Consider the following 461,373-nt stretch of genomic DNA (forward strand, 5'->3'; position numbering starts at 1 on the left):
TGATGTTAACCCATCCGACCCAAATGTTACCGGCTGGGATCGCGATAACAGTAGTGGTGATTGCCTGTAATGGCTTGGGTGATTTTTTACGTGATCTATTTGATCCGATGAATCGATTTGATCAGACACTGTTAGTGAAAAACCGCTATGACGCCTAAACCGATTTTAGAAATTAACGATTTAAAGGTGACTGACCGCTTAACGGCGCAGCCGCTGATTGACGATCTATCTTTGTCAATTTATCCACATCGGGTACTGGCGATAGTGGGCGAAAGTGGGAGTGGTAAAAGTTTATTAGCTAAAGCTATCATGGGATTACTGCCCACGTCACTACAGGCCGATGGCCAGATCTATTTTCAGCAAACTGCGCTGTTTCAGCAAACACTTAAGCAGTGGCAAGCGATGCGCGGTAAACGCATCAGCCTGATTGTACAAAATGCGATGGCGGCATTTGATCCCTTAATGACCATTGGCGACCAATTTGCCGAAACGCTACAGTGTCATTTTAATCTGACTGCCGCACAATTGAAGAGCCGCATCAATAAGAACTTAAGTCAAGTCAACTTGCTTGGGGTACATAACTTAGTCAATAGTTATCCGCATCAGTTAAGTGGTGGCCAGCTGCAGCGGGTAATGATCGCCATTGCCTTAGCGCTGGAGCCGGATATCATTATCGCTGATGAACCAACCACCGCGCTCGATGCCATCACGCAATATGATGTGATGCAAGCGTTTAAAGCCTTAACCCAGCATCATCAGACGACGCTGATTTTTATTACTCATGACCTGGGTTTAGTAAAGGATATTGCTGATGATATTGCCGTGATGAAAGCCGGCCAGATTGTTGAGTTGAATGATAAAGCCCGTTTATTGTCATCACCACAGCAGGCCTATACCAAAAGTCTATTAGCCAGCCGACAGAAGCTGACTAAGCGATTTGATCAGATTATGGGGAAAACCGATGTTATTAAGTGTTGAACATATTAGTAAATCATTTAGTCACAGCCATACTTTTTTCCCCAGCCATCAACATCAGATTATTGACGATGTCTCATTTCAGATTGCCAAAGGCGAAAGTGTCGGCTTGGTCGGAGAGAGCGGGAGTGGCAAAAGTACCCTGGCTAATCTGATTTGCGGCATCGAAAAACCCGATAGTGGCCAAATCCTCATCAACGGTAAACCCTGCACCGAGAAACCGCATCGCAAACATCATATCAGTATTGTATTTCAGGATTATACCACCTCAATCAACCCTACCATGAATGTGAAACAGGTGATTGCTGAGTCGCTGTTACTCAACGGTTATATCCCTAGTGCACAGCTGCAGGTCGAAGTGGCGGCGCTGCTCGATCGGGTTGGTTTGTCGCCTAGTTTAATGCATCGCTATGTTCATGAACTCTCCGGTGGCCAAGCGCAGCGAGTTTGTATTAGCCGGGCCTTGGCTACAAATCCCTCACTCATTATCCTCGATGAACCGGTCAGCTCGCTTGATGTGCCGACCCAGGTCAAAATCTTAGATCTGCTGGAAAAATTAAAAGCCGAATTCAAATTAAGCTATCTGTTTATTACCCATGATATTCAAACTGTCTGCTATTTCTGTGAACGGGTGCTATTTTTTCAAGATAAACAGATTGTCGAGTCCTGCCTGACGCAGGATTTAGCTCGGGTTAAGCATCCTTACGCACGTTCACTGCTCAATGCGGTGATCTAAAGCGGATAGCGGGGCTGAGCATACTCGCTTATCCATGGTCATCCTAATCACGGAAAGGAAATACCATCTCGGTTTCTGCTTTGATCACTTTTGCCGCCTGTTTGAGCGCCTCAATATCCTGTCCAACAATCTCTGTTAAGTGCCGAGTAATATGGGCGATTGGCCAGTCCCACCAGGCAATCTGCTCCAATGCAGCAATGATCTCAGGGGCAAAACGTCGTTTGAGTACTTTAGCTGGATTGCCGCCGACAATACTGTAAGCCGGTACGTCATCGACTACCACCGATTGGGCGGCAATGATCGCGCCGTTGCCAACACGTACACCGGGCATCATAGTGACGTTGTAACCTATCCAGACATCATGACCAATCACCATATCACCTTTAAACGGCAGCTCATCGGCAGTCGGTTGCACGCTTTCCCAGCCATGGCCGAAAATTTGAAATGGATAGGTCGAGAAACCAGACAGCTTATGATTGGCGCCATTCATGATAAATTTAACCCCACGGGCAATGGCACAAAATTTACCGATAATCAGTTTATCGCCAATAAACGGATAGTGATATAAGACATTATTGGTAAATAGCTGGGCACCGTCCGGATCATCGTAATAACTGTAATCGCCCACGATAATATTGGGATCATTGATAATATTGTTAATATTGTTAATATAGCAGACCTGCTTAAACGCTGGCAGCGGAAAAACGTTCGTGGGGGCGGGTCCTAGATTCGTGTTAATCTCTGTCATTTGAATACCATCTGATTGATTTAATAAATGAAATTATCTTATCGTTTTTTTATTTCTACGTACATAATCAAATCACCAGACCTTCTTGTAATTCATCTTCATGATGAAATTGAGGGGGGAAAAGAGGACAAACGTTAAATGGCTCAGCAATTCGCCTTTCCATCTCAGTATTTTTCTGGATGTCATCAAACTGTCACAAACTTTTGCCATAATGCTTTGGAACTTACTCACGAGAGGTTAATGGTATGCGTACACGTTCTTTGTTGAAATCAATTTGTCTTATCTCACTCTTCACGACGACATTCACCGCGACAACGGTTCAGGCGGAAGATATTACCGGTGCTGGCGCCTCTTTCCCCGCGCCAGTTTACGCAAAATGGGCCGATAGTTACTATAAAGAGACGGGTAACCGGGTTAATTATCAATCGATTGGTTCCAGCGCCGGAGTGAAACAGATTCTGGCTAAGACCGTTGATTTTGGTGCTTCAGATGCACCGTTAACCGAACAAGCGTTAACTAAAGACGGCTTGATCCAGTTCCCCACCATTATTGGTGGCGTGGTACCGGTTATCAATATTAAAGGTATCCCGTCAGATGTGGTTAAATTAACCGGTGAAGTGCTGGCTGATATCTATTTAGGTAACATTACCAACTGGCAGGATGAGGCGATTAAGCAGCTCAATCCAACCCTCAATTTACCTGATGCGAAAATTACTGTGGTGCGTCGAGCGGATGGTTCCGGCACCAGTTTTGTATTTACCTCTTATTTAACCAAAGTCAGTGAAGTCTGGAAAAATAGTGTTGGCGTGGGTTCAGCGGTAAAATGGCCAGTTGGCGTCGGCGGTAAAGGCAATGAAGGGGTATCGGCTTATGTGATGCGTTTACCTAACTCAATTGGTTATGTTGAGTATGCTTATGCCAAACAGAATAATCTGGCTCATGTACAGTTAAAAAATGCTGCGGGACAATTTGTTTCGCCGAGTGACCAGACTTTTCAGGCAGCCGCTGCCGGTATTGACTGGCAAAAAACCTTTGCTCAGGATATGACCAATGCTGCCGGTGCTAATGCCTGGCCACTCTCCACAGCAACCTATATTCTCCTCTATCAAAAAACGGATTCACCACTCAAAACGCAGGCGACGCTGGCTTTCTTTAACTGGGCATTGGCGCAAGGTGATAAAGCAGCTATAGATTTAGATTATGTGCCATTCCCCGATACGGTCAAACAGATTATTCGCCAAAGCTGGCAAATCATTACTAATGACCAAGGTCAGATGATCCATTATCAGTAATCACGTTATATTGAAGGAAGAGAAATACCGTTATGCAATCTTATCGAGCACGCAAGCATTCTCGCTTTGGGGATGCGCTTTTTGCCGGGTTATTTCGCGGTGCGACTATTTTAACCCTGATGATGATGCTCGGCATTATTATTTCACTGATTGTTGGGGCAATACCAGCGTTTAAAGCCTTTGGTTTGAGTTTTATCTGGACCAATGACTGGGATCCGGTGCAGGACAAATATGGCGCACTGGTCATGATTTATGGGACGATGGCGACATCCATTATTGCACTGCTTATCGCAATTCCGGTGAGCTTTGGTATTGCCATCTTTTTAACCGAACTGGCGCCCAAATGGCTGAAACAACCGTTAGGTACCGCGATTGAATTACTCGCCGCCATTCCCTCAATTGTTTATGGGATGTGGGGGCTGCTGGTTTTTGGTCCGTTACTGGCCGAGTATGTGCAGGTGCCATTACAAACGCTATTAGTCGATGTCCCTTATTTGGGGGCGTTAGTATCAGGTTATCCGGTCGGGATTGGTATCTTTCCAGCGGGCGTTATCTTAGCCATTATGATCATTCCTTTTATTGCGTCGGTGATGCGCGATGTCTTTGAAGTCACGCCGACCTTATTAAAAGAGTCTGCCTATGGCTTAGGTTCGACCACCTGGGAAGTGATTCGCTATATTGTGTTACCGCATACCAAAAGTGGTGTGATTGGTGGCATCATGCTCGGCCTTGGCCGCGCGCTTGGCGAAACCATGGCGGTGACCTTTATGATTGGTAATATGAATCAGCTGGACTCTATCTCACTGTTTGAAGCCGCCAATAGTATTACCTCTGTATTAGCCAATGAATTTGCTGAGGCCAGTCCCGGTCTGCATCAATCGTCATTAATCTATTTAGGCTTAATTCTGTTTTTTATCACTTTTTTAGTGCTGTCTTGTTCGAAAATATTATTGATGAGATTACAGAAAAATGAAGGGGGCCGCACATGAGTCAGCTGGCCTTAGCCAAAGCTAAATTACATCGTCGCCGTAAATGGAAAAATCATCTGGCGTTAACATTGTCCTTATTGGCCATGCTGTTTGGCCTGTTCTGGTTAGCCTGGATTTTATTCGAAACGGTCTTTTTAGGCATTGATGGCCTACATTTATCAATTTTTACTGAAATGACCCCACCGCCAAATACTGATATTGGTGGTTTAGCCAATGCCATATGGGGCAGTTTACTGATGGTATTAATGGCCACCTTGATTGGTACACCAATTGGTATGATGACCGGTATCTATTTAACTGAGTACGGTCGCCAGAGTATATTCGCCGCCTGTACCCGTTTTATTAATGATATTTTGTTATCAGCGCCTTCGATTATTATTGGTCTATTTGTCTACTCGCTGATTGTGATTCCATTTCGCGGATTTTCTGGTTGGGCTGGGGTGTTTGCCTTGATTCTGATCGTTATCCCGATTGTCGTCAGAACGACCGAAAATATGCTGGCACTGATCCCTGATGCGCTACGTGAAGCCGCCTATGCATTAGGTACGCCAAAATGGAAAGTGGTACTGATGATCAGTCTGCGATCAGCCAAAGCCGGCATTATTACCGGCGTATTATTAGCGATTGCACGTATTGCCGGTGAAACCGCGCCATTACTGTTTACGGCGTTATCAAATCAGTTCTGGAACAGTGATCTATCTCAGCCGATGGCCAGTTTACCGGTCACCATCTTTAAATTCGCCATGAGTCCTTTTGAAAACTGGCAGAAACTGGCCTGGGCCGGCGTATTTATCATCACGTTTGGTATTTTGATCCTCAATATCATCGCACGTATTTTATTTAAGAAAAAAGGTTAATGATTGATGCTTAATTCAGCGCATAATGTCAATAATAATAGCAATGATATCCGTCATAGCAGTAAATTATCGATTCGTCAGTTAAACTTCTACTATGGTCAGTTTCATGCCTTGAAAAATATCAATCTGGATATTGCCAAGAACAAAGTGACGGCCTTTATTGGTCCGTCTGGTTGTGGTAAGTCGACCTTGTTACGGACCTTTAATCGGATGTATGAGCTCTATCCCGAGCAGCGTGCTGAAGGTGAAATATTGATCGATGGCGAAAATATTCTTACCAGTCAAGAGGATGTCGCCCTGATCCGCGCCCGAATAGGTATGGTATTTCAGAAGCCAACCCCGTTTCCGATGTCGATATATAATAATGTCTCCTTTGGTATTAAACTGTTCGAAAAGCTCTCCAATGCAGAGATAGATGAGCGGGTAGAGTGGGCGCTTAAGAAGGCCGCTTTATGGGATGAAGTCAAAAATAAACTCAACCAAAGTGGTGCCAGTCTGTCGGGTGGTCAGCAGCAGCGCCTTTGTATCGCCAGAGGGATTGCTATTCAGCCAGAGATCTTACTCTTAGATGAACCTTGTTCAGCGCTGGATCCGATTTCAACCGGTAAAATCGAAGAGCTGATTAATGAATTAAAGCAGGATCATACTATTGCAATGGTGACCCATAATATGCAGCAGGCAGCACGCTGCTCTGACTATACCGCTTATATGTATTTGGGGGAGCTGATTGAAGTGGGCGAAACCGAACAGTTATTCTTAAAGCCGACCCAACAAGCAACCGAAGATTATATTACCGGTCGATTTGGCTAATTCAGGACTATTTTTATGGCAAAACATCTTTCATCTCAATTTGACAACGAACTTAACGCGATTTCCGCCCAGATTATGGAATTAGGCGGCATCGTGGAATCACAAATGCACTTTATTACGCTGGTATTAACCCATTTTGATAGTGACATGTCAGCGAAGGTGTTTGAACTGGAGAAAAAAGTCAATGCACTGGAGATCTGTGTTGACCGTAATTTAGTCTCGATGATTGCGCGTCGTCAACCGACCGCGCGCGACTTAAGATTATTGATGGCGATCTCAAAAACCGCCAATAATCTGGAGCGGGTTGGTGATGAGGCGACGAAAATCGCTCGCATGGCCAGTGCCATTATAGAACAAGGCACGGCCAGAAATCTGATTGGTGCCGAACTGCGTTTTATGTCCAATTTAGCCTTAGATCTGCTACATAAAGTGCTCGACGCCTTTGCTCGTTTAGATATTGAAGCTTCCATTCAAATCATGCGGGTAGATAACGATCTGGACGCGGAATTTAATGGTTTCACCCGCAAATTAATGACCTACATGATGGAAGATCCCCGTACTATTTCGCCGTGTCTGGATCTGTTGTTTATCGCTAAAGCACTGGAACGCATCGGCGATCATACTAAGAATATCGCAGAGCTGGTGATCTATATCGTCAAAGGCGAAGATGTCAGACATTCAACCATCGAAGAGATTGAATCGATTACCAAAAATTGCTAGTCACCGTAATCAAAAGATAAACAGTAACTTGATAGACAGGAACATGATTGATAGGAAAGAGGATGGCACGAATTTTAATTGTCGAAGACGAAAGCGCAATCGGTGAACTACTGGCGGTTAATTTAGCCCATGCCGGGTTTGACTATGTGCTGGTCGATAATGCCGATAAAGCGCAACAAGAGATAGATTTGATGTTACCCGATCTGGTGTTGCTCGACTGGATGTTACCGGGATTAAGTGGGATTGCACTGGCTAAACACTGGCGCAGTCATACTCGTACCAGACAGGTACCGATTATTATGCTGACCGCTCGCAGTGAAGAGTTTGATAAAGTAAAAGGGCTCGATGCCGGTGCCGATGATTATGTAGTAAAACCCTTCTCGACTCAAGAGCTATTGGCTCGGATTCGGGCATTATTACGACGTAAATTGCCGGAGGCCAGTGACAGATCAATCTCGCTTGCTGGTTTAACGATTGATCCGGCCCTATGGCAGGTCACTTATCATGATCAGGAAATTAAACTCGGCCCCACCGAATTTAAGCTACTCAACTATTTAATGCAGCATGCGAATAAAGTCCACAGCCGTACCCAGTTACTCAATAAAGTTTGGGGAGAGCATGTGTTTATTGAAGAGCGCACGGTTGATGTGCATATTAAGCGTTTACGTGAAGCACTATCGGTTGTCGAAGCCGCGCATTTAATTGATACAGTGCGCGGCGCGGGATACCGGTTTACTATCTCAAAAATTGCCGCTCATCCAGAGAAGGAATAGCCATTTTGTATAAACTGATGTTAGGTATACTGTTTTATATTGTGATGACGGTGACCATTGAAATGATCTGGGGGAAATATTTAACCACTTCGATTATTGCTTTAATCGGTCTGTTTATGTTGCTGATTGTTATCATCTATTTGGCTAAAAAACAGTTTAAACAGCTGGTGTTATGGCTAAAGCAGGGCGCTGATCCGAATCAAAAACCCCATTTAACCGATGTCTGGCGCGATATTGCCGACTATGTTGTGCGACTATTGAAACAGAAAGCGCGCGAAAATCAGCAAAGTACCGAGCAGCTTAATCAGTTACTCGATGCGATTCAGGTTTCGCCGGATGGTGTGTTGCTATTAGATAAAGAGCACCGTATTGAGTGGTGTAATCACGCCGCCGCCGATTTTTTCCAGCTCGGTGCAGAGTTAGATCTCAAACAGCATATTACTAATTTGATCCGTTTTCCTGAGTTTGTCGCTTATTTAGATCAAAACCGCTATCAGACGCCACTGAAACTGGTGCAAGGACACAATCGGCCGGTATTAAGGATTGAGATTCACCCTTATAATCAGGGGCGCTTACTGCTGCTGGTCAATGATATTACCCAAATTGATAACACTGAGCGTATGCGGCGTAATTTCGTGGCAGATGTTTCTCACGAAATCAGAACCCCCCTGACCGTATTAAGTGGTTTTGTTGAAACGATGCAAACCCTTCCCTTAAATGAAGAAAAGCGTAATCACTATCTCTATTTAATGAAACAGCAAAGCGATCGGATGCTGGCGCTGGTCACCGACTTGTTAACCCTGGCTCGACTTGAAGATAGCCCGCTGCCCCCTACCGAGCAGTGGGTGAATGTGAATATTATTTTTGAACAACTGCAAAATATGATTAAAGAGCTGTCAGCGGGACGCCATCAGATTACACTCAGCCTGATGCAAGATGGCTGGATTGCCGGTGTTGAATCGGAAATCGTCAGTGCCATGGCCAATATCGTGGTGAATGCGATTCGTTATACCGATAGCGGCGGAGAGATTACCATTCAATTTGAGCTTCGACAGGAGGAAGGTATTTTTTCTGTAAAAGATACCGGGCCGGGTATTCCGGCAGAAAAGATAAAAAATTTGACTCAGCGTTTCTATCGTCTGGATAAAAGTCGCTCCCGAGAAACTGGCGGCACCGGTTTAGGTTTATCGATTGTCAAACATATCATGCTCAGACATGATGGCCGTTTAGAGATTCAAAGTGTCGAAGGTAAAGGATCGCTTTTTTGTCTGATTTTTCCGTCTTCGCGCATTCGTCAAGCATAACATAAAAAAACCGGCGCTAGGCCGGTTTACTATGTCGATGCATATTGAGATTAATTCATCACATCTTTTAGCTCATACACTAAGGTATTATCGCTTGATTTCAGGGTTAACTTATCCCCCTCCATCGATACTTTCGCACCATTTACCAGTACTTGACCAATCACATTATCAAGCTGATTGAGCTGCTCGTCAGCACAGAGCATTTTGGTTGAAGCTAAACCAGGGCTGGTGAGTTCACCCTCTTTATAGGTTGCCTGACCGACAAACGAATTACACATTTTTCCGTTAATCGCAAAGTTTTCACCAAATTCGATGTAAGGTCTTAAGCCACTTTCACCCACATCAACGGCGTTACCATTAGCCTGAACTAATTCAAAGCGATGATGCAATAGTGCATCAGGTTTCACTGTTTTATCAGTGTTGCATCCTGCAAGAAGGGTTGCGGCAGCAATAAATACTATAAGTTTTTTCATAAAACCTCCGAATAGGGATAAATTTGCTATAATGGTAAAATACAACAGATGATTCATCTATTTATATTTTTGAAACGACTAATCCTATGCCACATCAAAACCAATTACAACCATTTTTTGCAAAGCTTGACACTGTTGGGCTGATTGAAAAAATCAAATTAAAAAACAGACTTAATCTGTTTGCCAAACAAACGGTCATTGATTCCCTTCAATGGCAAGCCTTTGAACAGCAATTTTCGGCAGCTCAGCAACGCTATCAGCAGCGGGCAGCCAACTGTCCGAATATCACTTATCCGCAAGGCTTACCGGTTGTTGATAAAAAAGCGCAAATCTATCAGGCTATCAAGGACCATCAAGTCGTGATTATTGCTGGTGAAACAGGCTCAGGGAAAACAACCCAAATCCCGAAAATTTGTCTTGAGTTAGGGCGGGGGATAAAAGGCTATATCGGCCATACTCAGCCACGCCGGCTAGCCGCCAGATCCGTTGCCAGCCGAATCGCGGAAGAACTTAACAGTGAGCTGGGTGCGGTCGTCGGTTATAAAGTCCGTTTTCACGATCAAGTTGGCGAGAATGCCCTGATTAAGTTAATGACTGATGGGGTCTTGCTGGCGGAAATCCAACAAGATAAATTGTTGCGCCAGTACGATACCATAATTATCGATGAAGCACATGAGCGTAGTCTGAATATCGATTTTATTCTCGGCTATCTGAAACAAATTTTACCGAAAAGACCAGATTTGAAGGTCATCATCACCTCAGCAACTATTGATCCAGAAAGATTCTCGCAACATTTTAATGATGCGCCGATTATTGAGGTCTCTGGACGAACCTATCCGGTTGAGATTCGTTATCGCGCGGTAAGCGATGTAACCGATCAAGAGAGTACCGATAATGATCAGTTACAAGCCATTATTAATGCGGTTGATGAGCTCTCTTTCGAATCTGCCGATGATATTTTAATTTTCTTAACTGGTGAACGAGAGATTCGCGATGTGGCTGATGCGCTCACCAAACTCAATTTACGTCATACCGAGATTCTGCCGCTGTATGCGCGCTTATCCGCCGGTGAACAGAACCGTATTTTTCAGCCCCATAACGGCCGGCATATTATCTTAGCTACTAATGTGGCGGAAACCTCATTGACCGTGCCTGGCATTAAATATGTCATCGATACCGGACAGGCGCGTATTAGCCGCTATAGTGTGCGAACCAAAGTGCAGCGGTTACCCATCGAACCCATTTCACAAGCCTCGGCTAATCAACGGGCTGGACGCTGTGGTCGAACGTCGGATGGGATCTGTATTCGGCTTTATGATGAGCAGGACTTCTTATCGCGTCCTGAATTTACGCAGCCAGAAATTCTCAGAACCAATTTAGCTTCGGTCATTTTACAAATGACGGCGTTAGGTTTAGGGGATATCGCTGCTTTTCCCTTTGTTGAGGCGCCGGATAAAAGACATATTCAAGATGGTATCCGATTATTAGAAGAGCTGAATGCGGTTGAGTTTAAGCGTCAGCATTATCAATTAACTGAAGTGGGTAAAGCTCTGGCTCAGCTACCGGTTGATCCGCGCTTAGGCCGGATGATTGTTGAAGCTAAAAAATATGGTTGTGTGAAAGAGCTGATGATTGTTACCGCCGCTTTATCTATTCAAGATCCACGTGAAAGACCACTCGATAAGCAGCAAGCTTCCGATGAAAAGCATCGTCGGTTTAGTGATAAAGATTCTGATTTTATGAGCTTGATTAATTTATGGCGTTATCTGCAAACGCAGCAAGCAGAGCTCTCGAGTAACCAATTTCGAAAACTGTGTAAGCAAGAGTATCTTAACTATTTGCGGGTCAGAGAGTGGCAGGATATCTATACTCAGCTGCGTCAAACGGTGAAAGAGCTTAAGTTTGCGATTAATAGTCAGGAGGGGGATTACACGTCGATTCATCTGGCTCTTCTCAGTGGCTTACTTTCCCATGTTGGGATGAAAGAGGTTGATAAACATGAGTTTATTGGTGCGCGCAATATCAAATTTTCGATCTTTCCCAACTCAGGGATCTTTAAAAAACCACCGAAATGGTGTTTAGTGGCTGAATTAGTTGAAACAACCCGCTTATGGGGACGGATTGCGGCTAAAATTGAACCGGAATGGATAGAGCCGCTCGCGCAGCACTTAATAAAACGCAGTTATAGTGAACCGCACTGGTCGAAAGCGCAAGGGACCACTATGGCCAATGAGAAGGTCACCTTGTTTGGCTTACCGATTGTCAATCAAAGACAGGTCAATTATAGTCAAATCGATCCAGTATTAAGTCGTGAGCTGTTTATCCGGCATGCGCTGGTTGAGGGCGACTGGCAGACCAAACATGCTTTTTATAAAAAGAATCTCAGTTTGATTCATGATGTGGAGACCTTAGAACATAAATCACGACGTAAAGATATATTAGTCGATGATCATACGCTGTATGCTTTTTATGATGAGCGTCTTCCAGCGAATATTGTTTCCTCTAGACATTTTGATACCTGGTGGAACAGTCTAAAGTCACAGCAGCCAGATTTGCTTAACTTTGAAAAAATTATGTTGATCAATGAGTCGGCCAATCAAATTAGCCGTCTGGATTATCCTGATTATTGGCAACAAGGCAATTTAAAACTACCACTATCCTATCAATTTGAACCGGGTAGCCAGGCGGATGGTGTTACGGTGCAGGTACCTTTAGCGGTATTAAACCAGTTGAGTGAACAGGGCTTTGAGTGGCAGATACCGGGCTTACGCAAAGATCTAATTATCGCGTTGATTAAATCGTTACCCAAGCCGATCCGTCGTAACTTTGTTCCCGCTCCTGATTATGCACAGGCCTTTCTGGAAAGAGTTACCGCTCTCAGCTTACCGCTACTGGAAGCCTTAGAAAAAGAGTTTCGGCGTATGAGTGGTCTGACGATTGACCGAGAGAGCTGGCAGTGGACGCAAGTGCCTGATTACTTAAAAATCACCTTCCGGGTGATTGATTTGCAGGGAAAAATCTTAGCTGAAAGCAAAGATCTCACGCATTTGAAGCAGTCCTTAAAACAGCAGGTTCAGCAAACTTTATCCAGTGTCGTGCAGGATGAAAAACTGGCGCAACGTGATTTAGTTGACTGGCATTTTGGCACTTTACCGACGGTGTTTCAAGATAAAAAAGGTCAATATACGGTCAAAGCTTATCCTGCTTTAGTGGATAATCAACAATCCGTCAGTATCAAACTTGTTGATACTATAGAGGAGCAGCAGCGTCTGACCTTAGTGGGAATACGTCGTTTATTGCTGTTAAACAGTCCTTCGCCAATTAAGTATTTACATGAAAAACTACCCAATAAATCAAAACTGGGCCTCTATTTTAATCCCTTTGGTAACATTCCTGAACTGATTGATGACTGTATTGCTTGTGCGATTGATCATCTGATCATTGAACAGGGCGGTCTGGTCTGGAATCAGCAGGACTTTGCACGTTTACTCGATTTTGTTAAAGCCAATCTCAATCCGCTGGTGGTTGAGATTGCCCAGCAAGTCGAAAAAATATTAACGCTAAACTTCAATATTAACAAGAAGCTAAAAGGTCGAATAGACTTATCGTTAGCCTTTGCCTTATCGGATATCAAGGCGCAGCTCAGTCATTTAGTCTATAAAGGGTTTGTCACCAAAGTGGGCTATAGCCGATTGGGCGATATCTACCGTTATCTGCAGGCGATTGAAAAACGGTTAGATAAGCTGGCAATTGATCCCAATAAGGATAGGGCGCATATACATAAAATTGAGCAAGTTCAACAAGCTTATCAGCAATTTATGGTGAAACTACCTGACGAAAAACGTCAATTAAAAGAGGTCAATGATATCGGCTGGATGATTGAAGAGTTGCGGGTAAATCTTTTTGCTCAGCAGCTAGGCACCCCTTATCCGATTTCAGATAAACGTATTGTTCAACAAATCGATAATCTGACCAAAATACTCGAAGCACAATAATAAAAAAAGGCGTGACAACACGCCTTTTTCTTTTCGACTAATCTGGTCAATCAATTATTTAAACAGATCGACATAGACGGTTCGCATTGAACCTTTCGTTGCCTGTGCGATACGGGTTATATGGTAATATTTCGCCCCTTTATCAACGGCACGCTGTGCGGCTTGCCGTGTGATTTCACGATCAGAGTTAAAGTTACCTCTGAACTTAATCGAATCAAATGGCACCATTTTGGCTGCAGTAGCATTATTTAACTCATCAATCTTACGGCCATCTGATACAGTGACGCTGTAACGAGAACTACTTGGTGCGGGTACCACTGCAGTTGTTTGTGGTGCCGCTGGCCTTACTACTGCCGGAGCATCTGCTGATGCGACCACTTGACCAGAGTTGGTCTCAGAGGTTGGTTCAACGCCAGCAGTCGTTATTGTTGCAGAAGTCGATAGTGCAGTATTATTTTGAGCAAATTTTTCAGTATACGCCTCTTCATTAAAGGCTGAAGAGGAGTAATAACCCGGTTTTTCAACTTGTAGTGCCGCTGCGCCGCCTTGTGCTAAGGCCTGACGGCCGGCTTCGGAATCATAAGGGATAGCGTCTTCCGGTTGAATCTGACGTACCGCGGCATCTTTTTTGAACAAGTAAGCGGTTATCTCGGTATTACTACCTTTGACTTCAATTTGTCTATCAATATAAAAAGCATAAGCGCCTTTCTCTGCCGCGGCTTTAGCCACGGAGGTATCCACAGCACGTTGATTGAGATAAGAGCCTCTTAATTTAAGAATATCAAACGGTTCAAAACCAATGGCCACTTTTTTGGGATAGACATAAACGCCTTCAAATTGTTCGAAGCTGCTCACACTATCTTCACTCGGTTTTTCTGGCGCATCCGCTTTATATAAGTCCGCATAAACGATGCTCAGCATCTCATTACTGGAGTGTGAATTCATACTTTTAATATAAAAGCCAGTCGCACCTTGTTTATCAGCTAAGCGACTAATATCACGCGCAGCTTGTGCGAAACTATAATAGTGACCTTGAATCGAAATCTCTTTAAAAGGCTGCAGTTGATTTGCCTGCTGCTGGGTAAGTTCTGTTGCAGCGAATAGGGGAGCTGAAGATAAAATTGAGAGTAAACCTACAGTAATCATTGTTTTTTTTAGACTGACCATATCAAATTAACCTTATTATAAGCGAGCCAATCATCAAAAATGACTCTATTTAACGACATTCAACAAATTATATTACTCTAATTCACCGGAAAACTTAATCAGTTCAGGTAGATTTTTTATTAAAATATGTTTACCTTTTACCGCTAAGATATTGAGTTGTTGTAAACGCGTGAAAATGCGACTAATCGTTTCGATCGTCAAGCCTAAATAATTGGCAATATCACTGCGACAAACCGATAACTTGATATTCAATGAGACATGGCCACGCAGTGCATAACGCGTGTAAAGCAAATAGATGAAGCTGGCTAAACGCTCTTCGGCATTTTTTTGTGATAGCATTAAAATCAATTTTTGCTGATTGAGAATCTCTTGACTCATCAGATTAACCATGACATCTCTGACTTGCCCACAATTTGCCATTAAAGACATAAACTCTTCATGCCTGACTTCACACACTGAGGTTTTGGTTAAAGCCTGAATACTGTTGTAGTGCTTTTTCGAACTGATTGCCTCAAAGCCGAGGATGTCGCCCGGGAGATAAAAACCAGTAATTTGCTCAGCACCAGAGCTAGTGACCGCGTAACTTTTCAAACACCCCGAGTGGATAACAAGCAGGTTATTCAACGGTTCGCCAGCTTGCGCAATGATATCATTTTTTTCAAATAGGCGTTTTCGATTCAGAATGGCACAACTATAGTCGTCTTTAAATATAGAGAGGCAGATTGATCCTATACTACATAATTCACAAGGGACAGAGTAACTCGGTGTATAAATGTTTTGCATACAAATCCAATATCATTATTTAATAAAGATTATATTAAACATAAGTTCGAATAAGGATCGATATACATCGACCAGTTAAAAGCCTACGCAGTTTATTTTTGTCAGTAACACAAATCAAGCAATAAAAATTATTTTTTCAATCGACGAATTAATCTTAACGATAAACAGGCAAAGGGCAGCATTGGTTAAGTAAGTATTTACTAAAAGCAGAGATAACACCAACGCAATAATTTAATTACAGATATTATTTAACATAATATACATTATGCGAACTGGTATGCATAATTAAGGCTAAATTCGGGACCTTCAAATTATAATGCGTGTAAATGAAAAAAATCCGTTATTTTCAATCGTCAATAAAGCTCAACACCTGAACTATTGTCTGTTTAACTGACTATTTCTGGTTGTTTTTCAGTAAAATTGTATCCTTAGTATACAAATAGCCAATCAGAATCGTTAAAAAAAATAAAAAGTTAACCAGACTTAATCTGGATATATTTTATTTCTTCCTATAAATTATCGCAGCTAAAAGCCAGTGTATTGCGGTGTTCATGAATTACCGACTTTTATCTCCCTGATGATATTCTGGGTTTTGAGGCAATCATCAGCGCCTAAATACACTTTTCAGAAAAGGCTCAATCATTCGTGTTCATCATGTAAAATGGCTATATCACTTGATGTTAAATGACTCGTTATACTGACTTGTTATAGAAAAATAATCAATTTTGTTAAGCGAAGATTTTGATTCAAACCAAATTACTGATCAACTTTATTTGTTATCTGATTGCCCTTTTCATTATGTTAACGTTATCATTAATAACAACTTTGGCACGAAATTCCCCCTTTAGATGAATAAAATATCTTTATTTTGTCGATGGATAATACTATAATGCAGCCAATTAAACTTTGTAATAACAATAGTTCAGGTTGGTTGCGTTGACTAAAAACATCATGCCCGTTTTAGCTAAGATCACGACAAAGGCGGCAAGCGTCTTTTTAGGCGTATTGTCAACAAAACTCACCCTACTTACTTATAACCAATGCCTAATCGCATTGGTTTTTTGCTTTTTATATCAGGTTTATTTTTTAACTTTAAATCCATTAACTTATTAAAGTAGATATCATTATGAAAAAGACTAAAATTGTTTGTACCATTGGTCCAAAAACTGAATCGAAAGAAGTATTAGCCAAATTACTTGAAGCAGGCATGAATGTCATGCGTTTGAACTTCTCTCATGGCGATTATGCCGAGCATGGCCAACGTATTAAAAACCTTCGCGAAGTGATGCAAGAAACGGGCAGAAAAGCGGCCATTTTACTCGATACCAAAGGCCCTGAAATCCGTACTATCAAATTAGAAGGTGGTAATGACGTTGCGCTTGTTGCTGGTCAAACCTTTACTTTTACAACCGATACCTCTGTTGTCGGTAATCACGATCGCGTCGCAGTAACTTATGCTGGTTTTGCGAAAGATCTTAAACCGGGTAATCGCGTACTAGTCGATGATGGCTTAATTGCCATGGAAGTCAAAGAGGTTAAAGAACATGAAGTGGTTTGTACCGTATTAAACAACGGTGATCTTGGTGAGAATAAAGGTATCAACTTACCTGGCGTATCAATTCAGTTACCTGCTTTAGCCGAAAAAGATAAACAAGATCTGATCTTTGGATGTGAACAAGGCCTTGATTTTATTGCGGCATCATTTATTCGCAAGCGTTCTGATGTTGAACAAATTCGTGCTCACTTAAAAGCACATGGCGGTGAAAACATTCAAATTATCTCTAAAATCGAAAATCAGGAAGGTTTAGATAACTTCGATGAAATTTTAGAAGCATCAGACGGTATCATGGTTGCTCGTGGCGATCTTGGTGTTGAAATCCCGGTTGAAGAAGTTATTTTTGCCCAAAAAATGATGATCAAAAAATGTAATCGTGTTTCAAAACCCGTCATTACGGCAACACAGATGCTTGATTCCATGATCAAAAATCCACGCCCTACTCGTGCTGAAGCCGGTGACGTTGCCAATGCGATTTTAGATGGTACGGATGCGGTAATGTTATCAGGCGAAAGTGCTAAAGGTAAATATCCGTTAGAAGCCGTTACCGTGATGGCAACTATCTGTAAACGTACTGATGTGGTTTTACCCGCTTCATTAGATTTGCATACTTTCGAGAAATTGCGTATTACCGCTGCGGTTTGTTGTGGCGCAGTAGAAATTTCTGAGCGTTTGAATGCAAAATTAATCATCGTTGCAACGCGCAGCGGTAAATCAGCGCGTGAAGTTCGTCGTTACTTCCCAACCGCTAAAGTGATCGCTTTAACCTCGAATCCAAAAACAGCGAATCAGTTAATCTTAACTAAAGGCGTTGAACCTTGCCTGATTGGTGAAATTCAATCAACTGATGATTTCTACCGTTTAGGTAAAGAGTTTGCGTTAGAGAAAGGTTTAGCGGAAACTGGTGATATCGTTGTGATGGTTTCTGGTGCATTAGTCCCAAGCGGCACAACTAACACCACCTCAGTTCACCGTTTATAATTATTTTATTATTTACCGGACAAAAACCAGCAGATTCTGCTGGTTTTTTTATTTAAAGATCAGATAAATTCGGTATACTGATGGTCTTATAAATAATAATAGACAAGGTGAATAAAACAATGAATACCGATAATATTTACCTGAGAAAGGAATTAAGCTGGCTCGCTTTTAATGAGCGAGTCTTACAAGAAGCAGCTGATAAACTTAATCCGCTGATCGAAAGAGTCCGTTTTTTGGGTATTTACGCAAGTAATTTAGATGAGTTTTACAAAGTTCAGTTCGCCAATCTGAAAAGGACGGTGATCATTGAACAAGAACAACGCAATGCCAGTGGCGCAAGTTCGACAAACTCGAGCCAGCTGCTTAAGCAGGTACATCAAAAAGTATTACAAGCCGAACTCCAGTTTGATTCGTTATATAACGAATTGCTGTTAGAGATGGCGCGAAATCAGATTTTTTTAGTCAATGAAAGGCAGCTGACCTCTTATCAGGAGCAGTGGATTAAGCAGTACTTCAAAAAAAATCTTCGTCAATATATCACCCCTATTCTATTAGATAGTTATACCGATCTGATCCAGTTCTTAAAAGATGACCATACTTATCTGGCGGTTGAAATTATCAATAATAATGACACTAAATATGCCTTACTGGAAGTGCCGACCGATAAAGTGTCTCGTTTTGTCTTACTACCTTCAGAGGTCTCAACTAAGAATAAGTCGATAATCTTTTTAGATAACATTTTGCGATACTGTTTAAGCGATATTTTTAAAGTCTTTTTTGATACGACCAATTTAAATGCCTACTCGATCAAAATTACCCGAGACTCGGAGTATGATATCACTTACGAACTCGATGCCAGTATGTTAGATGTCATGTCGTTGGGCTTAAAACAGCGCCTAACCGCTGTGCCGGTGAGATTTTTGTATCAAAAAGATATGCCACGTGAATTAAAAGCCTTACTGATGTCAAAACTGATGATTTCAGAACGTGATGCGGTATCCGGAGGTCGTTATCCGAATTTTAAAGATCTGATGTACTTTCCCTGTATTGGCCGCAGTAATTTAATTAATAAATCACTGCCCAGCTTAACTTATCAAGGGTTTAAGAGTTATCGTAATGCATTTGATGCAATTCGCGAAAAAGATATCTTACTCTACTATCCATATTACTCTTTTGAGCATGTTTTAGAGATCATGCGTCAGGCCTCTTTCGATCCTAACGTCACGACAATCAGAATTAATATCTATCGCGTAGCAAAAGATTCTCGCATCATTAACTCGATGATTAATGCCGCTAATAATGGTAAAAAAGTCACGGTGGTCGTTGAATTACAAGCTCGTTTCGATGAAGAGGCCAATATTCATTGGGCCAAACGATTGACTGAGTCTGGTGTTAAAGTGATCTTCTCACCACCGCGCCTAAAAATTCATGCTAAGCTCTTTTTGATTGATCGTCTCGAAAATGATCAGATTGTACGCTACGCCCATATTGGCTCAGGTAACTTTAATGAAAAAACCGCCCGTGTTTATACTGACTTTTCACTGTTAACCGCCGATAAGAAAATTACCGATGAAGTCAGACGCGTATTTAGCTTTATCGAAGAGCCATATAAACCAGTCAGCTTTAATTATCTGTTGGTTTCTCCGCAAAATACCCGCAATAAACTCTATCAGTTTATTCAGCAAGAGATCGACAATGCCAATTTAGGCTTAAAAGCGGCGATTAATCTTAAACTAAATAATCTCACCGATGAGGAGCTGATCAATAAACTCTATGAAGCCTCCTGCTCCGGCGTGAAAATCAGATTGATCATTCGCGGTATCTGCACCTTGATTCCCAATATGCCCGGTATGAGTGATAATATTTATGTGACCAGTATCGTTGATCGCTTTTTAGAACATGCGCGCGTTTATATGTTTGAAAATATGGGACAGCAAGATACTTATATCTCATCGGCCGATTGGATGCCGAGAAATATCAATAATCGTATCGAAGTTGGCGTTAAAATTCTCGATCCACAGATTAAAAAAACCATCCGTGATATTTTTAATATTCAGACCAGCGATAATGTCAAAGCACGTATTATTGATAAAGAATTAAATAACAACTATGTGCAGCGTAGCAATCGTAAAAAAGTGCGATCACAGAGCGCGATCTATGATTATTTAAAACAGCTTGAACATTTATAATTTCGTCGTAACAGGAAAAGACTCATGACGCTTTCGAGTAATCAAAGCCCAACCTCATTTAATGAATATGCCATTATCGATATGGGCTCAAATAGCTTCCATCTTATTGTGGCCCGAGAAGTCAATCAAACCTTACAAATCATTTATGAATTAAAACATCATGTTCGCTTAGCAACGGGATTGGGACGAGATAATCAACTCGATAAAGCTAGTATTGAAAGAGCAATTCAGTGTTTAGCCCTGTTCTCCGAACGCATCAAACATTTCCCCAAGAAAAATGTTCGTATCGTGGCGACTTATGCCATGCGTCGCGCCAAAAATTATCGTGAACTGCTCAATCAAGCCGCCAGTATATTGCCCTATCCGATTGAGATTATCTCCGGTAAAGAGGAAGCGCGTCTTATCTATTTAGGGGTAACACACAACATCGCCAGAAAAGAGACTAAACTGGTGATCGATATTGGCGGCGGTTCAACTGAAATTGCGATAGGAAAAGGTTTTGAAACCCAATTTGTGGATAGTCGACCGATGGGTTGCGTGACCTATACCGAACGTTTTTTCCCGCATGGTGAGATCCGTGAGTCAGTTTTTCGTCTGGCTCAGTTAACTGCGGCACAAGAGTTAGAAAAACTGACGCCAACGGTCAACTCGTTATCAGCCGACATTGCTTTTGGCACTTCTGGAACGATAAAAGCGGTTCATCAGCTGCTGATCGAAATGGGTGAACTCGATGGCATTATTACTCCGCAAAGATTAAAACTGCTGACGAAAAAAATTCTCAGCTACAAATCGATTCACGATTTTGATTTCAACGCTATTTCGCAGCAACGTAAAGCGCTGATTGTGGCCGGTCTGGCAATTTTAAATGCTCTATTTAATACGCTAGCCATTAGTGAGATACACTATAGTGGTTATGCCTTACGGGAAGGTGTGCTTTATGAGATGCTGGAACATTTTCGTTTCCGCGATGTCCGTCAGCATACGGCAATTTCGTTATCAGAGCAGTACCATGTCGATAAAATTCATGCCCGAAAAGTCCTCAAAATGACCCAGCATTTTTTTAAGCAGTGGCAAGCACAAGCCGCCACTATCGATGAAACAATCGAACCGATACTATATTGGGCGGCGATGTTACATGAGGTCGGTTTAACAATTAACTACTCGGCTATCCATAAGCATTCAGCTTATATTTTGATGAATAGTAATTTACCTGGTTTTAACCAGGAACAGCAACTGTTGTTAGCTACGTTAGTCAGAAATCATCGAAAATCAGTGAAGCATGAGAATATCCCCGATTTCAATCTGTTTAATCGTGAACAGGTCATGACCGCTATTCAATTACTCAGGCTCGCGGTGCTGATTAATAATCAGCGGCAATTAGATTTACCTTTAGACGCCTTTACTATCCACGTTGATAAAGATAAACTAAAACAGTCAGCTTTAGTGATAAGCCAACAAGTCGCAGAAACTAATCAGCTGATCGCTTTAGATTTAAAACAAGAACAGCTTTTTTGGGGGCAAATGGATGATTGGCAACTCTCAGTGGTCATCGGTGATGAGTCGCCTTCTTGATATTAAGGTCGTTATACATGGTGAATAAATCAATATTCTCATATAATCTTCGTCAATTACGATCACAAGCAAAAATGATTTCAACCGATACCCTTGTTGAATTCTCAAAAAAATTGCAAGTGTTACTCGAAAAACGATATGAAGATGAAAGAAAAGCAATACAAGCCATTATAGAACATAATAAAAAAGTCGAAGAATATATTTCGATGTTAAATGCAGATGGGATTGAACCAACTGATCTGGTCAAAAGATTTGCCGGTGTGACGCCTTTTCGAAAACAGCGAAAAACCCGCGCCAAACGAGCAGCTAAATATCGCTATATGGATGAAAATAATCAGCATAAGACCTGGACAGGCCAAGGTCGAATGCCCAAACCGATAAAAATCGCGATTGACCAACAGCATCGCTCGCTCGATGATTTTTTAATCTAAAATATGCCGTTTTATCGCGTCAAGATCTTCCTGGTCAGTTAAGATCTTGACGATAATCATTAAGTATAACTAACTACGGCGCTTACTGGCACGTTTGACATCGGTTGATTTGACGGCTCTGGCGTGCTGCTTAGGATTCTTAACCACTTTAACTTTACTCTTCTCTTCTTGAGATAACTGGACTAAGCCAAGCAGATAATTGACTGAAGTCAAATCGAGTTCTATCCAGCCGCCCCTCGGCAGATTTTTCGGTAGCAAAATATTGCCATAGCGGATACGAATAAGACGACTCACCTGAACATCTATCGCTTCCCACATACGGCGAACTTCGCGGTTACGACCTTCGGTTAACACCACATTAAACCACTGATTAATCCCTTCACCGCCCTGCGCTTTAATGGATTTGAAAGCGGCCCAGCCATCTTCTAACTGAACCCCATTTTGTAATTCAAATAGCTGGGCATCACTGACTTGACCAAATACCCGGACTGAATATTCACGTTCAATCTCATGTCTTGGATGCATTAAACGATTAGCCAGTTCACCATCTGTTGTAAACAGCAGTAGGCCAGAGGTATTAATATCTAAACGGCCAATATTGATCCAACGCGAGTTTTTCAATTTTGGTAAGCGATCGAAAACCGTGGCACGTCCTTCAGGATCATTGCGCGTACAAATTTCACCTTCTGGTTTATAGTAAGCCAGAACCCGACAGATCTCTTTTTCTTTGCTTCTTAATTGAATAACATGACCATCGATTCGAATCTTCGGCTGAAGATTAACATCGATGCGATCGCCTAATTTGGCAATCTTACCATCGACACTCACACGGCCAGCCTCAATCACTGTCTCGAGTTCACGACGTGAACCATGACCTAAATTGGCTAAAACTTTTTGCAACTTTTCGGTATTTACTTTATTCATATATCCTCTCGTTACCTTCACAGGTATCAACTATTTTACGCTAAACTCAATCAATAAGATGATTTAGTCAAATGGCGTGGTATCTCCGCTTCCACGGCGAATGACCACGGGATAATCACCGGTTAAATCAATCACTGATGTCGGTTGCTGTCCAATATAACCGCCATGAATGATGACATCTAATTGATGACCAATACTATCTAAGATCGCTTCAGGATCTGATTGCGCAAATTCATCGCCCGACAAAATCAATGTAGCCGTCATCAACGGTTCATTGAGCGAAGCTAATAAATCCAAGTCAATTTTATTATTCGGTATACGTAGTCCGATCGTTTTCCGCTTTTCATTCATTAAACGGCGAGGCACCTCTTTGGAGGCTTCTAAAATAAAAACATAACAACCAGGTGTATTATTTTTTATCAAACGAAAGGTCGTATTGCTGACATGTGCATATTGAGATAATTCTGATAAATCCCGGCACATTAAGGTTAAATGATGATTTTTATCTAAGTTTCTAATCCGACAAATGGTCTCGAATCCACTTTTATTGTCAAGCAAACAACCTAAAGAGTAACCTGAATCGGTAGGGAAAGCGATAACACCACCACGTTTTAAAATGCCGACAACCTGTTCAAGTAATCTCGGTTGTGGATTATCTGGATGTATATAAAATATCTGACTCATTATAATACCTGCTCTACAACAAACGTTATGACCAGTTATGCCAAATCGGCATCACATTTTCACTTAACGGCATGGTTCGGCCCAGATCTAAGTAACCTTCAATAGCATGAAAATCAGATCCTCGTGAAGCTAAAAAACCATACTCTATGGCATATTTAGCCAGCATGTAAAACTCATCAGCTGACTGCCGACTTTGCGAAACTTCAATCGCATCACCGCCGGCCAATTTAAATTCTGTGAGAAGCTTTTTTAATTTCGTGTTGGTCATATCATATCTGGCCGGATGTGCCAGAACCGCTTGACCGCCAGCAGCATGAATGATCGCAATCGCGGCCTCGATACTTTGCCAACCGGGTGCGATATAAGCTTTCTTACCCTTACCTAAATACTGTTTAAATGCTTTACCGATATCTTTGACCAGGCCGATATCCACTAAATAGCGCGCTAGATGGGCTCTGGAGACAATATCACCCTGCGCGTATTGCAAAGCATGTTCATAAACATTTGCAATGCCGATCTTAGCCAGCTTATCAGATATTTCAATCGCTCTTTGCACTCTAAGCTGGGCTTGGTTATTTAAAAAATTCGTTAATCCATCATGCGTGGTATCAATATTCAAGCCAACAATATGGATATCATAGTTTCGCCAATTGGTCGATATTTCGACACCATTAATCAATGTTAAAGGTAACTGAAAATGACTTATCGCGGCTCGTGCTTCCTCAATACCATTAATACTATCATGATCCGTAATGGCTAAAACATCGACACCATTGGCAACAGCTCGCTGAACAAGTTGCGTAGGACTTAATAAACCATCTGAGGCGGTTGTATGGCTGTGCAGATCATAACATTGCGGATTTTGAAGCATCGATAAAACAACTCTCTTATCATAATAATATTTATTTCAATATTTGTGCTTATGTTTTAGCACACGAACGTGTAATATAACACATAATATTCATTATCAATAATTAGGGACCTTATGAATAACAAAATTACGCTAGCGCAAGCAGAGACCATTGAAGTTATCGAAGAATTACTGGCTGATGGTAGTGATCCTGATGCACTTTATCTCATCGAACATCACCTCTCATCAACTGACTTTGATGCATTAGAGAAATTAGCCATTGATGCTTTTAAACTGGGCTATGAAGCAACCGATCCCGAAGAGTTTCTCGATGATGACGAAAATATGATTCTGACCTGCGACATTGTATCAGAAATTCCACTTGATGCCGATCTCATTAATCAACAGATCGCACAAATTATTGAGTTAGCTGAAAAATACCAGGCAACTTATGATGGTTGGGGAACCTACTTTGAAGGTGACGAAGAAGAAGAAGATTTTGAAGAAGATGAGGTGCTGCACTAATCTGTGATTGTGATGAATTAAACAGAGGCATCTGCTGCAAGTTATTTTATTCGCCATATGTGACAGCGTCACATAAAAAGTTTCAATCACTGCTTGAATGCCGCTTTTATACAAAAAAGGTCTCGTTATTAACTCAAACGGGACCTTTTTTATTAAAGCTAATATTAGTGTGTATCTAAGTGACTAAAACTTTTAATCAGATCATCAATCGCTTTCATTTGTACTAAAAATGGTTCAAGTTTATCTAAAGGTAAAGCCGATGGACCATCACATTTGGCTTCAGCTGGATTAGGATGAGATTCTAAAAACAGTCCAGCAATCCCAACTGCCATACCGGCGCGTGCTAATTCAGCTACTTGTGAACGACGTCCGCCAGATGCTGCGCCCATCGGATCCCGGCATTGTAAAGCGTGTGTCACATCAAAAATCACCGGTGAACCTTGGCTTGCCTGTTTCATCACATTGATGCCAAGCATATCCACAACCAGATTATCATAACCAAAGCAGCTACCACGTTCACAGAGAATAATCTGATCGTTGCCAGCCTCTTTAAATTTTTCAACAATATTACCCATTTGAGCTGGACTGATAAACTGCGGTTTTTTCACATTGATAACCGCGCCCGATTTAGCCATTGCGACCACTAAATCGGTCTGTCTGGCTAAAAAGGCTGGCAACTGAATCACATCGACCACTTCAGCTGCAGGTTTAACCTGCTCTTCGGTATGCACATCCGTAATAATTTTGACCCCAAAGATATTTTTCAACTCTTGAAAAATCTTTAATCCCTCTTCCAGACCAGGACCACGATAAGAGTGTACAGAAGAACGATTAGCTTTATCAAAAGAGGCTTTAAATACATAAGGAATGGCTAATTTGTCTGTTACTTTGACATACTGTTCACAAGCTCGCATCGCTAAGTCGCGAGATTCAAGCACATTAATGCCAGCAAACAGGACAAATGGTAAGTCATTTGCTACTTGAATATCACCTATTTTAACCACTTTTTGTTTCATAAAGCTCACCGCCTTTGTTGATTTGTTGTTCGGTATTATTGATTCATATTGATTGATAATGGATTAATCTTGACTAGGGTTTAAACCAACGACCTAATGTCACCCTATCATTACCACTATAATCGGTATAAGTATTGACCAGCTGGAACCCCTGCTGTTTAAAAATCGTTCTGACCGCTTCACCTTGTTGCCAGCCATGTTCAATAATCAGCCAGCCGTACTGTTTAAGATGCTTGGGGGCTTGTTGAATAATCTGCTTGATATCTGAAAGACCATTATCGGCAGCAATCAGGGCACTTAACGGCTCAAATCTGACATCACCCATGGATAAATGAGGATCGGCTGGATCAATATAAGGCGGATTGCTGACAATCATGGTAAAGGTTCTATTTTTAACTGGTTTAAACCAGTCACCTTGTAGAAAATAGATATTTTCAATACTAAAGCGACTGGCATTGGATTGAGCCAGTTTAACCGCATCAACATTATAATCAATGGCGGTAAGTAAACAGTCTGGCCGCTCAGTGGCTAAAGCGATAGCGATAGCCCCCGTGCCGGTACCCAAATCGAGAATTTCACAAGGCTCTTTCGGTAAATGATCTAACGCCAGTTCGACCAGTTTTTCAGTATCTGGCCGAGGAATTAAGGTCGAAAAACCCACATCTAACGGTAAAGACCAGAACTCTTTTACCCCGGTAATATAAGCGATAGGTTCGCCATTTTTACGGCGTTCTAAACACGCATTCAAACGAATGACTTCTTCATCGGTCAACACGGTTTCACTAAATGCCATTAAAAAAGTTCGTGTTTTCTGCGTAATAAACCCGAGAATAATTTCAGCATCCCGCTTGGGACTGTCGTGTCCTTTTAGGTATAACGTCGCCGCTTTAAGCCATTCTAAATAGGTCATTCATCTTGTTCCGATAAAGCGGCAAGTTGATCAGCTTGATACTCTTGAATGATTGGATCAATTAACATCTCTAATTTACCTTCCATCACTTCATCAAGACGATATATAGTCAGATTGATACGATGATCAGTGACTCGACCCTGCGGATAGTTATACGTACGAATACGATCGGAACGATCGCCTGAACCTAATAAATTACGACGCTCAGAAGCTTCTTGTTGTTGACGTTTTTGTTTCTCCGCATCCTGAATACGCGCAGCTAGCACCGACATGGCTTTCGCTTTGTTTTTATGTTGTGAACGTTCGTCCTGACACTCAACCACAATGCCAGTTGGAATATGCGTAATTCGAATCGCTGAATCGGTTGTATTAACATGCTGACCACCCGCGCCCGAAGAGCGGAATGTATCGATACGTAAATCAGCAGGATTAATCTCCGGCAATTCAGCTTCCGGAATTTCAGGTAGTATAGCTATCGTACACGCGGAAGTATGGATACGTCCTTGTGACTCAGTATCGGGAACACGCTGCACACGATGTCCACCAGATTCAAATTTCAAATGGCCATAAGCACCCTCGCCAGATACCAATATAATGATCTCTTTATAACCACCGTGTTCACCATCACTGGCACTGATCACCTCAACTCGCCAGCGTTTACCTTCCGCATAACGAGAGTACATACGAAATAAGTCACCGGCAAAAATGGCCGCCTCATCCCCGCCGGTTCCGGCTCTAATTTCCAGAAAACAGTTACGATCATCATTAGGATCTTTTGGTAAGAGCAACAACTGTAAGTTATTGGCTAATTCAAGTTCAGCTGATTTAGCTTGTTCAAGCTCTTCCTGCGCCATTTCGCTCATCTCAGGGTCGGCCAGCATCATCTGCGCAGTTTCAATATCTTCTTGAGTCTGTTTCCAGTCACTAAAACATTTTACGACATCGGTTAATTGTGCATACTCTTTTGAAAGCGCACGAAAACGATTTTGATCGGAAATAATACTGGGATCAGATAACAGCGCTTGAACCTCTTCATAACGCTCTTTTAATGTTTCTAATTTTACTATAATAGATGGTTTCATGTAATATTTTGCCTAAACTCTAATCTGTTGAATGGTCTTAAAAAACATTTGCGTACGATGATAAATACTAAGGCGCTTTAAGTCCAAGACTCTCACTCAAAATTTTTAAATAATCATTATCATTGGTCGCAGCAGTCAGCAATGATTGTGTTGGCGCATGAAGCAAACGATTAGTAAGACGATGCGTCAATAACGTAATCACCTGATCAACCTCAGCACCATGCTTAATTGCACTGATCGCTTTAACGACTAAGTCGTTTTTGATCACTTCCGCTTGTTGACGATAAATTTTAATCAGATCAACCGCCAAGCGCGAACGTAACCAATCCATAAATAAAGCGGCTTCAGCCTGAATGATATGCTCAGCCTCATTTGCAGCGATCAAACGCTGCTCTAAATTCGCATTCACAATACCGTGTAAATCGTCAATGGTATAAGTCGATACATTCGCCAAATCAGCTACTTCAGCTTCAACATCACGCGGCACCGCCAGATCAATAAATAACATCGCTTTCTGGTTGCGTGCAGCAAGGCTTCTCTCAACTAACCCTTTACCAATAATGGGTAATGGGCTAGCGGTTGAACTAATAATGATATCAGCTTCTTTTAAACGCTTCGCAATATCAGGTAACGCGATGATCTCTGCGTTGATATTCATGGCTAATTTAAGCGCTTTTTCTCTGGTTCGGTTAGCAACCAATATTTTGCCAAAATGGTGCTGTTTTAAATAGCGAGAAATCAGTTCAATCGTCTCGCCGGCACCCACCAGCAAAACTGTCAAATCTTCAGACTGAGTGAATAACTCTCGCGTCACTAAACAAGCGGCATAAGCCACCGATGCGGTATTTGAACCAATTTGCGTTTCTGTACGGACTCGTTTTGCCACATGAAACACGCGTTGAAAAAGCTTATCTAATGTCGTGTAAATCGTCTGCTGCTGGTATGCCTGATGGTAAGCCTGTTTTACCTGCCCCAAAATTTGCGGTTCGCCAATCACCAGCGAATCAATCCCGCAAGCCACACGCATCAGGTGAACCACCGCTTCATCGTTAGCGTACCAATACAGCGAATGACGAAAGTCATCAAACCGAATATCATGAAAAAGACACAACCATTTTTCAACAGCGGATTTGACATGATGTAAATCAGAGTGTTGTTCCAGACTTAAATAGAGCTCGGTTCGATTACATGTCGACAATATCACACATCCAGTAATTAATGGATGCTGATGTAAACTGTATAAGGCACTTTCCATTTTATCGGGTGGAAAGGCCATTTTTTCACGTAATGCGAGTGGCGCGGTTTTATGATTCACGCCCAAAATAGCTATCGACATAAATTTATTTTACACAGACATTAGATTTTTATTATAAAAGTATCCATTTCAAGACAAACCAATGAAATGAAAGTCACCGCGTGGTATTTTAACCGATGCTCAACTAAAACTCGTTGAGTTCGATAGTTATCTACACATTTTTTTAGTATAGCATATTTTTATATTCACTTATCAATTCTATTGCTTTTCGAGTATAATTACTCAGTAAATAAGTGTTCTTAATATGTGGATGATTATGCAACAGATGAATATAGCGAAGCTAAAATTAAAGTCGATGATATGCGTGGCGATGACCGTGAGTTTGATGGCCTGTACAAGCAAGATACCAGAACCGGTTATTACACCTGTAGTTGAAGAGAAACAACAACCTATTATAACGCCAGAACATTTATGGCAACAGCATCAACGAGCACTCAGTAAAATTGTCAGTTTTAAAGCCAACGGTAGTCTGGCCTATTTTTCGAATAAAACCAAACATTATGCACGCTTCTTCTTCAATCAGATCTCGTCAACGCATTATCAATTAAAATTAACCACACCAGTTGGCGGCACCGTGATGGAACTAATGGTTAAACCCAATTTTGTCGAGTTGACCGATCGCAATGGTGAGAAATATCAAGGTACCGATGTCGAAGACCTACTGCTTGAGTTAACCAACATGAATATTCCACTGAAATCGATCCATAACTGGCTGTTAGGTTTATCGAATAATCCTGTACAAGATAAAATTAATCAAGATGGTTACTTAAAAGAGGCTGAATTTAGTCAAAATAGTGAAATGTGGCAATTAAATATTCAGTCTTATAACACTAAAGAAGCGATTGCGCTGCCAGCTCAGTTACAACTTACCCATAAAGATGATGTGATTAGACTTAGAATCAATAACTGGGTGCTGGAATGATTTGTTGGCCTGCTCCTGCAAAATTAAATTTATTTCTCTACATCACCGGACAAAGACCTGCAGATGGCTACCATAATCTACAAACGCTATTTCAGTTTTTAGATTATGGCGATAGTTTAACTTTTCAGTTACGTCAAGATGATAGGATTAAGCTGGTTAATTCTATCTCTAATGTGCCGGATGAATCGAATTTAATCATGATTGCTGCAAAATTATTACGCACTGTTGCGCTGCAATCAGGCATACCGCGCGATCAGATGTTAGGCGTGGATATTGGTATCGATAAGACATTACCGATGGGCGGCGGCTTAGGTGGTGCCTCTTCAGATGCAGCTACTGTTTTAGTCGCACTAAACCAGCTTTGGCAGCTCAAGTTATCAACCGAACAGTTAATAGAAATTAGCCGTCAGATTGGGGCTGATGTACCGATTTTTATCTACGGCCATAGTGCATTTGCACAAGGTATTGGCGATCAACTTGAGTCGATTGAACTGCCCGAAAATTATTTTTTAGTTGTTCAGCCAGGTATTGAAATTTCTACGGCAAAAATTTTTAATCATCCCGCACTTATACGTGATACACCAGTAAGGGATTTAACCACATTATTAAATTCAGCTTTCAGCAATGATTGTGAACCCCTAGTCAGATATCTTTATCCTGAAGTCGATTCAGTGATTAAAAGGATGTCAGCTTTCGCACCAACAAGATTGACCGGCACTGGTGCCTGTGTTTTTGCTGAATTTCAGGATGAAACTTCTGCTTTAGCGGCCAAAACAGCCTTAAATTTACCCAATGCCTTCGTTGCTAAAGGGATCAATCGCTCACCGGTTTATACTAATCTTATTAGATAAAAAACGTTCACCTTATTGGGTGAACGTTGCCTCAATAATCAAAGTGATTTAATCGATGTTTTTGGTATATAAATACATATTGCTGTTGGTTGGGAAATAGAAAGAACTAATTTCGCGATAAGAGATATTTTTAGTCGCATCAAACGAGCCACTCACTTGATTTTTGACTAAACTACTAAATAGTGTCAGCATCTGGAATTTATCTAATAAATCAGTTTTTAAATTAACATAAGAGGGTTTTTCCAGATAATATCCCTCATTGTACGGTAAGCGAAGATAATCCTCGTCATATTTCACCATGATGTATACCGTGCGACTATTTAAGTCCATCACCACTTTTTTAACCAATAGTTCAGCACCATGTAGAATAGCGACTTTCTGCCCATTATCATCATAAAGATAGAGATAACCAATTGGCGCTTTAGCATAAATATTTTTATCAATATACTGTTCTAAATTAGCCCTGATATTGCTTAATCTCATCTCAGTACTTATAAAATAGACACCCGATTTTTCTATTTGGTCGAGTTGATAAGGTGCATCTCGTTTCACATAGATATAGACGACCTGACAATTGCTTAAAATCGCTTTGCGAAAAGCGGCATTATTATTAAAAATAATATCACTGGTTAAGCGGCCATGACGATTGACATTCGCTTCATAGGAGAGTCTTGGACTATCCAAATTCGCTTCTTCATAAAAGTGGAAATAGCCATATCGACTTTGGTCATATTGGCTTAAAGGACCCAGAACAAATTCACTCCCGGTTAATTTGTCATACTCGCAACGCTCAGTTTCGGGATTAGAGATTAAATTATTAAGATTATGAGAAAGCCGGTTAGGCATGCAGCCAACCAATACAATTGATAACAGAATCAACCATACAACTTTTCTCATACATTCCCCAATAATTGAAAATTCAGTCAATCAATCAACTCATTCTCTCTTTAGAAAAGTTTATCCAGACATTAATTTAAAAATCATTATTACTAGCTTAATGTCTATTTTTATCATGTTTCTATATTATGCCTTTAAATAAATAAGTGTAGTCTATTTAATGGTATTATAACGATAGCTCTAACTAATCAATCTTTATCAAGTTATTTATTTCATGAGATTATAACATCATGAATTCATTATAAATTACCAAAACCCATTTGTTTTTTTGATTTATATTAAAATAATGTTAAGAAATTAAAAATCATGAAACTTAATCGTAAAGATAACATAATTTTAAGGATTCTAAAATAGAAACACCAAAATATCTTGATAATTAATTACTCACAAAGTGGTTAAAAAGTAATAGCGACAATGTAATCAATCACTTAGCGCTCGAGTTAACACCGTAATTCACGGATATTGGTGCAATAAACTGGCAGTAGTCTGGCTAATAACAAGCTGCTATACTGACATTTATTGAATTTTGAGCTTATTTAGATTAACGATATGGCGACGAAACCTTCTTCTATGTTTACTTTTTACTTTCATGACTATGAAACCTTTGGCATCAGTCCTGCTTATGACAGACCATCGCAGTTCGCCGGCATCAGAACAGATAAAGATCTGAATATTATCGAAGATCCTCTGGTTATTTATTGTAAACCTGCCAATGATTATCTTCCCGATCCACAAGCCGTGTTAATTACCGGTATTACCCCACAGATTGCTTTACAAAAAGGCGTTAATGAGGCTCGATTTATCCAGTCAATTCATGAAGCGTTCAGTCAAGCCAATACCTGTATTTTAGGTTATAACAATATTCGTTTTGATGATGAAGTTACCCGCCACACCTTATATCGTAACTTTTATGATCCTTATGCTTATAGCTGGCAAAATGGTAACTCGCGTTGGGATCTTCTGGATGTGGTCAGAGCCTGTTATGCGCTCAGACCAGAAGGGATTCAATGGCCAACGAACGAAGATGGCTTACCGAGTTTTCGTTTAGAACATTTAACCAAAGCTAATCATATTGAACATACCCATGCCCATGATGCAATGTCTGATGTTTATGCGACGATCGCGATAGCCAAATTAGTTAAAACACATCAACCTAAATTATTTGAGTATCTCTTTTCATTACGTAATAAAAAGCAAGTCATTGATTTAATCGATGTGATGGAGATGGCGCCACTGGTACATGTCTCTGGTATGTTGGGTGCCTACCGCGGTAATACCACCTGGATTGCCCCCATTATCTGGCATCCCCTGCAACCCAACGCGGTGATTGTCTGTGATTTAATGGGAGATATTGACAGCCTAATTGAATGTAGTGCGGAAGCGTTAAAAGAGCGGTTATATACCAAAAAGGAAGATCTTTCCGAGGGACAAAACCGTATCCCGCTCAAACTTATGCATGTGAATAAGTGTCCAGTTATCGCGCCGGCTAAAACTTTACTGCCCGAAAATGCTCAGCGCTTAAATATAGATCGTAAACATTGTCTGGATAATTTGCAGCGTTTAAAGCAGCATCAGGCGCATATTCAAGAAAAACTGATGGCCCTTTATTCGTTATCTGATCATTATGTACCAGTAAACGATGTCGATGGTCAGCTCTATCAAGGTTTCTTAAACTCGCATGATAAAACCATTTGTGATGCCATCAGGAGCTCAGTCCCCGCATTACTCTCCACACTCACGCCGACCTTTGAAGATAGCCGTTTAAAAACACTCTATTTTCGTTATAAGGCCCGCAACTATCCCGATATATTGACGGAAAAAGAATCCCGCCAATGGTTAGACTACCGCCGTGACAAATTAACCGATAAAATCATACAAGATTATCTGATCAATCTGGAGCTACTGGCTCAACAGCATCAACAGTCACCAGACAAATTGGCACTGTTAAAATCACTTTATGATTATTGCTACTATTTAACTACCGTTTAAATGGTTACACATCATCGATAAAACGGGTGATATTGATATCGGTTTGTCAGGCGACAGATCATTTCGTTTATCAGCGTGACATTGTCACGTAACATTAATCGCCATTGTCTATATCTATCAATTAAAAAATATTCATGCGAGGATTAGCAGATCTAAAATAATTGGCGTATGATAATATCTTATTGTTAGATTGATCTGTTGTTAATCATGAAGCCTTTTTTATCTCAGCCAATACCTTGGGCAACCTATTGTCGTGCGCTATTTTGTTATGCCCGCGCGTTACTAATTATTATTCTGTGCTTGTGGGCCGGTAGCTTTGTCTCCACCCTGCTACCGATTATGATACCCGGTAGTATATTAGGACTATTGATACTATTTTTTCTGTTGAGTTTTCAACTCATTCCCTCACACTGGATAAAAGAGGGTTGTAACTTATTTATGCGTTATATGACGGTTCTGTTTATTCCTGCCGGTATGGGCATCATGGATACCTACACCTTACTCTTTGATAACTTTTTACCGATTGTGATCGGATGTCTGGCAAGTACCATTATTGTACTATTACTAATAGGTTATCTTACCCAGTATTTGCATCGGCGTAACAGTAATAAGGTGATCAAATAATGTGGTGGATGTTACCCGTAACCCTGTTAATCTTTTTTGCGGTCAGACGAATAGCGTTAAAAATTCAGTCACCTTTATGTAATCCACTGCTGATTTCAGTGTTAGTCTTAATTCCAATTATGCTATTGACCAAAACAAGTTATACTGAATATGTTGCCAATGTGAATATTCTTAATCATCTACTCGCCTGTTCAGTGGTTGCCCTGGCCTATCCTTTATATGAGTTATTGCCACAAATTAAAGAGCGCTGGCGTTCAATTATTTTTATTACTTTTATCGGTTCAGTGTTTGCGATGTTAACGGGTGTCTTTATCGCCTTTTGGTTAGGGGCGACGCCTGAACTGGCCGCCACGATTTTACCCAAATCAGTGACAACACCGATTGCCGTGACTATCGCCAAAGATCAGCATGGAATTCCCTCTATTTCGGCATTTTGTGTGTTGTTAGTTGGGCTTTCGGGTGCGCTATTTGGCCATAAACTGCTTGACCTGTTTAAAATCAAAATGCCAGCCGCACGTGGACTGGCGATAGGCACTATTTCACACGCCGTCGGCACAGCTCGCTGCATTGAAGTCGATTATCAGGAAGGCGCTTATAGTTCGTTAGCTTTAGTACTTTGTGGTATTATTACTTCACTGATGGCACCGCTGCTCTTTCCAATCATCTTGATGATTCATGGCTGGTTTTAAATAAATAATGAGATTAAAAGCGATATTGAGAAAAGTTTTTTATTTACTGATCATGCTGATTTGCCTGATGCTGGGCATTGATAGCTGGATCAGCTATAAAACCTCGCCTTATATCTACACCAATATTGCAGCGCTACCCACCAGACCTATCGGTGTCGTACTCGGCACCTCTAAATATATTCGTGGCGGCGGCTATAATGAATTTTATAAGCAGCGCATCTTAGGCGCGATTGAGCTCTATCGTCAAGATAAGATTCGCTATTTGCTGGTGAGTGGTGATAATGCCTTGCTCAGTTACAATGAGCCGATAACGATGCGTAAGGATCTGCTCAAAGCCGGTATTCCCAGTTCAGCTATCGTACTTGACTACGCCGGATTTCGTACCCTAGATTCAGTGGTTCGGGCTAATCGGGTTTTTGATGCGCAAGAGTTTACCATTATAACCCAACAATTTCACTGCGAACGCGCCCTCTTTATTGCTCAATACCAAGGTATTTCTGCACAGTGCTTTGCCGTGCCCTCGCCTGAAAATATGACGATGGTCAGGGTACGAGAGCTATTTGCCCGTATTAATACCTTTTTAGATCTTTATCTGTTACACAAAGAACCTAAATTTCTCGGCCCGGTTATTCCCATTATTCAGCTCCCCAAAGAAAATGAAAACAACGTGTTATCACCATAAATAATAGCAACGATAGAGAATAGCACTAAAAGTCTTATTGCATTACTATGCAATAAAATATAATATTTAATCAAATATTTTTTGGTAATTAAAGATACATGAATATAGCGTTAAACCAGATTAACTGTTTTTATGGTCAACATCAGGCACTGTTTGATATTAATGTCAGTTATGATACCAGTGAAACGATTGTTTTGCTTGGCCCTAGTGGTGCAGGAAAAAGTTCACTCTTAAAAGTGTTTAACCTGCTTGAAAAACCCACTTCAGGCAAGATGACTATCGCGAATACGACGTATGATTTTACTCAACCAATTGCTGATGACAAAATCAGTCGTTTAAGAAAAAATGTCGGTATGGTATTTCAGAACTATAATTTATGGCCGCATCTGACTGTGATGGAAAACTTAATTGAAGCACCTTGTCAGGTGCTGGGCATGCAAAAAACCATTGCCAAACAAAAGGCAGCGGGTTTGCTGGCACGACTTCATTTAAGTGGTTTCGATGATCGTTTTCCATTACATCTATCTGGCGGACAACAGCAACGTGTCGCAATTGCCAGAGCACTGATGATGGAACCGCAAATACTGTTATTTGATGAGCCAACAGCGGCTTTAGATCCAGAGATCACCTCGCAAGTTGCGGATATCATTAACGAGCTTTCGGTTAGCGGTATAACACAGATTATTGTCACCCATGAGGTCGACTTTGCTAAAAAAGTCGCCTCAAAAGTGATTTATATGGAAAATGGTCATATTATTGAACAAGGCGATGCGAGTTGTTTATCATCACCGAAAACAGCGCAACTTAAAGCCTATTTATCTCATTAAAGGAGAACAAGATGAAAAAAGTTCTATTAACGCTTACGCTCAGTAGTCTCTGTTTTTCTGTATGGGCAAAAAACATCACTTTTGGTACTGAAGCCACTTATGCGCCATTTGAATATTATAATGAAGCTAATCAGATGATTGGTTTTGATATCGATATTGCCCATAAAATTTGTGAAATTAAACAGCTGACCTGTGAATTTACCAACCAAGCGTATGATAGTCTTATTCCAAGTTTAAGAACGCGTCGAATTGATGCGGCAATTGCCGGGATTGATATTACCCCTGACCGAGCGAAGCAAGTTGATTTTACCCAGCCTTATTATGATAATGCCGCCGAATTTTTCGCGCTAAAAGATAAATTCAGTAGCATAAATCAATTAAGTGGTAAAACGGTTGGCGTACAAAACGGCACCACTCATCAAAAGTTTTTGATGGAAAAATTTCCACAAATTAAACTGGTTAATTATGATAGCTATCAAAATGCTGTACTTGATCTTAAAAGTGGTCGAATTGCGGCAATCTTTAGTGACTCGGCCGTCGGCGACGAATGGTTAGCGAAAGAGGATAACCTAGCTATCGTGGGTGATAAAGTGGTTGACCCGGATTACTTTGGCTCAGGTTTTGGTATTGCGGTACGTAAAGGTAATACTGAACTATTAACCCAATTTAACGAAGCCTTAGCGGCAATGAAAAAAGACGGTAGTTATCAACAAATTCACAATAAGTGGTTTGCGCAGTAACCCTCCTTCAGCTATTTCAAGCATCTCAATATAAACGCACAGTAAAAAGTGCGTTTATCTGTTTTTAGAGAATCATTAAAAGAGAATACGAAGTCTATGATAGATTGGTTTTTCGATAGTAATCTATTTTTATTACTCAAAGCCGCTGGCGTCACATTATATTTAGCCTTGGTTTCATTACTATTTGGCTTATTGCTATCTTTTGTTTTTGCCGCTTTAGAGTCAGTAAAAATCAAGTGGCTAAGCCGCACCTTTACTGGCGTGATTATGTTGTTAAGAGGATTGCCAGAGATTCTAGTTGTGATCGCCATCTATAATGGTATTCCGATGATTCTCAGCGCCATTGATGATGGTTTTACTCTCAATTTATATTTCATGCAGTTTAGAATTCAGCATGATATCGAGAACTTTGATATCAGTCCGATTTTATGTGGTATTGTTGCACTGTCACTTTTATATGGCGCCTATGCTTCGCAAACTTTACGTGGCGCTTTTAAAGCCGTCTCTATTGGCCAGCGTCAAGCGGCACAAGTGTTAGGATTAAGTCGTTTTCGGACACTCACCCGCATTGTCATCCCGCAAATGTGGCGACATGCTCTGCCGGGACTGGGTAATCAATGGCTGGTTCTCTTGAAAGATACCGCTCTGGTTTCCTTAATCACAGTCAATGATGTGATGATGCAAACACGCAGTATTATCTCTTATACCCGAGAGCCTTTTACCTGGTATCTGATTGCCGCCGGTATCTATTTAATTATTTCGGTCATCAGCCAACAGATCCTGAAGAAATTAGAACAGAAATCGCTTTATTTTGAACAAGGAGCACATCATGGCTGATCAATTATGGTTTTATTTTAAAACCTTATGCCAGGGTTTACCGGTGACCTTATCCTTAAGTTTCTCAGCGATTATTTGTGCTTGCTTAATCTCCATTGGCTTTACGGTATTACTCACCTTTAAAAATAGACTACTTAACAGTGTGATTAAAGGTTATATCCTGCTATTTACCGGTACGCCTTTATTAGTACAAATATTTTTAATCTACTATGGCCCAGTTCAATTTAGTCATCTGCAAGATCAGTTACCGCTATTATGGTCACTCCTATCACATCCTTGGTTTTGCGCATTTTTAGCACTCACGTTAAACAGTGCCGCGTATACCACACAAATCTTTTATGGCGCCTTAAAAGCCATTCCACAGGGACAGTGGCAAGCTTGTGCCGTATTGGGTATGAATAAAAGACAAACCCTTAAAGTCATTTTACCTTATGCATTAAAGCGCGCTTTGTCGACTTATTCTAATGAAGTGATTTTTGTGGTAAAAGGGACCGCGCTCGCCTCAACCATTACCTTATTAGATGTGATGGGATATAATCAGTATCTGATGGGCAACTACTATGAATTTTCAATATTTATCCTAACTGGGGCTATCTACCTCTTGATAAATGGCTTATTAAGTCTCATGATGAGAATGATTGAGAAAAAAGCCTTAACTTTCGAAGAGTAATCAACAAGGAGTCGATGTAGTCATCTAATATGCAAGCTACCTCTTTTGACGCTAAAGCGTTTTTAGCCAAAGTTCCACATAAACCGGGCGTTTATCAGATGTTCAATGCTGAGAAAACGATTATTTATGTGGGTAAAGCGAAAGATCTCAATAAGCGCTTAAAAAGTTATTTTAATGCGACCAAAAAAACGCTGAAAACCGATACGCTGGTGAGCCATATTGAGCACGTCGAATACACGATCACCAATACGGAAATAGAGGCGCTGCTGTTAGAACAGACTTATATCAAAAAACATCAGCCACGCTATAATGTTTTACTCAAAGATGATAAAAGCTACCCTTTCATCAAATTAAGCAAAGAAGTCCATCCACGGGTGTCGATTTTTCGCGGTACCATTAATAAAAAAAACGATGAGTTCTTTGGTCCCTATCCCAGCTCGATTTCAGTTAAACATATCTTAGCGTTATTACAAAAGACCTTTCCGATTCGCCAGTGTGAAGATTCCGTCTATCGAAACCGCACCCGCCCTTGTCTTCAGTATCAAATTAAACGCTGCCTTGGTCCTTGTGTAAAAGGTTTAGTCAGTGATGAAGACTATCATGAACAAGTCAATTATGTCCGTCTATTCTTACAAGGTCATGGCGAGAAAGTGATTGCGCAGCTGACCATGGATATGCAGCAAGCCAGTGATGATTTAAATTTCGAAAAAGCCGCCCAGCTACGCGATCAATTGCAAGCGATTAAACAGATATCTGAAAAACAGGTGATCTTCAACAGTAATAATGACAATCTGGATGTGGTTGGTTTTCATTTTGAAGCGGGTATTGCCTGTATTTATGTCTTCTTTATTCGTAATGGTGCCACATTTGGTCATCGGGCCTATTTTCCTAAAATTCCGCCCGATACCGAGCTCGATGAGGTGATTGAAACCTTCTTAGGCCAGTTTTATCTGCAAGGTAATGCGCACCGTCATATGCCGAAAAAGATTTTTCTCGATTACAATTTACAAGATAAAGCGGCACTGGAACAGTCACTGGGTCTGATTGCCAAACGACAGGTTAAAATTGTTACCGATCCTAAGGGCGATAACGCTAAACTACTCAATTTAGCCACCGTCAATGCGCAAAAAGAGGTCAGCGATAAATTATTACAGAAATCGACCTTAAAGCAGCGTTATGATGCCTTAGCGGAGTTTTTAAAACTCGCCAAAATAACCCGCATGGAGTGTTTTGATATCAGCCATTTTACCGGTAAAAGCACAGTCGCTTCCTGTGTGGTATTTGATGAAAAAGGCCCACTCAAATCGGAATATCGTCGTTACAATATTAGCGGCATCACGCCGGGTGATGATTATGCGGCGATGGGGCAAGTGTTACGCCGTCGCTATGACAAGAAAACACTGCCAGAAGATAAAATACCCGATGTCATCTTTATTGATGGCGGTAAAGGACAACTCGATCGTGCCTTAACGGTGTTTGCCGAACTGCAAGTTGATTGGGATAAGCACAAACCCATACTCATTGGCGTCGCCAAAGGTTCTGAGCGTAAAGAAGGCTTAGAGACACTATTTTTCCAATCTCATGGTCAAGGAGTCTATCTTGATGCGCAGTCCCCTGCACTGTTACTGGTTCAGCAGATCCGTAATGCTTCGCACGATCATGCTATCACTGGACAGCGCAAAAAACAGTTAAAAATGGTTCAGGACAGCTCGCTCGAACTCATCGAGGGCGTCGGAGCCAAAAGACGTCAGGCACTGTTGAAACACTTTGGTGGTTTACAAGGCCTAAAAAATGCCAGCGTTGAACAGATAGCCAAAGTACCGGGTATCTCAAAAACCTTAGCAGATAAAATCTATACCAGCCTACAATACTGATTTTAAGCACAACTATGCATTGAAAAAAGGCTATTTTTCAGGCAACATACATAAAATAGATCTGACTCAACCATTAAAAAACAACTTTTTTACTTTTTATTTCATTTTAACCAGATAGAGCTAATGCCATGAGACTAAATGTACCTATCATTCTGACCCTTTTTCGGGTTGTTCTAATTCCCTTTTTTATTTTGGCATTCTATCTTCCTACTCGCCATGCCCCATTTATAACTGCCCTGATATTTCTGATTGCAGCCGTAACCGATTGGTTTGATGGTTATCTGGCCAGACGTTTAAAACAGACCACGCGCTTTGGCGCATTTTTGGATCCGGTGGCCGATAAGTTGATGGTGGCCATTGCGCTGGTGCTGATTACAGAACATTATCATGCCTGGTGGATCTCAATTCCGGCCATTATTATGATTTCACGTGAAATATTAATTTCCGCGTTAAGAGAGTGGATGGCCGAGATTGGAAAACGTAAAAGTGTTGCGGTGTCGATTATCGGTAAAATTAAAACGGTGGCACAAATGACCGCATTAACCTGGTTATTATGGCGACCAAATGATTTTATTTTTGGTGCAGGTATCATTGCTTTATACATTGCTTCAGCGCTTACTTTATGGTCAATGTGCCAATATTTATGGGCTTCACACCCAGATTTGCTCAACGATGAAGCAGAATGATTCAAAATTAAGCAGTCAAATCAATTAATTTAAAATGGGGGTTGATTCCAAAAGAAAGATAAGTATAATGCACATCATCGAAACGACGATGAGAAAACGGAACGAATTCTCAATCATTGTGAAGAGCCCGGGTGGTGAAATCGGTAGACACAAGGGATTTAAAATCCCTCGACCTTTGGGTCGTGCGAGTTCAAGTCTCGCCCCGGGCACCAATAATTATCTTATCTCTATGCGGGAATAGCTCAGTTGGTAGAGCGCAACCTTGCCAAGGTTGAGGTCGCGAGTTCGAACCTCGTTTCCCGCTCCATTTTTACTATAAAATTTATATATTCAATAAGTTAGGTAATGAGTTTGAGTCTAGAAAGGTCACTCAGCATTTTACTTTATTCTTACTTAACATTTTGTTTTAATTGATTATATTTACCTTTCTTCTTTACTTTTTCTGTTACAGCCTAGTCTATTTAGTACATCGATTGTTTTGATTTTTCTCGAATTTCCTAAATTTTCATTACCACTATTAGTAATAGGAAGTGGAAAAAATATCTAGAGGTAATTTTAGAATTTTTGATAGGGTTACTAGAGGTGATTGCAGATGGGGATACTAAAAACAGTATTCGACTGTAATAGGTAAAGACAAAAATGGATACTATCAAATTCAAACTCATGTTAAAAGTTAATTTGATAGTATAGAACACTATAACCAAAGCATATCTAAAATTTACAATTAAAAAATGCTATTTAAATTAATTAGACAAACCTTTTTCTTTCAACCATCCGTCCAAATGCTCTGCTACCTCGGCACTGTTTAAATCTTGCATCATAAAGTGAGTATTTCCCTTAATACCAACATCAGGCAGGTGAACTACTTGCACATCACCACCATGTTTGTTGACAACTTCCGCCCACTTTTTGGCTAGCAATAGGCGAATACGCCATTGGTCTTCACCTTGAATTTTAGAGGGTTCCTCAGCAATATTGTCACCAAAATAGATAATAATCGGCATTTTAGTCAGTTTATCAAAATCGGCTTTTTTCACACTATCGGCAGTGATATTACCATAAGCACTTTCAACAATTGGAGGGACTTCACCTTCAAGAAAAGGGAAGTTACCCGGTTCAATAGCAACAATGCCTTTCACTTTTTCTGGCACTTTTATCCCTGTCAACCAACCAGGGCTTCCACCTTGAGAATGTGTAACCAATACGCCATTACCAATTCGATCAAACAGCGCTTTTAGGCTGTTGGAGATAACACTGGCATCAAATGGGCCGGTATTGGGTGTCATTTGACGGAAAAACTGGTCTAAACTCGCGGCATCCTGAGGAAAGGCAACACCTTTGAAAAAATGTGGATATTCCCCCATACGGAATTGTGCAAACCAAAATTGATCATCAGGTATCGCAGGGATTGAACCGTCAACCGTTGAACGACCAGACCAACCACGACGAGGTTGATCAACTAAATAGATAGCATAATTTTTACGCAAAAAGAGGGTATTCCAACCTTCACGTCCATCTGGCGTTGTCTGCCAAGTTCTCATCGACTGTCCTGCACCATGTAAAAAAACTAAAGGTAATGACTTAACATTACTTGGTATTTGATAGGAAACAGTTGCATGATCACCGTGTAAAGTTTGTCCACCATTGGTTATATTGACTTTATACACATCCATAAATTCATTGCTGGTTTTAGTTTGCGTCATTTCAGGACGTGAATTGTATTTGCCTTCACTGGTTTTCACTATGCCGCCGATTGCAAAGCTGCCTTGTTGCTCAATTATTAACGGATTTTGAGGTGCGGCGTGAGCTGTAGAAACAGCTAAACTCAGCACGGTAAATATTGCGAGCTTTTTCATAGATTATCCTTAGTTATAATATCATTAACGATATTAATATAACGGTTCAAAAATGTTTCATCATAAAAGTTACGCATTTCAGGTTTATATCTGTTCTTTTACTGCACAGAAATTAAACTTCTAATTTTCGACCTGTCAACCATTTCACCATTTCTGGATCGCGATGACTAAAAAATTGGCTAGTCGCCGTATCTAATGTTTCGATCTGCTTCATGTCAGATTGAGAAAGTTCGAAGTCAAAAATAGCTTGATTTTCAACCATTCGCGCCTTATTAACTGACTTAGCCAGACTTGCAACGCCACGTTGTGCCAACCAACGCAATATTACTTGTCCTACGGACTTACCATATTGAGCGCCAATTTGACTTAAAATAGGATGTGTAAATAGTCCATTTTTGCCTTCTGCAAAAGGTGCCCATGCTTGCGGTATAATATGCTCTTTTCGCACGTAAGGCACAGCATCAAGCTGTTGTTGAAAAGGGTTAACTTCGATTTGATTAACCGCTGGTGGAATCTGATTAAATGCCATTAAATCCGCCAAACGATCCGGCTGAAAATTGCTGACGCCAATCGATCGAATTTTACCAGCTAAGTGTAACTCCTGCATTGCTCGCCACGCGCCGTGAATGTCACCATAAGGCTGATGGATTAAATAGAGATCAACATAATCCAATTGTAAACGATTTAATGAACGTTCAAATTGCGCTTTTGCACCTTCATAGTTAGTATCTTGTAGCCATAATTTCGTGGTGATGAATAATTCTCGACGATCAACACCGTGTGTTTGAATGGCGTTACCTACTTGGGTTTCATTTTGGTAACTCGCTGCGGTATCAATCAAACGATACCCTGAATCTATTGCGTCATGGACCGCTTTTTCGCACTCTGTTGAATCTGTCATTTGAAAAACGCCAAAGCCTAAAATAGGCATTTCAACACCGTTATTTAATATTATTATTTTATTCATGATTAACTTCCTCTTATTGATTAGATGCAGCTATTATAAAACAATTGATAATGATGATAATCTAGGTAAAAAGACATGGGCTTGTGAAATTTATTCATCAATAATCGTGATTTGAAATGTTTATATTTATTAAGTTATTCCATCGTTTTTTGCCAAAAATCCACCGCGTTATCAATCCAACCTTCAGCTGCAGTACCTGTTCCCAATCCAAAACCATGCTCAACTTTTGGATAGCGATGAAATTCAGTTTTTACATTTTGTTGCAGTAATCGTTGAATTCGACTAGCCATAACATTTGGTGAAGCAATATTGTCACTCTCTCCAATCGCTGCAAAAGTTGGTGTTTCATTGTTACTAATATCAGAGTGTCCCGTATAGAGCATAATAACGGCCTGAGGTTTTGGTATATTAGAATCATACACACCAAAACGCTGTACGCCATAAGAACCAATATAAGCTGCCATTCTTGCGCTAGCAGAAGCACCCCATACCGAATAATGATTCATATCTATTTTTAATTTTTGTTGATGATTAAATAGATAGCCAATTGCATGAGCTAAATCTTCAGTAGCCCGTTGGCTACTGACACCGCCGCGATATTTAACGACAACGGCGTTATATCCTTTTTCGACAATTTTTTGCGCTAATGGAAAAGCTTCATGTAACGATCCGACATACTGAAAACCACCCCCTGCTACAATTACCGCAGTTGGCATGTTAGGTTGACCTCGTAACAGAAACAGTCCGGTATAAGGTACATCACCACCATAATAATCATAAAAAACCGGCTCGTTACTGAGAATCATGGTGTTTAGTGGCTTCAATATATCATCGATATTAAAATAATGATGATATGGCATTAATTCACTGATACGTGATAAAGGCAATGTGCGATCATATTTCATACCATCCCATGGTAATATTTTATCGGCAAACAGACGTAGCTTTGGGTGTTCAAGCAGATCACCGAGCGTACTTTGTGCTGTTAAGTGTACGACTTTGTTTGCTGTACTGGAATTGGATTTGCTTGGCATTGCTTGCAACCATGTTTGAATGTTGAGTTTTGCTTGTTGTAACGTTTTACCTTGCATAACAAAAAGATTGCCTTCTCTTTCATTACCGCCTTTGATGGATAAACCTTGATACACCATTGCACCTGATGCTAACTTTTCTATTTCATCAAATCCAGAACCTACGCCATAACCAGCATTGGTGTTGAGCGGCATAATAATTTTGCCATTCAAATTATGAGTTGAGAGAAACGTTTTTATCGGTGGTGGCAATCGCATAGCCCAAGTAGGAAAGACAATAAAAATTTGCTGATAAGGATCAAGATTAAGTGAATGATCTAACGGAGGAAGTACCTCATTGTTAAGCTCATTCGAGACTTGGCTACGCATAAGCTGATAATCTTTTGGGTAAGGTTGCCGAGTTTTAATCTCAACTAAATCCCCACCTACAGTTTGAGCAATAAATTTAGCTAATACTTTATTGTTGTGTGTTCGTGATAAATAAATGACAAGCGGCTTACTGCTATTTTGAGCATGAATCTTAACGTTAATTCCGCTCAATAACAGTAACACTATTGCACCTTTTAAAAATTGACGTCGAGAGCGTGATAGTTGATTCATTACTCACCTTCCACTTCTATTGTCGAACGGCATCCAAATCGAGTAATACACGCTCTGGTTCTTGTTCAATAGGCAAATTATTTGGATCATTGATGCCATCAAAATTATTCTGTTTTTTGTCAGATAATGTACTTGCAAATAAGGCTTCAAAATCCTGTGTCCGTTTACCTTTGGTCGAAAATAGCGAGATGGTGCGATTCATCGTATTAACGGTTTGCAAACTTAAAACCAATGTTTCTGCTATTTGTTGACGCGATACGCCACCATCTTTTGCAGTAAAAGTATAACAGTGCTTATCACTGTTTTGGGTCAGAACTAAAGCTAACTCATCACGTTGATTATTATCAAACCAACTTGGGCGGACAATGGTATAAGTCATACCGCTGGCGCGAACTAGCCGTTCAGCACGGCGTTTCCAGTGGCTATTTTCTCGATCTGCGGTGGAATAAATTGACGTCATTAATGCAATCCGTTTTAAGTCGCCTTTCAAAGCATTTAAAACATTACGTACACCATTGTAATCAACTGATTCCGCCATATTGCTATCGTAACTACCTTGGGTAAATATTACCGCATCCATGGCATCTAAAGTGAGATAATTGGTTAAATCACCCTCAATAACGTGCACCCTGTCATCAAAGTTTGCGCGGTGCGCATCGCGAACTAAGGCGTAAACGTCATATTTTTGTGTTAATGCTTCTTCTACCGCAAAACGGCCAATACTACCGGTTGCACCAACAATTAAAACACGGTTAATGTTATTCATATTAAACTCCCGTTAAAAGCAATGACTATTTATTAATCACTGCCCACACTTTACGCATATTTTCAGCTTGTTCTGAATCAACGATAACAGTGAGTTGCTTAAAACTGTTTTCCGTCAAACCCAGATTTTTTAATACGGTTAAATGAGAACGTAACTGAGCATTAACACTCTCCCCTAACCCCACCAAACTACTCACAGTGGCAAGTTCTCGCTCAACATCCCCCAAATTATCCCGACTAAACTGATAACCAAATAGCTGTGCTTTTATGGCGTAATCAATCGCTGGCGCAAAATCAAAAATTGCTGATTGCGTTGGACGCTGAGTTAATGCAGCCAATTTTTGTGTCCCAAGCTGGTAATAATCTATTTTGCCAAGGTCAGTCGCGAGTTTACCTTGTGGATCGTTAATGCCCTGTTTAGCGCGTTCTTCAACTACAGATTTTAATGTTATCAAACCGTTAAGTGTTTTTGGCGCACCAATATAGGAAAATTGATGTGAGATTGCCTCTTTCAACTCATTAACGGTTAAGCCATTTTTAAGTCCTTGCTCAATCGCCGCTTTTGCTTCATTCAGATCACCTTGTGTGACTGCAAGGGCAAGAGGAACAATCGCTAATTGTTTAGCCGTTAATTGATCGCCTTGGATTTTGTCTATTTTTACTGGACTTTCCATTTTTTCAGGCTGGACTTTCTCCATCCACGTCACTTGACTCCCTTGCGCGGGGCTAATGGCAATATGGCTCATCGCGGTATACTCGCCTGCGCCATGCCAATGTTTCAGATTCGGTTCAATCCAAACAACATCACCTTGAGTGATGATTTGTATCGGTTTACCCCATTCCTGAAAACGTCCGGTACCCCCGGTGATAATCAAATATTGTCCTTGGCTATGAGAGTGCCAATCAGTAAAACCATTGGGTTCAAAATGAACAATCGCCGGGGAGACATCACCATTACTTGGCATGGTTGGGAAACAAGTAAAAGCGGCCTCGCCACTAAAATGATTAGTATCTGCTGGTTGTAAGGTTAACGTATCTTTTGAAGTAAATTGGGTATTCATGGTATCTGCTATTGCTAAATGAGTGAATAATGCAAAAGAAAGGACAATAAAAATCTTGCTGATTTGAATCATTGTTCTTCTCTCTCATCAAATGCCCTCTAATTTCTTTTTAGAAGGCATTGATTTCTGATTATGATTTATTGGTTTAAGTTTTTGCCATAAAAAGCCGTTAACTTATCGGTAATTTGTTGTACATAAGGCTGTTTCCAATAGGTCTCTATATGGCTAGCATTCGGTACTAGAAACAACGCTTTATTGTCGGTACCTGTTGCATTAGCAAACACTTCTTGCGTCATATAGAGCGAATCGGCTTTTTCACCCGCAACCATCAGTAATGGTTGATTAATCAAATCCACATTTGTGTTAACATCGAATGCCATTAAATCCTGAAAGCTATCGATGGTATTATTAGTTTGTGAATTGGGATGAGCATGTGTTTGCGCATAATACTCATAGCCTTGGCGATACATCTCAAACGGTAATGCTGCCACTTGTTCTGGCGTCATATTTTGACCAAATGAAGGCGAATATTGAATCTCACCACCTGCTGATTCTAAAGCACGAACTTTAGCAATATCGACTAAACGTTGTTGAATAGTCTCTTTTTGGCTACGCATAAAACCGTTACGGCGTGCATCACCAGTGTTAAACATACTGACCGTTGCGATAGAGATAAATCGTTTGTCAGTTTGTGCCGCTTTAATGGAATAACCACCGCCACCACAAATGCCAAGTAATCCTAATCGCTTGGCATCAACACCGGGATATTGTGAGATAAAATCAGCGGCCGCACGAATATCTTCAATACGATTTTGCGGTTTATCGGTATAGCGTGGTGATCCACCACTTCCACCTTGGTAAGCCGCATCAAAAGCAATAGTAATATAGCCTTTTTCAGCTAAATTTTGCGCATACAAACCAGCAACTTGTTCTTTGACACCACCATTGGGATGTGCCACCACAATAGCTGGATAGCTTTTTGTCGGATCGTAATTGGCGGGAGTATACACATTCGCAACCACTTCAATACCAGTCTGTTTTTGTGTATATTTTACGGGGTGAATATTGACTTTACCTTTCTCATTTTGAGTAATGGCATTATCGTAAGTTAACGTAAATGGGTTATTTTTGTAATCTGTGGCCATAGCATTGCCTCCTAATATTGCAGCTAATATCGTTGCTAATACTGTTGTCTTGATAAGTTTCATTGTTTACTTCCTATCTTGATGTGATTTACCATACTGTATGCTAATATTATTGTGCTGATAAGATAGGATAATCACAATGACTTAGTGAATTAAATTCAATAATAGGAACGACTATGAATGATAACAAACAGTTCAATGATCTCTACGCATTTGTACAGGTGGCTAAATTAGGCAGTTTTACGCAGGCGGCATCGGTGTTAAATGTGCAACCATCGGCCCTAAGTCACCGGATGAATGATTTAGAAAAACGTTTAAATATTAAACTATTAAATCGCACCACTCGCTCAGTCTCAACCACCGAAGCTGGTCAACAGCTTCTTGAACGTACCCTGCCAATGTTTATTTCAATTCAAGAAGAACTAGGCGCACTGTCTGATTATACCGATAAAATGAGTGGTAAAATTCGAATAAATTGTCCAGAACGTCCCGCATTTGAAATCATTTACCCAAAAGTTAGGAAATTTTTAGTGGATAATCCTGCGGTAAAATTAGAGATATTCATCAATAATCTTTATATTGATATCATTGCCGAACGTTTTGATTTTGGCGTGCGTTCGGGTAAAGATGTTGCTCAGGACATGGTCACCGTGCGAATCTCAGATGAAAATGCAATGACACTAGTGGTCTCGCCACATTATATTAATCAATTTGGTCTACCCCATAAATTACAAGATCTTACTTTACACCGCTGCATAGTCATCTCATTGAATCCTGAATATCGCCTAAATGAATGGGAATTTATGCAACAAAAGCAAATTTATAAAATAGATGTACCGGAAAGTATTATTTTTAACTCAATGGATTTAGTCAAAAAAGCAGCTATCGATGGCTTAGGTATAACTTGGCTACCTTATACGTCGGTGCACAGTGAAATCCAATCAGGTCAGTTAGTCACACTTTTCCCTAAACTTCAAATAACGTATCCGCCGATGTATCTTTATTACGCCAAAAATAGACATAAAACACCAGCAATGACTACATTGATTGAATCATTGCGCTGGCAGGAAAGTCAATAACGGAGTTCTTACACTGCAGTAATATCATTCACATTATTAGTGAATTTAATTCATCACAGTATGAATAAACTGCCTATTTATTGCATTAATGATTATAGCTAGAATAGCGCCATGACCTCAATCATCTAAGCGCTTTGAATAAACGTGATGCTTATGCAGATTAACGATGCAATATTCTCATTTATCAAGACGCTTATCAAGATTGCTAACTTATTTAAAATCTCTGAATATAATGATGAATACATTAACAAAAACAAATAAGCCGATCGCTAATTGGCTACTGATGCTCATTCTTGGCGTTTTAATGGCCATGACCTCACTATCCGTCGATATTTACTTACCAGCCATGCCGCAAATGCAGCATGAGTTAGTGGGCAATATAGCGTTAACCATTACTGGATTTCTGATTGGTTTCTCTTTAGCGCAATTAGTTTGGGGACCGATCAGTGATCAAATCGGTCGACGTAAACCCCTCTTTATTGGCATGATCTTGTTTGTTATTGGCTCTGTCGGTTGCGCCCTTTCACAAAACCTTGGGCAAATCGTCTTTTGGCGTGTTATTCAAGCTTTTGGTGCTTGTACCGGTCCGATGATTGCCAGAGCGATTGTTCGCGATCTGTATGCACAAACCAAAGCTGCTCAAGCTTTATCGACATTGACCATTGTGATGGCAATAGCGCCGATTGCTGGACCATTAATTGGCGGCCAACTAATTAAATTCAGTACTTGGCACGCTATTTTTTGGTTATTAACAGTGATTGGTAGTCTCATTTTTATTTCCATCTTTTTGTTACCGGAAACTCATATTCCAGAAAAACGGACACATCTCGACATTAGAACCGTTTTTTCAACTTACTATTCGCTATTAAGTCATTGGCAATTTATGCGCTATACCTTATGTGTCGCCCTTTTCTATGTGGCAGCTTATGCGTTTATTGTCGATTCACCATTTGTGTATATCTCATATTATGGTATTGGTGAACAATATTATGGTTGGCTATTTGCCATCAATATTGTTGGTGTTGTAGGACTAAGTTTACTCAATCGTTATCTGGTCACTCGTTATTCTCTTGATTTATTATTACTTTTAACCACCTTGATTGCTATGAGTGCATTACTGATTTTAGTTCTCTTGTTTTATTGGCAAATCGGCGGCGTTTACAGCATCATCATAATGATTTTTATATTTTTTTCGATGAACGGTATGATTGCCGCATGTGCAACTGCAGCAGCGCTAGATCAAGTGCCAGAAATAGCCGGTTCAGCCTCTGCGCTTATTGGTTCTTTACAGTATGGTAGTGGTATTATTTCGTCTTTACTGCTAGCTTGGTTATCCAGTGATTCACCATGGACGATGATTATTATCATGACGATATTTATTATATTAAGTGCTTCGATGATGTTGTTACCTTTTAATAAAACGATATCATTGAGTTAACTTATTCCAAATATCATTTTTAGGCAAATATAAGCTGTAACAGTCAACAAAAATTGGAGACGTTCTTAGGCAGTTTTTAGTAAATTGTATTCAAATTCTGCTGGTGGAATAAATCCCAGTTTATAATGTCTTCTTTTTTGATTATAAATCGTACGCTGTCAAATATTGTTGAAAAATACACCTATGTAAATAATTATTTTAAACCATATAAAAAATAAAAAAGGAAGTCCTAATGCCTGATACCCAAAGAATGATTTCAGATATTATTTTATTTATATGTGAAGCAAAAACGAAGAAAGAAAGGCTATTTCTTTATGATGAATTTTCACCGTTGATAAAAAACTATAAATTCGTTTTTGCATCGGAGGACGGTGGTATTCCTGGATATGCATTCAACAAAACATTTACTGCTGGAGGCGCAATTCGCAGTATTTTTAAGACAAAAAATATTTGGGTTTTAGATCCAGAGACACGAGAAGAAATGAAAACAGGTAGTTCAAGTTATAAAGCTGACTACTCTATTGCATTCGATACCCAAGCCTTAAGCTATCTTGTTCCTTATCTTTCAAATAAAAAAGGTGCCTCTATACCACTAGATTTTAAAGAAGTTTTCGAGTTTATTGCTTACAATGAAGTTAATATTGATCCGTTACCTTATTACTATGAAAATCAAAAAAACTTAGAAGACGGAATCAAAGTAGATAAAATCTACGATAATTTAAAAGCATACGCAGTCCTAAAAACACTAGATATAGACTGGCTAAAAAACCGAGGGGAAATACGCTCTACGTTACAAGAAGCAGAATTATTAAAGGACGCACAAGAGCAAATGTCTTGGCTCTACATGAACTTAAACACTAGAGCCAAAGATGATCTTAGTTTATTACATCTACAACTATATTGTTTGCTTTTAAAAATGTCTCTTTTACAGCTTAAGTACCCATCATCAGAAGCATCAATATATGATAAAAAAATGATGGAGTTTATGGATTTTTGCCATTTAGAACTAGCATTTATTCCTCAAAGAGAAACAGTAATTGCACACACCTATTTTAAACAAGGCCAAAAACTTCGATTTTTTAAAAAAATTCAAAAAAATAAGTCAAACTTGAAATCTATATTAAATAATATGGCTTGGGATTTATTTCATATTCGACTTCTTGAAAAGCGATTAATGATAAAACCAATTGATAGTGAACGTTATTTTTTTTCAGCACTATTAACTTTCGATAAAGATTTAATTGAAATAATGGATTTATGCCCCGCCACATCGTGTGTTTTTAATATTAATGACAATATTCTTCTTCCATTTTTTAAACCGACGTTACAACAACTAGTACAAGCCGAAGAAGATAGTAATTTCTCAATAAACAACTATTTCAATCATGAAGCAATACTGTCAAGGGAAACGAGAATGGGGAACACTATTAACAACATTAATAATATAGTTGAGCAACTCGAATTGGAGATTATATCTGTTAGTGGAAAATAATAATTAAACCACATGTTAGGACTCGTTTACATCAGCTAACTAACCTATAAAAGCTATGCGTCACAAGAGAAAAAGATAAACATCTTGTATTTTAATCTATATTTGTTATCATTTTACAGCGTTGTTTATTTAGTACATTTTTTAGTACATGTATTTTTACAACGCAATAAATATACATTATTTACAGCAGGTTATCATTAAAATTTGAGTCTTGTTTACCGCTCCAATTTTACTATAAAACTTATATTTTCAATAATATTCAATAAGTTATCCAATGAATTTGAGTCTATAAAGGTCACTCAATATTTCACTTTATTCTTGCTTAACATACTGTTTTAATTTATTTTATTTATCTTTATTCTTTACTTTTTCTGTTACAGCCTTGTTTATTTAGTACATCGATTGTTTTGATTTTGCTGGAATTTACTAAATTTTCATTACCACTATTAGTAATAGGAAGTGGAAAAAATATCTAGAGATACTTTTAGAATTTCTGACAGGGTTACTAGAGGTGTTTGCAGATGGGTATACTAAAAACAGTATTCGACTGTAATAGGTAAAGACAAAAATGAATACTATCAAATTTAAATTCGCGTTAAAAGTTAATTTGACAGTACGGCTAAAACCTTTATAGTTTTAGCTGAGTTCCGATTTGAAAAACAGGACACTATAACATATCTAAAATTTACAACTACAAAATACTATTTAAATTAATTAGATAATCCTTTTATTTTCAGCCATCCAGCCAAATACTTTGCAACTTCACCATTGTTTAAATCTTGCATCATAAAGTGAGTATTGCCTTTAATACCGACTTCAGGCAGATGGACTACTTGCACATCACCGCCATGTTTGTTGACAACCTCTGCCCACTTTTTTGCTAACGCTAAGCGAATCCGCCATTGATCTTCGCCTTGAATTTTAGACGGTTTATCAGCAATATTGTCACCAAAATAGATAATAATTGGCATTTTAGTCAGTTTATCAAAATCGGCTTTTTTCACACTATCAGGCGTGATATTACCATAAGCACTTTCAACAATGGGGGGGACTTCGCCCTCAGGAAATGGAAAGTTACCTGGTTCAATAGCAACAATGCCTTTCACTTTTTCGGGTGTTTTTATCCCCGTCAACCAACCTGGGCTACCACCTTGAGAATGGGTAATTAGTATCCCATTGCCAATGCGATCAAATAGTGCTTCTAGGCTGTCAGAGATGACACCTGCATCAAACATGTTATTTGACGGAAAAACTGGTCTAAACTCGCTTCATCTTGAGGAAAGGCAACACCTTTGAAAAAATTCGGGTATTCCCCCATCCGGAATTGTGCAAACCAAAATTGATCGTCAGGTATCGCAGGAATTGAATCGTCAATCGTTGAACGACCAGACCAACCACGACGAGGTTGATCAACTAAATAGACAGCATAATTTTTACGTAAAAAGGGTTATTCCAACTTTCACGTCCATCTGGCGTTGTCTGCCAAGTACGCATCGACTGCCCTGCGCCATGTAAAAAAACTAACGGTAACGACTTAGCATTGCTCGGAATTTGATAGGAAACGGTGGTATGATCGCCGTGCAAGGTTTGCCCACCATTAGTCATATTGGCTTTATACACATCCATAAAATCATTGCTAGTTTTACTTTGCGTAATTTCAGGACGTGAATTGTAGTTGCCTTCACTGGTTTTAACTACTCCACCAATAGCGAAGCTACCTTGTTGCTCAATCGTTAATGGATTTTGAGGTGCAGCATAAGCGGTAGAAATCGCTAAACTCAGTGCAGTGAACATCGCGAGTTTTTTCACTATATTATCCTTGGTTATATATCATTTATGGTATTGATATAACGGTTTAATTTAAGGTTAAAACATTAGACGTCTAATTTTCGACCCGTCAGCCATTTCACCATTTCTGGATCGCGGTGACTAAAGAATTGGCTAGTCGCCGTATCTAATGTTTCGATCTGTTTCATGTCAGATTGAGAAAGTTCGAAGTCAAAAATAGCTTGATTTTCAACCATTCGCGCCTTATTAACTGATTTAGCCAGACTTGCAACGCCACGTTGTGCAAGCCAACGCAATATTACTTGTCCTACGGACTTACCATATTGAGCGCCAATTTGACTTAAAATAGGATGTGTAAACAGTCCATTTTTGCCTTCTGCAAAAGGTGCCCATGCTTGTGGTATAATATGCTCTTTTCGCACGTAAGGCACAGCATCAAGCTGTTGTTGAAAAGGGTTAACTTCGATTTGATTAACCGCTGGTGGAATCTGATTAAATGCCATTAAATCCGCCAAACGATCCGGCTGAAAATTGCTGACGCCAATCGATCGAATTTTACCAGCTAAGTGTAACTCCTGCATTGCTCGCCACGCGCCGTGAATGTCACCATAAGGCTGATGGATTAAATAGAGATCAACATAATCCAATTGTAAACGATTTAATGAACGTTCAAATTGCGCTTTTGCACCTTCATAGTTAGTATCTTGTAGCCATAATTTCGTGGTGATGAATAATTCTCGACGATCAACACCGTGTGTTTGAATGGCGTTACCTACTTGGGTTTCATTTTGGTAACTCGCTGCGGTATCAATCAAACGATACCCTGAATCTATTGCGTCATGGACCGCTTTTTCGCACTCTGTTGAATCTGTCATTTGAAAAACGCCAAAGCCTAAAATAGGCATTTCAACACCGTTATTTAATGTTATTGTTTTATTCATGATTAACTTCCTCTTGTTTATTAGATGCAGCTATTATAAAACAATTGATAATGATGATAATCTAGGTAAAAAGACATGGGCTTGTGAAATTTATTCATCAATAATCGTGATTTGAAATGTTTATATTTATTAAGTTATTTCATCGTTTTTTGCCAAAAATCCACCGCGTTATCAATCCAACCTTCAGCTGCAGTATCTGTTCCCAATCTAAAACCATGTTCAACATTTTGATATCGATGAAATTCAGTTTTTACATTTTGTTGCTGTAATCGTTGAATTCGACGAGCCATAACATTTGGTGAAGCAATATTGTCACTCTCTCCAATCGCTGCAAAAGTTGGTGTTTCATTGTTACTAATATCAGAGTACCCCGTATAGAGCATAATAACGGCCTGAGGTTTTGGTATATTAGAATCATACACACCAAAACGCTGTACGCCATAAGAACAAATATAAGCTGCCATTCTTGTGCTAGCAGAAGCACCCCATATCGAATAATGATTCATATCGAGTTTTAATTTTTGTTGATGATTAAATAGATAACCAATCGCATGAGCTAAATCTTCAGTAGCCGGTTGGTCACTGACACCACCGCGATATTTAACGACAACGGAGTTATATCCTTTTTCGATAATTTTTTGCGCTAATGGAAAAGCTTCATGTAAAGATCCGACATACTGAAAACCACCCCCTGCTACAATTACAGCGGTTGGCATATTAGTTTGACCTCGTAAAAAAACAGCCCCGTGTGAGGAACATTACCACCATAATAATCATAAAAAACAGGTTCGTTACTGAGAATCATGGTGTTTAGTGGCTTCAACATATCATCGATATTAAAATTATGATGATATGGCATTAATTCACTGATACGTGATAAAGGCAATGTGCGATCATATTTCATACCATCCCATGGTAATATTTTATCGGCAAACAAACGTAGCTTTGGGTGTTCAAGCAGATCTCCGAGCGTACTTTTTGCTGTTAAGAGAACGACTGTGTTTGCTGTATAGGAATTAGATTTGCTTGGCATTGCTTGTAACCATGTTTGAATGTTGAGTTTTACTTGTTGTAACGTTTTACCTTGCATAACAAAAAGATTGCCTTCTCTTTCATTACTGCCTTTGATGGATAAACCTTGATACATCGTTGCACCTGATGCTAACTTTTCTATTTCATCAAATCCAGAACCTACGCCATAACCAGCATTGGTGTTGAGTGGCATAATAATTTTGCCATTTAAATTATGAGTTGAGAGAAACGTTTTTATCGGTGGAGGCAATCGCATAGCCCAAGTAGGAAAGACAATAAAAATTTGCTGGTAATCTTTTGGGTAAGGTTGCTGAGTTTTAATCTCGACTAAATCTCCACCTACAGTTTGAGCAATAAATTCAACTAATACTTTATTGTTGTGTGTTTGTGATAAATAAATAACAAGAGGCTTACTGCTATTTTGAGCATGAATCTGAACGTTGATTCCGCTCAGTAACAGTGTCACTATTACACTTTTTAAAAATTGACATAGAGAGTGTGATTGTTGATTCATTACTCACCTTCCACTTCTATTGTCGAACGGCATCCAAATCGAATAATACACGATCTGGTTCTTGTTCAATAGGCAAATTATTTGGATCATTTATGCCATCAAAATTATTCTGTTTTTTGTCAGATAATGTACTTAAAAATAAGGCATCAAAATCCTGTGTCCGTTTGCCTTTGGTCGAAAATAGCGAGACGGTGCGATTCATCGCATTAGCGGTTTGCAAACTTCTAACCAAGGTTTCAGCAATTTGTTGACGGGATATGCCACCATCTTGCGAAGTAAAGATATCAAGTTAATTTACATTTTGAAAAAGTCATGACTTATGGACAATTTATTGAACTTACATATACAACTAAGAGAACCGTTCGCTCTACACTTTCCTCTCTCTAGCTCAGAGTTATACTTACCACTATATCACTATTAAAATAGGTATCTAGTAAGAAGTGGTACATTAATAGGTACATTCTTGCTGTAGTGTGTTTTTTAACTCATGAGATTTCATAGGGTTAGCGCTAAATACTAGAGAACGCTTTCCGCTCCAATTTTACTTTTAAAGTGATATTTTCTTTAATATTCAATACGCTAGATCGTAAATTTGAATCTGGGAAATTTCTTCACGCTTTTCTTTATATTTTTATTCATTTTATTTCTATTTCTGTCTATTTTTCCTATTACAGCCCTCTCTATTTAGTACATTCTGAATATGGGTAGTACATCGATTGTTTGGACGTGAATACCTTTGTGCCCTTGCTTCTTCCCCTGTGTGTGACTATAGTGGTGTTTTGTTGGGTGTGCTGAGTGCGTTGGTAAATATTGATTGCATTGAAGAATTTAGAGGTGAGTTTTGCTAAACCTGCCTATAAGCCTTATTCGATGACAGATGGTCAGGGTTTGTCGTTGTATGCGGCTTGTAATGGTAGGAAGAGTTGGCATTTTCGGTTTTCTTGGCAAGGCAGACAATGCCGGATTTCGTTAGGGGTGTTTCCCTCGGTAAGTCTGAGTGAGGCGAGAATTTTGTGTCAACAGGCTCATGCGTTGCTTGGTAAAGGGATTGGTCCGCGCGCTTTTCGACGGCAATTGCGCTTCTCTGCTTCGGGTTGTCTGCTTTTTCGTGCGTTTGCACGGTCTTGGTTGGCGTTTAAGTTGCAGCGGTTAGATATGGTGGCTTCTCGTGAGTTTAAGCATGGGGGTGTGGCACGACGGTTATTCAGATCGAGCGAGCCTTTGAGCAGGATATTTTGCCGTTGTTGGATGACAAGCCGATGGTGAATATTACGCGGGCGGATGATGCAGGAATGGGCTGATTTGCTTGAACAGTGGGGAAAAGAAGGACGATTTAATTTGGATTACTCATAGTATTTGGGTCTTGTTAGATGAATTATACGGCAAAATATAATCGATTTCCAAGCTTTGATAATTTAGATGTAAAAAATCTATGAATTAATGTGTTAAATCATTCCTTTTAATAAGAAATAATAGTTTGGATGATTATTAAGCATAACCAAAAATCATGTAACGTAATGAAGTATTAGCAGTTAGTCTGCAGGAGAAGTTCTATCTTTCCAGTAATTAAATAGCTAAGGTATTCATTTTTAATATTCTGCTTTAAATAAATTACCCAATAAAATTTTTATATTATCTAGAATATTAGCTATATAAATTAATAAAAAATTTAAGTATTAACTATATCCTCTATTAAAGAAATATTTATTAGTTATTTAGTTAATATCACAGAAAATAGAAGCAATTATCAATATACTATGTCAAATGAAAATCGTTTTATTTTATCCTTATGATAAGTAATTATGCGATTTTATGATTATTAAATGGTTCACATCTTTAATAAGAAATACTGCGAATATTATGTTTAAAAAACGTCGTTATAAAATTGAAGCCGAAAAATAAAAAAAAGACTAAAATGATTTGAAGAAAATACTATTTTAAAAAATTTGATAAATATAAAGAGGAGCTCTTAAAAAGCAATAAAATTATATGACTCGTTTTGGTAGTGAATTTATTTTCTACTTAGATAAAGTAACTATTTATTAAAGAACAAAAAGTAGTTAACTTATCTCTAAACCAATACATGTAACAACATAGGGTGAATTTTAGGGAAAAATATAAAAATTTAGGCGGTAAATCAGGTGTCGCAGCATTTGAGATTGGTTCTGATTATATCAAAGTAAGATTTACCTCTGGAAGTGTGTACACGTATTCAAATCAGTCAGCTGGAACTGCACACATTGCTAGAATGAAACAATTAGCTCAATCAGGTCATGGATTAAATAGTTATATTCAAACTCATGTTAGGAATAATTACGTACGATAAATGAAATTACTTCACACCTCAGATTGGCACTTAGGTCGATCATTATATAACCGCAAACGCTATGATGAGTTTGCGGCTTTTCTCGATTGGCTTGTTGAAACAATTATTCAACAAGAGATTGATGTATTACTTATTGCTGGGGATATTTTTGATACTAGCACACCAAGTAATAGAGCTCAGTCACTTTATTATCGTTTTTTAAATAAAGCCTCAAAAACTTGTTGTCGCCATATCGTTATTACTGGCGGTAATCATGATTCGCCCTCTTTTTTAAATGCACCTAAAGTTTTATTAGAGGCTTTGAATATTTATGTGGTGGGTGCTATAACCGATAATTTAGAAGATGAAGTGATTACGTTAATTGATACAAATAGCAATCCAGAGGCGATTATTTGTGCCGTTCCTTATCTTCGCGATAAGGATGTTCGTACTGTTGAGGCTGGCGAATCAGGAGCCGATAAAAATCTGAAATTAATTTCTGGGATTCATGATCATTATCAGAAAGTTAGCATTATTGCGCAGAAAAAACAAAAAGAAATAGGTAAAGATGTACCAATTATTGCTATGGGTCACTTATTTGCCACTGGTGGAAAAACAACCGATAATGATGGCGTAAGAGAACTCTATGTTGGGTCATTAGCTCAAGTCGGTGAAGATGCCTTTCCTGAGAGCTTTGATTATGTTGCTCTCGGACATCTACATATTCCTCAACGAGTTGGAAAATCAGACCGAATTCGTTATTCTGGTTCACCGATTGCAATGGGGTACGGTGAAGCAAATCAGACTAAGCAGGTTATTAACATTACTTTTCAGGGAAAAGTATCTCAAATCCAAGAAATCACAATCCCTTGTTTTCAATCCTTAGCTCGGATTTCAGGAAATTTTGAAGATATTCTCACTAAAATAGCTGAATTAAAACTCAATAATAGCAATGCTTGGCTCGAGATTGATTATACCGGTACTGAAATAGCGCCTAATTTACAAGAGGCGCTTAATGAAGCAATTTCAAGTTCCCAATTAGAGATATTGAGAGTAAGGAATCGTCGTCAGGTAGAACGGATATTACGACAGGCAACTGAAGATGAGCAATTGGAACAACTAAATGAATCTGAAGTCTTTGAACGTTGCTTAGATGCCAATGATATTCCTGAGGCAGAGAGAGAAGAATTACAATTTATCTATAATGAAATTATTCGAACTATGCAGGAAGATGATATTCGTGCTGAATAAAAAGGATCCGTTGTGAAAATACTTGAATTACGTTTTAAAAATTTAAATTCGTTATATGGCGAATGGCATATTGATTTTACTCGCCCAGAATATTTAACTGACGGTATTTTTGCAATTACGGGTCCTACAGGTGCCGGGAAGTCGACAATTTTAGATGCAATTTGTTTAGCTTTATATGGTGAAACACCTCGATTAGGAAAAATTACAGCTAAAAATAATGAGATCATCTCACGTAGAACAGCAGAATGTTATGCAGAAGTCACGTTTATCTCTTCATCTGGTACATATCGTTGTCATTGGAGCCAAAGCCGAGCTAGAAAGAAAATTGATGGCGCTTTGCAGGATGCTAAACATGAAATTTCAAATGGATTAAATGGCGAGGTTTTAGAATCCAAAAAAACGGATGTTAAATTAGCCATTGAAGATAAGACTGGTATGAACTTTGAGCGCTTTACACGCTCAATTTTACTTGCTCAAGGAAGCTTTGCTGCTTTTTTACAGGCCTCATCAGATGAACGATCCCCTATTCTTGAGCAAATTACAGGAACTGAAATTTATAGTGATATCTCTAAAAAAGTTCATGAAAGACAAAAAATTGAAAAAGAAAAACTAGATATCTTATCAGCTGAATTGGGTGGAATAGCAGTTTTAGATGAAGTTCAGGAAAATAGTCTAAAGCAACAGCACACTGACAAATCAGTGCAGATAGAGCTGTTAACTCAGCAACAAAAGACAATACAAGAGAGTCTACGTCAACATAACAATTTAAAAATATTATCATCTGAATTAGATACTTTAAAAATATCACAAAAACTCATTTTAGATGAAATCGAACAGTTCTTGCCCTATCAACAAAAACTAAATCTAGCACTGAAAGCAGCTGAATTAGAGGGTGAGTTCGCGACCCTAAGAACATTACGTTGTGAGCAAAAAACAGAGCAAGAACAGTTATTAGCGCTTGAAAACAGATTACCAGCCATTATCAATAGCCTTAAAGATGAAGAGTCTCAATTAAAGGCGAGAAAAACGTCTCTGGTTGAGATTAAAGAGAAACAAAAACAAGCTATTCCGATAATCAATAAAGTTAGAGCGCTTGATTTACAGCAAACAGAAAAACAAAACCAACTTAAGGTAGTTCAGGATGAGTCAAATAACCTTATTACTAAGATAGAAAAAAATCGCATTGATTATCAATCCTCTTTAAAAAAACAAACTGAAATAGCTGAAAAAAACCAACAAGTACAAAATTATTTAAAGATTCATTCTCAGGATGAACAATTAATCGAGAAACTTGCCAGTATTCAGGAACAGTTAAACAGCTTTCAACAAAGCCTTTATGATCTTTCACAAAATCAATTAGCTATTGAGCAAAGAACAAAAATCCTAATTGGATATTCCAATGAGTCTAAAAATGGTAATGAACAACTTACGCAGGTCAAAAAGACATATAAGGAGTACCAACAGACCTTTGAACAAAAGAAAAATGTATTATCAGAAATATTAGGTGGTCGTTTATTAAGAGAATATCGTAGTGATAAAGAGTCTTTACTAAAAGAAAAACTTTTCAGGTTAAAAATAAGTAGCTTAGAAGAAGAGCGTCAAAAACTAACAGATGGTGCACCTTGCCCATTATGTGGTGCACTCGAACATCCCTTTGCTGTTGGTAATATCCCTGAAATAGATGAAGTAGAGAAGCAAATACAAGTATTAACTACACTCATTAAACAAGCTGAAGATATTGAAATTGAAATTCAGCAAGCTCAGGAAAAAATACAACTGATTAGTGTACAAAAAGATAAAATAGAAAATAGTCTTGAAGTTCTGGCAACTAAAATCACTAGTGTAGAACAAAACTTAAAAGAGTTAGAGTCTCAACATCAAGGAGTGAGCTCACGTAATACCCAATTAAAAAATACAATACTGAATCAACTGAATATATTTGGTATTTCTGAACTACCGACAAATAATGATACGACGGAGCTTATGATACAGCTAACTACTCGCCGTGATAACTGGTCAAAATATCAGGAAGAAAGCAATTTATATCATGATCAAAGCAAACAAATTGAAGCTGGACGACAACAACTCGATAGTATTAAACATTTGCTTGATAGTCAATTGAGTGAAAAACAAGTTCAGTTGGCTTCACTTAAACAACAACAAGAGCAGTATAAACAACAGCGAGCATCGCTCTATGGTGAAAAATCACCAGATGAAGAAGAAGAAAAATTAGGAAAAATGGTGAGTGATGCTGAACAGCAATTACAAAATATTCAAAAACGTTATGATGAAATAAAAGAACAAGATACTCAGGCTAAAACAAAAATACAGACCTTATCTGCAAATATTACACAAAGATCTGAGGCATTGCAAAACAAGGAAAACAGTTTTATTTCTCACTTAGCCAAAAAATCTTTTACCAGTGAAGCTGATTTTTTAACCTGTCGACTTTCTGAACAAGAGCGTGAAACATTAGCTAATCAGTCTACATCACTTGCAAGTAGGAAAACTGAAATAATAACGAATATCAATGACCGAGAAAAACGTTACGCAGAAACCTTACAACAAGTCTCACTGATACAAAATGATTATGAAACGTTGGAACAGGAAGATAAAACACTTATTGTAAAACTGAGTGAATATACTGAATCATTGGGTGCAATTAAACAACAACTTTTAGATAATGAACACATCAAGAACAAATTAAAAGATAAACAAGCGTTAATTGATAAGCAGAAAAATGAATATCATAAGTGGCTAAAATTACATAGGTTAATTGGTTCTGCTGATGGTAAAAAATACCGTAATTTTGCCCAAAGTTTAACATTTGAAGTTATGGTCTCTCATGCTAATCAACAACTCGTAAAAATGACTGATCGCTATTTATTAATTCCATCAAAAGAACAAACTCTTGAACTGAGTGTGATTGATAACTATCAAGCAGGTGAAATTCGATCAACAAAAAATCTCTCTGGTGGTGAAAGCTTTATTGTTAGTTTAGCGTTAGCCCTTGGATTATCAAAAATGTCCAGCCAAAAAGTTCGAGTTGATTCGCTTTTCCTCGATGAGGGGTTTGGTACTTTAGATGAGGACGCCTTAGAAATGGCATTATCAGCTTTAGCAGGATTACAACAAGAAGGCAAATTAATTGGGGTTATTTCCCATGTATCGACCTTAAAAGAGCGAATTAATACCCAAATAAACGTCAGTCCTCTTAATAACGGTAAAAGTCAATTAAATGGGGTTGGGTGTCGTCAGATAAATTGAATAAACTCCTATAATGGTAGCTGTATGTGAATTTGTCATTAGGTTGTTTCTAGAGTATTACATTACAACATTATAATTAAACTATTTAATCTGCTAAGGAGTTTTAAGTTGGAAATTTCATCCGTAACACTTAAAGGTTTTAGAAATTTTAAAGATGCTCATATCAATTTCAATGCTAAAACACTGATTATTGGCGCAAATGATGTTGGCAAAAGTAATATGTTGTATTCTCTTAGGATGTTATTAGATAAAACGCTCTCTGAGGCCGAGATTGAGCCTAATGAGCTCGATTTCCATTTGGAAAATGGTAAATCGTGTGACGAATTTGAAATCATTATCCACTTTAAAGAAATAAATGAAGATGCAGTACTTTCAGTTTTAAAAGGAAGTGTTAGTGATTCAGGGGAAGCCTTCATTAAATACTCCGCGAAAAAATTAGATCTTAGCTACAAACTTTTCATTGGAGATTCTTTAGGGTCATTACAAGAAATAAACTCCCGCTATTATCTTAAGTTTGTTAATTTAAAATATATTCAATCGCAACGAGATTTAGAGAGATTTATCCGTAAAGAAAAAAGGCAACTTTTAAAAATAGCGCAACAATCGTTAAACTCAGACGAAAGAGAAAAAGATGACGATTTGTTAGGAAAGATAAGTTCAGATTTACAAGTAATTAATAATAAAATATCACAGCTTTTATATGTTGAAAGAGCTACAAAGGATGTTAATGATGAGCTAAAAAAACTGGCGTATCATTACTCAGAATATTCCGTTCAACTTGATACTGGCGCAATTGGAATAAATGATTTTATTGATAATCTACAACTCGGAGCTAATACCAATGGTTCTAATGTCATGCTTGGCGGAGATGGACGGAACAATCAGATATTATTAGCATTATGGAAAGCAAAGAGTATTAAGGAGCATGATATTGATAATGAAGTTATTTTTTATGTTATTGAAGAACCTGAAGCACACTTACATCCTCATCAACAAAGAAAATTAGCTGATTATTTAATATCTGAACTTCCAGGTCAGACGATCATATCTTCCCATTCAGCACAAATTGCAGTAAATTTTAAACCTGATTCAGTAATCAGATTACTTAATAAAACAAGCGAAACTATAGCAGCAAGCGGAGGATGTGCAAAAGGTATTGCTGATGGCTGGGAAGAAATGAGCTATCGAATGAGTATTTTGCCTGCTGAATCATTTTTTTCCAACGGTGTATTTTTAGTTGAAGGACCATCCGAGATTTTATTCTATCATTATTTAGCAAAAAGCTTAGATATCGACCTTGACTATTTTAATATTTCTATAATTTCAGTTGATGGTATTTCATTTAAAATATATGTGGCCATTCTTAATGCTCTAGAAATCCCATGGGTTATGAGAACTGACAATGATATATCCAAGATAAAAAATAAAGATGAGTGGCAATATGCAGGTATCAATCGATGCTTAGATATTGCTGGTTTGAAAAAGGTTGAACATAGTGTTCAAAAAATAGAATCTACAGATACAATCACTAATGGTCTCTGGGAATCCGTATCTGATCAAATAAATAGCTCTGGGATATTTTTATCAAAAATCGATTTAGAAACTGATTTACTAGAAGAATTAAGCGCTCCAATATTAATAGCTTTAGATCAGAAGGATAATCAGAGTGCAATCGATTATTTACAAAAGAAAAAAGCATTAAGGATGCGTATACTTCTTCAAAAGATAACACAAGCAGACCTTAAAAAACTTACTTCAGGCGATCTAGTCAAACCGTTAAACCATCTTGTAAAAACAATTAAAGGTGAATGAAATGAGCTCTTTCTCACCAACACCTCAGCAAACATTAGCAATTGACTATACCGGTAGCATGGTAATTACAGCATGTCCTGGAAGCGGTAAAACAACAGTTATAAAAGAAAAAATTAGAAACATCACTTCCAACCTTCCTGAGCACAAAGGAGTCATTGCAATTACATTCACACGGAAAGCAAGTTCTGAATTAGAAAGTAGATGTAAAGCAGAAGCTCACGATACAAAACATAGTTTTTTTGGCACAATTGATAGTTTTTGTTTAAATGAAATAATTATTCCCTTCCTGTCAAGAGTATGGGGAGGTATACCAACAAAATGCAAAGTATTAAAGAAACTAGCCCCTCCATACGTTAACTTCATAGAAAAAAAATTTATTGGCACGCCCTCAATCATTAACATCAATGAAGATTCTGGATATAAAAGATTGTATAATGAGGGAATATTATGGATGGGTTCATTTGCTGCTTTAGCATTAAAAGTGCTTAATGATTCACCATCGGCTAGACGATATATCAAATCGAGATATAGTCATATATTTATTGATGAATACCAAGATTCATCCTTAGCACAGCATCAACTGTTTTTAAAAATAAATGAACTTGGTTTATGTTCTATTGCTGTAGGTGATGTTTGCCAATCAATTTATGAATTTAGAGGTGGGGACTCGAAACTTCTTTTAGAATTGGTTAATAATATTGAATCATTCAAACATTTTGCAATAGATATTAATCATAGGTGTCATCCATCAATTGTTAATTATGCTTCAAGATTACTGGACCCAAACTACCATTTGCAATCGACTAATGAAATAAGAGTCTATCGAATGAGAATGAATGGAAACTATCAAGATATTGCAACCGAGATTTCAAAATGGATTTCAGAATGCTTACTTAATAAAGTTGATGGATTAGAAAAAGCTGCACAAATTGCAATATTAGCAAAAAAAGAAAACTCATTAACTTTGTTATGCTCTGGATTAGATATAAATTTTAGACTTTATGTTGATACACCTCTAGACGAAAGTGATACTGATTGCTCTGATTTATATAAAGATCTTTTAGCATATAAGCATGGAACTATAAGCACTGCTCAAGAATTGATTAACATGCTTTATGATGGAATGATCACAAATAACAATATGCAATTATTACTTAGGAAAAAAGTGAAAATAATTAGAGAAAATTTACCTAATGAAGATTTACTCGACAAATTTCACGAAATCGCAAACATTTTGGGCATAGAATTTACGGAAAAAGAGGATAATGCTTTAATCGAAATAATATCTAACGATATTTTAATTAAGCAATTTATGCCATTAGATGATAGTGAAGTACAGGTAATGACACTTCATAAATCTAAAGGGCTTGAATTCAAGATAGTATTTCATCTAGATTTGGAGGAATGGTCTTTTCCATACAGAGAGTTTATTCAAAATAGTTTTACCCCCGAATACCCAGCGCTTCAACAGGATCTAAACCTTCATTATGTGGGGATAACAAGAGCTGAAAATTACTGTATTCTCATTAGTGCTAAGCTTAGGCAAAACTCAAGTGGAAAATTTAAAACATCTGAAGAATCTTATTTTTTAAAACTACCACAGTTAGATGGTTTATATAAGTAACATCAAATCAATTTTTAGTGCTAAATTTTAAATTGATTACTAACTTTCAATTTTAATAATGATTGCTTCTATGATCTCCATTAATTCATCATGCGGTATACCGTTTGAATCACTTTGATCTGATAGCTTTAATTTATTGTCTACCCATTCATTATAGGCATCATTATTTGAATAAGGATCTAATTCACTATCTTTCATGACATTACAACTTAATTATTAAATTTAAACACCATAAATAATTTTGATAAGTATTATAAGATGAAAAAGAGAAAACTCAGATAGTTTCTTTAATTATTTTTGTAATATCGGATCATTATTAGGTAAACAGGACTTATGCAATACGGTCAAAACGATCATTTTCTTTGTATCTTGAATAAAGTAAATAATATGGCTTTGACTGGGAAAATAGCAAATATCCTTTTCATATTGCATGGCAATGCTTGGCGACTGAGCAAGCAAAGAGATAGTTTTATGCACGCCTATAAGATAATCTTTCGCTTTCTCTTGGCCCTAACTTTTTATAGAATACTCATAAATGTTTTTTAGCTGTTTGGCAGCATGTTGAGTAATTTTTATTGATAGCACGATTAGTCCTTTAATAGGTTATTAAAGAATGTATCTGCATCAACCATTCTACCCTCTTCGATGTCTTTTAAACCGAGTTTTATTTGTGAATCAATGTGGTTCTTTTTCATCGTTTCAAGTAGTTGATATTCATCCATTGACATCATCACTAGCACAGGCTTTCCATTTTTAGTAACGGTCACGGGTGAAGATTGCGCACTGAGCAAGGCTTCTCCAAATCGGTTTTTGACTTCATAAGCAGTTAAGACTTTAGTTGGCATTTAATTTCTCCATTTTAGCTAAAATAGCTAATTTAGCTAAATTTTACCTGTTTTAAAAATTATCACAATAGTTGCTTGAATGAATAACATTATTTTTATTATTTATAACATTCTAGTTAGAAATAGATTTGATAGTTTTTTCGGTCAAGGATATACCTCTTGCCATCAAACTATGCCATAATAATTTCGCTAATCTATTGTTTTTAAATAGCGTTTAAAAATTAGTACACTTTTCAGTACACTTAACTCGGATTAGCTAAAAAAACACAATATTTACAGCAGGTTATCATTAAAATTCGCGTCTCGTTTCCCGCTCCAATTTTAAATTCATAGTTACTTATAAATAATATCTTCGCCTATTCTCTTTGTTAAATTTGTCGTTAAACTATCCCCCACGTTGAAACCCTGTTACAAGCGGTTGAATTAGTTCGCACCGAAAAACTTGATTACTTACTCGCAATTGGTGGCGGCTCCACTTTCAGCAATGAAAATCGACGAAATGATTGATGTCAACATTAAAGGTGTACTCAATAGCATTGCAGCGGTTTTACCAACATTAAAAATATCGCCTATCGGGGTTGGATAATAAATCATAACTAATCGTGCTATCTGGCAACTAGCGCTTTCATATCAGCAATACTCAATATTGGTTGATAATAAATAGGACACTTTCAAAAGAATAAGCTATATGACATTTATCTATATCAAATAAATGTCATATATCTTATTCGGATAATTAAATCAGACTGATGCTTTATTCGATAATAAATCGATTAAATTAATGACCAAAACGAGCTTTCTGATTAGAGTTATAAATTGAGTCGCGTTCGGGCTGCTCGCCAGTTTTTAAAAGCTCAAGCCACTCCGGTGTGGTAACAACGGCCCCAAAACGAGACTGAGTAACAATAGAAAAAGCTCGGTGAATCTCCTCAGCCGATGCAGCACCTGCTTTATTAATATAAGGTACGCAGCCTGTTGCATCAGATAATATTCAACATCAAAACCCATATGCATGGCATACACGACGGTTGAAAAAACACAGTTCTGTGTCATGTAATCTGCTGATAATATGTTTTGCACCGCAACAAACGGAATTGAAGCAGCTTTTGCGGTATCAATGACAGTTTCAATATTAGCTAGAGATTGTTCAGCCGGTGGATATTCAATCGGTAAATTACCACTAAAATAGTCGTTTTGAACATCAATCACAATCAATGCTCTTCGTATCGTTTTTGACATAGTAAATTTCCTTTAGTTTCTTATCATTGCAGTTATTTATCGTTATTATGTCACAGCAATAGAAATCAAAAAGTGATCTTAAATTCATATTTAGATATAATCGGGTCAGCTTTAGTACGAAAAAATATTGATGATAAAAAAAACAATTGCGGTCTTAGTATTTAAGGACATTAGTCCCTTTCATCTTTCTATACCTTGTATCGTTTTAGTGATAATAAACTGCATGGTAATATAGATAAATTTGAACTAATTGTCTGTTCTGCTGAACGTGGCGATATAACCACTAATGCCGGATTTTCACTAAAAGGGATTCACAACTTAAGCGTGTTTGAGCAAGCAGATATGATTATCATACCCGGTTGGCGAGATCCAAACGAGTCGCCAACCAAACGTTTAATTACAGCCTTACGCAAAGCCCATCAAAAAGGCACGAAAATAGTGGGTCTGTGCTTAGATAGTTTTGTACTGGCGGCCGCCGATTTATTAGAGGGCCGTACAGCAACAACTCACTGGTGCTGGATTGATGAGTTTACAGTTCGCTATCCCAATATAATTGTACAACCTGACTTTTATATGTTGATGAAGGAGATATATTGACTTCGGCTGGTGTAGCCGCTGGCATTGATTGTTGTCTACATCTACTCAGAACACTGTCTGGTTCAGAAGCCGCTAATCGTGTCGCCAAACGATTAGTCATTTCGCCCCATCGTCCAGGCGGACAAGCACAATATATCCAACAACCAGTACGACCAGAAAATAACTTGGATTACTTTTCTCAAGCCCTTAACGAAGTTCAATCCGATTTAGATCGATACCACTGTTTAGATGGGATAGCCCAAAAAAGCTTAATGGCCGAAGTACCTTCACGCGGCATTTTAAGCGAAAGACCGGTTCTACTTTTGGTCAATGGCTTTTACAAAGTCGCTTATCATTAGCACAACGTCTGCTGGAAACAACAGATAAATCGATTGAAATGGTTGCTAATGAGGTTGGCTTTAATTCTGCATTATCCCTGCGTAACCATTTTAATACTCATCTTAATATTTCACCGATGAGATATCGTCAAGAATTTAAGCATAAGAGTGACTAAACAAGCAATGATAGCTGCAGTGCATTTTTAATTTGATTTATAGCAAATAGCCAATCACGCTGATTAATGCATTGATCTATTTTTAAAATCAACGCGTTATCCTCTATATTTTCCCTCACTCAAAATAGTAAGTCTAAATCGCGATAGATCTAGCCATTATCGTTTTAATGATATTTTTTTTACAATAAGTTATTAATTCTAATAAACTAATTCTATAACTTTTAGCAAAAACCTGTATAAAATAGAAGCTCAAACAGCTAAAATTATCACTATACTTACTCTTAAGACTTACCCGATATATTTAAAATGGAACTTTAATATCAATTTGTCTTTAATTTCGCAAGCAATGGAGTGTTTTTTGTATGTATAATTTAAATAGATTTACAACCACGATCACCCTGATTTCTCTCTCCCCTTTTGCTTTTATGAATCATCTTTCTGCGGCGACCATAACCGGTAATACCCTCACCTATCAGAATGAAACGATTAATTTACCGATTATTGCCGCAGATGCCCAAACTCAAAATATTAAAAACGTCGTTTTAAACAATACCCAAGTAACCACGAATGTCAGTCCAGTCAACGGTAGCGGCTGGCCATCGGCGGTCAGTCTTGGCGGTAGTAATGGTTACTTGGTTGGTGCGGGTTGGAATTATGGTGATTTAACTTTATCAGTTAATGCTAATTCAAGTATCGCAGCGCAGTCCGAGGGGGTGGGTACAATTCTTTATGTACGTACCGATACGGCCGATAGCCTTGTCACTATCAATAATGCCGGTACCCTGTCACTGACTTCATCCAGTAATACTGCAACCAGTAATTCAGTGGGAATATTAGGGGAAAACCTCAGCCAAGCTGATACCAGTAAGATAAAGATTAACCTACAAAATGGCAGCAATATTAATCTCACAACCGGGACCAATGTGCGAGGTGTGACCGCGACCGGTGCTGACCTCAATGTTATCACCGATGCTTATAGCCAAATCACCCTGACCAATAACACGACATCAGCGAACGCTATGACCGGGATTTTTCTCAATGGCCGGGCCGCAAGCGGTAATAATACGTTGGCCTTAGAAAATAACGGCGCAATTACCATTAACGGTGGTCTATCAACCGGCGTAAAAACCGGTATTTCTGGTGTAGCAGGGGCGAATGCGGATATTGTCAATACCGGCAATATTCAAATCACCGGCAACAATGCTACTGCCATTAATATCGTATCAAAATCGACCAATCTAAACTCAACCGGTGATATTACGGTGACCGGTGATACTGCGAATGGCATTATCACCAATTCCGGGACTGATGCGGTTACCGATACGCAAATATTAAATGTGGGGGGGAATATTACCATTAACGGCAACGGAAAAGCCATTGGTGCTACTACCCAGAACGCGACCAATACCCTAACCCTCGGTAATACAAATATTATTGGCGGCAGTGGCATCAATGGCGGCGGCGTTTATATGTCAAGCATCACAGGTGCACAACAACTCACCTCTGCCGCCAATATAAGCGCTAAAAACGATCAGGCTATTTTCGGTAATAGTCAGGCCGCAACAACGATCAATAACAACAATACTGTCACTGGTTATACCAACTTTACTGGTGGTGGTCCTGTGACGTTCAACAATAATGGCAATGTGGCATTACAAAATTTTGCTGATACAGAGACTAAATCAACCATTACCAATAATTTTGGTACTGCGGGTATTTATAACAATAATGGTACAATCGGTTTTTCGGATAAAAACCTGGATGGCACGAATACTAATGCTGTATTTAATGTCGACACATTCAATAACGCCGGTATCATTGATCTGACTGCGAAAAATCCGACGAGTGTCAATAATCTGGTTGGTGATACCATAACGATTAATGGTAACTACGTGTCTAACGGTGGTAGTATTTACCTCAATACCGTACTTGATGATGCGACCAGTAATGGTGGTCAGGGTATCAGTGATAAACTGATTATTAATGGTAATGTCACAACTGGTTCAGGTGCCACCAAAGTCTTTATTACGCCAACCGCAAACACCGCCAATCTCGGTCAGTTAACCACTGGTGAAGGCATTAAAGTGATCGATGTCGTCGGCAACTCGGTTAACGATGCTTTTGAGCTAGGTCGAGCCATCGTTGCCGGTGCCTATGAGTATACTCTTCATCAAGGGCTTACCGATCTTGGTTGGTTTCTCTCCAGCTTCGAAAAGCGTAATACCATTCAGTACAACCCTGCGATAGGCGCCTACCTTGCTAATCAAACAGCCGCGGTGCAAATGTTCCAACAGACATTCTATAATCGTCTACTCTCATCATCAGCCGCTAACAGTAATGATGCATCAAAAAGTCTGTTTTGGCTCAGTACCAAAATAAACCATGTACGTTATGATAGTCTTAATGGCGGCCTGTCTAACCGTGCCAATAGCTATACCCTACAAATAGGGGGAGATATTAACGTTTGGACACTCGATAACGGCGGTAATATCCACCTTGGTATCATGGGCGGTTATGGTCACTTTAAAGATACCAGTAAATCACACAGTACCGGCACGCAAACCGAAGGCAAAATCAATGGTTATAGCGTCGGCGCTTATGGCACCTACTTTGCCGGACAGGATATCAATCAGGGACTCTACGTTGATCTCTGGAGTCAAATGGGCTGGTATCGAAACCAAATCACGGGTGAAGCCCAGCTAGCGACCCAAAAATATCACAGCACCGTCTGGAGCAACTCTGTTGAAGTCGGTTATGGTATTCCCTTTGCTGTAACTGGCGACTACCAATGGTTAGCGACACCTCAAGTACAGCTCACCTATAATCTCTATGATGTGAACGATCAACAAGACCAAAATAAACTTTATGTGAGCAACCATAATGCGAATGGATTAGATACTCGAGTTGGGGTTCGTTTTAGCGCCAGAGGCATCAATGAAAATCTCGTCGAACCGTTCTTAGAAGCTAACTGGTTAGATACAACCGCTAAAAACAGGCTCGATTTTAATGGTCAGTCATTCCAGGACGGCTTTGCCAAAAGTCGTTTTGAGACCAAAATCGGACTACAAGGCAACCTGACTAAACAATGGAGTGTTTCTGCTCAAGTTGGCGGCCAATGGGGTAACCATGACTTTAGCAGCTATCAGGGTCAGCTAAATCTCAATTACAAATTCTAATTGAGATATAAAAACCCAAGGTTATTCTATAATAAACCTTGGGTTTTCTTTCTCATCTACTTTGATAGCTGACTTTTAATCGCTATCAGTTTCAATATAACTCTTGCAAAATTTTTCTCACTATCCTACGATATTTTACAAAACATGATTAGATAATGCATATTTTATTGATTAATTACTTGAAATATGCCAATAATTCGATTACCTCAGCAATTTTATTCGATGCTTAAATCTGCAATTCTATTAACAACTCGCTGCTTGCTTCAATAATAGCGAAAGTGACAATCATCTGCTTCCTGCGTTTTTGATAAAAACATCTTTATCTTTTAAATGAACTTACTATTTTTAAATATAAATCTGTATAAATCAGAAATTTAAACTGATATAATTAACGATATTTTTACAAAATTAAATAAATAAAAAAAACAGTCTGTTATTGTCATCTCAATTTTTAATTCGGGTTGACTCTAATTTTGCAAGCTATGGAGTGCTTTTTATGTATCATCTAAATAAAATAACGGCAACAATAACGTTAATTTATCTCACACCTTTTACTTTTGTTGGACAGCTCAATGCTGCAACCATAACCGATAGTACGCTCACTTATCAAAATGAAACTATTAACGCGCCGATAATCGCAGCAGATAATGCATCGCCTAGTGTTAGGAATTTAGTATTAACCAATACACAGGTAAACACGAATGTGAACCTACCCGCTGAAAACGGATGGCCTGCTGCAATCAGTTTAGGGGGGAGTAATGGTAACTTAGTGGGAAACTGGAACTATGGCAACTTAAGCCTATCAGTAGATAAAAGTTCCAGTATCGTAGGACAAGCTAGTGATGTCGCGACTCTCCTTTATGCACGCACTGACACGCCAGACAGCCTTGTTTCGATAAATAATGCAGGTACTCTCACACTGAATTCAAACAGCCAAACGACGACAGAAAACAGCATTGGTATCTTAGGTGAGAATCTGAGTTTAGCAGATACCAGCAAGATTGATATTAATCTTCAAGATGGCAGTAATCTTAATATTAATACCGGAACTAATATTCGTGGCGTTGCAGGAACAGGCGGTGTTGTTAATATTACGACAGATAAAAATAGCCAAATTACCTTAACCAACTCAACTAGATCGGCAAATTCTATGACAGCAATTTTGCTTAACGGTCGGGCTTCAAGTGGTAATAATCTTTTAACACTAGAAAATAATGGATCCATTACGATTAATGGGGGTCAATCAACCGGTGTTAAAACAGCGATTTCTGGCGTTGCTGGCGCCACTGCCGATATTACAAACACAGGTAATATTCAAATTTCAGGCAGTAATGCTACTGCAATTAATATCGCGTCAAGATCAAGTAAAGTCAAATCGGCTGGTGATATCACAGTGTCGGGTACCAATGCTAATGGCATCATGCTAAATTCAACCAGTAATATCACAACTGATCAACAAATATTAGATGTGAGCGGGAATATTACGATTGATGGTAACGGACAAGCCATTAGTGCAACAACAAGAGCGGCGACAAATACCATTACATTAGGAAATACGAATATTACTGGCGGATCAGATACCAATGGCGGCGGTGTTTATATGTCAAGTACCACCGGCACACAACAACTAACCTCAGCAGCAAATATTAGTGCGAAAAACGATCAGGCTATTTTCGGTAGTAGTCAGGCCACAACCACGATTGATAACAATAATATCGTCACAGGTTATACCAACTTTACTGGTGCAGGTGCGGTGATATTTAATAATAATGCCAACATAGTGCTACAAAATTTTGCTGGCACCGAGACCAAGTCAACTATTACCAATAATTTTGGTACAACGGGCATTTATAATAATAACGGTACGATTCTCTTTTCAGATAAAAACTTCGATGGTACCAACACGAATGCGGTATTTAATGTCGGTACCTTTAATAATACGGGTGTGATTGATCTTACTGGTAAAAATCCGACCAGCGCCAATGATCTGGTTGGTGATACTTTTACCATTAACGGCAATTATGTTTCTAATGATGGCAGCGTCTATTTAAATACCCTGCTCGATGATGCATCAAGCAATGGTGGTCAAGGTACCAGTGATCAGCTGATCATTAATGGTAATGTCACAACAGGTAGTGCCGCGACTAAACTCTTTATCACACCAACTGCAAGTTCGGTTAATCTTGGCCAGTTAACGACCGGAGATGGGATTAAAGTCGTTGATATTAAAGGTACCTCTTCTGCTGATGCTTTCAAGCTTGGTCGTTCCGTCGTTGCCGGTGCTTATGAATATACCCTTAATCAGGGACAAACTGATAACAGCTGGTATCTTTCCAGCTATAAATTAAATAACTCGAGTGTGATCCAGTACAATCCAGCCATGGGGGCTTATCTGGCTAACCAAACTGCCGCAGTACAAATGTTTCAACAAACCTTCGTTGATCGTCTGCTGTCTTCTGATAGTCAAAATAGTGATGCCTCATCGAGTCTGTTTTGGTTAAAAACTAAAATGAACTATACGAATTACGATAGTATTCATCGCGGGCTGTATAACCGTACCCGCACTTATACCATGCAAATTGGTGGTGATCTGAATGTATTGGCACTTGAGAACGGCGGCAATGTCCATTTCGGTATTATGGGCGGTTATGGTGATTTCAAAGATACCAGCAAATCCGATAGTACAGGTACGCAAACAGAAGGTAAAATCGATGGTTATAGCGTCGGTGTGTATGGGACTTACTTTGCTAATCTGGATATGAATCTTGGTCTATACGTTGATGTCTGGAGCCAAATGGGCTGGTACCGCAATCAGATTACGGGAGAAGCGCAACTCGAAACGCAAAAATACAATAGTACGGTCTGGAGTAACGCTGTCGAAGTTGGTTATGGTATCCCCTTCGCCAGTACGGGTGATTACCAATGGTTAGTTACACCACAAGTACAGCTTACCTATAATCTCTATAATGCCGATGACCAGCAAGATAAAAATCAGCTTTTTGTGAGTAATCATGATGCTAATGGACTTGATACTCGCCTTGGTGTCCGCTTCCATGCCCGCGGTATCAGTCAAAGTATTATTGAACCATTCCTTGAAACTAACTGGTTAAATACGACGGCGAAAAACCGACTCGACTTCAATGGCAGTACATATGAAGATGGCTTTGCCCGAAGCCGTTTTGAAACCAAAGTCGGACTTCAAGGTAATATCACCACACAGTGGAGTATTGCTGCACAAGTCGCAGGACAATGGGGGCATAATAGCTATAACAGTTACCAAGGTCAGCTAAATCTTAGTTATAAATTCTAATGAAATGTTAAAAAACATCAGGCTAGCTGCCCATTAGCTAGCCTTTTTTATTGTGTGGTTCTATCTTCTACCTCTTTTCTTACAGGTTAAAATCAGATTAACCTATTATATTCCATGGTATCTATCTATTTTTAATCTTAGCAATTATCGCAACCAAAGCCATTCGAAAGTATTGTCATTTGAGATTTTTTATTAACCTATTACCAGATAAACGAAGCTCAATAAGCTTAACACTTATTCATTATCGTCGTATTCGATTAGTAATAGCCTAAACTCTAATAACAACGCGGAATTAGCGCCATTATTAACCCGATTAAATGATATAAAACTGCTTTTACTTTTTTTACAATAAAATCTATTGAAAATCATTATTAATACTGTATATTTATACATATAATTTTTTATCACGATAATTTTCTAAAGATAAACGTGAGTTTTTAGTTGAGTTCGTTTTAGGAGTATTGTCTTGCACCAATCCTGTTGTATTGTGCTCGGCCAGGTTGATGTTACTGCGATTTATGATTTACCGCTGATTGATACCCCGGTAAGAGCCGGATTTCCCTCACCCGCTAACGATTATTTAGAACAATCGCTCGATTTAACCGAACATTTAGTCAAGCATCCGAATGCAACTTTCTATATTCAGGTAGTGGGCGACTCTATGATCGATTATGGCATTTTTAGTGGCGATCTGCTGGTGGTTGATCGCGCTTTAGAAGCCCGTCTTCATGATATTGTAATTGCGGCTATTGACGGTGAATTAACCTGTAAGCGCTTAGGTATTCTCAATGGCCAGCACCATCTGTTATCCGGCAATATCGCCTATCCACCGATAATATTAACCGGTAAAGAGGTCCATATCTGGGGCGTGGTGATTCACACCATCCATTCATTACGGGGCCGGGTTCGTACATGATAGGCTTAGTCGACTGTAATAACTTTTATGCCTCATGTGAACGGGTATTTAATCCTAAGCTAGAAGGCCAGCCGATTGGTATTTTATCTAATAATGATGGCTGTGTCATCGCGCGTTCTAATGAGTTAAAGCCGTTGGTACCAATGGGTATGCCGGCCTACCAAATTCCTGCAGCGATTCGTCAACAGATTCAACTATTCAGTTCGAATTATGAGCTCTACGGTGATATGAGTCGACGCGTATTTAATATTGTCCATGAACATACGCCCGATATTGATATCTACTCCATTGATGAAGCGTTTATTCGATTATCAGGGCTGCATGATGCGGTTGCGCATTGCCAACAGCTACGCGAACAAATTAAGCGTCACACCGGTATTCCTGTTAGTATTGGCATCTCATCAACCTACACGCTGGCCAAACTGGCCAATCATTTAGCCAAACAGCAGCCTGACTATCAGGGGGTTTGTTGCTTATCGGCCGATAATCCTGCGTTGGCTGAAGCGTTAAAACAGTGCCCAGTTGCAGAAGTATGGGGCGTGGGGCGCCGGATTGCGGCGCAACTACATGCTTTAAATATTGATACCGCATGGCAATTACGCCAAACCAATCCCAAACGGATCCGCCAACAATTTTCAGTCATCCTTGAACGAACTGTCTTAGAACTACAAGGAACGGCTTGTATTGAGTTAACGGATCTATCACAGCCGAAACAAAATATCATGACTTCGCGTAGCTTTGGGCATCTGACTGGCGAACTTGATGATTTACAAGAGGCGATTCGGGTACATGCTAGCCGTGGCGCTGAGAAACTCAGGCAACAAGATTGCGTCGCCTGTGCGGTGCAGGTCGGCTTAAAAACCAATCGTTTTCGTGAAGATTTAAAGCAGTATCAGCCAACTATCATCGTTCCCCTGCCTGAGCCAACCGATGACTCACGCTTGATTATTCAGGCTGCTCAAATAGGATTAAAGGCCATCTATAAAAAAGGCTTTTTATTTATGAAAGCTGGCGTGATGTTGCTCGATATTACTCATAAAGCACACCATGCGCAGTGTGATCTTTTTGCCGATCAAGCGACAACCAGATTAAAACAGAAAAATAGCCAACTGATGCAGACCATCGATCTGATTAATCAAAAAATGGGCCGGCAGACGATTCAATTTGGCGGCACCCGAAAACAGGCCGCCTGGCAGATAAAACGTGAACTGCTCAGTCAGCGCTATACCACACGCTGGGATGAAGTACTGCGCGTCAAATAATCGGGTTAATCATCTATGAAGCCATATCAAAAAGATATAGCCCTATTCCTTTCATCCGCAAAACGACCAATAATAGCGCGTAGCCGATTAACTTAAAGAATAGTCCATAGACGTTATCGGTCACGATTAATACCAGATAACCTGACAAAGCAACATTCAGACTTAACGCATCTCATCTTACAGTCACCTTTCGACTGATTTCAACCATAAGGAGCAAACGCTATGCCTTTTTATGATTGACGCAGTTTTTTAACTGAATTAGAGAAAAAGGGACAACTACTCAACATTACCGAACAGGTCATGCCCGAACCCGATATCTCAGCCGCAGCCTGTGCCGTGAATAAACTGGATGAAAAAGCATATTGCCTATTTTGTTGATTGGTCTGTTAGATAAGGGTATGAATAAATGGCCATCCCATTGCGAGCGAACTAATCCGAATCACCTGCCTTAGCCCTTTACCATACAGCTGCATATCCTAATCAAGCTTGGTGGCTTCACTGAGTAAATAGCAGGCTTTTTGATAGAGATATTGGTCCACCTGAGTGATTTTCACCCCTTTACTTGAGCGTTCAAATAGTTGCACATCAAAATACTGCTCAAGATTACGTAAGGCTTTACTCAGTGCTGGTTGAGCAATAAATAATCTAGCCGAGGCGGCAGAGATCGACCCCTCTTCCACCGCAATTTTAAAGAAATAGAGCAATTTTAATTTAATCATGCCGACACCACAGTCGTTTTTTGCCAAATCCCAGTCGGTTATCAGTCATTTTCAGGGTATCGAGCGTAATTTCCCACATTGACGCTATGTTTAATTTCGCTATCGGATAGGACTGGCAAAATAGATCTCTGGCGGCTAAGGCTTCCTCGTCATCGAGCAAACGAATTCGACCAGTATATTGCACCCCTTTGATCTGCAAAAAATGGTTCACTTGCTCATTAATGGTCCCGGCAACCTGTGGCGCGGTCAGCATAATGCGGGCATGGTGAGTATTGAGTGATGAGGTCACATAAAATACCATCCGTGACTTATCCAACACATAGAAACAGTTACAACAATAAGGCTGATTCTGATCAACACAACATAGTGTTAAACTGGTTCTGGTCAATAAATAAGCCGTGATTTTATCTAGTACATCGCCATCATCGATCGGATTCATGCCGTTACCTCTCTGTACTCACTGATCAAATACCTTGATGATATTAAGCGATGATTCAATAAAAACTGATCTTATCAGGATTAGTGCCTCACTGTTTCAATCGTTACTGTGCATGATACGCTTGCAGCAGTTTGACAATCTCAGTGAAACCTTTTTGTTTAGCATGCGTCAACGCCGATACTCCTTTTTTATCTGGAATATTAGGATTCGCGCCCGCTTTTAATAAGATATCAATAATTTGCACATGCTTTGCGTCATCGCCACCAAGCACAATCGCCTCCATTAAGGCCGTCCAACCCAGATTATTGACATGATCGATAGGAAAATGCGGCGTATTGGCTAAAAGCATGACATTATCAACATGGCCTTTTTCTGCCGCTGGAATTAAGGCGGTACCGCCATAACGGTTGTAGATATCAAATTGTGCGCCGTGAGATAAAGCCAGTTTTAGCGTCTCATAATAACCTTCAGCACCCGCATAAAGGAAAGGACTATTACTGATATTATCTTGTGCATTCACATCAGCACCCGCTAAGATGAGTTGTTTAGCGAGTTCTTCATTGCCTTGATAAATCGCAGCCATTAATGGCGTTTGTCCCTGCGCATCACGTGCTTTTAATAATGAAGCATCATTTTTAATCAGATCAAGTACTGCCATATTATTGTTAGCCTTAATCTGTTTAAACATCGTCAGCATATTTTTTGACTCCTGCGGGGTTATTGTCGTCTTGGCATCAGTGATAATCATGGTGGTTGATTGCTTAGCTGAAGAAGAACTTAAATCTGCATAAGCGATATTTACAGCGGATAATGTTGTGATGGATAATAATGACATTGCAAACAAAGGTAGGGAAGCAATCCTTTTCATCTAAAATCTCCTTAAAATAAATAATGACCGAATAGTTGTTCAATAATTATACTACCGGAGACTTTTTGATTATGCAATACCCGATAATCATCCCGCCATGCTGGCAAAGATTTATCATCATTCACAGATGTTACGCCTACGCATCATTAAGTTATCGAGTAGATCAATGTCGGTAATCAAGAGTAAACAGACGAAAGCGGCATCCTTATAGTAAAGCAGGCTGCATCACCCGATCATATAATCGCGCTTTAAATTGCTGATAGGTGCGCTGATCAATCAAGTTTGGCAAGCTCAGAATCTCGAGCTGATGCGGCTTATATTCAGGATGATAGCTTGGATGAAAATGTTGATAAGGATTATGTTTAAAACCACAGTGCTGATAAAAATGTAAGCGTTTCTGGCTCACCACATCAATGACTGGATCAATTTCTAAAATAATCTGTTTAGCCTGTTGGCTGAATAATTTAAGGGCTTGCTGGCCATAACCTTGCCCTCTTAATTCAGCTGAGATTGCAAAATGCTCAACATAGAAAAAATTACCCATCTGCCAGCTACCGATGAAACCGATAAACTTGCCTTGCTCAGTGAAACGATATAAGTAGTAATCCTCGCACAATATAATAGTTTGCCGTCCCTGATTGCTTCTTTGTTCATGAAGCGGAAAAGCACTATCATAAAGGTGATTAATCTGATCTAGAGCTAAGGTATCTTGGTGGGTTAATCGGGTTATTGTTAGCACAGCAACTTAAACTCATTACCTTGCGGTTAAAAATAGGATTTAACATCATATCGAATCTCTTCGTGTTAGCAACTGATTTTTAAAAATTCATACCGCGCCATTTTTGTGAATAATCCCATCAATATAATCACGATAACGAAACCTACATAAAAAGGCTGAGTATCACCTCGTACTCAGCCTGAGTTTTCACAAATAGACTATTTTATGCTTCTAAATACCTGATGAGCTACCTCTTTACCCGAGCGTACTGCGCCATCAGCATAACCATTCCAGTGAATTGCAAATTCCGCACCAGCCCAGTATAGCGGCCCCACATTTTTGTTAAACTCTTCGCCTAATGTATACCAGCCATTAGGGGAAAAGTGACTACTAAAACAGCCGCGAGTATAAAGTTGCTCACTCCAGTCATATTCAATATATTCGAGATAATCATGAATACCTTTACCAAAGATCGGTTCTAGTTCACCTAAGAAGATAGCTTTTCTCTCTTCAATCGTTTTCGCGCGCAATTCATCAGCTTCATTACCATAGCTAAAGAAGCTCAAAACGCCAGTACCATTATCTACCACCGTGTTGTTATACGCTTCGAAAATATAGCCCGAACCGAAAGTAGAGTTACCGGATAAGCCGAAATCATTCCAAAACGGTTTCTGGAACACCAAATGCACTTTAAATGCACCAGGTGCTAATGTATGTGACAAGACTTTATGTTTCAGGATCGGCAGTTGTGGGGTAAACTCTATCTGATTCATGACGGCTAATGGAATGGCCAAGATAGCTCTTTTAGCAAAATATCGATCGCGATCGGTGACAACTTCCACATGATCATCATGATAAATAATGCGTCTCACTGGATGGCTGAATAAAATATTTTCTTCACCAAAATCCTCGGCCATTTTATCCGCAATATACTCCAGCCCGCCCATCACTCTATCTTGCTGCGCCCCGCCTTGTACCCCCGTAAGAGAAGTTATCCCATGACCACTTTTAATATAAAAGAGCATCTGTAATACAGAGCACTCTGCTGCATCGGTGGCTAATAATCCTCCAGCTAAGACTCTCGCCACAAAACTGGCAGCCTGTGGCGTGGCTGATTCACGCTGCAACCAGCTGGCAAACGTTTCCCCATCTAATACCTTTGCATCTGGCGTTAACCACGGCTGTTCAAGGTTAACGGTCTCTGCCAGTTTATCTAATTTATCATAAAGATCATCGATCTCTTTGGGAGCTTTATCGACGATGTGACCATTATATTTAACAATATCTTTGCCCTCAGTTTTGGTGGCAAAAACCTCAATTTGATATTTTTCAACCAGCTCATACATATAATCTTGCGTAGGGCCAATCCACTGCCCGCCCAGCGGGATCTGTGTGCCATCGGATGTATAGCGTGTTTTCACCCGCCCGCCAACTCTTTCCCGCGCTTCTAGAATACAGGTTTTCAAGCCATTTTGCTTCAGTGCCAAAGCTGCCGATAAACCAGCAAAACCAGCGCCTATAACAAGTACATCTAATTGGTTACTGCTCATAAATGATCTCCTTAAATGAGTGAACTACTTGATTTGAGACTTCAGTACCTATATCGAAATAAACTTCCATATAGATGTTTTTTCTCGACATCAATGGATATCGACAAAATTAATGTTTAGTAAGGTAATAGATAGATAAGAAACTATTGAGATGAGTTAAATCTGGTTGAATAAAGCATGAAAAAGGCTCGTGTGAGGCTAAACAATCATGATAAACGAGATAATTGCGTCAGTTTACGTTGATAAACAGGTTGCCTATGAAAATATATGGTATTGCTGTGGTAGAAAGGTGCCTCAGATTGCTAATAGGTTAATGTTAGCTATGACAAAGCTAAATAGAGAGGAACATTGCTGTTTTACTAAGCTAATTTGATTATCCATTTATCGGTACATTCGATTGTCATCCGTCAATTACGCTTTGCTTATAAACGCCAGCCTTTGTCATGTTTTTTATCCGATATGGCTTTCACAATATCGGATTTTTAAGAAATAAGGATTAAAATCCTGCGGCTAATCCATCATCTCGTGGATCTGATGCGCCATACAAAAGTTGCTGTTTATTATCAATCAGTATCACTCCGGCGTGGCCCATCACATCGGTAAATGGTGATTCAACGTTGACTGAATATCCTTTTTTCGTAACGAGCCAATCACCGTTTCGCCGACTCTCGACTCAATTTTAATATCATTAGAGGTTTCAACCCAAGTCCAGCCATATAACCAACGTGGCTTGGGTTTGTGGTTGCCCTTCTCCGCCCATCGTGCCATAGATCAGAAAAGATCGATTATCCTTTAATAACATAGCCGGATTTAACGTATGAAAAGTTAGCTTATTGGGCGCTATGGGCGCTATGGGCGCTAACACATTGACATGTTGCGAATCGAGAGAAAAATAGCTGCCACGATTTTGCAATAAAATTCCCGTATCTTTAGCCACAATGGCCGACCCAAAATCAAAGTAAATACTTTGAATCACTGAAACTGCGTTACCAGCTTTATCGACCATACCAAACCATACGATTTAATAACGTTAAATCATGCTTAGCTTTAGTCATATCAATACTTTTAGCCTGTGCTTGTCCATGCGATTTAGACAATAAGAAATCGACAGGAATATAATTAAAATTAGGATCAGTCAAATAGTTATCGCAATCAATAAAAGCTACTTTTGTTGCTTCTATCAGAGCATGATAATAAGCTGGCGTTCCTTCACCTAATGATTTTACATCAATATTATTTAAGATATTCAATATGGCTAATGAGGACATACCTTGGGTATTGGGCGGTAAATTATAGGCAGTATAATCTCGGTATTGGACATAGATAGGGGTCATCCAATTTGCTTTATGACGGGCAAAATCAGCTAACGTCAGTAATCCGCCATTTTTTGTAGATTAGCAACAATTTTTTCAGCAATCTTACCTTGATAAAATTCACCGGCGCCCTGTTTGGCAATAAGTGTCAATGAATGAGCAAGATCAGGTTGTTTTAAAATCTCACCAACTTGGTAAGCTTGCTGATCTGATGTCAAAAATACTCGAGAAAACTCTTTAAAACGACTTAAATCGCGGAATTCGCTATCATGAGGATCGAGATTGATTGCCGATCTATAGGCCAAACTTGGCGAAACAGGGAAACCCTATTTAGTATAATGAATCGCCGACGTAAACAGTGCTGACCAAGGTAAGCTATGCGGCATATTTTTTGTGGCATATTGATAGGCCGCATCCCAGCCCGATACGGCCCCAGGCACGGTATTAACAGATAAATAACCGCGAGCAGGAATGACTGAAAATCCCTTTTGTGTATAGAAATTGACTGTAGCATGCAGGTCTGAGCGACCGCTGCCATTTAAGCCAACAATCTGTTGGTCATTCGCATTGTAGATAAGCCAAAAATTGTCACCACTTGCGGATAAACCACCGCTAATGTCGTCGCAACGGCTATTGCCGCATCAATCGCATTGCCTCCCTGCTGTAATATATTCACGCCAGCCTGAGTTGCTAAATAGTTAGGCGAAGACACCATACCATTAATCGCAATCGGATTAATACAGCGCGACGGTGTATCACAATAATGGCCTGAAACCTCGATATTAGTCGGATTTGCAAAACAAAAATAAGTCATAAAGTACAATGGAAATAAAGACAAAGAATATATTGAATTTAGCTTCATACAAACTCCTTAAGATTAAAAAGACAGACTAAACCACTTCAGTTGACGATTTAGCTGTCGCGGTTTATGTAGAGATAAACTTACTTTTTGACCTTAAAAATAAAACTTTATAGATCAATAAGTTATTTATATTAAATGATTTTGTTTATTTTTTATACTCAAAAGTTATTGGTCGTAATATGAAGAAGATTCAGCTTACTTAAGTGACATTGTCACTAAATTATTTACTGATTCATTAAACTAACACTCTTTTAACTACACAGTGAATAATAAAGTTTGTCGCAATATAGGATTATATTGATTCATCATTCGATAAGTATTAAACAATAATGATTACATTTATTGAGCGATCACATGATTTTTAGCTATACTAATTGATGCTTTATCGATATCACCACTATCACTCATTTAGTGGTCTATCAGCATCTATCCTCTTAATAAACAAAGCGCAAATAATCCATGAGAATCGTTAAACTAACTCAATATCCAGCCTACTTTAAAACTGCCGCCAATTGGTTTTCATCTCATTGGCATATCCCCGCTGAGAGCTATCAAGACAGCATGCAAATCTCGTTAACACAGCCAAAGGCGGTTCCACAGTGGTATATGGTCTTAAATCAAGATCATCAAATTATTGCCGGTGCCGGTGTGATTGACAACGACTTTCATGAAAGAACCGATCTCAGCCCCAATTTATGCGCGTTATATGTTGAAACCGCTTACCGACAGCAACACATCGCGAAGCAATTACTCGATTTTATTCGCGCAGATATGGCGAAAATGGGCTTTAAACAGCTATATCTGATTACCGATCATCAGACATTCTATGAAAAGTGTGGCTGGCAGTGGTTAACCATGGTGCAAGATAATGAGGGGGAGCAGGTCCGGCTCTATGTGACCAAGACCCAATAGTATGAAACACCAATTAACAGGTAACATATTAAAACCCAGTTCTGGCGGATTGCTGGGCTTTTTTATACCTGAATCAAATTAGGTGAAGCGAGATTAACTAATATAGCGGTTTCTACCGGCTAAAAACCCCATTGAAGCCCCGACTGCGGCTAATAACACACATAGCCAGAGTACTAGAGACCAGCTATGAAATAAGCCATTGAGTGCCCCCATCGCGATCGGCCCAACAGCGGCTAGCAAATAGCCGAACGATTGTGACATGCCGGATAAAATGGCGGTCTGATGAGGATGATGAGTCCGCAGTCCAACCATCGATAAACCAATAATAATACCCGCACCGGTGCCCAGTCCAAATAGCAGCATCCAGATCAACGCCAGCTGTGGTGCGAGCAACAAGCCAAGCAGACCAACAATGGAAAACAGACAAACTGTCACCGCCAGCATACGTTGATCGGGTAAACAACGTAAGATAAAACCGAGTACTAAACCCGGAATCCCGGTTGCCAGCTGCATGATACCGTGCAGGGAGCCCGATTGAGTTGCTGAGATACCTGCATCCATTAAAATAGCCGGTAACCAGCCAATGATCACATAATAAATGGTCGAGTTCAAGCCAAGATACAGGGTAATTTGCCAGGCCAGCGCAGAGCGCCACACCCGACTATTGGGATGATGGAGTGGCGCGGTAATGACAGACATCTTGGCCGATTTGAGTTGGATACTCCATATTATCAGCGCAATAAACGGTAATATAATCAAGGTGAGTAGTGAAAGGCACCACCACCGCAGACCCCAGCGCCGCCGCCGCGCCCATCATCAGTGCATAAGCGCCGGTCAATGAGGTAACATGCTGGGGAAAATCACGCTTAATTAAGCTCGGTAGTAACACATTGCCAAAAGCAATCCCGACCCCAATCAAACAAGTGCCGGCATAGAGTCCAAACATATCGCCCAGCGAGCGCCATAAAATACCGAGCGCAATCGTGATTAAAGCGAAAAACAGCGTTTTCTCAAAACTGAAGCGTCTTGAAAAAGGTGCACTCAATGGCGATATTATCGCAAAGGCCAACAAAGGGAGTGTAGTTAATGCACCCGTTTCAATCGAGTTAAGCCAAAAAGCGTCCATGATAGGTTCGAGCAGTGGCGGTAAGGCAGTAAAAGGCGCCCGCAAATTGGCGGCAATGAATAAAATCCCCAGAATTGACACTATTTTGATAGATTTATTAGCTGTTTCAGCATGTTTGAGTTGATTCACTTTCTTGTTATAACCTGAATGATGATGAGAGGCGCAAGTATAATTTTTTCTGCTATACGATAATATAAAAATTTAAACCGATGCGAGCCAAATGATGACAAAATAGCAACCTGCTGATTTTAATGGCAGGATTTACGCTATTCTATCTGTTGTGATGGCTATTTTCGCTTTAGAGATAAAATCAAATGATCCGCTCTTGGTCTCATATAAGCGATGAAGTTTGATCAAGCGTATTTACAGGCGTAAATGGACCGTGTTTATGCGATGAACAGCATGGAAACGTTCAAGAACAATGATTGGGTTAATACATATCATAAGCTATCGATATCCACTCACCCAATCAATACCCTTAGTTTATCCTAAGGGCATCAGTCTATGATTGATTATCGGCTAAAAATAACCAGGTATCGAGCATGGTGTCTGGATTTAATGAAACACTGGTAATCCCTTGTTCCATCAACCACTGTGCCAGATCCGGATGATCCGATGGACCCTGTCCACAAATGCCGATATATTTATTGGCATCACGACACGCTTCAATCGCCATCGTAAATAGCTTTTTCACCGCCGGATTACGCTCATCGAATAGATGGGCAATAATCCCCGAGTCTCTATCTAAACCCAGCGAGAGTTGCGTCATATCATTAGAGCCAATAGAGAAACCATCAAAATAGGTCAGAAATTCTTGCGCCAATAGTGCATTCGATGGCAATTCACACATCATAATAATACGTAAAGCATTCTCTCCCCGTTTTAAGCCGTTTTGCGCTAACAGATCAATGACCTGACGAGCTTCATCGACGGTACGGACAAACGGAATCATGAGTTCAACATTGCTAAAACCCATTTCATCACGCACCCGTTTCATCGCACGGCACTCCAGCTCAAAGCAATCACGGAATGCCTCACTGATGTAGCGTGAGGCACCTCTAAAACCGATCATCGGGTTTTCTTCATCCGGTTCGTATAACTGACCACCGATCAAATTCGCATACTCATTGGATTTAAAATCAGACAGCCGAACAATCACCTTCTTCGGATAAAAAGCCGCGGCAATGGTACTGACCCCTTCAACCAGCCGATCAATATAATAATCTACCGGGCTTTGATAACCGGCAATGCGTTTTTCAACAACCGCTTTAATATCAAGCGGCAGACCATCAAAATCAAGCAGCGCCTTAGGATGGACACCGATCATACGGTTAATAATAAATTCTAAGCGGGCCAGTCCCACACCTTGATTAGGAATCATAGCAAAATCGAAAGCGCGATCGGGATTACCGACATTCATCATCACCTTAAAATCGAGCGCCGGCATCTCATTAACAGCGGTTTTGCGAATATCAAACTGCAAATTGCCCGCATAGATAAATCCGGTATCGCCTTCAGCACATGACACTGTCACTTTTTGACCATCTTGCAGTTTTTCGGTTGCGTTTGCGCAGCCAACCACCGCGGGAATACCCAGTTCTCGGGCAATAATCGCGGCATGGCAGGTACGTCCGCCGCGATTAGTGACAATCGCACTGGCCCGCTTCATCACCGGTTCCCAGTCTGGATCGGTGATATCAGAAACCAGCACGTCACCCGGTTGGACTTTATCCATTTCGGCAGCATTGGCGACAATCCTGACCACGCCAGAACCAATCCGCTGACCAATTGCCCGTCCCTCAACTAGCACCGGACTTTTTTGTTTCATCAGATAACGCTCGATCATGCTCGTATTGGTACGACTTTTAACGGTTTCCGGACGTGATTGCACAATATACAGCTGGCCATCATCGCCATCTTTGGCCCACTCGATATCCATCGGACGGCCATAATGTTTTTCAATAATCATGGCCTGTTTAGCCAGATTATTGATCTCAGCATCAGTAATCGAGAATCGCTGACGCTCAGCTTGGCTCACCTCGACGGTTTTCACCGAAGCTCCCACTTTAGACTGATCACCATACACCATTTTAATAGCTTTACTGCCTAAATTACGGCGTAAAATAGCCGGTCGGTTTTCAAGTAATGTCGGTTTGTAAACATAAAATTCATCTGGGTTTACCGCGCCCTGCACCACTGTTTCACCCAATCCATAGGCCGAGGTAATAAACACCACATCTCTAAAACCAGACTCAGTATCAAGTGTGAACATCACTCCCGAAGAGGCGGTTTCCGAACGCACCATCCGCTGCACACCAGCTGATAAAGCGACCAATTTATGATCGAAACCTTGATGAACACGATACGCAATCGCACGATCATTAAACAGCGAAGCAAACACCTCTTTGGCCGCGTAAATGACGTTATCTACCCCTTTAATATTTAAAAAAGTCTCTTGCTGACCGGCAAACGAAGCATCCGGCAGATCTTCGGCTGTCGCAGAAGAGCGCACAGCAACCGCGATATCATGTCCGTTGGCTAATTGCGCAAAAGCGTGGCGAATATCCTGATCTAATTGTGCGGGGAAATCGGCCTCCATAATCCATTGACGAATTTGACTACCTGCCTTTGCTAGCGCATTCACATCATCAACATTAAGCGTATCCAGAATGTGATGAATACGCTCATTGAGTCCGCTCTGCGCTAAAAACGCCCAATAAGCCTCCGCCGTGGTGGCAAAGCCACCAGGAACAGAAACTCCCGCGCCGGCTAAATGACTGATCATCTCCCCAAGAGAGGCATTTTTACCACCGACTTTTTCCACATCATTAACACCAACGGTTGCTAACGATACGACATAGTTTGTATTTATGGCCAAGGTACTACCCCCATTTTGCTTTTTTGAAAAAACGTGGAGAACAAACTTCTTCATCATCTCAACAACAAAAATGCAAATATTTATATTTTTTATGAAACGATTGTATAAAAACTTACCTATCAAAAAGATCCATATTACTATATCAGACTTAAAATCATTATTGTTCAAATTTTAGGTAGGTTGATATGAAAAGAACGGTTTTTTTTATCTCAGATGGGACCGGTATCACCGCGGAAGCCATAGGACACAGTCTGTTGTCTCAATTCGATGGTATTGAAATAGAGATGATTACCCGGCCTTATATCAACTCGATTGCACATGCGCAAGCGGTCGTTTTACAAATCGATCAGGCTGCTGAAAAAGATGGTCTTCCCCCGCTGATATTTGAAACTATCGTTGATCACGCAGTCAGTCAAACGTTGAAAATGAGTCAAGGTTTTTTCCTGAATGTCTTTTCGACCTTTTTAGGTGCGCTGGAGACAGAACTGAAGGTAAAAGCAACCGGACATGTAGGAAAAAGTCATGCTATTTCAAATAACTATGTTGACCGTATCGAAGCGGTCAACTTTGCCTTAGATAATGATGATGGCGCCAGAACCCAGTTTTATGATCATGCCGATATTATTTTAGTCGGCGTCTCACGCAGTGGTAAAACCCCCAGTAGCCTATATATGGCCATGCAATATGGTATTCGTGCGGCAAATTATCCGATTACCGAGGAAGACTTAGAGTATACGAAGTTACCGGCACCACTGAAAGACTACAAAAACAAACTGTTTGGTCTGACCATCGATGTTGATCGCTTAGTGGAAATTCGTAATGAGCGACGGGCCAATAGTCGTTACGCCAGTTACGCGCAGTGCCAGTTCGAAATCAAAGAGACTGAAGCCCTGTTTCAACGCGAACATATTCCGTTTGTCAATTCAACGCGCCAGTCAGTCGAGGAGATCGCGGCTAAAATCATGGCAACACAAAATATTCAGCGTCGTTTTTAGGATTAATATCACAACTTGACGCATCATACGTCAGCAGAAATAGGGATTAAGCTCACTAGATTCAATCCTTAACCAGCTGAAGCATAGTTTATGTACGCGTAGGCACACCAACCTATCTGATGGCGATGATTTTGAAACGATGATAATTCAGTTATCTCCGCCCAATCATGGCGATTTAAAGATAGTCTGGTTCATATCAGTTAATCTTTTTAGAGAAAAGCGGCGATGACTGACAACTGCTCTTTTCTCAGATTGAGTTACACTTGGCGCGAGCCTAAATGGTGATCTTCCTCGCTGCTAGCAATAAGATAAGTCAGTTCATCACACAGAAGATTTTATTCTCTCGAACAGTAAATTGCGCGATCACCTGCGTTTGTAACCTGCTATCATCATATTGGAGGCATGCACCTGATAATGAGTAAAGACAATCTCACCAGCTTGAGCGATTGCGATGATCGATACCATGATCGACAGTAATAGCTAATGCAGTAGACTAATATGTTTGACGAAATCCGCCTATAACAAGACTTGACCATTCACGGTCTGGCGATAATCCGGACTAAAATAGCGGATAATCTGGTCTATTATGCTCCCCCGCAGAGAGCACTATCCCTGCCTGTAAAGCGGTTTCAACCAATAATCGATTATTCATTATCAGACAACCTTTGTGCCTAAAATTTAAATCAATCTGCTTATTGATCAGTTTACTTCTGAATGAATTGACGTAATATATCAAAATGGACAACATATATTGCTGACTGGCCAGACATGAAAAATAAAGCGATCATCGATTTTTCGGTTGATTATCTATCTCATGATAAACTGCATCAAACCGATGCCGATAGCCATCATCAGGGACAACTGTTCTTCCTCGAATCGGGTATGATTAGTTGTCAGGCAAAAGATAAGTACTGGACCATCACGCCCAATTGTATTGGTTGGATACCGGCTCAGACTCAGCACAGAACCACTTGCTGGGGAAAAATAGCAGGCTGGCGTGTCAATTTACCCGCGTCATGCGATCGACTATTACCAACCCAGGCCCGCTTATTGCAAAATAATCCGCTGATTTCTGCATTGCTGACTCGCATTATCAGCTTTGTAGAGACCAATACCTTAACCGATGCACAAAGTCGATTATTCAGTGTTTTTATTGATGAAATAAGCCAGAGTAAGCCAATCACCTCACTCCTGTTACCTCTTCCAACCGATCTATGTTTAATCAAGATCACACAGGCTATCTTAACCGATCCGACTAATAAACTATCTCAAGTGGAGTGGGCAAGTTGGGTGGGCATCAGTGTGCGTAGCTTAAGTCGTCATTTTATGGCAGAAACCGGTATGACCTTTACTGACTGGAAACAGTTAGCCAGAATTATGCTATCACTAGAAAAATTATCACAAAACCTATCTATTAATGAGATTGCCTATGCCGTTGGTTTCAGTGATGCCAGTGCTTACATTGCTTCATTTAAAGCCATTATGGGCATCTCACCAAAGCGGTATTTTGAGACCGAATTATAATACACGTTTAAGTCTTAGATAGCATTGTGCAAATAAATCGTGTCACTTATTTGCAACCATAATGATATTTGCAAAATAGGATGATTAAGGTGCTGATGATACAAAATAACTTACCCCCACCAATAACGTACAATGTAAAAGAATATAGGCGCCGCAAAACAGACTGAATCAAATCTATCCAACATGCCGCCATGCCCTTTTATGATATTTCCCCAGTCTTTAATGCCACGATCACGTTTAATCGCCGACATCACTAACCCCCCCATAAATCCGGATAAGGTCAGGATAAGCGCAATCAATCCAGCTTGCAGCAAAGAAAATGGCGTTATCCAATACAAACACGTCCCCAATAAACTGGCAAACAGAATGCCCCCTAAAAATCCTTCTATCGTTTTAGAGGGTGACAACATAGGCGCTATTTTATGTCGACCAAATAATTTACCCACCACATACTGAAAAACATCTGATATTTGTACAACGAGCAGTAAAAAAACAATCAACAGAAAATGACCATCCTGATCGTCATCTTTGATATTTAAATTGAGTAATGCCGGCACACAAGAAATACAATAAACGCAAATCATCACGCCCCACTGTAGTTTGGCGGTGCGAGCCAAAAAATCCTTGGTGGATCCGGTTAAAGATATCAGTATAGGTAACAATAAAAAGACATAAATCGGAATAAAAAAAGTAAACATCTCAAACCAATTTAAGCTAATCAGTATATATTGAATCGGCAACACAATGTAGAATGAAAAAACTAAAGGATAATCGTCATCAGTGGTTGTTGGCAGCATTGTCATAAACTCACGTAATGCACAAGCCGAGATCAAAAAGAATAACAAAATGACGGCAACGTTACCTAACCAGAAAGCCACACCAATGATGATAACCATAACCCACCAAGCATTAATTCGGGCATTTAAGTTACTGATCACCGCATTATTGCCTTTTACTTTTTCCAGAATAAATCCAATTATCGAGGCGACCAGAAGCGTGACACCAATTCCTAAAAATAGATAAAACATATCTTGAGCATTGCTGGTCATATCTATTTTCCTTTTGCTAACGCAATAAAAGTCTGACACGTTTTTTCCACAAATCGCTGACAGGTTTGCTGTTGATTTACGGGTAAAAGTTTACCGATCGCCAAGGTGCAAAGTAACGGCAATCGAATCATATGCCCTTTTGGCATGGTACGTTTTAAATTATCTAACCAAACAGGTACAAATAGGCGTTGTTTTGACTCGACCTGATAACCTCGCCAGACTAAGCGGGCTCCGGTTAAGATCTTTGTAAACCCAATGAATAAGACTGCACCCATCTTTGCCAGCATAACAGCGTTCTCCTTAAAAAAGACTGATTGAATTCCATTTTCCATTGATTTGACTATCGTCTAAATGCTCAAAATTAAGATCAATTACCATAATACAAACGAACACCAGCATTTGTAGCGCACAACAACAACACAGCTGTTTTCTCATTAAATAAAGCGCATCTTGCATTCGATTATCCAAACTGCGCAAAGGATTATCTGCTTTCTTGAGTAAACCAAGGCGACAAAGTGAGATTGATCCAGCGCTTTTAACGCAGTTGACATCTCGCTATCAGAACCCGATTGTAAAGACTTAAACAAGCGCCGATCGAAATCGACGCGTATCACAAAATAGAACTGCACAACACCTAACACAAATACGATCAGGCTGCCTATAGCAACGGGAATACTGTCAGCAAACAGAGATTGCAACATCAATAACAGTAAAGACAGCATTGTCATTGCCAATGAGAAACGATCTATTCTAGCCGATTGCTTTAACAAACTAATTTCAACATTTAAATCCATCAGTTTTATATTCTGCTGCACGATATCTCTCCCACCATTGTGCTAAATGCTGCTGTTGCGGCAATCACCACACCAACACTGTGTCCAATAACCGCGATATCCTGACTGACTGATAAGTTGTTTTAATATGTTGAACGAAATACTCTGCATCTCTGACCAGCCAGACAAAATTGGCGACATCACCTCTTTCATCAGACGATAATCCATTGCCTCTGTCATTCCGGCAAAAACTGATACTCAAGTAAATTTAATTCCTCAACAAGATACGCTATCCGACCGGAATGTTCATGACCGCGATGAAAAAGGATAATTGCCGGCGCCTGCCCGGGCTGTTTTTCGATGATGGCAGACCCATGGCGATAAAATAGCGCAATAACATCATGACTGATAAATATTTTTTGTTATTCTTGTCGTATAAACTATCAACCCTTTTGTTGATGTGAAAGCTCTTTTAACCCCTGCACGATGCGATTAATTAAGGTGTAAACCAATAAAGTCGCCATGATCCAAAGTAACGTATTAATCCAGGTAACGGGTAATAAATCGATTGCAATCGCCGCGGCCATGATGCCGATGACTAAAGCGCGATCACTTTTTCCCATCGGACCATCATATCGGCGTGATGCCCCAACAAGCGGCCCCATGACACCCGCATATTCGGTTAATAAAGAGAGAATAATGACGACGGTGAGCAGTAAAGGATTAACGGTTGAGACAAAAGCAAACACTAACAAGAGTGCACTATCAGCAATCACATCACAAAGCTCATTTAAATAAGCGCCAAGGACTGACTGTTGATTAAACTCACGGGCCAGCATCCCATCAACAGCATTAAGGGCCATACGAATAAACATCCAAACCGGCAGTAATGCAAAAATCCAGTGGTGATTGACGCCAAGCACAATGATCAATGCGACGATAAACGAACCGACACACGTCGCGATTGTGACTTGATTGGCAGTAAAACCGGCATTGAATATTTTTTGCACTAACGGGCGTAATAATGCCTGAAATTTCGTTTTCAATTGATAAACAGAGACCATCATGTTTCCTTATCAAATAACTTGGACTTAAATATACTATTTTCACCAGCAATTTACCAATATTTTTTATCTCTAAGACTAATCCCTCTTGTTTATTGAATTTCGATACTAGATTAATCGAGATAAGACTGTTTTATCATGTGTGAATCACTATGATATATAAAAAACTTAAGACGTAACAGGCTGAACGGGTGGCAACCTTCAATTAATTGTCCACTAAAAAATGGCGATTTCAATGAGCGCAAATTTTTTGATGGTACTTTTATTCGCTATCGCTAAAGATAATCAAGCTATGTCAGTCTTAGTTATTCTCATTTATAATAAACACCTGCACATCAAGTCATCATAAGGCAATCATAAAATACAATTAGAAACCACCGCATGGCACTGGCAAGCAGCAACACCAGCAAATAATCTATACTTAAAAAATCATCGCATAACGTCCGTTGGTGACGATCAAGTACTGATTGAAAACCATGCTATTGGCATTAATCCAGTTAACTGGAAATTGATTGATGGGTTCGGTAATCTGTTACAAAAAGGCCAAATTTCCGGGATGGATGGTATGTGCATCTTGGTAGCGGTCGGTAAAAATATGCAGCATCTTCGTTCTCGGTGCACGCTATGCCTACCACACAGACCTGCGTTATAACGGCAGCTTTAGTTATCACACTCTGGTTGATGGCCGAGCATTAATCGCCGTACCTGATGGGCTTAGTAATCGTGCAGCCGGCGGTGCGATTGGCAGCATGATCACCCAACTGTTAATTGCTGCGGGTACAAATGTTTATGTGACAGCCAGCCAACATCGCCACCCACAACTCCTGAATCAAGGCGTAGTGGCAGCTTTTGATTACCATCAAACAGATTGGTAAACTGCGCTGAAACAACGTTTAGGAAGTCAGTCGTTATCGGCTATTTTTGATACGGTAAATGGGCATAGTGCCGCTCAATTAGCGAGTCTGTTAGGTTTTTATGGCTATCTGATATCTATCCAAGATCGCCTCGAACAAGCACCACTGCCGCCCTTTACCACCAGTATTTCGCTGTATGAAATTGCGCTCGCCTCAACCCACCTATTTGGCACCAACCAACAGTGGGCTCAATTAACCCGTGACGGACAACAGTTACTCTACCAAGTAGCAGCAAGCTCGCTCATACTACCGACGATTAAGACCGTTAACTTCTAGGATATTCCAGATGCTTTGCACTCATTAAAGCACTATAACAATGGCTTAAAATATGTCGCCGTCATTAAGGCCTGAGTCCGGATATAAAAGTAAAATAGCTAGCAGAGTGCATAATGAAAGATGAAGAGCGTGGCGTGAAAAAACGGATAGGTAGATGTATTCGGTAAGATATCTATGAGTTTATTAAAAAGAGAAACTAAATCAAATTTAATCAAAAAAAAGCCCATGTATGAGAAGTTAATGGGCTAACAAGGAATGTGCTGCGTTCACCTGACTATTTATAGCAAAATTATCAACGCTTTAAAAATCGTTTATATAGCTCAATACACGACCAATTGATCGTTTTTTTTCGATCAATCAATGTTGAAAATTATATACTTTTTTACTTACCTTTAACCTAACCATTATAAAATCAAGGAGTATAACGATTAAGTTCGGTCTTGATTATCTTTTCTAATCAATGACAATCATACAGATAAGTTTTAAAAATAGCTCCTAAGCGGGAAGCAGCCTTATTAAGTTAATATATGTCAGTTAATTGACAGTTTAACACAGTGATCAGGACAGCAGATTATTTTATTCCTGAATATAATAAACTAAAATGGTTACCATCAGGACACGCTTTAAAATCCCCCCCCCAAGCACCACCCATCGCCTGCCAATATTGGCCTAGCGGTTTATAAGCCGTGGTTGCCGTTTGATAGACGCCGTCAATAAATAAATTCAAATCAATCGCTAAACGGAGTGAATATAAACGATTACGTATACCTTTACCTGCTTGCATATCGTTTTCTACTTGAGCCGGCGTCTGGTAAGCTTGACCAAAGGTGAGTTGTAAACCTTGCCCATCAGCCCAAAGAATCAGTTTGGCTATCATCACGGTAAAGGTCGCCTGTTTTTGAGTTAGTGTCATTTTTCCTCCAGTATCGATTAGCAATCCAATTATTCAAGTAATATTACATCAGCCAGCATAGCGTTGCTGGTTAGAGTCATCATGTAAAGCAAAAAGATGAGAATATGAAATTTGGTATCGAATAACGATCGATTATCAAGATAATTGATCTATTTAATGAGTATAAAAAAAGCCACGCTTTGGAAGCGTGGCTTTTTTTATACTTTTAGTAGCTATATATTCACACTAACATTTAGAGCGCGTGCCGTCAATATTAATTTCAAACATTTATTTTCACCATCGTTCACAGTCTAAAACTTTATCCATCGCATCAAGATAACCACAAACGTAGTTCTCTGCCGCATCTTTTAATTTAGCCGTTTTAGTCGCTCCGTAGCCAATTCGTTTTCCTATCATCTTGATATTTTTTAATGGTACCGGATTGGCAACCTCTCGATTTTCAATGCCAATATAATAATCTTTAATGATCTGGCTCATAGCTTTTTTTTCTGGATCCTGGCTTCTTTCTAGTCTCAACAAAATTGCCTCTAATAGGATAGCATCATCTTCACTGCACTGTTTGACAGAGTTATTATGCTGTTGTAATTTTTGATATTGCAAGGTAATACAGGCATAACCTAAATGATCTAAGCCAGCACGGTGGTAAGCTCCCCAGCGCTCTAAGATATAATTAATATTACGATGAGCGATAAAATGATTAATCTCTTGAGTGGTTAATCGGTCTCTGCCAATATCAAATTCAATTTTTTTCTGATTGTGCGCATCCATGTGCATCCCCCTAAATTTAAATACGTTGAATCACCAGGATATATCATTATCTCGATCTGGCTAATCACGCTATTTTTATATTAATTAATCACTATACCGGATAAACCTAAAAGGAGCTGATGATTAGACACCCAGATCCTCCGTATCCTATTATTTACCATCATATAGCCACTCTGCGGAACAATCTAAAGCTCTGGCGAGTTCAACCAAACTTCTTGGTTTTTGAATTCTACCTGATTCAATATCACAAATAGACTGCTGAGTCATACCGGTAGCCTTAGCTAATGTTTCTTGACTAAGATTAAGCGCTAATCTTTTTTGTTTTATTCTATCTCCTAGTAACATATCCCGCCCACTTCCATACAGTTAAAACTGTATTTGATAACAGCTTTAACTGTTTGTCAACTACAGGTTTTCCTGTATTATAAACGCGTGAAAAAAGGAGTCGTGCAGTATGAGTCAATTAGCCCATAGAATAAAAGCAAGAAGAGAAGAGTTAGGGTTAACCCAAGAGGAAGTCGCTAAACAAGTAGGTATCAAACAACAGTCATATCAAGCAATTGAAACCGGTGCAACCAAAAAGCCCCGTTTTTTATATGAAATATCACTGGCTTTAAAATGTGATATGAGTTGGCTGTTAAGCGGTAAAACACTCCCGCATTTAACACCAGCTACATTGAAAGCTTGCCAAATCCCATTAATTAATTATGCTCAAGTCCTGCAATGGGCCGACTATCACATACAAAAAGAATCAATCAAATATGACTATATCCTAGCCTCACTCGAATTATCAGATCGTGCTTTTGCGCTGGAGATAAACGGTGACTCCATGGCGCCAGAATTTAGAGAAGGTGATCTGATTATCATTGAACCGGCGATCACACCCAAACCGGGGGAATTCGTTGTAGCCGTTAGCGGAGAGCGAGAAGCAACCTTTAAAAAGTACCGTGAACTTGAATTTGATGTGCAGAACGAAATACAATTTGAATTAATTCCGCTCAATAATGATTATTTAATCATGAGTAGCTTAAACCAGTCCATCCGCATTATCGGTACACTAGTTGAACAACGCATTTTCAGGCGAAAAAGATAATCCCTTATCTCTGTCCTTTTACTGATAAAAATCGCTTAATGAAGGAGACGCAGTTCAGTGCGCCTCACCTAGTTTCAGCCTTATCGCAATAAAAAATAGCCACGTTATGCTAAAGGTAATCTACTTTTGATTGATATCAATTCACAAAACTTTAACTACACACAATCAATACTGGAGTACGCTTATTTACCCGCACCAATCCACATTGAAATTTGTCCCTGACTATCCTGAGTGGGAATATTAAAACGCATTAAATCTTCACCGATGACAAAAGCACCGTTGTAGTGATTTTGCACAATACCGGCAATATTACTGACAGTTACGTCACCATTTAAGCCGATATGGCTCAATATCACTAATTTAGGTCTAGCTTGATTAAATACTTGTGCGGCATCCTCTGGCGCTGAGAGATGAGCGGCGATCGCTTTATAACCAGGATTAGCTTTTAATAGTTCTGGGGAAGTCATTGACACAGAATGAATCAGGATATCAGCACCGGTCGCTTGTTTGACCACTTCTGGGCTATAACGAGTATCACCAGAAATGACCACCACATGATCCCGATAAACAATGCGGTAGCCATAAGAAGGTTTGATTTTATCACCATGATCGTTGTTAAAACTATAAATTTTTACGCCGTCCTTATCATAAACTAAACCTGGCAAGCAGTCATGAGCATCAATCATCACACCATCAAGTGGCGTCTGTTCATCTTGCTGACGAGTAGCAATATCGCTAGCGTAAGCTTGTTCCAATCCCGTAGCAAAGGCTTTCACACCAGTTGGTCCATATAGTTGTAAAGGTAATTTACGGCTACCGTAAGCGGGTTGTAACCAGCCAATTAGCCAAAAATCAGGAAAGCCGATGATGTGATCAGAATGAAAGTGTGTCAGAAAAAAAGCATCAATACGCCCTAATGGAATACCAAGTTGCCAAAGACGTGCGCTCGCATTGCGGCCAAAATCAAAAATAAATTTCTGATTGCCCGCTTCAATCAAGGTACTATTACCAGCACGATTAATCTGCGGCACGGGTGTACCAGTACCGAGCAGTGTGACACGAAACAGCGCTGTGCTACTCGCCGGCTCACTTTGAGCCCATAACAGTGAACTCCAAAAACTGAGCCCACACAAAAGACATGCTGCAATAAATTGTCCTACTTTTAGTTTCATGACGCCTCCTTGTCAATCGATGATAGTCAATTGGAACAAACATCCACACGATTACTGATAGTGTTAGTTAACTATCAGTAATATCGTAATATTTTTATGACAGCAAGTTACTTGCAAACGTGAATATACTGTTCTCCTCATGCTGCTAATAAAATGCGTCATACCACTGCGTTTATCGCCTAAATGCGTTTTATCATGGAGGGGTTAAAAAATAATCAACGTTATAGGATAAGCTCACTATTTTTTAAACCTAAGACGAAAACGATCGGCTGACTGTAAAATCAGTTGACTAAAAAGTGATAGCATCGCTCACAATAGTTGACTATAATAGTAGGATATTCATCATTTAAAGGTCAATCTTATGTTAGCACAATTAGTCTGTTATAAAACACTGCCAAAATGGCAAGCTGATACCATTCCATCGGCTTTTAAACAACCCCACAATACTCAGGTTGGCACCTATGCTCAATTAGTGATTTTGCAAGGTGAAATCGATTTTGCGTTACTCGATGAACAGGGCAATATTACCCATACCTATCATTTTTCAGCCGATCAGCAACCGCCCCTGATTGCACCGCAGCAGTGGCATAAAATCGTCTCAACCTCAGATGATATCGAGTGCCAGCTAAGCTTTTATTGCCATAAAGAGGATTACTGTGCTAAAAAATTTGATTTAACACCAACTCATTCCGACGTGATTGAGGCCGCGAAAATAGTGTCGCCCGGTAAAGCGTTAGACTTAGGTTGTGGATCCGGTCGTAATTCACTCTACCTAAACTTATTAGGCTTTGATGTCGATGCTGTCGATAAAGCCGAAATGAGTATTGCTAAAGTGAACCAGATGATTAGTCAGGCAGAACTCAATCATATCCGTGCCAGCGTATATGACATTAATCAGGCCAGTTTAGATGGTCACTATGATCTGATTATTTCAACGGTTGTGATGATGTTTTTACAACCTGATCGCATACCCAATGTGATAAAAAATATGCAATCGATGACTAAGCCTAACGGCTATAATCTAATTGTCAGCGCGATGTCGACGGCGGATTGTCCATGTCCGCTGCCCTTCTCTTTTACCTTTAAAGAGAATGAACTGCGTAATTACTACCAAGGCTGGGATATTATCAAATATAACGAAAACCGAGGTGAATTGCATAAAACTGATATGCATGGTAATCGCATCAAATTACGCTTTGCCACGCTGCTCGCTAAAAAACTCAACTAAGCTTGTACCACTTTCATAGTGCTAATTCCCCCTCCAGAATCGATAACGAGGGGGCTTTTTCTTACTTTCAGGCAGATTCGATACGCATTGGCCACTAAAAATCCCAGTTAACACCCATATTCACACCATGCTCGACAAAGTGATCGCGCCAAAAACTGCGATAGCCCACAGTCATCGCCAGATTGTGATGGTTAAATACGAGAGTCGATTGTCAAAGTGCACCATCTCGCGAGACCGGAACACTGTTCATGCTAAACGAGCGGGTGATATTCTGATTAAAAGAGAGCGTGGCGGTCTGCGCCACATCGCCATACTGGTGTACCCAGGCGATCTCATTTTGTAAACTTATCTGAATGGCAAGATTGAGTGACTAGGTTAAATCCGCGCGTAGACCCTGGGTTGAAATCCAGCGATGATCAGACTGTGCTAGCGCCTGCCCGGATTCAATTTCGGTGGTTGCCAGCACCTCGCGACGCTGCGCCGCAGTTAAATAGGGAAAACGAATGGCAATTAAGGCTTCAGCACCGATAGGCACAACCGGGGCTAAATTGGTCGGTCCGATCGGCGATAATCCATAAGTTAAACGCCACAGATAGTCAGCCCGCTCCTGAGCAGACGTTTGGTTAGTTTGATTAGTTGGGGTATGATCTTGCGCGGCGCACTGTGCTATCTTAGCCTGACATTCTCGTACCAATAGCCCGTTAAGATCTTCTTTAGCGGCTAACATCAGCTGCTGAAAATCGCCAGTGGTTTGCATCTGCTGGCCAAATAGCCCATTAATTTGTTGATTGAGATAATCTGGGTTATTATTCAGAATCTGCGCTAAGATATAAGTGGTCATAATGCGTGCTCCTATCACATCTAAAGCATAATGAACATCTAAGGTGACCCGGCTATTACCATATTCGGCCCCTCGGAGCATGAATGCTTGATATTTCTCAGGCAGTAACTGCGCAAACAGTAAGGTACTGGCAAAGCCAAATACCGAGTGACCGCAGGGAAAAGCGGCATTACCCTGAACGGTCGGCAAGATTTTGCTGGCGCTATCGGTTTTATCGCCAAAAAAAATCATCGGCAATAAAACTGTCAACCTGATCGGGTGCAACCTGCACCGGCCTGGAGTTACCAATGGTATTTTTATGTTCCGTTGAAGGATGATAGGCATTATCATAAACATTAAACTGCCCCTTATCAGGTAGACGAATGCCTGTCGCCTGATGGTCGATCTGGCCGTCAACACTGCCATTGGCAAAGTAATTTTTGGCAAAACTAGCATCGACCTGAATCAATGTATTCACTTGTGAAAAGAGCGCTGCGACATGGGGAGAAAAGGTTTGCGCGGCGTAGCTAGTCGGATTAATGGTATTATGGGCGGCATAAATTCGATATCGGGTTGGACCTAGTGCATCGGCCACTAACAGCTCATTATCCATCGATCCGATTAAAGCACCAATCGTATTATCCGATATCGCTTTGGCGCGCTGAGCATCGGTCGACTGATGATTGGTGGCTAAAGAAACAGCCAGATTTTGTTGTAAAACAGCTTGGCCTGCTTGATTGCTATTAAGGACACTAAACGGTGTGATTAATTCTGTGGCTTTAATCGTGCGGTTCTCTAAGGATAAACTGTAGGATGATAAGCCTAACATCCACACCCCAATAATCCATTTCATCGAACAATGTGATCGCATATGCACTCCTTTGCATTGTTTATCTTTTTCATCAATAGAATGAATAAGTTAGCAAGCAATTGTGACAAGACGATGAAACTTAAACAGATTATTTTTCAGTGCATCATTGATGATATGCCATATCAATCGGGTGGATTGATATGGTTTTTTAGCAAAAAGATGGCTCAATCATCTCGCTTGACGGCGTCCACCGCTGCCACCACGCGATGACGACAAAAGACAAAAATATACCAGCACTATCGTACTGGCACATTCAAATTAGCAACTGAAACGCGCTAACTGATCGAGCGAGGTATGCAGCGTCTCATTTTGTCTGAAGGTCGCCAATAGATGCTCAACCGTCGCTCTCACCCGCGGCGCAACTAAAACGCGATGAGGATACTGGATCACCATTTCATAACTACCGGCATCATGCTGATCAAACAGGACGATCTTTAAATCGCCCCGCATCAGCGCAGGCAGAGCGTGTTGAATACTGACCTGAGCAATACCGGCATGCAAACAAGCGGCTTGCACTAACGCCTCAGGCGCGGATAAACTCAGTATTGCCGTGCTAGGATCTAAGGTAATTACACGACCATCAGGTTGTTTAAAATGCCAGGGAGAGACTTTTCCACCTAAAAAACGGCGGATAATCAGTTTATGTTGCTTAAGATCCTGCGGTGTTTTGGGTATGCCTTGTTTGGCCAAATAAGCCGGTGAAGCAACTAAGATCATACTCAGATCGCAAACATGCCGGGAGATTAATGAGGAGTCGACAATCCGCCCACCACGAATGACCAGATCATAACCATCCTGAACAAGATCAATTAACCTATCATCCATATCGACCTCAATCGATAATGTCGGATAACGTGCTAATAGTGGCGGAATAGCCAGCAATAAAAAGTCTCGGCCAAATGCACTACTGGTCGAGATTCTCACATGACCACAAATTTCGGTTTTTTGTGCAGCGACTGTGTCGGTTGCTGTTTCCAGCGCAGTTAGGGCGATGCGAGCCTGTTTTAGAAAGGCTTCACCCTCTTCGGTCAGATTGAGTTTCCGGGTGGTTCTGTTCATTAAACGCAGGCCGAGCACCTGTTCTAAACTGGCAACATTCTTACTCACGGCCGCTGAACTAATACCTAATGAGGCGGCCGCTTTGGTAAAACTCCCCGCATTTGCTGCCTCAACAAAAGAGAGAATGGCTCGTACGCGCTGTGATAAATCCATCTATTTACCTCTAAAACCGCCTAATTGATAGCTGATTATAGCTTATTAATAACTTTAAGTTAATTATTAATAAACTATAACACCTATTAAAGTTATTAATTAAATTAGGCATAATAGCGCATCTCAACTAGCTGCCCAACATCATCCATACTGTTTGAGTCGATCAGCATGCAATAGGCCATCTCATTAAACTAGTCAAAAATAGGAAATCTTTTATGCCAAAGCCTGCTTATGTTATTTTTGAGGTAAAAATATATGACCTTCTTATAATAAAACCCTATCTGGAACAGGCTAAAGCTAGCTTTGAAGCCTTCGGGGGGTAAATGTATTGTTCATACTGATCAGGTGGTGACATTAGAAGGTAATGTACCTGCATTAGATACTATGGTGATATTACAATTTGACAGTCAGGAACAAGCCCAAAAATGGTATGACTCACCAGCATATCAAGCTATTATTGGCTACCGAAAACAAGCGGCTGAGAGTCGTGGTTATTTAGTAGAAGGCGTCTCTTGATCCTCGCCTAAATAAAAAGCACCTAAAATTAAAGACAAGGAATAAAATATGAAAACGCTGGTTATCACCTCTCACCCTTATCCGGCACAGTCACGTGTCATTAAAGCCTTACAGCAAACAGCCGAAGCAACCGATAATATTACCGTGCGAAATTTAGAATCATTATATGGGCACAATACCAATCAGTTTGATATTGAGGCAGAGAAACGGGCCTATGCTGATATCGATCGCGTGATCTTTCTCTTCCCCATCCACTGGTTTAATGTGACGCCGATGCTCAAAGCCTATTTAAATGAAGTTTGGCAGTATGGTTGGGCATTTGGTCCTCACGGCACAGCGCTACAAGGTAAAGAGATGCTGGTTGTCACAACAACCGGCGCCACAGAACATACCTATTCAGCTGACGGGCTGACCCATAGCACCATTGATGAGGTACTCACACCGATGCGAGCCACTGCCAGTTATGTCGGCATGACCTATTCAACGCCACTGGTCTTTTTTGGCGTTGTCGATGCCGATGAGAAGACCATCAAGCAGTATCAAAAAACGTTCAGCAAACGTTTACAACAGGCGTAACATCCATTCACGGCGCTGCAGGGGTCCCCTCAACCTTTGTGGCGCCTGAATCATCGGCATGACGTTACCGATTAATCGACCCAGACACCTCATCTCGTTCATCCCGCTAAAATAGACCGCCGACAGCGCAAAAGTATAAAAATGCCACAATAAAATCTTTACTCGTTGTCAATCGTCAATTATGGCATAATGTGCACCTAATCACATTTTGACCACCTTATTGCTTATTAGGGTGGTTTTTCTATTTTGAGAGTAAATTGAGTGTTAAGTACAAACAACATCACAATGCAATTCGGCAGTAAGCCGTTATTTGAGAATATTTCCGTCAAGTTTGGCGGTGGCAATCGCTATGGTCTGATTGGCGCTAATGGTAGCGGCAAAACGACCTTTATGAAAATTCTAGGCGGCGATTTAGTGCCAACATCAGGCAATGTAGCCTTAGATCCGCATGAACGTTTAGGTAAATTACGCCAGGACCAATTTGCCTTTGAGCAGTATAGTGTCTTAGATACCGTTATCATGGGTCACAATGAGCTTTGGCAAGTCAAAGAGGAGCGCGATCGGATCTACGCACTGGCCGAAATGACGGAAGAGGATGGCTATAAAGTGGCCGATCTCGAAGTACAATATGCTGAAATGGATGGTTATAGTGCAGAATCGCGTGCCGGCGAATTACTCCTTGGCGTGGGTATTCCCATTGAGCAGCACTACGGTCCGATGAGTGAAATTGCACCAGGCTGGAAATTACGTGTGCTATTGGCTCAAGCCCTCTTCTCGAATCCGGATATTCTATTGCTCGATGAGCCCACCAATAACCTGGATATCGATACCATTCGTTGGTTAGAGCAAGTATTAAATGAACGTGAAAGTACCATGATCATTATTTCCCATGACCGTCATTTTTTAAACATGGTCTGTACCCATACCGCAGATATGGATTATGGTGAATTACGCATCTATCCAGGTAACTATGACGACTATATGACGGCCGCCACCCAAGCCAGAGAACGTTTATTAGCCGATAATGCCAAGAAAAAAGCACAAATCAGCGAACTACAATCGTTTGTTAGCCGCTTTAGTGCCAATGCGTCTAAATCGAAACAGGCAACCTCACGTGCAAGACAGATCGAAAAAATTCAGCTGGAAGAGGTCAAAGCCTCTAGCCGCCAGAATCCGTTTATTCGCTTCGATCAGAATAAGAAACTCTATCGAAATGCACTGGTCGTTCAGGATTTAGCCAAAGGCTTCGATAATGGTCCATTATTCACAAAACTCAATTTAATGATCGAAGTCGGCGAGAAAGTGGCGATTTTAGGGACCAATGGTATCGGTAAATCGACGCTACTCAAAACCTTGATGGGTGAAATAGCACCGGATCAAGGAGAGATTAAATGGTCTGAAAATGCCAATATTGGCTATTATGCGCAGGATCATGAGTATGAGTTCGAACAGGATTTAAATGTCTTTGACTGGATGAGTCAATGGAAACAGCCTAATGATGATGAACAAGCGGTACGCAGTATTCTTGGTCGTTTGCTGTTCTCACAAGATGATATTAAAAAGCGGGTTAAAGTGTTGTCAGGTGGTGAAAAAGGCCGTATGTTGTTTGGTAAGTTGATGATGCAGCGTCCCAATATCATCGTCATGGATGAACCGACCAACCATTTAGATATGGAGTCAATTGAGTCACTCAATATGGCGCTGGAGCTCTATGAAGGCACCCTCTTCTTTGTGTCGCATGACCGTGAATTTGTGAGTTCACTCGCAACGCGCGTCATTGAAATCATGCCGGAAAAAATCATCGATTATACGGGTAATTACGAAGAGTATTTGCGTAGCCGTGGTATCGATTAATCACTTCGTCCCCTAAATAATAACGGCGCAACTTAATTTGCGCCGTTTTTTCTCATCAGACTATCACCGACTCTTCACGATGACCGGCTAACCCCACTATCCCTCGTGGCGAGTCGTTTGTAGACGTGAACGATTCTGTCCACTGCGGCGCGAAGGAGCCGACTGACTACTACGGTTTTTATTGCCGGTATTGTGACCATTGCCATTGTTGCTTGACGAATGTGCCTGTGCCCAAGTGCTGTTACTATTTAGCGTTTTACTTACGGCCTGACCTCGTCCACAAGACGCATTGCCGCTGCGGGCAGGACGGCTGCTGGTTTTTTTAACTGGCGCGGCTTTCGGAGAGGCTTTGATAGCCGGATTGACGGCAAAACCTTCCGTCATCATCTCCGGAATCTCCATTTTCAGCAACTTCTCAATCGCTTTCAGCTGTGGCAGCTCGTCAACACACACTAACGATATCGCCTGCCCGGTATTCTGAGCTCGGCCAGTACGACCAATACGGTGTACATAATCTTCGGCCACTTGCGGCAGTTCATAGTTGACCACATGGGGTAGCAGTTCGATATCAATGCCGCGGGCCGCAATATCTGTCGCAACCAGTGCGGTAATTTGACCACTTTTGAAATCGGCTAACGCTTTGGTACGAGCGCCTTGGCTTTTATTGCCATGAATAGCCGCGGCTTTAATACCATCTTTGGTCAGCTGCTCGGCTAGATGGTTGGCACCATATTTGGTCCGAGTAAAAATCAACACTTGTTGCCATTGACCTTTACCAATCAAATACGAGAGTAGCTCGCGTTTACGTTGTTTATCCACCCGATGGACTAACTGAGCAATCTGTTCTGAAGCACTATTGGTTCTGGCCACAGCCACCGACTGCGGTAAAACTAAAATGGATTTAGCTAACGCTTTAATCTCATCGGAGAACGTGGCTGAAAACATCAAATTTTGGCGTTGCTTCGGCAGCTTAGTGATAATACGGCGGATATCATGAATAAAGCCCATATCTAACATTCGATCGGCTTCATCTAATACCAATGTTTTGACGGTAGATAAATCGACCGCATTTTTTTGCACTAAATCAAGTAGCCGGCCCGGGGTCGCAATCAGAATATCAACGCCACCACGGAGTTTCATCATCTGTGGATTGATACTGACGCCACCAAAAACCACTAACGAGCGAATCGATAAATAACGGCTATAATCACGAATGTTGTCACCAATTTGTGCCGCAAGTTCGCGGGTCGGCGCTAAAATTAAAGCATGCAGCTGACATTTGCCTTTTTTCGTCTCAGGCTTTTGAGCGGCTTGTTTCTTTATCTCGGTCAGTTGCTGTAAAATCGGCAAAGCAAATCCAGCGGTTTTGCCGGTGCCCGTTTGCGCACTCGCCATCAGATCGTGACCAGCTAATACCAGTGGTATCGCTTGTGCCTGAATCGGTGTTGGTGAAGTAATATTTTGTTCTTGAAGCGCTTTTAATATCTCAGCATTTAAGCTAAGAAAGTCAAATGACATGAAGGAGTCCTTGAATTAAAGTAAAAAGAGTCTATTCTCTGCGTAAATTATAAACCAATTCAGTCGGTTTCGCTGATTTTTTACCTCAATCTCACGCTATCACCCTGATTTGAATATGCTGATATTGACCATAACATCATGAAAAACAGCTATTTTTATCAGTAGGTGAATGGGAGTATGCGGATAGAATAAAGCGGATTAACACTCAACCTTGAGGAAATGAGGAGGCAAATGGTCAATCAATTATTCGCGCTATTTCACTTAATCTCATTGATTTAAAAATAGTATCACAATGTCTGGGGTTGAGTCTCAATCTAGCTATTTCCGCTTTCATTGATAAAGGCTGACCCACACACTTTATATAACAAAGCGGTTGGGTTTATGGCTGCATCAATACAGCCATAAATCCAACCACCGATAGTTGGTTTAAATAGTTATTAAGCCTGCTCAGTCGCCGTCCTCGGTAAGAAAACATTGATCACACTAGCAACGATTAAAATCACCACAGAAGGAATTAACCAACCTAAATTATCCGCAGATAAAGGTAATGATGAGATTAAATCGGGGATCGGTAAATCAGCGGCGCGTAAGCCATCAAAAATACCAAAAAACAGCGCTGATAACATCACCGGTACAAACACATAACTTGGCTGAGGCCAGCATTTCTTAAAGAAGCTCATCAGCACAAGCGCGATACAAGGCGGATAAATCGCCATCAAGATCGGGCCGGTAATCGCCAGTAAGTGAGTCAGACCTATATTTGAGACTAAGAATGACGCACCCGCAATCACTAATACCACTAATTTATAAGGAACAGAGAGTAAGTTAGAAAAGTAACTACCACACGCTGAGGTGATACCAATCGCCGTAACCAAACAAGCAATACCAATTAAAACGGCTAAAAAGACCGAACCATAGATGCCAAAGGTGTGGTTAACATAGGCTTGTAATAGACCCGCGCCATTTTCAACGCCATTTGAAATCAAATAACTATTACTACCGAGCTTAAACAAGCCGATATAAATAATCGATAAACCGACGCCAGAAATCAAACCGGCTGTAATCGCATAACGGGTAACCAATTTAGTATCGGTCACTCCACGCAGGCGAATAGCGTTAACGATGACTAAGGCAAACGCCAGTGAAGCTAGCGTATCGAGGGTCAAATACCCTTCCACAAAGCCTTGTGAGAACGCTGATCCGACATTCACAAAATCAGGTGAAGGTGCCATCAGAGCTCCCACTGGAAAGTAGAAAGCTGCAAAACATAATACTAATAGAGAGAGAATTTTAAGCGGTGCTAAGATACGACCGACCGAATCTAATAATTTTTGCGGATAAAACGAGATTGCAATCACCACCACAAAAAAGATCAAACTATAGACAAATAACATTTGGGATTTCAGCGTTCGCAGCCCCTCTTCGGTCGCGGCGTGTAAAAAAGGCATAATCCCCACATCAAAAGAGACCGCTGCCGTTCTTGGATTAGCAAACAATGGGCCAATCGAGAGATAACAGATAACGGCTAAGACAATACCGCCCCATTTACCGATTGGACTGGTTAAATTACCAATCAGGCCGCCTACTCTGGCCATCGCAACAATGGTGATCACCGGTAAGGTTACACCCGTAATCAAGAAACCGAGCGCCGAAATCCAAACATTATGACCGGCGTGCAAGCCAATAAACGGTGGTAAAATAATATTTCCTGCACCCACAAACAGTGCAAATGTCATAAATCCTAAAGCAAAAATATCTATTATCGTTAATTTTTTCATTCTAAAAAACACCAAAATTTATTTGTCCGTTACCTCAAATATAACGGCGGGAATCATCTAAAATCGACACAAAAGGAGGCTCAATATACCATTAATAAAAAAACTAATAAATATTTATATAATACTGGTCAAGCTTTACAGAATAAATTAGGATGAAAATCTCGCAACGCCGCGTAATAAATAAAAGAAAGCGCAAACAATCGGTAATGAAGAATTAAAAATAAGCAAGGAAATGGTTATGCAGCCTATCAAAAATAGTTATCATGTTGCCGTCCCCACTGCTTTTGACGCGGATGAGGGATTAAATTCAGCACAAACACTCAGTCATATTGCGTCTCTCTATGTACAGGGCATCCGGGCTGTGCTTATCTGCGGTTCAACCGGCGAACAACATAGCTTATCATTGCAGGAGAAATTGACCCTTATCGACGCAATCAATGCCGCTGCGCTACCCGATGATTTAGAGATCATCTTCGGTGTTGCCAGTATTCGCCTAAGTGAGGCCAAAATACTCGCCCAGCATGTCAATTGCAGTCAAAAAATCATCGCCAGCTTAATCGGCTTTCCGCCTTATATCAGACCTTCACAGCAAGAGGCATTGGTTTATAGCCATTCCCTCATCGAACAGCTGCGTGATAAAAATATCTTACTGTATAATAATCCGGCCCGCACCGGTTTTGATTTATCGATCAGTGCCACAGTCAAATTACTGCAGCACCCGCAGATCACCGGCATAAAAGAAGCCGGTGATATTACCAAGATACCAGCGTTACTGGCACAGATTAATCGACCAATCGATCTCTATTGTGGCGGCGAATTACACTTAGCTCAGCAAATCAAAGCCGGTTTTAATCGCTTGTCGTCAATCGCCGGTAATATCTATCCGGCTGAAATTGGTGACTATTTTGCCCGCTTACTCAGTCAGCAGATCACAGCACAAGAGATACAAGTAATCAAGTCTCTGCTAAGTACTGTCTATACCGAGAACACCTTACAAAATATCAAAACATTAATTGGTAAAAAAACAGACATTGATATGGGGATTTGCCGCGCCCCATTAGGTATGGCATAGCCCCTTTATCGTTATTTTTTCGCGGTGCGGTTACACTATTGCTCGGTAAGATTAAACTGAGGATAGATAACAACTAATCCATAGCATAGCCATCATAAAATATTGATACCAAGCGTGGCGACAATGAGCTATTGAGTACTGTGTCAGTCAAAGTTATCTCGCTAACCCTTATCGCTCGATATATCCGTATCGCTGATGTGTTTGATTGTGAAAAAATAGCAGTAACAGAGCATAGCGATTATGTTCAGATTAGTGAATAATAACCGATATATTAGGGATTTATCACTTAAATAACCGAGTCTTTATCTTCAAACTATAAGGATTATTCACAAATGGATGCGCTCTATCTCAATATTATGATCAAAATGGCCGCAGCGTTTTTTATTCTACTTATCTATATCAATCTATCCGGTAAAGGTGCCCTGGCGCCCATTTCAGCGCTCGATCAGGTCGGCAACGTGGTACTCGGTGCGATTATTGGCGGCCCGCTTTACAATCCATCTATCAGTCTCTACCTATTAGTGTGTACGGCCAGTGCCTGGGCTGGATTACTGCTGTTGGTTCGTTATCTGACCTTTAAACGTAGTCTGGTTAAAAATGTGGTTGATGGACGCTCAATTCAGCTGATGAAAAATGGTCAGGTATTGTCGCAAAATTTTGCGCAGGCTAAACTTGCGGTGCGTGATTTTATCATGTTATTACATCAGCGCGGCTATCATCATCTCGATGAACTCGATAATGTCTGGTTTGAATATAATGGTCAAATGACCGTGGTTAAAAAAGGCGACATCGCGATGGCCATTATTCTGATTGAAGGTGGCAGTATCGATAATGAAAACCTCACTATATTAGCCAAAACTGAAGCGTGGCTGATGGCGGAAATTCAGCAACAAGGCTTTGCGTTTGAAGAGGTTTTTTTAGCCGAATGGCATGATGAACGATTGTGGATATATCCGCAAAATAAGCCCCAGTAAACATGTTGCCGCCTGAAATACCGTCTTTAATGACTCGCTTAGCGTGTGCTGACCTTGGCTTAACAAGGCGGTACCAAACTAGTTATCACTGGTATATTATCATAATATTCAAGGTTTACCCCTCCAACATCAGCTATCAGATTAAGATTTTTTGCACCAGCAGTTCACCAATCAGACAAGTATACTATACAACAAAGCACAATATATTTTGATAACAAAATAGGTCGATGTTCATTCATGAATATTGCCAGTAAAATTTTTTGCTGATAACCAGCATCAACTTAAAAATAAGGCCAGAAAGGGAGTGTTTATGGGGGTTTTAGAGAATAAAATTGCTTTAGTGACTGGCGGAGGTTCAGGTATTGGCTTAGCTATCGCTAAGGCCTATACCAAAGAAGGCGCCAAAGTGATGATATCCGATATCGATACCAAAAGAGGCCTGGCAACGGTTCAGCAGCTCCTCTTAATGGGCGGAGAGGCGCACTTTATGAAAGCGGATATCGCACAGCCAGATGATGTTAAAGCGCTGATTAAACAAACCACCAAAATATATGGTCGCTTAGATATTGCCTGTAATAATGCCGGTATTGGTGGTGAACTCAATTTGACGGGGAATTATCGTATTGATCAGTGGCGCAAAGTACTGAGTATCAATCTTGATGGAGTTTTCTTCTGCTGTAAATATGAACTAGCCCAAATGATAAAAAATGGTGGCGGTACAATTATCAATATTGCCTCTATCCATGGCATGGTCGCCGCCCCCTTCTCTTCAGCTTATACCACCGCCAAACATGCGGTGATCGGATTAACCAAAAACATTGCGGTCGAATATGCTCAAAACAACATTCGTTGTAATGCTATCTGTCCAGCTTATATCGAAACGCCATTAATTGATACGCCGAGTCAGAATATCCGTAATAGCCTGATTGCCAAGCATCCGATGCGAAGGCTGGGTAAACCAGAAGAGGTGGCAGAGTTTTGTGTGTTTTTAAGTTCGGATAAAGCCTCTTTTATGACTGGCGGCGCTTATCTGATTGATGGCGGTTATACCGCAATATAAAACAGAAATTCCTATTTAGCAGCGCCAAAAGCTCAGATACGGCCAGTATGCTTGGTGTTAGCGAGAGTGTGACAATAACATCATCCACAAGCCTATTTGATGCTAAATATTAAAATGGCCTTACCACGACTCAAATCAATCAGTCATCGTAAGGCCATCCTGTTATTTCATCTGGCTTGAGATAGTCTTATGTTATCGCTTAATAAGACAGAAAATCATCCGCGTTTTAAGCTTGGCCAAATACCTTGGTTAAATGCGCTTGATAGTCACTTAAGATTTGTTCTAAATGCAGATCTTTAATCACATCATTCGCCATAAAACTTGGCAGTGCCGATAAGCCAATAAACTGTTGTGATTTATGGAAGGCAAAATAGACACCATCAACGCCACGTCCATCAAAGAAATTACCAAACTCGTTAAACGCTTCGAGCGGTGCATTCCAGGTCACAGACAACATATATTTACGGCCCTGTAATAAACCACCGCTGCCATACTGTTTGTTCGGATCGCTACGCGTACGGCCATCATCTTTATAGATTGAGCCGTAACCTTGCGTATAGACATCATCCATATATTTTTTCATCTGCCATGGCGTGCCCATCCACCAGCCAGCCATTTGATAGATAATCAGATCAGCCCAGAGAATTTTATCCACTTCCTGAGTATTATCATACCCTTGTTCGACATGCGTCTCTTTGATTTCATGACCGAGTTGTTGCAGTGTTTTCACCGCAGCTTTGTGTAGGGTGGTATTGAGTTTACCACCTGAATGAGCGAAGGTTTGCGAACCATTAATCAGTAATACTTTCATCACTACTCCTATTGAAAAATAATCTTGATGATTGCCGGAAAAGTTACACCCGAACACAATCTTAAACAGAACTTATTATTATTTTATAAAGCGTCTTTTTATAAAATGTATATCATTTTACGATGGGGATGACATTGATAAAAAACAAGATTACGGGATGATTTAATTTATCAGAAATAGCCAAATAGCAATTTAATCAGTTACTTAGCAAAACAAATAAAATGTTACGGCGTAACATTAAATAAATATGATGAGATAAGCCACGGACCGCAACCGGTAGTGGCTCATCATAGTAAAAACACTAATCAAGATTAGAAAGAGATTGTGGTGGATAAATAGTAGTATCGTCCTGGTTCATTATAAGTACTGGCACCTTTGGCTTGACGGTAGATCTGTTTATCCAGCAGATTGGCGATACCAGCACTGACCCGCCAATCTTTCATGATCGTATAATTTGCACCAATCGCAAACTGTGCATAGGAACCCACTTCTACATCATACAGCGTTTCGCCACGGCGCGTCCGATACTCCTTAGGCTTTTGGCGACCATATTGAGTCCAGTTGATAAAAGTACTCAGTGCATCACTCACTTTCCAATCCAAGGTTGAATTAATCGTATATTTAGGAATAATCGATAGTGGGTTACCAGTATTTTTATCCTTTGATTCGATCATATAAGTCATATTGGTTGACCAAGACAGGGCTGTCGTTAAAGGAATACGCAAGTTACCTTCTAAACCTTGAATGACGGCTTTGCCAGAGTTTTCCCACTGCGTGACATTATAGATATTCGAGCCGACCACAATCTCTTCCAATACCGTTTGACCGGCAATAATTTTATTTTTATAGTCATTTCTAAAATAGGTCAAACTGGTTTGCCACGAGGCATATTGGTACTCGATGCCAATCTCTTTATTCACACTAATTTCCGGGTCCAGATTACTATTTCCGACTAAATAGCATTGGCCTGTATTACTGGTGAGTGGACAACCATTACCCCGTGTAGCTAGAAGGTAGCCCTCATTGGACTGATATAAATTAGGCGCTTTAAAGGCTCTGGCAATCCCCGCTTTAAGCTGAAAATAATCACCTAGCTGTTGCGACAAATTTAAGCTAGGACTGAAATTGCTGCCAAATTCGCTATGATGATCAAAACGTAGACCAGGAATAATATTAGTCCCCACTACCGGTTCAATATTATCTTCTATATATAAACTGGTAGTATCGGCATCGGCTTTACCGCGATCTTGTTGGTTAGCTGTTAAACCTAATAGATCAGCCTGTGCCGCAGAGCCGGGATCATCTAGCGACTGTTTGCTCCACTCAACACCTAAGGTTAATGATTGGGTGAGCCAAGTCTCAATCGGCATAATTGTTTCACCATTAACATAAAAATTCTTCAGTCGGCTAGTATTAAATTCTAAATCACTGGCAATCGCCCCTTCTACTCTACCGGCTAAACCTTCTTTTAAACGAGTATTATTAGTTTTATCATATTGAAAGGTGAATTTAGCCTGACCAAAGTCCCAGTAACTATCATAGGTCAGGCCATAATTTTGTCGATACATACGATTGGTTTCGGCGCCTGATTTGGCTAAATAAACAATCGTATCATCGACTGGCGCAGTGCTATTTTGCGTATCGCCAGTATAAATATTGCCCTGACGGCTATAACCAGCATCGAAGGTCAAATACTGATTATCGGCAAGCGTCCAGATAAACGAGCCATTGATATCTCTATTTCGTACTCCTTCTCGGCCTGCCACATTGTCAGACGGATTAATGCCATACTTGTCCGCATCGGTTTTATTAACATTACCATATAAGCGAAAACTGAGCACCTCCTCAATCAGAGGGCCACTTAAACTAACATTCATCCGTTTAGTATCACCATATTGACTATGCTGAGGAACCGCACCATAGAGCGATAGCGAGCCATGCCATTGATTAGTGGGTTTTTTAGTAATAATGTTCACTACACCGCCCGCCGCACCCGAACCATAACGCGCTGCCGCCGGTCCTCTTAACAACTCAATGCGTTCGACTTGTTCAACCGGAACCCAGTTTGAATCGCCACGAGTATCGCGCTCACCTGACCAACCATATCGGACAGCATTACGTGAAGTTACCGGTTTACCATCAATTAAGATGAGGGTATTTTCTGGTCCCATGCCACGAATATCGATTTGGCGGTTATTACCGCGTGCACCGGAAGAGGAGTTACCGGTTAAATTCACCCCAGGTTGCTTACGAATAATATCGGCTAAATCATTGACAGGGGAACTGTTTTGGATATCTTCACTGGTAATAATAGAGGCACCTAATTGCTGTTTGAGCATATTTTCAGCTGAGGAAGCGGTAACAACAATGACATCCTTATCCTCTTTCTCTTCGGCATAAAGCGATATTGAATAGGTACTTAAAAACAGATACGAACAGAGGTAGGACAGTAAACGTTGTTGTGGTTTCAAACAGATAGCCATGTATCATCTCTCCTGACATAGCGAGGTTAAAATAAGAGCCTCTATATTATTGATAATGATAATCGTTATCAATAATATTTTCAGTTAAAATCAATAAATTTTTTTATCTGCTGCTGATCAATATAAGTTTGATGAATAAAAGAGCGCTATCTCATTGAAACTAAAGTCAATCGATTAAAGCTCATTATCGTATCGACCATACACAGTCAGATAATACCTTATATGGCACACCGCACACCATTAAACGTAAATCTCTCAAAATAAACAATCAAACAGCCATCATTAACGATAATACAGCGCTATCCGCTGCCCTTCTATCTCAGCCACGGTTAACGGGGTGTCAAAGATCGCGGTTAAGATATCAGCCTGCATAATATCTGCTGGCGTCCCCTGATAGCAGAGTGCACCATTTTTCATGGCGATGATCTGATCGGAATAAGCTGAGGCGAAATTGATATCATGAATCACCAAAATAATCGTTTTGCCCAGTTCATCTGCCGCGCGTCTAAGCTGTTTCATCATGGCAACTGCATGACGCATATCGAGATTATTGAGCGGTTCATCCAGCAGAACATAATCGGTATCTTGGCAAAGTACCATTGCCACATAGGCGCGCTGTCTCTGTCCGCCCGATAGCTCATCCAAAAAGCGCTGACGCAATGTAAGCAAGTTTAAAAAGGAAAGCGCTTCAGTGATTTTCTCATTATCGGCTTCCGTTAAGCGCCCTTGCGAATAAGGAAAGCGGCCAAAACCGACTAGCTCTTCAACCGTCAGCCGACTATTGAATTGATTTTCCTGACGCAAAATCGATAAATATTTGGCTAATATGGCACTCTTGGTGGAGACGACATCCAGCCCACTCACCATGACCTGCCCTGAATCAGCTAGCAGTAAACGACCAATAATCGACAATAAGGTCGATTTGCCGGCCCCATTAGGTCCAACGATCGAGGTAATGCCGCCTTGTTGGATGCGGGTCGAAATCTCATTTAAAATCAGTGTATCGTCATAATATTTGGTGATCTTATCAATAGTTATCATATTAAAACCTTTTGAGGACTAAATAGATAAAGAAAATCCCGCCAATAAACTCCAGCACCACCGATAATGAACCCGCCATATTCAGCCCATATTCGAGGATCAGCTGTCCCCCAATCAAGGCGATCACCGCCAGTAAAAAGGCTACCGGTAAACTATAGCGATGTTGATAACTGCCAGACAGCAGATAAGCCAGATTAGCAACCATCAACCCTAAAAAGGTCAAGGGACCGACTAACGCGGTGGAAATAGCGACTAAAATCGAGACAAACAGTAATGTACTGGTCACACTGCGCCGGTAATCGATACCCAGATTAATCGCTTGATTACGGCCTAAGGCTAGCACATCAAACAGATAGCGCTTTCGCCATAAAAGTATACCGATAATACTCACCACCACAGCAGAAAACCAAATCAGTTCCGGTGCTGCGCGGGTAAAGGTGGCAAACAGACGGCTTTGCAGTACTGAAAACTCATTCGGATCGAGCAGTCGCTGTAACAGATTAGCGGTACTACGAAATAGCGTGCCAAGCACGATACCAATCATCAATACCAAATTAAGATTAAAATGGACCGATGAGAACAGCCAGCGATACAGTAAAATCGAAAAAATCACTAATAAACAGGACTCACCAATAAATTTAAGCAGACTAAATAGCCAGTATGAAGTGGTGCCATGATAAAAAAACACGATCATCGTTTGTATCAGAATAAACAGTGCTTCAAAGCCCATGAGCGACGGTGTCAAGATACGATTATGGGTCACACTCTGAAATAGCACGGTTGAAATACTTGCCGCAAACGCGACGATTATCATCGTTAATAAAATATAGCTACGACGGACCAGAATATAGGATAAATTCGGTCCCAAATTGATAGTCATAAAAAGGATCATGACCATCAGTGTCAGAAGCAATAATAGACTTATGCGCCAGGTCGGTGACAGCGGCTTGGAACAAACGACCAATGCGCGTTTAATGTTTAGCATAACGAGATTGATTAATTAGTAAGCACAGAAAAATCATCGCGCCAAAAACACCCAGAATAGTGCTGGCTGGGATCTCAAACGGATAACGAATAATCCTGCCAATAATATCGCACAATAACACCAGTCCGCCCCCCACCAAGCAGACCCAAGGTAGTGTTTTACGAATGTTATCCCCCATCACCAAACTAACCAGATTGGGCACAATCAGTCCTAAAAACGGTAATGCACCAACGACCACAATCACAATACCACTGATGATAGCAATCACCGATAAGCCCAGCAACATTACCTGACGATAATTTAATCCGACATTAATGGCAAACTCACGACCTAAGCCTGCGACAGTAAAACGGTCAGCTACCCAACAGGCAAATAAAGTCAGTCCACCAACTAACCATAAGAGCTCATAGCGGCCCTGTATGACGCCAGAAAAATCGCCACCATTGATCCAGGCACCGAGTGATTGTAGCAGGTCATAATACATCGCGGCAAAAACAGTGATAGCACTAATCACGCCGCCTAACATGATGCCCACTAAGGGAACCATTAATGCTGATTTTAGAACTATTTTGCGCAAAATTAGCATAAATAGTAGCGTACCGGCCATGGCAAAAAGACTGGCAATCAGCATTTTGACTATCATAGGTGCGGAAGGTGCTAGTACCATCACAACCAATAAGCCGAGGCTGGCTGATTGTGTAGTACCGGCAATTGAGGGCTCGACAAAGCGATTTTGGGTTAACAGCTGCATAATTAGTCCTGCCACACTCATTGCACTGCCAGCTAGTAATAATGCCAGTGTGCGAGGTACCCGGCTTATCAGTAAAATATCCCGCATCTCTTCATCTGACCATAAAGTAGCCAGCGAAAGATGGCTGATACCGGTAAACAGACTAATCGTCGATAGTACGATAAGGATACCAATACCGAGATACAGATAAGCTGATCGCATACCGCTACTGTTGTCCGAGTACTTGGTTGATTTGGTCTAACAGCTGATTATAGGTCTGTAGACCACCAGCAATATAGAGCGCAGAGGAGTCTAAATAGACAATCTTATTATCCTGCCACACCTTGGTTTTATGGATTAATGGATTATCTAACACCTGTTTTGCCGATAATGCCTGATTATTACCAATCGCACTATCGCGATCTAATACAAACAGCCAGTCAGGATTGACATTCAACAAAAACTCAGCATTGACAATATTGCCATGTGTACCACTCTCAGCCAGTTTAGTTGCAGGCTTGAAACCCAACTCATCATAAATAAAGCCAAAACGCGATCCTGGACCATAAGCTGACATTTTACCACCATTAATCAAGATAATCAGTGCAGTCCCCTGATCACTGGCGCGCGCTTTGACTGCCGCTATTTTTTGTTTAAACTGAGTAATCTGTTTTTCCGCCTCAGCCTGTTTATCAAATATTTCACCCAATTGTTCAGTACGTAAGGTTAAACTATCAATAAAATCATGATTATCAACAGCTAATGAAATAGTTGGCGCAATTTCACTTAACTTGTCATACGCATCATTGGCACGGCCACCTGCAATAATTAAATCCGGCTTTAAGTTGCTTAACGCTTCATAATTAGGTTCAAATAGGCCACCTACGTTGACATAATCAGACTCGGCATATTTTTGAAGAAAAGCCGGAAAATGTACGCTGGTTTGTGGTACCGCCGCAATCTTAATTCCTAAAGCATCCATCGTATCGAGGGTGGCAGGATTAAATACCACCACTTTCTGTGGATTGATTGGCACTGATGTTGTGCCTTGCACATGTGCAATGGTGATCATTTGAGGCGAGGCTTCAGTCGCGGATAGCTTTTGTTTATCACAGCCAAATAAGGTAAACGCTAAGCTGAGAGACAAGACGGTAACGGCAGCTTTTTTAAGCATAGTTGGATCTCCATGTCAGTGAAAAAGAATCATTCTCATTATCAATTAAATGGGGACTATAACAAAAAACAGCACGAAGCAAAACTGTCTTCCTCATAATTTTACCTTGACTGACGAATAAATAAGCACTTTCACTACTTTAGTGCGTCCTATTTATTCGTGGTCTAGCATCAATTTTTCAGACTAAAACTGATTTGAATAATTTTACAACCAATAATTTTTATATTAGCATCCTGTGTTCGCCCATCTCAATTAAACGGTTAATAATGATGGTTTTCATCCAACTAAGGTACTCACTAAGTTACGTTATCATGATTAAATATTAGTGACAATGTCACAAAAATACATTAAAAATTGTGTTTATTTGCCCTTTATGAGACTAAGTCATTGTCAGTTGTAGTGAGAGGAAAAATAGTAAGAAATTTAGAAGAAAGCGATGAAAATTCAGCAATTAAACCAAAAAAGCCACTGTTGATCAGTGGCTGAGACTAACCGAATCGCTTATTTAGTGGCGGGGGCATGCTCGGCAAGCCATTGATTCATCCAGACAATCTCTCCTTCTTGCGCTTTAATGACTTGCTCAGCAAGTTGACGCACCGCTGGATCTTTGCCATATTGAATCACGATCTTAGCCATATCAATGGCACCTTGATGATGCGGAATCATACCTTTAATAAAGGCAACATCTGGATCCGAATTCATCACGCCCTGCATCATCGGGGTATGCATTGCATCCATGGCACGCATGTAAGCTTTTTCAGCTTCGGTTGGTGCTTGTGATTGTGAATGTGATTGGGCGTGTGATTGCGCCGCAGATTGCGGCTGAGCCATTACGCCCACCGGTAAAGCCAGCACCAGCAATAACGGTAGCAGTGTTATCTTTTTCATTCATTTCTCCTATAACTCATTATTTTATGTCACGTTTATCTATTTTTTATCGTAAGCGTTGGTGACGATCACTACCTAAAATATACTAATCGATTATCAAGCAAAGTAAAGCACTAAATTGTGCTGCTAGTTTGAGCATTTACCACCATTAATAAGTCTACAGCTAAGCCGTAATTGACTAAAAACGACCCGAATAGCCTAAACTATCAGGTCGTTGATAGAATGAATTATGTGATCATCAAAAGCGCATCTTGAAGACGAATCAATGCAACGCGTTGTATATCACTTTCCTAAAATCCTGCCATGGACAGAAGCCATTGGTATCAATATCACAGCCTTTAAAAGATAACGTGACACGCTGCGGCGGAGTTTTTAATGATAATGGCGACAAGTTACGTAACTGCTCAGTCGATTGATAGACATACTCCACTTTCAACAAGTCACGATCGTGTTTTTTATCATACCAGCGCTGAAAAACAACTTCGCCACCAATCGGCGTTTTCTCATACTGTCCAGGTAACTGATACTCATTCACCCCGAGCGCAGTAATCACCGGACCCACCGTGGTATCATGGCCGGAAAGCAGCGTTACTTTCGGTTGCGCTTGGGTCATTTTCGCCGGCATCAAGGTATCCAGACGTTTTAACATCGGCTGAATAATATTTTTAACGATAGCCGGTTGTAAGAAAGTGGCATCGATATAGGCATTGCGAATCTTCGCTATCGATTGCCAGTCTGCGGCTGATTTGATATTACCCCAAGCCACCTGATGACTTGGAAAACCTTCATAATCTTGTAACATAAAGGCATCAACGATTAAAAATCCGATGCGAATACCGCCGTTGACAAGGGGTTCTTGATCAGGCGTTAAGTCTGGCACATTCGGCACTTGACTTAAATCGCACTGTTTCTGAACTTTACAGGCTACTGAGTTTTTATAATCGATGATCTGTTCTAATTTAGCATAAGAAGCACCGAGATCTTGTTTAGCAATATAATCATGGATCTCTTTGGTCACTTTCGCCTGAAATGCCGGACTATTCTCTTTCACGGCCGGATAAAATATCGGATCACGACTCGCCAGATCACTGAAGTGATTGATTTTGATATTATCACACCCCGGAAAAGCGCCGGCGGTAAAAAACTGCGCCGTAGCAATAGTTCTCAAGATAACATTGGTATAGACGTGATAATCAGCCTCTGTAGGACAGGTATTTTTAGGCAGCAGGTTGTTTTGCACTACCCACTGATTAAAATAACCGCCCATAAAGACTTCCAGTGCGCCCCCTTTGGTGGTTAAAATACCACCATCAGTATCCCAAGCTTGCCACTGATATGGTGTGGCATCAATCAGCTGCTGAGCCCCTGCCACTAACGGTGCGCGTAGACCATGACGCGTCAAAACTACCACCTGTTTTAGCGCATAATCACTGCTCGGCTCCGCCGGCTTTTGCGCATAGGCAACATCAATCATCGCGGATATGATACCGGTCAATAACAGGGCTTTTTTAATTAACTTCATTGTTTTTCCTTTTCCTTGTGAATAAAACGGTGCTGATCTGAGCATGATCTCATAGTAATAATTGTGCTGTTTTTTTGCACGTTAACGGATTGAAATACGTGAGCAAGATCAAGATATGCAGCTGATGCACGCTTAATCATTTGATCTGCATCACAAAATAGCCCTATTTCATGTAGTCATATCGACTATCCCTAGCTGATAAATAAGATATAGCTGCGCCTATATTCCTCACTCACTCAATAAAATATCCTAACTAATCCTATTGTTTCTCAGTACTGAAAAGCGCGTGATAAATTCGATAAAGTTGATCCGAAAGCCTTGATTGGCAGCTATTTGAACGGCATAGTGCTAACATGAATAGTCGCTAAATTAAGATAAGAAATGTTCAAAGCTCACACTATTTTGCCAACCAAGCGAAAATAATCTGTGTTATACTCTATTATCTATTCACTGATATTCACGTAGAACCATGCAAAAAACTCAGTGTTATGTACCTTACATTTTAGCTTTAGCTTGCTTGATGATGCTAATCTGCATGATGGAACATGTATTGCGTTCAAACAGTTTGATATCAATGGATCACTATCCACAAATTCTGCCAGTGAGTCAGACTATCGCCACACATAGCACTGCAGACATGACTGCCAGTCCAACCGCTCATCAAGGTAACTCAGTGTGTGATCTCGGTGAAAAATCGGTGTCACTGGCACAAGTGGTCGTGCTGTTTTTCTCGCTCTGTTCTGTCGTGAATATATTGGCCTGGCTATCACCACTATTAAAACCACTAATTTTGACCGGACTGCGACATCATCGCCAGCAGTATCCGCTCCGCGAACGTATTCATCTGAGGTTGTGTGTCTTTCGAGAGTAGATAAACCACGTTCATTCATAACAATAACGTTATTTATCTTTTTGGAGAAAACCTTATGTTGTTTAGATTAAGATTCGTGCTAGCGGGTTTACTTGCCTTGCACAGCGCCATGTCGCAAGCGACCGAGACCGATTGGCTGACCAGCAGTAATAATGCACAAATCAAACTACGGGCCAATGTTGAGCCCACCACTCATGACATTCATCTGCTGCTCGATATTCAGCTGAGTGATGGCTGGAAAACTTATTGGCGCTCACCGGGTGCGGGCGGTGAAGCGCCGTCAATCAGCTGGCAGACGCCAGACCTAAAAACAGATTGGTACTGGCCAACGCCAGAACGATTCGATGTCTTAGGCCTGCAAGCGATTGGTTACCAAGAGCATATCACCTTACCCCTGATCTTGACCGGTTCACAACCTGACAGCCTACAAGGTACGCTTACGCTACCGGTTTGCAGTAATGTCTGTGTACTGGAGGATTATCCGTTTACCTTAGCCCTTGATGACGAACAAGATACCGCCTTTCAGACCGATTTTATCAAAGTGATGGCGGCGGTACCGGTTAAAAGCGGATTTATTCAGCAAAGTAAAGTCAGTTATCATGATAGTGAACTGCAAGTCGTCGCCAAGCAAGCGAGCCAGTGGCAAAATCCCGGCCTCTATCCTGATACACTGGACGGGATTAACTTTGGTAAACCGAGTTTTAGGATTGATGGAAATACCCTGTATGCCAGCATACCGGTTACCGATGACTGGGGCGATAAAGCGCCGAATATTCAAGGAAAAACCCTCTCACTAGTACTAGCCGATAATCAGATTGCCCAAGAGATCACGGCACCCATCACTGCTGAACAATTGACCCAGACCACTCAATCTGAGCTGAGTTTTTGGCAAGCGATCGCCATGGCGCTGCTGGGTGGCTTAATCCTTAATCTGATGCCTTGTGTGCTGCCGGTATTAGGGATTAAAATCAATCATGTCTTACAGGCCAGTAACCACGATCATCGGCAAATTCGTGCCCAATTTACCGCTTCCTGGGCGGGTATCCTGTTCTCTTTCCTACTGCTGGCACTATTGATGACGCTGCTGAGAGTAACAGGGAATGTACTAGGCTGGGGCATTCAATTCCAAAATCCGTGGTTTATCGGCTTGATGGTAATTGTCACTGCGCTGTTTACCGCCAATCTATTTGACCTGTTCCATATCCGGCTCAATGTGGCGGTCAATACGAAACTGGCGACCCATCAGCAAAAAGGCCTCACCGGTGCTTTTCTGGAAGGTGCTTTCGCTACCCTATTAGCCACGCCGTGTTCTGCGCCTTTCTTAGGGACCGCCATCGCTTTTGCACTGGCCGCACCGCTGCCGATGTTATGGGGCATTTTTATCGCCCTCGGACTCGGTATGGGACTGCCATGGCTGTTTATCGCCTGTTACCCTAAATGTGCCACCCTGCTGCCTAAACCGGGCAACTGGATGAATAAACTCAGAGCCGTACTGGCTATCTTAATGCTATTCTCCTGTTTATGGCTACTCAGCTTGCTATCGATTCATATCGGTTTGCTGCTCACCAGCCTGATCGGTATCCTCTTTTTACTGCTGCTGATTGGCGCAATCGGCTACCGTTATGGCTACAAAAAAGCGCTGATGCTGCTGCTGTTAACGCTGGCAGTCGTTGGACTGTGGGTGTTTATCAGCATTAAACCCGCGTCACAGACGCCCGATAAGATCCAATGGCAACTGCTCTCAGTGCAGGCGATTGATGAGGCACTGGCCCAGCATAAACGAGTCTTTATTGATGTCACCGCGGACTGGTGTATCACCTGTAAAGTCAATAAGATTAATGTGATACTCGATCCGCAGGTACAGCAAGCATTACAAGCCCCGGACGTGGTCGCACTGCGAGGCGACTGGAGCAAATCGTCTGATGAGATTGCTGATTTCTTACGCGATAATGGCCGCTTTGCCATTCCATTTAACCAGGTGATGGGCCCTGCGCTGCCGCAAGGAGTAATATTACCGACGTTACTATCAAAAAATACCGTACTTGAAACACTTAAACAGGCACAAGGTGACCGACAATGAAAACAATCAAAACAATGAAATACCTCACGCTTTTCTCAATGCTGGCAGTCAGTCATCTGAGCTGGGCGGATAATGCTTTCACGCCGGCTCAGGAAGCGCGGATTAAAGCGATCGTCCGCGAAACTATGGTGAGTGATCCCAGTATCCTTGAACAAGCGATTGTCAGCTTACAAAACTATCAGGAAAATAAGCAAACTGAGCAGGTGCAAAGCTTTATACAGGCACATCAGAAAGAGCTTTATCAACAACCAGCTAGTCCCCGTATGGGCGCTAAAAATCCACTGGTGACACTGGTGGTCTTTACCGACTATAACTGCCCGTACTGTAAACAGTTCGACCCGATTCTGGAGAAAGTGATCCAAGATAATCCAGAAGCCGCCTTAATCATTAAATATTTACCTTATAAAGGCGAAACCTCAGTCATCGCAGCCGCGAAGGCCACGGCAGTTTGGCAGCAACAACCTGATAAATTCTGGGCGCTGAATGATTTGCTGTTTAAGAAAACCGGTATGCATACGGCAGAGACCATTAATCAGGCAATGGCCAAAGTAGGTGTCGATAAGATTAACAGTGGCGATGCACAAATCAAGGTTGTCAAAGAGGACTATAATTTAGCGACTGGGCTTAATGTGCAAGGCACACCGTTTACTTTAGTCGGCAACCAGCCGATCTCAGGGGCCATCCCGTATGAGCAGCTCAATGAAATTGTCAAACAGCAAATTGCGCTGGCTAAACAGAAAAAATAGTGGCGATCCGCTTGAAATTACGCAAGGTGGTTATCGGGTTAGCGCTGCTGTTTATCATCACAACCGCGCTTGATTGGCTACGTGCCCCGACCTATCCTGCGGATTTTGCGGAGTAGACGATGACCACTACCACGGGTGACAACGTCACCTTAATGGCGCTCAGTCAGGATAAACCGTTATTGGTTTATATGTGGGCATCGTGGTGTGTTATCTGCCGGTTAACCACACCGACGGTTGGCCTGCTTGCGGCTGAGGGCTATAACGTTGTCTCCATCGCGCTACGTTCCGGTGACGATAATAAAATCAGCGCTTATCTGGCCAAAAAAATATTCAGATACCAGTCATCAATGATAGCCGAGGCAACTTAAGTCACGCCTGGGACATCAGCGTGACCCTCACCTTCATCCTGATGGATAAAGGCCAAGTGGTCTTCTCAACCAACGGCTGGACTAGTGTCTGGGGTTTGAAGCTGCGGCTAGCATTACTGAAATGGTCTATTTAATCCAATCGCTTATCACTCCCGTGTGGTAAGCGATTTTTTCTTATCCGAATCTATCGCATATGTTTTATTGAAAAAGATTTATCGAACAAAAATGATCCAACCGAGTTTCCTTGTCACTACCCGATATCATCAATAACCCACATCACACATTGACGATGTCGAGCCGGCGAAATCTAGCGATTAAATCTGCCCCCTTTCTGAACAATTTATTTTTAAAAAATAGACAATTACCTGTCATATTGATTAAAAATAGACCTTGATTTTCCCGCTAAATAAAATCATAATCCCTCAGGCTACTTTATTCAATTTACTCAATCATGCTATATGGATATAGGAAAATAACATGTTAGAAGCTATTCTGTTAATTATCTCTGGCTGTTTAGCGATCCCCTCGCTGATTATCGCTAAAAAACCTGACGCTAAAAGCGTACTCGATAAAATCGTACCTTATCAGGGCTGGATTGGTCTAATTATGCTGATCTGGGGAATCTGGAGCTTAATTTCGGTGCTAGGCTACGCCAGTGGCAACCGTTATATGATCATCTGGATTTTGATGTTCATCACAGCGATTGTGGAAATTTTATTAGGCTTTATCTTAAGCTTTAATCTGCTCAATAAATATCTACTGTCAAAGAACGACACCTCACAAGAGAAAGGTCAACAGTTTTTAGCCAAACTCCTGCCACTGCAGGGTAAACTCGGGATTGCCGCAATTATTTTGGGTATTGTGATTCTGGTTTTATTACTGCTTGGTCAATGACATAGATATCTATTTCTGACAAAGTCAGTCGCCTCAACCCAAGCTTCGATGCTAGACTGTAAACAGAGTGAGTATCTGATTTAAAACTGTCACCGGAGAGAGGCACTATCAAATTTAAGCATAATCAAAGCCCTGACTCAGGGCTTTTACAGGATTAACGTCATCACGCGAGCTCTCCACCCTGTCTACTTAATCATCAATATGAGCATTGATTCACGCTATATACCCTCTTGGTTAGCATACTGCTTAAAACATAACCTTAAGCCCGTAAAAGTCATCAATAACAGATTTAACCCATATTGCTGTTGATCCTGATTGAATACTTCACCTATCTCGCCCACTAACATCGCGTTATGAAAAGTCAGTATGCGCAAAAAATTGATGTCATTTAAGCTTTGGCTTTGGCTTTGGCTTGAGCTATAAGCAATTTATCTGCAATATATGATCTAATCGCCATGCATAAAAACCGCTCACAGTGCAACTTTAGGTTTATTACCTGCAATCATTGAAAAATAATGACTTCAGGCATCAGTACGAGTGAGACCGGTACGGCTGCTAGACGCTCATCTCTAGTATAAGAAAATCACTCCTGAGATAATTAATGCATAGAATTAAAAAATACTTAAACCACAAAACTCACAAACAGTGACGATCAGATGAAAAATGGTTGATACTCTTATCACCATCTCAACGATCATTTGTTATTCAATATCACGACGCATGCAGACCTTATTCAATCTATTATGGCATATTGCTAATTAGGATGAAATATTATCAATAAGTCACATTATAAGTACTTCGATGTTTGAACTAATAGTATAAATAATCTCTACCCATCCCACTCATGCGCAAACCGCCGGAGAGGATTTGTTATCAATTATCATGGTGTCACCCAACAACATTTTTTATGATGACTGACAGGCTTTACGCCCGACCGATCTGCAATGCCAGACAGGCAGTCGAGCATCGTGTTTAATCATGTTTTTTACTCATATTTTTTACTCATGTTGTTTAATCATGATCCTGTGAGTGCCCGCAGTGAAAGCGCTCAAGCCAATTATCTATTTATCAGGCCACTATTGATTCATAGCCAAGGAGGAATATCGCCCATGCGAAAACCGAAAAAATTACTCAACCATCCTGACCATGTTCGGCGTGAAGTGATGCGGGGATTAACCTGTGCCTATAATGGCCAGTTAACCACACTGAACGATCACTGCGCCGTTTATCGCCGCAATATCGCGGCTGATCAGGTGATTATTGTCAGTGGCGGCGGCAGTGGTCACGAACCCACCTTTGCCGGTTTTATTGGCAAGGGCGGCATTGATGCCTGTGCGCTGGGGGAAGTATTTACCTCACCCTCCCCCGATCAAATTATTGCCGTGACGCAGGCGGCGCATACCGGTCAGGGCGTGCTGTTCTTATATGGTAATTATGCTGGCGACGGGATGAATTTCGATATCGCCGCCGAAATTTTGGCCGAATCCGGTATTCAAACCCGCACCCTGCGGGCGACCGATGATATCGCCTCCGCTCCCCCATCCAGAATCAACGATCGCCGCGGTGTAGGCGGGATTATGTTTCTGTATAAAATCGCCGGTAGCGCCGCCCAGTATCAACACTATAACTTGACCCAGCTGCATACCCTCACCAGCAAAGCCAATCAGCATACCCGCACCATTGGCGTGGCGCTGGATGGTTGTGCCCTTCCCCAAGCCAGCCGCTTTAATTTCGAGTTGGCCGAGGACGAAATTGAGATGGGTATCGGTATCCATGGTGAAGCCGGTCTTAGCCGGCAAAAAATGACCAGCATGGATGAAACGGTGGTTGAGATGGTGGATAGGCTCTGTACGGATCTGCCTTATCAATCGGGCGATCGCCTTTGTGTCGCCATCAATAATCTTGGTGCGCTCAGTAATACTGAATTATTGATTGCTGCCGGTAAAGTCGGTCAGGAACTGGATAAACGCGGCATCATCATACACGATATGGTCAGCGGCCATTTTTGTACCGCTCTTGAGATGGCCGGTTTCTCGATCAGCTTTTTAAAACTCGATGCTGAGCTGCAAGCACTGTATGACATGCCTTGTGATACCTTAGGTTGGAGAAAATAGTATGAATGTGAATGAAACCCAAGCTATGCTCTATTTTACGGCTGAAAAGATGGTTGAAAGTGAACCGACCTTAACCGCGCTCGATCAAGTCATTGGCGATGGTGACCATGGCATTGGTATGCAGCGCGGTTTTGCCGCTGTCAGGCAACAGTTACAAGATCCGGCTTTTCAGGCTCACGATATCGGTGACCTATTTAACCAAATCGGCACCAAACTGATGACCACCATGGGCGGCGCTTCTGGCGCTATTTTTGGTACGCTATTTCGCGCCGGCGGCAAAAGTATCCCCGGAGAAACGCAATTGACCAGTCAGGTGCTGGCCACCTTACTCAATCAGGGCTGGCGAGCGGTGCATCAGCGCGGTCAAGCCAAGCCGGGCGATAAAACCATGGTCGATGCCCTAGCGGCGGCGGCTCAAACCGCACAAGCCGAGGCGACTAAACCGCTCGATCAGGCGCTGGCGGCCGTCGCCAAGGCGGCGATGGCCGGTGCTGAGCAGACTCAAACCATGATTGCCGTGTTTGGCCGGGCAAAAAATTTAGGCGAAAGAGCGCTGGGACATATTGATCCTGGCGCTATGTCGATGGCTTATATCTTAACCTTTATGTCAGATTATGTGCGTCACTCGGCACGATATACCTGATAAATAATATCCAATAAATGATAACTGATCAAAGCGAAACATAGTGCCATCAACAATAGTGCCGTCAACATAGCGGCGCTAGCGTAAAAAAAGTCACCGCAAGGTGACTTTTTTATGATAGCAATACGGCAATATCCGCCGCTCTAAGGCATCAGTTGACTTGTTCTATACTGTCATTGGGATATGAGCGAGCTGGATCAGAGGGACTTTGCTCTGAATGATTTGGATCTGAGTAATTTGGATCTGAGTCATTTAATTCATCAACAAATTTGGCATAGCCAGCCAGCAGCAGCTTAGCAACATAAGCACCGGGATCGAGTAGATGACGGGATTTTTCGCCATGTCCGGCAGCACGGCCGTGTACCGCTAGCATCTGCTGAGTGGCTAACGCACCTTGCTGGGCGCCGGCATAAGCCTGCTGAGCGAGCAGCGCCCAGTCCATATCATTGCTCGCTGAATGTAAGACCGATAAAGCCGGATAGAGGCCATCCAAAAAGGTTTTCTCACCCAGCTCCGCTTTACCTCGCGCCTTGACCCCCTCAAAATAGGCGCTAAAAAATCGGCCAAATTCCGCAGCGGTGATGGTCGATTGGCCTTTGAAGGCCTTGCCTACTTGCATCAGCCCTGACGCCATTAAGGTGCCCATGGTCGACGGCACTGCGGTTGACATAGCTTTGCCGGCAGTATAAACCAATCGCCCGATATCGGACTCCCGACTGGCCTGAATAGCCTGATAAGCGGCGGCAAACCCATCACTCATGGTCAGACCTAAATCACCGTCCCCCACGACACTATCGAGATCAGTGAGTTTCGTCTTTTCGGCCGACATGACTGCTGCCCAATGCTGGAATAATCGATTTAAATCGGCCCGACCCAGTTGTCTGGCCGCAATCTGAGCCGGTTGTGTAGTAGATTGTATGGACGATGGTGCGGCGGGTGATATCGTTGATCCTGTCGCTGATTGCTGCGCTGTTGGTTTCGTTGATCGCATGAGACCTCCCTCAAGATGACGCGGGAAACTGTTTAAAAAAAGGCGTATTGGCCGCGGCCGTTAATAATCGTTTCAGTTCCGCATCCAGTTTCAGCAAACTGATCGAAAAACCGGCCATCTCCATCGCCGTCGCGTACTCCCCGACATAGGTATGATAAATTTGGATATTGGCCGCCGCTAAGCCCTGACTGACCCGCTGGAACACAATATATTGCTCTTCTAATGGCGTAGCGCCTAAGCCATTGATCAGCACCGCCACCTCATCACCGCCTTGATAAGGCAGATCCATCAAAAGTTGTGGTAACATCTCATCGACAATCTCATTGGCCGTGAGTAATTTACCGCGCCGGATACCGGTTTCACCATGGATGCCCATACCAATCTCCATCTCATCCTCACCGAGCGTAAACCCCGGTTTGCCGACACGGGGCACGATACACGGCGATAAGGCGACCCCCAGAGTACGGGTCGCCAGACTGGCTTTGTGTGCAACTCGTTTGACATTATCCAGGTCCATCATCTCACTGGCCGCGGCACCGGCACATTTATAGACAAAGAAGATACCGGCCACCCCACGACGAGTACTCTTTTGGCCATCTTGCGGCGGCGCTCCGGACGCCACATCATCCCCCGCCACCACCGTCTCAACCCGAATACCGGCTTCAAAATCGGCCATTTCCGCCGCCATGTCGAAGTTAAAAATATCGCCATTATAATTACCATACAAATATAATACGCCGGCGCCGCTGTCTACCGCCTGTGTGATGGCCAAGATCTGCTCAGCACCGGGCGATTGAAAGACCTCGCCAATCGCGCAGCCATCGAGCATGCCCTGCCCGACATAACCGAGGAACAGCGGTAAATGTCCAGAGCCACCGCCGGTGACTAACGCCACTTTACCGGCCACTTTATACTGGCTGACCAGACAGTGCTGGTCATCGTTCACATAGCTCAGCGCCTGTGGATGAGCCGCATAAATACCGGCTAACATCTCGCTGACAAACTGCTCGGGTTGATTGAGTATTTTTTTCATATTGTTACGCCTTTTCATCAGATAAGTACCCTCGCATCACCGATTGATGATCTCAACGATCATGAGACGACGTGCGTTTGATTGACACATCCGCCGCAGCGGGTGATGTCAGTGAGCGATTTACGGTTTACGTTATATGCCACTATGCCGGAGACTTAAATTTAATCTGGCTGGGATAAGCCCACTGCTGTAACTCGGCCGCCGCAAATCCGCCTGGATCGCGGCCGCCATTGATCAGTAACGCGTGATAATAAATCTCCGCCATCTCTTCAATATAGGCCGCTTTCAGTACCGCTTCATAGGGTGATTTATCCACCGCAATCGCGCCATGCCGCTCCATTAAGATAGCGTCAGCGCGCTTAATAGGCTCGATCACACTATTGGATAAATCTGGCGTGCCGGGCCGGCCGTACGGCGCTACTGGAATAACACCCTCTTGCAGATTTAAGATGGCACACTCATAGACCACCGCTGGAATCGGCCGGGCCAGCACCGCAAACGCCGTGGCATAAATTGAATGGGTATGTGAAACAGCAAAAATATCGGGTCGGGTTTTATAAATTTCCAGATGCATCAGACACTCACTGGTTGGTCTGAGGCCGGACTGCGCTTCAATCACATTCGCCTGCAGATCCATCACTACTATATCACGCGGTGTGAGCAGATTTTTATCTACTGTGGTGGGAGTCACCAGCACATAACCAGTCTCGCTATCCCGCACACTCGAATTACCGGCTTTATGCTTACACAGCCCCCAGGCGGCAGCTTTTTGGGCCATCTCCACCACATCCTGTTTTTGTCTCTCTAACATCATTACGCTCCTGTTTCATGATTGACTTATGAATAACTAGCAAACAGCGCGCCAATCTCCTGCGCACTGCTAGCGACACGGATTTGACTGGCGCCCTGATAAAAGGCTAACAGCTCATTGAGCTGGCCTAAGGCTTTTAAATGTTGTTGTAAATCTGGCGTCGCTAACACCACAATCAGATCGGCGCTTAAATAACCGGCAATATCGATCGGTTTGGACAGTTTAAGCAGCGACATACCGACCAGATTAACGCCATCGTCAATCCCGGCATGGGCGATAATTAGCCCTTCGGCCAACAAGATATAAGGCTGGGTTAAGCTGATTTTCTCAATAATGCATGCGACATAACCGGGTTCAATCCACTGTTTAGTCAATAGCGGCTGCGCAGCCAGCGCAATCGCTTGTGACCAGTCCATTCCGGCGGCATCGGCAATCTGAATATGCGAAGCCGGCATCAGATCGGCTAAAGCGGGCATGGCGAAGGCCATCTGCTGGCCGCTATGCACTCGGGTATGATCCGGATAAAGATAGTCGCTCAGCGCTTTATGTAATGCTTTACGATCGCCAATCTGGCTATGTTGTTCAATCAGGCAGAGTAACTGCTCAACCTGAATAAAATGCGGATCTACTCCTTGCAGCACACTGATGACCTGATGGCGAAAAGCCTGTTTATGCAGTTGATGTAAACCCGGTTGAATCATAAACAGCAGTTTGGCGGTATGGAGATGACAGGTTGCAAAGACAATATCGTAACAGCCCTGATATTTGTCATATTGCCGTTTCGACATCACCCCAGCAAAGTGCAGCTCAGGCAGTAACACTTGCAGGGTTAAATATAAATAGGTCGATAGCGTAGCACTGTTTTCAGATACCACAATGGCCACTTTCTTGCTCTTAATCTGATTGAGCATACCCTCCCGGGTGAGCCAGCCGCCAAACAGTACGGTGATAAACGCGATCTCCTCATCGGGCATTGGCAGCTGTAACAGTCGTTCAAATGGCGCCACCGCCCGCCGCACCATCTCATGCAAGTGACCAAAATCTTGCAGCACAATCTCATAGACGCTGTTGATATTGGCAATCTGGTAACGAATCCGATAGTAGGCCGACTTCCAGTGCTGGTAAATACGTTCAATCAGTTCGTTTTTATCTTTAAAGGTGATACAGCTGATCTGCTGAAAGATATCGATCACTGTCACCACGCTCTCAAGTAGGTCGGCCTCAAGATGAAAATATTTATCAGCCAGGGTTTGAATGTTGGAACTTTGGATAAGTACGGTCAAAAAGATCTGTTCATTAGCATCGGTGATACCGAGCGGGACCAGCAGTTTTTGGATCAACTGAAAATCACGGCTGCCTGTCACCTCGGCATAGTTGTCCGGTAGGGTCTGAATCATTTTACCGGAGGCAATTCGATGTAAAATAAACCCCATATAGTAAGTCAGCTCTCTTAACTGTTCATCGGTAAACAGAATTTTGCGCTGCTTTTCGATCTCGGTAAAAACATGGGGTACTTGGGCTAAACGGCCACCAGTAATTTGACGACTGGCCGATAACACAGTATCGGCAATCGGCATCGCCATAATCTGGCGGATCAGAATAAGCAATAAGTGGCGCTTATTGATTTCAAAGCCGCGCAGATGATAACCCTGCTGCCGATCATAATGAATCTGTAAGTGATAGCCTTTGATCTGACACTGAATTTTCTTCATATCATTGATAATGGTATTTTGACTGACCTGCAGCGCGGAGGATAAATGAATTAAGGATTGTCGCTCAGTCCGGATCAGTAAGTAAAACAGAATCAGTTGGCTGCGTTCGGTCTCAGAATAGAGGTAGCGCCCCGCCGGCACCGACACTTCCCGCAGCTTAAAGGTATCAATCACTCGACTAGAGACCGCCAGTTTACCGGTTTTAAAGCGTTGAATCGGTTCCAGCTGATGTGAAGTAAGATAATCATTGACCTTTTGCAGGGTATAGCTGAGCTGCTTACGGCTTAACCCCAATAACTGTTCAAGCTCAATCCCGGTCAGACTGGGATTATGCACCACGGCGTCTAATACCTGATGGATCCGTTTATCGGCAACCATACCGCCCCCTTAATGACCGCACTATCAGGCGGCCGGTTTTTCGGCGAATCCTTCGCATCGGGTTCGCGCTGTTATATTGTGGTTGAACGTGAGCACTAAAAGTGCCGCGCTCATCGATGTCATCAACCTGATGGATAAAACGTCATACCGATACGACCAACTGCGCCGGGCTAAAGGCTTTTACGCCTGCCGGGCCGGTGCGTCCTGCGCTGATTCAGCTAAGCATTGTTTCGCCTCAGCGCGCAGCTCTTTAGCATAAAAATAGTAACCAACCGACCAGTAGATCGCCAGTAGCAGCGGGATAAAGTAGCCTTGCATAAACTCAATCAAGAACGAGAATGCGTACGTAAACACCGGCGCATCGATCGAACTATTGGAGATCAGCTGCTCAGGTGGGATATGAATCGCTTTGGTCGCCAGCCCTAGCTCGGTAATGATCGGCGCAAACTGTGTCCCCACCAATAAGAAAAAAGGCACGCCAATAATGGCTAAAATGATCATTCTCAGCGTATTGCCCTTGGTTAAAATATAAGCTGGCACAACTAAGGCAATATTGATAATGCCGGCAAAGGGCAAAATTTTATTACCCGGTAAAATCACCGCCCAGATCAAGGTAAACGGGATAGCGATAATCACAGTAAACCAGATCTCATTCGATCCGCCCATAAACGGCCAGTCCAACCCGACAAATAGTTTACGGCCGGCAAAGCGCCGATTCATATAGTCACTGATCGCCTCTGAGATAGGTGATAAGGCCTGCATAAACAGCTTGGAGATCATCGGAAATAGCATCAGCGCCGTCGCTGCCTGAACGCCCAATAGCAAAATAGTCGACAGCGGATAACCGGCGATCACCCCAAACATCACCCCGAGCAGAAAGCCGATGACATGATTTTCCGCCAGCACCCCTAACCTTTCCCTTAACACCGCCGCATCCATCGGTTTATTCAAGGCGGGAATCTTGCGCAGTAACCGATCAAAAGGATAATAAATTGCCGCGAAAAACAGCATACGATGGGTACAGGTGACACCCGGTATTTGGGTTAACTGTTCAATCCGGTGCTGATTAATATCGCCGGAGTTGAGTTCCAGCACGGTTTGTAAACTAGCTATCACAAACGCCAGGATTAAGGCAGCCAGCGTACCGATTATCGGCGTGGCCATCGCCAGAACAATAAACGCAGTAAAGATTTTGCCCCAGACATTCCAAAAATCGGCATTGAAGGTGGCGGTTTTTTTACCGACCAGCATGGCAATATTAATCAACACCTGTAACGGGAACATTAAAAAGGCATAGGGCCAGGCCCACGAGACATTAGCCATGGTGGTCCAGCCACCATCGATAATACTCAGCGTAATCCCGGTCCGCGCCATCATGGCTTGCGCGGCGGCGCCGATCGCGGTCACCATAAAGCCAATCAGCATACTCATGCCGACAAACGCCACGCCGAGGGTTATTGCCGCCGAGGCAGCATCCCTAAATTTCATGCGCACGATCAGACCGGCGATGAGCATAATAACGGGCACAAAAACCGGGGCGCCCAGATTTAAAATGGTATTGACCACCATACTCAGAAAATCCATCACTGTTCTCCTTGCTGAAGGTTTACCGACAGGCGGCAATCATTTTTTGTAACTCCTGATCCATGTTGAAACCGGTTAAAAAAGCGATACCGTTAATCACCGGAATCGGGTACGGCTTATCAACTTTGGTAATTGCAATATAGGCCGCACTATCTTTAATGTGGGTATCGACCGATTTCAGATCGATCACCTCGACTTTAATATCTGAAATGCCCTGCTCTTTTAATAAGCGGCTCACTTTACTGGCCACCGTTTGCGACGTGGCGACGCCACTTCCGCATGCTACAATCACTTTTTTCATCTGATTATCTCCGGTTAAAACTTCACGTTAGTACGCAGTAAATTCATCAATTGCGATGGTTTTTTTGCCTGCTGTAGCTGCTCAAGAAATGTGCCATCACTCAGACAGCTGAGCAGCGTTTGTAATAAAACGATATGGCCGTCTTTCTCCATAAAACCTAATAAAAAAATAAAACTGGCTGGCAAGATTTGATCATTATTGGCCATCTCATGCCACGGCACGCTGCCCTTGACCCGGGTGACCGAGATAAACGGTTGGCGGATATGTTCAATATCGGTATGCGGCAGCGCCACCACATAGGGCTGGGTGGGTAAGGCGGTGGGATATAACTGTTCGCGCGCCTTAATCGCCGCCAGAAAGGTGCTTTTGACAAAGCCATGGCGATATAAAATCGGAAAGATAAACTCAAAAAATGCATCCGCATCTTCAAAGTCTTGGTCTAAAAAAATTAGTTCATCAAAAAATAGCGGTGGATAATGGTCTATTTCGGTCATGTGCTACGCTCCCAACTCAAATACAGTCATACCGACATCGAGACGATTTATAGGGGGTTATCCTGAGCATGATTGTAAAGAATCACACCCGCACAGACTAACGAATTTACTCCCAAATTCTCTCCGTGTGATTGCACATTAGCGGGATAAGAAGATGGCCATAAAGAGATTATACGGACAATGAATAGAATAAAACGAGATGTATGTGGAACATTGCATCCTCTATGGTGATGGAGGAAGCCCAAACGCAACTATCTGCGGATATTCAACCCCCAAATTAAAGAGGTATGTGCCATCGGAGAGATTCTCGCAAATAGTGTGATACTCTCCCACCAACAGATTACGGCCTTTTCTGATCAACTCCAAAATGGCTAAACATAATCGCCCCAGCAGTCGGTACCACATCAATTTCCAGCTGCGTATCATCATTCTCTTCTGGTAGATCTGCACTGTTTAATGACAGGCGATTGACGCGATAGGGCGTTAAGGTACTGACTATCGCATAGCCGCGCCAGTCTGTTGTGGTGCCATACTGATTATCGACGCCAACGCCCGGTCTACCCGGTACGCTGACAATGGCCATGGTTTCACCTAAACTTTGGCCTAACGTTAAACCGTGCGCATGCAGCACGGCGCTGCCGCTCAGCTCGACGGTGTGCTGGCGATAGCCCTGCCCCTGCGAATAGCCTAAACGTAAGCTACCTGCATTATATTGGTAATCCGCGCTCAGGTCCTGACTGCTGCCATCATGCTGGTCCCGACTGGTACTGATATCATAGCCTAAACTGTAGTCGTCGAGTAGCGTGCCGCTGACGCCGATGCGCTGACTGTTAGCGCCATTGTTGACCTGACTCTGATCATAATTCAGCTTCATCCGCGGCAACTTGATCGCCCCGAGCGAGAGCGAGAAAGAGAGGCCTATCTGCGCCTGGGCTTTACTATAACTATCATTGGTATACGCCGCATATACGCTGATATCAACATCGTCCCAGCTGTCGCTATAGCCCAGCTCGAGACTGGTTTCGCCTTTATCGCCGCCCCGCATGGCCTGACGCGATAATGTCACATAAAAGTTACTGGAATCAGACAGATACTGGTTATAGCGCGCTTCTAAGCGATACTTTTTTTCGACATCCATATCACCGACATAGACGCCATCTTCCCAATCCCACCAGTAAGTATTTTGTTGGGCGACGGTCTCATTGAAGGTGCGATAGTGCCCAGCCGGAAAATATTGAAATAGCAGACTGAGGGCTGACTCCTGCGCGGGAAAGGCTTTGGCATAACGGACCCTCAGCACGTCACCGCGATCTTTGCCCGCAATACGTGGGTCGTCAGCCACCGCCACACTATAATCCAGCGACAGCGCGCCCCACTGTGCCAAACTTTTACCTATGCCAATGACGGCACTGTGATATAAACGAGCATTCAGCAGCCCAGCATAGACCGTGGTCGTTTCCGGTAAGCCATAACTTAAGGCAAGTTGCTGGAATAACGGTTGTTGCTCTTTGATACCAAAATAGTTTTGATATTGACCCAAAGTAACGTCATACTTCCATTGGCCGGGATGGACCAGATTGGGCATGGCGGAATAGGCAATTTTGCGGGAACTTTCAGTACCATCGCTCTCCTGAATAGTGATATCAATATCCCCATCGGGTGCGGGTGGATAGACATCTTTCAGGATAAACGTACCGGGAGAGACAAAGGTCTGGTAGATCACCTCACCGTTTTGCCGCACCGTGACTTTGGCATTGCTATGCGCATAACCGCGTATCCAGGGTGAAAAAGTGCGTAAGCCATCCGGCAGCATGCGATCATCGGCACTCAGGCTTAAGCCGCGATATCTGACGCTGTCAAACAGGCTCGAGGCTGTGGTACTATCACCAATGGAGAGCGATGAACGCCAGCGCGCCAGACTACGAAAAGCGACCGCTCGCTCAGTATGCCAGGTCGGATTGCCCCAGCTATCTTGCTGATAAATCGGTTCATAACGTAAACGCCACGCGCCGACATTCAGACCCGCGGTGATATCGGCAAACAAGCTATCTTTACGATCGGCATCTTGATACTGCTCGCCGGCATTATGCGCATAATTGAGGCGATAGTCGAGAAACATCGCCGTGATGCCCTCATCCCAGCGGCTGGTAGCGACGCCATTTTCCATATTCGAAAACCGCTCAGCTGGAATCACCAGTGTCACCAGCTGGGCCAGCGGATCATAAAAATGCAGGATATTGAGTCTGGTGAGTTCATCGGGTATCACACAATGATTAGCGGTGAAAGCCATTTTCTCAACAAACACATGACGCACGCCCCATTCCAGCAGTAGCGGAGCGGTAAGACAAGGCTGATCGTCATGATAAAAATCCAGCAGTACCCGCCCCCGATAAGCATCATTGACAATGATATAGGTTTTATCGGTTTCGGCAAAACAGACTGAGGTTACCCCGGTCAGCCCCAGTAAAATGGTCCGTAAAATAATCGATTTGGTTCTTTTCATGGTTCCTATAATAAAAAAGGTGCCGAAGCACCTTTTTTCATTGTGATTCAATTAGCTTTTCAGTGCAGCGAGTTCAGCACGCGCTTGATTCAGATCAGCTTGAACTTCTTTCACGTCATTTTGTTTTTCAGTTAATTTCTTTTGATACTTAGCGACTTTCTTGACATCACCTTTTGCCTGCGCTTGACGCAGATCAGTTTGTACTTCACGGACATCGTCCTGTTTTTCAGCGAGTTTCTTTTCAAGTTTAGTGACTTTTTGTTCTGCATCTTTAATCAGACCGCTATTAGTACAGTGTGCATTGGTCTCGCTTAAGGCTTTCTTTAAACCAGCTACTTTAGCCGTGTTACCATATCTCTGTGCCTCTTTGATCTGATTTTCAATCGCAGAACGTTTAGCTGCACAGTCGTTACCGCCAGCTAAAGCCACAGATGAGATACCAACGCCCATTGCAATTACAAGTGGTAATACCATTAATTTAGCTTTGTTCATATTAAAATCCTTATTAATTGGTTTTTATGTTAGGAAGTAGGCCTTCCCCTTCCCTCTATTAAACATTCTAAGGTTTTCACTAATTACTTTGCTATCTTCGTTCTTCCTCACTGACCTGTAGGAATGGCTTAAGCGTTTGTAGTCCCTCTGTAGTAACTATTTAGTAACTATTTAGTAACTCTGTTGTAACTATATCGTCCCTATGCTAGTCCGCAAGCGCGTTTGCAGTCTGGCAATCTGCGCTTGAACCTGAGCAATCGCCTGCCTGTCGCACTGCTGCTTGAGCTGATCACAGGCGTTGGCAAGCTCAGTATCATGGACTAAATGCGCTGAACCGGCTATTTTATGGGCCAGCGCTGCAAGATTATCGACATCAAGCTCAGCGTGCTCGGCCTCCGCGCTTAATGCCGCTGAGTCTTCAGTCAAGCACTGCTGTAGCGTTACCATAAACTCGGCCAATATTTCTGGTTGCTGTAGCGCGACCGGCAGGCTAGTCACATCGAACGCCTGCAGCGGAGGGGCTGAAACAATTGGCGTGATGGTGGCCAATTTTTCCATCAATCCTTTCAGATTAATCGGTTTGAACAGGCAATCATCCATTCCCGCCTGCAGACAGGCTTGATAGTCGCTGTCTTGTGCATTGGCAGTTAATCCCCAAACGATCATGGCCGGTTGCGATTGCTCGCGTTCCAACGTGCGCAGGCGCCGGGTAAAGTGGTAACCATCCATATTGGGCATCTGACAATCGGTAATCACCAGATCAAAACGCTGGCTTTCACAGGCGGCCAGCGCCTCTTGGCCATCGGTCACAGCCGTCACCTGATGGCCTAAATGCGTCAACTGGCGCATCAGTAGCAATCTACCCGCCTGATTATCTTCAGCGATCAGAATGCGCAGCAGCTGTGCGGTGACATCCTTGATCGCAGTGACAGCAGGAATCTCCAACGCCACCAATCGAGACAGCGAGAGATGAATATTAAATTCACTGCCAATCGCCGGCTCACTGCTTAAGGTAATGCTGCCGCCCATCATCTCGATCAAAGTCCGGCTGATATAGAGCCCCAGCCCGGCCCCACTACCGGCATCTTCGGCTTGAGCAAATGGCTGGAATAGTCGTTCGCACGTCACTTCATCAATGCCTTTACCGGTATCTTGGACCTGAATACAGACATCAAGCCGCTCGGCGGTGATCCGTTCAACCATTACATTCAGGGTGACCCGCCCTTGTTGGGTAAATTTAATCGCATTACTCACCAGATTTGACAACACCTGTTTAAAACGCAGCGGATCGACCAACACATCACCGCTCACTTCCGCATCGATTTCCAGACAGAAATCCAAGCCTTTCTGGCGCGCCACCCCTTCAAACAAACTGGCGACCGCTTCAATCTGGTGACGTAAGTCGGCGCGTTCTGGATGCAGTACCAGCCGCGCCGACTCAATACGCGAGATATCCAAAATATCACCAATCAGCGCCAGCAAAGAGTTCGCGGAGTCATGGGCGATATTGAGCAGCCCGTCATCGAGCGCCACCCCCTGCCGCTGCTGACCTAAAGCGAGCTCGAGCATACCGATTATGGCATTAAGTGGTGTACGGATTTCATGGCTCATCGTCGCCAAAAAGGTGGTTTTCGCCCGATTAGCCGCATCGGCCCGCTCTTTGGCCAGTTGTAATTCACTAATCAGTTGCTCGCGTTCGGTGATATCAAACCAACTACCGACTTTATTACCGGCATAATCCGCGCTATTCATCAACAACATGCTCCACTGCTGGAGGGTACGTTGTTGCCCTGATCCGGACCAACTGCGGGTAATAAACAGCGCATTAGGATGGCTATGATCAGAATACAGAATTCGCTCTGGGCTGCTCGATGGGCTCAACTGATAATGCGCCAGTGACTGACCAACCGCTTGTGACGCGGTCTCACCCACCGCACGATAAAAATGACTATTGGCGGCGACGATGCGTTCATTGAAATCGGTCAGATAGACCGGCAGCGGTAGCGCATCTAATAAAGCCTGTTGCTGAGATTGAAGTATATGCCGTAAACGACGGCGTCCAATCAATAAGACGAGCAGCAACAGGCATAATAAGCCAAGCGCCACTAGTAGCAGCGGATAATAGCTCAACAGCGGCGCTTTTTTATTATCCGCCATTTTCATTAAGTAAGCTTTGCTATACCAGTTACGGGTCATGGCATGCATCTCTTCCGGCGGAATATTGAGTAAAGCTTTATCCAGAATAGTGGCCAGCGGATATTCATTCTCTGACACGCCCATCACAAAGCGCGCCGGCTCAGTTTCCAGTCCTCGAATGATTTTGAGATTGGCCATCTGATCATGTGAGAGCAGAAAATCCGCACTGATCATCGGCAGTACCAGCGCTTGCGCTCGTTCGGCCCTGACGGCGTTAATGCCAGCTTGCGGCGAATCGACCGGCAAAATCTGACTTTTAGCATATTGCTGCTTGAGAAATGACTCAAGCGGATGCCCTTTGACCAGTGCAATATAATGCAGCGCCACATCTTCACTCAGTTTTTCATCGCCGATTAACACCCAGGAACTAAACAGATAAGATCGGGTAGTTAACAGGCCATTGGGCCAGACGGTATCAAGCGTGACACCGGCGACCACATCGGCCTTGCCCGATTTCACTTCCTGTAACGAATGTTGCAAGGTATTGGCGCGAATCACCTTAAATTTTAGCCCAGTGCGGCTGGTGATCTCCGTCATAATATCGGCAGTCAGGCCACGAAAATCGCCCTGCGCATCAAAAAAACTCAGCGGCGGAAAATCATCGTTCACTACCACTCGTACCGTCGGGTTCTCTTCTATCCATTTGCGTTCCAGTGAGGTAAACAGCAGATGACGAGCATTGGTGTTTTCCGGACTGCCGCCACTCCAGCGACTTTGAATCGCCGCATTGGTGCGATCAGGAATAATCGTCAGCACCGAATTTAACACTTTTAACAGCCGGGTATTATTGTGGGCGACGGCAAAGGAGAAGCCATTGATATTCTCCTGCGGCAGCATCTGTAAGCGTAAATTATTTAGGTTAGCCTGATTAATCAAATATTGTGCGGAGGTGGCATCACCGATAAAGGCATCGAGATTATTAAATGACAGTGCTTCCAGTGCTCGCCTTGGGGAGTCATAGACCTGATACTGCTGAGGATAGCGATCGGTCAAGGCTTTATGGTTGCTGTATAAGCGCTCAATCGCAATACGCTGCGGCGCTTTAGGATGCAGCAGGCTATCGGTCCGTTCAACTAAAGCCGGCATAGCGGTCAGATAAGGCTCAGTCAGCTGAAAATGATATTTTTCGGCTTCGTCATTGCTGGCATTACCAATCAGATCGATATCCCCATTGGCCAGCGCCTGCATCATTAACGCTTCACTATCATAGTAACGCACCTGAATCTGCACATTGAGGGTATAGGCAATAATGCCCAGATAGTCACCATTGATGCCGCCGTAATCCTGTATGCCAGACGTAATATCATAGGGCGGATAGTTAGGGGCGGAAGTGCCATATATCAGGGTACGTTTTTGACGCAGCCACTGCCAGTCGCTGCCACTCAGCGCCGGTTCTGGTAACTGCACCTGTTCCCGGCTCACCAGATTAACTTCACGATAAGAGGGTGACTCCTCAGCCAAAACCGCAAAGCAGAGCGAGAGCAGCATGAGCAGCGACTTAGTGATCTTCATGTGAAAACGCTTTGTCAGCTTGCTGATCAAAAAAAGTGACCAGCTCTTCTGGCTTACTTAACTGCAATTTTTCCATCAGACGCGACTTATAGGTACTGATGGTTTTATTGCTGAGTATCAGTCGGTTGGCAATCTCTTTATTACTGAGTCCATCGGATAGATAACGTAACACGGTGAGCTCCCTATCGGACAGTTTGGCTAGCGCGCTTTTATCGTGGGTCTCCGGTGCTGACGAGGTTAATAACGACTCGCAGATAAAATCGGGGAAGCAGTGATAGTTTTGCAGTACTAACTGACACATCAGCGCCAACTGGCTGATATCTTGATCCTTACCGAAAAAACCACTAGCGCCCGCCCGCCAGGCCCGTTCCGCATAGGTTTCAGCCGGCAAACTGGTATAGATAATCACTTTAGCCGGGATGGATAACTGGCGTAGATGCTGGAGAATTTGCAGACCATCCATTTTATTGAGCATGATATCGAGAATCACCAGCTGTGGCTGCTTCTCCTTAATTTGCGCCAACGCGCAGATCCCGTCGGTCGCGGTGATAATGGTATGATCACCTAGCGACGTCAGAATCGCTTTGACCGCAAAACCGATGGCAGGATGATCATCGACAACTAACCAGGTACTCATGGCAATATCCTTATTTCAAGCAAGAAACCCTATATAGACAATCCAACTATGAGAAATTCCATCTCAGTGACCAAGTAAAATATTATTTACATTCAATTAGTTATCATCATTTATTGCGTTCGGGATATTTTTTATTTATCTGATGATAAACTAAGCAGATAAAATACGATAGCATATACCGGCAAAAAATAACACCATCAAATAATGCCAGTACATAATACCTCGAAATATTGAGAGATAAATAGTGGCAGGTAGGCTCAGAGAGATAAAGATGGCGAAATACGGGGATAAATCTGTGATAAATATAAATTAGGCGATATTTTTTAATCTATTGATAATCTGACAACTTGTATACACGACAAGTTACGGTGTCTAAAGCTATCTAGCGCTATATTATTAACGTTTATTGCGCGATTTTTTTCCATTTCCTAATTTTACTTCGGAAACTTTTGAAGGGCGTAATTGAGTTGATATGAATAAACTTTGCAACTGTCCAATTTTCAGGATAAGGCTTAGTCCAATTTCTGCGATCTTTTATAAATAACGTTTCTTCAGTTAATAAATTAATCCACCCATTCCATTCACCGACCATTTGTTTAAAGTGCTGTATCAGTTCTTTTAAAGATAATCCTTGATATGTTCGGTAGAATGATTGATAAAGCTCGCCTAAATTATTCCATTTGTATCCTTCGGCAGGTAAAATAGGTACCTCTCCAGACAGTTCTTTATCATCCCATGATTTGACTAAAGTTAACTAGCCTAGTTGATAAGCGATCATTTGAGCTGGTGTTCTATCAACGCCATCAACTAAAATATTTTTTTATCATCATCAATGCTATTAAACTCGTCAATAAACAAATTGGCCGTTTTATTGATTTCATCTAATAATTGTTTTTTATTTTCATAGCTCATATAAAATCCATATAAATTAAATATTAATCAATTGATTAGCGATAATAGACGCCGCGTACAAAACGGATAAGTATCATTAAAATAGATAATTTTTAATTCAAATCGTTAAATGTATTAATAATGAAAAATAAATTTCTTATTTATACCATCAAAAGAGACGGTATAAAACACAATATCACATGCTAACTAAAAAATACCGTCAAATATTACGGTATAAATTAACCAATTCCAGTAGATTAAGGTGAACCTGAATAAAAAAACCCAGTCTATCAATTGATTTAACTGGGTTTAAAAGATATAAATGAATTTAATGGTGATTAGAGGATTATTCCCACTCAATGGTTGCCGGTGGTTTACCCGAAATATCATACACCACGCGCGAAATACCATTGACTTCATTAATAATTCGATTGGAGACACGGCCGAGGAAATCATACGGCAAATGCGCCCAGTGTGCCGTCATAAAGTCGACGGTTTCAACCGCCCTTAGTGATACCACCCAATCATATTTACGGCCATCGCCCATCACGCCGACTGAACGTACTGGTAAAAAGACGGTAAAGGCCTGACTGACTTTATGGTACAGATCGGCTTTGTAAAGCTCTTCAATAAAAATCGCATCGGCTTTACGTAGTAAGTCACAGTACGCTTTTTTTACTTCGCCCAGCACGCGCACGCCTAAACCTGGACCCGGGAACGGATGACGGTAAAGCATCTCATACGGTAGGCCGAGCTCAAGACCAATCTTGCGCACTTCATCTTTAAATAGCTCACGCAGTGGCTCAACCAGCCCCATTTTCATCTCTTCGGGTAAACCACCCACATTGTGGTGAGATTTAATCACATGGGCTTTACCGGTCTCTGAAGCGGCTGATTCAATCACATCCGGATAGATGGTGCCCTGCGCTAACCATTTGACGTCTTTCAGCTTGGTGGCCTGTTCATCAAACACGGCAACAAACTCACGACCGATAATTTTACGTTTGGCTTCTGGTTCAGCCTCCCCTTGCAGGGCCTGCATAAAACGGGTTTCGGCATTGACGGCAATGATATTCAGACCAAATTTATCGCCAAACATCTCCATCACCTGCTCCGCTTCATTTAAACGCAGCAGACCATGATCAACAAATACGCAGGTCAGCTGATCGCCAATCGCTTGATGCAGGAGTAACGCGGTAACCGAAGAGTCAACCCCACCAGATAAGCCTAATAAGACTTTATCCTGACCGACTTGCTGCTTAATGCGGGCAATCGCATCTTGAATAATCGATGACGGTGTCCAGAGTTTTTCACAATGACAGATATCCATCACAAAGCGTTGTAATAGTTCTAAGCCTTTGGCCGTATGGGTTACTTCCGGGTGGAACTGCACTCCATAAAACTGTTTCGCTTCATTGGCCATAATGGCAAATGGGCAAGTTTCGGTGCGACCAATCACGGTAAAGTCATGCGGAATCGCGGTGACTTTATCACCATGGCTCATCCAGACATCTAGCTCATCATGACCTGCCGCGTTTTGGCTATCAAAAATACCGTCGGTCAGTGTAGAGGTGTTGACGATCTCGACTTTGGCATAGCCAAACTCACGTTGGTTAGAACCGGTTACCTGACCGCCCTGACCTAACTGCACCGCCATGGTTTGCATACCGTAGCAGATACCCAGCACCGGCACACCGGCATTAAACACATATTCAGGCGCTCTTGGGCTATTGGCTTCGGTGGTACTTTCCGGACTGCCCGATAAGATAATCCCTTGGGGATTAAACTGTTTGATCTTTTCTTCAGAAACATCCCACGGCCAAAGTTCACAATAAACGCCAATTTCACGTACGCGACGCGCAATCAGCTGCGCCACTTGTGAGCCAAAATCAAGAATGAGGATACGCTGCTGGTGGATGTCTTTTTTCATCAACTTTTTCCTAAACATAAATTTGCTGAAAACTGAAAATAAACATCAAAACATAAGTTATTGATTTTATTACAGATGTGCTTGATACTTAATCATAATGCCTCACGCTTTATGTCTCAATAGCCAGGTCGCTATAACCACAAACCTATAACCAGAAAGAGATAACGAAGCAGTATAGGTAAATACCCTAAAAATAAAGATGAGGTGATATTATATCACCTCATCTTATTTATGCTACCCGCGAAAAATTACTGCTGGGTCGCCTGAATCGCCGTTAAGGCAATGGTATAGACAATATCGTCAACCAACGCACCACGCGATAGATCATTCACTGGTTTACGCATACCTTGTAACATTGGACCGATAGAGACCAGATCCGCTGAACGTTGTACCGCTTTATAGGTGGTATTACCGGTATTTAAATCAGGGAAGATAAATACGGTAGCTTTACCCGCCACTGGTGAATTAGGTGCTTTCGATTTTGCTACATCTGGCATCACCGCGGCATCGTACTGTAATGGACCGTCGATCATCAGATCAGGACGTTTCTCTTTAGCAATACGGGTTGCTTCTTTGACTTTCTCAACATCGGCACCCTGACCAGAGTTACCGGTTGAGTAAGAGATCATCGCCACACGCGGCTCAATACCAAAGGCAATGGCTGTATCAGCTGACTGAATCGCAATCTCAGCCAGCTCTTGGGCATTTGGATCTGGATTGATAGCACAGTCACCATACACATACACTTGCTCCGGCATTAACATAAAGAACACTGAGGAAACCAGTGAACTGTTTGGGGCCGTTTTGATTAACTGTAACGGTGGACGAATGGTATTAGCCGTCGTATGTACCGCACCTGAGACCAGGCCATTCACATCATCACGCTCAAGCATCATAGTACCAAGTACCACGTTATCTGCCAGCTGTTCACGCGCAATCACTTCAGTCATGCCTTTGTTTTTACGCAGTTCAACTAAACGACCAACATAGTTCTCACGAACCTGATCCGGATCGATAATTTCGATGCCTGCGCCCAGTGTAACACCTTGTGATAACGCCACACGTTTCACTTCATCTGGGTTACCTAATAGCACACATTTAGCAATGCCGCGCTCAGCACAAATCGCTGCCGCTTTAATGGTTCTTGGTTCATCACCCTCTGGTAACACAATGGTTTTACCCGCTTTACGTGCCAGCTCAGTTAACTGATAACGGAAGGCTGGTGGTGATAAACGGCGCACCGTACTGACCACTTCAGTCAATGATTTCAACCAGCTTGACGCTATATGATCAGCGACAAAGTTTTGCACTTCTTCAATCCGATCTTTATCATCAACCGGCACTTCAAGATTGAAGTTTTGTAGGTTGATTGAGGTCTGCCATGTATTGCTATCTACGGTAAAGACCGGTAAACCAGTCGCAAACGCTTGGCTACATAAGGTCGCCACACGTGGATCAATTTCATAGCCGCCAGTTAATAGAATCGCGCCAATCTTCACGCCATTCATCACAGCTAAAGCCGCTGAAACTAACACATCAGCGCGATCGGCAGAGGTCACTAGTAAGGCATCGGCTTGTAAATGAGAGAGCATATTCGGGATGCTACGCGCACAGAATGAGACATGTTTGATGCGGCGCGCTTTGATATCGCCTTCATTAACAATTTTGGCATTTAAATGCTGGGCAATATCAATCGCACGGCTAGCACTTAAATCGATATTCCAAGGAATACAGCCTAATACCGGTAATGGGCTGACTTTTTGTAACTCATCTAAGGTGATTTTTTGGGCATCAAATTTAGGCGTATGATAGATTTCAGTGATATCAGGATGTACGAGCGCTTGTTCATCAACCGGTGCATTCACTTTATTGACGATCACACCGATGATTTTCTCGTTTTTGCTGCCACCGAAATTAGAACGGGTAATCTCAATACGTTCAGCCAGTTGCGCTTTGGTATCGGTCCCTAGAGACATCACAAAGATAATTTCCGCGCCTAAGGTTTTCGCAATTTCAAGATTTAACTGATTAGCAAACGGATAGGTATTGGTTGGTACAATGCCTTCAACCAGTACGACATCCGCGTTTTGTTTGCTACCTTCATAGAGCGCAACAATCTCTTCCATCAAAACATCTTGCTGATCAGTACTGATGAGTGACTCAACACGACTCATTTTTACCGGTTCAGCAGTTGGGATGGTCGAGTTAGCCCGTAAAATTGACGTAGTTTGATCCGGTTTATCCCCACCAGCACGTGGCTGAGCGACAGGTTTAAACACGCTTAATTTAACGCCCTGACGCTCCATGGCACGGATAACACCAAGACTGACACCGGTTAACCCTACGTTGGTACCGGTTGGAATTAGCATAATTGTACGAGACACAATTTATTCCTCTTTATAAAAAACCGCCGATGTCGGCGGTTATTAACGCGATTAAGCGGTTAAGCGAGCGGTATCTTGGGCGATAACCAGTTCTTCATTGGTTGGGATAACCAGTGCAGCACGTGAGCCGGCTTTATTGATAGCGCCAGCCTTACCAAAACGAGCGGCAAGGTTGCTTTCCTGATCAAGCTCAAAACCAAGGATTGAGAGATGATCCATCACGCGGCGACGCACACCTTCAGAGTTTTCACCAATACCACCGGTGAAGACGATAGCATCTAAGTGGCCGTCTAATAACAAGCTGTAACCACCGATATATTTCACTAAACGGTGCACAAACACGTCAAGTGCATTGGTTGCACCGTCGACTTTACCGTAGTTATCTTCAACATAACGGCAATCGCTGCTGACGCCAGTTAATCCTAACAGACCTGATTCTTTATTTAATAGATTATTGATTTCAGCCACCGACATTTTTAAGTTGTCATGAAGGAAAAACATGATCGCTGGATCGATATCACCACTACGGGTACCCATCACTAAGCCTTCTAATGGGGTTAAGCCCATTGAAGTTTCGATGGACTGACCATTTTTAATCGCGGTTACCGACGCACCATTACCTAAATGACAGGTAATGACATTAAGTTCATCAACCGGTTTGTTTAACATTTTTGCGGCTTCACGGCTCACATAGAAATGGCTGGTACCATGTGCACCATAACGGCGGATACCATGCTTAGTATAGAGTTCCTGTGGAATTGCGTATAAGTAAGCTTCTTTCGGCATTGTGGTATGGAAAGCCGTATCAAAGACTGCCACGTTTTTATTTTTTAGATGTGGGAAGGCTTTGAATGCTTCACGGATACCGATTAAGTGCGCTGGATTATGTAATGGTGCAAATGCAGCAGCTTCTTCAATACCTTTTAATACAGAGTCATCAATCACAACAGACTGGGTATATTTTTCACCACCGTGAACAATACGGTGACCGATTGCTTTGATATTGGCTAGCAATTCAGGTTTGGTTGAGAAAATACGATTAACGATAAAATCTAGTGCTTCACTATGTGCTGCACCAGCACCTAAAGATGCTTCAGATTTTTCACCGTCTAACTTCCATTTAAGACGTGCATCAGGTAGATTAAAACATTCTGCAAGACCAGAAATATACTCATCTCCGGTTACAGGGTCAATAATGGCAAATTTTAGTGAAGAGCTACCACAGTTAAGAACGAGGATTAGATTACTCGACATAGTGATCCCTATTTTTGTAATAAAAAGATAACGCACACACTGTCATTCGTATGCATGAAGACTCACCAGAAGACTGATGATAAACTTATATTTTTGTGATTAAATAAAGGTATGAAATAATACCCTTAAATTTGGATGGCAAATATTTTATGCTAATAAAGCTGAAATGTCGAGGAATCGTCAAAAAATGAATCTCGCTCAACTCTTCAAAAATGGGCAGAAATATCGGCAAATATTTCCTCAGGATCGCCGTTTAAAACCGCTATTTCCAGAGACCAAAATCATTGATTTAATTAAGCTTGGCAATCGTTTTATGCCCCCAGCTGTGGTACTGATTTTTGTCTGGCAATACTATCTAAATAGCAACCTTATTCTCTCGCTTATCACAGCATTTTTTGCTTTAAGTCTGCCGATTCAGGGCATTTTTTGGTTAGGTAAACGTGCTCAAACTCCCCTGCCACTCAATCTGCTCGGGTGGTTTAATGAGTTGACCTCGCGTTTAGTCGCCCATCAGGTGATCGGTAAAAAAGCCCTGATAACGATGCCAACTTTTATGGATCTAGTGATCATCATGAATTTAGCCAAGCTGCATCTGGGCGATTACTTTGATCTCGATGATGATAATGAGGCGTAAGGGACAAGTGCCATGATCAATAAACATCAACAATTGTTAACCCTCATCCAGACGCAGGTAGATAAACTCACCGCTGAGATTGCGGCCAGCCCAAGTAAACAGGTGATTGAGCCTTTATTTGATCCACAGCTGTTCAATGCCATGCCGACCAGTCAGGGTCAGCCCCCTAATTTACAGCGTCATCAGCAAGAATTAATCGATAACGTCAGCGCTTTAAAGCAGCGAGTCGAAAAAGGCCAAATTGCCCAGGTGAATTATCTGGCTGAGAAGATAGCCAATCAGATTGCCGCGATCCGTCGCGAGCTGGCTACTGATAACCTGCGCAGTCCCACCGTGAACCAATATCAAGAGAGTCCCTATGATAAGCACTGCCGCTATTTAGAGTATCAGCGCCGTTTGATTGCGATGAAAAAGGCCTTTGAGATGGATTTAAGCAGCGCGTCGGCCGATACCCGCCAACCTCTGACGCAAAAATTAGCCGCCCTAGAGGGACGGTTATATCGCTGTCATCAAGCGATTTTAAAATTAGAGAAACAACTGGACAGTGATATCGTCACCTAACGATTGGTTTTAACGTAGCGACATACACGCAAACAAACAAAAAAGCCCCGATGCGGGGCTTGTTTAAGTGACACTCAAGATATCACACCAGATTTATACCCTGATCGCCCTCCATGCAGAGAAAGCGACTCAGGCTTGTCCGGCAATAATCAAGCAATGGCTTGATGCAAACCGGCTTAAAAACGATAACCGACACCAACGACGAAGGCATTGATATTATAGTTTTTACCATTGATTTTTACTTGTGTTCCTTCATAGGATAAATCAACTGCAAGATTGTCGATTGGATTAACTTGTAAACCGACGCCGTACACCACTGAACCGCGATTTTCTTTAGTTGATAAGTTACCTAAATCTTCATAGCCTGAAGAAGTATAATTTAACCAATGATAATCCCCCTTCCCTTGGGTAACACCTGCACCAATTAAACCATAAGCACTGATATAGTCATTAAGACGATAAGCTGGACCGACACTTAATGCGTAATATTGCGCTTTTGCGTCGCCAGATAAGATGTCATTGGCCGCTTTAAAAGTGCTGTTCTCTTTTCCCTGCATATAAGTAAATGAGCCGACCACACCAAACGGACTATCTTCTTGTTCCCAGTAGTATTTGAGATTGACACCCGAGATGTGATTAACATCATCCATATTACTGCGTGCAAATCCAGCCGTCAGCGTCTGATGATTGGCGAAAGCTGGCATCGCGGCGGCTAAAGCACCGATGACTATTAACTGAGAGACGATTTTTTTCATGTTATTTCCCCTTTAGCATAGATCTTCATCTATATTTTTATCGTTATTTTTGTTGTGATATTGTTAACTTATTTTTTAACAATAAGTGCTATATTAAGAGAATTTTGTCGATAATGCTACTAATTATTTTAGGGATTAAAGGTTATCGCTATTTAAATCATTGATGATATTGATAAAGATGGCCAATATTAAAGAGGTGAGATCATCAACAATTGATTGAATGAAAACATTGCGTTGTGATATAGACGCGCTAGCCAGTCTTAGCCGCGTGCAATCGACACCAGTAGCCGATTAAAGCGATCAGCATGCGCGATATAGCCAAATTACATATTAATATAACTTTTATTTACTACCATCTTTTTGATAGCCCGTTATAATATTTCTCATCATGTCATGACTGCGTAAAAAGAGGATGCAATGAGTAGAATATTTGATGATAATTCACAAACCATCGGTTATACCCCTTTAGTTCGTCTTAAACACTTTGGGAATGGCAATATTCTGGCTAAAGTCGAATCCCGTAATCCTAGCTTTAGTATTAAATGTCGCATTGCCTCTAATATGATTTGGGATGCCGAAAAACGCGGTCTGTTAAAACCCGATGTCGAGATTGTCGAACCCACCAGCGGTAATACCGGGATTGCGCTGGCGGCAGTTGCGGCGGCGCGGGGTTATCAACTCACCTTAACTATGCCGGAAAGCATGAGTCTGGAGAGACGTAAATTACTGAAAATACTCGGTGCCAATTTAGTTTTAACTGACGCGGCGACCGGTATGAAAGGCGCCATCGAAAAAGCCGAGCAGATTGTCGCGGCGGATCCGAAAAAGCACCTACTTTTACAGCAGTTTAGTAATCCAGCTAATCCGGAAATTCATGAAAAAACCACCGGCCCAGAAATCTGGCAAGATACCGATGGCAACCTGGACATTTTTGTCGCCGGTGTCGGCACCGGCGGTACACTGACGGGCGTCAGCCGTTATTTGAAGAAAACCAAAGGTAAAGCGCTGTTAGCGGTGGCTGTTGAACCGACAGAATCGCCGGTTATCTCGCAAAAACTGGCCGGACAACCGTTAAAACCAGGTCCGCATAAAATTCAAGGCATTGGCGCCGGATTTATTCCCGATAATCTCGATTTAAGCCTGGTTGATCGGGTTGAACAAGTGACCGGTGATCAGGCTATCGAAACCGCTCAGGCGTTGATGAAAAAAGAAGGGATCCTTGCTGGCATCTCATCTGGCGCGGCGGTCTTTGCGGCCGATAAATTGGCTAAGTTACCCGAAAACGCCAATAAAACCATTGTGGTGATCTTACCCTCTTCTGGTGAGCGTTATCTGAGTACGGCGCTGTTTAATGGTATTTTTACCGATAAAGAGCTGCAACCTTAATTTCCTTATTCTGCTTCTACTAAAAAACGGTGATGGGAAGTCGCCGTTTTTTTAATCCGCTGTCGGCATCAGCTGCATGCCCTGCTGTTTGCCAGTCTGCATTAATGAGCGTAGTTGACTCCACTGACCTTCACGAATCAGATGACTGACCGCCGCGGTGTTGATCAGGACTTCGTGCTGGGCATAACGGCCGCCTGCCGGATGCGGCACTAAACGCTGACAAAGCACCGCCACTAAGGATTGGGAGAGCTGGGTGCTGACCAGCGCCCGCCGATCACTCTCAACCCCCTCAATCAGGCGAGAAATAGCGGCAATCGCGCTATGGGTATGTAGTGAAGCTAAAACCAAATGACCGGTTTCGGCCAGCGTTAAGGCGACCTGAATCGTCTCCCTATCGCGTAACTCACCAATTAAGATAATATCGGGATCTTGTCTGAGCAGCGCGGTTAATGCCGCTAAAAAACCGACCGTATGGTGACCAATTTCACGCTGCTGAATCAAACACTGCTGATTTTGATAGATAAACTCAATCGGATCTTCCAGCGTGACAATATGGCGCGCTTGGGTCAGATTAATATGTTGAATAAAGGCCGCTAATGAGGTCGACTTACCACTGCCGGTGGCACCGGTCACTAAAATCAGCCCATGTTTTTTTTCTGCCAGATGATAAACAATCTGCGGTGCATTGATCTCGGCCAGTGTCGGGATGGTCTCGCGAATAAAGCGAATCGCCGCCGAAATGCCGCGCTGCTGAAAAAATAGATTAATGCGCATCCGGCCATAAGCGGCATGCTGATAAGCCAGATCGAGCTGTTTATCCGCGCTAAATCGCTGCTGCTGCACTGTTGACAATAACGCGCATAAATCATCATTAAGCGACTGATGATGTAAGCGGATTGTCGATAAGGTTTGTAATCTGCCGGCCACCCGAATAACCGGCTGACAGCCACTGCACAGATGTAAATCTGAAGCTTTTTGCGCTACACTATCAGCAATTAACGATTCCATCATGATTTTAGGTAAATAATAGTATGATTGATATTGCGCAGAATTTAGCTCAGCTCAACCAAAAAATCGTCACCGCCGCGCAGCATTGCCAGCGCGATCCCAAACAGATCACCTTAGTTGCAGTCAGTAAAACCAAACCAGTGAGCGCAATCGAAGCAGCAATCGCGGCGGGTCAGTACCAGTTTGGTGAGAACTATGTTCAGGAAGGGGTCGACAAAGTGGATTATTTTCAGCAACTGTCCACTCAAGTCCCTCTCATCTGGCATTTTATTGGTCCATTACAATCCAATAAAACCCGCACGGTTGCTGAACATTTTGACTGGATTCATACGGTTGATCGGTTAAAAATTGCCGAGAGACTCAGTGCCCAGAGACCGGCAACCAAAGCACCATTAAACGTGCTGATTCAAATCAATATTAGCCAGGAACAGAGCAAATCCGGCATTATGGCCGAGCAGCTCTTTGCACTGGCCGCGCAAATTGCGCCGCTGCCTCAGCTAAAGTTAAGAGGCTTGATGGCGATACCCGCACCCGAATCGGCACCAGCGCAACAGTTAGCGGTATTTAAACAGATGCAGTTGCTGTTTAGTCAGCTTAAACAGATTTATCCTGATGTGGATACCCTATCGATGGGAATGAGTGACGATATGGCGAGCGCGATAGCTGCTGGCAGCACTTTAGTGAGAATCGGCAGCACCATTTTTGGTGCCCGTGATTATCCACGCTAGATTTGATTGACACGATAAAAATCACTTATGGTATAATCCCCCAATTCAGAGAGAGGACTGCGCAATGGCATCAATTTTTTACATCATTAATACCCTATTGACTATTTGTCTGTATATTTTTATGTTACGTTCATGGATGCAATACGCACGCGTGAACTTCTATAATCCGTTCACCCAATTTATTGTCAAAATTACGCAGCCAATTCTCGGGCCGCTCAAAAAAGTTTTGCCCTATTTCAAAAAATTTGATAGTGCGACCTTTTTAGTGATCTACGTGATTGCCCTCATCAAAGTCATGTTTATTTGCGCTTATGGCTTGAAAGCGCCGTTGTTTAATGTTCAGTATCTGCTTTTTGCCGTCTATGCGATTTTACATGCAATCGGCCATCTGATCTTCTGGTTACTCTTGGTACGAGCCATTTTAAGTTGGATAAGTCGCGGACAATCATCGGCTGAAGATCTGCTTTTCCAGTTAACTGAGCCGCTGGTTCAGTCGATTCGCCGTATTATTCCGCCACTCGGCAATATCGACTTATCGTTTATGGTCGTAGTATTTATCCTGTTTGCGTTAAATATGCTCGCGACTGATCTGTTTGGTTTTATCTGGTTGCTGATGTAATCAATGCCATGGTGGAATATCATCCAGAAAGTGGCGTGTTAAGATTGTGGCTGTATATTCAGCCGAAAGCCAGTCGCGATCAGATTGTCGGTGAGCATAATCAGGCACTAAAAATTGCCATCACCGCCCCACCGGTTGATGGTCAGGCGAATCAGCATTTGGTCAAATTTTTAGCCAAACAGTTTAAAGTTGCCAAAAGCGCGGTGTGTGTCGAAAAGGGTGAACTGGGTCGGCATAAACAGGTCGCGATACAAAATCCAGTCATCATTCCGGACGTAATTGCCGGTTTATTAGCGGTCAATGATGAATGATGCCAATACGTTAAAGCGGGTCACGTCATACTGATGGTGCTGCCATAAAATACTTTTTCCCCGTTAATCGGCGTAAGGATGCTGTGCATGATTTCAACCCCACTGATACTGACCATACTTGCCGGCGCCTCAACCTTTATTGGCGCGATTTTAGGGATTTTAACCAAAAAACCTTCCGAAAAATTATTGGGATTCTCACTCGGTTTTGCCGCCGGGATTATGTTACTGATCTCGCTGATGGAGATGTTGCCGGCCGCGCTGGCCACGCCGTCGATCTCACCGATCCTCTGCTATATCATGTTTATGCTAGGTTTATTGGGCTATTTTGTGATTGACCGCTTGCTGCCCCACTATCATCCGCAGGATATTCCTTGTGAACAAGGTGACTTAGCCTGTATTGAACAGTATCAGCACGCTCATCAACATAAAATAAAACGGACCGCTATCCTGCTGACGCTGGGGATTAGTATTCACAACTTTCCGGAAGGCATTGCCACCTTTGTCACCGCCAGTGCCAATCTGGAGTTGGGCATTGGTATTGCGGTCGCGGTGGCAATTCATAATATCCCCGAGGGTTTGGCCGTCGCCGCACCAATCTATATTGCTACAGGTTCTAAATGGCAAGCGCTATTTTGGGCCAGTATTTCCGGCCTGTCTGAGATTTTAGGCGGCGTACTCACCTTTGTGCTATTAGGTCACTATGTAACAGCGACGATGATGGCCTCAATTATGGCGTTAGTCTCCGGTATTATGGTGGCACTGGCCGTTGATGAGCTAATTCCGCTGGCTAAAGAGGTCGACCCACGGACCAATCCCAGTATTGGCATCTTATCTGGTATGACGGTGATGGGTTTTAGCCTGATTTTATTGCAGTATTTTTAATCAGGCTGCACACACGTTAGCCTTTACATATATAACGCGAAAATATAATTAAATAAAAATAGACACACTCATAACAAATATATTTATCAAATTAATCAGTTATGTATTAAAACTGATTTCAGTGCGTTATCAAATTTCATTTCAATGCCAAATTAAATAGTGAGGGAACATTTAAAATGCAGCAAATCGGAAATTGGAACATATATGTAGGAACTAAAGAAGAGTACTAGCATGCTGTTATTGAAGGTATGAAAATTGTATGCGCTCTAAATCGAGTTGCAGGATTTGTTAGTCATCAATCAGTTGTTGGATGGTCAGGTAAGAGTTGTAATAAAGACAATCCTGATTATCTATTCAAACAAACTGACGATGCTATCTACTTTAATATGATTGATGGAGATAATCCTGAATATATCAGTGATGATATGATTAACCCAGCTCTTGATTTCATAAAAAAAGCATTAGATAAAGGCGATAAAGTTTTTATATATTGTAGTAAAGGTGAGTCAAGAAGTCCTTCCATTGCGCTGATGTATTTACTGGAAAATAGCTTGATCGAACGGGAAAATGCAGTAGCTGAGTTCACATCGCGTTACTATGAAAAATACTTACCTAAGCGTGGTAATTTAGAATATATCCAAAACCGGTGGCTTTAGATATATTTTGAAGAACGGTATGAATAAGCGAACGAAATCCTAACAATAAACTCATTAAGTCAGCTATTATCTCTAGCTGACTGTCTGATAAATTATATCCAAACTTATTATGATTGATTGATTGATTATTTATATCCAATCATCTCTATTAAATAACCAGTCTTTCTAATATTTATTAAAGCAATAAGAATTAGAGATAAATCTTACCAAATAAATCATAAAGCCAATATATCGCCTTTCTTTATCTCAAAAAAAAGCATACTATAAAAACGCAACAATATTTACCTTCATTTGATTGCATAATAATAAAAAGGACAATAGATCATGCGTAAATTATTCCCCTTAGTCGGCTTATTAGTCATTAGCTTAGGATTGAGCCAGGTTGTCTACGCCAATCAAACTATCGTATTTGTACGTCATGGCGAGAAGCCACACGATGACAGTGGCCAGCTATCCTGTAAAGGGCTCAATCGCTCGTTAGCCTTGCCTGAGGTACTACTCAATCGTTATGGTAAGCCTGATGCAATCTATGCCGCCGCGCCAAAACAACAAAAGCTCGGCAGCTCGTTACGTGCAGTGCAAACCATTGCGCCAACGGCCACTCGTCTGTCACAACCAATTCATCAGGAATATCACGCCAAACAGATCGATGAGATGCAGCACGCTTTACTCGATAAAAACTATCGTGATGCGCTGATTTTTGTAGTCTGGGAACACAATAATCTGACCAAAATTGTTCAAGGCATTATCAGCCAAGCCGGCGGCGATCCAACTATCGTGCCGAAATGGAAAGGCAGCGATTTTGATAGTATCTACATTGTACATATTGATCGCGATGACCATGATAAGATCACAGCCACCTTTGAACAGGCCCAGGAAGGTCTCAATGACGTCTCTGATCAGTGTGGTGTAGCCAAGCGATAAGGGAGTCGTTTAATTTATCGATATAGATAGATTTCCTATAAAAAAACCGGCCTTCCCGCCGGTTTTTTGTATTCAGGCTTTTCAAACTTTGCTTTTATTCAATATTCTGAATCTGCTCACGCATCTGTTCAATCAGGACTTTGAGCTCAATCGCAGAGTTGGTAATATCGACATTAATCGATTTTGAGCCGATGGTATTCGATTCGCGGTTGAACTCTTGCATCATAAAATCTAAACGGCGCCCTACTGCTTCATTGCGTTTTAAGATGGCAAAGGTCTCTTTAACATGAGTCGTTAAGCGATCCAGCTCTTCAGCCACATCCAGACGCTGCGCCATCAGCACCAGCTCCTGCTCAAGACGATTGTTTTCCAGTTCGACATTGGCTTCGGCCAACTTAGCCAGTAAACGTTCTTTCTGCCAGACTAAAATCGAGGGCATATGTTGACGGATTTTATCGACTTCGCCGGTAATACCATTTAAACGCTGCACAATCAGCGCTTCCAGTGCCTGACCTTCACGCTCTCTGACTTCAATAAAGTCATCTAAGGTCTGCTCGAGTAACGCCAGCAGCGCCGTAGAGATCATATCTAAATCCTGACCTTTGGCTGATATCACACCCGGCCAGCGTAGTAACTCAATCGGATTGACTTCGCCTACCTGATGGTCCTGTTTGAGCCAATCTACCGCAGATAAGATCTGTTCTGCCAGTGCTTTATTGATAATTAACGCTTGCTGCGCCGCTGCTGGATCAACGTCAAAGCGTAAGACACATTCGACTTTACCCCGGGTTAAACGCTGTCTTAAACGCTCTTTGATCACCGGCTCTAAGGCGCGGAACTGTTCCGGTAACCGAATATAGGTCTCTAAATAGCGTTGATTGACCGAGCGAATTTCCCAGACCGCATTGCCCCATGGCTGGTTCACTTCTTTTCTCGCATAAGCCGTCATACTGCGGATCATAATGAGTTATCCTTAAAATTATCGAAAATGTTACTGGGCATTGTATCACAAATTCTGTATAATGCGCCCTTAGCTTAGGCTAAACATCATGAATATCTAGACTTATCCTGTCGTGATGTCCCCTAAAAAATATGGTCAGATTTATATTTAATTTTTGGAGAAACTGCATGCGCCCAGCAGGCCGTCTCGCGCAACAAGTGCGCCCGATAACATTAACACGTCATTATACCAAACATGCAGAAGGCTCAGTACTGGTTGAGTTTGGTGAAACCAAAGTTCTGTGTACTGCCACCATTGAAGAAGGTGTGCCGCGTTTCTTAAAAGGTCAAAATCAAGGCTGGATTACCGCCGAATATGGCATGTTACCGCGTTCAACCCATACCCGTAATCATCGTGAAGCCGCCAAAGGTAAACAAGGTGGACGTACGCTGGAGATTCAACGTTTAATCGCCCGCTCACTACGCGCAGCCGTTGACCTAAAAGCGCTGGGTGAGTTTACCATTACGCTCGATTGTGACGTGATTCAGGCCGATGGTGGCACACGTACCGCGTCAATTACCGGTGCTTGTGTTGCTTTAGTCGATGCACTAAATAAACTGGTAGCTAGTGGTAAGTTGAAAAGTAACCCAATGAAAGGCTTAGTTGCGGCTGTCTCCGTAGGCATCGTCAATGGCGAAGCGGTGTGTGATTTAGAGTACACCGAAGATTGCACGGCGGAAACCGATATGAATGTCGTGATGACTGAAGATGGTCGCATGATCGAGGTGCAAGGCACCGCAGAGGGTGAACCGTTTAGCCATGCTGAGTTATTAACGCTACTTGATTTAGCCAACCAGGGTATCAAACAGATTATGGATATTCAAAAGGCGGCCTTACAAGATTAAATAGATAAAGCGACAATCGTCGCTTTATTTTTATGATTAACCTCAATCACCATTATGATAACGAATATAACAATATAATTTGGAGAACAGCATGAAGTTATATAAACGCCAATTTATTCAATTTGCACTGGATCGGCAGGTCCTTAAGTTTGGCGAATTTACTTTAAAATCTGGCCGAAAAAGTCCCTACTTTTTCAATGCTGGTCTCTTTAATACTGGTAAGGATTTAGCCTTACTGGGCCGTTTTTATGCCGAAGCGTTGATTGATGCAAATATCGCCTATGATGTGGTTTTTGGGCCGGCTTATAAAGGTATTCCGATTGTTTCGGCAACGGTGGTTGCGCTGTCTGAGCACCATAACCTTGAAGTGCCCTACTGTTTTAACCGTAAAGAAGCCAAAGATCATGGCGAAGGCGGTAATCTGGTTGGCACACCCATTAATCATAGCCGCGTGATGTTAGTGGATGACGTTATTACAGCCGGTACCGCAATCCGTGAATCGATGAATATCCTTAAAGCCAATCACGCCAAATTAGCCGGCGTATTGATTTCGCTTGATCGACAGGAACGCGGTCAAGGTGAACTCTCCGCCATTCAAGAGATTAAACAGCACTATCACTGTGACGTGATTGCGATCATCACCTTAGACGATCTAATTCAATATCTTGAAGAAGGCGATGACCAGTCTGAGCAACTAGCCAAAGTACGCGAATACCGCAAGCAGTACGGCATCAAATAGCCCTGATCGTAGGTTAACATCCGATAAAAATCCCTCATTGATTTGAGGGATTTTTTTATCTGCTTTCAACCATATCACTATCATTAGGTGACAAGCACAATGTGTCACTATAACGATGTCGCTTCAGCAACGAAACTTCAATGATGTCACTTCGACGATATAACTTCAACAATGTAACTTCAACGAGGTAAAGACCGCTATAAGATACGTTCGAGCTGGCGGTATTTCAGTGAGCTGACCATAAAGTGCAGCCGATTTAATACATTCACCTCGCCAGCGCCATCATCAAAATCGAGGCAGAGCAGATTAAGGCTCGGATGCAGGTCACGCAGCCGCTTTTCAATCCCTTTGGCTATCACATGATTGGCAATACAACCAAACGGCTGCACACTAATCACATTATCGATGCCTTGCTGGGCAAAGGCCATAATCCCGGCCGGAATAAGCCAACCTTCGCCATACTGATTACTCAGACTTAATATCGTTTTGGCTTGATTAGCTAAGTCACGAATATCATGAAATGGCTGATAATAGTTAAACTGACTTAAAATCTGGTTGGTTTTATTGATCTGCCTTTGGGCGATTTTTTCCATAAAATAGAGCAGATAATTCAGATAATTTTTACGCAGCAGATGATTCTCTACATCGCTCTCATAATTGATGAATACTTGCGCAAAGAACTCAATCATCGGCGGGATTACCGGTTCAATCCCCTGCTGCACTAACCAATCAATACTGTGCTGGTGACCAAAACTATTATATTTCACATAGATTTCACCCACGATACCAATTTTGGGGCAGTCTATCGGCTGAGTATCAATCTGATTGAAATCTTGTACCGCCTGGGCAAGTAACTGATAACAGCCTTTATAATTTAAGCGCTGCGCCAGCGCTAAAGTCACTCGCTGCATATAGTCATTTTTTAATTTTAAGCTGTCCCCTTGATGACGCTCACGCGGCGCGCAAGCATAGTACATTTTAGCAATCGCATCCGCCATTAAAATGCCGATAAACGCCGCTGGCAGGGTTTTAAGTCCATTTAATTTAAAACCTGGCTGCGCATGTTCAGCAATATTACCGGCACTTAAGGAGATGATCGGTACATCGGCAAAACCGTTACTGATCATGGCCTTTTGGATGAGTGATAAGTAGCTACTGGCCCGGCACTGTCCTCCGGTTTGGGTAATACCAATGGCAACTTCATCTCGATGATAACGACCGGAACGCAACGCCTTGATAATATCACCGACAATGATCGTGGCCGGATAGCAGATCTCATTATTACAGTATTTGAGTCCCCATTCGACCGAGGATTTATCCGGCTTAGGTAAGGTCTCCAGACGATAACCCGATAACGCAAATAGTGGCGGTAACAGCGGTGAATAGAAATCCGAAAGATGCGGCGCTAAAATCACTCGCCGGGTTTTATCGGCCAGTGAAAACACCGCCGTTGTCGCTCTTGGTCTAGCGGGATTTTGCTGATAACGATTGAGTTTGAGTGATTCCAGAATGGATCTTAACCTTAACCGCACCGAGCCAGTAGCGGTTATCTCATCCACCCGAATGAGCGTACTGGTTTTGCCTTTCGCCTCTAAGATGGCTTTACACTCATCGCTAACAATCGCATCAGGCCCACAGCCAAAAGAGTTTAGCTGAACAAACTGGACATGATTAGGCTGACTGGCAACAAAAGTCGCTGCCTGATAGAGACGATTAGGATAACTCCACTGTGTGCAGATCTGTAAATCAGCTGACAGTGCATTATCGGTGCTTAAAATCGCATCCTCAGTAATCACATCACAGCCTAACGCATTGAGTATTTCTGGGGTTTTATGGTTAATCAGGCTGTCGCTATGATAAGGCCGACCCGCCAGAATAAAGACATAGCGGCCCTGCTGCGCGGCCTGCGCCAAAATGGCCTGGGCCTTTTTATGGAGTGCCCGTTTATAATCGGCTTGTGCCGCCACAGCCTGAGCGAAAGCCCGCTCAAACATCTTACGATCAAGCTGAGGATTAACCGACTGGCAGTACTGCCAGCACCCTTTGCGCAAGAGTTTCACATCAGAAAAATTAATCACCGGATGATCTAAAGGGATACCATAGCGTTTCAGTGGATTGATAGCACTCTGCACCACCTCAGCATAGCTACTGACAATCGGGCAGTTATAGTGATTGACGGCATTGTCAAACTCTTTGGCTTCCAGCACCACCATCGGCATAAACAGTCGATCAATCTGCTGCTTTGCCAGTGCGGCAATATGTCCATGCACCAATTTTGCCGGAAAACAGATACTGTCTGACATCACCGTGCCGGCCCCGGCTTCGTAAATCGCCATGGTTGATTGCGGTGACAATGTCACGTTGAACTGACATAGCGTTAATAAGGTGTGCCAAAAAGGAAAATTCTCATAGAGCCCTAGTACGCGCGGGATACCGATCGTTAATTGCTTGGGTGAAGCCGGCTGATTGACGCGATCAAAGAGCAAAGCATTCTTATAATCGAACATATTAAAAGCGTGCGTTTTAGGCACCGGTTGATTACTGAGAAAACGCTCACATTTGTTACCCGAATAGTAACGCTGGCCATTTTCAAACCGATAAAGGATAATATCACACTGATTTTCACAGCCCTTACAACGTGAATTTTTCGCCCGATAGGCCTGCGCTTTAGCCAGATTCTCCAGTCCAATAAATTGACTGGCCTGTCCATCGCGTAAATAGTTGGCTTTGGCTACTAATGCACAGCCCAAAGCGCCCATTAATTCCGGCATATCCGAGCAAGCAATATCCGCTTCGGTCAGCTGTTCTAAGGCCCGGAATACCGCTGGATTTTTAAAAGTACCGCCCTGCACGACAATATATTTGCCCAATTTGCGCATATCATGCAATTTCAACACTTTATAAATGGCATTTTTGATCACTGAAAATGCCAGTCCGGCCGAAATATCACCGATCGAGGCATTTTCCCGCAAGGCTTGTTTCACTTTTGAGTTCATAAATACCGTACAGCGCGTGCCTAAATCACACGGATGATTGGACTGACAGGCGGCTTTGGCAAAATCGGTCATGTTGGCATTGAGTGACTTGGCAAAGGTTTCAATAAACGAACCACAGCCAGCCGAGCACGCCTCATTGAGCTCAATATGATTGACTACCCCATTCGCCACAAAAATAGCCTTCATATCCTGACCGCCAATATCCATGATAAAACTGACATTAGGCTGAATATGTTTGGCGGCAGCATAATGGGCCATGGTTTCAACCAGCCCCTCATCTATCGAGAACGCCGCTTTTAAGAGCTCTTCACCATAACCAGTGACCGCGGTTCGTACAATATCAATCGGATTAGGCTGCGCAGCGATGGCCTGTTTTAAGGCGGTTAATCCATCGATGAGCGCCTGAATAGCATGGCCATTATTGGGCGCATAATAACGGAACAGCAGTTTATCATGTTCACTGAGTAAGGCAATTTTAGTGGTGGTTGAACCACTATCAATCCCTAAAAAAGCCCGCTTATGCGAATAATCGGCCAGCGCCATCTGCGGAATTTCAATATAGCGGCGCTGCTTTTGCCAGTGTAAAAAAGAGAAGGATGGATTAAATAGCGCTGGCAGGCGTGAGGCGATGTCGGCTTCACTTGTCGTGATCGATTGCTGTAAACGAACCATCAAATCCTGTAGCGGTAATACGGTTCGCTCAAGCGGATGAATGGTGGCTCCCCAGGCTGACAATAACGTGGGATATGGCGTTGAGACTAAATCGGCCGGCGTTAATGTTAAGGTATCGAGGGCGGCATGCGCCAGGGTTGGAATAAAGGAAAATGGACCACCGATGAGCATAATTTTCGGGGTTATGTCATAGCCGCGTGCCAACGTATTAACCAGTTGAATACAGACTGCATGTAGCACCGAGTAGGCAATATCGGGTTTAGAGACATTTCGGCTTATTAGGTTTTGCACATCAGTTTTGGCAAACACCCCACAGCGAGAAGCAATCGGATAAACCTGATCATATTGCTGCGCTAAGCTATCAAACTGACTGACCGGCACATTGAGCAGGCTGGCCATCTGGTCAATAAACGCGCCAGTTCCGCCTGCACAGCTGCCGTTCATACGGATATCTGGCGGCCGATCAGCAAAAAAGAAGATCATTTTACTATCTTCACCGCCGATATCAATTAAGGTACTAACCTCAGGATATTGACGCTGCACCACTTCAGAAGCGGCAATAACCTCCTGAATAAAAGTAATCTGTGCCTTTTCGGCAATGCCCATCCCCGCAGAACCAGTCACTTTGACCGATAAGGTGATATCAGCCCCACATTGCTGTTTGATCTCAGCTAACATATCTAGTACTGTCGGTATAATAAAGGTATTATGCCGAATATATTTGCTATAAATAAAATTATCTTGCTCATCCAACAGTACGCATTTTGCGGTCGTTGAACCGACATCCAATCCAAATCGAAATAGTGTTGCCATAAAATAAATTTACCTTAACAACGTGCAATTTATCAGATTTAATGATATTTATCATAACGTTAATTTTAGGGTATCTGTTTAATTAAGGCAAATAGATTCCGATATTATGGTGATATCCTTCACGACATAAGATGACCAAAACATGCGTGATTTTGAGGCAAAACTATTGCCCTTGATCACATTTTTGCAGTTACCTACACCAGAATGTGCCAAATATCGTTAAAAGTCACGCTAACGGTATTCGCTATTTTACTCATGCAGGTTATCTGGCTATAATAGCGCACTTAACCCATAAGGTGGCATTTGATGACAACAGTAACCGATTTTCGCGCATTTGATCTTGATGAAGCTTTAATGAAAGTGATTCAGGAAAAAGAGTTTAAAGTACCCACAGATATCCAAATACAGACCATACCCGCGGCACTTGATGCCCGTGATATTATGGGGAGTTCACCAACAGGAACAGGTAAAACCTTAGCCTTCTTAATTCCTGCTATTCAGCATTTACTCGATTTTCCGCGCAGAAAACCGGGGCCACCTAGAATTCTTATTTTAGCACCGACGCGTGAACTAGCCATGCAGATTGCCGATCAAGCCAAACAGATGACGAAGTATACCGATCTAAGTGTCGCGACCATCACCGGTGGTGTAGCGTATATGAACCACGTTGAAGTGTTTAGTAAAAATCAAGATATCGTTATCGCGACAACCGGTCGATTGCTGCAATACATCAAAGAGGAGAACTTTGACTGTCGTGCCGTCGAGATGCTGATTCTAGATGAAGCCGATCGTATGTTAGATATGGGCTTTGCGCAGGATGTTGAAACGATCTCCGCTGAAACGCGCTGGCGTAAACAGACCCTGCTCTTCTCGGCGACGTTGGAAGGCCATGACGTGTATGATTTTGCTAAACGTATCTTAAACGATCCGATTGAAATCAATGCCGATCCATCACGACGTGAACGTAAAAAGATTCAGCAATTTTACTATCGTGCCGATAATATTGAACATAAAACCGCCCTGTTGATTAACCTATTGCAACAAGAGGCTTGTCAAAAAGTGGTTGTATTTGTACGTAAACGTGAACGTGTGCACGAATTAGTCACGGCGTTACATCAAGCAGGCATTCGCTCTAGTTATCTGGAAGGCGAAATGGTGCAAGTCAAACGTAATGAAGCCATCAAACGTTTACAAAATGGTACCGTGTCTGTCCTTGTGGCGACCGATGTCGCGGCACGTGGTATCGATATTGATGATATTTCACATGTGATTAACTTCGATTTACCGCGGACTGCGGATGTCTATTTACACCGTATTGGACGTACCGCCCGAGCCGGTAAAAAAGGTACCGCCATTGCACTAGTTGAAGCGCATGATTATGATTTACTGAAGAAGATTGAGCGCTACGTTCATGAACCGATTAAGATGCGCGTCATCGAAGCGTTAAAACCCAAAAGTAAAACCCCAGCGGAATCGAAAAAGAAAAAATTATCGCAAAAAGCCAAGATAAAAAAACAGGATAAAAAAGAAGAGAAGAAAAAGATAAAAGAGCGTCATCGCGATACTAAAAACATTGGTAAACGTAGAAAACCAACAAAACAAGAATCAATTCAGCCTATTTAATAGGCTGAGCTTATGAAACTAATTGTTTTAATCGACTTTTAATTATCAAAGTCAACGGTATAATACCACTATAAATTTTAAGGCAATTATATCAAGCTCACATTCTCAAGGGGAATTATTATGGTATTAGTAACTCGTCAAGCTCCAGACTTTACCGCCGCTGCTGTATTAGGTAACGGTGAAATTGTTGATAACTTCAATTTAGCCCAGTTCATTAAAGGTCAACCAGCTGTGATATTTTTCTGGCCAATGGACTTTACCTTTGTTTGTCCTTCAGAAATCATTGCTTTTGATCACCGTTTTAAAGAGTTTGAAAGCCGTGGCGTTAAAGTGATCGGTGTTTCAATTGACTCTGAGTTTGTTCACAATGCATGGCGTAATACACCAGTCGAAAAAGGCGGTATTGGCCAGGTACAATTCCCTATCGTTGCTGACATCCGTCATGCGATTGCCCAAGCATACGGAATTGAACATCCAGAAGCTGGCGTTGCTTTACGTGCTTCATTCTTAATTGACAAAAATGGCGTAGTTCGTCACCAAATCGTCAACGATTTACCAATCGGTCGTAACGTTGATGAGATGATTCGTACGGTTGACGCACTGCAATTCCATGAGCAACACGGTGAAGTATGCCCAGCGCAGTGGGAAAAAGGTAAAGAAGGTATGCAAGGCTCTCCAGATGGCGTGGCTAAATACCTCTCTAAAAATGCTTCAGCACTCTAATTTCAGCTGCTGTTGAGACAAAAAACCGGCGACTGCCGGTTTTTTTATGTCCGTTAACACAATGGTATCAGGCTACCATCTCCTGTTTGTGTGACGGTGAAAAACTGTTTTTATCAGACGGTTTCAATCATTCGCACAATAATTGATAGCGTCTTTTTATTCTTCGCGTATAATCTAGCGGTTAAATTCAATTCACCCTTTTCTCTTTTAATTAGACCTATAATTAACAACATATTATGAATAAGTTATCTCCAACTATTGGTTTTGTCAGCTTAGGCTGTCCTAAAAATTTAGTCGATTCAGAGCGCATTCTGACTGAGCTGCGTACACAAGGCTACCGAATCATCCCTAGTTATGAAAACGCCGATCTGGTCATCGTCAATACCTGTGGTTTTATTGATAGTGCCGTGCAAGAGTCGCTCGAAGCGATTGGCGAAGCGCTCAATGAAAACGGTAAAGTGATCGTCACCGGCTGCCTTGGCGCAAAAGAAGATCAAATCCGTACGGTGCATCCCAAAGTTCTGGAGATCTCAGGCCCACACAGTTATGAACAGGTACTGGCACACGTCAATAAATATGTGCCGAAACCGGAGTATAGCCCACTCACTAGCCTGATTCCTGATCAAGGGGTTAAGTTAACCCCAAAACATTACGCCTACTTGAAGATATCCGAAGGCTGTGATCACCGTTGTACCTTCTGTATTATTCCCGCTTTACGCGGCGATATGGAGAGCCGTCCGGTGGGTAGCATCCTTGATGAAGCCAAAAGACTGGTAGATAGCGGCGTGAAAGAGCTCTTAGTCATTGCCCAAGATACCTCTGCTTATGGCGCCGATATTAAACATCGCACCGGATTTTGGAATGGCATGCCAGTGAGAAGTGATATTACCCAGCTATGTACGCAACTGGCCAATTTAGGTATCTGGGTTCGTCTGCACTACGTTTATCCTTATCCCCAAGTCGATGATCTGATCCCACTAATGGCGGAAGGTAAAATACTGCCTTATTTAGATATTCCACTACAGCATGCCAGTCCAAAGATACTCAAATCGATGAAACGGCCAGGCACCATTGAGCGAACCCTGGAAAGAATTAAACAGTGGCGTGAAATTTGTCCGGAAATCACCTTACGTTCGACATTTATTGTCGGTTATCCCGGTGAGACGGAAGAGGATTTTCAGATGCTGCTTGATTTCTTAACCGAGGCACGTTTAGATCGTGTCGGTGCATTTACTTACAGCGCTATTGAAGGTGCCGCCGCTAATAACTTACCGGATCAGGTGCCAGAAGAGGTAAAACAGGCGCGCTATGAACGATTTATGTTGTTACAACAACAGATCTCAGCACAAAAATTACAAGAGAAAATAGGTAAAACCCTCACCGTTATGATCGATGAGATCGATGAAGAAGGCGCGATTGGCCGCAGTATGGCTGATGCACCGGAAATTGATGGTGTGGTTTATTTAAATGAAGAGAAACGTTTCCGACCCGGTGATATCGTGCAAGTTAATATTGAACATGCCGATGAGTATGATCTGTGGGGCAGCGTTAAACAGTAGTTGCTACGGATGATGAAAAATAGTTATTGGAAAGAAGTAAAAATTATCATGGCCTTGGCGATTCCGGTCATGATAGCGCAAGCCTCACAATCGGGGATTATGTTTGTCGATACCATTATGGCGGGCCATTATAGTGCCACCGCTCTCTCTGGTGTCGCACTCGGTTCCTCGATCTTTTGGCCGGCGGTGTTATTTGCTCAAGGTCTGTTATCGGTGCTTACGCCGATTATTGCCCATCTCAATGGACGGGCACAGCGTGATCAGGTTGCCGATCATACCCGTCAGGGTCTGCTACTGGCGGTGATTTTATCTGCGCTAATCATGTTCATCCTTTATCATGGCGATAAGATTATTTTATTTAGTAATCAGGGTAAAAGCGTCAATACTGAGATGCTGAATGTGGCTGTCGATTTTTTACGTGCAGTGATGTGGGGTGTACCCGGATTTTTATTTTATCTGGTTTATCGCAATCAATGTGAAGGTTTATCCAATACCAAACCCGCTATGGTCGCCGTGTTTACCGCTTTAGTAGTTAACATTCCGATCAATTATGTCTTAATTTATGGGAAATTGGGGCTACCTGAGTTTGGCGGTAAAGGTTGTGGTATCGCAGCCGCTGTAGTCTTTTGGTTACTGTTTTTCATCTTACGTGGCTATACCCTGATGGCGCGTAATCAACGCGATATTCGTCAAACCCCGATGAAGCAACTGTTTAATCAAGAGATAATGAAACGGATCATTGTTTTGGGTCTGCCGCTGGCTTTAGCCCTATTTTTTGAAATCAGTCTGTTTGCGATTATCGCGATCTTGATTGCGCCACTTGGCCAAAATGCGGTCGCCGGTAATCAGATCATTTTTACAATTAGCAGTATGACATTTACGATCCCACTCGCCCTGTCAGTAGCAACCAGTATTCGGGTCGGCTTTTTGCTTGGCGAACAAAAAGTGGCACAAGCGAAACAAGCGGCCTATATCAGTTTGGTCATCTCTCTCTGTTTAGCGATTATCGTGGCGCTATTTTTATTGACCTTTAAACACTATATTATTGGCCTGTTTACCCAAGATATCCTGGTGATTGAGATCTGTCTACAATTAATCATTTTACTGGCTATCTATCAGTGTTCTGATTACGTACAGATTACGGCTAACAGCGTCTTAAGAGGCTATAAAGATACCAAGAGCATCTTTATTGTCACTTTTATTGCTTATTGGGTGATTGGTCTACCGGCCGGCTATATTCTAGGTTTAACCAATCTGGTGGTGCCAGCTATGGGTCCGGCGGGTTTCTGGATAGGGATTATCATTGGCTTAACCATGTCAGCGATTTTATTACTCTCCCGCATGCACTGGCTACAAAACCAACCGATAGCCAATATCTTGAAAAAGGCTGATCGCTAAGCGCGTCAAATCCCAGCAGAATAGTGATGGCTATTCTGCTTGGTTGCCACTGCCTCATCAACGCTAACAAATAGTTTCTTCTCGGTGATATGTCTTTGCTAATATGACATTCCACTGATATTCTGGTTCTGCATCATCATTCAGAGCTTTTATCTGTTTAGGATACTTCCACTTTTCTGCATAATTTCTGCACTCATTACTATCCATCATTATGGATAATCGCTTATATAATCGCCAAACAGTCTTAAAATGGCTAAAATTCGCCTTTTTTTGATTTTTTTACTTGATAGTCATGAGATTAGCCGTTAATATTTGCGCCTGTAGTAATGATGTTTGTCACACACTATAATGCGTCCGTAGCTCAGTTGGTTAGAGCACCACCTTGACATGGTGGGGGTCGGTGATTCGAGTTCACTCGGACGCACCATTCTAGATTATCATGCAGTCTCTCAATAGATTAATTTTATTTCTACTATATTTTCCGTTTCCAGGCCGGCAATTTTTTCAATAAAATATAAGCCGTCTGTTTTGCTATCTCACTATCAATGCCTTGCTTATTCACCATAAAATCGGCCAGTATGGCCAAACGCTCATCGAAAGTATGCATCGAACCATCAGCATGCGCACAATGTTTACAGTAGTTTTTGGATATATCACACAGTGGATAGTCGGCAATCGCCGTCATCGGCATACCACACGCAATGCACATTTTCATCCGTTCCCCACCTCAATTGAAACTAAAGTAAAAATCGTACGCCTGGGTGAACTTAATTTCAAGTCCTCAGACAGAATAATTCGATAGCCAATCGACTAGCAGATTAATCACACGACAGCATAGCGCACCATATCGGCAACTTATAGGTAGCATATTGCCTTTAGGCACGATGATTAACACATGACGAATGCCTGATAATCGGGTAGAATCACGTTTTTTGTAAAATTAGGAAATCAAGATGACCGATACTATACCCAGCTGCCCTAAATGTCATAGCGAACATACTTATCACGATAGCACATTTTATGTCTGTCCGGAATGTGCCCATGAATGGGATCCGAATGTGGAAGCGGCACACAGTGATACCTTAGTCGTCAAAGATAGCAATGGTAATTTATTGGTTGATGGCGATGATGTGATTTTAACCAAAGATCTTAAACTGAAAGGCTCTTCAACCGTATTAAAGAAAGGGGCTAAAGCAAAAGGTATCCGTTTAGTGGAAGGCGATCATGAAATTGACTGTAAAGTTGATGGCATCAAGATCATGCTTAAGGCCTGTTTTGTGAAAAAAGCTTAGTCAGATAGGCTTAGTTCAACACAATGTCTTTTTGACGGGAGAGTAATCATCGATTGCTCTCCACAAACTTAAAACAGACCTAACTGATCGTCATCACTATGTTCAACAAGTTGCGCTAACATCGCCTTTTGCTGTTGTAGATAAAGATATTTTTTGCGTAATTCGCGCTGCCGGCAGAGTCTTAATATCTCTCTTTTTTGCTCATCATTATAACTTAACCAGTTAAATCGTTCTTCTCGAGAACGTTGACAAGCCAGACAATAACCCTGCTTATCGCTTTCACAAACGCGGCGGCATGGACTCGGAATATCAAAAAACTCAATTTGATTGGGTTGCATAATGCGCAGCAAACTTTTTAGACGTTAACAGAATGAATTATTCTAGCGTATATTTTTAACGCAATAAATCAATTTATAGCCGGCTATCTTAATTGGCGAGTCAGAGATCGCCAATCGGTTGATGGGTTGCCTCAACACATTCACTGGTTCAGATGTCGATATAGGATGATGAGTGTTTATATTGACAAAAATTTTTTAGCCTGACCGCTTCCCTTGGTACTTTTTTTCACACTATAATAACTTCACCAATCATTCATGTAGCGACTATCATGCTAAGTTATCATACTGCCCAGTTAAGTGATTTACCGTTTATCATCGACGTTTATAATTCAACAGTCGCCAGCCGAATGGTGACCGCAGATACGCAGCCTGTCACGGTTGAGAGTCGATTGGGTTGGTTTGCACAGCATCATCCGCAAACACGACCACTCTGGTTACTAAAATGGCATGATAAAGCCTGTGGTTGGGTCAGTCTCTCCTCTTTTTATGGTCGCCCTGCTTTTAATAAAACCGCTGAAATTAGTCTTTATCTGCATACCGATTTCCGCGGCCAAAAGTTAGGTATACCAATTCTAGAATATGTCGAGTCCGTTTGTCCGGCATTAGGGATAGAGACTATCATGAGTTTTATTTTTGGCCATAATCACCCTAGCATCAAGTTATTTAAGCAAGCAGGCTATGCGCAGTGGGGATTTTTACCGACGATTGCCGAGTTAGATGAGACGAAACGTGATTTAGTTATTTTAGGCAAAAAAATAGTCGCTAATCTGGCCTAGTTTATACGCCTTTTTTGACTGATATTGACTTAAAAACGTCCTAAGCTACGACAAATGTTGTTTTACCTCTTCGATAAACGCTTGCCGTTCAGCTTGGCTAATTTTATCAATATTGCCTAAGTTAACATGCATAATCTGTTTTAAACCGAGGATTGCCAAGGTTCGGTCTATCAAAACATCCTGAATATAGTTGCCGATGACGGCAGTATCTGAGCCAGAAGTGGTAATAATAGTGGTTTTTTCAATATGGGATAACTGACCGATAATCCCCTTATCACCATCGACAAAAGCAAATGCCGCCAATAACACTTTATCTAAGAAACCTTTAAAAATGGCGGGCAACTCATACCACCAAATCGGACCGATGATGATCAGTTCACGGGTTTGGCGTAAATAGCCCTGATATCTTATAACCAGCGGATCTGATGACTGACCAGCTGCATATAACGATAAATCATGGCAACTTAACACTGGATTAAAGTTATCCTGATGAAGATCAATCAATTGATACTCAATGCTACGTTCCTGATACTGCGCCACCAGCGCATCAAGAATCGCTTGATTATAACTATCAGGCCATGGATGAGTGAAAATGATGGTCGGTTTCATAAAGAATAATCGCTCTTGTCTGGATAAAAATCTGTTTAAATTTACCACTTTTTTCTATAATTACCAGATGAATTACACTGTTTTCCAGCCAATACCGTGATAAAAAGTGTATATAGAATAGTGACAATCTGATTGTATCGGATTCAAAATAGCCTATAATAAATTTTTTTAATCTATATTTATATAGTTACGATAAACTGATTGCGTTTATCCAGATAAAAAATATTTTATATATTTTACTAGATTTATATTAAAATACACGTTTTAAGATTGAAAGCACTTTTATCAAAGCATTATTAGCGTCATAGTGAGGCAATCATCACTGAGCAACAGCAAAGGTAGGTTAAGTTGCGCGCAGGTGATGTTGTTTGATAAAACGTAGAGAGACCACGATGATGGCTTACCATCTTTGTTCACATGTCTCAATCTTTACCACAATATAAAGAAATTATGAATATTATTCTGACCACCATTAATGCGCGCTATGCCCATACCTCGTTGGGACTTCGCTACTTGTATGCTAATTTACAAGAACATCAGGCTTATACGACGATTTGTGAATACACTTTAGAACAGCGGCCTATCGATATCGTCGAGCAGTTACTGGCGCAAAAGCCAACGGTGATTGGGTTGGGTGTGTATATTTGGAATATTCAGCAGAGTACTGAGGTGGTCAGTTTACTCAAAGCTATTCGACCTGATCTGATCATTATTCTGGGTGGACCTGAAGTCAGTCATGAACAGCACTTAAATCCGATTGTGCAAACAGCTGATTATGTGATTACCGGTTGGGGAGAAGCGAGTCTACCCACCCTGCTCAGCGCAATAAAACAAGGTCAAATACCGACAGAGAAGATTATCAACGGTATTAGACTACCACTAAGCGATATTGCTTTTCCTTATGATTACTATACCGATACGGATTTAAAGCAGCGGATTTTATATGTTGAAGCGTCGCGTGGTTGTCCTTTCAAATGTGAATTCTGTCTATCCAGTATAGATGACGGCGCGAAGATGTTCAATATTGCCGATTTTATGCTTGAACTAGAGAAACTTTACCAGCGAGGTGCGCGTGCCTTTAAATTTGTCGATCGCACTTTTAATCTCAAAATTGAGCACAGCAAAAAGATTTTGGTGTTTTTCCTTAATAAGTTGAAACTGTTTCCAGAAGAGCCAATTTTTGCCCATTTTGAGGTCATCCCGGACTTTCTGCCTGATGAGTTAAAAACCCTGATAAAACAGTTTCCACCAGGTGCTTTACAACTTGAGATTGGTATTCAAACGCTCAATACTGAGGTACAAAAAAATATCTCGCGTCGCACTCATCTGGGACGTGCGAAACAAAATATTATGTGGTTATCAACCCAGACTGGTGCCCATCTACATGTTGATCTGATTGCGGCTCTACCTGGTGAGGATTTAACCAGTTTCGCCAAAGGATTCAATGAGCTTTGGACATGGCATCCGCAAGAGATCCAGCTGGGTATATTAAAGCGTTTAAAAGGCACTCCAATCGGTAGACATATCGCAGAATATCAATATGTCTATGATAACAATCCGCCGTTTAGTGTGTTACAAAATCGCGATATTAGCTTTAGTGATATGCAAAAGCTGACACGATTAACCCGTTTTTGGGATCTGATTGTCAACTCGGGCCGTTTCCCCCATGCTGTTCCGTTGTTATTAAGAGATAAGCCATTTGAAAATATGTGGGCATTTAGCGAATGGCTATTTGGTACGATTAAACAGACACATCAAATTGCACTCACCAAATTGACTGAATATCTGTTTAACTGGTTGATGCAGCAGCCTATCTCGGCCATTGATGTGTTACAAGCTGTCAGCGCTGACTTTGGCCAAATGGGTATTCAGGGCTGGCCTCACTATCTAGGACCGGCACCAGCTGATTGGCGAGTAAAAATAAATCAAACTAAGCATAGTCAGGGAATAACGAGACAAAAAAGACACATAACCGAATAAAAAAGGAGAGATCACCACAAAATAAGAAAAAAAAGCTTGTGAATTATTATAAAAATAATTAAAACTAATCTGGCTATAGCAATGTAAATAGCAACGATTTTAGTTTTTAACTAAAATTCGGCTTATTGCAGATGATAAGACGAACATAAATCATGGTTTATGATAAGTATAAATGCTCTTAAAATAACAATAATTAATATTTATAAATATACTTTAGTTAATAATATATTACTTCAATCATTGGGTTTCATATTATAGGAATTACTATTGGTATCTTATGCATTAACAAGGACTGGAAGTTACTATGAAAACAAAATTAAACTATGCCGTATTGACTTTTAGAGATCGGCTCAGTACAACCATGCAGGGCCTGAATGTTTCAGCTTTTGCCAAAAAATGTGGTATGTCCGAAACGGTTATCCGTGATTATCTGTCAGGTAAAACATTCCCCTCTTTAAATCGTTTAGCCACCATCTCAGAGAAATGTAATGTTTCTTATAGTTGGCTTGCGACAGGTTATGACATTATTGATCCGCCGTTAGAGGATGAAAAGAAAGTCTACAATGAAAAAATTATCCGGGTACCTACCTATGCTAAGCATCTACCGGATATTGAGCTTGCTAAAAAGATGAAATTAATCCGTGATACGCCACCAACGATGACCTATCCGGTGTTAGAGGGTTGGGTTGATTTTCGCGGATTTGAGCCACATAAATTAATTTCATATTGGTGTAAAGGTAAACTGTTAGCGCCTGATATCAAAAATAATGATTGTTTAATTGTCAATACTGAATATGGTGAGATTATTGATGGTGATATCTATCTGTTAGAATATGAAGATATTACGCTGGTGAGAAAAATACAAAAAACTGCGGATGGTTGGTTATTATCTTGCAATACAGATCAACATGTCGCCATACAGATCAATCAATCTAATCAGGATAGGCTGCAGATTATTGGTCGAGTTGTACTGATAACACGTAATATTTATTAATATAAAAAAATCTATTGAGGATAAAACATCAGCAATTAATTAGACTCAAACCGATTATATCAATAAAACGGCGTTAATTTGATCGCCGATAATGATGATTGATTATATCTGACACGGATGTTTAGCATAATCGATAAACACAATTAACATGATGAAGACGTCACATGTTTATGTTTCTCTCTTGCCTTTACGTCCGGTTTCTTCTCTCTTCCAGCAGCCTCTCACTAGACATTTAATCCAATGACTATTCAGTTTACTTTTCAAACAAAACAGCATAATCATCGTTTTTTAATGGCAAGAAAGCACTAAAAAACACATTTTAATTTAAATTAATCGTAAAAATAAATTATTTCAATTCAAAAAGCATGAATAGCCAAACCTCAGTTTGCATTCACTGCCAAGGGAATATAAAATAATGCCTAAGTAACATTCAGACATAACCGCTGGTAATTTAAAGAGAAAAGACAATGAAAAGACTTTATACTAATACACTTTACTTTTTAATTGTTGCATTATTAACTATTTATACTGTGGCATCATTGATGAATTTTCATGTTTCATCTGTGCAGGCTAATTTCTGGCCGGAAGCCACGACTAAATTTTATAAAACCCATGATATCTATCGTGGTGTCATCACCAAAAATATTGGTAATGCTTAATTAATAGCAATAAAATAGCTCACCACGTATCAATATACTTAAAGTACCGGGAAGATTAAAAGCACGAAAAGGTTACTTAATATTCCCTTATCTTAAGTACAACAATACTCTAAAATAAACTAAGCCTGTTTCACCGCAATTGAATGATTGATGGTATTTTTTTGCTTGAACTTTTAACGCAATTAATTGTATAGTCTTTTTAATTATATTGCAGCAAATCAATTTATTTTTTATCTTATCAGGTAATCTGTTATGTATAATCAGTCTATCATAGCCAGAAATATTGATATTAAAGCCCTCAACAAAGTAGATCTGTAGATTAAGCTATTTTATTGAGAGATAAAAAAAGGGAGTCTTGCGACTCCCCTATTACTCACAACTTAACGTCTATAGTTCGTTTTTAGAACTACCGGTTGTTAAAAACTCATTGAGATTATCATAAGTATATTCAATCATATTACGGCAAGCTTCATCAGTGTTACTGCCCACATGTGGTGTTAATAACACTCTTGGATATAAGCTAACTAATTCATCAACAACCGCATTACCGGTTGATTGCTGATTAAAGTTATGATTAAAAATAGCACTTTCATTCTCTAATACGTCAGCACCATACCCGTCAATTTTACCCGCTTTAATGCCATCAATAACGGCAACGACATCAACCAGTTCACCACGACCACAGTTAACCAAAATCGCATTATCTTTCATTTTGCTGATAAACGCATGATTCACAAAGTGATCGTTTTGACCTTTGAAATACGGCATATGGATACAGAGAATATCCGCGTTAGCAATAACGTCGTCAAGCTCTCTGAACTCAACCACCTCTTTTGCTGCATCACTTTGATAGACATCATAACCTAACACTTCAGCACCAAGACCTTTAAATAGTTTTGCTGTGGTTAAACCAATACGGCCAACACCGAATACACCGACTTTAAGTAAACGCACTTCACGGCTAAAATAGTTACCATGGACAGTGAAGTCAGCTTGACGGGTAGCATTAGTCATTGCCGCAGTATGTCTTAATAGCATCATTGCAAGCGTTAAGGTTAACTCAGAAATCGCATTTGGCGAATAGCCTGGTACACGGGCTAGTTTAAAGCCTAAACGTTTCGCTTCCGGCACATCAATATGATCAAATCCAACCGTACGGGTTAATAAAAACTCAACACCCATCGTTTTCATGGCGGCTAAATTTTTAGCTTTAGCATTACAGTTGCCACGCAGCATCACTGCATTATGGCCTTTAATCAAATCAACGTTATCTTCAGTTAACAGCGCTTCAACTAAGGTTAATTCATAGCCATATTTATTCAGTTGTGAAAAATAGGTCTGTTCATTTTTTCTGGCACCAAAGCATATCATCTTAATCTTTTGCATCATTATCGCCCCTTAGTTAAATAAATGAATACTTTTGAGAATTTCCAGTAATAAAATAATACATGGAATCACAAACACCGCAACCACTGTCGCCACTAAACTACAATTCGATGCGGTAATGGCTTCACGATCAAACTTGATAGCATAAGCTACTGCAACTGTCGCTGGTGGTGTTGCCATCATAATGGCTGAAACCGCCACTGACAGGAATGAAATAGGGATAAATAAATTGACAATCAATAAACCGACAGTCGAAAGAATCGGCACTAACATCACTTTAGTAATGGTATATAACCAAGCAGTTTTATTAGAGAATGCTTCACCAAGACTAATTTGACCTAAGGTGGCACCAATCGCTAACCAGGCAAGTGGAGAGGCTAAAGCAGATAAATAAGTCATTGGTTTATAAAGCCAGAATGCTGTCTGATCAATACGTAAGAAAGCATAAGACTTATTGCCGATCTGAACATGCGGTAAATAATCCTGGAAAATCCAGATAAACAAACCAAGGAAGGTCGCTAAAATAATCGGATTTAATACCATCTGTTTGATATTACTGGTACTCATTTTTAAACCACTAAAACTAATATAGCCCCAGCTGTATAAGAATACGCGATATGAAATATTAAAGATTGAGGCATAAAGTACGCCTTCTGCGCCATAAATCGCGCCGATAATCGGAATACCAAAGAATGTTGTACTGCCTAAAGTGGTTAATACCACTAACGCCTGTTTCTTATCACCGCTATATTTAGCATAATAGAGTTTCATTAAGAAAATCAGTGAACCTTGGATTACAAAGCCCCAGATTAACACGGTCAAACCACGCAATAATTTTTCGCTGTCGATATCTTGCATAAAGCTGTTAAAGCTTAATGCCGGTAATGCTACCGTTAAGACCGCCAAACTTAAATTTTTAGCCACCACATCATTAAAAATCTTTTTCTTCGTTAGATAAAAACCTAAAAGAATAATTAATAATGAGCTTGATATTGCCCCTATAATATTATTATTGCCCAATACTGTTTGAAAGATATCAAACAAATTTAGTTCTGTCATACAAATCTCCGAGTTTAAAATTGCGTGCAATATAGCAAAAAAATAGCGTCAAAAAAAGGGAATTTTTAATCGGACAAACCCACTTTTATTGTATGTGATTATTCGGTTTTCTGTTTTATATTGAACGTTCATCGAATGGGTTAATCAACTTAATCTTTTTTCTCAAAAATAGGCTGAGAATTCGCTTTCGAGAAATCAATTTTTTGCTTATTATGCCAGTACGCAAAATTTCGCTTAATAAGATTAGCTATCGACGGTGCCACAATATGCTTTATCATTTAAGAGATCAATAATATTGCGGTTATTTGATAGTATATTTTATTCGTGATTACGATTCCTTTAATAATCAACAAAATTGGATCGTTTATTATTTATATAATCTCTGATGAAAATTTATCTAACAGGAAGTGATAAGATGAAACAAACCGTTACTGTGATAGGCTGTATTGTACTCTGTTTATTTGTCGGTTTTACCGCCAGCCAGTTTCAAATGGACGCCATCAAGTATTGGTATCCTTTGCTCAATAAGCCACCGTTAACCCCACCGAATCTGGTTTTTCCTGTCTCCTGGACGTTACTTTATATTTTGATGGGTATCGCCGGCGGACTATTGATCAACAAACGGGCTGCACGTGAGCAGGTGGTGGTTAAGCTATTTTTTTTACAATTAGTCTTTAATTTTCTCTGGAGCCTGCTTTTTTTCTACTATCAAAATCCCCTCTTAGGTCTGCTCGATATTGTGATACTGGATATTGTCGTGTTTGTGTTAATCAAACAAGCTTACCGATACAATAAAATCAGCTTCTGGCTATTAGTGCCCTATCTACTTTGGATTTTGTTTGCCACTTACCTGAACGGGTCGATTGTGATACTCAATTAAGCTTAGCGCATTGACTTATCATTACCGAGTTTGTATGCCGTTTGCTGGGTAGCAGTCACTGTTTTCGGACAAAATCGCACTGATTTTTTCGCTGGTTATTTAGCTTAACATTGATTAAATAAAATACATCCAGATCTATTCTACTGATTCGATGATAGACAAAAAAAAATTTTCAATTATTATATTGATAATTGTTATCATTTACATTTGCATATGAGAGGCTTTACCGGTGTTTGTGACAGAAGATATGAGTTATCGTATCGACCAGAGAACGATTTTGAACCCCACTTCAGTCACGTTAGAAACGGGTAAAGTTTACGGCATCATTGGTCATAATGGTTCGGGCAAATCAACCTTTGCTAAACTGTTAGCACATCAGTTAATCCCTTCTGCCGGCCAGATTGAAATCGATCAAACAGCACTATCGGCGTTTTCAAGCAAAGATTTAGCCAAAGTGATTAGCTACTTACCGCAATATCTGCCTTCCGATATCCATTTGACCGTTGAAGAGCTGGTGAAACTGGGTCGGTTTGCCTGGAAAGGCTTAACCAAAAAGTATGATCAACAAGATCAAGCGATTATTACGCAGTCACTTGAGCAAACCGATACCTTACAATTTAAAACCCAGTTGCTGAGCGGATTATCCGGCGGTGAAAGACAGCGGGTCTGGCTGGCCATGTGTTTAGCTCAAAAAAGCCAATATTTGATCCTTGATGAGCCGTTATCAGCTTTAGATATCAATCACCAAATCGAAGTCATGCGTCTGTTGCAACAGCTCGCGCATCAATATCAGCTGACCATTGTGGTTGTTATTCATGATATTAACTTAGCCAGTGAGTTTTGTGATCAAATTCTGGCTTTTAAACAGGGCCAACTTATCTATAATTTACCGGCACATGAACTGATTCAGCCCGCGATATTACAAGATATTTATGATATGCCTTTTTCAATTGTGGCACACCCGCAGAGAAAATATCAAGTTGCCTTACCATGAAAATCGCTGTTTATCTGGCCACAATGGCCAAATGGTCAATATTATTACTCTGCTTAGCGTTGAATGTGACGGCTTTTGCACAGGTAGCCAAACCGGCGCAAAAAATTGTCACGACCGATTGGACCATTGCCGAAACCCTACTGGCGATTGATGCTCCCCTCGTAGGATTAGGCGATAAAAAGCAGTATGATATTTGGGTCAATACGCCGGTAGCGGGTGATGCAGTCATCGATTTAGGTTCACGTGCCCAGCCTAATCAAGAAGCGCTGATCAACCTAAAACCAGATCATCTGATCAATGCGACATGGCTACAAAATATCTTACCGTCCTCAATGTCAACTTTAGGTATACAGCGCTCAGCAGTGGATTTCTATACTGATAAAGGCCTTGATTGGTCACATTTAGTGGCGACGACTTTAGCACTGGGTAAATTAGTCGATAGAGAACATAATGCTGAGCAACTGATTTCCGATTCCGAGCAGCAATTAGCCCATGACCGAATGTTGTTAACCCCTTATCAGGACAGATCTTACGCAGTCGTGCAGTTTATCGATTCACGTCATTTACGCATCTATGGCGAAAATAGTTTATATGGTTTAGTGCTGACTCAATTGCATTTAACCAATGCCTGGCAAAAGCCGACCAATGCCTGGGGTTTCAACCAGATTACCTTATTAGAATTAGCCCAGTTACCAGCCAATACCGTATTAATCATTGTAAAACCTTATCCCGCTAACGTAGCTGAAAAATTACAACAAAATGCCCTGTGGCGTGCACTGCCATTTCACCAAGCCAAACAATACCGCCTATTACCGGCAGTCTGGTCGTTTGGCGCGCTCCCGTCCATCAAACGTTTCAGCCAATTACTCACTGAATCGATAACCGATACTCATCTGGCAACCTGGTAACTCATGATTAATTCTCTCTCTCCTGTACAAAAACTGTCCCGGCTTAATTTACTACTGTTTATCCTGACAATGGCTGCCATCAGTGTCGTGCTATATCTGGAAATTAAGCTGCAGTCACCCTTGATAAGTAGCTCGAGCCGTGATGCTTCACTGTTGCAGCTCATTATCACCCAGCAAATTGCCCCTCGTTTTATTATGGCGTTACTGGTGGGCGGTGCATTGGGACTGAGCACAATCATCTTACAACAGATAACCCATAACCCTTTAGCAGCAGATACCACACTCGGCATTAGTGGTGGTGCCTATTTTATGCTGTTAGTTGTCACGTTATTTTTCCCGCAACTATTGATGTGGGTGGATGCATCATTTATTGCGCTAGTCGGTGCTTTAGTGACACTGGTGATCGTGCTGAGTTTATCTTACCGAAAACAGTTTCTGTCGACCCGAATGTTACTAGCCGGTCTGGTGCTCAATCTCTATTTTGGGGCTTTTGCCGCCGCTTTAGTGATCTTTTATCCAGAAAGCGCTAAAAATATTTTGCAGTGGGAAGCCGGCTCGTTAGTTCAGGATAGCTGGCGGGATGTCTATCATCTGGGGTTGGTCACGATGTTATCGATTGTAATTATTTTGCCACTTATTCGCTCTCTACATATTATGCAGCTCGATGATAATCAAGCCCGCAGCTTAGGCGTGCCAGTCAAGTTGGTTCGTATGGTCTGCCTGCTGGTTCTATCCTATCTTTGTGCAACGGCGATTAGTTTAGTCGGTATGATCGGGTTTATTGGTTTAGCTGCTGCCTCGATGATCAATCAATTTAAATTAGAACAAGCTAAATATAAGCTCATCTTTGGCTTTACCACGGCAGCCTTACTCCTCTTACTGACAGACTGCGTGCTGATTATTATCCAATATGTTAGCGGTTATTACTTACCCGTCGGCACGGTAACCGCGTTTATTGGTACCCCTTTACTGCTCTATTTAATTTTTCGTGCCCTGCCGGTGCAAATTCAATGGCAACCCGCGCAAGCTGTCGGTACTGGGTTTAAGACGAATCGCCTGAGCTATCGTCATATCTTATGGATGGCGCTGTTACTGGTGATACTCATTACCGTCAGTCTGGGCATCAGCAATAGCGCCAATGGCTTTATCTGGACCGGATTCCCGGCTGATTTAATAGCGATTAAATTGCCGCGACTCTTAACCGCGGTCGGCTGTGGCGCGATGTTAAGTCTTAGCGGTGTACTGCTACAGCGTTTGACCCATAATCCTCTAGCCAGTCCTGAACTGTTAGGGATCAGTGCTGGTGCGGCTATCGGGGTTATCGTCGCTTTTTTACTTTTGAGTTTATCGTTAGAGATGATTTGGCTATTTGGTTTAGCTGGCGCGATACTGACTTTTATTTTTATCAGTCTGATCAACTATCGTCATCAATTTCAGCCTGAAAAAGTGATTTTGACCGGTATCGCTATTTCAGCACTCTTATCAGCACTGCTACGCCTGTTCTTGACCAGTGGCGATCCACGCATTCAAGCGTTACTCGTCTGGTTATCGGGTTCCACCTATGCCAGTTCGCTATCAGGTGGGCTATTAAGTTGTCTATTTGCCGGGCTATTTTTACTGTTAATCTTATTGCTTAGCCGTATGCTGACGCTGTTTTTACTCTCTGACACCATCGCGTCATCATTAGGCTTAAATGTCTCTATTGCGCGGATTCTATTTATTATCATTGCCGCAGCACTCATTACCGTTGCCACCTTACAAATTGGGCCACTCAGCTTTATTGGTTTGCTCGCGCCATTGCTTACTCGGTTACTCGGCATCCATGAGATTAAAAAACAACTGATAAGTGCAAGCCTTATTGGCAGCTGCTTAATGTTACTGGCCGATTGGATTGGCCGTAATCTACTATTCCCTTATGAAATCCCAGCCGGCTTGGTGGCTACCTTGATTGGCGGAAGCTGTTTTTTCCTACTCATGAGACGCATTTGATGAAAAAATTTTCCATAATAACAATACTTCAATCGCAATCCCGTCGCCTCATTGGCGTGATTATCTTGACACTGCTATCCAGCCTGACGGGTATTTTTGTCATGAACTATATCAATGTCTATCTATTGGTTGATACTCATGAGTTAAGCCATATTCTGGCGATATTTACCGGATTGATTATCTTCTATCTGGTTGTCTCAACGATATCACAGATCTATATCTCTTCGCTTGGTCACCACATTGTTTATGAAATGCGCACGGATCTGTTAAAACAGATTCTATATAGCGACTACGAAGATATCAGAACCCGTGACAGAGCACATATCATTGGTAGTCTATCTCATGATATTCAACAAATTTCCTTTGCTTTTGTCCGTTTACCGGAACTATTACAAGGTGGTTTATTTGTTATCTTGATTTGTGGTTACATGGCGATGATCGCCAGTAATCTGTTTTTTGTCACGGTGATTTGGCTACTATTAACCCTAATCGGCGGTAACTGGTCAGTCAAACAGGTGTATCGCTATTTAGACTCCGCCCGTCAAGCACGCGATAATATCCATGAACATTATGAGCAATCACTCGACGCTTTTCGAGAGTTAAAACTCAATCACCGTCGACAAGATACCCTTTATCACTCCTTTATACAGACTAATGCAGATTATAAAAATAGTGTGATTCGCGCTGATTCCTATCATGCTTTTGCCGGTAATTTCACTAACATTATGATGCTGATGGGGGTGGGGATTATCTTCTACTTATCGGTGTTTCATCACTGGGCCTCTTTTCAAAATGCCACCACGATTGCTATCGCACTGCTATTTATGCGTACACCGTTAATTAATGCCGTTGGCGCCTTTCCCACGCTGATTCAAGCGTTAGTCTCATTGAAAGGCATCAACCAATTAAATTTAGCACCGGTTGAACCCAATCTGGCTGTTCCGCCTTTCAGCCATGATTGGCAGCAGATTCAACTCAATCAGGTCTGCTATCAGTATGAAAATAGTCCGTTCTCATTAAAACCGACCCAATTTACCTTAAAAAAAGGCGAAACCGTCTTTGTTATTGGTCAAAATGGCAGCGGTAAATCAACCTTTTCACTGGTTTTAAGTGGCTTAGTGGCACCATCTGCTGGCACGATTAGCATTGATGATCAGGTGATTACCGCAGAGAATATTCACCAGTATCGCCAACTGTTTTCGGCTGTCTTCACCGATTTTTATCTGTTTGACTCGCTAATTGATGAACAGGGTCATCCGGCAGCTCAAGTCGATATCGAGAAATGGCTAAAATTGCTTGAGTTAAGCCATAAAGTGACCGTCAATGAGCATAGGTTAGCTTCTACCGCTTTTTCGCAAGGTCAACGTAAACGGTTAGGCTTGTTATTATCCGCCTTAGAAAACAAACAGGTACTGATTCTCGATGAGTGGGCGGCGGACCAAGATCCCTATTTTCGTAAAATATTTTATCAATCGCTACTCCCTATTTTAAAACAGCAAGGTTATACCATTATTGCCATCAGTCACGATGATCGCTATTTTCATCATGCCGATCGTATCGTCCAGCTCGATAATGGTTATTTAACAGAACTTCCCCACACGCATGGAGATAACAATGCATAATAATTCCAAAAAGATGATCAAAAAGACATTTATTGCTCAGGCCATTTTCATATTGACCTCAAGTCATTATGCATTGGCTGATGAAAGCAAAACCGATATCATTTACGTGGTCGGCTCTATCGCTAAAACCAGCGGTTCGGTAAAATTCTACGATACTCAGGCAACGAATGTCATTGATGAAAAAACTATCAGTGAAAAAAATTATGAGAAAGTAGACCAAACACTCTCTTACACGGCAGGGGCTCAGCAAGGGATGTACGGCCATGATAGCCGCAGTAACTGGCTAAAAATGCGCGGGTTAGATGTCTCTTATACCTATGATGGTTCACCACAAATTAGTACCGGCTATTTCGGCGATACGCGGGAAGTCTATGGTCTGGAGCGTGTTGAAGTGCTAAAAGGGGCCAGTTCACTACTGTATGGCTCAAGCAAACCTGGCGGTACCATCAATTTAATCAGTAAGCGACCTACTGAGAAACCACAAGGTGAAATCAAGCTGTTTGGCGGCACACAAAATAATTATGGTATTGGTGGCGATTACAGCGGTGCGTTGTCTGATGATAATAGTGTCCGTTATCGGGTCGTCGGTCATTACCGTGATAGTGATGGTCAGCAAGACCACACTGGACTAAAAAGTTACTATTTTGCACCAAGCGTTATCTGGGATATCAATGAAAATACCGCCATCACCCTACTGGCTTCCTGGCAAAAAAGTGAAGGCATGCCAGAAAACGGCTTCTTCACACCTTACGGTACTATCATCAATACCCCAAATGGTAAGATTGATCGTAACACCTATTTTGGTGAGCCCGGTTATAATCACTATAAAAAAACTAATGACTCCATCGGTTATGAGTTTATTCATCTGTTTGATAATGGCATTACCTTTACTCAGAACTATAAATATACTCATGAAGATCTGAATATTCGTGGTGTTTATGCTTCTTATGCCATTCCTGAAACGCAGCAGTTAGTGCGCAACTCCTATGCCCAAATCGGAAGCATGAATGCCCATACCATTGATAACCGCCTAAGTAAAACCTTTGAAATTAACGACTGGCGCGATACACTACTGATAGGCGCTGATTATAATTATACTAGTATGTCTGGTCGTGACTTTAATAATTATGGCGACTCAACTGTTGATCTCCATCATCCACAGTACGGTTTTACACCAGCAGAACCGTTTAAGCCGTTCAGCTTAAAAGCCAATGAATATGGCCTCTATATGCAAAATCAGCTGGTGTATAACAATAAGTTAATCTTAAACCAAGGTGTCCGCTATAATCATGTGAACAATCACGGTTATTGGGATAGTAGTGATTTTGATCGCAACTATGGTCATACCACTTATAGTGCCGGCGCAATGTATATCTTTGATAATGATATTGCGCCCTACTTTAACTACTCAGAATCGTTCCAACCTGTTTATGGCTACAGCAATAGCCAACAGACAATCTATAAGCCTTATACCGCTAAACAGTGGGAAAGTGGGATCAAATATTCACCAGATTGGCTAAATGGCGAAATGGTCATCGACTATTTCCATATTACGGCACAAAACTCATTTTTCTCTAATGGTACTGGGCAGGCTGCACAGGCCTTAGAGTCGCGTAACAAAGGCGTAGAATTCCAACTCAATAGTCAGGTTACCGATAATGTCAACCTAGCGGTGAGCTACACCTATACCGATTCGCAGACCGATACTAGCACCACACAATCTATACAATCTCCTTTGATTCCTAAAAATGCTGCTTCAATTTGGGGTTATTATACGTTTACTGAGGGCAGTTTAGCCGGTCTCACTATGGGAACAGGTATCCGTTATGTGGGTACAACCAAAGATGAATCCACTTTACCGAATGATAAAATTCCTGATTACACAATTTGGGATGCGATGGTGAAATATCAATTAAATTCATCATGGTCGCTACAAGTTAACGGCACTAATCTGACTAATAAAAACTATATTTCAGGCTGTAGCTATTGGTGTTATTATGGTGCAGAGCGTAGTTTAGTGGCCAGTATGATCTATCATTGGTAGCAATAGCCACAGATTCGATTGTCTTTTTACCATTCTTGATGGGGCTGCCATGTCAGCCCCATCAGTTTATCTTACTCGTTAACAATCAACACAACTCTCTTATTACTGTTGGCTATGTTTAGCAGAACTGTATTTTGCTGTGATCTATCATTCCCATCATAAAAATAACGTTCCGGCTGACGACGTTCTCGCCTGCTCGATTAAACTCACTGATTCACTGTGTAATTGACAGATAAGCCGTCCACCACGCTCAGATAGTTGTTCCGCCAGCAAGATAGATTTATTCAGTTGTTTCCCCCATAGCGGCGCAAGCACACAGTGTGAAGAGCCGGTAACCGGATCTTCCAAGATACCTTTTGCCGGTGCGAAATAGCGCGATACAAAATCAGCCGAACCTTGTCCGGCTGCAGTAATAATTAAACCTGGCAACGGTAATTGCCGAATCTTTTCAAAATCAGGCTCAAACTGGCGAACGGTTTTTTCGTAATCAAGATAACATACATAACGGTCGAGTGTGGTATAAATCTGTTTTACTGGTAAATCCAACGCCATTTCAATCAATCTACGGGTTGCCACTGTATTATCTAACTCAGCCTTAATCACTGGGAAATTGAGTATGATATCCTGCTGCTGAAATGCAGTCTTTAGGATACCTAATCGTGTTTTAAAATACAGTATTTGAGGTAAGTGTTGTTGATGCTGACGCAATATATGGGCGGTAGCCAAAGTGGCATGGCCACAGAGATCGACTTCGCGCTTAGGGGTAAACCAACGTAAATACTGGCCGACTAAAAAAGCCGTTTCAGATAAATTGAATTCAGATGCAATCGACTGTAATAATGTCTCAGTAGGCCACGATTCAAGTAATACCACCGCAGCAGGATTGCCCTTAAAAGGTTCTTGAGTAAAAGCATCTACCACATAAAAGGGTATTTCAATACGAGATGGGGTAAGTAACATAAGCAATAAACCTTAAACAATGATCGACTTAATTGTATCTTCCACAGAGATCAAAAATTATCTAATTCAATCTAGCCAGCCCCAATTAGGCAGGTTGTGTAACTAATTGATAGCCAAGATATTCACCAACCCATGATTCTATAGGATATTAAACTATACGATAATCTTGATACAATAGTAAGTCACTCTAGTGAAATAGGCTGATTTATAAATCAACTCGCTTATCTTGCTCGATGTTAACCTGACTAACGATTAATCATTAAGTTATGTTGGTTATTATAACACTATTCCCGCCCAGTTTAGGATAAAGCCTAGTATAACTATGATTGCTATTTATCAATACAAAGAAAAAAGCGCCATTAGACGCTTTTTCTCATCGTTTTTATCATGTCCGTAACAATATTATCGTTTTAGTTACAATCTTACTGCTATTTGACCTACTGATAAGAGTATATCAGGCCGATCATTGATTTGAGAGAGCCTGGTTTCAATGGCTGGCTTGTATTGCGCATATAGGCAAATTGCAGGGGAAGTGAGACAGAAACCCTCGAAGTACCATCAGGTGCGTAAGTAGCACCATATAGATACTGCGTCTGACCAGGAATTCCTTTGTTTGAACCATCTGGACCGAATTGTAAGGTTTCATATTTAAAGCCTATGATAGAGTACCCAAAACCTGATCCAGTAGAATCGGGGGTCAGCGTTGAGATCGTTGAGGTGTTGGTTTTATCGTTCAAATCCATCACGGCATATCTCAACGAGATACCTGAATCACAAGTCATATTAAATGTAACTGGGGTAGTTTTTAGGAAAGTACCATTAGTTGCAGCAGTAGCTTCAGCCCAGCTTAACGTCGGCATATTAACCACAGCGGTATGACTTTCTGGTGTACAAGTTAGCATATTTCCTGTAACTGTAGTTTGACCTAAGGAGACATTAACTACTTCTTGAATCACGCCATTTTCATCAATACAGTTTAAGTGATATATTTGCTGACTCGGTAATACCGTAATGCCCGATTCAACTCGTCCTTCTAGTTTAATAGGGAGCGAATTGCTTGTTATATAAAATCCAGAGGTCGTTCTTCTGGCATTTTCCACCCAACCGGTCCAAATGGTTTGGGTAGCAGGCTGAAGCTGATAAGTCGTTCTAGGTATAGTATACGGAGTCACTTTGGTATATTGCCCGTAACCAGATGTAATTTCAAATACATAGTTATCTGAAACTGTTACACCCGTCCAAGCTACATCAGGTACCAGATCAAGCCTAGCAAGGTTATAGCTAACCGTAGCGTCATAACAGACCTGTCGTAATGAGGAATTATAGGCCCCAGTGAGCGCTGTGCCATAGCCATAAACACCATCGGCTGGGCCTGAGACGCCTATCCCGGTTCCCCCATAAGAGAAAGCAGTTATAGGCACCGCGTTGGCTGAAAAGGAGATAATTGAGACTATCGTTACCAAACAGATTGAAAAAAAATATCTCAGTTTATTACTCAAATTATTTTTGAATGCTTCTATCATGTAAACATTACTCCTCATGATTATCTTTAATTGACTACTCTGCTTTAGCAGTTGCTTTATCATATATTTTTAATTGTGTGTTTATTTAGCGTTAAACAACTTAATATCATTAATTCAAAAAGAGAGCATAAATTCATTCTATCACTAGCTGTTAGCTTATATTCTAGCTTAGGGCATCGTAAAATAGTTAATCTGAACCAGCAATGATTCAAATACGTTACCCATATAAACGACCTACCCATCGATGTGTATCAATTTGACAGATAAATCGCCTTTACGATTGAATCATCATCATCGATAAAAGAGACCCAAACCTGACATACGCTATTTTTACAAAACTGATCAACCGACAAACTTTCCTGCGGGGCGAGTGTTTTACGAAAGGCATTACTACTGTTTTTTTCATCGGCAAGATCCATTGTAAAAACATAATTAGATAAATTTTTTAATTCGAATTCACCTTTGTCACTTTTAACTAACTTAAGTTGACTAAAATCAGCCTTCCTTAACTCGGCATGCCGATAGATCAAGTTAAAATGTGCTCTAACTGCTAGCGACACCGTGGATTTACCACTATGAATTTGCGATTTAGGTATCATGGCGACAGAGAGTTGATAAAGTTCATCGACATTACTTTTTTGATGATTAACCGGAATAATCAACTGAGTATTGGTATTATTCTTTGTTAAAACAAATAATGCTGGCGTGATAACAAATTGACCATTATTATTTTCAATCGTTGTTTTTATTAAAAAATCATGCTTATCATTATTCATTAGCTTAATATAGACGCGTTTTGAATCATCATTAAATGCGAAACGAGTTCCCATAACTGTCACGCCGGCAAAACAGTTTACTGATAGGCTTAAGATAAAAACGAATAGATATTTAATCATAAGATATTTCAAAAGAAGCTGTGGCAGACACTTTACCTTGAGAACTTTCCGGTAAGGTTCTTACATAAGCGACAATAAAACCGAGCTTATTGCGCACCACAGTAGAATTAAGTTTAAAATCCGTACTGTTACTTCGGATATCTAGATTTTGTTGATTTTCATCATACAGACCTAATGCAATGCCTTTGGCGTAACCATCTCCAGCAGAGTCCAATTTCAATAAATTAGGCATGTCTGTGTCACTAATCCCCGTAAATTTAACATGAGCCACGGATGTAGTCGGGGGGCAATAGTCTAAACTAATACTAAACGGGGTTTGGCCAAAAGGCGTGCCAATACTGATATTCGTTAATGAACTTGATATCATTTGCACGACAGAGCTACTCGAATCACTAACAACGACACAAGTTGAAGCAGTTACCTTAGCAGAGATACTAATCTTTACTTGACCATCATCAGCAAATACTGAAAAGGAGCTAAATAGCACCGTACAAAATACTATCAGAAAAATGTTTTTATTCATAATACATATCCAAAAATAGTACAGCTGAGGCATCACCAGCCGTGACTGGTAAACTTACCGTACGATAGCGTACGTAAAAATCAAAGGCATAAGTTGAACCAGTAATACCACTACCATAAGCCGTTTTTACATTCAGGTTATAACGTTGTCTGATAGACTCTTTCAAAACCTCGACCGCTAAACCTTTGGCAACCTCGTCAGTTCCTGACCCCGTAACTTTAAGTAAAGTAGAATCGGTATTGTCTGCCTGACCGGAAAACATAAAAGAGAGTTGATTAACGGTTAAATAACAGTCTAGGTTAATTGTAACTTTTTTTGAATCAGTTACATTCCCTATCTTACTCATCGACCCAGAGCTGATATCATCAAATACAATACTTTGACTTAAACTATCCGAATTCACATCACAACTTTGATTAGTAAGCCTACCATTAACTGTAATGGCGACATCGTAGGCATAAGTAGATAAGCTCAAACTACTCAACACGATAAAAACTAAAAAGCGGTTTCTTTTATTCACGCATGACTCCTGATTTTACAAACAGTCAACATCAAGCTTATTAACCACATCGGCTTTAAAATCCGCACCATAGTTAATCGTAAAGCTACAGATATTATTTTCACCCAACTTGACCGTATATTTGGTATTATCTTTCACACCACTGAGATAGACTGTACCATCATCATCTGCAACGGCAATACTATTATCTAGGGTATTGGTTACCATGGTACCAAATAGTATCGGTTTATTATTATGTTTAACTAAAACCAGGAAGTTATAACCACTTCGTACATCAAAGACAACCTTGGTAATTGCGCCTCGTGTCGGGGCAACTTTTAAGATTTTAGTATCGATATCAAAGTCATTACCAAAACTTACTGGGTCGAGCTCCACATCGTTATAGTGATACGGTGTCGAATAAGGTATCAATGCATAACCATCTTTATTAATTGTCACTTTATCAACCTGGTTAATTTTAGCCCCTTCGGCACCCTTCGCTTCAACAAGAATGGCGGTATCGCTTGCCTCACGACCAAATACAAAACCATTATAATGGAGCAATGCTGAACCAGTAATACCATAGTTTATTTGAGTTGTCGGTTCTGAATAAGATAAACCCGCATTGACTTGCATCATATCCGCTTTATAGTTAGCACTGAGATTAGTCACATTAGAACGAGAATCTTTATTTACGGTTTGATAAATATTATAATTCAGATCATCATCTAATGCTGAACCATATAAACTTGTACTGTTGCTATAAGACTTATCCGTTTTATTGTATAAAAAACTATTTGATGCATACATAGTGCCACGTCGACTATCACCAGTGGAGAGTGGCATAGTTAAATAAAAGTAGAATAGATCATTGGCCGAACCGTCATAAGTATATTTATTATAACTTATGGAGACTAATAGATTATTTAATTTCTCTAGTGTTTTATTCCAGCTGACCTGAAGATTTTTAGCTGTGCCACCGCCCCAATAAGAGGTGACATTGCCCCACAACGCAACTTGACCAAGTTGACCCAAGCTCTGTGCAATACTCCATTGATAAGAGCTCTTCATTCGACCCGCTAAGCTATAGTTATTAGAATATTCACCGGTTAAGGGATCAAAAAATTTGTTTCGTTTTTTGAAAGCCGCCTCATTGAAAGTATAATAACCTGATGTTGAATATCGATAACCGGTTAATTGAAGATTTGTACCCGTTTCATTGAAAGATTTAGCGTAGAGAATACGATAGGACTGACCAATATCATTACCTCGATCACCCAGATCAGTAATAGAGTTAACCGCATCAAAAGACATGGCACCGAACCCACCAAAATCTTTAGCGATACCTAAACCTATCGCATTATAATGCGCCGATATCTGAGCACCGCCATACAGCGTGGTTTGCAGAGGTAAGCCCATTGAACCTGAAAGCTGTACGAAGCGCGTTTGATCAAGCCCTCGTATATCTAGCTGGCCTAGGGTTGCAGAATAATTATAACCACCCAACTTTAATAAATTAGGCAAGGTTGAGTATGGTATAATATATTTACTCACACTACCATCAGCCGCAGTGAGTTCGACTTCATAATCGCCACTACTCCCGACCGGATTCAAGTCAGTAATATCATAAGGGCCAGGATCGACAAAAGTTTGATAGACAATAAGACCATTCTGTCTGATGACCAATTTTGATCTCGAGTTAGCCACCCCTTTGATCGGTGGAGAATAACCGCGTTCACTATCTGGCAACATCTCATCTGCAGTGGTCACCGTTGCCCCAATATAAGGTAATGAATCGAATAAATTAGAACCAATAGAATTTTGTCCTACGGTTAAACGACTTTTGATCTCTCTAAAATCTCTTGTCGCATAAACATTACTGATACGTGTATCATTAGTGGTTTTGTTACCATACCGACTTTGAGTCCAGTAAACATTTCCATTGAATCGCCATGGTCCCACATTTAAGCGATTGCTTAATCCAATATAATTATAAGAGTAATTATCGCTATGTTTATTCCAAGAATTACTACCATTAATATTATAGTTAGTGATTAACGCAGGAATACCATCATCCCAATCCGCTTCTTTGGCCAGCGTTGAGCGCACTGAATCTAAATAAATTTGTGGAATCGACAGATTTAAGGATAAATTGGCAAGATCAATACTATAATCAAAACCCGGAATATGTTGAGCAATATCGATACAGGCATCGGGCGATAATGATTGCGTTTCTAATTCAAACTCTTTTTTAAGCACTTTATTAAATGGAATAATATCCACTATACTCTTGGTGAAACAAGGTGAAACTTTTTTGTTACCATCATCGTCTTCCGCAAATTTGATTTGGATATTTTTAACAAATCGCTCACCAATACTGAGATCCAAATAGTAAATGCCCGGAGTCACAGTATTACCACCGGCTAGATAAGAGAGATCTTGAAGAGATGCAACATCCCCACCTAAAAACATCGGATTGAAGTAATCTTGAGAATATGAAAATCCTACTCGAGAGCAAACTATGACAAAAAAAACTGTGCGTGCTATTCTCATTATTATTTCCGACCTAAAAAGTTCTAACTAAAATCGCTCACCGAAAACAATTACTTAATTGAGTGGGCAAACTTTATTTGCTAATTGCACGCCGTAATCATTGATAACATTGAAACTTAACTGATTGGGTTTAACAGTGCTTTTGAGATAAACAGCATCTTTGGGGGGGATTGTTTCACCCTTAGAGATCTCTTTACCATTGACCGTAAACGAAGCTAGATTCATATAATAAGGCGTCGGATTATCGATTTTAATTTGGTTATTAGCATAGCTACAGCGAATATTTTTGTAAGCTTCCAATGGATCATCAGTTAGATTAGCCGGTCTCATAAATAATTTAATATTCGTTGTAGTAGAAATTAACAGAGAGTTAGTTATATTTTTTTGTTCTTCTGTTAATGAAGGAATGACTTTAGCATTAAAAAAGTATATTTTCTCTTTATCTACGGGTAATTTATTTTTGTCTCCAGTATAAACAATTCTTAAAATACTATTGGTATTGCCTTTTAAAACAAAAAGTGGTGGCGTCACAACAAAATCATTCACTTTGTTGCCGTCTTTATCTGACACCCATGATTGAACAAGATAATTATTTTTTGGTGCGCTATTAAAGATTTTTAGTGACACTTGGTTTTGATTAGATGGATAAATAACACGCGTTGCACCTAAAGATACACCATCAGCATAGGCTGATTGGCTTAGAGCACCTAATAGCAAGAGAACTAAAATATTTTTTTTCATATCAACACCATTATCTTTAATAAGAAGTATTAGCAGGTAAATAAAACCTGCTAATACGAAACCACTTTAAATCAAGCTTATTCTTAGTTATAAGTTAACATAAAGTTAGCAACTGATTGTACTTTACCTGCAGTTACTGAAGCTGCTGTTGAAACATAGTCAACAGAGAATGGAATAACTGCTTCTTGGCCTTCAGATAGAGCTGCAGGAGCAGATTGACCAGTACCTAAAGTCATCGCAGCATTATCTGGACCATAGATTTGTAAACCAACGTTAGACGCTGCACCAGTACCGGCATTGTTTGCTAGTAAGTTTGGAGAAACAGCATCGCTTTGGCCTGTAAAGCTAACACTTACGTTTTTATAAACTGAAGTATCGCAATCAGCTAAAGTGATGTTAAAAGGTTGACGTGCATTAGCAGCTTGATCTTTTGCAGTGAAAAGACTTGCGCGAACTGTATCTAATTTAACCACATCGCTACCGTCAGATTGTTTTACTGAACAAGCACCTTGAGTAATTTCACCATTAAAAGTGATTTGACCACCTGAAACAGTAATTGGCGTTACAGTAGCAGGAGGAGTGACTGGATCACCTTCAGCAGCAAACGCAGAAGTTGCAACTAAAGAACCAAGAATCATAGTAGTTAACGCTAGTTTATTCATTTTCATGTTTAAATTCCTTTAAAATTCCTTTAAAAAAAGTTACCTTTCTCAATGAAGGTGACGTAATTATATAATAAAAAAACTAAATAACAAGAAAAAAATAAGATAAGAATGTAAAGAAAACTATAGTTGGCTTATTTACATTTTGATGTATATTGATAACGATAATTTAACACATTAATGACAATTTATTTAAATTTAATCCTAGTATATTCATTTTTTAATGGAATAAAAATTGTTTTACCCTATTAAAAATATGGATAGCTTTTCGGTAAAATCAAACACCATAAAAATCAATAAATCATTGTGATTAAACACTTTTTACCAGCATTGCAAAAAGAATAAAAAAAAGCCATACGATCTAAACAACGTAAAAAGTGAAATGAGCCCCGTTATTAACCACGAATTTACCCATAAATTTTTTTTTAATGAAAGTATCATGATTGTTAAGCAATATCTCATACGTATCGTAAATAAAACGATAATAAAATTAGCGCTGATGATTATTTCCCAGTTATAACGGTCATCATCGGCGATCATCCAACACGTTGTTCGACAATGGATGACATTGCCCTATCAAATAAAAACGGCGCAATTTTCCGGCTATTTTTAGTTATTTTTTTATCAAATAGACGCGGTTTAATGATCAATAGAAATAAATTAATCTCAACATAAAAAAATAACTTGTTGATATTATTTTATTTTTAGAGATTCTGCGATATCCCCACCATACGGGCATCTTCGTCATCAATCATGACTATTAGTGTTACGTCTTATACTATATCTATCGATCTGATAATCAGCTAAAGTGTTAAAAAGATAATAATTAGTTATGACAAAATTAACAAATATAATCAACTATAAGACAACTTGCTGAATTAAAACACTTACCTGCTTGATCTGGCAGACCACTCTATAAAAACTATTTTAGTGATAACGCTACGTGTTGATGTCTTTACTTTAGCCCGATTGATTTGCTTAACACCTAACGCGTAATAAAAGAGCAGCTATGAAAAAAGTTAAGCGCTTATTGACACGACCTTTTGTCGGCGCTAATTCGCCCAACAGGCGCTTTGCTGTTATACGTTTATAGACTAAAATGGCTAATCATCACGATTCGATTAACCCTAAAGCTGATCCTGCTGGTTTATTGGTGAAGTAAAGATGGAAGGGAAGAGAATGGATAGTTGGTTAATAATCATTGGCACAAATGAGTACTCATTTGATTATCCATGACGATAGTGGTATAAAAACTAAACAATCAATTTCACGGCTCATCACAATAATCAGATTGAGTCCGATCAATACCGAAGCGATAACCCGGTGATATCGTAGGAATACGACAACTATTTGTCTTGCTTGGTCAGTCAGATTGATGATGTTTACCGTGAGCCGTGAGCTACAATCGCTGTGTAGGATAAAGTGCCTATCTGACTTAAACTACCATCAGATTCAAACAACTCTGCATATGTTTGATAAGAAAATCTCAAAAAGGAGCACTATTATGACAATTAAAGTATTTGGTTATGCCGCGCATTCAGCTTCCACTCCGCTCGTACCCTTTCATTTTGAACGGCGCGATCCACGGCCTGATGATGTAGTCATTAATATTGAATATTGTGGCGTTTGCCACTCCGATTTACATCAAGCTCGCAATGACTGGGGCTTTAGCACTTATCCAATTGTACCAGGACATGAGATTGTTGGCAGAGTGACTGCGACAGGTAGTCAGGTCAGCAAATTCAAGATTGGTGATTTAGTCGGTATTGGCTGTATGGTGGACTCTTGTCGAACTTGTGCACCCTGTGAAGCAGGTCTGGAACAGTATTGCGAACACGGCCATGTCGGTACCTATGCGAGTGAAGACCTACATGATCACCGCCCAACTTATGGCGGCTATTCACAAACTATTGTCTGTTCACAAGATTTTGTGCTTAAAGTGCCTGAAAATCTGGATACCAAAGCTGTTCCCCCACTACTCTGCGCAGGTATTACCACCTGGTCTCCGCTAAAACACTGGAATGTGACGAAAGGTAGCAAAGTCGCGGTTGTCGGTCTGGGTGGCCTTGGCCATATGGCCATCAAACTCGCCCATGCACTCGGTGCTGAAGTCACGCTGTTTACCCGTTCAACTAGTAAAGAGCAGGATGCTAAAGCCTTAGGTGCACACCATGTGGTGCTGTCAACTGATGCTAATCAGATGCGGGAAGTGATGAATAAGTTCAATGTCATTATTGATACCGTGCCTTATGATCACGATCTAAAACCTTATATATCGACTTTGGCACTAGATGGTACATTAGTGTTAGTCGGTTATTTAGGCGATTTTAGTGCCAATAGTGTACCGATGATTATGGGCAGAAAGTCGATCGCCGGCTCGGTGATTGGCGGCATAGCTGAAACACAAGCATTACTGGATTTCTGTGGTAAACATAATATTGTATCAGACATTGAGATGATCGCTATGCAAAATATTAACCATGCCTATGAAAGAATGCTCAAAAGTGATGTCAAATATCGGTTTGTGATTGATGTAAAATCACTGGCGAAAGAGCAAGCAAAATAGGCGATTGCGCTAGTCTTTCCAATTGAAAGGACTTACCAATACTGGTAAGCCCTTTTTTTACGCTTGAACTACTCAGACTAAGCGGATTTGCTTTGTGCCGTTTTAATCAAGTTTTGCAGTCATCATCACTCTATTACCCATCAATAAACTATGCACTCCTGCACAGCAAATCTATCTATCGATTTAAGCGGCTATTTGATTATCACTTGACAATATTTTGCATAAGACGAAAATTAAAATTCCATCCATGTTATCTCAATATAGAATAAGCAAATGCAAATACAATTAAAAAGAGTATACGCACCAGCCTTAGCTGAAGATGGTTTGCGCGTTTTAGTTGACCGATTATGGCCAAGAGGGATTAAAAAAGTGGATTTAGCTTATGATATTTGGGCTAAAACAGTCGCGCCATCAGCCGCATTACGCAAATGGTATCATGATAATCCAGCCCTCAGATGGGATGATTTTAAACAGCAATATTGGCTGGAGTTAAAAAGTAATGCTGAGATCCCCTCCTTCGTTAAAGATATGCTTAATCAAAAAGTGGTAACTTTATTATATGCAGCCAAAGATGAGCAGCAAAACCATGCGATAATTTTAAAATCGTTTCTCGAATCGGTGATATCGGCGGATAAGACAACTAAAAAATAACAATCGTTCAAATGTGATGAAAACGAATAAGTAATGATAAGTATTGAAATAGTGTGAATAACTGAATCAGATAAACTGTAAAGGCATGAACATCATAAAAATAAGTGGTGCCAGTGGTCGGACTCGAACCGACACGCTTTTAAGGGCGGCGGATTTTGAATCCGCTGCGTCTACCGATTTCGCCACACTGGCACTGCGTAGTGCTATGGCATTATACTCAGCTGACATTTGCTTGCAACCCTTATTACGCTAAAGCCTGTTAATTGCTGAAAAAAACAGCATAAAAAATGGACTAAGCGATTGGCCGGATTGTTCAACTCGGCTGGCACTATCCAATCTCAAATTAACACCATCATTAAACATAGCTTTCACCATTCTCTGCTAGCCGATCACCCGCCGTTTCTGTTATCATCAAGCCCAAACACATGGCAAACACAGGCAGAGGTCTTCATGTTTAAAAATGGTATCGTCATTGGTAAATTTGCCCCATTAACGCGCGGTCATATCAATCTGATTAATCTGGCCGCTTGTCAGTGTGAGCATCTTAAAGTGATTATCTCCTATGATCAGCGCTGGGTGGATAAACAGAATATTCGTGATCGTAAACGCTTAGGTTTAAAAAATCGGAAAAAATGGTTACTGCACACCTACAATGAGATTAAACATATCTCCATACATGTGATTGATGAATCAACCATTCCGGAATATCCCTACGGCCGCAAAGAGTTTGCTAAGTTGGTGAGCCCATTTGTTGAAGAGGATTGCGCGCTCTTTTCTGGTGAACCTGAAGAGATGGACTATATGCAGCAGTATCTGCCACAAATCACCCCCGTTTTAGTCGACTCTAACCGGACACGCGTGCCTATTTCGGCTACCATGGTGCGCGATAATATCTATAAACACTGGGATTATATCCCCTCGATTGTCCGCAAAGATTATACCATTAGTGTCTGTTTAATTGGTCAGGAAAGTACCGGTAAATCAACCATGGCGATGATGCTGGGCAAACTGTTTAATACCAGCTGGACAGAGGAGTATGGACGTACTTACTCAGAACAAGTCATTTTTATGGATGAGTCACTCTATGAAAGCTATGACTATGCCAAAATAGCCTATCGCAATAAAGAGCTGGAAGAAGAAGCGCTCAAAAACGCCAATAAAATCGTGTTTATTGATACCAATGCCTTTATTACTGAATATTATCATCGTTTATTTGAGGGTTACAGCAACCCGATTGTGGCTGCCATTGCACATAATGAGAACTATGATTATGTCATCTATTTAGCGCCAACCGTTAAATGGGTGGATGATGGATTGCGCGTCAATCCCGATCGCAGTAAAACCAACCCGCTCTTTCAAGCCCTGCTAGAAGAGTTTCCCAATCAATTACCCGAGGGGCGTACCCTATATATTGATTCAAATACCTATCTTGACCGGTTTAATCAAGCCGTCCAATTCGCCGATGATATCCTCAATATCGTCAATCAAGGTGACTACTAATCAGGTCATCAGATTATCATACTGGCTAGTGGCATGACCAAATCAACCCATCATGCACAGCTAGCCAGAATATCCATATTAACGATATCTGCACACACCCGTTTTTCCAAACATCATCCAGATTATCTTCTCACATAGTAACTCCATATGACGATTAAGCAGATTCATCATCAAATCAACCATGCCACAAATGATAAAATAGACCAGAACCCAAAATAAGAAGACCCCAGTCGGGTAGGCCATACTACGATGATTAACTTGAGTCGCAAAAAAATAAACTTATTAACCCGAACAATAAGCTGCCGGTCCCAAAATACCCAAAAAAGAGTTGGAGAACAGGGGCGGTATAATTAAGTCAGAGACAGAAACATTTAAATTTGAGTAAAATCAGGCAATTGAAAGACATCCGCGGCACTTATTTCGCCCCGATATTTCTCTATTTGAACCGTAGTCGATGCTTGATTTGCTTGGGAAAATTCAGAAACAGGTTGATTACTCACCAAGACATTCACATCACCATGCAGACATAATCGATTGATCAGTTGTGATGTATCAGGCGTATACCAGGCACCTTGCCGAATACTCATTACCCCACTTGCCACCCGTTCAGTTACATAAACACCAGCTAATATCTGACCGCGCTGATTAAAGACCCGCGCAATATCTCCGGTTTTAAGCCGCCGTCTGGCAGCATCGTCCGGATGAATCCAAACCGGTTCGCGCCCGGCAATATCGGCTGATTGGCCTAACGTGGTATTATTCAGCTGAGAATGTAGCCTGAGTGGTGAATGAGGCGTCACTAACCGCAATGGATATCCATCAGAGACTGAATTTGTTGCAAACCAGATCGGATGCCCCGGACAGTCTGGATAAGCTAACTGCGCTATCTGCTGTGAAAAAATCTCTATCTTGCCGGAAGGCGTATTTAAGCGATATAGCTGTGGATCTTGCCTAAAATCAGCGTGTTTGATTACGTTACTGACAGAAGGTTGCACAAACTCAAACCAGCCTTGTTGCCAAAAAGTCGCAAAATCAGGCATCTTGATACCTTTTTGGTTAGCATTTTGCAGCGTCTTATCATAAAAGTTCTTTAACCACTCCATTTTGGTCCGCCCTTCTGTAAAAGCCTGATACTGCTCATCACTAAAACGGCTCAAAATAGCGGCAAAAATATCGTAGTCATCCCAGGCTTGGGGGGGTTTATTGATTAACGGTTTCATGGCAATCATAAAACGATGGTTATTGGTCTTAACAATATCCTCGCGCTCAATATCGAGGGTAGCCGGTAACACAATATCCGCCATTTTTGCCGTAGCCGTCCAAAAAACGTCATGAACAATAAAAGTATCGAGCTTTTGCCAGGCTTGGATCATCAAATTGCGATCAGGATGATGATGAAATGGATTACCACCCGCCCAGTATGCCAGTTTCAAATCAGGATAAGTCACCTGACCACACTTATGGCTGATCGTCTGATTAGGATTAAGCAGGCAGTCAACAATCCGCGATACCGGAATAGTCTGGATGGGGCGATGTTGCCACTCACCGGTAATCTGGCTCTCCGCGCTGATACCTGTAAATGCAGCATAATATGCCAGATCGATTTTCGGTGCGCCATTATCAGAGTAGTGATACGAAAAGCCATAGCCACCACCGGGTAAACCGATCTGGCCAAGCATTGCTGCTAGTATAATTAACATCCAATGCGTCTGATCACCATGGATTGCCCGCTGCATTCCCCAACCCGCCATCAGCATGGTACGCTGAGTGATAAACTGTTTTGCCAACGCGATAATCATCTCTTGTGCAATACCAGTTTGCTGTGCGGCCCAAGCAGGCGTTTTTACTGTTTTATCTGCCGAGAAGCCCAGCACATCATCAATAAAACGTTCAAATCCAACCGTATGTGACTGTATAAAAGCCTTATCATATAAATTATTGGTATAGAGATAGTGAACCATCCCCATCATCAGCGCCACATCACTGCCCGGACGAATAGCCACATGCTGGGCATTAAAATAGTCCGCAGTCTCATGATAGACGGGATCAATACAGATAAAATCAAGCTGACGCGTCTGTGCCGCTTGTTTTAACTGAGCAAAATAGTCATAGCTCGTATGCTCTGAAGGTAACCAACCAATCAAATTGGTCACCAGTGGATTACATCCCCAAAAAACGATACATTCGCTGTGTTCAATCAGATCAGGATAATGGGTCAAGGGGGCTTTGGCTTCATCTTCACCGGTGATAAAAGGGGTAATAGCCGCTATCGCATGAGTTGAATAGTTTTCAGTAACATTCACATAGCCGCCAAGAATATTTAGCATTCGGCCCAATAGCACCGGTGGATTATGCAGTCCACCCGTGGTATGCCAGCCATAACTGCCACCGAACACCGCTTGTCGGCCATGCTGCTGATAAACTCTGTTTAGCTCATTAGCAATCAAATCTACAGCGGTGTCCCAGCTGACCTTGACAAATTTATCCTGACCACGCCGACTTCGATCACTTTGATAACCGTGCTTAAGATAGCTCTTCCGCACATAGGGAAACAAAATTCGATTTTTTGCACTCGCCCGCTCAACTGCCGCTTGCGTCATCGGTAAAGCATGCTGATCATTGGCAAAAGGGATTATCTGCCCGGTCTGTTCATCTTGTTGTAAAATTCCATAGTGGGTCGCACTTAACTTCAGTTTTTTCATCAATCATCACTCAATATTTTAGGATTAATCAGCCGGTCAATCACACGATATAAGCAATCAATTATCGATGATTAATCAGATACCTATCTACTATGATTGATCGAGCTTATCACAATTTTGTTATCATCATTAACCACTTGATTGATTTTAATAGCCGTATTGTTTTAAGATCGGTTAAAATAGCAAGCATGCGAGATTAACCATAACCACTAATAATATGAAAAAATTCATGCCACTTTTGCTCTTATTCCCCCTTCTGATCAGTTGTCATACGAATAAGGATAAGCAGATATCGGCCGCTTCCTCATGGTTACCAGATATGGCCACAGCGGAACTCGGCCGTTATCCCCTTGATGTCGCTGATATGATTTTAGCCTGGAATAACCAGCATTTATCCGATCCTGAATTAATCTCACAAGTCACTTTTAGTGAACCCCGTGCTGAATATGTTATTACCGACAGCGCTCATCAACAGGCTATTTTGGGTTATGCCGTCTGTGTTGAGATTGCCAATGTGAATGCCGCCACAGATGATAAGCCAAGCACACACTGGTATTTAATCTATAACGATGACATTATCCAGCATCGCCAGCTTTTAACACGCCAAGATTGGCAGTTAGATCCAACCCATCAAATTAATTGTCAGGATCTTAAATAGCGCCGCGCTTTCATAACTAACAGAATAAAAGCGGTTAATATAATTTGGCTTAAATTACGTTATTGGCCTAAATTAATTGTTCATACGCATCACACAATCTGAATATGATCATTTGGCTTGCCGCAGTGACTACCTGTGGCTTAGGTAGCTGCTGTACATAATGCTGTAAAATCTGTTGACCGGCTGGCCAAGCTTGATTATTTAAATCACACTGGACTTGCACAATACCTTGTCCCGCATGAGTAAAACAAATTTTAAGCCAGTTAAATTTGCGGTCAATCAGTTGCGTACGAATGGACGTATTGATTAAGTTAAAAAAGTGATCGGTTGCGGGGGAAACAGGCCACTCGCCGGATAAGAAAAGCTTGCCCAGTTTAGGATGAAACAGGATTTTTCGTTCATCAATCATCGCGATAAAATCCAAATCCGACTGATGACTTTCGGAAAAAGCGCCTTGAATCGGTAAAAAAACCACGCTAATAAAATAGTCTAGCGCGGTATTCACTTGTTTTTGTATCGTGTTTCCCCAACCGATAATATGTTCTTCAATATCGCCGGGTAAGTAGTGATTTTTCAGTCGCATACATAAATGCAAAGCGTTTAAATAAGTCTGGCTGTCATCAATCATCTCAACAACAATCGTGAGCTGCGACTCAATAATAATATGATGTTTATCCATGACGACATGATATTGCATGGCCACTAAACGATCTTTTAGGGCTTGTAGAAATAGCGTTTTAGCCTCTTGATGATCTGCCATTTTAGGGTGTTTAAATCGACTCAATAATCCCATCCCGCTTCCCCTTTTTTTCTAAATAATACGACGCACTACTGATTCACATCCACCACAAAACGCCCAGTTATCTCACCGGCGATCATCTGCTGGGCAGTGTCCAATACTTGGGATAATGAAATGGTTTTAGCGATTTGGGTTAAGTGTGTATGATTAAGGTATTTAGCCAATAAACGCCAGGCTTCTATTCGCTGCTGATATGAAGCCATCACACTATCAACCCCAGCTAAGGTTACGCCGCGTAAAATAAATGGCGCAACGGTTGAAGGAAAATCCATCCCTTGAGCAAGTCCACAAGCCACCACGACGCCTTGGTACTGCATCTGTGCGCAGACATTGGCTAGTGTAAAAGAACCGACGGCATCAATCGCCCCAGCCCACTGCTCTTTCTGCAGCGATTTACCTGCTGCGGATAAAGTCGATCTATCGATCACATGCTGTGCACCAAGCTGCATTAAATAGTCAGATTGTGCCATTTTTCCAGTAGCTGCTGTGACTTGATAACCTAGCTGTGAGAGCAGTGCAATAGCAAAAGAGCCGACACCGCCACTTGCGCCCGTCACCAGAATCGGGCCTTGCGTAGGCATTACGCCAGCATGGATTAATTTCATGACACAGAGTGCAGCAGTATAGCCGGCCGTGCCTATCGCCATAGTATCCCAGGCGGATAAAGCCATCGGTTTTGGGATTAACCAACGGCTATCTAAACGAGCATATTGTGATAAGCATCCCCAATGCTGCTCACCGACACCCCAACCATTGAGTACCACTATATCGCCGACGTGATAACGATTATCCTCGCTCTCAACCACCTGACCGACACCATCAATACCGAGTACTAATGGCGAAATTCTGGCAATGGGACCTCGGCTGGTTATCGCTAAAGCATCTTTGTAATTTAATGAAGAGTAATCGACTTTGATAAGTACATTGGCTTGCGGTAAATCCTGCTGATTTAATGTGGCTATTTCCACTTTAGCCGGTTCACTTTTTTGGGCTGATTTAGTGAGTAGTAATGCGTGAAAAGTCATCGTTAATTCCTCAATAAGAACCGGATCGCTAATCTATCCGGATTAAATTTATCTGGCTATATTAAATGATCCTGGTCGGTTTGGATTCAAAAAAATAAAATTTTATTATGACTGCCGCTCGATTAATAAAATCTATAACCAAATCATCTGACAACTCATCAGATCAATCGACCAGATCGACATTGCCCTTTTCATTTGATTCAATTCATGTACAATCGACGTTGTTAACCCAATAGGATAACGTTATGTTATATAATAACAAATCAAAAAAACAGGCCGAACATTTACACCATCATACCGCAGATATCCATCAACATACGCATGATCACGTACATCACGATCATGAAGAGAGCGATTCAATCCCCCCGATACCTGACACCGCCGAGCAGAATAATCCCATCAACGCGGTGGCTGCTGATCAGCAATATAGCTGGAAAATCGCTGGCATGGACTGCATAAGCTGTGCAAAAAAAATAGAAAATAGTCTTAAATCACTCCCAGCGGTGAGCCAAACGCGCCTGATTTTTGCGACTGAAAAATTAGTCGTTACGGCAAACAGTTCAGATCCTAGCTTGGCCACTCAAATTGAGGAGAATATTCGTCGTTTAGGTTTTATGCCAACACGTTTAGATGCAAAGGTTTCAAGCGAGGCAGATAATCAGCATCACGATCATGACGGACATAATCATTCACATATGCTCAATAAGCGTAGCATTGTGAATTTGGTCATCCTCGCGGTATTGATTGTCATCAGTACCCTTATCACGCTGTTATGGAGCCCCTCACTGGGTAACTATGCCTTTATCCTCAGTTCGCTATTTGGTCTGTACCCTATTTTAGGGAAAGCCTGGCGATTAATCCGTGCCGGTAGCCCTTTTTCGATTGAAAGTTTAATGTCGATTTCGGCGCTCGGTGCACTGTTTATTGGAGCCGCTGAAGAGGCTTCAATGGTGTTATTCCTATTTATGATTGGTGAAATGCTTGAAGCCTTAGCCGCTAATCGTGCCAAAAAAGGGATATCTGCTTTAGTCGCCTTAATGCCAGAAGAGACCATCAAAATTGAGGACGATCTGCGTCGTGCGGTATCGAGTAGATCATTAATACCAGGTGATATTATTGAAGCAGCTTCCGGGAGCCGCTTACCTGCCGACGTGCAGCTCATTAGTGCGATGGTCACGATTGATGAAAGTGCATTAACTGGCGAATCAATGTCGGTTGAGTATCGCCGCGGCGAGACTATTATGGCGGGCTCAATGGTGGTGGATAAAACAGTTCAGTTACAAGTGGTGTCAAAGTCAGGTCAAAATGCCGTCGATCGCATATTACAACTGATTGAAAATGCTGAAGAGCGAAAAGCGCCGATTGAACGCTTTATCGATAAGTTTAGCCATTACTATACCCCAGCAATCGTGCTATTAGCCGTACTGGTGATGAGTATTCCCCCCCTGTTTACCGCGCAAGATTGGTATCCCTGGATTTATCGTGGGTTAACCTTGTTGCTCATTGGCTGTCCCTGTGCGCTGGTCATTTCGACGCCCGCCTCCATCACCTCAGCATTATCGACCGCAGCACGAAATGGGGTGTTAATTAAAGGTGGCGTCGTGCTTGAACAGTTGGGCCATGTTCAGACCATGGCATTTGATAAAACCGGCACCCTCACCGCAGGAAAACCACAAATAACCGATATGATCAGTGAGTCACTCTCTGAGCAGACACTTTTGCAAACAGCGGCAGCCGTTGAAGTGGGCTCTTCACACCCTCTGGCTAAAGCGATCATCCAGAAAACCCAAGCACTTGAAATAACCATTACCGAGGCGAGGGAGCGACAAGCCATTGCCGGTGTGGGTATTAAAGGATTAGTCAACGATGTACTCATTTATGTTATCTCACCCAATAAAGCAGCAACCCTTGATCTTGCTTTGAGTGATACATGGCTAACACGGATAGCCCAATTAGAGAATCAAGGTAAGACCGTTGTCTTGATCGCCAATGAGTCACATATATTAGGACTGATTGCTTTACAAGACCAAATCCGTCCAGAAGCTAAAGCGGCCATCGCGCAGATCAAATCACTAGGGATTACCCCGATTATGCTCACCGGTGATAATGCCCGATCCGCTCAGGCGATAGCGACCGAGTTGGCAATCGATTTTCGTGCACAGCTTCTGCCCGCTGACAAGCTGGCCGAAATTGAAACACTCAGTCACACCTCAGTCACCGCAATGATTGGTGATGGCATCAATGATTCCCCAGCGATCAAAGCCGCAACCGTAGGGATTGCCATGGGCGAAGGCACTGATGTCGCACTCGAGACGGCGGATGCAGCACTGAGTAAAAATAATCTACTCAGTGTACCTAAACTGATTCAATTAGCGCGAGCGACTAATCGAAATATTCGACAAAATATCAGCTTAGCCTTAGCGGTAAAAGCCATTTTCTTGATCACCAGTATCTTAGGGATGACTGGACTTTGGTTCGCCGTGCTGGCTGATTCAGGCACCACCGCTTTAGTCACCGCTAATGCGTTACGTTTGTTAAAATTTAAACCTAGATCATAATTCACCGATAATAAAAAAGCCCTGATTAACTGAGTCAGGGCTTAAATCGAATAAGATGTGGTATGTTTAGCGGCAATCAGCGCGAGAGGTGCGCACCGAGCGAACAATCAGCAGCCTCAATTTACTCAGTAGAAAAAAGCTTCTTTTAACAGACTAAAAGCAATATAGAACATCAGACAGCCTACAGCAAAATCAAGGATCACCCACATTCTCTTCTGTTTGAATAGTGGCGTTAATAATCTGGCACCATAGCCAATTCCATAAAACCAGATTGCCGAAACACTTACAGCACCAATTAAAAATAGTAATTTCTCTTCATAGCTTAAAATCGCCGTCACGCCGCCCACAATGACCACCGTATCAAGATAAACATGCGGATTAAGTAGTGTTACCGCAAGCGTACTCAATACGACCCACCTTAACTGAGTTTTCGGTCTATTTTCAGTATCTATCTGCATATAGCTATCGGCACGATATGCGCTGCGCCAAGAACGAATCCCATAATAGATTAAGAATAACCCGCCTAACAGGGCTAAAATCTGGGTAGCGAGTTTACTTTGATTAATCATCTCACCTACCCCCAACACGCCAACCGTCATCAGCAAAAAATCAAAAACAAAACAGATAGTACAGACCCAAAAAATATGATTGCGTAATAGTCCCTGTTTTAAAACAAATAAATTCTGAGCACCAATAGCAATAATTAAACTGCTGCATACTATTGCGCCACGTAAGATCTCATTTATCACACTACGCTTCCTATATTTTATTGATATCACGAATCAAACACAGTAAGAAGCTATTATAATATTAAGACGAACCTCTTCACTACTATTATTCTTTGACAGCCAATACTATTGGCCATACCGATATTTGACGTTTAAGCAAATGAACACGACTTTTTCGTGTATAACCCTCAAAAATCCCCTCAGCAGAATATTGCGTATTATTGCTAAAAATCAGCAAATTAACTCAATATTAGCGTCGCCCTATCATGCGTATTGATTGATTTCCGCAATAAAATCAAACACCTATAATACATTGATTTTATTGCGGAATTTTTATAATCAGAAACTATAAAACCTCACCCGGATTCTGTTACAATATCAGCAGTTTTTACAGCAAAATTATCTGTCTTAAAGGGTTTAACATGATCACATCTGATGCTAATAGTGCCGTCTCTTCTGTCGCCTATCGAACCAATGAAATAATTGCTATCTATCCCATCACGCCAAGCTCTACGATGGCAGAGCAAGCCAGTAGTTGGGCTGAATTTAATAAAAAAAATATCTTTGGTGATGTGCCTAGAATCATTGAAATGCAATCAGAGGCAGGCGCCATTGCGACGGTACATGGCGCACTACAAACCGGTGCGCTCGCAACAACCTTCACCTCCTCGCAGGGATTGTTGTTAATGATTCCAACCTTATATAAACTGGCTGGGCAATTGACGCCGTTTGTGTTGCATGTTGCCGCCAGAACGGTTGCTACCCACGCCTTATCAATTTTTGGTGATCACTCTGATGTGATGGCCGTGCGCCAAACCGGATGCGCTATGCTGTGCGCAAGCTCGGTACAAGAGGCGCAAGATTTTGCCTTAATTGCTCAGATAGCGTCGCTCAATAGCCGTTTACCCTTTATTCATTTTTTTGACGGTTTTAGAACCTCACATGAAATAAATAAAATTCAATCACTCAGTGATGAATCAATCAATAAACTGCTGCCCTATCAAGCGATGGCCGAACAAAGAAAACGTGCCTTAACGCCAGATCATCCGGCGATTCGCGGCACGTCGGCTAATCCAGATACCTATTTTCAATGCCGTGAAGCGGTTAATCCCTATTACAATAACGCTTATCAGCATGTTGCAGAGGCTATGGCTGCTTTTGCCGCTGAAACCGGTCGTCACTATCAACCTTACGAATATTATGGCGCAGCCGATGCCGAGAGGATCATCATTTTAATGGGTTCGGCGGTCGGTACGTGTAAAGAGGTGATTGATGCACTACACGGACAAGATCAAAAAGTCGGTATCTTAGTGGTCAGACTATTCCGACCCTTTTCAGCGCAAGCTTTACTGGCGGCGATTCCACAAACAGTCAAAAAAATCGCGGTACTCGATCGTACCAAAGAACCCGGTTCACAAGCAGAACCGTTATTCCTTGATATCATGAGTGCTTTCGCTGAAGCGGCGAGTTATGGTGAACGTGATAGCATGCCCCTGATTATTGGTGGCCGCTATGGCTTATCATCAAAAGAGTTTGACCCGCGCTGCGTACTGGCTATCTTCAATGAGTTACAAAAAACCCGACCGAAGCCGCGTTTTACTGTCGGTATCTATGACGATGTCACCGGCTTATCGCTCCCTTTACCCGAGGAGTCTATTCCGCAAAAATCGGCGTTAGAGGCACTGTTTTATGGATTAGGCAGTGATGGCACCGTTTCCGCCACCAAGAATAATATTAAAATTATCGGTAACAGTTCACCATTTTATGCCCAAGGCTATTTTGTCTATGATTCGAAAAAAGCGGGCGGCTTAACCGTTTCTCATCTTCGGGTCAGCCTTGAACCAATACAGTCAGCCTATCTAATTAGTCAAGCGCATTTTATTGGCTGTCATCAAGATCAATTTATTGATAAGTACCAAATGGTGGAAAATTTGCGTCAAGGCGGTACTTTCCTACTCAATACCCCTTACAGTAAAGCAGAGATCTGGCACCGTTTACCGAAAGAGGTGCAGGCCACCTTGATCAAAAAAGAGGCACGCTTTTTTATTATCAATGCAGCTAAAATTGCCCGTGAATGTGAGCTAGGTGCACGTATCAATACGGTAATGCAATCCGCTTTCTTCTACTTAGCTGAAATCTTCAAAAAAGATTTTACCCTCGAGCAGCTAAAAGACGTGATTGCCAAAAGCTATAATAGTAAAGGCCAAGATATTGTCGAAAAGAATTGGAAAGCACTCAGTATGGCGGTCGACTCTTTAATCGAGATCCCACTACAATGTGTTGATAGCAGTAGCACGAACCGTCCGCCGATTGTGCCTTATGATGCCCCAGATTTCGTCAAAGCGGTGACAGGTATCATGTTGGCTGGTTTAGGTGATACGCTGCCAGTGTCAGTATTTCCACCTGATGGTACGTGGCCGGTTGGTACAACGCAATGGGAAAAACGGAATATTGCTGAAGAGATCCCTATCTGGCAAAGTGATTTATGTACACAGTGTAATCACTGCGTAGTCGCCTGTCCCCATGCCGCCATTCGCGCCAAAGTGGTACAGCCCGACGAGATGGCCAATGCACCAGCGACTTTGCAATCGTTAGAAGTGAAAGCCCGCGATATGAAAGGACAGCGTTATGTATTACAAGTTGCCCCGGAAGATTGTACCGGTTGTAATCTTTGCGTTGAAGTATGCCCGGCACGCGATCGTAACGATTTCAGTATTAAAGCCATAAATATGCAATCTCGCATTGATAATCTGGCGGTCGAAAAAGAGAATTTTGACTATTTCCTCGCACTGCCAGATCGAGACATCAATACGATAGAACGTATTGATATTCGTACCTCGCAACTCTTAACACCGTTATTCGAATACTCTGGTGCTTGTTCCGGCTGTGGTGAAACGCCTTACATCAAATTACTGACACAGTTATATGGTGATCGTATGGCGATAGCCAATGCAACCGGTTGTTCATCGATTTATGGCGGCAATTTGCCTTCAACTCCTTATACGACCAATAGAGAGGGACGCGGACCTGCCTGGGCTAACTCCCTGTTCGAAGATAATGCCGAGTTCGCACTGGGTTTTCGTTTAACTTATACCCATCATCAAAAGAGAGCATTACGCTTACTCGATGAACTGGCACCGGAATTACCGGCAGATATCGTTTTTGCGCTGAAGTCAAATGATACCACTATTGCCGATAAGCGTAATTTACTCGTTCAATTACGCGGTCAGCTCACACAACTCTCTTCGCCTGCAGCAGCGGAGTTATCCCAAGATGCCGACTATCTGATCGAAAAATCCGTGTGGTCGATTGGCGGTGATGGCTGGGCTTATGATATCGGTTTTGGCGGTTTAGATCATGTGTTAAGTCTGACTGAAAATATCAATATCATGGTGCTCGATACACAAGGTTACTCCAATACCGGCGGTCAACAATCAAAAGCGACCCCGATGGGAGCAGTGGCCAAATTTGCTGAGCTGGGTAAAGCAAAAATGCGCAAAGATTTAGGGGTGAGTATGATGATGTATGGTCATGTCTATGTTGCCCAAATTGCTTTAGGAGCACAGCTCAATCAAACGATAAAAGCGATTCAGGAAGCTGAAGCCTATGACGGCCCGTCCTTAATTATTGCCTACTCTCCTTGCGAAGAGCATGGCTATGATTTAGCCTACTCACACGAACAGATGAAAAATCTGGTGAAATCAGGTTTCTGGGCACTCTACCGTTATGATCCTCGTCGTCTGATGGAAGGTAAACCAGGGCTAGTATTAGACTCCAGACCACCAGCTATTGAAGTGTTGAATGAAACGATCTTAAAAGAGCAACGTTTCCGTCGTTTATCCACGCTTGAACCTGAGATTGCCCAAGCACTACATCAAAATGCCGCGCTAGCGATTTCAGCAAAATATAAACTGCTGGAAATGTTATCTAAGCATGTCGAGATTGAGATCCCACCAGAAATCGATCCGGCTTAATGAATATCAACATCAACAAAAAGCGCGCTCATTGCGCGCTTTTTTATCACTTAAAAATCGACTTCGATTATCTTTAATAGCTCAGTTAGACCTTAAAACGCTGATGAAAACACTTTAATTGATAATAAAGCAGAAAAGCCGTAATCACCGCGGACAAAGTATCGGCAATGGGTGCCGCTAGCCAAACACCGTTGAAACCGATAAACATTGGTAACAACCAAAGCGCTGGAATGAGCAGTAATACTTGTCTGGATAAGCTGAGTAAAATAGCCTGCTTTGGCATACCAATACATTGGAAAAAACTGGTCGCGACAATCTGAAAACCGATAAAAGTAAAACCTAATGTGACATAACGTAACGCAGTGGCCGACAGCGCAACAATATCAGGATCAGAACTGAATAAAGCGACTAAGGTTTTTGAGAAAAAGAAGCTGACTAAAAAGCCAAGAAACGTCATCACTGTCGCGACTTTAATGGTGTAAAATAGCGTATTTGTGACCCGCTGTAAGTTTTTTGCGCCATAGTTGTAACCAATAATTGGCTGCATGCCCTGTGTTAAACCAATGACTATCATAGCGACAAATAAAATCAGCCGATTGGCATTTGAATAGGCCGCAATTGCATCATCGCCAGATATCTGACTTATCTGCGCATAATGGTGTAACTGGAAATTAATCAAGACTACCACAGCTGATGAGGTCAGTACCAAAATAAATGGAGCCAGCCCAATCGACAAAATCGATTTTGCAATATCGAATCTCAGCTTAAGATTTTTGCGACGTAAACGAATATCACTCTTTTTATTAATAAAATGCTGCATCACAAAGACAAAGCTAATCACCATAGAGATAATAGTCGCAATCGCTGCCCCGCGCATCCCCCAACCTAACACTAATATAAATAGCGGCGCTAAAATAATATTGGCGACAACACTAATTAACATGGTAATCATCGCTTTAAAGGGATAGCCACAAGCACGCATCATATTATTGAAATTAAAACAGAGGGTCAAAAATAGTCCACCCGGTAAAAAAATCTGTAAAAAATCACGGGCATAGGGATAGGTTACATCGCTCGCCCCAACAAACATCAGAACAGGTTTAAGAAAAACCAGCAATAAAATCGCAACCGATCCGCTGAGCAGCAACGTCAAAATAAAAGAGGTGCCGGCAATCTCCTCTGCTATCTGATGATTCTTTTGACCTAAGGCAATCGAGATTCGACTCGCCGATCCTACCCCAACCAACATACCGATAGCCGCGGATAAATTCATAATCGGTAATACGGCACCTAAAGCACTTAACGCCGACTTACCGACCCAGTGACCAATAAAAATACCATCAATGATATTATATAAGGTATTAACGACTGTCCCAACAATTGCCGGTAAAGCATATCGCCAGAACAGCTTACTCAGCTTTTCGTTCGCTAAGTTATCATAAATTTGGTTAGATTGATTTGTCACAACATATTCTCTAAATAAGTAATAAATAAAATAAGCCGATTGATTAATGTGACAATGTCACTTTGTTTTTAGCTATTTTTGTTATTTTACGCTTTTATTAAAAATAACCTAGAAAAAATAAGCTCATGCTGGCACGATTTGTACAATTTTGTCTAAAAACAGTCCAAAAATAACTTATAAACTAACGCGCATACTGTTTTTAGTGAGGTCAATTTTCGGTTATCAGCAAACGGCCGGTTTAAGACTCCTTCACGACTGATAAGGTCATATTTGTCTTTATAATTACACGCAATTTAGCACAAAACTAGTTATAATCTGGACATAAAGTTGTTATAGTATTTTTATTCTGAGCTGATAATTAACGTTTATGACTACAATTAAAGATATTGCGAAAATGGCGGGGGTTTCTCATGGTACGGTCTCTAACGTGCTCAATGGACGAGGTAATGTCAGCACAAAGAAAATGAAGTTAGTTGAACAAGCCGCTCAAAAACTGGGCTATCAACTCAATGCCCAAGCAAAAGTTTTACGTGAAGGTCAACCAAATACTGTCTCCATTATACTACCCAATATTATTTCTGAACACTATGCTCATCTTTATGCCGGCTTAAACCAATATTATACGCGTCACGATTACGATATCGCACTTTATTTAACCGCCGATCAGCTGGCGCTTGAGCAGCAGTTTATTCAGCGCATTGCCGCAAAACGAGATCATGCCGTCATTGTCGTCTCCTCACTTAACGATGCAGAGAGCTATTATCAAGCCTTAAAAATTGATCCGTCACGGATTGTCTTTGTCTATCGTAAACCTAAAAACGCTATTGCGTTTATCAGCTTAGATTTTGAATTAGCCGGTAAAGAGATCGCAGAGCAGATTATGTCAAAGCAGTATCGCCGTTTAGGGCTATTCTCAAATTATGATAAACATACTCACTCTAGTTCACTCAAACAGGGATTATTAACGCAATTTGCCGCCAAAAACTATCTGGTTGAGCTAAAGCATATCGAATCGGCCTCATTGAATAATACCTATAGTTTAGCCTTTGACTTTTTTTCACAACATCAAGCGCCTGTCGAAGCCATTATTACCAGCGATATTGAACGGGCACATTATGTGCTTAATGCCAGTTATCTGGGCAGTTTAGACGCGCCACCGACTATCTATAGTTTAGCCAATAATAGCGCTATCTATCCGGCACAGATACAGCAATATCAGATGAATTATGGCAGCTTAAGTGATCAAATCATCGATCTACTTGAACATAAAGTGAGTCCTCGTCAAATCAAAAATAGTGGCTTTTTATTTCAATCTATGTCGCCAGCAAGTGTCACTGAGCAACCTGCGACCAAAATCACCTTATTAACGTTGCCCAGCCCTTCTACCCAAGCGCTTCTCAAGCTTTTACCACATTTTAAAAAAATCAGCCATATCGATGTCGAGATAGTCATTAAGCCATTTAACGAAATTCCCCCGATCCTCGAACAGCTTAAACAGCACCAACATATCGATATGATTCGTATTGATATCGCCGGTTTACCTTGGTTTGCTCAGCGCTGCTTAAAACCATTGAACGCATTAGATTTTGATCTGAAGCCGTATTTATCCCATTATCCGGCTGAAATCGTTGAGCGCTTTAGCTATGTTCAGGATGTCGCCTATGCGATTCCCTTTGACCCAAGTATCCAGATGCTATTTTATCGTCAAGATCTGTTTAATAATCCTTGGCTAAAAAGGGTCTACTTTGAAACCTATAAGCAACATCTTGAAGTCCCGACCTCCTTTGAAGCATATCAACAAGTCTGTGGTTTTTTTAATCGTAAAATCAATCCTGATTCACCAGTCGATTTTGGCGGCTGCATCACTTTAGGCAATACTGAGCTGCTGGCTTCAGAGTTTTTAGTGCGTTATTACGCACAAGGTGGACAACTCACTCATGGCGATAAGGTTGAATTAAATCCAGCTATCGCTTTACAGACGCTCGCCTTACTGAAAGAGTACCTCTCGGTGGCCGATAAAATAAGCGCATCATGGTGGGATGAATCCATCATTCGTTTTGAGCAAGGACAATTAGCCATGCTGATTGTCTATATGAATTTATTTTACTACATCACCAATAAAAATATTGCGCCACTCTTGGGCTATACAACAGTACCAGATTTACATCCATTAATTGGCGGCGGCTCTATCGGCATATCAAAATATAGTGATAAAAACCAAGCCGTCGCAACCTTTTTTAACTGGCTATTTTCTGATGAAATCAGTGAGCAAATCGCGTTATTAGGTGGCGCAAATATCAGAGACAATATTTTCCAAAATAAAAAAATCATGACCAGCTATCCCTGGTTTGAGCTCAGTGAAAAAGAGTATGCTATCGGTAGGCGAGAGAATACGCTGCCACGCAGTGGTTTATCCATCAATTTACGTCTAATTGAAAATATTATTGGTCAGCATATTCAAGACTGGATCATTCAGGATACGGATTCAAGGCAAACGATTGATAACATCAATCAAGCATTACAACAAAAAGCGGCAGACATTCTGTCATCATAATCGGTAAAATGATCAGGATCGCTGATCATCTTAATCAGATAACACCAGAAAAAAATAGGCCCGCATATGCAGGCCTATATTGTTTGAATACAGAGATAGACTAAGCTTGTTTTTGTTCTTCTGGCATAATCACATCTTTATCTCTGAAAAACAGCCAAAAAGCCACGGTAACGATAGCGGCAACCACCGCCGGATAGATCCAGAACTCATGCCACTGCGGCGCGGCGGCGGGTAATGCTTTCTCGGTAACAACACGATTGTTGATATAACCAGAGACTGAAGCTGCCATAAACACACCAAAACCATTAGAGATAATAAAGCGTAATCCCTGCGCTTGGGCTTTGATTTCCGGCTTCGCTTTTTTATCTACGTAGATATCACCGGCAGTAAAGAAGAAATCCCAGCAGAGTCCCTGTAACATCAAAGCGCCCACCATATAGAGTAGATAGTGTTCGGAGACCGCAGCTTGTGACAACATCAGACTACGAATAATCCAGCTGATCGCACCAAATAAAATGACCTTTTTGAAACCAAAACGGCGCAGTAAGAGTGATAACAACAACATAAAAATAATTTCAGTTGCCACTGCAATCTGCATCATTGAGGCTGGCTCAAGTCCGAGCACCGGTAAGTAAACCGGCACATAAGCGCTATAAGCCGTTTTGGTGATCATTAGAACAAACGTTGCGGCCATAAAGATGGAGAAGTACTTATCTTTAAACAGGGATAACGCATCGAGAAAAAAGATATCACGCCAGGAGAGTTTTTTACCCTTCCCTGCGGGTAATGTGTTGGGTAAGGTAAAACAGTACAAACCATAAATAACCGAAGCTATCGCCGCTAATTTAAAAGAATCAACAGTTTGTGAGTAACCGGTATAAAAGAGTAAAAATCCAACACTCATAAAACCAATCGTGCCAAAAACCCGGATGACAGGAAACCACTTAACCCCTTCGATATGCCGGAAACTCACACTGTTAGCCAGTGCGGTGGTCGGATAGAAAAGTAAACCAACCACAAAGATCATAGCCAAAAAGCCACTCACATCTTTTTCGAGTACGAAGTACGATAACGAATAAAGTGCAACGGAATTGATCAGATGCAGTATACCCATCACTTTTTGTGAGGCAATAAATCGGTCAGCAATCATACCAATAATCAGTGGCGATATAATTGTTGCCACGCCTAATACCGAGTATGTGGAACCGACAATATCCTTGAGACTATATGCGGCCAGTACAGCGCCAATCACCATATTCCATGCCCCTTGCACAAAATATTGCATAAACATCATGATGAGTAAGCGGGGAATTTTAAACATGCAAAAATATCCTTTTATAAATTTATGATTAAGCCATCATAGGCAACTTCAATATTATAAGGTGCAAATAGTGCAACTAACTCATCATGCATAAAGCCACTACTATGTGAATGATGGGAGGTAATTAAGCGGCTCTCTTTAGCTAAAATACCTGATTTTAGCATTCTCTGTTGTGTCGATAAGACAGTTTCAATACTCATATGATTATTGGTTTGATCATTTTGCTTGTAGCCATAAGAGCACTCTAAAATCACCAAATCGATACGATATTTCTCCAACCACTGCCAGGTTAGTTCTGGAAAATAACCTGAATCATGTCCATACAGCATGGTTTTGCCATTTTTTTCAATCAAATAGATATAACAAAACTCCCACTTCGCATGATTAGCCAGTAATGGGGTGACTTTAGCACCGTTCACCGTATCAAAAGGAATAAAAGGTATTGCTAAATGGAAATCAAAACGTTCCCGACTATAGTTAGGTAAAACCGCTAAGCAGCCATTAATCGCAATATCACTGCCATAGATATGTAAGGGATGACTAATATTAAAACCATACCCTTCCATTCGACTAAAAAGATCACCGACATTAAAATGGTCTGGATGCGTATGGGTAAACAGTAGATCTTGAAGCTGAGTAATATCGATATTTTCCCGCATCACTTGATAACTAAATTCAGGCGCAAAATCAATTTGCATCACATCATCAATCAATAGTGCGGAACGAGTTCGGATATTTTTGCCTTTAACTTGACGGGTTTTTTCGCAAATATCGCATTTACAAAAAGGGTTAGGGATTCCTTCTGAGGCGCCGGTACCAAGAAATTGTAGCTTCACACTTGTCTCCTGTTTTTATTTTTAGAAAAAATCAATACCGCTGAACGATAAAATTGGAACGTTTCAATTTAGATCATAAAAACAACAGACACTAAAAAGCAAATTATTTTTTCAATTTTATGAAAATAATTATTCACAAATAGACATTGCATCATCAGAAATAAGCCTTAAATGAGGAATACAAAGTAAAACAATTGCGACTTTTTTGACCTGCTGATTTTACAGCACATTTACCAAATCCTGAATTTTATCTACTTAAGCTGTTGTTATAATGAAATTATTCATAATGCTTATCTTTTTAACTTAACCAGCAGGGAGCCGAACATGAGCGGTAAATTCGAACTATTTAAAAGCCCAAAAAACAATCAATTTTATTTTCATTTACAAGCCAGTAATGGTGAAATTATTTTACAAAGTGAAGGGTATACCACCAAATCAAACTGTTTAAATGGTATTAGAGCGGTGAAAAAAAATGCCTCTTTAGAACGCGCTTATGTAGTGCAGCCAAAACACTTTAATCTTAAATCAGTCGATAACGGTAAGATTATTGCTTCCAGTGAAAAATACAGTACTAATAGTGCCCGAGATGCCGGTATTGCCTCAGTTAAAGCCCATGCCATCACATCAGATATAGTTGATTTAACTAAATTAAAAAATAAAAATTAAGCAAAATCGCCCTCTTCACTTAGTGGTATAAATCGCATTCTGACCGGACTACTTAGTACAACATCGACATCAGCGGATCGCTTGATCCGCCGCGATATTGTTTATTTGATGGTTAAAAAATATAACATAATTAAAATCAGTACTTGCATTGATGAAAATATTGCGTTAATTTAAAGCTATCAATACATGAGATTTCAAATGACAAATTGCGTTCGTTTTCATCATCACCATTTCCCTGAATAGTCTTCGGGCGTTTGGTGCTGGAAGACAGAAAGGTCTTCCGGTGAACGCATGATAAGAGAGCCCTCGGAAGATCGACTTCCGAGGGTTTTTTTATGCCTCAATGATGATAACTGGTTCTCTAATAACTTAACTGACAAAAGGAGAATCACCATGCTCGACCAATCGCGTTTACGCATAGCTATGCAAAAATCAGGTCGCTTAAGCGATGAGTCTAAAAAATTGCTCACACAATGCGGGATTAAAATTAATTTGCAAGAACAGCGCCTGATTGCTTTTGCTGAAAATATGCCGATTGATATCTTACGCGTGCGTGATGATGATATTCCAGGGCTGGTGATTGATGGTATTGTTGATATCGGCATTATCGGTGAAAATGTGCTGGAAGAAGAGGTGCTCGATCGTCAGGCCGAAGGTCAAAATCCACAATATAAAACACTACGTCGACTCGATTTTGGTGGTTGTCGTTTATCCATTGCAGCACCACGTGATTTCAATTATAACGGTATAACTTGTCTTGATGGCAAACGTATCGCAACTACCTACCCTCATTTACTCAAACGCTATCTTGCCCAATATAATGTCGCATTTAATACCTGCTTACTCAACGGTTCGGTTGAAGTCGCGCCAAGAGCGGGACTGGCGGATGTGATCTGTGATTTAGTCTCTAGCGGTGCGACCTTAGAAGCAAATGGTTTAAAAGAGATTCAAATTATTTATGAATCAAAAGCCTGTATGATTCAGCGTGAAGGCGTGATGCCAACCGCCAAACAAGCATTAATTGATAAGTTAATGACACGAATTTCTGGCGTTATTCAGGCAAGAGAATCCAAATATATTATGCTACACGCACCAAGTGATAAATTAAGCGAGATTGTCGCTCTGATGCCTGGCGCTGAAAAACCAACTATTCTCCCTTTAGCCGGTGATAATAACCGCGTTGCGATGCATATGGTCAGTAGTGAAACCTTGTTCTGGGAAACCATGGAAAAGCTCAAATTATTAGGCGCAAGTTCTATTCTTGTATTACCGATTGAAAAGATGATGGAATAACCGCGATGAAAATTATCCAATGGCAACAATCCACTTTATCAGCACAACAAGCACTATTAAAACGTCCGGCTATCACCGCATCAGATAGCATTACCCAAACCGTCTCACAAATCATTACTCGGGTAAAAAAAGAGGGGGATAGCGCGTTAAAGGCATTGAGTCTGGCGTTTGATAAAACGGCAATCGAAACAATCAAGGTATCTCGTGAAGCCGTTACGCAGGCTGCCTCTCGTTTATCTGCCGAATTAAAAACGGCCATGCAAATCGCTAAAAATAATATTGAAACCTTTCACGTAGCCCAGCAGTTATCGACCATCACGGTCGAAACATTACCCGGAGTTCAGTGCCAGCAAGTAACCAGACCGATTCAGTCAGTCGGTTTATATATCCCGGGTGGCTCAGCACCGCTGCTATCGACGGTACTGATGTTAGCCACGCCAGCCAAAATTGCGGGATGCAAACAAATTATTCTCTGCTCCCCGCCCCCGATTGCCGATGAAATTCTGTATGCCGCCCAGCTATGTGGGGTCACCGATATCTATCAAATCGGCGGTGCTCAGGCTATTGCAGCGATGGCATTTGGTACAGACACGATACCGAGTGTCGACAAGATTTTTGGACCTGGTAACGCTTACGTAACCGAAGCCAAAAGACAAGTTTGTCAATATCTTGATGGTGCAGCGATTGATATGCCGGCAGGCCCATCTGAAGTTTTAGTCATCGCCGATAGTGGCGCAAACCCGGCTTTTATTGCCGCAGATTTATTATCTCAGGCTGAGCATGGTCCCGATTCCCAAGTGATTTTATTGACGCCAGATCTCACGCTTGCACAAGCGGTCGCCAATCAAGTTGACACGCAATTAGCCCAGTTATCACGACAAGCTATTGCGACAAAAGCGCTGACAGAAAGTCGCTTAATTGTGACCAAAGATTTGGCCCAATGTATTGAGATCAGTAACCAATATGGTCCAGAGCATCTGATCATCCAGACACGTGAACCTGAACAATTAGTCGACAAAATCGACAACGCCGGTTCGGTCTTTTTAGGTGACTGGTCCCCTGAATCAGCGGGCGACTACGCCTCTGGCACTAATCATGTACTGCCGACGTATGGGTATAGCAGTACGTATTCAAGTCTGGGATTAGCTGACTTTCAAAAACGTATGACGATTCAACAGCTCTCCCCTCAAGGACTATTAACACTCGCACCAACGGTGGAAATCATGGCACAGGCAGAACAACTGACCGCTCATAAACAAGCCGTCACGCTGAGAGTTGAGGCACTTAAAAAAACCGAAATAGATAAAGGGGATAGCAATGAATAATAATGATATCAATCAACTGGTCAGAAAAAACATTCAACTATTGACCCCCTACCAATCCGCTCGTCGTCTGGGTGGTCAGGGTGATGTCTGGCTCAACGCAAATGAGTATCCGATAGCCCCTGATTACAGCTTTAATGCGCAAACACTGAATCGATATCCTCAGCCACAACCTAAAAACGTGATTAATCGATATGCCAATTATGCCGGTATTGAGCCTGAACAAGTCATCGTTTCGCGTGGCGCAGATGAGGCGATTGAGTTATTAATGCGTGCATTTTGCCAGCCCGGCCAGGACAGTATTATATACTGTCCGCCAACCTATGGTATGTATCAGGTGAGTGCACAAACGCTAGGCATTAATTATAAAGCCATTCCGACAAAACCTGACTGGCAGCTTGATTTAACAGCGATTGAAAGTAACCTCGATACCGTAAAATTAGTGTATATCTGTAGTCCGAATAACCCAACCGGTAATTTGCTCAATCAGGACGATATAAAAGCACTATTAAAACTCACTGAGCACAAAGCCCTCGTGATTGTGGATGAGGCTTATATTGAGTTTTCACCACAAGCCTCGGTAGTCAGCTGGCTGAAAGGCTATCCTCATTTAGTCATATTACGTACGCTCTCCAAAGCATTCGCTTTAGCGGGTCTACGCTGTGGCTTTACGCTGGCCAATAAACCGATTATTGATGTATTACTGAAAGTGATTGCGCCCTATCCTTTACCAACCCCTGTTGCCGATATTGCTTCACAAGCATTATCAGATAAAGGGATCACTCAAATGCAAGATAATGTGATGCAGGTGACTTTACAGAAACACCAACTCACTGAGGCTCTATTGGGCGTTAGCGCAGTCGACACAGTATACCCAGGCTTTGGTAATTATCTGTTAGTCCGTTTTAAGCCTAATTCATCACTTTTCAATCAGTTATGGCAGAAAGGGATTATTTTACGCGATCAAGATAAACAAATCGGTTTAAAAGATTGTGTTCGTATCACCATCGGCAGTGCCGCCGAATGTGACACGCTGATTCAAGCGATGAAACAGCACTCATAAAGGAAAATTATATGCTGCAAAAGTATTTATTTATTGATCGTGATGGTACTTTAATCACCGAACCCCCGATTGATTTTCAAGTCGACCGATTTGATAAACTGCAGTTTGAAGCAAATGTCATTCCAGCGTTACTCCAATTACAGTCGGCCGGTTTTAAATTCGTCATGATCACCAATCAAGATGGATTGGGGACCGACAGTTTTCCACAAGCCGCATTTGACGGGCCGCATCAGTTGATGATGCAAATATTCACCTCCCAAGGTATTCACTTTGAAGAAGTACTCATTTGCCCGCACTTTCCAGCCGATCATTGCCGCTGCCGAAAACCCAATATCCAATTAGTGCTACCCTATTTAGTCAGTGGTCAGCTGGATAAAGAGAATAGTTATGTCATTGGCGATAGAGCGACGGATTTGCAGTTGGCTGACAATATGGCGATCAAAGGATTATTGTATAACTCAAAACAGTTAGACTGGCCGGAGATCGCTAAGCGTTTAACCACCGCTGACAGACATGCTCGCGTCAAAAGAGCCACCAAAGAGACCTCGATTGACGTTGAAATCTGGCTTGACCGTGAAGGTGGCAGCCAGATTCATACCGGCATCGGTTTTTTTGATCATATGTTAGACCAAATTGCCACACATGGTGGTTTTAAAATGAATATTCAGGTAGAAGGTGATTTACATATTGATGATCACCATACCATTGAAGATACCGGACTGGCACTTGGCCAAGCACTTAAAGCGGCATTAGGGGACAAACGCGGCATCGAGCGTTTTGGGTTTGTTTTGCCGATGGATGAGTGTTTAGCACAGTGCACTTTAGATATCTCCGGACGCCCTTATCTCGTTTATAGCGCTAGCTTTAGTCATCAAAAAGTGGGCGATATGAGTACAGAAATGGTTGAACATTTTTTCCAATCGCTCGCCTATGCCATGGCTTGTACCCTACATATTCAAACAACAGGGAATAACGACCATCATCGAGTAGAGAGCCTGTTTAAAGCGTTTGGTCGTACTTTACGCCAAGCAATTCGGGTTGAAGGCAACAATCTACCGAGCTCAAAAGGAGTCCTGTGATGACCATGAGACATGCAACAAACCAGCGGGTTGTCATTCTCGATACCGGCTGTGCTAATCTTGCTTCGATTCAATATGCGGTAGAACGCTTAGGCTATCGGCCGATAATCAGTGATGATCCGAAAAATGTGCTCAATGCGGATAAACTATTTTTACCCGGCGTTGGTTCGGCTTCTGGCGCCATGACGCAATTAAAAGCGCGTCAGTTAATTGAACTGATTAAAGTCTGTACCCAGCCCGTATTAGGAATCTGTTTAGGTATGCAAATTCTCGCTAAACGTAGTGAGGAGGGGCAGGTCAATACATTAGGGATTATCGATGCAAATATCATTCGTCTGCCTAATCATGGTTTACCGCTACCACACATGGGCTGGAATCAAGTTCATGCACAAGCAGGTCACCCACTATTTCGGGATATCGAACCGCGGGCTTACTTCTATTTTGTCCATGGCTATGCTTTACCTTTATGCTCCGTCACCATCGCGGAGAGTGATTACGGCGAAAAATTTAGCGCAGCAGTGCAAAAAGATAACTTTTTTGGCGTACAGTTCCATCCTGAGCGTTCTGGCGCCAACGGAGCGCAATTATTGAAAAACTTTTTGGAGATGTAAGGATGATGCCAAATAAAGATAACGTGATTATCCCAGCACTAGATTTAATCGATGGACAGATCGTACGTTTACATCAAGGCGATTATGATAAACAACGTCACTATGGTGATGATCCACTTAAACAACTGCAAATCTATCAAGCGCAAGGAGCAGCGTTATTACATTTAGTTGATTTGACCGGCGCCAAAGATCCACAGGCTCGGCAAATTCCATTATTGAAAACGTTACTAGCCGGTATCGATGTGCCCGTTCAAATCGGTGGCGGAATCAGAACCGAAGAGGATGTGAAGGCATTACTCGGCGCAGGTGCCAGCCGGGTCGTTATCGGCTCGACTGCAATCAAAGAGCCCGACACCGTAAAAAGTTGGTTTGTTAAATATGGGGCAGAAGCGTTAGTGTTAGCCCTCGATATTCGGATTGATGATCAAGGCCGTAACTATGTTGCCATTAACGGTTGGCAAGAAAACTCGACTAAGACTTTAGAACAAGTGATTGAAGATTATCGGCGTGTTGGTCTAAAACATGTGCTTTGCACGGATATATCCAAAGATGGCACATTATCTGGTACAAACGTCAGCTTGTATCAAACCGTGAGTCAGCAATTTCCAGATATTGCTTTCCAAGCTTCGGGCGGAATTGGTGATCTTAACGATATCCAGGCACTCAAAGGCAGTGGCGTGAGTGGCATTATCGTTGGTCGAGCGCTGTTAGAAAATAAATTTACGGTTAAGGAGGCTATCTCATGTTGGCAAAACGCATAATCCCCTGTCTTGATGTCCGTGATGGCATGGTTGTTAAAGGCGTTCAGTTTAGAAATCATGAGATTATCGGCGATATTGTGCCGCTAGCGAAACGTTATGCCGAAGAAGGCGCCGACGAGTTAGTCTTTTATGATATCACCGCCTCATCGGATGGACGCACCGTCGATAAAAGTTGGGTCACTCGAGTTGCTGAAGTGATTGATATCCCTTTTTGTGTTGCTGGCGGCATTAAGACACAGGAAGACGCGGGACAAATACTCTCATTTGGCGCTGATAAGATCTCGATCAACAGCCCGGCACTGGCCGATCCCAACTTAATAAGCCGACTGGCTGATAAGTATGGCGTGCAGTGTGTGGTGGTGGGTATTGATACCTGGTTCGATAATCAGCAAAATGATTATCATGTCTATCAATTCACCGGTGATGAAAAACGCACTCAAGCGACCCATTGGCGAACATTGGATTGGGTCACTGAGGTGCAAAAACGTGGCGCAGGTGAAATCGTCTTAAATATGATGAATCAGGATGGCGTACGCCAAGGTTATGATTTAATCCAATTAGCAAAAGTTCGCGCCAAATGTCATGTCCCGTTAATTGCTTCTGGCGGCGCCGGCACGATGCAGCATTTTTTAGACGCCTTCCAAACCGCAAAAGTGGATGGCGCACTGGCCGCATCGGTATTTCATAAACAAATCATTAGTATAAACGAATTAAAACAGTTCTTAAAACAACAGGATATCGAGGTCAGACTATGCTAACACTGGACAATCAACCGCTCGACTGGGAAAAAGTCGATAATTTAATGCCTGCCATCATCCAGCATGCCATCTCCGGTGAAGTGTTAATGCTCGGTTACATGAGTCCACGGGCCTTAGCGCAAACGAAAGAGAGCGGTAAAGTCACTTTTTACTCTCGTACTAAGCAGCGTTTATGGACTAAAGGTGAAAGCTCCGGTCATTTTTTAAATGTAGTCAGTATTAGCGCGGATTGCGATATGGACACTTTACTGATTTTAGTTGATCCGGTTGGACCTACTTGTCATACCGGTGCGACCAGCTGTTTTTCACCGGCAGCGAGTCAGTGGGGATTTTTATATCAACTAGAACAGTTGATTGCCTCAAGAAAAAGCGCCTCACCAGACAGCTCGTATACCGCAAAACTTTATGCCTCAGGCACCAAACGGATAGCGCAAAAAGTGGGGGAAGAAGGAGTTGAAACTGCGCTGGCAGCCACAGTTCATGATAAAGTCGAATTAACTAATGAAGCAGCTGATTTGATGTATCATCTGATGGTGCTATTACAAGATCAAGAACTTTGCTTAAACGATGTAATTGATGTTTTAAAAAATAGACATAAATAATCGCTATCATTATTGTTTAATTATTCGCCGATAGCGTATTCACTTCTCACGATAAGCGATTATGATTGATATTGTGGCCAGCGCAATATCACTCTATTTATAGGGAGAACTGTCATTCGCTGAATTGATATCGAGGCATCTTCACTTTTGACAACAACAAGTATCGTGCGTGAAATAAAATAAAAAAACCCAAATATCGCTATTTGGGTCCAGATTAAATGCTTTCATTCAAACCAAAGAGCAATCATGAAAACAGTTTTCGTTTTAGTTATTATTTTTAAGTTAAATAAAGTAATATTTCCAAATCAGTATTAAAATAATTATTATGAATGAGTGGCAAAACAAACAATTAGTAAATGTCAATCACCTAATTTGTAAATATTATGGTAACAGATTAAAAATAGAAAGCAATTATTTTTAATGTCTTTTTTGCAAAAAAATGCAAATATTTATATATTCTTACCGAGAGCGATTAAAAAAAGACCAATATCAAGGCATTACTCGGAAAGAAACGTATATTCTTTTACTGATAATATTGGTTATAATGAAACTATATTTGATCGTATGAAGGGTAACTTATGTCAGCAAAATTTTTAACATTTGAACAAGCTAAAAATCAAATTCTTAACGAATTACCGCCATTATCGGCAATGGAAACAGTCAACCTTACCCGCGCCATGCATCGCATTGCGGCTAAACCGATTGTTTCCCCGCTCAATGTGCCGGGATTTAATAATTCCGCGATGGATGGCTATGCTGTCAGACTAAGCGACCTGACAAAGTCGACCCAATTACCAGTTGCCGATAAGATCTTAGCAGGTGCAACAGTCCTCCCCTACTGGCCAGAAAACAGCTGCTTAAGAATCATGACGGGTGCACCAGTGCCGCCTGATGCGGATGCGGTTGTCATGCAGGAAGATATCCAAATTTTAGCTGATCACATTCAGTTTACTCAGCCCATCAAACAGAGACAAAATATTCGCTATATTGGCGAAGATATCACACAAAATGAGATGATTGTTCAGTCAGGACAAAAACTGACTATTCCAATTTTATCAACCCTTGCCACACTAGGTATTTCAGAAGTTGACGTTTATCGCCCCATAAAGGTTGCCCTATTTTCAACCGGCGATGAGCTATGCTCAATTGGCACACCATTAAGTGCAGGCAAAATTTATGACAGTAATCGGTTTACCTTAACATTGATGTTGCAACAACTCGGCTGTGAAATTATCGATTTAGGGATTATTCCTGATTGCCCGGAAAAAATTGAACAAGCCTTAAAACAGGCCGCCGATCAGGCCGATGTGATTATTACCAGTGGCGGAGTCTCTGTGGGGGATGCTGATTATACTAAGCAGGTCTTATCACAAATTGGCCATATCGATTTTTGGAAAATCGCCATGAAACCAGGAAAGCCCTTTGCTTTTGGTCATTTAAATAAGGCTATTTTTTGTGGCTTACCAGGAAATCCGGTATCAACCGTCGTGACATTTTACCAACTGGTTCAACCGTTAATCCTTAAACTATCCGGACAAACATCGGCTATCTCAAATCTGCTACCTTTCAAAGTGAAAGCACTGACGAATCTAAAGAAAAAATCAGGTCGCTTAGATTTTCAACGTGGCGAATTAATCATTGATGCTCAGGGTGAATTAGGCGTTATCTCTTCAGGTCAACAAGGATCTCATATTACCCAGTCATTAAGCAAAGCAAACTGCTTTATTATCTTAGAGCAGATGCGCGAAGATGTTATGGCGGGTGAATATGTGACCGTCGAGCTGTTTAATTCATTGATGAGTTAACAATATCAGGCTAATGCGTCATAACTCTAGATGTATTAGCCACTCAATCGAGTTATCTGACTATTACTCAAACAGTGATAAATATTGGCCGTAACCTTTTTCGGCCATTTTATTTTTGGCAATGAAAGCCAGCGACGCTGAGTTTATACAGTATCTTAATCCACCTGACTTAGCGGGACCATCATTAAATACATGACCCAAGTGAGAGTCAGCCTCTTTTGAGCGGACTTCGGTTCGAATCATCCCATGGCTCATATCGCTCTTTTCGATAATTTGTTGTTCATTCACAGGCTTAGTAAAACTGGGCCAACCACAGCCTGACTCAAATTTATCTCGCGAACTAAATAGCACTTCGCCAGAAACAATATCGACATAAATACCTTCTACTTGATGGTGATTAAATGGGTTATCAAACGGTGGCTCAGTCGCATTTTGCTGGGTGACTTGATATTGTAATTGACTCAGCTCATTTAAACGTTGGTTCTTTCTATCTTTATTCATCGCTATTTTCCTTGGCATGACGTTTAACAAATGTTTCTCTACCTGATAAACGAAAATATTGGTTATATCTGTCAGGTTGTTTCTGATAAAAATCTTGATGATAAGACTCAGCAGGATAAAATGTCGAGGCCGGTTCAATTGAAACGGCAATCGGTTTAATATAGGATTTTTTTTCTATCAGCTGCTGCTTTGATGCCTCGGCCTGACGGCGCTGGATTTCTGAATGATAGAATATCGCCGGCCGATAAGAGTCACCGCGATCAGCAAATTGCCCCTCGGCATCAGTGGGATCAATCTGATGCCAAAAGATATCTAATAACGTGTCATAACTTATTTTGGTTGGATCAAAGGTAATCTCAACCGCTTCTGTATGACCGGTATCCCCCTGACAAACTTGCTTATAGGTGGGATTGACAGTATGCCCCCCCGTGTATCCTGACAAAACTTGCTTAACACCATCATAACGATCAAAAGGTTTAACCATACACCAAAAACATCCACCGGCAAAGGTTGCCTTCTCATCAGTTGATTTCATGTCGACTCCTTTCTATTTTATCAATTAGCTAGACTGTTATATCAATATTATTCTCAATTATAAGCGCTATAATTATTTAAAATAGGTAAAATTAACCGATTGTTTTGTAAAAAAAGTGTCACTGATAAAAAATGTTAAAAATCAAAAATATATTTTTATCAATATCTCTTAACCTGATTTTTGGCTGGTTCACGCGTAAAAGCCATCATAAGACATTAAATATCAATATTTTACGCATTAATATATCGTTAAGAAGGCGATTTATCTGAATAAAAAACTAACAAATCATTACTATAGTAAAGACTCATTCAATTAAATTTACAAACACAGGATTTTTCTCACAAGAAATTAAATATAATCAATCAGATATTTTCACTAATAGAAAAATTAAAGACCATGATAAAGCCACTCGATTTGTACACCAACGTTGGTATTAGATTTGATTGATAATGGACTATTTGGTATTAAACAAAAAAGAATGCGATGAACATTTATCAATGTAAACATCGCATAAAATAAATACTATTTAATGAAAACGAATAAATTCTTATTGAGAAGGGAAATAAATAATAATGATTTAATTATTTATTTTTATAACGATTCGGCCAAATAACAGAGGGACTAACGCCAATTGCATCAGCAATAATTTTTTCACCTTTTGGCCATTTACGGTCTAAAGCATTTCTAAGCGTATTTTCTGAAAGTCCGGCTTCTCTGGAAAGCTTTCGTAAACTGGTGCCTCGTTTCTCTAACTCTGCACGAATATCGGCACGATGCCAATCTTGATCCTTATCATAGGTAATCATTCTGATCTCCCTTTTATTAATCTGGGTTATTTAGCTGTATAACATCAACAACTTACTTTTTTACCGATAATACAAAACAAAAGTAAAAAAGTAAACAAACAATTTAAAATTTAGCAATAAAAGTCAATTAAAAGTTCGACCGATTAATCGTTAAAGACTAAATTAAAACGATTTTTTGTTTGGCATATATTCGCAGAATTAAACTTTATTTTTGTCACATATTATGCGATCATCATAGTATTATGATGTCTAAATTATCAAAATAGTTAAAAAAATAACAATTTATTCATTATCTGATCCTAAATTGTATTTTTTAAAGTTAGTATCAATAAGGATATTTTTGTGATAACTAAAAATGGTAGAACAAATAATCGTCTAACGACATCAATAGATGAAGATAAAGCCATTCACACGAAGCAGATATCAACAGATAATACCTCTTTTGCGGCTAGGTTACGTATCGTAATAGGTCAACGATCTATGACTGATTTTGCTCAGGCATGTCAACTATCAGAAAGCGCTGTCAGAAAATATATCCGAGGTGATTCAGAGCCGACATTACAAAATTTGCTCGTAATATCTAAAGTGGGGAACGTTTCTCTTTCCTGGCTCGCCACCGGAATTCCAGATGAAACATCACAATTATCCTCCATGCCAGAGTTTTACCCTCCCCAACCGATCATCAATCGTGATAATGTTATTATTTATGAAGTTGATTTTGATTCTCTTTGTCAGGAAAAACTCAGTTATAAACTCGACAGTTACTGGATGCTAAGCAAAAAATGGTTGATGAGAGAAGGATTACAAAACAATACCTTAGCTTTGACTACGATTAATTGCGACAGTATGGCTCAGTCAGCAAAGTACGGTGATATGGCGTTAATCAATATCAAACAACAAGGCTGGCAAGGTGCACTTGAAGGCGTATTCATTATCCAACTCAATGATAATTTGCTCATCAAACGCCTACAATATGATCCCGTAAAACACGGCTACTACTTATACAGTGACTGCTCACTTTATCGCGACCACTTCATTGCCATTAATCAATCGATAAATTTTAAAATCATTGCCAAAATTGTGCATATTCTTAATCATGTTGTTTAACAGTGTTGATTCCTTGTAAAAATAGCCAAGAATAATTAATATTGAGTTGAAGCTACTTTATAGCTCAGCATAGAGTGCTTTTTTACACAAGCGCGGATAGAACACCCTGAATAGATGCTCAAGTTGCTGATAATTTGTTTTAACATCATTAATCGTTTCAGAGAGTATCGCTAAACGGGGGCGCTGCTTAGACATGCCAACCAAAACTCGCTGCACAAACGCAAGATCAGCATAATTTAATAACCAGCTATCTCGCCATAGATATCCCATAAAACGCCCAAATTCGGCCGGTGCTTTATCCAGTTCTGGTGAGATGATCGTCTGGCAGAGTTGATTAAATGCCGATAAACAGATAAAATCGACAAACTCATGCCAATATTTAGCCAAAAAATGATCCCAGACAATATCTAATGTAATGGGTGCAACGCGTTGATGAACTGTCGCAAATAAACATTTGGCTGTTTTGACTTCTGGCAAGTGATCGATTAGAGCGTCAATTCGGCGGTGTAGCATGATGCCTTCAGCCACTGACTTTGGATATTGCTGATAGGGATCTCCACGGACAAAATCTGCCATGACATTACCTAATAACGAGCTACCCGATAAACTGGCTAAATGCAGATGGGCTAACACATTCACAGCGCTGTCTCCGGTCTTCTTACTGCCATGTTGATTAATCGATATACTGCTCGCAACGTTTTATCCTTCACGACGACGAAATTCCCCTTCCGCAAATCCAATACGCCAATAGTTAAGTAACTGAATATCACTTTTATTGACATTAAACTGATCAACCAAGCAGTGGCGCACATGCTGTGCAAGGCTCCCTTCCATTCCACCCCAAATCAGTATATTCCCCTCATCAGGTAGGTTTAATGATTTGATCAGCATTTCAGGGAATAATGATGGATGCTGCTGAATATGCCAGCTTAAGGTAACACCTTGAGGTTTACGGATTGTGATCATATCGCTGTGATCTGGCACCTCAATAAAAGCGTGTCCTTTAGCATCGGCGGGTAAATGTTCCAGAATGTAACTGATTGCCGGTTTAGCCGTAATATCACCGACTAAAACTAAATATTGTTGTTGATATTCGCATTTAGCACCAATGCCCAAAGCACCAATCACATCGCCAGGTTTAGCATATTGCGCCCATTTTGAACCGATGCCCTCTGCATGAATGGCGAATTCAATGGTCAATGTATGACTTGCGGCATCATAAGCCCGTAAGCTATAGGTTCGAATAGCCAGTTTTTCCCCTTCAGGCCAAATAATTTTGCCCGCTTCATTTAAATCAGGAAAGACAATCGACTGCTGCCCTGGTTCTGGAAAAATCAGCTTTAAATGCGGACCTAAACCTAAAGCCTCAACCGCTAATATGGCTTTTTTATCTAACTGAAAACGAATCTGGATGATACTTTTAGAGAGCGTAATAATCTCGCTAACAATTAATTGAGAATCTATCGCAATTTTCTGAAGAAATACTGGCACTGGGTCCATCCTCACTGATGACACGGATAAGCAACCATCATACTTTCTGATTTTTTAATCCGCAACTTTAATTAAAATAGTATATAATGGCGCATTATTTATTATTACTGATTATTTTTAAGAAAAGGTTATTGATATGGGATTTAAATGTGGGATTGTTGGCTTACCTAACGTCGGTAAATCGACGCTATTTAATGCATTGACCAAAGCAGGTATTGAAGCGGCAAATTTTCCCTTTTGTACGATTGAACCAAATACCGGGATTGTCCCAATGCCTGATCCTCGTCTAGATCAGCTGGCAGAAATTGTAAAACCACAGCGCATTTTACCGACCACAATGGAGTTTGTTGATATTGCCGGTTTGGTAAAAGGTGCTTCAAAAGGTGAAGGCTTAGGCAATCAGTTTTTATCCAACATTCGCGAAACGGAAGCAATTGGTCATGTGGTGCGCTGTTTTGAAAATGACAATATTATTCATGTTGCAGGTGCAATTGATCCCGCTGAAGATATTGATACTATCAATACCGAGCTTGCGTTAGCCGATTTAGATACCTGTGAGAGAGCGATCAATCGCGTACAGAAAAGAGCTAAAGGTGGCGATAAAGACGCGAAATTCGAATTAACCGTATTAGAGAAATGTCTACCTCAGTTAGAGAATGCCGGCATGTTACGCGCACTTAAGCTTGACAAAGAAGAGCTTGAAGCCATTAAATATTTAAGTTTTCTCACGCTAAAACCGACGATGTATATTGCCAATGTCAACGAAGAGGGTTTTGAGAATAATCCTTATTTAGATCAAGTCAGAGCGATTGCGGAAAAAGAAGGCGCAATTGTGGTGCCCGTTTGTGCTGCTGTTGAATCTGACATTGCTGAACTTGATGATGCTGATCGTGATGAATTTATGGCGGAACTCGGTATCGAAGAGCCAGGTCTTAATCGTGTGATAAGAGCCGGCTATAAATTATTAAATTTACAAACCTATTTTACCGCAGGGGTGAAAGAAGTACGAGCTTGGACTATTTCGATCGGCGATACTGCACCACAAGCGGCAGGTAAAATTCACACTGATTTCGAAAAAGGCTTTATTCGCGCGCAAACTATCGCATTTGATGACTTTATCACCTACAAAGGTGAGCAAGGCGCCAAAGAAGCAGGCAAAATGCGTTCTGAAGGGAAAGAGTATATCGTTAAAGATGGCGATATCATGAACTTCCTGTTTAATGTCTAAGCTTATACGCTAGTCCCATCAGGTATCGAATAAGAATAAACAGTATAAAAGATTAACTTAATTTTATGCTGTTTATTCTCTCACTGAGTTTTATCAAAATCGATAACGAAATGCGTATATTTTAAGCACCGCTTATTTACCCTCTCTGTTTAAGTGAGTATTATCAGATTAACTGGCATAACGAGTTGAACTGATTATGTTTACTATCACTCAATGAAAAGTGCCCCACAAAAAAATTTTCTGTGCTTATGCCAAAACTCAATCTTATCTTTTAACAAAAGTTGATAATAAATAACCTGTCAAGATTTCCCCCTTTCCAATACAACAGAATTATTGCAAGTCACTATCCCATGGTCATCATTAATGAAGCAGATATTTCATATACAGCAGCATGCACATCAATATTGACAGATTTTCATTCAATAACAATAAGGTGCGATGAGATACTAATTGGCGCTTAATAACTCATTCGATAGCAACTCGGCCTGCGCCAATACCGTTTCTGTCGCCAATAAAGACATATCAGGTGGGTAGCCATAACGATTGAGTAACCGCTTAACCAACACGCGAATTTTAGCCCTGGCCGACGCTTTAATGGTCCAATCTAACGTAACGTTATTGCGGATCATCTCGGTCAGGACAACCGCTAACTCTCTCAGTTTAGTTTTACCGATTAATTCTTGAGCACTGTTGTTCTCAGCGACCGCGGTGTAGAAGGCATATTCAGCCGGTGATAAATCTAGTTCATTTGCTTCAGCATCGACTTTATTGATATCTTTCGCTAATTTAATCAGCTCATCAATCACTTCAGCTGCCGTCAAAATTTTATTTTGATAGCGTTGAATCGCACCCGTTAGCATATCCATTAGCTTTTTACCCTGAATAACGCTGGCTTTAGTTCGCACATTGATTTCATCTGCCAACAATTTTTTCAGGGTCTCTAGTGCGATATGCATGTGTTGATAATCTTGCATTTCCATTAAAAAATCATCAGAGAGAATTGATATATCTGGTTTTTTAATTCCCGCGGCATCAAACACATCAACCACCGTATCGGTCACTAAGGCTTGATCAATGGTCTGTTTAACGCGAACTTCCATGCTGTCATCACCGATAATGCCATTTCCTCCAGTTGAATCAAACTTGTTCAATCTGGCTTTTACCGCTTGTAAAAAGGCTATTTCAGGTGCAGCCTCCATCGCTTCAGGATGTGGTGTTGCTAATGCAAAGGCTTGAGATAAAGCGGTTACCGCTGTTAAAAAACGCACTTTCCCCTGACCTTCATCAATCCCTAAAATAAAATCTTCTGCTTCTAAAATAATGGCTAGTTTACGAGAGGTGGATGCGGTGAAATATTCACGATAATCAAAACCAAATAGCATTCCTTCAAGCACTTCCAGCTTTTCTTGCATAACGAATACGGCTTGATCTTGAGTTTGAGCAGGATCGCCCTTACCGCCGGCATCAGAGTAAAACGACAGAGCCGATTTTAAATCAGCCGCAATTCCCAAATAATCGACAACTAAGCCACCTGATTTATCTTTATAGACTCGGTTAACACGGGCAATCGCCTGCATCAGGTTGTGCCCTTTCATCGGTTTATCAATGTATAACGTGTGCATACTCGGTGCATCAAACCCCGTTAACCACATATCACGGACAATGACTAATTTCAGCTTGTCATCTTCATCTTTCATGCGATTAGCGAGTACTTGCCTATCTTTCTTAGTGGTATGGTGTTTCGCTATATCAGGACCGTCCGATGCCGAAGAGGTCATCACCACTTTAATCACTCCATCGTTGAGGTCATCACTGTGCCACTCAGGCTTAAGCGCCACAATTTCCTCATACAGCGCCGCAGCAATACGCCGAGACATGGTAACAATCATCCCTTTACCTTGATGAGCATTTACCACTAACCGTTGTTCAAAGTGAGTGACTAAATCTTTGGCGATCGCTTTAATACGCGCTTTACTGCCAATAATACTCTCAACTCGCGTCCACTTAGCCCGCTGTTGCTGCGTCAGCGTAAGATCCTCATCGCTAAATCCTTCATCAAACGCTTCAATCAATTCACGGCCTTCATCGCTAATTTGCACTTTGGCTAAACGGCTTTCATAGTAGATAGGCACTGTTGCCCCATCAGCAACAGCTTGAGCGATATCATAGATATCCACATAGTGACCAAATACTGCCGGGGTATTGACATCGTTTTTTTCAATCGGTGTACCCGTAAATCCAAGGTAAGTGGCATTGGGCAGCGCATCACGCATATACTTGGCGAAGCCATAAACGGTGCGTTTACCCACTACATTGGCCTGCTCATCTATGACATCCCGCTCTTTTGCCGAGAAACCATATTGGGAGCGATGCGCCTCATCCGCTATCACCACAATATTGTTACGATCAGACAGTAACTCATAAACACTGCGGCCATCATTCGGTTGGAATTTTTGAATCGTAGTAAAGATCACCCCACCCGAGCCAACTTTCAGCAATTCTTTTAATTCTTCTCGATTTTCAGCTTGTTTCGGTGTTTGACGTAACAGTTGTACCGCAGAAGAGAAAGTACCAAATAATTGGTCGTCTAAATCATTACGATCAGTTATCACCACAACCGTGGGATTATCGAGCGCTAAAACAATCTTACCGGTATAAAACACCATGGAAAGGGATTTACCCGACCCTTGAGTATGCCATACCACACCGGCTTTTCTATCGCCGGCTTTCTGTTCTAACACGAGGTGCTGTTGGTTTCTGCCTTGCTGCCGTAACGCCACCTCAGCAGAGGATGCGTTCGCGTTAACACTCGCAGCGCGAATGGTCGAAAGTACTGCCGCATTCACCGCATAGTATTGATGATAGGCAGCCATTTTTTTGACGGTTTTAATAGAAATGATACCGTTGCTATCTTCCTGTTTACTGGATTCAAACACGATAAAATAGCGGATCATATCTAGTAGCGTAACGGGATTAAGCAAGCCTTGAATTAACACTTCCAGCTGTGGCTGAGTATTTTTAGCCTCAGTCATGCCATTATGGGTTTTCCATGCCATAAAACGGCTAAAATCGGCAGAAATAGAGCCTGATTTGGCTTCTAATCCATCAGAAATCACACTAAAGGCATTGTAGGTAAATAATGAAGGAATTTGCTGTTGATAGGTTTTAATTTGATTATATGCCCCTTCAATAGTGGCATTTTCATCAATCGCATTTTTTAGTTCAATCACGACCAATGGTAAACCATTAATATAGATAATCACATCAGGACGACGCTCTTTGCGATCTTCCCGAATAGTGACCTGATTAACCACTAGAAACTCATTATTATCAGGCTGATTAAAATCCACCAGCCACACATATTCCCCTTGAGTATTGCCATCTTTACTGACTTCAATGTTAATTCCTTCCGTCAGTAAACGGTGAAAACTCAGATTATTTGCCATTAAATCTGGCGAGTTAATCTGTGTGACTTGTTTTAAGGCTTCCTCACATTTATCTTGTGTTAAATGCGGGTTTAGGCGTCGTATCGATTCTAATACTTTTTGCTGAAGAATGACTTGCTGATAAGTACGCAGGGGATTTGTCCCCGATGGCTCTATATCTGTGCCATACACATATTCATAACCTAGGGCTTGTAACTGCTCAATGGTCATGGTTTCGATATCGGATTCTGTCATTTTTGACATTATTTTGTCATCCTTTAGCAAAAGGGGATAAAAAAGCAGCGCCAAAGTGACACTGCCTAATACGATTATTGTTTTATTTCTTCTGGTGTATAATTAACGCGTACTTCTCCACTCATTAATTTAGGAAGCAATGTGTCGCGAAGTTTTTCTAGAGTTTGGATTTGCAATGCATTACCAATTAATTTTGGTTCTATTGAAACTAGAATTTCATTAAATTGCGTAATAACATCATCATGTGGCAAGGTAAGTGTATACATTGATAAATAAGATACATTGACTCGTTGTCTTCCACTTGAGCCTTCCATACAACTTTCTGCGTACTCTTTAAACTCATTATTACGACATAGGATATATGAAAATAATGGATGAAATTTAGGCTTTGGTCTTAAAACAATAAATTCAGTTGAGCCCCAGCCTACTTGTTCTGGTGATAAAAAATGAACATAACCTGCTTTACCATTCTCAAGGCAAGGTGTTATACGGGCTAATAATGTATCTTGTTTTATAAATTTTTGCCCCGATGTAAAATCTCTTTCATAATAACCAGAAGCAGCAAATGTGTTTGTATTCAGCCCAGCCATCTCTAAATACATAGCTTTAGAGTCTTTAGGTAAAACCCTCTTAGGGTTAAATTCTATAATTTCATGTAGTTCAACTTCTTTATAACTATCATTTGAATCCTCTACAAACCACTGACGAAAAAGCGTTTCAGCCATTGATTCTAAGGTTTTATTTTGACGATGAAGTAAGTCTATTTTGTTATCTAATGAGGAGAGAACTGAGACAATGGCTTTTTGTTCTATACCATCAAGCGTTGTTTCTACCTCAATTGCATTTAGTAATGTCTGTGTTAACAAAGGGTGGCTTGAACCCTGAGCATACTGGTTTAAATCTAAATACTTAAATAAATAGTATAAATAATCAGAATCATTATTACCTAACGCCTTGGCTGATAATGCATTATCAGAAACCCATACAGGACTTTTCTCCAAATACGTCGCCCCACAATACGCCCCAACTCGACCAATAATCAGTGTGTTACCAACATAATTATACTTATCAGTGAAATCTAATATTCCATTACCACCATAAACAGGTATTTTCCCTTTTTCTTTTGGTCTACTTTTACCATTTCCAAATTTGACTAACTGTTTAAGAGCCACATTTTGCCACCCACTCATACAATCACCTTCGCCAAATTCTCAGCAATTGCTTGATTAAGTTTTGCTTCTTCTTCTAATTGTGCTTCAAACTCGGCTTTTAGTGCGGTAAAACGCTCTTTAAAATCAAAATCATCCTCTTCATCAGCAAGACCCACATAGCGACCCGGTGTTAGCACATAATCCAGCTCAGCCACTTTCTCGATAGCGATAGAGGCACAAAAACCCGCAACATCTTCATATTCGCCACCTTTATTACGCCAATTATGATAGGTATCTGAAATCAGTTTAATATCTTCATCAGATAACACTTTAGTGCGGCGATTAATTAAATGACCAAGATTACGCGCATCAATAAACAGAATTTCATCGCTGCGATCTTGATAAACCGAAGAGTTATTACGATCACGGCGCATAAACCATAATGCGGCAGGGATCTGTGTATTGAGGAATAATTTAGCAGGCAAATTAACTATGCAATCAATCACGTTAGCATCTTTGACTAATGCCGCACGGATATCGCCTTCACCGGAGGTTTTCGAGGTTAGCGCACCTTTAGCCAGTACCACACCCGCTTGCCCTTTTGGTGACAAGTGATATAAGAAGTGCTGCATCCACGCAAAGTTTGCATTGCCTGCTGGTGGAATGCCATTTTGCCAACGGGCATCTTTACGTAATTGTTCACCTGACCAATCAGAGACGTTGAACGGCGGGTTCGCAATAATAAAATCCGCACGTAAATCTTTATGCGCATCATTTAAAAACGAGCCTTCATTGTTCCATTTTACTTGCTCAGAGTTAATACCGCGGATAGCCAAGTTCATTTTCGCCAAACGCCATGTGGTTTGGTTAGACTCTTGACCATAAATGGAAATGTTATCAATATTCCCTTGGTGGGATTCAACAAATTTTTCTGATTGAACAAACATACCGCCAGAGCCACAGCACGGGTCAAAAATACGTCCTTCATAAGGCTCTAGCATGTTAACCAGTAAGGAAACAATTGACTTCGGCGTATAGAACTGACCGCCCTGTTTACCCTCTGCTAATGCAAATTCACCTAAGAAATATTCAAACACATGACCTAGTACATCCGCAGAGCGTGATTTAGCATCACCTAATGCAATATCTCCCACAAGGTCAATTAACTCGCCAAGTACCGTTGCATCAAGGTTTTGACGTGCATAAACCTTCGGTAATACCCCTTTTAATTGCGGGTTATCTTCTTCGATGGCTTCCATAGCGTCATCGACTAATTTACCGATATTGGGCTGTTTTGCATTATTGAGTAAATTTGTCCAACGTGCTTTTTCAGGCACAAAGAACACATTATAGGCAAGATATTCATCACTATCTTCGGGATCTGCCCCTGCAAACTCGCCTTGACCTGCTTTAAGCTTTTCATAGTGAGACTCAAACGAATCAGAAATATACTTTAAGAATATTAATCCCAGCACAACATGCTTGTATTCTGCTGCATCAATATTCTTACGCAATTTATCCGCCGCTTTCCACAGGATAACTTCTAACGGTTCGGATTGGGTCGCTCTTGGTTTTTTAGCCATGAAATCTAACTTATCTCGATAAAATAATAACGTTATTGTTATCTATTTATGAGTAAAAATCCAATACAACAGGCAGATAATTTGTTATCGATAACAAAAAAATGAGATCACGCTAGATAAATCGTTTAATACTTAAGCAGGTTTTTCGAATAAGGGAATCACCTATCATTATCAGTCAGTTATTGTTTAGCTATCCATCAGTATAGATAATGATGACGGAGATCTGTACGGTAAGATGATGTTATGCTAAAAACACTGGAAATTTTAACGTTAAGACAAACCTTGGTTGTACAGCTCAGTGAGATAAAAATATAGAAAGTGCTTTGAATCAGGTCTATAAAAAATAGTATTTATTTTAGCCAGATAGACAAATAACACAGTTGGGCTATTTGTTGTAAAGTCTCTTTTCCTCCTTCGATAGGATCTTGTCAACAGCACGTCATAGAATCAACGGTGAGTACTTTGAATTTAATGAGTATACAAGAGAGTGTAATTTTATTAAATGAATGATAAAATCAAACAAATACTGTCTGTATTAACCCAATGTGTCTATTGATTGAATAGAAGGAAATAGAAATAATGATCGAAATTATTATATTGATTTTTTTGTGTCGGGCGAACTATAAAAATGCCAAAGCACGGGGGAAAAGTGGCGGTTTATATATCGCCATTACACTGGCTTTATGGATTGTATTAGAATTGATCGGTATCGCAATTGGTATGAGTTCATCTACCTATCCTAATATGCTGCAAGGTGCCATGGTGGGATTAGTGTTTGCAGTAGCTGGCGGCATCATCTCTTACTATTTAGCCAAATCAGGGCCGGTTATGCAAAAATCAACAGACAGTGATAATCATCTTAACCACACACAGCCAACGATAGTCAACCAAGGCAAGCCAAACAAACGCAATGATGAAGATAGTAATATCATTGTGTAGTCTCAACACCATTAATTCTGAAAAATATGGGCTTAACGGCCCTTTTTTTATACTATCTAATCGCATGTATATTATCGTTGTAAGAGTTTTATTATCCCATATAAAAAATCCCAACCGAGAATAGGATCTCTATTGGGATTCTTTTAATCAAATAAACTTAAAATTAGTCGTACAGAGTTAGTTTCTTGTTTGTGAAACAACAGTACCAACACGACTCTTCATTCTTTTCTTAATTTTAAGCATTTGAATTAGATTTTTGTGTGGAGTTTTCATCTATCCCTCCGATTATTTCTTTATTATATGTTAATCAATGATTTCGCTATTCAAGTTTTCCTTTATCTAGACTAAACAATGACTGACCTCCTGTTACACCTACCTATTATCATCCTGATATTAAGTTATTGTAATGACTGTATTAAAATGAATCATTAGCCTGAATATCATGACTAATTTTTCCTATCATTTATCTATCTTATGATATTTAAACAAAAAATAAAAGCCTAAACAGCAATTTTATCGTTAAAAACTATCAATAACAGCAATTATTTTTTGTATCATGATGAGAAAGGGCATTCCCATCATGATATCCCTCATGTTAGAACCACTGACCAAAGCGACGAATATAGAAACGTTTCATCAGCTGAGCAACCACACAGTAACAAATTAAGGTACCGGCTAACCAGGGGAAGTATGACCATGGTAATGGCACTAAGCCAATATATTCACCCACTGGTGAGAATGGAATATAAATCCCAACCGCCATGACTAAAAATGTCATTAATAATACCGGCAGTGCTGCTGTGCTTTGAATAAATGGAATTTTTTGCGTTCTGAGCATATGCACCACTAATGTTTGCGATAACAATCCTTCAATAAACCAACCAGAATGGAATAAAGGCGCCATCGCATCATTATTGGCAGCGAACACATACCACATTAACGCATAGGTTGAGATATCAAAAATGGAAGATGTTGGCCCAATCCAGAGCATGAAACGACCAATATTGGGAGCACTCCATTTACGTGGTTTACGAAGAAACTCTTCATCCATTTTATCCCAAGGTAACGAAAGCTGTGAAATATCATAAAGCAAGTTTTGAATCAGTAAGTGAATCGCTAGCATTGGCAGGAACGGTAGAAAAGCACTCGCCACTAACACTGAGAACACATTACCGAAGTTTGAACTCGCCGTCATATTTAAATATTTAATGATATTACCAAAGGTTTCCCGCCCTTTAATCACGCCCTCTTCGAGCACCATTAAACTTTTTTCTAGCAAGATAATATCCGCTGACTCTTTAGCGATATCGGTCGCCGTATCCACCGAGATACCGACATCAGCATCACGTAAAGCCGGCGCATCATTAATTCCATCACCTAAGAACCCAACTGTATGACCATTCTCTTGCAATAACTTAATCATCCGTGATTTTTGTAATGGCGTTAACTTAGCAAATACCGTACGCTGTTCGGCTAAACGTTTTAACTCTTCATCGGCTAACTTTTCAATTTCATAACCCATCAATGGGATGCCCGGCTCAATACCGACTTCACGGCAAATCTTGGTCGTCACAATTTCGTTATCGCCCGTTAGTACCTTAACAGCAACACCATTCTCGCTTAAGGCCGCAATCGCGTCACGCGCAGTCTCTTTTGGTGGATCTAAGAAAGTTAAAAAACCGCGAATAGACAGTTGCGTTTCATCAGCCACCGCATATTGCGATTTGACTTGATCTGATGGTATTGATTTGACGCCAAGCGCTAATACACGAAAACCGTCTTCGTTATAACTTTTAGTCAAGGCTAACAGTTTCGCTTTACGCTCATCATCTAAAGGATAATATTGACCATTTTCATAGACCTGAGTGGCAATCTCGAGCATCTCCTCAACTGCACCTTTACAAACTAAAAGATGTTCCTGGTTGGTATCTTCCACCACCACCGATAAACGACGACGCACAAAATCAAATGGTAACTCATCGATTTTATTAAATTTACCCACACCAATTTTTCTCACATTGGTATTTTCTTGGGCGAAATGAATAATCGCTTTATCCATTAAGTTTTTCATACCACTTTGGTAATAACTATTAAGCCAGGCTAACTGTAAAACCGCCGGATCAGTGTTACCCTGAAAATCGACATGATGTTCAAGAATAATTCGATCTTGCGTTAAAGTACCGGTTTTATCCGTGCACAGTACATCCATCGCACCAAAGTTTTGAATCGCATTGAGTCTTTTGACAACCACTTTACGTTTTGCCATCGCCACCGCGCCTTTGGCTAGGTTAGCACTAACAATCATCGGTAACATTTCAGGGGTTAAACCAACGGCAACCGCTAAAGCAAACAGTGATGCCTCACCCCAATCGCCTTTAGTAAAACCATTAATAAATAAGACAATAGGCACCATGATGATCATAAAACGAATCAATAACCAACTGACACTATTTACGCCGCGGTCGAATGCAGTTTCAGCGCGTGAGCCAACAATTGATTTAGCAAGAGAACCAAAGTAAGTCTCAGCCCCAGTTGCAATCACCACCGCTTTCGCAGTACCACTTACCACATTTGTGCCCATGAAACAGACATTATTCGTTTCCAGCACATTATCGGGTTGCTCTTCTGTATTCAAATCCGCGCTAGACTTTTGGGCGACAGCACCTAATGTATCGTATTTTTCAACGGGAATGGATTCACCCGTTAAAACAGCCTGACTGATAAACAGATCACGTGAGTCAATCAGACGAATATCCGCAGGAATCATATCGCCAGCTGAAAGATAGACAATATCGCCCGGCACGATATCGCGCATAGGCACTTCCATTTTTTCTGGTGTCATATTACGATGCGGTCGACGCAGTACCGTTGCCGTTGTGCGAATCATCGATTTCAGCGCTTCGGCCGCTTTATTCGAACGATACTCCTGCCAAAAACGTAATAAGCCGCTCAATAAAACCATCGTGACAATAATGACAACCCCAGTAATATCGGTATCTTCACCCTCACGCAGCGGCATCCAGTAATCAGTAAAAAAACTGACACCAGCTAAAATGAGTAGAACAAAAATAAATGGATTTTTAAATGCTAAAATTAACTGTACGATAAATGAGGGCACTTTTTCATGCGCCACATCGTTATAACCATGAGTCTGTAAGCGCTGCTTGACATCACTATTGGTTAAACCGGACAAACTGGTTTGCAGATGAGTCAGTGTACCATCAAGACTATTTTGAGCTTCGCTCACCGCCTTAATGGTCTTTTTATTATGGTTTGATGTATTGTTTCTTTGTTTCATAGTCGTTACCTGATAGCCAAAACAATCTAATGGCTACAAATAACTGTAACCGATCAATCTTGTTTGGCTGAAAAAAACTTATTTACCACCGAAATTAACGATTGACTGGGCCCGTCGTCCATTTCATTTCTCCCTGAAAAATTAACTGAATGTAATTAACAGACGATAAACAGCGACTCAACTTTTTAAATAAAGTGAGGTCATTATTAATGATAATTAAAAGTTTAAAGTGCGTTAATTACAGCGTAATACCTGGTGGTTCCAAGCTCTGCTGGAGTTGAGATGATGAAGTATAATATTGCTGATAAGTGAGATAATGTTGCATATCGTTCACCTTTACCGTCTTATTTTTAACTAACGGTCTGTGAACTTTATTGACAAACTAAATTGACAAGTTCATAGCCGCAGTAGATAGTTGATCTTTACCCCCAACTTGCCGGAATAATGACGAGTCGGGCTGCCTGGATTGAGTGTCCATATTGCTCCTGTAATTTGATACTCAGACTTCTATTTTCAAGATAAATAAAAGGCGCTGCATTTATACATTTTCTGGTGTCGATTGTCAATTAAAAATTCAGTAAATATCACTACTTATCGATTACATTCAGACAAAACAGGCAGAATGTGCTGATTAGACTATTATACTGCCTAAAATACCGACATTTGAACGCGCTATCAATTAATAAAAAAATCAGCATAAGTTATCTGATGCTGATTTTATAACGATTTATTAACAATCATAGTAGCACGACTAGTACTGCTGATAATGTCATGAATAAGCTTATCGGTAACGTGCTAAATAGACTTTGAATTTATTCGTTTGTAAGACTATCTGATGCGAACCAAAGGCCTTATCTAATAGATCTGGATAAGGTAAAAAAGCATTGGCGACGATACATAGATGACCATTTGGTTTAAGAAACTTTTTAGCCTCACTGATCAGGGTCTCTGCTGCAAAATAACTGATCTCCTTGCCGTCATGGAAAGGTGGATTAGAGATAATCAGATCAAACTTTGTCTTAATATCTGAAAAAACATCACTCGCTACAACCTGCCCAGTTAAATGATTCGCCTGCAATGTCTCTTCACTAGCCCGCAGGGCAACCGCATTCACATCGGATAGGGTTAATTCAATGGCTGGGTTTGTCAATCCTATCACGGTCGCCAGTACACCCGCCCCACATCCCATATCGAGAATATGCCCGTGCAATAATTCAGTACGTGGCAATAACGCCTGTAATAAAAGCTCACTGCCAACATCAAGATGATTTGAGCTAAATACGCCGGGTAAATTTTTAATGACCGCACCATTATCTAATTGATAACGCTGCCACCACTCGGCTAAATCAAAAGCGAGTCGGCTATCTGCCTGAAAATGATATAAACTACAGCGTCTGGCACTGTCTATTTTATTGATGCGTCCAAATGGACTCAGTAATGTTTCCGCACTTCTGACCCCGGCACGATTTTCACCAACAATAAACACATCGACCCCTTTCGCTAGTTGACTGAGCAGTGCCGATAACTGAAATTGTGCTTCCAGTTTGGTCTTCGGCCAGTAATAAATAAGCGTATCTATCTCTTCAAATAGAACGGCTTCAGGCACCACACTAAAGGTTATTTGTCCTTTTGCACGTGGCAGTAAACGACAATAATGATGGTAAGCGGTGGTATGAATATTAATCTGTTTAGCGGTTAAGTTAACCACAAAATCATCTTGAATATCACCGGCAAAAAGAACCTTACGTTGCTCAAGTTCATCACTGATTCTTTCCAGAACCTGGCTTGCAGGAGAGTAAATTGGTCTCATTATCAATATTTCCTAAAATCTGCTTTATAAATCATGAGACTGATTATACAATTGATCGCTATGAATATGCTAACATCATCAGAATTAAATCGTCGCGATTGGTACTTAAATCAACTCGGTATCACGCAATATGAGCTGCGTAAGCCAAAAGCGCTCAATGAATCAGTCACGTTAGCACTGACTGAATCGACGCGTTTAATTATCGTCGTTGAAAATACACCGCCACAAACACGCTTTTTTCAGGATATTTTGTCTGCGGTGAGTGTCGATAAGCACGCATTATGCTTTATCAATCCCGCCCAACTGGCGCTACTGCCAACGACCTTTAAAGGCGTCATTTGGTCGATTGGTTGCGACAAACAATCGACGCTTTCAACCCAGTATGAAACCATCATCGAAACCAGTAGCCTTGAAACACTCCAATCTTCGGCAAAAGAGAAACGCCAGTTATGGCAAAAGTTATGTGAATATGAACACTATTTCCAAGCTTAATGAAACTGATTTCACCCGTGCTTATCAAATAGAGACGCAAAGCCATGCTTTCCCTTGGACTGAAAATGTCTTCCGTTCAAATCAAGGAGAACGTTATCTCAATTATAAGATTGAGGAGAATGGGCAAATCGCTGGATTCTGTATTATCAATATGATTGTTGATGAAGCAACCCTGTTTAATATAGCCGTCGCCCCAAACTTTCAGCGTCAAGGGCTGGCGAAGCAATTATTAACGTTTGTACTGGATGAATTAACTCAAAGGAAGATGACCACTTGTTGGTTGGAAGTGCGAGCATCAAACCAGGCTGCCATTAAACTTTATGAACAAGTAGGCTTTAACCAAATTTCGGTTAGACCCAATTATTATCCAGCCGCGAACCATCAACGTGAAGATGCCATTATCATGGCCAATATGTTAAATTTTTAATTGGATTGATCATGAAGAAAGCGCTATTATTTCTCAATGGTATGCCGCCCGCCCAGCTACCGCAAAATCTCGCTGATTATCAGATTATCGCCTGTACCGATGGTGCCTATTCAAACTATCTGATGCAGACCGCAATAACAGTCGATTATATCATTGGTGATTTAGATAGCTTAACGGTATCTCCTGCCGATATTGAGATCATACCCACCCCGGATCAGAATAAAACCGATTTTGAGAAGGCACTGCTTTTTTTGATGGCACAAGATATTCATCATGTTGATATTTATGGTGCGACGGGTAAAGCCAGCGATCATTTTCTCGGTAATCTATCAACGGGTTTGCAGTATCACAGCCAATTATCACTCAATTTTTACGATGATTATAACTGTCTATTTTTTGCCGATAAGCAACAGCTTAAGCTTGAACACGTGAAAGATAAAATCATCTCACTGCTGCCCTTTCCTGTGGCAAAATCAGTGTCGCTACAAGGATTTGTGTATCCATTAACCAATACCGATCTTACTTTTGGGCAGTTTATCAGTTTACGTAATCAGGCCAAAGAAGATACCGTTGAGATTTCCTTTGAAAGCGGTAATTTATTAATCTGTATCAATCAATAATTAACACTGCCTCACCTTGATATCATGCCAAAAGATCAACCAATTCAATCGGCATAATTTAGCGGTAAATAGATAAATAACCTGCTTGTGCCGCCAGATGCTCAATAGCGTGGGTTAATTCGACGATAGAATGAGTACGTGCTCTTGCACACACTTTTGCTTCATTATCGCAAATTAAACAGCGACGCGGCGAATAGCCCAGCGTCTTTCTGGAGATGGGTTGACCTGAGGTGACTGAAATCACATCGATATCCCATAGTCTGGCTAACGGTATACTTTGTTCAATCTCAACACAGGCTTGCTTTAAAGCAAGTTCCGATTGTTCAATAACAAAAAAGCCCTCTGGACCCGTGTTTAAAATTTTTTGCTGATGCATCCGGCAGGTGAGTTGATGTTGCTGACAATAAGCGATGATCTGCTGATAAGCTCGCTCAAAGAGATATAACACACACTCATTTAATTTAGTTTCACCCGGCATCGTAATCGTCAGTGATAAAAGTGGCAGTTGATACTTAGCGAGCAGCTGCTCTTGATACTCAGCACGTTGCTCTTTCGCGTTTAATATTTCAGCCAAGGTGACTGGCGTTTTATCCGATAATCGTGGCTTGGTTAACTGCATCTTATTAAGTACCCTATTTCATCGCTAAAAAATAGGCGCTATCATAGCGCCTATTTATCATCGTGAATATCGTTATCCGCGTATTGCTTAATCTTTGACCTGTCTCACGACATCGATCACCGAACCATCACGATAACGAACTACACCAACGATTTTATCCTCAAAAACTAAAGGACAAGGTTCACCGGTTATCGACACCGCGCGTTGATAAAGCGCATCAATCGTCATGACTGGTAAGCCAGCTGCTTTCAAACGTTCCGCTATCTCAGGTCGATTTGGATGCACAGCAATACCATGATCAGTCACTAACACATCAATACTTTCACCTGGCGTCACAACGGTAGTGACCTTTTTGATCACAGTTGGAATGCGACTGCGAATCAGCGGTGCAACGATAATCGTCAGGTTAGCTGCGGCAGCCGTATCACAATGTCCACCAGAAGCACCGCGCATCACGCCATCAGAACCGGTAAGAACATTGACATTAAAATCCAGATCAATCTCTAAAGCACTTAGAATCACAATATCAAGCTGATCACAACAAGCCGCTTTAGAGGCCGGATTAGCATACACATTTGTGGATATTTCTAAATGTTCTGGATTGACGGCCAACGATTGTGCAGCAGCACCATCAAAACTTTGCGTATCCAGTAAGGTTTTGATTAATCCCTTTTCATGCAGATCAACGATACTTTGCGTGATCCCGCCTAAAGCAAAACTGGCCGTAATATTCTTGGCTCGCATTTTGTCTTCAAGAAAACGGGTTGCCGCAGTTGATGAAGCACCAGAACCGGTTTGAATCGAGAATCCATCATTGAAATAGCCTGAATGTTCAATCACGCTGGCCGCATATTTAGCAATCATCAACTCACGTGGATTACTGGTGATACGCGCGGCACCGACACTAATTTTGGTCGGATCACCCACTTCATCAACTTTGACGATATAATCCGCCTGATCTTGTCTGATACTGGCCGGATAATTAGGGAAATCGACTATCGCTTCAGTTAACAACACCACTTTTTTAGCATACTGTGCATCAACCATCGCATAACCCAGCGATCCACAATGTGATTGGCCAGAAACGCCATTCGCATTACCAAACTCATCGCTGGTCGACACGGCCAAAAAGGTGACATCAATATTAATTTCACCGGTTTGAATTAATTTAACCCGGCCACCATGTGAATGGATTTGCACCGGTTTTTTCATCATACCGTGCGAGATCGCATCGGCTAATTTACCGCGCATACCCGAAGTGTAAATCTGGGTAATAACACCTGATTTAATGTGCTCAATCAACGGGGTATTACAAGAGAGTAACGAACTTGATGCCAGCGTGAGATCTTTAATGCCCATTTTAGCGATCAGCGCCATCACCTGATTGATAATTTTATCCCCTTCGCGAAACGCATGGTGGAATGAAATCGTCATACCATCGCGTAAACCACACTGACGGATAGCCTCTTCAATCGACTGGCACAATTTACGTTCATGTTTTTGCTTAATATCGGCTAAATAAGGTGTCGTGGTATTCGCCCCGGTAAAAGGGGTAAGTGAGATCAGTTCAGGATACTGCGCGGTCAAGATATCAATATTATTGTTCATTATATGCTGCTCCTTAGTATTCCTGACGTGTACCAGATATTTGCGCTAATTCAATGATGGTTCTTGCTCGGGTAATAATCGGACCATCAATCATTTTACCATTGAGTGAAACAACCCCGAGCCCTTGTCTTTCGCCCTCTTCCGCAGCAGCAACAATCTGTTTTGCTTGCTCAACCTCTTTATGAGTGGGGGCATAGGCATTATGTAACAGTTCAATTTGTCTTGGATTAACTAGTGATTTACCATTAAAGCCTAACTGTTTAATCAGTTTCACCTCACGCAAGAAACCCTCATCATCATTAATGTTGGAGTAAACCACATCAAAGGCATCAATTTTAGCGACTCTCGCCGCATGCAGCACAGCACACCGAGCATAAAATAGCTCAGTACCATCGCCACGCTCAGTTTGCATATCGACTAAATAATCAAATGCCGCTAAAGCCACACCAATCATGCGCGGTGAAGATTTCGCAATCGAAATTGCATTGACCACGCCCAACGCCGACTCAATCGCAGCAATGATCTTAGTTGAACCCACTGGACGGCCGATCTCTTTTTCTATTCGTTCAATATGGTTCTCTAACTCATGTACCTGATCTTCTGAATGCGTCATCGGTAAGCGCACAACCTCAATGCCCGCACGGACCACCGCCTCAAGATCATCTAAACCAAACGGCGTATCCAGTGCATTAATACGTACCACTGTTTCAATGCCCTGCTGTTGATAAATCCCCAATTTAAGCGTTTGCGCAACTAATAACCGAGCAGAATCTTTCTCTTTCACTGAAACCGCATCTTCAAGATCGAACATGATTGAATCCGGTTTATAGACAAATGATGTCGATAACATGGCCGCATTTGCGCCCGGTAAAAACAGCATACTGCGTCTCAGTTTTTTCATAGTATTTGACTCCAATTGATCGCCGCTTCAGTGGCTCTTAACACCGCGCTCTGCACGCGTGCTTTAATCACACAATCTAATGCACCTTTATCATCGATAATAATTAATCCATCGGTGATATTTAAGCGGTTCAATGTCTCTTCTACAACAAGACGAATCTGCTGACCAAATTGTTTATTAACATCACTATTGATGACGATCTCTAGCCCATGATTGGGCTCAATTTTCACAAGCAAATCGCTTGATTCCAGGGTGCCCGATATCGCACTTTTAATAATTTTCATAAACTTACCTGTTTATCTTAAAGATGATAATGTTGCTTAATATACGACCAGGTTGATGGTGGTACTAATGGCTCAATATCTTGATATTTTTGTTGCGTTAATAATGATCTTACGCGTGAAGCTGAGATGACATCATCTGAAAAAGTCAGTCTAGGTATCTCGATGACCTCAATAGCAGCCGCAGCCGATGCCGACTGATTTTCCAACCAATATTTCATTGCCTGATTATAAGCATCCGTTAATTGGCTATGTGGCTCCGTGCCAACATATCGGCATGAAATAGCCAATGCCGGTGCAATATATTGCCTAAATAGCAGCAGATCAACGGCCATATAAGTTTGCTCAATCAGCGGCTGATCTTTTAGAAAATAGGTTGGAAAAGTTGCCTTGGAGATAATATATTCTGAACCAGACAAAACCGTGACATTAGCAATCTGACTTACGCCCTCTTGCACTAATTGATAACGGATATGCGCAGGAAACAGGGAGGCATCTTCGCTCACCACAAATAGATATAACCAGTTAACCGCTTTGGCAGCCTGCTCAACTAAGTAGAGGTGTCCACGCGTAAAGGGATTGGCATTCATCACAATCGCCCCACAGCGTCCAGCATGACGATGCTCAGCCAGCTTTTGGCAATACCGCGAAATCCCCACTGGCGTATTTTCCATTAACACTAAGGTATCAGGGACTTCAACTAAAGAATAGAATCCACAGCGCGTGAAAAAATCGACGTTTTCTGGCTTGGTATAAAGAAAAAGATGAAATTGTCCTTGTTCATAGGCAACATTCATCGTTGTTTCAATTAATTTCAGCGTAACATTCAAGCCCTGATAATCTGGATGGACTGCCACACATTTGATGATGTTTCGCTCAATACCTGCACAAGCAACAATCTTGTTATCGACGAGCCCCACCACAAAATGGTGAATATGCACATCAATATCAAGATTAACTGTCGCTAGTAGTGCTTTAATCGACATTAAAGCAGTATCGTGACCCGTTACTGAAATAACGTTAAATGATATTGATGTCTCATGCATAATCTTATTCAGCTATCACAGTGTTAATTAAATGGCCAATTTTTTCAATTTCAACTTCAATAATATCGCCCGATTTCATAAAGAGTGGCGGATTACGTTTTTTACCCACACCACCCGGCGAACCGGTGATAATCACATCCCCAGCAGAAAGCTGAGTAAAACTACTGAGATAAGCAATAATTTCCGGTACTTTATGTACCATATTACCGAGTACATCAGATTGGACCATCTGCTTATTCAGATAGGTTTTAATGGTTAACTCATCGAAATTGTCAATTTCATCAATGGTTGTCAGACAAGGACCGAAAGCGCCGGTTTTAGGCCAGTTTTTCGCTGCCGTAAACCAAGCATGTTGCCAGTCACGAACTGAACCATCCATATAACAGCTGTATCCAGCAATATATTGATGCGCCTCTTCCTCGGACACACGAAAACAGGGTTTACCAATAATCACAGCGAGTTCACCTTCATAATCAAACTCTTCAGTCACTGCTGGCTTTAATAAGTGCGTGAGATGGCCAGCTTGAGAATCAGCAAAACGGATAAATAGTGCAAAGGCTTTATCTGTCGCGTCAAACTCTTGCTTTTTCTCCGCATAATTCATTCCGACACATAAAATCTTGTCCGGATTAGGAATTACTGGTAGATAGGTCACATAACGGGCATCAATCAACGTCGCATCTTTCGCACAAGATTTCGCTTTTTCTAAGCCTTTTTTGCAACCAATCAGTGTTTTAAGATCAGGATACTGCTCACCTAATTGGGATTTAAGATCGATGATACCTTTATCGGTCAATATCCCGTAACTTGGGCTGTTAGATAAAAGATAACTCACAAATTTCATTACAACTCCTTAACTCTATTTTTATTTCTATTTTTATTGATACCAGTCGCTGATTTTAAGTCCTTAAAATATCACTGGTATCATCTTACTCTGACTCACTTAACGCATGATTAAACGAGGAAATTACCTAATATCAAGAGTGATACCGATACGTTAATTGCACCACCAATTCTTGTCGCAATCTGAGCAAATGGCATCAGTTCCATACGTTCTGCTGCGGTAAGAATAGCCACGTCACCGGTGCCGCCCTGACCACTTTGACAACAAGAAATAACCGCGGCATCAATCGGGTACATACCGAGTTTTTTGGCTACGAAAAATCCGGTTGTCACTAGTGAGACGACAGTACAAACGATGACAATAATATTGATGACGGTAAAGGCTTCAACAATTTTGTCCCATGGCGTTATCGCGACACCAACGGCAAAAAGTATTGGGTAGGTAACCGAAGTTTGAAAGAATTTATAAACGACTTGCGAACCACCTAAAATTTTTGGGGAAATACCGTGGCATAATTTTACTGCAACAGCCGCAAATAGCATACCAACAGGTGCAGGTAAACCAATCAATTTATGACCAATCATACCAATCATGTACAGCATGGTCGCTAATAATACGCCAGAGGCGAAAGTGGTGACATCATTTGGCAAGTCAGATTTCGATTGTAAAGAAATCGTCTCTTCGTCACCACCAGTTGACGGCATTAATTTACCGTTACCGGTTAAATGAGGGTAGACTTTACCTAAACGATTTAAAATACCACCACAGACGATACCAGTTAATCCCCCTAACATAACGATAGGCAGTACTCGGCCCAATGCATCGCCCTGTTCCATACCTAAAATAGAGGCATAGCCAATTGATAATGGAATTGCACCTTCACCAACGCCACCCGCCATGATCGGCAGAACAAGGAAAAAGAAGGTTTCAAAAGCAGATAATCCTAGCAACATACCGATGCCAATACCCACCAACATACCCACAATTTCACCACATAACATTGGCACAAAGATACGAATAAATCCTTGAATCAAAACACGACGATCCATACTCATAATACTGCCGACAATGATACAGCAGATATAAAGATAAAGGATATGCGTATCTTTATAAAATTTTGTGGTTGCTTCAATAATTGGCGCAGGTAAAATGCCATAATAGACTAACGCAGAGGGAATAAATGTTGCACAGATAGCTGCCGCGCCCATTTTACCAATAATCGGTAAACGTTTACCAAATTCACCACATAAAAAGCCAAAAAAAGCACAAGTGACGATCATCACAACAATATCGTTGGGTAATTTTCCGGTAAAGTAAACCTCAGCAAAAATAAGTACACCAGCAATAATAAAAAGTGGCAGGGGAAAAATCCCCACTTTATAGTTATCCAGCCAGTTCCACCACCCTTGCGGCCAAAAAGATTTTTTTTCATTTGTATTTTTAGTCTTATCAACTTCTACCGTTGTGCCCATCTTTTTTTTTCTCCAATAGTTAGAATAACCAAATTGGCGTCTATCATAGAGGATAGTAAAAACAGTTTTTGTGATACACATCATTGTTTTGCCGTGGTTTTAATGGTTTTTATGTCGCTATTGGTTTTAATGTTATTTATAATATCGACAGCTTGATGATGGGATATTACTTAACAATAATAATGAAATAACTCACTGGGTTCCGATGACAAAGACAAAAATAAGCCGAATTCATCTTCGTTTCGCCGAAAAATTATTTATTGCACTCGCCTTGCTATTTACTGTCGCCATTCTGTTATTGCACAGTTATTTTGATAACATCACGCAAGCACATCTCTACAAAAGTCTCGGTGAACGAGCGCAAATACAGGCTAAAGAGTTGGCCATTATTCCTGAATTAGTCGCGGCGGTTAATCAGCACAATCTTCGCGCTATCAGACAGTTAATCAATCAAATAGATAAACAGACCGATGCCAGTTATATTGTTATTGGCGACAAAAATGCTCATCGACTTTTTCATACTCAAAATGCTCCTCTCAACTCGCCCATGGTCGGTGGCGATAATGCCGATGTTCTCAAAGGAGCCAGTATTATTGCGCTGAGTGAGGGATCTTTAGGTATTTCATTACGAGGAAAAGCGCCGATTATCGATGATCAGGGCAATATTATTGGGATTGTTTCGGTCGGTTATCTATTAGATGAAATCAATGAAATGCATAAAGCGCAATCCTCTCCCCTTATTCTCTTTTCCTTTATTCTTTTTATTACCCTGTTTGTGTTTTCTTATATTTTTTCCTATCTGATTAAAAAGCAGATGTTTAATCTTGAACCCAAAGAGATCTCACTGTTAGTGCGAATGCAAAAAGCCATGATGGAGTCGATTAATGAGGGATTAATCGCTATCGACCTTGATTATCAAATAACGCATATTAATCACTTCGCTATTCGTTTTTTAAAAATCCCTGAGCACGCCTTACCGATTATTGGCCAGAATCTTTTCATCTACCTCAAGCAGTGTGATTTACTGAATAATACCGCTAATATCGCTGAAGATATCCACGATAGTATCAGCCATTTCAATGATGAAGTGGTGATTGCCAGCCGCATACGGCTGATGATTAATGGCTCAACCCAAGGTTGGGTAATTACGTTTAGAAAGATGAATGAAATCAACTCACTGAATAAAAAATTATCCCAGGTGCAGCTTTATGCCGATAATCTGCGTGCATTACGTCATGAACATCAAAATTGGTTAGCGACCCTGCTCGGCTTAATTTATATGCAGCGTTATGATGAAGCAAAAGAGTTTATTACCCAACAATCAAACACCAATCAGCAAGGTATTGACTTTATCACTGATAAAATCAAAGTGCCGGCCATTGCCGGTTTACTGATTGGCAAATATGCCAAAGCCAATGAGTTAGGTTTAGAGCTACAGTTTGATCCCCTTTGTCAGCTGAGCCAAATTCCCAACTCGCTGACGGATACTGAATTGATGTCGATCATCGCCAACCTATTAGATAATGCCTTTACCGCCAGCTTAGAACAGTTAAACCGATCTGCCTTGAAAGAGAAAAAAGTCATTACGCTATATATCAGCGATATGACTAATGAGTACGTGATTGAAGTTAGCGATGCAGGAACACAAATTGATGAATCGATGAAATCGTCGATCTTTAAACTTGGTGTCACCACCAAAAAAGAGGGTGATGGCGTGGGGTTATATCTGGTTAAAACCTATACTGAAAAAGCACATGGGTTTATCGAAGTCAGCGATAACGCCCCCCAAGGAACGATTTTTTCTATTTTTATACCCAAATAAATATAATAAAGGTTAAGTATGAATTTAAAGATTAATGCACTGCTTGTTGAAGATGAACCCATTTTAGCTGAAGTGAATGCCGATTTCATACAACGTAATACCAACATTAATGTCGTTGGCATCGCGTCGTGCCTTAAAGAAGCTAAAATTATGCTGGAAAAATTTAATCCGCAACTGATTTTATTAGATAATTACTTACCTGATGGACAAGGGATTAAACTATTTGACTATATCATTAAGCACAATCTCAACAGTTATATTATCTTTATTACTGCGGCCAGTGATATGGATACCTGTAGCCATGCGATTCGTTATGGTGCTTTTGATTATTTAATTAAACCAGTATCTTACGAAAGAATGACCTATTCACTGAATAAATTTAAACTTTTTTTCTCTCAACAATCTAAGTCTAAACACCTCAGTCAACGGCAAATTGATGAGCTATTTAATTTACAGACTAAAGACTTTATTGATAATCAAAAAACCTCCAAGGGTATCGATTCGTTAACTTTAGAACGTATTAAAGCGCTATTTATCAATAATCTACAAGCGTTAACTGTTGAAGATGTGGTGAACCGAGCTCAAATTAGTAAAACCACCGCCAGGCGTTACCTTGAATATTGTATCCAAACCCATTTTTTGAAAGTTGAGATCCATTATGGCAAAATTGGCCGGCCAGAACGCTATTATCAACGGATTGCGCTATAATCAATAGCCGGCTATCACAACCTTTTAGCGATAATGAGAAAGAAACCAGGTTACCGCAATTAAATCCGCCGTTCCCCCAGGACTCAGATTTTTCTCAATCAACTGACGATCAAATTTACTGAGTCTGTGCCGCCCTTCTGCAACAAGGGCACCACCTTGAGTGAGTAAATAGACCGCCTGTTGCTGAACAAATTCAAGCCCAGCAAGGCCACCACGTGCAATCACATTGGTATCATTATTCACGGCCAACAGATGCAGCATCGCTTGCAGTAAAGCAGTCTCTTCATCGAAGCCCTGTTTAAGACTCTGCAAATAAGTGGGAAGTGCAGTTTGTCGCACTAGTTGATAACCGCTTTGCGCCTCGCCACGCGCCCCTGTGAATTGAAATAGTCGATACAAGCGCTCTCCCGCGGAGTTCCCCTGACAGGGGATTAACTCACGTTCAATCAAGTCCTGACAAATAGAGGCCACTTCATCACAAATCGCCTCAGCATGATCGGTCCTACGCTGAGCCTGTAATCGGCCTAGCGCCGCCAAGATCAGCCCAAATGCAAAGATAGCGCCTTTATGCGTATTAATGCCTTGTGTCGCATCAAACATGGCTTTTTCGCAGTCGAGGCCAATCACTCTCAAGGCTTGCAGGAAAAATTCGGGGGACACTTCCGCCTGTTCGAGACCATAGCGATAAAAGTGATCAAAAAATGGCGATATGGCCAGAATACTTCGTAAAAAAGTCTGTAAATCCATATCACGATGTGATCCGCTATTACATTGATCAACCAGCCCGGGCTTCGGACTTAAATAGATCTCTTTCAATAATGCCTGTTGGGCAAGCTTGGCGGGCATAAACAGTAATTGACCATGCTGCTGCGTAAGCTGCTGACATAAATCAAGATAGATGGATGATTGACTGTGCATGGCTGATATCGATTTTTTCATCAAGTAAAATAACAGATGGTTTCATTTAATAATGACTCGCGCTATTTTGTCAATGTTATCGATGATAAATGATTGTCATTGATCGCGATTAAGTTGCCAATCATAACGAATAAAGCTATATTGCTGTTTTCGTTTGGAATGGGATGAATCATGGAGCAGACACAATTTCATCAACTCGCCGAAATATTGATGACCCAAGTGGAGTCAACCATCGATCAGTATGTTGAACAAACCGATTCAGATATTGATTATGAAATACAAGGTAATGTGATGACAATTACACTCGAAAATCAGCATAAAATCATCATCAATACCCAAGAACCATTACGACAAATGTGGATGGCAACGCGTCAGCAAGGTTATCACTTTGATTATCGAAATAATCACTGGTACTGCAACCGAAACGGCGCTGAATTCATCACGGTATTAAAAGAGGCTCTCATCAGTCAGGCCTAGCGTAATCAAAAAAATAGTGCCGATAGCTCGGCACTATTTTATCTTAACCATCAACTGATAAAACCGATTATAAGCTTCTCGGCAGGCTTACTTCACCGTTTTGTCACTCCGTGATAAGCCAATCACACCTGAACGTACCACTTCGGTAATCTCACTAGTTTCACGAATAGCAGCTAAAAAAGATTCGAGTTTGGCATTCGTTCCTGCAAGCTGAACAATATAATGGGTTCCGGTGACATCAACGATAGCACCTCTAAAAATATCGGCACAGCGTTTCACTTCATCACGCGCCGTTGAACTTTTGGCGGCAACTTTAACCAGCATAATTTCACGTTCAATATGCGGACCTTCGGTCAAATCAGTCACCCGAAAAACATCAATTAATTTATGTAGCTGTTTTTGAATCTGCTCAATCACATGCGCATCCCCTGACGTTTTTATCGTCATGCGAGACATTGTGGCGTCCTCAGTTGGCGCCACGGTCAAAGATTCAATATTAAAGCCACGCTGAGAAAACAGACCGACAACGCGCGATAAAGCCCCTGCTTCGTTTTCAATTAAGATAGATAGTGTATAGTTCATCTTAAGTTCTCTCCGTCTTACTTAACCACATTTCACTCATTGAACCGCCTCTCACCTGCATTGGATAAACATGCTCCGTGGCATCTGTCATGACATCAATAAACACCAGGCGATTTTTAATCGCCAGCGCCTCTTTCAGTTTTGGTTCCAGTTCTTCGCGCTGAGTAATTGAAATCCCCACATGGCCATAAGCTTCAGCAATCTTAACAAAATTAGGCAGTGACTCCATATATGAACTGGCATGTCGGCCGGAATAGATCATATCCTGCCACTGTTTTACCATCCCTAAAAAGCGATTGTTTAAATTTAGGATGATAACAGGCAAATCATACTGTAAGGCTGTCGACAGTTCCTGAATATTCATCTGAATACTGCCATCCCCGGTGATACATACGACTGTTTTTTTCGGATGTGCCAGCTTAACGCCTAGCGCAGCAGGTAATCCAAAGCCCATCGTGCCGAGCCCACCGGAAGTGATAAAATGGCGCGGCTTATCAAACGGATAATAGAGCGCGGCAAACATCTGATGTTGGCCAACATCGGTTGCCACAAAGGCTTCGCCTTTGGTTAATCGATAAAGGACTTCAATCGCCTCTTGTGGCTTGATGGTATCGCCCTCTTTAGCATAATTTAAACAGTGACGGCCACGCCAGTGCTCAAGCTGTTTCCACCAGTCAACTAAAGCATCTAAATCACGCGTCTCACTCTCTTCTTTTAACATGCTTAACATCATATTCAAGGCATGCTTAGCATCACCGACCACAGGGATATTGGCTAATACCGTTTTCGAAATCGACGTCGGATCAATATCAACCTGAATCACTTTTGCATCAGGGCAATATTTGCTTAAGTTATTGGTAGTACGATCATCAAAACGTACGCCCACCGCAAGAATCACATCCGCATGATGCATAGCCATATTAGCTTCATACACCCCATGCATCCCAAGCATACCTAAAAATTGTTTATGTGTACCGGGAAAAGCGCTTAAGCCCATTAATGAACTCACCACAGGTATATTCAGTTTTTCAGCAAATTGTTTTAACACTTTACTCGCGTCAGCACAAATAATGCCACCGCCCACATAAAGGATCGGTTTTTTCGCATTGAGTAACATTTTAAGTGCACGTTTCATTTGGCCTTTATGGCCTTGCACGGTTGGATTATAAGAACGTAATGTGACTGTCTCTGGATAAGCGTAATTAAATTTGAATGTAGGGTTTAATATATCTTTCGGCAAATCAATGACCACCGGACCTGGACGACCTGATGCGGCGATATAGAACGCTTTTTTGATTGTTTCGGCAATATCTTGTGTTTTTTTGACTAAAAAACTATGTTTAACTACCGGACGTGTAATCCCAACCATATCACACTCCTGGAAAGCATCATTGCCAATTAAATTGCTAGCAACCTGACCAGAAATAATTACCATAGGTACCGAATCCATATAAGCTGTCGCTATCCCGGTAATGGTATTGGTTGCACCTGGACCAGAGGTAACCAGCACCACACCAACTTCGCCTGATGAACGCGCAAAACCATCTGCCATATGAACGGCAGCCTGTTCGTGTCTGACTAAGATATGTTCAATACCACCTAGCGTATGGAGTGCATCGTAAATATCTAATACACTTCCACCAGGATAACCAAAAACTTGTTTTACGCCCTGATCGATCAAAGATTGAACGACTATTTCGGCACCAGATAGCTTTGCCATGTGCTCCTCCAATATAAAAAAGCCTTTGTGTTGAATAATCAGTTAGGATTAATCGTCTAATTTGTGTTTAAAATTATACAGTAAAATAATAAGATTAGGTAAGTTATCACTCACGGATAAACAATATTACCTATAAAGTTGACATCGCTATCCTCTGATAATAGTGCAATAAATAGGCTGATATAATCAATCTCAATGAATAAAATTCAATCATTAAAATTATGATTAACCGGCTAAATCTAACACAAAAACTAGCCTTATCGATATTATTTTGAATCATAAATATTTATACTGTTGATTAATCATTAAACACAATATTATCTCAATAAGCTAGTGTTTATCTCCGTTTATTTAATCCTATGATGGGGATTAGATGATATAGCAAGGCATATAAGGATGAAATAATGTATCAAATTTATGGCATAAAAAACTGTGACACCATGAAAAAAGCCTTCACATGGCTAGATGAACATCATGTTCAATATCAATTTCATAATTATAAAACTGAAGGTTTGTCAGAAGCATTATTGAATGATTTATGCAATCTGGTCGACTGGCAATTACTGTTAAATACCAGGGGGACAACTTGGCGAAAACTGGATGAAGCAGTGCGGGAAAAAGTCAATAATGTCATTGAAGCTAAAAAAATCATGTTAAGTTATCCTTCTATCATTAAACGACCGGTGTTAGTTATGGGTCAACGTGCCCAGGTTGGTTTTTCTGCAGAAAGCTATCAACAATTTATAGAGGAAACTCATCATGACTGAAGCCGTCATTGAACTGACCAAACAACTGATCACCAAATCCTCCATCAGTCCCAATGATGCCGGCTGTCAGGCCTTAATTATTGAGCGCCTAAACGCGTTAGGCTTTTGCTGTGAAGAGATAAATATTGGACAAACTAAAAATCTTTGGGCTTATCATGGTCAAGCCGAAGACGAAACCCTCATCTTTGCCGGACATACCGATGTGGTACCTGTCGGCGATGAAAGCCAATGGTTATATCCGCCATTTTCAGCAACCATTGATGCGCACGGTCAATTATATGGACGTGGCGCTGCCGATATGAAAAGCGGACTGGCCGCCATGATTTGTGCCGCAGAAGACTTTATCAAACAAAATCCTCAGCATCGTGGCCGAATCGCTTTTTTAATTACTTCTGATGAAGAAGCGGATGCAACTGATGGCACAGTGAAAGTCGTCGAGCAACTGATGGCGCGCCATGAACGGGTTGATTACTGTATCGTCGGTGAACCCTCCAGCGACAAACAGTTAGGTGATCAAATCAAAAATGGCCGGCGCGGTTCACTCACTGCTAATCTGGTGGTTCACGGTATTCAGGGGCATGTCGCCTACCCTCACCTAGCAGAAAATCCTATTCATACCTTTGCACCGGTACTCAATGAGTTATGTTTAACGCAGTGGGATCAAGGTAACGATTATTTTCCACAAACCACCATGCAAGTCGCCAATATCAATGCCGGGACTGGTGCAGAAAATGTGATTCCGGGTGATCTAAAAGTACAATTTAATTTCCGCTATAGTAGTGAATTAACCGATGCGATGATCAAACAACGTGTTTGTGCCATCCTCGATAAACACCCGTTAAACTATACCTTAAACTGGCGATTATCAGGCAAACCATTTTTGACTCGCCAAGGCACCTTAACCGATGCCGCGGCGCTTGCCATTAAAACACTCACCCAACAAGAGACGCAATTATCAACCAGTGGTGGCACTTCTGATGGTCGTTTTATTGCGCAGATGGGCTGTCAAGTGATTGAACTTGGTCCACTTAATGCCACGATTCACAAAATCAACGAGCATGTTGCGGTAAAAGATATTATCATTCTGAAACAGATTTATCAGGCTATATTAGTCAAACTATTTGGCTAACCGCTGAAAGCGCTGCGGATCAATAAATGACTATCATAAAAAATGGCGGATAATCATCCGCCATTTTATTTAAGGTATCAAATAGTCTTTAATCGTGACTATTGTTGCTCAATTAAAGTCTTATCGGTTTTCTTTAATACCCGACTGGTTAAGATGCCCACCGTCATCGAACCGCTCACATTTAAAGCAGTTCGACCCATATCAATCAGTGGCTCGATAGAGATTAATAAAGCAATCAACTCAATCGGTAGCCCCATAATCGGTAACACGATTAAAGCCGCAAACGTAGCACCACCACCTACACCTGCCACACCAATCGAGCTAATCGTAACAACCAATGTAAGCATTAGCAGCCAGTGGAAATCGAGTGTGATACCAACAGTTGGCGCAACCATAACGGCAAGCATCGCTGGATAAATACCGGCACAGCCATTTTGGCCGATCGTCGAACCAAATGAGGCCGCAAAGCTGGCAATACTTTCTGGTATACCAAAACGGTGAGTCTGCGTTTCAACGTTCAGCGGAATAGAGGCTGCGCTTGAACGACTCGTAAAAGCAAAAGCCATTAACGGTGATATTTTTTTGAAGTAACTTAATGGCGAAACGCCTGTTAAAGAGACTAACAAAGAGTGCACAATAAACATTAAACCGATGGCAATATAAGAAGCCACGACAAAGCCACCGAGCTTAATAATATCATGTAAATTAGAGTTAGCCGTCATTTTGGTCATTAAGGCAAACACGCCATAGGGCGTTAATTGCATCACAACGCGGACCAATTTCATCACCCAATGCTGTATAACATCAATACCGGCTAAAACTTTTTGGCCTTTCTCTTTATCATCACGCACTAGTTTCAATGCTGCAATTCCTAAGAAAACCGAGAAAATGACCACGCTAATAATGGAGGTTGCTCTCACGCCAGTTAAATCTAAGAATGGATTTTGCGGAATAAACGACAGTATAATTTGCGGTACACTTAAATTGCCTAACGCTTTAAGATGATAACTTTGTAATGTTGCCAATCTGGCCGCTTCTTGTGATCCAGAAGTAAGCCCATCAGAAGTAAGGCCGAACAATAATGTGATGACGATACCAATAACTGCAGCAATTAATGTCGTGATCAGCAACAGAGAGATGGTTAACACACTAATTTTACCTAATGAGGAAGCATTATGTAATTTAGCCACCGCACTGAGAATTGAGATTAAAATAAGCGGCATAACAATCATTTGCAGCAATTGAATATAACCGGCACCAACAATATCAAACCAACTAATAGATTGATTAATAATCGCGGTATGGCTACCATAAATGAGTTGTAGTGCCGCACCAAAAATGACACCAACAACAAGACCTATAAAGACTTTTCGCGCCAAACTCCAGGTCGAATTTGACCGATTTAACGCCAATAATCCAGAGAGAATCACAACAAAAACAATGACATTTATTAACAAATACATAGATGACCTTTAATCCATATTATATCGGTTTATACCGCTTTACTGTCAGACGCTTAAATATTCAGATAATCAGCAGAACCACTTAAGACGACCAGACATTTCATTAATCCATTTGTACGATATACAAAGAAGCAATATTATCGTGAGCGTTAAATCTCTGACGATGTTAGTATCTATTCTATCAAATCAAATCCAACTGAAATAGAATCAAAAAGACTATGTTTATAACTAAAAATTATAAAAGAGCTAAATTATGATTTATTTATGATATTATACAATAGGTTGAATTTTATAATTCCCTTAAAACAATGACAGAAAAAATCTTTAAATCAATCAATTTTTTAATTTCTTGTGATTAGCGAGATTGTCGAAATAAAAGTGCTATCAGAAGATAAAGTGAATGATGAGGCGATTTACGTATCATCATCAATCAACAAATATCAGCCAAAATATTTATTGCCTGTATATGTAAACTCGACGATAGATTTATAACGCGTTTTTTATCCGTAGTTGTGCTATTTTATTATCAGTTAAGATCATATTAAATTAATTATTACAGGTTATTTCAATAAGCAACATTTCTTCGCGATATATTCAATGCTACACTGTGCAGCAATTGATTTTATACAAAAGGCAAATCTTATGGAGTGGTTCAGAGAGTACTGGTGGGTCATTATTTTACTACTTTTGGGGGTGATATTGAATGGCGTACGCGATCTCGGAAAAATCAGTTATAAAAATTATTTAGATAAAAAGAATGGCATACCGCCAGAATCATCTTCATCCACTATAGATAAAGATAAGCCTTGAACCTGACTCAATAATTCTAAAACCATCGACAACATCCATGACCAAACATTGCCAATCTTAACAGGTGGTCGTGGTTAACATCGGCTTGATGATCAATAAATAATGCTGAATATCGATAGTGACTCATCACTGTTTCATCCCTGACGGGTATTTATGCCGATAAACTTCTTCGCGGTAGTGATCAACCCACATGGCCGTCGAACCACAAACGGCCACCGGCATAATCACTAAGTTGAACACCGGTATCATGGTAAAAAAACTCACTAACGCGCCAAAAATCATATTATCCCCAGCATCCTGTCGCAGCATCATGCGCATTTGACTAAAACTGACTTTGTGATTATCAAAAGCATAATCAGCGTATTGCAGATTAATCATCCATGCGGTGAAAATAAACCAAATAATCGGTGCGATAGTTTGGCCAACAATCGGAATCCAGTACAGAAAAAACAGCGGAATCGCCCAGGCTATGTAGTAGATGAGTTTATAGACTTCACGTAATAAAATACGGGGAATATCTTTGATAAAAAACCAAATAGTGGTATCCGGTGCGGGCTGATTAGTTAATTTTGCTTCAACTTGCTCAGCCAATAGACCATTAAAAGGGGCCGCAATAATATTGGTTACGGTACTAAAAAAATAGCAAAAGAAAATCGCAATAGTCACGACCAGCAAAAAAGAAGCTAAATAGCTTAACCACTGCAGCCAACCAGGTATATATTGAAAGCCAATATCTAAAAGTCCGGTTATTTTAGAAAAAAACCACCAAAATAGCAGCGACATAATAATGATATTAGCGAGCATGGGTAAAATGACAAATCGAGATATGCCTGGCTGAAAGATGAGTTTCCATCCACGAATAAAATAATCAGCACCACTCTCTCTATTATGATTATGCATCACTTCGGCTACCCTCTTAATTGATATCACTCTGTTATTCTGGTTATCTTCACTTCAACTGCTGACAGACTAAAAATAGTCAACACGATAAGGGCGATTATTATATAAATAGCGTAATAGCGCTTTCAATCATAATATCAGCATCTATATAAAAAACAGCATAGCCACACTACAGCGTCACTGATCGGCCCAATTGATGAAAAATAGTCTGAACCGCTTTTCGCAGCGTCTGAATAACCTGCTTGCGTCCAGTGGTGTGGATGTCGGTATCCAATAAATCATCTGGTAGTCTAGCTATCTCTCCTTGATCATGGCGCTTAGATTCATGAGCGAAAAGCGATGGTAATGACTGCTTTAAGCGACAAATAACGGGAAAACAGGCTTCATAAGGACGATGGGCAAATGCAAAGCCGGCTAATTCATGCCAGTCATCATCAGTCAGTGACTGATGATGATTGATTTGAATCGGTAAAGCCACATTGATTTTATCCTGAAGCCAAAACCAATTTCGGGCAAATTGGTCCTTTAATCGTTGCTGTAATTCAGCGCCGGATAGCGATAAGGCTTTTATTGCCATCGCTGCATAACAGCCGCTACTCGCTTCTTGCCGACTGCCGATATGTACTAACGAAAAACCACAAGCTTGCCAAAATGCGGCTATCTTATCATCATAAGCAAAACTGACCGAAACAAAATCATAACGAGCGTTTTTAGCCAGATTGAGCTGATGTTCAACCAGTGAACGGCCAATCCCCTGCCGACGCATGTTCGCCTCAACGGCAATCCGATTAATACGCAGAGAACGTAGCGTTGCCGCCTGCGGTTGACCGGCAAAGGCGACCAGCGCCTGAGCAACCAAGTTTCCCTTGGGGCGGCGCTGTCCTAACCAAATCGCCTGACTCAGCTCGTCAGTCAGCAAGCCCTCTTTAATAGATAGAATAACGCCAGCTGTCTGTTGTTTTATTTGCGCTTCAACGATAACTAGATTTGGCGCATCAAATAACCGACGCAGATCAACAGGGGTCGTCCGATAATGAGCGGATTTTAACAAACCATAAACTGAATTAAATTTGACGCAATCACAGGCTAAATCAGTCGGATTAACAAGATTTAAAGTCATACTATCCAGATTGATATTTTTGATGATAGAGGGTGATGGCCGCGGGTCTTCCAGTAACAAATCATTCATGAACTGTTCTAAAGGATCATTAAATTGCCAGCGAATGGGGGCGTTTAGGTGAAAGTGTGCGGCATCAGATAATTCAGGTAGTAATTTGAGTAGAAAGCCCTGTCCTGTTCCTTCATAACCTTCCGTTGTCGTGATGAGCAAAATACGACATGATTTTGCAATGATCTGTTTTAAAATAGCAACCGGTATCATTGCCGCTTCGTCAACAATAATCCACTCAGGTTTTTGGGTTGTTTGCGTTAATGCAGCTAACAAATGATCTGGCGCCCAAAAAAGGGTCTGTGGTGAAGCAAAAGATTTCAATGTGGTCACGGAATCCTTATTCGGTACACAAATCCAACAGGTATGAGAATGGGTAAACCAGCCAGCCAAGGCTGATTTTCCACGTCCTCTTTTGGCAGTAATAGTCGCCACATTTTGGGTAATATGCTCGAGCTGCGCCAAAATATTGGCCTGCTCTTGAGTTGGTCGATATTGACCAGATTGATGCCGATTATCTCGATTTTGTGCCAGACAATCATCTGATTGAACACAGTTATCGAGCTTAAAGTGAAAGGGAGCTAAATAAATCGGCACTTGATGCCGGGCTAACGTGTTGAATAAATGCTGTATAAAATTTGGCGTAGCAATGGGCGTTTCGCTCTCATACCAGCGTAAACTATCTATATCAGGCTCAATCAGCGGTTGCTCCGGTAATAGTAACAGCAACATACTGCCTTTTTTTAAAGTGCCAGCTAAAATGGCAAAAGCTTCTAAGTGGAAACCTGACGTTGCATCAAATATGGCGTGTTTAAATTCGTGCCCAAGTAAGGATTTACTCTTTTTCGGCGAAAGCCCTGACTCAATTTGTTGATTGTCAGTGATAAAAACCCAGTCACCATCATGCTGAGCAATCACTTGAAAAGCAGCATTATAGACCTGCGATTGAACACCTTGAATAACCATCAGGTGACGCAATAAATCGTTTTGATTAAACAACATGCTATAACTAAAACTTACCCATCAATAAAGATAATAATCCAGCCGCAATCACCGGACCAACCGCCAAACCATTAAAAAAACTCACACCAATCAATGTGCCAACAATCAATCCATTGACAATCATGGGGTTATGCCCCATTAAATTCACGCCTCGCATACCTAACCATGAAACTAAAATTCCCACTGCAATAGCCAGAACAGAGGGCCAGTTCACTAATGATTTGAGTAAAGATTGAATAGCAATAGAACCATTGGCTAAGGGTACCAAAATAGCGGCCGTTAATATGATAATACCGAGAGTCACACCATACTTATTTAATTGTGGAAAATACTGTGCTAACGGTGTTACTTTAAAAATAAGTAAAATCAGAATAGCTAAAGTGACCGTATGATTATTAGAAAAATAACATACGGCAGCGAGTACTAATAAGACAAGAAAAGTATAATCAATTTGAAACATAATATAAAATTATAAAACCACGCCAATCCGCTGTGCAACTTCCTCATAGGCTTCAATCACCCCGCCCAATCCCTGTCGAAAACGATCTTTATCCATTTTCTTCAATGTCTCTTTTTCCCATAAACGGCAGCCATCCGGCGAAAACTCATCACCTAAGGTTATTTCACCGTTAAAGACACCGAATTCTAGTTTGTAATCGACTAAAATAAGTCCAGCTTTATCAAAAAGCTCACTGAGAATCGTGTTAATTTTAAAACTGAGAGCCTTCATTCGTTCAAGTTGTTCTGTCGTTGCCCAGCCAAATGCGCGGCAGTGTGACTCATTAACCAGCGGATCGTGCAGTGCATCATTCTTTAAAAACAGCTCAAATGTCGGAGGATTGAGTACTCTGCCCTCTTCTATACCTAATCGTTTGACCAGTGACCCCGCGGCACGATTCCTAATCACACACTCAACCGGAATCATAGCTAACTTTTTGACTAAGACTTCATTATCAGAAAGCAGCTGCTCAACCTGAGTTGGGATACCAGCAATGGCCAATTTATTCATAATAAAATGGTTAAATTTATTATTGATCATCCCCTTACGCTCGAGTTGCTCAATCCGTAGACCATCGAATGCTGAAGTATCATTTCTAAATTCTAAAATAAGTAAATCGGGATTATCGGTGTAATAAACTGTCTTTGCTTTGCCGCGGTAAAGTTCTGCTCGTTTTTGCATCTCTTTTTACCTTTTCGTTGAATCATAAAATCAGAATCAAAAAAGGAGCTCAAGGCTCCTTTGTCATTTTACTGCTGTGCAGCGGCTTTTTGGCCTTTCTGCAATTCAAGCATGAGCATATTAAAGAAACCGACCGTATAACGTTGTCTCTCAATAGCATTATCTAATAGATTTTCACCGTTAGCCTGTAAAGTCAACAATTCAACTGAGACGGTTTGACTTGCCCCATTTTGATTATGGCGAATCGCAAAGCTTGCCTGACGAGCAATATCTTCATCGGCCCGAGTGAATGTCGTTGGTGCGGTGAGAATCTCTTGCTGAGAATCAGTCGCAATCGAAATATTTTTTTCATTTAAGATGGGTTTAATATTACGCCAGATATCAAGCACACTCGGTGCTTGTAAAACGGCAACCTTACCATCATAGTCAGCATTTGAACCGGTTAAAGCGGCGATAGGTTGTAGTGGCGGACGAATATCGACATCATCCCCAACTGCGCCCACTTTAACATTCGGATAAATATAGTAGTCACCTTGTTCAGCCGGTAAGGTTAAGCCATCGGCAGCATTGAGTTTTTTCAATGCTGGCGTCTTAAGGTAATTATCATTACCATTGACTTCACGTTTATAACGTTGATCAACACTACAGGCACTAAGCAATAAAGAAACAATCGAAACCGTGATTAAAGTAGATTTTTTTGACATTATCATATTTGTTTATACTTTTGTTTTAAATAATTAGATCAGTTTAGCTAGTTTTAAGGCTTTTTCAACTATAGATTGAGAATTTTCTGTCAAAACCGTCATCGGTAATCGCAATTTACCTTCTGCAATCAGGCCTAAACGCTGACATGCCCATTTTACCGGAATCGGATTTGACTCAATAAATAGATGATTATGTAAACTAACCAGATCATCATTCAATCGACGAGCTTGTTCACCTTTACCATCAAAAGCCAGCTGACAAATGTTTGCCATTTGCGCGGCAGCAATATTTGCCGTAACGGAAATAACACCATTACCACCTAGCAATAAAAATTCTAAAAAAGTGACATCATCGCCACTGAGTAAAATAAAATCATCACCGACTAACCGCCGAGTGGTATATACGCGACTGAGATCACCGGTGGCATCTTTTAAACCGACAATATTTTTGATACTCGCTAGTCTGGCAACCGTGTCAGGCTTCATATCACAACCGGTTCTGCCGGGTACATTATATAAAATCTGAGGTAATTCAGTATTTTCTGCAATGACTTTAAAATGTTGATACAAACCCTCTTGGGTGGGTTTGTTATAGTATGGTGTGACGGTCAAACATCCCTTAACACCTAAATTTTCGACTTGTTTCGTGAGATTGATTGCTTCAGTGGTTGAGTTTGCTCCCGTACCCGCAATCACTGGAATACGGCCATCAGCATACTCAAGGACTAATTTAATCACCTCAATATGTTCATGGTGATCTAGAGTAGCCGACTCGCCTGTGGTACCAACCGCAACAATACCTGAGGTGCCACTTTTCAGATGATAATTAACTAATTTCTTAAGACTTACTTTATCGATATTACCGTCATTCGTCATTGGTGTGATAATTGCAACAATACTACCAGTAAACATAAGAAACCTCTCATCATAGATTATGCGAAATAAGATAACGCTATGCAGTATGCGATATTTCCCTAGTAAATTCAACTTCAACTGTCGCTAATTTCATTAAGATATGAACAATTTATAACCGTGAAAAACATATAATTAAAATGGATAATTGCTGAAATTTTTACCTGCATAACATCAGGCTATATGATCCAATTAACCGCCTTAGGTCATCAGTAAAAATTATCACTATAACGATCACTTCAAGTAAGATGTGCGAATCAATCCTGAATTTTTCATCATCAATAATCCAGTACTAGGCTGGATTATCTATATCAATAAAAGTAATATCCAAATTATATTCAGCGGCCAGCCACTCACTCAATGCTTTGATGCCATAACGCTCAGTGGCATGATGCCCTGCAGCATAAAAATGTAGACCATATTCACGTGCAATATGAATTGTTCTTTCTGAGACTTCACCCGTTAAAAAGGCATCAAAACCAAGTTCTGCTGCTTGTTCGATATAATCTTGTCCCCCACCACTACACCAGGCAATTGATTTAATCACTGCTGGCGCATTATCGCCGCAATGGAGAATTTCTCGGCCAAATTGTTTTTGCATTTTTTGCTGTAATTCAAATCCGGTTGCAGGCGTTTTTAATGTGCCTTTAAATAGCAAATCACGCTTATCTATACGCGGCATCATATTGATCTCTAACAACTGAGCAATTTGTGCATTGTTACCTAATAGTGGATGTCCATCTAACGGTAAATGATAACTGAGCAGATTAATATTATTCACCAGTAACGTTTTGATGCGGCGCTGTTTGATACCAGTGATGGTCACAGGCTCACTCTTCCAAAAATAGCCATGATGAACAATGATAGTATTTGCTTTTAACGCGACCGCTTCATCAAGCAGTCGTTGGCAGGCAGTGACGCCAGTCACTATCTTACCCACTTTATCCTGACCAAAAACTTGTAAACCATTAGGGGCGTAATCCTGATATAACGAGGACTCTAACGTTCTATCTAGTAACGCTTCCAACTCATTGATTAACATATTACTTTCTCTATTTTTTGTGGATTTGGCGATGACTACTATTATAACATCGGAATTTCTTAAATTACCGCATGTTTTAATTGATTGTACCTATTATTTATAGTATATCTAGGAACATTGTTTTTTATACATCAATAACAATTAGGATCCATCATGAAAACGTTAGGTGAATTTATTATTGAAAAGCAGCATGAATTTCCACATGCGACAGGTGAACTGTCAGCGCTACTTTCAGCAATAAAATTAGGGGCCAAAATAATCAATAGAGATATCAATAAAGCAGGATTAGTGGATATTACAGGTACCAGTGGCATATCGAATATTCAGGGTGAAATGCAAATGAAATTAGATGTGTTTGCGAATGAAACTCTCAAAGCAGCACTAGAAGCTCGAGGCGTAGTCGCTGGTATTGCCTCTGAAGAAGAAGATAAATTAGTGATTTTTGATAATCAAAAATCACATCATGGTAAATATGTGGTGTTGATGGATCCTTTGGATGGTTCATCTAATATTGATGTAAATGTATCGGTAGGTACTATTTTTTCTATTTATCAGCGCGTTACTCCTGTCGGCCAACCGATTCAGGAGTCCGATTTTTTACAACCAGGACATAAACAAGTTGCCGCCGGTTATATTATTTATGGCTCGTCAACCATGTTAGTTTACTCAACAGGTTGTGGTGTTCATGCTTTTACTTATGACCCTTCGATTGGCGTATTTTGCTTATCTCACGAAAGCGTTAAATTTCCTGAAAAAGGCAACATTTACTCAATCAATGAAGGATTTTATTCCAAATTTCCGGTTGGCGTAAAACAGTATATTAAATATTGTCAACAAGAAGATCAAAAAACGAATCGTCCATATACTTCACGCTATATCGGTTCACTGGTCTCTGATTTCCATCGTAATTTATTAAAAGGCGGTATTTATATTTATCCTCAAACCGCACAATACCCCAACGGTAAATTACGCTTACTTTATGAATGTAATCCGATTGCTTTTTTAGCAGAGCAAGCTGGTGGTAAAGCAAGTGATGGTTATCAACGAATATTAGATATTTTGCCTAGCGAATTACATCAACGTTCGCCGTTTTTTGTTGGTGTAACACAGATGGTCAACGACAGCGAACAGTTTATGCAAAAAGACTCACAGTGATCGTTTTATATGATAATCAGATAGATAAAATTATTGGTTAAGAAAGCACCAGCATTCGCTTGCGTTTTAGTTCATAAAAACAGACTATCAATAATGAGATGGCGCTTCACAGACATCTCATTATTGTGCTTGAAAAGTGATAATGTGTCTCAATAGCTATATTTTACGCCCAATAAAATTGAGGAATTTCTAAAGCTACTATCGCCAAACTGGCCAGAGAGATTAAACCAAACATTAGTGTTTGGTGTAATATATCCTTCGACACCGGTTTTTAATTCGGTAATATTACGCCCACCATCTTGTTTAACATCTGTTTCTTCATTAAATGTAACTGTGGGTAGTTTAGAGTTATATAACCAGTTTACTTCAAAAAATAGTTGTCCAGATTGATTATTCAATGCGCTCATCGACGGCAAAGTCCGCAATTCAGTTCTTAGCCCTAAACGCGTGAGCAGATTATCATGGGAACTCGATATTCGGGCACCATTGCTCTGTTTAAGATCGCGTGGTTTTGTGCCCTGCCAAATACCTTGTACTTGCGGTTCAAGAAACAAATTATAATTACCGATTTCCCCAACATGAAAGGTATAACCTGACTCTAGTGAGGCACTGATTCCTTTTAAACGATACTGACTAGAAATAATATTAGAATGCACAGTCGCTTTAAAACTATTCCACTGTGCCCAAGTATCAACATACCAACCTTGAGTTGGTGCGCTATACCAGGTACCATAAATACCATAACTGAACCCATTGAGTTTAGCGGTTGATCGATAATCAGTTTCATCTGATATGGATAAATTTGAACTATAGATATAACCACCCATTAGACCTAAATGAAATCGTTGTAAATTATCAGTCCAAGTTGCTATATCGCCACCTAATTGAGTCATATTCCAATCATTTTTAATTTTTAGTTGGGATTGCCCGGCACTAAATTTAGAATAACCATATTTAGTCCGTAGCCACATGCTGGTTACCTTCTTTTCATTAGTTAATATGTCAGTATAATACGTTTCTCCTAATCTATCATGCAAACGCGTATTAAAAATACTATTCGCGACATACAGATTAGCTAAATAAACACCAGCATCAGGCACCAAAACTTGATTACCATCATTAGCATGCTTACTTCGCAATACCCAATTGTTATTATTAAGTGGGCTTCGAACTAAATTATATTCATAGGCGCCAATCTGTATTGCCCCACTTTGTATAAATTTTCCATTTGACTCGCCATCGACGGTAATGAGATTAATACCTTTTACGGTGTTATCGCCAAGTCCACCTACATTATTCACTGTCACATAACTTGTTCCGGTGGTATTGCCCTTAATCACTAACTTGTCGATCGGTGAATCATCACTTCCTAATACCCCATTAAAATGAATAAAACCGCCATTGCCCGTATAATTGCCCTGTACCATTAAAGTATGCGGTTGAAATATTTTGGGTTCAGTAGAGAAACGAATCACACCAGCATTATTAATATTACCAACAGTGGCATAAGCTTGATCAGGTAAATTTGTACTCGGTGCTATCGCTAAAAGACCACCGTTATACAGATTAACATCTTCAACATAAGCAGCACTATCAGCCTGTCCGGTCGTATTTCTTCCTGCAACCAATACAACTCGCGCATTCTCATAAATAGACAAAGAACCCAATGATTGAGCACCGTTTTCCAATAAAATAAAGCCGTTATTATAGGCCGACGTATCCCTGATGATTGCACCGTTATAAACACGCAGAACACCGGTTTGATTCACAATGCTATCTAAAGCATTTCCAAAAACCCGCAGCGCACCATTTTGATTAACAACGGAATTACTCACAGTGCCATTCGCGTTGACTAGTTGTACACCATTATTAATCGTCGTATTTGTTGCATTACCCTCAACAACTTGCGTCCCCCCCGCAATTGTCGTTTTATCGGCATTTGCACCAGTATTTACCGTTTGTGAGCCACTATTAATTATTGTATTGGTCGCGTTACCATGGAGAATTTGCTCACCACCGTTAATCGTCGTATTATTGGCATTACCGTTCACCACTTGCGTACCACCTACAATCGTTGTGCCATCAGTCGAACCTGTTACATTGACTGTTTGCGAGCCTGAATTGATGATAGTATTTGTTGCAGAACCACTCACAATCTGTGATCCACCCATAATGGTAGTATTGTCAGCTACTCCGCCAATATTGATCGTCTGTGTACCTGACTTTATCTTAGTACTACTTGCATTACCATTAACGGTTTGTTCCCCACCTGAAATCGTCGTCAAATCTGCATGACCGCCAATATTGACCGTCTGGGTACCTGAACTTATTGTGGTATTTGAAGCGGTACCATTCACAATTTGTGTTCCTTGGTTCATAATCATCGTTATATTAGCCTTGCCGCCAACATTCACCGTCTGTTCACCGGCTTTTATTACTGTGTTAGTCGCCGTACCATTCACTGATTGAGTACCACCCAAAATGGTGGTGATATCCGCAATACCACCTTGATTAACAATTTGTGTGCCCGAATTTATTTTTGTATTATTCGCGATACCAGCAACTGTCTGTGTCCCACCTTCAATCGTTGTTTGATCGACTTCACCATTAGCATAAAATTGACTATTCTCATTAACCGTCACATATTGACTTGTTGCACCACGATCTACAGTAAGAACGCCGCCACTATTTATAAAAGCATTTTCAATTGAACTATTTCCCTTGACCGTAACAGTGCCGCCATTAATGGCAATATTTTTCGCATCACTTCGGTTATTGACAAAAAGATTACCATTCTCATAAACTTTTGCGCCATCGATATGCGCAGTCTGATTAACATTAACGACTCCGCCACTATAAATTTCAGAACCATTGGCAATACTTGAGTTATTGACAGACTGAACACCGCCTGAATTAATAATTGCATTATTAGCAATACCGAACAGAATGTTTTGTATTCCCCCCGAATTAATTATCGTATTATTAGCGGTACCACCATCAAGTTGCTGAGCACCGTTATCAATCGTAATATTCGTTGTTTCGCCACCTGATTTGACCATTTGTATTCCACCATCAGAAATCGTCAAATCCTGTTCATGTTGCCCATTGATGACACTACCTGAATAGGCAGAGGCCTCTGATGAAAAAGTAGCATAAGTGACTAAACAGGCTATCAAAAGACTTAATTTATATTTCGCTTGGCTAGGAATTGGACTGTTTTTATTTTTGTTAAATTGGGAAAAGGTATTGCTGTGATAAAATTGACAAGATTTCATTTTTCTTCCTTGTAAATGACTGCTGCCATGCTGCACTACTTTAAATTTACTGGTACGCTAATAACGATGTTTTCACTCTATTTCATATATAATAAATATCAATTAATGCCATCTTTATTATACGTTTTTAAGTGTGATGAGCAAATAAATGATTATAAATTAAATATTTAATAAATAATTGTAAATTATTATTAAATTATTGTGTGATAATTGATAAATATCGAGAATAGAACATAAGGCATATAAAATGTGTACCGCTATCTTGAAAAAATCTGAGCTAATGTTTCGGAAAATTGAAAAGCGATAGGATGTCTAAATTTAGTTAATATCGAACAGCAAAAACATACCCTAAATAGTTCATTCATCCTATTTTTTAATAGATAAAAATATCTTATAAAAACAGATACAAGTCATAAGATTGATTATAAAAAAGATAATTTAATCGATGTTAAGTACTGACTGGATGATTTTTCTGAGATGAGATTATCCTTTTTGACAGCACACAAATATTTGCTACACAAAAATTACTTTCATTAAAATAAAGGCGAGTAAAGACTGGATTGTTATTGGTTATCTTTAAATCCAAACCGTCGTTTAACCCTATCCCAGAACCCAAGCGAACGAACCATTTTGTCACCCTCAATATAAAGACGTATTGTTCGTAATACTTTTTTCGGATCTTTTGAGGAAAAAGTAAAAATAGCACCGGATTTAGTTTGAATAGAATAACGGGGGATCCATCGACCACCCAACATCACCGAAGCCATGACATAATGAATCTCTTGCCATGGAATTTGAATATATTTACGATTGTCACGCAAATCATAAAACTCAAATGCCCTATCACCTATCATGATATTGCCATAGTTGAGTATGCCCATAAATGCAGTACCCTTAATCGCCAGATCAATTTTTGTATTCAGTGATTGAACCATATATAACAGACCATTTTTCATAATTAACTATCTTATTCTGGACTAAAAATCCATTTTTTACCGATAATCAGATAAAAAATAGATTTAAAGATCAGCCTTGTTTGTATAAAAATATGATTAAACTATAAAATACCTAATACATGACCCACAATACCAATGACGAATAAACCCACAATAATTAAGATCGGTGATACTTTTCGTTTGAGTAGCCACATACATAAAAAGGTTAATAACAGCGGTACTAGCCCCGGAATCAGCTGATCTAAGTTACTTTGTAAAGTGGTGACTTTCTCTTGGGTTAAGGATAAACCATTTTGCATTTGTATAAGGGCTTGTTGAATAGCATGATTACCTGGTGGTAATGCAGTCCAGTCAATAAATGCGCCATTGTCCAGTTTTACAGTTGAAATGATCGGCTTAAAGTGAATTGAGACCCATCGCTGCACCAATGCGGCCAAGACAAACATGCCGAGAATCGATGCCCCTTTAGTAATTTTTTGTAATAAACCACCAGAAAGGTTATCGGTAATTTTAGATCCCGAGCGATAACCAAATTCCTGTGTATACCACATAAAGCACCAGCGGATAATATTCCATACTGCAAAGAATAAAATAGGCCCCATAATGTTACCGCTCATCGCTAACGATGCACCAAGCGCGCCTAACATTGGGCGGAGTGTAAACCAGAAGACAGGATCGCCCACACCAGCTAAAGGCCCCATCATACCAATTTTCCCCCCCTGAATAGCAGCATCGTCTACTGCCGCACCATTAGCACGCTCTTCTTCAAGCACTAAAGTCACCCCTAAAATGGGCGAAACCATATAGGGATGCGTATTAAAAAACTCAAGATGGCGTTTTAGTGCAGCAGAACGGTCTTCTTTGGTTTTATACAATTTTTTGATGGCCGGGATCATGGCATAGGTCCAGCCGCCATTTTGCATACGCTCGTAATTCCAAGAACCTTGTAAGAAGGTAGAACGCCACGCAACGGATAGTCTATCTGCTTTAGTTAACTTAATTTTTTGATTCATTTTAAATCCTCCCGTTCTTAGTAATCATTTAAAATATCATCTAATGGATCGCCCATATTACTGCCATTTGATGAGCCGCCCCGTTCGGAAAGATTTAAATAAATCAGCGCTAACGCAAAACCTAAAGCACCCAATGCAATCAAGGTCAATTGTGAAATGGCTGCTACCACAAAACCAATAATGAAAAATGGCCAGACTTCCCGAGTCGCCATCATATTAATCACCATTGCATAACCCACTGCAACCACCATACCACCACCAATTGCCATACCTGCTGTCAACCACTCTGGCATTGAATTCAGTCCTGCCTGCACTATTTCTGCTGGAATGAATAATAGTGCCGCCGCTGGAATAGCAATTCGCAGTCCTTGTAGACAGATAGCAAAAATTTGCAAAAATTCAATTTTAACGATGTTTCCTTCTGCAGCAGCAGTATCCATCATATGAACGATAGGAACAGCCAGCGTACGCACGATCATCGTTAAAAACAAGCCGGCAACCGCTAATGGAATTGCCACCGCGATGGCAGTTGAGACGCCAGCAGTCCCTTGTCCACCCAAGACTAAAATAATGGCGGAGGCAACCGAAGCAAGTGCAGCATCTGGTGCAATAGCGGCGCCGATATTAGCCCAGCCTAATGCAATCATTTGTAAGGTCCCGCCCAGAATAATACAAGACTCTAGATTACCCGTCACTAGTCCAATTAAGGTACAAGCAACAAGGGGTTGATGAAACTGAAATTGATCTAAAACACCTTCGATGCCCGCTAAAAAAGCGACGGCGATGATTAAAACCATAGCAATGATAGATAGATCCATACTATACCTCTTCTATTAATCCAATTATTTTTTTTCAGCTAACTCTGTGCGTGCTTTGTTTAATAATTCATCAAAATTATCTTGAGAATCATTGGGCACTTTACGCACATCAAACTTAATCTCTTTTTGCTTCAGTTGCTCAAAAGCCGCAATGTCAGCTTCGTTTAAAGAAATGGCTTTATTCACCACCACTTTACCAACAGAGTGCGCCATCGAACCAATATTAACGTCAGTAATAGCTAGACCGCCTTCGACGGCACGCAGTACATCTTGCGGATTTTCAAACAGCAATAATGCCTTAGTATGACCAAAACGTAGATCTTTGGCGACCTCAATAATCTTACTGATTGGTACCACATTGGCTTTCACACCGGGTGGTGAAGCCTCTTTGATTAATTTTTTGCGCAGTTCGTCGTGGGCTACGGAATCAGAAACGACAATAATTCGATTGGGATTGGTTGCCTTAGTCCAGGCTGTCGCGACCTGACCATGGAGCAGGCGAGAATCAATTCTTGCCAGTACAATTTTTATGTGGCCATCACCCACAGCGTTGGCTTCAGATATATGATCAGGACGGAGAGTATTGAGTGTTTTTGGGGCTTCAGATTGATAAGTAACATTGCTATTGATGCCCTCTCTGGCGGGCTGTAAAATCTGTTGTGCGATCTCTTTTGCAGATGTCGAGGATAATCGACACGCATAGGCCTCAATCAACATCGGTAAATTCAAACCAGATACGATAACCCAGTTATCTTGATGCTCGCTACACAGGTTATTGGCTTGATTAAACGGCGTTCCTCCCCATAAATCAACCAAAAATAATATTTGTTCTTGATTTTTAAATATAGCAATGGCAGCTTGCATTTTCATTTTCAGATCATCAGGGCTCTCGCTGGGATGCAAGGTGACTGCTGTTACATTTTCCTGCTCACCAAACACCATACCGCCAGATTGTAGTATTCCTGAAGCAAACTCACCATGAGATGCAAGGATAATACCGACCATTTAATTACCTCCTATTTTTGGTTTTACCATAACAAAAGTAATAAAAGTAATAAAAGTGATGAAAGAAGCAACAATACAGCATAAAAACTTATGCGTCACTGATTTAAAAAATAAAATAAGTATAATTGTGAGATATACTACAATTTTAACAAAAGATTTAATTGTAAAGCGGAAAAGAAAGTACTTTAATTTGATGTGCAGTGAATGTTGACAGAAGTATAGGCTGAAAGATCTCGAGCTTTGGCTATCATCAATCATGAGCGGTAAGATATTGATAAGTCATTTATTATCTATTTTCATCAGTTAAAAATTTTCATTTCAATCTGTCTAGATTTTACTAAGTTGTTAAAGTCAAATTTTCCGCTATAGAAACCCGGATGATGAAGTCTCATGCTTTATCAAAATAAGGCCATTATTGAGTGCAAACACACAAAACAGTGAAGATTGCCATTTAATCAAGCAGAGACTTATATCGAAAAGTCTCAGTAAAAAATAACATTAAATCCCATCAAGACTCAGCCTATCATAAATATGAGACGAATCACTGACTGTGGTTATAAAAAAAACTTTAAAGACAAATTATCGGTTTCATCATGATAGTCATAGCCGAGCTCGGCTAAATGATGAATAAAATTATTATCTGATTTCAATAATTCAAAACCCGCTAAGACACGCCCATAATCAGTACCATGGCTACGGTAATGGAATAAGGATATATTCCAATTTGTGCCTAATGTGTCTAAGAATTTCAGTAGCGCACCTGGTGATTCTGGAAATTCAAAACTATAAATACGCTCGGATATCGGCTGACATGGCTTACCGCCGATCATGTAACGAACATGGAGTTTAGCCATCTCATCATCGGAAAGGTCAACAACCTGATAACCCCCTGCGATTAATTCTTGAATAATATCCTGTTTATCATTTTCCAGACCAGATAATCTGATCCCGACAAAAATACATGCACTATTTTGATCATGATAACGATAGTTAAATTCGGTTACACTACGGCCGCCAAGTAATTGACAAAACTTGAGAAAACTACCTTTTTCTTCAGGAATCGTCACAGCAAATAGTGCTTCTCGTTTTTCACCGAGTTCACAGCGTTCTGATACATAGCGTAAATTATGAAAATTCATATTCGCACCGGATAAAATATGGATCAGTTTTTCATCACAAATATTATGCTGTTCAACATATTTTTTCAAACCGGCTAAAGCTAGCGCGCCAGAAGGTTCAGCAACGGCGCGCACATCATCAAACAGATCTTTAACCGCAGCGCAAATTTCATCACTATCAACAAGAATAATATCATCGAGATACTGCTGACATAATCGAAAGGTTTCATCACCAATTCTTTTCACCGCCACACCTTCAGCAAATGAACCAACCCGGTTTAAATCAACCGGATGACCTGCATCAAGTGCCGCTTTCAAGCAAGCCGAATCTTTTGCCTCAACGGCGATAACTTTAATCGATGGCATAATTTGTTTGATTAAAGCAGCGATACCAGCTGCCAATCCCCCTCCACCAACCGGGACAAAAATACGATCGACTTTCGCATTTTGCTGCAAAATTTCCATCGCCACGCTGCCTTGCCCGGCAATCACCAGAGGATGATCAAATGGTGGGATAAACGTTCTGTTTTGCTCTTTAGCCAATGCGATGGCTTTGGTTTTTGCCTCATCAAAATTAGTACCGTAGAGCAGTACTTCTCCTCCAAAGGCCCGAACCGCCTCTACTTTGATATCAGGGGTTGTCAGAGGCATCACAATTAACGAATTAATACCGAGTTTAGTGGCGGAAAGTGCAACGCCCTGCGCGTGATTGCCAGCCGAAGCTGCAATCACACCATTGTTACGCTCGCGCTCATTTAAATTGGCAATCATGGCTTGGGCGCCACGAATTTTGAAGCTATGTACCAGCTGCCTGTCTTCACGTTTGACTAAAATTTGATTATGCAAACGGTGTGACATTTTTTCCATGACCTCAAGCGGAGTCACCACCGCCACATCGTACACTGGCGCACAAAGTGAAGCTTTGAGATAATCAGCCCCGGTCATTTTGGTCTTGTCTGTTTTCACATTAACCACCTAATTTACTTTTATCTCTTACCGCACCTTTATCTGCGCTGGTAGCTAAACTGGCATAGGCGCGCAGTGCATAAGATACCTGACGTTGACGATGTTTTGGTGTCCATGCTTTATCCCCAAGTGCTAACTCAGCCACACGTCGCCTTTCCAGTTCCGGTTCAGCGACTTGTAACTCCATTTTACGATTAGGTATATCAATATTGATAATATCACCATCTCGCACTAAACCGATAACGCCACCATTCGCTGCTTCAGGCGAGACATGACCAATTGATAGTCCTGAGGTTCCGCCAGAAAAACGTCCATCAGTGATGAGTGCGCACGCTTTACCCAGTCCCATCGATTTTAAGTAACTGGTTGGATAAAGCATCTCTTGCATACCCGGTCCACCTTTCGGTCCCTCATAACGAATGACCACCACATCGCCAGCGACCACTCGGCCACCTAAAATAGCGTCAACGGCCTCTTCCTGGCTCTCATAAACTTTAGCAGGACCGGTAAACACTAAATTTTCAGCACTGACTCCCGCTGTTTTGACAATCGCACCATCAAGCGCAATATTGCCATATAAAGCAGCAAGCCCACCATCTTGGCTATAAGCATGCGCTTTATCCCGAATACAACCTGCTTGGCGATCAGTATCAAGCGAATCCCAATAACAATCTTGTGAGAATGCTTTCGTGGTACGAATGCCAGCGGGACCTGCCTGATACATTTTTTTCACATCCGCATCTGTTGTTTGCATAATATCGTATTGAGCAAACATCTCAGGTAAACTATAACCTAGCACATTTTTAACATTGCGATTAATTAAACCGGCACGATCCAGCTCGGCTAAAATAGCAATCACCCCGCCCGCGCGGTGTACATCTTCCATATGATACTGCTGCGTACTCGGGGCAACTTTACATAAATGGGGAATTTTACGTGACAGACGATCAATATCGGTCATATTAAAATCAACTTCACCCTCTTGCGCCGTTGCCAGCAGATGTAATACGGTATTGGTTGAGCCACCCATCGCAATATCTAATGCCATGGCATTTTCATAAGCAGCTTTACTGGCCACATTACGTGGAAGCACGGCATCATTATCTTTTTCATAATACTGCTTGGTTATCTCAACAATATGTTTTGCTGCATCAAGAAATAGTTTTTCACGTTGTTGATGAGTAGCCACTAATGAGCCATTGCCCGGTAGTGCTAAACCGAGTGCTTCAGCTAGACAGTTCATTGAGTTAGCCGTAAACATGCCTGAACATGAACCACATGTTGGGCAAGCGGCCTCTTCTATTTGTTGACTATCTTCATCAGATACATTCGGATTAGCCCCTTGAATCATCGCATCAATTAAATCAAGCTTAATGATCTGATCGGATAATTTGGTTTTTCCCGCTTCCATTGGCCCACCTGAAACAAAAATAGCCGGGATATTTAAGCGTAATGCGGCCATTAACATACCGGGCGTAATTTTGTCACAGTTTGAGATACAGATCATGGCATCGACGCAGTGTGCATTCACCATATACTCCACAGAGTCGGCGATCAATTCACGTGAAGGCAGTGAATAAAGCATACCGCCATGCCCCATTGCAATACCATCATCAACAGCAATGGTATTGAACTCTTTGGCAATACCGCCGGCCGCCTCAATCTGTTTGGCAACCAGCTGACCGATATCTTTTAAATGCACATGACCTGGTACAAATTGTGTAAATGAGTTGACGACCGCAATAATCGGTTTGCCAAAATCTTCATTTTTAACGCCAGTTGCTCGCCATAATGAACGAGCGCCCGCCATATTACGGCCTTCGACCGATGTTGCAGAACGATATTTAGGCATAGTATGCTCCCAAGTTAATCACGTTATTATCTTGTTGATAATAATCTAGGTTATTAATATATTGTCAATTTATTTACTTTTTAGATATTCATTCTTAGATAAAGTCAACCATAACTTATTTTACCGGATCTAACCACCCATATTTATCTTGTGTTTGGCCATTAAACAGACCAAAAAATGCCTGTTGAATTCGTTTAGTTGTTGGGCCACAGCGACCAATACCTATCTCAATCCCATCAATACTCCGCACAGGCGTGATTTCAGCGGCAGTACCGGTCATAAAGACTTCATCAGCTAAATAGAGTGATTCTCGGGAAAGTGTCTGCTCGCAAATCGTAATACCGAGATCTTTGGCTAAGGTTAAAATCGCATCGCGCGTAATACCAGGTAGTGCCGCTGACGTTAAAGTTGGTGTATAAAGCACCTGATTTTTAACGATAAAAATATTCTCACCGGCACCTTCTGACACATAACCATGTACATCAAGGGCAATACCTTCCTGATAACCATGACGACGCGCTTCGCTACCAATCAGTAAAGACGAGAGATAATTACCACCAGCTTTTGCAGCAGTCGGAATTGTATTTGGCGCAGCGCGATTCCATGAAGAAACCATCGCATTAATACCTAGCTCGAGTGCTTCTTCACCTAAATAGGCACCCCATGGAAATGCGGCAATCATGACATCGGTCTGATAACCGGCAGGCGGATTAACACCCATTCCAATATCACCGATAAAAACTAAAGGACGAATATAGGCACTTTTCAAATTATTTTTTGATAGCGTCTGACGTGTCGCAGTCATTAATTCATCGACCGAATAAGCGATGGGCATACGATAAATTTTAGCGGAATCATGTAATCGCTGCATGTGCTCACGATGGCGAAATATCACCGGGCCTTTATAGGAATCATAACAACGTATCCCTTCAAATACCGATGACCCATAATGGAGCGCATGAGACATAACATGAACTTTTGCCTCAGCCCAAGGCGTCATTTCATTATTAAACCATATATATTCCGATTTTGCTGTTGTAGCCATTTTATCCTCTCATCGTTAAATTAATTTTTATGATTCATTGTTTGTATCTTATTGTGTCTCGTTTTATGCTTGGCTCAATGACTCAACTTGCACATCGGTTACATCAATCAGTTTTTGTAATTGATTCGCCACTAACGTGATTGCTCTTTCACTCTGCACCGTAATATTCATACCCAGCATATTATTTTCTAAGACTTGCATATCCATGGTGACAACATGCGCACCACGATGGCGGATAACCCGCAATATTCGTTCTAAAATACCTAAACGATAGTAAGCTGAAATCGTTAACTTGCTGTTATTCATCATCTATTATCCTTATAATTAAATACGCTCAAGCATCTTTTCATTTGATGCGCCTGGTGGCACTAATGGCCAGACATTTTCCATTTCGTCGATACTCACATGCAGTAAATAAGGACCAGCATGAGTCAACATTTTTTCTAATGCCGGCATCACTTCTGATTTTTGGGTAATGCGTTCTCCTGGAATATCAAAGGCACTGGCTAAGACTAAAAAATCAGGATTATCTGATAGGTTGGTTTCACTATATCGGGCCGCAAAAAAGAGCTGCTGCCACTGTCTCACCATTCCTAACCGCTGGTTATCAATCAGCACAATTTTAACCGGCAGCTGTTTGCGTTTTATGGTGGTCAGCTCTTGAATATTCATCATAAAGGAGCCGTCGCCGGAAACGCAGATCACACAATCATCAGGTCTGGCTAATTGTGCGCCAATCGCCGCAGGGAGCCCAAAGCCCATCGTGCCCAGACCGCTTGAGGTAATAAAATTCATAGGATGACTAAAGCGCATATGTTGCGCCGTCCACATTTGATGCTGTCCTACGTCCGTCGTTATCACGGTATTATCATTTTTTAATGCAGATAACTGTTTGAGTAACAAAGGAGCATAAATCGCTTCACCAGGATGATCGTAACGTACCGGAAAATCAAGATCTAACTGTTTGACATGTGTCTGCCATGAGGTAATATTTAAGGATTGAGCTAATAGGGGTAAAACCTGTTTCAAATCGCCCGTTACGGCTAAATGGGCCTGTTTTAATTTATTAATTTCAGCCGGATCTACATCAATATGAATCACTTTGGCCTGACTGGCAAACTCATTTAACTTACCAGTAACCCTGTCATCAAAACGTACGCCAACAGCAATCAATAAATCACTCTCTTGCACGGATAAATTAGCGGCTTTTGAGCCATGCATCCCTAATAAACCTAAATAGAGCGGATCTCGATAATCGACAGAACCGAGCCCTTTTAACGTCGCAACACAGGGGAGACCTGTAGTTTGTACGAAGCTGCGTAACTCATTGACCGCATCGGCCATTCCAACCCCACCACCTACATAAAGTATGGGCTTTTTAGCGTGGGATAACATCATTTTGGCTTTATCGATATCTTGTTGGTTAACAGAAGGTAATGAAAATGTTGGATAAGATGAGCTGAGAAACTGAGAAAAATTGGCATGAGCTATTTGAATATCTTTAGGTATATCGATTAGCACTGGACCGGGTCTTCCTGAGCTTGCGATATGAAAAGCCTCTTCAATGATATCTGGCAAGCTCTCTAGCGAATCAACTAAAAAGCTGTGCTTGGTACAAGCTAAGGACATTCCTAGTACATCAATCTCTTGAAAAGCATCTGTGCCAATCAATCCAGTGGGTACTTGGCCGGTTATTGCCACAACAGGCACTGAATCGATGAGTGCATCTGCAAGCCCGGTTAATAAATTGGTCGCACCAGGACCAGATGTGGCAATACAGACGCTCGTTTGTCCCGTTGCACGCGCATAACCAATTGCAGCCATTGCGGCACCTTGTTCATGACGACAAAGTACATGTTCAAGTTCAACATCATATAATGCATCATAAAGCGGCATAATCTGACCACCAGGATAACCAAAAACAATATTTACACCATGATCTTTTAATGCTTGTACAATCCACTGCGCGCCTGTCATCATCCATTCCCTCGTTATAATTACTGTTATCTGATAAAGATTTTAACCAAAAAAAAACCCCCGCTTACTTTGCGGGGGTTTTCTTGCTAATCTGGGTATATTTACATTATCGAACCCAAGCAACGCCCCCGCGATGGAATAATGACCACCACGCTAATAATAATGAGGACGAGTACGCTAAAAATTGGATTCATAAATTGTTATTTTCCTGTAAATAAATAATTTAGTGCTGTATTAAAAATACCCGTTTTTTCATAAAGTGCAAACTTTTTTTTAAATTTTTTTATCGGCACGATTTTATACTTGTCCGAAGGCCTTAACACTCAGTTAAAAATAGCCATCAAAATAGCGCTTTTTGAGCTGTTCTGGCGATGCTTATAGTCATATTCACTGTACATCATATAACTCGTCTATTTTCTGCTTTTATCACCAATACACTGTAAACTATCACCAGCAGTCAATGCCGCTATCAACAAATATGAACAAGATTGGCAAAAAAAATTCGGTCAGTTAACCTTGATACAACCAAATGACTAAAAAAGAAAAGGGCCAAAGGCCCTTTCTTCATTATCAGCAAAATCACTTATTTTTCTTTAGCAATTCGTTTAACATCAACAATCACTGAATCTGCTTTCTTTTCAACTTTACCGTAGATTTCAACTTTCTCTTCAGGATTCATGCTTAAAGAGCCCCAATTATGGCGATCGATATTCACAGTAAGCGTACCGGTATCATCTTTGAACTGATATTTATTTTCACTTTCAGACTTAATAATATAACCGCTTAATTTCACTCTGGTATCTTTTGCTAGTTTTTGTACGCCTTCAGCGGTAGTTGCTGTAATAGCTTGGTGATTGCCGCATTTATGGTTTTTTGCTGTACAAGTAGTATGTTCAGTTTTAGTCCCTTCTTTATCTTGGGTATTGGCTAATGCTGCACCTGAGATAAAAAGACTCAATGCTGTGGCTAAAATTACCGTTTTTTTCATTTTATATCTCCTTTAAAATCGATTATTAAGAACAACCATCAATAACTCGCTACATCTGCTATCTATTTAATAGATCAAATATTAAAAAAATATTAATAAATTCATTTTAGCCATAAAATTATTTTTAGTTTTTAGTTAGCCGTAAACATGAGATCACTGACCATATCGGTATCAATTTACTGGGAAAATCGCCAAATCTTTAGCAATATCGGTATGAGCAAAAACAGCTTGAGCCTCTTTTAATAATTTTCGACTTTGCCATAAAGGATAACGCGGACTAATATGGGTTAAAATAAGATGATTAACTTGACTTTTTTGGGCTATTTCAGCCGCTTGTACAGTCGTTGAATGTCCACGCATATTGGCCTTTTCAACTAAATCGGCACCCTGTGTTGCTTCATGAACTAACACATCTGCATCTCTGGCTAATGCAATTGTCGCATCACAAGGTAATGTATCCCCCAAAATAGTCACAATTTTGCCTTTAATTGGCGGCTCAAGATAGTCTTTGGCATTGATGAGACGTTTATCGGCAAGCTCAATAACATCACCATTTTTGACTAATGGATAGTACGCTACAGGTATATTATCGGCTTGCAGCTTCGGTATATTTAAACGCATCGTCTCATCTTTCTGCATAATCCGATAACCGTAACAAACAATTCGATGTTCAAGTTTACGAGCCACAACCTTAAATGTTGCATCTTCAAATACCACGCCCTCATCCTCTAATTCAATAATTTCAAGTGGGTAACTGAGTATCGAATCACTCACTTCAGTAACGGTTTCAACAAAACGTTTAATACCTTTAGGGCCAATTAGCTTGACTGGTGACATATTCATCATTAACGAGCGGCTGGTTAAAATACCTGGTAAACCAAATAGATGGTCACCATGTAAATGCGTAATAAAGATTATCTCCAATTTCGCTAATCTTAAGTCTGTTTTCATTAACTGATGTTGAGTTGCCTCACCGCAATCAAATAACCAGATGGTTTTTCTCTCCGGCATTAAGTTCAATACAATACTGGTCACATTACGATCTGAGGTAGGTTTACCGGCACTGGTGCCTAAAAAGACTAACTCCATAAGTTAATACTCCTTAACTCGATAAATAACAGTTGCTGAATAAATGGAAAACATCAATAATCAACGCTGTTTTGACGATAATAATAACAGATTATGATCATCGTATAACAAATCAGCAATGAATGTTGTAAAAAATATCGACACATATAAGAATAGTGCTAGATTCCGCCACTAATACTAGATTTACGGCCAATAATCAATCAATGGAGTCACTAGCAATGCCACTCAGACACTTCAATAACATGGATAAGCCTATCCTGTTAAGTATTGTAAATATGCAACTACGTGATAAATTTCGCTCGTTGGATGATCTGGTTCGTTACTATGATATTGATAAACAATTATTATGTAATCAGCTGGCCGAACATCACTTTTTTATAATAGTGAAAAGAGTCAATTTAAATTGATTGACTAAATGTAAAACAATGTTTGTTAACATCATCAAATCAAACGATCGACGCATAATGACATCCTGTGCTGATATTTGGCTAGCAGCATCACTGATCGCACATGATTTTATTCCTGCGCATTTTTGGCATCAACAATACGCTAATCTGTGTGAGAAGTACTTATCACAATCGGATATTTATCTGGCTACATATAACGAGCAAATCGTTGGTTTTGCCGCAACAACCAATCCAAATACCATTGCCGCACTTTTTGTTCATCCCAGTTATTGGCACTCAGGCGTTGGACAAGCACTATTGAGTGATGTATTAAAGCAGAAACCACGGTTACAATTAACTGTTTATGCAAAAAATCGTCAGGCTATAAATTTTTATTTAAAACAAGGATTTAATAAATTAACCGAACAAATTTGTCCTTATACCGATGAAACCGAATGGATCATGACGACAGCTTAAAAGTATGATCTCGGTCACAGGAACAAAATCTATAGAAAATATCAATTAAAATAAATATAATTAACAGCTTTTCTTTCTTGGAAAGATAAGTATAGTAACAATTAGTTTTATAACCAATAGAGGTGTTTAATGTACGCTGTTATTTTTGGACGTCCAGGATGTCCTTACTGTGTAAGAGCAAAAGAATTAGCTGAAAAATTGTCTCAAGATCGTGATGATTTTTCATATCGATATGTTGATATTCAAGCAGAAGGTATCACTAAAGAAGACTTATCAAAAAGCGTCGGCAAACCAGTAGAAACTGTGCCACAAATTTTCATTGATGAGAAACCAATTGGTGGATGCACTGATTTTGAAGCTTATGCAAAAGAACATTTAGGCCTTTTTCAACAGCAAGATTAATGCTTTCTCTTAGCAATAAAAAGGAACCGATGTTCCTTTTTATTGATGTATTGACCGATTACCTGCCGGGTGATTACCTGCCGGGTAACTTTTTCCAGGTTACTTCATTTCTCAAGTAGGTTGGTTCAACCTCGGCAATAGGGGTAATCTCGCCATTATGCCACATTCTTTTCGCCAGTGGTAACATATCTTGTGCATGTGGCAGTAACAGACCACTATCAGATAAATCTGGCAACATATCGGGATAGGTTTGCCAGCCAGTCCCCGCAAAAAATGTTTGTCGAGAACCCGAAAAAGGTTTAATCGCCGAGGCAACCTGTTCAGGTTTTATCACTTTCTCTTGTAGACAAACCCAATCATCGTCAGCCATGAGTTCATATTGCCCTAAATAGACCTCATTCATTCTGGCATCGATGGCGGCAACCACATTTTTAGCTCGCGTTAAACGATAAGCGCCTTGTGCTAAAGTGGCTAATGTCGAAACCGCTAATAGTGGTTTATCTGCACCCAGAGCAAGACCTTGAGCGATACCAATGCCGATTCTCACGCCCGTAAAACTGCCCGGACCACAACCAAATGCAATCGCATCAAGCTCGGTTAACTGGCACTGAGCCGTCGCTAAAATCTGATCCACCATCGGTAGTATGCGCTTAGTATGTTCTCTTTGCGAAACGATAAATTCCGCCGTGATTTGCGTACCTTTCAGTAATGCAACTGAACACGCCTCCGTTGACGTATCCAACGCTAAAATTGTTAATGCCATAACGACCTCATGAATCTAAAACAACACGACTTAATAAAATGGTACCCATTATTTTTTCATTTGAAGAAAATCAATCACCTTATGCATATCTCGAGTACGGGGCGATGGAGGCAAACTATTAATAAATGTTGCACCATAAGGCCTCATCACTAAACGATTATCACAAATAATAATTACACCGCGATCATGATGATCGCGAATCAGGCGCCCTACTCCCTGCTTTAAGGTTATAACCGCCTCAGGAATCTGCACTTGAGTAAATGGATCTTCACCACGTAAAATACAGTCTTCCATACGCGCCTTCATTAAAGGCTCATCTGGCGAACTGAAAGGTAATTTATCAATAATAACACAGGATAACGCATCGCCACGTACATCAATACCTTCCCAGAAACTACTTGTTGCAACCAGTATCGCATTGCCTTTTTCAATAAACTGCTCAAGTAATTTCGTTTTACTGGTTTCACCTTGAACTAATACAGGTAAAAGTGAGCTCTGCTTAAACTCTTGTGCCAGGCTATTCATCATCGCATAAGAGGTACATAAACAAAAACAGCGCCCCTGATTTGCCTCAATCACCGGCAGTAAGATCTCGGCTAATTTAGCGGCACTATTTTTTTCATTTGGTGACGGAATATAGCGAGGCACGCATAGTAAGGTCTGATTTTCATAATCAAACGGACTGACTAATAACAGCGGCTGAGCTTTATCCAATCCAAGTCTGTCAGTAAAATAATCGAGATTTTGATCAACCGATAAGGTGGCAGAGGTGAAGATCCAACTACTTTTGCGCTCCGTTAACAACTCACTAAACTTGTCGCTGACTGATAATGGCGTCAAGGCTAAGGTAAAATGGTAACTGCTACACTCATACCAATAGCTAAATCCCGCTTCATTAACTTGTAACAGACGTTTGAGCAAAATATCATACTCATTAATCCTTTCCAAACAATTATCCAGTACGGCACTTCGCCCTAACGCAAGTTGTAATACCTCATGACAAAAAGCCAGAGCATCAAATATTAACGCTAAACTGGTTTTGACTTTATCCCGCTGCACTAAATCACGCAAATTACCTTTGAAGCCACTTTCACCAATGGCTAACCGCAAATCCTGAATGCTTTTGGTTAACTTATCTGCACACTTTTGTAGCTGTGACATATCTTTAACTTCAGTGCGATAACAGAGCATAATCTCTTTGGCTAAATCAAATAGCTGTCGACTGGAGAGCTGCATGCCAAAATATTGACAAGCTAAATCGGGGATCTGATGGGCTTCATCAAAAATCATCACATCGGCTTGTGGGATCAACTCGCCAAAACCGGTCTCTTTTACCACTACATCGGCTAAAAAGAGATGATGATTAACCACCACAATGTCAGCATTCATCGCGCGACGGCGGGCTTTAACTACATAGCAATCCTCATAATTCGCACATTCACTGCCCAAACAGTTATCATTGGTACTGGTTAAAATTGACCAAATTGGGCTATCTTCATTTACCGTACTACACTTACTGATATCACCATCAGTCGTTTTCAACGACCAGCATTTTGTTTTCGATAAATCTTCACGCAAAGCAGGACTGAGTTCGCCAGCTGCAGCATACTGATGAGAAAGTCGCTCTAAACATAAATAGTTACTGCGCCCTTTTAACAAGGCTATTTTTCCAGTATAGTCTAGTGCTTTTTTAATTAAAGGCAAATCTTTGGTATAAAGCTGATCTTGTAAATTTTTGGAACCTGTCGAAATGATGACTTTTTTATCACTACGAAGTGCCGGCACTAGATAAGCAAAGGTTTTACCCGTACCGGTACCGGCCTCTACAACCAATTGTTGTTTATGTTCAATGGCTTGGGTTACAGCCCGAGCCATCATCTGTTGTGGCTCACGCGCCTTAAACCCCTTTATCGCCTTAGCAAGGAGACCATCTGGCGCAAAATCATCCATCACAATAATAAAAACTCATCTTTTAATCATCTCAATAGGTCCAAGTATTCTATCAGAATATTGTGTTGAAGATGAGGAGAAAATGGCATCAGCCTATCAATCATTAATTAAGCCCTATATACCGAGATAAAAGTTTTTATTTGTGTAGAAAAAATTAAGTATAAAGAGCGCACGCAATCTTTTCTACACAGCGACAGTATTATTTTTTATAGATAAAACTGATATAAAATCGATACAACGCGTATTTATTATTGATATTAATCGATATCAAACCTTATTTAACATAGACGAACACTTTCAATTTGTCTATTTACACAAGCCACTTTAACATTCAGGATATTTAACCATAATGTTTATTAACAAAATAAGTAACATAATGAATTCAATTGATTCATTTATTCGGTCGTCGCTCATTGATTCTGTTGCTCTTTAGCTTATGCAATTGCATCCATTTTCCTGAAAAATGGATAGTAACCCACAACTGAAATACAGAGAATAATGACTTGAATCAATGCCCCTTGCCAGCCAGCTACCAGGAATCCAGAAAGAATACCCGGACAACATAACACCAGTGAATGGTGCCATAAAGCCAATTGAGATAGAACTAGAAACTAAGATACTACTGAGTATCGGAACCAAAATAAATGGAATAAACATAATGGGATTAAGCACAATACCAAAACCAAAGGTAATCGGTTCATTAATATTAAAGATTATCGGAAATATGGTTGCTTTCCCTAAAAATTGTTACGTGACAATATGTCCACCATCAGCAAGATCTAAATAACCATTTTGGGCAAGTAATCGGCTATTATCAATTGTATTCGCGGTTAAAACTGATGCTACAATACCATTCACAATCGATTGTCCGTGAATACCAAACCACCATAAGAAAGAGATAACAAATAAAAAATAAGCGAATTCATAAAAAAATAAAAAACGCATATAATTATAAAATCAATTAAAATCAATTAAAATCAATTAAAATCAAAATATTAGTTATTAAGTTGAATTAATTGAATTGAAATATTTGAGCAAAATTTTCCATTCAATAATTTCTTATGGAAAAATAGATATATTTTTTAATTGTTGTCAAAAATAGAGGCATGATCTGAAATTTGAATAATAAATTAATCGTTGTTACTTCAATAAAATGAATAAAATAGATTATTCGCTTATTCATTTCCTCGATACCCGCTAGTAGAGATCGATATTTCAAACACTGTATCAGATTAATTTATCGAGGCCTCAGGCCTCGTATTGAAGTTAAGAATTGAGGATATTTATTTGTAAGGAAATTTTAGAAATCATAGCTTATAAATATTAACAGATTCATTTTTTAAGGCGGCTTCGAATTTCTGATCAAGATTATTATCAGTAATAATATGCTTTATCTTATTTGCTGAAATAGTATAAGGAAAAATTGAGCCAAATTTAGAGGAATCGGTAATAACATAATTTTGTACTCCCTTATCAAGGACACTATTGATCACTTCCGCACGCATCATATCACGCCCCGTAAAACCAACATCAGGATGATAACCATCAACACCTAAGAAAGCCTTATTAAAATGAGTATGATTGACACACATTCTCGTCAAAGGGCCAACAACACTTTCGCTTTTCGCTTGCAGTAATCCGCCGAATAAAATGACATCAAATTTAGCCTCTTTTAATAATTCAGCTATATAGGTACACACTGTAATTACAATAATTTCACCGTCAAAGTTCAGTAACTCTCTGGCTAATAAAGCATTAGTACTCCCACCTTCGATAAAAATAGAATCGCCATCATCAATAAATTTTAAGGCATATTTAGCTAATTGTTGTTTTAATGAAAAATTAAGTTGAATACGATCGCTCATGACATCACGATCAAGGATCTCAGCAAAACCATGGGTTCGTTTGACATAATTTTGCGCTTGCAGATAAGATAAATCGTGACGAATAGTCACCACTGAAACATCGGTGAGCTGAGATAATTCATTAACGCTCACTTTTTGCCGATGATTAATTAATTCTAAAATTTTTTGATGTCTTTTATGCATGTTAATATCATTATTTTTATCATTTCCGCTTACCATAACATCATACACAAATTTCGAAAAAAGTTAAAACTTACCATTTACGAAAGATAGATTTGATTATTTCCAACACAAATTGATAACGGGCAACATGCCAGACATTCTCAATATTAATCAGTATTCAGCTTTATGCTTAGTGATTATACTTTTTCTTACGCACCAAGTAATACGCCATTAGCTGACGCAGAGACTCTTACAGAAGAATATCGTTCTAGTAATATGCTCAGCAACTTATTCAAATAAACATGACAATGGCAAATCTGATAGGATTCAGTTATCTTCTCTGACACTGCAAAAAAACAATATAACACGACCAGAAAAACTAGCTATTAGGCTTTATAACAATCATACTAATTTATCAGTATCGATAAATTAGTATGATTTAATAAGTAATTGTTTTATTTAAAAAATTAGTTAACTTCAACTTTATTATCGTAGTCAGCAGAAAAATCTTTTTTTATCTTAAAATCTATTCTGGGATGCTTTTTAGCTAAAACGCATTTAATTAATTTAAACAAGCTTGGTAAACGGCACTTACTTTTCTTTTTATATTTAAAACAAAAAAGTAAATTTTTAAATACACTTTTTTTATTTTTCTTATATATGCGATTAATTATATACATATAACCCATTTCAATTTTAGTTGTTTCTGACATTTCAGCATAACTTAATCGATTTGATTCTGAGTGCAGAATACGACCAACACAGTAGCCTGAAACGTTATCAATATTTTTAAAACGGAAAAAGAGTTCGGTATCAGAAAAATAAAAAGCAAAATTTTCATCAAAAACAAGCCCATATTTTTCAATCATTTTTAAAATTAATTTTTTTGAAAGAGATAATCCCGAACCAATAGTGATATATTTTTTTGCATCAAATTCGAATTGAGTAAATACAATCCCAGAAGAATATTCAAATGGATAATGTTGAGCGTTTTGATTGTTGATATCATATATTTTAGGGCATATTAGATCATATGAAGAGTGTAAGAGTAGGTTGGTTAAAAAATCATGTTCTAAACACGAGTCTTGATCCAAAATAGTGAAAAAGTCGTCGTCATCAGCCTTTGACAGACAAAAATTATAAATATGACAAAGAGGCACATTTCTGATGTCCTGATAAATTTCAAACTGAATGTTCTTCTCGTTACAAATATTTTCAAATGAACGTAAATCACTATTTTCAATAAGCGCCGGACCATTATTCCAAATGATTATTTTTTGCCTGATACCCTGATTGTCTAAATTTAATAGCGATCGGACCGTTTGCGACTGCATTATTTTAGATTTATAAAGCACGACTAATGCAGTATTATTGAATTTTTTCATATATCACTCTTTATTCATAATAATTTAATCAATAAACCCCTCAATTTAATATGTATAAGAGTAAATCATAATAAAATAATCAGTCATTACATTGATTTACTCGTAAAACCTATTAAAGGCTATATCATAACACTAAAAGCGATAAATAATGCAGCGCCAGTGACAATACCGTCCAAATCATCATCAAAATAGTGAGTCAGAACGATACAAGTTATTCTTTATTGCTGTATCCTATCGTTTTTTAGATAAGTGGTTGTGTTTACTATTCTAATTAGTCCGACAATAAGTAAAATCAGCCGTTAGACATAGTAATTTCACTGTGGCAAACAATCAGTAATCAACTTATTCACTCATAAAACTCTTTTAGCCTGTTTAAAACATGATGACTTCAAAAAAATTGAAGAAATTCATTGCCTTTACCCTATGACATATCAGAACTTTGTCAATAAAAGTGCTATAACCGATATGAAGTTGGCACAATATAAGAAAAATCTAATAAATATAAAAAATTATTTATATCGTCTTGTCTGGTACTTATAATCACTTTTATTTTATTATTGTTCAAATAATCACTAATCGAATGTCGAGTTACAGCATGATGATTCGTATAACTAACTGTGATTGTGTAAAATATAGATCAAAGGAATTTAAGGATAAAAAATCGACTTCATCGGTGAATATAAATTCTTAAAACTAGTATCAGTTTTATGCATATGGGACATACTGAGGATCATTTGGATCAACTTCTGTAAAATAAGAAGATTTTAATGCGCTTATTACGGCTAAATAATGCGGTTTATTCTGCATTGGTTTATCGACAATTTTAGTGTTCATGAAGAGTCCAGAGAATTGAAATTTTCGATACACTTCTGTCGTATTAGGTAATTGAAAATTTTCACCATCCTGACTAGATATATATGTCTGAAATGCTGCTGATTAATGTGTATTCTTGGTTAATATAGCTCATCAAGAATAAAACACCGAAATAAGTAGCAATTGTTCCATCAGGGTTTACAGAAACTTAAAATTTAGAATTTTCAATAATCATTTTTCTGTTTACTGTAATTGAACTTTAACAAAACAAATTTCCCCAGTTTCGCTATGTTGTGTCTTGATATAAATATCTGTTCCTATGCTGGCATTGTCCGTATTGTAACCAGAAGAATTTATATCGACATCAATATCACATTGAGTTCCGCCAAGTTGGATATTTTCACCAGCATAAAGCTCGTCAAACACAAAAGAAGAAAAGATTGCTACGATATATTTGGGTGCTGGGCTAATTATCATTTTGTATTCCTCATCTATTAGTATAATTGAATTAATACGCTCATTGTGTAATTTTAAATCAAATTACTGTTTAAATATACATGTGTTTTATATCTTGAGAAACTTAACATAAGGCAAGCATATTAATAATTTATTTTTACTTGATGATAGATATCACTATTTATATTGATACATAAACTCAGTGTGATTCTTCCGTATTACCTCAGCACAATCATATTGTTGCCAGACCACAAATCATATGAAGAGTAAACAAAAGAAATTTAGACACAAAAAAATCGCAATTAAGCGACTTATGATTATTTTTTGTTATTTACTAATTTTAAATAAAAATATATTTTCTAATAATAACTTAGCATCATCACGATTACATCGGCCATAACCAGACTCAATTACTTGCTGATTTTTTTCCTTCTTATCAGAGTATCTCGACTTTTCAATCCAATCTAACTGGTAGTTATTTTCTAGTGCAATCTTTTGAACAGTGTTCCACCTTCGGTTCTTGTTGCTGTTAAAATAATATGGCAGCCCTTGCCTATTAACCACTCAAGATCACCCTTTAGACCTTTGCCAGTATCGCCACGAGTTGATACTCCAACTAAGACACCATCAATATTAAAAACGACAAGTTCTTCCTTCCTATATTTTGATTAGAGTCAATTTCCTGATCTATTTTTCTTAGCTCATTAATTAATAACTTAAGCGTTGTCGTTTTCCCGCTGTTGTACACAGCGCGTAAGGCAATAATATATTTCTTTAATTGTTTCATTTTGTACACCTCATTTTAAGAGGTTAAATTATATACCAAATGACACTTTGACAGGTAAATTCAGTTTGATTTTTGTGAACGCTCTCTTAGCAATAACATTATTGTCAGCCGCCAATGATTACTTTGCGGTTGTTGATTACCTTGAGAAACTACAACATCAGTTAAACAACTTAATAAATTGAATATTTTAAAATTGAATTGGTCGGCACGGCGGGAATTGAACCCACGACCCCTGACACCCCATGACAGTGCGCTACCAAGCTGCGCTACGTGCCGACTTTATGTATTATAGTAACGATTATTAAATTATTTTGCAATAAGTCAAAAATCATTTATTAGTTGTCATACGAAGAGTTACTTGCATTCAATCAAAGCTTGTACTCTTTTTTAACACAAGCAACCCTTTTTTTATAAAACCAGCCCCATATCCAGCTAGCAAAATAGCCAACCAAAATAGGTAACTTTAAATCTCATTGAAAATAACTAATTTCCACGATAAGTAGAATATCCATAAGGACTTAATAACAGTGGAATATGATAATGATCTAAACCACCATCAGTACTGAATATCACCGGAATCTCAGGGAAAAAGGTTTTAACATTATGCGCTTTAAACCATTTTCCAGTTTCAAAGGTGACTTTATAGGTCGCATCTTTTATTAAGGCCTTGCCATCAGGATATAAACCAGTGATCCGGCCTTGTTCATTGGTAATAGCAGTATTTAAAACCTGCCAATTATCACCGACTTTTTGTTCAAGTTTAACCTCAACCCCTGAAGAAGGTAAACCATTTTCCAAGTTAAGCACATGAACACTGAGTGGATTACTTTCGGCATTGGCAAAAAATGTTAAACTACTAATTAATAAACCGATAACCAACAATGCTGCTTTTTGCATATAAAACCTCCTGAAATTTATATTTCGATGAAATAGATATTGTTTACATATAAACACTATATAAACGTCTTCATATTGTACTAAAAACAGCCAACAATAAAGCGTTATTTATACTATCGACATTATTCATTCCTCAAATGTTCCTTTTGTTGCTTGTAATGCAACTCTAATTTCTTCATTCATTTCAGCTTGCATAATTGCTACTTGCAAAGCAATAAACGCTTTTCTCAAAACAGTTACCATCATTTTTCTAGCATTATCAATATTCCATCACAAATCCAGTCTCTGTGATATTTGAATCTGAAATTAAACCGGCGATATTCGCCATTGGTCGAAAATAAGCGAGGCTTTTAAATCTCCAAAACAGGGTTTCTCCATATATTTCTATATCATCTTTTGATAAAACCTGAATAGATTTTATTGTTAATAGATCAATTCGTTCGCCACTAAGATCAAATAAAGCCGACTTATATCAATTTATTTGCGAAAACTTAAAATTTACCACATAAATGCGAACTTGTGATATAAAAAACAGTCCAATTCTTCATAAACACAAATTTTCTAAAACAAATAGAATCGTTAAACAATGAGGCTTAATTAAGAAATTATTTTCACCTCAACATTAAGTTCAGATAAATAACCAAAAGCTAATAAAACTATCAATAAAATATGACTAGAGCATAATCACTTCCGTCATATTATCTATATGTGTTATTTTAACTAAAAAACTCATCATGGAATCACATGAAATATATTCATATCATCATTTTCTTAATGACAACAGATTTAACTAAACTAAAAGAATATTGGCAAGCAGATCTAATGAAAGATAAACCTTTCAGTTGGTTGAGGCTATTTAGACGTTATATAAAAGGTTATATGATTAGGTTCAAATATTTAATTTTATGGCGATTAGCTAACGAAATGTTTTGTTGTGGTAGTAAAAAACAGAAAAAGTGTGCAAAAAAAATAAATCAACATCTAATCGAAAAATATAATATTGAGATAGCATTAGGTGCTCATATTGGTAAACAGCTAAATTTAACCCATTTATCAGGAATTGTCATTTCAAGTTATGTGAACATTGGGGACAATTTTACTATAAAGCAAAACTCTACAATAGGCATTAAAACGCTATTAGAAAGCCATGGAAAATCAAATTCTGAATATCATATCACGATAGGCAAGAATGTGTTTTTAGGCGCTAGCTCTTGTATTATTGGTGATAATTTAAATATCGGGGACAATGTAAAAATAGGTGCTATGTCATATATAGACAAAAATATCTCTGGCAACTGCACGATTATTACTGAAAAGAGCAATAAAATTATTTATGAATAATTATTTTGAATGGAAAAATAAAGCATCAGTATACCGGCTACTTTTATCGTTTCTACCATCTAAAAATTTGACAAGGGGTTTTAAAACTTAGATGGTTATCTGCTGCATATTGAAAATAGACAAGTTGATCAGTCAAATTTTTATAAACTGATCAATCGTAAATTATTGTCCTCATAACAGGTTATAAAGACTGGCAATCAAATATTTTATTCAGACCAACAAAAGGGATCAACTGTTTATAAAAAAGGCTATCATCAGTATAAAAGCAATATATGATTAACGTTTTTTTATTAAAAACCTTATAATGCTTACATTATTAGATACAAAAAACAACAGAATGATAAAAAAAATATTCATCATTGCAAACTCAAAAATAGCGTCAAACTTTAAAATAAATCAGATTAAAGTAGATGATATTGTAATTTTATTTAATTCACCGGAGAGGACAGATATCAAACCAAACATCCTTTTTGTGGCAAATACTATTCATCCAGCAAAAAAATTTTATCGCTCAAGATATTTTCTAGATTTTGTTATAAAAAATAAAAATATTAAATTAATTTTTCCTTACAGTAACGAAACCATAAAAAACATTCCCACACTTGAAAAAACCTATAAATTAATTGACAAAATGAGAGGATGGGAAAGCAATGGCGCACTTAAAATTCTGAAAAAATCAAATGCTATTCATGAATTTATTGAATTAGATCGCTATCAGAAACTGTGTAGCAAATTAAAAATTAATCCTGCAAAATATATACCTAGCACAGGCATCTTAGCTATCGATTATGTTTTAGACAATTTTGACTTAAATGAATATCAAGTGAATATCGTCGGATTTACATTTAATGGTTCAGCGTGTCACAATTTCAAAAATGAAAAAGAATATGTAGATAACTTAATAGAAAGAAATATATTAATATCCCATACAGCCATAGCGACTGACAACCGATTAAATTAGAGAATAGTTTATAATAATATATGATAAAGCATCTAGTCATTATTCCAGCCCCCTTAACCCCTAAGACACTTAACAAGATATTAAGACGATTAGGCTTAATTGAAAATAAAGTTTATCAAACAGATAGGTTATCAGGGAGTTACTCATACAAATATAGCAAGTAAATTTTCTATATTTGCGGTAAAGTAAGAGTATCTATCGATATATCAATTTCATCAATATTACGCTGGTAATAATAGATACATTTTGCTCAGCCATGTGTACGGGATTGGTTTTGTCTGGATTCATCATATAAAACGTGACTAACCGCCGATCCAATATGGCTACTGCATAAGCAATCGTGGTATCAGGACTAATCACTAAACGCGCCTTTTGCATTAACCTAATCGAATCAACTATTGTTGCCGTTTTTTTATACATGATAAATGGATCGGCAGGTAAACTCTTTTTTAAAGATGGCGTAATCTTTTACTTATGAATACCATATTCTCGAAGCTTGTTTGCAACAGCAGTATGCGATAATCCCAGACGTTTTGATAGTTTACGGCTGCTAGGATATTCAACATATAAGCGAGTTAAAATAGTTTTTTCAAACTGTTTTGTCAGTTCATCTAATGTTCTATTTTCAATATTTTCTGGCAAACTTAATAAGCTATGAGATGGCGTATTGATCACGGGTAATGTAATATCTCCAGCAGATAAGATGGGTTTACTCAGCTGTGCCAGTGCTGAGTAAAGGATATTTTTTAATTGCCGCACATTGCCTGGCCAGACATAATTCAATAATAAAGGGATAACATCATCCGCTATAACAGGAACCTTATTCCCCTGTTTATTGGCAAAGGCTGTCACAAAAAAGTTAGTCAGAGGTATAATGTCATCATGTCGTTCACGTAAAGGCGGAATATTGAGCGGTAAAACATTTAAGCGATAATAGAGATCTTCGCGAAATAGGCCTTTTTCAACTAAAGAGTAAAGATTCTCTTTGGTCGCACAGATAATTCTGACATTTACGCTAACTTCATTATCATCACCGACTCGGCGAAAAGTACCATCATTAATAAATCTCAGCAGTTTAGTCTGCATCCGCGGCGACATTTCATCGATACCATCGAGTAATACCGAGCCTCCATTAGCCTGCTCAAAAAAACCTTTTTTTCCATCTATAGCACCAGGATAAGCGCCAGGCGCATGACCATACAATTCACTTTCGACAACTTCATCGGGTAACGCCGCACAATTGAGACCAAGAAAGATTTGATCACCACGTGAACTGTAGTGATGACAGGCTAGTGCTAATAAATCTTTGCCACTACCGGTTTCACCTGAAATTAACAGCGGTTCAAGTTGACGAGAGAAGGCTTTTGCTTGAGCGATAAGCTGTTGCATGGCTTTGCTATTTATCGCAAAACAATCAAATGCTTGTAACGCTGGCGCCCTGCCTTGCGCTAAGCGGCTAGTTAAATAATGAAGTGGTTGTATCAAAAAAATATGACGATCTGCTTCGACAGATATCTGTAAAAAATAGTGCTGACCATTAAGCACAATAATTTGGCTGTCTACATCAGCCAGTTCAATATTATCGGGTAAATTTAATCGTGCTTTATAGTCAAACTGTGTCTGTTTAAGATCATCGACTAATGAAAACAGTGCGATGGCGGCAGGATTAGCAGACAGAAAATAATTCTGTCTGTCGGTTGCAATTATTGCTACAGGTGAAAAATGAGATTCCATTTTGAATAAGGCCCTTAACAAATTGTCATCGTTGTTGCCAACCATTGTTCATTCAAACGTTGCATGCTGTCATGGCAACGCAGCCAATGTGCGGTTTTAATTAAATCATGATAATCGATTCTATTTTGATGAAATAGTAATTTTGGCTTATCGCTATTGAGCGGAGATAAAGCATCTAACGCTTCAATAACGCCCGGACGGTTATTGCAGATAAGCGCGATATCACAACCCGCATTTAATGCCGCCAATGTTCGCTGCGCATAATTTCCCATAAATGCCGCACCTTCCATAGATAGATCGTCAGAAAATATTACACCTGTAAAATTAAGTTTTTGTCTTAACACTGTTTTTAACCAATAAGCCGAACCGCTGGCCGGACGATCATCAAATACGGGATAAATAACATGAGCAGGCATAATCGCGTCGAGTTTATGAAGATCAATTAACTGGCTAAAAATGGCCATATCGGCTTGAATTTCCGTTTTTTGGCGACGATCAAATGGCGTCACCTTATGTGAATCGGTATCTACCGCACCATGACCAGGAAAATGTTTCCCTGTCACCTTCATGCCACCTTCATGTAATCCATCAATCATGGCTGAGGCAAGAGATGTGGCAATGTTGATATCATCATGAAATGATCTATCACCAATTGCCGGACATTGATGACCCAAATCTAAGACTGGTGTAAAACTGATATCGATATCTAGGGAAGTAAGCTCCGAGGCAATTAACCAACCGGCGTCAAAAGCGGAACGCTTTGCCTGTGGCAATGTCTGGAGCTTTGCAAATGCTTTGGCTGGCGGAATAGACGTAAATCCATCACGAAAACGTTGTACCCGTCCACCCTCATGATCAACAGCGAGAAGCAATCTGTCATGACTGGCTTCGCGAATCTGTGTAATTAACTCACGTAATTGTTGAACATTTTCAAAATTTCTGGCAAAGAATATCACTCCGCCCACTGATGGATGCCTTAATATTTCACGATCTTCTGCAGTTAATGTTTTTCCTGCAACATCTAACATGATTGGACCCATAGTTCCTCTTATTTATGCTCATTTATACTTAGTTCAACAGACTGAATAAAATTATAACTGTGATTATCAATTAATGCAGCTCAATCTATCATGATTGTGGATCATCTGATGATTTATCATTCGTGATGCGCCAGATAATTTCGCCGGTTTTAGTCGATAATAGCTCTAAATTGACTTTAGGTTGCGCATCTGAAGATTGATCAATTTGATTCAGTGAGCTAAACAGAACAAAATCAGACCCCAGATAACGACCTAAGGCAATCATTTTGCTACGAGATACCAAAGTGTCATCAGAAGGCAAGCCTAAAGCCTGTTTGCCCAGATTGACTGTAGTTTTATCAATTAATTTATAGCGGCCTTGTACAGTGAGTTGCCCAACAATTGCCGCATTTATTTTTTGATAAGGAATATATTGATCGGTACTGTTCTTAATATCGCTAACTAATAGCGTGTTACTGGCTACTGGTAGCGGAACCAAAAGCAATTGTTTAATTAGCGGAGCAAAAACTCCATTCCAGTCAGTGACTGAGGTAATCTGCGGACGTGCCTCAATCATCGATCCACTGTGATTATCAGGATAATCAACCGATTGGGATTGCCGCTGAGATGAAGTCATATTCCATAACTGACAGCCATTAAGTAACAATGCCGCCACGCCGATGAATATATAAAACAGAGACTTTTTCATCATTAACCTAATTTTATTGATCACTATTAACTAATTAACTTACCGAGCGATTTTCCCCCTAATAAGTGCATATGGATATGGAAAACCTCTTGGCCAGCATCGCGATTGCAGTTGATGATTAAACGATAACCGCGCTCATCAATCTGCTCATTTTTGGCAATCTGAGCAGCAACGACCATCATGTGACCTAGAACATTTTCATCCTCGACCGTCGCATCATTCATCGTTGGGATCAATTTATTGGGAATAATTAAAATATGTGTTGGTGCTTGAGGAGAAATATCCCTAAATGCCGTAACACGTTCATCTTGAAAAACAATATCAGCCGGAATTTCACGACGAATAATTTTACTAAAAATAGTTTCTTGTGACATAGCATATCTCCTCTCACTATGATAATTTTTGCGCAAATAATTGGCAGAAATTGTGTGTTGTCTGCTGTGCAAGTTTCTCAACAGAGATACCTTTCAATGCAGCTAAGTATTCGGCGACTTCTCGCACATAGGCAGGTTGATTCGGCTTTCCACGATAGGGAACGGGTGCTAAATAGGGCGAATCAGTCTCAATAAGTAAAGATTCGATAGGGACATAACGTGCAACCTCACGTAAACTATCGGCATTTTTAAAGGTAATAATGCCTGAAATTGAGATGTAAAAACCGAGATCTAATAATGCCTTTGCCGTGTCCAGATCCTCAGTGAAACAGTGCAAAACACCAGATTCAGCCTGCTCATCTTTCAGCATCGACAAGGTATCTGCTCTCGCTTCTCGGGTATGGACAATGATAGGTTTGTGTAATTTTTTACCTAAACGAATATGATGAGTAAATGCCGCTTGTTGTAATTGTGCATTCTCTTTTTGATAATAGTAGTCTAAGCCCGTTTCACCCAACCCTATCACACATTTATCACTTGCTAAGGTTTCAAATAGATCAACGTCAAATGGTTCATCGTCCAGATTAAGCGGATGTACACCACATGAGAGAAAAACATTAGGATAAGCGACAAGTTGTTTTTTCGCCTTTTGATAACCGGATAAGCTGGTCGCAACCGACAAACAGTACGGTACACTATTTTGCTGGGCCGCTTGCATCACAGTGGCTAAATCAGTTTTACTATAATCTAAACTATCTAAATGGCAGTGGGAATCGACTAAAATCATAAGGTTTTAACTCTTTCTAACTCTATTTTATTTAACTATAATAAAAAATGATTAAATTAAGGGTGTTCAAAATCACGTATTGGCTTGATCGTTGACCAACTGCGACAAGCTGGGCATAGCCAGTAGATTGAATTCACAGTAAAGCCACAGCGCTGACAACGATAATTGGGAATCGCTTTGATCTGCTCACCCACCATATTGCGCAGTAGCAATAAACTCTCTTTTGCTCGCCCCTCTTCCGCATCAGCAACATGATAATCCATTAAACGATAGAAACCTTTTAAATTGGGATGGCGAATTAATTCTCGATAAATATAGTACTGTGCAGCATCTCGACCATTTTCCGATTCAATGACCTCTGCAAGCATAAGCTCAGCGACACTACCTGAATCGGCCTCAACACAACGTTTTAAGAAAACTTTAAATGCGTCTAAATCAGCACTCATCTCATAACACGTTTTCAAAAAAGGCAATACTTCACCAATAAACGCTTTATCCTGCTCCAAAATTTGAGTGAAATGATAAATTGCTTTATCGTAACGCTGCTGCGCCATCCACACTCGCCCATACATCAAAGAGGTTCTGGCACAAGTCTTATCCGAGTAACTTGATTTTTGCAAAAAAATCAGTGCCTTATCAAAATCTTCAGCAGCCATAGCCAAAGAGGCTAATTCACAATAGAACTGGGCAATTTGTTGGTTATATTCAGTGCGACCTAATCGAACCAGTCGGGTTGCCGCCAAAATAGCTTTATGCCATTCGCTGGTCGATTGGTAAATAATCATTAATTGTTGTAAGGCGTTTTGGGCAAACTCATCCTCATCAATTAACTGGTTGAACATCTCCTCGGCACGATCATAAAAACCGGCCACCATATAGTCACGGCCAAGCTGCTGAATAGCTAATAAACGCTGTTCAAAAGTTAAGGAGGCACTCTCCATGAGAGCCTGATGAATACGAATTGCCCTATCTACTTCACCGCGTGAACGAAACAGATTGCCTAAGGTCAAATGTGCTTCTAAAGTACCCGAGTCCTCTTTGAGCATATCTAAAAAAAGATCAACAGCTTTATCTTTCTGATTTGAAAGCAGAAAATTGAGACCATCGACATATTCTCGAGATAATCGATTAGAATTATTTTGATATCGCTGACGCGCATTCCTGCTACCCATATACCAACCATAACCGGCCGCAATAGGGAGTAACAGAAATAACAATTCAAACATAATATTGGCTTATTCTTATATTAGTTAACAGTATCTTTTTGAATTAATTCACTTTTACGGCTATTAGCCGTTTCTGTTTGATGAATTTTCTCTAATTTTTTTAGTTTACGCTGAACAGCCCCTAAGCGAAATTTTACTTTTAAGTAAAAAACCCCGGTAATTAACCAGCCCAGTATAAAACCAATGCCCAGAAGTAAAGCAAGTAAAGTCGATAATCTAAACTGCCCTTCATCAATTAAGTAATTAAATGAGACCAGTTGATCATTGTTGGCACCAAAGGTGATTGCTATGATTAAGATAAATAATATTATTAAAAATGAAATAATAAATTTCATCAGAGAATCCTTCGTTAACGAGAAATGTAAATTAATCTATTATACGCCAGCGTTTGGCACAAAAATAAGCCAACAAAGCAATAAAACAGCCAAATATATTTGAAGCAATCAGATCAGCCGGGTAATGCATACCTAGGGCTAAACGACTTGTTTCAACAACAACGCCCCAACCGACAACCGCAGTTGTGATCACACTATGGCGCTTAAAGCCTATAAATAAAACCACCAAGAAAACCCATGAACTGGCAAATAAGGTATGTCCAGATGGAAATGAGTAACCCGTTTCTGCTTGCCAGTGAGATTCGAGCCAGCTTGGAATCTCAGCTGTTTTTTGCACATATTGGTCAATCATCTGTGCTCGTTCACTGTCCGTAACTACGTAAAATTTACCACTATCAACAGGGAGAGATTTTTCAAGCTGAGTCACATAAGGACGTGGTTCACTGGTATAATTTTTTACTATTGATTTGATGCCTTGCCCAATCAGTACAGCGAAAATAAGAATAATCCCTAATCGGCTAATGCTAGCCAGATCTATCGATCTCAAACTGAAACAACAAAATACGAAAAAAATAGTTGAAGTGATAATCCCATAAGGATAACTGACGCTTTCAGTGAATAAATATAAATAATATACTCCCTCATTGAACGAGGAAGGTGTCCACTGCCAATTTATACTTAAAACAACAATCGGCGGTATCATAAGAATGAGGAACACTGAGATTATTTTTTTCATAATAGGAAAAATCATCATTTACCTTTTACATGAATCTATATTATCTATAACTATTGTCTATTTTAGCATATATAATAATAAGCAAGCAGCAGTATTTTTTAGTTTGGAGAGGAAGATGCAATTAAAACGAGTCGCTCAGGCAAAACTACCCACCGTCTGGGGAAATTTTACAATGGTGGGTTTTGAAGAGCTCAAAACTGGTAAGGATCATGTCGCATTGGTGATGGGTGATATCTCAGCCGACACCCCAATATTAACCCGAATTCACTCAGAGTGCTTAACTGGCGACGCGCTATTTAGTTTACGTTGTGACTGTGGCTTTCAGTTAAAAGCGGCCATGCAGGCAATCGTAAAAGAAGGACAAGGCGTTTTGCTTTATCATCGCCAGGAAGGTCGTAACATCGGCTTATTGAATAAAATTCGCGCTTATGCATTGCAAGATCAGGGATTAGATACCGTAGAAGCAAATATCAAACTAGGCTTTGCGCCGGATGAACGTGATTTTACACTGTGTGCTGATATGCTAGAGCTATTGGGGATCAATCAGATTCGATTACTAACTAATAATCCAGAAAAAATTAGAGTCTTGACTGAGGCAGGCATCAAAATCGCAGAACGAGTCGCCTTAGAAGTTGGGCAAAATCCCGAAAATGAGCATTATCTAGAAATCAAAGCACAGAAGATGGGACATTTATTGCACCATTTATAAATTTTAAAACATATAACATAAGATGCGAGATAGTCCTAATCGATTATTTCGCATCCCTCTCGACACTATCATTGATGAGTCATTTACTCATCACAACGTAGTATACCGCCATTGGCAACTTGATCAGTTTTGATCTCATGAATGGTAATGTGGACTGCCTCAGTACGACAGTTTAATGTGTTGACCAACGCTGCCGTTACCTGTTTTACCATCTCTCTTTTTTGTTCAATCGTTCGGCCTTCCAAAAAATCAATTACTACATTTGGCATTTTAGTTTCCTCTTATTATCAAATTACTATCACGTTTGAATAGATAAAACGTTTATTATCCATGGGATAAAAAATTAATACAGAACCCATTCATTCAAGTCATTTAATCTGCTTAATGATCTTTTGCTAAAACCGTCAGTTGCTGATCCGTTAACATAATCTCTTCATTATGACAAACACCGACGCCCTGATCTAAGATTTGCTGAGCAATAGCATGCGCCTCATTCAGTGAATGCATCTGATAAGTGCCGCATTGATACTCATTGAGTTCTGGGATCTCTGACTGCTTTTGTACGGATAAGATATCTTGCATAGAACGCAGCCAGGCCTGTTTAACTGAATCCTCAGTAGGCGTACCAATCACGCTCATATAAAATCCAGTACGACATCCCATGGGGGAAATATCGATAATTTCCACTTGATGGCTATTGAGATGCTCACGCATAAAACCTGCAAACAGATGTTCTAATGTATGAATCCCCTTTTCAGGTAATAACGCTTTATTAGGTTGCGTAAAACGCAGATCAAAAACCGTAATATCATCGCCTTTAGGCGTTTGCATTTTTTTAGCCACGCGGACAAATGGAGCCTGCATTTTAGTGTGGTCAACCTTAAAACTATCTAATAATGGCATGTTTTTCTCCTCTGCGTATTTTATGCTACTTAATTAATTCAATCAGTTGTGCTTCATCAATAATATCAATACCAAGCGACTGTGCTTTGGCTAATTTTGAGCCCGCAGCATCACCGGCAATGACTAAATCGGTATTTTTAGACACGCTACCAGTGACTTTAGCACCAAATCGTTTCAATAAGGCTTTCGCATCATCACGGGACATTTGCGTGAGAGTGCCCGTTAGCACGACAGTTTTATCTTTAAAAAATACATTATTGATTAATTGGCTCGCCACGTCAGTGACCGGCCAATGGATACCAATTTCATCACTCAGCAGCTGTTTTATTACCGCTTGATTATGAGGTTCATTGATAAAGTAACGAATATTTTCAGCGACGACTTTTCCAACATCTGTCACCGTACTGAGCTGCTCTATATTGGCTTGTTCGATTTCAGTTAATGATCCTAATTCATTGGCTAAATTTTCAGCCAATACTTCACCCACATTAGGAATACCTAAAGCATAAATAAAACGACTTAGGGTCGTAGATTTAGATTTATCTAGCGCATTCATAATGTTAGTCGCCAGTTTCTCGCCGACTTTCTCTAATGTACAGAGTTGTACCTTGGTCAAATAATAGAGGTCAGCAGGTGTTTTAACATATTCGCGATCAACAAGCTGCTCAATAATTTTATCGCCAAGCCCTTCTACATCCAAGGCTTTACGTGAAACAAAATGCTTCAGAGATTCTTTACGTTGCGCAGGACAAATTAATCCGCCACTACAGCGCGCTATCGCCTCGCCTTCATCACGAATAATGGCTGAGTGGCACACTGGGCAATCGGTTGGAAAATGAATTTCTTTCGTCTCAGCCGATCGCTTTTCTAGCACCACAGAGACCACTTTAGGTATCACATCACCGGCCCGGCGAATAATCACAAAATCGCCTTCACGCAGACCTAATCTGTCAATCTCATCACTATTATGCAATGTTGCGTTACTGACCGTTACACCTGCAACTTGTACAGGGACTAACCTTGCGACAGGGGTAATCGCGCCTGTGCGACCAACCTGAAAGTCGACTTGTTTTAATTGTGTTATCTGTTCTTGAGCCGGAAATTTAAAAGCGGTTGCCCATCTTGGCGCTCTGGCTACATATCCCAATTTTTCTTGTAAATCGATACGATTGACTTTAATGACAACACCATCGATATCAAAACCTAACGCGGCTCGCTGCGCCTCGATATGATGGTAATATTCAATGACTTCCTGAGCGTGACTATGCAGCTGAACCTTATCACTTACTGGTATACCCCACGCCTTAAATTGCATTAAACGTGCATAGTGCGTATCAGGTAATTGGCCGCCAGAAAAGATACCTACACCATAACAATAAAATGTTAATGGGCGCTTCGCGGTGACTTTAGGATCAAGCTGCCTTAAAGATCCTGCTGCTGCATTACGAGGATTAGCAAATAATTTATCTCCTCTTTTCTCTGCATCATGATTTAATTTGGCAAAACCTTTGTGCGTCATATAGACTTCACCGCGAATCTCTAAGCGCTCAGGGATATTGTCGCCTTCTAAACGCAGAGGGATTGACTTTATTGTGCGAACATTGGCCGTAATATCTTCACCAACACTACCGTCTCCCCGGGTAGCTGCTTGTATAAGCTCACCGTTTTCATACAACAGACTGACCGCAAGCCCATCGAGTTTAAGCTCACAACAGAAGACGATTTCATCGTCTTCTGTTAACCCTAAGCGCTCCGTTACACGCTTATTAAAGGCCATGAAACCCTCTTCATCAAACACATTATCTAAAGATAACATCGGCTGTTCGTGTTTGATATTACCGAGTTCGGACAACGGCGCCGCACCGACGCGCTGGGTAGGTGAATCAGTCGTGATCAAATCAGGATTTTCAGACTCAAGCTTGATCAACTCTTGCATCAATTTATCATATTCAACATCTGGGATTTCGGGTGCATCACGCACATGATATTGATATTCATGATATCTCAATTTTTGACGTAAAGATTCGATTGTATTTTGAATAGAAATTAGCTTTTGACTCACACTGATACCTTAAATAAAAAATTAGCAATAAAACCCTCTTCCATTAGGCTTTATTGCTTCATTTAAAAACAACTAAAACTACTTACCAGTGACTTTTTTAATCCGATCCTTGTAGCTGGTAATTTTTTGTGGCGTTAACATATGGCGTTCATCATCCAATACCACACCATTGACATCATCGGCGATGCGTTGTACAGATTGCAACATGATTTTAAAATTTTGCTGATTATCACCAAATGAAGGAATCATCATGAAGACCGATATACCTGGTGTGACAAGACTAGACATCGATTCTGGATTAAGATAACCTGGCTTGACCATATTGGCTAAACTAAATAAAACCGGTCCATTACCAGCCGGATCGACATGTCGATGGAAAATTTGCATTTCACCAAACAAAAAGCCGGCCTGCAAAATACTATGCAGTAAATTTTCGCCATTAAGCATTTCACCGTTTAATCCGGTTACATGAAGCACAAGCACATCATTTTGTTTGCTTGAAACTGTCGCGTTATCCGTTTTTTCAGCTGTCGTAACAGAAGCTACTGGTTTTACTTCAACTTCTTTATCCTCTTGAACAGCGGTGATATTATCTTGATATGAGTAGGTCTCAATTCTGGTCGCCGATTCGTTATTTTCTGTTTTATCGACAATATCAGTTTTCTCATTTATCTCTGAAAACAGATCGCATTGAACTGGCGAGTGGATATCATTATCTTCGCGCGTAATATCACCATGAGACTCATCTAACTGCATGGTGGGTTCTATTTTTTCATGGTTATTTGACGAAGAAACAATTCGCACTTCACTGATATCATCATCGTCTCGAACTAATTTATTTTCCCATGACATCTTTTGATTAGCAGTGTGCTGCTGTTTTTTATTAAAAATCGTTGAACGTTCCTTTTTATTAATCCAAAAGCCATGTATTAATAATGCAACAAGCGCCAATGTAGCTACTACAATAAGGATTAAACGTAAATTATCCATAATTCCTGTCTCAAATCGTTTTGATTAGATATAATTTTATTCAAAATAACCATGAACGATGATATCGTTGATTAAGTTTGTATACATATTACTTCATTTTACGGGCAAACAACAAATAACTCCTGTTAAATAATTTAATCAAATATCGATATCGCGAATTCTTGACTAATCATTAACCATATCATGTTTTGTTATATATTTACAAAATTAAAAAATTTGATAAAAATAAATAATAAATTTGCAATATTTTCGTTATCAAAGACGGTAATTTAAACAAAAATAGCCAAAATTCGTTCGATACACAAAATTAACAACATACTTTATGCGCATTAAGGCCGTATTTTTAGTAGTCTGTGCTTTCTTAAACGGTTAATGCTTACACTGATTATGATTTCTTTGTTAGAATTCATCACTATTAGTACTAATATGTGGATCTTACTGTTTGATGTTAAGTAACCACAAATATAATCTGGATATTTATCGAGGTATAGTAAAATTATGAAATTGTCTAAAATATTATCACCCATTGCCATGGTCTTTGCTTTCTCTGGTGCAGCAATGGTATTAACTGCATGTAATGAGAAACAGCCAGAAGCAGGAAAACAGGAAGTAACAACGGTAAATGTACAGGTATTTAAAGTTGAACCACTCGATTTTACGTTAAAAACAGTCTTACCCGGTCGTGTTTTAGCTTCACGCACCGCAGAAATTCGTCCACAAGTGGGGGGCATCATTCTTAAAAGAGAATTTACCGAAAGCAGTGATGTGTCGGCTGGCCAGTCTCTTTACCAAATTGATCCCGCTATCTATCAAGCTACTTACGATAGTGCTCTAGCGAGCCTTGAAAGTGCTCAAGCCAAAGCCAATATTTCAGCACTCACCGTTAAACGTTATGAAGGATTGTTAAGCAGTCGCTCAATCAGCCGACAAGACTATGATACTGCGGTTGCCGATGCGAAGCAGGCAAATGCTCAAGTCGCCATTGCGCAAGCGAATGTGAACTCAGCCAAAGTAAACCTTGATTACACCAAAGTGTACTCCCCTATTGACGGTTATATCGGTAAATCCGATGTCACGGAAGGTGCGTTGGTTAGCGCAGGTCAATCCGCTAATTTAGCCTTAGTGCAGCAGCTTGATCCTATTTATGTCGATATGACTGAGTCGGTTATCAAGTATGAACAAAATCTACAAAATCAAGGTAAATTATTTACTTTACCGACAGAAAATAATGTCGAAATCTTTTTTAGTGATGGCAGTAAATTTGACCAGAATGGGTATATCCAATTCTCAGATAAAACCGTTAGTGAAACGACGGGCACCGTGACATTACGTGCTGTATTTAAAAATCCAGTTGAAGTGACACCTGAAGGTTCACATAATCGCCGTTTATTACCGGGCATGTTTGTCAAACCCGTGTTAACGTTAGGTACGATTAAAAACGCGGTAATTGTTCCTCAACAAGGTATCACGAGTGATGCACAAGGTCATTATACTGCGCGCGTTGTTAAACCCGATGGTATGATTGAACTACGTAGCAATCTTCAAGTTTATCAAGGTATCACGGGATACTGGATTGTGACTGACGGTATCAAAACTGGCGAACAAGTGGTCATTTCTGGCCTAATGTCATTAAATACTATGCCAGGTAATGTACCAGTGAAAGCCCATATACTCGGTGACGCCGCATCACTTACGCAAAAACAAGTTGATGATTTAATTGCGCAAAACATCAAGTAATTTAGGAGTTAACGGATAATGGCTAAGTTTTTTATCAATCGCCCGGTATTTGCTTGGGTAATTGCAATCATGATGATGCTTGGGGGAATACTTGCGATTAAGTTATTACCTGTTGAGCAGTATCCTGATATTGCCCCACCAGCAGTGACTGTTTCTGCATCCTATCCAGGTGCTGATGCACAAACTATTGAAAATACGGTGACACAAATTATCGAACAAAATCTGACCGGTATCGATAATCTGATCTATATGCAATCAACAAGTAGTTCTGCAGGTATTGTGCAAACGACGCTGACGTTTGCGCCAGGGACAGATCCTGATACGGCACAAGTGCAGGTTTTAAATAAAGTAGAAGGGATTAAGTCTCGTTTACCTGAAAGTGTCCAAAAAAATGGTGTTTCGGTTGCCAAAAATAATACCAACTTTTTGAAAGTAATTAGCTTCTACTCTTCCAATCCACAAAAAACGCAAGCTGATATTGCTGACTTTATTTATTCAACAGTCCAAGATCCAGTTGGCCGAGTCGAAGGTGTGGGTGATACAACTCTGTTTGGTTCCGAGTATGCTATGCGTATTTGGCTCGACCCAAATAAGTTGACCTATTATAAATTAGGCATGAGTGATATCACTGCGGCAATTCAAGCTCAAAATGCGCAGGTAACTGCCGGCCAACTTGGGGGAGCTCCTGCCGTTGATGGACAAGCCTTAAATGCAACGATTACGGCACAATCTCGCTTAAAAAGCGTCGATGAGTTCGAAAACGTCTTAGTTCGCGTTAATACTGATGGTTCACGCGTATTACTCAAAGATGTCGCTCGCGTTGAATTAGGGGCTGCTGATTACAACTTTATGTCCAAATATAATGGTAAAACCTCTGCCGGCTTAGCCGTTTATCTGGCAACGGGTGCAAACCAATTGGAAACGTCTAACGCAATAGATGCGAAAATCAAAGAGTTATCTGCGATATTTCCTGAAGATATACACTATGACTATCCATATGACACAACACCTTTTGTCAAAATTTCGATTTCTAATGTTGTTGAAACCCTGTTTGAAGCTATTATTTTAGTTGTCATTGTCATGTATGTCTTCTTGCAAAGTTTCAGAGCGACCTTAATTCCAACGATCACAGTGCCGGTTGTATTATTGGGTACATTTGCGGTTTTATATCTTTTTGGTTTTACAATCAATACGCTGTCGATGTTTGCCATGGTGCTGGCTATCGGTCTACTGGTCGATGATGCCATTGTTGTCATCGAAAACGTTGAGCGAATAATGGATGAAGAGGGACTTTCGCCCCATGACGCTACGGTTAAATCGATGGAGCAGATTACCTCAGCTTTAGTGGGTATTGCGGTCGTATTATCAGCTGTGTTTGTTCCAATGGCTTTTTATGGCGGTGCAGCTGGCGGTATTTATCGTCAATTTTCAATCACTATCGTCACTTCAATGGTATTATCCGTTGTGATGGCTATTGTGTTGACACCAGCATTATGTGCCTCTATTTTGAAAGCGCCCTCAAAATATCAATATAAAAAAGCGACTTTTTTTGAACGTTTAGCTAAAAAACCACCATTTAGTTGGATCGAGCGTTTTCTTGCTGCGTTTTTCAATTGGTTTAATAATATTTTCAATAAGAGCCGAAATCTTTACGAACACGGTGTTATCAAAGTAATCAAATATCCGCTATTCAGTTTTGCGGGTTATGTGGTGATTGTATTGCTGCTTATCTTTGGCTTCTCGCGTTTACCTACCGGGTTCTTACCGAACGAAGATCAGGGTGTCGTTATCTTAATGGTTGAATTACCACCGAATTCAACGTTAGACGAGACCCAAGGCGTGCTTGATAAAGTAACGCAATACTTTTTAAATGACGAACCTGCAACCAATAGTATTTTTACCGTTGCCGGATTTAGTATGGCAGGCCGTGGACAGAATATGGCTTTAGGTTTTGTAAAACTGAAAGAGTGGAGTGAACGAACAGCCAAAGATTTACGTGTTAATGCCGTGGTAGATCGCGCAAATCGCTATTTATATGGTATTACGCAAGCGCGTATTTTCGCAGTCAATATACCGCCAGTGCCGTCATTGGGTATGGCAAATGGTTTCTCATTCATGCTTAAAGATAGTGCTGGTAAAGGTCATGATGCCTTAATGCAAGCATTTTATCAATTGTTAGGCATGGCGATGAAGAATCCTGATTTAACTCAGGTTCGTCCATCAGGTATGCTTGATGTGCCACAATACAAAATTAATGTCGATTTTGAAACGGTTCAGGCACTTAACTTATCCTTGAGTGATGTTAATACTACCTTGTCAACGGCACTCGGTTCTGCCTATATCGATGACTTTATATACGATAGCCGGATTAAGAAAGTCTATATACAAGGTGATGCACCATACCGTATGCTTCCTGGCGATTTCAGCTACTGGCATGTGAAAAATGGTCAAGGTGAAATGGTACCTTATGATTCATTTGCCACAACGTCAAAAACGTATGGTTCTCCTTCATTGACCCGTTATGATGGTGTATCAGCGATGGGCATCAGTGGAGCAGCAATTTCATCACAGAGTTCTGGTCAAGCGATGGCTATCATGGAGCAATTAGCGAAGAAATTACCCAATGGCTTTACTTATGACTGGACCGGTATTTCCTATCAGGAAAGACAAACAGGTTCACAGACATCAACACTGTATATGATTTCCATTGTTGTTGTATTCCTGGCACTGGCCGCTCTCTATGAAAGCTGGAGCGTACCGATTGCGATTCTCTTTGTGATTCCATTGGGTATCATTGGTACCGTTTACGCCACCATGTTCAGAGGCCTGGATAATGACGTGTACTTTATCGTAGGGCTATTAACGACCATGGGGCTGGCAGCTAAAAATGCGATATTGATTGTAGAATTCGCTAAAGACGCCTTAGAAAAAGAGGGCAAGTCATTAATTGATGCAACCTTAGAAGCGTGTCGGTTACGTTTACGTCCGATTCTAATGACCTCTTTTGCCTTTATTCTTGGTGTATTACCACTTGCCATTAGTACAGGTGCAGGCTCTGCTAGCCAGAATGCCGTAGGCGTGGGCGTAATTGGTGGTATGTTAAGTGCAACATTCCTGGCAATCTTCTTTATACCGCTGTTCTTTGTATTTATTACCAAATGTTTTACCCAACATAAACATAAAGCGGTAACATGTACCAAGAAAAATAAAACACCCGCTTCAGAATAATCAGAGGTAACCATTAAAATAAAAGCCGGTTTTAACCGGCTTTTTTATTGACTTAGATTGATAAAACAGCGTTCTTTAACGATATCAGATTATACTCGCTATCCAATAATCAACTGATGAACGAGTGAACTAAAAGCGGTTAACTGATCATGGTTAAGCAATCCATAAACTAATCTTGATTTTAAGGTTTCTGTTTGGCGGAATTGATTTGTGCCTTTAATACCGCCAATCGACTTTGTCCTTGTAACATTCTCTGCTCAGCGGTTTTTTGCGGCTTCTGACTTTCCCATTCCAGCTCATCTTGTGGTAGTTCCAGTAAAAAACGACTTGGCTCCGGATTGATTACCTCACCATATTGACGACGCTGGCGACTTAGTGAAAAGGTGAGTTCTCGCTGCGCTCTGGTGATCCCCACATAAGCCAGACGTCTCTCCTCTTCAATATTATCCTCATCAATACTGGTTTGATGTGGTAACAAGCCCTCTTCCATTCCGATCATGTAAACATAAGGAAATTCCAGGCCTTTAGAGGCATGTAGTGTCATCAACTGGACTTCATCGTTATCTTCTTCTGATTGATTACGTTCAAGCATATCTCGCAAAGTAAAGCGAGCAACAACCTGTTCCAGCGTCATAGATTCATCAAGGTCATCGCCGTCTAACATCTCTTTAAGCCAGCTATATAACTGCTCAACATTCCGCATACGCATTTCAGCCGCAGTAGGTGACGGTGACGTCTCAAATAACCAACTCTCATAAGCAATGCCGTGTAATAACTCGCTAACCACCGCAACTGAGTCATGGGCAATACGCATTTGTAATGTTTCGATCCACTGTGTGAAAGTGCTCAGCGCAGTTAATCTTTTTTCAGAAAGAATCTGGGTTAAACCTACATCAAAACTCGCTCTAAATAAGCTCACTTGGCGATATGCAGCCCATTCGCCTAATTTCTGTAATGTTGCCGGTCCTATTTCTCTTTTGGGTGTATTGACAATTCGAATAAAAGCATTATCGTCATCAGGGTTAGTCAGTAAACGTAAGTAAGCCATGATATCTTTGATCTCAGTTCGTGAGAAAAAAGAGGTGCCACCAGAAATACGATAAGGGATGCGATTTTTCATCAACGCCTTTTCTAGCAAGCGAGATTGGTGATTACCGCGATATAAAATCGCATATTCACCATAGTGTGAGTTACGGCTAAAACGGTGTCCAATTAAATCACCGACAATTTTTTCCGCTTCATGTTCCTCATTATCCGCGGTGATAACACGTAGCTGTTCACCATCCCCCAATTCTGAGAATAATTTTTTCGCAAATATATGGGGATTATTCTCAATCAAAATATTAGCCGATTTTAAAATGCGTCTGGATGAACGATAATTTTGTTCAAGCTTGATCACTTCCAGGTTAGGAAAATCCTCTTTGAGTAGCACCAAATTTTGCGGTCTGGCGCCGCGCCAGGAATAGATCGATTGATCATCATCACCCACAACCGTGAAACGTGCTCGAGATCCGACTAGTAGTTTAATTAACTCATATTGACTGGTATTGGTATCTTGATACTCGTCGATCAGTAAGTAGCGTAAACGATGTTGCCATTGCTCTCTCACTGCTTGATTATGTTTAAGCAGTAGTGTCGGTAATAAAATGAGATCATCAAAATCTAAAATACCACATGATTTAAGCTGCTTATCATATAACTCATAACAATGTGCAAATAGTTTATCTTTTTCAAAATGAGCTCTGGCCATGGCAATCACCGGATCAATTAAATCATTTTTCCAGTTTGAAATCGTCGCACGCAGTTGATTTAATAACTCTTTATCACCATTAAACCAAGGTTCAGTGAGATCCTTTAAAATCGCCATCTGATCTTGATCATCAAATAATGAAAAATTAGATTTTATACCGATAGCTTTATGCTCACGTTTAATGATTTCAAGACCTAAGGTATGAAACGTTGAAATATGTAGCCCTCTCGCCTCTTTTTTACCTAAAGCCTGTGCGATACGTTCTTTCATTTCACGCGCGGCTTTATTGGTAAAAGTCACTGCCGCTATCTGACGCGGCTGATAACCAATTTCGCGAATCAAATAGGCAATCTTATTGATGATCACGCGTGTTTTACCTGAACCAGCACCAGCCAGCACTAAACAGGGACCTGATACATATTCAACAGCTTGTTGTTGTCTTGTATTTAAACGCATATAAAAAACGCATCGAGTTATAAAAGGGAGGCTAATATAGTATACATTAGCAGGGGATGCAAATCAGGTATAAATGCCATTAATATACGAAAAAAGTACTCTGTAAACTTATTATTGGTCATACTGCTAACAATTATTTTTATTGAAAATCACTCATAAATTTGCTATTTTAGGTTATCAATTTTTAACGCTAAAACATAAAGGTAATACTATGACAATCAAAGTAGGTATTAATGGATTTGGTCGTATCGGCCGTATCGTTTTCCGTGCTGCTCAAGAACGTTCAGATATTGAAATCGTTGCAATCAACGACTTATTAGATGTCGAGTACATGGCATATATGCTTAAATACGACTCAACACATGGCCGTTTCAAAGGAACTGTAGAAGTTAAAGATGGTAAGTTAGTCGTTAACGGTAAAACTATCCGTGTAACTGCTGAGCGTGATCCTGCAAACTTAAAATGGGGCGAAATCGGTGTTGACGTTGTAGCTGAAGCAACAGGTTTATTCCTTGACGACGCAACTGCACGTAAACATATCCAAGCCGGCGCGAAAAAAGTTGTTTTAACTGGTCCATCTAAAGATGCAACACCAATGTTTGTTATGGGTGTTAACCACAAATCTTACGCAGGTCAAGATATCGTTTCTAACGCATCTTGTACAACTAACTGTTTAGCGCCTTTAGCTAAAGTATTAAATGACAAATTCGGTATCGTTGAAGGTTTAATGACAACCGTTCATGCAACTACTGCAACGCAAAAAACTGTTGATGGTCCATCATCAAAAGACTGGCGTGGTGGTCGTGGTGCGGCTCAAAACATCATTCCTTCTTCTACTGGTGCCGCTAAAGCGGTCGGTAAAGTTATCCCTGAATTAAATGGTAAACTAACTGGTATGGCTTTCCGTGTTCCTACACCTGACGTTTCAGTTGTTGACTTAACTGCACGTTTAGCAAAACCAACCAGCTATGCTGATATCTGTAAAGTCATGAAAGAAGCTTCTGAAGGCGAGCTTAAAGGTATTTTAGGCTATACTGAAGATGAAGTTGTTTCAACTGACTTCTTAGGTGAAAAATGTACTTCTGTATTCGATGCTAAAGCCGGTATTGCTATCAGTGATACTTTCGTTAAAGTGGTTTCTTGGTACGATAACGAAGTGGGTTATTCAAACAAAGTACTTGATTTAGTTGCTCACATTGCTAAGTAATTAAGTTCAGATCTGTATAGAAAAGCAGCCTAAATGGCTGCTTTTTTTATTTTAACTGATATCCTCCACAATCAATTTTTCAGATCCTGACCATAAATTCGTCACAATACTGTTCTCATCCCCCGCTTTGTCTGATGGAATAGGCTAAAACGATCGTTTAATTGTTTAATAATTATACGAAAACGCTATTTTGATAGAATAAAATATTGAAATTATCACTTCCGTACCTATATCAGGTATATCAGTATGTAAAATTAACGTTTAATCAACGAGTCATTTTTAACAAGAAGACATCACTATTGAGGTAAATAAATGAGTACACAGAATTCTGAAACGAGAGGGTTTCAATCAGAAGTTAAACAATTATTACATTTAATGATCCACTCACTTTATTCCAATAAAGAGATCTTTTTACGAGAATTAATCTCTAACGCATCAGATGCTGCTGATAAACTCCGTTTCAAAGCACTAGAAACCCCTGCGCTCTACGAAAATGATGCTGATTTAGGTGTCAGAGTATCAATTAATAAAGAACAAGGTACTTTAATCATTGCCGATAATGGTATTGGTATGACGCGTGACGAAGTTATCGAAAACTTAGGTACTATTGCTAAATCAGGCACAAAATCCTTTCTCGATTCCATTGGCAGCGATCAGGCAAAAGATAGTCAGCTGATTGGACAATTTGGTGTCGGTTTCTACTCTTCATTTATTGTTGCCGATAAAGTCACGGTGATTACCCGTGCAGCGGGCTGTGAAGCCGATCAAGCGGTGATGTGGGAATCTGCTGGAGAAGGCGAATATACAATCTCAGATGCACATAAAAAACAGCGCGGTACTGAGATTATTTTACATATACGAGAAGAAGATAAAGAGTTTCTCGATGAGTGGCGTGTACGTTCAGTCATCAGCAAATATTCAGATCACATCTCTTTATCAGTTGAGATTCAAACACAAGAAAATGATGAGATAAAATGGGAAAAAGTCAACAAAGCTCAAGCATTATGGACAAGAAGTAAATCTGAAATTAGCGATGAAGAGTATAAAGAATTTTATAAGCATATCGCGCACGATTTTGAAGATCCACTCAGCTGGAGCCATAACCGTGTTGAAGGTAAACAAGAATATACCAGCTTACTGTATATTCCAGCAAAAGCGCCTTGGGATCTTTGGAACAGAGATCATCAGCATGGATTGAAGCTTTATGTTCAACGTGTATTCATTATGGATGAAGCACAACAGTTTATGCCAAACTATTTACGTTTTGTGAAAGGTTTGATTGATTCAAATGATCTGCCGCTCAATGTTTCACGAGAAATATTACAAGATAGCAAAATAACCCAAAATTTACGCAATGCCTGTACCAAGCGGGTACTACAAATGCTCGATAAATTGGCGAAAGATAATAAAGAACAGTACCAACAGTTTTGGAATGAATTTGGTTTAGTTCTTAAAGAGGGCACTGGGGAAGATTTTGCCAATAAGGATGCGATTGTTAAATTATTACGTTTTGCTAGTACTCAGGCCGGCAGTGATGCACAAACAGTCTCTATTGAGGACTATTTAGCGCGTATGCCTGAAACGCAAGATAAGATCTATTATATTACAGCAGATAGTTATGTCGCCGCTAAAAATAGCCCACATTTAGAACTTTTCCGTAAAAAAGGGTTAGAAGTGTTACTGCTTTCCGATCGTATTGATGAGTGGATGATGGGACATTTAGCCGAATTTGAAGGGAAACAGTTCCTGTCAGTCAGTAAAGCAGATGAATCACTTGAGAAATTAGCCGATAATGAAGAAAATGAACAACAAAAAGAGGCAGATAAAGCCCTTCAGCCGTTTATTGAAAAAGTATCGAGCTATCTAGGCGAACAAGTTAAAGCGGTAAAACTCACGCATAGATTAACCGATACCCCGGCGGTGGTGACCACTGAAGCGGATCAAATGACGACCCAAATGGCGAAACTGCTCGCATCTGCTGGACAAAAAGCCCCTGAGGTTAAATATACGTTTGAGATCAATCCAGAACATGCTTTAGTGAAACATGTCGCAGCGCTTCAAGATGAGACAGTGACTCAGCAGTGGATCGATTTATTGTTTGAACAAGCCCTACTCGCAGAAAAAGGAACGCTTGCCGATCCCCATGCTTTTATTCAGCGTATGAATCAGTTACTACTAAGCCACTAATAAATGAAAAGGTCTTGATAATATCAAGACCTTTTTTCTTTCACGATAGTTCAGCCATCCACTCAGCAATCGAGGTAATTTTTGCCATTGGCTCTAATGCCTGCATGCTTTGCTGGTGCTGCTCAAGTGAAGCAGCTGCACACAACTCCTCTAACACCACAACTTTATAGCCCAAATCATGCGCCAGACGACTGGTATTTTCGATTGTCATAATCGAACTTACGCCACCCACCGTAATTTGTTCAATACCTTGTGACTTCAGCCAGTTATTAAGCTGATTACCGGCAAATGCACCGACACCTTTTTTAACAAAGTGCCTATCATCAGCTTGTTGAACCAACTCTTTAACCCAATCACAGCCAGAATGACTCAGTTTTAAAATACCTATCTGTTTAACGTGATTAAACATCGGTGAATGTTTTGGTATATCATGATAATCATCAGCAAAACCGACTTTAACCCAAACTACAGGAATGTGGTGTTTTCTGGCTAGTTCAGTGACTTTATTGGTTTTTGCAACCACTTGTCTTTTTATTGCTTGTTCAGTATTGGTACTAAAATGTCCCTGCTCACCAATGATATCTTCAATCAAATCTATAATTATGATCGCTTGTTTCATGATTAATTCCTCTATACTGTGCTTTATTTTAGCTGCCCTATTATCGATCGGTGTCATTTTTCTATTCGTCATACTATCGATAATAAAACAATTCGATTACTTACCTTATTCAAGTAACGTCTATAAATATTCTATTACAATCTAAAAAAAATAGACACTGATTAAACCATACTGTAATAGTTGGTAACGACAATTATTTCAGATAATCTAACTGCAACAATACTTAACATAGTACTGATTTTTTATTCCTATTAGGTATCGAAAAACAGCATAATCAAATCAATTAAACTGTCTATTTTTTGAGTGACAAATCACAATATTTAAACTTATCTATAAAAATATTATTTATTTTTGCTCAATAATTTGTTATTTTTCAGCTCAGTATATCATCACTTTTTTATTCAAGGTTTGCCTGATGAATGTTCAATCTCAACCTCAAACACTCGTTCACCGCTCTCGATATAATTTATGTTACTCTACTTTCGGTATCTTGCTATCGAAAAGACCATACCACAAAGTGAAAGTACCTAAAGTTCGTTTGCTTAAATTAGGCTAAATACTCTTCATATAATACCAAAAGGCGCTCGCTAACGCTTAACAGCACAGTCGCCCAATGCTCTGCATGTACAGGTTTAGACAAAAAACAATTTAGCTTTCAAAACTATTTTTATTGATAAAAGGAAACGAGATGAAAAATAAATATATGTGGACATCAATGTGTCTGTACATCAACTATTTTGTACATGGGATGGGTGCCATTATCCTTGCTCAAAATATGAATTTTTTGAAGATTCAATTATCCACCGATGATGCTGGTATTGCTTATGTCATATCAGGGCTCGGACTTGGTCGCCTGGTAGTGTTATTTATCATGGGGGCATTGTCAGATAAATTTGGTCGTAAGCCTTTTGTTTTCTTGGGCGGACTCTTCTATATTGGTTTCCTTTTAGGTATTCTTATCAGTCCGAATCTAGAGACGGCGTTTATTTTCGCCATCTTAGGCGGCATAGCTAACTCCACACTTGATGCCGGCACTTATCCAGCGCTCATGGAAGCCTTTCCTAAAGCAACGGGCACTGCATCAATTTTAACTAAAGCGGCGATTGCTGGTGGACAATTTATTCTACCGATAGTCATGACCATTATTATCCTCACGCATGCTTATTATGGTTGGTCATTTCTATTGTGTATTGTGATATTAATTATTAATGCATTAATCGTCTTAAAAATGCCCTTCCCGAATCATAAAAAACCCGTCGAAAAAGAGTTGGAGTCAGCTATCGATGAGATTGACGTTAATGCACCGAAATTAAAACAAAAAACCAACTTTTGGATCGAAGGGATCTGTTTTATCATTATTGGTTATACTGCGACCGCAACTTTCTATTTAATCTCTATCTGGTTACCTAAATTCTCATCCGCCATCGCTGGAATGAATGAAACTGCTGCGGCGCAAACAATCAGTTATTATGCAGTGGGCACCATTGCCAGTGTTATCTTGACCTCTATTTTAGTAAAAAGTCTCATTCGCCCTGTCTATATCGTGTTTATCTACCCAACACTTTCCGCATTAATGCTATTTATTTTGTACTTCTTTCCGCTGCCATTACTCTGTCAAATTGGCGGCTTTATTCTTGGTTTTACCGCTGCTGGAGGTGTGCTGCAACTGGCACTCACAACGATGGCAGAATTTTATCCACAAGGCAAAGGAAAAGTATTAGGGATATTCTTCTCCTCTTCCAGTATCGCCTCTTTTACTATTCCAGTCATTACGGGTATGTTATCCAACATTAATATTGCTTATATCATTCTTTTTGATGGCTTTATTGCGACGATAGGCGCTCTACTGGCAGTGGTCGTTATTTATCGTTATCATCGTGTTTTTGCTGTTTGTCATCACTCTAAAATGGCTAACGGTGACTAATTAAACCTATTTTTACTCACAAAAATACCTTATCACCGGTATTTTTGTGATATGTCAGTCATTCATCTCATATCGTTTTATTCGTTTTGATCTAGTTAATTTTTTTAATCTGGTTATAGCAAAATTAGATAGTTCGGAAATAAAGGAGTTATCTGAAATCAATCTGTCTAATTCTCTGAGCAAAGTATAAGTAATATCATTCGCTGAGCTTCTCAATATAAATAAAGCTACTGATAGCTGGGTGATAATTAAAAGATTTCATAAATCTATCGCCAATCCAGTTAATCTTTTTAATTAATTGTTTTTTATAACAATTATAAGTTGAAAATGACACTAAATTAAGATATCGCGAGTAAACTATCAGTTGTTGTCTGCAGCGAAATTGTCTAAAATTATACGCTTACAGTCTAAAAAATGAGACAGACTTCTCGCATAGGTTAAACAGGATAAAATGAGCTTAAATGAGCAGACACTTCACCATATTTGGCAACAATTGTCTACCTTTAATCGTGAATCAGCACAACCAGGATTAACTCGGCTTGCTTACTCTTTAGAAGATGAAGCCGCACTGCAGTTCATTCGAGAACTAGCCATAAAGCAAGGATTCGAAGTGAGACAAGATGCGGTGGGTAATCTATTTATCCGTTTACCTGGTCGCAATCGTTATCTGCCCGCCGTCGGGACCGGTTCTCATCTTGATAGCGTACCACAAGGTGGTCATTATGATGGTATTGTTGGCGTACTCTGTGGACTTTATGCGCTTAATCAATTTAGTTCAGGTCAACTCAACAGGGATCTTGAACTAATTGTTTTTCGATGTGAAGAGTCCAGCCGCTTTGGCCTCTCTTGTCTTGGTAGTAAAAGTTTGTTTGCCGAGCATGATCATACCCAATGGGCTTTAGCCAAAGATAATGAGGGTATTGATTTCTTTCAAGCGGTACAAGCTGCTGGTTATTCCATCAACCATATAAAACAGAATCATTTAGCCGATGACTATTTTTCAGCCTTTATTGAGGTGCATATTGAACAAGGTCAAACGTTAGAAATTAACCAAAAACAGATTGGGATTGTCACTGGTATTGCAGCGCCTACACGTTATCGGGTTGATATTCACGGCCACGCCGCACATTCTGGCGCAACGCCAATGACACATCGTCAAGATGCCTTAGTCAGTGCAGCCGAAATCATTCTCCAGGTAAAACAGCTCGCTGAACAGGAATCAATTTATAGTACAGTAGCGACGGTCGGAAAATTAATTGTTAGTCCAAATTCAATGAATGTGATCCCCGGCCACGTACAACTATTTATCGATATTCGAGGTATTGATATCCAAAGTATTCATCGTCTTGACCAGCAATTGGCACAACTTTTCGCCCATTTAAACGATCAAAAAATCGTTAAAATTGATCTGCTTAGATTATCGCATGAATTACCTCTCTTGCTTGATCAAGATATCCAGCATTTATTGAAGCAGCAGTGCGAAAATAGGCAAACCCAATATATGCTTCTCCCTAGTGGTGCAGGTCATGATGCGATGAATATGGCTAAACATTATCCAACCGGGATGATCTTTATTCCTTCTAAAGGCGGCATCAGTCATCATCATGAAGAGTATAGCCAATGGCAAGATATCATGCTCTCGGCTCAATTACTGACTAACACGCTTGCTGAATTAGCAAGTTGCTAAACAAAAAGGTATTAAAACAGCATGACCACTTTTGATCGTCAATCACAAATATTGAGTAATGAATGGGTTAATGAAGAGTATAAGCGCATCATTGTGAGGGTTGGGAAAGAAGCTGCACAGGTCGAACCTGGACAGTTTTTTAATTTACTTTGTCCGCAAACGGCACAAGATAAACCATTTTTTCGTCGTCCGATGAGTACTTATCATGCTGATCCTGAAACCGGCTGTGTTGAGTTTCTTTATAAGGTCGTGGGAGCAGGTACCAGAACCATTGCAACCTTAAAAGCCGGTGATACCTTACCGGTGTTAGGTCCATTAGGTCAAGGTTTTCATCTTCAAGATAATTATCAGCATATCCTAATACTTGGGCGTGGTGTTGGCTTAGCCACATTGGCACCATTGGCTGAAGCTGCTGCGGCTCGTAAACTAAAAATTACCGTTATCTTGAGCGCCAGAGATGCAAAAAGTTTAATGTCACAACATCGTTTTATTGCTGCCAAAGCCCATCTGATAGAGCTGACGGATACCGATAATTCCAGTCATCCTGATAATGTTGCCCGTGTCATTCGGCAAATACAGACAAAAAACCCCATAGATGCGGCTTTTACCTGTGGTTCAACACGTTTAACCAAACTGCTACAAACATTAGCCCATGAACTACAGTTTGACGGTGAAGTCGCCTTAGAGCAACAAATGGCCTGTGGTATTGGCATGTGTTATTGTTGCGTAAAACCCTTTAGATCGGAAGATCAGGCACCGAAAAGTAAACGCGTTTGTATTGATGGACCTGTTTTTAAGCTAAGTGAGGTGATCTTATGATTGATTTATCCACCAATATTCGTGGTTTTGTCTTACAAAATCCGATTATGCCCGCTTCAGGTACCTTTGATACAGAACTCTCTTCTATTATCGATTTTAATCGTTTAGGCGCGCTTGTCACCAAAACCTTTACCGCCGATCAACGAGCTGGCAATCCTATTCCCAGAGCCTGCGAGATGAGTAATGGTATGCTTAATGCCATTGGCATACCCAGTAAAGGCGTTGAATATTATCTCAACGAAACAGTCCCTTTTTACCAGCAGTTTAATGCGCCACTCATTACCAGTATTTCTGCTAATACTGCAGCTGACTTTGCCCAGCTGGCTAGCCAACTTAACGATATTGAGGGTATTAAGGCTATCGAAGCCAATATTTCCTGCCCCAATATCGAAGCGCATGGTAAAGCATTTGCCATGGAGGCGGAGTCAACTGGAAAAGTGGTCAAAGCACTTCGTCAAGCCACCAGCTTACCCTTATGGGTAAAGCTTACACCCAATACCAGCGATATTGTCAGTGTCGCGCAAGCCGCTGAAGCTGAAGGCGCTGATGCAGTGATTGTCGGCAATACGGTTCTGGCCATGGCAATTGATATTCAAACGCGTAGACCTAAATTAGGCAATATTATGGGTGGATTATCAGGACCGGCAATCAAGCCAATCATGATAAGAATGGTCTACCAGTGTTATAAAAATATTAATATACCGATTATTGGCTGTGGTGGAATCAGCACGGTAGAAGACGTGGTTGAATATCTGTTGGCTGGTGCCAGTGCTGTGCAGGTTGGTACCATGAATTTTATTGAACCGGCTATTATGACCCAGCTGATTGACGATTTAGCGCGATTTTGTCAGCAAAACGGCATCAAACAGATATCGGAACTAACCGGTGCAATTATTGATGACCAGTTTCCCGCATTAGAAGCCCTGCCTTATTAGCCATAAGATCGCATCAAACAAAAAGTAAGCTGCAGATGTAGCTTACTTTTAGCGCGTTACTTTATCGGTTTAAAGAATTTGCCCTGTAAATCATTAATCAGTTCGCCATCCTTAACAACGGTGACACCTCTAACGATTGTCCCAACCGGCAGACCTTTTACCTTCATGCCATCATAAGCCATCACTTTGCTTTTACTATGCAGCGCATCACGAGATAAGATTTTTTCTTTCGTCATATCCACTAACGTAAAATCAGCATCAGAGCCCACCGCAATCGCGCCTTTTTTAGGGTAAATATGGTATATATGAGCCGGATTTTCTGACATTAAGCCAACGACATCGGCCAAACTTAAACGTCCCTCATTTACTGCATTGAGCATCAACGGGACTTGGGTTTCAATGCCACACATTCCGGCGGGTACCTCAAATAAAGCACCCTGTTTTTCTTCTTGCGTATGAGGGGCATGATCAGAACAAATTGAGGTTATCGTACCATCAGCAATACCCTGCCATAAGGCATCTTGATCTGTTTGATATTTTATTGGTGGATAAACCTTCATCTCATTACCAACACGTGAAAAATCTTCATTGGTTAAAAATAGGTAATGAGGACAGGTCTCAGCCGTGATCGATACACCATCAAGCTGAGCCTGACGAATCAAATCCATCCCGGCTTTTGAGGTTAAGTGTAAAATATGTAGCGGTGTACCACTAGATTTTGCAAATTGAATGGCTAAACTAATTGTTGCGGCTTCAACTAAATCCGGACGTCCATCCAACAGAGCCTGATAATCACAGCGACCTTCTTGCTTAATTTGTTGGCTGAAACGACTCATCAGTTGACTATTTTCAGCATGAATCGCAAGTTGCTTACCGGTGGGTTTGACTGCGCGAAAAATATCATAAACTTCACCATCTGCCAGCGGTGCAATCAGATTAGGATCACCAGACTTATATTGATAAGCAAGTAAGTGGCTTTTTTTATCAATCGCATAGCCCCAGAAAAACTTAAAAGCAACCACACCGGCATCGTTGAGGTCACTTAATGACTGATTATTCAAATCGCCCAGGCAGAGTCCCCAAAGGGCAAAATCAACATTCGCTTTTGATTCAAGATTGACGATTTGCTGCTGAAGATGAGCAACCGAACTGATCGATGGATTAGTATTGGGCATCTCAAAAATAGCGGTAATCCCGCCCATCGCCGCCGCTAAAGTACTATGATAAAAATCTTCTTTGTAAGTCGCATGTGGATCACGAGAATGCACATGCGTATCAATCAAACCGGGTAAAACATATAAACCTGAGGCATCAGTCTCAGTCTCGGCTTGACCGAGATTAGCATCGGTTATGGCCGCAATTTTACCGGCTTTGACATAAATATTGGCTGAGATGAAATGACCATCACTGTATACTAAACCATTTTTAATCGCATGTTGCCATTGCATTGAAACCCCCTTCCCATTTCACTTTTTTTATGATGAGATCAATCTATTATTTCATTTTTTAATTCATTTTCAGCACGCAATAGATTGATTGTTGTCTTATAATTTTTAAAAAACTGATTGATCAATATAAAATTAAACGCTACATAGTTAATTTTTACTGACAAAAGATGATTTGACGATAATGACTAATGATATATTTTGACTAAAAAATGCTTTTAAAAAAGGTCACGCCCGAAAATCAATCATGACCTTGAAAACGGCTATTCTAACTCTTTATCTTTTGACTCAGGTATCAAAAATAGAAAGGCTAAAGCTGATAGTATATAAATACCCGAAAGTAGACCTAAGGCATAACTCAATGAGTATTGGAATGAGATATAACCAATAATCAATGGTGCAAATCCCGCAACCGCCCGTCCAATATTGAAGATAACATTTTCTGCGGTTGAACGCGCATCGGTAGGATAATGCTCCGCTAATAGTGCCCCAAAACCGCCCATCATACCATTAACAAAAAAGCCCAGCACCGAACCAAACAGGACCAGAATAACTATATCTTTTTGTCTGAAATAGATCCAAATCGCTATCGAGGCAACGACTAAAAAGATTAAATAAGAGGGACGACGGCCAATTTTATCGCAGAGCAAACCAAATGTCAGAATACCAATTGCCATTCCGATTGAGGTTGAAATGGTCCAGAAAGTCGTGCCTGTAAATTGCGCACCTAACTCTTTAGAGATCATCGTTGGCATCCAGCTCATAATCCCATAGAAGCCAAAATTTTGCACACTGGTCGCAATAATCAGACCAATTGTCGTAAGCGTTACTCGTCGACTGGAAAATAGTTTATTGATAGCAATCTTATTTTTATTGTTGCGTTTCAATTGCTGCCAAATTTCTGGCTCTTTCAAATTTTTACGTGTCCAGGCAACAAACAGAGCCGGTAAAATACCCACTAAAAACACGCCCTGCCATCCCCATTTTGGGGCGATTAAAAATACGGTTAATGTGGCAAGAATAATCCCAGCCTGGAAGCCTAAAGCCACAAAAGAGGTCGCACGTGAACGATACTTTTTCGGCCAAGTTTCTGTCACCAGCGTCATACCAATACCAAATTCGCCGCCTAAACCGAGTCCACTTAAAAAGCGAAAAAACATCAGCATTTCAAAATTGGTCGACAGCGCACAAAGGCCGGTAAAAATAGAAAAAATAATGATTGTCCATGAGAATACGCGAACACGGCCATATTTATCGGCCAATATACCAAAAACAATCCCGCCGACAACAGCACCGATCAAGGTTGCAGTATGTAAAGCGCCACCTTCAACATCCGAAAGACCAAAATAGCTCATAATCATGGGTAGACAGAATGCTAAGATCATCATATCTAAACCATCTAACGCATAACCGACCGTTGAGGCCCATAATGTTTTATATTGATAAGGTGTAATTTTATTCTCGTCTTGCATCTGTTTATTAGACCCCGTCTTCATTATTTTACCTCAATACGGAAAAAGAACACTTTTAATAATTGCACTATTCTAACCTGTGATGAAGCAGAATTATAATTAAAAATCTTTATAATAAATACGTAAAGAGTATCGACCTGTTATATCAGTGGTAGACTATTAATTAAACAGATTTGTTAAGTCATTACTGTTTCTCAAATTATGGCTAAAACCACTAAAAGCAGCAGAAATATCTCAGCTGTTTTGATGATTGAATTGAGTCTGCAACGCTATATCAGCCAGAAGCAATCAATAATAATGGCAGGTTATATTTGAGCACATATAAAAAATAACGGTTTAACAGTTATAAAACCATGCACAGCTAAAAGAATGAAATTATCATCTAAATAATTTCATTCTTAATACAGGTCTATTCAATATGGTATATCAGAAAATATCGTTAATCATTATCTCAAGGAATGGTTAACGATGAGTTCAATTTGATTTATTCACCGGATAGTTGTTTTGATTTATTAATACAGGCGGTTACTGCATCAATAATAGCTCCCCTAAAAGCTTTTTCTTCAAAAATTTTAACCGCTTCAATAGTAGTGCCGCCAGGGGAACAAACCATATCTTTTAATTCACCCGGATGTTTACCTGATTCTAAAACCATTTTAGCGGAGCCTAATACAGCTTGAGCTGCAAATTTATAAGCCTTTGCTCTCGGCATACCAGACAACACCGCGGCATCAGCAACCGCTTCGATAAACATGAAAACATAGGCTGGTGCGGAGCCACTGGCGCCAACTACCGCGTGAATGAGTGATTCAGGTACCACTTCTGTCGAGCCCAGACTATTAAACATCGTCGAAATGATGTTCAATTCATCCGCCGTTACATTCCTGTTTTCAGTGAGCGAACACATCCCTTCATTAACAAAAACTGGGGTATTAGGCATAACACGAATAATTTTATGCGCATCGCCTAATACTGTTTCCATATCAGCAATAGTGATACCTGCAGCAACCGATATAATTAAGGTTGAAGGCGATAATATGGCTTTAATTTTCTCTAGCACTGGTAAAATAACATAAGGTTTTACCGCCAAAAAAAGAATATCAGCATCTTGTGCCGCCTGTACTTCAGATTCAGCAGCCTTAATCCCCATTGTTTGACTTAAGGTTTGCAGTTGTTCCGGATGACGACCAAAAATCGTAATTTGATTAGCTGCCGCCATTTGACTATTAATTAAACCATTAATAATCGCTAGCCCCATATTACCGGGCCCAATCAGTCCAATATGCTGTTTCATTATCATCAATTCCTCTCAATAAATAGATTTAAAGTAACACAACAATTTAATTCATCACATTAACGTTCTTTATTTTTTAACGTTGTTCTCTAGTGAATTTTTTCTATAAAAGATATTTTTATCCGCATTCAACTTGATAAATTTCATGATAAAAATCAAAAAATTAGGTAAAAACAAAAAACTTACAATTTATTATCGAGCTATTTACCTAACCTGCAAAAAATGGCATTGAATTAAATAATGAAGTTTACTATATTTGGAGGCGCTGGTTAACTATTTGGATTTAAAGAAAACCCTTTTTGTCTCGTATTATGAATAATCTCTCTCAATGAAGATCTAAGTTGTTATGAGATCGATGACAAAACAAAACTGATTTGATCGGTTGCTTAGAGTCAGTGAATTAGCTAGTTTTGTTAAGTTAAAGTAACAACGAATAATACGAGGCACGTTTTACTTATAATTATAAACTTGATTCATTTTTTAGCAAGATTGATTAATAAGATTTTAAAGACGAATAAGATTAATTAACAGCAATACTTTGACAAATGACACTGGCCAAAAATCGTGTGTTAAGCAGTGTTAGGATTGCTGTTTTAGAGAACATTTGAATAAAGAAATTTACTTCGCACAAACTATAGAATTACGTACATTTTTAAATTAAATAATTCATTGTGACGTAATATGATTGCCCCTTTCAGCGCCTTATGGCGCTTTTTTTTATCATTCGATTTTATTTTCAAACTAAACCATCATCAGTCAGGTAGTATATGATCTTCCCAATAGATGACATCCTTTTCGTAAACAATGCGGTTACGAATCGATATCATTTGATTATGCATTTTTTCTTTATTTCCGGCGATTAATGGGTGCCAATCAAATAACGGCTGGTTGTTTAAAAGTAAGTTATAAGCACAAGTTTTAGGTAACCAGGGAATCGTTTTAACATTAATCTTAGTGAGTTTGATACAATCTGGCTCATAATCAAATCGTGTATCATAGTGCTTGCACTGACAAGTTTTACTATCTAATTGATCGCAAGCAACATTAGTATTGAAAATTTGATCCGTCTTTTCATCGATCAATTTATTCAAACAACAAAGTCCACAACCGTCACAAAGCAGCTCCCATTCCTCATCGGTCATTTCGTCTAACATTTTATTCTGCCAAAAAGGGATCATGCTTTTATTTCTCCGCCAAACTATCTGCAATCATACCGACACTGATAGCAAAGAAATAAGAACGATTCCAATGCATTAATGTTTTAAAGTTGCTATAAACTAAATATACTGATGTGCTATCTGCATCAGGTAAAATTAACCACGCTTTTTCATCATAATGAGGTCGGCTTTTTGCATCAGCAAAAATAATCCCTAATTGTTGCCATTGCAGTAAAGATTTTGCTTTATTATTATCCAATCCAGCTAGGGTTAAATCAAAATCTTTTGGCAAGGTAATCATATTGCCCCAATAACCAGCTGAGTTCCATCCCACCGTCGCCAGATAATTACCGATTGATGCCAATACATCATTGGTATTCGTCCATATATCGATAACGCCATCGCCATCACCATCTTTACCATATTTCAATAATGAAGACGGCATAAATTGATTCTGCCCCATTGCACCAGCCCAGGACCCTTTAAATTCATCCTTAGTAATATAACCTTTTTCAAGAATTTGTAAGGCAGCGACAAGTTCTCGACTAAAAAAAGCCTCGCGTCGACCTTCAAAAGCCAGCGTGGCCAATGCAGAGATGACATCATCTTTACCCTGGTAGCGCCCATAACCACTTTCAACACCCCATAATGCAATAATATAGGCTGCGGGAATACCGGTTAATGTTTCAGCGTGATTAACTTGTTCGTGAAATTCAGCCATTTTAGACGCAGCTAATTTCAAACGGCTCTCTGATGCGGCAATAGCCAAATACTGCGCTAAGGTCAGTTTTTTTTCCGGCTGATTTTTATCCGCAGTGATAACTCGATTCAAATGATAAACATCAGCAAAGCCTAATTCAATGACAGCTTCACTAATCCCATTTTCTCTGGCAAAAGTTTTCAATGCCTCAATGTAAGCAGGAAAATTATTCTCGGTTCGAGGTAAATTGAATAATACCGTTGGCGTATTTTGCTGGATTTTATCATTAGCCGTCGATACGGAAGCGACTTCAATCCGCTGATGACTACATCCTAATAAAAAAAGCGTAAACAGCAGCGGTGATACCATTTTTAAAAATTGATTGTCCATCCTATTCCTCTATTTAACGCGGAAATCATGCTCATTGAGCATCTGTAAAAAATACCCTTCAGCCTCTATTTTTTCTGAAATTTGCTCAGCAGTTGCCGCCATCATTTTACGCTGTCCGCTCAACCATAATTTCATGACAAAAATCGGCTTACCAAAAATAGACATCAATGTTTCTGGCACCGCAGAAAAATCATTTTCATGCGCAATATATAAATAACTATTTGGCTTTTTATTGCTACGATAAATAAAACACCACATATAAGAACAGTTTCCCTTGCCTAACCTTGGGACTAATTATAACATAGACACAATATTTTCAATAACGACAAAATAGATTAAACATATCATGCCTCAAGAATCGGCTATCGAATTTAAAGGAAGTTCATTTACGTTACCTGTTATTCATCTTAACAGTGATAATCGTCAGTCTATCGAAACTGAACTTATTGCAAAGATTAATCAGGCACCTAATTTGTTTACCCAAGCATCGGTGGTCGTAAATGTAGCTCTACTTAAAGATGATTTTGATCTCTGCGCAGTAAGTGACGCAATCGTCTCTGCAGGTATTAATATTGTTGGATTCAGTGGCTGCAATTCGGCTAAAAAGAAGCTCATCCATGAACTGGGTTTTTCAGTAATTAATGAAGGAAAAGCGCAAGTTGTTTCACAACCGGCTTATCAATCACCGCTTTATCTCACAACGCCATTACGCTCAGGCCAACAAGTTTATGCGAAAAATCGTGATCTGGTAGTCTGTAATCTGGTGAGTACAGGCGCTGAAATTATCGCTGATGGCAATATTTATATGTTTAATACGCTACGCGGCAAAGCAATTGCTGGCGCAAATGGCAATCTTGAAGCGAAGATATTTTGTACGCATCTTGAAGCTGAATTGATTTCTATCGCAGGTAATTATTGGATTAGTGAGCAAATTCCGGCTAAGTTTTATAAACAAGCCGCTATGATTAATTTATGTGAAAATATATTACAAATAGAAGAATTAACAATAACTTAAATTAAATTAAATTCAATTAATAAATGAGGATGACATGACAAAAATTATCGTCGTTACTTCTGGTAAAGGCGGGGTAGGTAAAACTACCTCTAGTGCAGCGATTGCAACTGGACTTGCGCAACAAGGGAAAAAAACAGTCGTCATCGACTTTGATATCGGCCTACGAAACTTAGATTTAATTATGGGCTGTGAACGCCGTGTTGTTTATGATTTTGTTAATGTAATCCAAGAAGAAGCCACTTTAAATCAGGCATTAATCAAAGATAAAAGAACAACCAATCTCTATATTTTACCTGCCTCACAAACGCGAGATAAAGATGCCTTAACAATTGAGGGCGTGGAAAAAGTGCTTAATAATCTAAAAGAGATGGAGTTTGACTTTATTATCTGCGATTCACCTGCTGGCATCGAAACTGGCGCATTGATGGCACTCCATTTTGCCGATGAAGCTATCATCGTGACAAATCCAGAGGTCTCCTCGGTACGCGATTCTGATCGTATTGTCGGTATTTTAGCGTCAAAGTCTAAACGTGCATTAGATAATGCTGAACCGATAAAAGAACATCTTTTAATCACTCGTTATAATCCAAAACGTGTTGATAATGGTGAAATGCTCGGGGTTGAAGATATTTTAGAGTTACTACGCCTTCCTTTATTAGGGGTCATTCCGGAAAGTCAGGCCGTATTGAAAGCATCAAATCAGGGAGAACCCGTTATTCTTGATCATCAATCTGACGCTGGGCAAGCTTATGCAGATGCCGTTGCTCGTTTACTTGGCGAAGAGAAACCTTTTAGATTCATCAGTGAAGAAAAGAAAGGCTTTCTAAAACGACTGTTTGGAGGTTAATATGGCGATGCTCGATTTCTTCCTTTCACGTAAAAAAAATACGGCAAATATAGCCAAAGAAAGACTACAAATTATTGTTGCCGAAAGACGCCGTAGCGATAGTGAACCAAGTTATTTACCCCAGTTAAGAAAAGATCTACTGGAAGTGCTCGGTAAATATGTCAAAATCGATCCCTCAATGATGTCATTGCAGTTTGAACAAAAAAGTGAAGATATTACCGTGCTTGAGTTAAATGTCACCCTACCGGATGATGATGCTGAGATAAAAAAGTAAGCTATATCATCATAGCTAAAGTACAAAGGCTGTTTTTACAGCCTCTGTTTTTTCTACTAGTTAGTGACCATAAATCGACGATTGCTGGTCATAAGCTGTAAAAATGTTCCCAGACTAAGCTTTTCATCTTTTAATTCCTGATGATTGTCATCATAGATTTTATAATGACCTAAACTATCGATAACAACTGTCTTCTCAGGATAAAGCGCCGCAATAGCAGTCTCATTACCTGCAATCAACCAGTTTCTCTTCTCAGGTAATTCCAATAGATTATAACCTTGCGAATATTTTGAAGATGGTGTTGTAACACCAAGTTCATTCTCCATTAACGTTCGCATAATATCAACATGTGAGGAAGGTTTATCAATAACTTGAGCCTCTTTATTTGGCCATGCCAAGACCAGAGGCACGGCTAAGAAATCGCGGTCGAAACGATCTTTATTATTTGAGAGCATTACTTTATTACCCTGCACATCAACACCATGCGTTGCTGTAATGATCACAATGGTATTTTTATTTAAGTTACTATTAGCTAAATAACTCAAAACACGCGAGAGCTGCTTATCAATTTGTTGTAACGAACGTTGATACTGTTTTAATGTCAGGACGGTCGAATCTGCTCGGTTATTCGAATCATCAGTAATCTGATAATTGATCAAAGAAAACCAGGGCGCTCGTCGCTTGTCTGAATCCAGATTATCCATCCAATCGAGCCAATTATCCGTCACAACGTTATTAGTTAACGGCTCAGACTTAGGTAGACTAAAATTAGATAATAAAGCTGTTTGATAAAGCGGTAAATTAAATCCATCTGCTGAAAATAGCCCTAAATTATAGTTCTGTTTTGCTATCGTGTTCAGTAAAACCGAAGACTGATGGTTAACCATAATACTATTATAATAATTAGGATCGATACCATAAAATAGGGAGAACAATCCAAGCGACTCACTGCCACTAGCACTATAATGCTGAGTATAATTCATATTTTGCTGAGCAAATGCCATTAACACGGGCATATTATTTTCAGATAACATCGCGGGGGATAGGCTATCAATCGTGATAAATAAGATATTATCAGGAGATACAGGCGGATTATAATTAATTTCAGTTAAAGGATATTCTACTGCTATCGCAAAAGGATTGCCCTCTTGAATCTCACGTTGATTATAATCATAAGACGAGATAAAGCCATATTTCATTAAAAAATGACGGGCGGTCATCGGATAGGACAATGGTAGACTTGATCGCTGCATGGTGATCGGTCGATAAAAATTGGCATCCGCCCAGATATGGATTAAGTGCGAAGATAAAAAACTCAAAATAAGCACTATCACTACGGGCTTAGCATACTTTCTTCGTTTCGTCAGGCTGCGCAGTTTTTTCCAGCACCAAATTGAAAAGAGTGTCTCAACTAAAAAGATAATCGGTACGAAGATAAAGAGTTTCTGCCAATCGCGAATTAAGGTGTTCTGATTAGATTCTGTGACAATGTTCCAGATGGTGATATTAAGATGCATTCTAAAACGTAAAAACACCTCTACATCAATCAAAAGCAGCGTAACACCTACTGTGGCAATAATTGTTGCGATTATCCGTAACCATCTTGATGAACGAATAAGAAAACTAAGCGGAAAAAGAAAAATAATATAAACAATAAAACATAAAAAACTAAACTGTCCGATTGTACTTAAAATAGCATATAAACGCCCCATAAAGGTGGCTGGCCAATCTGCAATCAAAACATATCGACTACCAAGCAGTGTAACGATAAATATATTAAAAAGTGTAAACCAGTGACCCCAACTGATAATCTGGGAAATATCATCATCGTGCTGATGTTTATTTTTTATTTTAAGTATCATACCGCTTCGTATATTCATTCTGGTTGAGGAAAGATGCCTGCTTAGCAAGTTTAATTACTGATGCTAAATTGATTTAATCAAATATTGAGACAGATTATTGTCGTGCTTCCTTTTCAATTTTCATGGTGATACGGCCTAGAAGACGTTTTATCTCCCAAAGTTACACCATTATTGAAAAATAAATTGCTTGTTAGTTTACCGCATTTTAATCAATCTTTCTGTAAAAATTTGATCGGTTATAAGAATAATTCCTGTATAATTACCTGAATTATTCATTAATAGATAAAAGAACATACTTTGACAATTCATCAATTATCTTGGCAACAAACTCAACCGATTACAGAAAATACAGACTCAATTTTTGCAGCGGCTCCCTCAGCCAGTAGTATACTGTTTTTACAAAAAAGACTCGCGGCCGCTTTACAGCTTCTGTGTCCTGCACAAAGAAGACATTACGATCATCGTTTTATGCTACTCAAGTCGAGTGAGAGTCAGCTGATTTTTTCACTTTTACAGCAAGCAGTAAAAACTTATTTATCTGAAGATGAGCAGCCACTCGGCTATGCTTATCATGCTAAAGATCACAAAGTGACATTAAGACCAGCGCAAACTCGCCAAGATAACTTTTCAGCGGTGAATAATTGTTTATATGCCGAGTGGTTTGATAGTGAAATGCTTTTTGGTTGTGTGCGTCAACCGGATGATGACAATCTAAAATTACAGCCAGGATTAGTTCATAAAGCCAATGGAGGTATACTTATTTTAAGTTTACGCTCGCTATTAAGTAAACCTGATTTGTGGGTTAGACTTAAAAATATGGTGACCACTGGTGAATTTCATTGGTTCTCTAACGATGATGCGAGTCCGTTACCTTACAATATTCCCCCCCTTCCGCTTGATCTGCGCATTATGCTGGTTGGCGACAGAATTAGCTTATCTGAATTACAAGACGCCGATCCAGAATTTTATCAAACCTCACTTTATAGTGAAGTTGAAAATGAAATTAGTCTACAATCTGAGCAAAACTTGGCTGACTGGGCCAGTTATATCAAATTTTTACAGGGAAGCCAAAATTTACCCGCATTATCTGCTGACGCTTATCGGCCAATCATCAAAGCAGCGATACGCCATACTGAAGATCAATACTATTTACCGCTTTCATCGGATTGGCTTTATAGCTTGTTAGTTGATGCCGCACGCCAGTCGACAGAGATCATTACTGCGCAACATGTAGAACAAGCGTTACAACAAAAATATGCACGTGAAGATTATCTGGTGCAGCGCTTCCGAGATGAAATATTCTCTAATATGATCACCATAAACACCCAAGAACAAATTGTCGGTCAAATCAATGGACTGTCAGTTATTGAGTATCCGGGTTATCCTTTGTCCATTGGCGAACCGACACGTTTAAGTTGTTTAGTCCATTTTGGTGATGGCGAATTTATTGATATTGAAAGAAAAAATGAATTAGCTGGTAATATTCATTCTAAAGGAATGATGATTATGCAAGCATTTATTACCGCTGAATTTGCCCTTTATCATCAACTGCCTTTTTCTGCTTCACTTGTTTTCGAACAGTCCTACAGTGAAGTGGATGGTGATAGTGCCTCGTTGGCTGGACTCTGTGTCCTCATTAGTGCACTAGCTCAGCAACCGATTGATCAGCAACTGGCGGTGACCGGTTCGGTTGATCAGTTTGGACATGTGCAACCTATTGGCGGCGTAAATGAAAAAATCGAAAGTTTCTTTGCTATTTGCCAGCACCGAGGATTAACCGGTCAACAAGGCGTAATCATTCCTGCGGCGAATCAACGTAATCTTAGTCTGAATGACGAAGTCGTGGAGGCAATCAAAAATAACTTATTTACTATCTGGACAGTTGAACATGTTTCTGAGGCTTTACTCTTATTAACCGGTATTGCGTATAAAGATAAGGGAGATATAAGCCTATATACTCTAATTCAAACCAGAATTCAGCAGTTGTTATTACAAGATAAAAAAATGAGTTCAGGTCACTGGTTAAGGAGATGGTTTAAATCCAGCTCATCAGAGCAATAAACTGAGATAAAGGCGCCTTTCGGCGCCTTTTTTGATAGCACTTATTTCATTCTTGTTCACCGATATATAAGCTCATCATAAAAGATAAACACGCTTGACGCTTTACTTAACTAGTAGAGTAAAGAGTAAAGCTTACGGCGATAGGATGCGGCTAACGGATTACTCGTGCCTAAGGCCGCTAACATATCCATTAAAGCTTTCTTGATTTGCCCCTCTCCAACAGCCAAATCAGTCTGCAATGGTTTGAAAAGAATCGCCAAAGCTTCCTCATTTCGTCCGACCTGATGCAGTTGAGAAGCTAATTGTACCATTAACTCAGTATTCTCTGGTTCTTGCATCAATTGCTGCTGTAATAACGTAATCTCAGGTGAATCCGCCGCCTGTTTTAATAATTCTATATTTGCCACTAAACTTTGATATTCGGTATCTTGATCCTGCATCGGAATTTGTAACAATATCAGTTCAGCCGATTCAATTTGTTTTAATTCAATCAAGACTTTAGCGAGTAATAAGTTAATATCTGTGCGAGTTTTACCCACCGGTGTTAATAACTGTTGCTGAACCTCTTTCAATAAGGATAAGGCCTGCTCAAATGCACCTTCCTCGAGTAGTGCTTTTGCCTCAGAAAGTTTGATCTCATCCTGATTAGGTAAAACTTGTTGTAATAATTGTCTAATCACCTCTTCTGGTTGAGGACCTTCAACACCGTCTACTGGTTGTCCATTTTGGAAAACATAGACAGTTGGAATCGCCCGCAAACCAAATTGACCGGCTAACATTGATTGTTCATCACAATTCAATTTCGCTAAAATAAATTGACCCGAGTATTCATTCGCTAAACGCGTTAATAATACAGTCAATGCTTGGCATTGGGGGCTGCGATCGGACCAGAAATAGAAGACAACCGGGACTGTTTTTGATTCAACTAATAATTGTTGTACATTTTGTTCATTGACATCAATAATTGATGAATTTTGCATAATAAATCCTATTTATATCCATAAAGGGGTTTCAATTAAAATAAGTCTACTGGCGCCTTTTTTCAAGTGTAACCACTCTTTTATATTGCGCGTTTATACTGCGCGACTCACTATTTTCTTTTTAACACCCTATCCATCAATTTATCAGGTAATAAGCGCTTTAATATCGCCGTCACCTGAGTGATAAGCGTAATTCGATAACGAATCTTTGGCGAAGACTTTTCTAAGGCGTGATAGAGTTTAGGTAATATGGCTTCAGGTGGCAGCGCAAAATGTTTAGCTAGCGGTGGGTTCTCAACGATATGCCCCTGTTCCATTTGATTAACATTATGGGTAAAAGCCGTTTCTATCGGCCCAGGTTCCAGCAAGCAAACCTTGATGCAGGTCTCCTTGAGTTCAAGGCGTAATGCATCAGACCACGCTTCTAAAGCATATTTACTCGCAGCATAAGCACCACGGCCTGGTGTGGAAATAAAACCCATAATCGAACTGGTCTGGATAATTCTCGCATCTTGCTGTGACAGCATCGCAGGCAGAAGTAACTGGGTGAGTTGATGCATACCAAAAAAATTGGTTGAAAATTGCGCCTCGAGTTTTGCACGACTAATACTCATGATTGCGCCATAAACACCAAACCCGGCATTATTGAATAAACCAAATAATTGGTGATGACAAAAGGCCAGCACCTCTTTAGCGGCACGTTCAACTGAATTTGGATCATCAAGATCGAGCAGTACACAATCAAAACCTAAATCGACCAATTTTTGATAATCGACAGGTTGACGACAAGCGGTGATAACATGATATCCACGTGTTCTTAAGGCTTGTGCCGCCACAAATCCAATCCCGGATGAACAACCCGTTATAAATATCGATTTCACTTCGTCTATATCCTCATCTCTTAGTATTACACAATGAAATACAAAATGTATTATATGCTACTCTGCAACCCATGTTATCAATGCGAACGATCAAATCATCTTATTTGACTGTTTTAAACAAATTAAAACCAAAAGATTCAATCTTGTACATAATTTATATTGTAAAGCTTTATTGTTATGCATTGAAACGTTATCATAACACAGAGAAAATTTAAATTTATAGGTTATAACATGAAGATTGCTATCATTGCTGCGATGTCAGAAGAGATTCAAATTTTACGTGATAAAATTGAAAACTGTCAGATTGAAAATCGCTTTGGATTTGATTTTTATACTGGTCGACTAGCGGGTCACGACATTGTTCTACTAAAATCAGGTATTGGTAAAGTCGCCGCTGCAACCGGAACAACCATGTTATTAAGTCATTATCAAATTGATGCTGTGATTAATACGGGGTCTGCCGGGGGCCTCAAGGCGAGTTTAAACGTGGGTGATATTTTAGTCTCAACAGAAGTGACCTATCATGATGCAGATTTGACTGCTTTTGGTTATCAAATTGGCCAAATGGCAGGTTGTCCAGTAAATTTTCAGGCAGATAAAAACTATCAACAATTAGCCTTAACTTGTATTAAACAGCAGCAACTCACTGGTGTAGCTGGATTAATTTGTAGCGGTGACGCGTTTATTAATGGTAAAGAGAAGCTTGAGCATATTCGTCAGCATTTTTCTGAGGCGATCGCTGTTGAAATGGAAGCCGCGGCGATTGGTCATGTCTGTTGGTTATTTGGTACGCCTTTTGTCGTTGTTCGGGCTGTTTCTGATGTGGCAGACAAAGAGTCAGCCATCAGTTTTGATGAGTTTTTACCGCTTGCCGCCAAACAGTCCTCGCTGACAGTTGAAACCATGCTAAAAACACTTAAATAACCGGCGAATCTTCGAGATGAGTTACATTTTTTGGCTGGATATTTTAGGCACAGCGGTATTTGCCATTTCAGGTGTGTTACTAGCAGCCAGAACACAAATGGATCCCATTGGCGCATTGGTCCTTGGGGTGATTACCGCTATTGGTGGCGGGACAATCAGAGATATTATTTTAAATAATGGTCCTATCTTTTGGGTGGTCGATTCAACGGATTTGATGATAGCGATAGTCGCGTCATTCTTTTCGATGATATTTATTCGATTTACGACCTTTAAATATCCACGTTATTTATTATCTATTCTCGATGCGATTGGCTTGGCTGTTTTTGTCGGCATCGGTGTTAATAAGGCAATTGCATCCCATGTGAATGAGTTAGTCGCTGTCTGTATGGGCGTTTTAACGGGTGTGGGGGGTGGCGTAATACGTGATGTATTAGCCAGAGAAATTCCGATGGTTTTCCGCGTTGATATCTATGCAACCGCTTGCATTATTGGTGGTGTTTGTCATATGATGGCATACCAGTTCTTCAGTTTACCGCTACAATATGCAACGCTATTCGGTATTGCCGTCACATTAGTGATTCGTTTAATGGCCATCTTTTGGCACTTAAAACTACCGATTCTCAGTGCCAAAAGTGGAATCAATAGGTCCTAAAGCAGAATATCGTTATTCTGCTTTTGAGATCTCATCAATAATCACATCATTTTCATCAACCACTGTTTTAGTCCCTTGGCTTATATCGACTAATTTCTCAAGATTACGATTTATGCTAAATAACACAAAAATAACTTCAAACGAGACACGTAAACTGACAAAACCAAAAATGATAGCAAATAGCCCTGCCAAAAAGGATGAATTCACCATCGTTGCCAGACCGCCAAGAATAATCAAAATCAATAAGAGCCAATAAACCCCAGTTAATAGTTCAGGAATAACTAATCGATTAAAAAACAGCAACTCTTTCGGTTCGAATTTTTTCATAATAAATCCCTCTTAATGAAATATAGCATGGTTGTAACTTGTTAAATTCTAACGAATTTAAATCAAATAGTACAATTTTATTCGTAGTTTTCCTTTATGTTGACTTATTCAAGAAAGTCATAGAATAGACTCTCTTCTACTCCATTGGTTTATTACTTTCTCAAAATCTTCGTCATCGACTTTAAACAGGGCTCATCATAAAATTAAATCCTGAATAAATAGCCAGTTTATCGATAAAAATATACAATAATCACCTGAGACTTTATATCGTTAACACTAAGAGCTATTTTGATGAAAACTTATATTCCAGGCAAAGATGCCGCACTTGAAGATTCTATTCACTATTTTGAACAGCAACTTAATCATTTTAACTTACAAGTTAAAGAGGCTTCCTGGTTAAATCCGGTCCCTAACGTTTGGTCTGTACACATTCAAAATATTGAGTGTCCACTTTGCTTTACTAATGGTAAAGGTGCCACTAAAAAAGCCGCATTAGCCTCAGCCTTAGGTGAATATTTCGAACGTTTATCAACCAATTACTTTTTTTCTGATTTCTATCTTGGTCAGCAAGCGGCTGCAAATGCGTTTATTCACTATCCAACTGAAAAATGGTTTCCGATAATCCATGCAGAAAAATTACCTGATGGTTTGCTGAGTCCGCAACTACTGCAATTTTATGACCCACATAAAGAGCTTAATGGTAATGACTTAATCGACATGCAGTCGAGTAATACCGATCGTGGTGTATGTGCCCTGCCCTTTGTTCAACAGTCAAATCAAAAAAAGATTTACGTACCGGTTAACTTAATTGCTAATCTTTATGCCTCTAACGGTATGGCCGCAGGTAATACAAAATATGAAGCGCGAGTCCAGGCACTGTCTGAAATTTTTGAGCGTTACGTTAAAAATAGAATCATCGCAGAAGCTATCAGCTTACCTGTGATTCCAACAGAAGTATTACAGCGCTATCCCGATGTCGTTGCAGCAATTAACACATTAGAAAAAGAGGGTTTTCCAATCCTCTGTTACGATGCCTCATTAGGCGGCCAATATCCGGTTATTTGTGTAGTATTATTTAATCCTGAAAACGGTAGCTGCTTTGCCTCATTTGGTGCTCATCCTCGCTTTGGCGTTGCACTTGAACGAACGGTAACAGAGCTACTACAAGGTCGCAGTTTAAAAGATCTCGATGTATTTTCTCCCCCTAGTTTTGATAATGATGATGTTGCTGATTTAACTAATTTGGAGACCCATTTTATCGACTCAAGTGGTCTGATATCATGGGATCTTTTCAAACAACAAACCGACTATGACTTTGTCGAATGGGATTTTAGTGGCGATACCGCGCAAGAGTATCAAAATATGATGCAGATCATGAATGATCAGGATACCGAAGTCTTAATCATGGATTATCAACACTTAGGCGTCTATGCATGTCGAATTCTGGCGGTCGGTATGTCAGAAATCTATCCGCCAGAGGATCTATTAATTGCCAATAATAATATGGCCATCCATTGGCGAGATACGATTTTAAATTTACCGACAGCAACGTTATCCAAAGAGCATTATCTTGCATTAATCGAACAACTTGATGAAGATGATCTTGATGATTTTGCTCGAGTCAGGGAGTTATTAGGTCTGGCAACAGGCAAAGATAACGCCTGGTATACACTACGTGTCGGTGAACTTAAAGCGATGCTGGCTTTGGCTGGTGGTGATTTAGAACAAGCACAAGCCTGGATTGACTGGTCAATTGAATTTAATCAATCAATCTTTACGCCCGCAAGAATGCACGCTTATCGCTGCTTACAAACCTTAGTTAACTTCGCCCTAACCCGTGACTCGGCTGATTTTAACCAATATCAACCGGCTTTTGATAAGATGTATGGCCAGGATGTGGTCAGAGAAATGTGGCAAATTGTTTTGGGTAACCAAAAATTCCATGGCCTATTTCAAATTGATGATGAGCTGACCCAGTTACCCGCTCATCAAACTTTATTATCAGTTTATCAAAAACTTCACCAAAGTTTACTCGCTACAAACTAATCATCTTCCTCAACAAGCATACGACTTACGTATGCTTGTTGAGATCGATCACGATATATTAAAAAATAGTAAATATAAGTTTAATCTTATAGCCATATCAAATGACACTCCTTATACTCAAAATAATTTTAATCATCGCTTAATATAGTGCATGCTATTATTTAAGCGGATAAGAATAACAATGATTGTTATGGATAATATCGTAAGATAAGGGGCAGATTATGTTTGGTAAATCTCGGATTGAAGCATTTAGTGATGGCGTGATTGCCATCGATATTACGATTATGGTCCTTGATTTAAAAGCCAGTAGGCAAGCCAATATGACGGCGATGCTAGATTTACTGCCTCATTTTACTAGCTACATATTAAGCTTTATTTATGTTGGCCTTTATTGGCATAATCATCACAATTTGTTCTCGATCGTCAAAAAAGTGAATAATAAAATATTATGGGCTAATACCCATCTATTATTTTGGTTGTCTTTGATTCCCTTTGGGACCAGCTGGGTGGGTGAAACCTCATTTGCGCTCCTCTCAACCAGTGTGTACGGTTTTATATTATTTATGTCGGCTATTGCCTACTTTGTTCTACAGCGCCTAATTTTCAGTCATCAAAGTTCGGCATTACAGTTACAAACTGCACTTGGTCGAGATCTTAAAGGTAAAATGACCCTCTTGCTCTATCTGTGCGGTATTATTATTGGTATCTTCGATTCTTATATCTCTTTTTCATTCTATATTGTTATTGCACTGCTTTTATTTATTCCAGATAGACGATTTGAAGATATGGCTGAAGAGATAGCTGAGAAATAGCACAATTAGCTCGCTGATAAATTAGCCGCTAAAAACAGTAAAACTGGAAGATAAAATTGAATAAAATCAATAAACAATAAAAAATAGTTGATATTGCATCGTGTTATATGACAAAAAAATCAAAGTATATTTAAAAAATATTTAGTGATATGCGTCAAATTTTGAGTATACTAATAACCCCATAAAATTAATGTTTTTGAGGGTGTTAGTTTGAATACTGACAATATTGTGGATTCATTATCATCTGCGCAAATGACTAAAGTGGCAGAAGAGACTTGCTTATATAAAGTAGGAAAGTATCCACAGATTACTATTTTTTCAGCTATCACAGCTGGTATCTTTATCTCTATTGCTTTTCTCTTCTATATTACCGTGACAACCGGTACCGAAAGTGTTCCTTTTGGTCTGGCGAAGCTTGTTGGTGGCATCTGTTTCTCGATGGGACTGATGTTAGTTGTCTGTTGTGGCGCCGATCTGTTTACCTCGACAATACTCACTATTATTCCCAAGATGACCCAAAAAATATCATGGTTTCAAATGTTTCGAAACTGGGTTTTGGTATATATTGGTAACTTTATTGGTGCCCTATTTTTTGTCGGTTTAATCTGGTTTTCAAGTCAACATATGGCAGCCAATGGTTTATGGGGCTTAAATGTCTTAAACACTGCACAGCATAAATTACACCACACCTTTATTGAAGCAGTCTGCTTAGGTATCCTGGCAAATTTGATGGTTTGCTTAGCAGTCTGGATGAGCTACGCTGGACGCAGCTTAATGGATAAAATGTTTATTATGATTCTACCCGTTGCAACCTTTGTTGCCAGCGGTTTTGAACATAGCATTGCAAATATGTTTATGATTCCAATGGGCATTGTGATTAAACATTTTGCGACACCGGAGTTTTGGTCTGCTATTGGCATCGCACCAGAGGCTTTTAGCGATCTGACAGTACCTAATTTTATTTTGAATAATCTTATTCCTGTAACAATAGGAAATATTATCGGCGGTTTGATGGTCGGTTTGACTTATTGGGGATTAAATTTACGTAAAGCTCATTGATTTCTTAAAGTTTACTACCATATTAATAAAGAATGAGTAGTAAATTTGAGAGTATATTATAATATCTGAGGTAACAATTATGAGTAACTTAAACGAGCAACAAACTGAAGCCTGGAAAGGTTTTAAAGATGGTGATTGGCAAAAAAATGTCAATGTCCGTGAATTTATCCAACAAAACTACACACCTTATGAGGGTGATGAGTCTTTCTTAGCGGGTGCAACTGATGCAACGACTAAGCTTTGGGATAACGTCATGGAAGGCATTAAAATTGAAAATGCAACCCATGCCCCTGTTGATTTTGATACCAGTGTTATCTCAACTATCACAGCCCATGATGCTGGCTATATCATTCAAGACTTAGAGAAAATTGTTGGTCTTCAAACTGAAAAACCATTAAAACGTGCCCTTATCCCGTTTGGTGGTATCAAAATGATCGAAAACTCATGTAAAGCTTACAATCGTGAACTCGATCCTGAAGTTAAAAAAATCTTTACTGAATACCGTAAAACACATAACCAAGGTGTATTTGATATCTACACGCCAGCTATTTTAGCTTGTCGTAAATCGGGTGTTATTACCGGTTTACCAGATGCGTATGGCCGTGGTCGAATCATTGGTGACTATCGCCGTATTGCACTTTATGGTGTCGATTTCCTAATGAAAGACAAATTTGCTCAGTTTAATTCACTACAAGACGATTTTGAAAATGGTGTTGATCTACAAATGACCATGCAACGTCGTGAAGAGATCGCTGAACAACACAGAGCACTAGGCCAAATTAAACAAATGGCGGCTAAATATGGTTATGATATTTCTCAACCAGCGAAAACAGCACAAGAAGCTGTTCAGTGGACCTATTTTGGTTACTTAGCTGCTGTTAAATCTCAAAATGGCGCAGCAATGTCATTAGGCCGTACATCTACCTTCTTTGATATCTACTTTGAACGCGATCTTAAAGCAGGCCTTATCACTGAGAAAGAAGCACAAGAAATTGTCGATCACTTCGTCATGAAATTACGTATGGTTCGTTTCTTACGTACACCTGAATATGATGAATTATTCTCTGGTGACCCAATCTGGGCAACGGAATCGTTAGCGGGTATGGGTGTTGATGGTCGTACTTTAGTTAGTAAAACAACTTTCCGTTTCTTAAATACACTTTATACAATGGGTCCATCGCCAGAACCAAACATGACTATTCTTTGGTCTGAGCAGTTACCTAAAGCATTTAAAGAGTATGCAGCGAAAGTCTCTATTGATACTTCATCACTACAATACGAAAATGATGATTTAATGCGTCCTGACTTTAACAATGATGACTATGCAATCGCTTGTTGTGTAAGTCCAATGATCATTGGTAAACAGATGCAATTCTTCGGTGCCCGTGCTAACTTAGCCAAAACTTTGCTTTATGCAATCAATGGCGGTGTGGACGAAAAACTGAAAATTCAAGTGGGTCCAAAAGAAGAACCAATCCGAAGCGATGTGCTTAATTATGACGAAGTATTTGCACGTTTAGACCATTTCATGGATTGGCTTGCAAAACAATATGTCACGGCTCTTAATGCGATTCACTATATGCATGATAAATATAGCTATGAAGCATCATTAATGGCGTTACATGATCGTGATGTTATCCGTACAATGGCATGTGGTATCGCGGGTCTTTCTGTTGCTGCTGACTCATTGTCTGCGATTAAATACGCTAAAGTAAAACCAGTTCGTGATGAAGATGGTGTTGCGATTGACTTTGAAATCGAAGGTGAATATCCACAATTCGGTAACAATGATGCGCGTGTTGATGATATTGCTGTTGATCTTGTTGAACGTTTCATGAAAAAAGTTCAGAAACTTAAAACTTATCGTAATGCGATTCCAACACAATCAGTATTAACCATTACTTCTAACGTCGTCTATGGTAAGAAAACGGGTAATACGCCAGATGGCCGTCGCGCTGGTGCACCATTTGGACCAGGTGCCAACCCAATGCATGGTCGTGACCAGAAAGGTGCGGTTGCATCATTAACATCGGTTGCTAAACTCCCGTTTGCTTACGCAAAAGATGGTATTTCTTATACCTTCTCAATCGTACCAAATGCGTTAGGTAAAGATGATCATGCTCGTAAACGTAATCTTGCAGGCTTAATGGATGGTTATTTCCATCATGAAGCGACAGTTGAAGGTGGTCAGCATTTAAATGTTAACGTATTAAACCGTGAAACATTACAAGATGCCATGAACAACCCAGAGAAATATCCACAGTTAACTATCCGTGTTTCGGGTTATGCTGTACGTTTTAACTCTTTAACTAAAGAGCAACAACAAGACGTTATTACTCGTACCTTCACGCAATCAATTTAATTCAACGATTGCATTGAATGATAAAGGCTCCCAACGGAGCCTTTATATTTTTGTTAAAATAGTACATTTTTAAAGGCAGAATAGGCAAACTGTTTAGTCTGTCGTTATGTTGAGAATATTTATGGATCAAAACATTATCATGACAACTCACGTACCAGTAAAAGGACGCATCCATTCGTTCGAATCATTTGGTACAGTCGATGGTCCCGGCATTCGGTTTATCGTTTTTTTTCAAGGCTGCTTGATGCGCTGTTTGTATTGCCACAACCGAGATACCTGGGATCTCAAAGGTGGTACAGAGATTACCGTCGCAGAGTTAATGAAAGAGTTAGTCACTTATAAGCATTTTATTATGCCATCAGGTGGCGTCACTGCATCAGGTGGCGAAGCCATTTTACAGGCCGAATTTATTAAAGAGTGGTTTACAGCTTGCCATAAAGAAGGTATTCATACTTGTCTGGATACCAATGGTTATGTGCGTAATTACGATGAGAATATTCATGGCTTAATTGATGTCACTGATTTGGTGATGTTAGACATAAAACAGATGAATGATGAAATTCATCAAAAACTGGTTGGTGTTTCAAATAAACGCGTACTTGAATTTGCCCGTTATTTACAAGAACGTAATCAACGTACCTGGATTCGATATGTGGTCGTACCAGGTTGGAGTGATGATGACGATTCAGCCCATCAATTAGGGGCATTTTTAAAAGACATGAAAAATGTCGAAAAAATTGAGATGCTACCTTATCATAAATTAGGTGCCCATAAATGGGTGACTATGGGTGAAAAATATATGCTTGATGGTGTGGAGCCACCACCCAAAGAGACCATGGAGAATATCAAGCAAATACTTGAAAGCTATGGGCTTACGGTTGCCTACTAATCTTTGCAAATCATGTTAGTTGATAAGTAGAACCGATTCGGTGTCATTTCATCACATTCACCAAACAGAAATGACACCAAAATAAAAAATCTGGATACATCTAAAAAAATAAATGCCTGTAAAATATTTCATTCCCTCGCCAGCTCAATCATTAAAACCCCTGAAACACAAGTATTTCCTCGACATTTGTCAATAACTCATTTTGGTTTCATACAGCGTTGGTTATTCAACAACTATCTATAAGTCAGCTCAAAAAATTAAAAAATATCGTCGATATTATTGCGATTAAAAGTACTAAAAGATAATAAAGCGGTTATTAAAATCACAATGTCTAATTTTAAAACGAGAATATAACACTTTTTAACCCCAACAAAAATTAACCACAAAAATAACAAGTCAGAATTAAACCAGTAAAATCAATTATTAAAAAAAGTGTTATATAAAACTTAACTCCAAGCATTAATTAAACAACTTAAAAACGTTAAAAAAATCAAGATAAACGAACAAAAACATTGAAATAGGGTCTCGTTAATGTATAATCCTGCCGGTAATGTGATTTTCATTTTTTTTACATTTAAATGTATATTTAAAAGCATATTACTCTGAAAGCTTACTTTATTTTAAATAAATTGTATAAATAAAATGCATTTTAAAAAAATCCTCTTTATTTATTGTTTATAAAAACATCCAGTAATGTGAGTTTTTTATTCATCACTTAATTATAAAAATCAACCGAAAGGTAAACTCTATGAAAAAAGTAATCATTTCTTCAATGCTAACAACCATCTTAGTAGCAACTTCTGCCCATGCGGCAGATAACTTCAATGGTGGCCAAATCCAATTCTTCGGTAAAGTAACTGATGTATCTTGTACGATTTCAGTTGACGGCCAAGGCGCTGATGCCAACGTTTATCTACCTTCTCTCGCTTTAAATGAAGCAAAAGATGCTACTGCTGATACTTTAATGAAGCCGAAAGCTTTCGTCATTGATGTCTCTAATTGTCAAGCGTCAGCAACACCACCAGTAGAAGGTGAAGGCGAACCAGCAGCGGCAACAATTAGCTTAATGTGGACTGGCGGTAACTTAGCCACAGCTTCAGCTGATTCAGGTTATTTAGCTAATACAGATTCGACTGGTGCGAAAAATGTTTATTTAGCGCTATCGACAGACAATGGCACAACCCTAACCAATAAAATTGTTCCAGGCGATAATGCACAACCAACTGCAACTGCAGATAAAACATCAGTGCCTAACGGCGTTCGCTTTACTTATTATGTTGGTTATGTCGCTGAGACGCCAGCTAACGTAACTGCCGGACAAATCAACAGTTACGCAACATACGAAATTACTTATCAGTAATCGTACGTATCAAGCTTAAGTTTGAATGATGTTATTCGCGGCAATGCGTTATTGCCGCTTTTAGTGAGGTTAAGATGAAAAAGATCATATTATTTTTTGGTTTCATTTTCAGTATGAACTGTTTAGCAAACAATATTATTGTTCATGGTACACGTTTTATTTATGCTGAAAATGAGAAAGAAGTGACTGTTCAACTAAATAATACGGCTAATCGTCCTGCTATCGCTCAAGTATGGCTTGATAACGGTGATGCTAATGAATCACCTGATGTGATTAAAACACCTTTTCAGATAACGCCACCTATTGCACGTATTGAGTCTAATGGTGGTCAAGCGATTCGCATTAAATTAATCGATAAAACTGAACTTGCAACAGACAGGGAAAGTCTATGGTGGCTCAATATATTAGATATCCCTTCAATCACCAAGAATCAAAATCAAGAAGAGAGCAGTGTCTTGCAACTGGCTATTCGTTCTCGTTTTAAATTTTTCTATCGACCAGCGGGATTAGGCAGTAGAGAGCAAGCACCACAAAAATTAGCCTTAAAAACACATGGTCGATCATTGACGGTTAATAATCCCACGCCATTTTATCTCACACTGATCCAAATCACGACTGAGGATAAAACTGCCCTGCTCAAAGATGCCATGATACTAGCACCACAATCAGAAAAAATAATTAAAACTAAAAAACCCATTAAAACAGGCCAGACAGTGGTTATTAATAATATGAATGATTATGGTACCGCGATTGCTATCAAAAAAGTTGTTGAATAAGGCCTCATCAATGAAGTGTAAAAAATTGTCTAAAAAGCATCATTTTAAACTTTCGATGATCAGTCTATCCTTAATTGGTATAACGCCTGCTTTTAGTACTTACGCTGATGAAACAGAGGCTTATGAATTTAATTCCGGATTTATTATCGGTAAACAACGCAATATCGATTTATCACGTTTTAATAAAGAGATGATCTCGGCTGGTCTCTATTCCGTTGATGTTTATACCAATAATCAATGGAAAGGTCGCTACGATTTAAACATAAGTAAAGATAACAATGGCCATTTAGGTGTCTGCTATACACCTAAAATGCTTGAACAATTTGGTATTTCGATTGATAAATTAAATAATAAATTAGCTAAAGAGAAAGATTTTTGCCAACCTTTATCTGCAATAAATTCTGATAAAAATGTACAAGATGTCTTTATTCCTTCTCAGTTACGCTTAAATATCAGTATTCCACAAATCTATGAATTAACCGTGTCGCGCGCATATATCGAACCAATATTTTGGGATCAAGGTATTACTGCCTTAAATGTCAGTTATATGGGGAACTATTATTATCAACATTTTTCTTCGACTAATAACAATTATCCTGCTCATCATAACAATAATGCCTATGTTTCTATTAACGGCGGTTTATCGTCTAATGGCTGGTTACTAAAACATGTGGCCAATGCAAGCTGGCAGAACTCAAACAATATTGAGTGGAATAATACACAAACTTACCTACAAAAAGCGCTACCACAAATAAAATCCAAAGCAATTGCGGGTAATTTTTATACTGATGGCAATCTTTTTGATAGTATCCATCTACGCGGCATGAAATTATCGACTGATAGCGATATGTTTCCAGATGGTATGACCTCTTATGCGCCAGAGATTAGAGGGATTGCACAAAGTAATGCTCTCGTGATCATCAGACAAAATGGTACTATCATTTATCAAACGTCAGTGCCGCCAGGACCATTTAATCTCACCGACGTACATCCAACCGGATATGGTAGCGACCTGGATGTCACCGTACTTGAGGCGGATGGTAGTGAGAGTACTTTTAGCGTACCTTATTCATCAATAGCACAATTACTCAGACCCGGTTATACTCATTATCAAGTCGCGCTAGGCAAATCAGAAGTTGAAAATTTGACCAAGGACCAGACTATATATCTAGGTACCATCCGACATGGCTTGAATAGTCGCTTTACGCTTTATGCTGGCACGACTGGATTTAATGAGTACCATTCAATCCTGTTGGGAACGGCCATTAATACTGGATTTGGCGCACTGGCATTTGACATCAATTATGCCCATTTATCTCTGTTTGATAACTCCCATATTGGTCAAAGTTATCGCCTGAATTTTAACCGTAAATTTGTTGGAACGAATACGAATATATTCTTAGCTGCGTCACATTCACCCACAAAACACTATTATAATTTGCATGATGCGCTTTATGCCGTGGAGTATCAACATCAAGAGAACTATAATCCATACCGTTCTCCTATAAAAAATGACTTTAATTTTACCATTAATCAGCATTTTTCCGATACATTCGGCGGGATCTATGCCGCTGGCCGTATTGCTGAGTATTGGGAAAATGATCGTACGGTCAAACAGTTTCAAGTCACTTATAGCAACACGATAAAAAGACTCTCATTTTCATCCTCTTATATGCGTGTTTATACCAAGCATCAAAATGAAAATAAGATCGATGATCGAATCAGTTTTAATCTCACTTATCCACTTGGTTTGGGTGGGAAATCGAACACCCTCACCTCAAATACCACGTTTAATAATACCCATTTTGGTTCAAGTCAGTTAGGTATTAATGGATTAATTGATAAAGATGGTTTGGGATCTTACGGCGTGAATACTTCAATAAGCTCTGGTGGCCAGAAAAATGTTGCCATCAATACCAGCTATCGAAGTAAAATTGCGGCAGTCAGCTCAAACTTCAGCCAAGGTGAAACCTATCGCCAGTTTGGTTTTGGTACTAGCGGCTCACTGGTTATCCATACAGATGGCATGACTTTATCACCCAATATTTCTGAGACCATGGTTCTGGTCGAGGCGAAAGGAGCCCAAGGTGCCACAATGTTGCGAAGTCCAAATACATTCATTGATAGCAAAGGTTATGCTTTATCACCTTATGCCAGACCTTACCGAATCAATACTATTGAAGTCGATCCAAAAGGTAGTCCTGAGGATGTCGAGTTTAGCAATAATCTGGCTCATGTAGTTCCTTATGCTGGCAGCATTACCAAAGTTATATTTGATGTTAAACGAAATCAAACACGGGTTTTTTATATCACGCATGAAACAGGCGAACCTCTACCATTTGGCTATGAAGTCAAAGATAGCCATGACAAACCAATTGGTATCGTTGGGCAAGGCGGCACTGTTTTTATTCATAATCCCAAAGCGGATAGTGCTATTATCGAATGGGATAATGGTCGGTGTATATTCCAATTAGACAATCAACCATCTAATGATAGGATATGTTATGATCAAATATTATAAATGGATGCTGATTTTTTTTGGCATGATACTCTCGATTCATACAGTAAAAGCCGTATGCACTCGAACAGCAGCACCAACCATTACTGGCAGCACCGATATGGGCACCGTGATTGTCAGTCCGAATCTTGCGGTGGGTGCTATTATTGCTCAACAGGTTTTTTCTATCCCAGGTAATGCTTCACAAACTTTTTTGAACTGTGATAATGGTACTGAGGTCAATGCCGATGTGGTCATGGGCATCGTCTCAGCATCAGATGCTACGCTTTATTCAACCAATATTCCCGGTGTCAGCATCCGTTTTAATCGAAATAAAAGAGACTATCCATACATCTATACAGCCTCAGGGGCGACGTCACTTGGCGACTCTAACATTACTGTCACTTTAATTAAAACAGCTGAAATCGTTGGCTCTGGCCCACTAACTGCCGGTACTTATACACAGTTTGGTTATCGTCCTGTCAATAATCCCATGATGTCAACCTACATGAATGCCAATGGCACAACGATTATTGCGCCTTCATGCACCATCTCCAATAGCAGCAGTTCAAGTGTCTATTTGGAATCGATAAGTAGAAACAAGCTTACTGGCGGTATTGGACTCACTGCTGGCGAGACGCCTATTTCGATTAATTTATTATGTAATGGCGGATCATCAGTAAGTAGTGGTTTTGATAATATTAACTTAACCTTCAGCGGAGAAATACCAAGTGGTTTGGATGCAAGTTATGGTGTTTTAGCCAATACCAGTGCTTCTGGTGCTAAAGGCATTGGCATTCAGGTGCTAGAAACTGGCTCAAAAAAACCCTTAATATTTAATAAAACTTATGTGGCAGGATCACTAGCCAGCACGCAAAATGGCTACCTTGGCTACCTTGGCTACCTTGTTTCACAAAATTATATTGCACGTTATTACCGATATGGTACGCAAATCACATCCGGTGATGTAGAAGCCAAGATGCTATATAACATAACCTATAATTAATTACATGAATGATGGATTATGCAGCTCATCATAATCCATTTAGCCTTATTATTTACATTTAGTATATCAATGTTATTGGCGTGTAATGATGGTTATGCTTTATCTGTTAATGCTAGCCGGTATCAGACTAATATTATCAGATGTATGGAAAACATAGAACCAGAGAATTCTGTTACCTCGGAGTGTCTTATACGAACCAAATAACCAAAGATCATATTCAATATGATACATATACAAAATCATATTTCAGGTGCTCTCTATAGACAAGCGGTATCCCTTTCTTCTGGTGATAAAAGTACAATATATATGACAAGCGAAATAGTATCGTCGATGATATTCGTCAAACCCAAAATGGATATCGATATTAGCGAATGAAAAGATCTTCAGTGTAGATTCAATTTAGACAATAAATTATGTAGCAATAAGGTATATTATGAACAAGTATTATAAGTGGATCACCATTTTTAGCCTGCTCGGCTCGATTAATTATGCACATTCAGTCTGTACAAGAACAGACATTCCAACTATCAGAGGCAATACGGATATGGGGACAATAATCGTCGATCCTAATCTTCCTGTCGGCGCAGTGATTGCTCAGCAAGTCTTTACGTTTATTGGTAATTTAACTCAAAATTTCTTGATATGTGAAGTAGGCGATCCGATAAACGCTGATGTAGTAATGGGCACCGCATCCGCCTCAGATGAAACTCTCTATTCTACTAATATTCCCGGTATTGGCATTCGCTTTAATCGTAATACCAGAGATTATCCTTATATCTATAATGCGCTAGGGGGAACTTCTGTTGCGGATTCAACAGTTACCGTTACTCTGATTAAAACAGCCGCTATTGTTGGCTCGGGTTCCCTAGCAGCAGGTACATACACGCAGTTTGGTTATCGACCTCTCAACAACCCGATATTCGAAACATTTATGAATGCCAGTGGTAGCAAGATCGTCGCCCCTTCCTGTACGGTATCGAATAGTAGCAACTCAAATGTCTACCTAGCGCCGATAAGCAGAAATAAATTGACCGGTGGCATTGGACTTACCGCGGGTGACACCCCCTTTTCAATCGATTTGCTGTGCAGTGGCGGAAGCTCCATTAATAGTGGCTTTGATAATATGAATTTAACCTTCAGTGGTGAAATTCCGCAGGGTATCGATGCTAGCTATGGTGTCTTAGCCAATATAAATGCTTCTGGTGCCAAAGGTATCGGTATTCAAGTCATCGAAGCCGACTCAAAAAAACCACTAGTTTTTAATCAGCCTTATCTTGCCGGGTCATTAGCAAACACACAAAACGGATATACTATTTCACAAAATTATATTGCTCGTTATTATCGCTATGGTACACAAATCACGGCTGGTGATGTTGAAGCCAAGATGCTGTATAACATAACCTATAATTAGTCTCATCAACAATGGATTACGGGACTTCACGTAATCCATTACCAACAAAAAAAACACCTAGACAGTCAATGTTTAAGGTTACGCTCTTAGCTATCTGACAAACTCACATATTGAATCGAATACCATAATAATGGTCATCTTTATCTTAGATGACTATTTCAATATAATAACTATAAATTATCTTTTATTTCCCGAATATATTTACGTCGACTGATGCTACGAATGGTATAAACTAAGCCTTCAACCATCAGTAAACAGACCGCACTCCAAACTAAAACATAGGTCCATATGTGGTCGGGTGAAATAGTTTCATGTAGCAGAACAATCGACACAATAGCCAGTAAAGCGGGTTCGATATAACTGAGCAGACCAAATAAGCCTAACGGTAATAATTTGGCAGCAACAAAATAGGCCGCGAAGGCGATTGCGGTAATAACGCCCAGCATCGGTATCGCTACAGGATGATAGACAAATTGCATCTTAATTTCTGCAGCAGAGTATTGTGTGCAGAGATAGATAGCGCAGGCGACAGCAATACAGAAAAAGTCACTAAATGTACCTTCAATACCATCTAAACCGAGTTCTCGTCTAAAAATAAGATAAATCGGATAACCCAGCGCTACAACGACCGTTTCCCAAGAGAAAGCCCCGGTCGTCCATAGCTCGTAAATCACTCCCAACACCGCTAAAGTGATCGCAACTCGCTGATAAACGCTAAATTTTTCCTTATAAACAAAGCGGCCACTAATAACCATCATTAAAGGCAAAATAAAATAACCTAATGATGTCGACAACGCTTTCCCTGTCAGAGGCGCCCAAATAAAAATGAGCATTTGAATCGCTAGCATACTGCTACTAAATAGTATGGCTAGAATAAATAGCGGATTTCTTTTGATCTTTTTTAATAAACTGAGTACGGCATCCCAACGTTTTTCAAAGGTAATCAAAATAGCGATAGCTGGACAAGACATTAATAAGCGCCAACAAAAGATTTCAACAACTGAAAGTGGCCGCAATAAAACCGGAAAATAATAAACCAGCCCAAATAGACAGGAGGCAGAAATTGACAATAAAATCCCTTTAAACATCGTTCACCACACACATGATTGTTTCACAAAATGATGAGCACCTAAGCAAATATTGTCTGAACTTTCACAATCTGAACTTTCACAAGATTCTCTATGAGAAAAGCGCCCTATTTTAATCGCGATTATTATAACCTGAATCAGACTATTAAGACGACACATATGGACCATTTTTCTAATGATACTAACGAGAAAACAGATTATTCAGTTGATGAGGGATAGATTTTAACAGTAGGATAATGCAAGTCGATAAAAAAATCCGATGGAATAATACACATCGGATTTCAACTTTAAAAGAATAGATGACTAGCCGATATATTCGATACCCCCCATATAAGGGATAAGTACACTTGGTACTTTAATTCGACCATCAGCTTGCTGGTAATTTTCCATTACAGCAACTAAGGTACGGCCAACCGCCAATCCTGAACCATTTAAAGTATGAACTAAATGGATCTTTTTATCTTCGCGAGCACGGTAACGTGCTTGCATTCGACGAGCCTGAAAATCCCACATATTCGAACATGAAGAGATTTCACGGTAAGTATCTTGAGCCGGGACCCATACTTCAAGATCGTAGGTTTTACAAGAACCAAAGCCGATATCACCGGTACATAAAATCACTTTACGATAAGGTAACTCAAGAAGTTGTAAGACTTTCTCGGCTTGTCCCGTCAGCTCTTCTAATGCCGCCATTGAGTCTTCTGGTTTAACGACCTGCACTAATTCTACTTTATCGAACTGATGCATACGAATCAAGCCACGCGTATCTCGGCCATATGAACCGGCTTCAGAACGAAAACATGGCGTGTGTGCCGTCATTTTTAATGGTAAACAAGCTTCATCAAGAATTTCATCACGCACTAAATTCGTTACCGGTACTTCCGCGGTTGGAATCAATGCATAATTACTGGTTTCAGCCTCGTCTGATAATGGCTTAGTATGAAATAAATCCTCACCAAACTTCGGTAGTTGACCCGTACCAAATAAGGTCGCTTGATTGACTAAATAAGGTACATAAGTTTCTAGGTAACCATGTTCAGAGGTATGAAGATCTAACATGAATTGTGCCAATGCACGATGCAGCTTAGCAATTTGACCTTTCATTACCACAAAACGTGCGCCAGTCAGTTTGACTGCAGCAGCAAAGTCTAATCCAGCAAGACGTTCACCCAGTTCGACATGATCTTTAATTGGGAAATCAAATGTACGTGGCTGGCCCCAACGAAACACTTCAACATTATCACTGTCATCTTTACCATCCGGCACCGAATCATCCGGCATATTAGGAATCGTCGCCACAACATCACGAATTTGAGATAATAGAATCTCTAATTCAGCTTTCGCTTTATCTAGTTTTTCACCTAATTTATTGACCTCTTCACGAACAGCGGTGATATCTTCTCCGCGCGCTTTTGCGGCACCAATATCTTTCGAACGTGCATTTCGTTCCGCCTGAAGATTCTCTGTTTCAACTTGTAGCACCTTTCTCTTTTCTTCCAGAGAACGAAGCGTATCCACATCAAGTTTATAACCTCTGCGCGCAAGTTTAGCGGCAACTGTCGCAAGTTCATTACGTAATAAATTTGGATCTAACATAGTTTGCCTGTTTATTGAATATAGATGATTAATTTATTTTTAATATTATACGCAATATTGCGGGTAGGTAAATCTCTCCGTGTTGATTTTCTACACACTAATACCCCAAATAAGAGATAAAATTGATAAATATTCTCGATAAAACCCTTTTTTAAAACATATTCTGTTTTAATAATAATAAATTATCGGGTACTACATGGATCACCCCCTCGCCTGGCGTATCAATTTCAGCAATAATAAACAGCGCTAAGGTGGTTAATAGGGGTAATAAGAAAATAAGCCAATTTTTACCTTTTAAACCGCGAATGTTATAACCAATTAAGATATTGGCGCAGATAGCAAAAACAATCAGTAAAAACCAGGCGGCATTGGGCACGTGATGTTTCCAACTCGCTAAAGTATTTTGTTGGGAAACATACAAATTACTAAAAGCCGATAAAATCACATTAATACTCGCATGCTCTTTAGGGGCAACTTCGGTTGTCATAAAGTCCCATAACTCAGCTTGTTTTTGAAAGGAGATGGCTTGCCAGTACTGATTCTCTTGACTCATACCAGATTTAAAAAAAACGACTCTGGCATCTAAATATTCAACTAACAAGGTTTTAGTCGTCTGCTGCTGCTCGGGCGTCAATAACTGAGTATATTGCGCCGCAACACCGATTGAAATGGCTTCATTCTCTTCGGTTTTTTGACGTTCGTTATAACCCTGAATCGAGATCGACAAAACAAAGCCAATCAATAGTGCTAATAACGATAAAATGGCGCCGAGTACGATATTGGTTTCGTCATCGACTAATACATTATTACCATGGCGTTTTTTAAAAAAATACTTGCCAATATAAGCTGAGATAAACAGTAAAACCAAGGCAACAACAAACAGAAACACGGAATTGATCGAGGCACTGTTAAGTAATTCAAATATCATAGACATGGCGTAAATTTACCTTTATAAAATAATCTCAAATGATTGAAAAAAACGGCAATATCGCGCTGCTTATTTAATCACATCAACGATACAAAAGTGGTCAAGAATTACTTCTTATATCGTTGCTGCGAACTGGCCTCATCTAACTGCGATAACCAGATCAGTTTTTCAGCATACTGCTTCTCAGCACCACGCGTCATAGGTTGATAGTATCTTCGTTCAGCCAGCTCTGGTGGAAAATAGTTTTCGCCCGCCGCATAAGCGTTTTCCTCATCGTGGGCGTAACGGTATTGTGCCCCATAACCTAACTCTTTCATCAGACTAGTCGGTGCGTTACGTAAGTGCTCAGGCACATCATAATCGGGTAATTGCTGCGCATCGTTTAAGGCTTGTTTGAAAGCAATATAAACCGCATTACTTTTTGGTGCCAAAGCCAGATAAACGATAGCTTGAGCAATCGCCCTTTCACCTTCCGCGGGGCCAACACGTGTAAAACAGTCCCAAGCCGAAATCGCCACTTGCATCGCTCTTGGATCCGCATTACCGACATCTTCTGAGGCTATTGCCAATAGTCGTCTTGCTACATATAAAGGATCTCCGCCAGCAGAAATAATACGCGCATACCAATAGAGTGCGGCATCTGGTGCCGAGCCTCGAATTGATTTATGCACGGCTGAGATTAAATCGTAATAGCGATCGCCTTTATTATCAAATCGTGCACTGCGTTCACCGACCACTTCTTTTAGCAATTCTGGTGATAAGATACCATCGCTACCGACCATATCGACGAGGACTTCTAAGATATTTAAGGCACTGCGCGCATCACCGTTGGCAAATTCAGCCAGCTGCTGTTTTGTTTGCGCAGATAGTACCAGAGATTGTTTGCCATAACCACGTTCAGGGTCTTGCATTGCTTGGGCTAAAATCAGCTCAATGTCAGCCTGAGTGAGTGATTTAAGTAAATAAACCCGCGCTCGGGAGAGTAGCGCTGAATTCAACTCGAATGAGGGATTTTCGGTGGTAGCGCCAATAAAAGTTAAGGTGCCATCCTCAACAAACGGTAAAAAAGCATCTTGCTGACTCTTATTAAAACGATGAACCTCATCGACAAACAACACTGTTCTTTGACCAGATTGCTGGTTTATCTTCGCGCGTTCAACTGCCTCTCGAATATCTTTAACTCCTGATGTTACCGCGGAAAGACGCTCTACTTTGGCCTGTGCATGATGGGCAATAATCTCAGCTAAAGTTGTTTTTCCAGTGCCTGGCGGCCCCCATAAAATCATCGAATGTAAATGACCAGCTTCAATCGCACGAGGTAAAGGTTTTCCTTCTGCCATCAGATGTGACTGACCAATATACTCAGATAAATTACGCGGACGCATACGCGCGGCTAGCGGCTTAAAATCATCCTGGCTAAAATCAAATGACATACTCGACATAGGGATTATTACCGCTGGTCATCCAGCGTGACTCCTTTCGGGATAATGAAAGTGAATTTACTTTCATCAATTTTAGCTAGTTTATGATGGGTAAGTTGATAAAAGCTGTTCTGGCCATCTTCTTCAATGATCTTAAAGCTGATAATTTTCCCCTCAGCGGTGACCGTAATTTGAAATTTTTGTCCTTTCTGACTAATCGGCATCAATTCAAACAGATCATTGTTGCGGGTTACTTGATAACCATCCCAAATTGAATTATGACTATCGGTAATTAATAGCAGTAGATGATTATCCGCAATATTACTTAGCGACATAGCAGTCACTTGCTCAAGCATCGGCGTGTAGATCCAGACCGTTTTGCCATCAGAGATAATCGATAACTCATCCGGTGAGGATAATTTCCAGTTAAAGTAATAAGGCCGACTGATCCAAAGTTCGCCTTCGCCTTCCTGAACCAGATCGCCCTCCTGAGTTTTCACCACCTGACTAAACTGACTATAAAAACCATCTAGTTTGTTTAAACGCGTTTGGAGCTCAGCTTTCGCATTAGCTTGTGTCGCCCAAACTGGGTAGCTGGTCATCAATGAAAATAGTAACACCAGTAAAGTAAATATTTTTTTCATAGGCTCTCTGTCTTTTTTCAGACGCAATCATGCGCTATTTATCGATCCCTTCATCATACATATCAAACAATTTAATGAAATAAGAAAACGATCGTTACCATCTCAATAAAACAACCGTATGACTTTCAGACCTCATATAACATCAAAAATCATTATGTCCTAATGCCAACACTTCACGATTGCCATTGTGGCTTGGCGCGCTGACTACACCTTGAGTTTCCATCTGCTCGACAATGCGTGCCGCACGATTATAACCAATACGAAATTGTCGCTGTACACTCGAGATCGAGGCGCGCTGTTTCTCAACGACAAAGGCGACCACTTGATCAAAGAGCGGATCTAACTCGTCATCATTGCTGCCAAAGTCATCACTCTCACCTTCACCACTGCTGGCGGTGACATTTTCTATATATTTTGGTTTGCCACGTGCTTTCCAATCCTGAACGACCGCATGAACTTCTTCATCGCGCACAAAGGCACCATGCACACGAACCGGAATTGAACTATTTGGCCCTAAATACAACATATCTCCCATACCAAGCAGAGACTCTGCCCCCATTTGATCAAGAATCGTACGTGAATCTATCTTACTTGAAACAGTAAAGGCGATACGGGTTGGAATATTCGCTTTTATTAAACCGGTAATCACATCAACAGATGGCCTTTGAGTCGCCAAGACTAAATGAATACCAGCTGCTCGGGCTTTTTGTGCCAATCGGGCGATGAGCTCCTCAATTTTTTTGCCTACCGCCATGATTAAATCAGCAAATTCATCTACCATGACAACAATATAAGGTAATTTTTCTAACATCGGCATATTCAGATCCGTGCTATCAGTCGGTTTCCACAATGGGTCAGGGATAGGACGCCCCATCTCTTCAGCCATTTTGATTTTATCATTATAACCGGCAATATTACGCACGCCTAAAGCTGACATCAAACGGTAACGACGCTCCATTTCATTGACACACCAGTTCAGCGCATTCGCCGCATCCTTCATGTCGGTCACCACTTCAGTCAGTAAATGGGGAATACCATCATAGATGGATAACTCAAGCATTTTCGGATCGATCATAATAAAGCGCACATCTTCAGGTGTCGATTTATACAAGATACTGAGAATCATGGCATTTACTCCAACAGATTTACCTGAGCCGGTGGTACCAGCGACGAGTAAATGCGGCGTTTTGGCAATATCAGCGACCACAGACTCTCCACCAATATCTTTACCTAATACAATCGTTAACGGTGACTTTGCTTCTCTAAATTGTGGGCTATCCAGTACTTCCCTGAAAAACACCGTTTGGCGGTCTTTATTTGGCAATTCAATACCAACATAAGGTTTACCCGGAATCACCTCAACCACACGTACAGACGGCATAGAGAGTGAGCGAGCTAAATCACGATCTAATGTTGAAATACGCGCCGCTTTCACGCCAGGTGCCAGTTCTATTTCAAATCGAGTAATCACCGGGCCAGGCAGGTAATCAACCACACGCGCTTTAACCCGAAAGTCAGCTAAACTTTTCTCAATTAAACGCGCCATCGTTTCTAATGCAGCGTGATCGATTTCTGCTCGTTGAACAGGCGGTGCCGCCAGCAACTCCAGAGACGGTAATGGTGTGGATGGTTTAAGCAGTGGGGCACTATTTTTCACTAAAAATGGATGAATCAGACTATCATGAATATTTTCCTGAGTAACCATGTCATCAGTTTCATCTTCATCGATAGATTCCGACACAGCTGTCGACTCGGCATGTTGAATGTTCGCCGGCATGAAATCATCGGTTTCTAGCTCATTATTTCTCAGAACAGCCGCCGGATACCTCTCTGGCTCATCGATTATCTCAGTCATAATCGATGTCGATACCGAATCACATTCATTATCCATCAACCGTGTTTCAGCCTCATCAATAGCCGGTACATAACTCGCCACTGGGGCAATCTGTGAATCCTCAGCATCAATAGACGTTTGCGGGCTATACGCCTGTGTCTGCTCGGCTCTAATCGGTGAATAATAATCGGCATTGATTAAATTATCTTGATGAGAAATAAAACCGGACGGTAAATCCCGTGTTGAGTGATGGTTTTCTTGCTCAGGCGTTTCTCTATCTTCAGTTTGTAGTTCTGAATGAAGTTCTGAATGCGGCTCTGAAACTTGTTCAAACCAAGGTTTATGGGTTAACTCAGTAGCCTGTGCAGTGAAGTGCTCAGCGGCTAATTCACTATTTTCATCCTCAGTAGTGAACGCATCTGGCAAATCTTGTGTGTTGTCCATCACGATTGTATGGTTTATCGCAAAATCATCATCATGTTGAGCCTCAAGATCCTCTTCAACATGCATGTCAGCTATAGTCTGCTTATCGTCATCTAAACGATGAGATTGATTAAATAGAGGGTCTGACGCTTCATCTGTCAGCTCATCAACCTGTGTCTCTTCTTCTTGATATTGCCTTGCAGCGCGACGGGATAGATAACCGTTAATTAAGATAAATATAGGCGTAGCCAGAAAGACAACAAAAGCCCCTAACTTTTCAGCTATCCATAACCATGAATAACCCGTCAGTAAAGTGATACTCACCATCCACAAGGCTAAAAATAGCAGTGAAGCACCGATGTGATTAAAGATTGGGTAAGCAACCGCAGCAATCACCGTGCCGAGAATACCACCTGATTGGTACTGCCCCCAATCATTAATATTTAAGGCTAAAAAACCGGTTAGACTAAAAATAAAAGCCAGTATACCAATAACACGCAATGATATGGTGAAATAATTCAACTCCTTATCGTAGTCACGATAAAAATAGACGGCTGTTTGCCAACAGAGCCAGAGTAACACAAATGGTATACAATAAGCCGCAAAACCTAAAAACTGCAACAAGATATCTGAACAATAAGCGCCGATTGCCCCGCCCCAATTTTGAATAGGCTCATGCTGCGCCGTTTGCGACCAGCTAGGGTCGGCCGGATCAAAAGAAAATAAAGAAAGCGTCAGATAAACGACAAATATCGCTAATCCAAATAATAGAACTTCAATACCGATTTGCGTATTAGTTAGCTTAACTTTTTTCTCGTTAGTTTCAGATATCACTTCAGACTGTTTCAAAAATCACCCAATATTATTTTGTATAAACCGATAAACCAAATACAACCACGCCAGCATAGCGTGAAAATCTTAAATTTCTGTTAGCTGCTGACGATAATGTTCGCCATTTTGCGCATAATGATCAGCATTTTGTTGGATATGTGCAATCTCTTCTTGAGTCAACTCACGAATCACTTTTGCAGGTATCCCTATCAAAAGTACGCCCTCTTGATAAGGTGACTTATGCGTCACCAGTGAATTTGCTCCTACTATGCAGTTTTTAGCAACTTTGGCATTATTCAGTACGGTACTCCCCATACCAATAATCACATTATCATCAATATTACAGCTATGCAGTACAACATTATGACCGACTGTCACATTTGCACCTACCGTACAAGGCACACCATAGTCAGTGTGAATGGTTGAATTATCTTGCACGTTACTATTTTCACCAATAGAAATTGACGCGATATCCCCTCTTAAAACAGCACCAAACCAAATCGTCACCTTTCTAGCCAGTGAGACTTTACCAATAATCGCTGCATTGTCAACGACATAAGCCGACTTATCAACAGCTGGGCTGCACTCTCCAAGACGATAAATCATGCTTGTTCCTCTCTATTCACTTTTGTTTTTTGTTTTGATAATCTAAAAAAAGTAAATGCCAAAATGTTACAAATAATCATCGAACCCACCATCAAATATTCCGTCTTATGACTGACGATGGTGTGATCGACCACAGACATTAGTGTATCAGGTTCTGCATGAGATAACCACGCAAGTAAAACACCAATTAATGCGGCGATTAAAAAACGAAATGTACCGGTTAACGATGCAGCAGTGCCGGCAATATGGGGATAATAAGATAAAATGATTGCCATGCCATTACCACCAATAATCGCCATACAACCAATATAACCGGCGATACCAATAACCATCGCTGTGAAACCGAGCTTGAAGACAACAGCAATCAGTAAATAAAAGGTCATCACTGTTTGGATTACCATGCCTAAGGTCAACATATTCATTGCCCCTTTCTGGCGAACAAAACGGCTATTAATCAGATTTAATACCACCATCACAACAATATTCAGCGCAAAATAGTAACCAAAATGAGTAGCTTTGACGCCATAAATATTCATATAGACAAAGGGTCCCAGGCTTAAAAATGAAAATAAGCCAGCCCCCGAAAACCCACCGATCAGCATCAACCGAAATACTTGCTTATGACGACAAATGGTCACAAAATTACCCAATATATTATACAGACTTAATTTACTTCGCCGCTCTTTGGGTAACGTTTCAGGCACCACAGTGATAACTAAAATCAACGCAATACAAGCCGCAGCAGAGAGAACATAAAAGATCGTTTGCCACTGAAACCAAATTAAAATAACGCCGCCCAGTATCGGCGCGAGTAACGGCGCCAGATTAGAAATTAAAATAACAAACGAGGTCATCCGAGAAAATTCATCGCGATCACTAAAAATATCACGCATAAAAGCATTGATGACCACAGCTGTCGAGGCCGCCGCTAAGCCGTGAAAAAAACGCATGACAATTAATTGATTCACTGTCGGTGAGAGTCCACATAAAGCCGCCGCAACAACAAAAAGGATTAAGCCACTTAATAAAACAGATTTACGACCATAACTATCACTCAATGGGCCATAAATAAGCTGACCGATAGAAAAACCGAACAAATAGCTACTAATCGTCAACTGCACCAAACCGTCATCGACACCATAATGCCGGGCAATAGTTGGCATGCTGGGTAAGTACATATCGATAGATAGTGGCATCAACATCGATAGTAGTCCCAGAATCAGCACCAGTAACCATTTAGGTAAACCAATCCTTGAGTAACTATATTTAGTTTGTTCAGTATTCACAGATTCCTTTCTCTTAGCGTAATATTAATTTATGTGACAAGGAGAGCTAATGGATAGCCTTCACTTCACTCTCGGTTAAAACACGATATTCACCTTCAGGAATATCAAGCTCAACGGAACCAATTCGCTGACGATGTAAAGATTCAACATGATTACCCACCGCCGCAAACATACGTTTAACTTGATGATAACGTCCTTCATTTATAGTTAAATGCGCATGATAATCATCAACAATGACCAGTTTAGCGGGTTTAGTTAATTCAGGTTCATTTTTGAGCGCAATACCGCGTGCAAATTGTTCAATTAAATCTATGGTTAACGGTGCAGAAACCGTAACATGATACTCTTTTTCACATTGATGCTTGGGTGACGTAATTCGGTGAGACCACTGGCCATCATCAGTAAGTAAAACCAACCCTGTCGTATCAAGATCTAAACGCCCTGCTGCATGCAATTTTTCTGACATCGGTTCGTCGATCAAATATAGAATCGTAGCATGATCCGGATCATCAGTTGAGCAAACATATCCGGCCGGCTTGTGAAGCATAAAATATCGCTTTTCGATGATCGGCTCAATCACATTGCCTTGATAAGTCACAACTTCGTTTAAGGTGAGTTGATGAGCACCTAATTTAATCACGACATCATCAACCGTAATGAGTCCGGCTTTTAATTCTTTGTTAATTAAGCTTCGGCTAACACCCAAATGGTGAGCAAGAAATTTATCTAAACGCATAGTCAATAAAGGCCTAAAAATAGAGTTGGCTAAATAGTGATATTGTAAAGAAAAAACAGAGTATGAGAAAGCATATTCATGATTTATTCATTGAATATGCCTGTTTTTAGTTATTGAGTTTAACGACATAAGAAAAAATTTGAGCCCAATATTGAAGCTTATTTTTATTGATTGATAGATAAAATTCGGTTTAATTTAACCCAAGCAATCTTACTGGTTATAATCGTGATATATTTTCGCTAGTTAGGATTGGCTTAGCCTCATTTCAATGCGATATTTTATATCAATGAATATCAATATTGACATAGTAAAGATGAAACTCATTGATTCACACTGCCATTTTGACCAATTACCCCCCAAAGAACAACAGATTGCCATGCAGGAGTTTATTGTTATCGGTATTGCAACAGGACTGGCTAGTTGCCAGCAATTACTTCATTTAAGTGAACAATACCCACAGCTTAAAGTCTGTTTAGGAATACATCCTGAATATTTAGAGAATTATCACCATTATCAAGAAGTCACAGCCTTAATTCGTCAGAAACGACAGCAGATAATTGGCATTGGTGAGATTGGATTACCCTACTTTAATTTATAGTCACTTTCTACTCAACAAAGACAACAGGTTATAGCTAAAGGCCATGCGCTTTTCGAACATTTTGTCAGTCTGGCAGGCGAACTTGAACTGGCGGTTAACTTACACTGTGTTGGCGATATGACTATCGAGGCAATCGCACTACTGCAAACCTATCAAATTAAAAAAGCGTTATTTCACTGGTTTGCAGGCGACCTGACAATAGCCCAACAAATTATTGATAATCTTGGCTGATTTCAGTCTCACCAGAGGTTATCATCAACCAAGATTATCAATGCTTTGTCAAAGCATTGCCGCTCTCACATTTATGTCTGGAAAGCGATGCCCATGGCAGTATCAAGATCAACGAGGCAATCCAACAATAATTATGGAAACTGCCATTTGTCTGGCCCGCTTGTTCAAACAAGCCTTAGAGACTATTTTAACTATCACCCAGCGCAATAGTCAGTATCTTTGGGGAATAAATCCACGCCAAAACTGACGCTTTGCGTTAATGATGACTCAAATGGGCGGTATTCATGCTGAGCCAAAAAACCAGATTAACATATTATACGAAAAGCTTGTGATAAAAGACCAAACTAAAAAACTAGGCTTCCGCACCACGACCAGCATAGAGATCAAAACGGTGACTTTTGGTTTTGATTTCCGCTTGCGGTTTTTTTTGCGCTAAAAAGGGCGCATAGTCAGGTCGTTTCACCGCCACACGTTTTATGGCCAGCTGACAGGCTACATCAAGCAAGGCATCCGCGTCTTCATCACTACCGACTAAAGATTGGAAAATACGCATCTCTTTTTTTACTAAAGCGCTTTTTTGACGATGTGGAAACATCGGGTCAAGATAAACGACATCGGGTCTTTTTACCTGTTCAGGTAAGGCTTCAATACTTGAGGCATGAACCAGAATCATTCGCGTCTGCATCCACTGGCCGATATCTTGATCTTGATAAGCTCGCTTTAAACCATCCTCTAGTAGTGCCGCAACCACCGGATGACGTTCAAATAAAGTAACATGACATCCCAAAGCCGCCAATACAAAAGCATCACGGCCAAGTCCGGCTGTTGCATCAATCACAGTAGGTAAATAGTTACCTTTGATACCGACTGCCTTGGCGACAGCTTCACCGCGCCCGCCGCCAAAACGTCGACGATGCGCCATAGCACCATCGGTAAAATCAACCACAACATCGCCTAATTTAGGCTCATCAAGCTTACGAAGTGCTAAATGTCTATCGGTCAACACCAATGCTAAACAGCTCAATGCGTCATGCACTAAACCAAATCGCCCGGCTAATTCCGCCAGCTTAGCGGGATCAGCCTGAGCCTCACAGATTAATTGAATCACCCAGAAGCCCTATTTACTAATGCCATAGTGACGCAATAAGGCATCAAGTTCAGGTTCACGTCCACGGAACTTTTTAAATAGTGTCATAGGCTCATCACTACCGCCTTGTGACAGGATATTATCTAAAAACGCATTGCCGGTTTTAACATTAAAAATCCCCTCTTCTTCAAAGCGAGAAAAGACGTCAGCTGATAAGACTTCAGCCCATAAATAACTATAATACCCCGCCGCGTACCCGCCAGCAAAAATATGACTAAAGGCGTGAGGGAAACGGCCCCATTCAACTGTTGGCACGACTGCAACTTGTTTTCTGACTTGCTGCAAGGTATCGAGTAATTGCGCCCCTTTTGCTGGTGAATACTCATGATGAAGACGAAAATCGAACAAACCAAACTCAAGCTGACGCAGAATAAATAAAGCAGCCTGATAGTTTTTAGCTTCAAGCATGCGCTCAAGCATCTCTTTCGGTAATGACTCGCCTGTTTCATAATGACCGGAAATAAAACTTAACGCTTCTGGCTGCCAGCACCAGTTTTCTAAAAATTGACTCGGCAACTCAACCGCATCCCAAGGCACGCCATTGATACCGGCAACTGCTGAGGTTTCAATCTCAGTTAACATATGATGTAAGCCATGCCCAAACTCATGAAACAGCGTCGTGACTTCATCATGGGTAAAGAGGGCTGGTTTATCACCAATCGGACGATTGAAATTACAGGTTAAATAAGCAACTGGTTTTTGTACGTGACCGTCCGCAAAACGCATGCGACCTAAACAGTCATCCATCCAGGCTCCACCACGTTTATGCTCTCTGGCATAAAGATCCAGATAAAAACTGCCTTTTAGTTCACCTTGTTTGTCATAGAGTTCAAAAAATCTCACCTGATCATGCCAGACATCAATATCATGACGCTCTTTGGCAGTGATACCAAAAATACGATTAACTACTTCAAATAAGCCTTTTAAAACGGTAGACTCTGGAAAATAGGGGCGTAACTCTTCATCGTTAATGGAGTATAAGTGCTGTTTTTGTTTCTCACTATAGTAAGCAATATCCCAAGGCTTAAGTTCACTGGCACCAAAATATTCATAAGCATAACGTTTTAATTGAGCCAGTTCTTCCTCACCTTGCGGTTTCGCACGCTGCGCCAAATCAGTTAAAAAAGCTAAGACCTGAGCTGGACGCTGCGCCATTTTGGTCGCTAAGGATTTATCGGCATAAGTATCAAAACCTAATAAAGTTGCTAGCTCATAACGCAGCGCCAAAATTTGCTCAATATTCTCAGTGTTATCCCACTCGCCAGCATGGGGTCCTTGATCTGAAGCGCGCGTCACATAAGCATGATACAGTTCATGACGAAGTTCTCGATTATCACAATAAGTTAATACCGGAATATAACTCGGCATATCGAGTGTCAGCGAAAATCCTGATTGTTCTTTCGCTTCCGCTTGTGCTTTTGCGGCGGCAAGCGCACTTTCAGGCAGCCCTGCCAGCTGTTTTTCATCCTCAATCAGCATACTCCAGCCCATGGTGGCATCGAGCACATTATTGCTATAATTTGAGGATAGTTCAGATAACTTAGCGACAATTTCACCGTAACGTTTTTGTTGTTCTGGCGCTAAACCAATCCCAGAAAGTTCAAAATCACGTAATGCATTATCAACGGCTTTACGCTGCGCTTTCGTCAAAGCATGATAGTGCGCGCTCGCTTTAAGTTGTTTGTAGGCTTCGTATAACCCTTTATGTTGACCGACCCAGGTACCATATTCAGAAATTAACGGTAATGCGGCTTCATAAGCTTCACGAAGTTCTGCACTATTTTGTACCGAATTGAGATGACTCACCGGTGACCAAATACGACCAAATTTCTCATCTGCTTCATCAATGGGTTGGATTAAGTTATCCCAAGTATAATCATCTGACTGGTTGACCACTTGTTCAATGGTTGATCGGCAATGCGCAATAGCTGATTTTACGGCAGGTAACACATGTGCCGGTTTAATTTGCGAAAATAGAGGTAACGCTTCATTGGCGAGTAATGGATTGGTCATGCAAGTACCTTATAATGATTATCTAAATAATAGAGTGCTATTCATAATAAAGTATATTGAGGCAAAAAGAATAAAATCAAGCAGAAAAAATAAAATCAATATAGATATAAAAAAGCTTAGCGTCTTTATCCTAGCCCTTGATAAGACTAGCATAAGCAGCTAAGCTTTGGTTAATCAAACAGTACTACCCTGTTTTTGACTCAGTCATACAGCCTTTTATCGATGTAATAACATAGTCATCTTTTATGCTTTACGCGATTTTACCGTAGCTAAACGGGCATTAATTGGAATATTATGACTATCTAAGCTTGGTGTTTGGCCATGTAAATCAAATTCTAAATCAACATCTGGTCCGAAGAATAAGCAATGTGTTGAGCCACCAAAATGGAACATACCGAGCTCCTGACCTTTTTCGATACGCTGACCTTCAAATACACGAATATCACAAGTAGAGACTTCAGCCATACCAATCGCCATAAAACACATCAAGCCAATATCTGGGTTATCTGATTCAATAAAAATTAAACCACGTGTCGCCACTTCAGCGATATAACCTTGTGCATAGTCTGGACCGGCGGGATCTAATCCAACACTACGCGTTTGAGAATAATAAGTCCCTTCAATCAGACGCGTTTTTACAACTCGGCCTGAGACTGGTGAATGCCAACGATGATAACTCAGTGCACTTAAAAATGCCTGATAGATAGTCCCGCCAACAAACTTCTCAACAAATGGATCATTATCCATCATAAATTGTAATGCATAAGGTTGGGCTTTAATCCAGAAATTATCACGTAATTGTACATTATGCGCTAAACGATATGGCGCAGATTCACAAGCATTGACGATCACTGCATTATTATCAGGTTCAGCGACTGGTCTCACACCCTCACGGAACTTACGCGTGAAGAAATCATCCCATGATTTAAAACCATAATGAGGTAAGGTTGGATCACACTCAAAATCATTGACGAAAGTCGGCATCGCTTTTTTCGCATCTTCACCAAACCAACCTTTCTTCGGATCATCACTTAACACTTCAGTACTTTCATAAGATTGTAAAAATAGACCCCACTCATCGAGCATGGTTTTTAAATGGACATTCACTTTATCATCGATAAAACCGGCCCAGCCACCCTCGGTCGCCATTGACCAGTCTAAAATAGCATTAAACGGACAACCGACTAAACCTGTTTCATCAAATTCTGGTGCATGCGTCATGATCACATTAAATAGCTTTAACATGTGTTGATAATCACGAACTTGCGGTAAACCTGAGGGCGATGTAGTCAGTTTTTTTGAGACTTGATCAAACATTTGCGTAAAGAACATATAGGCTTTGGCATCGCTTTCGATAAAGTCTTTCAAACCTTGTACTGACGGTAATAGCGGCCCGGTGTCCTGGTCAGCTTTCGCCATAATTTTACTCATCCAAGTCGTTAATGTTGCTTGATCTGATGGCATCCATTTACCAACAGTAAAAGTTTTTTGGCAAGGTTTCATTTCAGTATTCATAATAATCTCTCTTCAGTGTGATGTTTGCGTAATCTCAAACAAAATACAGCTAACTTGATCACTGCTGATGCATTCATGCGTGAAGCATCTACAGCATAATTTTCTTTAAGGCTGATAAACTTCAGGTAAAGCGCCGGTAAATAGCATGACTAAAGTCACCACCGCAATCGCAACCAAAGCAATCGCAACTATCAGTTCAATCTTATTAAAGACAGGTTCATTCGGTGCTTTTTCCTTGCGTGCCCAGATGAAGACGATCAAACCAATCGAATATATCACCGTTCCTGCGAGTAAATATTGCAAACCGGCAGAATAAACCAGCCATAAACCATATACAGTTGCCATTACACTTATGAATAACGCAGCTTTCGCTGTATGCATCGCTTTTGCTGGATACTGTTTATTCGCGATTAATTTCCATAAATAAGCGGCTGAACCAATATAAGCGGGTAAAATAACCACACCGGTAATTGATAACATCACATTCCATGCATTGTTAGAGAAGTACACTAACAACATTGCTATCTGCATAATGACCGTTGAAACCCAAAGTGAGACAGAGGCTATACCTTGAGAATTTGTCTTAGCAAATATCTTAGGAAACGTACCATCTTTACCGCAAGCCCATGGTAATTCTGCGACCAATAAGGTCCAAACTAACCAAGATGAAAGCAGCGCAATAATCACGCCAACATTAATCACAACACCGCCCCACGTACCCACCAACTGTGTCAGAATAGCGGCAGTTGAAGGTGGTGCTAAATGAGCCATTTCGCCTTGTGACATAAAACCAAATGGCACAATAGAGATAAGTACATATAAAATAGATACGGTTAAAAAACCAAAAATTGTGGCTTTACTGACAGTACGTGGATTCGCTTTATCAGACATGACAACGGCACCTTCAATACCGATATACATCCATAAAGTCACCAGCATGGTACTTTTGATTTGATCAAGAATATTACCAAGAGGTTTATCTTGCAGCGCACTATTCGAGACATTGCCCCAAAAATCAGACGTAAATAAGTGACCAGAGAAACAAAAATAACCCGCAATAATAATGAATAGAATAATTGGCACAAATTTAGCAATGGTACCAATATTATTGAGAATAGATGCGCCTTTTACACCACGCATAACAAAGATACCCAATAACCAAATACAAACTGACGCAACTAAAACGGCTTGCCAGGTATTCCCGCCGGAAAAATAAGGTGGGAAGAAATAGTTTAACGCGTCCATCAGTAAGACGGCATAGCCAACATTACCAAAGGCGGCTGACATCCAGTATCCCCATGCGATGAGAAAACCAACCAGCTTACCAAAACCAACCCGAGAATACATATAGATGCCAGATGTCATATCTGGACGAACATCGGCAAGAATTTGGAACGTTCTTGCCAGGAAAAAGATCCCGATAATCGTCACAGCCCAGGCAATCAAGATGGCACTTAATGCCGCTGACTGCGCCATATTTTGTGGAATATTAAAGACACCGCCACCGAACATTGCACTGACAACCAACAATGTCATTGCTAACACGCCGATCTGTTTTTTAGCGCCGCCGTTTGCCGTGCCTGCTGCTACATTACTATTAGATGATGAATCTGCCATGAATTCCCCTTCAATAAACTCATCTCAAAAATTAAGTTATCATGCATCACAGCCACTAAGCTGTGATGCATAATGCTATAGACGACCGCTAGGGATCTGTTGTGTAATACAGTGAATATTGCCACCACCTAATAAGATTTCACGGCTTGGTACACCAATAATCTTATGATCAGGGAAAGCTTCTTGAACGACTTTAATCGCATTTGCATCTGTTTTTGGATCAAACTGAGGCAAAATAATACGACCATTAGTAATTAAAAAGTTCACATATGAACCAGCTAAACGGTGTCCTGCTTCTCGATTCATACCAGGACTGGTTTGAATCGTACTCGCCTCTTCAGGTGTGATATATAGCGGACCAGGCTGCTGCAATTTACGAACTAATAGTTGACGACCTTTCGCATCAGTGGCTTTTTCTAAAACGTCTAATGCGGCTTTTGAACGTGCATATTGTGGGTCTGTTTCATCATCTGTCCAGGTTAATAACAACTCTCCAGGCTTAGAGAAACAGCACATATTATCGATATGTCCTGAAGTTTCATCTTCGTATACGCCTAATGGTAACCAGATAATTTTATCGACATTGAGATAATCACGTAAAAAATCTTCAATTTGTTCTTTGGTTAAGCCAGGATTTCGATCCGGATTTAAATGCACTTCTTCGGTCACAATACAGGTACCGTCACCATCAACATGAATACCACCACCTTCAATCACAATCCCAGCCTGATAACGTTTAAATTGATGATGTGATAGAATTTGTGGTGCGACTTGCTCATCTTTATCCCAAGGATAGTAAAGACCGCCTTTTAAACCACCCCATGAGTTAAAGATCCAGTCGATACCGCGTCTTTCACCTTGTCCATTGATAACCATGGTCGGACCACAATCACGCGCCCATGCATCATCACTTTCCATCGGCACAATGGTGACCGCTGAAGGTAAAATTCGTTTAGCTTGATCAATTAACTCTTCAGGAACACCCATAAATACAGGTGTTACGGCACTAATTGCTTCGGCAATCGCTGCATAGTTTTGCTGGGCTGGTCTGGCACTTTCACGCCAGTTATCAGCACGATAAGGCCATAACATCCATACTGCTTCATGCGCAGCCCATTCGGCAGGCATCCAAAAACCATCATTACTCGGGCGTGTTGCTAACGTTGTGAGTTCCATATTATTCTCCTTTTGTCACAGTGAATTCGTGCTTACCATCTGAACTTGAAATGATGTTATACATATTTGGTCTACGATCGCGGAAGATACCCCACCAATCGCGTTGCTTCGCGATTTCATCTAAATCAAAGGTATGTACAAAAGCACCTTCAGTGGTTTTATCAGCTTGAACAACAAGCGCACCAGTTTGATCTGCAATAAATGAAGAACCATAAAACGTAATATCTAAATCTTTGTTAAATTTACTCACTTCTTTACCAATACGATTAGCTGCAATTACTGGCGTCATATTTGCACCAGCAGCACCTTGCTGAACGCGCGTCCAGTGAGGTTGACTATCATAAGTTTCCACACCTTCACCCGGTTCACTGCCAATCGCTGTTGGATGGAAAATAAGCTCTGCACCCATGAGTGCTAATGAACGCTGTGTTTCAGGGAACCATTGATCCCAGCAGATACCGACACCAATTTTGGCATATTTAGTATTCCAAACACGGAATCCTGTATCACCGGGTGTAAAGTATTGTTTTTCTTGATAACCGAAATCATTCGGAATTTGTGTTTTTCGATAAACATCTAATACTGTGCCGTCAGCATCAATCACAACTAATGAATTAAAATACGCATGATTAGCTTTTTCAAAGAAAGATAATGGAATCACCACACTTAACTCTTTTGCCACTGCTTGGAAGTGCTTAATTAAAGCGCTATCATTCACTGATTGTGCAATTTCAAGATGTCTCATATCTTGATCGATACAAAAATAAGGGGTCATAAATAATTCTTGCAATAAAACAATATTGGCCCCTTTCGCATGCGCTTCTCTCACTAATTTTTCAGCACGGGCAATATTATCTTGAATATCCCAAGTACAGTGCATTTGGGTTGTCGCTACAGTTACTTTTCTACTCACAGTGGAGTCTCCTTGTTAAGTCTCAAAATTAGATATTCGTTAAATAAATAATTACATTCATGAATAATTCAGCTATAATGTTGATCTAAATCAATTAATTCCGATTTTCCTGTCAATTTAACTCATCACTAAAATAGAATTAATCAGTTCGGTTTATTCATGTTTCGAAATTGAATATATAGGATTAAAAAACTGAAAAATAGCTTACTTAAGTAGATTAACGCTTTATTTTTCGAAAAATAGGTTTATTTTCTTTTAATCTACAAACAAATAATTAGATTAAACTTATTTAACAATTTTAAAAAAATGTCAGGAAAGGGACATTAATCCCCCAAAAATAGATTATGAAAATGGGATAAAAGTAAAATAAAAGTACGGATTTTAATAATAACAATATGATTAATATAGAAATAAATAAAACCATCGAATTGTTAATAAATCGAAATGAATTGCTCAAATAAATAGCACATATTATGTAAAAACACTACAGCACAAAAGGTTAAAAAACATTAAATGATTGAAAGTAACATTTTCAGTCAATCGATTCATCCCTCCCCTTCTTCATGAACTTACTTAGCCCCATTTTTAAATTGAAATAGCCTTTAAATACATATCAATTTTGACTGGGTAATTCGTGTCTCATATTAAAGTTATCCAGAATAATACCGGGTGAATAAGTGATGGAAAAAAGAGAGAAATCAATAAACATCAACGAGAAATAGAGATAAATAACTGGATTTTTCGAACAAAAGCCTGTAATATGCACTCGCAATATTTTATCAACTTTAATTCACGGTGAATATTGCCATGTCAAGAATCATAAAAGAAGCCCTCACATTTGATGATGTCCTGTTAGTCCCAGCACATTCCACAGTTTTACCCAACACAGCTGATCTCTGCACACAATTAACCCAAACGGTTAGACTGAATATCCCGATGCTATCTGCCGCGATGGATACGGTGACAGAAGCCAAATTAGCGATTGCTCTCGCCCAAGAAGGCGGCATTGGTTTTATTCATAAAAATATGCCGATTGAGCGCCAAGCTGAAGAAGTTCGCAAAGTGAAAAAACATGAAAGTGGTGTTGTTCAAGACCCCGTCAGCATTTTACCCACAGCAACAATTAAAGATGTGATTGAATTAGCCAAAAAACATGGCTTTGCTGGTTTTCCGGTGGTTAATGAACAGAACGAATTAGTCGGTATTGTCACAGCGCGTGATGTCCGTTTTGCCAACGATTTAGCGTTACCGGTCACGGCTGTCATGACACCAAAAGAGAAACTCGTCACCGTACTTGAAGGTGAGAAACGTGGTGTCGTTCTTAAACAGATGCATGAACATCGCATTGAGAAAGTGCTGGTCGTTGACAAACAGTTTCATCTGAAAGGTATGATTACCGTCAAAGATATTCATAAGGCAGAAGAAAAGCCCAATGCTTGTAAAGATGAACAAGGCCGTTTACGGGTTGGCGCAGCGGTTGGCGCGGCACCTGGTAATGAAGAACGTATTGCCGCATTAGTCGATGCCGGTATTGATGTCCTACTGATTGACTCCTCTCATGGCCACTCAGAAGGCGTTTTACAACGCATTAAGGCAACTCGTGAAGCTTATCCAGATCTGCAAATTATTGGTGGTAATGTCGCAACAGCTGAAGGTGCTTTAGCCTTGATAAAAGCCGGCGTCAGCGCGGTTAAAGTCGGTATTGGCCCGGGTTCAATTTGTACAACCCGTATCGTAACCGGTGTCGGTGTACCACAAATCACCGCGATTATGGACACCGCAGAAGTTGCTCGACAATACAATATTCCCATTATTGCTGATGGTGGCTTACGTTTCTCTGGTGATATTGCCAAAGCAATTGCGGCAGGCGCATCTTGCGTCATGGTCGGTTCCATGTTTGCCGGTACAGAAGAAGCACCTGGTGAAATCGAGTTATTCCAGGGACGTGCCTATAAATCTTACCGTGGCATGGGTTCATTAGGTGCGATGACCAAAGGATCTTCTGATCGTTATTTTCAGTCAGATAATGCGGCAGATAAACTGGTTCCTGAAGGTATCGAAGGTCGTGTAGCTTATAAAGGTTATCTGAAAGAGATCATTCATCAGCAGATGGGTGGATTACGTTCATGTATGGGATTAACTGGCTGTGCCACTATCGAAGCATTAAGTACCAAAGCACAATTCAATCGCATTACTGGTGCTGGTATGCAAGAGAGTCATGTCCATGATGTTTCGATTACTAAAGAGTCACCCAATTATCAGCGCTTAACGTAATCATTGAGGCCAATTCTCAATCTCATTGATTGAGATCAAAAAAAGCACGACATATCGTGCTTTTTTTATTTTAAAAATAGATATCCGAAAATAACTATTTAATCACCCCAGAAACTAATTGTTGCGCTTCTTCTTGTAATTGTGCCAGATGATTTTGACTAATAAAGCTTTCGGCATAGATTTTATAAGCGTCTTCAGTACCTGATGGCCTTGCGGCGAACCAGCCATTTTCGGTGATCACTTTCAGCCCGCCAATCGGCGCACTATTAGCCGGTGCGGTGGTGAGTGCTTGTTTGATCGACTCCCCGGCCAATGTATCGGTTTTTAATTGCTTAGCATCCAGTTTTGCTAACTTCTGCTTTTCAGCAAAAGTCGCCGGCGCTTGAATACGGCCGTAGAAAGAGGTACCAAATTTATCGGTTAAACGATCATATTGCTGCTGTGGATTATTATCCGTTTTGGCCATCATCTCTGCGGCTAATAAACAGAGTACCAGACCATCTTTATCCGTTGTCCAAACTTGGCCATTATGTCTTAGTAAAGAACCACCAGCGCTCTCTTCACAGGCAAAACCCAAAGTACCATTAAATAATCCTTCAGCATACCATTTAAAACCAACCGGAAACTCTTGATACTGATGACCCAGTGCGGTTGTGACGCGATCGATCATCGAACTGGTCACTAAGGTTTTACCAATCATAATCGATTTATGCCAATCAGGACGATACTGCAAAAGATAATCTGTGACAGCAGATAAATAAGCATTGGGATTCATTAAACCAGACGGTGTCACAATACCATGTCTATCGGCATCGGTATCATTGCCAAAGGCTAAGTCAAATTGATCTTTAAGTTTAATTAGACCAGCCATGGCATGTGCACTTGAACAGTCCATCCGAATAGCGCCATCATGGTCAAGGTGCATAAAACCAAAGGCCGCATCCACTTTATCATTGACGATATTAAGATTAAGCTGATACTGCTCAGCAATCCTTGGCCAGTAACTGACTGCGGCGCCACCTAAAGGATCAACCCCCATCTTCACAGTTGAGTCAGCAATCGCCTTCATATCAATAACATTGGCTAAATCATCAATATAACCTTTTTCAAAGGCTTTTTCATGAACATAACCACTATGTAAAGCTTGTGACAGAGGCAGGCGCTTGATTTCTCGTAACTCACCACGTAAGAGTTCATTGGCTCTAAACTCGATCTCTTTGGTGATATCGGTATCAGCCGGCCCGCCATGAGTGACATTATACTTAATCCCGCCATCTTCAGGCGGATTATGGGATGGCGTGATCACGACGCCATCAGCCACCTGCGTTTTATGCTGCTGATTATAAGTAATAATCGCATGAGAGATAACTGGCGTTGGCGTATAGCCGTTATCTTGTGCAATAACGGTCATCACCTGATTGGCCGCAAACACCTCTAACAAGGATTTGAGCGCAGGTTCAGACAAAATATGTGAATCTTTACCCACAAAGCACGGACCTGTGATGTGATATTTTTTTCGAATATCAACAATCGCTTGGGCTATCGCTAAAAGATGGCATTCATTAAAAGTACTTTTACTGGCACTACCACGATGGCCAGAGGTACCGAAAATAACTAATTGAGAGGCATCATTTAAATCTGGTTTGATATCGTAATAATGCCCAACTAAAGTATCTAAATTAATGAGATCTTCAGCCAAAGATTGCGTCCCTGCTCGTGGATGAATTCCTGTCATTTTTTAACCTCAGGTTTAGTCATAAATGCGGCCGTGACTAAATCAATCAAGTTTTGCTCAATCGCCATATTTTTCATGATAGCTTCGATAATATAGCGTTTTCGAGCGGTATTATTGTTAGTGACAACCCAATAAGAGGTGCCGTTAATCTCTTTGGGTTTAGTGTTATTACCATGTTCAATTAATGCGCCTTCAGAGGTGGCTAAATAGCGTCGTTTACTACCGTGAAGAGAAGCGGCTGCGAGCGTAAAGCGACTACTATTAAAGCTATACAAGGCCGCTAATATCGCTAAGAAACGATTAACACTTTTCTTTTCTAGTCGAAACGCATCACTTTGCACAACTTGACTCAGTTCAACTAAATCGGTTCGTTCCGTATTGGCTCTGGCTCTTTTGCTGATAACTGGCACATTCGCGTCATTTAATTCATCTTGTGTCAGCAAACGACGAAGAATACTGGAGGCACTTTCACCAATATGTAAAGTTTGGCTTGCGATATACTGATATAGTTCGTCATCAATCTCGATGGTTTTCATAAGACTTATTTTCTCAACTTAAAATTAGATATAATATTCAATTACGAGTTTCAACTCACTTAATGTCACAAGACGATGATAGAACCTGGCCTAATCGAATTGGTTTATCATTTATGATATCATCATCCAGAGATTCACTTGAATCGCAATCACTATCAGATGACGAAGTAAGCGTATCATGGGTATCTGGTTGAGTTTGGTTAGTCTGACTAATGGTCGTTTCGCTACTAACGCTTTGCGGCTGTGCATCACGATTTTGTTGAGAGGGCTTACAGCTGATAAGAGATAAGAGTATGCATGAAAAGAACGCAATTTTTAAAGTGCGCATAGTATAATCCTGGTTGAAAATTTGTAAGATTATACTAAAAAAATCATATAAAATTAACTGCCATCGCATAAATAGTGAAAAAATTATTGAGTAAGTCTATAATTTAGGTTTATTGTGAGATGATTAATAATACATACTAAGAGGATATCATATGAAAAAACTCGTGGCTTTAACTGTCGCAGCAGGTTTACTTGCTGGATGTACTAGCTCTGATATTTATTCAGGCAATGTTTATACTGCAAATCAGGCAAAACAAGTTCAATCAGTTACCTATGGAACGGTTGTATCCGTCACACCGGTCAAAATACAGACTAATACCAATGCAAATGGCTCTTCATCAAATGTGTTAGGCACTGTTGGTGGTGGCGTTGTTGGTGGTATTTTAGGTAGTACTATCGGTGGCGGTGCAGGACGCGATCTTGCAGCCGCAATTGGCGCGATTGCCGGTGCTGTGGCTGGTAATGCAGTACAAAACGACGTAGCACAAGTTAATGCGGTACAATTAGATATTCGCCAGGAAAATGGTAATGTTATTTCTGTGGTACAAAAAGATTCATCAGGTCAGTTTTATGCAGGACAACCAGTAAAAATGATCGGTAGTGGTAATCAAATTAACGTTTCACCACGTTAATCATATTGATAACAAAAGGTTCGAAATGAGAATACTACATACGATGATTCGAGTTGGTCATCTTCAACGTGCGATCGATTTTTATACTCAAGTTTTAGGCATGAAGTTACTACGCTCTGCAGAAAATAAAGAGTATCAATATTCATTAGCGTTTGTCGGTTATACTGATGAAAGCGAGAACGCAGTGATTGAACTGACCTATAACTGGGGCGTTGAAACCTATGACCACGGCACAGCCTTTGGACATATTGCACTGGGTGTTAAAGATGTAGCTCAAACGTGTGAAATGATTAGGCAAGCTGGCGGTAAAGTGACACGTGAAGCAGGCCCGGTAAAAGGTGGAAGTACCATTATCGCTTTTGTTGAAGATCCTGACGGTTATAAGATTGAACTGATTCAAGATGATCAGTCTCATCATGCACTGGGTTAACACTATTTTTTGGTTTTCGATAGATTAAAAAGGGGCTGAAGCCCCTTTTTAATACGCTAAAGTATCAACTATCTTCGGTTACCTAAGATTCTTAATAAGAAGATAAATAGGTTGATAAAATCAAGATATAAAGTCAATGCACCTAAAATAACATAGCGGCGAAATGCATTCGAATCATCCGTAGATAAGTTTTCACCTAATGCTTTCAGTTTTTGAGTATCAAAGGCAGTTAATCCTGCAAACACGAAGACACCAATATAAGTGATTGCCCACATTACTGCTTCGCTTTTTAAGAATAAATTCACAATCGAGGCAATAACAATACCAATCAGTCCCATAAACAGAAAACTACCTAAACCCGATAAATCACGTTTAGTGGTATAACCATAGACACTGATCGCTGCGAACATACCAGTTGTAATAAAGAAAGTACTGGCAATTGACTCGCCGGTATAAACTAAGAAATAAATAGAAAAAGTTAAACCAGTTAAAATCGAATAAATCATAAATAACGCAGTAGCTGTTGCACCGGATAATTTATTAATCATACCTGATAAGACAAAAACTAAACCGAGTTGGGCAATTAATAGTACCCACATGCCTTTATATAACATCTGTAATAAGGCCATATTACCTGACGCATACCAGGCAACAAGTCCAGTTAACAGTAGACCCACACTCATCCAACCATACACCTGATTCATGTAGGTTTGAACACGCGATCCCGTTTTTTCAACGATAGAGCCATTTGAAGAATAACGATTATCCATTAAGAAACCCCTTAAAAAATAGAATTTAACCTTCTAATTATGCCATGACAAACAGCGATGTACTACTAAAAACTTTATCACTATCTGTCCAAAATTTAACTATCAATCTAAACATTCAAAACCTAAGCACGCGTTATCAAAGTCACTGATTTTTCATAAAACTGCAATATACTACTCTAAAGCCGTGTATTTCTATTGCCGTTTGATCACCTTTTATCTAAATGGGGATTAAAACCATTTTTTCAAGGCGGCCTGATCACTCTGTTTCGCTTCAACCCAAGCGTCACCCTGCTGGGTCTTTTCACGTTTCCAAAATGGCGCTTCACTCTTGAGTATATCCATCATAAACTCGGCTGCCGCAAATGCTGCTTTACGGTGAGGGCCACTAACCCCCACAAAAACGATCGCTTGATTAGCTAAAATCTCACCGATACGATGAATAATCACAATATGATTTAACGACCAACGCGCTCTGGCTTGCTCTGTAATCCGCCATAAAACTTGTTCGGTCATCCCTTGATAATGTTCAAGATAAAGGCTAAGCGTTTCCGACTCCAGCGTTCTAACTTTACCCATAAACGTGACTATCGCTCCATCTTGCGGATCAAGTGATAGCCACTCATTGAGTTCAGTTACATCAAACATGTCATTAGTCACTTCAATTCGTGTAGCCATTTAGCCTCCAGTTACCGGTGGAAAAAAGGCAACTTCATCCCCCGCTTTGATAATCCAATCATGTGCCACTAACGTTTTATTGACCGCACAAAGTACAGTTTTTTCTGTTAAGGCAAGTGACCATTTATCGCCTTGTGAAGCTAATAATGCAATCATTTGCGCAACGGTAAGATCATGCTTATCAAGATTTAATTCGTTCTGACCGACCATTTCTCTAATCTGAGCAAAAAATAGTACTTTTATCATAGACGCTCCGCCTTAAAATCACCGGATTTACCACCAGACTTAGTCAATAAACGAACTTGGCTGATAATAATATCTTTTTGTACCGCTTTACACATATCATAGATAGTTAAAGCCGCCGTTGAAGCCGCTACTAACGCTTCCATTTCAACGCCAGTTTGGCCATTTAAGCCACACAATGCCACAATATGAATACGATTATGGTCAAGATCAGGCTCAATACTGACGTCGATTTTAGTTAATAGTAACGGATGACAAAGTGGAATAATCTCCGCCGTTTTTTTAGCGGCCATAATACCCGCAATTCTCGCCGTAGCTAATACATCACCTTTTTTATGACGATCTTCAATAATCATCATTAAGGTCTCTTTTTGCATTTCTACATAAGCTTCTGCTTTGGCTTCTCGTTGGCTTAATGATTTAGCCGAAACATCAACCATATGTGCATCACCACGTTGGTTAATATGGGTTAAAGTTTGATTAGACATAATTTTATTCACATTCATTAATTATTTAATAAATTGATATCAAAGTTTATTTGATACGTGCTGTACTGTAACGGTTTTTTTTACGTGTTTTTTGAGTTTTATGTTATGATTATACAATCATTCGCTCAATAATTTACAAATAATCATGAATAAATATTTAATCTCCCTATTACTTTCTGCTTCCGTTTTTAGCACCGCAGCCATTGCTGCCGAAAAATACGTCTCTGATGATCTGTCAATCTATCTTCGTCGAGGCCCTGGCACACAATATGGGCTATCAGGTACACTTAATGCTGGCGACAAAGTCACGATATTAGAAACGAGTGCGGATGGTAAGTTTACTCGCATTCAAGACGAAAAAGGACGCGCAGCCTGGATAGAAACTTCAGCACTTAGTGATGTACCGAGTTTAAGGATTCACATTCCACAGTTAGAACAGCAAATCACTTCGCTGAAAGCGCAAATTAGTGAATTAGAGACATCACGCGGTACTGTTGTTCAGGACATACAAGATAAGCTATCTACGGCCAATCAAACGATTGATAGTTTAAAAACCGAAAATGAACAGTTGCAGGCTAAAGTCAACGAGCAGCAGCAAGTTGTCGATAGTGTGAATAATCAGCTGGATGAAAAACGCCAAAGTTTAATTCTAAACTGGTTCTTATATGGCGGTATCGTGGCAGGTGGAGGCTTAGTATTAGGTCTTATTTTACCGGCGATTTTACCTCGCCGTAGAAAGAAAGATCGCTGGATGAACTAATGAACATATATCTTGTTGGTGGCGCGGTTCGAGATGGATTGCTTAAGCAACCTGTTACCGATAAAGATTGGGTCATCGTCGGCACCACGCCTGAAGCGCTTATAGAACAAGGATATCAACAAGTTGGCCATGATTTTCCCGTTTTTCTCCATCCACAAACCAAACAAGAATATGCGCTAGCGCGTACCGAAAGAAAATCGGGAAAAGGTTATACGGGCTTTATTTGTGACTTCAATCCCCACATCACCTTAGAACAAGATCTTATTCGTCGAGATCTTACGATCAATGCAATTGCTCAGGATCAAAAAGGTCAATTGATTGATCCCTTCCACGGCATTGACGACCTTGAGCATAAAATCTTAAGACATATCTCACTCACTTTTCGCGAAGATCCTTTGCGGGTATTAAGAGTCGCCCGTTTTGCCGCAAGATTCCATTCGTTAAGCTTTACCATTGCCCCAGAAACACGGCTTCTAATGAAAGAGATGGTTGATGCTGGTGAAATCGATTATCTTACCCCTGAGCGTGTCTGGAAAGAGACAGAAAAGGCTTTAAAAACAGATTCGCCGCAAATTTATTTTTCAGTATTAAATCAGTGTGGTGCTTTAGCCGTTTTGTTTCCGGAATTCGTTCCCCTGTTTGCCCAAACGCATCATACTAAATTAGACTCACATAATCATACATCATTAGCCTTGCAGCAAAGTGCATTATTAACTCAGCAACCTGAGATTCATTTTGCCGTGCTCTGTCAAGGTATTGGTGAGACAGCATTATCAGAAACAGAACAAGCCATATCACGCTCAGATCATCATACTGCTGCGGCTAATCTAATTCGCCAGCTCTGTATTAGACTGAAAATACCCAATAGCTACCGGACCATTGCGCTGATTGCCCGTCAATACTACCGAGCAATCCTTATTGTTGAGCAGTTATCTGCAGAACAAATCCTGCAAATACTCAATGGTATCGATGTTTGGCGTCATCCAACACATTTAACTCAGCTACTGTTATGTGCTCAAGCAGATTTTATGGCAATGCCATCACAACAAAAGGCTTTCTCACAAGCAACCTATTTGACAAACATGTATCATGTTGCTGAAAAAATAGACGTGCAGAAAGTGATTGCCGATGGATTTAAACAAGCTGATATAAAAATAGAACTTGAAAAGCGTCGCTTAATGGCGATAAAGTCAGCAATCGAGACCACAGCGATCATTTAAATCGTGGGTTTTATAATAAATTTGTCGGTAAACAGCTGTTTTAACCTTAAATATTTTTAAGTAAAAACAACCCAAATTGTTAATAAAACAGGCAATAGTGGTGTTTTTTTAATAAGATTGATTATATCTCAAACAATCGAACATTTTTTTCAAAAAAAGGGTTGACGATTGGCGCTAAGAAACGCATAATTCGCATCGCAGTGTTGGTTATGACGTTGCGAATTGAGTTGGCTACGTAGCTCAGCTGGTTAGAGCACATCACTCATAATGATGGGGTCACAGGTTCGAATCCCGTCGTAGCCACCATAAAGAAAGATTGAAATGCGGGTGTGGCGAAATTGGTAGACGCACCAGATTTAGGTTCTGGCGCCGCGAGGCGTGTGAGTTCAAGTCTCTCCACCCGCACCATTCAATCGAGAGTATTTTTAGTTGGGGTATAGCCAAGTGGTAAGGCAGCGGGTTTTGATCTCGCCATTCCAAGGTTCGAGTCCTTGTACCCCAGCCATTTCTCTTATACATTAAGTGAGATGCTTCAGCATAAAGAGTGAAGTTTCCTATTTTATTCTTCAATATCATTAAAATAATTCATCCAATTAAATCGAGCATAAACTTACCCTCATGTAAGTTAGTTTTATTTATGACCGTCTTCTCAATTTTTTATTGGGGTATAGCCAAGCGGTAAGGCAGCGGATTCTGATTCCGCCATTCCGAGGTTCGAATCCTCGTACCCCAGCCATTAAAATCAAGCACTTACGTAATATTTTTTTGGCCTGAAATAATCAAAAAGAATATACAGCAAGAATATTATTGTCACTTTTAATTCGATAGACATCAAAAAAGACGACTTAAGCCGCCCTTATATTATTAATTTTTATTTTAAAGAAATTTGTTCTCTGGCATTAGTTCGTCCGCTTCTGCTGTTAAGTCTCACACTGTTTCTATAGCACTAAAAGCTATCTTATGATTAAATCCGACCCTGCATAATCGCCACTGTAAATTAACATTGTTGTGATCGACTTCACTGGTATTATTTTTTTGTATTCCGTCGTAATGTTTAATTTGCGATAAATTATTATATTTCATTGTTTATTTCCTTTCCTGGTTTTAATCAAGATCTAACTCCAAAGCTATAAAGCTATTAATCATTACTCATGTTAGTAAAAGTCACTGATAACTTGAAGTTAACACCTTATAATAGTCACAATAACAGAATTAAAGCGCAGATTTGCTTATCTATCTAACTTGTTTAAATGCCATTTTGGGCATCTATGATGAAATGATTTTAGGCGTTAACTCAATTAGCTATTCAGGAAAGGCTTACGATTCTGCCAAATGGTAGTGTGGAAATTAGTACAAAGCCAGTCCTAAGATATAATTGTAATAATAATGACCACATCAAGAATAATTTTATTCTTGGCTCCACATGGTATAAAAAAGTGATGATTGCATTATCGTAGAATAAATTAAAGGGCTATATGCCCTTTTGTATTTTTATCTAATCTGCTATTTTAATTAAAAAAATTATTAAGGTCGCGTATGAAATATATTCATATTCTTATTTTGTTAATGACGAATGATTTAACTTTTTTGAAAAAGTGTTGGGAAGTTGAATTTATAGCAAAAAAATTCAAGTGACGAAGACTTTTCAGGCGATTACGTGGAAATAACAATACATTTATCCCTTGGTGGAGACTGGTTAATGAAATGTACTGTCATGGAAATAAGAAGCAAAAAGAAATAGGCTTCAAGCTTGGGCAAAAAGTGAATATAAGATACGGTATAGAAATAATGATCGGAGCTAAGATTGGATATAATTTTACAATAGATCACTCCTCTGGCATTGTTATAGGTGCATCAGCGGTCATAGGCAAAAATTTTTCAATTCGGCAAAATACCACCATTGGCGGCTGCAATGTCAATATAGGTAATAATGTTTTTATCGGTCCAAATAGCTGCATAGTATCTTGTACCCCAAATCAACCGCTAGTAATTGGCGATAACGTTACTGTAGGCGCAATATCTTTCATCAATAAAGATATTCCTGACAATTGTACTGTTTACACTGAAAAAACTAACAAGATCATAATAAATCTTAAATAATCATTTTTTTGATCGTTCTATATTTTTTTCAACAGTAACACGGCTATTTTCATTAAAACGAACGAAGAGTGACTTATGAGATTGAGAAACTGGATTTACCAAAAAACAGGGATTAAATTAAAAAAACTCAATTACCGTTTAAACTCATTGAGCTAGCATCAAAAAAATAGCTTAACTAATACAAATAAGATAGAGATTTTAGCCATTGGATCTTCACATGGCGCGTACTCTTTTAACTCACCTATGATACCAAATGCTTTTAATCTTTGCTCTACAAACCAAGATTTATATTATTCCCTCAATCTTTATGACAAAAATCAGATAAATCATCCAGAGTTAAAAAAAGTGATACTTTATTTTTCCGTTTTTTCAACTGGTTACGATTCCAGTAAAACATCAGAAAGAGATCTTTGTGTTTATTTTAAAAACATATTCGATATTGAATATCAAAATAAAAATATAGTTATTGATCCTGTTTTTAATCAAAATAAAAAAATTAAAATAAAAAATAACGAGTTACAACACATAGAAAGTTGCTTTATTCATAATCCAAATTTTATAATCGATAATAATTTAGAAAATAGAGTTCAAGGTCATTTGCGTGAAAATAGAAGATTACCAAATCAAATTAAAAACTTACTTGGTTTGATTAAAAAGTGTAAAACTAATGGCCATGAATTAATTATCATTTTGCCACCAGCCAGAAGTGAATATAAACATTTAATTGAAGTCGATATATTTAACGAAATCCATCAAATTAGCCAATCTTATAACTTAAAAATAATTGACCTTTTTAACTATGATTTATTCACGGATGATGACTTTGGTGATAGTGATCATGTCAATATAAATGGCGCTAATAAACTAACCAATATAGCCAAAAATGAAATTAGCTGATAATGAATCCTATAATTCATTTACGTCTTATAATGCAGCATGCATACAGTATTCTGGTGTCAATTTTTTGACTCATAACATGGATAAATTCGGAAATACGATTTAAAGCAGCTATAACAATCAATATTAATGCGTTTTTATAAATTAGGTGTAATAACCAAAATAACAAGAATTTAGCTTTAATTCCGGACGGTGACTAAAAAACAACAAAAGTAACTGGTTTATGAGCACTAAATAGTGATAATTTATTTTTATCCATAAATAGTGCTAAGAATGAATTCGCTTAGAAAATAGTTTTGATCGATAAAAATAAGCCTCAGTATTGCTACTGAGGCCCGCTCACTAAAGGAATAATAAATTTAACTAACTACTTCTTTTTTGCTTTTGCATTGGGCAAATCGGTAATCGAACCTTCATAAACCTCAGCTGCAAGGCCGATTGATTCATGTAACGTAGGATGAGCATGGATAGTCAGCGCAATATCTTCGGCATCACAGCCCATTTCTATTGCTAAAGTGATTTCACCCAATAGTTCACCACCATTGACACCCACAATGGCACCACCGATAACCCGATGTGAATCTTTCTCAAAAATTAATTTGGTCATCCCTTCTGCACAATCGGAAGCAATCGCGCGTCCCGAGGCAGCCCATGGGAAAATGGCCGTTTCATAATTGATATTTTTTGCTTTGGCTTCTTTTTCAGTCAAGCCCACCCAAGCAACTTCAGGTTCAGTATAAGCAATCGATGGGATCACTTTTGGATCAAAATAATGTTTCTTACCAGCAATAACTTCAGCCGCCACGTGTCCTTCATGAACACCTTTATGTGCCAACATCGGTTGTCCGACAATATCACCAATCGCGTAGATATGCGGTACATTCGTTCGCATCTGTTTATCGACTTCGATAAAACCACGGTCAGTCACCGTCACTCCAGCATTTTCAGCAGCAATCAATTTACCGTTAGGTGAACGACCAATCGCGACTAAAACCGCATCATATTGCTCTGTCACGACTTTACCGTCTTTATCTTCCATGGACACATGAATAGCGTCAGGTTTCGCTTCAACTTTTGTCACCTTAGTTTGTAACATTAAAGTGAATTTCTTCTCGATCTGCTTAGTAAAGACCTTAACTACATCTTTATCTGCAGCCGGAATGACTTGGTCAAGCATCTCAACCACGTGCACCTGTGAACCTAGCGCATGATAAACCGTGCCCATCTCTAAACCGATAATACCACCGCCCATCAGTAACAGACGTTTAGGAATCGATTTTAGAGCTAATGCATCAGTTGAGTCCCAGATACGCTCATCTTCATGGGGAATAAAAGGTAACTGAATAGGTCGTGAACCTGCTGCAATAATGGCATTTTCAAACGTAATCACCGTCGCTCCATCGGCCGTATCAACAGACAGCGTATGACTACCAGTAAATTTAGCTTCGCCTTGTACCACATTCACTTTACGCATTTTTGCCATACCAGCCAGGCCACCGGTCAGCTGATTAATGACTTTCTCTTTCCAGCCACGCACTTTATCTAAATCCAGTTTAGGAATGCCAAACTCAATACCATGTGAGGTCAATGACTTAGCTTCATCCATCACTTTGGCAACATGCAGTAGTGCTTTAGACGGGATACAACCCACATTAAGGCAGACCCCACCTAAAGTAGCATAACGTTCAACTAACGTCACATCCAAGCCTAAATCAGCCGCACGGAAGGCCGCCGAATAACCGGCTGGCCCTGCACCTAACACTACAACTTGTGTTTTAATCTCTTTACTCATTTTCTCAGCCCCTTATTACATCACTAAACGACGTAAATCGGATAGTACCGTTGCAATGTGGCTCAAGAATCTTGCGCCATCTGCGCCATCAATAACACGATGATCAAATGATAATGACAGTGGTAACATTAAACGTGGTTTGAATTCACTGCCGTTCCATACTGGCTTCATACTTGAACGCGAAACACCTAAAATACCGACTTCAGGGGCATTGACGATCGGCGTAAATGCATTGGTACCAATACCACCCAGGCTAGAAATAGTGAAACAGCCACCTTGCATATCACCGCCGGTTAATTTACCATCACGCGCTTTTTTCGAGATTTCAGCAAGTTCACGTGAAAGTTGCATAATGCCTTTTTTGTTAACATCCTTAAACACCGGGACCACTAAGCCATTTGGTGTGTCAACAGCGACGCCAATATTGATATATTTCTTCACGATCAAGGTTTGCGCATCTTCAGACAGCGAACTGTTAAAGCGTGGATAAGCTTCTAACGCGCTAGCCACCGCCTTCATAATAAAGACTAATGGCGTGATCTTAACATCCAGTTTTTTCTTGTCAGCTTCGGTATTTTGTTGCTTACGGAACGCTTCAAGATCAGTAATATCCGTTTCATCAAATTCAGTGACATGCGGAATCATCACCCAGTTACGGTGTAAGTTAGCGCCTGACACTTTTTGAATTTTGGTTAATGGCAAAGCTTCTACTTCACCAAATTTACTGAAATCAACTTTCGGCCATGGTAATAGTCCAGGCAACCCACCGCCAGAAGCAGTGCCACTCTCCACCTGTTTGACCGCATTTTTAACATAGTTTTGTAAATCTTCACGTAAAATACGTTTTTTCAATCCAGTTGCGGGTACTTTAGTCAGATTCACGCCAAACTCACGCGCTAAACGTCGAATTGATGGCGTTGCATGTGCATAGGCGTCATTTTCAATAAAACTATCGGCACCGGCTGCTTGTGGCGCAGGTGCTGTGGTTGGTTGCGATTTAGCTGGTGCTGGTGCTGATGCTGGTTGTGCTGGCGCCGAAGCTGCAGCGGGCGTCGATTGACTTCCGGCAACTTCAAAAATCATGATGTGACTACCTGTAGAGACTTTATCACCAACAGCAACAGAAATGGATTTAACTTTACCGGCAACCATGGATGGAATTTCCATCGAGGCTTTATCACCTTCAACGGTCAATAATGATTGATCAACACTGACGGTGTCACCCACCTTGACCAGAATTTCAGTGACTTCAACTTCATCACCGCCAATATCCGGGACGCTAATAGTTTGTTGACTCACACTGTCACTAGCCGCGGCTTGCGGTGCAGGTGCGCTGGCAGCTGGCGCTGGCGTTGAAGCTACAGCACTATCTGCTGCTTCAAATTCCATAATCGGCATACCGGTTGACACTTTGCTACCCACAGCAATCGAGATTGATTTAACAATACCCGCTTGCGGCGCAGGGATCTCCATTGAGGCTTTATCACCTTCAACAGTTAACAAAGACTGATCAGCGTCAACTTTATCACCAACTTTAACTAAGATTTCAGTGACTTCAACTTCGTCACCACCAATATCTGGTAATTTAATTTCAATACTCATATTCGTTAAACCTCTTATGCAATGCGTGGATTAATTTTATCGGCATCAATATTGAATTTGCTTATTGCATCATTCACGACAGATGCATTGATATCACCACGTTTAGCCAGTTCACCTAGGGTCGCAACGACAATATAAGAAGCATCGACTTCAAAATGATGACGTAAATTTTCACGACTATCAGAACGGCCAAAACCATCCGTACCTAAGACTTTATAGCTTTCAGCTGGAATATAAGCACGAACTTGTTCTGCTAATAATTTCATATAATCTGTTGAAACAATGGTTGGCGCCTTATTCATCACTTGAGTAATGTAAGGAACGCGCGGTGTTTCGTTCGGATGTAACATGTTATAACGTTCACAATCTTGTCCTTCACGAGCAAGTTCAGTAAATGACGTTACGCTATAAACATCAGAGGTAATACCATATTCACGGGCAAGAATATCCGCTGCTTCACGGACATAACGTAAGATTGAACCTGAACCCATTAATTGAACAGTTGATTTACCATCTTGACCTTTCACCGTATCTAACTTATAGATACCCTTGCGAATACCCTCTTCTGCACCGGCTGGCATTTCTGGCTGCGCATAGTTTTCGTTTAAGGTCGTAATATAATAGAATACGCTCTCTTTATCGCCATACATGCGTCGTAAGCCATCTTGAATAATGACAGCGACTTCATAAGCATAGGCTGGATCATAAGAGATACAGTTTGGAATGGTTGAAGATAAGATATGACTATGGCCATCTTGATGTTGTAAACCTTCACCATTTAAGGTTGTGCGACCTGATGTACCGCCGATTAAGAAACCGCGCGCTTGCTGATCACCCGCCGCCCACAGTAAATCGCCAATACGTTGGAAACCAAACATCGAATAGTAGATATAAAATGGAATCATTGGACAGTCATTCGTACTATATGACGTTGCCGCAGCAAGCCATGATGCACCTGCGCCCATCTCATTAATACCTTCTTGTAGAATTTGACCTTTTTCATCTTCACGATAGTAAGCTACTTGTTCGCGATCTTGTGGGGTATATTGCTGACCGTTTGGACTATAGATACCGATTTGACGGAACAGACCTTCCATACCAAAAGTACGCGCTTCATCAGCTAAAATTGGCACTAATCGTGGCGCTAAATCTTTATCTTTTAACAAGATATTAAGCGAACGAACAAAAGCAATCGTCGTTGAGATCTCTTTGCTCTGTGCTTCAAGGAGTGAACTAAACTCACTTAATGCCGGAATGGATAAGTCAGCGGTAAAATTAGGTAAACGTGATGGCACATAACCTTTTAACGCTTGGCGACGCTCGTGAAGATATTTATATTCTGGTGTGTGCTCTTCAAATTTAATATACGGCAGTTTTTCTATTGACTCATCGGTCACCGGAATATTGAAGAAATCACGGACATGTCTGACATTGTCCATGTTCATTTTCTTCACTTGATGAGCGATGTTTTTACCTTCTGCCGCTTCACCCATACCATAACCTTTAATCGTATGAGCAAGAATTACGGTTGGACGACCTTTGGTATTGCTGGCTTTTTGGAAAGCAGCAAACATTTTTGCCGGATCCTGACCACCACGATTTAAACGGAAAATCTCATCATCACTCATATCTTTAACCAGTTCAGCGGTTTCTGGATATTTACCAAAGAAATGCTCACGAACATAAGCACCATCTTTCGATTTTAAGGTCTGATAATCACCATCTAATGTTTCATTCATTAAACGGAGTAATTTACCCGATTTATCTTTTTGCAGTAATTTATCCCAGCGATTACCCCAAATAACTTTAATAACCTGCCAACCCGCACCACCAAAGATGCCTTCAAGTTCATTGATAATCTTACCATTACCTGTTACCGGACCATCAAGACGCTGTAAATTACAGTTAATGACGAAAACCAGATTATCCAATTTTTCGCGGCTAGCAACGGTGATCGCACCTTTTGATTCCGGCTCATCCATCTCGCCATCGCCAAGGAATGCGTAGACAGTTTGTTCAGTGGTATCTTTTAAACCACGATGATTCAAATATTTTAAAAAACGCGCCTGATAGATAGCCGAAATAGGGCCCAGTCCCATTGATACCGTTGGGAACTGCCAGAATTCAGGCATTAATTTAGGATGTGGATAAGAAGGTAAACCTTTGCCCGCAATTTCTTGACGGAAGTTATCTAATTGCTCTTCAGTTAAACGACCTTCGATAAAGGCTCGCGAATAAACGCCTGGTGAGATATGGCCTTGGAAGTAAACTAAATCACCGCCATCTTTGTCGTTACGCGCACGGAAAAAATGGTTAAAACAGACTTCATAAAATGTCGCAGCTGATTGGAAAGAGGCCATATGACCACCCAGATCCAAATCTTTTTTAGAGGCTCTTAGCACCATCATTAGCGCATTCCAGCGTACCGTCGAGCGAATTCTTCTTTCTAATTCCCAATCACCTGGATAAGCAGGCTCTTCTTCTACCGAGATAGTATTAGCGTAGTTACTGGTTGAAGATCCAAACAGTAATGGAACGCCGCCTTGTCTTGCACTATTAACGATTTGTTCAATAATATATTGAGCTCGTTCGGTACCCTCTTCGCGAATAACTGATTCGATACTTTGTAACCAATCTTTGGTTTCAACGGGATCAATATCATTATGTTGAATGTCTGACATATAAAAGACCTCTTTAGGTTTCAGCAAAAGTAGAGATAATTGATAATCATTGTATGTAAATTTTTTTCACTTATTCCTACTACTAATAGCAATAAGTTACCAAAGCTAACACTAACAGGCTACCTTTAATCATGATGATTATTCCTATTAAATTAATCAACTATTCTGATGATACTCCCTATTTTTATTAAGGGCAAAAAACAAGTTTTAAAGTATATTTTGATTTTTATCAAAAAAATCATCACAATATTGGTCTTTAAAAATAAAAATGGTGCGAGTTTCCTATTAGAGTTATTGATGTTTTTTGATGATTATTCTTATTATTCGATGTTAGAATTTTGACAAATTAAAAAGGAAGATCGACTTATCATGGAAAATGTGATTAATATTCGTCAATTGGGATTAACATCCTATTTAGAAGTTTATCAGATAATGCACAATTTTACTATGCAGCGAACTGAGTTAACTTTAGACGAAATTTGGTTAACCGAGCATCATGCCGTTTTTACACAAGGAAAGACCGGTTCACCTGAACATTTGCTATCAGATACCGGCAGTATTCCGATTATTCAGACCGATCGTGGCGGACAAATTACCTATCATGGTCCAGGGCAACAGATTATGTATACCATGATAGATATTAAAAGACGCAAGCTCAGTATTCGTCAAATGGTCAGTTATCTGGAACAAAGTGTAATTGAGACTTTAGCCAAACTGGGTATCAAGGCAGAAGCTAAAAAAGAGGCACCCGGTGTTTATGTGAATGAGCAAAAAATCTGTTCGTTGGGATTACACATCAAAAATGGCCGCACTTTACATGGCTTAGCCTTAAATATTGCGATGGATCTAACTCCTTTTAAGTTGATTAATCCTTGTGGTTATGCAGGTTTAGCCATGACACAGGTGAGTCAACAAACGACTGAATTTGATCGTACTGCTATCGCGAAAAATCTGGTAGACGCTTTTGCTCAATCCCTCCAATATCAACAGATTCATTATCTATAAAATGGAAATTTCATGTCAAAAATGACCGATCAAACATTTCGAAGCACTAAATATCGTGATGCGGATAAAGTTCGTCTTATTCCCAGTATCGATATTGATAGCCAGCAAACACTCAAAAAACCAGACTGGATGCGCATAAAATTACCCACCGACACCAGTAAAATTCAAGAAATCAAGTCTGCGATTCGTCGTCATGGTCTGCATTCCGTGTGTGAAGAAGCCGCTTGTCCTAATTTAGCCGAGTGTTTTCATCATGGCACTGCAACCTTTATGATTATGGGTGATATCTGTACCAGACGTTGCTCATTTTGTGACGTTGCCCATGGCCGGCCACTACCACTCGATCCTCAGGAACCGCTAAAATTAGCGCAAACGATCGCCGATATGAAATTAAAATATGTTGTGATCACGTCAGTTGATCGGGATGATCTCAAAGAGGGGGGGGCCAGCCATTTTGCTCAGTCTATTGAACAAATTCGCCGCATCAACCCGACGATAAGAATAGAAACATTAGTACCTGATTTCCGTGGCTGTTTAACCGATGCGGTGAATATTTTGGCAAAAACACCACCGGATGTCTTTAATCATAATTTAGAAAATGTACCACGCTTATACAAAGAGGTTCGCCTAGGTGCTAGCTATCAAGGTTCGCTTGATCTGTTAGCTGAATTTAAACGTCACCATCCTAATATTCCAACCAAATCAGGTTTAATGGTCGGACTGGGTGAAACGAATCAAGAACTGATCGACGTAATGCGAGATTTACGTGCCCACGGTGTCACCATGCTCACTTTGGGTCAATATTTGCAACCAAGTAAACATCATCATCCTATTCACCGTTATGTCACACCACAAGAGTTTGATGATTTCAAACGTATCGCTTTAGAGATGGGCTTCACTCATGCAGCCTGTGGCCCTTTTGTACGTTCATCCTATCATGCTGATTTACAGGCGATGGGTAAAGAGGTCAAGTAATCTTCGCTCAACAATCAATGCCTGTTTCAGGCATTGATTTAAAAGATAATGATGGTTCACACTACGCGGTTAATCTATATAGATTGCTGTGCATCAGACACTACATCAATAGCCCCGAATGAGGCTTATCATCACAGCGCATCAAATAAGCTCAATCTATATTGAGATAACTTAAACGTCAGATTAAAACCAAAAGCGAATCCATCTCAATGCGCAATAATTTCATCAAAATGAAGCAAATAAGCGATTATTTGCACAATAATCATCACACAACAAAATGACAATTCTTACGATAAAGAGTATGATACTGCGCAAATTGTGAAAGTAACCAAGGTTTATAAAACGTGAATATTCAGACGCTTCTTACCGATAAAATTAATCAAGCGATGCGCGCAGCCGGTGCGCCACAAGAGAGTGATGCCCTGATTAAGCAATCAGCAAAAGTACAGTTTGGTGATTATCAAGCAAATGGCATTATGGCTGCGGCTAAAAAATTAGGCTGTCTACCAAGACAGTTAGCTGAGAAAGTGGTTGAACAGCTTGATTTAACCGGTATCGTTGAAAAAGTTGACATTGCCGGTCCTGGATTTATTAACCTCTTCTTAGATAAGCACTGGCTGGCGAAACAGAGTGAGCTTGCGCTGGCTGATAGCAAACTCAATTTAACTATCACCGATCATCCGCAAACGGTGGTTGTTGACTATTCAGCACCCAATGTAGCCAAAGAGATGCATGTCGGTCATCTACGTTCAACGATTATTGGCGATGCGACTGTTAGAACGCTGGAGTTTTTAGGTCATCATGTAATCCGGGCCAATCATGTTGGTGATTGGGGCACCCAATTTGGTATGTTGATTGCTTATCTGGAAAAAATGCAAAACGAGCATGCAGAGGATATGGCGCTGTCCGACTTAGAGACCTTCTATCGTGCAGCAAAAAAATATTATGATGAAGATGCGCAATTTGCTGAAAAAGCGCGTAATTATGTGGTTAAATTGCAAGGTGGTGATGCCTATTGTGCACAAATGTGGCGAAAACTGGTTGATATCACCATGACACAAAACCTGGCTACATATCAGCGCTTAAATGTAACGTTAGGCATTGAAGATACCATGGGTGAAAGTATTTATAATGATATGCTCCCGGGTATTGTTGCCGACCTGAAAAATAGAGGCCTCGCCGTTGAAAATGAGGGCGCCACTGTTGTCTATCTTGATGAGTTTAAAAACAAAGATGGCGATCCGATGGGCGTAATCATTCAAAAGCGTGATGGCGGTTATTTATATGCAACAACTGATATTGCCTGCGTTATTTACCGCTATGAAAAACTAAAAGCCGATCGTATATTATATTATACCGACTCTCGTCAACATCAGCATTTAGAACAAGTTTGGCTTATCGCCCATAAAGCAGACTATATTCCTGACTCACTGAAACTTGAACATCATATGTTTGGAATGATGCTGGGTAAAGATGGTAAACCCTTTAAGACCCGTTCAGGTGATACCATCAAGTTAAATGATTTATTAGACGAAGCAACGGAACGCGCAGCGATACTTATTCGTCAGAAAAATCCTGATTTAACTGAAGCTGAATTAAACCAAATTGTCGATGCTGTCGCGATCGGCGCCGTTAAATATGCCGATTTGTCAAAAAACCGTACAACAGATTACGTATTTGATTGGGATAACATGTTAGCCTTTGAAGGCAATACCGCCCCTTATCTGCAATATGCCTATACTCGCGTGTTCTCTATCTTCAAAAAAGCCAATATTGCGCTAGATAGCGTCACAGGCGAAATTCTGATTGATGATGAAAAAGAGCGTGCATTAGCTACCCGTTTATTGCAGTTTGAAGAAGCGGTGGAAGCGGTAGCTAAAGAGGGATTACCACATATTCTATGTGCCTATCTTTATGATATTGCCACGCTATTTTCTAGCTTTTATGAAAATTGCCCTATCTTAACCGCGGCAACTGAGCAGCAAAAACAGAGTCGCTTAAAGCTAGCGGCCTTAACCGCAAGAACGCTCAATATCGGACTGACGATGCTAGGCATTAAAACGATTGAGAAGATGTAATATCAGTTAAGTCATGACTGAATATAAAAGAAAAGGGCTCAACTGAGCCCTTTTCTTTTCAATAAAAAAACAGCCGCCTTTTATACTGGTCTGCTGCTAAAGTCCCAAAGCATATTTAATCACATGCTTCTTAATAAAAGGAACTTGATCAATCATATTCATACCCGCCCCTCTCAGCCATTTTTTGATCACAAACTGACCGTCGAATACGCTTTCAATACCTTGCATGGCGGCTAACATCATTAACACATCTTTATTCCTGCTGCGCTGATAACTCTGCCAAGCTGGTTTTAAACCAATATCTTTACCTGTTGCAAAAAGTGTCTGAATCGTCTGCGCTAATAAAGCAGAATCACGTAAACCTAAATTCACGCCCTGCCCGGCTAACGGGTGAATCGTATGCGCAGCATCACCAATCAAAATCAAGCGGTGTTTAACAAACTCAGTAGTGTAACGGGCCGTGAGCGGATATAATAATTTTTCACTGGCCAGCTGGCAATCCCCTAACCACCCCGCTGTTGCGGCCGTTAATGATTGATTAAACGTCTGCGCATCTTGCGCCATCAACCTTTCAGCCTCATCTGGTTTAGCCGACCAAACCAAACAACTCATATCCGATTGCCATAAGGGTAAAAAAGCAATGATGCCATCAGGATAAAACAGTTGTCTGGCACAAGCTTCATGGGGCATTGCTGTTTTAACCGTGGCAATTAAGGCATGATGACGATAGTGATATTGCCATAGCTTAATCTGCTGATTTTGACGAACCCATGAGTTGGCACCATCAGCAGCGACCATTAATTGGGCGGTTAAAATCGACTCATCAGCTAACTGAACAGAAGCAGACTCATTAGCAGAGTATAGATGCTGTGCTTTTTGCTGGAAAAAACAGACGTTATCATAAGTGCAGGCTTTCTGATAGAGCGTCTGCACCATTAACTCGTTCTCGATAATATGCCCAAGATTATTAAAATGATAATCATGACTATGTGCACTGAGTCTGGCAAAACCATTCGCCTCTTTAACGCTAATATCTTCAAAACTCAGCACTCGTTGACTGGATAATAGCGATTGCCATATCCCTAATTGTTCAAAATAATGCTGGCTTGAGCCATTAATCGCTGAAGCGCGAATGGCAGGATGAGCAGAAATTTCAGCCGGTGCTATTTTATCATCAATCACCGCCACACGCAGTGATTGCTGACCTAAAGCACAAGCGGTTGCCAAACCAACGATGCCTGCGCCAATAATGATGACATCAAAATCTCTCACCATAACATCCCTTTCCCTAATAAACCGATCTGGTTTCACAAACCAGTATTATGTGTTTTTATCTCTGAATAATATAGCGCTTTTATCTCACTATCAAGTAACTTAGCGTATTTGCTATCCACGCTACACTGAAATTGCTATCGTTGATGGCAGTGAGGACTTAAAATAATAGCGACTAATTTGATTCGATGTCAGGTAAGTGACCAGATAGCTGCAAAAAATGATTGAACTAGCCGAGTTCCACCATCACAATTTCACTCGCCTCGAGTGCCGAAAAATGTAACATCTCTTCATCTTCAATCGCTAAACCATCTCCCGCAAAGGCAACTTGTCCATTAACCTGATATTTGCCGCGTGCAGCCACAATATACGCTTTTTTATTGGCTAAGTGGTATTCAACCGTTTGCCCGACTAATAACGTCATCGCTAACACGCGCGCCTGAGCCTGAATACTTAAAGCATTTTTATCACAAGCATGACCACTGGCTAATACTGAAAAACGACCAGTTTTTTCTGCTTTCGGGAAACGTTTAGTTCCCCAGCTTGGTTTATCGACCTGTTTATCCGGTATAATCCAGATCTGAAATAGTCGGGTCTCTTTCTCTTCCAGATTATATTCACTATGTGTCACCCCGCGCCCGGCCGACATCACCTGCACATCACCCGCTTCAGTTCTGCCTTGATTACCCATACTATCGGTATGGATGATAGCCCCTTCATACACATAAGTAATAATTTCCATATTATTATGAGGATGCGTTGGGAAACCCGTTTTAGGTTGAATAATGTCATTATTCCAAACCCGCAGTTGTCCCCAATTAACCCGCATCGGATCATAGTAGCTCGAAAATGAAAAATGATATCGAGTATTCAGCCAACCGTAATTAGCCGCTCCCAGACTCTCCTTAGCACGAAATTCAATCATCCTATCCTCTCTTATCAATTAATCAATCCTATTAATACTGTTATATAAGATGATATAAAAACTTAGGTTATTCAATACGACTTGCCTATTACTGCTATATATCTTTATACCAATATTGATTAAATCTAACCAGAACAGTTATTTCAGTAAAATATATAGTGACTCTACGCTATCAACAAATATAATAATAGGCTTAGACAATTCGGCCTTTATTCAGGAATTATCATGGCTTCATTAAAAGATGTGGCAAAACTCGCTGGCGTATCGTTAATGACGGTATCAAGAGCGATCAACTCACCAGATAAGCTGAGTAAAGCGACCTATATCAGCGTCAAAAAAGCGATTGACCAATTAAATTATGTACCGGATGTTTCAGCATTAAAAATACGCGGAGATCGCAAAGTCCCCCAGTTGATTGGCGTGTTGGCACTTGATACGGCAACCACGCCTTTCTCGGTAGAGTTATTACAGGCAATAGAAAAAACAGCGCAGCTGCATCACTGTAATACGCTGATTGTTAATCTCTTTGATGCCCAAGACGCTGAACAGGCCATTAATACGATTTTATCCTATCGACCGAATGGGATAATCTTTACCTCGATGGGATTTCGGCAAGTCAGTATTCCAGCCAAACTCCATGATAAACACTTAGTACTAGCGAACTGCATTACGCGTGATATTGAGGTGGCCAGTTATGTACCAGACGACTACCAAGGGCAGTATCAAGCAATAGAAATGATCATTAAAAAAGGCTATAAAAAACCGCTATGTATCTATTTATCGCAAACGACTTTGGCAGGAAAAATCAGACGACAAGCCGTTGAACAGGCCTGGCAAGATCATGATCTTGATATCAATAAACTCACCACTTTCCATCTTAATCTTGATTTAGGTGATGATCACTATTTAGAAACAATTACCATTATTGAACAGTACTTCAAAGATCAACAAGCCCCATTCGATATCGTGATTTGTGGTAATGACCGCATCGCACTATTGGTATATCAAGTATTATTGGGCTTAGGCTATCAAATCCCCAGTCAAATAGCCGTGCTGGGTTACGATAATATGGTGGGTATCGCCGAGCTATTCTATCCGCCACTAACCACCGTTCAGTTACCTCATTATCAAATTGGTGAACAAGCCGCCTTACACCTGATTAATCGCCTCTCCGATACCACTGAACATAAAATTGCTTGCCCACTGCTGGAAAGAAAATCAGTTTAATTTGAATAATAATAACCAAGCATCATAACGTTATGCTTGTCCTGAATAAAAAAACCACCTCTAAAAGAGATGGTTTTTTTAATACCCTATAACACTTCAGATCCAATAAAATTTAATCTTAGAAGAAATATTTAAAACGAATTCTTGCGCCATAACGATCTTCATTACTCTCACCATGATTTTCATCACGATCAAGTACTGACCAATAAGCACCCAGATAGATATTAAAATTATCCATATCCATCACGTTCGGAATTAAATAAGAGGCGTTAACGGTATGAATTTTATATTTACCTTCAGTATCAAGGAAGCCTGATGTTTTATATTCTGGATTAAAATGTTTAATGTCATTAGCCGCAAAAATGTAACCTAAAGAGATATTTTTCCAGGTGATGTTCGTGCCTAATGTCAGATCTTTTTCTTGTTCAGCATCCATATAGGCCGAGCTAAAATTGACTAATACCGCATCATTGACTTTGCTCCAGTCACCCGCACTATTCCAGCTTAAGCTTAAACCATAACCAGTACGCTTAGATTGATCCTGCCACTCACCCAGCTCATTATAGTAACCATAAGCATTTTTAACGACATTGCTTTCTACGGCTGCTGCCACTGCAAAATCGTCGTTGCGCCAAGAGACCACTGGTCTTAAATAAACCACATTTTTATCATTTTCTAATTTATAGCCATGATAAGTACTGTCCTGAAATAAGGTTGTACCATCTTTAATCATGGTATTGAGTTCGAATTTGAAATCACCGAGTTCTTTTACTAATTGAACACTACCACCACTGCTACTTCTACCTCTGGCCTCTTTCATCATATAAATATAACCAAAACCATCATCATAGATATCATTAGCGGTATTACCAGAGTACTCAATAAAGGTATCTTGTCCTAATGGGAACATATCATAAGCTTCGAAACGACCCAGCTTTAATTGCCAGTCATTTTCCTGACCAAAAAAGAAAGCAGCATCATCGAGATTCATTTTACCACTTAGATCGGCTAATGGTTGCACGGTAAAACCAGCATAATTATGATTATCTAAAACACGTTTACCATCCAGTCCGATTAAGATACGACCATTGACATCCCAACGTTCGGTGTCACTCGCATCAAAATCTTTGGTGGCTTCAGTTTTGATTGAGGTTAACTGACGTTTTTTACTGGCAGCATCAATATTAAACTCAACGTCACCATATAATTTTAGACTACCTTGCGGTGTTTCCCACTCGATGGAGGCCAGGGCTGGCACTCCATATAAACAACATAAACCAACAGCTAAGCGTGCATATCTCATCAACTCTTCTCCGACATGTTATGTAAAGGCCAATATTTTATATAGTTCGTCGTCAGAATACCATTTTCAGCAAACAAGTACATAGTTTTATCTGGGTTAACGGGATAAATTCGGCTACTAAATGCGCACTCACCGTCATTGATGAAAACCTCAATTGAGGAGTGGTCCATAAAGATATGTAATTTAAGTAGATTACCTTCAGGTAACGGGATACTGCGATAACCACTTACCCCTTCACCGGCCATCGCGCGATCTAAAACTAAGCGATGTGCTTGGGTATCTACATATAACCAAACACCCTGCAATCCATCTTTTGATGCAGCTAATTTTAAACCCGCTCTTTCAGCCGTTGTCTTGGTCAGGTCAATTTCCACGATCAGTTCACATTGAACAGTAGAAAGTTCACAATCTTGCTGTGTTCTTTCAATTGTTACATGAGAGATTGTTTTCTCATCCTGACGTAACGAGGCCAGCTCTTTAATCGGCTGCATGATAATCTTACCTGTGGAAGTTAAATTAACTTCACGTGGTAAACTCAATATTCCCGCCCATTTATCGGCTTTACTTGGCATGGCTGATTCCCACATATCCATCCAGGCAATTAAAATACGCCGACCATCTGCAGCGACAAAAGATTGCGGTGCATAAAAATCATGGCCATTATCAAACTCAGTAAACGTCTGCGTAATTTCAAATGGCGAACCGGGTTTCCACTTACCGATTAAATAGCCGGCCTGAAAACGGTTGCGATATTGATAACCTTTAGGCTTCATACCTTGTGGAGAGAACATTAATACATAACTATCGCCCAGTGGGAAGAAGTCAGGACACTCCATCATATAAACATCGGAATCATCGGTTTTAGCCAGTACTTGTTGAAATGTCCAATCACGTAGATTATCAGAGCTATATAAAAAGACTTGTCCGACATCCTGACTATCCCTGACGCCAACAATCATGAACCACTGACCATCTTGCTGCCACACTTTAGGATCACGAAAATGCATGATACCTTCAGGCGGCGTCAAAATCACGCCATGTTTCTCAAAATTGACACCATCATGACTTGTGGCTAAGCACTGTACTTCACGAATCGCACTGTCATCGCCGAACTCTTTTAACCAAACATGTCCGGTATAAATCAAGGTTAATACACCATTATCATCAACCGCGCTTCCCGAAAAACAACCATCGATGTCATAGTCTTGAGAAGGGGCTAACGCAATCGGTAAATGTGTCCAGTGCACCATATCATCACTGACTACATGTCCCCAATGCATCGGTCCCCAATTTTCATTGTAAGGATAATGCTGGAAAAAGGCATGATATTGACCATTAAAATAGATGAGTCCATTCGGATCATTAATCCAACCCGCTCTGGCTGCAATGTGATAAGCCGGATAATAACGATCTTTAACCTGCTTGGCTAATTCATCGACAGCTTGATTACCTTTAATTAATAACTCTTTCATTTGCAGCTCCTGTAATAACAATAGGTTTGATACGCTTATCGCTTTTCAATAAGAAAGCGGCTATCAACATAAATACGCCCGTCACACTTCCCATGATCAAGTAAGTATGGGCAAAACCAATACGATCGTAGCCGTAGCCAGCTAATGGCGCTAGGAAACTGGCACATACCTGACTCACAAACTGGAAGCCAACTAAATAGAGCGTTGAGGATAGACGATGATCGAAGCGCGTAGAGATATATTTAAAGATGGCGATTAATAGAATCGGCAGCTCAACTGCATGCAATAATTTCATGAGTGAAATCATCACCGGCCCAACAACCAGACCTGAGCCAATAATCCGCAGTGTCATGATACTACCGCTCAAAATCAAGCTATTTTTTGCGCCAATGCGATTGACTAAGAACGGTGCCAGCGCCATCCCGCCCGCTTCAAGAAATACCTGCAAGGAATTTAAGAATCCATACATACTATTGCCCGCATCTTGGGTGGCAAATTGTCTGGAAAAATAGACCGAGAACTGCTGGTCATAAACGTTATACATACTCACGCCCATGACAAAAACTACCAGCGCCCAGAACTCCGATAATTTTAAAACGCCTAATGCGTCAGAGACTTTTAATTTGCTGACTTTACCATATTCAAGTTGGCCCATCGCATCAATCTTAACCACTTTAATAAAGGCAAGTAAGATTAAAAATACCAGTGCAGATAACGAGGCTAATACGAAATTGATATTGGGATTGATATTGAACAGAAAACCAGCAAAAAAGGTTGCCGTAGCCCAGCCCAAAGAACCCCACATTCTGGCGCGTCCGTATTCAAAACCGACGATACGACCAACACGTTCAATATAAGATTCTAATGCACCAATACCGGAAAAAAAAGTTGCACCAATATAAAGTCCGCCTAGTGCGGCACCTAAAATGATATTCATTTTTAATGCTGGTGCATAAACAAAAATAAAGAAAGGCCCCGACATTAACAGTAAGAATCCAATACACCACAACAGATTCTTCCTTAGCCCTAATTTATCTTGAATAAAACCATATAGCGGCTGTAAACATAAGGCCACAATTGAGATAGCTGAGAAGATAATCCCAGTATCCATACCTTTAAGGCCTAGGGCTTGCTCAAGCCAAATTGAAATGAGAGAAAATGAGGATGACCAAGTAAAAAAGAAAAAGAAAAACAACCCACTCAGTAAGAAGTAATACTCTCGACTAGATTTTTTCATTATGTAATGACCTTTAGACAACTAATGCTTGGCGATATTGTTAACGTTAAATGTAAAAAACAAAATCTTTTCATGCTAAAAATGTGATGTTAATCACGAAAGTTAACGTTAACATTTGTTTAAGGTCAGGTGGATAACATAAAATTAGTGCATCAACAGGGTATGATTTGATATACAATACCGCCATGCGCATAAAGGCGCGGCGTAAACTATATAGAAGATAATATATGCAAAATACAAAAATTTGGTGTTTAGGCGATGCGGTAATCGATTTACTTCCTCTGGAAAATAAGCAATATCAAGCCTGTGCCGGTGGTGCCCCCGCTAATGTGGCGATTGGTATTGCAAAATTAGGCCATGATGCCGGTTTTATCGGTCGCGTCGGTGATGATCCATTTGGCCGTTTTATGCAAGAGACCTTTGAAAGTTATCAGGTTGATTGCCAGAGTCTGGAGTTTGATCCAACAGTTAAGACCAGTACCGTTGTGGTTGATCTCGGTAAGAGTGGTGAACGTAGTTTTACGTTCTTGGTTTCACCGTCAGCCGATCAATTTCTCTCTCAGTCAGCAATCCCATCATTCAAGCAAGATATTTTGCATTTTTGTTCCCTCGCATTAGTTGGGCCTACCTGCCGGGCAACCTTGAAACAGGCCATCAAGCAATTAAAATCACAACAAGGCAAAGTGAGTTTCGATATCAATCTGCGCGAGCAGATGTGGGCAGATAAGCAAGAGATGCGTCAAATCATTAGTCTGTTTGCTAAAGATGCCGATATTCTTAAGCTTTCTGATGAAGAGCTATTTTGGTTAACCGAAAGTCAGGACTGGTCAATTGCGCTGGCTAAACTTGATGAACAATATGCAGCGCAACTCAAAATCATTACCAAAGGCAGTGAAGGAAGCACTGTATTATGGCGTAATAAACAGTATCAGTATCCCGCTTATAAAGTACAAAGTATTGATACGACAGGGGCTGGCGATGCGTTTGTCGCAGGGCTGTTATGCACGATTGGCATTAATGGGTTGCCTGATGAGCTCATTGCCGTTGATACGATGATTTCCGTTGCCAGTGCTTGTGGGGCGCTGGCGACGACGCAGAAAGGCGCACTCACCGCATTTCCGGACAATGATTATTTACAGTCCTTCATTGCCGAAAATAGAACCCTCGATAGTCAGATAATCTCGCGTTTATAATCACACTGAACGACCCGCTTATACGGGTCGTCTTTTGACTACTCGGCAAAATACCAAAAACCGCGATTAATCTAGGTGGTGAGCTTTTCCATAACTTCAGCATCAGCCAGAAAATCACTCAGTGTATGCTGATCAAAACTCGAGTGTTGACTCAATACTTCATTCAATCTCTTCGGTAGATCTAACTGTCGGCCATTAATGAAATAAGCGTCGCCAACTTTCAAGAGACGAATACTATTCACACGTTGGCAAAGCGCATTGTCCTTGAATAAGGCGACCACTTCGTCAACCGAATAAGCGGGCTCGACCGGTTCAATATTCAAGCTATGCATTGAATGCGTGATATGACGACCAAACCATTGGTTAAAATAGTCAGGCTGATTAATCAGTTCACACATCATCGCTTTGAGCTTTGCGATCTCTTGTGGCTGGATCGCCAGTGGATTTCTATCCAAAGAGAGATCGGGATCGAGATAGTGCATCTTACCTAAATCATGCTCTAACGTGTAATCCGCAAAGCTACTTAATAGCTCTTGTGAGGTAGGTGAGCGGAAACCAACTGAATAACTTAAGGCTTCTTCAAGACACACGCCATCGTGTGGGAATCCTGGTGGAATATAAAGAATATCACCGGCGGTAATCTCTTCGTCAATTATCGGCGTAAAATGCTCAACATGCAATAAAGCTGGATGGGCACAAAATTGTTTGTAATCAGGATTAATATCCCCAACCCGCCAACGACGTCGCCCCATACCTTGAATAATAAACACATCATACTGATCAATATGCGGACCAACGCCACCGCCAGGTACAGAATAGGAGATCATCAGATCATCAAATAACCACTGTGGAAAACACCTAAAAGGCTCAACCAGCGTCGCGGCATTATCATGCCAATGATCAACAGCCTGAACCAGTACACTCCAGTGCGTCTCACCTAAATCAGCAAAATCGGTTTCTTTAAATGGACCATATTTAGCTTGCCACTCTTGGTTAAAATGGGTGACTAAGCGGCTTTCAATCTCGTCTTCTAATGATAAACCAGCCAGTTCATCTGGTGAGATAGGATCAATAAAATCGACCAATGCATTACGTAAAATAACAGGTTTTTTCTGCCAAGAATTGGTCATAAAATCTTGCCAGTCAATATTCAATTTATACGCCATAAAGCCCTCGTAATAGCAAATTATTTGATGTTAAAAAAACATCGAATGTCATTAAAATCTTGCTGCTTAGTATAATCGACTCCCCTATCATAGAGAATCTTTTTATCAGTCAAGTACAGTTTAATCTTGGAGGTTAACTTAAAATCCAATCAGTTGACCTCTTAACCACATTAAAACCGCCCCAGTACCCTCGATTTATGCTAACAGACCTTTTACGATAGTCATTTAAACTCTATGAGATCAATTACGCTTTTTCTTGTGACAAATTAGTGATAAGGTGAAAAGCACGCTAGTTTATTTATAGGAAGTCACGTGTTATGTTATCGACAATCTTAACCAACCCTGAGGCAAAACTTTTAGGACAATCGCTATTTACTGTACAACAAGATGAGTTAACTCTTCTCGTTATCAAACATCGACAATGTGAAGCTATACTTTCATTACAAGGCGCTCAGCTATTATCCTGGCGTCCAAGTGAACAAGCCAGACCCGTCATTTGGTTAAGTGAAAAAGCCCAATTTATGAAAGGAAAAGCCATTCGCGGTGGTATTCCACTCTGTTGGCCGTGGTTTAACAAGTTAGGCACACCTTCACATGGCTTTTTCCGTACTTCACTTTGGCAGTTAGTTGAGCATCAGGAAGATGAGACAGGTGTGACACTCACCTTAAGACTCGAAGACAATTCAGAGACCCGAAAATTATGGGTTCATCCATTCAAAGCAACCGTGACAGTCAAATTAGGCCAGACTTGTTATCTTGAGTTAACCACTGAAGGCGAATTTTCCGCAACCGGTGCGTTACATAGCTATTTCGATGTCACAGATATTGAAAAAATTACCGTAACTGGACTCGGTATCGATTATCAAGAGTCATTAACTACCGTTAATCTGCCCCAAAAAACAGGGGAGCTTAGCTTTGATCAAGCTGTTGATCGTATTTATACGGTGCCAGCCCCCATCAGTCTTATCCATGACACTGATAGAACCATTAAAATTACGCATCATCATAGTCATGATGTAGTGACCTGGAATCCATGGCAAGCCGCATCTATCGCCATGGCAGATATGGCTGATGATGGATTTAAAAGAATGGTCTGTGTTGAGACAGCCTGTATTACCACACCGCTCGTTTCACATCACAATCAACCAGCTAAAATTGCCGTGACCATTGCATGTGAGTAGCTGTAATCAGCAAAATAAAAACGGGCCCGAAAAGGCCCGCTTTATTTAAACAAGATGCTCAAGATGCGATAGTTTACAACTTCACTTTATTCACCAAATCCTGAACCTCGTTATACCAACCTTGCGACAAAGTCTTAACCATGGCGTCATAACCATCTGCGGTTTGTGGCAATTGGTAACTAAAATTCTTGCGTTGCGTACGGCCCTGATCATCCATAATAATCCAGTATCCTTCAATAATCACATCGCCCAGATAACTACCATGAAAACCGGATATAAACAGTTTCACCGTGGCCGTTGGTGTGGCTAGTGGCGCGGCTGAAACTAATCGCTGAGGTAACAGTGCTGACAGCTCACTAACAACCTGTTCTTGTAACTGAGCAACTAGCGGTGAGGCCCATAAATTATTGGTCGCCGTCACATATTGATAGGGATCCGTTTGATAAACTAAGCCATCTTTATTGAGAAAATTAGCGATATTCACGGGTGCGATCCAAATAAAATCATTAACGGTCTCAATAGCTGCAGGTTTAACCGAACTCTGATGACCATGGGTCAGTAAATAATAGTTTTTTTGTGGAAGGCTTGAGGAGCAGCTCACGAGCAGCCACATCGATAATAGTACCCAGATCTTTTTCATTATTTATTTCCTCGCGCTTTAGGCTTCACATCCGATTGTGTTGGTGCCGAAAAAATTAAGGCATTACTTTTATCATTTAAGGTTCTAAGTAAAGGCGTTAATTCATTCAGTACTTGATCAAATTTTTGTAAATCTGCCTGCAAGGCTTGATTTAAGTCTGATCCTGGCTGAATACCTTTCAAGGTTTGATTTAAACCATTTAACGACTCTTGTAACGTTTTCGGTAAAATCTTCATCTCTTTACTATTAATCACGCTATTTAATGAAGCAACCGTTTTGTTTAGTTCATTAATTGTTTTATCCAGCGGTAACTGATTAAGATTATCCAATAGTTGATTTAACTTCGCTTGCAGTTGTGAGAAGCCAGATGACACCGTGACTATGGTATTAAAACCAAACACTTTCTGCGGTAAATTCTTATTGGCGGTGATAGATTCAGGATAAAAATCTAAATCGACATACGTTGCACCGGTAAATAAGTTAGCTGACTTGATTGCGGCTCGCAGGCCATGTTTTTGTTCCTCCATGATCATTTGACTGAGCTCATCGGCACTATGCCCTAAAGCAGCTAAACGTTGAGGCTCGATATGAATCAGTACCGGAATATTATATTGCTCTGCTGAAATCAGCTTCATATTAGACAAGAAATAAGGTACCTTCTCGACTGTACCAATACGAATACCCCGATATTCAACCGGTGCTCCGGCCGATAAACCGGCAATTGAATCAGAGAATAGCAGTAAAAAAGGTTGATATTCAGTATATTGCGACTCCTGAATCAGCTCTTTATCTTCATATAGCTGATAAGTGATTTGCGCCAGTTGTTGCTGATCTTGTGTCTCACCAAAGGTGGAACCATCTGGCACATCGAAACTAATTCCACCGGCCAGTAATACATCAAGAGAAGGAATATCCAGGCTTGCACCATGTGTTGATAAATCAAAACTAATGCCACCTTCACGCCAAAAACGAATATTTTTGGTGATTAACGAGTCGTAGGGTTTAGCAATGAAAACTTGGTACTTCATATACTTATCTTTTACATCAAATTCGGCTTGTTCAACATTACCCACTTTAAAACCACGAAATAGTACGGGTGCACCTTGGGAGATGACCGAGGTCTGTTCACCTATCAAATGAAGGCGGACCCCTTCTTTATTCAGAGAGACCATTGGCGGTGAATCGAGTAATTGATAAGTTTTATGATCTTCGGTTAATTTTTTAGTACCCGGGATCACTTCAATGTAAACCCCGGAAAATAATGTGCTTAGTCCAGAAACACCATCGCGATCTATTTGCGGTTTCACAATCCAGAAAATGGAGTCTGACATTAATAAATCATCCATATCCCGGCTCATTCGTCCTTTGATCAGGACCTCCTTAAAGTCGTCGCTCAATGTCACTTGTTCAACCAAGCCAACATTCACATTACGACTTTTGATCATCGTTTTACCCGCCACAATGCTACTGGCATCAGACGTCACCAACGTAAACGATTTTCCCTGATCTGAAAAATGAACATATAGTACCCATAAGCCAATGATGGCCGTAATTATCGGCACTATCCAAACCGGCGACCAAAATTTGATTTTAGCCACATTTGCAGTTTTATTTGGCATCAAACACCCTTCCCTTTTTCTTCATGCGTTAATCTATCCCAAATCAGACGAGGATCATATTTATGCGATGCATACATCGTCATGACGACAACTGTCGCAAAAAATATCGCCCCAATATCAGGATAAACCGAAATCAGTTCACCATTACGCACCAAGGTTGATATGATTGAGACCACAAAAATATCAATCATCGACCAGCGCCCAATAAATTCAACTATTTTATACAACCGATTCATTTTTAAACAACTTTTTATATCTTGCTGTTTCGCGTATTTTGCAAAATAGCCTAGCCAACATAGTGCAATAATCTTTGAAATCGGAATGACCACACTGGCGAAAAAGATGACTAATGCCACAGGATAATCCTGATCTTGCCACATATATAGCACGCCATCAATAATGGTTGAATTGGAGATATCCCCCATAAAGATGGTCGTCATAATCGGATAACCATTCGCCGGCAGATATAGTATCAGTGAAGTTAATACCAATGCCATTGTCCATTGTAAACTCTGTTGCTCTCGCACATAACCTTTGGTATAACATCGGGTACAAATCTGCTTATTCATCGGTAAAATAGCATGACAACATTTACATAAGCGGAGATTTTGACTTAGTCCTGTTTTACCTGATGAAAATGGTGTCTCAGCCTGAATAGTCGGTGCCACAGTTTGCCATATCTGCCGGGGACTAAATAGAGAAAGTGCCTGCGTTTGCATGATAATAAACAGACAGTAGGGAATAAAACTATGTTGTAGGCCTATATCGCCATAACTAGCCAACTTAACAAAACTGACCAACGTACCCGCTAAAAAGATCTCCGCCATACACCAATTTTGCAATCGAGTCAGACTCACTAATAACAAGATAGTGATCCGTTTAGGAAGTGAAATGCCACTACATAAAATAATTAAAATGAGTAAACAGAGGATGGGGAAAAAGATCACAAAACTAATAAAGACTAACGATAAGGAGCTATAATTATCCAATAATAAGGTATCGGGAATCATGAAAATATCAATACTCGTTACATTACCCAAAATGCGAATATCAATAAAATAAAACAAGCAAGAGAATATAAACATAAACAGTGCACATATCGCAAAAACAAGTGCTTGTTTATTGGTTTTTTTCCGATAACGAACCAGTCGTGAATTGCACCGTGGACAGCTCGCTTTATATTGATTGGTAATGCGAGGAACTTCAACCACTAAATCACAATGATCACAAATAATAAACTGTCCGTCATACTGATTTTTTTCTAATACGCTCTCGTTCATTTGCCTGCAAATTTCTGATAAAAATAGAGACATCACTCTGTTTGCTTCGATTTAATTCATCATAGGCCCCGTTTTACAGCCAACATTAACGGTTTTCAGCAATAGTGATGATACTTTCGTTCAAACGAGTCTATCATGCTGCTTAAAAAATAGCACCTTGTTCAAAAGCAACTTCTCTGCACAATAGCTCGATATGATCAATCAAACAGACCAATAATCCCATCAGGGTGATGCTAAAAGTTTGCTATTTATCATCACCCTTAAGCGATTAATTATCGACACCATTTTTAATCGCTTCCAGAGATTCCCAACGGGAAAAAGCTTGCTCAAGTTTTGACTCACTATCAGCTAATTGTAATAACATCGGTTGCGTGATCTCATGAGGCTGATTGAAAAAAGCATTATCACTCACTTGTGCTTGCAACGTGGCAATTTGATTTTCTAATTGTTCAATTAAGCCGGGTAGTTGTTCAAGCTCTTTGGTTTGCTGATAATTAAGTTTTATACTATTTTTGGGTTTATTCGCGACAGGACTCTTTTTGATACTATTCTCTACCGGCTTAATCTCTTTTTTATCTCGGCTGTCGATGACGGCTTTCGATTGAGATTGTTGCTGATGTGCATCAAAATATCCCCCGGTATAATTTTGAATAATGCCGTTTCCTTCGAAGATCCAACATTGCGTCACTGCATTATCAACGAATTGTCGGTCATGACTGACCAGCAGGATTGTCCCTTTATACTCACTGACTAACTCTTCTAATAATTCAAGTGTTTCAATATCCAAATCATTGGTCGGTTCATCCAGAATTAACAAATTACTCGGTTTTAAAAATAATTTAGCCAATAATAAACGATTGCGTTCCCCACCAGATAACGCTTTTACCGGTGTCATCGCACGTTTAGGATGGAATAGAAAATCCTGCAAATATCCAAGTACATGACGTGGTCGCCCGTTGATCATCACCTCTTGTTTACCTTCGGCTAGATTATCCATCACAGTTCTATCTGGATCAAGTTCAGCACGGTATTGATCAAAATAGGCTACTTCAAGTTTAGTGCCGCAGTGGATCGAGCCACTATCTGGTTTTATCTGTTCTAGCATTAATTTTAATAACGTCGTCTTACCACATCCATTTGAACCAATCAGCGCTATTTTATCGCCTCTTAATACTTGCGCTGAAAAATGACTGACCAATGTTTTGTCACCTAATGAATAACTGACATCTTCAATATCAAAGACAATCTTGCCGGATCGAATCGCTTCTTCCACCTGCATATTCGCACTCCCCATCACCTGGCGACGATCAGCATATTCACGTCTCATTGCTTTTAAAGCGCGTACGCGGCCTTCGTTACGAGTACGTCTCGCTTTGATTCCCTGGCGAATCCAAGCTTCTTCTTGCGCAAGCTTCTTATCAAAATGCGCATTTTGTAACTCTTCAACCCGCAGCGCCTCTTCTTTACCCAGCAGATAATTATCATAGTCTCCCGGCCAAGAACTGGCTAAGCCGCGATCAAGGTCAATAATGCGAGTCGCCATACTACGAATAAACGAGCGATCATGTGAGATAAACACAATACTACCAGTAAAACCTTTTAAGAACGTTTCCAGCCATTCGATCGTGCCAATATCTAAATGGTTGGTCGGTTCATCGAGTAACAGTACATCAGGATTGCAAACCAGCGCTTTGGCGAGTGCCGCTTTACGCAGCCAACCACCAGAAAGTGAGGAGAGATCAGCATCCGCATTTAATCCTAACTGCATTAACACATTATTGATTCGGCTTTCAATGTGCCAAATATTTTGATGATCTAACTGCTCCTGTATTACCGCTAGTTGATCGAGATGTTTTTCACTCGGATCTTCAGCGGTTTTTTTCAGCATCACGTGATACTGTTTAAGTAGCTCAGCCTGCTGCGCAACACCTTCCGCCACAAAATCAAATACACTACCGCTGACATCCCTAGGCGGATCTTGTTGTAATCTTGAAACGATTAAATCTTTTTCATAAATGATTTGACCATCATCGAGCGGGTACTCTTTATTCAGAACCTTCAGTAAGGTGGATTTACCCGCGCCATTGCGCCCAACTAAACAGACACGTTCATTGGGTTCAATATAAAGATTCATATGATCTAAAAGGGGTGAATCACTAAATGCCAAATAGGCATCGGTTAAATGTATCAGTGCCATGAAAAACCTTTTTCAAATAAGCTAAATATTACTGTTTATGTTGCAGTAAAAAACAGTAATGAATCTGTTTGTTTCGTTCAAAATCAGGAGAGATAGTCCGTGCGGTAATATCCTGATATTTGAGCCCCAAATGCGCTAAACCTTCAGCATCGATCTTAAAACCGCGTTTATTATTCGAGAAAATGATCTTGCCATTAGGTGTTAACATCCGTTTTAAATTTTCCATTAACATGAGATGATCGCGTTGAATATCTAATGTATCACTCATGCGTTTAGAGTTAGAAAACGTCGGGGGATCAATAAAAATAAGATCAAACTGCTGATCACATGCTTGCAAAAAGACCAAACAGTCCGCTTGAATTAAACGATGTTGGCGACTCGTCAAGCCATTTTGCTGTAAATTACGTTCTGCCCATTCTAAATACGTTCTCGACATATCAACTGTCGTGGTACTTTTAGCGCCACCAAGCCCGGCATAAACGGTCGCCGATCCGGTATAGGAAAATAGATTTAAAAATGATTTTCCCTTCGCCATCTGCCCGATCATTTTTCGCGCTAAACGGTGATCTAAGAACAGTCCGGTATCCAGATAATCCACTAAGTTGACCCAGAATTGGGCTTGATACTCTTTGACTAAAAAGAAATCTTGTTTATGGGCAAGCTTCTGATATTGCTGTTTACCTTTCTGCTTTTCACGGGTTTTTAGCACCACTTGGTCGACGGATAGTCCTAATACCATAATGGTTGCATTAATCACATCAAACAGACGTTTACGCGCTTTCTGTTCATCAATGCTTTTAGGTGGTGCATACTCTTGGATAATAACCTTGTCTTTATAACGATCAATCGCCACATTATATTCAGGTAAATCAGCATCGTATAAACGATAACACTCAATCCCTTCACTTATCGCCCATTTTTTGAGTTTCTGCTCATTCTTTCGTAAACGATTCACAAAATCTTGCGCGATCATCGGTCCTGATGATTGAATGGATTGTTGTTGGTCCGCGGCTAATTCTCGTTTGGCGATAACATAATTTTTTTGTACACAGTCTAAAGGCCCATTTTTGGCTTTATACTGTTTGTCAGCACGCAGCTGTAAACAATCAAGCAGTTGAGGCGCACCACTAAATAACGATAAGTGCCAGCCACCAAACTGCTGCTTAACTAGCGTGCCAAGCGCTGAGTGCAGCGCAATTAACGCCGGCTCACTCTCCAGACGCTCACCATACGGCGGGTTACTGATAATTGTGCCCATTCTATCTGGGCAAGGATTGGTTAACTCTATAATATCTTGTCGCTTAAAATCAATTAATTCAGCAACACCAGCCCGATGGGCATTTTCTGTGGCAATACTGAGTACATGCGCATCATTATCATAACCAAAAAATTTGGCGCTAACCCGTTTTATCCCCTGCTTAGCTTGCTCGCGAGCTTCAAACAACACCTCATTCCATAATACCGAGTTATGCTGTTTCCAGGCTTTAAAGCCCCAGGATAAACGATTAAGTCCTGGCGCAATCTCTGCTGCTTGCATAGCGGCTTCAATCAGTAATGTGCCAGAACCGCACATAGGATCGATCAAGACTTGATCTGGCTGCCAGCCCGAACGATGAACGACGGCTGCGGCTAAATTTTCTTTTAATGGTGCCTGACCGGCCGCTAAACGATAACCGCGTTGATGCAGACTCTCACCACTTAAATCTAAACTAAGCGATACACGATTTTTATATAAATGAGCAACAATACGAATATCCGCTTGGCTTTTGGCAATATTAGGGCGTTGTTGCTGATTTCGCATAAAGCTATCAACAATCGCATCCTTAATTTTTAGCGCGCCATACTGAGTGTTACGAATAAAGTCATTGGTACCCCGGAAATTGATCACAAAGGTTGAATCGACATCAAAAATTGAGCCCCAATCAATATTCAAGGCACATCCATAAAGATCGAGGTCACTATATATATCGAATTCACTTAATGGCAGCAAAATACGTGAAGCCAGACGACTCCATAATAGTGAGCGGTACATCATCTTATCATCAGCGGAAAAATAGATACCGCCCGCCGTAATGCGGCAATCAGCGGCACCTAGTTTTTGTAACTCTGCTTTTAATAACTCTTCCAGTCCACCGGACGTTGTGGCAAATAATGTTTTCATTTAAATTCAATCTGTCGCAATAAAAATTGTCGGCTATTATATACCACTAAGCTGTAAACGACATTAATTAACCACCTGATAATGTCTGTTTTTAAAATAAATAGCTAAAATAAATAGTTAAAATAAACCGCTAAAATAAACAAAGCGATCTTAGCGATAAATAAATCGAGGGATCGTCGCGTCCTTTAATTGATAACTCATTTACATCTCAGCCACACTCAATTAAAGTAAATCATGATATGATTGAGCAAACCGAGTTGAATTACGCGATATAGGGCCCTATATCAATCTAATAGATTGAATTTTGCAGGAATTATCATGTTGAAAAAGCGATCACTCATTGCTGTCGTCTTAGCCTCAATGCTCATGCAACCAGTTACAATGGCAAATAATATTCTGCTGCCGGATATTGGCACTGCCGCGGCGGCAACACTCAGTATTGGCCAAGAGATCGAGATGGGTGATTATTATGTGCGTATCTTACGTGGTTCGGCGCCGATAAATAGTGATCTCTTAATCACTGATTATATTAACGAGCTGGGTCATAAACTAGTGGCCAATGCAGATTCAGTACAAACCCCCTTCAACTTTTTCGTGATGAATAGTAACGTGTTAAATGCGTTTGCTTTTTTTGGCGGCAATGTGGTTATTCATTCAAGGCTAATTCTCGATACCGATAACGAAAGCCAATTAGCTTCGGTCATGTCACATGAGATTGCGCATGTCACTCAGCGTCATTTAGCCCGTTCAATGGAAGCCCAAAAACAAAATACCCCTTATGTGGTGGGTGCGGCGCTGGGTTCTATTTTATTAGGTCTGGCTAATCCAGAATTAGGCATGTCAGGACTGATTAGTACCTTGGCCGGTTCACAGCAAAGCTCGATCAGTTTTACTCAAAGTAACGAGCAAGAAGCCGATCGCGTCGGCATCAGAACGCTCACTAAAGCCGGATTTGATCCCTATGCCATGGCCGATTTTCTGCAAAAATTAGCGGACCAGTCGCGATTTAGCTCAAAACCACCGGAAATGCTACTGACGCATCCCTTACCTGATAGTCGCTTATCTGATGTACGCAATCGTTCAAATCAGCTACCACACAAAAACGTCGCTTCATCACTCGATTACTATTTAGCTAAAATTCGTTTAGCCGCGTTAGGCCGTAATAAAAATGCGACAACCTTAATTCTGGACGAATACAAAAAAATCAATAACAAACAGACTAATATTGCGTTGCTCTATGGTCAAGCACTGTCACAATATGTGAGTAAAAACTATAGTCAAGCGCAGAAAACACTACAAACCCTGTTAAACGAAGATCCGAATAATGTCTGGTTTGTTGATTTAATGACTGATATCGATTTAGAGCTTAAAGATCCGTCTGCTGCAATAAACCGGTTACTCTCGGCATTAAAAGCCCATCCTAACAGCCATGTGCTGCAGATTAATTTAGCGAATGCTTATCTGAATAATAATGACTTGCAAAAGGCAGCGAGTTTACTGCACCGCTATACCTTCAGTTCACCTAATGATATTAATGGCTGGGATCTATTAGCACAGACCTATACCAAACAGCATCTTCGTGGTGAAGAGATGTCTGCGCGCGCAGAGGTCAGTGCATTACAAGGTGATTACCGTCAGGCTATCACCTTGTTAACCAATGCACAAAGTTATGTGAAAGATAACGCAAATCAAGTGGCGCGTTTTCAGGCACGCGCAAAACAGCTGGAAGATTTACAAAAACGCTATGCGCATTATCAGCGCTAAACAATCTTGTCGCAGCGACTTATCAACCTAGATAACTTATCTTTATCTAGGTTTTTTGCCAGAGAGACAATATGCCCAAAGCGGGACAGATTGATAAAACCCGAGAGTGTTACCACTGCTTTGATGGTGCATAACCGATAAGCTAATTAGCCTAAATGATTCACATCGTTATATTGCTGTAGACTAAACTGCCCGACTGATTGATGATCAGCTTGTTTAAAATTAACAATACTCACACTAGTATTGGCAATCCTTGGTGAGTGGGTCTCATCACGATACGCGTACCATTCGCAGCCGCGTATCGCATTGAGTAAAATTCGCAATGCTGTGCCATGCGAAACAATCAGTACATTGCCGGTATCATATTGCGCAATAATCTTTTCCAGCCCTTGCTGCATACGCGCTAAAACAGCTAAAGTGTGTTCACCTTGGTTTGATTCTGCGGTGAAAACTCGCGGTGAATTTAAATATAATTGAAAGTCATCTTGCAAATTTAGCTCGGCAATCGGCTGGCCTTCCCATAGACCAAAATCCATTTCGCAAAAGTCGGCATCTTCAAAACGAGGAATAGCCGGTACTGACGGATTATGCTCAGCTAAAATATAGTCTCGCGTATCAATTGCGCGCTGCTGGGTACTGGAATAAGCACAGATAAAAGGCATAGAAGCTAGATACTGACCGGTTATTTTGGCGCCCTCAATCCCCTTTTCAGTCAAAGGTGAATTTTGAGAACCTTGCATGCGTTCAAGTACATTCCACTCGGTTTGCCCGTGACGAATAAGATAAAAATTAATCTCTTTCATATAAACTTCTCCTGAATATTCACAGCGCTAGTTTGCTTTAATCATGATGATGATAGCGGCTGGGTTATTCCTGTTGTTTCTGTAATCTTAATTGATTTAAGCACTGCTGTAACGTCTTGTCTAACGGCGCGGCAACCGTCATCTTTTCTTGTGTTTTAGGATGGGTGAATTGGACTTGAGCAGCGTGTAAAAACAGACGATTTAATCCAGTTGAGATCAATTTTTGATCAAACTCTTTTTCACCGTAGCGATCATCAAACGCAATCGGGTGTCCTGTGTATTGGGTATGGACACGAATTTGATGGGTTCGCCCAGTCACCGGACTGGCTTTAACTAATGTGGCAAAATCAAAACGCTCTTCGACTTTGAACCGGGTTTCTGCCGGCTTGCCATCTTGATTAACTCGTACAATCCGTTCGCCACTTTGGAGCATATTTTTGAATAAAGGCGCTTCAACCACTTTACACGCCGAAGGCCAGTTACCTTGAACTAAAGCCAGATAATCTTTCTGCATCTGTTTTAGTCTTAACTGCTCATGTAACGATCGTAATGCTGAACGTTTTTTGGCAATCAATAATACACCAGAGGTCTCTCTGTCAATACGATGGACTAACTCTAAAAATCGCGCATCGGGTCTTAAGGCTCTTAAGCCTTCGATCACGCCAAAACTGAGTCCACTGCCACCATGAACAGCGATACCTGACGGTTTATTTAAGACCAGAATATAGTCATCCTCAAATAAAATCGCGTGCTCTAAATTCGCAACTTTATTCAGTTTTGCTGACACTGCCGGTTCGGTGGTTTCAGCCACTCTTACCGGTGGAATTCTAATTTGATCGCCACAAACTAGTTTATATTCAGGTTTGACCCGTTTTTTATTTACCCTCACCTCACCTTTTCGTAAGATGCGGTAGATCATACTTTTCGGGACACCTTTAAGCTGAGTACGTAAAAAATTATCAATACGCTGCTGCTCATTTTCAGCAGTAATAGTCACAAAAATGACCTGTGGTGATGTTGGTTTCATGAATAATTATTAATCTCTAAAATAATACTAGTTTACATTATTCGAAAATAACTTACACTATTACCCGCCAGAAAATACTATTATTTATTAAGAGAACACGTATATGCTGCAATTATTAAGTCAATACGCTAGAAATCGAACAGCTTGGTTTTTATTACTGCTTTCTGCATTATGTTTTGAGTTAGTTGCCCTTTTTTTTCAACATGTATTAAATCTTAATCCCTGCGTTTTATGTATTTATCAACGTTGTGTATTTGCCGGTATCTTTATTGCTGCCCTGATTGCGCTCATTAATCCCCAAAATTTACTTTTTCGATTAGTCGGATTAGCATTATGGATCTACTGTGCAATTAAAGGGTTTTTATTTGCATATGAACAAGCAACATTACAGTTTGAACCCTCCATGTTTCATAGCTGCCCATTAAATGTCAGTTTTCCTGCATGGTTACCACTTAATACCTGGATTCCGGGGATGTTTGAAAGTACCGGTATCTGTTCTGATCGTATTTGGCAATTCTTAACACTTGAAATGTCACAATGGACAATGATTATTTTTATTTGCTACTTGATTGTCGCTTTATTGGTATTGGTTGCCCAATTCGTCAGACCAGTTCAGTCAGCGTGGAAAAATTAGTCTAAGTCTCTAAGCCTAAAAAGCGTGCCTGAGTTGGCGCGTTTTTTATATCTGTTGACTCACATACCGCGCTCATCCGCATCTTTCGTTTTATTTCGATATCATAAAATGCGCCAGTTTAGATAAAATCACATTATCTTAGGGAAATTTCTGCTAAAATAGCCACAATTTTAACTCGGCAGGTAGAATTAAACCGATATTATGTTACTTGAATATCATCCCTCACAATCACCTTGGTTAATCACGCTTTATCAGGACAATGATATTGTGGTTGTGAATAAACAAAGTGGCTTGCTCTCCGTACCCGGAAAAGCGCCTGAGCATAAAGATAGTATTATTAGTCGTCTTGAACGCGATTTTAGTTTCGTAGAATCAGTGCATCGTTTAGATATGGCCACCAGTGGCATTATGGTTGTTGCCTTAAGTAAGCAAGCTGAAAGAGAACTTAAAAGGCAGTTTAGAGAGCGAGAAACCAAAAAATACTATATCGCCCGTATCTTTGGTCATCCCGCACAGGATAAGGGATCGATTGAACTCCCGTTGATTTGTGACTGGCCAAATCGGCCCAAACAAAAAGTGTGCTTTGAAACGGGTAAGTCAGCCCTAACTGAGTATGAAATCCTTGAAAGAGCTGATGATAATACATCGAGAATTAAGCTGCTCCCTTTTACCGGTCGTTCACATCAGTTACGTGTTCACATGCAAGCATTAGGCCATCCTATTTTAGGGGATAAATTTTATGCCACACCGGAGGCTAAAGCCAAGGCCAGCAGATTATTATTACATGCCCAATCATTAACCATTACCCATCCGATCACCGGTGAGTTAATGACTTTTAGCTGTGATCCGGATTTTTAATCGCGATCACATTTCAATTTGAGAGGAACATAATATGAAAAAACTGGTACTCGCAACCAATAACCAAGGTAAAGTGAAAGAGCTCGATAATTTACTATCCAATGCTGGATTTGAAGTTATTTCACAACGTGTATTTAATGTCCCTGATATTGACGAAACCGGCTTAACTTTTGTCGAAAATGCCATTTTAAAAGCACGACATACCGCTAAATTGACCGGTTTACCCGCCATCGCTGATGACTCAGGGCTCTGTGTCGATGCCTTAGATGGCGCCCCCGGTATTTATTCAGCGCGTTATGCGGGTGAAGGCACCAATGATCAAAAGAACAATCAGAAACTATTACAGGCTTTAGCCAATATACCGAAAGCGCAAAGAACAGCTTATTTTTACTGCGCACTGGTCTACCTGCGTCATGCTGATGATCCAACCCCGATTATTTGTCAGGGAAAATGGTCAGGTAATATCCTTACCGAACCGCAAGGTGATGGCGGATTTGGTTATGACCCGCTATTTTATATTCCCGAACTCGCTTGTAGTGCCGCCGCGTTACCTCGTGAACAGAAAAGTTTAATCTCACATCGAGGTCAAGCGTTAAAGCAGATGATGAAAGTGTTACATAAAGATGCCGACTAACTCGCAGATACCATTAAGTCTGTATGTACATATCCCATGGTGTGTACAGAAGTGCCCTTATTGTGATTTCAACTCACACAAGTTGAAACAACAACCCGATTATGCTGGCTATATCGATCATTTATTGCGTGATTTGGATAATGATCTCCCCTTAACTAACGGGCGCCCAATTTCAACTATTTTTATCGGCGGTGGTACGCCAAGTCTGTTGGATGCGCCTTTTATTGAGCAGTTAATATCGGGTATCAAATCGCGCACCTCACTACTGCCAAATGCAGAGATCACCCTTGAAGCGAATCCCAATTCAGTTGATACGCAGCGATTTAAAGGCTATCAAGCGGCGGGAGTTAATCGTATCTCAATTGGTGTCCAGAGTTTCTCTAGCGATAAACTAATTCAGTTGGGACGCGTACACAATCAACAAGAAGCTGAAACGGCTGCGCAATTAGCACATGCATTAAAGCTCCGCAGTTTTAATTTAGATTTAATGCATGGACTGCCCACACAAACACTTGAACAAGCGCTATTTGATTTAGAAAAAGCGATTGAGATGGCGCCACCCCATTTATCTTGGTATCAGCTCACTATTGAACCCAACACCTTATTCGGTTCAAAACCACCGATACTCCCCAGTGACGATCTATTATGGGATATTTATCAGGCCGGTCATCAGTTATTGAGCCGTGCAGGTTATCAGCAATATGAAACCTCAGCTTATGCAAAGCCTGGCTATCAATGTCAGCATAATCTTAATTATTGGCGCTTTGGTGACTATTTAGGTATTGGCTGTGGTGCACATGGGAAACTGACGCAAGCTAGTAGCGAGATCATTCGGACGGTTAAAACTCGTCATCCGCAAGGCTATATGCAGGGACACTATGAGGAAAAACGCTATATTGTGCCAGCCGATGAGCTACCTTTTGAGTTTTTCATGAATCGTTTTCGCCTGTTTGAGCCAACGCCAAAAATCGATTTTGAACTCAGAACCGGATTATCACTTTCGGTTATTAAGTCGCCTATCGAGCAAGCTATCGCACAACATTATCTGACAGAAGATACCGATTTTTGGTATTTAACCGAACACGGTAAACTCTTTCTCAATTCATTACTCGAAATTTTTCTGTAAGTATCAATTTTATAAAAATAAATTAAATATTCAGGTTGGAAAATTAGTTTTTTTTATAATTGACTAAAAAACTACTAAAATAGTTCATATTCGGTATATTAATCAGACTCCGACTATTTTTATCATTATAAATAAAAAGGTTAATCTCATGATAAAACAAAAAATCGAAACGATACGTCCACTTCTTGAATCTATTCGACATCAAATTCATCAACATCCTGAACTTGGATTTGAGGAGGTGAAAACTGCTGATTTAGTTGCTGAAAAGCTCATCCAATGGGGCTATCAGGTCCATCGAGGTTTAGGTAAAACTGGAGTGATTGGCACGCTAAAAGTTGGTAATAGTCATAAAGTAATAGGTATTCGTGCCGATATGGATGCGTTACCTATTCAAGAGAACAATGGTAAAAAATGGGCAAGCCAAATACCTAACCGTATGCACGGTTGTGGTCATGATGGTCATACCACCATGCTATTAGGCGCCGCCAAATATCTGGCCGAAACCCAAAATTTTGATGGTACCATACATCTGATTTTTCAACCCGCTGAAGAGGGGTTAGGTGGGGCTGATGCGATGCTTAAAGAGGGATTGTTTAAACAATTTCCTTGCGATGCGATTTTCGCTATGCACAATATGCCCGGTTATCCAACTGGCCACTTCTTTTTTCAAGATGGTCCATTAATGGCCTCACAAGATCAAGTTCATATTACGATTAATGGTTGTGGTGGTCATGGCGCAATGCCAAGTTATGCAATTGATCCGGTATTAGTTGCCTCGCATATTACCGTAGCACTACAAAGTATCGTTTCACGCAATGTAAATCCGTTAGATGCGGCGGTTATCACGGTGGGCGCTATTCAAGCCGGTGAAGCGGCCAATGTCATTCCCTCATCGGCATTAATGAAGCTGAGTATTCGGGCATTAAAACCAGAGGTCAGAGCGAAACTATTAGAGCGTATTGAACAGCTCGCTAAGTCTCAAGCTGAGAGCTTTGGGGCAACGGCTGAAGTAAAACATGTGATCGGTTCTCCGCCACTGATTAATGATAAAACACAGACTGAATTTGCTTATCATGTGGCTAAAAATACTTTCGCGGACAAAGCACATTATGGTATGCAGCCTTTGATGGGCAGCGAAGATTTCTCATTTATGCTAGAAGAAAATCCACATGGCTGTTATCTGGTGATTGGTAACGGTGAAGTTGGCCAAGGATCGTGTATGGTACATAATCCGGGCTATGATTTTAATGATGATTGTTTAGTGCCTGGTGCAGCTTTTTGGTGCGCATTAACTGAAACTTTTTTACAATAGAGGTAGATTATTGATGACAACATCCGCCTCAATTAACAACAATCCTATTTCAAACATGAAAAAGAGTAGTGGTAAACGTGTTATCTTTGCCTCGGCATTTGGTAATGCACTAGAGTTTTTTGATTTTACTGTTTATAACTTTTTTGTGATTTATATCGGTGCACTGTTCTTTCCTGCTTCTTCAGATAAGAATATGGGTCTGCTGCTTGCCTTTGCCACTTTAGGGGTGAGCTTTTTTATGCGTCCATTGGGTGGCATCATCATTGGCACTTATGCAGATAAATTTGGCCGCAAACCGGCGATGGTCTTAACCATTTCACTGATGAGTTTAGGCACCTTACTGGTCGGTATTGCACCAACTTATGCTACTGCCGGTTATTTAGGCACTTTAGTGTTGGTTACCGCCAGATTAATCCAAGGTGTCGCGGCAGGTGGTGAGGTCGGCGCCTCGATGTCAATGTTAGTCGAGTCAGCCCCACACAATCGACGCGGATTTTATAGTAGCTGGCAGCTGGCCACTCAAGGTGTCGCCGTTATTTTCGGTGGCGGTATTGCCCTGCTGCTCACGCGCTACTTGCCTGTCATCACCGATAATCCGAATGTGATGAGTGAATGGGGCTGGCGAATCCCCTTCTTTATTGGCGTGCTATTAGCACCGATTGGTTGTTGGTTAAGGTTGGGCCTTGAAAATGAACATAAAACGATCATCGAAAAACCAAGAGAAAATCAGCCACATCAGAATATCTTTTGGTTATTAAAAGAGAATCTGTTTAATCTGGTTGCAGGTATCTTACTCGTAATAGGGAGTACTGTTGCGACCTATATTAGTATCTATTATTACTCTACTTATGCCATCGCCTCTTTTAATATGCCAACTGAAGTTGGCTATGCCGCTATGTTACTTGCCGGTGTCATTACCTTTCTGGGTAGCCTTTATGCCGGTATATTAAGTGATAAATATGGCCGGAAAAAGCTGATTTGGATTTCACGTATTGTACTGACAATACTAGCCTATCCGTCATTCTGGTTAATTTCTACCTATCACTCACCAGCCGTGTTGTTATTAACCGTCTTTGTCATGGTTTTCTTTACAACGCTGGGGGCAGCGCCCACCATGTTGGTCATATCAGAGCTATTACCAACCCGTATTCGTGCTTTAGGTTTTGCACTGGTTTATAGTATTGGTGTGGCGGTATTCGGTGGCTTTGCACAATATTTTGCAACACTGTTAGTCGATTTAACCGGCATTGCAACCAGTCCAAGCTGGTATTTGGGTGGTGCAGTATTTATTTCAAGCTTCTCAATGTTTATGTTTAAAGAACAGAAACATTTGCGCCATTAAAAAATGAAAAAGCCACAAATCATCATGATTTATGGCTTTTTCAATCTATACTGATGTGATATTTATTTAATCCAGATCATTGACGCCATTCTACCGGTTATCTGTTCACGGCGATATGAGAAAAAAGTCTCTGGCTCGCTGACAGTGCAGTGCTGACCACCATAAATACGACTGACACCAAAAGTATTTAATCGCTGTCTCGCTAAAAGATAAATATCAGCCAAATATTTTTGTGACTCCTGATTAGATAAACAAAAGGCGCTTGCGGCATGTTTATCTACCTTTTCAAACTGCTGCTTCACTTCCGCTCCCACTTCAAACTGATCCGGGCCAATAGCTGGCCCCAGCCAAGCCATGATCTTATCGGGCGAACAGCGAAATTGCTGTAAGGTATTTTCCAGTACACCATGACAGAGGCCGCGCCAACCAGCATGGGCTGCCGCAACCTCATCACCGTCAAGAGAACAAAATAACACAGGTAAACAGTCGGCAGTCATCACCGTACAGGCGAATGTTGTCTGAGCGGTATAACTGGCATCTGCTTTTATCAAATCCGTTTGCGTAAAATCATCTAAATTAAGCACCGTCGTGGAATGAATCTGATCTAACCAAACTGGCTCGGCACTCAATTGTCCATACTCTGATAACAAACGACGATTTTGCATAACCGCAACCAGAGCGTCACCTACATGGCTACCTAAATTTAACGATGCATAAGGCGAAATACTCACGCCACCAGTTCGCATAGTAGACAGAGCGCCGATCTGTATAGGTGCTGGCCAATCAGGATAAATAAATTTCATTACCAATCAATACTATCTTTGAACTGTTCTTTATCTTCTTTCAATGCTTCGATTAACTGCACCATATCATCCGGTAACGGTGCATGCCACTCCATCTCAATACCAGAAATCGGATGATATAATCGTAACATGGTAGCGTGTAGTGCTTGACGATCAAAGTTCCGTAAGGTGGTCATCAATTTTTCTGACGCGCCTTTAGGCGGTCTAGGTCTGCCGCCATAGAGTTGATCACCTAATAGTGGATGGGCAATATGCGCCATATGTACGCGAATTTGATGGGTTCGACCGGTTTCTAATCGTAAACGTAAACGGGTATGGATACGAAAACGTTCCATAATTCGATAATGGGTGACGGCAGGTTTACCTAAAGGATAAACCGACATATGGGTTCGTTTGGTTGGATGCCTTGCTATTGGCGCATCAACCGAGCCGCCAGCAGTCATGATGCCCATCGCAATCGCTTCATATTCTCGAGTAATTTCACGGCGCTGCAATGATTCAACTAAGTGTGTTTGTGCCGGAATCGTTTTTGCAACAACCATTAAGCCTGTGGTATCTTTATCCAGACGATGAACAATACCCGCTCGAGGCACATCAGCTAATTGAGGGTAGTGATAAAGTAAGGCATTTAATACCGTGCCGTCTGGATTACCGGCACCAGGATGCACAACAAAATCACACGGCTTGTTCAATACCAAGATATCATCATCTTCATAAACGATATCGAGTGGTAAATTTTGTGGTTGATAGCTAATTCCCTCATCGACGACGGCGTCGATGACAATTGTTTCACCACCTAAGACCTTCTCTTTCGGTTTATTGACCGTTTGACCGTTCACAGTCACCCGATTATCGGTAATCCAATCCTTAATTCGCGAGCGCGAATAATCAGGAAAAAGTTCAGCTAATGCCTGATCCAGACGCTGGCCTAATTGTGTTTCGCCAACGATGGCGTCAAGCTTGATTTCATGTGACATACGATAAATTCTTTTATAATTTAACTTTACAACGTTAATTGCGCATAAAAGCGCAATATTCAGTTTTACGATACTGTAATTTAGAGTATCATAAGCGCATATAAAGGGTTAATGATTATTTTTAAATATTGAGAAAAACAAATGAAATTGTATCAACGTCTTTTAGTAATTGGTCTATCCGCGTCTATTTTAGCAGCTTGTAGTTCGTCTAAGCCTGATTATTCTAATGTGCCTGAGCCCGATCTTTATACCAGAGCACAAACAGAAATGGAACAAGGCATGCTCAAATCTTCGACTAAATTATTAGAAGAGATGGATAAGATTTATCCGTTTGGTCCCTATTCACAGCAGGTTCAACTTAACCTCATCTACTCATATTATAAATCCTCTGATTTATCTCTTGCGGTTGCCTCAATCGATCGATTCTTAAAATTAAATCCAACCCATCCTAATATTGATTGGGTCATCTATATGCGTGGATTATCAAATATGATTTTAGATGATAATCAAATTCAAGGTTGGTTTGGTGTGGATCGCTCTGACCGCGACCAAGACTATGCAGTCGCTGCTTTTAAAGACTTTAGCTATCTCATTACAAACTTTCCAAACAGTAGTTATGGTTATGATGCTCAGAAACGTCTATTATTCTTAAAAAATCGTTTATCTAAATATCAGTATAAAGTGGCTGAATATTACACTAAACGTGGAGCCTATGCTGCCGTGATTAATCGTGTTGATAATATGCTTAAACTCTATCCAGATACGCAAGCGACCCGTAATGCATTACCATTGATGGAAAAAGCTTATCGCAAGCTTGGTTTAATCAACGAAGCTAATAATGTGCAGAAAATTATTGCCGCTAATCCTAAATAACCACTTGGATGAGTGATATTGATAATTTTAACGCTAATAAAGGATGATGCATGTACGATAATTTGAAAAAACTGGGCATTATGGATCCAGAGACCATTACCCATTATACGCTACGTCAGGAAGGCGTAAATGACACCCTAAAAATTTACTTTCGTAAAGAAAAAGGGGAATTTTTTGCACGCAGCCTTAAATTTAAGTATCCTCGTCAACGTAAAACAGTCACCGCTGACAGCAATGGTGAACGCTATAAAGAAGTCAAAGAGATCAACCCGGTTTTAAGATATATCATCGATGAATTAGATAATTTAAAACTCATTCAGGAAGATAAAGACGTTGACTTGCATACTAAAATTCTCACTGAGCTAAGACATCTCCAACGCGTCGTGAGTAATAAGATTACCGAAATCGAAGCGGATGTTGAAAAATTACAAGCCAAAGAGAGAGCCAGAAAATTAAAGTAGTTTAATGATTAAGGCTTTATAGTATGACTTTTTCGCAATAAAAATACCGCCATCCGTTTTATCACATTAATGGGTATCACACCTGATAAGCGTGGCTGATGTCCACGCTTATACGATCAACGTTAGCAACCAATCAACAAACGCAGTCAATCTCATCGCTATATTAGACTGACTCATACCGTTTATTGTTTAACCAATGCATCCATCTCACGAATGAGATCTAATAACCTTTCCGTCGACGACTCTTTCAGTGACTCTTCAAAATAGGGCGCTAATGAGAAATTGCTCGGTACATTTGCCTCAGCATCAAGTAAAGCATGCATTCGCGGTAAAAAAATCCATTGTAACCACTGATGAGGCATCAGTGTATCAATCGCAAACGGTTGTGTACTGGATAAATCAGCCATTGATGGAGCCATGGCATCCCAAAGCCTAAGCACTTGTAACTCAATTTCAATATTGATTAATAATTCACGTAGCTGCTGCTGTTGATTGCTCATCATTGCGGGCCTGTTTAAGGAGTAAAAAATAACGCTGCCAATCGAAATAAGGACCAGGATCGGTCTTTCTACCTGGCGCGATATCGCTATGTCCAGCGATATCAGTTAAAGGGTAGTGTTTATACAGTAATTGGGTTAACCCGACCAGTTGCTGGTACTGTAAATCGGTAAAAGGCTCATCGTCACAGCCTTCCAGTTCAATCCCTATACTGAAATCATTACAGTTTTCCTGTTGTTTAAAGCTCGATTTTCCTGCGTGCCAAGCCCTTTTGTCACAAGAGACAAATTGAATCACTTCACCGGATCGACGAATAAAAAAATGACTGGAAACCTGCAGTTGATAAATGGTTGAAAAATAGGGATGAGCCTTCGGATCTAAACATCCGATAAATAGCTGTTCAACATAGGGGCCACCATACTGCTGGGGCGGTAGGCTAATATTATGAATAACCAGTAAAGTCGGCTTTATCTGATTGGGGCGATCGTTAAAAAAAGGCGAGTAAATTTGTGATATACGACTCACATAACCATAAGCTACCATCGCGGTATTAAGATCGATTGAGATCATAAAATGCCACCGAAGGTATCACATTGCGTCATATCACCAGTTTGATAACCTTTTAAAAACCAGTTATAACGCTGCTGAGAGGTACCATGTGTAAAACTATCAGGTACAACCTGCCCAGTCTGCCTTTTTTGTAAGCGATCATCACCAATCGCTTGAGCGGTGCGCAAAGCGGATTCTAAATCCCCCTGCTCCAGTATATGTTGATCCTGTAGTGAATGACCCCATACCCCCGCATAGCAATCCGCTTGCAGCTCCAGCATCACCGAAAGTTGATTCACTCTTTTAGCACTTTGTCCTTGCTGTAACTGCCTCACTTTATCGGCAGTCCCTAACAAGGTCTGCACGTGATGACCTACCTCATGCGCAATAACATAAGCCTGAGCAAATTCACCCCCGCCGCCGAATCTCTGCTTCATATCTTGATAGAAAGAGAGATCAAGATAAACAGTGCGATCAGCTGGACAATAAAAAGGTCCCATGATCGCTTGCCCGACACCGCATCCAGTCGTGGTGGACTGTATATAGAGTACCAATTTCGGTTCCTGATATCGCCGGCCCATACGTTTAAAAATTACGCTCCAAGTATCTTCTGTCGAAGCAAGAATCACCGATGTGAACTGTGCGGCTTCATCATTCTGATCTAAGGGCTCATTAGAGGTGGTTTGTGATACAACCGGATCATTGTTCAATAATGGCGTCAAATCAATACCATAATATCCAGCAAATAATACCACAATCAATAAGAAAATTTTGCCCTTTCCCGAAACAAGATTAGCCCCACCCAGACCTGACTGCCCTCGTCTATCTTCAACATGATTACTTTCTCGTTCGCCTTTCCAACGCATATGCAGCCTTTACCTTAAAAATAAAATGAAACCATCTATCCAGAACAGCCCAACTCAACACAATAATATCATCCCAGATAGCATAAAAACCAATCATTTTAGTTTATTGAAACGCAATATTAAACGATGATATCGATAGAATCAAACAAACCTTAACTTAACTGATATGACCTGTTTTTTCGGCTTATCTCTGATTTAATGTATTTAGTAGTGTAACCTAAATCTATTTCTTGCTAGCAAGATTTCGCCTAGTCAATCCATCTCAGGATAATCAGTCAACATAATATATAAATGAATCTCCTGATTAAAATGGATAAACAGCTATGCATATGCCCCAGCAACAGATTAATCCTCAAGCAGGTTTTACCCTATTTGAACTGATGATTGCCATTGCTGTCATCGCCATATTAAGTAGTATCGGTATTCCAGCTTACCAAGGCTATATTCAAAAAGCGGCACTCACGGATATGTTACAGGTGATGTCACCGTACAAAATCACCGTTGAACTCTGCCACTTAGAACAAGGTAATATCACCAACTGTAATAGTGGTAGTCAAGGTATTCTCGTTTCAAGAACATCAAATTATGTTTCCGCTGTTTCGGTTACAAATGGCATCATCACCTTAACGGGTTCGAATACATTAAGCGGGCTGACATTGACGCTTTCTCCCACGGTTAACCAAACTAATAGCCAACTTTCCTGGTCCAGAATATGTAAAACATCACCTAAAAATCCATCTTTGGAGGAGGCTTGCCATGATATTTTTCGCTTCTAACCTAAAACATTCGGGACGAAATAACGATGCCTGACTCAGCCACTAATATCTCTAAGGACATTATTATGCAATGCCAAAGTTATCGGGTCATTCCTCTTAAAGACGACACCTATACCTTAACTGTTGCCGCAGAACAAGTCAGTCCTCAAAGAGATGCTCAACTAGGATTTGCAACCAATCGTCATATCAATACGACTATTTGGCCGTCAATCAAATTCCAACAAGTATTATCTGCCTTTTTAGTCGATAAATCGCTAACTTCACCATCGGCTGCTCAGTTAGATCGCGATGAAAATACCGTCATCAATTTGATCAATCAAGTTCTCTGCTCGGCACTAAAACAAAAAGCCTCAGACATCCATTTTGAACCTTATGATCATCAATATCGCATTAGATATCGAATTGATGGCGTTTTACACATCATGACGCACCCTGATTACCGACAATCAGCCCAGATTACCACCAGACTCAAAATTATGGCTAAACTTGATATCGCTGAACGACGTCTTCCCCAAGATGGTCAATTAGTTTTCGATTACGAGGATCAACCGATTGTTATGCGCACGTCGACAATACCAGTGCACTACGGTGAAAAAATTGTGTTACGTATCGTACAACAGAACAGTCAACAAACCAGATTAGAACATCTTGGCATGAATGAATCAGCGCTCGATTGTTATCAAAAAACACTACAAGCTCCACAAGGATTAATCTTAGTTTGTGGACCAACGGGGAGTGGCAAAACGATGACCTTATATGGCGGTTTACATGAGTTAAACCACCCTCAACGCAATATCTGTACGGTTGAAGATCCTATCGAGCTTTATTTACCGGGCATTAATCAGACACCAATACAGAGCAAATCAGGCATCACTTTCACACAAATTTTGAGAGCTTTTCTCAGACAAGATCCCGATGTTATTATGATTGGTGAAATTCGTGATAAAGAGACAGCCCAAATTGCTATGCAAGCTGCACACACCGGCCATTTAGTGTTATCAACACTGCATACTAATTCTAGCTGTGAAGCGGTGCTAAGGCTCAACCAGATGGGTATTGCCAACTATTTATTAGCATCAGGATTAAAATTAGTGATCGCTCAGCGTCTGGTGAGACTGCTGTGTCAATATTGCAAAAAAGTAGCATTAACACCGCTCAAAATTTATCGACAAACAGCCTGGGAGGAAATCGCGCATTTTGAAGCGCAAGGCTGCGAACATTGCGTTGGTGGTTACTATGGGCGAACGGGCATTTATGAGCTTCTCACTATCTCTCCCGCCATCCAACAATTATTATTCACACCATCGGCTACTTCTATTGAATCATTAAAAAAACAGGCTGCACAACAAGGTATGACATCGCTATATCAGTCGGGCATCAATTTAGTTAAAACCGGATTAATCTCATTTGCTGAACTTGCTCGGGTAATCAATATTTTTGATGAAGAGGAATTACCTCATGAGGCATAAACGGATCTATTTATGGCATGGATTTGATGAGAACCATCATTTTATCAAGGGTGAAATAGCCGCATACTCAAAAATTGAGGCCAAAAAGCAGCTACTCATGACACAGAATATCCCCACAAAAGTAAACACTGGGCCAAGTTTATCGTCCCGACACTTTGATCAACAGACACTATTAATTATTACGCGACAACTAATGACCATGCTTAACGCGGGTTTACCACTAATTGATACGCTAATGCTTTTAGTCAAGCAGCAACATAAAAGCTGTTGGCGATTAGTTCTATCTGATATCACACAACAGGTCACGCAAGGCTGTGCGTTAAGTGAAGCGTTAAAACGTTATTCGACTATTTTTTCCCCGCTTTATCAACAACTCGTAATAACAGGAGAAATCACCGGCCAGCTAACGGGCTGCCTAGATTATCTTCTGATTCAACAAGAAAATCGGCTAAAGCTACAAAAGAAAATCAAAAAGGCACTGCGTTATCCCTGTTTTTTAAGCATAATGACGCTGTTAATAAGTATCATCATGCTCACCTTTGTCATCCCTCAGTTTGTGCAAATCTATGCCAGCTTTGATGCCGAATTACCTTATTTCACCCGTTTAATTATTCAGATGTCAACTCAATTAAGCAAGTATGGCATTCTCCTCTTATTCTGCATAACGTTCATTATTCTCATTATTCGTTTCGTTATTTATCCTAAATATCGTCTAATATTACAAATTAAGCAATTAAAAATACCGATTTTAGGTGATTTACTTAGAAAGTATTATTTAGCGCTACTCTTTCATAATCTCTGTTTAACTCAAAAATCAGGTATTCCACTTTTAGAAGGCTTAAACTCGGTCATCGATGTGATCAATTATCAGGCGTATCAAGTCAACTTGCGTGAAGTAAAAACGCGAATCGAGCAAGGTTTACCCCTTAGTCAAGCGATGGATAATCCACTGTTTTATCCTAAGATTTGCCAACAATTTATTGCCGTCGGTGAAACCTCCGGTACACTCGACAATATGCTAGAAAAACTGGCTACCTATTATCAAATACAAATCGAAGAGATGACGGAGAATTTAACCGAAAAAGTTGAACCAATGATGATGATGATAATTGGCATAATTGTCGGTGGACTAGTTATTGCCATCTATTTACCCATCTTTCAGCTAGGCAATATTCTATGAAAGAAGAGCTCATCTGGACAATTATTATGGGACTTATCGGTAGCTGTATGGGTAGTTTTTTATATCTGTTCCAAGCAAGATTAATTGTCCCCTACCCGCCTTATTATCGATCATTAAAGTTGCTCTATCAGCCACGTTCCCACTGCTCTCTGTGTCACAAGCCACTTCTTATCTGGCAATTGATCCCGATTGTGTCATGGCTACTATTACGAGGTCGATGTGCGTTTTGCCAAAAACATATCGGGATAAACTCACTGTTAACCGAACTGAGCTTTGCCGTCATTTTTATGTTGAGTGAATGGCATTTCAATCATCATCAGTCGATGACGTTTATTTTACTCTCTATCTGGTTTTATATTCTCGCCTGTTATGATATTAAATATTATCTCTTGCCTGACATCTTCGTTGCCCCTTTCTATGCTATTGGACTCATCTTTTGCATAATGGGCTATACCGACAATTCACTGATACAGGCATTCATAAACTGTTTAATCACTTTTATCGCGATTGGCATGATCGCCGCAATTTTCTATTATTATAAAAATCATTCTGGGATTGGTTTTGGTGATATCAAATTAATTACTGGATTGGGTTGTTGGTTTCAATTAGATAAAATACCCATAATAATGATCATCGCCTGTTCAACTGGATTATTATGGTTACTTATCTTCAATCAAACAAAACCAAAAAAGATGAAAAAAATTGCCTTCGGTCCGTTTATATTATTTGGCGCATGGGTCGTTCTTATTTATAATTAGGTAAATATTACCTTTTTATATCAAAATATGTCGAAGAAGCCTTTAATTGTTGCCTTAACCGGCGGTGTTGCAAGTGGTAAGAGTACCGTTGAGCGTCTGTTTTCTCAACTTGGCGTACCGATTGTCGATGCGGATAAAATATCTCGCCAGGTGGTTGAGAAAGGGCAGCCTGCACTTCATCAATTAGTTGATCATTTTGGTTCATCTATTCTTGACCAGCATGGTGAGTTAAACCGAAATCGGTTGAGACAGATCATTTTCAATGATGCTGATGCACTCTCATGGGTAAATAATCTATTGCATCCTCTCATTCATCAGCAGACAAAGGCGCAATTTTCACGCATCAATGCCCCCTATCTAATTTGGGTGATCCCGCTTTTAATCGAAAACCATCTTCAGGATCAGGCAGATCGCATTCTCGTTGTTGAAAGCAATCTTCAAACACAACAAGCACGTTTAAAAAAACGTGATAAGATTAATGAAAACATGGTCCAAAACATGCTATCATCGCAAACAACAAATGAAATTCGACGACGTTACGCTAATGATGTAATCGAGAACAATGGTGAATTAGAAACCTTACAACCTGTTGTTGAAAAGTTGCATCGTCAATATCTCGAATTAGCTAAAAATCACCATGTAACTAGAGTAGATTGATGCTATGACTGAGCCTGTGGCTAAAATTGTATTTGAACATCCGTTAAATGAGAAAATGCGGATCTGGCTTCGTATTGAATTTTTACTCAAGCAAATCTATAAACATAAAATTTTTGATCAACATAATGCCCTGCTTTTTTTTCATTCACTCGGTGAACTATTGGAAATTATTGAACGCAATGATATTCGCGGGGAGCTGCTTAAAGAGCTTGATATACAAAAACAGAAACTCACGGCATGGGTTCATGTGGATGGTGTTGATACCGCGTTACTTCGGTCGCTATTAGATCGATTATCCTCGCTCTCGGTTGAACTCAATACCAATCCGCGTATTGGCCTGGCGTTAAAAGAAGATAAATTTATATCATCTATTCGACAACGTTTAATGATCCCAGGTGGCTGCTGCAGTTTCGATTTACCGCTCTTTCATTTATGGCTGAGTTTGCCGCAAGCTGAACGTGATACGCAGGTAATGAACTGGATTGGTCATATTTCCTCTGTCAATGATATACTCACAATCTGTATACAGCTGATTCGGCAATTAGGTCTGTTCCGACAGTGTCAATGTCTGAATAATTTTTATCAGAATAATAACGAAGATGCTGAGCTACTGCGTATTCGAATTCCGCAAATGTTACGTATTTATCCTCAGGTTTCCGGCCATAAATCTCGCTATGCGGTGCGTTTTTTATCTTTGGAAAATAGCCACAAGAATCAGCATGATAATTTTGAGTTTGAACTCGCTTGCTGTTAATCATCTTAATTAAAAAATAACTAGTTAAATAATATGAGTAATACTGAAATAATTTATGTCAATTGTCCGACTTGTCAGAAGAAAGTACTTTGGAATGATCAAAGTCTTTATCGCCCTTTTTGTAGTAAACGTTGTCAGCTTATTGATCTTGGTGACTGGGCAAGTGAAGAAAATCGTATACCCAGCGATGAATTGATCAGTGATAATGAAATATGGAGTGATGACAATATCTCACCACTAGACAGAGATGATAGATGATGCGTATTTTAGGAATTGAAACCTCATGTGATGAAACAGGTGTCGCAATCTATGATGATGAGCAAGGTCTATTAGCACATCAGCTTTACAGTCAAATTGAACTTCATGCTGATTATGGTGGTGTGGTGCCGGAACTGGCCTCTCGCGATCATATTCGTAAAACCGTGCCGTTAATTCAGGCTGCCCTCAAACAAGCACATCTGACACCACAACAGATTGATGGCGTTGCCTACACCGCTGGGCCTGGACTTGTCGGTGCACTGTTAGTCGGTGCTTCAATAGGCCGTTCGTTAGCTTATGCCTGGGGCGTCCCGGCTATCGCCGTACATCATATGGAAGGTCATCTGCTGGCACCAATGCTCGAGACAAATCCGCCCGATTTTCCTTTTGTTGCCTTATTAGTTTCTGGTGGGCATACCCAGTTAATCAGCGTTACTGGTATTGGTCAGTATGTTTTATTAGGTGAATCAATTGATGATGCCGCGGGCGAAGCCTTTGATAAAACGGCCAAATTATTGGGACTAGACTATCCTGGCGGCGCTAAGTTGTCTAAACTTGCGGAACAAGGCGACAGTCAACGTTTCCATTTTCCAAGGCCAATGACTGACCGGCCAGGGCTGCAATTTAGTTTTTCTGGATTAAAAACATTTAGCGCGAACACTATACATCAATATCAAGATGAACAGGGTCAACTTGATGCACAAACTAAAGCCGATATCGCGCGCGCTTTCGAAGACGCCTTAGTTGATACACTCGTCATAAAATCTAAACGCGCTTTAGAATTGACCGGTTTTAATCGACTGGTTATTGCGGGTGGCGTTAGTGCGAACAAGACTTTACGTCATCGGTTAGAAAAACTGATGAAAGAGAGAAAAGGACAAGTTTATTATCCTAGAATCGAGTTCTGTACGGATAATGGGGCAATGATCGCATACGCCGGTATGATTCATTTAAAACAACAAACCTATCAAGATTTAGCTATCGACGTAAAACCTCGTTGGCCACTCAGTGAAATGTGACCATATTATCAATGTTACCAAGTTTTTCTATCAGCAAGTTACGCGTCAAAATTAACACTCAAATCAGATACCCCCCAGCCGCTTATAAGTAATAAGCGGTTTTTTTGGTCAAATTAACCGTAAAAAAGCATCTTCATCAAGGTGCAAAAATTAGCATTAGCTACTAATTATAATCATTTATTTAAACTAATTATCTCATTGAGAACTTATTCACATTACACTGGCACTATTTTTATCTTTGCTTAACAATTATTTTATCTTTAATTTACTTTGAAAACTAAAGATATCTGTTCAATAAACACTCTTTTACATCATTTTAATTGTTAAATAGTGCTTTTTTCATTAATTAACATAGAGTTACCTACTCATTTAGGTTATCTTAGGCAGGCAAAACATTACAAATAAATAGATAGATAGATAGATAGATATTTTGTCTTTAATCAGTAAAATATCCTTGTTATGGAGATAATTAATGAAATATCCTAAATTACGTCGTTTCAAATTACAGAGCGCTTTATTGGCATCGATGATGTGCTTTACCGCTGTGAGCGATGCTTGTACGCGTGTCGTCTATCTAGGCGAAAACCAACAAATCATTACTGCACGAACAATGGACTGGAAAGACGAAATTGATACCGATCTCTGGATATTTCCAAAAGGTATGGAGCGAAATGGCCTGGCCGGTAAAGCTTCATTAAACTGGACATCTAAATATGGTAGTGTGATTGCCTCTGGCTACGGTATTGCCACAACCGATGGCGTGAATGAAAAAGGTCTGGTTGCCAACTTATTGTGGCTAGCGGAATCAGAATACCCGAAAGGTACTACCGAGCAAAATGCCTTATCAATCTCAATTTGGGCACAATTCATGCTGGATAACTTTGCCTCAGTAAACGAAGCGGTAGATTATTTACAGCAACATCCGATTGCCGTGATGACCGATAATGTCCCAGGTCAAAGCCGTCAGGCAACATTACATCTCTCTTTATCCGATGCTACCGGTGATAGTGCTATTATTGAATATATTGATGGTCAGCAAGTCATTCATCATAGTAGAAAGTACCAAGTGATGACAAATTCACCCACCTATGATAAACAACTTGCGATGGAAGAGTATTGGCAAGGTGTTGGTGGTTTATCCTTTTTACCAGGTACCAATCGTGCAGCAGATCGTTTTGCTCGCGCCTCTTTCTATACTAATAGCCTACCGAAAGATGTCGATGCTCAAACAGCGATAGCCAGTGTCTTTAGTGTCATTCGTAATGTCTCAGTCCCGTTTGGCTTAACAACGGAAGCTTCACCGGAAATATCGTCAACACGTTGGCGAACGCTGTATGATCATAAACATCAGCTCTATTTCTTTGAATCTGCATTAACACCAAATATCTTTTGGACTGACTTAAAGCAAGTTGATTTTTCCAAAGAGACCGGGAAGGTGAAAAAATTAGCGTTAGGTAAAGGACAGCGAAATATCTTTTCAGGTAATGCTACCGATCAATATAAACTAAGTGCTCCGTTCAAATTCCAAGAGCTGAGCGATGCGCAATTAGCTTATTAAACCACCTATCAGCGAGGACATGTGCCTCGCTTTTATATTGCCCTTCTATTTTACAAACATCTTATTGACAAAAATCAGCTTGATAAAGATAAACCCAATTCGTTTTAGTTAAAGATTGCTCAGCGGCCCATGATGACATCATTGAAATAGTATTAATCATCTTAGAGGCTTCTGGTAAGGGTTGTTGCTGCTGGCTTGGCACGGCAATAGAAAACTCAACTAAAACGGGTTGCTGTAAATTTTTCAGATACCATAAACTCAGGGTGACATCTTTATAAACAAAGCCATTCATGAGTAACTTTGCTTCAGTCAATTTTCGCTCAGTCATGCTTAAACCATTCACTTTTTCTAACGACTTGTCACTAATTTGCAGCGATTGACGTAACGTTGGAAACATCTGATCGAGAACTTGATTATCACTCATCTGCCACTGCGCTAACACTTTTTGTTTAACAGAAAGTGAATAGGCAAACTGATTCTGTGGTAATACATCGAGTTCCAGTTTATGGCCAAATTTATGGGCTGAAGTAAAGAGCTCATCCTGATTGATTTCAGATATATTCTGCGTTCTTAATTTTAAGGTCACTTCCTGACGATTTTTATGTGGCTGGAATCGAGAGCGCAAAATCAAATTATGCTCTTTTAAACGACAGTCACCCGCAACATCCCAATAAATAATATCCTGCTGACTATCAAAATCAAATGGCTGTAAAATTTGCATATGGCCATCGGTCTGTTTAGATAAAGCAGATAAAAAATCATTCGCTTTATCGGTTATCGCTGAAATGTTACCAATAAATGATGCCGGATTAAGTTGTACTTTATACTCATGTTTTGCGATATTGAGCTTTGCCTGAACAACTGAGATCGGTAAACTGCTTATTGCTAAAAATAAAATCAAAAATCTCATCAAATTATCTTCACCTTATCGATTTAATCTCTCTACTGACCCGACATTGATATCAATCTATTATTGTTGTTTTAGCGTTTTTTTTTCCAAATTTTTGACTCCTGCCCTCTAAATAAACGCTGAATATTACTCGAGTGGCGGGCTAATATTAAACAGGAAAGCATGGCAACAGGCATGGTTAATTCAGGCTTAAAAAACCAAACATATAATGGCGCTAAAATAAAGCTAATAATCGCGCCAACAGAAGAGTAACCAGAAATGAATAATGCTAACAGCCAGGTCAGCGAGAATACCCCAGCAAAATCCCAACCAATTGCCGCCATTGAACCAAAAGCCGTTGCCACACCTTTGCCCCCCTGAAAATGAAAAAAGCAGGGATAAATATGACCTAAACAAGCAGCTATCGCAATAATACCCAGAAAGAATGGGCTGATTCCCATACGATAAGCAAGCCACACGGGAATCATCCCTTTCAAAATATCAAAAACCAGCACCAATAATCCGGCTAATACCCCTCCAACACGAAGCATATTAGTCGCGCCAGGATTGTGCGATCCATGCTCGCGCGGATTAGGTAAATGCATTAATTGGCTGACAATCATTGCCCCAGATAAAGAACCACATAAGTAGGCGAATATCACCATACCAATAATTGTTAAATAAAACAAAAGTGCACGCTCCTTATGCCTTAAATCGTCAGTCTATTTTTTATCTTCTTTTTTATTCGCCACTTTCTTAGTGGTTTTCTTCTTAACCTCTGGTTTAGACTGGCTGTCACTACTTTTTTGTTTTTGTAAAATCGGTCTTAAAAATTGGCCAGTGTATGATTTTTTAACTTCAGCAACTTGCTCCGGCGTTCCTTCAGCAATAATCTGTCCACCACCATTACCGCCTTCTGGACCTAAATCTATCACCCAATCTGCCGTTTTAATCACATCAAGGTTATGTTCAATGATAACCACTGTATTGCCTTTTTCACGCAAGACATGTAACTGATTGAGTAGCTGTTTGACATCAGCAAAATGTAATCCTGTGGTCGGCTCATCTAAAATATATAAGGTATTACCCGTATCACGTTTTGATAACTCTTTAGACAATTTGACACGCTGTGCCTCACCACCAGATAGGGTCGTCGCCGATTGGCCTAGCGTAATATAAGATAAACCCACATCGACTAAGGTTTGTAATTTTCGGGCAATCATTGGCACAACATCAAAAAACTCGCGCCCCTCTTCAACGGTCATATCAAGAATTTCGTTGATCGATTTTCCTTTATATTTAATCTCTAAGGTTTCACGATTATAGCGTTTACCATGACACTGATCGCAAGGCACATAGATATCCGGTAAAAAGTGCATCTCAACTTTAATTAATCCATCACCCTGACACGCTTCACATCGGCCACCTTTAACATTGAAACTAAAACGCCCAGGTGTATAACCTCTGGCCCGAGCCTCTGGCACACCAGCATAAAGTTCACGAATTGAGGTGAAAAATCCAGTATAGGTTGCCGGATTAGAACGCGGCGTACGACCAATTGGACTTTGATCGATAGCGATCACTTTATCAAAGAAAGAGAGACCCTGGATCGCTTTATAAGGCGCAATATCACTATTTTCAGCGCCATTGAGTTCATTCTGGGCAAGTGGATACAGCGTATCATTGATTAAGGTCGATTTACCTGAACCGGATACGCCAGTCACACAAGTAAATAATCCGACCGGAATATTCAAGGTCACATTTTTAAGATTATTACCGGTTGCCCCAACCAAACTTAGCATGCGCTTAGCATCGGGTTTCACCCGCTCTTGTGGAATAGTAATAGACTCCTGACCAGATAAAAACTTACCGGTCAATGAATTTGGATCCGCCATAATCTGAGCAGGTGTACCTTGCGCGACGATATTCCCCCCATGCACGCCTGCACCAGGACCAATATCAATCACATAATCCGCAGCCAGTATTGCTTCTTCATCGTGTTCGACCACAATCACGGTATTCCCTAAATCACGAAGATGAATTAAGGTTTCGATTAATCTGGAGTTATCGCGCTGATGCAAACCAATCGAGGGTTCATCCAGCACATACATGACACCAACCAGGCCGGCACCAATTTGACTGGCTAAGCGAATACGCTGTGCTTCCCCGCCGGATAAGGTTTCAGCTGAACGAGATAGCGCTAGGTAATCTAAACCGACGTTGATTAAAAATTGTAAACGATCATTGATCTCTTTCAGTATCTTATCGGCAATCTGCGCACTTTGCCCGGTCAAGTTTAAACCATCAAAGAAATCTTTTGCTTTATGAATGCTGAGTTCAGTAATTGTTGGCAGATTAGTATCATGAATAAACACATTGCGGGCTTCAATACATAATCTTGACCCTTGACAAACGGGACAAGTACGATGGCTGATAAACTTAGACAGCTCTTCGCGTATGGTTTGAGAGTCTGTTTCTCGATAACGGCGACTCAAATTATTTAAAACACCCTCAAACGGATGACGTCGCATGACCACGTCCCCCCTGTCATTGGTATATTTAAATTGAATTTCAGTTTCGCCCGATCCTTGTAGCACAACATGCTGTATCTCTTTAGCCAAATCCTGAAACGGCGTATCAATATCAAAATGATAGTGATCCGCGAGTGATTTCATCATCTGAAAATAATAGAAATTACGACGATCCCATCCACGAATAGCACCTGCTGATAATGACACTTCGGGCATCTGGATAATACGTTTCGGATCAAAATATTGCTGAATACCTAAGCCATCACATTCAGGGCAGGCACCCGCTGGATTGTTAAATGAGAATAGTCGTGGTTCAAGTTCAGCAATACTATAGCCACAAATAGGGCAAGCAAAATTGGCGGAGAATAATACCTCAGGTTGTGAAGCATCGTCTAAATTAGCTACCGTGACCACACCATTGGTTAAATCGAGCGCAGCTTGCAGCGATTCGGCCAATCTAGGTTTAAGATCTTCTCTGATTCTAAATCGATCTATCACCACTTCAATGGTATGTTTTTTCTGTAGCTCTAATTCTGGCGGCTGAGATAAATCATAAATCTCACCATCTACGCGAACACGAATATAACCACTACTGGCGAGCTGTTCAAATAACTTAACATACTCACCCTTTCTCTCTTTAATCACAGGCGCCAGAATCATATAACGATGATCCGTAGATAAGTTCATGATGGTATCGACCATCTGTGAAATTGTTTGTGCTTTTAAAGGCAGATGATGATTTGGACAGCGTGGTTCACCGACCCGTGCAAACAAAAGACGTAAATAATCATAAATTTCGGTAATGGTACCGACGGTTGAACGCGGATTATGTGAGGTCGACTTTTGTTCGATTGAAATCGCCGGCGAGAGACCCTCAATATGATCGACATCCGGCTTTTCCATCAACGACAGAAACTGACGTGCATAAGCCGATAATGATTCGACGTAACGGCGTTGTCCTTCTGCATATAATGTGTCAAATGCGAGCGATGATTTACCGGAACCCGATAATCCCGTAATAATCACTAACTTATCTCGCGGAATTGTTAAATTAATATTTTTGAGGTTGTGTGTTCTTGCACCACGAATTTCGATATTTTTAATAGACATAACGGCTCTTACTCACATAAGTTGATCTTAAGATTATACCAAAAATTCACCAATAAGGGCAGTATTTAATCGGTCACAAACCTAAGTCATTAACTATCACTGTAATGAGTGAAAGATAACTTATTTATTGCGTGATATCCTCCAATCATTGACCTTTTTGAATTATCGCTATGTCCTTATATTTCAATCATGATACAATGCCGGAAAATTTTTATTCTAGACTAAAAAATTAAAGTTAGGAGCTCATCATGGCAAGTCGTGGTATTAATAAAGTTATTCTGGTTGGTAATTTAGGACAAGATCCTGAAGTTCGTTATTTGCCGAATGGCGGCGCAGTTGCCAATATCAGTATCGCCACTTCAGAATCCTGGAAAGATAAACAGACGGGCGAACAAAAAGAACGAACTGAATGGCATCGTGTGGTTATTTTCGGCAAACTAGCTGAAATTGCGGGTGAATATCTGCGTAAAGGTTCACAAGTTTATATTGAAGGTGCACTGCAAACGCGTAAATGGCAAGATCAAAGTGGTCAGGATCGTTATAGTACCGAAGTTGTCGTTAATATTGGCGGTGTTTTACAAATTCTTGGTTCACGTAACGCCGGCGATGCACCAGCACCAGCAGCGAATCAAAATTGGGGACAAAGTGCCAATAATATGTCATCAGCACCCGCTGCTAGCCAACCAGCTCCGATGAGTAAAGAGCCACCAATCGATTTTGATGATGATATACCGTTCTAATCACGTAAATCATTTATATTACTTTATTCGACAGGTTTGTTTTAACAGACCTGTTTAATCACATCTCACTCAATTCCACTTATCAGCACCAAGCACAATTTCCCCTATAACATTCAATAAAATAATGCTAAATTTAGGATTAATAACCTTTAAATCCATGAGTGAAATTAGCCTATGTTTGAATTAGTTAAAACTGTATTTTTAGGATTAATCCTGTTTCTACCGCTCACCAATCCATTAACGACCATTGCTTTATTGCTCGGTATATCTGGTCATATGAGTGAAAAAGAGCGAAACAGACAATCATTATTAGCTTCAGTGTATGTTTTTATGATTATGGTCATCGCCTTTTATGGTGGTCATCTGGTGATGGATGCCTTTGGTATCTCGATACCGGGTCTGCGTATTGCCGGCGGTATCATTGTCGCCTTTATCGGCTTTAAGATGCTATTTCCGCCTGCAACTAATGATAAAATAACGAATGTTGATAACGGTGCTCAGGAGAACAAGATAAGCAGTACTAATAATATTGCCTTTGTACCATTAGCCATGCCAAGTACTGCTGGCCCCGGAACGATAGCCATGATTATCAGTACCGCCTCAACCATCAAAAGTGGTCAGATTGAGATTACGCCTTGGGTGATGTATGCTTCTTCAATCCTGATTCCACTCGCTATCAGTGTGATTTTATGGCTATGTTTACGCAGCTCAGGCACGATTATGCGATTAGTCGGTAAAAGCGGCATTGATGCCATTTCCAGAATTATGGGCTTTTTATTAGTGTGTATGGGGACACAGTTTATTATTAACGGCATTCAAGAATTAGTCGTAAACTTTCCGCATCATTAATCGATCAAGGTCAATATCTTGCTCAACAAAAAAGCCCACTATTTCAACAATAGTGGGCTTTTTTATGTCTTGTTATACCGCTTACATAGATACAGCAACTATTCTGGAATATTTTTAATAAACTCTACGCGCATCAAGTAATGATATAGCGGCGCGAGTTGTTTAAATCCTTTACGTAATTTATCAGTCAAACCCGGCTGAAAAATATCTTCCATATGACGACTGGTGGCCATAACAGCGAAACTCTTCTTATTATACCATTGAGCAATATTTTCAGCCTGCTCTTTAATCAACGGTCTTTTATAGCTTTCACCAACCAGTTCAAAGGGCTTACGGCAAGTTTTCACCACCGCTAAGAAATCAGCCGGATCTTGTCGTATCTGCTCGCGAAGAATATCCATCGTTTTCTTCGGAGCACAGTAATAACCCAAACCATAACGGTAGCTATCCGGAGATATCTCAAAAAAGAAAGCCGGCGCTTCTTTCCAGTCCTGACTTGGACGTTTGAAGGTTATCCATAGGCGACTGCGATAACGTGATTTATCGCGGGAATAACGGGTATCACGGTGAAGACGGGAAATGGTTTTCCCGATAGCGGGTTTTACTTCAAATTGCGCATCGATAAGTTTCATTGCATCAGCCAAGTCTTGAACTAAAGCGCGAAATGGCGCAACAAGCTCATTATCATAGATGCCGCGATTTTTCTCAAACCATGGCTTGCTATTATACAAGCTCACATTTTCTAAAAAATTAAGTCCGGCTTGGGTAAAGCCAGTAAACTGCTGCATCATACTCACCTCAATCAATGATGATCTGACTTAAACGGCGACCTTTAAAGTAACGCAATAATCTAAATCAAGCACGCTCTTCTTGTATCTCCACGGCTTTAGACTCTAAGAGTACAGGGATGCCATCATCAATGTTATAAACCAATTTATCATCATGACAAATCAGTTGATGATGATTTTTATCATACTCTAGTTTACCGCAGCATTTAGGACAAACGACTGCATCTAATAAACGCATATCCATCTTTATCACCTATCTTTTTCAATTATATTTTTTTAAACGCTATTACGCACCCAGTTTATCACACAAAATATCAATAATCGGTTTATTTAATTCAGCATCAATAGGTAAATACCACCAATTTGACTGAGCAAAGGGCATACATTTAACCGCATCTTTTTCAGTCATTAATAAATTTTGCTGCGGATTGGCTAACGGCAGAAGGTCTGAGGATTGAAAAGCATAATGATCGGCAAACGGATGACATTGTTCAATATCCACTCCCATATTCATTAACATCGTAAAAAAACGGGTCGGATAACCAATACCGGCCATCGCTTGTACATGAGGCAATAGCAACACATCACAAGTTTGTTTGGTTAATAAATTAACCGCCAGACCGGGTTTAAGCTGCATATTCACAACGGGGACTGGGGCGGGTAAGGTGAGTTGATGAGAAAGGTCACCATTCACAACCACCAGATCGACCTCATTGAGTCGCTTAGCATTTTCTCGCATCGGTCCAGCGGGCATCCACCAGCCATTACCAAAGCCATTTTTACCATCAATCACAACTATCTCATAGGCACGGTCAAGCGCATAGTGCTGCAATCCATCATCAGCAATAATAAAATCTAAATCATAATTACTCAGTAGATATTTCACTGCTTCGATACGTTTCGGAGCTACGGCTAAAGACACGCCAGTACGCTGATAAATCAGCACCGGTTCATCGCCAGCCTCGGTGGTTAGCGTTTCGGTGGTTACCAGCAAAGGATAGTGTGCGCTGTGTCCACCATATCCTCTTGAAATAACACCGACCTGATAACCTTTGGCACGCAGCTGTTCAACTAACAAAATCACTAATGGTGTTTTACCATTGCCGCCGACCGATAAATTACCCACAACAATAATTGGTACCGGACTCTGCCATGTTTTTAGTAGCCCTTTAAGATACAACCAACGTCGAATATAGCTGATCAATCCGTATAATAGTGAAAATGGAACAAGTAACCAATACAATTTATTTTGACCAGCCCATATCTTTTTCAGCATTACTTTGCATCACCAAATTGCATTTGATGTAATTGTGTATAAGCGCCATTTTTAGCGAGTAATGTTTGGTGATCACCACGCTCAAGCACGCGACCATCATTAATCACTAAAATTTCATCGGCTTTTTCGATAGTCGAAAGACGATGCGCAATCACAATAGAGGTTCTATTTTTTTGTAGCTCATCCAAGGCCGATTGAATTACCCGTTCAGATTCAGTATCCAGCGCCGAGGTGGCTTCATCTAAAATTAAGATAGGATTATCTCTTAATAATGCTCTGGCGATAGCAATACGTTGACGTTGCCCCCCAGATAACAACACCCCATTTTCACCAATAATAGTATCTAAGCCATGCTCCATTTTCTCAATAAAATCCATCGCATGTGCTAATTTAGCCGCCTCTTCAATTTGAGCTCGCGTATAACATTCTGGACGTCCATAAGTGATATTATTCGCAACCGTATCATGAAATAAATGTACATTTTGCGAAACTAAACCAATCTGATTACGTAATGAACGCAAGGTATAATCTTGAATATTATGACCATCAAGGAGAATCTCCCCCTGCGAAATATCATAAAATCGCGTCAGTAAACTGGCGATGGTTGATTTTCCTGAACCAGAACGGCCAACTAGGGCAATCGTCTTACCTGCCGCAATCGAAAAACTGACATCTGTCAAAGCTGGGGTTTCTCGTGTTGGATAGGTAAAAGTCACCTGCTTAAATTCGATATCACCTTTAGCACGCTCAATATTGAGCGTGCCTTTATCGTTTTCCAAAGGCGAATCTAATAAATGGAACAGTGTTTGGCAGGCCGCCATACCGCGTTGAAACTGAGCGTTAACACTGGTCAACTCCTTTAACGGTTTCATTAAAGCAACCATGGCTGAGAAAACCACCGTAAAGGCACCAGGTGAAATATTGGAGAATTCTGCTCTGCTAGCCATAAATAAAATAGCCGCTAAGGCAAACGAAGCAATGATTTGGATTAATGGCGTTATCATCGCGGAGACAGAAACCATCTTCATACTCTGATGACGAATACGATTACTGACACGTTTAAAGTTTTCATTTTCGACATCCTGTGCCCCAAATATTAAGACCTCTTTGTGCCCCTTTAACATTTGCTCAGCCGTACTAGTCACATTTCCCATACTATTTTGTATATTCTTACTCAGATGGCGAAAATGTTTTGAAACCCAGCGAATAATCAATCCAACAACGGGCGCCATGATGAGCAAAACCAGTGATAATTGCCAACTGTTATAAAACATAATACCGAATAAACCAATTAAGTAGGCCGACTCACGGACGACCACAATCAAGGCGTCTGATGACGAAGCGGCTACTTGCTCTGAATCATAAGTAATACGGGATAACAAACGGCCCGTAGAGTTTTGGTCATAATAAGCGACTGGAGACTTCACTAAATGAGAAAAGATTTGCATTCTCATATTCATCACAATTTTTCCTGATACCCAGGATAAGCTGTATGTAGAGATATAGTTGGCAATACCGCGCATAAAAATCAAACCGATCACCACAAACGGCATCATTAACATCACTTTATTATCTGCCTTACCAAATCCGTCATCTAATAAGGGTTTGAGTAAGGAGATGAGTGAGGTATCCGCTAC

392 protein-coding genes, 9 tRNA genes, 6 pseudogenes and 1 other annotated feature (2 of these 408 cut by a window edge) are annotated in these 461,373 nt (G+C 40.4%); of the genes and pseudogenes, 185 read left to right on the forward strand and 222 right to left on the reverse strand.

Annotated elements, in window-relative coordinates:
- The 3 genes in view from RHO15_06740 to RHO15_06750 are tightly spaced (each overlapping or abutting the next) and all read left to right on the forward strand, a layout consistent with a single transcriptional unit that may run on beyond the window.
- On the forward strand, positions 1-158 hold the final stretch of the coding sequence (locus RHO15_06740) for an ABC transporter permease subunit (protein WVD63175.1). It extends 715 nt beyond the left edge of the window; 158 of the gene's 873 nt are visible here — the last part of the coding sequence; its start codon lies beyond the left edge, outside the window; its stop codon occupies positions 156-158.
- A complete protein-coding gene (locus RHO15_06745) occupies positions 148-978 on the forward strand; it encodes an ABC transporter ATP-binding protein (protein WVD63176.1) in 831 nt (276 codons plus the stop codon). Before RHO15_06740 ends, RHO15_06745 begins: the two co-directional genes overlap by 11 nt.
- Positions 962-1,711, forward strand: a complete 750-nt coding sequence (locus tag RHO15_06750; protein ID WVD63177.1) for a dipeptide/oligopeptide/nickel ABC transporter ATP-binding protein — start codon at positions 962-964, stop codon at positions 1,709-1,711. The genes RHO15_06745 and RHO15_06750 overlap by 17 nt, the downstream gene beginning before the upstream one ends.
- A 43-nt stretch (positions 1,712-1,754) precedes the next feature.
- Here RHO15_06750 and RHO15_06755 read toward each other — a convergent pair whose 3' ends face one another.
- Entirely contained in the window at positions 1,755-2,459 is a 705-nt protein-coding gene (locus RHO15_06755) for a Vat family streptogramin A O-acetyltransferase (GenBank protein WVD63178.1), read from the reverse strand.
- Positions 2,460-2,704: 245 nt separating this feature from the next.
- Between RHO15_06755 and pstS the strand changes: the two genes are divergently transcribed.
- Genes pstS through phoR form a run of 7 tightly spaced genes read left to right on the forward strand, consistent with a single transcriptional unit; the run spans position 2,705 to position 9,204 of the window.
- The gene (gene pstS, locus RHO15_06760) at positions 2,705-3,751 is read left to right on the forward strand and encodes a phosphate ABC transporter substrate-binding protein PstS (GenBank protein WVD63179.1); all 1,047 of its coding nucleotides are present in this window, start codon (positions 2,705-2,707) and stop codon (positions 3,749-3,751) included.
- A gap of 32 nt (positions 3,752-3,783) precedes the next feature.
- Complete coding sequence (gene pstC, locus RHO15_06765) at positions 3,784-4,740, forward strand: phosphate ABC transporter permease PstC (GenBank protein ID WVD63180.1); 957 nt, start codon at positions 3,784-3,786, stop codon at positions 4,738-4,740.
- Positions 4,737-5,597 (forward strand): phosphate ABC transporter permease PstA, encoded by an 861-nt coding sequence (pstA, locus tag RHO15_06770; protein WVD63181.1) that lies wholly within the window; start codon positions 4,737-4,739, stop codon positions 5,595-5,597. Before pstC ends, pstA begins: the two co-directional genes overlap by 4 nt.
- A 6-nt stretch (positions 5,598-5,603) precedes the next feature.
- On the forward strand, positions 5,604-6,407 hold the full coding sequence (gene pstB / locus RHO15_06775; GenBank protein WVD63182.1) for a phosphate ABC transporter ATP-binding protein PstB: 804 nt from the start codon (positions 5,604-5,606) through the stop codon (positions 6,405-6,407).
- Positions 6,408-6,422: 15 nt separating this feature from the next.
- Positions 6,423-7,127, forward strand: coding sequence for a phosphate signaling complex protein PhoU (gene phoU, locus RHO15_06780; protein ID WVD63183.1), 705 nt, complete (start codon positions 6,423-6,425; stop codon positions 7,125-7,127).
- A 47-nt stretch (positions 7,128-7,174) separates the two neighbouring features.
- Positions 7,175-7,900, forward strand: coding sequence for a phosphate regulon transcriptional regulator PhoB (gene phoB, locus RHO15_06785; GenBank protein ID WVD63184.1), 726 nt, complete (start codon positions 7,175-7,177; stop codon positions 7,898-7,900).
- Positions 7,901-7,905: 5 nt separating this feature from the next.
- A complete protein-coding gene (phoR, locus tag RHO15_06790; GenBank protein WVD63185.1) occupies positions 7,906-9,204 on the forward strand; it encodes a phosphate regulon sensor histidine kinase PhoR in 1,299 nt (432 codons plus the stop codon).
- A gap of 50 nt (positions 9,205-9,254) precedes the next feature.
- Here phoR and RHO15_06795 read toward each other — a convergent pair whose 3' ends face one another.
- Positions 9,255-9,677, reverse strand: a complete 423-nt coding sequence (locus RHO15_06795) for an META domain-containing protein (GenBank protein ID WVD63186.1) — start codon at positions 9,675-9,677, stop codon at positions 9,255-9,257.
- Positions 9,678-9,763: 86 nt separating this feature from the next.
- On the opposite strand from RHO15_06795, the gene hrpA reads away from it, so the two are divergent.
- Positions 9,764-13,672 carry an ATP-dependent RNA helicase HrpA gene (gene hrpA, locus RHO15_06800; protein WVD63187.1) on the forward strand — a complete coding sequence of 1,303 codons (3,909 nt, stop codon included), beginning with the start codon at positions 9,764-9,766 and terminating at the stop codon, positions 13,670-13,672.
- Between the two features lie 54 nt (positions 13,673-13,726).
- Here hrpA and RHO15_06805 read toward each other — a convergent pair whose 3' ends face one another.
- The gene (locus tag RHO15_06805; GenBank protein ID WVD63188.1) at positions 13,727-14,839 is read right to left on the reverse strand and encodes a DUF1471 domain-containing protein; all 1,113 of its coding nucleotides are present in this window, start codon (positions 14,837-14,839) and stop codon (positions 13,727-13,729) included.
- A gap of 72 nt (positions 14,840-14,911) precedes the next feature.
- Positions 14,912-15,622 carry a cyclic nucleotide-binding domain-containing protein gene (locus RHO15_06810; GenBank protein WVD63189.1) on the reverse strand — a complete coding sequence of 237 codons (711 nt, stop codon included), beginning with the start codon at positions 15,620-15,622 and terminating at the stop codon, positions 14,912-14,914.
- A gap of 1,126 nt (positions 15,623-16,748) precedes the next feature.
- On the opposite strand from RHO15_06810, the gene pykF reads away from it, so the two are divergent.
- From pykF to RHO15_06830, 4 genes are all read left to right on the forward strand, one after another.
- Positions 16,749-18,158 carry a pyruvate kinase PykF gene (gene pykF / locus RHO15_06815; GenBank protein ID WVD63190.1) on the forward strand — a complete coding sequence of 470 codons (1,410 nt, stop codon included), beginning with the start codon at positions 16,749-16,751 and terminating at the stop codon, positions 18,156-18,158.
- A 119-nt stretch (positions 18,159-18,277) separates the two neighbouring features.
- Complete coding sequence (gene ppk1 / locus RHO15_06820; GenBank protein WVD63191.1) at positions 18,278-20,347, forward strand: polyphosphate kinase 1; 2,070 nt, start codon at positions 18,278-18,280, stop codon at positions 20,345-20,347.
- A gap of 24 nt (positions 20,348-20,371) precedes the next feature.
- On the forward strand, positions 20,372-21,919 hold the full coding sequence (gene ppx, locus RHO15_06825) for an exopolyphosphatase (GenBank protein WVD63192.1): 1,548 nt from the start codon (positions 20,372-20,374) through the stop codon (positions 21,917-21,919).
- Positions 21,920-21,936: 17 nt separating this feature from the next.
- Entirely contained in the window at positions 21,937-22,350 is a 414-nt protein-coding gene (locus RHO15_06830) for an H-NS family nucleoid-associated regulatory protein (protein WVD63193.1), read from the forward strand.
- Positions 22,351-22,419: 69 nt separating this feature from the next.
- Here RHO15_06830 and rluB read toward each other — a convergent pair whose 3' ends face one another.
- From rluB to RHO15_06845, 3 genes are all read right to left on the reverse strand, one after another.
- Complete coding sequence (gene rluB, locus RHO15_06835) at positions 22,420-23,274, reverse strand: 23S rRNA pseudouridine(2605) synthase RluB (GenBank protein ID WVD63194.1); 855 nt, start codon at positions 23,272-23,274, stop codon at positions 22,420-22,422.
- A 63-nt stretch (positions 23,275-23,337) separates the two neighbouring features.
- The gene (locus RHO15_06840) at positions 23,338-23,958 is read right to left on the reverse strand and encodes an L-threonylcarbamoyladenylate synthase (protein ID WVD63195.1); all 621 of its coding nucleotides are present in this window, start codon (positions 23,956-23,958) and stop codon (positions 23,338-23,340) included.
- A gap of 25 nt (positions 23,959-23,983) precedes the next feature.
- Positions 23,984-24,829 carry a PHP domain-containing protein gene (locus RHO15_06845; protein WVD63196.1) on the reverse strand — a complete coding sequence of 282 codons (846 nt, stop codon included), beginning with the start codon at positions 24,827-24,829 and terminating at the stop codon, positions 23,984-23,986.
- 114 nt (positions 24,830-24,943) lie between these two features.
- Here RHO15_06845 and rraB point away from each other — a divergent pair, with 114 nt between their 5' ends.
- A complete protein-coding gene (gene rraB, locus RHO15_06850) occupies positions 24,944-25,333 on the forward strand; it encodes a ribonuclease E inhibitor RraB (GenBank protein ID WVD63197.1) in 390 nt (129 codons plus the stop codon).
- Between the two features lie 164 nt (positions 25,334-25,497).
- On the opposite strand, the gene kdsA is transcribed toward rraB, so the two are convergent.
- From kdsA to hemA, 4 genes are all read right to left on the reverse strand, one after another.
- Positions 25,498-26,349 carry a 3-deoxy-8-phosphooctulonate synthase gene (kdsA, locus tag RHO15_06855; GenBank protein ID WVD63198.1) on the reverse strand — a complete coding sequence of 284 codons (852 nt, stop codon included), beginning with the start codon at positions 26,347-26,349 and terminating at the stop codon, positions 25,498-25,500.
- 73 nt (positions 26,350-26,422) lie between these two features.
- Positions 26,423-27,259, reverse strand: a complete 837-nt coding sequence (gene prmC / locus RHO15_06860) for a peptide chain release factor N(5)-glutamine methyltransferase (GenBank protein ID WVD63199.1) — start codon at positions 27,257-27,259, stop codon at positions 26,423-26,425.
- Positions 27,256-28,341: a peptide chain release factor 1 gene (gene prfA, locus RHO15_06865; protein WVD63200.1), complete on the reverse strand. Its 1,086-nt coding sequence runs from the start codon at positions 28,339-28,341 to the stop codon at positions 27,256-27,258. Before prfA ends, prmC begins: the two co-directional genes overlap by 4 nt.
- Positions 28,342-28,408: 67 nt before the next feature.
- Positions 28,409-29,677 (reverse strand): glutamyl-tRNA reductase, encoded by a 1,269-nt coding sequence (gene hemA, locus RHO15_06870; GenBank protein ID WVD63201.1) that lies wholly within the window; start codon positions 29,675-29,677, stop codon positions 28,409-28,411.
- 235 nt (positions 29,678-29,912) lie between these two features.
- Between hemA and lolB the strand changes: the two genes are divergently transcribed.
- Both lolB and ispE read left to right on the forward strand, forming a co-directional pair.
- A complete protein-coding gene (gene lolB, locus RHO15_06875; protein WVD63202.1) occupies positions 29,913-30,578 on the forward strand; it encodes a lipoprotein insertase outer membrane protein LolB in 666 nt (221 codons plus the stop codon).
- The gene (gene ispE, locus RHO15_06880) at positions 30,575-31,429 is read left to right on the forward strand and encodes a 4-(cytidine 5'-diphospho)-2-C-methyl-D-erythritol kinase (GenBank protein WVD63203.1); all 855 of its coding nucleotides are present in this window, start codon (positions 30,575-30,577) and stop codon (positions 31,427-31,429) included. Before lolB ends, ispE begins: the two co-directional genes overlap by 4 nt.
- A gap of 48 nt (positions 31,430-31,477) precedes the next feature.
- Here ispE and RHO15_06885 read toward each other — a convergent pair whose 3' ends face one another.
- The gene (locus RHO15_06885; GenBank protein ID WVD63204.1) at positions 31,478-32,326 is read right to left on the reverse strand and encodes a hypothetical protein; all 849 of its coding nucleotides are present in this window, start codon (positions 32,324-32,326) and stop codon (positions 31,478-31,480) included.
- Positions 32,327-32,875: 549 nt separating this feature from the next.
- Between RHO15_06885 and sbcB the strand changes: the two genes are divergently transcribed.
- From sbcB to RHO15_06945, 12 genes are all read left to right on the forward strand, one after another.
- Positions 32,876-34,315 (forward strand): exodeoxyribonuclease I, encoded by a 1,440-nt coding sequence (gene sbcB, locus RHO15_06890; protein WVD63205.1) that lies wholly within the window; start codon positions 32,876-32,878, stop codon positions 34,313-34,315.
- A 207-nt stretch (positions 34,316-34,522) separates the two neighbouring features.
- Complete coding sequence (locus RHO15_06895; GenBank protein WVD63206.1) at positions 34,523-34,939, forward strand: CidA/LrgA family protein; 417 nt, start codon at positions 34,523-34,525, stop codon at positions 34,937-34,939.
- Positions 34,939-35,628 (forward strand): CidB/LrgB family autolysis modulator, encoded by a 690-nt coding sequence (locus RHO15_06900; GenBank protein WVD63207.1) that lies wholly within the window; start codon positions 34,939-34,941, stop codon positions 35,626-35,628. Before RHO15_06895 ends, RHO15_06900 begins: the two co-directional genes overlap by 1 nt.
- Before the next feature lie 25 nt (positions 35,629-35,653).
- Positions 35,654-36,310: an ElyC/SanA/YdcF family protein gene (locus RHO15_06905; protein WVD63208.1), complete on the forward strand. Its 657-nt coding sequence runs from the start codon at positions 35,654-35,656 to the stop codon at positions 36,308-36,310.
- 98 nt (positions 36,311-36,408) lie between these two features.
- Complete coding sequence (gene artP, locus RHO15_06910; GenBank protein WVD63209.1) at positions 36,409-37,137, forward strand: arginine ABC transporter ATP-binding protein ArtP; 729 nt, start codon at positions 36,409-36,411, stop codon at positions 37,135-37,137.
- 11 nt (positions 37,138-37,148) lie between these two features.
- A complete protein-coding gene (locus RHO15_06915) occupies positions 37,149-37,877 on the forward strand; it encodes a lysine/arginine/ornithine ABC transporter substrate-binding protein (protein ID WVD63210.1) in 729 nt (242 codons plus the stop codon).
- A 96-nt stretch (positions 37,878-37,973) separates the two neighbouring features.
- Entirely contained in the window at positions 37,974-38,714 is a 741-nt protein-coding gene (gene artQ / locus RHO15_06920; GenBank protein WVD63211.1) for an arginine ABC transporter permease ArtQ, read from the forward strand.
- Positions 38,707-39,384, forward strand: a complete 678-nt coding sequence (gene artM, locus RHO15_06925) for an arginine ABC transporter permease ArtM (GenBank protein WVD63212.1) — start codon at positions 38,707-38,709, stop codon at positions 39,382-39,384. Before artQ ends, artM begins: the two co-directional genes overlap by 8 nt.
- A gap of 29 nt (positions 39,385-39,413) precedes the next feature.
- Complete coding sequence (uvrC, locus tag RHO15_06930; GenBank protein ID WVD63213.1) at positions 39,414-41,258, forward strand: excinuclease ABC subunit UvrC; 1,845 nt, start codon at positions 39,414-39,416, stop codon at positions 41,256-41,258.
- Between the two features lie 128 nt (positions 41,259-41,386).
- Positions 41,387-41,944, forward strand: a complete 558-nt coding sequence (gene pgsA, locus RHO15_06935) for a CDP-diacylglycerol--glycerol-3-phosphate 3-phosphatidyltransferase (GenBank protein ID WVD63214.1) — start codon at positions 41,387-41,389, stop codon at positions 41,942-41,944.
- Positions 41,945-42,069: 125 nt separating this feature from the next.
- Positions 42,070-42,156 (forward strand) — tRNA-Leu (locus tag RHO15_06940).
- Positions 42,157-42,175: 19 nt separating this feature from the next.
- A tRNA-Gly gene (locus RHO15_06945) sits at positions 42,176-42,251 on the forward strand.
- Between the two features lie 436 nt (positions 42,252-42,687).
- Here RHO15_06945 and RHO15_06950 read toward each other — a convergent pair.
- From RHO15_06950 to RHO15_06975, 6 genes are all read right to left on the reverse strand, one after another.
- Complete coding sequence (locus RHO15_06950; GenBank protein ID WVD63215.1) at positions 42,688-43,800, reverse strand: alpha/beta fold hydrolase; 1,113 nt, start codon at positions 43,798-43,800, stop codon at positions 42,688-42,690.
- A gap of 112 nt (positions 43,801-43,912) precedes the next feature.
- A complete protein-coding gene (locus tag RHO15_06955) occupies positions 43,913-44,767 on the reverse strand; it encodes an aldo/keto reductase (protein WVD63216.1) in 855 nt (284 codons plus the stop codon).
- Positions 44,768-44,901: 134 nt separating this feature from the next.
- Positions 44,902-46,398, reverse strand: coding sequence for a flavodoxin (locus RHO15_06960; protein ID WVD63217.1), 1,497 nt, complete (start codon positions 46,396-46,398; stop codon positions 44,902-44,904).
- Between the two features lie 16 nt (positions 46,399-46,414).
- Positions 46,415-47,164, reverse strand: a complete 750-nt coding sequence (locus RHO15_06965) for an SDR family oxidoreductase (GenBank protein ID WVD63218.1) — start codon at positions 47,162-47,164, stop codon at positions 46,415-46,417.
- Between the two features lie 25 nt (positions 47,165-47,189).
- Positions 47,190-48,224 (reverse strand): carboxymuconolactone decarboxylase family protein, encoded by a 1,035-nt coding sequence (locus RHO15_06970; GenBank protein ID WVD63219.1) that lies wholly within the window; start codon positions 48,222-48,224, stop codon positions 47,190-47,192.
- A gap of 137 nt (positions 48,225-48,361) precedes the next feature.
- A complete protein-coding gene (locus RHO15_06975; GenBank protein WVD63220.1) occupies positions 48,362-49,432 on the reverse strand; it encodes an alpha/beta hydrolase in 1,071 nt (356 codons plus the stop codon).
- A gap of 113 nt (positions 49,433-49,545) precedes the next feature.
- Here RHO15_06975 and RHO15_06980 point away from each other — a divergent pair, with 113 nt between their 5' ends.
- The 3 genes from RHO15_06980 to RHO15_06990 all read left to right on the forward strand — a co-directional run bounded on the left by RHO15_06980 (position 49,546) and on the right by RHO15_06990 (position 53,378).
- Positions 49,546-50,448 (forward strand): LysR family transcriptional regulator, encoded by a 903-nt coding sequence (locus tag RHO15_06980; protein WVD63221.1) that lies wholly within the window; start codon positions 49,546-49,548, stop codon positions 50,446-50,448.
- Positions 50,449-50,683: 235 nt separating this feature from the next.
- A complete protein-coding gene (locus RHO15_06985) occupies positions 50,684-51,886 on the forward strand; it encodes a multidrug effflux MFS transporter (protein ID WVD63222.1) in 1,203 nt (400 codons plus the stop codon).
- 232 nt (positions 51,887-52,118) lie between these two features.
- Positions 52,119-53,378, forward strand: coding sequence for a hypothetical protein (locus tag RHO15_06990; GenBank protein WVD63223.1), 1,260 nt, complete (start codon positions 52,119-52,121; stop codon positions 53,376-53,378).
- Between the two features lie 710 nt (positions 53,379-54,088).
- Here the strand turns inward: RHO15_06990 and RHO15_06995 are convergent.
- The 6 genes from RHO15_06995 to RHO15_07020 all read right to left on the reverse strand — a co-directional run bounded on the left by RHO15_06995 (position 54,089) and on the right by RHO15_07020 (position 57,873).
- Positions 54,089-54,613 (reverse strand): hypothetical protein, encoded by a 525-nt coding sequence (locus RHO15_06995; GenBank protein ID WVD63224.1) that lies wholly within the window; start codon positions 54,611-54,613, stop codon positions 54,089-54,091.
- A gap of 178 nt (positions 54,614-54,791) precedes the next feature.
- The gene (locus RHO15_07000) at positions 54,792-55,187 is read right to left on the reverse strand and encodes a hypothetical protein (protein ID WVD63225.1); all 396 of its coding nucleotides are present in this window, start codon (positions 55,185-55,187) and stop codon (positions 54,792-54,794) included.
- Positions 55,188-55,252: 65 nt separating this feature from the next.
- Positions 55,253-56,107, reverse strand: coding sequence for an aldo/keto reductase (locus tag RHO15_07005; protein ID WVD63226.1), 855 nt, complete (start codon positions 56,105-56,107; stop codon positions 55,253-55,255).
- A 134-nt stretch (positions 56,108-56,241) separates the two neighbouring features.
- The gene (locus RHO15_07010; protein WVD63227.1) at positions 56,242-56,823 is read right to left on the reverse strand and encodes a prolyl oligopeptidase family serine peptidase; all 582 of its coding nucleotides are present in this window, start codon (positions 56,821-56,823) and stop codon (positions 56,242-56,244) included.
- Positions 56,808-57,653 carry a flavodoxin gene (locus RHO15_07015; GenBank protein WVD63228.1) on the reverse strand — a complete coding sequence of 282 codons (846 nt, stop codon included), beginning with the start codon at positions 57,651-57,653 and terminating at the stop codon, positions 56,808-56,810. Before RHO15_07015 ends, RHO15_07010 begins: the two co-directional genes overlap by 16 nt.
- 16 nt (positions 57,654-57,669) lie before the next feature.
- Entirely contained in the window at positions 57,670-57,873 is a 204-nt protein-coding gene (locus RHO15_07020; protein WVD63229.1) for a hypothetical protein, read from the reverse strand.
- Between the two features lie 2,106 nt (positions 57,874-59,979).
- On the opposite strand from RHO15_07020, the gene RHO15_07025 reads away from it, so the two are divergent.
- From RHO15_07025 to RHO15_07040, 4 genes are all read left to right on the forward strand, one after another.
- A complete protein-coding gene (locus tag RHO15_07025) occupies positions 59,980-61,209 on the forward strand; it encodes an exonuclease SbcCD subunit D C-terminal domain-containing protein (protein WVD63230.1) in 1,230 nt (409 codons plus the stop codon).
- Positions 61,210-61,221: 12 nt separating this feature from the next.
- A complete protein-coding gene (locus RHO15_07030; GenBank protein WVD63231.1) occupies positions 61,222-64,476 on the forward strand; it encodes an AAA family ATPase in 3,255 nt (1,084 codons plus the stop codon).
- Between the two features lie 108 nt (positions 64,477-64,584).
- Positions 64,585-66,288, forward strand: a complete 1,704-nt coding sequence (locus RHO15_07035; GenBank protein ID WVD63232.1) for an AAA family ATPase — start codon at positions 64,585-64,587, stop codon at positions 66,286-66,288.
- Between the two features lies 1 nt (position 66,289).
- Positions 66,290-67,912, forward strand: a complete 1,623-nt coding sequence (locus RHO15_07040; protein WVD63233.1) for an ATP-dependent helicase — start codon at positions 66,290-66,292, stop codon at positions 67,910-67,912.
- A 39-nt stretch (positions 67,913-67,951) separates the two neighbouring features.
- On the opposite strand, the gene RHO15_07045 is transcribed toward RHO15_07040, so the two are convergent.
- The 3 genes from RHO15_07045 to RHO15_07055 all read right to left on the reverse strand — a co-directional run bounded on the left by RHO15_07045 (position 67,952) and on the right by RHO15_07055 (position 69,996).
- The gene (locus tag RHO15_07045) at positions 67,952-68,110 is read right to left on the reverse strand and encodes a hypothetical protein (protein ID WVD63234.1); all 159 of its coding nucleotides are present in this window, start codon (positions 68,108-68,110) and stop codon (positions 67,952-67,954) included.
- A 389-nt stretch (positions 68,111-68,499) separates the two neighbouring features.
- A complete protein-coding gene (locus tag RHO15_07050; protein WVD63235.1) occupies positions 68,500-68,757 on the reverse strand; it encodes a type II toxin-antitoxin system prevent-host-death family antitoxin in 258 nt (85 codons plus the stop codon).
- A gap of 846 nt (positions 68,758-69,603) precedes the next feature.
- Entirely contained in the window at positions 69,604-69,996 is a 393-nt protein-coding gene (locus RHO15_07055) for an isochorismatase family protein (GenBank protein WVD63236.1), read from the reverse strand.
- A 195-nt stretch (positions 69,997-70,191) separates the two neighbouring features.
- Between RHO15_07055 and RHO15_07060 the strand changes: the two genes are divergently transcribed.
- The 6 genes from RHO15_07060 (at position 70,192) to RHO15_07085 (ending at position 79,750) form a co-directional block, all read left to right on the forward strand.
- Positions 70,192-70,593, forward strand: coding sequence for a DJ-1/PfpI family protein (locus RHO15_07060; protein ID WVD63237.1), 402 nt, complete (start codon positions 70,192-70,194; stop codon positions 70,591-70,593).
- Positions 70,590-70,931, forward strand: coding sequence for a hypothetical protein (locus tag RHO15_07065; GenBank protein ID WVD63238.1), 342 nt, complete (start codon positions 70,590-70,592; stop codon positions 70,929-70,931). The genes RHO15_07060 and RHO15_07065 overlap by 4 nt, the downstream gene beginning before the upstream one ends.
- A 517-nt stretch (positions 70,932-71,448) precedes the next feature.
- A complete protein-coding gene (locus RHO15_07070) occupies positions 71,449-74,262 on the forward strand; it encodes an autotransporter outer membrane beta-barrel domain-containing protein (GenBank protein WVD63239.1) in 2,814 nt (937 codons plus the stop codon).
- Between the two features lie 496 nt (positions 74,263-74,758).
- Entirely contained in the window at positions 74,759-77,572 is a 2,814-nt protein-coding gene (locus tag RHO15_07075; GenBank protein WVD63240.1) for an autotransporter outer membrane beta-barrel domain-containing protein, read from the forward strand.
- Positions 77,573-78,038: 466 nt separating this feature from the next.
- Entirely contained in the window at positions 78,039-78,488 is a 450-nt protein-coding gene (gene umuD / locus RHO15_07080) for a translesion error-prone DNA polymerase V autoproteolytic subunit (GenBank protein ID WVD63241.1), read from the forward strand.
- Positions 78,485-79,750, forward strand: coding sequence for a Y-family DNA polymerase (locus tag RHO15_07085; GenBank protein WVD63242.1), 1,266 nt, complete (start codon positions 78,485-78,487; stop codon positions 79,748-79,750). The genes umuD and RHO15_07085 overlap by 4 nt, the downstream gene beginning before the upstream one ends.
- Before the next feature lie 476 nt (positions 79,751-80,226).
- On the opposite strand, the gene RHO15_07090 is transcribed toward RHO15_07085, so the two are convergent.
- The 8 genes and pseudogenes from RHO15_07090 to RHO15_07125 all read right to left on the reverse strand — a co-directional run bounded on the left by RHO15_07090 (position 80,227) and on the right by RHO15_07125 (position 86,219).
- Positions 80,227-80,469, reverse strand: a complete 243-nt coding sequence (locus tag RHO15_07090) for a LysR family transcriptional regulator (GenBank protein WVD63243.1) — start codon at positions 80,467-80,469, stop codon at positions 80,227-80,229.
- Positions 80,462-80,908 carry a hypothetical protein gene (locus tag RHO15_07095; protein ID WVD63244.1) on the reverse strand — a complete coding sequence of 149 codons (447 nt, stop codon included), beginning with the start codon at positions 80,906-80,908 and terminating at the stop codon, positions 80,462-80,464. The genes RHO15_07090 and RHO15_07095 overlap by 8 nt, the downstream gene beginning before the upstream one ends.
- Positions 80,909-81,011: 103 nt before the next feature.
- The gene (locus tag RHO15_07100) at positions 81,012-81,776 is read right to left on the reverse strand and encodes an ankyrin repeat domain-containing protein (GenBank protein WVD63245.1); all 765 of its coding nucleotides are present in this window, start codon (positions 81,774-81,776) and stop codon (positions 81,012-81,014) included.
- Positions 81,777-81,981: 205 nt separating this feature from the next.
- Complete coding sequence (locus RHO15_07105; protein ID WVD63246.1) at positions 81,982-82,515, reverse strand: GNAT family N-acetyltransferase; 534 nt, start codon at positions 82,513-82,515, stop codon at positions 81,982-81,984.
- Between the two features lie 197 nt (positions 82,516-82,712).
- On the reverse strand, positions 82,713-84,044 hold the full coding sequence (locus RHO15_07110) for an FAD-dependent oxidoreductase (GenBank protein ID WVD63247.1): 1,332 nt from the start codon (positions 84,042-84,044) through the stop codon (positions 82,713-82,715).
- Between the two features lie 697 nt (positions 84,045-84,741).
- The gene (locus tag RHO15_07115) at positions 84,742-85,050 is read right to left on the reverse strand and encodes a gamma-glutamyltransferase (GenBank protein WVD63248.1); all 309 of its coding nucleotides are present in this window, start codon (positions 85,048-85,050) and stop codon (positions 84,742-84,744) included.
- Positions 85,040-85,378, reverse strand: a complete 339-nt coding sequence (locus tag RHO15_07120) for a gamma-glutamyltransferase (GenBank protein ID WVD63249.1) — start codon at positions 85,376-85,378, stop codon at positions 85,040-85,042. The genes RHO15_07115 and RHO15_07120 overlap by 11 nt, the downstream gene beginning before the upstream one ends.
- 35 nt (positions 85,379-85,413) lie before the next feature.
- Positions 85,414-86,219 (reverse strand): annotated as a pseudogene (locus tag RHO15_07125) (gamma-glutamyltransferase).
- Between the two features lie 459 nt (positions 86,220-86,678).
- On the opposite strand from RHO15_07125, the gene RHO15_07130 reads away from it, so the two are divergent.
- Positions 86,679-87,131, forward strand: a complete 453-nt coding sequence (locus tag RHO15_07130) for a GNAT family N-acetyltransferase (protein WVD63250.1) — start codon at positions 86,679-86,681, stop codon at positions 87,129-87,131.
- A gap of 93 nt (positions 87,132-87,224) precedes the next feature.
- Here RHO15_07130 and RHO15_07135 read toward each other — a convergent pair whose 3' ends face one another.
- The 3 genes from RHO15_07135 to ppsA all read right to left on the reverse strand — a co-directional run bounded on the left by RHO15_07135 (position 87,225) and on the right by ppsA (position 91,135).
- The gene (locus RHO15_07135) at positions 87,225-87,830 is read right to left on the reverse strand and encodes a hypothetical protein (protein WVD63251.1); all 606 of its coding nucleotides are present in this window, start codon (positions 87,828-87,830) and stop codon (positions 87,225-87,227) included.
- Complete coding sequence (locus tag RHO15_07140; protein ID WVD63252.1) at positions 87,793-88,386, reverse strand: hypothetical protein; 594 nt, start codon at positions 88,384-88,386, stop codon at positions 87,793-87,795. Before RHO15_07140 ends, RHO15_07135 begins: the two co-directional genes overlap by 38 nt.
- A gap of 373 nt (positions 88,387-88,759) precedes the next feature.
- A complete protein-coding gene (ppsA, locus tag RHO15_07145) occupies positions 88,760-91,135 on the reverse strand; it encodes a phosphoenolpyruvate synthase (GenBank protein WVD63253.1) in 2,376 nt (791 codons plus the stop codon).
- A gap of 185 nt (positions 91,136-91,320) precedes the next feature.
- Here ppsA and RHO15_07150 point away from each other — a divergent pair, with 185 nt between their 5' ends.
- Both RHO15_07150 and RHO15_07155 read left to right on the forward strand, forming a co-directional pair.
- Entirely contained in the window at positions 91,321-92,130 is an 810-nt protein-coding gene (locus RHO15_07150; GenBank protein WVD63254.1) for a pyruvate, water dikinase regulatory protein, read from the forward strand.
- A gap of 768 nt (positions 92,131-92,898) precedes the next feature.
- Positions 92,899-93,654: a helix-turn-helix transcriptional regulator gene (locus RHO15_07155; GenBank protein WVD63255.1), complete on the forward strand. Its 756-nt coding sequence runs from the start codon at positions 92,899-92,901 to the stop codon at positions 93,652-93,654.
- Positions 93,655-93,764: 110 nt separating this feature from the next.
- Here RHO15_07155 and RHO15_07160 read toward each other — a convergent pair whose 3' ends face one another.
- The 8 genes from RHO15_07160 to RHO15_07195 all read right to left on the reverse strand — a co-directional run bounded on the left by RHO15_07160 (position 93,765) and on the right by RHO15_07195 (position 99,756).
- Entirely contained in the window at positions 93,765-94,703 is a 939-nt protein-coding gene (locus RHO15_07160; protein ID WVD63256.1) for a phosphatidate cytidylyltransferase, read from the reverse strand.
- Positions 94,704-94,705: 2 nt separating this feature from the next.
- Entirely contained in the window at positions 94,706-94,990 is a 285-nt protein-coding gene (locus RHO15_07165) for a hypothetical protein (protein WVD63257.1), read from the reverse strand.
- Between the two features lie 147 nt (positions 94,991-95,137).
- Positions 95,138-95,518 (reverse strand): hypothetical protein, encoded by a 381-nt coding sequence (locus RHO15_07170; GenBank protein WVD63258.1) that lies wholly within the window; start codon positions 95,516-95,518, stop codon positions 95,138-95,140.
- A 21-nt stretch (positions 95,519-95,539) separates the two neighbouring features.
- Positions 95,540-95,704 (reverse strand): hypothetical protein, encoded by a 165-nt coding sequence (locus RHO15_07175; GenBank protein WVD63259.1) that lies wholly within the window; start codon positions 95,702-95,704, stop codon positions 95,540-95,542.
- Positions 95,705-95,919: 215 nt separating this feature from the next.
- Positions 95,920-96,540 carry a CDP-alcohol phosphatidyltransferase family protein gene (locus RHO15_07180; GenBank protein ID WVD63260.1) on the reverse strand — a complete coding sequence of 207 codons (621 nt, stop codon included), beginning with the start codon at positions 96,538-96,540 and terminating at the stop codon, positions 95,920-95,922.
- Positions 96,541-98,301: 1,761 nt separating this feature from the next.
- Positions 98,302-98,643: a M15 family metallopeptidase gene (locus tag RHO15_07185; GenBank protein WVD63261.1), complete on the reverse strand. Its 342-nt coding sequence runs from the start codon at positions 98,641-98,643 to the stop codon at positions 98,302-98,304.
- Positions 98,644-98,916: 273 nt separating this feature from the next.
- Positions 98,917-99,411 (reverse strand): antiterminator Q family protein, encoded by a 495-nt coding sequence (locus RHO15_07190; GenBank protein WVD63262.1) that lies wholly within the window; start codon positions 99,409-99,411, stop codon positions 98,917-98,919.
- Positions 99,412-99,561: 150 nt separating this feature from the next.
- On the reverse strand, positions 99,562-99,756 hold the full coding sequence (locus RHO15_07195; GenBank protein WVD63263.1) for a helix-turn-helix transcriptional regulator: 195 nt from the start codon (positions 99,754-99,756) through the stop codon (positions 99,562-99,564).
- Between the two features lie 109 nt (positions 99,757-99,865).
- Between RHO15_07195 and RHO15_07200 the strand changes: the two genes are divergently transcribed.
- Positions 99,866-100,504: a LexA family transcriptional regulator gene (locus RHO15_07200; GenBank protein WVD63264.1), complete on the forward strand. Its 639-nt coding sequence runs from the start codon at positions 99,866-99,868 to the stop codon at positions 100,502-100,504.
- Positions 100,505-100,686: 182 nt separating this feature from the next.
- On the opposite strand, the gene RHO15_07205 is transcribed toward RHO15_07200, so the two are convergent.
- Positions 100,687-101,676 carry an MBL fold metallo-hydrolase gene (locus RHO15_07205; protein ID WVD63265.1) on the reverse strand — a complete coding sequence of 330 codons (990 nt, stop codon included), beginning with the start codon at positions 101,674-101,676 and terminating at the stop codon, positions 100,687-100,689.
- Positions 101,677-102,037: 361 nt separating this feature from the next.
- Here RHO15_07205 and tehB point away from each other — a divergent pair, with 361 nt between their 5' ends.
- Positions 102,038-102,904, forward strand: coding sequence for an SAM-dependent methyltransferase TehB (tehB, locus tag RHO15_07210; protein ID WVD63266.1), 867 nt, complete (start codon positions 102,038-102,040; stop codon positions 102,902-102,904).
- A gap of 370 nt (positions 102,905-103,274) precedes the next feature.
- Here tehB and RHO15_07215 read toward each other — a convergent pair whose 3' ends face one another.
- The 3 genes from RHO15_07215 to RHO15_07225 all read right to left on the reverse strand — a co-directional run bounded on the left by RHO15_07215 (position 103,275) and on the right by RHO15_07225 (position 105,807).
- Entirely contained in the window at positions 103,275-103,994 is a 720-nt protein-coding gene (locus RHO15_07215) for a phosphatase PAP2 family protein (GenBank protein ID WVD63267.1), read from the reverse strand.
- Positions 103,957-104,595: a hypothetical protein gene (locus tag RHO15_07220; protein ID WVD63268.1), complete on the reverse strand. Its 639-nt coding sequence runs from the start codon at positions 104,593-104,595 to the stop codon at positions 103,957-103,959. The genes RHO15_07215 and RHO15_07220 overlap by 38 nt, the downstream gene beginning before the upstream one ends.
- Before the next feature lie 258 nt (positions 104,596-104,853).
- A complete protein-coding gene (locus RHO15_07225; GenBank protein WVD63269.1) occupies positions 104,854-105,807 on the reverse strand; it encodes a LysR family transcriptional regulator in 954 nt (317 codons plus the stop codon).
- 303 nt (positions 105,808-106,110) lie between these two features.
- On the opposite strand from RHO15_07225, the gene RHO15_07230 reads away from it, so the two are divergent.
- From RHO15_07230 to RHO15_07240, 3 genes are all read left to right on the forward strand, one after another.
- The gene (locus RHO15_07230; protein ID WVD63270.1) at positions 106,111-106,323 is read left to right on the forward strand and encodes a DUF1330 domain-containing protein; all 213 of its coding nucleotides are present in this window, start codon (positions 106,111-106,113) and stop codon (positions 106,321-106,323) included.
- Positions 106,324-106,371: 48 nt separating this feature from the next.
- Positions 106,372-106,899, forward strand: coding sequence for an NAD(P)H-dependent oxidoreductase (locus RHO15_07235; protein ID WVD63271.1), 528 nt, complete (start codon positions 106,372-106,374; stop codon positions 106,897-106,899).
- Between the two features lie 261 nt (positions 106,900-107,160).
- Positions 107,161-108,753, forward strand: coding sequence for an ABC-F family ATPase (locus RHO15_07240; GenBank protein WVD63272.1), 1,593 nt, complete (start codon positions 107,161-107,163; stop codon positions 108,751-108,753).
- A 96-nt stretch (positions 108,754-108,849) separates the two neighbouring features.
- Here the strand turns inward: RHO15_07240 and RHO15_07245 are convergent, their stop codons facing one another.
- On the reverse strand, positions 108,850-110,271 hold the full coding sequence (locus RHO15_07245; protein WVD63273.1) for a DEAD/DEAH box helicase: 1,422 nt from the start codon (positions 110,269-110,271) through the stop codon (positions 108,850-108,852).
- A 437-nt stretch (positions 110,272-110,708) separates the two neighbouring features.
- The gene (brnQ, locus tag RHO15_07250; GenBank protein ID WVD63274.1) at positions 110,709-112,049 is read right to left on the reverse strand and encodes a branched-chain amino acid transport system II carrier protein; all 1,341 of its coding nucleotides are present in this window, start codon (positions 112,047-112,049) and stop codon (positions 110,709-110,711) included.
- Positions 112,050-112,287: 238 nt separating this feature from the next.
- On the opposite strand from brnQ, the gene RHO15_07255 reads away from it, so the two are divergent.
- The 3 genes from RHO15_07255 to RHO15_07265 all read left to right on the forward strand — a co-directional run bounded on the left by RHO15_07255 (position 112,288) and on the right by RHO15_07265 (position 115,155).
- The gene (locus RHO15_07255; GenBank protein ID WVD63275.1) at positions 112,288-113,121 is read left to right on the forward strand and encodes a dihydrodipicolinate synthase family protein; all 834 of its coding nucleotides are present in this window, start codon (positions 112,288-112,290) and stop codon (positions 113,119-113,121) included.
- Positions 113,122-113,453: 332 nt separating this feature from the next.
- On the forward strand, positions 113,454-114,095 hold the full coding sequence (locus RHO15_07260) for a DUF421 domain-containing protein (GenBank protein ID WVD63276.1): 642 nt from the start codon (positions 113,454-113,456) through the stop codon (positions 114,093-114,095).
- Positions 114,096-114,405: 310 nt separating this feature from the next.
- Positions 114,406-115,155, forward strand: coding sequence for a glucose 1-dehydrogenase (locus RHO15_07265; GenBank protein ID WVD63277.1), 750 nt, complete (start codon positions 114,406-114,408; stop codon positions 115,153-115,155).
- Between the two features lie 226 nt (positions 115,156-115,381).
- Here RHO15_07265 and RHO15_07270 read toward each other — a convergent pair whose 3' ends face one another.
- The 8 genes from RHO15_07270 to agp all read right to left on the reverse strand — a co-directional run bounded on the left by RHO15_07270 (position 115,382) and on the right by agp (position 124,789).
- A complete protein-coding gene (locus RHO15_07270) occupies positions 115,382-115,969 on the reverse strand; it encodes an NAD(P)H-dependent oxidoreductase (protein WVD63278.1) in 588 nt (195 codons plus the stop codon).
- A 308-nt stretch (positions 115,970-116,277) separates the two neighbouring features.
- Entirely contained in the window at positions 116,278-118,449 is a 2,172-nt protein-coding gene (locus tag RHO15_07275; protein ID WVD63279.1) for a FepA family TonB-dependent siderophore receptor, read from the reverse strand.
- A 282-nt stretch (positions 118,450-118,731) separates the two neighbouring features.
- Complete coding sequence (locus RHO15_07280; protein WVD63280.1) at positions 118,732-119,490, reverse strand: ABC transporter ATP-binding protein; 759 nt, start codon at positions 119,488-119,490, stop codon at positions 118,732-118,734.
- 1 nt (position 119,491) lies between these two features.
- Positions 119,492-120,370, reverse strand: coding sequence for an iron chelate uptake ABC transporter family permease subunit (locus tag RHO15_07285; protein WVD63281.1), 879 nt, complete (start codon positions 120,368-120,370; stop codon positions 119,492-119,494).
- A gap of 91 nt (positions 120,371-120,461) precedes the next feature.
- Positions 120,462-121,427, reverse strand: a complete 966-nt coding sequence (locus RHO15_07290) for an iron chelate uptake ABC transporter family permease subunit (GenBank protein WVD63282.1) — start codon at positions 121,425-121,427, stop codon at positions 120,462-120,464.
- Positions 121,428-121,431: 4 nt separating this feature from the next.
- Positions 121,432-122,379: a siderophore ABC transporter substrate-binding protein gene (locus RHO15_07295; protein WVD63283.1), complete on the reverse strand. Its 948-nt coding sequence runs from the start codon at positions 122,377-122,379 to the stop codon at positions 121,432-121,434.
- Positions 122,380-122,880: 501 nt separating this feature from the next.
- Positions 122,881-123,267, reverse strand: a complete 387-nt coding sequence (locus RHO15_07300) for a DUF305 domain-containing protein (GenBank protein WVD63284.1) — start codon at positions 123,265-123,267, stop codon at positions 122,881-122,883.
- A gap of 262 nt (positions 123,268-123,529) precedes the next feature.
- The gene (gene agp, locus RHO15_07305) at positions 123,530-124,789 is read right to left on the reverse strand and encodes a bifunctional glucose-1-phosphatase/inositol phosphatase (protein ID WVD63285.1); all 1,260 of its coding nucleotides are present in this window, start codon (positions 124,787-124,789) and stop codon (positions 123,530-123,532) included.
- 535 nt (positions 124,790-125,324) lie between these two features.
- On the opposite strand from agp, the gene RHO15_07310 reads away from it, so the two are divergent.
- The 7 genes from RHO15_07310 (at position 125,325) to dhaL (ending at position 132,505) form a co-directional block, all read left to right on the forward strand.
- Entirely contained in the window at positions 125,325-125,660 is a 336-nt protein-coding gene (locus RHO15_07310) for a hypothetical protein (GenBank protein WVD63286.1), read from the forward strand.
- A gap of 55 nt (positions 125,661-125,715) precedes the next feature.
- The gene (locus RHO15_07315) at positions 125,716-127,740 is read left to right on the forward strand and encodes a protein-disulfide reductase DsbD family protein (protein WVD63287.1); all 2,025 of its coding nucleotides are present in this window, start codon (positions 125,716-125,718) and stop codon (positions 127,738-127,740) included.
- Entirely contained in the window at positions 127,737-128,486 is a 750-nt protein-coding gene (locus RHO15_07320) for a DsbA family protein (GenBank protein ID WVD63288.1), read from the forward strand. Before RHO15_07315 ends, RHO15_07320 begins: the two co-directional genes overlap by 4 nt.
- A 119-nt stretch (positions 128,487-128,605) precedes the next feature.
- The gene (locus tag RHO15_07325) at positions 128,606-128,854 is read left to right on the forward strand and encodes a hypothetical protein (protein ID WVD63289.1); all 249 of its coding nucleotides are present in this window, start codon (positions 128,606-128,608) and stop codon (positions 128,852-128,854) included.
- Positions 128,855-129,331: 477 nt separating this feature from the next.
- A complete protein-coding gene (locus tag RHO15_07330) occupies positions 129,332-129,748 on the forward strand; it encodes a hypothetical protein (GenBank protein WVD63290.1) in 417 nt (138 codons plus the stop codon).
- 1,109 nt (positions 129,749-130,857) lie between these two features.
- Complete coding sequence (locus RHO15_07335) at positions 130,858-131,862, forward strand: dihydroxyacetone kinase subunit DhaK (protein ID WVD63291.1); 1,005 nt, start codon at positions 130,858-130,860, stop codon at positions 131,860-131,862.
- A gap of 1 nt (position 131,863) precedes the next feature.
- Positions 131,864-132,505, forward strand: coding sequence for a dihydroxyacetone kinase subunit DhaL (gene dhaL, locus RHO15_07340; protein WVD63292.1), 642 nt, complete (start codon positions 131,864-131,866; stop codon positions 132,503-132,505).
- A gap of 151 nt (positions 132,506-132,656) precedes the next feature.
- On the opposite strand, the gene RHO15_07345 is transcribed toward dhaL, so the two are convergent.
- The 14 genes from RHO15_07345 to RHO15_07410 all read right to left on the reverse strand — a co-directional run bounded on the left by RHO15_07345 (position 132,657) and on the right by RHO15_07410 (position 153,608).
- Positions 132,657-133,496: a dihydroxyacetone kinase subunit L gene (locus RHO15_07345; protein ID WVD63293.1), complete on the reverse strand. Its 840-nt coding sequence runs from the start codon at positions 133,494-133,496 to the stop codon at positions 132,657-132,659.
- Between the two features lie 10 nt (positions 133,497-133,506).
- Complete coding sequence (locus tag RHO15_07350) at positions 133,507-134,529, reverse strand: dihydroxyacetone kinase subunit DhaK (GenBank protein ID WVD63294.1); 1,023 nt, start codon at positions 134,527-134,529, stop codon at positions 133,507-133,509.
- Between the two features lie 142 nt (positions 134,530-134,671).
- Positions 134,672-135,343 (reverse strand): class II aldolase/adducin family protein, encoded by a 672-nt coding sequence (locus RHO15_07355; GenBank protein ID WVD63295.1) that lies wholly within the window; start codon positions 135,341-135,343, stop codon positions 134,672-134,674.
- Positions 135,344-135,366: 23 nt separating this feature from the next.
- On the reverse strand, positions 135,367-137,430 hold the full coding sequence (locus tag RHO15_07360) for a BglG family transcription antiterminator (GenBank protein ID WVD63296.1): 2,064 nt from the start codon (positions 137,428-137,430) through the stop codon (positions 135,367-135,369).
- 180 nt (positions 137,431-137,610) lie between these two features.
- Positions 137,611-139,014, reverse strand: a complete 1,404-nt coding sequence (locus tag RHO15_07365) for a PTS transporter subunit IIC (protein WVD63297.1) — start codon at positions 139,012-139,014, stop codon at positions 137,611-137,613.
- A gap of 22 nt (positions 139,015-139,036) precedes the next feature.
- Positions 139,037-139,315, reverse strand: coding sequence for a PTS sugar transporter subunit IIB (locus RHO15_07370; protein ID WVD63298.1), 279 nt, complete (start codon positions 139,313-139,315; stop codon positions 139,037-139,039).
- Positions 139,316-139,329: 14 nt separating this feature from the next.
- Positions 139,330-139,809: a PTS sugar transporter subunit IIA gene (locus RHO15_07375; GenBank protein ID WVD63299.1), complete on the reverse strand. Its 480-nt coding sequence runs from the start codon at positions 139,807-139,809 to the stop codon at positions 139,330-139,332.
- 340 nt (positions 139,810-140,149) lie between these two features.
- Positions 140,150-142,312, reverse strand: a complete 2,163-nt coding sequence (locus RHO15_07380; GenBank protein ID WVD63300.1) for a fimbria/pilus outer membrane usher protein — start codon at positions 142,310-142,312, stop codon at positions 140,150-140,152.
- Positions 142,313-142,363: 51 nt separating this feature from the next.
- On the reverse strand, positions 142,364-142,804 hold the full coding sequence (locus RHO15_07385) for a DUF1090 domain-containing protein (protein WVD63301.1): 441 nt from the start codon (positions 142,802-142,804) through the stop codon (positions 142,364-142,366).
- A 189-nt stretch (positions 142,805-142,993) separates the two neighbouring features.
- Entirely contained in the window at positions 142,994-146,512 is a 3,519-nt protein-coding gene (locus RHO15_07390; protein WVD63302.1) for a transporter substrate-binding domain-containing protein, read from the reverse strand.
- Positions 146,499-147,149, reverse strand: a complete 651-nt coding sequence (locus RHO15_07395) for a response regulator transcription factor (GenBank protein ID WVD63303.1) — start codon at positions 147,147-147,149, stop codon at positions 146,499-146,501. Before RHO15_07395 ends, RHO15_07390 begins: the two co-directional genes overlap by 14 nt.
- A 1,237-nt stretch (positions 147,150-148,386) precedes the next feature.
- Complete coding sequence (guaA, locus tag RHO15_07400; protein WVD63304.1) at positions 148,387-149,970, reverse strand: glutamine-hydrolyzing GMP synthase; 1,584 nt, start codon at positions 149,968-149,970, stop codon at positions 148,387-148,389.
- A 248-nt stretch (positions 149,971-150,218) separates the two neighbouring features.
- Entirely contained in the window at positions 150,219-152,339 is a 2,121-nt protein-coding gene (gene pta, locus RHO15_07405) for a phosphate acetyltransferase (GenBank protein ID WVD64984.1), read from the reverse strand.
- Positions 152,340-152,405: 66 nt separating this feature from the next.
- Positions 152,406-153,608, reverse strand: coding sequence for an acetate kinase (locus RHO15_07410; protein ID WVD63305.1), 1,203 nt, complete (start codon positions 153,606-153,608; stop codon positions 152,406-152,408).
- 187 nt (positions 153,609-153,795) lie between these two features.
- Between RHO15_07410 and yfbV the strand changes: the two genes are divergently transcribed.
- Both yfbV and priC read left to right on the forward strand, forming a co-directional pair.
- Positions 153,796-154,242 (forward strand): terminus macrodomain insulation protein YfbV, encoded by a 447-nt coding sequence (gene yfbV, locus RHO15_07415; protein ID WVD63306.1) that lies wholly within the window; start codon positions 153,796-153,798, stop codon positions 154,240-154,242.
- 12 nt (positions 154,243-154,254) lie between these two features.
- Positions 154,255-154,803 carry a primosomal replication protein PriC gene (gene priC / locus RHO15_07420; GenBank protein ID WVD63307.1) on the forward strand — a complete coding sequence of 183 codons (549 nt, stop codon included), beginning with the start codon at positions 154,255-154,257 and terminating at the stop codon, positions 154,801-154,803.
- A gap of 176 nt (positions 154,804-154,979) precedes the next feature.
- Here the strand turns inward: priC and RHO15_07425 are convergent, their stop codons facing one another.
- Complete coding sequence (locus tag RHO15_07425; protein WVD63308.1) at positions 154,980-155,558, reverse strand: Ail/Lom family outer membrane beta-barrel protein; 579 nt, start codon at positions 155,556-155,558, stop codon at positions 154,980-154,982.
- A 417-nt stretch (positions 155,559-155,975) separates the two neighbouring features.
- On the opposite strand from RHO15_07425, the gene cysK reads away from it, so the two are divergent.
- Positions 155,976-156,944 carry a cysteine synthase A gene (cysK, locus tag RHO15_07430; GenBank protein WVD63309.1) on the forward strand — a complete coding sequence of 323 codons (969 nt, stop codon included), beginning with the start codon at positions 155,976-155,978 and terminating at the stop codon, positions 156,942-156,944.
- Between the two features lie 51 nt (positions 156,945-156,995).
- Here cysK and RHO15_07435 read toward each other — a convergent pair whose 3' ends face one another.
- Entirely contained in the window at positions 156,996-157,955 is a 960-nt protein-coding gene (locus RHO15_07435) for a PilT/PilU family type 4a pilus ATPase (GenBank protein ID WVD63310.1), read from the reverse strand.
- 20 nt (positions 157,956-157,975) lie between these two features.
- Here RHO15_07435 and RHO15_07440 point away from each other — a divergent pair, with 20 nt between their 5' ends.
- The 6 genes from RHO15_07440 (at position 157,976) to RHO15_07465 (ending at position 162,072) form a co-directional block, all read left to right on the forward strand.
- Positions 157,976-158,680, forward strand: coding sequence for a YggS family pyridoxal phosphate-dependent enzyme (locus RHO15_07440; GenBank protein WVD63311.1), 705 nt, complete (start codon positions 157,976-157,978; stop codon positions 158,678-158,680).
- A gap of 64 nt (positions 158,681-158,744) precedes the next feature.
- Complete coding sequence (locus RHO15_07445; protein WVD63312.1) at positions 158,745-159,299, forward strand: YggT family protein; 555 nt, start codon at positions 158,745-158,747, stop codon at positions 159,297-159,299.
- 8 nt (positions 159,300-159,307) lie between these two features.
- Entirely contained in the window at positions 159,308-159,610 is a 303-nt protein-coding gene (gene yggU / locus RHO15_07450; GenBank protein ID WVD63313.1) for a DUF167 family protein YggU, read from the forward strand.
- A gap of 87 nt (positions 159,611-159,697) precedes the next feature.
- Complete coding sequence (gene zupT / locus RHO15_07455; protein WVD63314.1) at positions 159,698-160,492, forward strand: zinc transporter ZupT; 795 nt, start codon at positions 159,698-159,700, stop codon at positions 160,490-160,492.
- 248 nt (positions 160,493-160,740) lie between these two features.
- Complete coding sequence (locus tag RHO15_07460; GenBank protein ID WVD63315.1) at positions 160,741-161,148, forward strand: dual specificity protein phosphatase family protein; 408 nt, start codon at positions 160,741-160,743, stop codon at positions 161,146-161,148.
- Between the two features lie 324 nt (positions 161,149-161,472).
- The gene (locus tag RHO15_07465) at positions 161,473-162,072 is read left to right on the forward strand and encodes a histidine phosphatase family protein (GenBank protein WVD63316.1); all 600 of its coding nucleotides are present in this window, start codon (positions 161,473-161,475) and stop codon (positions 162,070-162,072) included.
- Between the two features lie 94 nt (positions 162,073-162,166).
- Here the strand turns inward: RHO15_07465 and RHO15_07470 are convergent, their stop codons facing one another.
- On the reverse strand, positions 162,167-163,033 hold the full coding sequence (locus tag RHO15_07470; GenBank protein ID WVD63317.1) for a YicC/YloC family endoribonuclease: 867 nt from the start codon (positions 163,031-163,033) through the stop codon (positions 162,167-162,169).
- A gap of 167 nt (positions 163,034-163,200) precedes the next feature.
- Here RHO15_07470 and rph point away from each other — a divergent pair, with 167 nt between their 5' ends.
- Both rph and pyrE read left to right on the forward strand, forming a co-directional pair.
- The gene (rph, locus tag RHO15_07475; protein ID WVD63318.1) at positions 163,201-163,917 is read left to right on the forward strand and encodes a ribonuclease PH; all 717 of its coding nucleotides are present in this window, start codon (positions 163,201-163,203) and stop codon (positions 163,915-163,917) included.
- Positions 163,918-164,008: 91 nt separating this feature from the next.
- Positions 164,009-164,656: an orotate phosphoribosyltransferase gene (pyrE, locus tag RHO15_07480; protein ID WVD63319.1), complete on the forward strand. Its 648-nt coding sequence runs from the start codon at positions 164,009-164,011 to the stop codon at positions 164,654-164,656.
- Between the two features lie 197 nt (positions 164,657-164,853).
- Here the strand turns inward: pyrE and RHO15_07485 are convergent, their stop codons facing one another.
- Positions 164,854-169,137: an acyl-CoA dehydratase activase-related protein gene (locus tag RHO15_07485; protein WVD63320.1), complete on the reverse strand. Its 4,284-nt coding sequence runs from the start codon at positions 169,135-169,137 to the stop codon at positions 164,854-164,856.
- A gap of 306 nt (positions 169,138-169,443) precedes the next feature.
- On the opposite strand from RHO15_07485, the gene srmB reads away from it, so the two are divergent.
- The 5 genes from srmB (at position 169,444) to RHO15_07510 (ending at position 174,867) form a co-directional block, all read left to right on the forward strand.
- Positions 169,444-170,760, forward strand: coding sequence for an ATP-dependent RNA helicase SrmB (srmB, locus tag RHO15_07490; protein ID WVD63321.1), 1,317 nt, complete (start codon positions 169,444-169,446; stop codon positions 170,758-170,760).
- Between the two features lie 117 nt (positions 170,761-170,877).
- Positions 170,878-171,483 carry a peroxiredoxin C gene (locus RHO15_07495; GenBank protein WVD64985.1) on the forward strand — a complete coding sequence of 202 codons (606 nt, stop codon included), beginning with the start codon at positions 170,878-170,880 and terminating at the stop codon, positions 171,481-171,483.
- Between the two features lie 236 nt (positions 171,484-171,719).
- The gene (gene rimO / locus RHO15_07500) at positions 171,720-173,042 is read left to right on the forward strand and encodes a 30S ribosomal protein S12 methylthiotransferase RimO (GenBank protein WVD63322.1); all 1,323 of its coding nucleotides are present in this window, start codon (positions 171,720-171,722) and stop codon (positions 173,040-173,042) included.
- Between the two features lie 9 nt (positions 173,043-173,051).
- Entirely contained in the window at positions 173,052-174,440 is a 1,389-nt protein-coding gene (locus RHO15_07505; GenBank protein ID WVD63323.1) for an MATE family efflux transporter, read from the forward strand.
- Positions 174,441-174,790: 350 nt separating this feature from the next.
- Positions 174,791-174,867: transfer RNA gene (locus tag RHO15_07510), tRNA-Val, on the forward strand.
- 45 nt (positions 174,868-174,912) lie between these two features.
- On the opposite strand, the gene RHO15_07515 is transcribed toward RHO15_07510, so the two are convergent.
- Positions 174,913-175,155, reverse strand: a complete 243-nt coding sequence (locus tag RHO15_07515) for a zinc ribbon domain-containing protein (GenBank protein WVD63324.1) — start codon at positions 175,153-175,155, stop codon at positions 174,913-174,915.
- Between the two features lie 238 nt (positions 175,156-175,393).
- Here RHO15_07515 and RHO15_07520 point away from each other — a divergent pair, with 238 nt between their 5' ends.
- A complete protein-coding gene (locus RHO15_07520; GenBank protein ID WVD63325.1) occupies positions 175,394-175,732 on the forward strand; it encodes a zinc ribbon domain-containing protein YjdM in 339 nt (112 codons plus the stop codon).
- Between the two features lie 68 nt (positions 175,733-175,800).
- Here RHO15_07520 and RHO15_07525 read toward each other — a convergent pair whose 3' ends face one another.
- Positions 175,801-176,070 (reverse strand): DUF1289 domain-containing protein, encoded by a 270-nt coding sequence (locus RHO15_07525; GenBank protein ID WVD63326.1) that lies wholly within the window; start codon positions 176,068-176,070, stop codon positions 175,801-175,803.
- A 269-nt stretch (positions 176,071-176,339) separates the two neighbouring features.
- Between RHO15_07525 and RHO15_07530 the strand changes: the two genes are divergently transcribed.
- Positions 176,340-176,846 (forward strand): N-acetyltransferase family protein, encoded by a 507-nt coding sequence (locus RHO15_07530; protein ID WVD63327.1) that lies wholly within the window; start codon positions 176,340-176,342, stop codon positions 176,844-176,846.
- A gap of 45 nt (positions 176,847-176,891) precedes the next feature.
- On the opposite strand, the gene RHO15_07535 is transcribed toward RHO15_07530, so the two are convergent.
- A complete protein-coding gene (locus tag RHO15_07535) occupies positions 176,892-177,455 on the reverse strand; it encodes an NAD(P)H-dependent oxidoreductase (GenBank protein WVD63328.1) in 564 nt (187 codons plus the stop codon).
- Between the two features lie 450 nt (positions 177,456-177,905).
- Here RHO15_07535 and RHO15_07540 point away from each other — a divergent pair, with 450 nt between their 5' ends.
- The 3 genes from RHO15_07540 to RHO15_07550 all read left to right on the forward strand — a co-directional run bounded on the left by RHO15_07540 (position 177,906) and on the right by RHO15_07550 (position 181,088).
- Positions 177,906-179,435, forward strand: coding sequence for a DUF4080 domain-containing protein (locus tag RHO15_07540; protein ID WVD63329.1), 1,530 nt, complete (start codon positions 177,906-177,908; stop codon positions 179,433-179,435).
- Between the two features lie 304 nt (positions 179,436-179,739).
- Complete coding sequence (locus RHO15_07545; GenBank protein ID WVD63330.1) at positions 179,740-180,429, forward strand: XRE family transcriptional regulator; 690 nt, start codon at positions 179,740-179,742, stop codon at positions 180,427-180,429.
- 467 nt (positions 180,430-180,896) lie between these two features.
- Positions 180,897-181,088 (forward strand): hypothetical protein, encoded by a 192-nt coding sequence (locus RHO15_07550; protein WVD63331.1) that lies wholly within the window; start codon positions 180,897-180,899, stop codon positions 181,086-181,088.
- A 387-nt stretch (positions 181,089-181,475) separates the two neighbouring features.
- Here the strand turns inward: RHO15_07550 and RHO15_07555 are convergent, their stop codons facing one another.
- Both RHO15_07555 and RHO15_07560 read right to left on the reverse strand, forming a co-directional pair.
- A complete protein-coding gene (locus RHO15_07555) occupies positions 181,476-182,477 on the reverse strand; it encodes an NAD(P)-dependent oxidoreductase (protein ID WVD63332.1) in 1,002 nt (333 codons plus the stop codon).
- Between the two features lie 9 nt (positions 182,478-182,486).
- Entirely contained in the window at positions 182,487-183,533 is a 1,047-nt protein-coding gene (locus RHO15_07560) for an AEC family transporter (GenBank protein WVD63333.1), read from the reverse strand.
- Positions 183,534-183,948: 415 nt separating this feature from the next.
- On the opposite strand from RHO15_07560, the gene RHO15_07565 reads away from it, so the two are divergent.
- The 6 genes from RHO15_07565 to RHO15_07590 all read left to right on the forward strand — a co-directional run bounded on the left by RHO15_07565 (position 183,949) and on the right by RHO15_07590 (position 191,970).
- Positions 183,949-184,413 carry a TspO/MBR family protein gene (locus RHO15_07565; GenBank protein ID WVD63334.1) on the forward strand — a complete coding sequence of 155 codons (465 nt, stop codon included), beginning with the start codon at positions 183,949-183,951 and terminating at the stop codon, positions 184,411-184,413.
- A 229-nt stretch (positions 184,414-184,642) separates the two neighbouring features.
- Positions 184,643-185,407, forward strand: coding sequence for an ABC transporter ATP-binding protein (locus RHO15_07570; protein WVD63335.1), 765 nt, complete (start codon positions 184,643-184,645; stop codon positions 185,405-185,407).
- Positions 185,404-186,315, forward strand: coding sequence for an iron-siderophore ABC transporter substrate-binding protein (locus RHO15_07575; GenBank protein ID WVD63336.1), 912 nt, complete (start codon positions 185,404-185,406; stop codon positions 186,313-186,315). Before RHO15_07570 ends, RHO15_07575 begins: the two co-directional genes overlap by 4 nt.
- A gap of 3 nt (positions 186,316-186,318) precedes the next feature.
- Positions 186,319-188,304 carry a Fe(3+)-hydroxamate ABC transporter permease FhuB gene (gene fhuB, locus RHO15_07580; GenBank protein WVD63337.1) on the forward strand — a complete coding sequence of 662 codons (1,986 nt, stop codon included), beginning with the start codon at positions 186,319-186,321 and terminating at the stop codon, positions 188,302-188,304.
- A complete protein-coding gene (locus RHO15_07585; GenBank protein ID WVD63338.1) occupies positions 188,304-189,926 on the forward strand; it encodes a multidrug ABC transporter permease/ATP-binding protein in 1,623 nt (540 codons plus the stop codon). The genes fhuB and RHO15_07585 overlap by 1 nt, the downstream gene beginning before the upstream one ends.
- Positions 189,919-191,970, forward strand: a complete 2,052-nt coding sequence (locus RHO15_07590; GenBank protein ID WVD63339.1) for a TonB-dependent siderophore receptor — start codon at positions 189,919-189,921, stop codon at positions 191,968-191,970. Before RHO15_07585 ends, RHO15_07590 begins: the two co-directional genes overlap by 8 nt.
- A 156-nt stretch (positions 191,971-192,126) precedes the next feature.
- Here RHO15_07590 and RHO15_07595 read toward each other — a convergent pair whose 3' ends face one another.
- The 8 genes from RHO15_07595 to RHO15_07630 form a co-directional block, all read right to left on the reverse strand.
- Positions 192,127-192,930: a PhzF family phenazine biosynthesis protein gene (locus tag RHO15_07595; protein ID WVD63340.1), complete on the reverse strand. Its 804-nt coding sequence runs from the start codon at positions 192,928-192,930 to the stop codon at positions 192,127-192,129.
- Positions 192,931-193,367: 437 nt separating this feature from the next.
- Positions 193,368-194,393 (reverse strand): hypothetical protein, encoded by a 1,026-nt coding sequence (locus RHO15_07600; GenBank protein ID WVD63341.1) that lies wholly within the window; start codon positions 194,391-194,393, stop codon positions 193,368-193,370.
- A 311-nt stretch (positions 194,394-194,704) separates the two neighbouring features.
- Positions 194,705-195,349: a fimbria/pilus periplasmic chaperone gene (locus RHO15_07605; protein ID WVD63342.1), complete on the reverse strand. Its 645-nt coding sequence runs from the start codon at positions 195,347-195,349 to the stop codon at positions 194,705-194,707.
- On the reverse strand, positions 195,342-195,872 hold the full coding sequence (locus RHO15_07610) for a fimbrial protein (protein ID WVD63343.1): 531 nt from the start codon (positions 195,870-195,872) through the stop codon (positions 195,342-195,344). The genes RHO15_07605 and RHO15_07610 overlap by 8 nt, the downstream gene beginning before the upstream one ends.
- Positions 195,865-196,392 (reverse strand): fimbrial protein, encoded by a 528-nt coding sequence (locus tag RHO15_07615; protein ID WVD63344.1) that lies wholly within the window; start codon positions 196,390-196,392, stop codon positions 195,865-195,867. Before RHO15_07615 ends, RHO15_07610 begins: the two co-directional genes overlap by 8 nt.
- Positions 196,393-196,407: 15 nt before the next feature.
- Entirely contained in the window at positions 196,408-198,843 is a 2,436-nt protein-coding gene (locus RHO15_07620; GenBank protein WVD63345.1) for a fimbria/pilus outer membrane usher protein, read from the reverse strand.
- Positions 198,844-198,978: 135 nt separating this feature from the next.
- Entirely contained in the window at positions 198,979-199,665 is a 687-nt protein-coding gene (locus RHO15_07625) for a fimbria/pilus periplasmic chaperone (protein WVD63346.1), read from the reverse strand.
- Positions 199,666-199,748: 83 nt separating this feature from the next.
- A complete protein-coding gene (locus RHO15_07630) occupies positions 199,749-200,333 on the reverse strand; it encodes a fimbrial protein (protein ID WVD63347.1) in 585 nt (194 codons plus the stop codon).
- A gap of 1,498 nt (positions 200,334-201,831) precedes the next feature.
- On the opposite strand from RHO15_07630, the gene RHO15_07635 reads away from it, so the two are divergent.
- Together RHO15_07635 and RHO15_07640 are read left to right on the forward strand one after the other, a co-directional pair.
- Entirely contained in the window at positions 201,832-202,893 is a 1,062-nt protein-coding gene (locus tag RHO15_07635; protein WVD63348.1) for an NAD(P)-dependent alcohol dehydrogenase, read from the forward strand.
- Positions 202,894-203,166: 273 nt separating this feature from the next.
- Positions 203,167-203,544, forward strand: coding sequence for a DUF488 family protein (locus RHO15_07640; protein ID WVD63349.1), 378 nt, complete (start codon positions 203,167-203,169; stop codon positions 203,542-203,544).
- A 105-nt stretch (positions 203,545-203,649) separates the two neighbouring features.
- On the opposite strand, the gene RHO15_07645 is transcribed toward RHO15_07640, so the two are convergent.
- Positions 203,650-203,736, reverse strand: a tRNA-Leu gene (locus RHO15_07645).
- A gap of 117 nt (positions 203,737-203,853) precedes the next feature.
- Here RHO15_07645 and nadR point away from each other — a divergent pair.
- The gene (gene nadR / locus RHO15_07650) at positions 203,854-205,044 is read left to right on the forward strand and encodes a multifunctional transcriptional regulator/nicotinamide-nucleotide adenylyltransferase/ribosylnicotinamide kinase NadR (protein ID WVD64986.1); all 1,191 of its coding nucleotides are present in this window, start codon (positions 203,854-203,856) and stop codon (positions 205,042-205,044) included.
- Between the two features lie 371 nt (positions 205,045-205,415).
- Here the strand turns inward: nadR and RHO15_07655 are convergent, their stop codons facing one another.
- Positions 205,416-207,746 (reverse strand): molybdopterin-dependent oxidoreductase, encoded by a 2,331-nt coding sequence (locus RHO15_07655; protein ID WVD63350.1) that lies wholly within the window; start codon positions 207,744-207,746, stop codon positions 205,416-205,418.
- Between the two features lie 229 nt (positions 207,747-207,975).
- Here RHO15_07655 and RHO15_07660 point away from each other — a divergent pair, with 229 nt between their 5' ends.
- Complete coding sequence (locus RHO15_07660; GenBank protein WVD63351.1) at positions 207,976-208,404, forward strand: hypothetical protein; 429 nt, start codon at positions 207,976-207,978, stop codon at positions 208,402-208,404.
- 67 nt (positions 208,405-208,471) lie between these two features.
- Here the strand turns inward: RHO15_07660 and RHO15_07665 are convergent, their stop codons facing one another.
- On the reverse strand, positions 208,472-209,197 hold the full coding sequence (locus RHO15_07665) for a DUF6348 family protein (GenBank protein WVD63352.1): 726 nt from the start codon (positions 209,195-209,197) through the stop codon (positions 208,472-208,474).
- 35 nt (positions 209,198-209,232) lie between these two features.
- Entirely contained in the window at positions 209,233-210,228 is a 996-nt protein-coding gene (locus RHO15_07670) for an MDR family oxidoreductase (GenBank protein WVD63353.1), read from the reverse strand.
- A gap of 245 nt (positions 210,229-210,473) precedes the next feature.
- On the opposite strand from RHO15_07670, the gene RHO15_07675 reads away from it, so the two are divergent.
- Entirely contained in the window at positions 210,474-212,786 is a 2,313-nt protein-coding gene (locus tag RHO15_07675) for a zinc/cadmium/mercury/lead-transporting ATPase (protein WVD63354.1), read from the forward strand.
- Positions 212,787-212,911: 125 nt separating this feature from the next.
- On the opposite strand, the gene RHO15_07680 is transcribed toward RHO15_07675, so the two are convergent.
- Complete coding sequence (locus RHO15_07680; protein WVD63355.1) at positions 212,912-213,535, reverse strand: LysE/ArgO family amino acid transporter; 624 nt, start codon at positions 213,533-213,535, stop codon at positions 212,912-212,914.
- A 401-nt stretch (positions 213,536-213,936) separates the two neighbouring features.
- Between RHO15_07680 and nifJ the strand changes: the two genes are divergently transcribed.
- Positions 213,937-217,488, forward strand: a complete 3,552-nt coding sequence (gene nifJ, locus RHO15_07685) for a pyruvate:ferredoxin (flavodoxin) oxidoreductase (GenBank protein WVD63356.1) — start codon at positions 213,937-213,939, stop codon at positions 217,486-217,488.
- Between the two features lie 85 nt (positions 217,489-217,573).
- Here nifJ and RHO15_07690 read toward each other — a convergent pair whose 3' ends face one another.
- On the reverse strand, positions 217,574-218,953 hold the full coding sequence (locus RHO15_07690; GenBank protein ID WVD63357.1) for an MATE family efflux transporter: 1,380 nt from the start codon (positions 218,951-218,953) through the stop codon (positions 217,574-217,576).
- Positions 218,954-219,320: 367 nt separating this feature from the next.
- On the opposite strand from RHO15_07690, the gene RHO15_07695 reads away from it, so the two are divergent.
- Entirely contained in the window at positions 219,321-221,507 is a 2,187-nt protein-coding gene (locus tag RHO15_07695; protein ID WVD63358.1) for an extracellular solute-binding protein, read from the forward strand.
- A 100-nt stretch (positions 221,508-221,607) separates the two neighbouring features.
- Here RHO15_07695 and RHO15_07700 read toward each other — a convergent pair whose 3' ends face one another.
- Positions 221,608-222,828 (reverse strand): MFS transporter, encoded by a 1,221-nt coding sequence (locus RHO15_07700; protein ID WVD63359.1) that lies wholly within the window; start codon positions 222,826-222,828, stop codon positions 221,608-221,610.
- A 14-nt stretch (positions 222,829-222,842) separates the two neighbouring features.
- Positions 222,843-223,664: an MBL fold metallo-hydrolase gene (locus tag RHO15_07705; GenBank protein WVD63360.1), complete on the reverse strand. Its 822-nt coding sequence runs from the start codon at positions 223,662-223,664 to the stop codon at positions 222,843-222,845.
- A 324-nt stretch (positions 223,665-223,988) separates the two neighbouring features.
- Between RHO15_07705 and RHO15_07710 the strand changes: the two genes are divergently transcribed.
- The 10 genes from RHO15_07710 to moeA all read left to right on the forward strand — a co-directional run bounded on the left by RHO15_07710 (position 223,989) and on the right by moeA (position 233,624).
- A complete protein-coding gene (locus RHO15_07710) occupies positions 223,989-224,330 on the forward strand; it encodes a YegP family protein (protein WVD63361.1) in 342 nt (113 codons plus the stop codon).
- 218 nt (positions 224,331-224,548) lie between these two features.
- Positions 224,549-224,667, forward strand: a sequence feature (His leader region).
- Between the two features lie 56 nt (positions 224,668-224,723).
- Positions 224,724-225,623 (forward strand): ATP phosphoribosyltransferase, encoded by a 900-nt coding sequence (hisG, locus tag RHO15_07715; GenBank protein WVD63362.1) that lies wholly within the window; start codon positions 224,724-224,726, stop codon positions 225,621-225,623.
- 5 nt (positions 225,624-225,628) lie between these two features.
- A complete protein-coding gene (hisD, locus tag RHO15_07720; protein WVD63363.1) occupies positions 225,629-226,948 on the forward strand; it encodes a histidinol dehydrogenase in 1,320 nt (439 codons plus the stop codon).
- Complete coding sequence (hisC, locus tag RHO15_07725; GenBank protein ID WVD63364.1) at positions 226,941-228,008, forward strand: histidinol-phosphate transaminase; 1,068 nt, start codon at positions 226,941-226,943, stop codon at positions 228,006-228,008. The genes hisD and hisC overlap by 8 nt, the downstream gene beginning before the upstream one ends.
- An 11-nt stretch (positions 228,009-228,019) precedes the next feature.
- Entirely contained in the window at positions 228,020-229,087 is a 1,068-nt protein-coding gene (gene hisB / locus RHO15_07730; GenBank protein WVD63365.1) for a bifunctional histidinol-phosphatase/imidazoleglycerol-phosphate dehydratase HisB, read from the forward strand.
- Positions 229,087-229,698 carry an imidazole glycerol phosphate synthase subunit HisH gene (gene hisH, locus RHO15_07735; GenBank protein ID WVD63366.1) on the forward strand — a complete coding sequence of 204 codons (612 nt, stop codon included), beginning with the start codon at positions 229,087-229,089 and terminating at the stop codon, positions 229,696-229,698. The genes hisB and hisH overlap by 1 nt, the downstream gene beginning before the upstream one ends.
- A gap of 2 nt (positions 229,699-229,700) precedes the next feature.
- Positions 229,701-230,459, forward strand: a complete 759-nt coding sequence (gene hisA / locus RHO15_07740) for a 1-(5-phosphoribosyl)-5-[(5-phosphoribosylamino)methylideneamino]imidazole-4-carboxamide isomerase (protein WVD63367.1) — start codon at positions 229,701-229,703, stop codon at positions 230,457-230,459.
- Positions 230,441-231,217, forward strand: a complete 777-nt coding sequence (hisF, locus tag RHO15_07745; GenBank protein WVD63368.1) for an imidazole glycerol phosphate synthase subunit HisF — start codon at positions 230,441-230,443, stop codon at positions 231,215-231,217. Before hisA ends, hisF begins: the two co-directional genes overlap by 19 nt.
- A complete protein-coding gene (gene hisIE / locus RHO15_07750) occupies positions 231,211-231,819 on the forward strand; it encodes a bifunctional phosphoribosyl-AMP cyclohydrolase/phosphoribosyl-ATP diphosphatase HisIE (protein WVD63369.1) in 609 nt (202 codons plus the stop codon). The genes hisF and hisIE overlap by 7 nt, the downstream gene beginning before the upstream one ends.
- Positions 231,820-232,397: 578 nt before the next feature.
- Entirely contained in the window at positions 232,398-233,624 is a 1,227-nt protein-coding gene (gene moeA, locus RHO15_07755) for a molybdopterin molybdotransferase MoeA (protein WVD63370.1), read from the forward strand.
- Positions 233,625-233,687: 63 nt separating this feature from the next.
- Here moeA and msrB read toward each other — a convergent pair whose 3' ends face one another.
- The 3 genes from msrB to RHO15_07770 form a co-directional block, all read right to left on the reverse strand.
- Positions 233,688-234,125, reverse strand: coding sequence for a peptide-methionine (R)-S-oxide reductase MsrB (msrB, locus tag RHO15_07760; protein WVD63371.1), 438 nt, complete (start codon positions 234,123-234,125; stop codon positions 233,688-233,690).
- Entirely contained in the window at positions 234,118-234,660 is a 543-nt protein-coding gene (gene msrA, locus RHO15_07765; protein ID WVD63372.1) for a peptide-methionine (S)-S-oxide reductase MsrA, read from the reverse strand. The genes msrB and msrA overlap by 8 nt, the downstream gene beginning before the upstream one ends.
- A 581-nt stretch (positions 234,661-235,241) precedes the next feature.
- Positions 235,242-235,466: a helix-turn-helix transcriptional regulator gene (locus RHO15_07770; GenBank protein WVD63373.1), complete on the reverse strand. Its 225-nt coding sequence runs from the start codon at positions 235,464-235,466 to the stop codon at positions 235,242-235,244.
- A gap of 342 nt (positions 235,467-235,808) precedes the next feature.
- Here RHO15_07770 and RHO15_07775 point away from each other — a divergent pair, with 342 nt between their 5' ends.
- On the forward strand, positions 235,809-236,573 hold the full coding sequence (locus RHO15_07775; GenBank protein ID WVD63374.1) for a helix-turn-helix domain-containing protein: 765 nt from the start codon (positions 235,809-235,811) through the stop codon (positions 236,571-236,573).
- Positions 236,574-236,630: 57 nt separating this feature from the next.
- Here RHO15_07775 and RHO15_07780 read toward each other — a convergent pair whose 3' ends face one another.
- Together RHO15_07780 and RHO15_07785 are read right to left on the reverse strand one after the other, a co-directional pair.
- Entirely contained in the window at positions 236,631-237,212 is a 582-nt protein-coding gene (locus RHO15_07780) for an ACP phosphodiesterase (GenBank protein WVD63375.1), read from the reverse strand.
- 60 nt (positions 237,213-237,272) lie between these two features.
- The gene (locus tag RHO15_07785) at positions 237,273-238,064 is read right to left on the reverse strand and encodes a siderophore-interacting protein (protein WVD63376.1); all 792 of its coding nucleotides are present in this window, start codon (positions 238,062-238,064) and stop codon (positions 237,273-237,275) included.
- 136 nt (positions 238,065-238,200) lie between these two features.
- On the opposite strand from RHO15_07785, the gene ychF reads away from it, so the two are divergent.
- Positions 238,201-239,292 (forward strand): redox-regulated ATPase YchF, encoded by a 1,092-nt coding sequence (gene ychF, locus RHO15_07790; protein ID WVD63377.1) that lies wholly within the window; start codon positions 238,201-238,203, stop codon positions 239,290-239,292.
- A gap of 446 nt (positions 239,293-239,738) precedes the next feature.
- Here ychF and RHO15_07795 read toward each other — a convergent pair whose 3' ends face one another.
- The 3 genes from RHO15_07795 to RHO15_07805 all read right to left on the reverse strand — a co-directional run bounded on the left by RHO15_07795 (position 239,739) and on the right by RHO15_07805 (position 245,706).
- Positions 239,739-242,981 (reverse strand): type I restriction endonuclease subunit R, encoded by a 3,243-nt coding sequence (locus RHO15_07795; GenBank protein ID WVD63378.1) that lies wholly within the window; start codon positions 242,979-242,981, stop codon positions 239,739-239,741.
- A 65-nt stretch (positions 242,982-243,046) separates the two neighbouring features.
- Positions 243,047-244,162, reverse strand: coding sequence for a restriction endonuclease subunit S (locus RHO15_07800; protein WVD63379.1), 1,116 nt, complete (start codon positions 244,160-244,162; stop codon positions 243,047-243,049).
- Complete coding sequence (locus RHO15_07805) at positions 244,159-245,706, reverse strand: class I SAM-dependent DNA methyltransferase (GenBank protein ID WVD63380.1); 1,548 nt, start codon at positions 245,704-245,706, stop codon at positions 244,159-244,161. The genes RHO15_07800 and RHO15_07805 overlap by 4 nt, the downstream gene beginning before the upstream one ends.
- A gap of 579 nt (positions 245,707-246,285) precedes the next feature.
- Between RHO15_07805 and RHO15_07810 the strand changes: the two genes are divergently transcribed.
- Complete coding sequence (locus RHO15_07810) at positions 246,286-246,645, forward strand: hypothetical protein (protein ID WVD63381.1); 360 nt, start codon at positions 246,286-246,288, stop codon at positions 246,643-246,645.
- Between the two features lie 595 nt (positions 246,646-247,240).
- Here the strand turns inward: RHO15_07810 and mgtA are convergent.
- Complete coding sequence (gene mgtA / locus RHO15_07815) at positions 247,241-249,943, reverse strand: magnesium-translocating P-type ATPase (GenBank protein ID WVD63382.1); 2,703 nt, start codon at positions 249,941-249,943, stop codon at positions 247,241-247,243.
- A 781-nt stretch (positions 249,944-250,724) separates the two neighbouring features.
- A complete protein-coding gene (rsmC, locus tag RHO15_07820) occupies positions 250,725-251,753 on the reverse strand; it encodes a 16S rRNA (guanine(1207)-N(2))-methyltransferase RsmC (GenBank protein ID WVD63383.1) in 1,029 nt (342 codons plus the stop codon).
- A 60-nt stretch (positions 251,754-251,813) separates the two neighbouring features.
- Here rsmC and RHO15_07825 point away from each other — a divergent pair, with 60 nt between their 5' ends.
- Genes RHO15_07825 through RHO15_07835 form a run of 3 tightly spaced genes read left to right on the forward strand, consistent with a single transcriptional unit; the run spans position 251,814 to position 253,292 of the window.
- Positions 251,814-252,245 (forward strand): DNA polymerase III subunit psi, encoded by a 432-nt coding sequence (locus RHO15_07825; protein ID WVD63384.1) that lies wholly within the window; start codon positions 251,814-251,816, stop codon positions 252,243-252,245.
- Complete coding sequence (rimI, locus tag RHO15_07830; protein WVD63385.1) at positions 252,223-252,672, forward strand: ribosomal protein S18-alanine N-acetyltransferase; 450 nt, start codon at positions 252,223-252,225, stop codon at positions 252,670-252,672. The genes RHO15_07825 and rimI overlap by 23 nt, the downstream gene beginning before the upstream one ends.
- Positions 252,673-252,683: 11 nt before the next feature.
- Complete coding sequence (locus tag RHO15_07835) at positions 252,684-253,292, forward strand: thiamine diphosphokinase (GenBank protein WVD63386.1); 609 nt, start codon at positions 252,684-252,686, stop codon at positions 253,290-253,292.
- Between the two features lie 58 nt (positions 253,293-253,350).
- On the opposite strand, the gene citX is transcribed toward RHO15_07835, so the two are convergent.
- From citX to RHO15_07870, 7 genes are all read right to left on the reverse strand, one after another.
- Entirely contained in the window at positions 253,351-253,911 is a 561-nt protein-coding gene (citX, locus tag RHO15_07840) for a citrate lyase holo-[acyl-carrier protein] synthase (GenBank protein WVD63387.1), read from the reverse strand.
- Positions 253,912-253,998: 87 nt separating this feature from the next.
- The gene (gene citF / locus RHO15_07845) at positions 253,999-255,519 is read right to left on the reverse strand and encodes a citrate lyase subunit alpha (GenBank protein ID WVD63388.1); all 1,521 of its coding nucleotides are present in this window, start codon (positions 255,517-255,519) and stop codon (positions 253,999-254,001) included.
- A 13-nt stretch (positions 255,520-255,532) separates the two neighbouring features.
- Positions 255,533-256,420 carry a citrate (pro-3S)-lyase subunit beta gene (gene citE, locus RHO15_07850; GenBank protein WVD63389.1) on the reverse strand — a complete coding sequence of 296 codons (888 nt, stop codon included), beginning with the start codon at positions 256,418-256,420 and terminating at the stop codon, positions 255,533-255,535.
- Entirely contained in the window at positions 256,417-256,704 is a 288-nt protein-coding gene (citD, locus tag RHO15_07855; GenBank protein WVD63390.1) for a citrate lyase acyl carrier protein, read from the reverse strand. The genes citE and citD overlap by 4 nt, the downstream gene beginning before the upstream one ends.
- A 17-nt stretch (positions 256,705-256,721) precedes the next feature.
- A complete protein-coding gene (gene citC, locus RHO15_07860; protein ID WVD63391.1) occupies positions 256,722-257,747 on the reverse strand; it encodes a [citrate (pro-3S)-lyase] ligase in 1,026 nt (341 codons plus the stop codon).
- Positions 257,748-257,751: 4 nt separating this feature from the next.
- A complete protein-coding gene (locus RHO15_07865) occupies positions 257,752-258,591 on the reverse strand; it encodes a fumarylacetoacetate hydrolase family protein (protein ID WVD63392.1) in 840 nt (279 codons plus the stop codon).
- A 110-nt stretch (positions 258,592-258,701) separates the two neighbouring features.
- On the reverse strand, positions 258,702-260,147 hold the full coding sequence (locus RHO15_07870; GenBank protein WVD63393.1) for a 2-hydroxycarboxylate transporter family protein: 1,446 nt from the start codon (positions 260,145-260,147) through the stop codon (positions 258,702-258,704).
- Between the two features lie 121 nt (positions 260,148-260,268).
- Here RHO15_07870 and RHO15_07875 point away from each other — a divergent pair, with 121 nt between their 5' ends.
- Together RHO15_07875 and RHO15_07880 are read left to right on the forward strand one after the other, a co-directional pair.
- Positions 260,269-261,885, forward strand: coding sequence for a sensor histidine kinase (locus tag RHO15_07875; GenBank protein ID WVD63394.1), 1,617 nt, complete (start codon positions 260,269-260,271; stop codon positions 261,883-261,885).
- Between the two features lie 18 nt (positions 261,886-261,903).
- Positions 261,904-262,593, forward strand: coding sequence for a response regulator (locus RHO15_07880; GenBank protein ID WVD63395.1), 690 nt, complete (start codon positions 261,904-261,906; stop codon positions 262,591-262,593).
- Positions 262,594-262,617: 24 nt separating this feature from the next.
- Here RHO15_07880 and citG read toward each other — a convergent pair whose 3' ends face one another.
- Positions 262,618-263,532, reverse strand: a complete 915-nt coding sequence (gene citG, locus RHO15_07885; protein ID WVD63396.1) for a triphosphoribosyl-dephospho-CoA synthase CitG — start codon at positions 263,530-263,532, stop codon at positions 262,618-262,620.
- Positions 263,533-263,682: 150 nt separating this feature from the next.
- Between citG and cyaY the strand changes: the two genes are divergently transcribed.
- Positions 263,683-263,988 carry an iron donor protein CyaY gene (gene cyaY, locus RHO15_07890; GenBank protein ID WVD63397.1) on the forward strand — a complete coding sequence of 102 codons (306 nt, stop codon included), beginning with the start codon at positions 263,683-263,685 and terminating at the stop codon, positions 263,986-263,988.
- Between the two features lie 87 nt (positions 263,989-264,075).
- On the opposite strand, the gene ilvN is transcribed toward cyaY, so the two are convergent.
- On the reverse strand, positions 264,076-264,570 hold the full coding sequence (gene ilvN / locus RHO15_07895; GenBank protein ID WVD63398.1) for an acetolactate synthase small subunit: 495 nt from the start codon (positions 264,568-264,570) through the stop codon (positions 264,076-264,078).
- Position 264,571: 1 nt separating this feature from the next.
- On the reverse strand, positions 264,572-266,290 hold the full coding sequence (ilvI, locus tag RHO15_07900) for an acetolactate synthase 3 large subunit (protein WVD63399.1): 1,719 nt from the start codon (positions 266,288-266,290) through the stop codon (positions 264,572-264,574).
- 404 nt (positions 266,291-266,694) lie between these two features.
- Here ilvI and RHO15_07905 point away from each other — a divergent pair, with 404 nt between their 5' ends.
- Both RHO15_07905 and dapE read left to right on the forward strand, forming a co-directional pair.
- Positions 266,695-267,057: an ArsC family reductase gene (locus RHO15_07905; protein ID WVD63400.1), complete on the forward strand. Its 363-nt coding sequence runs from the start codon at positions 266,695-266,697 to the stop codon at positions 267,055-267,057.
- On the forward strand, positions 267,050-268,186 hold the full coding sequence (gene dapE, locus RHO15_07910) for a succinyl-diaminopimelate desuccinylase (protein WVD63401.1): 1,137 nt from the start codon (positions 267,050-267,052) through the stop codon (positions 268,184-268,186). Before RHO15_07905 ends, dapE begins: the two co-directional genes overlap by 8 nt.
- Before the next feature lie 98 nt (positions 268,187-268,284).
- Here the strand turns inward: dapE and RHO15_07915 are convergent, their stop codons facing one another.
- From RHO15_07915 to RHO15_07950, 8 genes are all read right to left on the reverse strand, one after another.
- Entirely contained in the window at positions 268,285-269,649 is a 1,365-nt protein-coding gene (locus RHO15_07915; GenBank protein ID WVD63402.1) for an L-cystine transporter, read from the reverse strand.
- A 936-nt stretch (positions 269,650-270,585) separates the two neighbouring features.
- On the reverse strand, positions 270,586-271,359 hold the full coding sequence (gene cysZ, locus RHO15_07920; GenBank protein ID WVD63403.1) for a sulfate transporter CysZ: 774 nt from the start codon (positions 271,357-271,359) through the stop codon (positions 270,586-270,588).
- A gap of 169 nt (positions 271,360-271,528) precedes the next feature.
- Entirely contained in the window at positions 271,529-273,529 is a 2,001-nt protein-coding gene (locus RHO15_07925; GenBank protein WVD63404.1) for a GNAT family N-acetyltransferase, read from the reverse strand.
- Between the two features lie 7 nt (positions 273,530-273,536).
- The gene (locus RHO15_07930) at positions 273,537-273,989 is read right to left on the reverse strand and encodes a DUF441 domain-containing protein (GenBank protein ID WVD63405.1); all 453 of its coding nucleotides are present in this window, start codon (positions 273,987-273,989) and stop codon (positions 273,537-273,539) included.
- A gap of 9 nt (positions 273,990-273,998) precedes the next feature.
- Positions 273,999-274,709, reverse strand: a complete 711-nt coding sequence (locus RHO15_07935; protein WVD63406.1) for a phosphoribosylaminoimidazolesuccinocarboxamide synthase — start codon at positions 274,707-274,709, stop codon at positions 273,999-274,001.
- 68 nt (positions 274,710-274,777) lie between these two features.
- The gene (gene bamC / locus RHO15_07940) at positions 274,778-275,413 is read right to left on the reverse strand and encodes an outer membrane protein assembly factor BamC (GenBank protein WVD63407.1); all 636 of its coding nucleotides are present in this window, start codon (positions 275,411-275,413) and stop codon (positions 274,778-274,780) included.
- Positions 275,414-275,446: 33 nt separating this feature from the next.
- Positions 275,447-276,325, reverse strand: coding sequence for a 4-hydroxy-tetrahydrodipicolinate synthase (gene dapA, locus RHO15_07945; GenBank protein ID WVD63408.1), 879 nt, complete (start codon positions 276,323-276,325; stop codon positions 275,447-275,449).
- A gap of 292 nt (positions 276,326-276,617) precedes the next feature.
- On the reverse strand, positions 276,618-277,367 hold the full coding sequence (locus RHO15_07950) for a Nif3-like dinuclear metal center hexameric protein (GenBank protein ID WVD63409.1): 750 nt from the start codon (positions 277,365-277,367) through the stop codon (positions 276,618-276,620).
- Between the two features lie 153 nt (positions 277,368-277,520).
- Between RHO15_07950 and fbp the strand changes: the two genes are divergently transcribed.
- Complete coding sequence (gene fbp / locus RHO15_07955; protein WVD63410.1) at positions 277,521-278,522, forward strand: class 1 fructose-bisphosphatase; 1,002 nt, start codon at positions 277,521-277,523, stop codon at positions 278,520-278,522.
- 149 nt (positions 278,523-278,671) lie between these two features.
- Here fbp and RHO15_07960 read toward each other — a convergent pair whose 3' ends face one another.
- The 12 genes from RHO15_07960 to rnz form a co-directional block, all read right to left on the reverse strand.
- Positions 278,672-281,797 (reverse strand): autotransporter outer membrane beta-barrel domain-containing protein, encoded by a 3,126-nt coding sequence (locus tag RHO15_07960; GenBank protein WVD63411.1) that lies wholly within the window; start codon positions 281,795-281,797, stop codon positions 278,672-278,674.
- 563 nt (positions 281,798-282,360) lie between these two features.
- Positions 282,361-282,753, reverse strand: a complete 393-nt coding sequence (locus RHO15_07965) for a DUF956 family protein (protein ID WVD63412.1) — start codon at positions 282,751-282,753, stop codon at positions 282,361-282,363.
- A 101-nt stretch (positions 282,754-282,854) separates the two neighbouring features.
- Positions 282,855-283,766: a PTS system mannose/fructose/sorbose family transporter subunit IID gene (locus RHO15_07970; GenBank protein ID WVD63413.1), complete on the reverse strand. Its 912-nt coding sequence runs from the start codon at positions 283,764-283,766 to the stop codon at positions 282,855-282,857.
- Positions 283,767-283,783: 17 nt separating this feature from the next.
- Positions 283,784-284,584 carry a PTS mannose/fructose/sorbose transporter subunit IIC gene (locus RHO15_07975; protein ID WVD63414.1) on the reverse strand — a complete coding sequence of 267 codons (801 nt, stop codon included), beginning with the start codon at positions 284,582-284,584 and terminating at the stop codon, positions 283,784-283,786.
- Positions 284,585-284,608: 24 nt separating this feature from the next.
- Entirely contained in the window at positions 284,609-285,589 is a 981-nt protein-coding gene (locus RHO15_07980; GenBank protein WVD63415.1) for a mannose/fructose/sorbose PTS transporter subunit IIA, read from the reverse strand.
- Positions 285,590-286,143: 554 nt separating this feature from the next.
- Complete coding sequence (ilvA, locus tag RHO15_07985; GenBank protein WVD64987.1) at positions 286,144-287,652, reverse strand: threonine ammonia-lyase, biosynthetic; 1,509 nt, start codon at positions 287,650-287,652, stop codon at positions 286,144-286,146.
- A 22-nt stretch (positions 287,653-287,674) separates the two neighbouring features.
- Entirely contained in the window at positions 287,675-289,525 is a 1,851-nt protein-coding gene (ilvD, locus tag RHO15_07990; GenBank protein WVD63416.1) for a dihydroxy-acid dehydratase, read from the reverse strand.
- 115 nt (positions 289,526-289,640) lie between these two features.
- A complete protein-coding gene (locus RHO15_07995; protein ID WVD63417.1) occupies positions 289,641-290,570 on the reverse strand; it encodes a branched-chain amino acid transaminase in 930 nt (309 codons plus the stop codon).
- A gap of 63 nt (positions 290,571-290,633) precedes the next feature.
- Positions 290,634-290,879: an acetolactate synthase 2 small subunit gene (gene ilvM / locus RHO15_08000; GenBank protein WVD63418.1), complete on the reverse strand. Its 246-nt coding sequence runs from the start codon at positions 290,877-290,879 to the stop codon at positions 290,634-290,636.
- Between the two features lie 15 nt (positions 290,880-290,894).
- The gene (gene ilvG, locus RHO15_08005) at positions 290,895-292,547 is read right to left on the reverse strand and encodes an acetolactate synthase 2 catalytic subunit (protein WVD64988.1); all 1,653 of its coding nucleotides are present in this window, start codon (positions 292,545-292,547) and stop codon (positions 290,895-290,897) included.
- A 583-nt stretch (positions 292,548-293,130) separates the two neighbouring features.
- On the reverse strand, positions 293,131-293,535 hold the full coding sequence (locus RHO15_08010; GenBank protein WVD63419.1) for a NirD/YgiW/YdeI family stress tolerance protein: 405 nt from the start codon (positions 293,533-293,535) through the stop codon (positions 293,131-293,133).
- Between the two features lie 171 nt (positions 293,536-293,706).
- Positions 293,707-294,624, reverse strand: a complete 918-nt coding sequence (rnz, locus tag RHO15_08015; protein ID WVD63420.1) for a ribonuclease Z — start codon at positions 294,622-294,624, stop codon at positions 293,707-293,709.
- A 464-nt stretch (positions 294,625-295,088) separates the two neighbouring features.
- On the opposite strand from rnz, the gene RHO15_08020 reads away from it, so the two are divergent.
- Both RHO15_08020 and RHO15_08025 read left to right on the forward strand, forming a co-directional pair.
- Positions 295,089-295,487: a GNAT family N-acetyltransferase gene (locus tag RHO15_08020; GenBank protein WVD63421.1), complete on the forward strand. Its 399-nt coding sequence runs from the start codon at positions 295,089-295,091 to the stop codon at positions 295,485-295,487.
- Positions 295,488-295,616: 129 nt separating this feature from the next.
- Positions 295,617-295,889, forward strand: a complete 273-nt coding sequence (locus RHO15_08025; protein WVD63422.1) for a GrxA family glutaredoxin — start codon at positions 295,617-295,619, stop codon at positions 295,887-295,889.
- A 73-nt stretch (positions 295,890-295,962) separates the two neighbouring features.
- On the opposite strand, the gene tsaB is transcribed toward RHO15_08025, so the two are convergent.
- The 9 genes from tsaB to uraH all read right to left on the reverse strand — a co-directional run bounded on the left by tsaB (position 295,963) and on the right by uraH (position 304,967).
- Positions 295,963-296,652 (reverse strand): tRNA (adenosine(37)-N6)-threonylcarbamoyltransferase complex dimerization subunit type 1 TsaB, encoded by a 690-nt coding sequence (gene tsaB / locus RHO15_08030; protein ID WVD63423.1) that lies wholly within the window; start codon positions 296,650-296,652, stop codon positions 295,963-295,965.
- Positions 296,653-296,700: 48 nt separating this feature from the next.
- Complete coding sequence (locus RHO15_08035; protein WVD64989.1) at positions 296,701-298,602, reverse strand: ATP-dependent DNA helicase; 1,902 nt, start codon at positions 298,600-298,602, stop codon at positions 296,701-296,703.
- A 747-nt stretch (positions 298,603-299,349) separates the two neighbouring features.
- Positions 299,350-299,547 (reverse strand): hypothetical protein, encoded by a 198-nt coding sequence (locus RHO15_08040; GenBank protein ID WVD63424.1) that lies wholly within the window; start codon positions 299,545-299,547, stop codon positions 299,350-299,352.
- A gap of 362 nt (positions 299,548-299,909) precedes the next feature.
- A complete protein-coding gene (locus RHO15_08045) occupies positions 299,910-300,698 on the reverse strand; it encodes a DNA-binding transcriptional regulator YciT (GenBank protein WVD63425.1) in 789 nt (262 codons plus the stop codon).
- A 398-nt stretch (positions 300,699-301,096) separates the two neighbouring features.
- A complete protein-coding gene (locus tag RHO15_08050; GenBank protein WVD63426.1) occupies positions 301,097-302,014 on the reverse strand; it encodes a hypothetical protein in 918 nt (305 codons plus the stop codon).
- Between the two features lie 1,056 nt (positions 302,015-303,070).
- Entirely contained in the window at positions 303,071-303,304 is a 234-nt protein-coding gene (locus tag RHO15_08055; GenBank protein WVD63427.1) for a hypothetical protein, read from the reverse strand.
- 595 nt (positions 303,305-303,899) lie between these two features.
- Complete coding sequence (locus tag RHO15_08060) at positions 303,900-304,070, reverse strand: hypothetical protein (GenBank protein ID WVD63428.1); 171 nt, start codon at positions 304,068-304,070, stop codon at positions 303,900-303,902.
- 199 nt (positions 304,071-304,269) lie between these two features.
- Positions 304,270-304,346: transfer RNA gene (locus RHO15_08065), tRNA-Pro, on the reverse strand.
- A 207-nt stretch (positions 304,347-304,553) separates the two neighbouring features.
- Positions 304,554-304,967, reverse strand: coding sequence for a hydroxyisourate hydrolase (uraH, locus tag RHO15_08070; GenBank protein ID WVD63429.1), 414 nt, complete (start codon positions 304,965-304,967; stop codon positions 304,554-304,556).
- 744 nt (positions 304,968-305,711) lie between these two features.
- On the opposite strand from uraH, the gene RHO15_08075 reads away from it, so the two are divergent.
- Both RHO15_08075 and RHO15_08080 read left to right on the forward strand, forming a co-directional pair.
- Positions 305,712-306,308, forward strand: coding sequence for a DapH/DapD/GlmU-related protein (locus RHO15_08075; protein ID WVD63430.1), 597 nt, complete (start codon positions 305,712-305,714; stop codon positions 306,306-306,308).
- 304 nt (positions 306,309-306,612) lie between these two features.
- Complete coding sequence (locus tag RHO15_08080; GenBank protein WVD63431.1) at positions 306,613-307,269, forward strand: hypothetical protein; 657 nt, start codon at positions 306,613-306,615, stop codon at positions 307,267-307,269.
- Positions 307,270-307,737: 468 nt separating this feature from the next.
- Here the strand turns inward: RHO15_08080 and RHO15_08085 are convergent, their stop codons facing one another.
- The 8 genes from RHO15_08085 to RHO15_08120 form a co-directional block, all read right to left on the reverse strand.
- The gene (locus RHO15_08085) at positions 307,738-309,003 is read right to left on the reverse strand and encodes a sigma 54-interacting transcriptional regulator (GenBank protein WVD63432.1); all 1,266 of its coding nucleotides are present in this window, start codon (positions 309,001-309,003) and stop codon (positions 307,738-307,740) included.
- Positions 309,004-309,017: 14 nt separating this feature from the next.
- Positions 309,018-310,031, reverse strand: a complete 1,014-nt coding sequence (gene nagZ / locus RHO15_08090) for a beta-N-acetylhexosaminidase (GenBank protein ID WVD63433.1) — start codon at positions 310,029-310,031, stop codon at positions 309,018-309,020.
- Positions 310,032-310,131: 100 nt separating this feature from the next.
- Entirely contained in the window at positions 310,132-310,731 is a 600-nt protein-coding gene (locus RHO15_08095; GenBank protein ID WVD63434.1) for a hypothetical protein, read from the reverse strand.
- Positions 310,732-310,757: 26 nt separating this feature from the next.
- The gene (locus RHO15_08100; protein ID WVD63435.1) at positions 310,758-311,105 is read right to left on the reverse strand and encodes an HIT domain-containing protein; all 348 of its coding nucleotides are present in this window, start codon (positions 311,103-311,105) and stop codon (positions 310,758-310,760) included.
- 16 nt (positions 311,106-311,121) lie between these two features.
- Positions 311,122-311,892 (reverse strand): YchF/TatD family DNA exonuclease, encoded by a 771-nt coding sequence (locus RHO15_08105; GenBank protein ID WVD63436.1) that lies wholly within the window; start codon positions 311,890-311,892, stop codon positions 311,122-311,124.
- A gap of 56 nt (positions 311,893-311,948) precedes the next feature.
- On the reverse strand, positions 311,949-313,118 hold the full coding sequence (lapB, locus tag RHO15_08110; protein ID WVD63437.1) for a lipopolysaccharide assembly protein LapB: 1,170 nt from the start codon (positions 313,116-313,118) through the stop codon (positions 311,949-311,951).
- 20 nt (positions 313,119-313,138) lie between these two features.
- Positions 313,139-313,453 (reverse strand): lipopolysaccharide assembly protein LapA domain-containing protein, encoded by a 315-nt coding sequence (locus tag RHO15_08115; protein WVD63438.1) that lies wholly within the window; start codon positions 313,451-313,453, stop codon positions 313,139-313,141.
- A 31-nt stretch (positions 313,454-313,484) separates the two neighbouring features.
- Positions 313,485-314,207 carry a phosphatase PAP2 family protein gene (locus tag RHO15_08120; GenBank protein ID WVD63439.1) on the reverse strand — a complete coding sequence of 241 codons (723 nt, stop codon included), beginning with the start codon at positions 314,205-314,207 and terminating at the stop codon, positions 313,485-313,487.
- A 97-nt stretch (positions 314,208-314,304) separates the two neighbouring features.
- On the opposite strand from RHO15_08120, the gene ribA reads away from it, so the two are divergent.
- Positions 314,305-314,898 carry a GTP cyclohydrolase II gene (gene ribA, locus RHO15_08125; GenBank protein WVD63440.1) on the forward strand — a complete coding sequence of 198 codons (594 nt, stop codon included), beginning with the start codon at positions 314,305-314,307 and terminating at the stop codon, positions 314,896-314,898.
- An 83-nt stretch (positions 314,899-314,981) separates the two neighbouring features.
- Here ribA and RHO15_08130 read toward each other — a convergent pair whose 3' ends face one another.
- The 4 genes from RHO15_08130 to zipA form a co-directional block, all read right to left on the reverse strand.
- On the reverse strand, positions 314,982-315,167 hold the full coding sequence (locus RHO15_08130; protein WVD63441.1) for a 2-hydroxymuconate tautomerase: 186 nt from the start codon (positions 315,165-315,167) through the stop codon (positions 314,982-314,984).
- Between the two features lie 112 nt (positions 315,168-315,279).
- Positions 315,280-315,801, reverse strand: a complete 522-nt coding sequence (gene luxS / locus RHO15_08135) for an S-ribosylhomocysteine lyase (GenBank protein ID WVD63442.1) — start codon at positions 315,799-315,801, stop codon at positions 315,280-315,282.
- 25 nt (positions 315,802-315,826) lie between these two features.
- On the reverse strand, positions 315,827-317,863 hold the full coding sequence (ligA, locus tag RHO15_08140; protein ID WVD63443.1) for an NAD-dependent DNA ligase LigA: 2,037 nt from the start codon (positions 317,861-317,863) through the stop codon (positions 315,827-315,829).
- Between the two features lie 78 nt (positions 317,864-317,941).
- Positions 317,942-318,853, reverse strand: coding sequence for a cell division protein ZipA (gene zipA, locus RHO15_08145; protein WVD63444.1), 912 nt, complete (start codon positions 318,851-318,853; stop codon positions 317,942-317,944).
- A gap of 498 nt (positions 318,854-319,351) precedes the next feature.
- Between zipA and RHO15_08150 the strand changes: the two genes are divergently transcribed.
- Both RHO15_08150 and RHO15_08155 read left to right on the forward strand, forming a co-directional pair.
- The gene (locus tag RHO15_08150) at positions 319,352-320,590 is read left to right on the forward strand and encodes an efflux RND transporter periplasmic adaptor subunit (GenBank protein ID WVD63445.1); all 1,239 of its coding nucleotides are present in this window, start codon (positions 319,352-319,354) and stop codon (positions 320,588-320,590) included.
- An 18-nt stretch (positions 320,591-320,608) separates the two neighbouring features.
- A complete protein-coding gene (locus tag RHO15_08155) occupies positions 320,609-323,818 on the forward strand; it encodes an efflux RND transporter permease subunit (protein WVD63446.1) in 3,210 nt (1,069 codons plus the stop codon).
- Positions 323,819-323,999: 181 nt separating this feature from the next.
- On the opposite strand, the gene rep is transcribed toward RHO15_08155, so the two are convergent.
- Positions 324,000-326,024, reverse strand: a complete 2,025-nt coding sequence (gene rep, locus RHO15_08160; protein ID WVD63447.1) for a DNA helicase Rep — start codon at positions 326,022-326,024, stop codon at positions 324,000-324,002.
- 211 nt (positions 326,025-326,235) lie between these two features.
- On the opposite strand from rep, the gene gapA reads away from it, so the two are divergent.
- Together gapA and htpG are read left to right on the forward strand one after the other, a co-directional pair.
- Positions 326,236-327,231 carry a glyceraldehyde-3-phosphate dehydrogenase gene (gene gapA, locus RHO15_08165; GenBank protein ID WVD63448.1) on the forward strand — a complete coding sequence of 332 codons (996 nt, stop codon included), beginning with the start codon at positions 326,236-326,238 and terminating at the stop codon, positions 327,229-327,231.
- 312 nt (positions 327,232-327,543) lie between these two features.
- Positions 327,544-329,418 (forward strand): molecular chaperone HtpG, encoded by a 1,875-nt coding sequence (gene htpG / locus RHO15_08170; GenBank protein ID WVD63449.1) that lies wholly within the window; start codon positions 327,544-327,546, stop codon positions 329,416-329,418.
- A 40-nt stretch (positions 329,419-329,458) separates the two neighbouring features.
- Here the strand turns inward: htpG and RHO15_08175 are convergent, their stop codons facing one another.
- Positions 329,459-330,037, reverse strand: coding sequence for a cysteine hydrolase (locus tag RHO15_08175; GenBank protein WVD63450.1), 579 nt, complete (start codon positions 330,035-330,037; stop codon positions 329,459-329,461).
- Between the two features lie 688 nt (positions 330,038-330,725).
- On the opposite strand from RHO15_08175, the gene RHO15_08180 reads away from it, so the two are divergent.
- From RHO15_08180 to RHO15_08195, 4 genes are all read left to right on the forward strand, one after another.
- Positions 330,726-331,961: an MFS transporter gene (locus tag RHO15_08180; protein ID WVD63451.1), complete on the forward strand. Its 1,236-nt coding sequence runs from the start codon at positions 330,726-330,728 to the stop codon at positions 331,959-331,961.
- 451 nt (positions 331,962-332,412) lie between these two features.
- Complete coding sequence (locus RHO15_08185; protein WVD63452.1) at positions 332,413-333,648, forward strand: M20 family metallo-hydrolase; 1,236 nt, start codon at positions 332,413-332,415, stop codon at positions 333,646-333,648.
- Between the two features lie 21 nt (positions 333,649-333,669).
- On the forward strand, positions 333,670-334,467 hold the full coding sequence (locus tag RHO15_08190; protein WVD63453.1) for a dihydroorotate dehydrogenase electron transfer subunit: 798 nt from the start codon (positions 333,670-333,672) through the stop codon (positions 334,465-334,467).
- On the forward strand, positions 334,464-335,402 hold the full coding sequence (locus RHO15_08195; GenBank protein ID WVD63454.1) for a dihydroorotate dehydrogenase: 939 nt from the start codon (positions 334,464-334,466) through the stop codon (positions 335,400-335,402). The genes RHO15_08190 and RHO15_08195 overlap by 4 nt, the downstream gene beginning before the upstream one ends.
- Positions 335,403-335,458: 56 nt before the next feature.
- Here the strand turns inward: RHO15_08195 and RHO15_08200 are convergent, their stop codons facing one another.
- The 6 genes from RHO15_08200 to RHO15_08225 all read right to left on the reverse strand — a co-directional run bounded on the left by RHO15_08200 (position 335,459) and on the right by RHO15_08225 (position 342,118).
- Positions 335,459-336,850 (reverse strand): dihydroorotase family protein, encoded by a 1,392-nt coding sequence (locus tag RHO15_08200; protein WVD63455.1) that lies wholly within the window; start codon positions 336,848-336,850, stop codon positions 335,459-335,461.
- Between the two features lie 260 nt (positions 336,851-337,110).
- Positions 337,111-338,343, reverse strand: coding sequence for an MFS transporter (locus tag RHO15_08205; protein WVD63456.1), 1,233 nt, complete (start codon positions 338,341-338,343; stop codon positions 337,111-337,113).
- Positions 338,344-338,803: 460 nt separating this feature from the next.
- Complete coding sequence (gene proC, locus RHO15_08210) at positions 338,804-339,613, reverse strand: pyrroline-5-carboxylate reductase (GenBank protein ID WVD63457.1); 810 nt, start codon at positions 339,611-339,613, stop codon at positions 338,804-338,806.
- Between the two features lie 752 nt (positions 339,614-340,365).
- On the reverse strand, positions 340,366-340,791 hold the full coding sequence (locus RHO15_08215; GenBank protein WVD63458.1) for a YcgN family cysteine cluster protein: 426 nt from the start codon (positions 340,789-340,791) through the stop codon (positions 340,366-340,368).
- A 4-nt stretch (positions 340,792-340,795) separates the two neighbouring features.
- Positions 340,796-341,860 carry a lytic murein transglycosylase gene (locus RHO15_08220; GenBank protein ID WVD63459.1) on the reverse strand — a complete coding sequence of 355 codons (1,065 nt, stop codon included), beginning with the start codon at positions 341,858-341,860 and terminating at the stop codon, positions 340,796-340,798.
- A gap of 9 nt (positions 341,861-341,869) precedes the next feature.
- Positions 341,870-342,118 (reverse strand): YcgL domain-containing protein, encoded by a 249-nt coding sequence (locus RHO15_08225; GenBank protein ID WVD63460.1) that lies wholly within the window; start codon positions 342,116-342,118, stop codon positions 341,870-341,872.
- A gap of 88 nt (positions 342,119-342,206) precedes the next feature.
- Between RHO15_08225 and minC the strand changes: the two genes are divergently transcribed.
- Genes minC through minE form a run of 3 tightly spaced genes read left to right on the forward strand, consistent with a single transcriptional unit; the run spans position 342,207 to position 343,996 of the window.
- Positions 342,207-342,875, forward strand: a complete 669-nt coding sequence (gene minC / locus RHO15_08230; GenBank protein ID WVD63461.1) for a septum site-determining protein MinC — start codon at positions 342,207-342,209, stop codon at positions 342,873-342,875.
- Between the two features lie 34 nt (positions 342,876-342,909).
- Complete coding sequence (gene minD / locus RHO15_08235; GenBank protein WVD63462.1) at positions 342,910-343,722, forward strand: septum site-determining protein MinD; 813 nt, start codon at positions 342,910-342,912, stop codon at positions 343,720-343,722.
- 1 nt (position 343,723) lies between these two features.
- On the forward strand, positions 343,724-343,996 hold the full coding sequence (gene minE / locus RHO15_08240) for a cell division topological specificity factor MinE (protein WVD63463.1): 273 nt from the start codon (positions 343,724-343,726) through the stop codon (positions 343,994-343,996).
- A 56-nt stretch (positions 343,997-344,052) separates the two neighbouring features.
- Here the strand turns inward: minE and RHO15_08245 are convergent, their stop codons facing one another.
- Positions 344,053-345,858 carry a DUF3413 domain-containing protein gene (locus RHO15_08245; protein ID WVD63464.1) on the reverse strand — a complete coding sequence of 602 codons (1,806 nt, stop codon included), beginning with the start codon at positions 345,856-345,858 and terminating at the stop codon, positions 344,053-344,055.
- A 297-nt stretch (positions 345,859-346,155) separates the two neighbouring features.
- Here RHO15_08245 and RHO15_08250 point away from each other — a divergent pair, with 297 nt between their 5' ends.
- Positions 346,156-347,919 carry a Lon protease family protein gene (locus tag RHO15_08250; protein WVD63465.1) on the forward strand — a complete coding sequence of 588 codons (1,764 nt, stop codon included), beginning with the start codon at positions 346,156-346,158 and terminating at the stop codon, positions 347,917-347,919.
- Between the two features lie 110 nt (positions 347,920-348,029).
- On the opposite strand, the gene RHO15_08255 is transcribed toward RHO15_08250, so the two are convergent.
- Together RHO15_08255 and RHO15_08260 are read right to left on the reverse strand one after the other, a co-directional pair.
- Positions 348,030-348,899 (reverse strand): co-chaperone YbbN, encoded by an 870-nt coding sequence (locus tag RHO15_08255; GenBank protein ID WVD63466.1) that lies wholly within the window; start codon positions 348,897-348,899, stop codon positions 348,030-348,032.
- Positions 348,900-349,009: 110 nt separating this feature from the next.
- On the reverse strand, positions 349,010-349,780 hold the full coding sequence (locus RHO15_08260) for an SDR family oxidoreductase (protein ID WVD63467.1): 771 nt from the start codon (positions 349,778-349,780) through the stop codon (positions 349,010-349,012).
- Between the two features lie 231 nt (positions 349,781-350,011).
- Between RHO15_08260 and mtnN the strand changes: the two genes are divergently transcribed.
- Positions 350,012-350,704, forward strand: a complete 693-nt coding sequence (mtnN, locus tag RHO15_08265; GenBank protein ID WVD63468.1) for a 5'-methylthioadenosine/S-adenosylhomocysteine nucleosidase — start codon at positions 350,012-350,014, stop codon at positions 350,702-350,704.
- 16 nt (positions 350,705-350,720) lie between these two features.
- Positions 350,721-351,356: a TRIC cation channel family protein gene (locus tag RHO15_08270; protein WVD63469.1), complete on the forward strand. Its 636-nt coding sequence runs from the start codon at positions 350,721-350,723 to the stop codon at positions 351,354-351,356.
- Between the two features lie 12 nt (positions 351,357-351,368).
- Here RHO15_08270 and RHO15_08275 read toward each other — a convergent pair whose 3' ends face one another.
- Positions 351,369-351,683 carry a DUF4282 domain-containing protein gene (locus RHO15_08275; protein WVD63470.1) on the reverse strand — a complete coding sequence of 105 codons (315 nt, stop codon included), beginning with the start codon at positions 351,681-351,683 and terminating at the stop codon, positions 351,369-351,371.
- A gap of 291 nt (positions 351,684-351,974) precedes the next feature.
- On the opposite strand from RHO15_08275, the gene ycaO reads away from it, so the two are divergent.
- The 10 genes from ycaO to RHO15_08325 all read left to right on the forward strand — a co-directional run bounded on the left by ycaO (position 351,975) and on the right by RHO15_08325 (position 365,901).
- Positions 351,975-353,729, forward strand: coding sequence for a 30S ribosomal protein S12 methylthiotransferase accessory factor YcaO (ycaO, locus tag RHO15_08280; protein WVD63471.1), 1,755 nt, complete (start codon positions 351,975-351,977; stop codon positions 353,727-353,729).
- A gap of 221 nt (positions 353,730-353,950) precedes the next feature.
- The gene (locus RHO15_08285) at positions 353,951-354,541 is read left to right on the forward strand and encodes a TMEM175 family protein (GenBank protein WVD63472.1); all 591 of its coding nucleotides are present in this window, start codon (positions 353,951-353,953) and stop codon (positions 354,539-354,541) included.
- Between the two features lie 210 nt (positions 354,542-354,751).
- A complete protein-coding gene (focA, locus tag RHO15_08290; GenBank protein WVD63473.1) occupies positions 354,752-355,600 on the forward strand; it encodes a formate transporter FocA in 849 nt (282 codons plus the stop codon).
- Positions 355,601-355,679: 79 nt separating this feature from the next.
- Positions 355,680-357,962: a formate C-acetyltransferase gene (gene pflB, locus RHO15_08295; GenBank protein WVD63474.1), complete on the forward strand. Its 2,283-nt coding sequence runs from the start codon at positions 355,680-355,682 to the stop codon at positions 357,960-357,962.
- A 121-nt stretch (positions 357,963-358,083) separates the two neighbouring features.
- Positions 358,084-358,851: a pyruvate formate lyase 1-activating protein gene (gene pflA, locus RHO15_08300; protein WVD63475.1), complete on the forward strand. Its 768-nt coding sequence runs from the start codon at positions 358,084-358,086 to the stop codon at positions 358,849-358,851.
- 748 nt (positions 358,852-359,599) lie between these two features.
- Positions 359,600-360,211 (forward strand): fimbrial protein, encoded by a 612-nt coding sequence (locus RHO15_08305; GenBank protein ID WVD63476.1) that lies wholly within the window; start codon positions 359,600-359,602, stop codon positions 360,209-360,211.
- 74 nt (positions 360,212-360,285) lie between these two features.
- The gene (locus RHO15_08310) at positions 360,286-360,987 is read left to right on the forward strand and encodes a molecular chaperone (protein ID WVD63477.1); all 702 of its coding nucleotides are present in this window, start codon (positions 360,286-360,288) and stop codon (positions 360,985-360,987) included.
- Positions 360,988-360,997: 10 nt separating this feature from the next.
- Positions 360,998-363,508 carry a fimbria/pilus outer membrane usher protein gene (locus tag RHO15_08315; GenBank protein ID WVD63478.1) on the forward strand — a complete coding sequence of 837 codons (2,511 nt, stop codon included), beginning with the start codon at positions 360,998-361,000 and terminating at the stop codon, positions 363,506-363,508.
- Positions 363,492-364,490 carry a fimbrial protein gene (locus RHO15_08320; GenBank protein WVD63479.1) on the forward strand — a complete coding sequence of 333 codons (999 nt, stop codon included), beginning with the start codon at positions 363,492-363,494 and terminating at the stop codon, positions 364,488-364,490. Before RHO15_08315 ends, RHO15_08320 begins: the two co-directional genes overlap by 17 nt.
- A gap of 433 nt (positions 364,491-364,923) precedes the next feature.
- Positions 364,924-365,901, forward strand: coding sequence for a fimbrial protein (locus tag RHO15_08325; GenBank protein ID WVD63480.1), 978 nt, complete (start codon positions 364,924-364,926; stop codon positions 365,899-365,901).
- A gap of 170 nt (positions 365,902-366,071) precedes the next feature.
- On the opposite strand, the gene rarD is transcribed toward RHO15_08325, so the two are convergent.
- From rarD to rsuA, 10 genes and pseudogenes are all read right to left on the reverse strand, one after another.
- Positions 366,072-366,989: an EamA family transporter RarD gene (gene rarD, locus RHO15_08330; protein ID WVD63481.1), complete on the reverse strand. Its 918-nt coding sequence runs from the start codon at positions 366,987-366,989 to the stop codon at positions 366,072-366,074.
- Between the two features lie 303 nt (positions 366,990-367,292).
- Positions 367,293-368,585, reverse strand: coding sequence for a serine--tRNA ligase (gene serS, locus RHO15_08335; protein ID WVD63482.1), 1,293 nt, complete (start codon positions 368,583-368,585; stop codon positions 367,293-367,295).
- A gap of 151 nt (positions 368,586-368,736) precedes the next feature.
- Positions 368,737-369,519, reverse strand: a complete 783-nt coding sequence (locus RHO15_08340; GenBank protein WVD63483.1) for a hypothetical protein — start codon at positions 369,517-369,519, stop codon at positions 368,737-368,739.
- Positions 369,520-369,620: 101 nt separating this feature from the next.
- Positions 369,621-370,946, reverse strand: coding sequence for a replication-associated recombination protein A (locus RHO15_08345; protein ID WVD64990.1), 1,326 nt, complete (start codon positions 370,944-370,946; stop codon positions 369,621-369,623).
- Positions 370,947-370,963: 17 nt separating this feature from the next.
- The gene (gene lolA / locus RHO15_08350) at positions 370,964-371,578 is read right to left on the reverse strand and encodes an outer membrane lipoprotein chaperone LolA (protein ID WVD63484.1); all 615 of its coding nucleotides are present in this window, start codon (positions 371,576-371,578) and stop codon (positions 370,964-370,966) included.
- Positions 371,579-371,720: 142 nt separating this feature from the next.
- A pseudogene (locus tag RHO15_08355) lies at positions 371,721-373,259 on the reverse strand (DNA translocase FtsK).
- A gap of 855 nt (positions 373,260-374,114) precedes the next feature.
- A pseudogene (locus RHO15_08360) lies at positions 374,115-374,669 on the reverse strand (DNA translocase FtsK 4TM domain-containing protein).
- 84 nt (positions 374,670-374,753) lie between these two features.
- Complete coding sequence (locus RHO15_08365) at positions 374,754-375,272, reverse strand: gamma carbonic anhydrase family protein (GenBank protein WVD63485.1); 519 nt, start codon at positions 375,270-375,272, stop codon at positions 374,754-374,756.
- Positions 375,269-376,558: a Bcr/CflA family multidrug efflux MFS transporter gene (locus tag RHO15_08370; protein ID WVD63486.1), complete on the reverse strand. Its 1,290-nt coding sequence runs from the start codon at positions 376,556-376,558 to the stop codon at positions 375,269-375,271. The genes RHO15_08365 and RHO15_08370 overlap by 4 nt, the downstream gene beginning before the upstream one ends.
- A gap of 46 nt (positions 376,559-376,604) precedes the next feature.
- Positions 376,605-377,294, reverse strand: a complete 690-nt coding sequence (rsuA, locus tag RHO15_08375; GenBank protein WVD63487.1) for a 16S rRNA pseudouridine(516) synthase RsuA — start codon at positions 377,292-377,294, stop codon at positions 376,605-376,607.
- Positions 377,295-377,607: 313 nt separating this feature from the next.
- On the opposite strand from rsuA, the pseudogene RHO15_08380 reads away from it, so the two are divergent.
- Together RHO15_08380 and RHO15_08385 are read left to right on the forward strand one after the other, a co-directional pair.
- Positions 377,608-378,123: pseudogene (locus tag RHO15_08380) on the forward strand (TatD family hydrolase).
- A 40-nt stretch (positions 378,124-378,163) separates the two neighbouring features.
- Complete coding sequence (locus tag RHO15_08385) at positions 378,164-378,370, forward strand: hypothetical protein (GenBank protein ID WVD63488.1); 207 nt, start codon at positions 378,164-378,166, stop codon at positions 378,368-378,370.
- A gap of 105 nt (positions 378,371-378,475) precedes the next feature.
- Here the strand turns inward: RHO15_08385 and RHO15_08390 are convergent, their stop codons facing one another.
- The 6 genes from RHO15_08390 to aguB all read right to left on the reverse strand — a co-directional run bounded on the left by RHO15_08390 (position 378,476) and on the right by aguB (position 386,504).
- On the reverse strand, positions 378,476-379,231 hold the full coding sequence (locus RHO15_08390; GenBank protein ID WVD63489.1) for a class I SAM-dependent methyltransferase: 756 nt from the start codon (positions 379,229-379,231) through the stop codon (positions 378,476-378,478).
- Positions 379,232-379,240: 9 nt separating this feature from the next.
- Positions 379,241-381,283 carry an oligopeptidase A gene (gene prlC, locus RHO15_08395; GenBank protein ID WVD63490.1) on the reverse strand — a complete coding sequence of 681 codons (2,043 nt, stop codon included), beginning with the start codon at positions 381,281-381,283 and terminating at the stop codon, positions 379,241-379,243.
- A 243-nt stretch (positions 381,284-381,526) separates the two neighbouring features.
- Positions 381,527-382,798: a phosphatidylserine decarboxylase family protein gene (locus RHO15_08400; protein WVD63491.1), complete on the reverse strand. Its 1,272-nt coding sequence runs from the start codon at positions 382,796-382,798 to the stop codon at positions 381,527-381,529.
- Positions 382,799-382,903: 105 nt separating this feature from the next.
- A complete protein-coding gene (locus RHO15_08405) occupies positions 382,904-384,415 on the reverse strand; it encodes a basic amino acid/polyamine antiporter (protein ID WVD63492.1) in 1,512 nt (503 codons plus the stop codon).
- A gap of 75 nt (positions 384,416-384,490) precedes the next feature.
- Positions 384,491-385,591, reverse strand: a complete 1,101-nt coding sequence (gene aguA, locus RHO15_08410; protein ID WVD63493.1) for an agmatine deiminase — start codon at positions 385,589-385,591, stop codon at positions 384,491-384,493.
- A gap of 1 nt (position 385,592) precedes the next feature.
- Positions 385,593-386,504: an N-carbamoylputrescine amidase gene (aguB, locus tag RHO15_08415; protein ID WVD63494.1), complete on the reverse strand. Its 912-nt coding sequence runs from the start codon at positions 386,502-386,504 to the stop codon at positions 385,593-385,595.
- An 807-nt stretch (positions 386,505-387,311) separates the two neighbouring features.
- On the opposite strand from aguB, the gene guaB reads away from it, so the two are divergent.
- Positions 387,312-388,778 carry an IMP dehydrogenase gene (guaB, locus tag RHO15_08420; protein ID WVD63495.1) on the forward strand — a complete coding sequence of 489 codons (1,467 nt, stop codon included), beginning with the start codon at positions 387,312-387,314 and terminating at the stop codon, positions 388,776-388,778.
- A gap of 94 nt (positions 388,779-388,872) precedes the next feature.
- Here the strand turns inward: guaB and pgm are convergent, their stop codons facing one another.
- Both pgm and seqA read right to left on the reverse strand, forming a co-directional pair.
- Positions 388,873-390,513, reverse strand: coding sequence for a phosphoglucomutase (alpha-D-glucose-1,6-bisphosphate-dependent) (pgm, locus tag RHO15_08425; protein ID WVD63496.1), 1,641 nt, complete (start codon positions 390,511-390,513; stop codon positions 388,873-388,875).
- On the reverse strand, positions 390,510-391,049 hold the full coding sequence (gene seqA, locus RHO15_08430; GenBank protein WVD63497.1) for a replication initiation negative regulator SeqA: 540 nt from the start codon (positions 391,047-391,049) through the stop codon (positions 390,510-390,512). Before seqA ends, pgm begins: the two co-directional genes overlap by 4 nt.
- 479 nt (positions 391,050-391,528) lie before the next feature.
- On the opposite strand from seqA, the gene RHO15_08435 reads away from it, so the two are divergent.
- On the forward strand, positions 391,529-392,008 hold the full coding sequence (locus RHO15_08435; GenBank protein ID WVD63498.1) for a glycine zipper 2TM domain-containing protein: 480 nt from the start codon (positions 391,529-391,531) through the stop codon (positions 392,006-392,008).
- A gap of 25 nt (positions 392,009-392,033) precedes the next feature.
- Positions 392,034-392,438 carry a lactoylglutathione lyase gene (gloA, locus tag RHO15_08440; protein ID WVD63499.1) on the forward strand — a complete coding sequence of 135 codons (405 nt, stop codon included), beginning with the start codon at positions 392,034-392,036 and terminating at the stop codon, positions 392,436-392,438.
- Positions 392,439-392,506: 68 nt separating this feature from the next.
- Here gloA and RHO15_08445 read toward each other — a convergent pair whose 3' ends face one another.
- The 4 genes from RHO15_08445 to moaC all read right to left on the reverse strand — a co-directional run bounded on the left by RHO15_08445 (position 392,507) and on the right by moaC (position 394,614).
- The gene (locus RHO15_08445; GenBank protein ID WVD63500.1) at positions 392,507-393,208 is read right to left on the reverse strand and encodes a Bax inhibitor-1/YccA family protein; all 702 of its coding nucleotides are present in this window, start codon (positions 393,206-393,208) and stop codon (positions 392,507-392,509) included.
- 228 nt (positions 393,209-393,436) lie between these two features.
- Complete coding sequence (gene moaE / locus RHO15_08450; protein WVD63501.1) at positions 393,437-393,883, reverse strand: molybdopterin synthase catalytic subunit MoaE; 447 nt, start codon at positions 393,881-393,883, stop codon at positions 393,437-393,439.
- Positions 393,884-394,129, reverse strand: a complete 246-nt coding sequence (moaD, locus tag RHO15_08455) for a molybdopterin synthase sulfur carrier subunit (protein WVD63502.1) — start codon at positions 394,127-394,129, stop codon at positions 393,884-393,886.
- Complete coding sequence (gene moaC, locus RHO15_08460) at positions 394,126-394,614, reverse strand: cyclic pyranopterin monophosphate synthase MoaC (protein WVD63503.1); 489 nt, start codon at positions 394,612-394,614, stop codon at positions 394,126-394,128. Before moaC ends, moaD begins: the two co-directional genes overlap by 4 nt.
- A gap of 145 nt (positions 394,615-394,759) precedes the next feature.
- Here moaC and RHO15_08465 point away from each other — a divergent pair, with 145 nt between their 5' ends.
- The 8 genes from RHO15_08465 to RHO15_08500 all read left to right on the forward strand — a co-directional run bounded on the left by RHO15_08465 (position 394,760) and on the right by RHO15_08500 (position 399,591).
- Positions 394,760-395,374, forward strand: coding sequence for a TIGR04211 family SH3 domain-containing protein (locus RHO15_08465; GenBank protein ID WVD63504.1), 615 nt, complete (start codon positions 394,760-394,762; stop codon positions 395,372-395,374).
- Positions 395,374-396,594, forward strand: a complete 1,221-nt coding sequence (locus RHO15_08470) for a multifunctional CCA addition/repair protein (GenBank protein ID WVD63505.1) — start codon at positions 395,374-395,376, stop codon at positions 396,592-396,594. The genes RHO15_08465 and RHO15_08470 overlap by 1 nt, the downstream gene beginning before the upstream one ends.
- Positions 396,595-396,823: 229 nt before the next feature.
- Positions 396,824-396,900 (forward strand) — tRNA-Met (locus tag RHO15_08475).
- A 17-nt stretch (positions 396,901-396,917) separates the two neighbouring features.
- A tRNA-Leu gene (locus tag RHO15_08480) sits at positions 396,918-397,002 on the forward strand.
- A gap of 22 nt (positions 397,003-397,024) precedes the next feature.
- Positions 397,025-397,099, forward strand: a tRNA-Gln gene (locus tag RHO15_08485).
- A gap of 156 nt (positions 397,100-397,255) precedes the next feature.
- Positions 397,256-397,330 (forward strand) — tRNA-Gln (locus RHO15_08490).
- A gap of 968 nt (positions 397,331-398,298) precedes the next feature.
- Positions 398,299-398,694, forward strand: a complete 396-nt coding sequence (locus RHO15_08495) for a hypothetical protein (GenBank protein WVD63506.1) — start codon at positions 398,299-398,301, stop codon at positions 398,692-398,694.
- A gap of 243 nt (positions 398,695-398,937) precedes the next feature.
- Positions 398,938-399,591, forward strand: a complete 654-nt coding sequence (locus RHO15_08500; GenBank protein ID WVD63507.1) for a hypothetical protein — start codon at positions 398,938-398,940, stop codon at positions 399,589-399,591.
- Between the two features lie 367 nt (positions 399,592-399,958).
- On the opposite strand, the gene lpdA is transcribed toward RHO15_08500, so the two are convergent.
- The 3 genes and pseudogenes from lpdA to aceE all read right to left on the reverse strand — a co-directional run bounded on the left by lpdA (position 399,959) and on the right by aceE (position 405,666).
- Entirely contained in the window at positions 399,959-401,383 is a 1,425-nt protein-coding gene (lpdA, locus tag RHO15_08505; protein WVD63508.1) for a dihydrolipoyl dehydrogenase, read from the reverse strand.
- Positions 401,384-401,398: 15 nt separating this feature from the next.
- Positions 401,399-402,976, reverse strand: a pseudogene (gene aceF / locus RHO15_08510) (pyruvate dehydrogenase complex dihydrolipoyllysine-residue acetyltransferase).
- Positions 402,977-402,999: 23 nt separating this feature from the next.
- Positions 403,000-405,666 carry a pyruvate dehydrogenase (acetyl-transferring), homodimeric type gene (gene aceE, locus RHO15_08515; protein ID WVD63509.1) on the reverse strand — a complete coding sequence of 889 codons (2,667 nt, stop codon included), beginning with the start codon at positions 405,664-405,666 and terminating at the stop codon, positions 403,000-403,002.
- Between the two features lie 369 nt (positions 405,667-406,035).
- Between aceE and lipB the strand changes: the two genes are divergently transcribed.
- From lipB to argS, 3 genes are all read left to right on the forward strand, one after another.
- Positions 406,036-406,671, forward strand: a complete 636-nt coding sequence (gene lipB, locus RHO15_08520) for a lipoyl(octanoyl) transferase LipB (protein WVD63510.1) — start codon at positions 406,036-406,038, stop codon at positions 406,669-406,671.
- A gap of 21 nt (positions 406,672-406,692) precedes the next feature.
- On the forward strand, positions 406,693-407,646 hold the full coding sequence (gene lipA, locus RHO15_08525) for a lipoyl synthase (protein ID WVD64991.1): 954 nt from the start codon (positions 406,693-406,695) through the stop codon (positions 407,644-407,646).
- A gap of 344 nt (positions 407,647-407,990) precedes the next feature.
- The gene (gene argS, locus RHO15_08530) at positions 407,991-409,724 is read left to right on the forward strand and encodes an arginine--tRNA ligase (protein ID WVD63511.1); all 1,734 of its coding nucleotides are present in this window, start codon (positions 407,991-407,993) and stop codon (positions 409,722-409,724) included.
- A 96-nt stretch (positions 409,725-409,820) separates the two neighbouring features.
- Here the strand turns inward: argS and RHO15_08535 are convergent, their stop codons facing one another.
- Both RHO15_08535 and RHO15_08540 read right to left on the reverse strand, forming a co-directional pair.
- A complete protein-coding gene (locus RHO15_08535) occupies positions 409,821-410,999 on the reverse strand; it encodes an FAD-dependent oxidoreductase (GenBank protein WVD63512.1) in 1,179 nt (392 codons plus the stop codon).
- A 226-nt stretch (positions 411,000-411,225) separates the two neighbouring features.
- A complete protein-coding gene (locus tag RHO15_08540) occupies positions 411,226-411,921 on the reverse strand; it encodes a pirin family protein (GenBank protein WVD63513.1) in 696 nt (231 codons plus the stop codon).
- Positions 411,922-412,146: 225 nt separating this feature from the next.
- Between RHO15_08540 and RHO15_08545 the strand changes: the two genes are divergently transcribed.
- Complete coding sequence (locus tag RHO15_08545; GenBank protein WVD63514.1) at positions 412,147-413,148, forward strand: LacI family DNA-binding transcriptional regulator; 1,002 nt, start codon at positions 412,147-412,149, stop codon at positions 413,146-413,148.
- A 118-nt stretch (positions 413,149-413,266) separates the two neighbouring features.
- Here the strand turns inward: RHO15_08545 and RHO15_08550 are convergent, their stop codons facing one another.
- From RHO15_08550 to RHO15_08560, 3 genes are read right to left on the reverse strand one after another with little or no spacing between them, the layout of a single operon-like run.
- Positions 413,267-414,451: a carbohydrate porin gene (locus RHO15_08550; protein WVD63515.1), complete on the reverse strand. Its 1,185-nt coding sequence runs from the start codon at positions 414,449-414,451 to the stop codon at positions 413,267-413,269.
- Entirely contained in the window at positions 414,451-415,923 is a 1,473-nt protein-coding gene (locus RHO15_08555; protein ID WVD63516.1) for a sucrose-6-phosphate hydrolase, read from the reverse strand. Before RHO15_08555 ends, RHO15_08550 begins: the two co-directional genes overlap by 1 nt.
- Positions 415,904-417,160, reverse strand: coding sequence for an MFS transporter (locus RHO15_08560; GenBank protein ID WVD63517.1), 1,257 nt, complete (start codon positions 417,158-417,160; stop codon positions 415,904-415,906). The genes RHO15_08555 and RHO15_08560 overlap by 20 nt, the downstream gene beginning before the upstream one ends.
- Positions 417,161-417,387: 227 nt before the next feature.
- Between RHO15_08560 and RHO15_08565 the strand changes: the two genes are divergently transcribed.
- Positions 417,388-418,353, forward strand: coding sequence for an aminoimidazole riboside kinase (locus tag RHO15_08565; protein ID WVD63518.1), 966 nt, complete (start codon positions 417,388-417,390; stop codon positions 418,351-418,353).
- Positions 418,354-418,424: 71 nt separating this feature from the next.
- Here RHO15_08565 and RHO15_08570 read toward each other — a convergent pair whose 3' ends face one another.
- The gene (locus RHO15_08570) at positions 418,425-419,519 is read right to left on the reverse strand and encodes a cupin domain-containing protein (GenBank protein ID WVD63519.1); all 1,095 of its coding nucleotides are present in this window, start codon (positions 419,517-419,519) and stop codon (positions 418,425-418,427) included.
- A gap of 317 nt (positions 419,520-419,836) precedes the next feature.
- On the opposite strand from RHO15_08570, the gene RHO15_08575 reads away from it, so the two are divergent.
- Entirely contained in the window at positions 419,837-420,700 is an 864-nt protein-coding gene (locus RHO15_08575) for a D-hexose-6-phosphate mutarotase (GenBank protein ID WVD63520.1), read from the forward strand.
- 73 nt (positions 420,701-420,773) lie between these two features.
- Here the strand turns inward: RHO15_08575 and RHO15_08580 are convergent, their stop codons facing one another.
- From RHO15_08580 to rlmKL, 5 genes are all read right to left on the reverse strand, one after another.
- Entirely contained in the window at positions 420,774-421,340 is a 567-nt protein-coding gene (locus RHO15_08580; GenBank protein WVD63521.1) for an ABC-type transport auxiliary lipoprotein family protein, read from the reverse strand.
- The gene (pqiB, locus tag RHO15_08585; GenBank protein ID WVD63522.1) at positions 421,340-422,959 is read right to left on the reverse strand and encodes an intermembrane transport protein PqiB; all 1,620 of its coding nucleotides are present in this window, start codon (positions 422,957-422,959) and stop codon (positions 421,340-421,342) included. Before pqiB ends, RHO15_08580 begins: the two co-directional genes overlap by 1 nt.
- Positions 422,959-424,239 (reverse strand): PqiA/YebS family transporter subunit, encoded by a 1,281-nt coding sequence (locus tag RHO15_08590; protein ID WVD63523.1) that lies wholly within the window; start codon positions 424,237-424,239, stop codon positions 422,959-422,961. The genes pqiB and RHO15_08590 overlap by 1 nt, the downstream gene beginning before the upstream one ends.
- Positions 424,240-424,507: 268 nt before the next feature.
- Positions 424,508-426,436, reverse strand: a complete 1,929-nt coding sequence (locus RHO15_08595; protein ID WVD63524.1) for an ABC transporter ATP-binding protein — start codon at positions 426,434-426,436, stop codon at positions 424,508-424,510.
- Between the two features lie 28 nt (positions 426,437-426,464).
- Positions 426,465-428,597 carry a bifunctional 23S rRNA (guanine(2069)-N(7))-methyltransferase RlmK/23S rRNA (guanine(2445)-N(2))-methyltransferase RlmL gene (rlmKL, locus tag RHO15_08600; GenBank protein ID WVD63525.1) on the reverse strand — a complete coding sequence of 711 codons (2,133 nt, stop codon included), beginning with the start codon at positions 428,595-428,597 and terminating at the stop codon, positions 426,465-426,467.
- A gap of 318 nt (positions 428,598-428,915) precedes the next feature.
- Between rlmKL and RHO15_08605 the strand changes: the two genes are divergently transcribed.
- Positions 428,916-430,361 carry a M48 family metalloprotease gene (locus RHO15_08605; GenBank protein WVD63526.1) on the forward strand — a complete coding sequence of 482 codons (1,446 nt, stop codon included), beginning with the start codon at positions 428,916-428,918 and terminating at the stop codon, positions 430,359-430,361.
- Between the two features lie 146 nt (positions 430,362-430,507).
- On the opposite strand, the gene RHO15_08610 is transcribed toward RHO15_08605, so the two are convergent.
- Both RHO15_08610 and rluC read right to left on the reverse strand, forming a co-directional pair.
- Complete coding sequence (locus RHO15_08610) at positions 430,508-431,164, reverse strand: histidine phosphatase family protein (GenBank protein ID WVD63527.1); 657 nt, start codon at positions 431,162-431,164, stop codon at positions 430,508-430,510.
- A gap of 64 nt (positions 431,165-431,228) precedes the next feature.
- Positions 431,229-432,191 (reverse strand): 23S rRNA pseudouridine(955/2504/2580) synthase RluC, encoded by a 963-nt coding sequence (gene rluC, locus RHO15_08615; GenBank protein ID WVD63528.1) that lies wholly within the window; start codon positions 432,189-432,191, stop codon positions 431,229-431,231.
- A 103-nt stretch (positions 432,192-432,294) separates the two neighbouring features.
- Here rluC and dsbB point away from each other — a divergent pair, with 103 nt between their 5' ends.
- The 6 genes from dsbB (at position 432,295) to RHO15_08645 (ending at position 438,097) form a co-directional block, all read left to right on the forward strand.
- The gene (gene dsbB / locus RHO15_08620) at positions 432,295-432,825 is read left to right on the forward strand and encodes a disulfide bond formation protein DsbB (protein ID WVD63529.1); all 531 of its coding nucleotides are present in this window, start codon (positions 432,295-432,297) and stop codon (positions 432,823-432,825) included.
- A 198-nt stretch (positions 432,826-433,023) separates the two neighbouring features.
- The gene (rluA, locus tag RHO15_08625; GenBank protein ID WVD64992.1) at positions 433,024-433,683 is read left to right on the forward strand and encodes a bifunctional tRNA pseudouridine(32) synthase/23S rRNA pseudouridine(746) synthase RluA; all 660 of its coding nucleotides are present in this window, start codon (positions 433,024-433,026) and stop codon (positions 433,681-433,683) included.
- 34 nt (positions 433,684-433,717) lie between these two features.
- Positions 433,718-434,317: an XTP/dITP diphosphatase gene (locus tag RHO15_08630; GenBank protein ID WVD63530.1), complete on the forward strand. Its 600-nt coding sequence runs from the start codon at positions 433,718-433,720 to the stop codon at positions 434,315-434,317.
- Complete coding sequence (hemW, locus tag RHO15_08635) at positions 434,307-435,443, forward strand: radical SAM family heme chaperone HemW (protein WVD63531.1); 1,137 nt, start codon at positions 434,307-434,309, stop codon at positions 435,441-435,443. The genes RHO15_08630 and hemW overlap by 11 nt, the downstream gene beginning before the upstream one ends.
- A gap of 148 nt (positions 435,444-435,591) precedes the next feature.
- Positions 435,592-436,755, forward strand: coding sequence for a M20 aminoacylase family protein (locus RHO15_08640; GenBank protein ID WVD63532.1), 1,164 nt, complete (start codon positions 435,592-435,594; stop codon positions 436,753-436,755).
- A 13-nt stretch (positions 436,756-436,768) separates the two neighbouring features.
- Positions 436,769-438,097 carry an MFS transporter gene (locus RHO15_08645; GenBank protein ID WVD63533.1) on the forward strand — a complete coding sequence of 443 codons (1,329 nt, stop codon included), beginning with the start codon at positions 436,769-436,771 and terminating at the stop codon, positions 438,095-438,097.
- Between the two features lie 62 nt (positions 438,098-438,159).
- Here the strand turns inward: RHO15_08645 and pgeF are convergent, their stop codons facing one another.
- Together pgeF and rluD are read right to left on the reverse strand one after the other, a co-directional pair.
- Positions 438,160-438,900, reverse strand: coding sequence for a peptidoglycan editing factor PgeF (pgeF, locus tag RHO15_08650; protein ID WVD63534.1), 741 nt, complete (start codon positions 438,898-438,900; stop codon positions 438,160-438,162).
- The gene (rluD, locus tag RHO15_08655) at positions 438,900-439,877 is read right to left on the reverse strand and encodes a 23S rRNA pseudouridine(1911/1915/1917) synthase RluD (protein WVD63535.1); all 978 of its coding nucleotides are present in this window, start codon (positions 439,875-439,877) and stop codon (positions 438,900-438,902) included. Before rluD ends, pgeF begins: the two co-directional genes overlap by 1 nt.
- 141 nt (positions 439,878-440,018) lie before the next feature.
- Between rluD and bamD the strand changes: the two genes are divergently transcribed.
- Both bamD and RHO15_08665 read left to right on the forward strand, forming a co-directional pair.
- A complete protein-coding gene (gene bamD / locus RHO15_08660; GenBank protein ID WVD63536.1) occupies positions 440,019-440,750 on the forward strand; it encodes an outer membrane protein assembly factor BamD in 732 nt (243 codons plus the stop codon).
- Between the two features lie 50 nt (positions 440,751-440,800).
- Positions 440,801-441,211: a DUF3461 family protein gene (locus RHO15_08665; protein ID WVD63537.1), complete on the forward strand. Its 411-nt coding sequence runs from the start codon at positions 440,801-440,803 to the stop codon at positions 441,209-441,211.
- A gap of 182 nt (positions 441,212-441,393) precedes the next feature.
- On the opposite strand, the gene RHO15_08670 is transcribed toward RHO15_08665, so the two are convergent.
- The 3 genes from RHO15_08670 to RHO15_08680 are packed head-to-tail and all read right to left on the reverse strand — an operon-like array spanning position 441,394 to position 443,124.
- A complete protein-coding gene (locus RHO15_08670; GenBank protein WVD63538.1) occupies positions 441,394-441,711 on the reverse strand; it encodes a YqcC family protein in 318 nt (105 codons plus the stop codon).
- Positions 441,683-442,279, reverse strand: a complete 597-nt coding sequence (gene ampD / locus RHO15_08675; protein WVD63539.1) for a 1,6-anhydro-N-acetylmuramyl-L-alanine amidase AmpD — start codon at positions 442,277-442,279, stop codon at positions 441,683-441,685. Before ampD ends, RHO15_08670 begins: the two co-directional genes overlap by 29 nt.
- Positions 442,276-443,124 carry a neutral zinc metallopeptidase gene (locus RHO15_08680; protein WVD63540.1) on the reverse strand — a complete coding sequence of 283 codons (849 nt, stop codon included), beginning with the start codon at positions 443,122-443,124 and terminating at the stop codon, positions 442,276-442,278. The genes ampD and RHO15_08680 overlap by 4 nt, the downstream gene beginning before the upstream one ends.
- 323 nt (positions 443,125-443,447) lie before the next feature.
- Here RHO15_08680 and ppdD point away from each other — a divergent pair, with 323 nt between their 5' ends.
- The 9 genes from ppdD to RHO15_08725 all read left to right on the forward strand — a co-directional run bounded on the left by ppdD (position 443,448) and on the right by RHO15_08725 (position 451,553).
- Positions 443,448-443,900 (forward strand): prepilin peptidase-dependent pilin, encoded by a 453-nt coding sequence (gene ppdD / locus RHO15_08685; protein WVD63541.1) that lies wholly within the window; start codon positions 443,448-443,450, stop codon positions 443,898-443,900.
- Positions 443,901-443,965: 65 nt separating this feature from the next.
- Complete coding sequence (locus RHO15_08690) at positions 443,966-445,369, forward strand: ATPase, T2SS/T4P/T4SS family (GenBank protein WVD63542.1); 1,404 nt, start codon at positions 443,966-443,968, stop codon at positions 445,367-445,369.
- Positions 445,359-446,549, forward strand: coding sequence for a protein transport protein HofC (hofC, locus tag RHO15_08695; GenBank protein WVD63543.1), 1,191 nt, complete (start codon positions 445,359-445,361; stop codon positions 446,547-446,549). Before RHO15_08690 ends, hofC begins: the two co-directional genes overlap by 11 nt.
- Entirely contained in the window at positions 446,546-447,307 is a 762-nt protein-coding gene (locus RHO15_08700; GenBank protein ID WVD63544.1) for a prepilin peptidase, read from the forward strand. The genes hofC and RHO15_08700 overlap by 4 nt, the downstream gene beginning before the upstream one ends.
- A 27-nt stretch (positions 447,308-447,334) precedes the next feature.
- Complete coding sequence (gene coaE, locus RHO15_08705; GenBank protein ID WVD63545.1) at positions 447,335-447,964, forward strand: dephospho-CoA kinase; 630 nt, start codon at positions 447,335-447,337, stop codon at positions 447,962-447,964.
- Positions 447,965-447,968: 4 nt separating this feature from the next.
- Positions 447,969-448,718 carry a cell division protein ZapD gene (zapD, locus tag RHO15_08710; protein ID WVD63546.1) on the forward strand — a complete coding sequence of 250 codons (750 nt, stop codon included), beginning with the start codon at positions 447,969-447,971 and terminating at the stop codon, positions 448,716-448,718.
- A 33-nt stretch (positions 448,719-448,751) separates the two neighbouring features.
- Entirely contained in the window at positions 448,752-448,976 is a 225-nt protein-coding gene (gene yacG / locus RHO15_08715; GenBank protein ID WVD63547.1) for a DNA gyrase inhibitor YacG, read from the forward strand.
- Positions 448,973-449,995, forward strand: a complete 1,023-nt coding sequence (gene tsaD / locus RHO15_08720) for a tRNA (adenosine(37)-N6)-threonylcarbamoyltransferase complex transferase subunit TsaD (GenBank protein ID WVD63548.1) — start codon at positions 448,973-448,975, stop codon at positions 449,993-449,995. The genes yacG and tsaD overlap by 4 nt, the downstream gene beginning before the upstream one ends.
- 472 nt (positions 449,996-450,467) lie before the next feature.
- Positions 450,468-451,553: a linear amide C-N hydrolase gene (locus tag RHO15_08725; protein WVD63549.1), complete on the forward strand. Its 1,086-nt coding sequence runs from the start codon at positions 450,468-450,470 to the stop codon at positions 451,551-451,553.
- A 61-nt stretch (positions 451,554-451,614) separates the two neighbouring features.
- On the opposite strand, the gene RHO15_08730 is transcribed toward RHO15_08725, so the two are convergent.
- The 3 genes and pseudogenes from RHO15_08730 to uvrA all read right to left on the reverse strand — a co-directional run bounded on the left by RHO15_08730 (position 451,615) and on the right by uvrA (position 456,083).
- A complete protein-coding gene (locus RHO15_08730; protein WVD63550.1) occupies positions 451,615-452,463 on the reverse strand; it encodes a hypothetical protein in 849 nt (282 codons plus the stop codon).
- 71 nt (positions 452,464-452,534) lie between these two features.
- On the reverse strand, positions 452,535-453,131 hold the full coding sequence (plsY, locus tag RHO15_08735; GenBank protein ID WVD63551.1) for a glycerol-3-phosphate 1-O-acyltransferase PlsY: 597 nt from the start codon (positions 453,129-453,131) through the stop codon (positions 452,535-452,537).
- Between the two features lie 123 nt (positions 453,132-453,254).
- Positions 453,255-456,083, reverse strand: a pseudogene (gene uvrA / locus RHO15_08740) (excinuclease ABC subunit UvrA).
- 248 nt (positions 456,084-456,331) lie between these two features.
- Here uvrA and RHO15_08745 point away from each other — a divergent pair.
- Together RHO15_08745 and RHO15_08750 are read left to right on the forward strand one after the other, a co-directional pair.
- A complete protein-coding gene (locus RHO15_08745; protein WVD63552.1) occupies positions 456,332-456,823 on the forward strand; it encodes a single-stranded DNA-binding protein in 492 nt (163 codons plus the stop codon).
- Positions 456,824-456,997: 174 nt separating this feature from the next.
- The gene (locus RHO15_08750; GenBank protein WVD63553.1) at positions 456,998-457,672 is read left to right on the forward strand and encodes a MarC family NAAT transporter; all 675 of its coding nucleotides are present in this window, start codon (positions 456,998-457,000) and stop codon (positions 457,670-457,672) included.
- Between the two features lie 98 nt (positions 457,673-457,770).
- Here RHO15_08750 and RHO15_08755 read toward each other — a convergent pair whose 3' ends face one another.
- The 4 genes from RHO15_08755 to msbA form a co-directional block, all read right to left on the reverse strand.
- Positions 457,771-458,460, reverse strand: coding sequence for a DUF2461 domain-containing protein (locus RHO15_08755; protein ID WVD63554.1), 690 nt, complete (start codon positions 458,458-458,460; stop codon positions 457,771-457,773).
- A 67-nt stretch (positions 458,461-458,527) separates the two neighbouring features.
- Complete coding sequence (locus RHO15_08760) at positions 458,528-458,704, reverse strand: Trm112 family protein (GenBank protein WVD63555.1); 177 nt, start codon at positions 458,702-458,704, stop codon at positions 458,528-458,530.
- Positions 458,705-458,746: 42 nt separating this feature from the next.
- Complete coding sequence (lpxK, locus tag RHO15_08765) at positions 458,747-459,736, reverse strand: tetraacyldisaccharide 4'-kinase (protein WVD63556.1); 990 nt, start codon at positions 459,734-459,736, stop codon at positions 458,747-458,749.
- Positions 459,736-461,373 carry the 3' portion of a lipid A ABC transporter ATP-binding protein/permease MsbA gene (gene msbA, locus RHO15_08770; GenBank protein ID WVD63557.1) on the reverse strand. The gene runs 120 nt beyond the window's last position, so only the last 1,638 of its 1,758 coding nucleotides appear in the window; the start codon falls outside the window, past its right edge; the stop codon is at positions 459,736-459,738. The genes lpxK and msbA overlap by 1 nt, the downstream gene beginning before the upstream one ends.

The sequence above is a fragment of the Orbaceae bacterium lpD01 genome (assembly GCA_036251705.1).
Taxonomy (GTDB): Bacteria; Pseudomonadota; Gammaproteobacteria; order Enterobacterales; family Orbaceae; genus Utexia; species Utexia brackfieldae.

Bases quoted from the DNA above. Each gene is read 5' to 3' on its own strand.
- RHO15_06745 (WVD63176.1), top strand. From the start codon at position 148: ATGACGCCTAAACCGATTTTAGAAATTAACGATTTAAAGGTGACTGAC.
- RHO15_06750 (WVD63177.1), top strand. From the start codon at position 962: ATGTTATTAAGTGTTGAACATATTAGTAAATCATTTAGTCACAGCCAT.
- RHO15_06755 (WVD63178.1), bottom strand. From the start codon at position 2,459: ATGACAGAGATTAACACGAATCTAGGACCCGCCCCCACGAACGTTTTT.
- pstS (WVD63179.1), top strand. From the start codon at position 2,705: ATGCGTACACGTTCTTTGTTGAAATCAATTTGTCTTATCTCACTCTTC.
- pstC (WVD63180.1), top strand. From the start codon at position 3,784: ATGCAATCTTATCGAGCACGCAAGCATTCTCGCTTTGGGGATGCGCTT.
- pstA (WVD63181.1), top strand. From the start codon at position 4,737: ATGAGTCAGCTGGCCTTAGCCAAAGCTAAATTACATCGTCGCCGTAAA.
- pstB (WVD63182.1), top strand. From the start codon at position 5,604: ATGCTTAATTCAGCGCATAATGTCAATAATAATAGCAATGATATCCGT.
- phoU (WVD63183.1), top strand. From the start codon at position 6,423: ATGGCAAAACATCTTTCATCTCAATTTGACAACGAACTTAACGCGATT.
- RHO15_06795 (WVD63186.1), bottom strand. From the start codon at position 9,677: ATGAAAAAACTTATAGTATTTATTGCTGCCGCAACCCTTCTTGCAGGA.
- hrpA (WVD63187.1), top strand. From the start codon at position 9,764: ATGCCACATCAAAACCAATTACAACCATTTTTTGCAAAGCTTGACACT.
- RHO15_06805 (WVD63188.1), bottom strand. From the start codon at position 14,839: ATGGTCAGTCTAAAAAAAACAATGATTACTGTAGGTTTACTCTCAATT.
- RHO15_06810 (WVD63189.1), bottom strand. From the start codon at position 15,622: ATGCAAAACATTTATACACCGAGTTACTCTGTCCCTTGTGAATTATGT.
- pykF (WVD63190.1), top strand. From the start codon at position 16,749: ATGAAAAAGACTAAAATTGTTTGTACCATTGGTCCAAAAACTGAATCG.
- ppk1 (WVD63191.1), top strand. From the start codon at position 18,278: ATGAATACCGATAATATTTACCTGAGAAAGGAATTAAGCTGGCTCGCT.
- ppx (WVD63192.1), top strand. From the start codon at position 20,372: ATGACGCTTTCGAGTAATCAAAGCCCAACCTCATTTAATGAATATGCC.
- RHO15_06830 (WVD63193.1), top strand. From the start codon at position 21,937: ATGGTGAATAAATCAATATTCTCATATAATCTTCGTCAATTACGATCA.
- rluB (WVD63194.1), bottom strand. From the start codon at position 23,274: ATGAATAAAGTAAATACCGAAAAGTTGCAAAAAGTTTTAGCCAATTTA.
- RHO15_06840 (WVD63195.1), bottom strand. From the start codon at position 23,958: ATGAGTCAGATATTTTATATACATCCAGATAATCCACAACCGAGATTA.
- RHO15_06845 (WVD63196.1), bottom strand. From the start codon at position 24,829: ATGCTTCAAAATCCGCAATGTTATGATCTGCACAGCCATACAACCGCC.
- rraB (WVD63197.1), top strand. From the start codon at position 24,944: ATGAATAACAAAATTACGCTAGCGCAAGCAGAGACCATTGAAGTTATC.
- kdsA (WVD63198.1), bottom strand. From the start codon at position 26,349: ATGAAACAAAAAGTGGTTAAAATAGGTGATATTCAAGTAGCAAATGAC.
- prmC (WVD63199.1), bottom strand. From the start codon at position 27,259: ATGACCTATTTAGAATGGCTTAAAGCGGCGACGTTATACCTAAAAGGA.
- prfA (WVD63200.1), bottom strand. From the start codon at position 28,341: ATGAAACCATCTATTATAGTAAAATTAGAAACATTAAAAGAGCGTTAT.
- hemA (WVD63201.1), bottom strand. From the start codon at position 29,677: ATGTCGATAGCTATTTTGGGCGTGAATCATAAAACCGCGCCACTCGCA.
- lolB (WVD63202.1), top strand. From the start codon at position 29,913: ATGCAACAGATGAATATAGCGAAGCTAAAATTAAAGTCGATGATATGC.
- ispE (WVD63203.1), top strand. From the start codon at position 30,575: ATGATTTGTTGGCCTGCTCCTGCAAAATTAAATTTATTTCTCTACATC.
- RHO15_06885 (WVD63204.1), bottom strand. From the start codon at position 32,326: ATGAGAAAAGTTGTATGGTTGATTCTGTTATCAATTGTATTGGTTGGC.
- sbcB (WVD63205.1), top strand. From the start codon at position 32,876: ATGGCGACGAAACCTTCTTCTATGTTTACTTTTTACTTTCATGACTAT.
- RHO15_06895 (WVD63206.1), top strand. From the start codon at position 34,523: ATGAAGCCTTTTTTATCTCAGCCAATACCTTGGGCAACCTATTGTCGT.
- RHO15_06900 (WVD63207.1), top strand. From the start codon at position 34,939: ATGTGGTGGATGTTACCCGTAACCCTGTTAATCTTTTTTGCGGTCAGA.
- artP (WVD63209.1), top strand. From the start codon at position 36,409: ATGAATATAGCGTTAAACCAGATTAACTGTTTTTATGGTCAACATCAG.
- RHO15_06915 (WVD63210.1), top strand. From the start codon at position 37,149: ATGAAAAAAGTTCTATTAACGCTTACGCTCAGTAGTCTCTGTTTTTCT.
- artQ (WVD63211.1), top strand. From the start codon at position 37,974: ATGATAGATTGGTTTTTCGATAGTAATCTATTTTTATTACTCAAAGCC.
- artM (WVD63212.1), top strand. From the start codon at position 38,707: ATGGCTGATCAATTATGGTTTTATTTTAAAACCTTATGCCAGGGTTTA.
- uvrC (WVD63213.1), top strand. From the start codon at position 39,414: ATGCAAGCTACCTCTTTTGACGCTAAAGCGTTTTTAGCCAAAGTTCCA.
- pgsA (WVD63214.1), top strand. From the start codon at position 41,387: ATGAGACTAAATGTACCTATCATTCTGACCCTTTTTCGGGTTGTTCTA.
- RHO15_06950 (WVD63215.1), bottom strand. From the start codon at position 43,800: ATGAAAAAGCTCGCAATATTTACCGTGCTGAGTTTAGCTGTTTCTACA.
- RHO15_06955 (WVD63216.1), bottom strand. From the start codon at position 44,767: ATGAATAAAATAATAATATTAAATAACGGTGTTGAAATGCCTATTTTA.
- RHO15_06960 (WVD63217.1), bottom strand. From the start codon at position 46,398: ATGAATCAACTATCACGCTCTCGACGTCAATTTTTAAAAGGTGCAATA.
- RHO15_06965 (WVD63218.1), bottom strand. From the start codon at position 47,164: ATGAATAACATTAACCGTGTTTTAATTGTTGGTGCAACCGGTAGTATT.
- RHO15_06970 (WVD63219.1), bottom strand. From the start codon at position 48,224: ATGAATACCCAATTTACTTCAAAAGATACGTTAACCTTACAACCAGCA.
- RHO15_06975 (WVD63220.1), bottom strand. From the start codon at position 49,432: ATGAAACTTATCAAGACAACAGTATTAGCAACGATATTAGCTGCAATA.
- RHO15_06980 (WVD63221.1), top strand. From the start codon at position 49,546: ATGAATGATAACAAACAGTTCAATGATCTCTACGCATTTGTACAGGTG.
- RHO15_06985 (WVD63222.1), top strand. From the start codon at position 50,684: ATGAATACATTAACAAAAACAAATAAGCCGATCGCTAATTGGCTACTG.
- RHO15_06990 (WVD63223.1), top strand. From the start codon at position 52,119: ATGCCTGATACCCAAAGAATGATTTCAGATATTATTTTATTTATATGT.
- RHO15_06995 (WVD63224.1), bottom strand. From the start codon at position 54,613: ATGTTTGATGCAGGTGTCATCTCTGACAGCCTAGAAGCACTATTTGAT.
- RHO15_07005 (WVD63226.1), bottom strand. From the start codon at position 56,107: ATGAATAAAACAATAACATTAAATAACGGTGTTGAAATGCCTATTTTA.
- RHO15_07010 (WVD63227.1), bottom strand. From the start codon at position 56,823: ATGCCAACCGCTGTAATTGTAGCAGGGGGTGGTTTTCAGTATGTCGGA.
- RHO15_07015 (WVD63228.1), bottom strand. From the start codon at position 57,653: ATGAATCAACAATCACACTCTCTATGTCAATTTTTAAAAAGTGTAATA.
- RHO15_07025 (WVD63230.1), top strand. From the start codon at position 59,980: ATGAAATTACTTCACACCTCAGATTGGCACTTAGGTCGATCATTATAT.
- RHO15_07040 (WVD63233.1), top strand. From the start codon at position 66,290: ATGAGCTCTTTCTCACCAACACCTCAGCAAACATTAGCAATTGACTAT.
- RHO15_07045 (WVD63234.1), bottom strand. From the start codon at position 68,110: ATGAAAGATAGTGAATTAGATCCTTATTCAAATAATGATGCCTATAAT.
- RHO15_07050 (WVD63235.1), bottom strand. From the start codon at position 68,757: ATGCCAACTAAAGTCTTAACTGCTTATGAAGTCAAAAACCGATTTGGA.
- RHO15_07055 (WVD63236.1), bottom strand. From the start codon at position 69,996: ATGTCAAAAACGATACGAAGAGCATTGATTGTGATTGATGTTCAAAAC.
- RHO15_07070 (WVD63239.1), top strand. From the start codon at position 71,449: ATGTATAATTTAAATAGATTTACAACCACGATCACCCTGATTTCTCTC.
- RHO15_07075 (WVD63240.1), top strand. From the start codon at position 74,759: ATGTATCATCTAAATAAAATAACGGCAACAATAACGTTAATTTATCTC.
- RHO15_07085 (WVD63242.1), top strand. From the start codon at position 78,485: ATGATAGGCTTAGTCGACTGTAATAACTTTTATGCCTCATGTGAACGG.
- RHO15_07090 (WVD63243.1), bottom strand. From the start codon at position 80,469: ATGATTAAATTAAAATTGCTCTATTTCTTTAAAATTGCGGTGGAAGAG.
- RHO15_07095 (WVD63244.1), bottom strand. From the start codon at position 80,908: ATGAATCCGATCGATGATGGCGATGTACTAGATAAAATCACGGCTTAT.
- RHO15_07100 (WVD63245.1), bottom strand. From the start codon at position 81,776: ATGAAAAGGATTGCTTCCCTACCTTTGTTTGCAATGTCATTATTATCC.
- RHO15_07110 (WVD63247.1), bottom strand. From the start codon at position 84,044: ATGAGCAGTAACCAATTAGATGTACTTGTTATAGGCGCTGGTTTTGCT.
- RHO15_07115 (WVD63248.1), bottom strand. From the start codon at position 85,050: ATGGTCGATAAAGCTGGTAACGCAGTTTCAGTGATTCAAAGTATTTAC.
- RHO15_07120 (WVD63249.1), bottom strand. From the start codon at position 85,378: ATGACCCCTATCTATGTCCAATACCGAGATTATACTGCCTATAATTTA.
- RHO15_07130 (WVD63250.1), top strand. From the start codon at position 86,679: ATGAGAATCGTTAAACTAACTCAATATCCAGCCTACTTTAAAACTGCC.
- RHO15_07135 (WVD63251.1), bottom strand. From the start codon at position 87,830: ATGTCTGTCATTACCGCGCCACTCCATCATCCCAATAGTCGGGTGTGG.
- RHO15_07150 (WVD63254.1), top strand. From the start codon at position 91,321: ATGAAAAGAACGGTTTTTTTTATCTCAGATGGGACCGGTATCACCGCG.
- RHO15_07155 (WVD63255.1), top strand. From the start codon at position 92,899: ATGAAAAATAAAGCGATCATCGATTTTTCGGTTGATTATCTATCTCAT.
- RHO15_07160 (WVD63256.1), bottom strand. From the start codon at position 94,703: ATGACCAGCAATGCTCAAGATATGTTTTATCTATTTTTAGGAATTGGT.
- RHO15_07165 (WVD63257.1), bottom strand. From the start codon at position 94,990: ATGCTGGCAAAGATGGGTGCAGTCTTATTCATTGGGTTTACAAAGATC.
- RHO15_07175 (WVD63259.1), bottom strand. From the start codon at position 95,704: ATGGATTATCGTCTGATGAAAGAGGTGATGTCGCCAATTTTGTCTGGC.
- RHO15_07180 (WVD63260.1), bottom strand. From the start codon at position 96,540: ATGGTCTCTGTTTATCAATTGAAAACGAAATTTCAGGCATTATTACGC.
- RHO15_07185 (WVD63261.1), bottom strand. From the start codon at position 98,643: ATGACACTAACTCAAAAACAGGCGACCTTTACCGTGATGATAGCCAAA.
- RHO15_07190 (WVD63262.1), bottom strand. From the start codon at position 99,411: ATGGATGCGCACAATCAGAAAAAAATTGAATTTGATATTGGCAGAGAC.
- RHO15_07195 (WVD63263.1), bottom strand. From the start codon at position 99,756: ATGTTACTAGGAGATAGAATAAAACAAAAAAGATTAGCGCTTAATCTT.
- RHO15_07200 (WVD63264.1), top strand. From the start codon at position 99,866: ATGAGTCAATTAGCCCATAGAATAAAAGCAAGAAGAGAAGAGTTAGGG.
- RHO15_07205 (WVD63265.1), bottom strand. From the start codon at position 101,676: ATGAAACTAAAAGTAGGACAATTTATTGCAGCATGTCTTTTGTGTGGG.
- tehB (WVD63266.1), top strand. From the start codon at position 102,038: ATGTTAGCACAATTAGTCTGTTATAAAACACTGCCAAAATGGCAAGCT.
- RHO15_07220 (WVD63268.1), bottom strand. From the start codon at position 104,595: ATGCGATCACATTGTTCGATGAAATGGATTATTGGGGTGTGGATGTTA.
- RHO15_07225 (WVD63269.1), bottom strand. From the start codon at position 105,807: ATGGATTTATCACAGCGCGTACGAGCCATTCTCTCTTTTGTTGAGGCA.
- RHO15_07235 (WVD63271.1), top strand. From the start codon at position 106,372: ATGAAAACGCTGGTTATCACCTCTCACCCTTATCCGGCACAGTCACGT.
- RHO15_07245 (WVD63273.1), bottom strand. From the start codon at position 110,271: ATGTCATTTGACTTTCTTAGCTTAAATGCTGAGATATTAAAAGCGCTT.
- brnQ (WVD63274.1), bottom strand. From the start codon at position 112,049: ATGAAAAAATTAACGATAATAGATATTTTTGCTTTAGGATTTATGACA.
- RHO15_07255 (WVD63275.1), top strand. From the start codon at position 112,288: ATGCAGCCTATCAAAAATAGTTATCATGTTGCCGTCCCCACTGCTTTT.
- RHO15_07260 (WVD63276.1), top strand. From the start codon at position 113,454: ATGGATGCGCTCTATCTCAATATTATGATCAAAATGGCCGCAGCGTTT.
- RHO15_07265 (WVD63277.1), top strand. From the start codon at position 114,406: ATGGGGGTTTTAGAGAATAAAATTGCTTTAGTGACTGGCGGAGGTTCA.
- RHO15_07275 (WVD63279.1), bottom strand. From the start codon at position 118,449: ATGGCTATCTGTTTGAAACCACAACAACGTTTACTGTCCTACCTCTGT.
- RHO15_07280 (WVD63280.1), bottom strand. From the start codon at position 119,490: ATGATAACTATTGATAAGATCACCAAATATTATGACGATACACTGATT.
- RHO15_07285 (WVD63281.1), bottom strand. From the start codon at position 120,370: ATGACTATCAATTTGGGACCGAATTTATCCTATATTCTGGTCCGTCGT.
- RHO15_07290 (WVD63282.1), bottom strand. From the start codon at position 121,427: ATGCGATCAGCTTATCTGTATCTCGGTATTGGTATCCTTATCGTACTA.
- RHO15_07295 (WVD63283.1), bottom strand. From the start codon at position 122,379: ATGCTTAAAAAAGCTGCCGTTACCGTCTTGTCTCTCAGCTTAGCGTTT.
- RHO15_07300 (WVD63284.1), bottom strand. From the start codon at position 123,267: ATGAAAAAGATAACACTGCTACCGTTATTGCTGGTGCTGGCTTTACCG.
- agp (WVD63285.1), bottom strand. From the start codon at position 124,789: ATGAAGTTAATTAAAAAAGCCCTGTTATTGACCGGTATCATATCCGCG.
- RHO15_07310 (WVD63286.1), top strand. From the start codon at position 125,325: ATGATGGAACATGTATTGCGTTCAAACAGTTTGATATCAATGGATCAC.
- RHO15_07315 (WVD63287.1), top strand. From the start codon at position 125,716: ATGTTGTTTAGATTAAGATTCGTGCTAGCGGGTTTACTTGCCTTGCAC.
- RHO15_07320 (WVD63288.1), top strand. From the start codon at position 127,737: ATGAAAACAATCAAAACAATGAAATACCTCACGCTTTTCTCAATGCTG.
- RHO15_07325 (WVD63289.1), top strand. From the start codon at position 128,606: ATGACCACTACCACGGGTGACAACGTCACCTTAATGGCGCTCAGTCAG.
- RHO15_07330 (WVD63290.1), top strand. From the start codon at position 129,332: ATGTTAGAAGCTATTCTGTTAATTATCTCTGGCTGTTTAGCGATCCCC.
- RHO15_07335 (WVD63291.1), top strand. From the start codon at position 130,858: ATGCGAAAACCGAAAAAATTACTCAACCATCCTGACCATGTTCGGCGT.
- dhaL (WVD63292.1), top strand. From the start codon at position 131,864: ATGAATGTGAATGAAACCCAAGCTATGCTCTATTTTACGGCTGAAAAG.
- RHO15_07345 (WVD63293.1), bottom strand. From the start codon at position 133,496: ATGCGATCAACGAAACCAACAGCGCAGCAATCAGCGACAGGATCAACG.
- RHO15_07350 (WVD63294.1), bottom strand. From the start codon at position 134,529: ATGAAAAAAATACTCAATCAACCCGAGCAGTTTGTCAGCGAGATGTTA.
- RHO15_07355 (WVD63295.1), bottom strand. From the start codon at position 135,343: ATGATGTTAGAGAGACAAAAACAGGATGTGGTGGAGATGGCCCAAAAA.
- RHO15_07360 (WVD63296.1), bottom strand. From the start codon at position 137,430: ATGGTTGCCGATAAACGGATCCATCAGGTATTAGACGCCGTGGTGCAT.
- RHO15_07365 (WVD63297.1), bottom strand. From the start codon at position 139,014: ATGGATTTTCTGAGTATGGTGGTCAATACCATTTTAAATCTGGGCGCC.
- RHO15_07370 (WVD63298.1), bottom strand. From the start codon at position 139,315: ATGAAAAAAGTGATTGTAGCATGCGGAAGTGGCGTCGCCACGTCGCAA.
- RHO15_07375 (WVD63299.1), bottom strand. From the start codon at position 139,809: ATGACCGAAATAGACCATTATCCACCGCTATTTTTTGATGAACTAATT.
- RHO15_07380 (WVD63300.1), bottom strand. From the start codon at position 142,312: ATGAAAAGAACCAAATCGATTATTTTACGGACCATTTTACTGGGGCTG.
- RHO15_07385 (WVD63301.1), bottom strand. From the start codon at position 142,804: ATGAACAAAGCTAAATTAATGGTATTACCACTTGTAATTGCAATGGGC.
- RHO15_07390 (WVD63302.1), bottom strand. From the start codon at position 146,512: ATGAAGATCACTAAGTCGCTGCTCATGCTGCTCTCGCTCTGCTTTGCG.
- RHO15_07395 (WVD63303.1), bottom strand. From the start codon at position 147,149: ATGAGTACCTGGTTAGTTGTCGATGATCATCCTGCCATCGGTTTTGCG.
- guaA (WVD63304.1), bottom strand. From the start codon at position 149,970: ATGAAAAAAGACATCCACCAGCAGCGTATCCTCATTCTTGATTTTGGC.
- pta (WVD64984.1), bottom strand. From the start codon at position 152,339: ATGCTAATTCCAACCGGTACCAACGTAGGGTTAACCGGTGTCAGTCTT.
- RHO15_07410 (WVD63305.1), bottom strand. From the start codon at position 153,608: ATGTCGAGTAATCTAATCCTCGTTCTTAACTGTGGTAGCTCTTCACTA.
- yfbV (WVD63306.1), top strand. From the start codon at position 153,796: ATGAATCTCGCTCAACTCTTCAAAAATGGGCAGAAATATCGGCAAATA.
- priC (WVD63307.1), top strand. From the start codon at position 154,255: ATGATCAATAAACATCAACAATTGTTAACCCTCATCCAGACGCAGGTA.
- RHO15_07425 (WVD63308.1), bottom strand. From the start codon at position 155,558: ATGAAAAAAATCGTCTCTCAGTTAATAGTCATCGGTGCTTTAGCCGCC.
- cysK (WVD63309.1), top strand. From the start codon at position 155,976: ATGAGTAGAATATTTGATGATAATTCACAAACCATCGGTTATACCCCT.
- RHO15_07435 (WVD63310.1), bottom strand. From the start codon at position 157,955: ATGATGGAATCGTTAATTGCTGATAGTGTAGCGCAAAAAGCTTCAGAT.
- RHO15_07440 (WVD63311.1), top strand. From the start codon at position 157,976: ATGATTGATATTGCGCAGAATTTAGCTCAGCTCAACCAAAAAATCGTC.
- RHO15_07445 (WVD63312.1), top strand. From the start codon at position 158,745: ATGGCATCAATTTTTTACATCATTAATACCCTATTGACTATTTGTCTG.
- yggU (WVD63313.1), top strand. From the start codon at position 159,308: ATGGTGGAATATCATCCAGAAAGTGGCGTGTTAAGATTGTGGCTGTAT.
- zupT (WVD63314.1), top strand. From the start codon at position 159,698: ATGATTTCAACCCCACTGATACTGACCATACTTGCCGGCGCCTCAACC.
- RHO15_07460 (WVD63315.1), top strand. From the start codon at position 160,741: ATGAAAATTGTATGCGCTCTAAATCGAGTTGCAGGATTTGTTAGTCAT.
- RHO15_07465 (WVD63316.1), top strand. From the start codon at position 161,473: ATGCGTAAATTATTCCCCTTAGTCGGCTTATTAGTCATTAGCTTAGGA.
- RHO15_07470 (WVD63317.1), bottom strand. From the start codon at position 163,033: ATGATCCGCAGTATGACGGCTTATGCGAGAAAAGAAGTGAACCAGCCA.
- rph (WVD63318.1), top strand. From the start codon at position 163,201: ATGCGCCCAGCAGGCCGTCTCGCGCAACAAGTGCGCCCGATAACATTA.
- pyrE (WVD63319.1), top strand. From the start codon at position 164,009: ATGAAGTTATATAAACGCCAATTTATTCAATTTGCACTGGATCGGCAG.
- RHO15_07485 (WVD63320.1), bottom strand. From the start codon at position 169,137: ATGGCAACACTATTTCGATTTGGATTGGATGTCGGTTCAACGACCGCA.
- srmB (WVD63321.1), top strand. From the start codon at position 169,444: ATGACAACAGTAACCGATTTTCGCGCATTTGATCTTGATGAAGCTTTA.
- rimO (WVD63322.1), top strand. From the start codon at position 171,720: ATGAATAAGTTATCTCCAACTATTGGTTTTGTCAGCTTAGGCTGTCCT.
- RHO15_07505 (WVD63323.1), top strand. From the start codon at position 173,052: ATGATGAAAAATAGTTATTGGAAAGAAGTAAAAATTATCATGGCCTTG.
- RHO15_07515 (WVD63324.1), bottom strand. From the start codon at position 175,155: ATGAAAATGTGCATTGCGTGTGGTATGCCGATGACGGCGATTGCCGAC.
- RHO15_07520 (WVD63325.1), top strand. From the start codon at position 175,394: ATGACCGATACTATACCCAGCTGCCCTAAATGTCATAGCGAACATACT.
- RHO15_07525 (WVD63326.1), bottom strand. From the start codon at position 176,070: ATGCAACCCAATCAAATTGAGTTTTTTGATATTCCGAGTCCATGCCGC.
- RHO15_07530 (WVD63327.1), top strand. From the start codon at position 176,340: ATGCTAAGTTATCATACTGCCCAGTTAAGTGATTTACCGTTTATCATC.
- RHO15_07535 (WVD63328.1), bottom strand. From the start codon at position 177,455: ATGAAACCGACCATCATTTTCACTCATCCATGGCCTGATAGTTATAAT.
- RHO15_07540 (WVD63329.1), top strand. From the start codon at position 177,906: ATGAATATTATTCTGACCACCATTAATGCGCGCTATGCCCATACCTCG.
- RHO15_07545 (WVD63330.1), top strand. From the start codon at position 179,740: ATGAAAACAAAATTAAACTATGCCGTATTGACTTTTAGAGATCGGCTC.
- RHO15_07550 (WVD63331.1), top strand. From the start codon at position 180,897: ATGAAAAGACTTTATACTAATACACTTTACTTTTTAATTGTTGCATTA.
- RHO15_07555 (WVD63332.1), bottom strand. From the start codon at position 182,477: ATGATGCAAAAGATTAAGATGATATGCTTTGGTGCCAGAAAAAATGAA.
- RHO15_07560 (WVD63333.1), bottom strand. From the start codon at position 183,533: ATGACAGAACTAAATTTGTTTGATATCTTTCAAACAGTATTGGGCAAT.
- RHO15_07565 (WVD63334.1), top strand. From the start codon at position 183,949: ATGAAACAAACCGTTACTGTGATAGGCTGTATTGTACTCTGTTTATTT.
- RHO15_07575 (WVD63336.1), top strand. From the start codon at position 185,404: ATGAAAATCGCTGTTTATCTGGCCACAATGGCCAAATGGTCAATATTA.
- fhuB (WVD63337.1), top strand. From the start codon at position 186,319: ATGATTAATTCTCTCTCTCCTGTACAAAAACTGTCCCGGCTTAATTTA.
- RHO15_07585 (WVD63338.1), top strand. From the start codon at position 188,304: ATGAAAAAATTTTCCATAATAACAATACTTCAATCGCAATCCCGTCGC.
- RHO15_07590 (WVD63339.1), top strand. From the start codon at position 189,919: ATGCATAATAATTCCAAAAAGATGATCAAAAAGACATTTATTGCTCAG.
- RHO15_07595 (WVD63340.1), bottom strand. From the start codon at position 192,930: ATGTTACTTACCCCATCTCGTATTGAAATACCCTTTTATGTGGTAGAT.
- RHO15_07605 (WVD63342.1), bottom strand. From the start codon at position 195,349: ATGATTAAATATCTATTCGTTTTTATCTTAAGCCTATCAGTAAACTGT.
- RHO15_07610 (WVD63343.1), bottom strand. From the start codon at position 195,872: ATGAATAAAAACATTTTTCTGATAGTATTTTGTACGGTGCTATTTAGC.
- RHO15_07620 (WVD63345.1), bottom strand. From the start codon at position 198,843: ATGTTTTTAGGTGGGGATGTTGCATCTCTTCAAGATCTCTCTTATCTA.
- RHO15_07625 (WVD63346.1), bottom strand. From the start codon at position 199,665: ATGAAAAAAAATATTTTAGTTCTCTTGCTATTAGGTGCTCTAAGCCAA.
- RHO15_07630 (WVD63347.1), bottom strand. From the start codon at position 200,333: ATGAAAATGAATAAACTAGCGTTAACTACTATGATTCTTGGTTCTTTA.
- RHO15_07635 (WVD63348.1), top strand. From the start codon at position 201,832: ATGACAATTAAAGTATTTGGTTATGCCGCGCATTCAGCTTCCACTCCG.
- RHO15_07640 (WVD63349.1), top strand. From the start codon at position 203,167: ATGCAAATACAATTAAAAAGAGTATACGCACCAGCCTTAGCTGAAGAT.
- RHO15_07655 (WVD63350.1), bottom strand. From the start codon at position 207,746: ATGAAAAAACTGAAGTTAAGTGCGACCCACTATGGAATTTTACAACAA.
- RHO15_07660 (WVD63351.1), top strand. From the start codon at position 207,976: ATGCCACTTTTGCTCTTATTCCCCCTTCTGATCAGTTGTCATACGAAT.
- RHO15_07665 (WVD63352.1), bottom strand. From the start codon at position 209,197: ATGGGATTATTGAGTCGATTTAAACACCCTAAAATGGCAGATCATCAA.
- RHO15_07670 (WVD63353.1), bottom strand. From the start codon at position 210,228: ATGACTTTTCACGCATTACTACTCACTAAATCAGCCCAAAAAAGTGAA.
- RHO15_07675 (WVD63354.1), top strand. From the start codon at position 210,474: ATGTTATATAATAACAAATCAAAAAAACAGGCCGAACATTTACACCAT.
- nifJ (WVD63356.1), top strand. From the start codon at position 213,937: ATGATCACATCTGATGCTAATAGTGCCGTCTCTTCTGTCGCCTATCGA.
- RHO15_07695 (WVD63358.1), top strand. From the start codon at position 219,321: ATGACTACAATTAAAGATATTGCGAAAATGGCGGGGGTTTCTCATGGT.
- RHO15_07700 (WVD63359.1), bottom strand. From the start codon at position 222,828: ATGTTTAAAATTCCCCGCTTACTCATCATGATGTTTATGCAATATTTT.
- RHO15_07710 (WVD63361.1), top strand. From the start codon at position 223,989: ATGAGCGGTAAATTCGAACTATTTAAAAGCCCAAAAAACAATCAATTT.
- hisG (WVD63362.1), top strand. From the start codon at position 224,724: ATGCTCGACCAATCGCGTTTACGCATAGCTATGCAAAAATCAGGTCGC.
- hisD (WVD63363.1), top strand. From the start codon at position 225,629: ATGAAAATTATCCAATGGCAACAATCCACTTTATCAGCACAACAAGCA.
- hisC (WVD63364.1), top strand. From the start codon at position 226,941: ATGAATAATAATGATATCAATCAACTGGTCAGAAAAAACATTCAACTA.
- hisB (WVD63365.1), top strand. From the start codon at position 228,020: ATGCTGCAAAAGTATTTATTTATTGATCGTGATGGTACTTTAATCACC.
- hisH (WVD63366.1), top strand. From the start codon at position 229,087: ATGACCATGAGACATGCAACAAACCAGCGGGTTGTCATTCTCGATACC.
- hisA (WVD63367.1), top strand. From the start codon at position 229,701: ATGATGCCAAATAAAGATAACGTGATTATCCCAGCACTAGATTTAATC.
- hisF (WVD63368.1), top strand. From the start codon at position 230,441: ATGTTGGCAAAACGCATAATCCCCTGTCTTGATGTCCGTGATGGCATG.
- hisIE (WVD63369.1), top strand. From the start codon at position 231,211: ATGCTAACACTGGACAATCAACCGCTCGACTGGGAAAAAGTCGATAAT.
- moeA (WVD63370.1), top strand. From the start codon at position 232,398: ATGTCAGCAAAATTTTTAACATTTGAACAAGCTAAAAATCAAATTCTT.
- msrB (WVD63371.1), bottom strand. From the start codon at position 234,125: ATGAATAAAGATAGAAAGAACCAACGTTTAAATGAGCTGAGTCAATTA.
- msrA (WVD63372.1), bottom strand. From the start codon at position 234,660: ATGAAATCAACTGATGAGAAGGCAACCTTTGCCGGTGGATGTTTTTGG.
- RHO15_07770 (WVD63373.1), bottom strand. From the start codon at position 235,466: ATGATTACCTATGATAAGGATCAAGATTGGCATCGTGCCGATATTCGT.
- ychF (WVD63377.1), top strand. From the start codon at position 238,201: ATGGGATTTAAATGTGGGATTGTTGGCTTACCTAACGTCGGTAAATCG.
- RHO15_07795 (WVD63378.1), bottom strand. From the start codon at position 242,981: ATGTCAAAAATGACAGAATCCGATATCGAAACCATGACCATTGAGCAG.
- RHO15_07800 (WVD63379.1), bottom strand. From the start codon at position 244,162: ATGAGTGGGTGGCAAAATGTGGCTCTTAAACAGTTAGTCAAATTTGGA.
- RHO15_07805 (WVD63380.1), bottom strand. From the start codon at position 245,706: ATGGCTAAAAAACCAAGAGCGACCCAATCCGAACCGTTAGAAGTTATC.
- RHO15_07810 (WVD63381.1), top strand. From the start codon at position 246,286: ATGATCGAAATTATTATATTGATTTTTTTGTGTCGGGCGAACTATAAA.
- mgtA (WVD63382.1), bottom strand. From the start codon at position 249,943: ATGAAACAAAGAAACAATACATCAAACCATAATAAAAAGACCATTAAG.
- rsmC (WVD63383.1), bottom strand. From the start codon at position 251,753: ATGAGACCAATTTACTCTCCTGCAAGCCAGGTTCTGGAAAGAATCAGT.
- RHO15_07825 (WVD63384.1), top strand. From the start codon at position 251,814: ATGAATATGCTAACATCATCAGAATTAAATCGTCGCGATTGGTACTTA.
- rimI (WVD63385.1), top strand. From the start codon at position 252,223: ATGAACACTATTTCCAAGCTTAATGAAACTGATTTCACCCGTGCTTAT.
- RHO15_07835 (WVD63386.1), top strand. From the start codon at position 252,684: ATGAAGAAAGCGCTATTATTTCTCAATGGTATGCCGCCCGCCCAGCTA.
- citX (WVD63387.1), bottom strand. From the start codon at position 253,911: ATGCAGTTAACCAAGCCACGATTATCGGATAAAACGCCAGTCACCTTG.
- citF (WVD63388.1), bottom strand. From the start codon at position 255,519: ATGAACAATAATATTGATATCTTGACCGCGCAGTATCCTGAACTGATC.
- citE (WVD63389.1), bottom strand. From the start codon at position 256,420: ATGAAAAAACTGAGACGCAGTATGCTGTTTTTACCGGGCGCAAATGCG.
- citD (WVD63390.1), bottom strand. From the start codon at position 256,704: ATGAAAATTATTAAAAGTGCGATATCGGGCACCCTGGAATCAAGCGAT.
- citC (WVD63391.1), bottom strand. From the start codon at position 257,747: ATGCATGAGACATCAATATCATTTAACGTTATTTCAGTAACGGGTCAC.
- RHO15_07865 (WVD63392.1), bottom strand. From the start codon at position 258,591: ATGAAATTTGTGAGTTATCTTTTATCTAACAGCCCAAGTTACGGGATA.
- RHO15_07870 (WVD63393.1), bottom strand. From the start codon at position 260,147: ATGATGTGTATCACAAAAACTGTTTTTACTATCCTCTATGATAGACGC.
- RHO15_07875 (WVD63394.1), top strand. From the start codon at position 260,269: ATGACAAAGACAAAAATAAGCCGAATTCATCTTCGTTTCGCCGAAAAA.
- RHO15_07880 (WVD63395.1), top strand. From the start codon at position 261,904: ATGAATTTAAAGATTAATGCACTGCTTGTTGAAGATGAACCCATTTTA.
- citG (WVD63396.1), bottom strand. From the start codon at position 263,532: ATGAAAAAATCGATATCAGCCATGCACAGTCAATCATCCATCTATCTT.
- cyaY (WVD63397.1), top strand. From the start codon at position 263,683: ATGGAGCAGACACAATTTCATCAACTCGCCGAAATATTGATGACCCAA.
- ilvN (WVD63398.1), bottom strand. From the start codon at position 264,570: ATGAACTATACACTATCTATCTTAATTGAAAACGAAGCAGGGGCTTTA.
- ilvI (WVD63399.1), bottom strand. From the start codon at position 266,290: ATGGCAAAGCTATCTGGTGCCGAAATAGTCGTTCAATCTTTGATCGAT.
- RHO15_07905 (WVD63400.1), top strand. From the start codon at position 266,695: ATGTATCAAATTTATGGCATAAAAAACTGTGACACCATGAAAAAAGCC.
- dapE (WVD63401.1), top strand. From the start codon at position 267,050: ATGACTGAAGCCGTCATTGAACTGACCAAACAACTGATCACCAAATCC.
- RHO15_07915 (WVD63402.1), bottom strand. From the start codon at position 269,649: ATGTATTTGTTAATAAATGTCATTGTTTTTGTTGTGATTCTCTCTGGA.
- cysZ (WVD63403.1), bottom strand. From the start codon at position 271,359: ATGCATAATCATAATAGAGAGAGTGGTGCTGATTATTTTATTCGTGGA.
- RHO15_07925 (WVD63404.1), bottom strand. From the start codon at position 273,529: ATGTTGTTTAATCAAAACGATTTATTGCGTCACCTGATGGTTATTCAA.
- RHO15_07930 (WVD63405.1), bottom strand. From the start codon at position 273,989: ATGTTTCAAATTGATTATACTTTTCTTGTCTTATTAGTACTCGCTGCC.
- RHO15_07935 (WVD63406.1), bottom strand. From the start codon at position 274,709: ATGCAAAAACGAGCAGAACTTTACCGCGGCAAAGCAAAGACAGTTTAT.
- bamC (WVD63407.1), bottom strand. From the start codon at position 275,413: ATGTCAAAAAAATCTACTTTAATCACGGTTTCGATTGTTTCTTTATTG.
- dapA (WVD63408.1), bottom strand. From the start codon at position 276,325: ATGTTTACTGGTAGTATTGTTGCAATTATCACACCAATGACGAATGAC.
- RHO15_07950 (WVD63409.1), bottom strand. From the start codon at position 277,367: ATGTTAATCAATGAGTTGGAAGCGTTACTAGATAGAACGTTAGAGTCC.
- fbp (WVD63410.1), top strand. From the start codon at position 277,521: ATGAAAACGTTAGGTGAATTTATTATTGAAAAGCAGCATGAATTTCCA.
- RHO15_07960 (WVD63411.1), bottom strand. From the start codon at position 281,797: ATGAAATCTTGTCAATTTTATCACAGCAATACCTTTTCCCAATTTAAC.
- RHO15_07965 (WVD63412.1), bottom strand. From the start codon at position 282,753: ATGAAAAATGGTCTGTTATATATGGTTCAATCACTGAATACAAAAATT.
- RHO15_07970 (WVD63413.1), bottom strand. From the start codon at position 283,766: ATGAATCAAAAAATTAAGTTAACTAAAGCAGATAGACTATCCGTTGCG.
- RHO15_07975 (WVD63414.1), bottom strand. From the start codon at position 284,584: ATGGATCTATCTATCATTGCTATGGTTTTAATCATCGCCGTCGCTTTT.
- RHO15_07980 (WVD63415.1), bottom strand. From the start codon at position 285,589: ATGGTCGGTATTATCCTTGCATCTCATGGTGAGTTTGCTTCAGGAATA.
- ilvA (WVD64987.1), bottom strand. From the start codon at position 287,652: ATGACCGGGGCTGATTATCTCAAAGCTTCACTTTGTGCGCCAGTGTAC.
- ilvD (WVD63416.1), bottom strand. From the start codon at position 289,525: ATGCCTAAATATCGTTCTGCAACATCGGTCGAAGGCCGTAATATGGCG.
- RHO15_07995 (WVD63417.1), bottom strand. From the start codon at position 290,570: ATGGCTACAACAGCAAAATCGGAATATATATGGTTTAATAATGAAATG.
- ilvM (WVD63418.1), bottom strand. From the start codon at position 290,879: ATGATGAATAACAGCAAGTTAACGATTTCAGCTTACTATCGTTTAGGT.
- ilvG (WVD64988.1), bottom strand. From the start codon at position 292,547: ATGACAGGCGCGCAGTGGATTGTACAAGCATTAAAAGATCATGGTGTA.
- RHO15_08010 (WVD63419.1), bottom strand. From the start codon at position 293,535: ATGAAAAAAACGGTAATTTTAGCCACAGCATTGAGTCTTTTTATCTCA.
- rnz (WVD63420.1), bottom strand. From the start codon at position 294,624: ATGGAGTTAGTCTTTTTAGGCACCAGTGCCGGTAAACCTACCTCAGAT.
- RHO15_08020 (WVD63421.1), top strand. From the start codon at position 295,089: ATGACATCCTGTGCTGATATTTGGCTAGCAGCATCACTGATCGCACAT.
- RHO15_08025 (WVD63422.1), top strand. From the start codon at position 295,617: ATGTACGCTGTTATTTTTGGACGTCCAGGATGTCCTTACTGTGTAAGA.
- tsaB (WVD63423.1), bottom strand. From the start codon at position 296,652: ATGGCATTAACAATTTTAGCGTTGGATACGTCAACGGAGGCGTGTTCA.
- RHO15_08035 (WVD64989.1), bottom strand. From the start codon at position 298,602: ATGGATGATTTTGCGCCAGATGGTCTCCTTGCTAAGGCGATAAAGGGG.
- RHO15_08040 (WVD63424.1), bottom strand. From the start codon at position 299,547: ATGCGTTTTTTATTTTTTTATGAATTCGCTTATTTTTTATTTGTTATC.
- RHO15_08050 (WVD63426.1), bottom strand. From the start codon at position 302,014: ATGAAAAAATTCAATAATACTGCATTAGTCGTGCTTTATAAATCTAAA.
- RHO15_08055 (WVD63427.1), bottom strand. From the start codon at position 303,304: ATGATAATTAGCCCAGCACCCAAATATATCGTAGCAATCTTTTCTTCT.
- RHO15_08060 (WVD63428.1), bottom strand. From the start codon at position 304,070: ATGAAACAATTAAAGAAATATATTATTGCCTTACGCGCTGTGTACAAC.
- uraH (WVD63429.1), bottom strand. From the start codon at position 304,967: ATGCAAAAAGCAGCATTGTTGGTTATCGGTTTATTAATTAGTAGTTTA.
- RHO15_08075 (WVD63430.1), top strand. From the start codon at position 305,712: ATGAAATATATTCATATCATCATTTTCTTAATGACAACAGATTTAACT.
- RHO15_08080 (WVD63431.1), top strand. From the start codon at position 306,613: ATGCTTACATTATTAGATACAAAAAACAACAGAATGATAAAAAAAATA.
- RHO15_08085 (WVD63432.1), bottom strand. From the start codon at position 309,003: ATGGAATCTCATTTTTCACCTGTAGCAATAATTGCAACCGACAGACAG.
- nagZ (WVD63433.1), bottom strand. From the start codon at position 310,031: ATGTTAGATGTTGCAGGAAAAACATTAACTGCAGAAGATCGTGAAATA.
- RHO15_08095 (WVD63434.1), bottom strand. From the start codon at position 310,731: ATGAAAAAGTCTCTGTTTTATATATTCATCGGCGTGGCGGCATTGTTA.
- RHO15_08100 (WVD63435.1), bottom strand. From the start codon at position 311,105: ATGTCACAAGAAACTATTTTTAGTAAAATTATTCGTCGTGAAATTCCG.
- RHO15_08105 (WVD63436.1), bottom strand. From the start codon at position 311,892: ATGATTTTAGTCGATTCCCACTGCCATTTAGATAGTTTAGATTATAGT.
- lapB (WVD63437.1), bottom strand. From the start codon at position 313,118: ATGTTTGAATTGTTATTTCTGTTACTCCCTATTGCGGCCGGTTATGGT.
- RHO15_08115 (WVD63438.1), bottom strand. From the start codon at position 313,453: ATGAAATTTATTATTTCATTTTTAATAATATTATTTATCTTAATCATA.
- RHO15_08120 (WVD63439.1), bottom strand. From the start codon at position 314,207: ATGATGATTTTTCCTATTATGAAAAAAATAATCTCAGTGTTCCTCATT.
- ribA (WVD63440.1), top strand. From the start codon at position 314,305: ATGCAATTAAAACGAGTCGCTCAGGCAAAACTACCCACCGTCTGGGGA.
- RHO15_08130 (WVD63441.1), bottom strand. From the start codon at position 315,167: ATGCCAAATGTAGTAATTGATTTTTTGGAAGGCCGAACGATTGAACAA.
- luxS (WVD63442.1), bottom strand. From the start codon at position 315,801: ATGCCATTATTAGATAGTTTTAAGGTTGACCACACTAAAATGCAGGCT.
- zipA (WVD63444.1), bottom strand. From the start codon at position 318,853: ATGGATAATTTACGTTTAATCCTTATTGTAGTAGCTACATTGGCGCTT.
- RHO15_08150 (WVD63445.1), top strand. From the start codon at position 319,352: ATGAAATTGTCTAAAATATTATCACCCATTGCCATGGTCTTTGCTTTC.
- RHO15_08155 (WVD63446.1), top strand. From the start codon at position 320,609: ATGGCTAAGTTTTTTATCAATCGCCCGGTATTTGCTTGGGTAATTGCA.
- rep (WVD63447.1), bottom strand. From the start codon at position 326,024: ATGCGTTTAAATACAAGACAACAACAAGCTGTTGAATATGTATCAGGT.
- gapA (WVD63448.1), top strand. From the start codon at position 326,236: ATGACAATCAAAGTAGGTATTAATGGATTTGGTCGTATCGGCCGTATC.
- htpG (WVD63449.1), top strand. From the start codon at position 327,544: ATGAGTACACAGAATTCTGAAACGAGAGGGTTTCAATCAGAAGTTAAA.
- RHO15_08175 (WVD63450.1), bottom strand. From the start codon at position 330,037: ATGAAACAAGCGATCATAATTATAGATTTGATTGAAGATATCATTGGT.
- RHO15_08180 (WVD63451.1), top strand. From the start codon at position 330,726: ATGAAAAATAAATATATGTGGACATCAATGTGTCTGTACATCAACTAT.
- RHO15_08185 (WVD63452.1), top strand. From the start codon at position 332,413: ATGAGCTTAAATGAGCAGACACTTCACCATATTTGGCAACAATTGTCT.
- RHO15_08190 (WVD63453.1), top strand. From the start codon at position 333,670: ATGACCACTTTTGATCGTCAATCACAAATATTGAGTAATGAATGGGTT.
- RHO15_08195 (WVD63454.1), top strand. From the start codon at position 334,464: ATGATTGATTTATCCACCAATATTCGTGGTTTTGTCTTACAAAATCCG.
- RHO15_08200 (WVD63455.1), bottom strand. From the start codon at position 336,850: ATGCAATGGCAACATGCGATTAAAAATGGTTTAGTATACAGTGATGGT.
- RHO15_08205 (WVD63456.1), bottom strand. From the start codon at position 338,343: ATGAAGACGGGGTCTAATAAACAGATGCAAGACGAGAATAAAATTACA.
- proC (WVD63457.1), bottom strand. From the start codon at position 339,613: ATGAAACAGCATATTGGACTGATTGGGCCCGGTAATATGGGGCTAGCG.
- RHO15_08215 (WVD63458.1), bottom strand. From the start codon at position 340,791: ATGATCCCTTTTTGGCAGAATAAAATGTTAGACGAAATGACCGATGAG.
- RHO15_08220 (WVD63459.1), bottom strand. From the start codon at position 341,860: ATGGACAATCAATTTTTAAAAATGGTATCACCGCTGCTGTTTACGCTT.
- RHO15_08225 (WVD63460.1), bottom strand. From the start codon at position 342,118: ATGTGGTGTTTTATTTATCGTAGCAATAAAAAGCCAAATAGTTATTTA.
- minC (WVD63461.1), top strand. From the start codon at position 342,207: ATGCCTCAAGAATCGGCTATCGAATTTAAAGGAAGTTCATTTACGTTA.
- minD (WVD63462.1), top strand. From the start codon at position 342,910: ATGACAAAAATTATCGTCGTTACTTCTGGTAAAGGCGGGGTAGGTAAA.
- minE (WVD63463.1), top strand. From the start codon at position 343,724: ATGGCGATGCTCGATTTCTTCCTTTCACGTAAAAAAAATACGGCAAAT.
- RHO15_08245 (WVD63464.1), bottom strand. From the start codon at position 345,858: ATGATACTTAAAATAAAAAATAAACATCAGCACGATGATGATATTTCC.
- RHO15_08255 (WVD63466.1), bottom strand. From the start codon at position 348,899: ATGCAAAATTCATCAATTATTGATGTCAATGAACAAAATGTACAACAA.
- mtnN (WVD63468.1), top strand. From the start codon at position 350,012: ATGAAGATTGCTATCATTGCTGCGATGTCAGAAGAGATTCAAATTTTA.
- RHO15_08270 (WVD63469.1), top strand. From the start codon at position 350,721: ATGAGTTACATTTTTTGGCTGGATATTTTAGGCACAGCGGTATTTGCC.
- RHO15_08275 (WVD63470.1), bottom strand. From the start codon at position 351,683: ATGAAAAAATTCGAACCGAAAGAGTTGCTGTTTTTTAATCGATTAGTT.
- ycaO (WVD63471.1), top strand. From the start codon at position 351,975: ATGAAAACTTATATTCCAGGCAAAGATGCCGCACTTGAAGATTCTATT.
- RHO15_08285 (WVD63472.1), top strand. From the start codon at position 353,951: ATGTTTGGTAAATCTCGGATTGAAGCATTTAGTGATGGCGTGATTGCC.
- pflB (WVD63474.1), top strand. From the start codon at position 355,680: ATGAGTAACTTAAACGAGCAACAAACTGAAGCCTGGAAAGGTTTTAAA.
- pflA (WVD63475.1), top strand. From the start codon at position 358,084: ATGGATCAAAACATTATCATGACAACTCACGTACCAGTAAAAGGACGC.
- RHO15_08305 (WVD63476.1), top strand. From the start codon at position 359,600: ATGAAAAAAGTAATCATTTCTTCAATGCTAACAACCATCTTAGTAGCA.
- RHO15_08310 (WVD63477.1), top strand. From the start codon at position 360,286: ATGAAAAAGATCATATTATTTTTTGGTTTCATTTTCAGTATGAACTGT.
- RHO15_08315 (WVD63478.1), top strand. From the start codon at position 360,998: ATGAAGTGTAAAAAATTGTCTAAAAAGCATCATTTTAAACTTTCGATG.
- RHO15_08320 (WVD63479.1), top strand. From the start codon at position 363,492: ATGATCAAATATTATAAATGGATGCTGATTTTTTTTGGCATGATACTC.
- RHO15_08325 (WVD63480.1), top strand. From the start codon at position 364,924: ATGAACAAGTATTATAAGTGGATCACCATTTTTAGCCTGCTCGGCTCG.
- rarD (WVD63481.1), bottom strand. From the start codon at position 366,989: ATGTTTAAAGGGATTTTATTGTCAATTTCTGCCTCCTGTCTATTTGGG.
- serS (WVD63482.1), bottom strand. From the start codon at position 368,585: ATGTTAGATCCAAATTTATTACGTAATGAACTTGCGACAGTTGCCGCT.
- RHO15_08340 (WVD63483.1), bottom strand. From the start codon at position 369,519: ATGTCTATGATATTTGAATTACTTAACAGTGCCTCGATCAATTCCGTG.
- RHO15_08345 (WVD64990.1), bottom strand. From the start codon at position 370,946: ATGTCATTTGATTTTAGCCAGGATGATTTTAAGCCGCTAGCCGCGCGT.
- lolA (WVD63484.1), bottom strand. From the start codon at position 371,578: ATGAAAAAAATATTTACTTTACTGGTGTTACTATTTTCATTGATGACC.
- RHO15_08365 (WVD63485.1), bottom strand. From the start codon at position 375,272: ATGATTTATCGTCTTGGAGAGTGCAGCCCAGCTGTTGATAAGTCGGCT.
- rsuA (WVD63487.1), bottom strand. From the start codon at position 377,294: ATGCGTTTAGATAAATTTCTTGCTCACCATTTGGGTGTTAGCCGAAGC.
- RHO15_08385 (WVD63488.1), top strand. From the start codon at position 378,164: ATGCTTTGTCAAAGCATTGCCGCTCTCACATTTATGTCTGGAAAGCGA.
- prlC (WVD63490.1), bottom strand. From the start codon at position 381,283: ATGACCAATCCATTACTCGCCAATGAAGCGTTACCTCTATTTTCGCAA.
- RHO15_08400 (WVD63491.1), bottom strand. From the start codon at position 382,798: ATGAATACTGAAATGAAACCTTGCCAAAAAACTTTTACTGTTGGTAAA.
- RHO15_08405 (WVD63492.1), bottom strand. From the start codon at position 384,415: ATGGCAGATTCATCATCTAATAGTAATGTAGCAGCAGGCACGGCAAAC.
- aguA (WVD63493.1), bottom strand. From the start codon at position 385,591: ATGGAACTCACAACGTTAGCAACACGCCCGAGTAATGATGGTTTTTGG.
- guaB (WVD63495.1), top strand. From the start codon at position 387,312: ATGTCAAGAATCATAAAAGAAGCCCTCACATTTGATGATGTCCTGTTA.
- pgm (WVD63496.1), bottom strand. From the start codon at position 390,513: ATGACAGGAATTCATCCACGAGCAGGGACGCAATCTTTGGCTGAAGAT.
- seqA (WVD63497.1), bottom strand. From the start codon at position 391,049: ATGAAAACCATCGAGATTGATGACGAACTATATCAGTATATCGCAAGC.
- RHO15_08435 (WVD63498.1), top strand. From the start codon at position 391,529: ATGAAAAAACTCGTGGCTTTAACTGTCGCAGCAGGTTTACTTGCTGGA.
- gloA (WVD63499.1), top strand. From the start codon at position 392,034: ATGAGAATACTACATACGATGATTCGAGTTGGTCATCTTCAACGTGCG.
- RHO15_08445 (WVD63500.1), bottom strand. From the start codon at position 393,208: ATGGATAATCGTTATTCTTCAAATGGCTCTATCGTTGAAAAAACGGGA.
- moaE (WVD63501.1), bottom strand. From the start codon at position 393,883: ATGGCTACACGAATTGAAGTGACTAATGACATGTTTGATGTAACTGAA.
- moaD (WVD63502.1), bottom strand. From the start codon at position 394,129: ATGATAAAAGTACTATTTTTTGCTCAGATTAGAGAAATGGTCGGTCAG.
- moaC (WVD63503.1), bottom strand. From the start codon at position 394,614: ATGTCTAATCAAACTTTAACCCATATTAACCAACGTGGTGATGCACAT.
- RHO15_08465 (WVD63504.1), top strand. From the start codon at position 394,760: ATGAATAAATATTTAATCTCCCTATTACTTTCTGCTTCCGTTTTTAGC.
- RHO15_08470 (WVD63505.1), top strand. From the start codon at position 395,374: ATGAACATATATCTTGTTGGTGGCGCGGTTCGAGATGGATTGCTTAAG.
- RHO15_08495 (WVD63506.1), top strand. From the start codon at position 398,299: ATGTACTGTCATGGAAATAAGAAGCAAAAAGAAATAGGCTTCAAGCTT.
- RHO15_08500 (WVD63507.1), top strand. From the start codon at position 398,938: ATGATACCAAATGCTTTTAATCTTTGCTCTACAAACCAAGATTTATAT.
- lpdA (WVD63508.1), bottom strand. From the start codon at position 401,383: ATGAGTAAAGAGATTAAAACACAAGTTGTAGTGTTAGGTGCAGGGCCA.
- aceE (WVD63509.1), bottom strand. From the start codon at position 405,666: ATGTCAGACATTCAACATAATGATATTGATCCCGTTGAAACCAAAGAT.
- lipB (WVD63510.1), top strand. From the start codon at position 406,036: ATGGAAAATGTGATTAATATTCGTCAATTGGGATTAACATCCTATTTA.
- lipA (WVD64991.1), top strand. From the start codon at position 406,693: ATGACCGATCAAACATTTCGAAGCACTAAATATCGTGATGCGGATAAA.
- RHO15_08535 (WVD63512.1), bottom strand. From the start codon at position 410,999: ATGGTGAGAGATTTTGATGTCATCATTATTGGCGCAGGCATCGTTGGT.
- RHO15_08540 (WVD63513.1), bottom strand. From the start codon at position 411,921: ATGATTGAATTTCGTGCTAAGGAGAGTCTGGGAGCGGCTAATTACGGT.
- RHO15_08545 (WVD63514.1), top strand. From the start codon at position 412,147: ATGGCTTCATTAAAAGATGTGGCAAAACTCGCTGGCGTATCGTTAATG.
- RHO15_08550 (WVD63515.1), bottom strand. From the start codon at position 414,451: ATGAGATATGCACGCTTAGCTGTTGGTTTATGTTGTTTATATGGAGTG.
- RHO15_08555 (WVD63516.1), bottom strand. From the start codon at position 415,923: ATGAAAGAGTTATTAATTAAAGGTAATCAAGCTGTCGATGAATTAGCC.
- RHO15_08560 (WVD63517.1), bottom strand. From the start codon at position 417,160: ATGAAAAAATCTAGTCGAGAGTATTACTTCTTACTGAGTGGGTTGTTT.
- RHO15_08565 (WVD63518.1), top strand. From the start codon at position 417,388: ATGCAAAATACAAAAATTTGGTGTTTAGGCGATGCGGTAATCGATTTA.
- RHO15_08570 (WVD63519.1), bottom strand. From the start codon at position 419,519: ATGGCGTATAAATTGAATATTGACTGGCAAGATTTTATGACCAATTCT.
- RHO15_08575 (WVD63520.1), top strand. From the start codon at position 419,837: ATGTTATCGACAATCTTAACCAACCCTGAGGCAAAACTTTTAGGACAA.
- RHO15_08580 (WVD63521.1), bottom strand. From the start codon at position 421,340: ATGAAAAAGATCTGGGTACTATTATCGATGTGGCTGCTCGTGAGCTGC.
- pqiB (WVD63522.1), bottom strand. From the start codon at position 422,959: ATGCCAAATAAAACTGCAAATGTGGCTAAAATCAAATTTTGGTCGCCG.
- RHO15_08590 (WVD63523.1), bottom strand. From the start codon at position 424,239: ATGAACGAGAGCGTATTAGAAAAAAATCAGTATGACGGACAGTTTATT.
- RHO15_08595 (WVD63524.1), bottom strand. From the start codon at position 426,436: ATGGCACTGATACATTTAACCGATGCCTATTTGGCATTTAGTGATTCA.
- rlmKL (WVD63525.1), bottom strand. From the start codon at position 428,597: ATGAAAACATTATTTGCCACAACGTCCGGTGGACTGGAAGAGTTATTA.
- RHO15_08605 (WVD63526.1), top strand. From the start codon at position 428,916: ATGTTGAAAAAGCGATCACTCATTGCTGTCGTCTTAGCCTCAATGCTC.
- RHO15_08610 (WVD63527.1), bottom strand. From the start codon at position 431,164: ATGAAAGAGATTAATTTTTATCTTATTCGTCACGGGCAAACCGAGTGG.
- rluC (WVD63528.1), bottom strand. From the start codon at position 432,191: ATGAAACCAACATCACCACAGGTCATTTTTGTGACTATTACTGCTGAA.
- dsbB (WVD63529.1), top strand. From the start codon at position 432,295: ATGCTGCAATTATTAAGTCAATACGCTAGAAATCGAACAGCTTGGTTT.
- RHO15_08630 (WVD63530.1), top strand. From the start codon at position 433,718: ATGAAAAAACTGGTACTCGCAACCAATAACCAAGGTAAAGTGAAAGAG.
- hemW (WVD63531.1), top strand. From the start codon at position 434,307: ATGCCGACTAACTCGCAGATACCATTAAGTCTGTATGTACATATCCCA.
- RHO15_08640 (WVD63532.1), top strand. From the start codon at position 435,592: ATGATAAAACAAAAAATCGAAACGATACGTCCACTTCTTGAATCTATT.
- RHO15_08645 (WVD63533.1), top strand. From the start codon at position 436,769: ATGACAACATCCGCCTCAATTAACAACAATCCTATTTCAAACATGAAA.
- pgeF (WVD63534.1), bottom strand. From the start codon at position 438,900: ATGAAATTTATTTATCCTGATTGGCCAGCACCTATACAGATCGGCGCT.
- rluD (WVD63535.1), bottom strand. From the start codon at position 439,877: ATGTCACATGAAATCAAGCTTGACGCCATCGTTGGCGAAACACAATTA.
- bamD (WVD63536.1), top strand. From the start codon at position 440,019: ATGAAATTGTATCAACGTCTTTTAGTAATTGGTCTATCCGCGTCTATT.
- RHO15_08665 (WVD63537.1), top strand. From the start codon at position 440,801: ATGTACGATAATTTGAAAAAACTGGGCATTATGGATCCAGAGACCATT.
- RHO15_08670 (WVD63538.1), bottom strand. From the start codon at position 441,711: ATGAGCAATCAACAGCAGCAGCTACGTGAATTATTAATCAATATTGAA.
- ampD (WVD63539.1), bottom strand. From the start codon at position 442,279: ATGATCTCAATCGATCTTAATACCGCGATGGTAGCTTATGGTTATGTG.
- RHO15_08680 (WVD63540.1), bottom strand. From the start codon at position 443,124: ATGCGTTGGAAAGGCGAACGAGAAAGTAATCATGTTGAAGATAGACGA.
- ppdD (WVD63541.1), top strand. From the start codon at position 443,448: ATGCATATGCCCCAGCAACAGATTAATCCTCAAGCAGGTTTTACCCTA.
- RHO15_08690 (WVD63542.1), top strand. From the start codon at position 443,966: ATGCAATGCCAAAGTTATCGGGTCATTCCTCTTAAAGACGACACCTAT.
- hofC (WVD63543.1), top strand. From the start codon at position 445,359: ATGAGGCATAAACGGATCTATTTATGGCATGGATTTGATGAGAACCAT.
- RHO15_08700 (WVD63544.1), top strand. From the start codon at position 446,546: ATGAAAGAAGAGCTCATCTGGACAATTATTATGGGACTTATCGGTAGC.
- coaE (WVD63545.1), top strand. From the start codon at position 447,335: ATGTCGAAGAAGCCTTTAATTGTTGCCTTAACCGGCGGTGTTGCAAGT.
- zapD (WVD63546.1), top strand. From the start codon at position 447,969: ATGACTGAGCCTGTGGCTAAAATTGTATTTGAACATCCGTTAAATGAG.
- yacG (WVD63547.1), top strand. From the start codon at position 448,752: ATGAGTAATACTGAAATAATTTATGTCAATTGTCCGACTTGTCAGAAG.
- tsaD (WVD63548.1), top strand. From the start codon at position 448,973: ATGATGCGTATTTTAGGAATTGAAACCTCATGTGATGAAACAGGTGTC.
- RHO15_08725 (WVD63549.1), top strand. From the start codon at position 450,468: ATGAAATATCCTAAATTACGTCGTTTCAAATTACAGAGCGCTTTATTG.
- RHO15_08730 (WVD63550.1), bottom strand. From the start codon at position 452,463: ATGAGATTTTTGATTTTATTTTTAGCAATAAGCAGTTTACCGATCTCA.
- RHO15_08745 (WVD63552.1), top strand. From the start codon at position 456,332: ATGGCAAGTCGTGGTATTAATAAAGTTATTCTGGTTGGTAATTTAGGA.
- RHO15_08750 (WVD63553.1), top strand. From the start codon at position 456,998: ATGTTTGAATTAGTTAAAACTGTATTTTTAGGATTAATCCTGTTTCTA.
- RHO15_08755 (WVD63554.1), bottom strand. From the start codon at position 458,460: ATGCAGCAGTTTACTGGCTTTACCCAAGCCGGACTTAATTTTTTAGAA.
- RHO15_08760 (WVD63555.1), bottom strand. From the start codon at position 458,704: ATGGATATGCGTTTATTAGATGCAGTCGTTTGTCCTAAATGCTGCGGT.
- lpxK (WVD63556.1), bottom strand. From the start codon at position 459,736: ATGCTGAAAAAGATATGGGCTGGTCAAAATAAATTGTATTGGTTACTT.